Origin of the sequence: Paenibacillus polymyxa (assembly GCF_015710975.1) — a bacterium.
GTDB classification, from domain to species: Bacteria; Bacillota; Bacilli; order Paenibacillales; family Paenibacillaceae; genus Paenibacillus; species Paenibacillus polymyxa.
On sequence record NZ_CP049783.1, the window covers coordinates 4,247,915 to 4,709,287 of the forward strand.

At 40.3% G+C, this 461,373-nt stretch carries 557 protein-coding genes, 1 tRNA gene, 16 pseudogenes and 2 riboswitches (1 of these 576 running past the window's edge); of the genes and pseudogenes, 454 read left to right on the forward strand and 120 right to left on the reverse strand.

Annotated elements, in window-relative coordinates; all coding sequences use genetic code 11:
- Positions 1-65 precede the first annotated feature (65 nt).
- Positions 66-275, reverse strand: coding sequence for a hypothetical protein (locus G7035_RS18920; RefSeq protein WP_146032354.1), 210 nt, complete (start codon positions 273-275; stop codon positions 66-68).
- Between the two features lie 120 nt (positions 276-395).
- Between G7035_RS18920 and mtrB the strand changes: the two genes are divergently transcribed.
- From mtrB to G7035_RS19070, 31 genes and pseudogenes are all read left to right on the forward strand, one after another.
- Positions 396-626, forward strand: coding sequence for a trp RNA-binding attenuation protein MtrB (gene mtrB / locus G7035_RS18925; protein ID WP_013371682.1), 231 nt, complete (start codon positions 396-398; stop codon positions 624-626).
- Between the two features lie 98 nt (positions 627-724).
- Complete coding sequence (locus G7035_RS18930; RefSeq protein ID WP_017427544.1) at positions 725-1,276, forward strand: hypothetical protein; 552 nt, start codon at positions 725-727, stop codon at positions 1,274-1,276.
- A gap of 116 nt (positions 1,277-1,392) precedes the next feature.
- Positions 1,393-2,262, forward strand: a complete 870-nt coding sequence (locus G7035_RS18935; protein ID WP_019687867.1) for a heptaprenyl diphosphate synthase component 1 — start codon at positions 1,393-1,395, stop codon at positions 2,260-2,262.
- 9 nt (positions 2,263-2,271) lie between these two features.
- The gene (locus G7035_RS18940) at positions 2,272-3,000 is read left to right on the forward strand and encodes a demethylmenaquinone methyltransferase (protein WP_017427546.1); all 729 of its coding nucleotides are present in this window, start codon (positions 2,272-2,274) and stop codon (positions 2,998-3,000) included.
- Positions 2,993-3,864, forward strand: a pseudogene (locus tag G7035_RS18945) (UbiA-like polyprenyltransferase). The gene G7035_RS18940 and the pseudogene G7035_RS18945 overlap by 8 nt, the downstream one beginning before the upstream one ends.
- Entirely contained in the window at positions 3,864-4,523 is a 660-nt protein-coding gene (locus G7035_RS18950; RefSeq protein WP_016822210.1) for a UbiX family flavin prenyltransferase, read from the forward strand. The pseudogene G7035_RS18945 and the gene G7035_RS18950 overlap by 1 nt, the downstream one beginning before the upstream one ends.
- Complete coding sequence (locus G7035_RS18955) at positions 4,480-5,346, forward strand: menaquinone biosynthetic enzyme MqnA/MqnD family protein (protein WP_019687866.1); 867 nt, start codon at positions 4,480-4,482, stop codon at positions 5,344-5,346. The genes G7035_RS18950 and G7035_RS18955 overlap by 44 nt, the downstream gene beginning before the upstream one ends.
- Positions 5,343-6,317, forward strand: coding sequence for a polyprenyl synthetase family protein (locus tag G7035_RS18960; RefSeq protein WP_019687865.1), 975 nt, complete (start codon positions 5,343-5,345; stop codon positions 6,315-6,317). Before G7035_RS18955 ends, G7035_RS18960 begins: the two co-directional genes overlap by 4 nt.
- Before the next feature lie 110 nt (positions 6,318-6,427).
- Positions 6,428-6,871 carry a nucleoside-diphosphate kinase gene (ndk, locus tag G7035_RS18965; RefSeq protein WP_013371674.1) on the forward strand — a complete coding sequence of 148 codons (444 nt, stop codon included), beginning with the start codon at positions 6,428-6,430 and terminating at the stop codon, positions 6,869-6,871.
- A gap of 30 nt (positions 6,872-6,901) precedes the next feature.
- Positions 6,902-7,702 carry a CheR family methyltransferase gene (locus G7035_RS18970; protein WP_013371673.1) on the forward strand — a complete coding sequence of 267 codons (801 nt, stop codon included), beginning with the start codon at positions 6,902-6,904 and terminating at the stop codon, positions 7,700-7,702.
- Between the two features lie 231 nt (positions 7,703-7,933).
- Entirely contained in the window at positions 7,934-9,103 is a 1,170-nt protein-coding gene (gene aroC, locus G7035_RS18975; protein ID WP_019687864.1) for a chorismate synthase, read from the forward strand.
- A gap of 1 nt (position 9,104) precedes the next feature.
- Positions 9,105-10,199, forward strand: coding sequence for a 3-dehydroquinate synthase (gene aroB, locus G7035_RS18980; protein WP_019687863.1), 1,095 nt, complete (start codon positions 9,105-9,107; stop codon positions 10,197-10,199).
- A gap of 2 nt (positions 10,200-10,201) precedes the next feature.
- The gene (aroH, locus tag G7035_RS18985) at positions 10,202-10,576 is read left to right on the forward strand and encodes a chorismate mutase (RefSeq protein WP_016822205.1); all 375 of its coding nucleotides are present in this window, start codon (positions 10,202-10,204) and stop codon (positions 10,574-10,576) included.
- 383 nt (positions 10,577-10,959) lie between these two features.
- Positions 10,960-12,509 (forward strand): annotated as a pseudogene (trpE, locus tag G7035_RS18990) (anthranilate synthase component I).
- Positions 12,510-12,543: 34 nt separating this feature from the next.
- Positions 12,544-13,590 (forward strand): anthranilate phosphoribosyltransferase, encoded by a 1,047-nt coding sequence (gene trpD / locus G7035_RS18995; RefSeq protein WP_019687862.1) that lies wholly within the window; start codon positions 12,544-12,546, stop codon positions 13,588-13,590.
- A complete protein-coding gene (gene trpC / locus G7035_RS19000; RefSeq protein ID WP_019687861.1) occupies positions 13,580-14,374 on the forward strand; it encodes an indole-3-glycerol phosphate synthase TrpC in 795 nt (264 codons plus the stop codon). Before trpD ends, trpC begins: the two co-directional genes overlap by 11 nt.
- Positions 14,371-15,057 carry a phosphoribosylanthranilate isomerase gene (locus G7035_RS19005; protein ID WP_019687860.1) on the forward strand — a complete coding sequence of 229 codons (687 nt, stop codon included), beginning with the start codon at positions 14,371-14,373 and terminating at the stop codon, positions 15,055-15,057. The genes trpC and G7035_RS19005 overlap by 4 nt, the downstream gene beginning before the upstream one ends.
- Entirely contained in the window at positions 15,054-16,250 is a 1,197-nt protein-coding gene (trpB, locus tag G7035_RS19010; protein WP_019687859.1) for a tryptophan synthase subunit beta, read from the forward strand. Before G7035_RS19005 ends, trpB begins: the two co-directional genes overlap by 4 nt.
- Entirely contained in the window at positions 16,247-17,053 is an 807-nt protein-coding gene (gene trpA / locus G7035_RS19015; protein ID WP_016822199.1) for a tryptophan synthase subunit alpha, read from the forward strand. The genes trpB and trpA overlap by 4 nt, the downstream gene beginning before the upstream one ends.
- A gap of 57 nt (positions 17,054-17,110) precedes the next feature.
- On the forward strand, positions 17,111-18,214 hold the full coding sequence (hisC, locus tag G7035_RS19020; protein ID WP_019687858.1) for a histidinol-phosphate transaminase: 1,104 nt from the start codon (positions 17,111-17,113) through the stop codon (positions 18,212-18,214).
- Between the two features lie 26 nt (positions 18,215-18,240).
- A pseudogene (locus G7035_RS19025) lies at positions 18,241-19,328 on the forward strand (prephenate dehydrogenase).
- Between the two features lie 844 nt (positions 19,329-20,172).
- Entirely contained in the window at positions 20,173-20,769 is a 597-nt protein-coding gene (locus G7035_RS19030; RefSeq protein WP_013310707.1) for an RNA polymerase sigma factor, read from the forward strand.
- Entirely contained in the window at positions 20,766-21,251 is a 486-nt protein-coding gene (locus tag G7035_RS19035; RefSeq protein WP_230877321.1) for a hypothetical protein, read from the forward strand. The genes G7035_RS19030 and G7035_RS19035 overlap by 4 nt, the downstream gene beginning before the upstream one ends.
- Positions 21,248-21,391: a hypothetical protein gene (locus G7035_RS27460; protein WP_230877794.1), complete on the forward strand. Its 144-nt coding sequence runs from the start codon at positions 21,248-21,250 to the stop codon at positions 21,389-21,391. Before G7035_RS19035 ends, G7035_RS27460 begins: the two co-directional genes overlap by 4 nt.
- Positions 21,392-21,458: 67 nt before the next feature.
- Positions 21,459-22,043 (forward strand): histidine phosphatase family protein, encoded by a 585-nt coding sequence (locus G7035_RS19040; protein WP_019687856.1) that lies wholly within the window; start codon positions 21,459-21,461, stop codon positions 22,041-22,043.
- A gap of 183 nt (positions 22,044-22,226) precedes the next feature.
- Positions 22,227-23,336, forward strand: coding sequence for a hypothetical protein (locus G7035_RS19045; protein ID WP_019687855.1), 1,110 nt, complete (start codon positions 22,227-22,229; stop codon positions 23,334-23,336).
- 54 nt (positions 23,337-23,390) lie between these two features.
- Positions 23,391-23,897, forward strand: a complete 507-nt coding sequence (locus G7035_RS19050; RefSeq protein ID WP_016822194.1) for a gamma carbonic anhydrase family protein — start codon at positions 23,391-23,393, stop codon at positions 23,895-23,897.
- Positions 23,898-23,919: 22 nt separating this feature from the next.
- Positions 23,920-24,099, forward strand: a complete 180-nt coding sequence (locus G7035_RS19055) for an IDEAL domain-containing protein (protein ID WP_013371655.1) — start codon at positions 23,920-23,922, stop codon at positions 24,097-24,099.
- 173 nt (positions 24,100-24,272) lie between these two features.
- Entirely contained in the window at positions 24,273-24,923 is a 651-nt protein-coding gene (locus G7035_RS19060; RefSeq protein WP_019687854.1) for a DUF1405 domain-containing protein, read from the forward strand.
- A gap of 129 nt (positions 24,924-25,052) precedes the next feature.
- Entirely contained in the window at positions 25,053-25,559 is a 507-nt protein-coding gene (locus tag G7035_RS19065; protein WP_230877795.1) for a GNAT family N-acetyltransferase, read from the forward strand.
- Positions 25,560-25,695: 136 nt separating this feature from the next.
- The gene (locus G7035_RS19070; RefSeq protein ID WP_019687851.1) at positions 25,696-26,541 is read left to right on the forward strand and encodes a sporulation protein YpjB; all 846 of its coding nucleotides are present in this window, start codon (positions 25,696-25,698) and stop codon (positions 26,539-26,541) included.
- Between the two features lie 76 nt (positions 26,542-26,617).
- Here G7035_RS19070 and G7035_RS19075 read toward each other — a convergent pair whose 3' ends face one another.
- Positions 26,618-27,487, reverse strand: coding sequence for a YitT family protein (locus tag G7035_RS19075; RefSeq protein ID WP_016822189.1), 870 nt, complete (start codon positions 27,485-27,487; stop codon positions 26,618-26,620).
- A 215-nt stretch (positions 27,488-27,702) separates the two neighbouring features.
- Between G7035_RS19075 and G7035_RS19080 the strand changes: the two genes are divergently transcribed.
- From G7035_RS19080 to G7035_RS19210, 27 genes are all read left to right on the forward strand, one after another.
- A complete protein-coding gene (locus tag G7035_RS19080; protein ID WP_019687850.1) occupies positions 27,703-28,032 on the forward strand; it encodes a nucleotide pyrophosphohydrolase in 330 nt (109 codons plus the stop codon).
- A 50-nt stretch (positions 28,033-28,082) separates the two neighbouring features.
- Entirely contained in the window at positions 28,083-28,601 is a 519-nt protein-coding gene (locus tag G7035_RS19085; protein ID WP_016822188.1) for a tetratricopeptide repeat protein, read from the forward strand.
- A gap of 31 nt (positions 28,602-28,632) precedes the next feature.
- A complete protein-coding gene (gene dapB, locus G7035_RS19090; RefSeq protein ID WP_016822187.1) occupies positions 28,633-29,436 on the forward strand; it encodes a 4-hydroxy-tetrahydrodipicolinate reductase in 804 nt (267 codons plus the stop codon).
- A 56-nt stretch (positions 29,437-29,492) separates the two neighbouring features.
- Entirely contained in the window at positions 29,493-29,930 is a 438-nt protein-coding gene (gene mgsA, locus G7035_RS19095) for a methylglyoxal synthase (protein WP_019687849.1), read from the forward strand.
- Complete coding sequence (bshB1, locus tag G7035_RS19100) at positions 29,927-30,619, forward strand: bacillithiol biosynthesis deacetylase BshB1 (protein ID WP_016822186.1); 693 nt, start codon at positions 29,927-29,929, stop codon at positions 30,617-30,619. The genes mgsA and bshB1 overlap by 4 nt, the downstream gene beginning before the upstream one ends.
- Positions 30,620-30,704: 85 nt before the next feature.
- On the forward strand, positions 30,705-31,868 hold the full coding sequence (gene bshA / locus G7035_RS19105) for an N-acetyl-alpha-D-glucosaminyl L-malate synthase BshA (protein WP_016822185.1): 1,164 nt from the start codon (positions 30,705-30,707) through the stop codon (positions 31,866-31,868).
- A 54-nt stretch (positions 31,869-31,922) separates the two neighbouring features.
- Positions 31,923-33,245 carry a CCA tRNA nucleotidyltransferase gene (locus G7035_RS19110; protein WP_019687848.1) on the forward strand — a complete coding sequence of 441 codons (1,323 nt, stop codon included), beginning with the start codon at positions 31,923-31,925 and terminating at the stop codon, positions 33,243-33,245.
- Entirely contained in the window at positions 33,238-34,212 is a 975-nt protein-coding gene (locus G7035_RS19115; RefSeq protein ID WP_019687847.1) for a biotin--[acetyl-CoA-carboxylase] ligase, read from the forward strand. The genes G7035_RS19110 and G7035_RS19115 overlap by 8 nt, the downstream gene beginning before the upstream one ends.
- Before the next feature lie 345 nt (positions 34,213-34,557).
- Positions 34,558-35,466, forward strand: coding sequence for a 3-methyl-2-oxobutanoate hydroxymethyltransferase (gene panB, locus G7035_RS19120; RefSeq protein WP_016822182.1), 909 nt, complete (start codon positions 34,558-34,560; stop codon positions 35,464-35,466).
- The gene (panC, locus tag G7035_RS19125) at positions 35,463-36,401 is read left to right on the forward strand and encodes a pantoate--beta-alanine ligase (protein WP_019687846.1); all 939 of its coding nucleotides are present in this window, start codon (positions 35,463-35,465) and stop codon (positions 36,399-36,401) included. Before panB ends, panC begins: the two co-directional genes overlap by 4 nt.
- The gene (gene panD / locus G7035_RS19130) at positions 36,394-36,777 is read left to right on the forward strand and encodes an aspartate 1-decarboxylase (RefSeq protein ID WP_013371641.1); all 384 of its coding nucleotides are present in this window, start codon (positions 36,394-36,396) and stop codon (positions 36,775-36,777) included. Before panC ends, panD begins: the two co-directional genes overlap by 8 nt.
- Before the next feature lie 82 nt (positions 36,778-36,859).
- Positions 36,860-37,492 (forward strand): tetratricopeptide repeat protein, encoded by a 633-nt coding sequence (locus G7035_RS19135; protein WP_016822180.1) that lies wholly within the window; start codon positions 36,860-36,862, stop codon positions 37,490-37,492.
- A 158-nt stretch (positions 37,493-37,650) separates the two neighbouring features.
- Positions 37,651-40,533 (forward strand): ATP-dependent DNA helicase DinG, encoded by a 2,883-nt coding sequence (gene dinG, locus G7035_RS19140; protein WP_019687845.1) that lies wholly within the window; start codon positions 37,651-37,653, stop codon positions 40,531-40,533.
- A gap of 27 nt (positions 40,534-40,560) precedes the next feature.
- Positions 40,561-41,214 carry a redox-sensing transcriptional repressor Rex gene (locus G7035_RS19145; protein ID WP_016822178.1) on the forward strand — a complete coding sequence of 218 codons (654 nt, stop codon included), beginning with the start codon at positions 40,561-40,563 and terminating at the stop codon, positions 41,212-41,214.
- The gene (locus G7035_RS19150) at positions 41,201-42,502 is read left to right on the forward strand and encodes an amidohydrolase (RefSeq protein WP_019687844.1); all 1,302 of its coding nucleotides are present in this window, start codon (positions 41,201-41,203) and stop codon (positions 42,500-42,502) included. Before G7035_RS19145 ends, G7035_RS19150 begins: the two co-directional genes overlap by 14 nt.
- Positions 42,503-42,539: 37 nt before the next feature.
- A complete protein-coding gene (locus G7035_RS19155; RefSeq protein WP_019687843.1) occupies positions 42,540-43,064 on the forward strand; it encodes a cell wall elongation regulator TseB-like domain-containing protein in 525 nt (174 codons plus the stop codon).
- 473 nt (positions 43,065-43,537) lie between these two features.
- Entirely contained in the window at positions 43,538-44,071 is a 534-nt protein-coding gene (locus G7035_RS19160) for a hypothetical protein (protein WP_019687842.1), read from the forward strand.
- A complete protein-coding gene (locus G7035_RS19165) occupies positions 44,064-45,566 on the forward strand; it encodes an AAA family ATPase (protein ID WP_016822174.1) in 1,503 nt (500 codons plus the stop codon). Before G7035_RS19160 ends, G7035_RS19165 begins: the two co-directional genes overlap by 8 nt.
- Before the next feature lie 135 nt (positions 45,567-45,701).
- A complete protein-coding gene (locus G7035_RS19170; RefSeq protein WP_013371631.1) occupies positions 45,702-46,574 on the forward strand; it encodes a 3-hydroxyacyl-CoA dehydrogenase family protein in 873 nt (290 codons plus the stop codon).
- Entirely contained in the window at positions 46,571-47,767 is a 1,197-nt protein-coding gene (locus tag G7035_RS19175; protein WP_013371630.1) for an acetate/propionate family kinase, read from the forward strand. The genes G7035_RS19170 and G7035_RS19175 overlap by 4 nt, the downstream gene beginning before the upstream one ends.
- Before the next feature lie 132 nt (positions 47,768-47,899).
- A complete protein-coding gene (gene asnS, locus G7035_RS19180; RefSeq protein ID WP_016822173.1) occupies positions 47,900-49,195 on the forward strand; it encodes an asparagine--tRNA ligase in 1,296 nt (431 codons plus the stop codon).
- Positions 49,196-49,198: 3 nt separating this feature from the next.
- Positions 49,199-49,927, forward strand: a complete 729-nt coding sequence (locus G7035_RS19185; protein ID WP_016822172.1) for a DnaD domain-containing protein — start codon at positions 49,199-49,201, stop codon at positions 49,925-49,927.
- A 140-nt stretch (positions 49,928-50,067) separates the two neighbouring features.
- Positions 50,068-50,733: an RNA polymerase sigma factor gene (locus G7035_RS19190; RefSeq protein WP_016822171.1), complete on the forward strand. Its 666-nt coding sequence runs from the start codon at positions 50,068-50,070 to the stop codon at positions 50,731-50,733.
- Complete coding sequence (locus G7035_RS19195) at positions 50,730-51,200, forward strand: hypothetical protein (protein WP_019687841.1); 471 nt, start codon at positions 50,730-50,732, stop codon at positions 51,198-51,200. Before G7035_RS19190 ends, G7035_RS19195 begins: the two co-directional genes overlap by 4 nt.
- A gap of 88 nt (positions 51,201-51,288) precedes the next feature.
- Positions 51,289-52,548: a hypothetical protein gene (locus G7035_RS19200; protein WP_019687840.1), complete on the forward strand. Its 1,260-nt coding sequence runs from the start codon at positions 51,289-51,291 to the stop codon at positions 52,546-52,548.
- Between the two features lies 1 nt (position 52,549).
- Entirely contained in the window at positions 52,550-53,329 is a 780-nt protein-coding gene (locus G7035_RS19205; RefSeq protein WP_019687839.1) for a hypothetical protein, read from the forward strand.
- A gap of 161 nt (positions 53,330-53,490) precedes the next feature.
- Positions 53,491-54,102, forward strand: a complete 612-nt coding sequence (locus G7035_RS19210) for a flavin reductase family protein (protein WP_019687838.1) — start codon at positions 53,491-53,493, stop codon at positions 54,100-54,102.
- A 35-nt stretch (positions 54,103-54,137) separates the two neighbouring features.
- On the opposite strand, the gene G7035_RS19215 is transcribed toward G7035_RS19210, so the two are convergent.
- From G7035_RS19215 to G7035_RS19250, 8 genes are all read right to left on the reverse strand, one after another.
- Positions 54,138-54,449 carry a DUF4440 domain-containing protein gene (locus G7035_RS19215; RefSeq protein WP_080561183.1) on the reverse strand — a complete coding sequence of 104 codons (312 nt, stop codon included), beginning with the start codon at positions 54,447-54,449 and terminating at the stop codon, positions 54,138-54,140.
- A 222-nt stretch (positions 54,450-54,671) separates the two neighbouring features.
- Positions 54,672-55,328 (reverse strand): methylthioribulose 1-phosphate dehydratase, encoded by a 657-nt coding sequence (locus G7035_RS19220; RefSeq protein WP_019687837.1) that lies wholly within the window; start codon positions 55,326-55,328, stop codon positions 54,672-54,674.
- On the reverse strand, positions 55,328-56,005 hold the full coding sequence (locus tag G7035_RS19225) for a 2-hydroxy-3-keto-5-methylthiopentenyl-1-phosphate phosphatase (protein WP_019687836.1): 678 nt from the start codon (positions 56,003-56,005) through the stop codon (positions 55,328-55,330). Before G7035_RS19225 ends, G7035_RS19220 begins: the two co-directional genes overlap by 1 nt.
- Positions 56,002-57,213, reverse strand: a complete 1,212-nt coding sequence (locus G7035_RS19230; RefSeq protein WP_019687835.1) for a 2,3-diketo-5-methylthiopentyl-1-phosphate enolase — start codon at positions 57,211-57,213, stop codon at positions 56,002-56,004. Before G7035_RS19230 ends, G7035_RS19225 begins: the two co-directional genes overlap by 4 nt.
- Entirely contained in the window at positions 57,210-58,076 is an 867-nt protein-coding gene (gene proC, locus G7035_RS19235) for a pyrroline-5-carboxylate reductase (RefSeq protein ID WP_016822162.1), read from the reverse strand. The genes G7035_RS19230 and proC overlap by 4 nt, the downstream gene beginning before the upstream one ends.
- Before the next feature lie 38 nt (positions 58,077-58,114).
- On the reverse strand, positions 58,115-59,407 hold the full coding sequence (locus tag G7035_RS19240; protein ID WP_019687834.1) for a glutamate-5-semialdehyde dehydrogenase: 1,293 nt from the start codon (positions 59,405-59,407) through the stop codon (positions 58,115-58,117).
- A gap of 12 nt (positions 59,408-59,419) precedes the next feature.
- On the reverse strand, positions 59,420-60,625 hold the full coding sequence (proB, locus tag G7035_RS19245; RefSeq protein ID WP_016822160.1) for a glutamate 5-kinase: 1,206 nt from the start codon (positions 60,623-60,625) through the stop codon (positions 59,420-59,422).
- A 241-nt stretch (positions 60,626-60,866) separates the two neighbouring features.
- Positions 60,867-62,048, reverse strand: coding sequence for a pyridoxal phosphate-dependent aminotransferase (locus G7035_RS19250; protein ID WP_019687833.1), 1,182 nt, complete (start codon positions 62,046-62,048; stop codon positions 60,867-60,869).
- A gap of 178 nt (positions 62,049-62,226) precedes the next feature.
- Between G7035_RS19250 and G7035_RS19255 the strand changes: the two genes are divergently transcribed.
- The 5 genes from G7035_RS19255 to G7035_RS19275 all read left to right on the forward strand — a co-directional run bounded on the left by G7035_RS19255 (position 62,227) and on the right by G7035_RS19275 (position 66,095).
- Positions 62,227-63,045, forward strand: a complete 819-nt coding sequence (locus G7035_RS19255; protein WP_019687832.1) for a carbon-nitrogen family hydrolase — start codon at positions 62,227-62,229, stop codon at positions 63,043-63,045.
- Positions 63,046-63,066: 21 nt separating this feature from the next.
- Positions 63,067-64,347, forward strand: a complete 1,281-nt coding sequence (locus tag G7035_RS19260; RefSeq protein ID WP_019687831.1) for a helix-turn-helix domain-containing protein — start codon at positions 63,067-63,069, stop codon at positions 64,345-64,347.
- A gap of 235 nt (positions 64,348-64,582) precedes the next feature.
- Positions 64,583-65,002 (forward strand): hypothetical protein, encoded by a 420-nt coding sequence (locus G7035_RS19265; protein WP_016822155.1) that lies wholly within the window; start codon positions 64,583-64,585, stop codon positions 65,000-65,002.
- 74 nt (positions 65,003-65,076) lie between these two features.
- Entirely contained in the window at positions 65,077-65,877 is an 801-nt protein-coding gene (locus tag G7035_RS19270) for a DUF3592 domain-containing protein (protein ID WP_017427572.1), read from the forward strand.
- A 77-nt stretch (positions 65,878-65,954) separates the two neighbouring features.
- Complete coding sequence (locus G7035_RS19275; protein WP_016822153.1) at positions 65,955-66,095, forward strand: hypothetical protein; 141 nt, start codon at positions 65,955-65,957, stop codon at positions 66,093-66,095.
- Between the two features lie 336 nt (positions 66,096-66,431).
- Here the strand turns inward: G7035_RS19275 and G7035_RS19280 are convergent, their stop codons facing one another.
- Positions 66,432-67,349, reverse strand: coding sequence for a LysR family transcriptional regulator (locus tag G7035_RS19280; protein ID WP_019687830.1), 918 nt, complete (start codon positions 67,347-67,349; stop codon positions 66,432-66,434).
- 240 nt (positions 67,350-67,589) lie between these two features.
- On the opposite strand from G7035_RS19280, the gene G7035_RS19285 reads away from it, so the two are divergent.
- From G7035_RS19285 to hydG, 3 genes are all read left to right on the forward strand, one after another.
- Positions 67,590-69,206 carry an alkaline phosphatase gene (locus G7035_RS19285; protein WP_019687829.1) on the forward strand — a complete coding sequence of 539 codons (1,617 nt, stop codon included), beginning with the start codon at positions 67,590-67,592 and terminating at the stop codon, positions 69,204-69,206.
- A 287-nt stretch (positions 69,207-69,493) separates the two neighbouring features.
- Positions 69,494-70,513 (forward strand): [FeFe] hydrogenase H-cluster radical SAM maturase HydE, encoded by a 1,020-nt coding sequence (hydE, locus tag G7035_RS19290; protein ID WP_019687828.1) that lies wholly within the window; start codon positions 69,494-69,496, stop codon positions 70,511-70,513.
- A gap of 49 nt (positions 70,514-70,562) precedes the next feature.
- The gene (hydG, locus tag G7035_RS19295) at positions 70,563-71,975 is read left to right on the forward strand and encodes a [FeFe] hydrogenase H-cluster radical SAM maturase HydG (RefSeq protein ID WP_016822149.1); all 1,413 of its coding nucleotides are present in this window, start codon (positions 70,563-70,565) and stop codon (positions 71,973-71,975) included.
- A gap of 99 nt (positions 71,976-72,074) precedes the next feature.
- Here the strand turns inward: hydG and hydF are convergent, their stop codons facing one another.
- The 8 genes from hydF to G7035_RS19335 all read right to left on the reverse strand — a co-directional run bounded on the left by hydF (position 72,075) and on the right by G7035_RS19335 (position 80,380).
- Positions 72,075-73,328, reverse strand: a complete 1,254-nt coding sequence (hydF, locus tag G7035_RS19300) for a [FeFe] hydrogenase H-cluster maturation GTPase HydF (protein WP_019687827.1) — start codon at positions 73,326-73,328, stop codon at positions 72,075-72,077.
- Complete coding sequence (locus tag G7035_RS19305; protein ID WP_049789350.1) at positions 73,315-74,703, reverse strand: aspartate ammonia-lyase; 1,389 nt, start codon at positions 74,701-74,703, stop codon at positions 73,315-73,317. The genes hydF and G7035_RS19305 overlap by 14 nt, the downstream gene beginning before the upstream one ends.
- Before the next feature lie 28 nt (positions 74,704-74,731).
- Positions 74,732-75,322, reverse strand: coding sequence for a 4Fe-4S dicluster domain-containing protein (locus G7035_RS19310; RefSeq protein WP_016822146.1), 591 nt, complete (start codon positions 75,320-75,322; stop codon positions 74,732-74,734).
- A 69-nt stretch (positions 75,323-75,391) separates the two neighbouring features.
- A complete protein-coding gene (locus G7035_RS27705) occupies positions 75,392-75,571 on the reverse strand; it encodes an iron hydrogenase small subunit (RefSeq protein ID WP_269060447.1) in 180 nt (59 codons plus the stop codon).
- Positions 75,505-76,857, reverse strand: coding sequence for a [FeFe] hydrogenase, group A (locus G7035_RS19315; protein ID WP_269060453.1), 1,353 nt, complete (start codon positions 76,855-76,857; stop codon positions 75,505-75,507). The genes G7035_RS27705 and G7035_RS19315 overlap by 67 nt, the downstream gene beginning before the upstream one ends.
- A gap of 68 nt (positions 76,858-76,925) precedes the next feature.
- Complete coding sequence (locus tag G7035_RS27840; RefSeq protein WP_019687825.1) at positions 76,926-77,555, reverse strand: 4Fe-4S dicluster domain-containing protein; 630 nt, start codon at positions 77,553-77,555, stop codon at positions 76,926-76,928.
- Positions 77,552-79,714 carry a formate dehydrogenase subunit alpha gene (gene fdhF, locus G7035_RS19330; protein ID WP_019687824.1) on the reverse strand — a complete coding sequence of 721 codons (2,163 nt, stop codon included), beginning with the start codon at positions 79,712-79,714 and terminating at the stop codon, positions 77,552-77,554. The genes G7035_RS27840 and fdhF overlap by 4 nt, the downstream gene beginning before the upstream one ends.
- A gap of 129 nt (positions 79,715-79,843) precedes the next feature.
- A complete protein-coding gene (locus G7035_RS19335; protein WP_225164765.1) occupies positions 79,844-80,380 on the reverse strand; it encodes a hypothetical protein in 537 nt (178 codons plus the stop codon).
- 338 nt (positions 80,381-80,718) lie between these two features.
- Here G7035_RS19335 and G7035_RS19340 point away from each other — a divergent pair, with 338 nt between their 5' ends.
- The 24 genes from G7035_RS19340 (at position 80,719) to G7035_RS19455 (ending at position 114,313) form a co-directional block, all read left to right on the forward strand.
- The gene (locus tag G7035_RS19340; protein ID WP_019687823.1) at positions 80,719-83,568 is read left to right on the forward strand and encodes an alpha-amylase family glycosyl hydrolase; all 2,850 of its coding nucleotides are present in this window, start codon (positions 80,719-80,721) and stop codon (positions 83,566-83,568) included.
- 382 nt (positions 83,569-83,950) lie between these two features.
- Entirely contained in the window at positions 83,951-85,375 is a 1,425-nt protein-coding gene (gene leuC / locus G7035_RS19345) for a 3-isopropylmalate dehydratase large subunit (protein ID WP_016822141.1), read from the forward strand.
- Positions 85,376-85,396: 21 nt separating this feature from the next.
- Complete coding sequence (leuD, locus tag G7035_RS19350; protein ID WP_019687822.1) at positions 85,397-85,999, forward strand: 3-isopropylmalate dehydratase small subunit; 603 nt, start codon at positions 85,397-85,399, stop codon at positions 85,997-85,999.
- Positions 86,000-86,231: 232 nt separating this feature from the next.
- The gene (locus G7035_RS19355; protein WP_019687821.1) at positions 86,232-87,806 is read left to right on the forward strand and encodes an N-acetylmuramoyl-L-alanine amidase; all 1,575 of its coding nucleotides are present in this window, start codon (positions 86,232-86,234) and stop codon (positions 87,804-87,806) included.
- 294 nt (positions 87,807-88,100) lie between these two features.
- Complete coding sequence (locus tag G7035_RS19360; RefSeq protein WP_017427585.1) at positions 88,101-89,600, forward strand: N-acetylmuramoyl-L-alanine amidase family protein; 1,500 nt, start codon at positions 88,101-88,103, stop codon at positions 89,598-89,600.
- 49 nt (positions 89,601-89,649) lie between these two features.
- Positions 89,650-90,300, forward strand: coding sequence for a GerMN domain-containing protein (locus G7035_RS19365; RefSeq protein WP_016822137.1), 651 nt, complete (start codon positions 89,650-89,652; stop codon positions 90,298-90,300).
- Positions 90,301-90,513: 213 nt separating this feature from the next.
- The gene (gene nth / locus G7035_RS19370) at positions 90,514-91,188 is read left to right on the forward strand and encodes an endonuclease III (RefSeq protein ID WP_016822136.1); all 675 of its coding nucleotides are present in this window, start codon (positions 90,514-90,516) and stop codon (positions 91,186-91,188) included.
- Between the two features lie 67 nt (positions 91,189-91,255).
- Positions 91,256-91,528: a hypothetical protein gene (locus tag G7035_RS19375; protein ID WP_013310628.1), complete on the forward strand. Its 273-nt coding sequence runs from the start codon at positions 91,256-91,258 to the stop codon at positions 91,526-91,528.
- Between the two features lie 177 nt (positions 91,529-91,705).
- Positions 91,706-92,251 carry a glutathione peroxidase gene (locus G7035_RS19380; protein WP_019687820.1) on the forward strand — a complete coding sequence of 182 codons (546 nt, stop codon included), beginning with the start codon at positions 91,706-91,708 and terminating at the stop codon, positions 92,249-92,251.
- A 184-nt stretch (positions 92,252-92,435) separates the two neighbouring features.
- A complete protein-coding gene (locus tag G7035_RS19385) occupies positions 92,436-96,104 on the forward strand; it encodes a dynamin family protein (RefSeq protein ID WP_115293073.1) in 3,669 nt (1,222 codons plus the stop codon).
- 256 nt (positions 96,105-96,360) lie between these two features.
- Positions 96,361-98,136, forward strand: coding sequence for an ABC transporter ATP-binding protein (locus G7035_RS19390; protein ID WP_019687817.1), 1,776 nt, complete (start codon positions 96,361-96,363; stop codon positions 98,134-98,136).
- Positions 98,133-99,971, forward strand: a complete 1,839-nt coding sequence (locus G7035_RS19395) for an ABC transporter ATP-binding protein (RefSeq protein WP_019687816.1) — start codon at positions 98,133-98,135, stop codon at positions 99,969-99,971. The genes G7035_RS19390 and G7035_RS19395 overlap by 4 nt, the downstream gene beginning before the upstream one ends.
- Before the next feature lie 129 nt (positions 99,972-100,100).
- On the forward strand, positions 100,101-101,285 hold the full coding sequence (purT, locus tag G7035_RS19400; protein ID WP_019687815.1) for a formate-dependent phosphoribosylglycinamide formyltransferase: 1,185 nt from the start codon (positions 100,101-100,103) through the stop codon (positions 101,283-101,285).
- Positions 101,278-101,739, forward strand: coding sequence for a GNAT family N-acetyltransferase (locus G7035_RS19405; protein ID WP_016822130.1), 462 nt, complete (start codon positions 101,278-101,280; stop codon positions 101,737-101,739). Before purT ends, G7035_RS19405 begins: the two co-directional genes overlap by 8 nt.
- Positions 101,740-101,944: 205 nt before the next feature.
- Complete coding sequence (locus tag G7035_RS19410) at positions 101,945-102,682, forward strand: CAP domain-containing protein (protein WP_019687813.1); 738 nt, start codon at positions 101,945-101,947, stop codon at positions 102,680-102,682.
- A gap of 226 nt (positions 102,683-102,908) precedes the next feature.
- Positions 102,909-103,589: a TIGR00266 family protein gene (locus tag G7035_RS19415; RefSeq protein ID WP_016822128.1), complete on the forward strand. Its 681-nt coding sequence runs from the start codon at positions 102,909-102,911 to the stop codon at positions 103,587-103,589.
- Positions 103,590-103,766: 177 nt separating this feature from the next.
- Positions 103,767-104,714 carry a GDSL-type esterase/lipase family protein gene (locus G7035_RS19420; RefSeq protein WP_019687812.1) on the forward strand — a complete coding sequence of 316 codons (948 nt, stop codon included), beginning with the start codon at positions 103,767-103,769 and terminating at the stop codon, positions 104,712-104,714.
- Positions 104,714-105,790 carry an ABC transporter ATP-binding protein gene (locus G7035_RS19425; RefSeq protein ID WP_019687811.1) on the forward strand — a complete coding sequence of 359 codons (1,077 nt, stop codon included), beginning with the start codon at positions 104,714-104,716 and terminating at the stop codon, positions 105,788-105,790. The genes G7035_RS19420 and G7035_RS19425 overlap by 1 nt, the downstream gene beginning before the upstream one ends.
- The gene (locus G7035_RS19430) at positions 105,783-106,772 is read left to right on the forward strand and encodes an ABC transporter permease (RefSeq protein ID WP_016822125.1); all 990 of its coding nucleotides are present in this window, start codon (positions 105,783-105,785) and stop codon (positions 106,770-106,772) included. The genes G7035_RS19425 and G7035_RS19430 overlap by 8 nt, the downstream gene beginning before the upstream one ends.
- Positions 106,773-106,870: 98 nt before the next feature.
- Positions 106,871-108,850 carry a DNA topoisomerase IV subunit B gene (parE, locus tag G7035_RS19435; RefSeq protein ID WP_017427592.1) on the forward strand — a complete coding sequence of 660 codons (1,980 nt, stop codon included), beginning with the start codon at positions 106,871-106,873 and terminating at the stop codon, positions 108,848-108,850.
- 22 nt (positions 108,851-108,872) lie between these two features.
- A complete protein-coding gene (gene gyrA / locus G7035_RS19440; protein WP_017427593.1) occupies positions 108,873-111,335 on the forward strand; it encodes a DNA gyrase subunit A in 2,463 nt (820 codons plus the stop codon).
- A 275-nt stretch (positions 111,336-111,610) separates the two neighbouring features.
- Positions 111,611-112,081 (forward strand): MarR family winged helix-turn-helix transcriptional regulator, encoded by a 471-nt coding sequence (locus G7035_RS19445; protein WP_016822123.1) that lies wholly within the window; start codon positions 111,611-111,613, stop codon positions 112,079-112,081.
- A 260-nt stretch (positions 112,082-112,341) separates the two neighbouring features.
- On the forward strand, positions 112,342-112,827 hold the full coding sequence (locus tag G7035_RS19450; protein WP_019687810.1) for a MarR family winged helix-turn-helix transcriptional regulator: 486 nt from the start codon (positions 112,342-112,344) through the stop codon (positions 112,825-112,827).
- Entirely contained in the window at positions 112,811-114,313 is a 1,503-nt protein-coding gene (locus tag G7035_RS19455; RefSeq protein WP_019687809.1) for a DHA2 family efflux MFS transporter permease subunit, read from the forward strand. Before G7035_RS19450 ends, G7035_RS19455 begins: the two co-directional genes overlap by 17 nt.
- A gap of 94 nt (positions 114,314-114,407) precedes the next feature.
- On the opposite strand, the gene G7035_RS19460 is transcribed toward G7035_RS19455, so the two are convergent.
- Positions 114,408-115,154, reverse strand: coding sequence for an RluA family pseudouridine synthase (locus G7035_RS19460; RefSeq protein ID WP_019687808.1), 747 nt, complete (start codon positions 115,152-115,154; stop codon positions 114,408-114,410).
- Between the two features lie 8 nt (positions 115,155-115,162).
- Positions 115,163-116,025: pseudogene (locus G7035_RS19465) on the reverse strand (class I SAM-dependent methyltransferase).
- Positions 116,026-116,473: 448 nt separating this feature from the next.
- Between G7035_RS19465 and G7035_RS19470 the strand changes: the two are divergent.
- The 10 genes from G7035_RS19470 to G7035_RS19515 all read left to right on the forward strand — a co-directional run bounded on the left by G7035_RS19470 (position 116,474) and on the right by G7035_RS19515 (position 127,460).
- Entirely contained in the window at positions 116,474-116,932 is a 459-nt protein-coding gene (locus tag G7035_RS19470) for a flavodoxin (protein WP_016822119.1), read from the forward strand.
- A 20-nt stretch (positions 116,933-116,952) separates the two neighbouring features.
- The gene (locus G7035_RS19475) at positions 116,953-117,765 is read left to right on the forward strand and encodes a hypothetical protein (protein ID WP_019687807.1); all 813 of its coding nucleotides are present in this window, start codon (positions 116,953-116,955) and stop codon (positions 117,763-117,765) included.
- Between the two features lie 357 nt (positions 117,766-118,122).
- On the forward strand, positions 118,123-118,776 hold the full coding sequence (locus G7035_RS19480) for an HlyD family secretion protein (protein WP_013371571.1): 654 nt from the start codon (positions 118,123-118,125) through the stop codon (positions 118,774-118,776).
- A gap of 15 nt (positions 118,777-118,791) precedes the next feature.
- Entirely contained in the window at positions 118,792-120,309 is a 1,518-nt protein-coding gene (locus tag G7035_RS19485; RefSeq protein WP_016822117.1) for a DHA2 family efflux MFS transporter permease subunit, read from the forward strand.
- Positions 120,310-120,380: 71 nt separating this feature from the next.
- Entirely contained in the window at positions 120,381-121,847 is a 1,467-nt protein-coding gene (locus G7035_RS19490) for an efflux RND transporter periplasmic adaptor subunit (protein WP_016822116.1), read from the forward strand.
- Between the two features lie 223 nt (positions 121,848-122,070).
- Positions 122,071-122,913, forward strand: coding sequence for an STM4015 family protein (locus G7035_RS19495; protein ID WP_016822115.1), 843 nt, complete (start codon positions 122,071-122,073; stop codon positions 122,911-122,913).
- Between the two features lie 67 nt (positions 122,914-122,980).
- Positions 122,981-124,315: an STM4014 family protein gene (locus G7035_RS19500; protein WP_019687806.1), complete on the forward strand. Its 1,335-nt coding sequence runs from the start codon at positions 122,981-122,983 to the stop codon at positions 124,313-124,315.
- Complete coding sequence (locus G7035_RS19505; RefSeq protein WP_017427603.1) at positions 124,315-125,097, forward strand: STM4013/SEN3800 family hydrolase; 783 nt, start codon at positions 124,315-124,317, stop codon at positions 125,095-125,097. The genes G7035_RS19500 and G7035_RS19505 overlap by 1 nt, the downstream gene beginning before the upstream one ends.
- Before the next feature lie 69 nt (positions 125,098-125,166).
- Positions 125,167-126,594, forward strand: a complete 1,428-nt coding sequence (locus G7035_RS19510) for an STM4012 family radical SAM protein (RefSeq protein ID WP_019687805.1) — start codon at positions 125,167-125,169, stop codon at positions 126,592-126,594.
- The gene (locus G7035_RS19515; protein ID WP_019687804.1) at positions 126,591-127,460 is read left to right on the forward strand and encodes an STM4011 family radical SAM protein; all 870 of its coding nucleotides are present in this window, start codon (positions 126,591-126,593) and stop codon (positions 127,458-127,460) included. The genes G7035_RS19510 and G7035_RS19515 overlap by 4 nt, the downstream gene beginning before the upstream one ends.
- Before the next feature lie 95 nt (positions 127,461-127,555).
- On the opposite strand, the gene G7035_RS19520 is transcribed toward G7035_RS19515, so the two are convergent.
- The 4 genes from G7035_RS19520 to G7035_RS19535 form a co-directional block, all read right to left on the reverse strand.
- Complete coding sequence (locus G7035_RS19520; protein ID WP_017427605.1) at positions 127,556-127,834, reverse strand: YxcD family protein; 279 nt, start codon at positions 127,832-127,834, stop codon at positions 127,556-127,558.
- Between the two features lie 3 nt (positions 127,835-127,837).
- Positions 127,838-128,293, reverse strand: coding sequence for a hypothetical protein (locus G7035_RS19525; RefSeq protein ID WP_016822109.1), 456 nt, complete (start codon positions 128,291-128,293; stop codon positions 127,838-127,840).
- Positions 128,294-128,453: 160 nt separating this feature from the next.
- Positions 128,454-129,020, reverse strand: coding sequence for a PadR family transcriptional regulator (locus G7035_RS19530; protein ID WP_016822108.1), 567 nt, complete (start codon positions 129,018-129,020; stop codon positions 128,454-128,456).
- Positions 129,021-129,262: 242 nt separating this feature from the next.
- Entirely contained in the window at positions 129,263-129,826 is a 564-nt protein-coding gene (locus tag G7035_RS19535; RefSeq protein WP_016822107.1) for a beta-class carbonic anhydrase, read from the reverse strand.
- A gap of 173 nt (positions 129,827-129,999) precedes the next feature.
- On the opposite strand from G7035_RS19535, the pseudogene G7035_RS19540 reads away from it, so the two are divergent.
- From G7035_RS19540 to G7035_RS19560, 5 genes and pseudogenes are all read left to right on the forward strand, one after another.
- A pseudogene (locus G7035_RS19540) lies at positions 130,000-131,516 on the forward strand (carboxypeptidase M32).
- 143 nt (positions 131,517-131,659) lie between these two features.
- Positions 131,660-132,748, forward strand: coding sequence for an ABC transporter substrate-binding protein (locus tag G7035_RS19545; protein WP_019687802.1), 1,089 nt, complete (start codon positions 131,660-131,662; stop codon positions 132,746-132,748).
- Positions 132,745-133,557, forward strand: coding sequence for an ABC transporter ATP-binding protein (locus tag G7035_RS19550; RefSeq protein WP_016822104.1), 813 nt, complete (start codon positions 132,745-132,747; stop codon positions 133,555-133,557). Before G7035_RS19545 ends, G7035_RS19550 begins: the two co-directional genes overlap by 4 nt.
- A gap of 8 nt (positions 133,558-133,565) precedes the next feature.
- The gene (locus G7035_RS19555; RefSeq protein ID WP_019687801.1) at positions 133,566-134,399 is read left to right on the forward strand and encodes an ABC transporter permease; all 834 of its coding nucleotides are present in this window, start codon (positions 133,566-133,568) and stop codon (positions 134,397-134,399) included.
- A 117-nt stretch (positions 134,400-134,516) separates the two neighbouring features.
- Positions 134,517-135,473: an aromatic acid exporter family protein gene (locus G7035_RS19560; protein WP_013371555.1), complete on the forward strand. Its 957-nt coding sequence runs from the start codon at positions 134,517-134,519 to the stop codon at positions 135,471-135,473.
- Positions 135,474-135,493: 20 nt separating this feature from the next.
- Here the strand turns inward: G7035_RS19560 and G7035_RS19565 are convergent, their stop codons facing one another.
- Positions 135,494-136,810 (reverse strand): amino acid permease, encoded by a 1,317-nt coding sequence (locus G7035_RS19565; RefSeq protein ID WP_019687800.1) that lies wholly within the window; start codon positions 136,808-136,810, stop codon positions 135,494-135,496.
- 115 nt (positions 136,811-136,925) lie between these two features.
- Between G7035_RS19565 and G7035_RS19570 the strand changes: the two genes are divergently transcribed.
- The 14 genes and pseudogenes from G7035_RS19570 (at position 136,926) to G7035_RS19635 (ending at position 153,216) form a co-directional block, all read left to right on the forward strand.
- Entirely contained in the window at positions 136,926-137,822 is an 897-nt protein-coding gene (locus G7035_RS19570; protein ID WP_029515102.1) for a LysR family transcriptional regulator, read from the forward strand.
- Between the two features lie 126 nt (positions 137,823-137,948).
- Positions 137,949-138,506 (forward strand): outer spore coat protein CotE, encoded by a 558-nt coding sequence (locus G7035_RS19575; RefSeq protein ID WP_013371552.1) that lies wholly within the window; start codon positions 137,949-137,951, stop codon positions 138,504-138,506.
- Positions 138,507-138,629: 123 nt separating this feature from the next.
- Positions 138,630-139,865 carry a putative amidoligase domain-containing protein gene (locus G7035_RS19580; RefSeq protein WP_019687798.1) on the forward strand — a complete coding sequence of 412 codons (1,236 nt, stop codon included), beginning with the start codon at positions 138,630-138,632 and terminating at the stop codon, positions 139,863-139,865.
- A 109-nt stretch (positions 139,866-139,974) separates the two neighbouring features.
- Positions 139,975-142,794 carry a DNA mismatch repair protein MutS gene (gene mutS / locus G7035_RS19585; RefSeq protein WP_029515100.1) on the forward strand — a complete coding sequence of 940 codons (2,820 nt, stop codon included), beginning with the start codon at positions 139,975-139,977 and terminating at the stop codon, positions 142,792-142,794.
- A 70-nt stretch (positions 142,795-142,864) separates the two neighbouring features.
- Complete coding sequence (gene mutL, locus G7035_RS19590; protein ID WP_019687797.1) at positions 142,865-145,033, forward strand: DNA mismatch repair endonuclease MutL; 2,169 nt, start codon at positions 142,865-142,867, stop codon at positions 145,031-145,033.
- Positions 145,034-145,045: 12 nt separating this feature from the next.
- Positions 145,046-145,897 carry a class I SAM-dependent methyltransferase gene (locus G7035_RS19595; RefSeq protein ID WP_019687796.1) on the forward strand — a complete coding sequence of 284 codons (852 nt, stop codon included), beginning with the start codon at positions 145,046-145,048 and terminating at the stop codon, positions 145,895-145,897.
- Positions 145,881-146,861 (forward strand): tRNA (adenosine(37)-N6)-dimethylallyltransferase MiaA, encoded by a 981-nt coding sequence (miaA, locus tag G7035_RS19600; RefSeq protein ID WP_016822097.1) that lies wholly within the window; start codon positions 145,881-145,883, stop codon positions 146,859-146,861. Before G7035_RS19595 ends, miaA begins: the two co-directional genes overlap by 17 nt.
- A 20-nt stretch (positions 146,862-146,881) precedes the next feature.
- Positions 146,882-147,124, forward strand: coding sequence for an RNA chaperone Hfq (gene hfq / locus G7035_RS19605; protein WP_013371546.1), 243 nt, complete (start codon positions 146,882-146,884; stop codon positions 147,122-147,124).
- 190 nt (positions 147,125-147,314) lie between these two features.
- Complete coding sequence (locus G7035_RS19610; protein ID WP_019687795.1) at positions 147,315-149,975, forward strand: PBP1A family penicillin-binding protein; 2,661 nt, start codon at positions 147,315-147,317, stop codon at positions 149,973-149,975.
- Positions 149,976-150,140: 165 nt separating this feature from the next.
- Positions 150,141-150,698, forward strand: coding sequence for a ribonuclease FAU-1 family protein (locus G7035_RS19615; RefSeq protein ID WP_013371544.1), 558 nt, complete (start codon positions 150,141-150,143; stop codon positions 150,696-150,698).
- Positions 150,695-151,390 carry a YdcF family protein gene (locus G7035_RS19620; protein WP_019687794.1) on the forward strand — a complete coding sequence of 232 codons (696 nt, stop codon included), beginning with the start codon at positions 150,695-150,697 and terminating at the stop codon, positions 151,388-151,390. Before G7035_RS19615 ends, G7035_RS19620 begins: the two co-directional genes overlap by 4 nt.
- 114 nt (positions 151,391-151,504) lie before the next feature.
- Positions 151,505-152,089, forward strand: a pseudogene (locus G7035_RS19625) (AAA family ATPase); the annotation flags it as partial.
- 2 nt (positions 152,090-152,091) lie between these two features.
- A complete protein-coding gene (locus G7035_RS19630) occupies positions 152,092-152,469 on the forward strand; it encodes a hypothetical protein (RefSeq protein WP_019687792.1) in 378 nt (125 codons plus the stop codon).
- A gap of 333 nt (positions 152,470-152,802) precedes the next feature.
- Positions 152,803-153,216 carry a hypothetical protein gene (locus G7035_RS19635; RefSeq protein WP_019687790.1) on the forward strand — a complete coding sequence of 138 codons (414 nt, stop codon included), beginning with the start codon at positions 152,803-152,805 and terminating at the stop codon, positions 153,214-153,216.
- 20 nt (positions 153,217-153,236) lie between these two features.
- Here the strand turns inward: G7035_RS19635 and G7035_RS19640 are convergent, their stop codons facing one another.
- The gene (locus G7035_RS19640; RefSeq protein WP_019687789.1) at positions 153,237-153,608 is read right to left on the reverse strand and encodes a helix-turn-helix domain-containing protein; all 372 of its coding nucleotides are present in this window, start codon (positions 153,606-153,608) and stop codon (positions 153,237-153,239) included.
- Positions 153,609-154,035: 427 nt separating this feature from the next.
- Between G7035_RS19640 and G7035_RS19645 the strand changes: the two genes are divergently transcribed.
- On the forward strand, positions 154,036-154,518 hold the full coding sequence (locus G7035_RS19645; RefSeq protein WP_019687788.1) for a hypothetical protein: 483 nt from the start codon (positions 154,036-154,038) through the stop codon (positions 154,516-154,518).
- 463 nt (positions 154,519-154,981) lie between these two features.
- Positions 154,982-155,206, forward strand: coding sequence for a hypothetical protein (locus G7035_RS19650; RefSeq protein ID WP_019687787.1), 225 nt, complete (start codon positions 154,982-154,984; stop codon positions 155,204-155,206).
- Positions 155,207-155,304: 98 nt separating this feature from the next.
- Here the strand turns inward: G7035_RS19650 and G7035_RS19655 are convergent, their stop codons facing one another.
- Positions 155,305-156,045 carry a hypothetical protein gene (locus tag G7035_RS19655; RefSeq protein WP_019687786.1) on the reverse strand — a complete coding sequence of 247 codons (741 nt, stop codon included), beginning with the start codon at positions 156,043-156,045 and terminating at the stop codon, positions 155,305-155,307.
- A 269-nt stretch (positions 156,046-156,314) separates the two neighbouring features.
- On the opposite strand from G7035_RS19655, the gene G7035_RS19660 reads away from it, so the two are divergent.
- The 4 genes from G7035_RS19660 (at position 156,315) to G7035_RS27710 (ending at position 159,889) form a co-directional block, all read left to right on the forward strand.
- Positions 156,315-156,929 (forward strand): copper amine oxidase N-terminal domain-containing protein, encoded by a 615-nt coding sequence (locus tag G7035_RS19660; RefSeq protein WP_019687785.1) that lies wholly within the window; start codon positions 156,315-156,317, stop codon positions 156,927-156,929.
- Between the two features lie 177 nt (positions 156,930-157,106).
- Positions 157,107-157,838, forward strand: coding sequence for a hypothetical protein (locus tag G7035_RS27475; protein ID WP_019687784.1), 732 nt, complete (start codon positions 157,107-157,109; stop codon positions 157,836-157,838).
- 397 nt (positions 157,839-158,235) lie between these two features.
- Positions 158,236-159,651 carry a helix-turn-helix domain-containing protein gene (locus G7035_RS19670; protein WP_115293071.1) on the forward strand — a complete coding sequence of 472 codons (1,416 nt, stop codon included), beginning with the start codon at positions 158,236-158,238 and terminating at the stop codon, positions 159,649-159,651.
- A 115-nt stretch (positions 159,652-159,766) separates the two neighbouring features.
- The gene (locus tag G7035_RS27710; RefSeq protein ID WP_019687782.1) at positions 159,767-159,889 is read left to right on the forward strand and encodes a hypothetical protein; all 123 of its coding nucleotides are present in this window, start codon (positions 159,767-159,769) and stop codon (positions 159,887-159,889) included.
- A gap of 134 nt (positions 159,890-160,023) precedes the next feature.
- Here G7035_RS27710 and G7035_RS19675 read toward each other — a convergent pair whose 3' ends face one another.
- The 51 genes from G7035_RS19675 to G7035_RS19920 all read right to left on the reverse strand — a co-directional run bounded on the left by G7035_RS19675 (position 160,024) and on the right by G7035_RS19920 (position 213,768).
- On the reverse strand, positions 160,024-160,437 hold the full coding sequence (locus G7035_RS19675) for a hypothetical protein (RefSeq protein ID WP_019687781.1): 414 nt from the start codon (positions 160,435-160,437) through the stop codon (positions 160,024-160,026).
- 65 nt (positions 160,438-160,502) lie between these two features.
- Positions 160,503-161,156 carry a hypothetical protein gene (locus G7035_RS19680; RefSeq protein ID WP_154654545.1) on the reverse strand — a complete coding sequence of 218 codons (654 nt, stop codon included), beginning with the start codon at positions 161,154-161,156 and terminating at the stop codon, positions 160,503-160,505.
- Between the two features lie 220 nt (positions 161,157-161,376).
- The gene (locus tag G7035_RS19685; protein WP_019687779.1) at positions 161,377-162,246 is read right to left on the reverse strand and encodes a peptidoglycan recognition protein family protein; all 870 of its coding nucleotides are present in this window, start codon (positions 162,244-162,246) and stop codon (positions 161,377-161,379) included.
- Between the two features lie 6 nt (positions 162,247-162,252).
- Positions 162,253-162,792, reverse strand: coding sequence for a phage holin family protein (locus tag G7035_RS19690; protein WP_019687778.1), 540 nt, complete (start codon positions 162,790-162,792; stop codon positions 162,253-162,255).
- Positions 162,777-164,594: a DNRLRE domain-containing protein gene (locus tag G7035_RS19695; protein WP_019687777.1), complete on the reverse strand. Its 1,818-nt coding sequence runs from the start codon at positions 164,592-164,594 to the stop codon at positions 162,777-162,779. Before G7035_RS19695 ends, G7035_RS19690 begins: the two co-directional genes overlap by 16 nt.
- Positions 164,595-164,629: 35 nt before the next feature.
- Positions 164,630-166,681, reverse strand: coding sequence for a discoidin domain-containing protein (locus G7035_RS19700; protein WP_019687776.1), 2,052 nt, complete (start codon positions 166,679-166,681; stop codon positions 164,630-164,632).
- 17 nt (positions 166,682-166,698) lie between these two features.
- Positions 166,699-167,910, reverse strand: a complete 1,212-nt coding sequence (locus G7035_RS19705; RefSeq protein ID WP_019687775.1) for an SPRY domain-containing protein — start codon at positions 167,908-167,910, stop codon at positions 166,699-166,701.
- 13 nt (positions 167,911-167,923) lie between these two features.
- Positions 167,924-169,372, reverse strand: a complete 1,449-nt coding sequence (locus tag G7035_RS19710) for a hypothetical protein (RefSeq protein ID WP_019687774.1) — start codon at positions 169,370-169,372, stop codon at positions 167,924-167,926.
- A 29-nt stretch (positions 169,373-169,401) separates the two neighbouring features.
- Positions 169,402-169,659, reverse strand: a complete 258-nt coding sequence (locus G7035_RS19715; RefSeq protein ID WP_019687773.1) for a hypothetical protein — start codon at positions 169,657-169,659, stop codon at positions 169,402-169,404.
- Positions 169,660-169,673: 14 nt separating this feature from the next.
- A complete protein-coding gene (locus tag G7035_RS19720; protein WP_019687772.1) occupies positions 169,674-170,252 on the reverse strand; it encodes a hypothetical protein in 579 nt (192 codons plus the stop codon).
- On the reverse strand, positions 170,252-170,866 hold the full coding sequence (locus G7035_RS19725) for a hypothetical protein (protein ID WP_019687771.1): 615 nt from the start codon (positions 170,864-170,866) through the stop codon (positions 170,252-170,254). Before G7035_RS19725 ends, G7035_RS19720 begins: the two co-directional genes overlap by 1 nt.
- A 75-nt stretch (positions 170,867-170,941) precedes the next feature.
- Positions 170,942-171,502 (reverse strand): hypothetical protein, encoded by a 561-nt coding sequence (locus tag G7035_RS19730; protein WP_019687770.1) that lies wholly within the window; start codon positions 171,500-171,502, stop codon positions 170,942-170,944.
- Positions 171,503-171,513: 11 nt separating this feature from the next.
- The gene (locus tag G7035_RS19735; RefSeq protein WP_019687769.1) at positions 171,514-172,665 is read right to left on the reverse strand and encodes a hypothetical protein; all 1,152 of its coding nucleotides are present in this window, start codon (positions 172,663-172,665) and stop codon (positions 171,514-171,516) included.
- Positions 172,666-172,676: 11 nt separating this feature from the next.
- Complete coding sequence (locus tag G7035_RS19740) at positions 172,677-173,129, reverse strand: PAAR domain-containing protein (protein ID WP_019687768.1); 453 nt, start codon at positions 173,127-173,129, stop codon at positions 172,677-172,679.
- Positions 173,130-173,140: 11 nt separating this feature from the next.
- Positions 173,141-173,779, reverse strand: coding sequence for a phage tail family protein (locus G7035_RS19745; protein WP_019687767.1), 639 nt, complete (start codon positions 173,777-173,779; stop codon positions 173,141-173,143).
- A 2-nt stretch (positions 173,780-173,781) separates the two neighbouring features.
- Entirely contained in the window at positions 173,782-174,420 is a 639-nt protein-coding gene (locus tag G7035_RS19750) for a hypothetical protein (protein ID WP_019687766.1), read from the reverse strand.
- A gap of 19 nt (positions 174,421-174,439) precedes the next feature.
- The gene (locus G7035_RS19755; protein ID WP_206704084.1) at positions 174,440-175,045 is read right to left on the reverse strand and encodes a distal tail protein Dit; all 606 of its coding nucleotides are present in this window, start codon (positions 175,043-175,045) and stop codon (positions 174,440-174,442) included.
- A gap of 453 nt (positions 175,046-175,498) precedes the next feature.
- Positions 175,499-175,588 carry a putative holin-like toxin gene (locus tag G7035_RS27930; RefSeq protein ID WP_220457903.1) on the reverse strand — a complete coding sequence of 30 codons (90 nt, stop codon included), beginning with the start codon at positions 175,586-175,588 and terminating at the stop codon, positions 175,499-175,501.
- Positions 175,589-175,688: 100 nt separating this feature from the next.
- Positions 175,689-175,964, reverse strand: coding sequence for a hypothetical protein (locus G7035_RS19760; RefSeq protein ID WP_019687764.1), 276 nt, complete (start codon positions 175,962-175,964; stop codon positions 175,689-175,691).
- Between the two features lie 161 nt (positions 175,965-176,125).
- Positions 176,126-176,860 (reverse strand): stalk domain-containing protein, encoded by a 735-nt coding sequence (locus tag G7035_RS19765; protein WP_019687763.1) that lies wholly within the window; start codon positions 176,858-176,860, stop codon positions 176,126-176,128.
- Positions 176,861-177,232: 372 nt separating this feature from the next.
- Entirely contained in the window at positions 177,233-180,670 is a 3,438-nt protein-coding gene (locus tag G7035_RS19770) for a phage tail spike protein (protein WP_019687762.1), read from the reverse strand.
- Positions 180,671-180,718: 48 nt separating this feature from the next.
- Positions 180,719-188,083 (reverse strand): phage tail tape measure protein, encoded by a 7,365-nt coding sequence (locus tag G7035_RS19775; protein WP_019687761.1) that lies wholly within the window; start codon positions 188,081-188,083, stop codon positions 180,719-180,721.
- 67 nt (positions 188,084-188,150) lie between these two features.
- Positions 188,151-188,573 carry a DUF1617 family protein gene (locus tag G7035_RS19780; RefSeq protein ID WP_019687760.1) on the reverse strand — a complete coding sequence of 141 codons (423 nt, stop codon included), beginning with the start codon at positions 188,571-188,573 and terminating at the stop codon, positions 188,151-188,153.
- A 65-nt stretch (positions 188,574-188,638) separates the two neighbouring features.
- Entirely contained in the window at positions 188,639-189,640 is a 1,002-nt protein-coding gene (locus tag G7035_RS19785; RefSeq protein ID WP_019687759.1) for a tyrosine-type recombinase/integrase, read from the reverse strand.
- 136 nt (positions 189,641-189,776) lie between these two features.
- Positions 189,777-190,097, reverse strand: coding sequence for a hypothetical protein (locus G7035_RS19790; RefSeq protein WP_019687758.1), 321 nt, complete (start codon positions 190,095-190,097; stop codon positions 189,777-189,779).
- 39 nt (positions 190,098-190,136) lie between these two features.
- Positions 190,137-190,538, reverse strand: coding sequence for a hypothetical protein (locus tag G7035_RS19795; RefSeq protein ID WP_230877796.1), 402 nt, complete (start codon positions 190,536-190,538; stop codon positions 190,137-190,139).
- Complete coding sequence (locus G7035_RS19800; protein ID WP_019687756.1) at positions 190,522-191,049, reverse strand: hypothetical protein; 528 nt, start codon at positions 191,047-191,049, stop codon at positions 190,522-190,524. Before G7035_RS19800 ends, G7035_RS19795 begins: the two co-directional genes overlap by 17 nt.
- A gap of 15 nt (positions 191,050-191,064) precedes the next feature.
- Positions 191,065-192,036 (reverse strand): CgeB family protein, encoded by a 972-nt coding sequence (locus G7035_RS19805; RefSeq protein ID WP_019687755.1) that lies wholly within the window; start codon positions 192,034-192,036, stop codon positions 191,065-191,067.
- Entirely contained in the window at positions 192,029-193,033 is a 1,005-nt protein-coding gene (locus tag G7035_RS19810) for a glycosyltransferase family protein (RefSeq protein ID WP_019687754.1), read from the reverse strand. Before G7035_RS19810 ends, G7035_RS19805 begins: the two co-directional genes overlap by 8 nt.
- Positions 192,996-193,778 (reverse strand): glycosyltransferase family protein, encoded by a 783-nt coding sequence (locus G7035_RS19815; RefSeq protein ID WP_080561181.1) that lies wholly within the window; start codon positions 193,776-193,778, stop codon positions 192,996-192,998. Before G7035_RS19815 ends, G7035_RS19810 begins: the two co-directional genes overlap by 38 nt.
- Before the next feature lie 70 nt (positions 193,779-193,848).
- Positions 193,849-194,643, reverse strand: coding sequence for a hypothetical protein (locus G7035_RS19820; RefSeq protein WP_019687752.1), 795 nt, complete (start codon positions 194,641-194,643; stop codon positions 193,849-193,851).
- Positions 194,644-194,661: 18 nt separating this feature from the next.
- Complete coding sequence (locus tag G7035_RS19825; RefSeq protein ID WP_019687751.1) at positions 194,662-195,375, reverse strand: hypothetical protein; 714 nt, start codon at positions 195,373-195,375, stop codon at positions 194,662-194,664.
- Positions 195,376-195,383: 8 nt separating this feature from the next.
- Positions 195,384-195,860 (reverse strand): hypothetical protein, encoded by a 477-nt coding sequence (locus G7035_RS19830; RefSeq protein WP_019687750.1) that lies wholly within the window; start codon positions 195,858-195,860, stop codon positions 195,384-195,386.
- A gap of 1 nt (position 195,861) precedes the next feature.
- Positions 195,862-196,371, reverse strand: a complete 510-nt coding sequence (locus G7035_RS19835) for a hypothetical protein (protein ID WP_019687749.1) — start codon at positions 196,369-196,371, stop codon at positions 195,862-195,864.
- Positions 196,372-196,382: 11 nt separating this feature from the next.
- Positions 196,383-197,579 (reverse strand): Ig-like domain-containing protein, encoded by a 1,197-nt coding sequence (locus G7035_RS19840; RefSeq protein WP_019687748.1) that lies wholly within the window; start codon positions 197,577-197,579, stop codon positions 196,383-196,385.
- A 1-nt stretch (position 197,580) separates the two neighbouring features.
- Positions 197,581-198,006 (reverse strand): hypothetical protein, encoded by a 426-nt coding sequence (locus tag G7035_RS19845; protein ID WP_019687747.1) that lies wholly within the window; start codon positions 198,004-198,006, stop codon positions 197,581-197,583.
- 12 nt (positions 198,007-198,018) lie between these two features.
- Entirely contained in the window at positions 198,019-198,705 is a 687-nt protein-coding gene (locus tag G7035_RS19850) for a hypothetical protein (RefSeq protein ID WP_019687746.1), read from the reverse strand.
- A 62-nt stretch (positions 198,706-198,767) separates the two neighbouring features.
- Complete coding sequence (locus G7035_RS19855; protein WP_019687745.1) at positions 198,768-199,877, reverse strand: hypothetical protein; 1,110 nt, start codon at positions 199,875-199,877, stop codon at positions 198,768-198,770.
- 29 nt (positions 199,878-199,906) lie between these two features.
- On the reverse strand, positions 199,907-200,413 hold the full coding sequence (locus G7035_RS19860; RefSeq protein ID WP_019687744.1) for a hypothetical protein: 507 nt from the start codon (positions 200,411-200,413) through the stop codon (positions 199,907-199,909).
- A gap of 18 nt (positions 200,414-200,431) precedes the next feature.
- Positions 200,432-201,952, reverse strand: coding sequence for a coiled-coil domain-containing protein (locus G7035_RS19865; protein WP_147288171.1), 1,521 nt, complete (start codon positions 201,950-201,952; stop codon positions 200,432-200,434).
- Positions 201,953-201,966: 14 nt separating this feature from the next.
- Positions 201,967-203,514: a hypothetical protein gene (locus tag G7035_RS19870; protein WP_019687742.1), complete on the reverse strand. Its 1,548-nt coding sequence runs from the start codon at positions 203,512-203,514 to the stop codon at positions 201,967-201,969.
- A 24-nt stretch (positions 203,515-203,538) separates the two neighbouring features.
- Positions 203,539-205,281 carry a terminase large subunit domain-containing protein gene (locus G7035_RS19875; RefSeq protein WP_019687741.1) on the reverse strand — a complete coding sequence of 581 codons (1,743 nt, stop codon included), beginning with the start codon at positions 205,279-205,281 and terminating at the stop codon, positions 203,539-203,541.
- Positions 205,282-205,290: 9 nt separating this feature from the next.
- A complete protein-coding gene (locus tag G7035_RS19880) occupies positions 205,291-206,130 on the reverse strand; it encodes a hypothetical protein (RefSeq protein WP_182096027.1) in 840 nt (279 codons plus the stop codon).
- 128 nt (positions 206,131-206,258) lie between these two features.
- Positions 206,259-206,516 carry a hypothetical protein gene (locus G7035_RS19885; protein ID WP_019687739.1) on the reverse strand — a complete coding sequence of 86 codons (258 nt, stop codon included), beginning with the start codon at positions 206,514-206,516 and terminating at the stop codon, positions 206,259-206,261.
- Between the two features lie 27 nt (positions 206,517-206,543).
- Positions 206,544-207,731 (reverse strand): hypothetical protein, encoded by a 1,188-nt coding sequence (locus tag G7035_RS19890; protein ID WP_019687738.1) that lies wholly within the window; start codon positions 207,729-207,731, stop codon positions 206,544-206,546.
- 4 nt (positions 207,732-207,735) lie between these two features.
- Positions 207,736-207,906 (reverse strand): hypothetical protein, encoded by a 171-nt coding sequence (locus G7035_RS19895; RefSeq protein ID WP_019687737.1) that lies wholly within the window; start codon positions 207,904-207,906, stop codon positions 207,736-207,738.
- A gap of 324 nt (positions 207,907-208,230) precedes the next feature.
- Positions 208,231-208,506: an HU family DNA-binding protein gene (locus tag G7035_RS19900; protein ID WP_019687736.1), complete on the reverse strand. Its 276-nt coding sequence runs from the start codon at positions 208,504-208,506 to the stop codon at positions 208,231-208,233.
- Positions 208,507-208,645: 139 nt separating this feature from the next.
- Positions 208,646-209,458, reverse strand: coding sequence for a hypothetical protein (locus G7035_RS19905; RefSeq protein ID WP_019687735.1), 813 nt, complete (start codon positions 209,456-209,458; stop codon positions 208,646-208,648).
- Positions 209,451-212,225, reverse strand: a complete 2,775-nt coding sequence (locus tag G7035_RS19910; RefSeq protein ID WP_029515085.1) for a hypothetical protein — start codon at positions 212,223-212,225, stop codon at positions 209,451-209,453. The genes G7035_RS19905 and G7035_RS19910 overlap by 8 nt, the downstream gene beginning before the upstream one ends.
- Positions 212,218-213,504: a competence protein CoiA family protein gene (locus G7035_RS19915; RefSeq protein ID WP_019687733.1), complete on the reverse strand. Its 1,287-nt coding sequence runs from the start codon at positions 213,502-213,504 to the stop codon at positions 212,218-212,220. Before G7035_RS19915 ends, G7035_RS19910 begins: the two co-directional genes overlap by 8 nt.
- A 42-nt stretch (positions 213,505-213,546) precedes the next feature.
- Positions 213,547-213,768, reverse strand: coding sequence for a hypothetical protein (locus tag G7035_RS19920; RefSeq protein ID WP_019687732.1), 222 nt, complete (start codon positions 213,766-213,768; stop codon positions 213,547-213,549).
- Between the two features lie 168 nt (positions 213,769-213,936).
- On the opposite strand from G7035_RS19920, the gene G7035_RS19925 reads away from it, so the two are divergent.
- From G7035_RS19925 to G7035_RS19935, 3 genes are all read left to right on the forward strand, one after another.
- Positions 213,937-214,992: a tyrosine-type recombinase/integrase gene (locus tag G7035_RS19925; RefSeq protein ID WP_019687731.1), complete on the forward strand. Its 1,056-nt coding sequence runs from the start codon at positions 213,937-213,939 to the stop codon at positions 214,990-214,992.
- Positions 214,993-215,039: 47 nt separating this feature from the next.
- Complete coding sequence (locus tag G7035_RS19930; protein WP_019687730.1) at positions 215,040-215,717, forward strand: helix-turn-helix domain-containing protein; 678 nt, start codon at positions 215,040-215,042, stop codon at positions 215,715-215,717.
- A 1,268-nt stretch (positions 215,718-216,985) separates the two neighbouring features.
- Complete coding sequence (locus tag G7035_RS19935) at positions 216,986-217,186, forward strand: hypothetical protein (protein ID WP_019687729.1); 201 nt, start codon at positions 216,986-216,988, stop codon at positions 217,184-217,186.
- A gap of 358 nt (positions 217,187-217,544) precedes the next feature.
- On the opposite strand, the gene G7035_RS19940 is transcribed toward G7035_RS19935, so the two are convergent.
- Positions 217,545-217,763 carry a helix-turn-helix domain-containing protein gene (locus G7035_RS19940; protein WP_019687727.1) on the reverse strand — a complete coding sequence of 73 codons (219 nt, stop codon included), beginning with the start codon at positions 217,761-217,763 and terminating at the stop codon, positions 217,545-217,547.
- 131 nt (positions 217,764-217,894) lie between these two features.
- Here G7035_RS19940 and G7035_RS19945 point away from each other — a divergent pair, with 131 nt between their 5' ends.
- From G7035_RS19945 to G7035_RS20140, 40 genes are all read left to right on the forward strand, one after another.
- Positions 217,895-218,527, forward strand: a complete 633-nt coding sequence (locus tag G7035_RS19945) for a hypothetical protein (RefSeq protein ID WP_019687726.1) — start codon at positions 217,895-217,897, stop codon at positions 218,525-218,527.
- A gap of 25 nt (positions 218,528-218,552) precedes the next feature.
- Positions 218,553-218,702, forward strand: a complete 150-nt coding sequence (locus G7035_RS19950; RefSeq protein WP_019687725.1) for a hypothetical protein — start codon at positions 218,553-218,555, stop codon at positions 218,700-218,702.
- Positions 218,703-219,259: 557 nt separating this feature from the next.
- The gene (locus G7035_RS19955) at positions 219,260-219,418 is read left to right on the forward strand and encodes a hypothetical protein (protein ID WP_019687723.1); all 159 of its coding nucleotides are present in this window, start codon (positions 219,260-219,262) and stop codon (positions 219,416-219,418) included.
- On the forward strand, positions 219,415-220,641 hold the full coding sequence (locus G7035_RS19960; RefSeq protein ID WP_029515082.1) for a hypothetical protein: 1,227 nt from the start codon (positions 219,415-219,417) through the stop codon (positions 220,639-220,641). The genes G7035_RS19955 and G7035_RS19960 overlap by 4 nt, the downstream gene beginning before the upstream one ends.
- Positions 220,642-220,900: 259 nt before the next feature.
- Positions 220,901-221,398 carry a hypothetical protein gene (locus G7035_RS19965; protein WP_196478872.1) on the forward strand — a complete coding sequence of 166 codons (498 nt, stop codon included), beginning with the start codon at positions 220,901-220,903 and terminating at the stop codon, positions 221,396-221,398.
- Positions 221,380-221,922 (forward strand): hypothetical protein, encoded by a 543-nt coding sequence (locus G7035_RS19970; protein WP_196478873.1) that lies wholly within the window; start codon positions 221,380-221,382, stop codon positions 221,920-221,922. The genes G7035_RS19965 and G7035_RS19970 overlap by 19 nt, the downstream gene beginning before the upstream one ends.
- A gap of 306 nt (positions 221,923-222,228) precedes the next feature.
- Positions 222,229-225,264, forward strand: a complete 3,036-nt coding sequence (locus G7035_RS19975; protein ID WP_019687720.1) for a DNA methyltransferase family protein — start codon at positions 222,229-222,231, stop codon at positions 225,262-225,264.
- 35 nt (positions 225,265-225,299) lie between these two features.
- Positions 225,300-225,503 (forward strand): hypothetical protein, encoded by a 204-nt coding sequence (locus G7035_RS19980; RefSeq protein ID WP_019687719.1) that lies wholly within the window; start codon positions 225,300-225,302, stop codon positions 225,501-225,503.
- A gap of 166 nt (positions 225,504-225,669) precedes the next feature.
- A complete protein-coding gene (locus G7035_RS19985) occupies positions 225,670-225,927 on the forward strand; it encodes a hypothetical protein (RefSeq protein WP_019687718.1) in 258 nt (85 codons plus the stop codon).
- A 76-nt stretch (positions 225,928-226,003) separates the two neighbouring features.
- The gene (locus G7035_RS19990; RefSeq protein WP_019687717.1) at positions 226,004-226,213 is read left to right on the forward strand and encodes a hypothetical protein; all 210 of its coding nucleotides are present in this window, start codon (positions 226,004-226,006) and stop codon (positions 226,211-226,213) included.
- A 121-nt stretch (positions 226,214-226,334) separates the two neighbouring features.
- The gene (locus G7035_RS19995) at positions 226,335-226,739 is read left to right on the forward strand and encodes a hypothetical protein (RefSeq protein WP_019687716.1); all 405 of its coding nucleotides are present in this window, start codon (positions 226,335-226,337) and stop codon (positions 226,737-226,739) included.
- Positions 226,740-227,123: 384 nt separating this feature from the next.
- Positions 227,124-227,555 carry a hypothetical protein gene (locus G7035_RS20000; protein WP_019687715.1) on the forward strand — a complete coding sequence of 144 codons (432 nt, stop codon included), beginning with the start codon at positions 227,124-227,126 and terminating at the stop codon, positions 227,553-227,555.
- 87 nt (positions 227,556-227,642) lie between these two features.
- Positions 227,643-228,317: an HNH endonuclease gene (locus tag G7035_RS20005; RefSeq protein WP_019687714.1), complete on the forward strand. Its 675-nt coding sequence runs from the start codon at positions 227,643-227,645 to the stop codon at positions 228,315-228,317.
- A 185-nt stretch (positions 228,318-228,502) separates the two neighbouring features.
- Positions 228,503-228,679: a hypothetical protein gene (locus G7035_RS20010; RefSeq protein WP_019687713.1), complete on the forward strand. Its 177-nt coding sequence runs from the start codon at positions 228,503-228,505 to the stop codon at positions 228,677-228,679.
- Positions 228,680-228,702: 23 nt separating this feature from the next.
- Complete coding sequence (locus G7035_RS20015; protein ID WP_019687712.1) at positions 228,703-229,761, forward strand: ORF6N domain-containing protein; 1,059 nt, start codon at positions 228,703-228,705, stop codon at positions 229,759-229,761.
- Between the two features lie 244 nt (positions 229,762-230,005).
- Entirely contained in the window at positions 230,006-230,311 is a 306-nt protein-coding gene (locus G7035_RS20020; protein WP_019687711.1) for a hypothetical protein, read from the forward strand.
- A 24-nt stretch (positions 230,312-230,335) separates the two neighbouring features.
- Positions 230,336-230,521, forward strand: coding sequence for a hypothetical protein (locus G7035_RS20025; protein ID WP_019687710.1), 186 nt, complete (start codon positions 230,336-230,338; stop codon positions 230,519-230,521).
- Between the two features lie 27 nt (positions 230,522-230,548).
- On the forward strand, positions 230,549-230,752 hold the full coding sequence (locus G7035_RS20030) for a hypothetical protein (protein ID WP_019687709.1): 204 nt from the start codon (positions 230,549-230,551) through the stop codon (positions 230,750-230,752).
- A 38-nt stretch (positions 230,753-230,790) separates the two neighbouring features.
- Positions 230,791-231,048, forward strand: coding sequence for a helix-turn-helix domain-containing protein (locus G7035_RS20035; RefSeq protein ID WP_019687708.1), 258 nt, complete (start codon positions 230,791-230,793; stop codon positions 231,046-231,048).
- A 51-nt stretch (positions 231,049-231,099) separates the two neighbouring features.
- Positions 231,100-231,960, forward strand: a complete 861-nt coding sequence (locus G7035_RS20040; RefSeq protein ID WP_019687707.1) for a helicase associated domain-containing protein — start codon at positions 231,100-231,102, stop codon at positions 231,958-231,960.
- Positions 231,961-232,032: 72 nt separating this feature from the next.
- Entirely contained in the window at positions 232,033-232,197 is a 165-nt protein-coding gene (locus tag G7035_RS20045) for a hypothetical protein (protein WP_019687706.1), read from the forward strand.
- A gap of 88 nt (positions 232,198-232,285) precedes the next feature.
- Positions 232,286-232,462, forward strand: a complete 177-nt coding sequence (locus tag G7035_RS20050) for a hypothetical protein (RefSeq protein WP_019687705.1) — start codon at positions 232,286-232,288, stop codon at positions 232,460-232,462.
- 38 nt (positions 232,463-232,500) lie between these two features.
- Positions 232,501-232,740: a ClpX C4-type zinc finger protein gene (locus tag G7035_RS20055; protein ID WP_019687704.1), complete on the forward strand. Its 240-nt coding sequence runs from the start codon at positions 232,501-232,503 to the stop codon at positions 232,738-232,740.
- 83 nt (positions 232,741-232,823) lie between these two features.
- Positions 232,824-233,780: a BRO-N domain-containing protein gene (locus G7035_RS20060; protein WP_019687703.1), complete on the forward strand. Its 957-nt coding sequence runs from the start codon at positions 232,824-232,826 to the stop codon at positions 233,778-233,780.
- An 87-nt stretch (positions 233,781-233,867) separates the two neighbouring features.
- Positions 233,868-234,083, forward strand: a complete 216-nt coding sequence (locus G7035_RS20065) for a hypothetical protein (RefSeq protein WP_019687702.1) — start codon at positions 233,868-233,870, stop codon at positions 234,081-234,083.
- A gap of 46 nt (positions 234,084-234,129) precedes the next feature.
- Positions 234,130-235,017 carry a hypothetical protein gene (locus G7035_RS20070; RefSeq protein ID WP_019687701.1) on the forward strand — a complete coding sequence of 296 codons (888 nt, stop codon included), beginning with the start codon at positions 234,130-234,132 and terminating at the stop codon, positions 235,015-235,017.
- Between the two features lie 155 nt (positions 235,018-235,172).
- Positions 235,173-235,331, forward strand: coding sequence for a hypothetical protein (locus tag G7035_RS20075; protein WP_019687700.1), 159 nt, complete (start codon positions 235,173-235,175; stop codon positions 235,329-235,331).
- A 22-nt stretch (positions 235,332-235,353) separates the two neighbouring features.
- On the forward strand, positions 235,354-235,578 hold the full coding sequence (locus G7035_RS20080; protein WP_019687699.1) for a hypothetical protein: 225 nt from the start codon (positions 235,354-235,356) through the stop codon (positions 235,576-235,578).
- A 21-nt stretch (positions 235,579-235,599) separates the two neighbouring features.
- On the forward strand, positions 235,600-235,929 hold the full coding sequence (locus G7035_RS20085; protein WP_019687698.1) for a beta barrel domain-containing protein: 330 nt from the start codon (positions 235,600-235,602) through the stop codon (positions 235,927-235,929).
- Between the two features lie 40 nt (positions 235,930-235,969).
- Entirely contained in the window at positions 235,970-236,197 is a 228-nt protein-coding gene (locus G7035_RS20090; protein WP_019687697.1) for a hypothetical protein, read from the forward strand.
- Positions 236,198-236,225: 28 nt separating this feature from the next.
- Positions 236,226-236,405, forward strand: coding sequence for a hypothetical protein (locus G7035_RS20095; RefSeq protein ID WP_019687696.1), 180 nt, complete (start codon positions 236,226-236,228; stop codon positions 236,403-236,405).
- A 12-nt stretch (positions 236,406-236,417) separates the two neighbouring features.
- On the forward strand, positions 236,418-236,639 hold the full coding sequence (locus tag G7035_RS20100) for a hypothetical protein (RefSeq protein WP_019687695.1): 222 nt from the start codon (positions 236,418-236,420) through the stop codon (positions 236,637-236,639).
- A gap of 24 nt (positions 236,640-236,663) precedes the next feature.
- Positions 236,664-236,882, forward strand: a complete 219-nt coding sequence (locus G7035_RS20105) for a hypothetical protein (RefSeq protein ID WP_019687694.1) — start codon at positions 236,664-236,666, stop codon at positions 236,880-236,882.
- A 25-nt stretch (positions 236,883-236,907) separates the two neighbouring features.
- Positions 236,908-237,072, forward strand: a complete 165-nt coding sequence (locus tag G7035_RS20110) for a hypothetical protein (RefSeq protein ID WP_019687693.1) — start codon at positions 236,908-236,910, stop codon at positions 237,070-237,072.
- A gap of 35 nt (positions 237,073-237,107) precedes the next feature.
- Positions 237,108-237,278: a hypothetical protein gene (locus tag G7035_RS20115; protein ID WP_019687692.1), complete on the forward strand. Its 171-nt coding sequence runs from the start codon at positions 237,108-237,110 to the stop codon at positions 237,276-237,278.
- A 39-nt stretch (positions 237,279-237,317) separates the two neighbouring features.
- Positions 237,318-237,656: a hypothetical protein gene (locus tag G7035_RS20120; protein ID WP_019687691.1), complete on the forward strand. Its 339-nt coding sequence runs from the start codon at positions 237,318-237,320 to the stop codon at positions 237,654-237,656.
- Between the two features lie 37 nt (positions 237,657-237,693).
- Positions 237,694-237,885 carry a hypothetical protein gene (locus G7035_RS20125; RefSeq protein WP_019687690.1) on the forward strand — a complete coding sequence of 64 codons (192 nt, stop codon included), beginning with the start codon at positions 237,694-237,696 and terminating at the stop codon, positions 237,883-237,885.
- Positions 237,886-237,963: 78 nt separating this feature from the next.
- A complete protein-coding gene (locus tag G7035_RS20130; RefSeq protein WP_182096028.1) occupies positions 237,964-238,389 on the forward strand; it encodes a hypothetical protein in 426 nt (141 codons plus the stop codon).
- Between the two features lie 18 nt (positions 238,390-238,407).
- A complete protein-coding gene (locus G7035_RS20135; RefSeq protein WP_019687688.1) occupies positions 238,408-238,752 on the forward strand; it encodes a hypothetical protein in 345 nt (114 codons plus the stop codon).
- A 27-nt stretch (positions 238,753-238,779) separates the two neighbouring features.
- Positions 238,780-239,034, forward strand: a complete 255-nt coding sequence (locus G7035_RS20140; protein ID WP_019687687.1) for a hypothetical protein — start codon at positions 238,780-238,782, stop codon at positions 239,032-239,034.
- Between the two features lie 45 nt (positions 239,035-239,079).
- Here G7035_RS20140 and G7035_RS20145 read toward each other — a convergent pair whose 3' ends face one another.
- A complete protein-coding gene (locus G7035_RS20145; protein ID WP_019687686.1) occupies positions 239,080-239,334 on the reverse strand; it encodes a hypothetical protein in 255 nt (84 codons plus the stop codon).
- Positions 239,335-239,435: 101 nt separating this feature from the next.
- On the opposite strand from G7035_RS20145, the gene G7035_RS20150 reads away from it, so the two are divergent.
- The 12 genes from G7035_RS20150 to G7035_RS20205 all read left to right on the forward strand — a co-directional run bounded on the left by G7035_RS20150 (position 239,436) and on the right by G7035_RS20205 (position 244,431).
- The gene (locus tag G7035_RS20150; protein ID WP_019687685.1) at positions 239,436-239,831 is read left to right on the forward strand and encodes a hypothetical protein; all 396 of its coding nucleotides are present in this window, start codon (positions 239,436-239,438) and stop codon (positions 239,829-239,831) included.
- Between the two features lie 80 nt (positions 239,832-239,911).
- Positions 239,912-240,085, forward strand: a complete 174-nt coding sequence (locus G7035_RS20155) for a hypothetical protein (RefSeq protein ID WP_019687684.1) — start codon at positions 239,912-239,914, stop codon at positions 240,083-240,085.
- Between the two features lie 25 nt (positions 240,086-240,110).
- Entirely contained in the window at positions 240,111-240,287 is a 177-nt protein-coding gene (locus tag G7035_RS20160; protein WP_019687683.1) for a hypothetical protein, read from the forward strand.
- Between the two features lie 287 nt (positions 240,288-240,574).
- Positions 240,575-240,736, forward strand: coding sequence for a hypothetical protein (locus tag G7035_RS20165; protein WP_019687681.1), 162 nt, complete (start codon positions 240,575-240,577; stop codon positions 240,734-240,736).
- A 40-nt stretch (positions 240,737-240,776) separates the two neighbouring features.
- Positions 240,777-241,016 carry a hypothetical protein gene (locus tag G7035_RS20170; RefSeq protein ID WP_019687680.1) on the forward strand — a complete coding sequence of 80 codons (240 nt, stop codon included), beginning with the start codon at positions 240,777-240,779 and terminating at the stop codon, positions 241,014-241,016.
- Between the two features lie 23 nt (positions 241,017-241,039).
- Complete coding sequence (locus G7035_RS20175) at positions 241,040-241,399, forward strand: hypothetical protein (protein ID WP_019687679.1); 360 nt, start codon at positions 241,040-241,042, stop codon at positions 241,397-241,399.
- 46 nt (positions 241,400-241,445) lie between these two features.
- A complete protein-coding gene (locus G7035_RS20180) occupies positions 241,446-241,811 on the forward strand; it encodes a hypothetical protein (protein ID WP_019687678.1) in 366 nt (121 codons plus the stop codon).
- 33 nt (positions 241,812-241,844) lie between these two features.
- Positions 241,845-242,198 (forward strand): hypothetical protein, encoded by a 354-nt coding sequence (locus G7035_RS20185; RefSeq protein WP_019687677.1) that lies wholly within the window; start codon positions 241,845-241,847, stop codon positions 242,196-242,198.
- A gap of 31 nt (positions 242,199-242,229) precedes the next feature.
- The gene (locus G7035_RS20190) at positions 242,230-242,595 is read left to right on the forward strand and encodes a cyclic-phosphate processing receiver domain-containing protein (RefSeq protein ID WP_019687676.1); all 366 of its coding nucleotides are present in this window, start codon (positions 242,230-242,232) and stop codon (positions 242,593-242,595) included.
- A gap of 38 nt (positions 242,596-242,633) precedes the next feature.
- Positions 242,634-243,788 carry a hypothetical protein gene (locus G7035_RS20195; RefSeq protein ID WP_019687675.1) on the forward strand — a complete coding sequence of 385 codons (1,155 nt, stop codon included), beginning with the start codon at positions 242,634-242,636 and terminating at the stop codon, positions 243,786-243,788.
- A gap of 54 nt (positions 243,789-243,842) precedes the next feature.
- Entirely contained in the window at positions 243,843-244,118 is a 276-nt protein-coding gene (locus tag G7035_RS20200; RefSeq protein WP_019687674.1) for a recombinase family protein, read from the forward strand.
- A gap of 34 nt (positions 244,119-244,152) precedes the next feature.
- Positions 244,153-244,431 (forward strand): hypothetical protein, encoded by a 279-nt coding sequence (locus G7035_RS20205; protein ID WP_019687673.1) that lies wholly within the window; start codon positions 244,153-244,155, stop codon positions 244,429-244,431.
- 363 nt (positions 244,432-244,794) lie between these two features.
- On the opposite strand, the gene G7035_RS20210 is transcribed toward G7035_RS20205, so the two are convergent.
- Positions 244,795-245,316 (reverse strand): RsfA family transcriptional regulator, encoded by a 522-nt coding sequence (locus G7035_RS20210; RefSeq protein WP_019687671.1) that lies wholly within the window; start codon positions 245,314-245,316, stop codon positions 244,795-244,797.
- A gap of 289 nt (positions 245,317-245,605) precedes the next feature.
- Between G7035_RS20210 and G7035_RS20215 the strand changes: the two genes are divergently transcribed.
- Positions 245,606-245,986 (forward strand): type II toxin-antitoxin system PemK/MazF family toxin, encoded by a 381-nt coding sequence (locus G7035_RS20215; RefSeq protein WP_019687670.1) that lies wholly within the window; start codon positions 245,606-245,608, stop codon positions 245,984-245,986.
- A 39-nt stretch (positions 245,987-246,025) separates the two neighbouring features.
- Here G7035_RS20215 and G7035_RS20220 read toward each other — a convergent pair whose 3' ends face one another.
- Positions 246,026-246,235, reverse strand: a complete 210-nt coding sequence (locus tag G7035_RS20220; RefSeq protein WP_019687669.1) for a helix-turn-helix domain-containing protein — start codon at positions 246,233-246,235, stop codon at positions 246,026-246,028.
- Between the two features lie 210 nt (positions 246,236-246,445).
- Here G7035_RS20220 and G7035_RS20225 point away from each other — a divergent pair, with 210 nt between their 5' ends.
- The 25 genes from G7035_RS20225 (at position 246,446) to G7035_RS20340 (ending at position 259,938) form a co-directional block, all read left to right on the forward strand.
- Positions 246,446-246,658 (forward strand): hypothetical protein, encoded by a 213-nt coding sequence (locus G7035_RS20225; protein ID WP_019687668.1) that lies wholly within the window; start codon positions 246,446-246,448, stop codon positions 246,656-246,658.
- Between the two features lie 9 nt (positions 246,659-246,667).
- Entirely contained in the window at positions 246,668-247,051 is a 384-nt protein-coding gene (locus G7035_RS20230) for a hypothetical protein (RefSeq protein ID WP_019687667.1), read from the forward strand.
- Between the two features lie 111 nt (positions 247,052-247,162).
- Positions 247,163-247,636 carry a hypothetical protein gene (locus G7035_RS20235; protein ID WP_019687666.1) on the forward strand — a complete coding sequence of 158 codons (474 nt, stop codon included), beginning with the start codon at positions 247,163-247,165 and terminating at the stop codon, positions 247,634-247,636.
- 8 nt (positions 247,637-247,644) lie between these two features.
- On the forward strand, positions 247,645-248,415 hold the full coding sequence (locus tag G7035_RS20240) for a hypothetical protein (protein ID WP_019687665.1): 771 nt from the start codon (positions 247,645-247,647) through the stop codon (positions 248,413-248,415).
- A 58-nt stretch (positions 248,416-248,473) separates the two neighbouring features.
- Positions 248,474-249,808, forward strand: coding sequence for a DNA sulfur modification protein DndB (locus G7035_RS20245; RefSeq protein WP_019687664.1), 1,335 nt, complete (start codon positions 248,474-248,476; stop codon positions 249,806-249,808).
- A 4-nt stretch (positions 249,809-249,812) separates the two neighbouring features.
- Complete coding sequence (locus G7035_RS20250) at positions 249,813-250,790, forward strand: phage lytic cycle repressor MrpR family protein (RefSeq protein WP_019687663.1); 978 nt, start codon at positions 249,813-249,815, stop codon at positions 250,788-250,790.
- A gap of 112 nt (positions 250,791-250,902) precedes the next feature.
- Positions 250,903-251,544: a hypothetical protein gene (locus G7035_RS20255; protein WP_019687662.1), complete on the forward strand. Its 642-nt coding sequence runs from the start codon at positions 250,903-250,905 to the stop codon at positions 251,542-251,544.
- A complete protein-coding gene (locus tag G7035_RS20260) occupies positions 251,537-252,067 on the forward strand; it encodes an accessory gene regulator ArgB-like protein (protein ID WP_172494052.1) in 531 nt (176 codons plus the stop codon). The genes G7035_RS20255 and G7035_RS20260 overlap by 8 nt, the downstream gene beginning before the upstream one ends.
- Entirely contained in the window at positions 252,064-252,186 is a 123-nt protein-coding gene (locus tag G7035_RS27715; protein ID WP_019687660.1) for a hypothetical protein, read from the forward strand. Before G7035_RS20260 ends, G7035_RS27715 begins: the two co-directional genes overlap by 4 nt.
- Before the next feature lie 43 nt (positions 252,187-252,229).
- On the forward strand, positions 252,230-252,643 hold the full coding sequence (locus G7035_RS20265) for a LytTR family DNA-binding domain-containing protein (protein WP_019687659.1): 414 nt from the start codon (positions 252,230-252,232) through the stop codon (positions 252,641-252,643).
- A gap of 232 nt (positions 252,644-252,875) precedes the next feature.
- On the forward strand, positions 252,876-253,250 hold the full coding sequence (locus G7035_RS20270) for a hypothetical protein (protein ID WP_019687658.1): 375 nt from the start codon (positions 252,876-252,878) through the stop codon (positions 253,248-253,250).
- A gap of 203 nt (positions 253,251-253,453) precedes the next feature.
- Positions 253,454-253,530 (forward strand) — tRNA-Ile (locus tag G7035_RS20275).
- Between the two features lie 302 nt (positions 253,531-253,832).
- The gene (locus tag G7035_RS20280) at positions 253,833-254,987 is read left to right on the forward strand and encodes a hypothetical protein (RefSeq protein WP_019687657.1); all 1,155 of its coding nucleotides are present in this window, start codon (positions 253,833-253,835) and stop codon (positions 254,985-254,987) included.
- An 89-nt stretch (positions 254,988-255,076) separates the two neighbouring features.
- Positions 255,077-256,255, forward strand: coding sequence for an AAA family ATPase (locus G7035_RS20285; protein WP_019687656.1), 1,179 nt, complete (start codon positions 255,077-255,079; stop codon positions 256,253-256,255).
- A 101-nt stretch (positions 256,256-256,356) separates the two neighbouring features.
- The gene (locus G7035_RS20290; protein ID WP_019687655.1) at positions 256,357-256,755 is read left to right on the forward strand and encodes a hypothetical protein; all 399 of its coding nucleotides are present in this window, start codon (positions 256,357-256,359) and stop codon (positions 256,753-256,755) included.
- A gap of 70 nt (positions 256,756-256,825) precedes the next feature.
- A complete protein-coding gene (locus G7035_RS20295) occupies positions 256,826-257,323 on the forward strand; it encodes a 3D domain-containing protein (RefSeq protein ID WP_019687654.1) in 498 nt (165 codons plus the stop codon).
- 88 nt (positions 257,324-257,411) lie between these two features.
- Positions 257,412-257,585: a nucleotide modification associated domain-containing protein gene (locus tag G7035_RS27480; protein WP_230877470.1), complete on the forward strand. Its 174-nt coding sequence runs from the start codon at positions 257,412-257,414 to the stop codon at positions 257,583-257,585.
- The gene (locus G7035_RS20305; RefSeq protein WP_019687652.1) at positions 257,578-258,114 is read left to right on the forward strand and encodes a 5' nucleotidase, NT5C type; all 537 of its coding nucleotides are present in this window, start codon (positions 257,578-257,580) and stop codon (positions 258,112-258,114) included. The genes G7035_RS27480 and G7035_RS20305 overlap by 8 nt, the downstream gene beginning before the upstream one ends.
- The gene (locus G7035_RS20310) at positions 258,080-258,262 is read left to right on the forward strand and encodes a hypothetical protein (RefSeq protein ID WP_154654542.1); all 183 of its coding nucleotides are present in this window, start codon (positions 258,080-258,082) and stop codon (positions 258,260-258,262) included. The genes G7035_RS20305 and G7035_RS20310 overlap by 35 nt, the downstream gene beginning before the upstream one ends.
- A complete protein-coding gene (locus G7035_RS20315) occupies positions 258,262-258,447 on the forward strand; it encodes a hypothetical protein (protein WP_019687650.1) in 186 nt (61 codons plus the stop codon). Before G7035_RS20310 ends, G7035_RS20315 begins: the two co-directional genes overlap by 1 nt.
- Positions 258,437-258,640 (forward strand): hypothetical protein, encoded by a 204-nt coding sequence (locus G7035_RS20320; RefSeq protein ID WP_147288169.1) that lies wholly within the window; start codon positions 258,437-258,439, stop codon positions 258,638-258,640. The genes G7035_RS20315 and G7035_RS20320 overlap by 11 nt, the downstream gene beginning before the upstream one ends.
- A 32-nt stretch (positions 258,641-258,672) precedes the next feature.
- A complete protein-coding gene (locus G7035_RS20325; protein WP_019687648.1) occupies positions 258,673-258,918 on the forward strand; it encodes a hypothetical protein in 246 nt (81 codons plus the stop codon).
- 131 nt (positions 258,919-259,049) lie between these two features.
- Positions 259,050-259,256 carry a hypothetical protein gene (locus G7035_RS20330; RefSeq protein ID WP_196478874.1) on the forward strand — a complete coding sequence of 69 codons (207 nt, stop codon included), beginning with the start codon at positions 259,050-259,052 and terminating at the stop codon, positions 259,254-259,256.
- 80 nt (positions 259,257-259,336) lie between these two features.
- Positions 259,337-259,549, forward strand: coding sequence for a hypothetical protein (locus G7035_RS20335; RefSeq protein ID WP_019687646.1), 213 nt, complete (start codon positions 259,337-259,339; stop codon positions 259,547-259,549).
- Between the two features lie 32 nt (positions 259,550-259,581).
- On the forward strand, positions 259,582-259,938 hold the full coding sequence (locus tag G7035_RS20340; RefSeq protein WP_196478875.1) for a hypothetical protein: 357 nt from the start codon (positions 259,582-259,584) through the stop codon (positions 259,936-259,938).
- Positions 259,939-260,080: 142 nt separating this feature from the next.
- On the opposite strand, the gene G7035_RS20345 is transcribed toward G7035_RS20340, so the two are convergent.
- Positions 260,081-260,395: a hypothetical protein gene (locus tag G7035_RS20345; RefSeq protein ID WP_080561176.1), complete on the reverse strand. Its 315-nt coding sequence runs from the start codon at positions 260,393-260,395 to the stop codon at positions 260,081-260,083.
- Positions 260,396-260,855: 460 nt separating this feature from the next.
- On the opposite strand from G7035_RS20345, the gene G7035_RS20350 reads away from it, so the two are divergent.
- The 5 genes from G7035_RS20350 (at position 260,856) to G7035_RS20370 (ending at position 263,549) form a co-directional block, all read left to right on the forward strand.
- The gene (locus G7035_RS20350; protein WP_019687644.1) at positions 260,856-261,206 is read left to right on the forward strand and encodes a hypothetical protein; all 351 of its coding nucleotides are present in this window, start codon (positions 260,856-260,858) and stop codon (positions 261,204-261,206) included.
- A 224-nt stretch (positions 261,207-261,430) separates the two neighbouring features.
- Positions 261,431-261,943: a hypothetical protein gene (locus tag G7035_RS20355; RefSeq protein ID WP_019687642.1), complete on the forward strand. Its 513-nt coding sequence runs from the start codon at positions 261,431-261,433 to the stop codon at positions 261,941-261,943.
- Complete coding sequence (locus tag G7035_RS20360; protein WP_019687641.1) at positions 261,943-262,218, forward strand: hypothetical protein; 276 nt, start codon at positions 261,943-261,945, stop codon at positions 262,216-262,218. Before G7035_RS20355 ends, G7035_RS20360 begins: the two co-directional genes overlap by 1 nt.
- An 11-nt stretch (positions 262,219-262,229) precedes the next feature.
- The gene (locus tag G7035_RS20365) at positions 262,230-262,724 is read left to right on the forward strand and encodes a hypothetical protein (protein ID WP_019687640.1); all 495 of its coding nucleotides are present in this window, start codon (positions 262,230-262,232) and stop codon (positions 262,722-262,724) included.
- Between the two features lie 33 nt (positions 262,725-262,757).
- Entirely contained in the window at positions 262,758-263,549 is a 792-nt protein-coding gene (locus G7035_RS20370) for a hypothetical protein (protein WP_019687639.1), read from the forward strand.
- Positions 263,550-264,525: 976 nt separating this feature from the next.
- Here the strand turns inward: G7035_RS20370 and G7035_RS20375 are convergent.
- Both G7035_RS20375 and G7035_RS20380 read right to left on the reverse strand, forming a co-directional pair.
- Positions 264,526-264,996: a copper amine oxidase N-terminal domain-containing protein gene (locus G7035_RS20375; protein WP_019687636.1), complete on the reverse strand. Its 471-nt coding sequence runs from the start codon at positions 264,994-264,996 to the stop codon at positions 264,526-264,528.
- A 31-nt stretch (positions 264,997-265,027) separates the two neighbouring features.
- Positions 265,028-266,188 (reverse strand): hypothetical protein, encoded by a 1,161-nt coding sequence (locus G7035_RS20380; protein ID WP_019687635.1) that lies wholly within the window; start codon positions 266,186-266,188, stop codon positions 265,028-265,030.
- A gap of 175 nt (positions 266,189-266,363) precedes the next feature.
- Between G7035_RS20380 and G7035_RS20385 the strand changes: the two genes are divergently transcribed.
- From G7035_RS20385 to G7035_RS20585, 41 genes are all read left to right on the forward strand, one after another.
- A complete protein-coding gene (locus G7035_RS20385) occupies positions 266,364-266,876 on the forward strand; it encodes a siphovirus Gp157 family protein (protein ID WP_019687634.1) in 513 nt (170 codons plus the stop codon).
- A gap of 136 nt (positions 266,877-267,012) precedes the next feature.
- On the forward strand, positions 267,013-267,369 hold the full coding sequence (locus G7035_RS20390) for a hypothetical protein (protein WP_019687633.1): 357 nt from the start codon (positions 267,013-267,015) through the stop codon (positions 267,367-267,369).
- 39 nt (positions 267,370-267,408) lie between these two features.
- Positions 267,409-267,594 (forward strand): hypothetical protein, encoded by a 186-nt coding sequence (locus tag G7035_RS20395; RefSeq protein ID WP_019687632.1) that lies wholly within the window; start codon positions 267,409-267,411, stop codon positions 267,592-267,594.
- A 26-nt stretch (positions 267,595-267,620) separates the two neighbouring features.
- Positions 267,621-267,800 (forward strand): hypothetical protein, encoded by a 180-nt coding sequence (locus tag G7035_RS20400; protein ID WP_019687631.1) that lies wholly within the window; start codon positions 267,621-267,623, stop codon positions 267,798-267,800.
- Between the two features lie 28 nt (positions 267,801-267,828).
- Positions 267,829-268,053 (forward strand): hypothetical protein, encoded by a 225-nt coding sequence (locus G7035_RS20405; RefSeq protein ID WP_019687630.1) that lies wholly within the window; start codon positions 267,829-267,831, stop codon positions 268,051-268,053.
- A complete protein-coding gene (locus G7035_RS20410; protein WP_019687629.1) occupies positions 268,050-268,238 on the forward strand; it encodes a hypothetical protein in 189 nt (62 codons plus the stop codon). The genes G7035_RS20405 and G7035_RS20410 overlap by 4 nt, the downstream gene beginning before the upstream one ends.
- Positions 268,239-268,241: 3 nt before the next feature.
- Positions 268,242-268,427: a hypothetical protein gene (locus G7035_RS20415; RefSeq protein WP_019687628.1), complete on the forward strand. Its 186-nt coding sequence runs from the start codon at positions 268,242-268,244 to the stop codon at positions 268,425-268,427.
- On the forward strand, positions 268,420-268,665 hold the full coding sequence (locus G7035_RS20420; protein WP_019687627.1) for a hypothetical protein: 246 nt from the start codon (positions 268,420-268,422) through the stop codon (positions 268,663-268,665). The genes G7035_RS20415 and G7035_RS20420 overlap by 8 nt, the downstream gene beginning before the upstream one ends.
- 14 nt (positions 268,666-268,679) lie before the next feature.
- Complete coding sequence (locus tag G7035_RS20425; protein ID WP_019687626.1) at positions 268,680-269,048, forward strand: hypothetical protein; 369 nt, start codon at positions 268,680-268,682, stop codon at positions 269,046-269,048.
- A gap of 41 nt (positions 269,049-269,089) precedes the next feature.
- Complete coding sequence (locus tag G7035_RS20430) at positions 269,090-269,347, forward strand: hypothetical protein (protein ID WP_019687625.1); 258 nt, start codon at positions 269,090-269,092, stop codon at positions 269,345-269,347.
- A 296-nt stretch (positions 269,348-269,643) separates the two neighbouring features.
- Positions 269,644-270,054: a hypothetical protein gene (locus G7035_RS20435; RefSeq protein ID WP_019687623.1), complete on the forward strand. Its 411-nt coding sequence runs from the start codon at positions 269,644-269,646 to the stop codon at positions 270,052-270,054.
- A gap of 53 nt (positions 270,055-270,107) precedes the next feature.
- Positions 270,108-270,308: a hypothetical protein gene (locus tag G7035_RS20440; protein ID WP_019687622.1), complete on the forward strand. Its 201-nt coding sequence runs from the start codon at positions 270,108-270,110 to the stop codon at positions 270,306-270,308.
- A gap of 222 nt (positions 270,309-270,530) precedes the next feature.
- Positions 270,531-271,196, forward strand: coding sequence for an SLOG family protein (locus G7035_RS20445; RefSeq protein ID WP_019687621.1), 666 nt, complete (start codon positions 270,531-270,533; stop codon positions 271,194-271,196).
- A 10-nt stretch (positions 271,197-271,206) separates the two neighbouring features.
- Positions 271,207-271,389 (forward strand): hypothetical protein, encoded by a 183-nt coding sequence (locus G7035_RS20450; protein WP_019687620.1) that lies wholly within the window; start codon positions 271,207-271,209, stop codon positions 271,387-271,389.
- Between the two features lie 47 nt (positions 271,390-271,436).
- A complete protein-coding gene (locus tag G7035_RS20455) occupies positions 271,437-272,006 on the forward strand; it encodes an HD domain-containing protein (RefSeq protein ID WP_019687619.1) in 570 nt (189 codons plus the stop codon).
- Positions 271,996-272,283, forward strand: a complete 288-nt coding sequence (locus G7035_RS20460; protein WP_019687618.1) for a hypothetical protein — start codon at positions 271,996-271,998, stop codon at positions 272,281-272,283. Before G7035_RS20455 ends, G7035_RS20460 begins: the two co-directional genes overlap by 11 nt.
- Before the next feature lie 36 nt (positions 272,284-272,319).
- A complete protein-coding gene (locus G7035_RS20465; RefSeq protein WP_019687617.1) occupies positions 272,320-272,604 on the forward strand; it encodes a hypothetical protein in 285 nt (94 codons plus the stop codon).
- Between the two features lie 55 nt (positions 272,605-272,659).
- Positions 272,660-273,043, forward strand: coding sequence for a YhjD family protein (locus G7035_RS20470; RefSeq protein WP_019687616.1), 384 nt, complete (start codon positions 272,660-272,662; stop codon positions 273,041-273,043).
- A 113-nt stretch (positions 273,044-273,156) separates the two neighbouring features.
- Positions 273,157-273,369 carry a hypothetical protein gene (locus G7035_RS20475; RefSeq protein ID WP_019687615.1) on the forward strand — a complete coding sequence of 71 codons (213 nt, stop codon included), beginning with the start codon at positions 273,157-273,159 and terminating at the stop codon, positions 273,367-273,369.
- 37 nt (positions 273,370-273,406) lie between these two features.
- The gene (locus tag G7035_RS20480; protein ID WP_019687614.1) at positions 273,407-273,664 is read left to right on the forward strand and encodes a hypothetical protein; all 258 of its coding nucleotides are present in this window, start codon (positions 273,407-273,409) and stop codon (positions 273,662-273,664) included.
- 37 nt (positions 273,665-273,701) lie between these two features.
- Positions 273,702-274,472 (forward strand): hypothetical protein, encoded by a 771-nt coding sequence (locus G7035_RS20485; protein WP_019687613.1) that lies wholly within the window; start codon positions 273,702-273,704, stop codon positions 274,470-274,472.
- Positions 274,473-274,529: 57 nt separating this feature from the next.
- Positions 274,530-274,982 (forward strand): hypothetical protein, encoded by a 453-nt coding sequence (locus tag G7035_RS20490; RefSeq protein ID WP_019687612.1) that lies wholly within the window; start codon positions 274,530-274,532, stop codon positions 274,980-274,982.
- Between the two features lie 57 nt (positions 274,983-275,039).
- Positions 275,040-275,321, forward strand: coding sequence for a hypothetical protein (locus G7035_RS20495; protein WP_019687611.1), 282 nt, complete (start codon positions 275,040-275,042; stop codon positions 275,319-275,321).
- A 299-nt stretch (positions 275,322-275,620) separates the two neighbouring features.
- The gene (locus G7035_RS20500) at positions 275,621-276,097 is read left to right on the forward strand and encodes a hypothetical protein (protein WP_019687610.1); all 477 of its coding nucleotides are present in this window, start codon (positions 275,621-275,623) and stop codon (positions 276,095-276,097) included.
- Positions 276,098-276,110: 13 nt separating this feature from the next.
- Positions 276,111-276,275 (forward strand): hypothetical protein, encoded by a 165-nt coding sequence (locus G7035_RS20505; RefSeq protein WP_019687609.1) that lies wholly within the window; start codon positions 276,111-276,113, stop codon positions 276,273-276,275.
- Between the two features lie 332 nt (positions 276,276-276,607).
- Positions 276,608-277,141, forward strand: a complete 534-nt coding sequence (locus G7035_RS20510; RefSeq protein ID WP_019687607.1) for a 3'-5' exonuclease — start codon at positions 276,608-276,610, stop codon at positions 277,139-277,141.
- A gap of 326 nt (positions 277,142-277,467) precedes the next feature.
- The gene (locus G7035_RS20515; RefSeq protein ID WP_019687605.1) at positions 277,468-277,677 is read left to right on the forward strand and encodes a hypothetical protein; all 210 of its coding nucleotides are present in this window, start codon (positions 277,468-277,470) and stop codon (positions 277,675-277,677) included.
- A 42-nt stretch (positions 277,678-277,719) separates the two neighbouring features.
- On the forward strand, positions 277,720-277,869 hold the full coding sequence (locus G7035_RS20520; RefSeq protein WP_019687604.1) for a hypothetical protein: 150 nt from the start codon (positions 277,720-277,722) through the stop codon (positions 277,867-277,869).
- A gap of 67 nt (positions 277,870-277,936) precedes the next feature.
- Positions 277,937-278,152, forward strand: coding sequence for a hypothetical protein (locus tag G7035_RS20525; protein ID WP_019687603.1), 216 nt, complete (start codon positions 277,937-277,939; stop codon positions 278,150-278,152).
- Between the two features lie 35 nt (positions 278,153-278,187).
- Positions 278,188-278,811 carry a hypothetical protein gene (locus G7035_RS20530; protein ID WP_196478876.1) on the forward strand — a complete coding sequence of 208 codons (624 nt, stop codon included), beginning with the start codon at positions 278,188-278,190 and terminating at the stop codon, positions 278,809-278,811.
- Positions 278,812-278,901: 90 nt separating this feature from the next.
- Positions 278,902-279,084 carry a hypothetical protein gene (locus G7035_RS20535; protein ID WP_019687601.1) on the forward strand — a complete coding sequence of 61 codons (183 nt, stop codon included), beginning with the start codon at positions 278,902-278,904 and terminating at the stop codon, positions 279,082-279,084.
- A gap of 262 nt (positions 279,085-279,346) precedes the next feature.
- On the forward strand, positions 279,347-279,616 hold the full coding sequence (locus G7035_RS20540; protein WP_019687599.1) for a helix-turn-helix domain-containing protein: 270 nt from the start codon (positions 279,347-279,349) through the stop codon (positions 279,614-279,616).
- 73 nt (positions 279,617-279,689) lie between these two features.
- A complete protein-coding gene (locus G7035_RS20545) occupies positions 279,690-280,547 on the forward strand; it encodes a Gabija anti-defense Gad2 family protein (RefSeq protein WP_019687598.1) in 858 nt (285 codons plus the stop codon).
- A gap of 39 nt (positions 280,548-280,586) precedes the next feature.
- Positions 280,587-280,802: a DUF1653 domain-containing protein gene (locus G7035_RS20550; protein WP_019687597.1), complete on the forward strand. Its 216-nt coding sequence runs from the start codon at positions 280,587-280,589 to the stop codon at positions 280,800-280,802.
- Entirely contained in the window at positions 280,799-280,972 is a 174-nt protein-coding gene (locus tag G7035_RS20555; RefSeq protein WP_019687596.1) for a hypothetical protein, read from the forward strand. Before G7035_RS20550 ends, G7035_RS20555 begins: the two co-directional genes overlap by 4 nt.
- Before the next feature lie 82 nt (positions 280,973-281,054).
- Positions 281,055-281,882: an ATP-dependent DNA ligase gene (locus G7035_RS20560; protein ID WP_019687595.1), complete on the forward strand. Its 828-nt coding sequence runs from the start codon at positions 281,055-281,057 to the stop codon at positions 281,880-281,882.
- Positions 281,883-281,887: 5 nt separating this feature from the next.
- Positions 281,888-282,469, forward strand: coding sequence for a hypothetical protein (locus G7035_RS20565; RefSeq protein ID WP_147288167.1), 582 nt, complete (start codon positions 281,888-281,890; stop codon positions 282,467-282,469).
- A gap of 10 nt (positions 282,470-282,479) precedes the next feature.
- Positions 282,480-283,979, forward strand: coding sequence for a replication protein (locus tag G7035_RS20570; protein WP_115293101.1), 1,500 nt, complete (start codon positions 282,480-282,482; stop codon positions 283,977-283,979).
- 19 nt (positions 283,980-283,998) lie between these two features.
- Positions 283,999-285,072: a toprim domain-containing protein gene (locus tag G7035_RS20575; RefSeq protein ID WP_019687592.1), complete on the forward strand. Its 1,074-nt coding sequence runs from the start codon at positions 283,999-284,001 to the stop codon at positions 285,070-285,072.
- Positions 285,073-285,230: 158 nt separating this feature from the next.
- Positions 285,231-285,476, forward strand: a complete 246-nt coding sequence (locus tag G7035_RS20580) for a hypothetical protein (protein ID WP_019687591.1) — start codon at positions 285,231-285,233, stop codon at positions 285,474-285,476.
- A gap of 115 nt (positions 285,477-285,591) precedes the next feature.
- Complete coding sequence (locus tag G7035_RS20585) at positions 285,592-285,921, forward strand: hypothetical protein (RefSeq protein ID WP_019687590.1); 330 nt, start codon at positions 285,592-285,594, stop codon at positions 285,919-285,921.
- A gap of 14 nt (positions 285,922-285,935) precedes the next feature.
- On the opposite strand, the gene G7035_RS20590 is transcribed toward G7035_RS20585, so the two are convergent.
- Positions 285,936-286,244 carry a hypothetical protein gene (locus tag G7035_RS20590; RefSeq protein WP_019687589.1) on the reverse strand — a complete coding sequence of 103 codons (309 nt, stop codon included), beginning with the start codon at positions 286,242-286,244 and terminating at the stop codon, positions 285,936-285,938.
- A gap of 88 nt (positions 286,245-286,332) precedes the next feature.
- Here G7035_RS20590 and G7035_RS20595 point away from each other — a divergent pair, with 88 nt between their 5' ends.
- The 21 genes and pseudogenes from G7035_RS20595 to G7035_RS20690 all read left to right on the forward strand — a co-directional run bounded on the left by G7035_RS20595 (position 286,333) and on the right by G7035_RS20690 (position 296,360).
- Entirely contained in the window at positions 286,333-286,614 is a 282-nt protein-coding gene (locus G7035_RS20595; protein WP_019687588.1) for a hypothetical protein, read from the forward strand.
- A 48-nt stretch (positions 286,615-286,662) separates the two neighbouring features.
- A complete protein-coding gene (locus G7035_RS20600) occupies positions 286,663-286,899 on the forward strand; it encodes a hypothetical protein (RefSeq protein ID WP_019687587.1) in 237 nt (78 codons plus the stop codon).
- Between the two features lie 16 nt (positions 286,900-286,915).
- The gene (locus tag G7035_RS20605) at positions 286,916-287,470 is read left to right on the forward strand and encodes a hypothetical protein (protein ID WP_019687586.1); all 555 of its coding nucleotides are present in this window, start codon (positions 286,916-286,918) and stop codon (positions 287,468-287,470) included.
- Positions 287,471-287,681: 211 nt separating this feature from the next.
- Positions 287,682-288,011, forward strand: coding sequence for a hypothetical protein (locus G7035_RS20610; protein ID WP_019687584.1), 330 nt, complete (start codon positions 287,682-287,684; stop codon positions 288,009-288,011).
- Positions 288,012-288,050: 39 nt separating this feature from the next.
- Complete coding sequence (locus G7035_RS20615; RefSeq protein ID WP_019687583.1) at positions 288,051-288,452, forward strand: hypothetical protein; 402 nt, start codon at positions 288,051-288,053, stop codon at positions 288,450-288,452.
- A gap of 232 nt (positions 288,453-288,684) precedes the next feature.
- Positions 288,685-288,954, forward strand: a complete 270-nt coding sequence (locus G7035_RS20620) for a hypothetical protein (RefSeq protein ID WP_019687582.1) — start codon at positions 288,685-288,687, stop codon at positions 288,952-288,954.
- A gap of 375 nt (positions 288,955-289,329) precedes the next feature.
- Positions 289,330-290,241: a hypothetical protein gene (locus tag G7035_RS20625; RefSeq protein WP_019687579.1), complete on the forward strand. Its 912-nt coding sequence runs from the start codon at positions 289,330-289,332 to the stop codon at positions 290,239-290,241.
- Between the two features lie 25 nt (positions 290,242-290,266).
- Positions 290,267-290,431, forward strand: a complete 165-nt coding sequence (locus G7035_RS20630) for a hypothetical protein (protein ID WP_196478877.1) — start codon at positions 290,267-290,269, stop codon at positions 290,429-290,431.
- Positions 290,432-290,495: 64 nt separating this feature from the next.
- A pseudogene (locus G7035_RS27485) lies at positions 290,496-290,735 on the forward strand (DHH family phosphoesterase); the annotation flags it as partial.
- Positions 290,736-291,353: 618 nt separating this feature from the next.
- Positions 291,354-291,851 carry a hypothetical protein gene (locus G7035_RS27995; RefSeq protein ID WP_445648552.1) on the forward strand — a complete coding sequence of 166 codons (498 nt, stop codon included), beginning with the start codon at positions 291,354-291,356 and terminating at the stop codon, positions 291,849-291,851.
- A 30-nt stretch (positions 291,852-291,881) separates the two neighbouring features.
- A complete protein-coding gene (locus G7035_RS20640; protein WP_019687576.1) occupies positions 291,882-292,103 on the forward strand; it encodes a hypothetical protein in 222 nt (73 codons plus the stop codon).
- Positions 292,104-292,421: 318 nt separating this feature from the next.
- Positions 292,422-292,682, forward strand: coding sequence for a hypothetical protein (locus G7035_RS20645; RefSeq protein WP_019687574.1), 261 nt, complete (start codon positions 292,422-292,424; stop codon positions 292,680-292,682).
- A gap of 600 nt (positions 292,683-293,282) precedes the next feature.
- Complete coding sequence (locus G7035_RS20650) at positions 293,283-293,543, forward strand: hypothetical protein (protein WP_019687572.1); 261 nt, start codon at positions 293,283-293,285, stop codon at positions 293,541-293,543.
- A 33-nt stretch (positions 293,544-293,576) separates the two neighbouring features.
- Complete coding sequence (locus G7035_RS20655) at positions 293,577-294,029, forward strand: hypothetical protein (protein ID WP_019687571.1); 453 nt, start codon at positions 293,577-293,579, stop codon at positions 294,027-294,029.
- A gap of 12 nt (positions 294,030-294,041) precedes the next feature.
- Positions 294,042-294,218, forward strand: coding sequence for a hypothetical protein (locus tag G7035_RS20660; protein WP_019687570.1), 177 nt, complete (start codon positions 294,042-294,044; stop codon positions 294,216-294,218).
- A gap of 42 nt (positions 294,219-294,260) precedes the next feature.
- Positions 294,261-294,539, forward strand: coding sequence for a hypothetical protein (locus G7035_RS20665; RefSeq protein WP_019687569.1), 279 nt, complete (start codon positions 294,261-294,263; stop codon positions 294,537-294,539).
- 6 nt (positions 294,540-294,545) lie between these two features.
- Positions 294,546-294,842: a hypothetical protein gene (locus tag G7035_RS20670; RefSeq protein ID WP_196478878.1), complete on the forward strand. Its 297-nt coding sequence runs from the start codon at positions 294,546-294,548 to the stop codon at positions 294,840-294,842.
- Between the two features lie 32 nt (positions 294,843-294,874).
- Positions 294,875-295,267, forward strand: coding sequence for a hypothetical protein (locus G7035_RS20675; RefSeq protein ID WP_019687568.1), 393 nt, complete (start codon positions 294,875-294,877; stop codon positions 295,265-295,267).
- Positions 295,268-295,690 carry a hypothetical protein gene (locus G7035_RS20680; RefSeq protein WP_019687567.1) on the forward strand — a complete coding sequence of 141 codons (423 nt, stop codon included), beginning with the start codon at positions 295,268-295,270 and terminating at the stop codon, positions 295,688-295,690.
- A 12-nt stretch (positions 295,691-295,702) separates the two neighbouring features.
- Positions 295,703-296,029 carry a hypothetical protein gene (locus G7035_RS20685; protein ID WP_019687566.1) on the forward strand — a complete coding sequence of 109 codons (327 nt, stop codon included), beginning with the start codon at positions 295,703-295,705 and terminating at the stop codon, positions 296,027-296,029.
- A gap of 4 nt (positions 296,030-296,033) precedes the next feature.
- Entirely contained in the window at positions 296,034-296,360 is a 327-nt protein-coding gene (locus G7035_RS20690; protein ID WP_019687565.1) for a hypothetical protein, read from the forward strand.
- A gap of 73 nt (positions 296,361-296,433) precedes the next feature.
- Here G7035_RS20690 and G7035_RS20695 read toward each other — a convergent pair whose 3' ends face one another.
- Complete coding sequence (locus tag G7035_RS20695) at positions 296,434-297,051, reverse strand: hypothetical protein (RefSeq protein ID WP_019687564.1); 618 nt, start codon at positions 297,049-297,051, stop codon at positions 296,434-296,436.
- A gap of 127 nt (positions 297,052-297,178) precedes the next feature.
- On the opposite strand from G7035_RS20695, the gene G7035_RS20700 reads away from it, so the two are divergent.
- The 51 genes and pseudogenes from G7035_RS20700 (at position 297,179) to glnA (ending at position 331,240) form a co-directional block, all read left to right on the forward strand.
- A complete protein-coding gene (locus G7035_RS20700) occupies positions 297,179-297,499 on the forward strand; it encodes a hypothetical protein (RefSeq protein ID WP_019687563.1) in 321 nt (106 codons plus the stop codon).
- A 37-nt stretch (positions 297,500-297,536) separates the two neighbouring features.
- On the forward strand, positions 297,537-297,893 hold the full coding sequence (locus G7035_RS20705) for a hypothetical protein (protein ID WP_019687562.1): 357 nt from the start codon (positions 297,537-297,539) through the stop codon (positions 297,891-297,893).
- 37 nt (positions 297,894-297,930) lie between these two features.
- Positions 297,931-298,128 carry a hypothetical protein gene (locus tag G7035_RS20710; RefSeq protein WP_019687561.1) on the forward strand — a complete coding sequence of 66 codons (198 nt, stop codon included), beginning with the start codon at positions 297,931-297,933 and terminating at the stop codon, positions 298,126-298,128.
- Between the two features lie 203 nt (positions 298,129-298,331).
- Entirely contained in the window at positions 298,332-298,532 is a 201-nt protein-coding gene (locus tag G7035_RS20715; protein ID WP_019687560.1) for a hypothetical protein, read from the forward strand.
- Entirely contained in the window at positions 298,519-298,740 is a 222-nt protein-coding gene (locus G7035_RS20720; protein WP_019687559.1) for a hypothetical protein, read from the forward strand. The genes G7035_RS20715 and G7035_RS20720 overlap by 14 nt, the downstream gene beginning before the upstream one ends.
- Positions 298,741-298,756: 16 nt before the next feature.
- Positions 298,757-299,017, forward strand: coding sequence for a hypothetical protein (locus tag G7035_RS20725; RefSeq protein ID WP_019687558.1), 261 nt, complete (start codon positions 298,757-298,759; stop codon positions 299,015-299,017).
- Positions 299,001-299,462 carry a hypothetical protein gene (locus tag G7035_RS20730; protein WP_019687557.1) on the forward strand — a complete coding sequence of 154 codons (462 nt, stop codon included), beginning with the start codon at positions 299,001-299,003 and terminating at the stop codon, positions 299,460-299,462. Before G7035_RS20725 ends, G7035_RS20730 begins: the two co-directional genes overlap by 17 nt.
- A gap of 71 nt (positions 299,463-299,533) precedes the next feature.
- Positions 299,534-299,785, forward strand: coding sequence for a hypothetical protein (locus G7035_RS20735; RefSeq protein ID WP_230877797.1), 252 nt, complete (start codon positions 299,534-299,536; stop codon positions 299,783-299,785).
- Between the two features lie 3 nt (positions 299,786-299,788).
- Positions 299,789-300,769 (forward strand): annotated as a pseudogene (gene nrdD / locus G7035_RS20740) (anaerobic ribonucleoside-triphosphate reductase); the annotation flags it as partial.
- Between the two features lie 242 nt (positions 300,770-301,011).
- On the forward strand, positions 301,012-302,013 hold the full coding sequence (gene nrdD, locus G7035_RS20745) for an anaerobic ribonucleoside-triphosphate reductase (RefSeq protein WP_049789231.1): 1,002 nt from the start codon (positions 301,012-301,014) through the stop codon (positions 302,011-302,013).
- Between the two features lie 50 nt (positions 302,014-302,063).
- On the forward strand, positions 302,064-302,417 hold the full coding sequence (gene nrdI / locus G7035_RS20750; protein WP_019687555.1) for a class Ib ribonucleoside-diphosphate reductase assembly flavoprotein NrdI: 354 nt from the start codon (positions 302,064-302,066) through the stop codon (positions 302,415-302,417).
- A 37-nt stretch (positions 302,418-302,454) separates the two neighbouring features.
- The gene (gene nrdE, locus G7035_RS20755) at positions 302,455-304,509 is read left to right on the forward strand and encodes a class 1b ribonucleoside-diphosphate reductase subunit alpha (protein WP_049789346.1); all 2,055 of its coding nucleotides are present in this window, start codon (positions 302,455-302,457) and stop codon (positions 304,507-304,509) included.
- Positions 304,510-304,528: 19 nt separating this feature from the next.
- Positions 304,529-305,116, forward strand: a pseudogene (locus G7035_RS20760) (ribonucleotide-diphosphate reductase subunit beta); the annotation flags it as partial.
- A gap of 331 nt (positions 305,117-305,447) precedes the next feature.
- Positions 305,448-305,837 (forward strand): ribonucleotide-diphosphate reductase subunit beta, encoded by a 390-nt coding sequence (locus tag G7035_RS20765; RefSeq protein ID WP_049789229.1) that lies wholly within the window; start codon positions 305,448-305,450, stop codon positions 305,835-305,837.
- 30 nt (positions 305,838-305,867) lie between these two features.
- Complete coding sequence (locus G7035_RS20770) at positions 305,868-306,647, forward strand: pyrophosphohydrolase domain-containing protein (protein ID WP_019687553.1); 780 nt, start codon at positions 305,868-305,870, stop codon at positions 306,645-306,647.
- A 57-nt stretch (positions 306,648-306,704) separates the two neighbouring features.
- On the forward strand, positions 306,705-307,493 hold the full coding sequence (gene thyA / locus G7035_RS20775; RefSeq protein ID WP_019687552.1) for a thymidylate synthase: 789 nt from the start codon (positions 306,705-306,707) through the stop codon (positions 307,491-307,493).
- Positions 307,490-307,981 carry a dihydrofolate reductase gene (locus G7035_RS20780; RefSeq protein ID WP_019687551.1) on the forward strand — a complete coding sequence of 164 codons (492 nt, stop codon included), beginning with the start codon at positions 307,490-307,492 and terminating at the stop codon, positions 307,979-307,981. Before thyA ends, G7035_RS20780 begins: the two co-directional genes overlap by 4 nt.
- A gap of 357 nt (positions 307,982-308,338) precedes the next feature.
- Complete coding sequence (locus G7035_RS27935) at positions 308,339-308,623, forward strand: CPBP family intramembrane glutamic endopeptidase (RefSeq protein WP_374983852.1); 285 nt, start codon at positions 308,339-308,341, stop codon at positions 308,621-308,623.
- Between the two features lie 6 nt (positions 308,624-308,629).
- Positions 308,630-308,854 carry a hypothetical protein gene (locus G7035_RS20790; protein ID WP_019687550.1) on the forward strand — a complete coding sequence of 75 codons (225 nt, stop codon included), beginning with the start codon at positions 308,630-308,632 and terminating at the stop codon, positions 308,852-308,854.
- 7 nt (positions 308,855-308,861) lie between these two features.
- On the forward strand, positions 308,862-309,044 hold the full coding sequence (locus G7035_RS20795) for a hypothetical protein (RefSeq protein WP_019687549.1): 183 nt from the start codon (positions 308,862-308,864) through the stop codon (positions 309,042-309,044).
- 23 nt (positions 309,045-309,067) lie between these two features.
- On the forward strand, positions 309,068-309,355 hold the full coding sequence (locus G7035_RS20800; RefSeq protein WP_019687548.1) for a hypothetical protein: 288 nt from the start codon (positions 309,068-309,070) through the stop codon (positions 309,353-309,355).
- Positions 309,356-309,436: 81 nt separating this feature from the next.
- On the forward strand, positions 309,437-309,718 hold the full coding sequence (locus G7035_RS20805; RefSeq protein ID WP_019687547.1) for a hypothetical protein: 282 nt from the start codon (positions 309,437-309,439) through the stop codon (positions 309,716-309,718).
- 29 nt (positions 309,719-309,747) lie between these two features.
- Entirely contained in the window at positions 309,748-310,002 is a 255-nt protein-coding gene (locus G7035_RS20810; RefSeq protein ID WP_019687546.1) for a hypothetical protein, read from the forward strand.
- A gap of 29 nt (positions 310,003-310,031) precedes the next feature.
- Positions 310,032-310,280: a hypothetical protein gene (locus tag G7035_RS20815; RefSeq protein ID WP_019687545.1), complete on the forward strand. Its 249-nt coding sequence runs from the start codon at positions 310,032-310,034 to the stop codon at positions 310,278-310,280.
- Positions 310,277-310,468, forward strand: a complete 192-nt coding sequence (locus G7035_RS20820; RefSeq protein ID WP_019687544.1) for a hypothetical protein — start codon at positions 310,277-310,279, stop codon at positions 310,466-310,468. Before G7035_RS20815 ends, G7035_RS20820 begins: the two co-directional genes overlap by 4 nt.
- Positions 310,455-310,802 (forward strand): beta barrel domain-containing protein, encoded by a 348-nt coding sequence (locus G7035_RS20825; RefSeq protein WP_019687543.1) that lies wholly within the window; start codon positions 310,455-310,457, stop codon positions 310,800-310,802. The genes G7035_RS20820 and G7035_RS20825 overlap by 14 nt, the downstream gene beginning before the upstream one ends.
- A gap of 35 nt (positions 310,803-310,837) precedes the next feature.
- Positions 310,838-311,158, forward strand: a complete 321-nt coding sequence (locus G7035_RS20830) for a hypothetical protein (RefSeq protein ID WP_019687542.1) — start codon at positions 310,838-310,840, stop codon at positions 311,156-311,158.
- 32 nt (positions 311,159-311,190) lie between these two features.
- Positions 311,191-312,309, forward strand: a complete 1,119-nt coding sequence (locus G7035_RS20835; protein ID WP_019687541.1) for a hypothetical protein — start codon at positions 311,191-311,193, stop codon at positions 312,307-312,309.
- 32 nt (positions 312,310-312,341) lie between these two features.
- Complete coding sequence (locus G7035_RS27845) at positions 312,342-312,581, forward strand: hypothetical protein (protein ID WP_308736881.1); 240 nt, start codon at positions 312,342-312,344, stop codon at positions 312,579-312,581.
- Between the two features lie 58 nt (positions 312,582-312,639).
- A complete protein-coding gene (locus G7035_RS27850) occupies positions 312,640-313,089 on the forward strand; it encodes a hypothetical protein (protein WP_308736880.1) in 450 nt (149 codons plus the stop codon).
- Between the two features lie 280 nt (positions 313,090-313,369).
- On the forward strand, positions 313,370-314,047 hold the full coding sequence (locus tag G7035_RS20845; protein ID WP_230877798.1) for a metallophosphoesterase: 678 nt from the start codon (positions 313,370-313,372) through the stop codon (positions 314,045-314,047).
- The gene (locus G7035_RS20850; protein WP_019687539.1) at positions 314,040-314,696 is read left to right on the forward strand and encodes a sigma-70 family RNA polymerase sigma factor; all 657 of its coding nucleotides are present in this window, start codon (positions 314,040-314,042) and stop codon (positions 314,694-314,696) included. The genes G7035_RS20845 and G7035_RS20850 overlap by 8 nt, the downstream gene beginning before the upstream one ends.
- Entirely contained in the window at positions 314,697-314,885 is a 189-nt protein-coding gene (locus tag G7035_RS20855; protein ID WP_147288166.1) for a hypothetical protein, read from the forward strand. It abuts the gene before it with no gap.
- A 479-nt stretch (positions 314,886-315,364) separates the two neighbouring features.
- On the forward strand, positions 315,365-315,907 hold the full coding sequence (locus G7035_RS20860) for a hypothetical protein (RefSeq protein WP_019687536.1): 543 nt from the start codon (positions 315,365-315,367) through the stop codon (positions 315,905-315,907).
- A gap of 170 nt (positions 315,908-316,077) precedes the next feature.
- The gene (locus G7035_RS20865) at positions 316,078-316,443 is read left to right on the forward strand and encodes a hypothetical protein (RefSeq protein ID WP_019687535.1); all 366 of its coding nucleotides are present in this window, start codon (positions 316,078-316,080) and stop codon (positions 316,441-316,443) included.
- 28 nt (positions 316,444-316,471) lie between these two features.
- Positions 316,472-316,621, forward strand: coding sequence for a hypothetical protein (locus G7035_RS20870; RefSeq protein WP_019687534.1), 150 nt, complete (start codon positions 316,472-316,474; stop codon positions 316,619-316,621).
- 15 nt (positions 316,622-316,636) lie between these two features.
- Positions 316,637-317,119: an IDEAL domain-containing protein gene (locus G7035_RS20875; protein ID WP_019687533.1), complete on the forward strand. Its 483-nt coding sequence runs from the start codon at positions 316,637-316,639 to the stop codon at positions 317,117-317,119.
- Between the two features lie 289 nt (positions 317,120-317,408).
- Complete coding sequence (locus G7035_RS20880; protein WP_019687532.1) at positions 317,409-318,353, forward strand: ParM/StbA family protein; 945 nt, start codon at positions 317,409-317,411, stop codon at positions 318,351-318,353.
- A complete protein-coding gene (locus tag G7035_RS20885) occupies positions 318,344-318,628 on the forward strand; it encodes a hypothetical protein (RefSeq protein ID WP_019687531.1) in 285 nt (94 codons plus the stop codon). The genes G7035_RS20880 and G7035_RS20885 overlap by 10 nt, the downstream gene beginning before the upstream one ends.
- A gap of 180 nt (positions 318,629-318,808) precedes the next feature.
- A complete protein-coding gene (locus G7035_RS20890; RefSeq protein ID WP_019687530.1) occupies positions 318,809-319,783 on the forward strand; it encodes an AAA family ATPase in 975 nt (324 codons plus the stop codon).
- Between the two features lie 175 nt (positions 319,784-319,958).
- The gene (locus G7035_RS20895; RefSeq protein WP_172494051.1) at positions 319,959-323,156 is read left to right on the forward strand and encodes a PHP domain-containing protein; all 3,198 of its coding nucleotides are present in this window, start codon (positions 319,959-319,961) and stop codon (positions 323,154-323,156) included.
- Positions 323,157-323,266: 110 nt separating this feature from the next.
- A complete protein-coding gene (locus G7035_RS20900) occupies positions 323,267-323,494 on the forward strand; it encodes a hypothetical protein (protein WP_019687527.1) in 228 nt (75 codons plus the stop codon).
- A gap of 1 nt (position 323,495) precedes the next feature.
- Positions 323,496-323,672: a hypothetical protein gene (locus G7035_RS20905; protein ID WP_019687526.1), complete on the forward strand. Its 177-nt coding sequence runs from the start codon at positions 323,496-323,498 to the stop codon at positions 323,670-323,672.
- Complete coding sequence (locus G7035_RS20910) at positions 323,669-324,190, forward strand: crossover junction endodeoxyribonuclease RuvC (RefSeq protein ID WP_019687525.1); 522 nt, start codon at positions 323,669-323,671, stop codon at positions 324,188-324,190. The genes G7035_RS20905 and G7035_RS20910 overlap by 4 nt, the downstream gene beginning before the upstream one ends.
- Before the next feature lie 73 nt (positions 324,191-324,263).
- The gene (locus tag G7035_RS20915) at positions 324,264-324,416 is read left to right on the forward strand and encodes a hypothetical protein (RefSeq protein ID WP_019687524.1); all 153 of its coding nucleotides are present in this window, start codon (positions 324,264-324,266) and stop codon (positions 324,414-324,416) included.
- Between the two features lie 44 nt (positions 324,417-324,460).
- A pseudogene (locus G7035_RS27495) lies at positions 324,461-325,558 on the forward strand (recombinase family protein); the annotation flags it as partial.
- Positions 325,559-326,114: 556 nt separating this feature from the next.
- Positions 326,115-326,525: pseudogene (locus G7035_RS20925) on the forward strand (AAA family ATPase); the annotation flags it as partial.
- Between the two features lie 112 nt (positions 326,526-326,637).
- A complete protein-coding gene (hflX, locus tag G7035_RS20930; RefSeq protein WP_013371541.1) occupies positions 326,638-327,924 on the forward strand; it encodes a GTPase HflX in 1,287 nt (428 codons plus the stop codon).
- 111 nt (positions 327,925-328,035) lie between these two features.
- Positions 328,036-329,289 carry a methionine gamma-lyase family protein gene (locus G7035_RS20935; RefSeq protein WP_019687521.1) on the forward strand — a complete coding sequence of 418 codons (1,254 nt, stop codon included), beginning with the start codon at positions 328,036-328,038 and terminating at the stop codon, positions 329,287-329,289.
- A gap of 83 nt (positions 329,290-329,372) precedes the next feature.
- The gene (locus G7035_RS20940; RefSeq protein ID WP_007430683.1) at positions 329,373-329,786 is read left to right on the forward strand and encodes a MerR family transcriptional regulator; all 414 of its coding nucleotides are present in this window, start codon (positions 329,373-329,375) and stop codon (positions 329,784-329,786) included.
- Positions 329,787-329,911: 125 nt separating this feature from the next.
- Positions 329,912-331,240, forward strand: a complete 1,329-nt coding sequence (gene glnA / locus G7035_RS20945) for a type I glutamate--ammonia ligase (protein WP_016822091.1) — start codon at positions 329,912-329,914, stop codon at positions 331,238-331,240.
- A gap of 67 nt (positions 331,241-331,307) precedes the next feature.
- On the opposite strand, the gene G7035_RS20950 is transcribed toward glnA, so the two are convergent.
- The gene (locus tag G7035_RS20950; protein ID WP_016822090.1) at positions 331,308-332,495 is read right to left on the reverse strand and encodes a site-specific integrase; all 1,188 of its coding nucleotides are present in this window, start codon (positions 332,493-332,495) and stop codon (positions 331,308-331,310) included.
- A 109-nt stretch (positions 332,496-332,604) separates the two neighbouring features.
- Complete coding sequence (locus tag G7035_RS20955) at positions 332,605-332,994, reverse strand: helix-turn-helix domain-containing protein (RefSeq protein WP_019687520.1); 390 nt, start codon at positions 332,992-332,994, stop codon at positions 332,605-332,607.
- Positions 332,995-333,224: 230 nt separating this feature from the next.
- Between G7035_RS20955 and G7035_RS20960 the strand changes: the two genes are divergently transcribed.
- The 15 genes from G7035_RS20960 (at position 333,225) to G7035_RS21030 (ending at position 342,136) form a co-directional block, all read left to right on the forward strand.
- Positions 333,225-333,437, forward strand: a complete 213-nt coding sequence (locus G7035_RS20960) for a helix-turn-helix domain-containing protein (RefSeq protein WP_017427617.1) — start codon at positions 333,225-333,227, stop codon at positions 333,435-333,437.
- Between the two features lie 12 nt (positions 333,438-333,449).
- Entirely contained in the window at positions 333,450-333,716 is a 267-nt protein-coding gene (locus G7035_RS20965) for a hypothetical protein (RefSeq protein ID WP_014599961.1), read from the forward strand.
- A gap of 20 nt (positions 333,717-333,736) precedes the next feature.
- Complete coding sequence (locus G7035_RS20970) at positions 333,737-333,949, forward strand: hypothetical protein (RefSeq protein WP_019687519.1); 213 nt, start codon at positions 333,737-333,739, stop codon at positions 333,947-333,949.
- Positions 333,950-334,239: 290 nt separating this feature from the next.
- Positions 334,240-335,361 carry a ParB N-terminal domain-containing protein gene (locus tag G7035_RS20975; protein ID WP_019687517.1) on the forward strand — a complete coding sequence of 374 codons (1,122 nt, stop codon included), beginning with the start codon at positions 334,240-334,242 and terminating at the stop codon, positions 335,359-335,361.
- Positions 335,358-335,789 carry an ORF6C domain-containing protein gene (locus tag G7035_RS20980; RefSeq protein WP_014599959.1) on the forward strand — a complete coding sequence of 144 codons (432 nt, stop codon included), beginning with the start codon at positions 335,358-335,360 and terminating at the stop codon, positions 335,787-335,789. The genes G7035_RS20975 and G7035_RS20980 overlap by 4 nt, the downstream gene beginning before the upstream one ends.
- 105 nt (positions 335,790-335,894) lie before the next feature.
- A complete protein-coding gene (locus tag G7035_RS20985; RefSeq protein WP_017427620.1) occupies positions 335,895-336,263 on the forward strand; it encodes a hypothetical protein in 369 nt (122 codons plus the stop codon).
- Positions 336,254-336,655: a hypothetical protein gene (locus G7035_RS20990; protein ID WP_019687516.1), complete on the forward strand. Its 402-nt coding sequence runs from the start codon at positions 336,254-336,256 to the stop codon at positions 336,653-336,655. Before G7035_RS20985 ends, G7035_RS20990 begins: the two co-directional genes overlap by 10 nt.
- Positions 336,656-336,712: 57 nt before the next feature.
- Positions 336,713-337,411, forward strand: coding sequence for a hypothetical protein (locus tag G7035_RS20995; RefSeq protein WP_019687515.1), 699 nt, complete (start codon positions 336,713-336,715; stop codon positions 337,409-337,411).
- Positions 337,412-337,434: 23 nt separating this feature from the next.
- Positions 337,435-337,833 (forward strand): hypothetical protein, encoded by a 399-nt coding sequence (locus G7035_RS21000; RefSeq protein ID WP_019687514.1) that lies wholly within the window; start codon positions 337,435-337,437, stop codon positions 337,831-337,833.
- A 27-nt stretch (positions 337,834-337,860) separates the two neighbouring features.
- A complete protein-coding gene (locus G7035_RS21005) occupies positions 337,861-338,916 on the forward strand; it encodes a replication protein (RefSeq protein WP_019687513.1) in 1,056 nt (351 codons plus the stop codon).
- A gap of 4 nt (positions 338,917-338,920) precedes the next feature.
- Complete coding sequence (gene dnaI / locus G7035_RS21010) at positions 338,921-339,877, forward strand: primosomal protein DnaI (protein WP_019687512.1); 957 nt, start codon at positions 338,921-338,923, stop codon at positions 339,875-339,877.
- A 131-nt stretch (positions 339,878-340,008) separates the two neighbouring features.
- A complete protein-coding gene (gene dnaN, locus G7035_RS21015; RefSeq protein ID WP_019687511.1) occupies positions 340,009-341,127 on the forward strand; it encodes a DNA polymerase III subunit beta in 1,119 nt (372 codons plus the stop codon).
- A gap of 1 nt (position 341,128) precedes the next feature.
- Positions 341,129-341,647: a DUF1064 domain-containing protein gene (locus G7035_RS21020; protein WP_016822077.1), complete on the forward strand. Its 519-nt coding sequence runs from the start codon at positions 341,129-341,131 to the stop codon at positions 341,645-341,647.
- Positions 341,598-341,912, forward strand: a complete 315-nt coding sequence (locus G7035_RS21025; RefSeq protein WP_014599950.1) for a hypothetical protein — start codon at positions 341,598-341,600, stop codon at positions 341,910-341,912. The genes G7035_RS21020 and G7035_RS21025 overlap by 50 nt, the downstream gene beginning before the upstream one ends.
- Entirely contained in the window at positions 341,909-342,136 is a 228-nt protein-coding gene (locus G7035_RS21030) for a hypothetical protein (RefSeq protein ID WP_014599949.1), read from the forward strand. Before G7035_RS21025 ends, G7035_RS21030 begins: the two co-directional genes overlap by 4 nt.
- A 24-nt stretch (positions 342,137-342,160) precedes the next feature.
- Here the strand turns inward: G7035_RS21030 and G7035_RS21035 are convergent, their stop codons facing one another.
- Entirely contained in the window at positions 342,161-342,379 is a 219-nt protein-coding gene (locus tag G7035_RS21035) for a helix-turn-helix domain-containing protein (RefSeq protein ID WP_014599948.1), read from the reverse strand.
- Between the two features lie 150 nt (positions 342,380-342,529).
- On the opposite strand from G7035_RS21035, the gene G7035_RS21040 reads away from it, so the two are divergent.
- From G7035_RS21040 to G7035_RS21055, 4 genes are all read left to right on the forward strand, one after another.
- Complete coding sequence (locus G7035_RS21040; protein ID WP_019687510.1) at positions 342,530-342,691, forward strand: hypothetical protein; 162 nt, start codon at positions 342,530-342,532, stop codon at positions 342,689-342,691.
- Between the two features lie 124 nt (positions 342,692-342,815).
- Positions 342,816-343,004: a hypothetical protein gene (locus G7035_RS21045; protein WP_019687509.1), complete on the forward strand. Its 189-nt coding sequence runs from the start codon at positions 342,816-342,818 to the stop codon at positions 343,002-343,004.
- On the forward strand, positions 343,001-343,183 hold the full coding sequence (locus G7035_RS21050; protein ID WP_019687508.1) for a hypothetical protein: 183 nt from the start codon (positions 343,001-343,003) through the stop codon (positions 343,181-343,183). The genes G7035_RS21045 and G7035_RS21050 overlap by 4 nt, the downstream gene beginning before the upstream one ends.
- A gap of 72 nt (positions 343,184-343,255) precedes the next feature.
- Complete coding sequence (locus G7035_RS21055) at positions 343,256-343,924, forward strand: HNH endonuclease (protein ID WP_019687507.1); 669 nt, start codon at positions 343,256-343,258, stop codon at positions 343,922-343,924.
- A 16-nt stretch (positions 343,925-343,940) separates the two neighbouring features.
- On the opposite strand, the gene G7035_RS21060 is transcribed toward G7035_RS21055, so the two are convergent.
- Entirely contained in the window at positions 343,941-344,240 is a 300-nt protein-coding gene (locus tag G7035_RS21060) for a DUF6199 family natural product biosynthesis protein (protein ID WP_230877799.1), read from the reverse strand.
- 4 nt (positions 344,241-344,244) lie between these two features.
- Here G7035_RS21060 and G7035_RS21065 point away from each other — a divergent pair, with 4 nt between their 5' ends.
- From G7035_RS21065 to G7035_RS21120, 12 genes are all read left to right on the forward strand, one after another.
- A complete protein-coding gene (locus G7035_RS21065) occupies positions 344,245-344,580 on the forward strand; it encodes a hypothetical protein (RefSeq protein ID WP_019687506.1) in 336 nt (111 codons plus the stop codon).
- 81 nt (positions 344,581-344,661) lie between these two features.
- Entirely contained in the window at positions 344,662-344,916 is a 255-nt protein-coding gene (locus G7035_RS21070) for a hypothetical protein (protein ID WP_019686469.1), read from the forward strand.
- 47 nt (positions 344,917-344,963) lie between these two features.
- Complete coding sequence (locus G7035_RS21075) at positions 344,964-345,341, forward strand: hypothetical protein (protein ID WP_019686470.1); 378 nt, start codon at positions 344,964-344,966, stop codon at positions 345,339-345,341.
- 52 nt (positions 345,342-345,393) lie between these two features.
- Positions 345,394-345,621, forward strand: a complete 228-nt coding sequence (locus tag G7035_RS21080; protein ID WP_019686471.1) for a DUF7167 family protein — start codon at positions 345,394-345,396, stop codon at positions 345,619-345,621.
- Positions 345,618-345,797: a hypothetical protein gene (locus G7035_RS21085; protein WP_019686472.1), complete on the forward strand. Its 180-nt coding sequence runs from the start codon at positions 345,618-345,620 to the stop codon at positions 345,795-345,797. Before G7035_RS21080 ends, G7035_RS21085 begins: the two co-directional genes overlap by 4 nt.
- The gene (locus G7035_RS21090) at positions 345,794-346,201 is read left to right on the forward strand and encodes a hypothetical protein (protein ID WP_019686473.1); all 408 of its coding nucleotides are present in this window, start codon (positions 345,794-345,796) and stop codon (positions 346,199-346,201) included. The genes G7035_RS21085 and G7035_RS21090 overlap by 4 nt, the downstream gene beginning before the upstream one ends.
- A 42-nt stretch (positions 346,202-346,243) precedes the next feature.
- Positions 346,244-346,567, forward strand: coding sequence for a hypothetical protein (locus G7035_RS21095; RefSeq protein ID WP_013311009.1), 324 nt, complete (start codon positions 346,244-346,246; stop codon positions 346,565-346,567).
- Between the two features lie 47 nt (positions 346,568-346,614).
- Complete coding sequence (locus G7035_RS21100) at positions 346,615-346,818, forward strand: hypothetical protein (RefSeq protein WP_017427640.1); 204 nt, start codon at positions 346,615-346,617, stop codon at positions 346,816-346,818.
- A complete protein-coding gene (locus G7035_RS21105; RefSeq protein WP_017427641.1) occupies positions 346,815-347,267 on the forward strand; it encodes a hypothetical protein in 453 nt (150 codons plus the stop codon). Before G7035_RS21100 ends, G7035_RS21105 begins: the two co-directional genes overlap by 4 nt.
- 124 nt (positions 347,268-347,391) lie before the next feature.
- Positions 347,392-348,030, forward strand: coding sequence for a hypothetical protein (locus G7035_RS21110; RefSeq protein ID WP_019687505.1), 639 nt, complete (start codon positions 347,392-347,394; stop codon positions 348,028-348,030).
- A 332-nt stretch (positions 348,031-348,362) separates the two neighbouring features.
- Positions 348,363-348,956 (forward strand): chloramphenicol phosphotransferase CPT family protein, encoded by a 594-nt coding sequence (locus tag G7035_RS21115; RefSeq protein WP_019687504.1) that lies wholly within the window; start codon positions 348,363-348,365, stop codon positions 348,954-348,956.
- A 286-nt stretch (positions 348,957-349,242) separates the two neighbouring features.
- Positions 349,243-349,497 (forward strand): hypothetical protein, encoded by a 255-nt coding sequence (locus tag G7035_RS21120; protein ID WP_019687503.1) that lies wholly within the window; start codon positions 349,243-349,245, stop codon positions 349,495-349,497.
- 227 nt (positions 349,498-349,724) lie between these two features.
- Here G7035_RS21120 and G7035_RS21125 read toward each other — a convergent pair whose 3' ends face one another.
- Together G7035_RS21125 and G7035_RS21130 are read right to left on the reverse strand one after the other, a co-directional pair.
- A complete protein-coding gene (locus G7035_RS21125; protein WP_019687502.1) occupies positions 349,725-350,084 on the reverse strand; it encodes a hypothetical protein in 360 nt (119 codons plus the stop codon).
- 20 nt (positions 350,085-350,104) lie between these two features.
- The gene (locus G7035_RS21130; protein ID WP_019687501.1) at positions 350,105-350,392 is read right to left on the reverse strand and encodes a hypothetical protein; all 288 of its coding nucleotides are present in this window, start codon (positions 350,390-350,392) and stop codon (positions 350,105-350,107) included.
- 485 nt (positions 350,393-350,877) lie between these two features.
- Here G7035_RS21130 and G7035_RS21135 point away from each other — a divergent pair, with 485 nt between their 5' ends.
- The 23 genes from G7035_RS21135 (at position 350,878) to G7035_RS21245 (ending at position 374,031) form a co-directional block, all read left to right on the forward strand.
- Positions 350,878-351,432, forward strand: a complete 555-nt coding sequence (locus G7035_RS21135; protein ID WP_019687500.1) for a site-specific integrase — start codon at positions 350,878-350,880, stop codon at positions 351,430-351,432.
- 259 nt (positions 351,433-351,691) lie between these two features.
- Entirely contained in the window at positions 351,692-352,423 is a 732-nt protein-coding gene (gene terS / locus G7035_RS21140) for a phage terminase small subunit (RefSeq protein ID WP_019687499.1), read from the forward strand.
- Positions 352,401-353,813, forward strand: coding sequence for a terminase large subunit domain-containing protein (locus tag G7035_RS21145; RefSeq protein ID WP_019687498.1), 1,413 nt, complete (start codon positions 352,401-352,403; stop codon positions 353,811-353,813). Before terS ends, G7035_RS21145 begins: the two co-directional genes overlap by 23 nt.
- Before the next feature lie 105 nt (positions 353,814-353,918).
- A complete protein-coding gene (locus G7035_RS21150) occupies positions 353,919-354,416 on the forward strand; it encodes a PLAT/LH2 domain-containing protein (RefSeq protein ID WP_019687497.1) in 498 nt (165 codons plus the stop codon).
- A gap of 113 nt (positions 354,417-354,529) precedes the next feature.
- Positions 354,530-355,885 carry a phage portal protein gene (locus G7035_RS21155; RefSeq protein WP_019687496.1) on the forward strand — a complete coding sequence of 452 codons (1,356 nt, stop codon included), beginning with the start codon at positions 354,530-354,532 and terminating at the stop codon, positions 355,883-355,885.
- Positions 355,886-356,038: 153 nt separating this feature from the next.
- Positions 356,039-357,094: a hypothetical protein gene (locus G7035_RS21160; RefSeq protein ID WP_019687495.1), complete on the forward strand. Its 1,056-nt coding sequence runs from the start codon at positions 356,039-356,041 to the stop codon at positions 357,092-357,094.
- A gap of 3 nt (positions 357,095-357,097) precedes the next feature.
- Positions 357,098-358,099, forward strand: coding sequence for a hypothetical protein (locus G7035_RS21165; protein ID WP_019687494.1), 1,002 nt, complete (start codon positions 357,098-357,100; stop codon positions 358,097-358,099).
- A 58-nt stretch (positions 358,100-358,157) separates the two neighbouring features.
- A complete protein-coding gene (locus G7035_RS21170) occupies positions 358,158-358,565 on the forward strand; it encodes a hypothetical protein (RefSeq protein ID WP_230877326.1) in 408 nt (135 codons plus the stop codon).
- Positions 358,562-359,128, forward strand: a complete 567-nt coding sequence (locus tag G7035_RS21175) for a hypothetical protein (protein ID WP_019687493.1) — start codon at positions 358,562-358,564, stop codon at positions 359,126-359,128. The genes G7035_RS21170 and G7035_RS21175 overlap by 4 nt, the downstream gene beginning before the upstream one ends.
- A gap of 10 nt (positions 359,129-359,138) precedes the next feature.
- Positions 359,139-359,714, forward strand: coding sequence for a hypothetical protein (locus G7035_RS21180; protein ID WP_019687492.1), 576 nt, complete (start codon positions 359,139-359,141; stop codon positions 359,712-359,714).
- Positions 359,711-360,289: a hypothetical protein gene (locus G7035_RS21185; protein WP_019687491.1), complete on the forward strand. Its 579-nt coding sequence runs from the start codon at positions 359,711-359,713 to the stop codon at positions 360,287-360,289. Before G7035_RS21180 ends, G7035_RS21185 begins: the two co-directional genes overlap by 4 nt.
- A complete protein-coding gene (locus G7035_RS21190) occupies positions 360,286-360,720 on the forward strand; it encodes a hypothetical protein (RefSeq protein ID WP_019687490.1) in 435 nt (144 codons plus the stop codon). The genes G7035_RS21185 and G7035_RS21190 overlap by 4 nt, the downstream gene beginning before the upstream one ends.
- A gap of 10 nt (positions 360,721-360,730) precedes the next feature.
- A complete protein-coding gene (locus G7035_RS21195; protein ID WP_019687489.1) occupies positions 360,731-361,177 on the forward strand; it encodes a hypothetical protein in 447 nt (148 codons plus the stop codon).
- 46 nt (positions 361,178-361,223) lie between these two features.
- Positions 361,224-362,012, forward strand: coding sequence for a hypothetical protein (locus G7035_RS21200; RefSeq protein WP_019687488.1), 789 nt, complete (start codon positions 361,224-361,226; stop codon positions 362,010-362,012).
- A gap of 63 nt (positions 362,013-362,075) precedes the next feature.
- Positions 362,076-362,417: a hypothetical protein gene (locus G7035_RS21205; RefSeq protein WP_014599920.1), complete on the forward strand. Its 342-nt coding sequence runs from the start codon at positions 362,076-362,078 to the stop codon at positions 362,415-362,417.
- 142 nt (positions 362,418-362,559) lie between these two features.
- The gene (locus G7035_RS21210) at positions 362,560-362,703 is read left to right on the forward strand and encodes a hypothetical protein (protein ID WP_016822032.1); all 144 of its coding nucleotides are present in this window, start codon (positions 362,560-362,562) and stop codon (positions 362,701-362,703) included.
- 27 nt (positions 362,704-362,730) lie between these two features.
- Complete coding sequence (locus G7035_RS21215; RefSeq protein WP_019687487.1) at positions 362,731-368,208, forward strand: phage tail tape measure protein; 5,478 nt, start codon at positions 362,731-362,733, stop codon at positions 368,206-368,208.
- Positions 368,208-368,762, forward strand: a complete 555-nt coding sequence (locus G7035_RS21220) for a phage tail domain-containing protein (protein ID WP_019687486.1) — start codon at positions 368,208-368,210, stop codon at positions 368,760-368,762. The genes G7035_RS21215 and G7035_RS21220 overlap by 1 nt, the downstream gene beginning before the upstream one ends.
- A 12-nt stretch (positions 368,763-368,774) precedes the next feature.
- The gene (locus tag G7035_RS21225) at positions 368,775-369,185 is read left to right on the forward strand and encodes a phage tail fiber protein (protein ID WP_019687485.1); all 411 of its coding nucleotides are present in this window, start codon (positions 368,775-368,777) and stop codon (positions 369,183-369,185) included.
- Positions 369,186-369,194: 9 nt separating this feature from the next.
- The gene (locus tag G7035_RS21230; protein ID WP_019687484.1) at positions 369,195-370,562 is read left to right on the forward strand and encodes a right-handed parallel beta-helix repeat-containing protein; all 1,368 of its coding nucleotides are present in this window, start codon (positions 369,195-369,197) and stop codon (positions 370,560-370,562) included.
- A gap of 15 nt (positions 370,563-370,577) precedes the next feature.
- Positions 370,578-371,216 (forward strand): phage distal tail protein, encoded by a 639-nt coding sequence (locus tag G7035_RS21235; RefSeq protein ID WP_019687483.1) that lies wholly within the window; start codon positions 370,578-370,580, stop codon positions 371,214-371,216.
- Positions 371,217-371,228: 12 nt separating this feature from the next.
- On the forward strand, positions 371,229-373,367 hold the full coding sequence (locus G7035_RS21240; RefSeq protein WP_019687482.1) for a phage tail protein: 2,139 nt from the start codon (positions 371,229-371,231) through the stop codon (positions 373,365-373,367).
- Positions 373,368-373,431: 64 nt separating this feature from the next.
- Positions 373,432-374,031: a hypothetical protein gene (locus G7035_RS21245; protein WP_019687481.1), complete on the forward strand. Its 600-nt coding sequence runs from the start codon at positions 373,432-373,434 to the stop codon at positions 374,029-374,031.
- A gap of 80 nt (positions 374,032-374,111) precedes the next feature.
- Here G7035_RS21245 and G7035_RS21250 read toward each other — a convergent pair whose 3' ends face one another.
- Together G7035_RS21250 and G7035_RS21255 are read right to left on the reverse strand one after the other, a co-directional pair.
- Complete coding sequence (locus G7035_RS21250; RefSeq protein ID WP_019687480.1) at positions 374,112-374,501, reverse strand: hypothetical protein; 390 nt, start codon at positions 374,499-374,501, stop codon at positions 374,112-374,114.
- A gap of 79 nt (positions 374,502-374,580) precedes the next feature.
- A complete protein-coding gene (locus G7035_RS21255) occupies positions 374,581-375,186 on the reverse strand; it encodes a CPBP family intramembrane glutamic endopeptidase (protein ID WP_019687479.1) in 606 nt (201 codons plus the stop codon).
- A gap of 230 nt (positions 375,187-375,416) precedes the next feature.
- Between G7035_RS21255 and G7035_RS21260 the strand changes: the two genes are divergently transcribed.
- From G7035_RS21260 to G7035_RS21275, 4 genes are read left to right on the forward strand one after another with little or no spacing between them, the layout of a single operon-like run.
- The gene (locus tag G7035_RS21260) at positions 375,417-375,638 is read left to right on the forward strand and encodes a hypothetical protein (protein ID WP_019687478.1); all 222 of its coding nucleotides are present in this window, start codon (positions 375,417-375,419) and stop codon (positions 375,636-375,638) included.
- Complete coding sequence (locus G7035_RS21265; RefSeq protein WP_019687477.1) at positions 375,613-376,116, forward strand: phage holin family protein; 504 nt, start codon at positions 375,613-375,615, stop codon at positions 376,114-376,116. The genes G7035_RS21260 and G7035_RS21265 overlap by 26 nt, the downstream gene beginning before the upstream one ends.
- Positions 376,094-377,083, forward strand: a complete 990-nt coding sequence (locus tag G7035_RS21270) for a GH25 family lysozyme (RefSeq protein WP_019687476.1) — start codon at positions 376,094-376,096, stop codon at positions 377,081-377,083. The genes G7035_RS21265 and G7035_RS21270 overlap by 23 nt, the downstream gene beginning before the upstream one ends.
- A gap of 2 nt (positions 377,084-377,085) precedes the next feature.
- The gene (locus tag G7035_RS21275) at positions 377,086-377,676 is read left to right on the forward strand and encodes a phage holin, LLH family (protein ID WP_019687475.1); all 591 of its coding nucleotides are present in this window, start codon (positions 377,086-377,088) and stop codon (positions 377,674-377,676) included.
- Positions 377,677-377,720: 44 nt separating this feature from the next.
- On the opposite strand, the gene G7035_RS21280 is transcribed toward G7035_RS21275, so the two are convergent.
- Positions 377,721-378,146 carry a hypothetical protein gene (locus G7035_RS21280; protein ID WP_019687474.1) on the reverse strand — a complete coding sequence of 142 codons (426 nt, stop codon included), beginning with the start codon at positions 378,144-378,146 and terminating at the stop codon, positions 377,721-377,723.
- Between the two features lie 308 nt (positions 378,147-378,454).
- Between G7035_RS21280 and G7035_RS21285 the strand changes: the two genes are divergently transcribed.
- Positions 378,455-378,799, forward strand: a complete 345-nt coding sequence (locus G7035_RS21285; RefSeq protein ID WP_019687473.1) for a hypothetical protein — start codon at positions 378,455-378,457, stop codon at positions 378,797-378,799.
- 204 nt (positions 378,800-379,003) lie between these two features.
- Here the strand turns inward: G7035_RS21285 and G7035_RS21290 are convergent, their stop codons facing one another.
- A complete protein-coding gene (locus G7035_RS21290) occupies positions 379,004-379,261 on the reverse strand; it encodes a hypothetical protein (RefSeq protein WP_014599905.1) in 258 nt (85 codons plus the stop codon).
- Positions 379,262-379,291: 30 nt separating this feature from the next.
- Positions 379,292-379,798, reverse strand: a complete 507-nt coding sequence (locus G7035_RS21295) for a hypothetical protein (protein WP_019687471.1) — start codon at positions 379,796-379,798, stop codon at positions 379,292-379,294.
- 612 nt (positions 379,799-380,410) lie between these two features.
- On the opposite strand from G7035_RS21295, the gene G7035_RS21300 reads away from it, so the two are divergent.
- From G7035_RS21300 to G7035_RS21320, 5 genes are all read left to right on the forward strand, one after another.
- Positions 380,411-380,857 (forward strand): NucA/NucB deoxyribonuclease domain-containing protein, encoded by a 447-nt coding sequence (locus G7035_RS21300; protein ID WP_019687469.1) that lies wholly within the window; start codon positions 380,411-380,413, stop codon positions 380,855-380,857.
- Between the two features lie 174 nt (positions 380,858-381,031).
- A complete protein-coding gene (locus G7035_RS21305; RefSeq protein WP_019687468.1) occupies positions 381,032-381,742 on the forward strand; it encodes a C39 family peptidase in 711 nt (236 codons plus the stop codon).
- A 122-nt stretch (positions 381,743-381,864) separates the two neighbouring features.
- Positions 381,865-382,320, forward strand: a complete 456-nt coding sequence (locus tag G7035_RS21310) for a hypothetical protein (protein WP_019687467.1) — start codon at positions 381,865-381,867, stop codon at positions 382,318-382,320.
- A 389-nt stretch (positions 382,321-382,709) separates the two neighbouring features.
- Complete coding sequence (locus G7035_RS21315) at positions 382,710-383,156, forward strand: NucA/NucB deoxyribonuclease domain-containing protein (protein ID WP_019687466.1); 447 nt, start codon at positions 382,710-382,712, stop codon at positions 383,154-383,156.
- A 92-nt stretch (positions 383,157-383,248) separates the two neighbouring features.
- The gene (locus G7035_RS21320) at positions 383,249-383,491 is read left to right on the forward strand and encodes a hypothetical protein (protein WP_019687465.1); all 243 of its coding nucleotides are present in this window, start codon (positions 383,249-383,251) and stop codon (positions 383,489-383,491) included.
- Positions 383,492-383,516: 25 nt separating this feature from the next.
- Here G7035_RS21320 and G7035_RS27500 read toward each other — a convergent pair whose 3' ends face one another.
- A complete protein-coding gene (locus G7035_RS27500) occupies positions 383,517-384,284 on the reverse strand; it encodes a hypothetical protein (protein WP_019687464.1) in 768 nt (255 codons plus the stop codon).
- 158 nt (positions 384,285-384,442) lie between these two features.
- Between G7035_RS27500 and G7035_RS21330 the strand changes: the two genes are divergently transcribed.
- The 4 genes from G7035_RS21330 to G7035_RS27940 all read left to right on the forward strand — a co-directional run bounded on the left by G7035_RS21330 (position 384,443) and on the right by G7035_RS27940 (position 387,481).
- Entirely contained in the window at positions 384,443-385,489 is a 1,047-nt protein-coding gene (locus G7035_RS21330) for a fibronectin type III domain-containing protein (RefSeq protein ID WP_019687463.1), read from the forward strand.
- A gap of 253 nt (positions 385,490-385,742) precedes the next feature.
- Positions 385,743-386,888 (forward strand): hypothetical protein, encoded by a 1,146-nt coding sequence (locus G7035_RS21335; protein ID WP_182096049.1) that lies wholly within the window; start codon positions 385,743-385,745, stop codon positions 386,886-386,888.
- Positions 386,889-386,902: 14 nt separating this feature from the next.
- A complete protein-coding gene (locus G7035_RS21340; RefSeq protein ID WP_019687461.1) occupies positions 386,903-387,289 on the forward strand; it encodes a hypothetical protein in 387 nt (128 codons plus the stop codon).
- A 135-nt stretch (positions 387,290-387,424) separates the two neighbouring features.
- Entirely contained in the window at positions 387,425-387,481 is a 57-nt protein-coding gene (locus tag G7035_RS27940; RefSeq protein ID WP_241764007.1) for a hypothetical protein, read from the forward strand.
- A 219-nt stretch (positions 387,482-387,700) separates the two neighbouring features.
- On the opposite strand, the gene G7035_RS21345 is transcribed toward G7035_RS27940, so the two are convergent.
- On the reverse strand, positions 387,701-388,303 hold the full coding sequence (locus tag G7035_RS21345) for a hypothetical protein (protein ID WP_019687460.1): 603 nt from the start codon (positions 388,301-388,303) through the stop codon (positions 387,701-387,703).
- Positions 388,304-388,454: 151 nt separating this feature from the next.
- Here G7035_RS21345 and G7035_RS21350 point away from each other — a divergent pair, with 151 nt between their 5' ends.
- From G7035_RS21350 to G7035_RS21370, 5 genes are all read left to right on the forward strand, one after another.
- Complete coding sequence (locus tag G7035_RS21350; RefSeq protein ID WP_016821997.1) at positions 388,455-388,787, forward strand: YolD-like family protein; 333 nt, start codon at positions 388,455-388,457, stop codon at positions 388,785-388,787.
- Between the two features lie 124 nt (positions 388,788-388,911).
- Complete coding sequence (locus G7035_RS21355; RefSeq protein ID WP_029515055.1) at positions 388,912-389,544, forward strand: hypothetical protein; 633 nt, start codon at positions 388,912-388,914, stop codon at positions 389,542-389,544.
- Positions 389,522-390,076, forward strand: a complete 555-nt coding sequence (locus G7035_RS21360) for an accessory gene regulator ArgB-like protein (RefSeq protein ID WP_016821995.1) — start codon at positions 389,522-389,524, stop codon at positions 390,074-390,076. The genes G7035_RS21355 and G7035_RS21360 overlap by 23 nt, the downstream gene beginning before the upstream one ends.
- Complete coding sequence (locus G7035_RS21365; protein WP_016821994.1) at positions 390,054-390,200, forward strand: cyclic lactone autoinducer peptide; 147 nt, start codon at positions 390,054-390,056, stop codon at positions 390,198-390,200. The genes G7035_RS21360 and G7035_RS21365 overlap by 23 nt, the downstream gene beginning before the upstream one ends.
- A 14-nt stretch (positions 390,201-390,214) precedes the next feature.
- Entirely contained in the window at positions 390,215-390,610 is a 396-nt protein-coding gene (locus G7035_RS21370) for a LytTR family transcriptional regulator DNA-binding domain-containing protein (RefSeq protein WP_016821993.1), read from the forward strand.
- Positions 390,611-390,851: 241 nt separating this feature from the next.
- Here the strand turns inward: G7035_RS21370 and G7035_RS21375 are convergent, their stop codons facing one another.
- The 3 genes from G7035_RS21375 to G7035_RS21385 all read right to left on the reverse strand — a co-directional run bounded on the left by G7035_RS21375 (position 390,852) and on the right by G7035_RS21385 (position 392,553).
- Positions 390,852-391,064, reverse strand: a complete 213-nt coding sequence (locus tag G7035_RS21375; protein ID WP_016821992.1) for a helix-turn-helix domain-containing protein — start codon at positions 391,062-391,064, stop codon at positions 390,852-390,854.
- A 723-nt stretch (positions 391,065-391,787) separates the two neighbouring features.
- On the reverse strand, positions 391,788-392,009 hold the full coding sequence (locus tag G7035_RS21380) for a DUF6199 family natural product biosynthesis protein (protein ID WP_016821990.1): 222 nt from the start codon (positions 392,007-392,009) through the stop codon (positions 391,788-391,790).
- A gap of 118 nt (positions 392,010-392,127) precedes the next feature.
- A complete protein-coding gene (locus G7035_RS21385) occupies positions 392,128-392,553 on the reverse strand; it encodes a hypothetical protein (RefSeq protein ID WP_019687457.1) in 426 nt (141 codons plus the stop codon).
- Between the two features lie 295 nt (positions 392,554-392,848).
- Between G7035_RS21385 and G7035_RS21390 the strand changes: the two genes are divergently transcribed.
- Both G7035_RS21390 and G7035_RS21395 read left to right on the forward strand, forming a co-directional pair.
- Positions 392,849-393,100: a hypothetical protein gene (locus G7035_RS21390; protein ID WP_019687456.1), complete on the forward strand. Its 252-nt coding sequence runs from the start codon at positions 392,849-392,851 to the stop codon at positions 393,098-393,100.
- 58 nt (positions 393,101-393,158) lie between these two features.
- A complete protein-coding gene (locus G7035_RS21395; protein ID WP_019687455.1) occupies positions 393,159-393,305 on the forward strand; it encodes a hypothetical protein in 147 nt (48 codons plus the stop codon).
- Between the two features lie 147 nt (positions 393,306-393,452).
- Here G7035_RS21395 and G7035_RS21400 read toward each other — a convergent pair whose 3' ends face one another.
- The gene (locus G7035_RS21400; RefSeq protein ID WP_019687454.1) at positions 393,453-393,779 is read right to left on the reverse strand and encodes a hypothetical protein; all 327 of its coding nucleotides are present in this window, start codon (positions 393,777-393,779) and stop codon (positions 393,453-393,455) included.
- Between the two features lie 143 nt (positions 393,780-393,922).
- Here G7035_RS21400 and G7035_RS27855 point away from each other — a divergent pair.
- A pseudogene (locus G7035_RS27855) lies at positions 393,923-394,268 on the forward strand (hypothetical protein); the annotation flags it as partial.
- Positions 394,269-394,496: 228 nt separating this feature from the next.
- Here the strand turns inward: G7035_RS27855 and G7035_RS21410 are convergent.
- Positions 394,497-395,705 carry an IS110 family RNA-guided transposase gene (locus tag G7035_RS21410; protein ID WP_115293067.1) on the reverse strand — a complete coding sequence of 403 codons (1,209 nt, stop codon included), beginning with the start codon at positions 395,703-395,705 and terminating at the stop codon, positions 394,497-394,499.
- A gap of 361 nt (positions 395,706-396,066) precedes the next feature.
- On the opposite strand from G7035_RS21410, the gene G7035_RS21415 reads away from it, so the two are divergent.
- The 3 genes from G7035_RS21415 to G7035_RS21425 all read left to right on the forward strand — a co-directional run bounded on the left by G7035_RS21415 (position 396,067) and on the right by G7035_RS21425 (position 400,114).
- On the forward strand, positions 396,067-396,984 hold the full coding sequence (locus G7035_RS21415; RefSeq protein WP_019687453.1) for a prenyltransferase/squalene oxidase repeat-containing protein: 918 nt from the start codon (positions 396,067-396,069) through the stop codon (positions 396,982-396,984).
- 339 nt (positions 396,985-397,323) lie between these two features.
- Positions 397,324-398,286, forward strand: coding sequence for an ABC transporter substrate-binding protein (locus G7035_RS21420; RefSeq protein WP_019687452.1), 963 nt, complete (start codon positions 397,324-397,326; stop codon positions 398,284-398,286).
- Positions 398,287-398,446: 160 nt separating this feature from the next.
- Positions 398,447-400,114 (forward strand): AraC family transcriptional regulator, encoded by a 1,668-nt coding sequence (locus G7035_RS21425; RefSeq protein WP_019687451.1) that lies wholly within the window; start codon positions 398,447-398,449, stop codon positions 400,112-400,114.
- A gap of 347 nt (positions 400,115-400,461) precedes the next feature.
- Here the strand turns inward: G7035_RS21425 and G7035_RS21430 are convergent, their stop codons facing one another.
- Positions 400,462-401,034, reverse strand: coding sequence for a TetR/AcrR family transcriptional regulator (locus G7035_RS21430; RefSeq protein WP_230877328.1), 573 nt, complete (start codon positions 401,032-401,034; stop codon positions 400,462-400,464).
- A 144-nt stretch (positions 401,035-401,178) separates the two neighbouring features.
- On the opposite strand from G7035_RS21430, the gene G7035_RS21435 reads away from it, so the two are divergent.
- Positions 401,179-401,859, forward strand: a complete 681-nt coding sequence (locus G7035_RS21435) for an SDR family NAD(P)-dependent oxidoreductase (RefSeq protein WP_019687449.1) — start codon at positions 401,179-401,181, stop codon at positions 401,857-401,859.
- Between the two features lie 300 nt (positions 401,860-402,159).
- Here the strand turns inward: G7035_RS21435 and abc-f are convergent, their stop codons facing one another.
- Positions 402,160-403,647, reverse strand: a complete 1,488-nt coding sequence (gene abc-f / locus G7035_RS21440) for a ribosomal protection-like ABC-F family protein (RefSeq protein ID WP_019687448.1) — start codon at positions 403,645-403,647, stop codon at positions 402,160-402,162.
- Between the two features lie 331 nt (positions 403,648-403,978).
- Between abc-f and G7035_RS21445 the strand changes: the two genes are divergently transcribed.
- From G7035_RS21445 to G7035_RS21485, 8 genes and pseudogenes are all read left to right on the forward strand, one after another.
- The gene (locus tag G7035_RS21445) at positions 403,979-404,152 is read left to right on the forward strand and encodes a hypothetical protein (RefSeq protein ID WP_019687447.1); all 174 of its coding nucleotides are present in this window, start codon (positions 403,979-403,981) and stop codon (positions 404,150-404,152) included.
- A pseudogene (locus G7035_RS27945) lies at positions 404,145-404,563 on the forward strand (phage holin family protein); the annotation flags it as partial. The gene G7035_RS21445 and the pseudogene G7035_RS27945, both read left to right, overlap by 8 nt.
- 606 nt (positions 404,564-405,169) lie before the next feature.
- Positions 405,170-405,688: a hypothetical protein gene (locus G7035_RS21460; RefSeq protein ID WP_019687446.1), complete on the forward strand. Its 519-nt coding sequence runs from the start codon at positions 405,170-405,172 to the stop codon at positions 405,686-405,688.
- On the forward strand, positions 405,685-406,383 hold the full coding sequence (locus tag G7035_RS21465; RefSeq protein WP_019687445.1) for a hypothetical protein: 699 nt from the start codon (positions 405,685-405,687) through the stop codon (positions 406,381-406,383). The genes G7035_RS21460 and G7035_RS21465 overlap by 4 nt, the downstream gene beginning before the upstream one ends.
- Positions 406,384-406,495: 112 nt before the next feature.
- Positions 406,496-406,843: a hypothetical protein gene (locus G7035_RS21470; protein ID WP_019687444.1), complete on the forward strand. Its 348-nt coding sequence runs from the start codon at positions 406,496-406,498 to the stop codon at positions 406,841-406,843.
- Positions 406,804-407,343, forward strand: coding sequence for a hypothetical protein (locus G7035_RS21475; RefSeq protein ID WP_145958753.1), 540 nt, complete (start codon positions 406,804-406,806; stop codon positions 407,341-407,343). Before G7035_RS21470 ends, G7035_RS21475 begins: the two co-directional genes overlap by 40 nt.
- Positions 407,344-407,586: 243 nt before the next feature.
- Positions 407,587-407,895, forward strand: a complete 309-nt coding sequence (locus G7035_RS21480; RefSeq protein ID WP_019687442.1) for a DUF2500 family protein — start codon at positions 407,587-407,589, stop codon at positions 407,893-407,895.
- A 103-nt stretch (positions 407,896-407,998) separates the two neighbouring features.
- A pseudogene (locus G7035_RS21485) lies at positions 407,999-408,469 on the forward strand (NucA/NucB deoxyribonuclease domain-containing protein).
- Positions 408,470-408,587: 118 nt separating this feature from the next.
- Here G7035_RS21485 and G7035_RS21490 read toward each other — a convergent pair.
- Complete coding sequence (locus G7035_RS21490; protein ID WP_019687441.1) at positions 408,588-409,040, reverse strand: hypothetical protein; 453 nt, start codon at positions 409,038-409,040, stop codon at positions 408,588-408,590.
- Between the two features lie 242 nt (positions 409,041-409,282).
- Here G7035_RS21490 and G7035_RS21495 point away from each other — a divergent pair, with 242 nt between their 5' ends.
- The gene (locus G7035_RS21495; RefSeq protein ID WP_019687440.1) at positions 409,283-410,698 is read left to right on the forward strand and encodes a helix-turn-helix transcriptional regulator; all 1,416 of its coding nucleotides are present in this window, start codon (positions 409,283-409,285) and stop codon (positions 410,696-410,698) included.
- Positions 410,699-411,142: 444 nt separating this feature from the next.
- Complete coding sequence (locus tag G7035_RS21500) at positions 411,143-411,565, forward strand: hypothetical protein (RefSeq protein WP_044788171.1); 423 nt, start codon at positions 411,143-411,145, stop codon at positions 411,563-411,565.
- A gap of 119 nt (positions 411,566-411,684) precedes the next feature.
- Here G7035_RS21500 and G7035_RS27510 read toward each other — a convergent pair.
- A pseudogene (locus tag G7035_RS27510) lies at positions 411,685-411,990 on the reverse strand (SPRY domain-containing protein); the annotation flags it as partial.
- 256 nt (positions 411,991-412,246) lie between these two features.
- Here G7035_RS27510 and G7035_RS21510 point away from each other — a divergent pair.
- The 5 genes and pseudogenes from G7035_RS21510 to G7035_RS21530 all read left to right on the forward strand — a co-directional run bounded on the left by G7035_RS21510 (position 412,247) and on the right by G7035_RS21530 (position 418,869).
- A complete protein-coding gene (locus tag G7035_RS21510; protein WP_017427687.1) occupies positions 412,247-413,065 on the forward strand; it encodes a MerR family transcriptional regulator in 819 nt (272 codons plus the stop codon).
- Positions 413,066-413,086: 21 nt separating this feature from the next.
- Entirely contained in the window at positions 413,087-414,262 is a 1,176-nt protein-coding gene (locus tag G7035_RS21515; protein WP_017427688.1) for an MFS transporter, read from the forward strand.
- 790 nt (positions 414,263-415,052) lie between these two features.
- Entirely contained in the window at positions 415,053-415,856 is an 804-nt protein-coding gene (locus G7035_RS21520; protein ID WP_019687439.1) for a discoidin domain-containing protein, read from the forward strand.
- Between the two features lie 708 nt (positions 415,857-416,564).
- The gene (locus tag G7035_RS21525) at positions 416,565-417,110 is read left to right on the forward strand and encodes a GNAT family N-acetyltransferase (protein ID WP_019687437.1); all 546 of its coding nucleotides are present in this window, start codon (positions 416,565-416,567) and stop codon (positions 417,108-417,110) included.
- A 342-nt stretch (positions 417,111-417,452) separates the two neighbouring features.
- Positions 417,453-418,869 (forward strand): annotated as a pseudogene (locus tag G7035_RS21530) (transcriptional regulator).
- A 138-nt stretch (positions 418,870-419,007) separates the two neighbouring features.
- Here G7035_RS21530 and G7035_RS21535 read toward each other — a convergent pair.
- The 3 genes from G7035_RS21535 to G7035_RS21545 all read right to left on the reverse strand — a co-directional run bounded on the left by G7035_RS21535 (position 419,008) and on the right by G7035_RS21545 (position 421,072).
- Positions 419,008-419,328, reverse strand: a complete 321-nt coding sequence (locus tag G7035_RS21535) for a hypothetical protein (protein ID WP_016821966.1) — start codon at positions 419,326-419,328, stop codon at positions 419,008-419,010.
- Between the two features lie 1,094 nt (positions 419,329-420,422).
- Positions 420,423-420,737, reverse strand: coding sequence for a DMT family transporter (locus G7035_RS21540; protein WP_016821964.1), 315 nt, complete (start codon positions 420,735-420,737; stop codon positions 420,423-420,425).
- Positions 420,734-421,072, reverse strand: coding sequence for a DMT family transporter (locus tag G7035_RS21545; RefSeq protein ID WP_016821963.1), 339 nt, complete (start codon positions 421,070-421,072; stop codon positions 420,734-420,736). Before G7035_RS21545 ends, G7035_RS21540 begins: the two co-directional genes overlap by 4 nt.
- An 88-nt stretch (positions 421,073-421,160) precedes the next feature.
- Positions 421,161-421,261: riboswitch (guanidine-I (ykkC/yxkD leader) on the reverse strand.
- 222 nt (positions 421,262-421,483) lie between these two features.
- Between G7035_RS21545 and G7035_RS27515 the strand changes: the two genes are divergently transcribed.
- Complete coding sequence (locus G7035_RS27515) at positions 421,484-421,579, forward strand: hypothetical protein (protein ID WP_016821962.1); 96 nt, start codon at positions 421,484-421,486, stop codon at positions 421,577-421,579.
- Between the two features lie 612 nt (positions 421,580-422,191).
- Complete coding sequence (locus G7035_RS21550; RefSeq protein WP_016821960.1) at positions 422,192-422,299, forward strand: hypothetical protein; 108 nt, start codon at positions 422,192-422,194, stop codon at positions 422,297-422,299.
- A gap of 195 nt (positions 422,300-422,494) precedes the next feature.
- Here the strand turns inward: G7035_RS21550 and G7035_RS21555 are convergent, their stop codons facing one another.
- The gene (locus tag G7035_RS21555; RefSeq protein WP_230877329.1) at positions 422,495-423,964 is read right to left on the reverse strand and encodes an FAD-binding protein; all 1,470 of its coding nucleotides are present in this window, start codon (positions 423,962-423,964) and stop codon (positions 422,495-422,497) included.
- 419 nt (positions 423,965-424,383) lie between these two features.
- Between G7035_RS21555 and G7035_RS21560 the strand changes: the two genes are divergently transcribed.
- The 3 genes from G7035_RS21560 to G7035_RS21570 all read left to right on the forward strand — a co-directional run bounded on the left by G7035_RS21560 (position 424,384) and on the right by G7035_RS21570 (position 427,288).
- Positions 424,384-425,265, forward strand: a complete 882-nt coding sequence (locus G7035_RS21560; RefSeq protein WP_019687435.1) for a glycosyltransferase family 2 protein — start codon at positions 424,384-424,386, stop codon at positions 425,263-425,265.
- 192 nt (positions 425,266-425,457) lie between these two features.
- Positions 425,458-425,559 carry a YjcZ family sporulation protein gene (locus tag G7035_RS21565; RefSeq protein ID WP_019687434.1) on the forward strand — a complete coding sequence of 34 codons (102 nt, stop codon included), beginning with the start codon at positions 425,458-425,460 and terminating at the stop codon, positions 425,557-425,559.
- Between the two features lie 316 nt (positions 425,560-425,875).
- Positions 425,876-427,288 (forward strand): helix-turn-helix transcriptional regulator, encoded by a 1,413-nt coding sequence (locus G7035_RS21570; RefSeq protein WP_019687433.1) that lies wholly within the window; start codon positions 425,876-425,878, stop codon positions 427,286-427,288.
- A gap of 714 nt (positions 427,289-428,002) precedes the next feature.
- Here the strand turns inward: G7035_RS21570 and G7035_RS21575 are convergent.
- Complete coding sequence (locus G7035_RS21575) at positions 428,003-428,881, reverse strand: SDR family NAD(P)-dependent oxidoreductase (protein ID WP_019687432.1); 879 nt, start codon at positions 428,879-428,881, stop codon at positions 428,003-428,005.
- A gap of 154 nt (positions 428,882-429,035) precedes the next feature.
- On the opposite strand from G7035_RS21575, the gene G7035_RS21580 reads away from it, so the two are divergent.
- The 3 genes from G7035_RS21580 (at position 429,036) to G7035_RS21590 (ending at position 431,161) form a co-directional block, all read left to right on the forward strand.
- Entirely contained in the window at positions 429,036-429,509 is a 474-nt protein-coding gene (locus G7035_RS21580; protein ID WP_019687431.1) for a MarR family winged helix-turn-helix transcriptional regulator, read from the forward strand.
- Between the two features lie 214 nt (positions 429,510-429,723).
- Entirely contained in the window at positions 429,724-430,206 is a 483-nt protein-coding gene (locus G7035_RS21585) for a hypothetical protein (RefSeq protein ID WP_230877330.1), read from the forward strand.
- 454 nt (positions 430,207-430,660) lie between these two features.
- Positions 430,661-431,161, forward strand: coding sequence for a DUF2798 domain-containing protein (locus G7035_RS21590; RefSeq protein WP_019687429.1), 501 nt, complete (start codon positions 430,661-430,663; stop codon positions 431,159-431,161).
- A gap of 186 nt (positions 431,162-431,347) precedes the next feature.
- Here the strand turns inward: G7035_RS21590 and G7035_RS21595 are convergent, their stop codons facing one another.
- The 3 genes from G7035_RS21595 to lexA form a co-directional block, all read right to left on the reverse strand.
- Positions 431,348-431,488, reverse strand: a complete 141-nt coding sequence (locus tag G7035_RS21595) for a hypothetical protein (protein WP_162835279.1) — start codon at positions 431,486-431,488, stop codon at positions 431,348-431,350.
- Positions 431,489-431,529: 41 nt separating this feature from the next.
- Complete coding sequence (locus tag G7035_RS21600) at positions 431,530-431,694, reverse strand: hypothetical protein (RefSeq protein ID WP_016821950.1); 165 nt, start codon at positions 431,692-431,694, stop codon at positions 431,530-431,532.
- A gap of 418 nt (positions 431,695-432,112) precedes the next feature.
- The gene (gene lexA / locus G7035_RS21605) at positions 432,113-432,739 is read right to left on the reverse strand and encodes a transcriptional repressor LexA (protein WP_013310545.1); all 627 of its coding nucleotides are present in this window, start codon (positions 432,737-432,739) and stop codon (positions 432,113-432,115) included.
- A 189-nt stretch (positions 432,740-432,928) separates the two neighbouring features.
- Here lexA and G7035_RS21610 point away from each other — a divergent pair, with 189 nt between their 5' ends.
- From G7035_RS21610 to G7035_RS21625, 4 genes are all read left to right on the forward strand, one after another.
- On the forward strand, positions 432,929-433,297 hold the full coding sequence (locus tag G7035_RS21610) for a LysM peptidoglycan-binding domain-containing protein (protein WP_017427698.1): 369 nt from the start codon (positions 432,929-432,931) through the stop codon (positions 433,295-433,297).
- Positions 433,298-433,405: 108 nt separating this feature from the next.
- Positions 433,406-433,612, forward strand: coding sequence for a DUF896 domain-containing protein (locus tag G7035_RS21615; protein WP_016821948.1), 207 nt, complete (start codon positions 433,406-433,408; stop codon positions 433,610-433,612).
- A 117-nt stretch (positions 433,613-433,729) separates the two neighbouring features.
- Positions 433,730-434,239, forward strand: coding sequence for a hypothetical protein (locus G7035_RS21620; RefSeq protein WP_013371492.1), 510 nt, complete (start codon positions 433,730-433,732; stop codon positions 434,237-434,239).
- Positions 434,240-434,395: 156 nt separating this feature from the next.
- Positions 434,396-435,190, forward strand: coding sequence for an HAD family hydrolase (locus G7035_RS21625; RefSeq protein ID WP_182096066.1), 795 nt, complete (start codon positions 434,396-434,398; stop codon positions 435,188-435,190).
- Between the two features lie 97 nt (positions 435,191-435,287).
- On the opposite strand, the gene G7035_RS21630 is transcribed toward G7035_RS21625, so the two are convergent.
- Entirely contained in the window at positions 435,288-435,830 is a 543-nt protein-coding gene (locus tag G7035_RS21630; protein ID WP_019687427.1) for a 1,2-dihydroxy-3-keto-5-methylthiopentene dioxygenase, read from the reverse strand.
- Between the two features lie 281 nt (positions 435,831-436,111).
- On the opposite strand from G7035_RS21630, the gene metH reads away from it, so the two are divergent.
- The 20 genes from metH to G7035_RS21730 all read left to right on the forward strand — a co-directional run bounded on the left by metH (position 436,112) and on the right by G7035_RS21730 (position 457,854).
- Entirely contained in the window at positions 436,112-439,552 is a 3,441-nt protein-coding gene (gene metH, locus G7035_RS21635; protein WP_049789222.1) for a methionine synthase, read from the forward strand.
- 79 nt (positions 439,553-439,631) lie between these two features.
- Positions 439,632-440,564 carry a ribonuclease Z gene (gene rnz, locus G7035_RS21640; protein ID WP_019687425.1) on the forward strand — a complete coding sequence of 311 codons (933 nt, stop codon included), beginning with the start codon at positions 439,632-439,634 and terminating at the stop codon, positions 440,562-440,564.
- 570 nt (positions 440,565-441,134) lie between these two features.
- Positions 441,135-441,866: an HAD-IIA family hydrolase gene (locus tag G7035_RS21645; protein WP_049789221.1), complete on the forward strand. Its 732-nt coding sequence runs from the start codon at positions 441,135-441,137 to the stop codon at positions 441,864-441,866.
- A 72-nt stretch (positions 441,867-441,938) separates the two neighbouring features.
- Positions 441,939-442,757, forward strand: a complete 819-nt coding sequence (locus G7035_RS21650) for an Fpg/Nei family DNA glycosylase (RefSeq protein WP_026065468.1) — start codon at positions 441,939-441,941, stop codon at positions 442,755-442,757.
- The gene (locus tag G7035_RS21655) at positions 442,747-443,595 is read left to right on the forward strand and encodes a deoxyribonuclease IV (protein WP_029515048.1); all 849 of its coding nucleotides are present in this window, start codon (positions 442,747-442,749) and stop codon (positions 443,593-443,595) included. The genes G7035_RS21650 and G7035_RS21655 overlap by 11 nt, the downstream gene beginning before the upstream one ends.
- A 78-nt stretch (positions 443,596-443,673) precedes the next feature.
- Positions 443,674-444,012: a cyclic-phosphate processing receiver domain-containing protein gene (locus G7035_RS21660; RefSeq protein WP_016821941.1), complete on the forward strand. Its 339-nt coding sequence runs from the start codon at positions 443,674-443,676 to the stop codon at positions 444,010-444,012.
- Positions 444,009-444,323, forward strand: a complete 315-nt coding sequence (locus tag G7035_RS21665; protein WP_016821940.1) for a thioredoxin family protein — start codon at positions 444,009-444,011, stop codon at positions 444,321-444,323. The genes G7035_RS21660 and G7035_RS21665 overlap by 4 nt, the downstream gene beginning before the upstream one ends.
- Entirely contained in the window at positions 444,320-445,093 is a 774-nt protein-coding gene (locus G7035_RS21670) for an ABC transporter ATP-binding protein (RefSeq protein ID WP_017427705.1), read from the forward strand. Before G7035_RS21665 ends, G7035_RS21670 begins: the two co-directional genes overlap by 4 nt.
- A gap of 22 nt (positions 445,094-445,115) precedes the next feature.
- Positions 445,116-446,174, forward strand: coding sequence for a 23S rRNA (cytidine(2498)-2'-O)-methyltransferase RlmM (locus G7035_RS21675; protein ID WP_019687423.1), 1,059 nt, complete (start codon positions 445,116-445,118; stop codon positions 446,172-446,174).
- A gap of 178 nt (positions 446,175-446,352) precedes the next feature.
- A complete protein-coding gene (locus tag G7035_RS21680; protein ID WP_019687422.1) occupies positions 446,353-447,846 on the forward strand; it encodes a serine/threonine protein kinase in 1,494 nt (497 codons plus the stop codon).
- 40 nt (positions 447,847-447,886) lie between these two features.
- Positions 447,887-448,864 (forward strand): SAF domain-containing protein, encoded by a 978-nt coding sequence (locus tag G7035_RS21685; protein ID WP_019687421.1) that lies wholly within the window; start codon positions 447,887-447,889, stop codon positions 448,862-448,864.
- A gap of 22 nt (positions 448,865-448,886) precedes the next feature.
- Positions 448,887-449,600, forward strand: coding sequence for a hypothetical protein (locus tag G7035_RS21690; protein WP_016821935.1), 714 nt, complete (start codon positions 448,887-448,889; stop codon positions 449,598-449,600).
- On the forward strand, positions 449,597-450,454 hold the full coding sequence (locus tag G7035_RS21695) for a hypothetical protein (RefSeq protein ID WP_019687420.1): 858 nt from the start codon (positions 449,597-449,599) through the stop codon (positions 450,452-450,454). The genes G7035_RS21690 and G7035_RS21695 overlap by 4 nt, the downstream gene beginning before the upstream one ends.
- Positions 450,454-452,289 (forward strand): ATPase, T2SS/T4P/T4SS family, encoded by a 1,836-nt coding sequence (locus tag G7035_RS21700; RefSeq protein WP_019687419.1) that lies wholly within the window; start codon positions 450,454-450,456, stop codon positions 452,287-452,289. The genes G7035_RS21695 and G7035_RS21700 overlap by 1 nt, the downstream gene beginning before the upstream one ends.
- Complete coding sequence (locus G7035_RS21705) at positions 452,279-454,363, forward strand: hypothetical protein (RefSeq protein ID WP_019687418.1); 2,085 nt, start codon at positions 452,279-452,281, stop codon at positions 454,361-454,363. Before G7035_RS21700 ends, G7035_RS21705 begins: the two co-directional genes overlap by 11 nt.
- Before the next feature lie 49 nt (positions 454,364-454,412).
- Positions 454,413-454,892: a hypothetical protein gene (locus G7035_RS21710; protein ID WP_019687417.1), complete on the forward strand. Its 480-nt coding sequence runs from the start codon at positions 454,413-454,415 to the stop codon at positions 454,890-454,892.
- Positions 454,893-454,932: 40 nt separating this feature from the next.
- Positions 454,933-455,328: a hypothetical protein gene (locus G7035_RS21715; protein ID WP_016821929.1), complete on the forward strand. Its 396-nt coding sequence runs from the start codon at positions 454,933-454,935 to the stop codon at positions 455,326-455,328.
- A gap of 1 nt (position 455,329) precedes the next feature.
- On the forward strand, positions 455,330-455,884 hold the full coding sequence (locus G7035_RS21720; protein WP_019687416.1) for a hypothetical protein: 555 nt from the start codon (positions 455,330-455,332) through the stop codon (positions 455,882-455,884).
- Positions 455,871-456,860 (forward strand): hypothetical protein, encoded by a 990-nt coding sequence (locus G7035_RS21725; RefSeq protein ID WP_019687415.1) that lies wholly within the window; start codon positions 455,871-455,873, stop codon positions 456,858-456,860. Before G7035_RS21720 ends, G7035_RS21725 begins: the two co-directional genes overlap by 14 nt.
- Positions 456,861-457,314: 454 nt before the next feature.
- Entirely contained in the window at positions 457,315-457,854 is a 540-nt protein-coding gene (locus G7035_RS21730) for a cupin domain-containing protein (protein WP_019687414.1), read from the forward strand.
- A gap of 327 nt (positions 457,855-458,181) precedes the next feature.
- Here G7035_RS21730 and G7035_RS27520 read toward each other — a convergent pair whose 3' ends face one another.
- Positions 458,182-458,343: a hypothetical protein gene (locus G7035_RS27520; RefSeq protein ID WP_230877331.1), complete on the reverse strand. Its 162-nt coding sequence runs from the start codon at positions 458,341-458,343 to the stop codon at positions 458,182-458,184.
- 202 nt (positions 458,344-458,545) lie between these two features.
- Between G7035_RS27520 and G7035_RS21740 the strand changes: the two genes are divergently transcribed.
- The 3 genes from G7035_RS21740 to thiO all read left to right on the forward strand — a co-directional run.
- Entirely contained in the window at positions 458,546-460,099 is a 1,554-nt protein-coding gene (locus G7035_RS21740; RefSeq protein WP_013371468.1) for an ABC-F family ATP-binding cassette domain-containing protein, read from the forward strand.
- 85 nt (positions 460,100-460,184) lie between these two features.
- Positions 460,185-460,293, forward strand: a riboswitch (TPP riboswitch).
- Positions 460,294-460,609: 316 nt separating this feature from the next.
- Positions 460,610-461,203 (forward strand): thiamine phosphate synthase, encoded by a 594-nt coding sequence (locus G7035_RS21745; protein ID WP_016821920.1) that lies wholly within the window; start codon positions 460,610-460,612, stop codon positions 461,201-461,203.
- A gap of 57 nt (positions 461,204-461,260) precedes the next feature.
- Positions 461,261-461,373, forward strand: the start of a protein-coding gene (gene thiO, locus G7035_RS21750; RefSeq protein ID WP_019687412.1) for a glycine oxidase ThiO. It continues 1,036 nt past the right edge of the window; only the first 113 of its 1,149 coding nucleotides appear in the window; the start codon lies at positions 461,261-461,263; the stop codon falls past the right edge of the window.

The following is a 461,373-nucleotide window of genomic DNA, read 5'->3' on the forward strand; positions in this document are numbered from 1 at the left end:
TTACATATTCCCAATGCGCTGAAAGGACCGTGAATTTGATTCACGGCCTTTTCTTTTTGTCCTATTTACTTTGTGGTAGAGGTGCTATGGACTGAAGAAGAGGAAGGTGTCTTGCCGTTTCGCGAGGCATAAGCAATCAGCACCAGGGGTTCACCTGTCAGCTCGGCAAATTCATGTTCCAGCCGTTGAAGCTGCTCTATCTGAGCAGGACTGAGATTGGCGGGACGATAGTTTTCCATCCGATCCGTTCCTTTCGTTAATAGATGGGACTGCACAGATAGTATGGCACAGGAAGCACTAATTATTGCAGGCAGCGTGGGAAGCAGGTAGTTGACAAAACAAGCTTAAATCTCCATCATAAAAATATAGCTTCGGCTCTCAGGGAGGAAAAGGACATGGAAGATAATGTGACGGGCAGCAGTGAGTACGTCGTAATTAAAGCAAAAAGCAATGGATGCCAGGTTTTTGGTCTGACGAGAGGTCAGGATACACGCCTGCATCACTCAGAAAAATTGGACAAGGGCGAGGTGATGATCGTTCAATTTACGGATCATACTTCTGCCATCAAAATTCGCGGCAAGGCCGTGGTGATGACCAAGCACGGTGTTGTAGATACGGAGGAGTAAAATGCAGGCATAGCCTGCTTTTTTTTGTTGTACAATGAGAGTGAGGACCTTTACCGTAGCAAACCCACATTATGGGGTAGGGGTCAGGGGAGGCTCTGATGAAACCTTGGATTGTACTCGGTGGTTCCATTCTCATAACCACCGCAGCAGCAATATTGCTGCCGTCCTTACAGATGCTGGACTCGGGTACCGCAGCAGTTCGTGAAACACAGGCAACAATCTCGCCCCAGCAACGAGTGTTGCTGACGGATGACAATCTGGTAGATACACTGAACGAGCTTCCATTGACCACACCGATTGCAAGTGCAAGCTGGGAACATTCTGTCCTGACCCTGGATGTTAAGCTGTCCAAGGAAGAAACCACACCTCTGGAGATTTATCAAAACATGGCGGAGCTTGCCGCCTTTAGCTTTTACGGAACGACGAATGTACGGCAATTGCTATTGCGGGTGGTGACGCAGGACGAATGGTCAGGAGAACGCCATTTGCTGCTGGCATCCGATATACGCCGGAACGAGTGGACGAACGAGGCATTGGAACAACTTAGAAATCGGGAAGGCGCTGAACTGCCAGAAGATTTGAAATCTCGTTTCCGCATTACAGTAACGCCTATGTGGCAAAACAGGTTTAGCGGTGTATATACAAACTAGATGTTTCTACCGCTGGACCTACAGTACTTTAGTCGCGAATCATTTTAAATTGTGATATAATATAAGGCATTGCAATTATTTGAGTATACCAGAAAGTCATGGCTCGGAGGCTTAGGATGAAACCGTATCGCGTACCTCAATTAGCAAGGAAATATGTGGAATACGACATGATTCAACAACATACGGAAATGCCGGCTTTTCCTGACAGCCGTACCCGTTTGCTGTTTGAGTTTTTGAATCGGAATGCGCAAGGGCTGCATGCCAGTGAGGATGAACTGTACGCTTTGGTTACATCACTTGTGCAGATGGGACTGGATACGCATGATATGATTGATACTTTATCCGGTATACGAAGTCCGGAAGAGATGCGTTCCAGACAGCTGAAAGTGTTAGCCGGTGACTACTTCAGCAGCCGTTTTTATCAGCTACTTGCACTGGCAGGCCGAATCGAGGCCATTTCGAAGCTGAGTGATGCTGTATGTGAAGTGAACGCAGGGAAAATGAGCTTATACTGGGAGATGAAGCATTTTCGATTGAATACCGCTCAGTATTTATCTCAGATGGTTTGCTTCAAACAGGAGCTTTTTTTATCATTGACTTCACTTATTGCAGAACAGGATCAGGAAGTCTGGAAGCAGCTTCTTAATGAATTCGCTCTCTGTGACACGCTGGTGGAGGAATGGGAGAAACGGGCAGAACCAGACAAGTCCCGTTTCGGATATATCTTCTGGCATATTTACGGTAACGGAGACCAGCATGAGCAGGCACTGCTTTCAGAGGGTGGTACTGAAACAGCAGTTTGGCGTAAGCTTGTGCTGAAATACAAAGCCGAGGATGCGATACTGGACAAGCTTCGCACGGCTGCTACACACATCCGGCAGACCCTGTCAGATGAACAAAACACGGGGATTGAGGAATTTGAATGCATGCTTGAGCCTTTCCTGAAGCTGCTAAACAGTTCGCACCCGGTTGTGAGGGAAGGTTAGGTGAACGTCATGGGATCAAGCGACACCAAGCCGAAAGAGCAATTCGTTCATGGCGTGTTTGAAAGTATAGCCGGTAAATACGATTTGATGAACGATATACTGAGCTTTCGTAGACATAAGGCTTGGCGGAAATTTACAATGAAAAAAATGAACATGCATCACGGCGATACGGCAATCGACCTTTGTTGTGGGACATGTGACTGGACGCTTGCGATGGCGCGTGCAAGTGAAAGTGGTCACATCGTAGGATTGGATTTTAGCCAGAACATGCTAAATGTTGGCGAGCGCAAGATTACATCAGAATCCCGCGAAAAGCAAATCAAGCTTGTACGAGGCAACGCGATGGATCTACCTTTTGAAGACAATTCATTTGATTATGCGACGATTGGTTTCGGTCTTCGCAACGTACCTGATTTGCGCCGCGTGTTGCAGGAAATGCAACGTGTCGTCAAGCCTGGTGGGCAGGTCGTATGTTTGGAGTTGTCCAAACCTACTTGGCAGCCGTTCAAGGGAATTTACTACGCATATTTTCAACACATCTTGCCCATGCTCGGCAAATTGTTCGCCAAACGTTATGAGCAGTACAAATGGCTCCCTGATTCGTTGGCGCTTTTTCCAGGAAGGGATGAACTGGCTGACATCTTTCGTGAAGTCGGATTGAAGGATGTTCAGGCTCATTCTCTCACCGGAGGCATTGCGGCATTGCATATTGGAATCAAGGAGAGTCAGCATGTTTAAGAAAATTGCTATTTTTTTGGAAATGATTAAAATTGAACATACTTTATTTGCGCTCCCATTTGCATTTATGGGGCTGTATTGGGGTCAGTTGTCGTGACGGACAACCTTCCCTCATGGCCGCAGATCGGTTGGATCTTGCTGGCTATGGTTGGCGCACGTAGCGCAGCCTTCGGCTTCAATCGTATGATTGACCGTGTGATTGACGGGAAAAATCCGCGTACAGCAGGACGCGCTATTCCGGCAGGGCTGCTCAAATCGAGCGAAGTGGTGATTTTCATCATCGTTAGCTTGTTGTTGTTATTTTGGGCCTCATTCAAGTTAAGTCCGCTGGCGTTCAAGCTGTTCCCGCTGGCCTTTTTTATGCTTGTTTTTTACTCTTACACCAAGCGTTTTACTTGGCTGTGCCACTTTGTGCTCGGTTTGACCATTGGTTTGGCGCCGCTAGGCGCGTGGGTTGCAGTGACGGGACAAATGGATTTAACTGCTATCGTACTTTATCTCACGATTGCATTTTGGACCGCTGGATTTGATGTTATTTATGCTTGTCAGGATATTGATTTTGACCAGAGCGAAGGGGTTTATTCTATTCCTGCCCGTTTTGGTGTAGCAGGTGCTCTGAACATCGCCCGTGTGTTCCATGTCATTACGGCGATCGGATTTATTGTGCTGTTCTTTATCGCAGATTTAAGCTGGTGGTATCTGGCGGGCATGATTATTTCATACATTATTTTATTTTATGAGCACTATATCGTATCTCCAAAAGATTTGAGTCGTTTGCAGACAGCATTCTTTACTATGAACGGTGTACTTAGCATTGTCGTATTTGCTTTTACACTGATTGATTTGGTGGTGCGTCAATACTAATGAATAATCAGGTGAGCAACCATCAAGGCAAACGAATCGTTATTGGCATTACAGGTGCGAGCGGAAGCATTTATGGTGTACGACTAGTAGAGACACTGCTGGACTTGCAGTATACAGTTCACCTGATTGTTTCTAATGCTGGCTGGCGGGTATTGAAAGAGGAGCTGGGCTGGAATGTGACCGACCGGGAAGGAGCTTTGAATGAACAATTCGGAGGCCGTCCCGGTTCTCTTGTATACCATCCGTTCACAGATATTGGAGCTTCAATAGCGAGTGGCTCTTATTTAGTAGATGCCATGATTATCATGCCCTGCTCGATGGGGACGTTGTCAGCGGTAGCGCACGGTTCGTCTGATAATCTCATGGCACGTGCAGCAGATGTGATGATGAAGGAAGGTCGTCCGCTAATCCTTGTGCCTCGTGAGACACCGCTACATGCTATTCATTTGGAAAATATGCTTAAGCTTGCGAGACTCGGCGTCAAAATGATTCCGGCCATGCCAGCTTTTTATTTTCATCCAAAGACGCTGGATGATATTGTACTGTTCCTCGTAGGCAAAGTATTAGACAGCTTGCGTATAGAACATCAACTGTTTACGAGATGGGGGGATTCCGATGCCGATACCGGACACCAAGACAATCACAATCGGAAAAATTAAATATACAAACGCTTGGCCTATTTTTCATTACTTTAATCCTTCAAAGCTTCTCCATTCGGCGGAGATGGTCTCCAAAGTTCCGGCTGAATTGAATCGAGGCATGCTGAATGGGAGTTTGGATATGAGTGCGATGTCCTCCTTTGCGTATGCATCAGGTGCTGAGGAAATGCTGCTGTTGCCCGATTTATCCGTTAGTGCAGACGGTCCAGTCCAATCCATTTTATTATTTTCACGCAAGCCGCTAAATGAAATCATTAACGGAACCATTGCACTGACGAATACTTCAGCCACATCGGTGAACTTGTTGAAAATTTTGATGCAAAAGGCATGGGAAGGCCAGCCTACTTACTTTGACTGTGAACCAGATCTTGATTTGATGCTGGAACAGGCAGATGCAGGGTTGCTGATTGGAGATCACGCGATCAAGGCATCCTGGCGGAGTGAGGGCCTGTATGTAACCGACCTCGGAGAAGAGTGGAAACGCTGGACTGGCTATAGTATGACCTTTGCTGTATGGGCAGTTCGACGTGCTGTTGCTGCTCAGAATCCCGCTGCGGTGGCTGAAATTGCGAGTGCGTTCCGCGTAAGCAAGCAGCGTAGTCTGTCTGACCTGACACCTGTTATTTCTGAAGCTTGCAAGGAAATTGGAGGTTCAGAAGATTATTGGGAGCGCTACTTTACGAATCTGTGTTATGATTTTGGAGAGAAGCAACAACAAGGTTTAGAGCTTTATTTTAAGTATGCATATGAACTGGGGCTGCTTGACCGACGAGTGAAGCCGCTTCTCTGGAGTGACAATACGCTGACACGGGTGAAAGAATGAAACGATTGGATTTGTTCGGTTTATTAAAAAAGGATATGAACTTCATAGAAGAAGAGCTGTACCGCAGCATTGACAGTAGGGAGCCGTTGATTAATGATACGTCGCTTCATCTACTTAAAGCAGGGGGCAAGCGTTTGCGTCCCGTGTTTGTATTGCTGGGAGGCAAGTTTGGAGAATATGATCTGGACAAGCTCAAGCGCATAGCGGTACCTCTGGAACTGATTCATTCTGCCTCTCTCGTTCACGATGATGTGATTGACGATGCGGAAATGAGACGCGGCCAACCCACCGTGAAGTCCAAATGGGACAATCGGGTGGCTATGTACACCGGAGACTACATATATGCACGCGCACTATCTATTGCTGCTGGGCTGCCGAATCCTGATATTCACCGAGTGCTGTCTAAGGCGTTGGTGCAGATGTCGATTGGTGAAATGGAGCAAATACGTGATTTTTTTAATGTGGATCAGAGTGTACGCAATTACTTGCTTCGCATACGGCGCAAAACAGCATTGTTGATTGCGGTCAGCTGCCAGTTGGGAGCTATGGCTGCAGGAGCACGGGAAAGAGTCAACTCACTGTTGTACAGCTACGGCTATAACGTAGGTATGGCTTTTCAAATTCAGGATGATTTGCTTGATCTGTGTGGAACAGAAAAAAAGATCGGCAAGCCGCCAGGCAGTGATATGAGACAGGGCAATATTACACTTCCGGTCATTTATGCGCTTGAACAACCCGAACTGCGAGATGATCTGCTGGCTGAAATTCGGCGAATTCAGGATGGGGACGGGCAAGGAGACGCCCGTAAAGCGGTGGATATGATCAAAAAAAGTGAAGGAATCACTAAAGCTGAAATTCTCGCCGACCGATATATTAATAAAGCGCTGAATGCGCTGGACTTACTACCAGATGTCAAAACAAAAAAGACGCTGCGCGATATTGCTCATTTTGTAACACGCCGCTCCTACTAAAGTTGTATTTTAGGTTTGCTGTGACAAAATACTTTAACCGTTTCCAATCTTTCTGTTACAATACAGATTAGTACTGTATAAATACATTAGATTGGATTGGGAGTGAGCCGATGGATCGTACGTTTTTGATGGTTAAACCGGATGGTGTACAACGCGGACTGATTGGACGTATTGTCAGTCGTTTGGAAGACAAGGGCTTCAAAATGGCGGCTGGCAAGCTTGTGCAGGTATCTAGAGAACAAGCAGAGCGGCATTATGCGGAGCATGTGGGCAAGCCTTTTTTTGAAGAGCTTGTAGGCTTTATCACATCAGGACCTGTATTTGCCATGGTTTGGGAAGGGGATAACATTGTTACGCTTTCCCGCTTGCTGATTGGTAAAACACAAGTAACAGAGGCTCTTCCGGGCACCATTCGTGGAGACTTTGCTGCACATACACCGTTTAACCTCATTCATGGTTCAGATTCACCGGAGAGCGCAGAGCGCGAGATTGCAAATTTTTTCACACCGGAAGAATTGGTTCGGTATGAAAAAACTGTAGCGACCTGGGTGTAAGTTTAATTACGTATGAAGAAGGATGGTAGCATGACAGATCTGGAACTGGGTCAGACGGACCCCGATTACACAGCGTTTATCCGCAAAATCAAGGACAGCACAGGTATTGATCTTGCACAATACAAAGAAGCACAGATGAAAAGGCGGTTAACGACGCTTCGCAACAAAAACGGGTTTCCCAGTTTTGTTTCTTTTTATGATGCCATGATGAAGGAAAAACCTCTATTCTATGAATTCTTGGATCGTATGACGATCAATGTTTCCGAGTTTTGGCGAAATCCCAATCGGTGGGAAGTGCTACGGGATATCATTTTGCCACAGCTGCTTGTGGGAAAGCAGAAGCTTAAGCTGTGGAGTGCGGCCTGCTCGACTGGTGAAGAGCCCTATAGCTTGGCTATGGTTCTCGACGGTAAAGGAATTTTAGGGAATTGCTCTATTACAGCTTCCGACATTGATGATGGTGCATTGGCTAAAGCCAAGGAAGGTAAATATTTGGAGCGTTCGCTCAAGGATGTGCCTGAGCAGGTAGCTAGCAAATATTTTAAACCAGATGGTGCCATGTATCGGATTGATGACCGTCTAAAACAGGCTGTGAAATTTCAAAAGCAAAACTTGCTGCTGGATCGGTTTGAGGATGGGTATGATCTCATTATCTGTCGAAATGTGATGATTTATTTTACAGAAGAGGCCAAACATGCGTTGTATCAAAAGTTTGCTGCCAGCCTTCGTCCCGGCGGTGTTTTATTTGTCGGCAGTACCGAGCAAATCTTTTCTCCTAACCAATATGGGCTGGAATCGACTGAAACCTTTTTTTATCGCAAAAAAGCATAAGCCTGTACATATCATCCATCGTTTCGTAGGAACTTATTTCTATTCTTAAGTAATGGATGGCTGGCTTATCAACAGTGCACGTCCTTTAGCTCTTCTGGCTGAGGGACGTGTTTTTTGTTTATCTGCCTCAGACGTGGCTTTTCTTGTCAAAGAAAGGTGCGTATACTATAATGAAGCACAGTTAAAGATTTTAGCGATGCACAGTTTAACAGTTTAAAGGGGGAACGCGTCATGAGTTTACGTTATTTAACCGCGGGGGAAACGCATGGTCCCCAGCTAACTGCCATTGTAGAGGGTATGCCGAGTAATTTAAAATTGGATTTTGAGGAATTGAATTTTCAGTTGCACCGTCGTCAGAAAGGATATGGACGGGGGCGGCGTATGCAGATTGAAAAAGATACGGCGAAGATTGCTGGTGGCGTACGTCACGGATATACCACAGGTGCACCAATTGCACTAGTTGTGGAAAATAACGATTGGAAGCACTGGCAGAATATTATGAATATTGAGCCTATTGAAGGCAGTGATGAAGAAAAGCGTCGGGTTCATCGGCCGCGTCCGGGTCATGCGGATTTGAATGGCGGAATGAAATACAACCTGAAGGATCTTCGTAACGTGTTGGAACGCTCCAGTGCACGGGAAACAGCAATTCGTGTGGCATGTGGCGGGTTGGCTCGTCAATTGCTGGCTGAGTTCGGGATCAAGGTGGCAGGTCAGGTCATCCGCATTGGTGAAATCGAAGCTCCTTATCGCGATTTGCCGATTGATGAACTGATTGCCGTAACAGAAGCTTCTTCGGTAAGAGTAACCGATCCAGAAACGGAGAAGAAAATGGAAGCCTACATTGACCTGATCAAGCAAGAAGGTGACTCCGTCGGTGGTGTAGTGGAATGTATCGTGGAAGGTGTTCCGATTGGTCTGGGCAGTCATGTACAGTATGATCGGAAGTTGGATGCACGTATCGCACAAGGCGTCATGTCGATCAATGCATTTAAAGGTGTGGAAATCGGCATTGGGTTTGAAGCAGGAGAATTGCGCGGTTCACAGGTGCATGACGAGATTTTATATGATGAGGAACGTGGATATCACCGTCGTACGAATCGTTTGGGTGGTTTTGAGGGTGGCATGACCAACGGAATGCCAGTGGTGGTTCGTGGTGTTATGAAGCCAATTCCCACACTTTATAAGCCGCTGCAAAGCGTTGACATTGATACGAAAGAAGCGTTCACTGCACAGGTTGAGCGTTCGGATGCATGTGCGGTACCAGCGGCAAGCGTAGTCATGGAGCATGTGGTAGCTTGGGAGATAGCCAAAGCTTTACTAGAGAAATTCGGCGGGGATTCAATTGAAGAAATCCGTGCGAATATTGCATCCTATGAACAACAACTGGAGCAATACTAAGATGAGTACGCTGACGGTACAGCTTGGCGAACGTTCTTATCCTATTCTTATCGGACGTGGGTTGTTGCATCAAGCCGGAGAGTCGTTGAAGGAACGAGGAATTGCACAAAAAAGCCCATTATTGATTGTTTCAGACGAAAATGTAGCGGGATTCTACTTGGCAACAGTGGAAAGCAATCTTCAAGAGGCGGGATACAGAACGGTATCATTTGTCGTTAAGCCAGGTGAAACATCCAAGTCGCTTGCTGTATTTGAGCAGGTCATAACAGCAGCCATTGAGGGCGGTTTGGATCGCAATTCAGCTGTTATCGCTCTTGGTGGTGGTGTGGTGGGTGATTTGGCTGGATTTGTGGCGGCATCTTATATGAGAGGCATCAAGTTCGTACAGGTTCCAACTACTATCCTTGCCCATGACAGCAGCGTGGGTGGTAAGGTCGGCATCAATCATCCTTTGGCGAAAAATATGATAGGAGCCTTTCACCAACCGGAACTCGTACTGTATGACGTAGATACGTTGTCAACATTACCTTCTCGCGAGGTATCTGCGGGGCTTGCTGAAATGATCAAGCATGGCTTGATCTGGGATGCTGATTTTGCTCAGTGGTGCCGTGAACATTCGACGGATTTGCTCGGACTGGATGCGACGGCACTGGAGTACGGGCTGGAGAAGGGATGCTCCATTAAAGCCGAAGTTGTATCACGCGATGAACGAGAAAATGATTTGCGCGCTATTTTAAACTTAGGCCATACGATTGGGCATGCGATTGAAGCGATTGCGGGGTATGGTGAGTTTTTACACGGGGAAGCCATTTCTATTGGTATGGTTGGCTCGGCACTACTGGGTGTGAAGCTGGGGGCAGATCCTTCTTTGGTAAACGAAACGAAGGAAATGCTGTCATCGCTGCGCTTACCGACTTCTCTTCCGTCACATCTCGATACAGATCGATTGCTCGAAGCGATGATGCATGACAAAAAATTCAAAGAAGGCAGCATTACTTTCGTTGTCCCACGCAGTATTGGGCGTGTGGAGGTTGTGAAGGATATTTCCGTCTCTTACATCCGGGAAGTCATTGAACAGTTAAAAGAGGAGGCGTAACGATGTACAATCGTGGAATTCGTGGCGCGACGACCGTGACGAATAATGAAGCAAACGAAATTTTGGAAGCAACAAGCCAACTACTGGAGGAAATTGTATCCTACAATGAAATTCAGCCAGAGGATATTAGTAATGTATGGATAACGGTGACCCATGACCTGGATGCTGCCTTTCCAGCCATGGCCATCCGTCAGCTTGACGGCTGGGACATGGTTCCGCTCATGTGTGCATTAGAAATTCCTGTGGCTGGTAGCTTGCCCAAGTGCATCCGTTTGATGGTACAGGTGAATACCGATAAATCTCAGCGTGAAATGAAACATGTATATTTGAACGGAGCACAGATGCTAAGACCGGATCTGGCTTCCCAAGGGAAATAATCGTCCATTTTTTAAGTTGATGGTTGCCAAAGTAACATTCCATGAGATATAGTGTGTGTAGCAGAGTTGAGTAGAGTAGAGTTAGCCAGAGCAGAGTTGAGATGAGAAGAGTGTAGTCTAGCCAATTCCATATGAGATTACAGAGACCAGCGGTAGCGGGTAAGCTTTTGTCCATGAAGAGACCTTCTTCTATAGAGAAGCTTATTTGGGGTAACCTGCGCGGTTATGCAAAAGGGATAAGTGTATGCTTTTCTATTTGCTGTGATCATTTTACATATGGAGCATTCTTATAATTTCAATAACTGACAGCCTCTACCTTACGGGTAGAGGCTTTTTTATTCTCTCCATTGGGTTCTGCGCCAATTTGGAAAGGAAGTGATCTCATGTTAACGCCGCATGTGGAGCAAGTGATAGCGATGGCGAATGAATTTAACCTGATTCCTGTGTACAAAAAAGTGCTGGCTGATATGGAGACGCCGATTCGGATTTTCCGTCGGTATGCTGAGCGGGACCGTGCCTTTCTGCTGGAGAGTGTAGAGGGAGGCGAGCAGTGGGCGCGACATTCCTTCATCGGAACAGACCCATTTCTGATGGTCTCAGGTAAAAAAGGTCGATTGATTTTGGAACAACACGGTAAACGGCAAATATTAAGCGACAAGCCGATTGAAGCGCTCAAAGCATTACTTCGTAAATACCGTAGTCCGAAACTGAAAGACATGCCTCCATTTACAGGCGGGGCTATCGGATTTTTGGATATGACCTGCTTCAATACTACGAAAAGCTGCCAGAGCACTCGGTAGATGATTTGAATATGGATGATATTCGTTTTATGTTTTGCGATCAAGTCATTGTCTTTGATCATGTGAAACAGCAAATTTTGCTGGTTGGCAATGTTCATATAGGTGAAGGGTTCCGCGAGGAGGACATTCGTGCTGCTTATGCAGATGTGGAACGCAAGTTGGAGAACACGGCGCAGTATCTGCGCAAGCAGTCCCCACCGGAGCGATTAGGCTCTGCCTCCATTCCTGATGATGTGGAACTGGGTGAGATCCAATCCAATGTGACAAAGGAACAATTTATATCAAACGTGGAGCAGGCAAAGGAGTATATCCGCTCCGGTGATATTTTTCAGGTTGTACTGTCCCAGCGTTTTCACATCGATACAGAGGCCTCTCCACTACAGGTATACCGCGTGCTGCGCACGATGAACCCGTCGCCATATATGTATTATCTGAAAATGGATGACGAGATCATCGTAGGCACTTCGCCGGAGGCACTCGTCAAGGTGGAAAACGGCCGTGTAGAGACCCGACCGATTGCAGGAACGAGACCGCGTGGCGTAACGGAAACCGAAGATGCGGCGCTTGCTGAAGAATTGTTGAAGGATGAAAAAGAACGTGCAGAGCATCTGATGTTGGTAGATCTGGGAAGAAATGATCTGGGACGTGTATCCCAGTTTGGCACCGTAAAATGCGATACATTCATGGAGATTGAACGCTATTCCCACGTGATGCACATTGTATCGAATGTGTCGGGCGAACTGCGTGAGGACAAAGATTTCTTCGATGCTTTCCTGTCTTGCCTGCCGGCCGGCACCGTATCCGGAGCTCCAAAGCTACGGGCGATGGAGATTATTGCTGAGCTGGAGCGGGAAGCACGCGGAACCTATGCAGGAGCAATTGGATATTTGGGCTTCTCAGGCAATATGGATGCTTGCATTACGATTCGCACAATTGTGTTTAAAAAGAACCGGGCCTATGTCCAGGCAGGGGCTGGAATTGTGTGGGACTCCGTACCGGAAAGCGAGTATCAGGAGACGGTGAACAAAGCAAAGGCACTGCTGAAAGCAATCCGCACGGCGGAAGCGATGTTCCCAGCAACGACACAGCCTTACAACAGCGTCATCAACCAAGATTATTTGTACACTCCGTAACACACAAAAATCTGATTCTGAGGAGGAGACGACAATGGAACGACATGACATGATGCAAGTAGGGTTAAGCCGGATCATTGAGGGACAGCATCTTTCGCGTACGGAGGCCCGTAGCGTGATGGAACAGATTATGAGTGGGAGTGCTACACAGGCGCAAATCGGCGGGCTCCTGACGGCTCTTCGCCTCAAGGGAGAGACGGTAGATGAAATCACCGGTTTTGCCGAAGCAATGCGCAATTACGCTAGTCCAGTGCAAGCTGGAGAAGGGAACAGTCGTCTACTGGATACATGCGGCACCGGGGGTTCGGGTATTCACAAGTTTAATATTTCCACGATATCTGCTATTATCGCGGCTTCGGTTTCCGTACGGGTAGCAAAGCATGGCAACCGGTCTGCAAGTGGCCGTGCCGGAAGCGCTGATGTCCTGGAGGCACTCGGAGTCAACATTCATTTGACAAGTGATCAGGCGCGATCGTGTCTGGACCGCATTGGCATTTGCTTTTTATTCGCACAGCTGTATCATCCGTCTATGAAGCATGCCGCCGCGCCGCGCCGTGAGCTAGGTGTGCGGACAGTATTCAATATGCTCGGTCCATTGACGAATCCGGCTGGTGCGGATCGACAGCTGTTGGGCATTTATGATGCCGGCAAAACGGAAGTGATTGCCGAGGTATTGAACCAGCTCGGCTCCAAACGAGCCATGGTTGTCAGCAGTTTGGATGGACTAGATGAGATTAGTATTTCGGCTGCGACGCGAGTATCTGAGCTCAAGGACGGCAAGGTTCACACGTTCGAGCTTCATCCGTCCGATCTGGGTTTGCAGACACATTCTCTAGATCAGGTGTTAGGCGGCGATGCACAGGTTAACGCAGATATCATACGACGAATTTTGAACGGAGAGCATGGAGCCTATCGTGATGTTGTGTTAGCGAACGCAGGAGCATGTATTTATGTCTCAGGCGCAGCAGCTACCTTGACAGACGGAGTAGCGCGAGCAGCAGAAGCCATCGACTCTGGACTGGCACTTTCCAAGCTGGATCAATTAATACAAGCAACGGGGGAATATCAATATGTATCTTGATAAAATTGTGGTGACGAAGCGACAAGAAGTGGAGCAGCTTAAGCAGCATTTTGAGATTAATAAAGCCGAACGCTTAATTGCAGATTTACCTGTGACGAGAGGATTTGAAAATGCGATCGCCAGCGGACGCAACCGTCCGCTCGGGCTGATTGCTGAAGTAAAGAAGGCTTCTCCGTCCAAAGGGTTGATTCGACCCAATTTCCATCCGGTGGATATTGCGTGTGCATATGAGGGAGCAGGAGCCGATTGCATTTCTGTACTGACAGATGTTACGTATTTTCAGGGGAGTCCTGAATATTTACAGCAAATTCGCGATCAAGTGAAAATTCCGCTGCTGCGAAAAGATTTTATCATTGATGAACGGCAAATCTATGAAGCTCGTCTATTGGGAGCGGATGCGGTACTGTTGATTGCCGCGATATTGGAACCCCATGTTTTAGGGTCATTCTTGCAAATCGCCAAGGATCTTGGGCTGGATGCGTTGGTAGAGGTGCATGACAGTGAGGAACTTAAAGCAGTGCTGGATCTGGGTACAGCGACCTTAGTTGGTGTGAACAATCGCAATCTTCGGACATTTGAGACCCGTCTCCAGACGACAGAGGAGCTGATCTCACTGATCCCAAAAGGGGTTACATTCATCAGCGAAAGCGGCATTGCAGGACCGGAAGATGTTAAGTATCTGCATTCGGTAGGTGCGCACGGCATTCTGGTAGGGGAGCATCTGATGCGTAAGGAAGATGTAGGACAGGCTGTAGTCGAATTGATGGACGGGGTTAAAGCATGAACAAAACGGGCGTAAAAATTTGTGGACTTCAAAGCGTTGAAGTGCTAAAATCTATGGTAAACTTACCGGTCGATTATATAGGTTTTGTGTTTGCTGACAGCAAGCGCCGGATTGACGGCGCACATGCTGGAGAGTTGCTTCGCGTATTGGATGAATGGGCCTCGGGCAGCAGACCGCGCAGCGTGGGCGTATTTGTGAACCCTGACGATGCACTGTTAAACGATGTGATGGAGAAAGCACCATTGGATGTCATTCAGTTGCATGGACAGGAAAGTCCACAGCGCTGTCGGGAGCTTAAGGAACGTTTTGGCATACAGATATTCAAGGCTTGGTCTGTGGACAGCCAAGGGCAGACAGATCAGGGGAAGACCGAACACCGAGCAGACGAATTAGAGGCTTATGTCGGAACAATTGATGCTTTACTGCTGGATACATACGATCCCCTGTATGGCGGCGGTTCTGGAAAAACGTTTGCGTGGGATCGAATTCCCGCCTATCAGGCTTGGACTCATCAACACGGAATCCCTCTGTTTGTAGCTGGGGGGCTGACTGCCGATAACGCAGAAAAGCTGATTAGCGAGTATCATCCCGACGGGCTGGATGTTTCCAGCGGTGTAGAGACGAACGGAGTCAAGGACATTGCAAAAATCACAGCATTCGTAGAAAGGGTGAAGCAGGCATGACACAATTACCTGATAACAACGGACGTTTTGGAACATTTGGCGGACGTTTTGTACCGGAAACGTTGATGAACGCACTGATTGAATTGGAGGAATCCTACCGAAAATACGCGGATGATCCTGAATTTAAAGCAGAGTTGAACGGACTTCTAAAAGACTATTCGGGTCGGGAAACTCCGCTTTATCATGCGGAGCGTCTGAGCCAACATCTGGGCGGGGCAAAAATTTACTTGAAGCGCGAAGATTTAAACCATACTGGCGCCCACAAAATTAATAATGCATTGGCCCAGGGATTGCTGGCGAAGCGTATGGGAAAACAGAAGGTCATTGCCGAAACAGGTGCAGGACAGCATGGTGTCGCAACGGCTACCGTAGCTGCATTGCTCGGATTGGAATGCAAAGTGTTTATGGGCGAAGAGGATACGGTTCGCCAGCAGTTGAACGTATTTCGGATGCAGCTTTTGGGTGCGGAAGTGATTCCGGTGACATCGGGTACACGTACACTTAAGGATGCCGGGAATGAAGCTTTACGTTATTGGGTGAGCCATGTTCATGACACGTTCTATATTTTGGGTTCGGCTGTCGGTCCGCATCCGTATCCGATGATGGTACGGGATTTCCAGCGTGTGATAGGCGATGAAACACGCCGTCAGATCTTGGAGAAGGAAGGCAGACTTCCGGATGTTGTTGTGGCAGCGATCGGTGGCGGAAGCAATGCTATCGGTATGTTTTATCCTTTCATAGAGGATCAAGGTGTTGCTTTGATTGGCGTGGAGGCTGCTGGTAAAGGCGTCGAGACGGAATTCCATGCAGCTACCATGAGCAAGGGAACACAAGGGGTCTTCCAAGGCTCTATGAGTTATCTACTTCAGGATGAGTACGGACAAGTGCAGCCTGCGCATTCCATCTCGGCTGGACTGGATTATCCAGGTGTTGGACCGGAGCATTCATACCTAAAAGATATTGAGCGGGCCAAATATGTCCCGATTACTGATCAGGAAGCGCTGGATGCACTTCAGCTCCTTTGCCGTACCGAAGGAATACTGCCTGCATTAGAGTCGGCACATGCCGTTGCACAGGTCGCCAAGCTGGCACCTACGTTGACTTCAGATGATATTATCGTTATTTGTTTGTCTGGGCGCGGGGATAAAGATGTGGACTCCATTATCAAGTATTTAGGGGGAAATCCGTCATGAATTTAATTGATCAGGCGTTTGAACGCCTTAAACATGAAGGCAAAACGGCATTAATTCCTTTTCTGACGGTAGGCGACCCGGATGTGGATACCACGATAGAGATCATTCGGCAGTTAGAGTCAGCCGGAGCCGATATATTGGAACTAGGCGTACCTTATTCGGACCCGTTGGCTGACGGCCCTGTGATTCAGCGTGCGTCTGAACGTGCACTGAAACGGCAAATTTCAATCCGCACCTGTATGGAGACAGCGTCTCTGGCTAGGGCGGCAGGTTCAAGCCTGCCTTTTATTCTGTTCACGTATTATAATCCTGTATTGCAGATGGGGATGGATGCTTTCTTTGCAGGCTTGCAGGAGCACGGTATCAGTGGTCTGATTATTCCGGATCTTCCGCTTGAAGAAGCAGAGGAACTGGGAGGACGGGCAGCAGAGGTAGGTGTGCATCTGATTCCGCTGGTAGCCCCAACGTCTGAACAACGGATCGAACGAATTGCCCGTCAGGCCCGAGGATTTGTGTACTGTGTATCTTCGCTGGGTGTAACCGGAGAAAGAGCTTCTTTTTTTGAAGGTATAGAGGGCTTTATCGCGCAGGTCAAACGGCATACGGATGTTCCGGTGGCGATAGGCTTTGGTATTTCAAATCGTGAGCAGGTTGTCCGGTTTTCAGACATTTGCGATGGAGTTGTGGTTGGCAGTGCCATTGTGCGACAGGTGGAGGAAGCCATTCCATTGCTGGAGGATTCTGCACGCAGAGAAGAAGGGCTTTTGCAAATTCGCGATTTTGTGGCACAATTAAAGCAGTAATGGGTGTCAAATATAAAATATTTAATTTAGTTCTGATTGGATAGAGGAGGAAGGGGCATGCAACCTAAACCGCATATTGTACATTTGCCAGTATATCAGCCCGGTAAACCGATTGAGGATGTGAAACGTGAGCTGGGACTCGATGAAGTAATCAAGCTCGCCTCAAACGAGAATCCGTATGGCAGCTCTCCCAAAGTGTTGCAGGCCATTCAGCAGGAGTTTGCTAACATCAGTGTATATCCTGACGGAAGTGCAGTTGCTCTGACACAGGCACTAGCTAAACGGACGGGATTAAAAGAAGAACAATTTATCTATGGCTGTGGCTCTGACGAAATTATTGCGTTGATTACGCGTGCATTCCTTCTTCCAGGGGAAGAAAGTATCATGGCTGATCAGACATTTTCCGTCTATAAAAGTAACGTGGAAATTGAGGGAGCAGTTGCAGTTGAGGTGCCTTTGCGTGACGGTGTACATGATTTGGATGCCATGCTGTCTCATATCAATGACCGTACAAAAATTATTTGGATCTGTAATCCAAATAATCCGACGGGAACGATTGTACCCGAAGCTGAGCTGATTGCGTTTCTGAACCAAGTGCCAAAGCATATCATGGTGGTGCTGGATGAAGCCTACGCTGAGTTTGTAATAGATCGTTCGTATCCAGACGGCATTCGCTTGTTGTCAGCTTATGAAAATTTGGTTGTACTGCGTACCTTCTCCAAAATCTATGGTCTGGCTTCGCTACGTATCGGATATGGTATGGGAGCCGAGGCAACCATTCGCTTGATCAATCAGGTTCGTGAGCCGTTTAATACTTCACGGGTTGCACAGGCTGCGGCCATTGCTGCCTTGGAAGATCAGGAATTTGTTCAAGAATGTCGGGATCGTAATGCAGAGGGTAGAGCTTATTTGCAAAATGAGCTGAAGCGTCTGGGCCTGGAGTCTTTCCCCGCACATGGTAATTTTATTATGCTGGATGTACGTCGTCCATCCGGTGAGGTATTTCAGGAGTTGCTTCGTAAAGGTGTGATTATTCGCGCAGGTCATCACAAATATCCGACATATATTAGGGTGTCGGTTGGATCACAGCCGCAAAATGAGTTGTTTATTCGTGTGCTGGAACAGGTCCTGGGGGCGGAAGCGGCGAAAGTACGCCTATAATTTCCGCAGATGGGATTTGATAATAGATGAAGATTGCCATTTTCGGCGTGGGACTGATTGGCGGGTCCCTCGCACTTTGTTTTAGAGGGAAGCCGGATATTACTGTGGTCGGTCATGCTCATCTTCCTGAACTGATAGAACCGATGCTAAGCCGTGGTGTCGTGGACACCGCGACTCTTTCGGTTGAAGAGGCGGTCAAGGATGCCGATTTTATTTTTTTATGCGTACCGGTTGGTTTACTGGAGCATTATCTCGAATTGTTAAGCAAGTTACCGCTTAAAGCGGGGTGTATTATTACCGACGTAGGTAGCACGAAATCGGCGATTGCCAAAAAGGCATCAGAAATATCTTTGCACAATGCTTACTTTATCGGGGTCATCCGATGGCTGGCTCGGAGCGTTCCGGTGTCAAGGCCGCTTCTGCGTTGTTGTTTGAAAATGCATATTATGTGCTTTCCCCTGCAGAGGGTGTGCCTGAGGAAGCTTACAGCTCGCTGGAGCGTTTGTTGAAATATACCGGTGCTCATGTTGTGCGTGTCCAACCTGATATGCATGACGATATTGTCGGTGCGATTAGCCATCTTCCACATATTATTGCAGCAGCGCTGGTGAATCAGGTACGAAAGCACAATGATGAAAATCCGTTGTACCGTACATTGGCTGCTGGTGGGTTTCGTGATATTACACGGATAGCCTCTAGTGATCCGGTTGTGTGGCGGGACATTTTGCTGAGTAATCGTGATGTTTTACTGGGCCTGTTGGAAGAATGGAATGGGCAGATTGAGCGTTTTACTCACTTGCTGAGAACACAAGACGGAGAGGGAATTGCTGACGAATTTTTGACAGCAGGGCATTTCCGCAGTGAACTGCCAGAGCGTCGTAAAGGAGTTATTGTCTCTACGTTTGATCTGTATATTGATGTACCGGATACCCCAGGGATTATCGGAAGAATTGCAATGGAACTAGGAAATCACAGCATTAATCTGAGCAATATGCGAATCATTGAAAGTCGGGAGGATGTTCCTGGCATCATGAGGCTTTCCTTCCGTCAAGAGCAGGACTGGGAGCGTGCCAAAACCTTACTGGATTCGATGGGCTATAAAGTGGTGGTATAAAGGGTGAAGAAAGTATGTGTGTTTGTTAAGGAGATACTCCGCTCCGCGATTCATTTGATCTTACGATCGCTGTTGCAGGGGGATTCTTTGGACGATTTGAAATCTTTAAAGGAAAGAATCCCCCTGCAAAGGCGAGCGCTACGCTTCTCCAGATTCAAATGAATCGCTCCGCTACGGACCGCCTTAAAAGCATCATACTTTCTGGAGTGAAGTAGTAAGAAAAGATTTAAAGCGGGCTAAGGTTCTCTTCCCGCTTTTTTGTTATTTGAAGAGTCGATGGAATGGTCCTTTACAACTTATTAATAAAGAAAAAAAGACCACCCGGGTAAAGCCCCGGGTGGTAGCTACTTTTAGTAAAGTAGCTGAGTAGGATAGGAGTGGAGAGAAACCATACTGTACTTTTATTATATGTATACGTTTTCATTTTGTCAATATTTTTTTAAAGCGTTTTCTTTTTGTTTAATTATCCTTATTGGTGCTCTAAATGAAACACTTTAATTGGATTTGTCATTTATCTTGAATAAACTTAAAATCCATTGAAAAGCGGTTTAAATGAATTAGCTGCCAGCGTTAGGGAGCCTTTGATGGAAATCGTGGGGATTTTGGACTTTTTTACTGGCGGCCATTTTGTGGTACAATGGGTAAGTCCATTTTGGATATTGAATATTGTTGGGGATAGCACCGTTAATGTTGGCACTACATAGGGTAAGAAAATAACAAATGTTCCATGATGCTGTTTCATCCATTTGCGCAGAGGGCGCAACTTTTTTTGGCCTGTTCGGTATATATAGACAGAATCGGACGGGAAAACAGCACATGTATGGGCGAGGAGGGTCTCACTCGGATGATGACAGATTCCCAGATGATTCAGGAAATCAAACAAGGTAATGTTGAGGTTTATTCAGAATTAATGAGGCGGCACCAACGTAAAATTTTAGCTTTTGTTTATCATATGCTGAAAAGTTCGAACCTGGAAATGATTGCTGAGGACTTATGCTCGGAGACGTTTTATAAAGCGTATCGGAGCCTGCATTCTTTTCGCGAGGTAGATGCATCGTTCTCCACTTGGCTATATACAATTGCACGCAATACGGTGCTAAGTGAGCTTCGCAAGCACCGTAGTGGTCAGGTTCCATTGGAAGAGAGCGGTTATGTACCGGTAGCTCCATCGGATGTAATTCCGGAGCAGGCTGTTCTTCGCGGTGAGAAGGTAGAGATGGTTCGTGAAGCAATCAACAGATTGCCTGAGAAGCAGCGATCTGCGCTGATTTTGCGTGAATATGAGCAATTAGATTATCAGGAGATTGCGACTATTTTAGGACAGACGGTCAGTGCGGTGAAGTCATTGCTTTTCCGGGCAAGAACCAGTGTGAAGACGCAGTTGGAGCCTTATTTTTTTGAGCCTCTCTATGAGGAAAACGAAGGGATGAGCAGCCAATGAAATCCAGGGACGCTGAGGATTTGTTCGCTACAGGCAAAAATGTATCGAAACAAGACTCGGAGCGCAGACGGGCCAAAAGCTCGTCTGCCGGGTGGGAGCATGGTTCGGAAGAGAATGATTGGAATTTGTCAAAAGAAAGTCGATCGGCTATTCGTGATATTTCCTTTGAAATAACAGATGATAAGCTAGAGGCAATGAATCGTAGAGTCATGGATCGAATTTATGAAGAATCACCGTGGCTTGTTCCGGGCGAGCATCGACGTGCGCGTGTGAACCCAGCAGCCCGTAAGTATATGTCTGTATGGATCGCCGGCTTCTTGGCCGTATTTTTGTGCAGCTTTTTGTTTTTGAACTGGAATGGAAGCTCCTCTCAGGAAAATCCCCCCAAGCGGCTCCTGTCATGGACACGGGTATTTTACCGACAGGCCTGCTGGAAACTACAAGTACATCTCCACAGTATCAATACCACATTAAAGATGTGAATAGTGGCATTATGGATCCGCTGGTTGCAAGCATTGTTCCTACTTACCCGCAATACTGGATGTTGTTGTCTGTATTGGCACTTGCGCTTGCTTTATTTTCTCTGGGCTGGATCCATCGGACGAGAAGAGTTAGAAATTAGCTGGCAGATGGGCTCCATATAAAATTCATTATATGCCTGAATAACACAACAGCGGAGGACTGACACAATGCTTATTGGCTTGATCAGACATGGATTGACGGATTGGAATGCGGTAGGTAAAATCCAGGGGCACAGTGATATTCCGTTGAATGAGGAAGGGCGTCGGCAGGCACGCTTGCTGGCAGAACGATTGAAGGAAGAGCCTTATCAATGGGACGGGCTTATTACAAGTAGTCTCTCCAGAGCGAAAGAGACGGGGGATATTATTGCCTCTGACCTGCATTTGCCATTGCTGGAACCTGATGATCGACTAAGAGAACGTGCTTATGGTCAGGTCGAGGGGATGACACAGGCCGAACGTGAAGAGAAGTGGGGAGTTGACTGGCATCTGCTGGATTTAGGGCAGGAAAGCGATGCAGATCTTCAGCTTCGTGCGCTAGCTTTTATGGAGGCTCTTTGGACGGAAAATCGGGACAAGAATCTGTTGATCGTTTCCCACGGCGGTTTTTTGGCTAATTTGTATAAGGCTCTGTATCAGGAAAAATTTACAGAACGAATTGGCAATTTGTCACTAAGTGTACTCCAGCGTGAGGATGCGGACTGGGAACCGCTTTTATATAATTGCACGAAGCATTTGCAAGAGAAAAAGTGACTGCAACTCCAATGCTTTGTGAAAGACCACGGCTTCTACTCATCGTAGAGTCGTGGTCTTTTTGTTTTTTAATTATACCTTTGCAGAAAAAGAGGTTTAGAGTCTGAAGATTCCGTCAAAGCTGTGGGTACAACAGGTAAGAATCATTTCCGGATGACAGTCCAGTGACGAGGCGATGGAACAATGAATCTGGCGGATATGCTGACATTTGCGGATATTGTGCATTTGAACAGAATCGCAGTGTATTACGATTGTGACTGCAAACCTAATTCCAAGCATGAGTTGATCCAAGGGATTTTGACAAAGCTCGGCAGTAGTAGTTTTTTTGAGACGCAGGTCAAGGAGCTGAGGTTGTCAGAGGTAAGGTTTTTGAATGCGCTATTGTTCGATGACCGACCTTATTTCAGTATGGAGGAATTGATTGCGATTGCCAAACAGTCTGTCGAGCAGGACGGAGATGCTGGTGAGCGACCACGAGATATTGTGACCCGTCTACGTTCTAGCGGCTGGTTGTTCAATGGTTCAACGCACAATACGAGATATTTGTACCAAATTCCTTCGGATATGAAGGAGCGCTTTCGGCGTGTTATGGTACATGACTTTCAAAACGGAATGATCCGGGTAAGCGAACCGTCGTCGTATCGGGATGAAGGGCATCTACTGGCGGAGGATTTACGGCTTTTCCTTCAATATATGAGGCAGCATGAGGTTCTGCTTAATCCTGAGGGAGCTTGGTACCGTCGCAATCAGCAGCAGCTAATGGAGCATTTGCACATTGCGGAGCCGTTATTGGGTAAAGGAGGATGGCGTTTTGGCTATGGTTCCTCTTTTAAGTTTTATCCGGATCGAATGGCATTACTGTATGATTACGCCCGGCACTCCAAGTATATTGAGGAGAAGGGAGACCGGGTTGAGCTGACCGCAAAAGGGGAGGCGCAACAGGAACTCGCAATTGAGGATGAAATGATACAGCTATTCAGGTTTTGGTTAAGATTGTATAAAGGAGCCGTACCCAATCTGCTTTCACTAGTCTACTGGATTGGAGAATGTGCCAGGCCATGGACTTCCTCAGAGTCGCTTTTTGTGCATATCGGCCCACTGATCCGACCGTTTTACTATGATACCTCCCGTTCGGTCTTTGATCAGAGGATTATACGAATGATGCTTCACTTGGGTATGCTTCGACAAGGTGAGCATCCGACAGGACCCTCTGTACAAATGACGGCCTGGGGGCAGAAGTTGGCGGGAGAGTGCCGTCTTGGGCGAAACGACTCGGGTATACAGCTCCATTGACAAGCAGTACACATATTGATAGAATTTCACCCAAAATATGAGAGGGTGAAGTTGATGCTAATTCACTACAACGGAAACTTGCCACAACTCCATTCATCTGTCTATGTGGCAGAAGGAGCAAAAATCGTCGGAAAAGTAACGATCGGCCAAGATTCCTCCGTATGGTTTAATGCCGTACTGCGCGGGGATATGGCGCCTATCATTATCGGTGAACGCTGCAATATTCAGGACGGTGTCGTGGGACATGTGAACACGAATCAGCCCCTGTTGCTGGCGGATGATATTTCGGTAGGACATGCTGCCATTATCCACGGTTGTACGATAGGCAAAGGCACTTTAATTGGTATGGGGGCCATTGTACTCAACGGAGCGGAGCTTGGTGAATATGCTTTAATAGGAGCAGGGTCGGTCGTTACGGAAAATACCAAAATACCACCCTATACTCTTTCTATCGGTACACCTGCCAAAGTGGTGCGCGAATTGACAGATGCAGATTTGCAGCGGATGTCACGAACGACACTCAGCTATGTGGCGAAAGGAAAAGAATATAGGATCTCTTAAACTCATGTTGGAGGTGCATCCTATGGATAAAATGAAGGTTACTTATGAGGTAATGTTGGGCCTGTCTGCTGAGATGGTTTTGGACGAGGCATTACGTAAACACCGGAGTGAAAAACTCTACAAGGATATTGATGAGGCGTTAGCCTCCGGAGATGAAGTAGCTTTTCGTCATCTTACGGATGAGCTGAAAGCAATGAGTTAGACCGCTTTTGGTAAGCTTAAGGTGGTCATTTTGACCAAGCGCCAGTTCGAGATTATATCATCAAACCTGACTGTAACGGCGGTCAGGTTTTTTTGATACGCTTGGATATGATATAGTCATTGTAGGATAGTGCCTGTACAAGGCAACTGTCGTATGAACGGAGGATGAAGGACGTGTCGTTATCTTATTTGTGGAGCCGGTCGTTCTTGACGAGCCGGCCCTTTTTGTGGCTGCTGTTCTGGTGTAATTTAGTTGGAACGGTGTATGGGTACATATGGTATGGGGGACAGCTGGAATATACACTGAATTATCACCCGGCGTGGCAGATTGTATTTGTGCCTGATAGTCCGACGGCCAGCCTATTTTTTACAATTTCAATAGCATTTTTGCTCTATCCTCCGCATTTCAAAAGCTTGAAGGTCATTCGCCAGATCATGGAAGCATTGGCTGTCGTTACGAGTGTAAAGTACGGCATTTGGGCTTCGGCTATTATTTTGTGGGGAGTTGCGCAGGGGGGACCTATGGTATGGCAGGATTGGATGCTGATAGCATCTCACACAGCAATGGCGGTCGAAGCATTACTGTTTGTACGGTTTTTTAGCTGCAAATGGATTGCTTTATGCTTAGCCGCACTTTGGACATTGTTAAATGATACGATGGATTATACCTATGGCATATACCCTTATCTTCCCAGGACGCTAACGGATAATGTGACGCAAGTGCGTACTTTTACCTACATGCTGACCCTTGTTAGTATTGTAGCGGCATGGCTTGCCATGCTAGCACGCAATCGAAAGGTATCGTCTTATCGTGAACTAGCTTGAGTCTTTTGAATGGAGAAATAGAGATGCATATCGTTATAAATCAGAAGGAATATGTATTCCAAAAAGGCATCCGTGATGATCACAAAATAAAAGCAAGCTTTAATTATTTAGCAAAACAGAGTTTTGGTTTTGATTTTGAAACCTGGTTTCAATTGGGGGATTGCAAACTACAGGAATCAAGGTTTGAGTCGGTTTTTAGTAGAGCAAGCGCTGAAAGATTGGCATGGCAATTGTGACGGTATCTGTGACGGTATCTATCTGTTTGGAAATGATAGTGTGAAGGATTTTTATCCTAGATTCGGCTTCGCTTCGGCACCTGAGTATCAATGTAGTCGGAAGGCACCTACCAGCAACCTAAACATAAAGATTGATCAATTAAATATGGAAGAAATGCCGGATTTGCAGTTGTTGAAAATGAAGAGTGCTGACTTCAATCCGTATTCACTTTTTTCTGCGGAAAACAATGAGTGGTTGGTTTTATTTTATAGTACGTTATTTTTTAAAGACAAGTTTTTTTGGCACATACCTCAATACGATACGATTGTTGTTGCAGATTTCGAAGGAGATACGATGAACTGTTACGATATTTTTGGAGCGAGGCGACATTCCTTATACTACACTGTTTTATATGACTAAGCACCCAAACAGATGTAATGAAAATCCACTTATGTTTCCTGTTTTGTCCAGAGCATAGCCGGTTTCGAATGATTCACCTAAAGCCAGTTCTAGTCCCGTTAACCTTGCCATACAGTAAGGTGAGGAGGGATGTCCCATGATTAGGGGTCGGGGGGTTCGTATTACGTTACGTGTGGTTTCGAGTATTGTGTTATCCATGGTCCTGCTGCTGTCCGTCTACGTCCCTCCAGGTATGGCAGAAGCGCGCGATCAGCCAAAACCCGAAGGTAATAGCAAGGAAATTGAAGAACTGGATCATGTAGCTGCGACACTGTACCGTGACGTAATGGACGGGAATATTGAAAAAGCGCGTGCGGATGTAGCCGAGGTGAGCAGATGGTTCAGCACTGGACAGGTACAGGCCGCGCTATCTGTAGAGGCCATTCATGCTCTATCCGGCAGCATCCTGGAGGTGCAGCAAGCTACACAGTCGGTTCAAGCATCACCGGATGAATGGGTGAAGGCAGCGGCCAATTTACGGCTTGCGACAGATGCGCTTGCGCACCCGCGCCAGCCTTTATGGCAGCAGTATTATAAGATTTTAAGAGAAGATGTTAGCGGCTTGAATAACCAGTTTGCTAAAGGGAATATGAAGGGATTCAAAGCTGGAACCGCAGTTCTAGAGGATCACTATGAAACGATCCGTACAGCAGCATTGATCCAGGGCAGAACAACCGAGGTCGTGCGGACTGATTCCTGGATTTCCTACGTCAAAGGATTGGGGGATCAGCAAAATGCAGATGCCTCAGCGATTAGAGGAGCACTGGACCAGGGCAACCCGACGTTGAATGCCTTGTTTGGACGTGAAAAAGACGCTACCGCACTGGCACCATTTATCCCGCGTGAGAGTGAGCGCCGGGCTGAATTGGCTATCGGCATGATTGTGCTGTTGGCGCTGGCCTATGCAGGTTATCGTAAATATCGGGCTGGTTTCACTGGGTAATGATGAAAGTTTGAACATTCGCATCGCTGGCTGTGGAGCCGTTCATAGATGTCAGCCCATTGCCCGGATTACCGGGCTATTCCTCTTTGAACCCCTCGCCATGTACATCATGCACATCCTGAATGATGATAAACGCCCGTGGATCAACTGATTTAACAATTTGATGCAGTCGTCTTATTTCCTGACGGGACACGACACAATAGGCAACATGCTTGGCCTGTTTGGAAAATGCACCTACAGCCGGAATAATGGTAACTCCACGATCCATGTCCCTGGTAATAATATCTGCAATGTCCATCGTATGGTCGCTGATAATCATAAAGGCTCTGGCAGAGTAGGCCCCTTCTTGTATAAAATCAATAATCTTGGACGCGATGAACACAGCCACTAATGTATATAGAATTTTTTCTTTGGGTATGTAAAGTAATGAAGCGCCGATAATGACAATATCAATGACCAGTAGAATTCTTCCCATACTCCAGCCAAACTTCCGGTTTAAAATACGAGCGATAATATCCGAGCCTCCAGTAGTGCCGCCAAAGCGAAACACAATACCTAACCCGGCCCCAAGCGTAACCCCTGCATATAATGAAGAAAGTATAAAATCGTGTTCAGTCTGAAAGGTCCCCATCCATCCGAGATGAATCATTTTTTCAAACAACCACAAAAAGAATGTGAGCGACCCGATACCAACCCCCGTGTATATAATCTGCTTGCCCCCAAGCATTTTCCATCCAATCAAAAATAATGGAATATTCAGTAACAAAGTGGAGAGAGAAGGTGAAATCGAAAAAGCATAATTTAGCAGCAGGGTGATCCCTGTAATACCGCCTTCCATCAGTTTACTGGGTATAATAAAATAAAGCAGACCGAATGCATAGATGGCGGTGCCAAATACGATGGGCAAAATCAATTTAAGCTGTTCCATGGACTTGGATATTTTCATATGATCCCTCACAGTAGCAGTTTAAGGCTGTGCGACTACATACAATTTTTTGCTAAATCGCAGACCCTTATGTTTAGTATACCTTTTTGCGGCATCTTTAAAAGACAGATGACTGCAAGTTGGGTTCGCTAGTTCACAATTAAAAAAAATTTGTTTTAAAATGTGCTTTACGATAACATATGAATAAACCTGCACATGGGGGGATTGCGTGTTTCATGGAAAAATCGTTAGATGAAATTCAACGTGAGGTGGACCAGTACATCTCTCAATTTAAGGAAGGGTACTTTAGTCCTTTGGCCATGTTGGCCAGGATGTCCGAGGAAGTCGGTGAACTGGCGAGGGAAGTCAATCACTCCTTTGGTGAGAAGCCGAAAAAAAAGGATGAGGCGGACAATTCCATTGAGCTGGAGCTGGGGGATATTTTGTTCATCACTGTTTGCTTTGCGAACTCACTGGGTATCAATTTGACTGAGGCACATGATAAGGTTATGCATAAATTTAACACGCGTGACGCGAATCGCTGGACCAAAAAGGACACCGATTAGGCGTTTTGTACATATGCTGTACCAAACCGGTTACCCGGAGGTGCAGTGTCATGAAGGCGGAGGAATACGTTCAGAAAGCTTATCAGTGCATTTTGCAGAACGATTTTGAGCAGGCGGTGGAATGGTTTGAAAAAGCGATTTCAGCCCAGCCTGATCATGCGGAGCATTATTTCCGTTGCTCGGTTACCTATGCTCGCAGTGGACGATTGGAGCAGGCCCTGGCATATGCAGAGCATGCGGTCCGTCTCGCTCCACAGCAGGATGAATATGTTCTCCATCTGCATGCGCAGGAAGCCAGGCAGTATACAGAAAAAGCCAGAAAAATGCTGGAGGTCGACAGAGCTACGCCACAGATGCGCCAGGATGCGATTTTGCTGCTCGAACGGGCAATTTCCCTTGATCCGTTATGTGGTGACGCATTTTTACTGCTCGCTTTGATTTATGACGAATTGAATGAATATAAGCTGGCTGTGCAGGCTGCTCGTGAGGCTGCAGCGCTGTTTCCTCATAATGTGCAGCTTGCCAACCTCATGAAGAAATTATGCCAACAGATGAATGAACAAATCTAGCACAAATGGATGCATAAGGAGTTGTAGGGATATGTCAGAACCAATAAAAGTGGCTGTCGTTGGAGCAGCAGGACGTATGGGCCGTGAGGTGGTCAAATTGGTTCTTCAGGATGAGGAACTACAGCTTGTAGCCGCAGTGAACAGAACACACGCCGGCAGTGATGCCGGCCTTCTCGTTGGACTACCGGAAGCTGGTATCGCTATTATGGAGGATGTAGAGCAGGCTTTACTGGAGAGCCGAGCCGATGTCATGGTTGACTTTACGGGGCCGCGTTTTGCGTACGCACATACAGCGCTTGCTATTAAGCATGGAGTTCGTCCAGTTATCGGTACGACAGGGTTTACTCCTGAACAAATTGATGAACTGGACAAGCAGTGTCGTGAGCAACAAATTGGTGGTCTAATTGCGCCCAACTTTTCGATCGGCGTCATTTTGATGATGCGGTTTGCGGCTCAGGCAGCGAAGTATTTCCCACATCTGGAAATCATCGAATATCATGGTGACCAAAAATTGGACGCGCCCTCAGGTACAGCCATTAAGACTGCTGAACTGATCGCCGAGCAGCGTCAGGAGCTACGACAAGGCAACCCGGAAGAGGAAGAAACGCTAGAAGGATCGCGTGGCGGTTATTATCAAGGCTTCCGCATTCACAGTGTCCGTCTTCCCGGTGTGTTCGCACAGCAAGAAGTCATATTTGGAGGATTTGGACAATCTCTGAAAATTCGTCAGGATTCATATGAACGGGCTGGATACATGCCTGGTGTTAAAATCGGTATCCAGAAGGTAATGGAGCAGCCGGGGCTTGTATATGGTTTTGAACATTACATTGATTAAGAATATACGAATGAATTGATGAATGGAATTATAGAATGAGGCAGGAGGAATTTTGAATGTTAAAGATTGCATTTATAGCGCATGATCGCAAAAAGGATGAAATGGTTAATTTTATTACGGCATATGAGCATGTTTTTACAGATCACCAATTATATTCAACAGGTACAACAGGTCAGCGCATTATGGAGCAAACCAAGCTTCAAATTCACCGCTTCATGTCTGGGCCGCTTGGTGGAGATCAGCAAATCGGGGCTATGGTTGCGCAAAATGACATGGACTTGATTATATTTTTGCGTGATCCACTCATGGCACAGCCGCATGAGCCGGACATTAGCGCATTATTACGTCTGTGTGATGTACAGGGGATTCCTTTGGCAACCAACGTTGCAACTGCTGAAATACTGGTTAAAGCGCTAGATCGTGGCGATTTTGCTTGGCGTGAACTGGTACATAAATATAAACCGGGCATTGACCAGCAGGGTGATCTAAAATGACGCTGGACATCCTGATTTTTGGAGCCCATGCCGACGATGCAGAAATAGGAATGGGAGGCACGATTGCCAAGCATACAGCCGCTGGGTTAAAGGTGGGGGTGTGCGATTTGACACGGGCTGAAATGTCATCTAATGGTGATGTGGATACTCGTATGGCAGAAGCTGAACACGCTTCAAAAGTGCTCGGGCTGGCTGTGCGGACGAATTTGGGTCTGCCTGATCGTGGGTTATATGTAACTCCTGAACATGTAGCTGCAGTTACAGCAGAAATCAGACGCCATGCACCAAAAATTGTATTTGCTCCTTATTGGGAGGATCGGCATCCGGATCATGTCATGTGCAGCAAGCTAGTAGAGGAAGCTGTGTTTAACGCCAAGTTGAGACGCTTTATGCCAGAAAGTCCTGCGGTACAGGTAGAGCAATTATATTTTTATTTTATTAATGATATCGGCAGAACGGACTTGATCGTGGACATTACCGAGCATTATGAAGCCAAGGAACAGTCGTTGTTGAGTTATGTTTCGCAATTTCAGGCAGCGCCTGGGAAGGATACGGTATCCACACCACTGAATCAGGGGTATGTGGAACGTGTAAAAGCTCGGGACTCGTTGTTGGGTCAACGTAAACTGATTTCATATGCAGAAGGATTTGCGTCCAAAACGCCATATCTGGTTAAGCTATTCAAATAAGGACTATATACTTACGCATGTTGTAGAATGCTGAAATACATGGGCATACGAGTGATTATGGATGGACGGAAGGAGGCAGCTTAGCTTGAATGACAAACTGAAAATTGGGATTACCTGTTATCCGTCGCTGGGTGGCTCTGGCGTTGTGGCTACGGAGCTGGGCAAGTTGCTGGCAGAAAAAGGGCATGAGGTTCATTTTATTGCCAATAGCATTCCGTTCAGATTAGGCGGGGCGTTCCAGAAGAATATTTTTTATCACGAAGTTGAGGTTAACGATTATTACGTGTTTAGATATCCGCCATATGATTTGTCGCTAGCGACAAAAATGGCCCAGGTGGCTCAAATGAAGAATTTGGATGTACTTCATGTCCATTATGCTGTTCCGCATGCAGTATGCGCATATTTGGCGAAGGAAATGGTGGGCGATCATTTGAAAGTGGTTACCACCCTGCACGGTACAGATATTACAGTGTTGGCACAGGATGAATCATTAAAGGATCTGATTCGACTGGCTATTAACAAAAGTGACGCTGTGACAGCCGTCTCCAAAGATTTGATTCGGGAGACGATTGATGCGTTGGAAATAACACGACCTATTGATTTGACTTACAACTTTGTAGATAAACGAGTATATTATCCACGAGATGCTGCTGCGCTTAGGAGAGATTTTGCCCAACCGCACGAAAAAATTATGATGCATATTTCCAATTTCCGTCCTGTCAAAAGGGTGGGAGATGTGCTGGATATTTTCGACAGAGTGCAACAAAAGGTACCTGCGAAGCTACTGTTGGTGGGAGAAGGACCGGATCTTCCGAAAATTCGTTGTAAAATCGAAAGTTTAGGCTTGCAGGACAAAGTCTTCTTTTTAGGTAAGCAGGATCAAATCGCAGAAGTGATTTCTATGGCAGATGTGCTGTTGCTTCCGTCGGAGAAAGAAAGTTTTGGTCTAGTTGCGCTGGAAGCCATGGCTTGTGGAGTGCCAACAATCGGTTCTCAGGCAGGAGGAGTACCTGAACTCGTCGTACATGGAAGTACGGGGTATCTGGCTGAAATCGGTAATACAGAGGCGATGGCAGAATATGCAGTAGAACTGTTGTCCGATGAAGCAATGGCGGAACGTTTCCGTGAAGCGTGCCTGACACGCGCACGTACCGTATTCTGTGATAAGCTGATTACTCGTCAATATGAAGAGATTTATTACCGTGTGTTGGGACGCGAGGTGCCGGATCTTAAACCGATCAGCGTTTAAGGGGGCGGACTCGCGTCCGTTTTTTTATTGAATACTTGCAAAGGGGGAAACCCTGTGAATACAAATACTTGGCAACATGCTGACCCAGAGATGGCTCTTCACGGCAGAGAGGTCATACATACACTAACCACAGCAGGCCACGAAGCTTATTGGGTCGGTGGCTGTGTGCGGGATGAGCTATTAGGACGTGCTATTCATGATATGGATCTGACCACCTCGGCTGAGCCTGAAGAGGTCTTAGCGCTGTTCCCTCATGTGATTCCGACAGGAATCCAGCATGGGACGGTAACGGTCATGCAGGATGGTTATGCATTCGAGGTGACCACTTTTCGTACGGAAAGCGGTTATACCGATCACCGCCGTCCAACGGAAGTATCCTTTGTGAAGGACATCCGTGAGGATCTGATGCGGCGGGACTTCACGATGAACGCGATAGCGATGGCTGAACATGGGGAGCGAGTGGACCCGTTTGGTGGGGAAGTTGATTTGCGAGCCGCTCTCGTTCGTTGTGTGGGACGAGCCGAGGAACGCTTTGAGGAAGACGGGCTACGAATGCTGCGTTGCATCCGTTTTGCCTCTGTATTTCGGTTCCGAGTGGCCTACAATACCTGGAAAGGTATGATTCGTCGCAGAGAGGGACTTAGATACATAGCCATGGAACGGGTACGAGTCGAGTTAGAAAAGATGCTAGCGGGGCCTGACCCATTACGTGGACTGGAGATGCTGGGCCGTAGCGGATTGCTGGGCTGTACGAAGGTTCCGGTTCCCTGGGAACAATGTGACGCACAGGCGCTCCAGGAGATCGTGCAGCTGCCAGCAGAGCTGCGGTGGGGTTTGCTCCTTATGTCTTGTAGACTTAGCTCAGAGGCAGCGGACGAGCTATTAAGAGCTTGGACCTTCTCCAATGCTGTACGTCTGCGTTTGGTTCATTTATTGGAATGGGAAAAGGAGCTTATCGGTCATGCTGTTGCTATAGCTGGCAACTCAGTTTCGAGGGATCCAGACCGTATCAACGATGAGGAATTACGTCGTAGCTGGATTCGATTGTTAATTAAGCTGGGAAAGGACACAGCTTCAGACTGGCTGGAGCTTTACAAGACACTGCCTTCTTCGTTTCGCGGATTACCGCCATGGGTAGAAAAGCATGTGAAGAAAATTGCCGAACTGGCAAACTCGTGGACACAGCAGGCGGTCGTCGTTCGTATCAAGGATTTAAATATTACTGGAAATGAACTGGTTCAGGCAATGAATCGACCAGGTGGACCTTGGCTGGGACAGATGATGGAACGGCTTTTACAAGCGGTCGCTTGCGGAGATATCCCGAATGAAACAGAAACATTGCTTCAGGAAGTGAAACGGGTGATGAGTAGTGAATAATCATGAAAGATTGTTAGGCATACTGGAGGAAGGTTCATCCGATTACGTATCCGGGGAGGAGATTAGCCGACGACTGTCGGTTAGTCGTACAGCGGTATGGAAGCAGATCAACAAATTGCGTGAGCTGGGTTATAATATCGATGCTTCCTCACGGCGGGGCTATCGGCTGATATCTCAGCCAGACCGGCTGGAAGTCTCCAAATTGGCAGGTATGTTAACCACTCAATCGTTTGGTCAGCGTATCGTTATTCTGGACTCAACGGTATCCACTCAGCAGGATGCAATGCGTTTGGCAGAAGAGGGTGCGCCGGAGGGAACGTTAGTGCTTGCGGAGGAACAAACGGCAGGTCGGGGACGTCTGGGGCGGAAATGGTATTCTCCTCGCGGCAAAGGTATCTGGATGAGCATTGTATTGCGCCCCACCCAGCCCTTGGCCTTTACCCCTCAGCTAACGCTGTTAACAGGCGTGGCGGTGTGTAGGGCTATTCGCCGACTGACGGGTGTAGAGGCAGGCATCAAATGGCCCAACGATCTGCTGATTCATGGTCGCAAGGTATCCGGTATTCTGCTGGAATCTGCAACAGAGGATCAACGGGTTCGCTACTGCATTGCAGGGATTGGCATTGACGTTAATTTGAATGTAGAAGATTACCCGGAAGAGTTATCCCATGTAGGGACATCTTTGAAAATAGAGGCAGGGCTTGAAATTGACCGTACTGCGCTGATTGCTGCTGTTTTGGAAGAAATGGAGCAGCTAAGCAAGCTATATGCCGATCAGGGGTTCCAGCCTATAGCCATGCTGTGGGAGGCGTTATCCGTGACGATGAACCGCAGCGTACGGGCACATACGGGACAAGGGATGGCGGTAGAAGGTACAGCGGTTGGCTTGGACCCTTCAGGAGCACTTGTAATTGAAACGGACCACGGTGAGCGAATCCAGGTCATTTCAGGGGATATACATTTGTAGAAGCGACCCTAGCTGAGCATACGACCACAATCTTTCTGTTTCCTGTGTAAAACTTCACGTGAAAAAGCTGATATTTTTTGTTATACTGTGCAGGAGGCGGCATCGGACGGTCCGAGCTGCACTCCAAGGGCACATGCTCTACTTTAGTAAGTTTGTAAGACCATCATAACTTCATTTGAAGGTTACGTTGGATTCTGCTCTGAGCCGAACAGGACCGAGACAGAAGGGACGATCTCAAAATGAGTGTCTTTTTTGGCTGTTCGGACCTTTTGATGACGCATATGTACAGGCGTTCATAAAAGGTTATTTTTTGTGCCAAAAAAAGATGGAAGGGAGCCATTCGCAATGGCAGGAAAACAAGCACTGAATATTGTAAAAATGAAAAAAATGAAGCAAGAGGGCATTCCGCTCAGTATGCTGACCGCCTATGATTATCCATCGGCTAAAATTGCCGAGGAGGCGGGAATTGATATCATTCTCGTGGGTGACTCGCTGGGTAACGTAGTTCTTGGTTACGATTCAACCATCCCTGTGACCTTGGATGATATGGTGTACCATTCCCGGACAGTGGCAAGAGGCGCTGAGCATACATTTATCGTAGCGGACATGCCTTTTATGACATATCACGGCAGCATATCTGAAAGTCTTCAAGGCATCCGTCGTCTGATGCAGGAAGGACATGCGCATGCTGTTAAATTGGAGGGCGGAGCTGAAATTGCCGATGTCGTAAAAGCGACTGTTCAGGCAGGTGTACCTGTGCTAGGACATATCGGACTTACTCCGCAATCGGTTAATCAGATTGGCGGTTATCGCATTCAAGGTAAGGACGAAGCAGACGCACGCCGGTTAATGGCTGATGCCAAGGCGTTAGAGCAGGCTGGTGCCTTTGGTATTGTACTGGAATTGGTGACTGAGGAAGTGGCAACGGCGATCTCTAAAGAACTTTCCATTCCAACCATTGGAATCGGTGCAGGACGTGGATGTGACGGTCAGGTACTTGTTTATCACGATCTAATTCAATATGCATCGCCATATTTCAGTAAACGTTTTGTTAAAACCTATGCCGATGTAGGCGGCTTGATCCGCAGCAGCATTGAGCAGTATGTGAGCGATGTGAAAGGGCGGGCATTCCCGGCCGCAGAGCATGTGTTCAGCGCGGATGATCGCGTTGTGGAGTCCCTGGAGTCCTTGTACGGTCAGGCAAAAGGACAAGCGCAGGAACAAGCTAAGGAAAAGGTGGAATCACAGTCATGATCATCGTAAGAGAAGTGGCTCAACTGCGTAAGGTTATTGCCGAGCGTCGGCAGCTTGGGGCCAATGGAGCAAAAATGCTACACGATTCTGCCTCTGTACAACAACATAAAGTCGGCTTTGTACCAACAATGGGATACCTGCACGAAGGGCACGCGAGCTTGATGCAAAAGGCGCGTGAAATGGCAGATACGGTCGTGCTTAGTATTTTCGTTAATCCAATTCAATTTGGACCTACCGAGGATTTGGACAGCTATCCTCGCGATGAAGCTCGTGATCTGGAAGTAGCACGGCGCGAAGGCGTGGATATTGTCTTTTTGCCGACTGTAGCAGAAATGTATCCACAGCCAACTCAAACCAAAATTCGCGTATCCGCTTTGACAGACCGCTTGTGCGGCGCTTCCCGTCCTGGCCATTTTGATGGTGTGACTACAGTGGTAGCCAAGCTGTTTAACATGGTAGGTCCTGATTTGGCCTTCTTTGGCATGAAGGATGCGCAACAGGTTGCTGTGCTTCAACAAATGGTGACTGATCTTAATATGAATGTGACCCTCATACCTTGTCCTATCGTTAGAGAGGCCGATGGTTTGGCCCTTAGCTCCCGTAATGTCTATTTAAGTGCGGAACAGCGAGAGCAGGCGTTAGTGCTGTCCCAGTCACTGCGCAAGGTGCAAGAAGTGAGCGAAGATATTGTGCAGAACACCATTACGATTGAGCAGTTGCGTCAAATGGTGGAGTCGACCATCGCCTCATCTCCTTTGGCAGATATTGACTATATTGAAATATTAACATTTCCTGGCCTGGAGCCCCTTCGCCCTGAGCAGCGCCTATGTGATGTGCAAGAAGACGTCATTGTTGCGCTGGCTGTAAAATTTGGGAATACCCGACTGATTGATAATATAAGAATACAGAAAGTGGAGGTACTTTCCCATGTTTAGAACTATGATGAAATCAAAAATTCACCGCGCGACGGTTACCGAAGCTAACCTGAACTACGTGGGAAGTATTACCATAGATGAGGATTTAATGGAGACATCGGATCTACTGGAGAATGAAAAGGTTCAAATTGTAAACAATAATAATGGAGCTCGACTGGAAACCTATGTGATCCCCGGACCGCGTGGGAGCGGCGTGATTTGTCTCAACGGTGCGGCAGCCCGTCTGGTCCAGCCCGGTGATACAGTCATTATTATTTCCTATGCTTCCATGTCGAATGAAGAGGCCAAAACATACAAACCAACTGTGGTATTTGTGGATGAACATAATAAACCAGCCCAAACGATGAACAAGGAAGTACATGCAACGATCATGTAATGAATGGGAATGCGGATGAAACCCGTCTTTTAAGCGAAAAATGTGAGTGTATTAATCCATCTTTCGTAAGGGCGGGATGCACATGTTCCAGCATGTATTCGCAGAAATGAACAGCATGTTAGATGATATCGTGAAGCATTACCCATCAGCCCAGGGCCCCCGCAGACAGGAGCTGCTACAGCACTGGAGTCTGCTGCGGAGAATGAGTGACGGAATTATGGATGAGTGGCTGGCCTTTGAGGAAAAAATGGTTTACCTGCGTGCAGCAGGATTTTCTGCAGAGGCCGACATGTCTGACGCTGAGCTGCCTGAAAAGGAGCTACCGGCATTTAACCGGGGGCAGGGGTATTATCGCTTACTTATGTACCCGGAGGCAATCCAGCAATTTGAGCAGGTGCTACAGCATTTTCCGAACAGCTGGCAGAGTCACATGTATATGGGAATGGCTCATTTTCAACTGGATGATCCAGCAGAGGCTATAAGCCAGTTTCAAAAGGTGCTGCACCTGACTGAACAGCCAGGGCTAAAAGCGGTCATCTATAATGCGCTGGGTTGTTTGATGGCAAAGCAGGCTGACGTAAAAGAGGCGCAAAAATATTTTGCTCTCGCGCATCAGTTCGATCCAACGTTGCCCGAGCCACTGCACAATATGCAAGCCTGTTTGTCCGGTGTCGAAAAGCTTCGCTACGACAGCTCCATGTTGACCTGGATGTAGTTGTCAGACACCGAGTAAGACGATGCATGCCCACCTCTCTTAGGCGGCGTGTGCATCGTCTTTTTTGGCTGTCTTAATTTCCAAACAGGCAATCTTCTGCTATGCTATTATACAGAGTTATTATTATTGTATGTGTCATAAGAAAGGATTAAGCTCGAATGAAATTTGCGGTATTGGATTTTGAAACGACAGGCACCCAGTCCGCGGATGACATCATTCAAGTCGGACTTGCAATTATAGATCATGATAACAGCATTTCCCGTGTTTACGGCTCTTATGTAAACCCTGGCAGATCTATTCCACCTTTTATCACCGGATTGACCGGAATTACAGACGATGACGTCAGGGATGCACCTGCACTCGAAGAAATGATGATGGAGCTCGTGCCTATGCTGGACGATGTCGTACTCGTCGGTCATAACGTGGCGTTTGATTTTAATTTTTTGCAAAGCGCTTTGGACCGGTGTGGATATTTACCCTTTAGCGGTAGAATTTTGGATACGATGGATTTTCTGAAAATTATGTTTCCATCGTTATCTTCTTATCAGCTAGGTTTTGTTTCCTCAGAGTTTGGGCTGGCGCATGACCGCCCTCATCAAGCAGACAGCGACGCGTTGGCTACGGCTGAGGTGTTTTTAAAGTGTCTGGGCGAGCTTCAAGCACTGCCTCTGATAACGATACAGCGGCTTAGCGATTTGTTCGCAGAGGAAGACAGCGACCTGGGTTGGTTTCTTGACGGCATACGAGAAGAGAAAGAGCTAGATCCTATTCAGGATTTGGAGAAACATCAGTTTTTTCGTCAGCTTGCGCTTAAAGTGGAAGATTGGACTGAACTGGCTGCTCCACGCAGAGAAGATGATCCGAATCCACTGTCAGGCGTTTCCTTTGAGGAGTATATGGATGATGTACGGGACAATTTGCGTTCATCCTTGAGCCAATATGAGGAGCGCGAGGCGCAGATACAAATGATTGAGGGTGTAAATCAAGCCCTGAGTCAAGATAAGCATTTGTTGATTGAGGCGGGTACAGGAACAGGGAAGTCCCTGGGCTATTTGCTTCCGTCACTGTATCACAGTGTAAAATATGGGCAGAGGGTCACCGTAAGCACGCATACCATTAATCTGCAGGAGCAATTGCGAGAGCGTGATATTCCGATGCTGACCAAAGTGATTCCGTTCCCGTTCCGGGCTGCCATCTTTAAGGGACGGGGGCATTATTTGTGTCTGCGTAAGTTTGAACATAAAATAAACAGAAGAGACTTCGCGACACCAAAGGAAGACTTGATTACAGCGGCTCAAATGATTGTCTGGCTGACTCTGACAGAAACCGGTGATGATGAGGAACTAAACCTGAGCAATCGTGGAGGGGATTTTTGGGAAACGGTTGCTAGTGATTCCGAGTCCTGTCTTGGTCGTTCTTGTCCATGGTTCCGCAAATGCTACTATCATCGTGCACGTCATGAAGCAGGAACAGCGGATGTGGTTATAACGAATCACTCCAAGCTGTTCACCGACGTCAAAGCAAGTCATCAGCTGCTGCCTAGCTATGAACACTTGGTGATTGATGAGGCACATCATCTAGAGGAAGTAGCTGGTAAGCACCTGGGCATGCATATGAAATATTTCACACTCGTGCATACGCTGACTCGATTGTTCAAGGACAGCAAGAATGGGCAATTGCCTTCGTTACGTCAGCAGTTGGCAAAGTCGGGGCATGAGAAGTCGACGGAATGGGCCTCGGTCATTGATCAGTTGTACCCACTTGTGTTAGAGGTTAAGGAAACTTGGGACCTACTAAGCGATAAGCTGTTTGGCATGTTGCCGGAGCGAACTGATGCCACACCAGGTGAAACGGGGCAATTTTCTTCGCGTCTCAAACCGTCAGCCAAGCCTGCAAAGTGGGATCAGGCGGCGGCATTGGAAAATCAGCTTTATGTAACATTGAGCGAAATTTTGCGCAAGGGCGACAAGCTGATGCTGGATGTCAAGGAAGAACATGACGATTATGCGGCGGATAGTCTCATTACAGATATCACGGGTCTGCTTAAGGATTTGGCGGGGATTAGGGAAAATTTGCGCTTCTTTATACGACTCGATGATGAAACAACCGTATATTGGCTTGAAGCGAGTGGACAATTCCGTAGTAAATCATTGCAATTTTATGCGGTGCCCGTCGATGTGAGCCGCCAGTTGAAAGAAATGTTTTTTGACAAAAAAAGAAGTATTATTCTGACATCTGCTACTTTATCGGTAGATAAATCGTTTCAGTACATGACCGATCAACTCGGCTTGCAGGAGGCCGCAGATCAAGGACGATTAATGACGTCACAGCTCCCATCACCCTTTAATTACAGGGATCAGGTGTTGCTGGTCATTCCGCGAGATTTTCCGAGTGTGAAGGGCAGTGTAGGAGATGCACATTTTGTAGAGATGCTCGTTAGCTCTCTAGGAGCGACTGCCCAGGCGACGCGGGGGAGAATGCTCGTTCTGTTTACTTCCTATCGGATGCTCCGGCAAGTGTATGAGCCGCTCAAAGAGGCGTTAGCGTCCAGCGATATTACCGTGTTAGGACAAGGTGTGGACAGTGGGAGTCGCAGCAAGCTAACCCGCCGTTTTCAGGAAGCGAAAGCTTCTGTATTGCTGGGAACCAGTAGCTTCTGGGAAGGCGTCGATATTCCAGGGAAAGCTTTGACTTGTCTGGCTATCGTTCGCTTGCCGTTTCAACCGCCTAACCACCCGTTACTGGAGGCCAAAAGCGAGTTGCTCCAGCAGCAGAAGAAGAATCCATTTATGAAGCTGTCTGTACCACAAGCAGTTATTCGCTTCAAACAGGGTTTTGGGCGATTGGTACGTACAGCGAGCGACCACGGAGTCGTCATCGTTTACGATACGCGTGTGATCGAATCCTATTATGGAAAGCACTTTTTGTACTCGTTACCGGGACCAAAAATGGAGCATATGCCATCGGAGCAAATGGTGCCCCGCATCGCCGAATGGCTCCAATCCGCCCCGGAGACAGAGGCACAACGGACGGACACTTAAAGTCCGTTACAATTAGGGGGAGCAAGTATGAAATCAGATAAAATTTCAGAGGCTGTCGTACGGAGATTACCCGTATATTTACGTTATCTGAATGCACTGCACAAACGGGAGGTGGCTACGGTCTCTTCTCAAGAGCTGGGACAGAGGTTAGATTTGAATCCGGCCCAAATTCGTAAAGATCTTGCCTATTTTGGCGATTTTGGTCGGAAGGGCATCGGTTACGATGTTTCTTATCTAATTGAGAAAATACGCCATATCCTGAAAATCGACCAGCAAATTAATGTAGTATTGGTCGGAGCAGGTAATCTGGGTCAAGCCCTATCGAACTATAATGCTTATTTAAAAGACAATATGAAGATTGTGGCGGTTTTTGATGCGTTCCCGGATAAGGTTGGGACCAGAATCAATACTTTGGTCGTACAGCCGATGGATGAACTGGAAGCGACTGTGAAAGAAAAAAATATACGAATCGGGATTATTACTGTACCTGATTTTGAGGCACAGCACGTAGCTGATAGGCTGATTGAGAGTGGAATTGGAGCGATTTTGAACTTTGCACCTATCATTCTCAAGGCACCGGCTAACATTCGGATACATGCCACAGACTTTACAACTGATTTGCTTAGCCTCGCTTATTATCTGGAGGACGGAAAGGAAGAAGCACAATATGACAGTGAATAAATGGATGATTAAAAACGGCTCGTTTGCCGTGAATGGACCCGAGGCTGGGGTAATCCATGGTTTTATGATTGTGGAGGATAGCCGTATTACTTACATTGGCGAGACTTTGCCTGCGGGTGAGGAAGAGACAGAAGCAATCGACGGCAAGGGGTTATTGTTTTTACCTGGTCTGATCAATACTCATGGTCATGCGGCGATGTCTCTGCTGCGAGGGTATGGAGATGATTTGGCACTTCAAGTGTGGCTTCAGGAAAAAATGTGGCCTATGGAAGCCAAGTTTACATCTACGGATGTGTACTGGGGAACTTCTTTGTCAGTGCTGGAAATGCTAAAAGGTGGAACCACGACTTTCCTGGATATGTACGATCATATGGATGAGGTGGCTCGTGTAGCTGAAGAGTCGGGCATTCGTGCAAGCTTGATGCGTGGAGCCATTGGACTCTGTTCAGAAGAAGAACAGCGGATCAAGCTAGCTGAGGCCGTGACTTTTGCGCGTAACTGGCATGGAAAAGCAGACGGACGTATCACAACAATGATGTCTCCTCATGCCCCATACACATGCCCGCCTGCGTTTATTGAGAAATTTGTTCAAGCAGCACATGATCTCGATTTACCATTGCATACGCACATGTCCGAGACGATCGCCGAAGTTGAACAAAACGTACGCGACTACGGCTTGCGTCCAGTTGCACACTTAGATAAGCTTGGCTTTTTCTCCCGTCCTTCACTTGTTGCCCACGGCGTTCACTTGAACGACGAAGAAATAGCTTTGTTAGCGGAACGAGGTGTGGCGGTATCGCATAATCCAGGCAGCAACTTGAAGCTGGCAAGTGGTGTAGCTAGAGTGCCTGACTTGCTGCGTGCAGGAGTTACTGTTTCACTCGGAACAGATGGTCCTGCCAGCAATAATAACCTGGATATGTTCGAGGAAATGCGTCTGGCAGCACTCATTCACAAGGGAGTATCTGGCGACCCAACGGCAGTTCCTGCAAATGAAGCACTACGTCTGGCAACAGAGTATGGTGCAAAGTCGATTGGTTTAAAAGAGGTAGGAGCGCTGGCAGCAGGCAATAAGGCTGACTTTATCGCGCTAGATCTGAATCAGGCCCATTTCTTGCCGCGTACAGATCTTATTTCCCATGCCGTATACTCTGCAAGTGCCAAAGACGTGGCTCATGTGTGGGTAGACGGCCGTCAGGTTGTGAAAAATGGCGAATGCCTGACGATGGACGAGGAACGTATCAAACATGAGGCACAAGCCGCCTTTGAAGGGCTGCTGTCGCGCTAATTTAGGTGTCACATCCCCTTAGAGAGGAAGCACAGGTTTGAAAAATAAGAAGAAATGGATAGCGGTCGCCATTTTGGCCGTAATACTGATCCTGGTCAGCATTTTCTGGTATTATTCGTATGTTACTCAAGACCAGGTGGCTGAGAAAAATGCCGCTATCATGAAGGCCAAGCAATCAGGTGGTCTGGTTAGCACGACTCAGACATGGAAGTCTGTGTGGGATCAGATATATTGGGTAGTTCAAGGAAAAAACGCACAGAATGAAAATATAATGGTATGGGTTCCTTTTCAAAAAATGGAGGGGAAACCTAACATACCTGCGGCAGATCCAAGCGGTGTTCATACCGAGCTGATGAAAAACGGAGTCGACGAGCAAAAAATGACAGCGATAATTCAGCAGCAACTTCCAAATGCAAAAATTGTAAGGCTCCAACCGAGTGTGTTCAATGGCGAATATGTATGGCAACTGTTTTACGATGATGAAAGCCATCACAACTATACCTTTTACCGTTTCTCAGATGGAGCATCGACGGGGATAAAGTATACTTTGCCTAATTACTAGCGCGATGTTAAGAGTGTGGATCGGTGGCTTGGGAGTACCCAAGAAGCGTTAGGAGCGCTGCGTAGTCCATTTGATCTTACGATCGCTTCGCTTCTGCAGATTCAAGTGTTCCACTCCGCTGGCTGACAGCTATGGGGCCACTCCAAATAACTTTTATACTCAGTCTATATAGCTTGGAATGATTGAAAGTATTAGAAAAAGACGCAAATACGATTTAATTCGTATTTGCGTCTTTTTACTTAATGCTCCGCAAAGCTGGACTAAAAGCCAGAAGCATCTTTTTGCCTTATCACAACTCCTCCACACATTGCCTTCGATATTAGATTTACGTTATGATATACTATATTTTATAAGTGATAGACAAAAATGATAGATAAATGAGTTGCTGATCATTATAAGATCATGCAATTTGGTTGTTTGTTGACATTCGTCCCGTTTCTTCTGGGTTTTACATTTTGAGAGGAGGATGTTGTTTGAAATTGCGTGCAGTTCCTATTGTGGTGGCGGCCGTTTTGGCAGCCTTGTTAATGTTTGGAGGATGGTTCATTTACCGGCAGGTTACAATGCAAAGTCCTCTGGAAAAACTGGTATCTCAATATCCAGGCGTGACAAGCGCTCAAATAGATATTAAACAGGATCAGGTGGTATTGAAACTAGATCTCAAACCGCAGGCGGATGTGGCCGGATTAGTCGATGTGGTTAAGCAAAAAGGGCAATCCATCATTGGCAACCGCACCATTAAGCTGGATATCGCAGATCGTTCCAATTCTGCACTGAATCAATGGTGGTCTGAGGCTATGTTTCCTGTAGCCGAAGCGATGGAAAATAAAAAGTATACTCAAATTTCATCTACAGTTGAGCAGATGAAAAAGAAAAAGGCAGGTATCAAGGCTGATACCGATATGGATTCGAACAATGTCTATATCCGACTCAGCGAAGGCAATGCGACGAAGTTTATCGTTTTGCCACGTCAATCTCAGCAAATGGGGGTATGGCCTAATGCCTAGATGGATCAAGGAAATATTAATCGGTATTGTGCCGGTGGCCATTATATTTCTCGTTTTTATTGGGGTGAATATTATCCCTCTTCTTGTTGCGGGCGTGATGCTCAGTGGCTTGTTAATGCTCATGCATGCTCGTGGCGGCTTGGCCGTAGGTGCCGGGCAAGAGCGCAAACGTAAAAAAAATGGTCCGGACAAGCTGACTTTTGAGGAAATTGGTGGACAAGAAAGCGCTAAACAGGAATTGCGTGAAGCCTTGGATTTTTTGAATCGTCATGATGAAATTTCCAAGTTTGGCATTCGTCCATTGAAAGGCGTTTTGCTTACAGGCCCTCCGGGAACAGGGAAAACGCTGATGGCGAAAGCAGCTGCACACTATACCAATTCAGTGTTTGTTGCAGCTTCAGGCAGTGAATTTGTTGAAATGTATGTAGGTGTTGGTGCAGGTCGTGTCCGTGAGTTGTTTCGGGAGGCTCGCACTCGTGCAGCCAAGGAAAAGAAAGAAAATGCAATCATTTTTATTGATGAGATTGATGTTATTGGCGGTAAGCGTGAGGGTGGACAGCAACGAGAATATGATCAGACTTTGAATCAGTTGCTGACAGAAATGGATGGCATTTATTCGGCAGATACGCCGCGGATATTGCTCATTGCGGCAACAAACCGTAAAGAAATGTTGGACAGCGCCTTAACGCGTCCAGGACGTTTTGACCGTCATATTCAAGTAGACTTGCCTGATAAGAAGGGTCGTCTTCATATCCTTAAAATTCATGCCAAAAACAAACCGATCCAGGAAGATGCTAATTTGGACAAAATCGCAGAGGAGTCTTACGGTTTTTCCGGTGCACAGTTGGAGAGCGTCATGAATGAAGCGGCTATCTATGCAATGAGACAGGATCGGCAAATGATTGCGCAAAGTCATCTGTCCATGGCGATTGACAAGGTGATGATGGGCGAAAAAACAGACCGAGAATCGACATTCGAAGAGAAAAAACGTGTAGCGATTCACGAGCTGGGACATGCTATTATGGCTGAAATCGTCCGTCCCGGTAGTGTAAGTCAAGTAGCGCTCAGCCCGCGTGGGAAAGCGCTCGGTTACGTGCGTCACAACCCACAGCAAGAGCATTATTTATATACCAAGCAGTACCTGGAGGAGCAAATTATGATCTCGCTTGCAGGGGCTACAGCAGAAGAAATGTACTACGGCGGTCGAAGTACTGGTTCAAGTAATGATTTTGAGCAGGCACTGAACATCGTTCATACGATGATGACTTCCGGTTTGACTTCTCTTGGGATTATTAACATGGAAATGGTTACAAAAGAGGAACTCATGCGGGAAAATGGCGAGATTATGAATGACCTGCATAACCGCACTTTGGAGTTGTTGGAAAAGCATCGTCCTGTGTTCGACAATTCTCTTGACATCTTGATGAAGGAAGAAACGCTGTCCGGAGATCAATTTAGATGTCAATTTAGTGAAAATGCTTTATTACCAGCATAATTTTTTATGCTGGTTATTTTTTTTACTTTTAGTCCGTGCTAAGATATTATTATCTATTGGGACATAAACATGTATTTTTCGACAAAGAAGGATACAATATATGAGAGTGACCAGGAAAGGGTGGAGTTAAGAACCATGCAATTTAAAAAAATCGGCGTCATTGGCGGCGGCACCATGGGACAAGGTATTTCTGAAATGCTTGCGTCCAAAGGAATCGATGTGCTGCTAGTAGAGCAGACACCAGAAAAACTAGACTACGCTTATAATATGATTGAAACAAGTCTAGATAAGCAACTGGAAAAGTGGGCAATTACCCAAGCAGAGAAAAAACTGATTTTATCTCGTATTGAAAAAGTATCCCATCTGGCGGAGCTCGCTAGCTGTGATATGGTCATTGAAACCATTACAGAGAATCTGGATGAGAAGAAAGTTGTTTTCCAAGAGCTGGATCATGTATGTCCAAGCAACATCATCCTTGCAAGTAATACATCCACGCTGAGCCTGACCGAGCTTGCCAGCTCGACCAAGTATCCAGAGCGTGTTATTGGTATGCACTTTATTTATCCAGTATCCCGTATTGATCTTGTAGAAATTATTCGTGGTTTGAAAACTTCAGACGATACCTTTGAAAACACGAAAATGTTCGTGGAAGAAATCGTGGAGAAAAAAGGAGTCATGATTTATGAATCTCCTGGCTTTGTAACTAGCCGGATTATCTGTCTGCTGATTAACGAAGCAGCTCATGTACTTCAAGAGGGCGTAGCTTCTGCGGAAGATATCGACGATGCTATGCGTATCGGCTACAACTTCCAAAACGGTCCTTTGGAAATGGCTGACCGCTTTGGTCTGGATTCCGTTTTGGCGGCTCTGGAGCGGATGTTCCGTGAATTTGGCGAACTGAAATACCGTCCGTCCATCGTCCTGAAGAAAATGGTACGTGCAGGTAATCTGGGCGTGAAATCGGGCGAAGGCTTCTTTAAGTATGACAAGGATGGTGACCGGATATGAAAATCCTCGTAATCAACGCAGGGAGTTCTTCCCTGAAATACCAATTGTATGATATGACGGACGAGTCCGTTTTGGCAAAAGGATTGGTAGAGCGCATCGGTATGGACTCTTCGATTCTGACGCATAAACCAACCAATAAGGAAGAATACACTGAAGTTAGCGAAATTTTGGAGCATACTACTGCCATCCGTAAAGTACTGAATGCACTCACAGATGCAGAGCATGGTGTTATCTCCAGCATTAGCGAAATTCAGGCTGTGGGACATCGTGTGGTTCATGGAGGCGAAATTTTCAAACAGTCAGCGCTCGTAACTCCTGAAGCGAAGAGTGAAATCCGTCGCTTGTTCGACCTGGCTCCACTGCATAACCCAGCATCCATGATGGGGATTAAAGCGGCTGAATTGAATATGCCAGAAGTACCGCAAGTTGTGGTATTTGATACTTCGTTCCATCAAACCATGCCAGAAAAAGCTTATATGTACGCCATACCGAGAGTGTTGTACAATAAGTATAAGGTTCGTCGTTACGGTGCACACGGCACTTCCCATGACTTTGTAAGTAAGGAAGCTGCCAAATTTGTCGGCCGTCCTTTGGAAGACTTGAAGATCATCACTTGCCATATCGGTAATGGTGGTAGTGTAACAGCAGTTCAAGGCGGTTTGTCTGTAGATACTTCCATGGGTATGACTCCACTGGAAGGACTTATGATGGGTACTCGTAGTGGTGATTTGGACCCAGCAATCGTGCCTTATGTCATGAACAAAGAAGAATTGACTGTCAATGAAGTCAATTCCATGCTGAACAAGCATAGTGGACTTCTAGCTATTTCTGGTATCAGCAGTGATATGCGTGAAATCACTGAAGGTATGGAAAAAGGCGAAGCTAATTCTACATTGGCATTTGAAATGTATGAATACCGTCTGCGCAAGTATATTGGTTCGTATGCTGCCGCAATGAACGGAGTAGACGTAATTGTATTTACAGCAGGCGTAGGCGAGAACTCCATCGTTCTGCGTAAGAGAGTGTTGGAACAACTGACATTCCTCGGTATCGAGCTGGATGAATCATTGAACGCTATTCGTTCTGGCGAGATTCGCCGGATTACAACTGCAAATTCAAAGGTAGAAGTACTGATCATTCCAACAAACGAAGAACTGGTAATTGCCCGTGACACGTTCCGTCTGGTTCAGTAGTTCGGTCCGTAAGTGTAAACTTTATACATGTGGAACTATGGTTTAAGTACCACATGCACCAAACAGCGAGAGCAAACAGCCTAACCCAAGGGGGAGGGCTGTTTGATTTTCGGTTCAAGGAGAGAGACGGTCATGACAAATAAAAGTACGATTGCCCAAGTGGGTCGCCATGTAGGGGAAACGGTTACAATTGGCGCTTGGGTAAACAATAAGCGGTCTAGCGGTAAAATTCAGTTCCTGCAACTACGTGATGGTAGCGGGTATATTCAAGGGGTTATCGTAAAAAGCGAAGTGTCTGAGGATATTTGGAATGACGCCAAATCCCTGACACAAGAGAGCTCCCTTTATGTAACTGGAATCGTACGAGAGGAACCGCGCAGTCAATCGGGCTACGAATTGACGGTTACAGGTATTGAAATCATTCATTTGACCGAAAACTACCCGATTACCCCAAAAGAGCACGGTGTAGATTTCCTGATGGATCATCGCCATTTGTGGCTGCGTTCCGCCAAGCAACGTGCGGTTCTGATCATACGGGCGGAAATTATCCGTGCTGTACAGGAATTTTTCAACGGCAACGGTTTTACAAAGGTAGACCCGCCTATTTTGACTCCTTCTTCTGCGGAAGGTACAACTGAGTTGTTCCACATCAAATATTTTGACGAGGATGCTTATTTGACACAAAGCGGACAGCTGTACATGGAAGCTGCGGCAATGGCGCTGGGTAAAGTATATTCCTTTGGTCCAACCTTCCGTGCGGAAAAGTCCAAAACACGTCGTCACCTGATTGAGTTCTGGATGATCGAGCCTGAGATGGCTTTTGTGGATCACGAAGAATCCTTGCGCGTTCAGGAGCAGTTTGTAAGCCATATCGTGCAGTCTGTTCTGAAAAATTGTGCGAAGGAGCTTGAAGCTATCGGACGCGATGTTTCGAAGCTGGAGCAAATTCAAGGTGAGTTTCCACGGATTACGTACGATGAGGCGATTGCCTTCCTTCAAGGTGAAGGATTCGACATCCCGTGGGGAGAAGACTTCGGTGCTCCTCATGAAACAGCTATTGCCGAAAGATATAACAAGCCTGTGTTCATTACGCATTGGCCGACTCACATTAAAGCATTCTATATGAAACCTGACCCATCCCGCCCAGAGGTTGTTCTGTGTGCCGATATGATCGCTCCTGAAGGTTATGGCGAAATTATCGGGGGTTCCCAACGAATTGACGATCCAGCATTGATGGAAGAACGTTTTAACGAGCATAACCTGGCACGCGAAGCCTACCAATGGTATATGGATCTGCGCACCTATGGTACCGTTCCGCATTCTGGCTTTGGATTGGGACTGGAGCGTACAGTAGCATGGATTTGTGGACTCGATCATGTACGTGAAACGATTCCGTTCCCACGTATGCTGTATCGTTTGTATCCATAATCAATGACAGGATCATTTGATAAGACATCAGCGGCAGATTGGGCGGAGGGAGTAGCCTATGCTATGGAAACCGGAATGGTTCAAATTCCCTACGCTCTGCTCAAGCATTATCGGACGCTTCGGCTGACGGATGGTGAAATGCTGCTACTGATGCAGTTACTTGCATTTAAACAAGCGGAACGTAATGAATTTCCGACATGGGAGCAATTGCAAGCTCGAATTGGGTGCACTGCAAACGAAATCGCGCTTTATTTCAGTAAGCTCATGAAAGAAGGGTTTTTGCGAATAGATTCCGTGGAAGACCGCAGTTCATCCGTCCAATTTGAACGTTATAACTTGGCGGGTCTGTATCGCAAGCTGGCTGAATGTATGATCGCCGAGCGTTCGGAGCAGCACGATGAAGATGACATTTTGTTTGCCGGGAAGCCGGATTTACTGAATGGAGTATCGGAATCTCCACTTACAGAAGAACGAAATTTATTCACGATTTTTGAGAAAGAATTCGGCCGACCATTATCACCGATGGAATATGAGACGATCAGCAGTTGGGTGGATCAGGATCGGTATCCGGAGGAGCTTATTTTGCTGGCCCTGAAGGAAGCGGTGTTTGCTGGGAAGGTACATTTCCGGTATATAGATCGCATTCTGCTAGAGTGGAGCCGAAACCGGGTTCGTAATGCACAGGATGCGAAAGAATATGCCCAGCGATTCCGTGGTGGCGGTCGCAATTAAAGTAGCAAACTGAGCCTTTTAGGTAGTAAATTGATGCGCTATGGCTGTCACATTGAAATGGCGATACATGGACAACGCGGAGTATCGCCTGTGCAACATGTAATGTAGGGCAGAAATTTAAAGTGAGCAAGTAGACTTTAATGATAGAGGACACACCCTTCCGATTTGGAGGGTGTGTCCTTTTTAAATTTTTTTTAGAAATATGCAGGGGAAGAAAAATTCCTGGCGTCTATAGTATTGGGAAGGGGGAGAGCGTCATTGATATAGAGAGAATCATTGAACGAATCCGGTCCGGTGATCGGCAGGCGTTCCGTGAGATCGTAGAGCTGTACAGCAAGCATGTATTTCATGTGGCCTATTCGGTACTGCATGACAGCAAGGAAGCAGAGGATGCCGCGCAGGAGGCGTTCGTTCAGGTGTACAAGTCTCTCCCCCAGTACCGGAACGAAGGGTTTAAAACGTGGCTGAGCCGAATTGCGCTTCATAAAGCGCTGGATATCAAGCGCAAACAAGACAGGCGGCCCGCAGAGCTCATAGACGTGGCACAATCCCTTGTGCAGCTCCCTTCCCCGGATGAAGATGTACTGGCCCGTCTCATCCGTGAAGAGCAAACGGTAGAACTATCACAAAAAATCGCCCAGTTGCCCCAGCAGCATCGAGATATTATTCAAGCTTACTATATGCAGGGCAAAACCTACGATCAAATAGCAGAAGAGACGCAGGTAGCTTTAAAAACGGTAGAGTCCAGACTCTATCGGGCCCGACTATGGATTCGGAATCACTGGAAGGAGGAGGAATGGCAATGACTGACCAACAGGATAGACCGTGGATGGAAGGGCAAACGAATGACTGGCATGCATACATTACAGGAACTTGTTCGATAGAGGAATCTACCCGACTGGAAAAGCTCTTGTTGGAAGATGAACAAGCGCTGATGCTATATCTTGTCGCACTGGAGCAATTAGAGTCGACATTGGAAGAACACTCTGCCTGGATGGATACGGAGCGCTTCACAGATCAGGTAATGGCCGTTCTTCCCGATATAGAAGCTGAACCGAGTCAAATTATGTTTAAAAAACGTCGCTGGTTTGAGAAACCTGTGTTCCACTATGTTATTGCCGCAAGTCTGACGTTGATCTTGCTATCCAGTGGAGCCTTTGACAAAATGATGCCGCAAACAGGCAATAAGCCGGTTCCTTCAAAAGAACGCGTCTCTTACAGTGAAGAAGTCATGCAAGCTACGACAACCTGGCTCGATAAATTAAAGCCCTAAATAACTTAAGGGTAAGATGAACAAGTTTAAAATCAACCTTCAGTTGGGAATTTTACCAAGATTCCATAAATAGAAAGGAAGTGTAGCGATGCCTTATACGGAACGAAGCAAGCTATTGGCATTTCTATTGAACATCATTCCGGGTGTAGGACACTATTACTGGACCAGAAAAGCCAATGCGTTTGTCTATACGATTTTGTTTTTCGGATGTCTGGCAGGAGGAATATTTTTGTCAGTGATAGCAAGTGACGGAACGCCTTTTTTTGCTAGTATATTTGTTGCTGCCCTTTTATGGGGACTTAGCATGCTGCATATCGTGATTAGCTTGTTACGTTATGATCCTCGTGCTGTCGCTGCTCCATATCCTCCTCATGCAGGTTCTAATCCATATGGCTTCTACTCTCCAAATGGGTCTTATGGACAGACTGGGTTATCAGGAGAGATACCGGAGGGGGCAACAGACACAGGCACGAATACCACGGGGGGAGGTATGGAATCTGGTCCCGGGTATTATCAACAAGGATACTATGGTATGGCAGGATCACCTGCTTTTCAAAAAGGATCGGATAATGAACGATTTTTTACGATTTTGCTGTCATTCATTCCGGGATTGGGGCACCTTCATTTGGGGCTGATGCAGCGTGGCTTGTCTTTTCTGTTATCCTTCTTTGGCTTTGGCGCGATCCTCATCTTTATTACTAGCATAACGAACGAATCCGGATTTTTGGCGTTTGCAGGCGTGTTGCCGATTATTTGGCTGTATTGCATGTTTGATGCGGTGCAGCATGTACATCGTAAACAAGCTGGAGACATTCTTCAGGACCGGACTTTGTTTGAGGAACTGGAGCATGGAAGAGTTGAGGGACGTCGTAGTAAAATGCTGGCTACCATTTTATCGGTATTTCCTGGTGCCGGACATATGTATCTTGGGTTGCAAAAACGTGGACTACAGCTCATGCTACTGTTTTTAGGATTTATCTATATACTGGACGTGCTGCATCTTTCACTCTTTTTGTTTCTAATCCCGGTGGTCTGGTTTTACAGCTTTTTTGATGCATTGCAGCAGGTAAGCCGTTATGGGCAGGAACAGCTGATCGACAAGCCTGTGATCGGGATGTTTGCTCAATATCATCGCTGGGTAGGTTTGGGACTGCTTCTGCTGGGTGCATACTACATCCTGATTAACGTACTTGTCCCGACACTGGACCGTCTGTTCCCGGATGGACAAATTTACAATTTAGTTGATATGTATTTAAGAACCATTATTGTCTCCCTCCTATTAATTGGCGGCGGTGTTTGGATGATGATCGGTAATTCCAAATTGAAGCGAGCAAAGGAGAAACGATAGAATGGATACTGAATTTTCAAAGAGTGAGGCTTCCTTTAAGGGAGCCCATCACTCTCAGAGCGACGTGACTGGAATAGGTTTATTGGGTACTTCATTCCATAAGAATGGCACCTCCAAGAGCTCAAACGCTCCAACAGGTGTGTGGAAAGTTGGAAGGCTGTCCATGGGACTTTTTCTGGTACTGCTGGGCGGCGTAACGTTTGCCTCTAAGTTTTGGGGAGCGGGCATACTGGATCAAGCGTTGACGTGGTGGCCTGTCGTGTTTGTTTTGCTGGGACTGGAGATTTTAATGTATACCGCTTGGAAAGGGACACGTGAGCGCATTCGCTATGATCTGTTCAGTATGTTTATTACGGCGATATTGGTTTTTTGTTGTATCGGATTTGCCTTAGTCAGCTCATTGGGCATCACTCCGCAAGTCAGAGAAATGATGAGTTCGGTTCAGGAAACAAGGACTCTCCCAGACTGGCATGAAAAACTGCCTGCCGGAGTGACCAAGGTGATTGTACAGGGAGAAGATCCCTATGCGGTCAAAATTGACGCAACCACCTCACCGGAGGTGCATGTGTTCGGGAATTATATATATACAGGCAATGAGGATGATTTCAAAGGAACGGAGCTGTATCAGACAAAGCAAATTGGAGACACACTATATGTACTTCTCAGCCAGGTTCCCACACGTTTTATGCAGACACATCATCAGCTTGACGTTACCATTGCTGTCCCTGAGGGAATAGCGGTTACTGTGCGTGACAGTCAGGGGAATGTGATTGAAAAATAGAGAGGGCTTCTAGCTTCAGCTTTACATTTTGTATCATTCACGCGATACTTGTTAGGGAAGCCTGAGTTGCACCATGTGACTGGTTATAAGATGTAGTTGCTTACCAGGCGTAACTTGATGATATACATTCGAAGCGAATGTAGTCGGAAAAGAGGGGAAAAATGATTTCTTTAAATCCTGACACACTTACAGAGCGTGAAAATTATAAGCTGTTGACCGGGAGTATTATCCCAAGGCCGGTAGCGTTTGTAACGACTTTGAGCAGCGAAGGGGTGCTGAATGGTGCTCCGTTCAGTTATTTTTCCATCGTTGCTGCCGAGCCGCCACTGCTGTCTGTATCCGTACAGCGTGTCGATGGAGTTTCTAAAGATACAGCGCGTAATGCGATGGAGCATAATGCTTTTGTCGTACATATTACAGACGAAGACAATGTGGGGGCAGTGAATGTGACGGCTTCTCGTCTGTCGCCGGAGGAGAGTGAGGTTACACTGGCAGGTCTCACCCCAATAAAGAGTACAAAAATTGCAGTTCCCGGTGTGACTGAAGCGAAAATACGTATGGAATGTATTTTGGAGAAGGTGATACCGCTGGGAGGCAAGGAGGACACACCTGCCTGTGACCTATTAATTGGGCGCGTAGTGCAGTATCATTTATCAGAGGAAGCGTACCAAAATACATATGTGATTGCCAAGGAGTTGCGTCCGGTGAGTCGGTTGGCTGGAAACAACTATGCGAGGCTAGGAGAGCAATTCACGCTGGAACGTCCCCAATAGGGGACGTTGTTTTTTTACTATATTGAAATTTGTCATCACCCTTCATTTAATTTCCAAATTGAACTTCTTAATGATTTAATTCCGGTATCATTCGACTCAGTACAGTATGTTGCATGTATAATTTCTGAAGATAACAACCTTATGTTAAAGTCAGTAATTATAAATGGTATATTGTTCAATGGAGACCTACTCTTTAAAAAGGTTAATTGCATTGACTTATCGTACTTTCTACCCGACGAACCATACTCAATATAGTCATGAGCTAATAGTTTTTCAAAATCCTCTCTTCGAGCATGCATTAACTGCTTTTCTAAACTTAATATTATATCTTTTAATTCTTTACTCAACTTATCACCCCAGTTGCCTTTTAATTTGCAGTGATACCTTCATGGGATTAAAAAAGTCCATTTGAGAAAAACAGGTTAGTTTTTAGGTAGCCAGTAGGATAGGTTGCTTTTTTTAAATAAAAAAGAGAACGTTCCGTGCTTTCGCTAGGTACCGTTCTCAATATTCATTCAATGACCACTTTTACCATTCAATGATACGCATCTTTAATATTTATAATTTATTCATTTTGAAGTTTTCAGTAGCAAGGAGCGATAGGTCGTTTCAAACAGAAATTCAAACGCCTCCAGATGCTTTTTAGCTTCAAACACATCACGACCCCATGCATAAATGCCATGATTACGCAATAAAATGCCTGGAACCTGATCATTCAGCACGTCTGATACCAGCTTGGCAATCGAGGCGATGTCAGCATAATTTGGCAGTACGGGAATCTGAATGGCGGCATTTTCCTCCCAAATGTTAAAAGCCTTAATGAGCTCGATGCCTTGCACAGGTACAAAGCCCTGCTCACCGTAATATTCGGAAATCAGGTTGTTAAACACGGTATGCACATGAAAAACTGCTCCACAGCCTGTCAGGCGGTAAATTTCGCAATGGATGAGCGTCTCTGCACTTGGCTTGAGCTTTGTGGCTTCTGCTGCTTTCCCGTATTGGTCAACGAACAGAAAATCCTCAGGAGTACGTTTGGTCTTATCCTTGCCGCTAGCGGTGACTGCAAAATAAAATTGTTCTGGGTGAAAATTACCGATTCGGATCGACAGATTACCGCTTGTACCTGGGAACCAGTTGCGAGAGGCGAATAGCTCCTTGACATCAGCGAGTTCTTCTAGTGAACGGCGTTTTTCCTCAAACGAAATGTCTGCCAAGTTAAAACTCATTACAGTACCCCCTGCTCCTGTTTTTGCTTTAAATCCTCGATAATATCGTCAAATGTCTCAAAGGGTACATGCGGTACGCCAAGCTCTTGACACTTTAATGTCAGATGTGAGCGGGAGTACACAAGGTCGGCAATTTTGGCTCCTTCAAAATCCGTCAGGCTGTCTCCAATCAAAATCCGTTCGTATTGCTCGGGAGGGTATTGACGAATGACGGTCGTTTTGCACATGCCACAGTCATTCTTACACGGCTCCTCACACCGATGCGGCCACGTGATCTGGATGTGAGCCCCGGAAAAATCCGCTCCGTTGCAAAAAATGTGATCCTGCGGGATGCCGAACGGTTGTAGCAATGGATCAATAAAAAAATCAATGCCGCCGCTAGTAACGAAAAATTCAATCTGCTGCTCTCGTACAAAGTCCAAAAAGCGTGCAAAGCCCTGACGTATACCCGCTTGTCCAAGTACATATGAGATAACGTCTTCCTTAAGCTCCGAAGGCATCAAGGCGAACATCGCACCTACGCCTTCACGAATGGACATATGCCCGTTCACGATTTGATGCATGATGGGCTCATAGCCCATAGGCTTAAAATGCTTCATAATAGCGACAATATTATCACTGTTCGTAATGGTCCCGTCAAAATCACAAAAAATGACGGGCTTCTTGGCTGTGCTCATCGTTCGCCTCCCCACGTGTCGAGCGCAGATTGCAACTCGGGATGAGTGCGGGCGTATTGGGCCAGCGGGACATTCTGCTGCACCGCCTCAATCGCCTGCACAAAAGCGCGCCCACCAGCTTCCGTACCCAGTGGATGTCCGTGAATACCGCCCCCGGCGTTAACCACCACATCAGTACCAAAGTCGCGTACAATGAGGGGCACCAGACCGGGGTGTATCCCTGCGGAAGGGACAGGCATGCTGGTCTTCAGCGGTAGAGCAGGGGTGATCAGCTCGTCGCGAATCGCCATGTTTTCCTCATGCGGCATTGTCACTGAGCCGTAGGGGGAAGGGAAGAGAACGAGATCAGCACCAGCCAGCCGCATAAGCTGACCAAGCAGGACGGACGCCGATATACCATAATGAGGCGATGGGTATGCAGCACCTGCTAATGAAGGATGGGCTGCAATCGGTACCGAAACGGCGGGATCGCTGCTAAGCTCATGCAGCACATCATAACCATAGGCCAGCACGTTAAATAGTAATGCGTTCGCACCTGCGCCGATAGCCTTGAGGGCTTGCGCTTTGAGCTGCGAGGTTGGACCGGTTAAATTAGCGGCATACAGCAGCTTTTTACCAGTTTCACGTTCAGCCGCTTCGGCAGCTCGGATACAGGCTTCGACACGTTTTTCAATCGGCGTCAGCGCATTTTCAAACAAGATCTCGTCATCTTTGATCAGATCAACGCCGCCGAGAGCCTGACGGGTAAACTGTTCACGCAGTTCGTCCAAATTGAGCCCAATTACGGATTTGAAAATGCTCATGAGCAGAGGCCGATCATACACGCCAAGCTGCTCACGCAAGCCGCTGATACCGAATTTCGGACCTGAAAAAGCAGAGAGGAATGCTTCCGAGAAACCCAGCTTCGTCAGCTTAATTCGGCCGTCCATCGAAATTTTGCCGAAGACCGTAACTAACAATGCGGGAATATCACGGCTGAAATTGACATCCGGGTAAGCGATCGTTAAGTCGGCGTACCGCTCACCGGGACCTCCATCGTGAATATCCACAGATTGAACAGAGCCGAGATGCTTCTGCATCGCATCCCGCTTGGCCTGCGGGAGCTCAGTCCAGCTGCCCACCGTCATGCCGATGGCAATAGATTGGGCCTTTTGCTTAAAATCAGCTTTGTCATCGTATATTCGGTAGGTCGCCAGGCAATAGCTCACTCAATTCCCTCCTTAAGTACAGCTCCCATCTCGCGGGATCGTTCAGCGCAGCGCTGCACCGCCGCAATCACCGTTTCGTAGAAGTCACCTTTGTCCAGTGTTTCCAATGCAGCTACCGTGGAGCCATTAGGAGACATGATTTTATGACGAAGGGCAGAAGGCTCCTCTCCGGTTTGCTGGACCATGCGTGCTGCGCCAAGCGCAGTTTGCACTGTTAGTTCATGCGCTTGTTCAGGAGTCAAGCCACCGCGGATTCCCCCGGCAATCATGGCCTCCATTAAGTAGTAGACATAGGCAGGGCCGCTTCCGGAAATGCCGGTCAGTACATCCATTTTCTCTTCCTCTATAACCGTTACTGTACCTACGGATTCGAACATCGTAAGCACGTTTTTACGTTGAGTTTCGCTGATCTCCTTGGAAAAACTGATGCCTGTGGCTCCCAGTCCAATCGAACTGGATGTGTTGGGCATCGTCCGTGCGATTGGCTGTTTGCGACCAAGCAACGTTTGCATGGTACGAATAGACAACCCGGCGATGACCGAAATGATCAGCTGTTCATCTGACAGAAGGGGACCGAGCTGTCCAAGTGCCCCGGCAGCATCTTTAGGCTTCATGGCAAGCACGATCACTGGAGAATGACGCAGCAGTTCCGTTTTGGCTGCATCCTCAGTTTGGAACAATACTCCGTATTGCTGTTGGAGTTCTTCAAGACGAGCCTGATTACTGCGGTTGATGACGGTAATACCGCCACGTTTAACGACAGAACGATTCGTCATCCCACGAATAATAGCCTCAGCCATTGAACCTGCACCGAAAAACGTAATTTGCTCGTTAATTAACACCTTTGTTTGTGATTCACACATGGATTCATACCTCCAAAGATACGGATTGATTTATGATATTATTCCCTGATTTGTCCAGTACCGTACACGCGGTATTTGGTTGAAGTCAAGGCAGGCAACCCCATAGGGCCGCGGGCATGTAATTTTTGTGTGCTGATTCCGATCTCGGCACCAAATCCAAACTCGAAGCCATCCGTGAAGCGGGTGGATGCATTGTGGTACACGGCTGCCGCGTCCACTTCTTGCAGAAAACGCTCAGCATGAGCTTTATTCTCAGTAACAATACACTCTGAATGCATCGTGCCATACCGGGCAATATGCTCCAGTACTTCGTCCAAATTGTTTACGACTTTTACATTCAAAATGTAATCATTGTACTCAGTGCCATAATCCTCTTCCGTGGCAGAGACAGCCCAAGGAGCTAGTTCTCGTGTCCGTGCACATCCGCGCAGCTCAACCCCAGCATCACGAAAACGTTCAGCCAATCCTGTTAAATGTGCTTGAGCATAATCCGAGTGTACGAGCAGTGTTTCCATCGAGTTGCACACGGACGGTCTTTGTACCTTCGCATTGAGTGTAATCGCTTCGGCCATTTCTACATTCGCTGTAGCGTCCAAGAACGTATGGCATACGCCAGCCCCGGTTTCGATGACAGGCACGGTAGCATTCTGAACAACATTTTGAATGAGTGAACGCCCGCCGCGTGGAATAATTACATCCAGCAAGCCGTTCAAGGTGAGCATTTCGTTGACGGAGGCACGGTCTGAATCTTCAATGAGTTGAAGCGCCTCGCGTGGCACGGCTGTTACGTCTAGCGCCTGCTGGAGCACTTCAATAATCTTGCGGTTGGAGGAAAGAGCAGCCGAACCACCACGCAGCACAACCGGATTACCTGTTTTCAAGCACAGACCCGCAGCATCCACGGTCACATTTGGACGCGCTTCATATATGATGCCGATGACACCCAGCGGTACACGTATTTTCTCAATCCGCAGACCATTTGGACGTTCAATTTGCTCAAGCGTGTCGCCGACCGGATCAGGTAGTGCCGCAATTTGCCGCAATCCTTCAGCAATAGCCCCGATTCGCTCCTCGGTCAGCTTGAGGCGGTCGAGCAGTGATTCGGACGTTCCCAGTTCCCGTCCACGTTTCAGGTCATTATGATTCGCTGCAATCAGCTCTTCTGCATGGTTTACTAGAGCTTCAGCCATAGCAAGCAATGCTTCGTTTTTTTGTGTTGTAGTCAGTCGGTTCATAACCCCGGCACTTTTTTTCGCGAGACTTGCTTTGGTTCGTACTTCGCTGAACTGGTTATCCTCTGTTATCGCTGTGTTTGTCGTTAAATCACTCATATTATGGCCTCCCTACATACATAATGTAATCCATTCATCCCTGTGGATCACCTCAAGCCGATGGATGGGACCAATTTTGCCCACAACCTCACCGCTAGGTAAACCTTGTACCATTTTAAGCTGTTCATCATCATAATTGACGATGCCACGTCCTAATACCTTATTTTCCGGTCCCAGTACCTCAACGACATCTCCAGCATGAAAGCTGCCCTCGACACGTCGTACGCCAACCGGAAGCAGACTATGTCCTCCGTGTACTAACGCTTCTTCGGCCCCTTGGTCTACATGCACTGAGCCCAAAGGGGTGGACATAAATCCAAGCCATTGTTTTTTCATCGGCAGTGAGGAGAGGTGAGTATCAAAATAAGTGCCTGGTCCGTGTCCTTCGACGGCTGCGTCTAGATCACCATTTTCGCTTACCCGTCCCACATATACAGGCACACCGCCGCGTGTAGCCACTTTGGCAGCCTCGATTTTGGATCGCATGCCGCCAGTTCCTACTGCTGATCCAGAACCTCCGGCTAATGCATAAATCTCCTCTGTAATTTCCTCGATACGTTCAAAACGTACAGCGTTTGGATGTTTGCGCGGGTCAGCCGTATATACGCCATCGGTATCCGTAATGATAATCAAATGCTGGGCTTTGACCAGATTGGCAACTAGTGCAGACAGCATATCATTATCGCCGAATTTCAATTCGTCAATCGATACGGTGTCATTTTCGTTAAAAATCGGGATAACCTGCTGGCGCAGCAATTCTTCTACAGTCATTCCGGCATTGTTCATCCGTTTGCGGCTCAGAAAGTCACTACGGGTCAGCAGAACCTGCGCGATTACGAGGTCAAAATTTTTAAAAGCCTGCTCATAGGCTTGCATGAGAAGAGCTTGGCCGACGGCAGCTGCCGCTTGCTTTTCATGCAGCAGTTTGGGCCGAAAGGGATACCCAATCTCCCGAAATCCGGCAGCTACAGCACCTGATGTAACCAGCAGCACTTCATGGCCTTTTGCACGAAGCAAGCTGATTTCCCTAGCAAAATAAGCGATGGCTTCCCGATTCAGACCACCTTCCACTCCAGTCAGGGAGCTACTACCGATTTTAATGACGATACGTGTTGACAAGACGTCCACTTCCTTAATTTTACTCTTTTTAATGCAAAAAAACTTCCATCCTTTGTATGCAAAGGACGAAAGTTTGTGCTTCCGCGGTACCACCTTCATTGATGATTCATGATCATCCCACTTAAAACCTGTTAACGGCAGGGACCGCCTGATTGCGCAGGGCGCTCGGGGATAGGAGTTGGGAGAGAGTCCAGGTAAATTCTTGCAGCCTATCGGAATTTACTCTCTGAACAGGACCGAGTCTCTCTTAATAGTCCCTTCAACGCGCTAAATGATATTGGATACAGAATACCACGAAAAGACTAGGTTTGGCAAAGAAGTTGTAGCTGGAAAATACGGCTTAACCAAACAGGTTTAGCTGGCCAATTCGATCAGCCGCCTCGGCCAGTCGAGCTTCTGAGCTCAGAAGCCCTGCTCGCACATACCCTTCGCCGCCGCTACCGAAGCCGATCCCTGGAGCGACAGCTACCTTGGCTTCACGCAGGAGCAGATCGGCAAAAGAAGCCGAAGTATAGCCCTGCGGCACATGTAACCAGCTGAAGAAGGAGCCGCTTGGGCGCGTCGCCTTCCAGCCTATTTGACCAAGGGCATCATAAAAAGCGTTGCGGCGTGATTCATAGCGAGCAACCAGCTCGGTTACGCATTCCTGTGAGGACGTCAGAGCTGTCGCCGCTGCTGCCTGAATACCTCCAAACAGGCTTACATAAATATGGTCCTGTAGCAAATTAATCAGCGAGATGATCTTGGCATTACCGAGCGCGAAACCAACACGCCAGCCGGCCATGTTGTATGTTTTGGACAAGGTATAGAACTCAATCCCCACATCCTTAGCCCCCTCGGCCTGTAGGAAGCTTACAGGCCGCTTGCCATCGAATCCAATAGCGCCATAGGCAAAATCACTGGCAACCACAATACCGTTACGTAGCGCAAATTCAACCGTATCCTCGTAAAAGGAGAGTGGGGCAGTTGCCGCAGTGGGATTATTCGGATAATTAAGGAACATTAATTTGGCGCGGCGGCGATCTTCTTCGGCAATGGCTTCATAATCAGGCAGAAAACGGTTCTCTTCCTTTAAGGGGAGAAATGACATTTCCGCTTTAGCCAAGGCTACGCCAGACCAGTAATCCGGGTAGCCGGGATCAGGGACGAGACACACATCGCCGGGATTGAGCAAAACTTGCGGTAGCTGAACCAAGCCCGTTTTTCCGCCAAACAGGATGGCGACCTCGCTTTCCGGGTCAAGAGTTACACCGTAGTCCTCCTGATAGCGCTGGACGATGGCTTCTTTGAGAAAGCTGTAGCCGCGGAAAGGAGAATATTTATGATACAGCGGGTTATCCGCTGATTCCTGTAAAGCTTTTACAATATGAGATGGAGTAGGAGTGTCCGGGTTTCCCTGTCCGAGATTAATGACATCATGCCCTGCTGCAATTTCACGGTTTACATTTTGTACAAGTGTGGCAAAAAATTGAGTGGGTAACTGTTTCATGACGTCAGCCGAGGGAATAGAAAAATGAGTCATCAATGTACACGACCTTTTGGAATAGTTTAAGAAACAATCTATCACGATTTTACCGAGTTGTATAGGGGGAATTGAGCTTGTATGGTTGCGTAACCCAGACTAATCGGGCTATGATGGGAGAAAATACCGGACAATGGGACACGGGAAAAGTTCCGGCTCATAGAGAGGATGAAGAACTTTGACGTATCAGGAAGCTCAGCCATTCGGTGTGGCACTTATACAAGCTCATATAGAGATAGGAAATCCTCCCGAAAACCACAATCATATCCGTTCTTTAATGGAACAAGCGGTAAAGGCCGAACAAAAGCCAGATCTGATTGTTCTACCGGAAATGTGGAATACAGGTTATGCCTTGGATCGCATTCATGAGCTGGCGGACGAAGAAGGCACGAAGACTCGGGCATGGATAGCGGCATTTGCCGCCACTTATCAAGTGAATGTAGTAGCAGGGTCGATCGCAGAGAAAAAAAGCGACGGTCATGTATACAATACGATGCTCGTTTTTGACCGTACAGGCAAAGAGGTGGCGTCGTATTCTAAAATTCATCTGTTCCGACTTATGGATGAAGAGAAATATTTACAGCCTGGCGAGGAGAAAGTTGTATTCGCACTGGATGGCGGAATACAGGCTGGGGCGTCAATTTGTTACGATATCCGTTTTCCTGAGCTGGCTCGCAGTCTGGCCCTGTCTGGCGCAAATTTGCTGATCGTACCTGCAGAATGGCCTCATCCCCGGCTTCACCACTGGCGTACCCTGCTGACCGCACGGGCTATTGAAAATCAGATGTATGTCATTGCTTGTAACCGGGTAGGTCGTAGTGGAGATACCGATTTCTTCGGGCATTCGCTCATCATTGATCCATGGGGAGAAATGATTGCCGAGGGCGGAGAGCAGGAGGAGATTCTCACAGGCTCAATTGAGTCTGCCTTGGTTCAGGACGTGCGTGGGCGTATTCCAGTGTTTGAAGATCGGCGTCCCCTGCTGTATGACCGATAGTCAGTATAGAAAGGATAATCCATGCTTAAGGAACGCATTGAATTTTTGTGTAAAAAGAAAAACCTATCCCGTAAAGAGTTAGTAGACGGATTAGTTACACCTGCACATTTTGCGAATATATTGGCTGACCGTTACCCGCTGGCTGAGGATTTAGCTGAGCAAATTGCTGAACGTCTAGGTGTACAATCTTCCTACCTATTACGTGCATCGGCAGAGGATGAGGAGACGCTGGCTACAGCGGATACGATTTTCACAGAGCTGTCCAAGCTGGCTAATCCCGCTACGGAAAGCTATGTGGATCAGTTGGAGGATCGCAACGATTCGCTCGTGGTGGAAATGACGACTTATTTGATGAAGGCTGTTTATTTCCAGCAGCTAAATGACCCAACAGCCTATGAATATTTGCATCAAACCTATTTGAATTTTTATTTGGAGAGGTTTGGTCGCTCGGATGAGGTGGAGTTGCCCGCACCACTAAAAAAAGCAATTTTATTTTATAAAATTCAATATTTCCGCTCTAAAAATCATTATTATGATGTACTAAATAACGTTACGCAGCTCATCCGCCTGGTGGATGAGGGAACCGAAAACTGGCTGAATGCGCAAAACATTATGATGGAGGCCTGCATTCAGGTCAAGCAATTTGATCAGGCCAAACAGGTGTTTGAGCAAACAATGCGCAGGGTATATGATGATCGGCTCTTTCACCGTCTGACGGGCCTGTACGTGACTTATAGCGGATATTGTTTTGCTATGGGTTCTGTACAGGAAGCACTGTTAACGTTGTCTATGGCGGAGGCGAATTTGGTCTATTTGGAAAATGCGGCAGATATGCTTACGACGATCCTGAACAATCGGATTATTATGCTGACGTCGATTGGCGAGCTGGATAAGGCCTTGGAGGAAGTAGTGCGTTTTGAAGCATTGGTGAGTCGGGAGCGAGAGGAAATGCAACAAATGATGCTGCCCGTTACGCTGATATACCGTTGTGAGATTGCATTTACCCGAAAAAACTGGGGACTGCTCTCACAGCATCTGGATCAGCTACGTAAAACTAATCTGACAACGGATCAGCAAATGGGGCTTGATTTTTATGAAAGCCAGCTTGCGCTTGCCCAGGGAAAACAGGATGCTTTTTGGATGCATGCTCTGCAATGTTTGCCTTATTTTGAAACTCTCCAGCATCCAGCGCGGCTTGAGCAACTATATGAAACGCTGGCTGTAGTATCGGAGGACAGTCGTCGCTATAAAGAATCATCAGCGTATTATCGTAAACTGGTCTATCTTTTGCGTAAAAAATAGGCTGAATGCACTCGTTTTTCACAAAACATTCAGATGATCGTGCAAAAGAATGCTCTGAAGTGCGCAAAATTTTGTGCAAACCGCCCCAAAGCTCAAAACTAAACCGACAAAAAACAGTTTAAAGCTGCTGTTTTTTCGGTTTTTTTGTATGCGTCAAAACGTATTGTGGTGTTGGATACCGTCTTCTATACTGAATTCATAAGGTACAACAATACAAAATATGAGGTGCAACCACATGATGAACTTTTTCGGTAAGAAGAAAAAACAGCAGGATGCGATAGAACATGCAGATCAACTGATGAATAAGGGCTTATCCGGATTATTTATGAAAGGTCTGGTCCCCAAAGAGCATCGGGAACAGATCAACCAGAGCTTAAACTCGGCAAGACAAGCTCAAACGGCGGCTAACGGAGGCTTGGCGATGGCAGCAACTGCGGTTGTGATTTCGGTAACAGATACCGGGAAGCTCGTGAATTTTGATCCGATTGTGGTGCTTGTACTAGATGTGACGGAAGTTAGCGGCAATCGATACCAAAAAACGCTGGAAACGCTCGTATCTAAGCTGCAAATTCCGCGACCTGGAGATGTGGTGGGTCTGGGTAGCAATCCGGCAAATCCATCAGAGCTGATTTATATGGGGCTGGTGACAGCGTAAATGATTGGCGGGCGTTTCACCATTCTTGCGAGCACATTTTTTTAAATAAATGATTGAAAAAGGGGTTTTGGAGAATGAAAGGATTTTTGAGTTTGATCGGGGTACTTCTGGTGTTTGGCGTAGGGTTTTCGCCTTTTCTGGCTGAATATTTATGGGATGATCCATTTTTAATTATGGAAGCCCCGTGGTATCGGCCGTTAATTTATACAGGCTTTGCGCTTATATTTCTACCGGGTATTTTAGGTTTGTTTTTTGGTGGCGGTAAAGTCAAGAAGGGTGTTCCGGGGGTTGGAATCATTACAAGTGTTCAACAAACAGGGACTTATGTAAACAATCAGCCGCAGGTAAAGCTCGGGTTGACCGTAACCAAACAGGGTGAAGATAAATATGATACTGCTTTGACGACGATTATTCCTTTGACCTCCATGGCTCAATTTCAGCCAGGCTCGATTATTCCGTTGATCGTATCTGAGAAAGACAAAATGAAGGTGGGTCTTGACCTGAAAGGTCAGGTGTCGCAAATGGATTTGCAAGCGTTAATGAATGAGCAGATGGTCAAGCAGGGCGTATCGCCTGAGCTGATGGAAATTGCCAAAACCGGTGAACAGGCCTATGCAAAGATAATGGATGTCACACCCATGGGTGAAGCGGGGCCCAATAAAATCAAGCTTCAGTTTACACTGACAATAACGAAAAGCAACGGCGAGACATTTAATGTAACCACGCAGAAGGAAGTTTTTTCTTCCCAACTATCCAAACTGCAGCAGGGAAGTATTATAGAGGTGATATATTCGCCTCAAGATCCTTCGAAACTGGTTATTAAAACACAAGTGAGTGAATCCGACGTGCAGCAAGCATTTGGTTCATCCCGATAAAAAAATTGTTGAATCTGTTTCAGATACAGCCCATAGGTGTATTATAATAGTATCCCGACACCAGGAGGTTGATAACGATGGATAACCAAAGTAGATCCGAACTGGCGAATAGGGATGGCCTGTCACGGCCGAGAGGCTTAAATAGACAGGTTGTCGGAAACAACTTTGAAATGGGCTATGATCAGGATAAAAGTCCACCCCATGTAGGGAGACCCTGATCACAACAAGGCGAGGACAGGCACTTTGGGATCACACAGCACATTGGAACTGAGGTAGGACATTCTTGGATACCAAGACTAGAGACCTTAAGGAAAGAAGTGATGCGGGATGGATAAAGTGGAGTTTCCGAGCAAGTGTAGAGTAATCAGGCGAGGCTGACATGGATTTCAAATGAACATGAAATGTGGTTCGTTGAAGACAGAGGGAAGCAATCGCAACAGTGTAATCGAACCCGTGATCTAAATGCCGTATTGAAAGTATAGGGGCGAAGCCCCAGGACCGTCTTCCTCTCTGGCTTGGGCTGGGGAGGAAAACGGTCCTTTTCACGTTCGATGCTACTTTTGAGAAAGTTGCTTGACCGTTTCTCGGAAGGTATCAATAAAAGCTTCGGCAGCTTTAGACAAATAACGTCCGTTCCGGTAAGCAATCGCCAGGGTACGGCTGGGGGTAGGTTCGGCTAGTGGCAGCAATGCTGGAACAAACTCGCTGCTGGCGGCGCGGGCGATAAAACGGGGAACGAGCGTCACTCCCATACCTGTCGCTACGAGCGATTGGAGTGTCTCCATATTGGTGCTTTCAAACACCACATTAGGTTCAAAGCCTGCCTGATGACACAGATCCATCGTCAGCTTGCGAAAGCCTTGCCCTTTTTTCAGGACGACAAAAGGCTCGTCTTTAAGTTCTTCCATGTGCACTGGCTGCGGCTGATTACCGTTTTTACGCAGGGCTAGGGGATGACCTGGAGGAACAGCGAGATCAATCCACTCTTCACCGATGGGTACATAAGAAAGTGTAGGTTCTACTAGGGGAAGAGAGAGCAGGCTGAGATCGGTATCGCCACTTGCCGTTTTTTTCTCCAGATTCATGGATGAATCTTCGACTAACGCGATTTCAATGTCTGGATGAGCCCTCTTGAATACAGGCAGCACATGTGGCAGCAAATGGGAGCCCGTGATAGGCATACTGCCAACGACGACCTTCCCTTTTCGCAACTGAGAGATATCGTCCATTTCCTGTCGGAGCTGTTCCACCGCGTCGACTATTTTTTTTGCCTTTTCCACAAAGCTTGCTCCGGCATGTGTTAGTTCCACCGTGCTGGTGTTGCGTTGAAATAACAGTACCCCAAGCTCTTTTTCCAGTTTGGACAATTGCTGGCTCAACGAAGGCTGAGCGATATGCAGTTTTTCTGCTGCGCGTGAGAAGTTTTTTTCCGCTGCAATTTGCAGGGTGTACTGAAGCTGTCTGAATTCCATCGAATTTCATGCTCCTTATCTTATAAGCTTTTCCTATTACATCATAGACTGATTATACAATAATAAAATTAAATGCCCAATCCTAACGGGTCTCATGTGTCACAAGTTTTATATAAGATGAAGCGTTTTTTCACAAATAGAGTCTTTTAATATAGATAATTAATTCCCTTAACATTCTCCTGATAAAACATAATTAATCTTAGTTCTGGTTGTACAAAAAAAGGTCTGGGAGGAAAATGAATGCTAAAATGTTGGGGGATACATACGAAAAAATCGGTAGCTGCACTCCTAGCGACGATGATGCTAACCGTAAGCGGCGGGACAGCGATGGCAGTCGAGAAGGACACGACAATTAAAAATGTAATTATTCTGATTCCAGACGGCATGGCTAATGACGCTACTGCATTGGCTAGATGGTACAAAGGATCATCCTTAACGTTAGACAGCATGGCAAGCGGGATGGTGCGTACACATTCTGCGGATGCACCGATTGCCGATTCTGCTCCGGCGGGTACAGCTTTTGCCACAGGACATAAATCACATACTGGGTATGTAGGCGTTCTTCCAGATGAAGCAACGATGCCCGGACAGCAACCGATCGCAGCAGGTGACGCCAAAAAGCCTGTAGCTTCCATTCTGGAGGCTTCCAAGCTAGCAGGGAAATCAACCGGAATTATTGCTACTTCGGAGATTATGCATGCGACACCAGCTGATTTTACCGCACATTATCCTGACCGCAAAAATTATGATGCACTCAGCATGCAACAAGCCTACAACGGAGTTGACGTTGTGTTAGGTGGAGGCGGCAAGTTTTTGGAGCCAGCAGGGCGTAAGGACGGCCAAGATTTAATTGCTCAAATTAAAGACCAGGGCTATGATTTTGTCACAACACCTGAAGGGCTGAAAAATTCGACCTCCAGCAAGCTCTGGGGCAGCTTTTCTCCCGAAGCTCTTGCATATGACCTGGATCGCGATGCATCGAAGGAACCTAGCTTGGCAGAAATGACAACGAAAGCCATTGATGTGTTATCCAAAAATGATAAAGGCTTTTTCTTAATGGTAGAGGGCAGTAAAGTGGATTGGGCTGCACATGCTAATGATCCAACGGGAATTATTAGTGACGTGCTTTCATTTGACGATGCAGTGAAGGTTGCTCTTGATTACGCCAAGCAAAACCAAAATACTGTCGTCGTAGCAGTGACAGACCACGGAAACGGTGGGTTGACGATTGGTAGCAGTGATACAACTAGCAATTATGACAAAACGCCTTTAGCTTCTTTTATAGATCCATTGAAAAAAGCGAAGCTGACGGGTGAAGGCTTGGAATCCAAGCTGAATGCAGATCGCAGCAATATTAAAGAGGTGCTTTCCACGTATTTTGGCATCACCGATTTGTCAGACGAAGAAGTAAAAACAATTAAAGATGCCAAAGAAGGCAGCATGAACTATGCCGTCGGACCAATTATTAGCAAACGCGCCAATATTGGCTGGACTACAGGTGGACACACAGGGGGTGATGTCGTGTTGTACACGTACGCGCCGAACGGTGACCGTCCATCCGGTGTCATCGACAATACAGATGTAAATAAGTATATGACACGTGTACTTGGACTGGATTTGGATACAGTCAGCAAGCAACTGTTTGTTCCTGCAAAAGCCGCTTTTGAAGCTAAAGGAGCCAAGTTTACTGCGGACACGAAAGTCATTACGGTGACCAAAGGCAGTAACAAGCTGGAGCTTCCAGTATACAAAAATATTGCTACACTGAATGGTAAAAATTCTACGCTCAACGGTGTAGTCGTATTTAACGGCGTTGATTATTTTGTACCCCAGCAGGCGATTGATTTGATTCAGTGATAAATAGACCTATCGAGAGAAGCTGTTTCTTCTATAACGGAGGAACAGCTTTTTTTGTGTGTAGAGATGAATATGTAGTTTTTAAGGTGAGAATGAAATTGGTTCTCAGAAAATGGGATTTTTTGTGAAACTAGTCACGTTATATTCTCTCTGATGTTGCTAGAATAATACATGTACGATATAAGCCACTGATGATGTAAAGTCCGGATGGACGAGGGAAGAAGGGATGAGTCACGGACGAATTATTACTGCGTCTGGCTGATGGCAAGGAATGGACGCATACGGAAATGACGGAGCTGCTGACACGTCTGGATAGTGAGCCGACGCTACGAGCACAACTGCGCCAACTGGCAGCTCGCACCAAATTGGAGCGTTATGGCAAAGGTGTTTTTTTACGAGGATTAATTGAATTCTCAAGTATATGTCGTCAGGATTGCATGTACTGTGGGCTGCGTGCTTCGAATAAACAGGCAGACCGTTACCGTTTGCAGCCGGAAGAAATTCTGGCCTGCTGCGCGGAGGGGTATGAACTGGGTTATCGGACCTTTGTTTTGCAAAGTGGGGAAGATTACTGGTTTACGGCTGCCCGGCTGACGAAACTAATTCGGGAAATTAAAAGCCGTTTTGCAGATGTGGCGGTTACATTGTCCATCGGTGAACGGGATGACGAAACTTATGAGCAACTATACGAGGCGGGCGCGGACCGTTTTTTGCTCCGGCATGAGACAGCTTCACCCAGTTTGTACGCCAAGCTGCATCCGACGATGACGATCGAAAGCAGGCGTAGCCGGCTGCTGGCTTTGCAACGGATCGGCTTTCAGATCGGGGCTGGATGTATGGTGGGATTGCCGGGACAAACGAACAGTGAATTAGCAGATGATTTGGTCTATTTGCATAGCCTGTCGCCAGATATGATCGGAATTGGCCCCTTTTTACCACATAGCAATACGCCGCTTCGTGAGGCCAGCCAGGGGAGCATGGAAAAGGCACTTGATATCATTTCATTATCCCGGTTGGTCGTTCCAGATGCGCTTATTCCGGCATCCACGGCCATGGGGACGATTCATCCCCAGGGAAGGGAGAAGGCGCTTCAGGCGGGAGCGAATGTGGTGATGCCTAATTTGTCGCCACTGGCGGTGAGGCCTAAGTATGCGATTTATGAGAATAAAATATGTTTGGGCGATGAGTCTGCCCAATGTAGACATTGCTTGGAGCTGCGAATCCGTGGAGCGGGATTTGAAGTCGATATGGGGCGCGGCGATAGTTTGAGAGTGCAACGACAGCTTATGAGACAGGGGACCGTGTGAGAACGTGACGGAAACATTGCAGTAACCATAAATAAGGAGATGGGTATACGTGAGTGGAGTACGGGAGAAAGTGTCGGCAGATTTTATTAATGAAGCAGAGATAATGGCCGCAGTGGAGCAGGGGAAACAAGAGGCAACAAATCGACAACGCATTTTGGAAATTTTAGAAAAGGGTAGAGCCTGCCGCGGGCTGAATGCAAGTGAAGCGGCGGCTCTTTTGCATGTAGATGATCCTGAATTATTGGAAGAGATGTTCAAATCTTCGCGGGCCGTCAAAGAGCAGATTTATGGCAACCGGATTGTGTTGTTCGCTCCTTTATATGTAAGCAACCACTGCGTTAATAACTGCGAATATTGTGGGTATAAGCATACCAATGATAGCTTTGCGCGTAGCCGCCTGACCCCGGAGGAATTGGTGGAGGAGGTTAGAGTGCTTCAAGAACTGGGACACAAGCGACTTGTATTAGAAGCGGGGGAAGACCCAGTCCATTGTCCCATTGATTATATCGTCGATTGTCTGCGCCAGATCTATGAGGTCAAGGTAGATAACGGCAGCATTCGGCGGATTAATGTGAATATTGCATCTACAACCGAGGAGGACTATCGGAAGCTGGCAGAGGTGGGTATTGGTACGTATATTTTATTTCAGGAAACGTATCATCGGGAGAGCTATCGCAAATTTCATCTGCAGGGACCCAAACGGGATTATGATTGGCACACCACCGCAATGGACCGGGCTATGCGTGCGGGTATAGATGATGTGGGGATCGGTGTGTTGTATGGCTTGTATGATTTCCGGTATGAAACAGTAGCCATGCTGAAACATGCAGAGCACTTGGAAGAAACCTTTGGTTGTGGGCCTCACACGGTCTCGGTTCCACGATTGCGTCCGGCTGAAAATGTAGATCTGGAGCGATATCCGTACCTGGTCAACGACGATGATTTTATGAAAATTGTATCCGTTCTTCGACTGGCTGTCCCTTATGCTGGGATGATCCTGTCTACGCGCGAGGAGCCGGAATATAGAGACCGTGTCATTGGTTTAGGCGTGTCACAGATTAGTGCTGGATCAGCTACAGGCGTAGGCGCCTATGCAAAACAGGAGACGGAAGATAAGCCTCAATTTGAGGTGGGAGACCATCGCTCTCCATCGGAAATTATTAAAAGTTTGTGCCGTGGCGGATATATGCCAAGCTACTGTACAGCTTGCTACCGTGAGGGACGAACCGGAGATCGCTTCATGGAACTTGCCAAATCCGGACAAATTCACAATGTGTGCCAGCCGAATTCGCTGCTGACCTTCCAAGAATATCTGCTGGATTATGGGGATGAGGAAGCACGTGAATTGGGAGCTGCTGCTCTGCGTGAAAATCTGGAGCGTATACCACGTGAATCAACGCGCCGTTTGACGCTTGACAGACTTGAACGATTAGAAGCAGGCGAGCGCGATTTGTATTTTTAGCAATTGATAATAATAGCATTTGAAAATAAAAAGCAGTCGCGTTGGAATCAGCGCGGCTGCTTTTGTATGTCTAGAGAGAAGAATATTAATGACGAGATTTTAAGAATAACTTCCTGCTTTAGCGGCTTGCTCCCAGGCTAGCATAGCAGATGGAAAGCATTTAATAGCCCGGGGGAAGACTCCCTGGACATAAGCGATAAACACACCATAGTTCACAATCGGCACCCTGGCGGCTTTCGTTTCAGACATTCGGTGAAGCATTGTACGCCGATTGAGCATACAGGCACCGCAATGAATAACCAACGCATATTCACTCAAATCGTCAGGGAAACTGGAGCCAGATGCATGTTCGATAATGAGGCGTTTGCCTATCGTTTGACGCAGCCAACGAGGGATTTTTACTCGACCAATATCGTCAGATTGGCATTGGTGAGTGCAGGCTTCCGCAATGAGCACACGGTCTCCATCCTTGAGGCGTTCAATGGCTCTTGCTCCTCGCACCAGTTCGTCCAGATCGCCTTTATGACGGGCGAACAGAATGGAGAAAGAGGTAAGTGGTATATCCTTGGGCGTGTCGGCCGCAACTTTCATAAAGACCTGTGAATCGGTAATGACCAGGCTGGGCTTGCGTCCCAGTCGCTCCAGCGTCAAACGTAGCTCATGCTCTTTGGTCACGACAGCGATGGCATCGCTCTCTAGCGTATCACGGATCGTTTGCTGCTGCGGCAGAATCAATCGTCCCTTTGGTGCCGCTTTATCGATGGGAACCACCAGCACGACCAGATCGCCGGGTGACAACAGGTCACCTACGATACGGAAGCGATCTTCGTTTTGGGGGAGTGTATTTGTGATGGCCTTTTTCAGTTCTGCGTCACCCCGGAGCATAGATGCACTGAAAGGAATCAGTGCGAGATTCAATTCGGTCTCCAGCGTTGCAGCCATTGGATCTGATTCAGCAAGGGTATCTATTTTATTTAGTACACCAATGACAGGAATCTTTTTGGTGCGTAGCTTCTCGAGCAGCTCGTACTCGAATGGTCCGACTCCAACAGTGGCGTCGATGACCAGCAGAGCCAAGTCTGTACTATTAAGTATTTCTAGCGTTTTGTTGCGGCGCAGCTCCCCGATCTCACCCTCATCGTCCAGTCCGGCGGTATCCACCAGAACAATGGGACCCGCAGGAAGTAGCTCCATCGGCTTGAAAACGGGGTCCGTAGTCGTTCCTCCTATAGGTGATACCACAGCGGCGGGCTGGCCGGTCAAGGCGTTCAGAATGCTGGATTTGCCTGCATTTCGGCGACCAAGCAGAACGATATGTGGTCGGTTACTTCTTGGGGTATCATTCATTCCCATGGTGAGTTCCTTCTTCCTGCCCCGGAATTCCGGGCTTGGTTACGGTATAGGGATGGCACAATTGGTCAATCCGCGCACGGGTCAGCTGACCGCGATCCTCTGCAATATCCTCTGGTGTGCGACCCTGTGCAATGGCTGCTGATGCAATGGAAGCAGCTTCATCATAGCCAAGCTCAGCGACCAGCGCGGAGGCCATCACAGCTGAGCTGTGCAGATTAGCAGAGCAGCGTTCCTCCTGTACGATCAGACCGCGCACACACCGTTCCTCGAACAGTTGAACGGCATTGGTGAGAATATGCAGCGATTCGAGCAGCGATTCGGCAATCAACGGCAGGAACGCGTTCAGCTCCAGCTGTCCAGAGGCAGCAGCCATCGTGATAGCCGCATCTTCGGCCATCACACGCATCGCTGTCAATCCGGCCATTTCAGCCATTACCGGATTGACCTTACCAGGCATAATGGAGGAACCAGCTTGGACTGGGGGCAGCAGGTATTCACCGATACCACCGAAAGGACCAGAGGCTAGCAGACGAAAATCGCTAGATATTTTGAGCAGATTTACCGCGGCGGATTTAAGTAGACCTGACACCTCGACGAAGACATCCATATTTTGAATCGGGTCCATGGGGTGGTCGCTACGGCATAGCCCTAATCCAGTCTCATCCGCCAGCTTTTCGACCATCCGGTAGCTGTAAGCCCGAGGCGCATTCATACCAGTGCCAATCGCCGTGCCTCCAATAGGGATTTCTCGTAGCCGCTCTTCGGCTTTATAGAGGCGCCAACGGTCACGCCCTATAGCTTTTGCGTAGGCGCCAAAGCCTTGCCCGGCCATCATAGGCAGGGCATCCATTAGCTGTGTGCGGCCTAGCTTGAGCAGGTCGGCATATTCTATTTCTTTTTGCTGTAAAGCATTTTGTAACGAAGACATCGTGTCACACAAAGGGCGCAGCAGGCGTATCGCTGCAATTCGTAGCGCCGTCGGATATACATCATTCGTAGATTGGCAGCAGTTCACATCATCCAGCGGATGTACAAGCTCATATTGTCCTGGCTGCCCCCCTAGCTGTACAATGGCCAAATTAGCAATGACCTCATTTACGTTCATATGGGTACTGGTGCCTGCGCCGCCTTGCATGGCATCCACGGTAAACATATCTTGATGCCGTCCTGCGAGTAATTCATCGCAGGCATTTACAATGGCAGAGACCCGGTGGGCAGACAACCGGGTCTGCTCACCATTCACTTGAGCGGCGGTTTTTTTTACCAACACAAGAGCGTGAATCAGATTTCTGTTCACGGGCCTGCCGCTGACTGCAAAATTGTTCATCGCACGTGCGGTATGAATACCGTACAAGGCATCCATAGGAATTTTCATGTCTCCTAGTGCATCCCGTTCGGTCATGTTATAGACCCGTCGCCGGAATGCGTGTCATATGCAGCAGCTGACGTGCACTTGCAGCTCGTTTTTCCTCAACCCGGGCATGAACCAGATCTGGCTCGACCAGCTTGAGGGCTTGAGTTGGACATTTTCCAATACAGGCCGGTCCGCCGTCCACACCTTCGCACAAATCACATTTGCTGGCAATCATGCGTTCTTTAGGTTGCAAACGACCCGACACATTGGTGTACAGTCCGTCTTGCACGACCGGCTGCCCGTCTCTGTATTGAGGCACCATGGTAATCGCACCGTAAGGGCAGGCGATCATACAGGTTTTACAGCCAATGCAGCTTTCGCTATTAATAAGAATGCAGCCGTCTGCGTTCGTAATGGAGCCGTTCGGACAGGCATTAGCACATGGAGCATCCTCACAGTGACGACACTGAACAGGTGCAGTGACTCCGAATGATTTGATCACCTGAAGGCGAGGGTGAAAATGAAACTCGTCATCTGGCGAGATAAAGGGGTTCTCCGGCGAATGTGCGATAACACAGGCGATTTCACAGGTGCGACAGCCGATACACTGATCGGGATCAGCTAAAACAAAGCGATTCATACAACTCGACTCCTCTCTAACTAACAGCAAAATATAATTTCTAATGATCATACTTATGTGTTGAGCGCACTAATGAATGGAATAATCGTTATGCCCTTTGACGGGCATATCATTGCTACGGCTCTGCTTGCCGGGTCCACGCTTTTGGAAGGTCGTGTGCAGCAGATGGTGCGATACATGACCTAGCGGCTCACCCAGAAATTCATCGTACAGCTTGATGATAAAAGGGTTCTCATGCGATTTGCGCACCTGAGATGCAGCATCGTGTCCATAGATGGACGATTTACGTGCACGATAAGCATCGATTTTTGTTTCTCCAACATGAGCTTGGGTTGCCCTCCTCCGCTGATACAGCCGGCTGGACAGCCCATGACCTCAATAAAATGGTAATCACATTCACCCGCCTGCACACGATCCAGGAGTTGGTAGGCATGCTGGAGTCCAGCGACGACCGCCACCTTGAGCTGCAGCTCGCCTACCTGTACCTCTGCTACTCGAATGCCTTCCTCGCCACGGACAAAATCCAGCTGGAGCTTGGGCAGCTTCTCATTCGTCAGCAGCTCATAGCCTGTGCGGATGGCAGCTTCCATAACTCCTCCAGTTACCCCAAAAATAGTGCCTGCGCCTGAATATTGTCCTAGCGGTGCATCAAATTCTTCATCAGGCAGGTTCATAAAATCAATGCCGCGCTGCTTGATCCAGTATGCCAGCTCACGCGTGGTCAGCACCTCATCCACATCACGATAACCGTCGGATTCCATTTCGGGACGGTCGCATTCAAATTGTTTGCAGGTACATGGCATGATCGCGACGCTGTAAATATTCGCAGGTTCCACCTCATCCAGCTGTGCACCATAGGTCTTGATCAGTGCTCCCACCATTTGCATTGGCGATTTGCAACTGGATAGATGGTCTAGCAGATCGGGGTATTCAATCTCGGCAAAACGGACCCAAGCTGGACAGCAGGATGTGAACATCGGTAACGGTCCACCCTCGGTTACGCGGCGAATCAGCTCAGTGCCTTCTTCCATGATGGTTACGTCAGCTCCGAAATTCGTATCATATACTCGATCGAAGCCGAGACGACGAAGGGCAGCGGCCATTTTGCCGGGCGTCAGGGTACCAAACGGCATACCAAATTCCTCCGCGAGTGACACGCGAATGGCTGGGGCGCACTGCACGATTCGAAGCTGTCCTGGCTTCTTCATCATGTCAGCTACCTTAATCAGGTTATAGCTATAATAGGCAGCAAATAGCGGTTCGCCGATGTCGGCAGGCATATCGCGTTCACGTATACGTTCCTGTCGTCTGATGGCGGCTGCCTGCGGAGATGAATCTGCCCAATCTGAGGCGTACACGCTGCATATTTGCACACATTGACCGCAAATAACACAGCGGTCTGCGTTCACGGTTTGAGGTTCTCCAGGCAGTCCCTCTATGGCATCTACCGGACAAACACCCGCACAGCGTCTGCATCCAGTGCAGAGCGTTGGGTCAATATGAATGACGGGGTCTGTAGAATCAGACGTCCTCATACAAGGAGGCGAAGAGATCTTGTCTGTTGTTGACATGTTTTTCTACCTTTCTGCGGCTGATTTTGACCTTACAGGCGTGGGAAAAAGACTTCCCGCCGAGGCTCTGGAGGCGAGTCGGATATACCATTGGCCAGCCGTAGCACATGATTTGGACAGGCTTCTACACAAGCAGGCTGTCCGTTCTCTGTTTCCGCGCACAGATCGCATTTGCTTGCCGCAGTTCGGGGAAGCGCGGTTCGATTTGCACGGTGAGTCAGGCCGGACTGCGTGATAACGTGCCCGGCTCGATAGACCGGAGACACCTCGATTGCCCCGAAGGGGCAGGCCAAAACACAGGAGGTGCAGCCGATGCATCGTTCCTCATCAATCATGACTACGCCGTCTTCCTGACGAATGGCCTGCACCGGACAGGCATGTGCACAGGGGGCATTCTCACAATGCCGGCATTGCACCGGCACGTACGTATCCCCAGCTCGCACTACATACACCTTGGGCACCACAGGCACGCTGACTGTTCCGATCGAAGCGCCTATGCCGCTCGCCTGACCGTGAACGGCAAAGCAAGCCAGTTCGCAGGCTTTGCAGCCAATACATTGCCCGCCATCCGCAACGACGAAAGAGGAGGCAACAGCACTTGTTCTATTGGCTGAACCCATTCTGCTCGTCGAACGGTTCAGCGTGTTTCGTACGCCGCTCATCTTGTCACCTTGTCAGCTAGAATGGCTTCCTGGACGTTCATCTGTCTGCGAATCTTTTGGTACGATTCATGTACATCCCGTTCAGCCTGCGCTTGGTCGGCAATCCGTTCCAACCGGATGGCGCAGTATTTCAATTCTGGGGTTTTGGATACCGGATCGAGAAAATCGGCGGTTAACTCGTTACATGCTCCGACCCACCAGTGATAGGTCATGTAGGTCGCACCTTGTTGCACACGGTCGCTAATTTGTGCCCGCGCCATGATGCGTCCCCGACGGGAGGAGATGGCAACAATTTCGCCATCCAGAATATTCAGATCTGCTCCGTCTTCTGGGCTAATCTGAATAAATCCAGGCTCATCAGACAACTGGCGTAATGCACGGCAATTCCCAGTCATCGTACGCACCGAATAATGACCTACCTCACGGACTGTAGATAAGACAAGCGGGAATTTTGCATCCGGCTGCTCTTGCGGCGGACGCCATTCGCAGGCGAATAATCGTCCTTTACCACTAGGTGTGGAAAATTGATTGCCTTTGTACAAATACGGTGTACCTGGATGATCCTCTGTAGGGCAGGGCCATTGCACGCCGCCTTGTTCCTCCATTTTCTGGTAGCTGGCACCAGCGAATAAAGGACTGAGGCTTCGCATTTCATCCCAAATTTCCTCTGTGTTCGCATAGGACATAGGGTAGCCCATGGCGGTAGCAACCTCACTAATGATGGCCCAGTCAGGCTTTACATCACCTTGCGGCTCGACGGCCTTACGGATACGCTGAAAGCCCCGATCTGCCGAAGAATACACCCCGTCATGCTCGCCCCAAGAGGTAGAAGGGAGGATGACATCCGCATGCAGCGCCGTTTTGTTCATGAAAATATCCTGCACCACGACAAATTCCAATTGTTCTAGCGCTTCACGCAGCTCGGCAGCGTTCGGATCACTCTGTACAGGGTCTTCGCCGAAAATATAATAAGCCTTCAGCTTGTTCTCTTTCAGAATGAGATGCGGTACTTCTGTAAGTGAATATCCTTTTTTACGCGGTAGCTCAACACCCCATGCTTTTTCAAACTTTTTGCGAACTGCGGTGTCAATGACATCCTGGTAACCAGGATACACATTAGGTAATGCACCCATGTCGCAGGAGCCCTGAACATTGTTTTGTCCACGTACAGGTCCAATACCTACATTTGGCTTGCCCAGATTTCCGGTCAGTAGGGCAAGGGAAGCGAGCCCTTTTACCACATCAACAGCCTGTGAAAATTGACATACGCCCATTCCGTACAGAATTGTAGCGGTAGGAGCCTTGGCATATTCCCTCATAGCCGCCCGAATGTCAGCCGCCTTGACACCTGTGATGCCTTCTGCATATTCGGGCGTATATTTTTTAATGCTATCTACGTATTCGGCAAAGCCTTCTGTGTTTGCTTCCACATATCTTTTGTCGTACAGCCCTTCATGCACTAGCACATGACCAAAAGCGTTCACCAAAGCCATGTTCGAGCCGCCTTTTAGAGGTAGCCACATATCTGAAATGCGTCCAGTTTCAGTCATGCGTGGATCACATACAATAATTTTGGCACCTCGTTGCTTGGCTGCTACGATGCGTCTTGCGACGATTGGATGCGTTTCGGGCGCGTTGTATCCAAATACGAATATGAGATCAGAGTGTTCAATTTCAGGAATAGAGTTGGACATAGCCCCGTCCCCGAGCGAGTAAGTCAAACCTGCTACAGAAGGGCCGTGGCATACACGAGCGCAATGATCAATATTGTTGGTGCCAATGACTGCCCGCATGAATTTTTGCATAACATAATTGGCTTCATTTCCCGGACCGCGTGCGGAGCCCGTCCCCATGATAGAGTCAGGACCATACTTTTCCTTAATGGCTGACAGTCGTTCGGCAGTATACTGAATGGCTTCATTCCACTCCACTTCCTCCATGACTCCATTTTTGCGAATCATGGGCTTGCGCAAGCGTGCAGTCAGAATCTGTGGATCATTCAGAAAATCCCACCCATAATGTCCTTTCAAACACAATGTTCCTTCATTTGTACGACCATTAGCCGGCTCTGCGCCAATTACCTGTCCTTTGTCCACTAGCAAATGAAGCTGACAACCGCTTCCGCAGTAGGGACATACTGTTAATACCTTGTCTGCCATGAGTGCAGCACCTCTTTTTATATGAAATAGATGAAACTCGTAACATGAAAAAAAGCCAATACAAAAATGCCGCTTCACGCTGCATCCTGTACTGGCTTATCCGCGAGCGAGGAGATAATCTCCTTCCCGCTAATCCAACCGGGGTATGTGTTGTAGTTCAAGAGTAATGATAATATGTCCGTCTCCATGGACGGAGGGGCAGACCTCCCAAGTGTAAGTGAAGGGACTGCCAAGTGTTTTTTCGGCTTCCCTCATAAACTCCTTTTCCAGATAAGGACGAAGGACGTTCCAGTAATCACTGACCTTTTCCACAGCGCCTTCATGAACGAGAATTTCGGACAGATTAGACAAAGTACCCTGGATCTCTACTGTAACTCGGAGTGGTGAGTTGAGAGAAACCTTAACGTTGTCCGGTCCTTTTCCTCGGTAATGCTTGACAATACATACGGCCAGCTTCCTGATGCGCTCACGGTATTCCAATTCGGTATTCAACATCTGGACACTCCGCTTCGAATCAAAATAAAGGCGTACTTGCCGCACATGCCAGACAGCCTCTGTAGCTAATTTAGAAAAGGAAGTAGACGTCCCAACCAAAATGGTCTGCCCAGCACGGCGTATCACTCTTCTATGGTAGAACAGGTTGACCCGGAAAGATGTGAAATTCATTACACCTAACCAAAATTTTACATAGTTTAGATTGGAGATAGGTGTGCTGGGAATTTAGCGAGCGAGGAAATCTACACACTAGCAAATACATTGACCGAGGAAAAGTATGGATGATATAATCAAAAAAGGAAAAATCATTGGGTATTATTGAGCCGTATTTAAATGGGCTTTTCTAAGTGCTAATTTTGTAAGCGCGTACAATGATTATTTTCCTTACATAACACGGAGGAGGCGATCAATGGATTCATTTTATCCAAATAAGTGTCTTTCTTTTTTTTTTGTTTTTATGCAACCGGTTGCACGATCTACCCACTAAATTTTATCAGGAGGGTGTTAACTTGCTAAGAAAAAAAACAGGGAGTTTTATTTCTTGGTTGATTATATTGTCGCTTTGCTTGAACTTCTTCGGTTTACCTAGTGGTGCTTCGGCCAGTAATACCGATTATTCAGCAACCTATACGAATTCCACAGTGAATGCTCTTCCATTGCCAACCGCATCGGCTACTTCTACCGTTACTGCAACATATGCACCTATGGCAACACCTACAGCAACTCAAAACGGATTAACGGTTCACTTTAAGAAGCCTTCAAACTGGAATTCAACAATTCGAATCCATTACTGGAATTTGAATCCGTCAACCGTTCCGATTAGTGGGGCGTGGCCAGGAATTCTGATGAAGTCGGACGGAAACGACTGGTATAGCTATACCATTGCCGAGGCGACAGGCTCAAGTCTCATTTTTAATGACAGTAGTGGCAAACAGACGGCCGACTTGTCTCGCAGTGTGAAAGAGGGTTGGTATTACACGGATAACGTATGGTATGATACCAACCCGGAAACTCCAAAAATTCCGGCGGTTTCCATCTCTCCTGTGCCGAAAACATACGATTCGGCTCAAACGGTAACGCTTTCCAGCACCAACAGTAGCGATAAGATTTATTATACGGTAGACGGTTCGACACCTACGACCTCCTCGACCTTGTATACCACTCCAATTCAGGTTGCATCCTCTTTGACTATCAAGGCCATCGCCGTCAATTCAATCGGTCAAACCGGAAATGCATCCTCTTTCGATTATGTAATTGACCTGAATGCCGATCTGCAAGCTCCGACAATCACAGCGAATTTGCCTGCCGGGCATTCCGGTTCCTCTGTGACTGTATCCTTCAACCTGAAAGATAACAAGGCGGCAACGACCAAGGCATACTACACGGAGGATGGTACGGAACCGACCACAAGCTCAAAAGTCTACATCCTCGGTAACGCATTGGCCGGATTGACCGGACCATCCATCCTTATCTCCAAGACCACGACATTAAAATTTCTTGTTATAGACGGTGCTGGAAATCAAACCAAACAGAGCTTTGTTTATAATATTGGAGACAAAGGTGATTTTCGGGAAGACACTATTTACTTCGTGATTACTTCCCGGTTCTATGACGGTGATCCAAGCAACAATGTGCACGCATGGGATGATGCCAAGGCGCGTAATCCAGATTCAGACCCTGCTTGGAGAGGAGATTTTAAGGGGCTGATTCAGAAACTCGATTATATCAAAGCCCTCGGATTTAGTGCCATCTGGATTACACCTGTTGTGCAGAATGCCAGCGGTTATGATTATCATGGTTACCATGCTATAAATTTTGCCAAAGTAGACCCAAGGTATGAATCGGCGGGAGCTTCTTATCAGGATTTGATCAATGCGGCCCATGCCAAAGGGCTGAAGGTCATTCAGGACATCGTCGTCAATCATACCGGCAATTTTGGTGAAGAGAATCTGTACCCCATGTTTAGGAAAGATCCGGCTAAACCGGATACCGGTAACAACTTGGTGAAAACTACGGATAAGCTGCCGCCAAACTATGATTCCATGACACCCGATCAGCAGTATCAGGCAAGGCTCGCTCTAATGAAGAATACGGAAACGAACAATAACATTTACCATACAGAGAAAAGTCTTTCCTGGGAATCCTATACTGTTCAGACTGGTCAGATAGCGGGAGATTGCGTGGATTTGAATACAGAAAACCCTGCAGTTAACAAATATTTAATTGATACTTACAATCACTATATAGACATGGGTGTGGACGCTTTCCGTGTCGATACAGTGAAGCATGTGAGCCGGTATATTTTCAATAAATACTATATTCCTGCCTGGAAGACAAGAGGAGGCTCGGATTTCTATGTTTTTGGAGAAGTAGCCACCCGGTACAGAGATGTTTGGAACAGCGGAATTCCAGCGATCTCAACACCATTCTATACTTGGAAGGCTTCAAAATCGTATCCGGGCGATGGGAAAAATGACTATGCCTCTAATAAAATGTCGGTTGAACAAGAGTGGGCGGATAACTCTACTACAGCAGGACAGCCAACCTCGAACAATGCTTTCTTAATCGGCAATACCTATCATACACCTGACTATTCGAGGAAATCGGGCATGGATGTGATTGATTTCCCGATGCATTGGGCATTCAAGACCGCGCATGAAGCCTTTAATATGAGAAGTGGCGACCAATACTATAATGATGCTACGTGGAATGTAACCTATGTCGACTCGCATGACTATGCGCCTGATCAGGCTCCGGAAAATCAAAGATTTGCGGGCACACAAGACACTTGGGCCGAGAATCTCGATCTGATGTTCACCTTCCGCGGAATACCCGCCATCTTCTATGGCTCCGAAATCGAATTTCAAAAGGGGGCAGTCATTGATCCGGGTCCAAACGCACCGCTAAGCAAAACGGGACGGGCTTATTACGGGGATCACATAGAAGGCAGTGTTATGGTACAAGATTATGGCAAATACACAAACGCTACTGGCACGCTTGCGGAATCACTGAACCATCCTCTGGCGAAACATATCAGACAGCTAAATTTAATTAGAAGAGCTGTTCCTGCCTTGCAAAAAGGCCAGTATTCTACAGAGAATGTAACGGGCAATCTTGCGTTTAAAAGAAGATATACCGACAGCGCCAAAGGCATTGACAGTTTTGCGTTGGTCACGATTTCAGGTAATGCAACATTTTCCGGGATTCCGAACGGAACCTATGTGGATGCAGTGACCGGTGATTCCAAAACCGTTACGGATGGCAAAATCACCTTGACTTGCTCCGGTAAAGGAAATGCAAGGGTATATGTATTGAATGGCAGTGGTGGAATTGGAGAAACGGGAACCTATTTGAAGTAAACTGTCAGCGGAGGTTGACGTTGTACGATATGGAGAAACACTGAATCTCAAGGTTTAACAGAAAACTATAATGATATAAAAATAGAGTCATACCAAAGGTCGAAAGGAAAAATAACCCTCGGCCTTTGGTGTGTTAATCTTCCAAGATACATAGCTCTCGGGGCAAATGTTGGTTAGAAAACTAGGGGGATATATTTTTCTATCCTACCAACTTCACTCCCTGCCTCAATATTTTCTCTAGCACACTTATAGGTCAAGACTATCACTTCTATAGATATCATATCTTAGACCAATCAGACACGTCGTGGTATATTGTTGACATCCAAGAGAGAGCCGTACAGCTTCTCTCCACTAGGTTCGAAAAACACAGGGGTGAATATTGATGAGTAAAAAAACCATGTTCGAGAAAATTTGGGATAACCATGTCATCTATCAGGAAGCGGGCAAGCCGAGTATTTTGTACATTGATCTTCACCTCGTACATGAGGTAACTTCGCCGCAGGCGTTTGAAGGACTACGTCTTAGCGGGCGCAAGGTGCGTCGTCCAGAGCTCACGTTTGCCACAATGGATCATAATGTACCGACAAAAGATCGTTACAACATTACGGACCCGATTTCCAAGCAGCAGATTGATACATTAACTCAAAATTGCCGCGATTTCGGTGTCACACTATATGATCTGGATACGGTGGATCAAGGTGTCGTTCACGTTATGGGGCCTGAACTGGGTCTGACTCATCCGGGAAAAACGATTGTTTGTGGTGATAGCCATACCTCCACACACGGGGCGTTCGGAGCGCTCGCTTTTGGTATCGGAACCAGTGAGGTAGAGCACGTATTGGCAACGCAATGTCTCCAGCAAGCAAAAGCAAAAACGATGGAAGTTCGTTTCGTAGGGCGTCGCAAACCTGGTGTGACGGCAAAGGACATGATTTTGGGTGTCATCGCCAAATACGGTACAGATTTCGCTACAGGCTATGTTATTGAGTACACAGGTGAGTCCATCCGCGAGTTGAGCATGGAAGAGCGCATGACAGTGTGTAACATGTCCATTGAAGGCGGAGCCAGAGCAGGTATGATTGCACCGGACGAAACGACCTTCAACTACTTGCGTGGACGCGAGCATGTGCCGCAAGGAGCTGCTTTTGAGCAAGCAGTTGCTGAGTGGAAAGCACTTGTCACCGATGAAGGCGCCGAGTTTGATGTCGTACTGGAGTTTGACGTCGATGCTTTGATACCACAAGTAACCTGGGGCACCAGTCCGGGTATGGGAACAGATATTTCCTCAACCGTACCGACTCCGGCAGAATTGCCGACAGAAAACGAACGTAAAGCAGCTGAAAAAGCGCTTGAATATATGGATTTGAAGCCAGGTACACCGATCACGGATATTGCGATTGACTACGTGTTTATCGGCTCCTGTACCAACGGCCGGATTGAAGATTTGCGCGCTGCGGCCGAGGTAGCTAAAGGCTACAAGGTTTCTGACAAAGTCACGGCAATCGTCGTACCAGGTTCGGGTCGTGTGAAGATTCAGGCTGAAGAAGAAGGACTGGACGTCATTTTTCAAGAAGCAGGATTTGAATGGCGCGAAGCGGGTTGCAGCATGTGTCTTGCGATGAATCCAGATGTGCTTCAACCGGGACAGCGTTGTGCGTCAACTTCTAATCGCAACTTTGAAGGTCGTCAGGGACGCGGAGGACGTACTCACCTTGTATCTCCAGCAATGGCAGCCGCTGCGGCGATTCATGGACATTTTGTCGATGTACGGGATTGGAAATTCAAGCAGGAAGAAGTTGTCCGCTAGGATACGGAGGAGGAATTAACGATGGAAGCTTTCACAACTTTAAAAGGAATTGTAGCGCCTGTGGATCGGGTGAACGTGGATACGGATGCTATTATTCCTAAGCAATTTTTGAAACGAATCGAGCGCACAGGCTTTGGGCAGTTTTTGTTCTACGAGTGGCGGTTTGATGAAGCGGGCAATATTAATCCTGAATTTGAACCGAACAAGCCTCGTTATGCAGGGGCATCTGTTCTGATCTCTCGCGCCAACTTTGGTTGCGGCTCCTCCCGTGAGCATGCGCCGTGGGCAATCATGGACTATGGGTTTCGTTGTGTAATCGCACCGTCTTTTGCAGATATCTTCTATAATAACTGTTTTAAAAACGGTATTTTGCCGATCAAACTGTCTGAAGAGCAAGTAGAGGAATTGTTCCAGCGCACGGCGAAGCATGATAACTACCAACTAAACGTAGACCTGAATGAAAAAACGATCACTGACGATTACGGCCTGAGTATTGAATTTGATCTGGATGAACATCGCCGTCAATTCCTGCTGCAAGGCTTGGATGATATTGGCTTGACCCTCCAGCATGAGTCTGAAATTCTGGCTTATGAGCAAAAACGTGCTGCGAAACAAGGCGCATAAATGTTCATTTCCAGCCTAGCTCCAATATGAAGAAATATAGTTGATTTATTTGATAGACAGACAGCCCGTACTGGCAACTCTTTTGCCTGCGGGCTTTTATCATGTTTAGAAAATAATTTGGTAAATAAGGGGTTGACGGTTCAACTCATCATGGTATTGTAAATGTAAAATGGTTGAAGGACTATGTCTGTAAGTAGCACAAAAAATACATATATAAGTTAGGGGAATGAGGATGAAGAAATATGGTTGGGTGATACTAGCGGCTATTTTGATTTGGTTGTGGCCGTCCTCCCCTCATGTGAATGCGGCTGGAGCAGAATTGTTTTTGGATGGCAAAAGGGTGGAAGCGCCTGCAGATGCCAAGCCTGAAATGGTCAATGGTAAAGTCATGGTACCGCTCAGGGTGGTTGGGGAGCAGCTTGGATATCAGTTTAAGTGGGAACCTCAAGCCTATAAAATTTCAATACAAAAAAACAGTACCGATATGTCTATGTATGTAGGCCGTACATCGGCTGATGTGAATGGAAAAACAGTTAGTTTGGATGCACCACCTGTGCTGCGGGGCAGCTCGACCATGATTCCATTGCGTTTTGTCGGGGAGCAAATGGGGTTAAAAGTGGATTGGAATAATCAAAATAAATCCGTAAATCTCAGTCAGAAGATTGCAACTCAACCAGCGGATAAACAGTCTCAATCCCAACAACCGTCGCAAACGTCAACACAGAGTCCAAAAAGCACAAATAAAACGTCTACAGCCACAGCGACGACAATAAATCCAGTTGAAGCAGACAAGCATACGGAAGTCGTACCGTCAACATCCAAGGAGCAAAATGTAGAACAGACCACTGCAAATGCGGTGCTTGTACAAAACATTTCTTTTGAGAGTGAAACGCTAAAGATTTCTCTGAACAAAGATCTAACTCCTAAAGTATCCAAAATGACGGGACCTGACCGTATAGTTGTAGATTTACCGGAGGCTTCACTGTCGGCAGATCTTCTCCAGTCGTTCCCGGTTCGCAAGGATGGCACGCGGGCGTTGACAATTAGTGACAGTGAGGATGTACAGGAAATCAGATTTGCTCCTGCAGATGGAACAAAAGGAGGAGCACGTATTGTCATTGCTTTGAATCAGACACGTGATTACGATCTTTCGACTAATGGCGTAGGCGATATCACCCTTCAGTTGCGTGAACGTAGTGTGAATCCAGAGATAGTAGCACCAACGTATGTCGAAGGACGGCGAATCGTCGTAATTGATCCAGGACATGGTGGTAAGGACCCTGGAGCAGGCAGTGTGACTGGACGACATGAGAAGGAATTTACATTGGCGGTAGCATTAAAGGTCCAGCAGCTTGCCCAAAATGATCCTGACATTCAAATTGTATTGACTCGCAATGGAGATACGTATCCTACACTGGATGAGCGTCCACAGCTCGCTAATAATCAACAGGCCAGCGTGTTTGTTTCCATTCATGGTAACAGTATGCCGACCTCCAATAACGGAAAAGCTAATGGGTCTGAAACCTATTATGCACGTCAGGAAAGTTTAAGCCTGGCCACGATCATGCATAAGCATCTTGTAGCAGCAACTGAGTTTAAGGATAACGGCATTAAGGTGGCAAACCATGTGGTGACAAGAAAATCACAAATGCCTGCTGTACTGTTGGAATGTGGCTACCTTAGTAATCCGTCTAATGAAGCGGCCATGTTCACAGAAGAAACACAGCAGAAGATTGCCGAAGGTATTGTCGATGGCCTGAAGGAGTACCTTGGAACAGGCACAGGAATAACTGAAACACTCAACTAAAGAAGGCTTGTGATATAAGCTATTTTTACCTTTTGATGGAAATTCATAAGGGTGAAAAGTAGCTTTTTTTATTTTTCGGACTGTGACTTTTGACGGGAAGCGAATGGTCCATATTTTTAGTCAAAATTCGACAAAAATAGTTCTTTGGCACGTATATTTCTGTTATGATGGAATATATTCGCAACTTTTGGTGTGAGATAACGTCTATAAGGTTGTCTGATATTACATAAGCGCGTATATCAGGTCGCCGCACCGGAGCATGTGGCAAAAAAATTATGAATGGAAGGGTGACGAATGAAGAAATTTGGTTTTTTGTTGTTATTATTTGTCTTCATGTGGGCGGTTCCGGGTTATGGACATGCGGCTTCGAGTGGAACACAAATCTATCTCGACGATCAACAGTTAAGTGTCCCTAGTGGTGCTAAGGCACAAGTAATTGGCGGAAGTACGATGGTTCCGCTGCGCGTAATTTCTGAAAATTTGGGATATGACGTGACATGGAAGCAGCAGGCGCGAACCATAACGATTGAGAAGGACAGTACCTCGATCCGAATGATAATCGGAAGTAAGACGGCGACTGTCAATGGAAGCGACATTAGTCTGGATGCTTCGCCTCTGCTGCGTTCCAATTATGCCCTTGTACCGCTTCGTTTTATCGGCGAGCAAATGGGACTGGACGTAAAATGGGACAGCAGCTCCAAGTCCGTAAAATTATATACCCGCAGTAGTGGGTCTGGAAACGGGGAATTTACACCTCCCAAGTCCGGAAATAACAGTACAGGTACAGGAAGTGTAACTGCGCCAACCAATAATGCCAGTTCAGGTGTGACACAGGTGCAGGGAGTCAGTTTCAGCCAAAACCGCTTAACGATCACAACAGCGAGTGCCGTCAAGCCGAAAGCGTTTACGATGACAGGCCCCGATCGGGTAGTGGTGGATTTGCCAGCAACTGCGTTTGCAGACAATTTCGGAGATCAGCAGAAGCTGGATAGCAACTTAAATGGTTCGTTGGACATTGAGAATGAAGCGGATGTGTCCGGTATCCGATATGCTTTATTCCAAAAGGAACCATCAACGGTGCGCGTTGTTATTGATTTGAAACATGCCATGAATTATACCGCATATAATGATGGATCGAATCGTGTTATTGTCGATCTGGCTTCCAAGGATTCAGTGAATACAACGCCAGATGCAACGTTACCGGATGGGTCACAGCCTGATGACACACAGACATCCCCGGTTAACAGCAATGGTAAAAAGGTCGTTGTTATTGATGCTGGACATGGAGCAAAAGATTCCGGGGCAGTTGGTATTTCGAGAAAAAATTATGAAAAGACCTTCAACCTGGCGATGGCCCTGAAAGTAGAAAGCATATTAAAACAAAACCCCAAACTTGAGGTTGTGTTAACACGTAGCGATGATACATTTTTGGAGCTTAAACAGCGCGTAAAAGTGGCTGAAAATCTTAAAGCCAACGTGTTTGTGTCCATTCATGCTAACAGTAGCGGTAGCTCAGCTTCCAACGGCACAGAGACGTATTACCAGCGTAGTGCAAGCAAAGCGTTCGCCAACGTTATGCATAAGTACTTTGCTCCTGCGACGGGTCTGACAGACCGAGGCATTCGTTATGGGAATTTCCATGTAATTCGGGAAACGACGATGCCAGCTGTTTTGCTTGAAGTAGGATATCTGAGTAATGCAAAAGAGGAAGCAACACTGTTTGATGAAGATTTTCAAAACCGGGTAGCTCAAGGGATTGCAGATGGAATCACAGAGTATCTTGACGTAAAATAAATCTTCAACAAATTGCTTGTCAACGTCAAGTAAGGAGGGGGACAGACATATGAACAAAAAAATCGTAATTGCAGGTCTGCTGGCACTGTTTGCCATTGCAGGTGCAGGGTGTGCCTCTAAGCAAACATCGGCTCCTGCGACTCCATCTCAGGAAACACAAACTTCAGCTGCACAAAATAGTACACCCGAACAGACGACCCCTGATCCATCAGCTCAGTCTGCTGAAAATAATGGAGCGAGTCAAACACCTGCATCTCCGTCGACGGAGCCTACAAAGACCAAGACAGACACGGAAAAGTCAGGAGATCGTCAAACACAGCAGATCACGGTGTACTACACGGATACACAAGAGAACGGCTTAAAAGAACAGAAAAAGGAAATTACCTATCCAAGCGAGCTGGAAAAATTCCAAAAAGCGTTTGAAGCTCTACAAAAGAGCGGTGATTCTGCTCTGATTCCGTTGTGGTCCGAGAAAATTACCGTGCATAAGATCAAATTGGATAACGGTGCATTAACCTTTGATATTTCCCTGCCGGATGAGGCTCGATTGGGAGCTGGCGGCGAGGAATTGGCTATCGATGCTTTGAAGAAAACGATGTTCCAATTCAAGGAAGTCAAAACGCTGGATTTGCTCGTAGATGGTCAATCTCTGGAGTCCTTAATGGGACATGTAGATTTGGAGCATCCAATGAGCCGCTAATCGATCAGACTGTATGAAAATTTCTTGAGAATTTACACACTTTTCACGTGCAATCTGTGACAGATAATGATAATATAGGAGTGTATTTCTCGCCTATGCAGGCAGTCATGCACAAATAGTATTCGTTTCTTTCCGGATGATTATTTAGAGTGACCGTCTTGATGCGGGCTATCCCGTATCAAGACGTTTTTTTTGCTAGGAGGTAGGATTTCCGTGAATGCAGCAACCGCACGTCATATATTGGACACCATCGGTACGATGTTTCCGGATGCCCATTGTGAGCTGAACCATGACAATGCTTTTGAATTAACGATTGCCGTGTTATTGTCTGCTCAATGCTCCGATCAGATGGTCAATAAAGTAACGGCAGACCTGTTTCATAAATACAAGTCACCTGAGGATTATTTGGCTGTTCCTCTTGAGGAACTGGAGCAGGATATTCGTAGAATCGGCTTGTACCGAAACAAGGCCAAGCATATTCATAACCTCTGCCGGATTTTAATAGACCAGTACGGGGGAGAGATACCTTCGGAGCATGATCAACTGGTCAAGCTACCCGGTGTTGGCCGCAAGACGGCTAATGTCGTAGTATCTACTGCCTTTGATGTACCAGCTATTGCGGTAGATACGCATGTAGAGCGCGTTTCCAAACGGCTCGGATTTGCCGGGTGGGATGATTCAGTGCTTGAGGTGGAAAAAAAGCTGATGAAAAGGGTACCTAGGGATGAATGGTCTGTGACCCATCACCGGCTCATTTTTTTCGGGCGTTACCATTGCAAAGCTCAAAACCCTCAATGTCAGGTATGTCCATTGCTGGATGTGTGCAGGGAAGGCAAGAAACGTATGAAAACGTCTCTTATCAGAAAAGATAAGAAACGTAGAGCTTAAAGACCCGAAAGACCTATAAAGGTAATAGAGGGTTTAACCATTTATGTGTAGAAAAGGATGAAGAGTAATGAAGTGCATTTCGGTATATACAGATAATTTTGAGGCGTTCTCCGATATTTTTGAGCAAATTGTAACAACAGAGTTTGCTGAAAACGAAGAGCGCGAGCTAGAGGGAATCACAGTTAGTCATTCTGGTGATGTACCCGAGCATTACTTGGAGCGTATGTCACAAAAGCCAGAAGTGGTTGTAATGAAGGATAAATCCCGTGGGATTACGATTTTACAGCATGGTCAAGTATTTGAAATTTTGCTGCCAGTGCTTGAGACTGCAGCTAATTAAGTGCAATTTGCGGACGACATGCGTTGCATGTTCCGGTGTAGGCGGCTCGGCTGGTCTAACCAGCCTGTAGGCGCATATTAACACAAACCTTGAAGAACGTCATAAAACGCTGGATATGGACGATTTCACATGTTTAAATATGAAATCTTCAATTACATTTTCAGAGGAGTTTCTTAAATGAGCATTTATGATTATTCAGCCATTGCGATGAACGGCAAGGAGATTGTCCTTAGTGATTATAAAGATAAAGTAGTGTTGATTGTAAATACGGCCAGCCAGTGCGGATTTACATTTCAATATCAGGATTTGCAGCGTCTATATGATCAATTTAAGGATAGAGGCTTGGTGATTCTCGGTTTTCCATGCAATCAATTTGCCGATCAAGAGCCGGATTCCAATGAAAGTGTGCAAACATTTTGTACTCTGAATTATGGTGTCGCGTTCCCTATGTTTCAAAAGGTGAATGTACGTGATGAGCAGGCTCACCCGTTGTTTACATATCTTGCTTCGTCGTTGCCCTTTGAGGGCTTTGATGAAACGCATTCGGTTGCCAAAATACTTATTCCTTTAATTCATGAGCGTCATCCTGAGTACTTACCAGGAGATTCGATCAAATGGAATTTCACGAAATTCCTGATTGATCGGAACGGGAAAGTGATCAAACGATTTGAAGCAACGACTGACCCTCTGGATATGGAAGAATATATTGAAGCATTACTGTAATGATCTGTTTTGGATATTATTAATAAACTTATGGTTTCCATTTACAAGAACAGCGTTCCCGAAAGCCAGGTACAGGCAGGGAGCGCTTTTTTAGTTTTTTTAATGTGATGATTCTCACAGTGGCTTAGGAATGCTACAATATAGCTATTTGGTGCAGATAAGACAAGGAGTGAAACCGTAGCTTATGATGCAAACGATTACAGGAGACGCAGAAAAGTGGTTGAATACGATAGAACAGATACAGAATACCTTTCGTAAAGCGGGGGATGAAGCGGGAGCGAAGGCAGTAGGGGATTTGCTGGAAAAAGCGCATGCACAAGAGCTGACCATTGCCTTTTGCGGACACTTTTCAGCAGGTAAATCGAGCTTGATTAACAGCCTGTGCGGTAAAACCGTGCTGCCATCTGGACCGGTACCTACGAGTGCTAATGTAGTGTCCATCCGTCATGGACGTTCGAGAGCGCTTATTCATCCAGCCCGATCGGCAGAAAACCCGGAGCCGGAAATCGTGGAAGCTTCCCTATCTGAGCTTGCTGAGTATTGTAAAAATGGTGGGGCCTATGAATCCGTTGAAGTATGGGAGGATATCCCGATATTATCTGGCGGAGGAGTGCTGCTGGATACCCCCGGCGTAGATTCCACAGACCACGGACACGCGATGGCGACGCATTCAGCTTTACATTGGGCTGATATTGTTTTTTATGTGATGGACTACAATCATGTCCAATCTGAAAACAATTTGTCCTTTGCCAAAAGTTTGTCGGATTGGGGCAAGCCGTTATATTTGATCATCAATCAAATCGATAAGCACCGAGAGCGGGAGCTATCATTTTCACGTTATCGTAATGAGGTGGAAAGCAGCTTTCATGCTTGGCAGGTACATTACACGGACATCCTGTTTACTTCCTTGAAGGAGCAAAATCACCCCTGGAACCAGTGGGAACAGTTGACGTGCTTAATTCCGAAATTGCTGGAGCGCAAAACAGAGCTTTTGGCTTATAGTTTAGTGTCCTCTATGCACCATTTGGTAGATCAGCATGTGGAGACAGTGCAGGCTACTGAAGAAGAGGAACTGAACGTACTGCTCAAAGAAGCAGGTGGAGAAGAAGCCATTTTGCGCCTGGACATAGAGCAGAAAACCTTGCAGCAAGAAGATGAACACTGGAGGATGCTTCCAGAACAGGAGCATAAACGGCTGCGTCAAGAGCTGGATCATCTATTAGAACACGCTCACCTCACGCCTGCGGAGCTACGTGAAGCGGCTGGCGAATATTTAGAGAGCCGTAAGCCGGGCTTTAAAACAGGGTTATGGTTTGCCGGAGGCAAGACAGAGCGAGAAAAGGAGCGCCGTTTGGATCGGCTGGCAGAGATGCTGGCTGATCAGGTGGAGGGACAGCTGTTGCCACATGTGCGTGAGTTACTGAGGTCATGGGGAGAAGGTCAAGGTTTGTGGACCGCCGCGATGGAGCAGGAGCTGGATGACATCCGCCCTGTAATGGATCGGCAACTGGTAGAGCAGACAGTAAAGGAAAATGCTTTGTCTCCTGAGTACACGTTGAACTATTGCAAGGACCTACGCGCTGCTGTGACCGCTGATTGCCGCCGTAAGGCGTTGGCGCTGGTAGACCGCCTGCTGGCCCAGCTTGCGGTTCGGGTCAACTCCCACCGTGAGGCTCTCGCGGATGCGCGCACAGCGTTGCTGGCGCAGGCGGACGCGGCGAGCCGCTACAGCACTCGCGTGCAAGCCTCAGCTTCGCACGCCAACCTGCTGCGTAGCTTGCTGCCGCAGGCTTCCGCGCCTGGCGGGTTGCCCCGGGTGGGCACGCCTGCTCCTGCGGCTGAGACCGCCGCTGCTGCCCCGACAGATACGGCATCAACTGGTGCCGTGCGTCCAGACATTGCTGGCTCGCGCAACGGATCGGTGCAGTCACAAGCAAGCACGACGACAGCGCGGTCTGCCGCCGGGGGCCGCCGTACGCGACTGGATGCAGCAGCGACACGATTGAAGGCCGCCGCTGCATTAATAAGCCCGTACCCTGCCATGCAGGCGGCTGTTCGGGATTTGCATGCGCGTGCCGCCGCACTGGAGGACGGGCGCTTTACATTGGCGCTATTCGGAGCGTTCAGCGCCGGGAAGTCCAGCTTTGCCAACGCTTTGTTGGGCGAAGCGGTGTTGCCCGTATCGCCGCATCCGACGACAGCAGCGATTAACCGCATTATGGCGCCTACAAGTCATGAGCGCCATGCCACGGCTGACGTCCACATGAAATCAGTGGACGCATTACGGGAAGATCTTAAATACTCTTTTCGGTTATTAGGATTGGGAGAGCCAGCGTCCGTGGGCTGGCAAGAAGCCGTAAATGCATTATCACCGGAAGGCATTCATCCTGCGGGAAGGCCTCATTACAGCTTTTTGAAGGCTGCTGCGGCTGGATGGAAAGAAGCTGAAAGCTTGCTAGGGCAACAGCTTCAGGTGAATTTAGAACAGTATCGGGATTTTGTCGCATCCGAGCGTAAATCATGCTTCGTAGAGCATATAGACCTTTACTATGATTGTGCTTTGACTCGTCAAGGCATCGTGCTAGTAGATACGCCAGGTGCCGATTCTGTGAATGCGCGGCACACGGGCGTGACCTTCAATTATATGAAGCATGCAGACGCCCTTGTATTTGTGACATATTATAATCATGCGTTTACACAAGGGGACCGACAGTTCTTGAATCAATTGGGCCGAGTCAAAGAGACATTGGCGCTGGATCAGACATTTTTTATCGTCAACGCATCCGATTTGGCTTCTTCTGAGGAAGAACTACATTCTGTGACTCAGCATGTACAGGAACAACTTCAAGCCAATGGAATCCGCAAGCCGCGTATTTATCCGCTTTCCAGCATGCTGGCGTTGGAAGCAGCCGAACAGGGAGAAGCCTCGCTGCGTTCAGCCTCACGGTTTGATGCGTTTGAGAATGATTTTTCGGCATTTGCAGCCGAAGAGCTGGCAGGTTTGTCCATTGCAGCTGCTATGCAGGAGCTGGGACGGCTGCGGAACCGAATAGAACAACATGCTGCTGATGCTCGGTACAGCGCTGAAGAGCGAGAGATCCGAATAGAGCAATTAAATCGAATCCGTAGGGAGCTGGAGGAGGTGCTCCTTGGTTCGACTGGTAGCAATGGTGGATCTGTGTTGTCGGACGAAACCGATGAACTGCTGTATCATGTACGTCAAAGGTTAGCCTACCGAACGGGTGAATTTATGGCAGAAGCGTTTCATCCATCTGTTTTGCGTGAAGGAGTAGGTGATCTTCGTTCGGCTTTTGCATCTTGTGGTCGTGAACTGCTGCGATTGATCGAACTGGAGCTGTCTCAGGAATTGCTAGCAACCACACTCAGACTGGAAAAAACCGGGCAAGCTTTAGTGCGTAAGGCTATACAACAGTGCGTAGATCACATGAACCGTCAGCTGAATGGATTAGATTGTACAGTTCCTGAATTCAGAGAATGGGCTGTTCCCGAGCTGATGGGTATTTCCTTGCAGGAGTCCATTCAGTGGAAGGATTATTGGAATAGCTTTAAAAATCCAAAGCTATTTTTCGAAGGGACGGGTCGTGCGAATTTACAAACTAGACTGGAGCCCATATTACGCCAGCTAATCGGGGAAGCTGTGGATCAGCAGCGAGTACGATTGTCTTCTTTTTACGTTGCTATGATGCAAGAGGAACAAACGTGGCAGAAAGCACAGCTACGAGAGCAAATGCTGGAGACAATTCGTGGCATGGAGCACGCACTTAAGGGCGGTGAGAAGCCACAAGTTTGGGAAGAGCTTGCTGATCAGCTTGAGAATTTAGAGTCCATATAAATATGTTCACGGTTGCTTTAAGGTCAGGACACCGGGTTGCGGGACAATCCGGTGTTTTAAGCATACTTCAAAAAGAAAGGAAAACTGAGGAAATAGCCATATTCAATGATAAGAAAGCGATTTAATTTGTCTAATCACCTACCAATTGCGAACCTGCCTGAAAACGGCCCGTTATCCTCTTTGCCGCCTTGGAACACGGATGGTAAACTTCACTAAGCCATATAACAACGTCGTGCAACTAATGGAGGGACTTGACATGGAAGTGCTCAGGCAACTGCAAGTTTTTTTTCGAGAGAGGAGACATTATCTATTTCTTTCCATTCTATGCCTTGCGATAGCGACGGCCCTTGGACTGGTGTATCCGAACCTGCTCCAACGGCTCATTGATAACGCTATCATTCCCGGTGACTTCGAGAAAGTTCCGGTTCTGGCTCTGACTGTACTGGGAGTCGTGATCATCAAAGGGTTTATGCAATTTTTACATGGTTTTTTTGGTGGACGGCTAGGTAACTACTTGGCGTATCGACTTCGCAATGCCTGTTACGAAAAGCTGCAATTTTTGTCCTTCAGATATTATGACACTGCCAAAACGGGGGATCTTATGTCCCGTCTGACGGGGGATTTGGAGGCGATCCGCAACTTTATCGGGTTTGGTTTTGCCCAGCTCCTCAATGTGCTACTGATGGTCGTATTCGGCTCTATCATGATGCTGTATATTAATTGGCAGCTCACCCTCTTTACGATGATCAGCATGCCATTGCTACTCTTCGTCACATTCAAATTTGAATCACGGATTCATCCCACCTTTCAGGAAATGCGAATTGCTCTCAGCGCCCTGACAACAGCGGTACAAGAAAATATTACAGGTGTGCGAACCGTTAAATCTTTTGCTCGCGAATCCTATGAAGTTGAAAAATTCTCCGTACGTAATGAGCAGTACAAGAGCAACCAGATTCAGGCTGCTTCCTTATGGAGTCGATTTTTCCCCGCGATGGAACTGATTGCCTCGGTCAGTGTGGTTCTTCTCCTGGGCATGGGTGGATATCTGGTTATACAGAAGTCAATGACCTTGGGGCAACTCGTCGCCTTCTTTAGCTTAATTTGGTATATTATCGGTCCCATCTGGAGCATTGGCTTTCATATCAATAACTATACGCAGTCCAAAGCTTCCGGTGAAAGGGTTTTGGAGTTGCTAAACCAGTCTGTAGATGTAACTGATGAAGCTAATGCACTTACACTCAACGCCGATCAGGTGAAGGGACATGTGACGTTTGAACATGTTACCTTTGCTTACGGAAATAAGCTACCTGCTGTTGTTGACATCAATCTGGATGCGCCACCGGGATCGGTCATTGGGATTTTAGGAGGAACAGGGTCCGGGAAGTCGACCATAATTCAACTACTCATGCGAGCTTATAATGTGAATGCAGGCAGCATCAAACTGGATGGTACGGATATACGTCATTTGAAAATTCGTGATTTACGTGCTCAAATTTCTTCCGTGTTTCAGGAGACGTTTCTGTTCTCGTCCTCCATACGCAACAATATTGCATATGGATTAAGTCATGTCAGTATGGATGACATCATACGCGTTTCCAAGCTGGCTCAGGCGCATGAATTCATCACTGAATTACCGCTGGGCTACGATACTGTTGTTGGTGAACGTGGTTTGGGACTGTCTGGAGGGCAAAAACAACGGATCGCCATTGCGCGTGCACTACTCAAAAATCCAAAAATTCTGGTTCTGGATGATGCTACCAGTGCGGTCGACATGGAGACGGAGCATGAAATTCAGTCCGGTTTTCAAGAGGTTATGCGTGGACGCACAACGTTTATTATAGCTCACCGAATCTCCTCGCTTCGTCATGCCAATGAAATTGTGGTGCTTGAGGAAGGACGAATCGTCCAACGTGGAACACATGAACAGCTCATTGCTACTCCAGGTCCATACCAAGATGTGTATCATATTCAATACGCCGATTACATAGCGGAGGCTCCAGGCGGTGTATCCGAAGGACAGGTGAGACCATGAATATTCCAGTAGAAAAAGCCAAACCGTTAAAGAAGCCGACCAATGAGCGCTTTGTCTATCAAGATGATGAGGTTATTGATAAACCGTTTAACTGGGCGGAATTCAAACGTTTGCTAGCATACATGAAACCTTATGCCCGTCAGATTCTGCCGATTCTTCTGGTCATGATGATTCTAGGCACGATTACTAAGCTGACGGTTCCATATTTGATCAGTCTGGCCATTGACAAGGCCATTGCTCCTGCATCGCCTGCACTACCTAGCGTAAAGTTATTGTTGCTCATCACGGGTGCCGTGCTCTTGTTATATTTAATCCAATGGGCAGCCAGCACGTACCGTATTAAATTCACCAATATTATTGGTCAGCGGGTTATTTACGATTTGCGTGAAGATTTGTTCAAGCATATTCAGAAGCTTTCCTTCAACTTTTTTGATAAAAGACCAGCAGGTTCTGTATTAGTACGTGTAACGAATGACATTAACTCGCTACAGGATTTATTTACGAATGGTGCAGTGAACGTCCTGATTGACTGCGTACAGCTTTTCGGAATTATTGTCATTTTGCTGCTTATTAACTGGAAGCTCGGTTTGGCAGTGATTGTGACTGTTCCGATCATGTTTTTGATTTCGACCAAGCTGCGAGTACGCATCCGTCGCGCCTGGCAAGAAGTACGCATGAAGAACTCGCGTATCAATTCTCATTTGAATGAATCTATTCAGGGAATTCGTGTGACACAAGCGTATACGCAGGAGCAGGAAAACATGGCTTATTTCGACGATATGAACAGCTCCAGTAAAAAATCGTGGGATAAGGCTTCTGCCATGAATCAGGTCTTTGGCCCACTTATTGATATTACCGGAGGATTAGGTACGCTTGTGCTGTTTTGGTTTGGAGCGCATTTAATTCAGACAGATCAGCTGACGGTGGGGTTGCTGGTTGCATTTGCTAACTATGTAGGGAACTTTTGGGAGCCGATTAATCGGCTAGGTCAAATGTATAATCAGCTACTGGTTGCGATGGCTTCGTCAGAAAGAATTTTTGAATTCATGGATGAACAGCCGAATATTGCAAACAAACCAGGAGCAAAAGCCTTGCCGCCTATTCGGGGTGATATTCAATTTGATAAAGTTATTTTTGAATATGAAAAGGGACGTCAGGCGCTTAAAGGTATTAATCTCTCTGTCAAGGCAGGTCAATCTATAGCGCTTGTAGGTCATACTGGATCAGGTAAAAGTACAATTATTAATTTGCTCAGCCGTTTTTATGACATTACGTCAGGGCGACTTACTATTGACGGTTATGATGTGCGAGATGTCACAGTGGAGAGCTTACGCAGCCAGATTAGCATCGTGCTTCAGGATACATTTATTTTTTCGGGAACGATACGTGATAATATCCGATTTGGCCGTTTGGATGCAACGGATGAGGAGATTGAAGCGGCTGCGAAGGCGGTCAATGCTCATGAATTTATTGTTCATTTGCCAGCTGGCTATGAAACAGAGGTAGAGGAGCGTGGGGGGATGCTGTCCATGGGTCAGCGCCAGCTCTTATCCTTTGCCCGTGCCTTACTGGCTAATCCGCGAATTCTTATTCTGGATGAGGCCACAGCCAGCATTGATACGGAAACGGAGTTGAAAATTCAGGAGGCCCTTCAGGTTCTATTGGAAGGCAGAACTTCTTTTATGGTCGCTCACCGTTTGTCCACCATCCGGAATGCTGATCATATCGTTGTACTGGACCATGGGGAGATCCAAGAAAGTGGTAATCATGAACAATTGATGAAAAAACATGGAATATATCGGGGGCTGGTGGAAGCACAGTTCAGATTTTTGTAAAAAAAAGATCAAAAAATCGCGTTTTTTGTAAATTAAAATGCCGAGCACTATTGCATTCTTGGAGCTAAACCCTGAAAATAAAGATGAAAAGAGATCAGAGCAATATCGTCAGAGGGGGAAGAGTTCAAGATGTGGGGTGCTCCTTTTTCTGCCAAGGCTAAGAAGATGCTACTGCTGGGTAGCGGCGAATTGGGAAAAGAAGTCATTATTGAAGCTCAGCGGCTTGGCGTGGAATGTATTGCTGTAGATCGCTATGAGCTGGCTCCAGCAATGCAGGTGGCCCATCGCTCTCACTGTCTGGATATGCAGGATGCTGAGGCGTTGAAGGCACTAATTCGCAAGGAACAGCCCGACATAATTGTACCTGAAATCGAAGCTATTGCTACGGGTGCTTTGGAAGAATTAGAGCAAGAGGGATTTCACGTAGTACCAACGGCACGGGCCGCTCGTCTTACGATGGACCGTGAGGGTATCCGCAGGTTGGCTGCCGAGAAATTACAGCTTCCGACTGCTGCCTACCGTTTTGCAGATCATTTTGAGCAGTTACGGTCGGCGGTTCAAGAGCTGGGCACGCCATGCGTGGTCAAACCCTTAATGAGTTCGTCGGGTAAAGGGCAGTCTGTATGCCGGACACTCGAAGACGCAGAATCCTGCTGGAATACGGCGCTGGAAGGCGCACGTGCCAAAACGACACGTGTCATTGTTGAAGCTTTTGTCCCGTTTGAGAGCGAAATCACCTTATTGACCGTCAGATCGGAATCAGGCACGACTTTTTGCCCACCGATTGGCCACATTCAAAAAGATGGGGATTATGTCGAATCCTGGCAGCCTCATGGCATGACGGACAAGCAGCTTTCGGAGGCGCAGGACATTGCCCGTACGATTACGGATGAACTGGGTGGTTACGGATTATTTGGCGTAGAGCTGTTTTTAACGGCTGATAGCGTCATATTCAGTGAAGTATCCCCGCGTCCGCATGATACAGGTATGGTGACCATGATTACGCAGGATTTGTCTGAATTTGCGCTTCATGTACGGGCAATTCTCGGATTCCCGGTGCCATCCGTCACGCTGCTTACACCAGGAGCTTCAGCTACCTTAAAGGCAGAAGTGGCTACGCGCGATTTCGCAATAAGCGGTCTGCATGATGCACTATTGCTACCCCGGACACAGGTGCGAGTGTTCGGGAAGCCTGAAACCAAGCCGGGACGCCGGATGGCTGTAGCGCTTAGCGCTGCAGAAGATGTGGAAACAGCACGGAAGACAGCCAAAGAAGCTGCCAATATGCTGAAAGTGGAGGTAAATCATGTCTAACAGTGTGATGATTCCAGTACTGACAATTCGTTCCGTAGAGCTTGGCGATTGTGAAGCCGTAACTGGACTACTCAGAGAAGTCGGATACCCGATGACTTGTGGTGTTATGAAAGAAGTTATGGGAACAGCGCAGGAGGACAGTCAAGCGAATATGATGGTTGCAGAAATGGATGGTCGTGTAGTCGGAGTAATCGGCATGCATACGGCTCAAAGCCTGGCCTATCCTGATCCTGCTGTACAAATCACCATGCTGGTCGTGAGCGGGGAGTATCGCGGCGAAGGCATTGGCAAGCGGTTGGTTGCTTGTGGTGAGGAGTGGGGGCGTGCGCAAGGATGCTATCATTTATTCATTACTGGAGCGAATAACCGCATCAAACAAGTAGAGGCCCGTGCTTTCTACAACCGAATCGGCTTTGAGAAGCAAGGCTACCGTTTCAGCAAAAAGCTTAGATAATCAGCTTGCAACAAACAATCTAATACTTAAAGCCTCACTATTTTTAACTTCGTCCTGTTCGCCATTGTCGAGCAGGACTATTTTTTTTCCAACTTTTATACCATTGATGATGTTATAAAACATGATATACTGCTAGAGTAAAGATTACAAAGTTGTAACCTGAGACGTTCACACCAAGGCACTTATACAACAAGGAGATGACGAAATGAAGAATATGTTGAAAAAAACACTGGTGATGGGAAGCCTAAGCGCCATTTTATCCGCAGGATTCATCGTTCCGGCATCAGCTTCACCAGCTGACGATTTATCTGCCCAATTACAACAGTGGTTTCAAAATAACGGATACACAGTCAATATGTCCAACGGGACGACGACAATAACAAAGACGGTCATTAAGGATTATTCTGAAAAGGACAAGGCTAAAACAAAAACAGCAAATCCTTCTTCTGGCAAGCAAACGACGAATCAGGGTAACCAAAAGGCTTCAAAGTCTGTTACCAAGCAACAGACCCAAACACAAAACACCAACTCAGGTGCAGGTCAGTCTACAGATTCTAATGCACAACTCAGCAAGTCTCAATTTGCAGCTGAGGTTGTAAAGCTTGTAAACAACGAGCGCAGTCAAAAAGGTCTGAAGCCCCTCACATCTAATGCGAAGCTTACAGAAGTAGCCTTAGCGAAGGCGAAGGACATGAGCACGAACAATTACTTTTCCCATACATCTCCGACTTACGGTTCACCCTTTGATATGATGAAAAAATTCGGTGTAACTTATACGTATGCGGGTGAGAATATTGCAATGGGACAAAAAACACCACAAGAAGTGATGAAGGCCTGGATGAATAGCCAGGGACATCGTGAAAATATCTTGAAGGCAGAATATACACAAATCGGTGTGGCTTACTACAATGGATATTGGGTACAAGAGTTCACACGTAACTAAGTTGATAGAGAAAACGTTCTAAACGTCATTTCTGTTTATAAAAAGATAGTGACGTACGTAATGTAGAGACCCGCTGACAACGTTCAGCGGGTCTTTTTATGTCGCTCATGTCACTTCAGGCATAAACCATTGCTCTATACCAGAAAAGACATAAGGGACGTGCTTATAGTATGATGACAGTAAGCTGAATGGATAACAGACTACTTTTGGAAAGCTAGGTGAACAAATGAGCTACGAAATCGTGCATGAAGGTGCTTTTGCTATGCTTAAGGTGCAGTTGAACCCCGGAGAAACCATTAAAGCAGAAATGGGAGCGATGGTTTCCATGTCTTCCAGTGTAGATATAAAGGGGACGGTAGACGGTGGGCTGTTACGTGGCTTAGGCAGAATGCTGAGCGGAGAAAAATTCTTTTTTCAAGAGCTGAGAGCAGCCCGGGGACCCGCTGAAGTACTGCTAGCCCCCGCAAGCATAGGTGATGTACAAGCAGTGGAACTGGATGGCACGTACAGGCTGTTGGTCCAAAAGGACGGTTTTTTGGCCTGTACGGAAGGGATTGAGGTTAGTACCAAAATGCAAAACCTGATGAAAGGTTTATTCTCCGGTGAAGGTTTTTTTATTGTAGAAATCAGTGGCCGCGGCACAGTATTCCTATCCTCGTATGGAGCCATTCACCCCATTTATATCGCGCCAGGAGAGGAGCGTATTATTGATAATGCTCATCTAGTGGCATGGCCGGATTATATGGATTATAGAATTGAAAAAGCATCTAAAGGCTGGTTGTCCAGCGTAACGAGTGGGGAAGCCCTTGTATGTCGTTTTCGCGGTGAAGGCACAGTACTGATTCAAAGCCGAAATCCGGGTAGTTTTGGACAATGGATTAGAAGTTTCATCCCTGATAGCAAATAGTTTCTTTCCGTCTAATCCCGCTGATGAGAGGAAGGGCTATTCGCACAAAAAGTATAATAAAAGGATGGGAATTTGCCATCCTTTTTTAGTATGTTCATGGAAAATTATATGGGATTGTAATCATTGATTTTCGCTTGAACCAGAACGGTTTATTTGCAAAATGACAGGAGAAGCTTTATGTTTATTTCACCAAGCTATCAGGAGGGAACACGAGTGAATTCATCAAAATGGATTTGGCGGTCTGTCGGTTCCGTTTCCATTGCCGCCACACTGCTATTATTGTACGGATTTATTGCAGCAGTACGAAGTATCACGGCTCCAGAGCCATTGGTAAGTACTCAACCTGTACAATCCGGTTCATCGCAGACACAAACTGCACCATCGGCTACTGCTCAGACGGGAGAATTGCGCGTAGCTGCCATTGGCGATTCGCTAGCCAAAGGAACGGGGGATGACTCCGGAAGTGGTTTTGTGCGTCGGTCGGTGACTTTGTTAAATGATCAGGAAGGACATAAAGCTCAGCTCATAAATAATCTAGGGATTAATGGACTGACGACTCAAGGACTATTAACCAAGCTGGATGAGCCTGGTGTGTCTTATGTACTGAAGAAGGCTAATGTGATTATAGTTTCGATTGGCGGAAATGATTTATTTCAGGGCGCACAGGCGGCCCAAACCGGCAAAGAGCCACCTACACTCAGCGGTTTGCGCAAAGCTCTGCCTGATGCAGCCAAACGTCTGCAAAAGGTACTGACAAAGGTAGGGAAAATCAATCCGAATGCTAAAATTGTCTATGTAGGATTATATAATCCATTCAGTGATCTGCGGGAAATGAAAATTCCCGGTAATCTTGTGGTAACTGAATGGAATATGGCTGCCATGGCAATTACCAATCAAAACAGTAATATGACGCTGGTTCCAACTTTCGATTTATTCGAGCAAAATTTGCCCGTCTATTTATCATCCGATCATTTTCATCCCAACGGACAGGGCTATCAGGCAATTGCTGAACGTATCGCACAAGGATTTGCTGTTACCACGACGAAGGATACCGATCATGTAAATCCTAAACAGCAGTCTACAAGTAGCCAACCTGCAGAAGCGAAAAAGGGAGGGAACAAGTAATGAGCATCCAATCTGCTGACAAGACCGAGGCTGGCGTGACCCAAGATTCGACATCCACAGATGAAGTGTCCAGCCTTCACTCCTCCAATCAGGTTGGTAGCGCAGACAGAGACAGCAGCAATAATGAAATCGTGCTCTCTGTTCAGCATGTTAAGAAACGTATTAAACGCAAAATGATCATTCATGATGTAACATTCGACGTTCGCGCAGGTGAAATTTTCGGATTTCTCGGCCCCAATGGAGCTGGAAAAACGACGACTATTCGTATGCTGGTCGATTTAATTAAGCCTACTGAAGGGACAATAACCGTATGCGGTCATAATGTAAATCGTGACCCTGAGCAGGCTTTACGGCATGTTGGTTCTATTGTGGAAAATCCAGAGGTGTACAGCTACCTGACAGGATGGGAAAATTTAGAGCATTTTGCCCGGATGCAGCCTGGTGTAGATGAACAGCGCATTCGCGAGGTGGTTGAGTTGGTTCGGCTCGATCGTCGCATCCATGATAAGGTAAGTACATATTCACTGGGGATGCGTCAGCGTCTTGGTATAGCTCAAGCCTTGCTCGGCAGACCGAAGCTACTCATTTTGGATGAGCCGACGAACGGGCTAGACCCCAAGGGAATCAAAGAGATGAGAGCTTTTATCCGTTTGTTAGCGTCCGAAGGCATGGCTGTATTTGTTTCCAGCCATTTGCTTAGCGAGATCCAGCTGTTATGTGATCGTGTGGCAATTATAAGTCGGGGCAAGGTGCTAGCTGTTGGTGGGGTACGGGAACTGGTTGAGACTCACTCGCACATGGCTGTCTGGCAGCTGGAGCCCCGCGATCAGGGCCTTGCCCTATTGCAAAATTCTCCGTATGTGCAACTCATTACGAACGCCGATGAATTAATTGATGACAGCATTGTTGCAGGTAGCGGAGTCGATGCTATTTTTACAGAAATGGACGAAGAGCATATTGCGGAGTTGGTCGCACACTTGACAGCTTCCGGTATTTCCGTTAAAGGTGTAACCAAAATCAATCCTACACTGGAGCAACTATTCCTGAAAATGACGGAAGGTGAGATACTTGAATAATATTTTACCGCTCGTACAAAATGAAACCCTGAAAATTATCAAGAAGAAACGATTTTATGTCATTTTACTTGTTTTGCTTGTGCTTGTGCCGATTTTTACGTACGCTCAGATGAAAGTGGCAGAAAACAATCGCGAAAAATTCGGTAACGATTGGCGTCTGGAACTGCGTCAGGCCATTACTGATAACCAAAACTCGCTCGGCAGCGATAGGGTTCCCGAGGAATGGAAGACCTACCGCCGGGTCTTTGTGCAACAGATGCAATATTATCTGGAAAATGACGTGAATCCTAATGAGCCGAGTGGCGTCACTTTTACCAGAGAGTTTATGGATAATTCCATAAATCTGTTCGTTCCGTTGTTGATCATGGCTATTGCTTCGGACCTGGTTTCAGGAGAACGGACAACAGGCACGATAAAAATGTTGCTAACTCGGCCGGTCAGGCGGTGGAAAATACTGCTGAGCAAGCTGCTGACACTGTATATGTTCGTTTCGCTCATCATTTTGGCCGTATTTGTCATAAGTTATCTCATATCAGGCTTGTTTTTTGGTTTTCGTGGTTTTAATGTTCCGGTATTTACCGGCTTTCAAATTGTTGGATCGACGGTGGATTTGTCTGCTGTACATGCCATTCCACAATGGCATTATCTGATGCTGCAAGCCGGATTGATTTGGTTTGTCAGTCTTGTGGTTGCTTCATTAGCCTTTATGGTATCTGTTCTGGTACGTAGTACAGCAGCAAGTATTGTGGTCATGATGGCTGCGCTCATTTCGGGCACTATACTGACCAACATGGCTTCATCATGGCAAAGCGCCAAATATTTATTTATGGTTAACCTCGGATTAACCGATTATTTATCTGGAAGCCCTGCCCCGATTGAGGGAATGACCCTGCCATTTTCTTTAGTTGTACTGGGCATTTGGGGGGCTGCGGCGTTGATTGTTTCATTCGCCGTCTTTACGAAACGGGATATATTGAATTAAAATGGACAAGGTAAAAGAAAACATCTGTTTGCATTTTTGGTGAAAACCATCAAGAATAAGGCAAAACACGGTTATGATTAGACAAAGGGGGAGCATGAATGGTCGACAAAATCGACTTGTCTGCGGGAGCTTCCAGTACACAGAACGGAGCTTCAGAATATGGCGCGGACGACATTCAAGTGCTCGAAGGGCTTGTGGCAGTTCGCAAACGGCCGGGCATGTACATCGGGAGCACCAGTTCTTCGGGACTGCATCATTTGGTATGGGAAATTGTAGACAACGCGGTGGATGAACATCTTGCCAAGTTTTGCTCTCGCATTGATATCACAATGCATAAGGACGGTTCTGTAACAGTATCAGACAACGGGCGCGGTATTCCTACGGGAATGCACAAAATGGGAATCCCTACGCCTCAAGTTGTATTCACCATTTTGCACGCCGGAGGTAAGTTTGGCGGTTCGGGATATAAAAAGTCCGGGGGTCTGCATGGGGTAGGTGCGTCTGTAACGAACGCTCTTTCGGAATGGCTTGAAGTGGAAATCTACCGGGACGGCAAGATTCACCGTCAGCGGTTTGAATATTGGCAGGACAAGAAGGGCGTGGAGCATGTCGGTGAACCGACCACAGGCCTTGAAGTGCTGGGCAATACTAACAAGACGGGTTCGAAAATTACATTTAAACCGGATATTCGCGTTTTTCAGTCAGGAATTCATTTTAACTATGATACGCTGGCTGAGCGTCTTCAGGAAATTGCTTTTCTGAATTCCGGCCTTCGTATTCAGCTTAAAGACGAACGCAGCGGAAAGTCAGATGAATATTTTTATGAGGGTGGAGCAAGTCAGTTTGTTTCTTTTTTGAATGAGGGCAAGGATGTACTGCATGATGTCATTCATTTTAATGCCGAGAAAGAAGACATTGAAGTGGAGATTGCCATCCAATACAATGCCGGCTACACAGAGACGATTGCTTCGTTCGTTAACTCCATTCCGACACGTGGCGGGGGTACGCATGAAACAGGCTTCAAAACCGCTTACACTCGTATCATGAACGACTATGCACGCAAAACAGCGATGTTGAAGGAAAAGGATAAAAACCTGGAGGGCAACGATCTACGTGAAGGTATGATGGCTGTAATCAGTGTCAAGATGGCCGAGGTTGAATTTGTCGGTCAGACAAAAGATCAGCTGGGTAGTGCTTCGGCGCGGAGTACAGTGGATGCTATCGTGTCTGAACAAATGCAGCGCTTTTTGGAGGAAAATCCACAGATAGCGCAAACCTTGATCAGAAAGGCAGTTCAAGCATCCAAAGCGCGTGAAGCTGCACGTAAGGCTCGGGACGAAATGCGTTCTGGCAAGAAACGTAGTGAAAGTTCTAATTTGAATGGCAAACTGTCGCCTGCGCAGTCTAAGGATTTTACACGTAATGAGTTATTTATCGTGGAAGGCGATTCGGCTGGAGGATCGGCCAAACAGGGACGGGATTCCAAAATTCAGGCGATTTTGCCACTAAAGGGCAAGCCGATGAATCCGGAAAAATCAAAGTTGGCGGATATTATGAAAAATGATGAGTACCGTGCTATTACGGCAGCGATTGGCGCGGGGGTAGGAACAGAGTTCACGCTGGAAGACAGCAATTATTCCAAAATCATCATTATGACCGATGCAGATACGGATGGCGCGCACATTCAAGTACTGTTGTTGACGTTCTTTTATCGGTATATGAAAGAACTCATTGATGCAGGACGCATATTTATTGCTCAGCCGCCATTGTATAAAATAACCCGCAAGTCGGGTAAGCTCGAAACAGTTCGTTATGCCTGGACTGACGAGCAGCTTGATAATTACTTAAAAGAGTTTGGACGGAATTTCGAGCTTCAACGTTATAAAGGACTCGGGGAGATGAACCCTGATCAGTTATGGGAAACGACAATGAATCCCGAGTCACGCACCCTGTTGCGCGTTCAGATTGAGGATGCTGCCAAAGCTGAACGCCGTGTGTCCACATTGATGGGTGATAAGGTGGATCCGCGTAAGCGCTGGATCGTGGAAAACGTGGATTTCACGGAATACGTAGAGTAGTGCTATTAAATGAGGTGTAGACATGAGCTTATCGGAGCAATTTTTGCCAGCTTATCTGGAGGAAATGGTCGGTGACCGCTTTGGCCGATATTCCAAATATATAATTCAGGATCGGGCGATCCCTGATGTACGGGATGGATTAAAGCCCGTACAACGCCGGATTCTGTACGCGATGTACGATTCGGGTAATACCCCGGAAAAAGCGTATCGCAAATCCGCCAAAACCGTTGGGGACGTTATGGGTAATTACCATCCTCACGGTGATTCATCTATTTACGATGGGATGGTACGGATGGCGCAGCCTTGGAAAATGAGCCACGTACTGGTGGATGGCCACGGCAACTGGGGTTCTCAGGACGACGATCCTGCGGCAGCTATGCGTTACACGGAGGCACGTTTGTCTCCGATTGCAATGGAAATGCTACGTGATATCGAAAAACGTACGGTTTTGTTCAAGGATAACTTTGATAACTCGGCAAAGGAACCCGTCGTGCTGCCCTCCCGTTATCCTAATCTGTTGGTAAACGGATCTAGCGGGATTTCAGCGGGGTTTGCAACGGAAATTCCAACTCATAGCTTGCGTGAGGTGATTGACGCCACCATCGCAGTGATGGAAAAGCCGCAGATCGAACTGGAAGAGATTATGACCTTTATAAAAGGCCCAGATTTTCCGACTGGCGGACTCATTATGGGTGGCGAAGGCATCAAGGATGCATACAGAACAGGCAAAGGACGCATTTATATCCGTTCCAAAACGGAAATTCAGTCTTTGCGTGGAGGCAAGCAGCAACTGGTTATTACAGAGATTCCATACCAGGTTGTTAAATCCAGGCTCGTAACCGCTATGGAGAACATCCGTCTGGAGAAAAAGGTAGAAGGGATTGCCGAAGTTCGTGACGAGAGTGGACGAAATGGCCTGCGTATTGTTGTCGAGCTGAAGAAGGAAGCGGATGCGGAAGGTATTTTGGCATATCTGCTGAAAAAAACCGATCTCCAGGTGGCTTATAACTTCAATATGGTAGCCATCGTAAACAAAGCGCCGCACCAGCTTGGACTAAAATCCATTTTAGAAGCGTATATTGCTCACCAGCGTGAAGTTGTCACAAATCGCATTAAGTTTGAGCTGGAAAAGGCGGAGGACCGCGCACATGTACTGGAAGGTTTGGTCAAGGCGCTGAACATTCTGGATGAAGTCATCGCGGCTATTAAAGCTTCCAAAAATCGTCAGGATGCACAAAATAATTTGCAATGGATGTTTGGCTTTAGTGAACGGCAGGCGGATTCCATTTTGACTCTGCAATTGTACCGTCTTACGAATCTTGAAATTACCACCCTCGAAAAAGAACTTGCTGACATTCAGAAGAAAATTACTCAATACCGTTCTATTCTGGAAAGTGACCGCAAGCTGATCAGTCTGATCCGCAAAGAGTTGCTGGAAATTCGTGAAAAGTACGGCATTGACCGTCGTTCGGAAATACAGGGTGAAGTAGAAGAGATTAAGGTAAATCTGGAGGTCATGGTTGCGGCAGAGGATGTATTGCTAACTCTCTCGAAAGATGGCTATGTGAAACGTACGAGTATGCTGTCGTTCACTCGTTCTGGCGGGGATCGTTCAAATTCCGGAGTTAAAGAAGGGGACTACATTACTCAGTTCCTTGACGTGAATACACTCGATGTGCTGCTCGTCTTCACCCAGCGTGGACAATACTTTTTGCTGCCTGTGCATCAGATACCGGAGTATAAGTGGAAAGAGCCGGGCACTCCAATCGTCAATGTCATTTCGCTATCGAAGGAAGATCGAATCGTAAGTGTTATTCCGATCAAAAATATAGAGGAAATCGGCAAAAGCCTGGTGTTTGTAACAAAGAAAGGGCAAGTCAAACGAACGGAACTTACAGAATATGCCACAAAGCGTTCCAGTGCTGTAGCAGCCTGCAAGGTGGCTGGCGACGATGAGATATTATCAGTAACATTAAGCGACAATAGCAAAGATATTATGTTGATTACCCGTGCGGGGATGAGCATACGCTTCAAGGAGCAAGAGGTTAATGCCATGGGCCGCGTTTCAGCGGGGGTCAAAGGTATACAACTGGCGGAAGGCGATGAAATTGTCGCAGCACTATGGGTAGAAGAAGACGAAGGAGAGGTGCTGGTACTAACCGAATCCGGTTATGGTAAGCGTACGCTTCTGCTGGATTATCCTTCTCAGGGAAGAGGCGGTAAAGGAATCAGCACCTTCGAATTCAAGGAAGGCAAGCGGGTGCGTTCGAACGGAACTCGAATTGTGGCTGCCTTCTACTGTCGTGAAGCTGTTCAATTATTTGTCATCACATCAGAAGGACAGACGATGTCCTTCCTTTCGGAAAAAGCTCCTTTAACCGATCGCAAGGATACAGGCAAACTGCTGGCTCCGGTGGAGAAGAAGGACGAAATTGTAAATGTGCTGCCGCGTAGTGAGCCTCAGAGTTCGCAGACAGTAGAATAATTGTAAAGTCAAGCATTTTTTAGCTCGAAAAAGAGGGGTCCTCACGTGCCATTCCAGCACGAATGAGGACCTTTTTGCCGTCATGCTGTCGAACCTTGACCTGTCTCCAAATCCGAAGTGAGACTTCCTTCCCCTTTTCATTTGATGCTCCAAAAACGGCAGGAAACTGAGGGGAAATGGCGAAAATTTAATGTGATGAAATACAATCCGGACGGTGGCCCATATGGTAACTTTGATGCTTTTACTGACCCTGTTATTCAAAGGAGTGAGGCAAAATGCAAACGACCGAATTTGCAAAAATCTGGTCCAGAATGGCTAAGGATTACAAGGTTCATATGGAGCAGCAACTAGCTCCATCACTAACGGAGGCTCAACTCACGGTGCTGGAGGTTCTGAACGAATACGGACGCATGAAGCCGTCTCAACTAATCCCATATCTCGCCACCACACCGGCGGCAGTTACGATGCTATTGGACCGGATGGAGCGGAATCGACTGGTCACCCGGTTCAGAGACGTAAAGGACCGTAGAATTGTATGGATTGTTATTTCAGATCAAGGCAGAGAAGAAGTGGAGCGCGGATTGCAAATTCGCGACGATTTTCTGGGTTCTGCGCTTAACCGAATATCTCAGCACAATCAGAATTTGCTGGTTTATTTGTTGGGGAAAATTACAACGAAGACGAAAGCGGCTGTATCAGCCAGTGAAGATGAGGGAATAAAGGAACAAATAGAGCGAGCAGAATAGCTAATTAGTGGATACATGGAATGTAGCTGTACACAGCAGATTAGCTTTCTAAGGGAATAGAAATGCGCGGATAGATGCCGATCCTGGTATCATTTCCGCGCTTTTTTGTGTCCCAAGTATAGGTAGTGTTTGGGGGAATGTTGACATTTACATAAGAGATGATAAAATAATAGTTATAAATAAATAACAATTCGTATACAAATAGTTACTAGTTTATGTATATGGGTAATGAATATGTATGGGGAAGAAGGATGGTTCTAGTGAGCGACAGAGAGGAAGACAGACTAGAGGTGTATCGGATTATTCAATCGGTAAGGGAGGTTAACAAGACGATATTTTATGCTTTCTGGAACGAGGAGCAGCATTTGGATCTAACGGCCATTCAGCACATGGCTTTGGCCATTCTGAATAAACGCCCCAATATTGGGTTATCCGAGCTGGCAGAGATAGCTCATGTGGGAAGCAGCTCTATGAGCGGGGTGGTTGATCGTTTGAACAAGGCGGGATATATCGCTCGCGGACGGCATGAGCATGATCGCAGATCTTTAGTACTGACGCTTACGACAGAAGGAAAAGATATAATGCAAAAGGTAGACGCCATGTGGATGGAGCGCGTCTTGCCAATTCTGGATATCCCGAAGGAGCAGCTAGAGTTGCTCTTGGATGTTCATAAACAAATGATCATGAAATTAACACCGAAGGGAATGAATCAACTTGAGCAGTCCTCAAATGACACTACCAGGTAATGTCCGCAGAGCACCCATTGTGGCCGCTCTGTTGATTGGCGCAATTGTTGCAATTTTAAACCAGACATTGATAAGTGTAGCTTTACCGAAAATGATGAGTGATCTGAATGTAGATGCCAATATAGCTCAGTGGCTTAGCACAGGCTTTATGCTCGTGAACGGGGTATTGATCCCGGTGACCGCATTCCTGATTGCCCGTTTCTCTACTCGTAAATTGTTTATTAGTGCAATGACTATTTTTTCAATCGGCACGCTGTTATGTGCAATAGCGCCGAGTTTTAGTATATTGCTGATCGGTCGGCTTATTCAGGCTGCGGGTGCAGGGATTATGATGCCATTAATGATGGTCGTTATCTTGAACATCTACCCAATAGAGCGTCGTGGCCGTGCAATGGGAACGCTGGGACTTGCGATGGGGTTTGCTCCAGCCATTGGACCAACCTTATCTGGTTATATAGTCCAGCACTATGACTGGCGAGTATTGTTCTGGATCATCCTGCCGATTTCTGTGATTTCGATTGTGATCGGATTTATTTTTCTGAAAAATGTAACCGAGCAGTCCAAGCCTAAGCTGGACATTCTCAGTGTTATTTTGTCTACACTCGGTTTCGGCGGGCTGTTATACGGCTTTAGTGATGCTGGAACATCGGGTTGGGGGAGTATTCCAGTCCTGTCTACACTCATCGTCGGGACGATTGCGCTTATTTTATTTATTGTCCGACAACTGAAGGTAGATGAGCCTATGCTGGAGTTTCGTATCTTTAAATACGATGTGTACAGCTTGACGACAATCATTAATGTTATTGTGACGATGGCTCTGTACGCCGGTATGATATTGCTTCCAATTTATTTGCAAAATATTCGCGGATTTACACCACTCCAGTCTGGTATGCTAATGTTACCAGGAGCGATTCTGATGGGGGTCATGTCTCCTGTGACGGGGGCTATTTTTGACCGAATTGGAGCGCGCTGGCTGTCTGTAATTGGATTGTTGATTATGACTGTAACGACTTGGGAATTTACACGTTTAACCGAATCAACCACCTATATGACACTGTTAATCAATTATACGGTACGAATGTTCGGGATGTCATTGCTGATGATGCCGATCCAAACGGCCGGACTGAATCAGCTTCCGCAACGATTAAATGCCCATGGTACAGCGATGGGCAATACGCTGCGTATGATTTCGGGCTCGATTGGGACAGCAATTCTAGTGACGGTGATGTCTACTCAAACCAGCAATCGTTTGACCACGATGGTTGCATCCGAAGGACTAAGCGTTACGGACAAAGCGGGAATGCTGGCTGCTAGCAATCAAGCTACGATCTACGGTATTAACTCGGCATTTATCATTGCAACACTATTGAGCGTGACAGCTTTGGTATTGGCGTTTTTTATCAAAAATACGAATGCACAAAACGCTCGTGCCCGTCAACAGCTGGTGAACAGCGAGAAGGGGAAGACCATGGCTTCCTCATCATAAGCATGGATACATTTTCATTTGATTTCTGTGCAAAAAGAGAACCCGCATTGCATGTTTGTTTACATGCAGTGCGGGTTCTTAGTGGTAAGTCTACTCAATTATCCGAAGCAATCATTGTATCATAAAGCGACAAGGGCCACTCACTCCAAGGAAATTGGACAGGAGGCAGTGAGTGGAAGCTCATTGCTTCCTTGCTGACCGGATGCGGTGCTCCAGCGAGCAAGGACCAGAGGGCCAGTTGTTGACCGGGGCGGCTCAGATTACCGCCATATTTTTGGTCCCCATAGAGGGGACAGCCGTTTGCCTGCATCTGTACACGAATTTGGTGCGGGCGTCCGGTGAGCAGTTTAATTTTCACAAGACTGAGTCCAGCAGCTTGTCCGACAACCTGGTATTCCAAAATGGCTTCCTTGGCACCAGCCGTGCCGGGTCGAACCGTTTTGACCGTGTTGGTACGGCTGTCCTTAAGCAGGTAATGGGTTAGACGGCCTTGGAGGGCCTCAGGAACGCCATTCAGAACGGCTGTATACAGCTTGTGAAAATGACGGCTTCGAACCGATTCTGACAAACGAGAAGCCGCTTTGGACGTTTTAGCAAAAATCATGGCTCCACCTACAGGTCGATCCAGCCTGTGCACTAAACCCAAAAAGACGTTACCAGGCTTATTGTGTCTGATTTTCAGATCTTCCTTGAGTAAAGACAGCAGATCGGGATCGCCGCTGGCATCCTCCTGTGTCGGAACATTGACAGGCTTTACAACCGCCAGGACATGATTGTCCTCATATAGGACGGGAATATTCGGCTGTGCATGCTCTTGCCGAGTAAGTTCATTTTGATTCATAAGAGGAATTAAGCCTCCCAGCGTCCGAGAATACCACAAGGCAAATTCAATCCAGAGCGTGTGATCGGCAATCCGATTTCACCGGCGCTAATTTGTCCGCCATACTTTTGTTGCATCGTCATGCTCAGCATGTTACGCAATACAGTAGGTGAAATACCTGTCGTGTAGGAGTTGATCAGCATAAACAAGGGTTGGTCCGAAATGATGCTCATGCAGGATTCGAGAAACGGATACAAGCTTTCTTCCAGCTTCCAGGTTTCTCCGTTAGGTCCACGTCCATAAGAAGGAGGGTCCATAATAATGGCATCATAACGGTTGCCCCGACGTTGTTCCCGTTGCACGAACTTGAACACGTCGTCTGTAATGAAGCGTACCGGTCGGTCAGCCAGACCGGACAATTGAACGTTTTCCTTTGCCCACTGCACCATACCTTTGGCTGCATCCACGTGAACTACACTGGCTCCGGCATACGCTGCGGCAGTAGTGGCTCCTCCCGTGTATGCAAACAGGTTCAATACGGAAATAGGTCTACCTGCGCCTTTAATTTTATCCATCATCCAGCTCCAGTTGGCGGCTTGCTCTGGGAAAAGACCAGTATGCTTAAAGCTGGTCGGTTTAATGTGGAATTTAAGCGGTCCATAGCTAATCGTCCAACGCTCGGGGATAGGCTTTTTCATATCCCATTGGCCCCCCCGGAAGAGCTGCGGTGATAATGCCCATGAACATTACGCCATTCGGCTGTTTCCTGGGTCAAAGGCCATATGATTTGCGGATCGGGACGACGCAGGACAATATTACCCCAACGTTCCAGCTTTTCACCACCGCCTGTATCCATTACTTCATAGTCTTTCCACTCTTGTGCTACATACATGTACAATCCATCCTTCAGCAGTCAATTCGGGATTTAGGCAGCAAGCTACGCAAATCCCCACATGGAGTCTATTGTACAACAAACCTTAGCAACAATCGAATGATTCCATGAATAAGTAAGTAGTTAGAAGGAGCGAAAATATTTTTTCGAATACACTTGTAATTAGAGCGCTTCCATATTAAAATGAAATCAATCCCACTTGTACGTACAACTATCCCGATTTTCATTCTATTTATGAAAAGGAGATTTGGTTGTACGTACATAATATTTTTACAACAATCCATAGTTTTTAATAGTGAACAGTCGCATATAATGCGACTTTTTTGCGTATATGTTTACCAAAATACACTTCATGCTTAAAATTTTTATTTGACAATGAGAATCATTATCAAATATTATTTGAGTAATAGGGAATGAAAGCATCCCATATTTCAAATAAAGGTGAGGGATGAACTTGGGTAAAATCATGATTGCTTATGCTAGCATGACCGGTAATACAGAGGAAATCGCGGAATTGATCGCCGAGGGTGTTCGTCAGGCAGGGCATGAGGCAGAGTTGAAGGCTTCGTATGATTGCAGCGCGCAAGAATTGCTCGCATATGACGGATTCCTGTTGGGTGTATATACATGGGGAGATGGTGAGCTTCCTGATGAATTTTTAGATTTTTACGAGGAACTAGACGAGCTTGATCTGTCTGGTAAAAAGACTGCTGTATTTGGCAGTGGAGATACATCTTATACACAATTCTGTGGCGCAGTGGACTTGGTAGAGGAAAAAGTCAAAGAACGCGGCGCATCAGTCATTCAGGAGAGTTTGAAGATTGAATTCAATCCACTCGATGATGAGAAGGAGAATTGCCGAGCTTACGGAAGACAATTTGCGCAGGCTGGCATTGGAGTGTCCTGAGAAGAGAGTGAGGGATAGGTATGCACAATAGCGATAGCTTAAGCGGCTTTCCTCTTCTGCACGACTATCAGCTTGAAGAGATGTGGAGAACTCCGCAGTCAATCCATCAATCACAGAGAAAACGAGGGCGTGAGGGTTGGAATTGGCGGCAAAGGGTTCAATATGCGATAGGGCATGCGCTGAACGAATACTTTGGAATGGAAATAGAGGTACGGCGAGAAGTCCCTGTTCAGTATGTGCTGGAGAAGTGGTGGCCTAAGCAGTCGAACAGTTTTGAATCTTTGTTCCATTACTGGGATGTCAAAAATAAAGTGTCAGGCGAGTTGTCAAAAATATGTGCCTTAAATAATGACTTATTGGTGCCTGTGATGTTGTATGAACAATTTTGTACAGCTGTACCTGAGTTGGAGGTCGATATTTCGCTGATTATTCAGGCAGCCTGGCAACAATCAGAACAAGCGGATTCATTGCTGATTCAAAAGTATATGGTGGACTACAACCCTAACGTTATTAGTACATTTCATCATTTAACAAATGTATTTTGTTATTATGCATTTGGAGATCTTCCTCAGCTTATCGAAGTGTACTGTCTGCTAGAAGGGAAGAAGGTTCGTTTTCTTCCTGGTTCGGCTTCTTTACAACAATCTTTGGATTACGTACGACTACTAAAAGACTCCAGAGAGGATATGCATGGTACGGCAGAACGCTGTCGTTGCAGGGGATGTATGGGGCAGCAAGCTTCTCAGCAGAACAGAGCGAATAAGGACAAAAAGGATGAGCGGGAGGCGAAAAACTGTAGGGATCGGTCAGTTGGATCTACGCTTTTCTCTTAGGATTATTGTGTGAACCTTTAAATGTAAACTATCCCTTTTCATGAAAGAGCCTTGGAAACAAGGTTCTTTTTTGTGAAAAAAAATTCTGAAAAAACTGAAAATTTATATTGCCTGAATAGATAAATATATCTATAATATTTCAATGTACAATAGTTATATGAAAATATTTAAATATAATGAAGACGGTTTGTGGACTATGGATCAGCTTGTCTTACGTACATAAACAAGTCCTGTCTTGTGCATGGCTCGCTGCCATGTGTTTATTTATGCTCTACATTTGGTTTAATGGCCTAATATTTCAATTTTAAAATATTAGCGTTGAATAATAAAATTTTTTGGACAACAGGGGTGGAACAAGTGAGTAAGAAAACTGTATTGCCGATTCTCATCGTGCTGCTCATTCTGAGTGGTGGAGCTATTGGCTACTATTATTGGTATCAGGCAACACATTTTGTCAAAAGTGACGATGCGCGCATTCAAGCCGATCAGTATAAGGTAATGCCGCAAATCTCCGGTGAGATTAGCCACATTGATGTTGAAGAAGGCGATGTGCTGCAACGCAATGAACCGATTGCCGAGCAAGATGTATCAGGACTGGATGCAAGCATGATCAGCAAGTCTGTACTGCGTGCGCCGATTAACGGAACTGTTATTAAGATTTATTCGAAGGAGCATGAAATTGGAACACCGGGTAGTGCTGTAGCGACTATGGTTGATATGAACAACCTGTATGTATCCACGAATATTGAAGAAACCGATATTAACCGTATTAAACCAGGACAGCTTGTTGACATTACGCTTGATGCGGCAGGCGATCAGGTCATTCAGGGTAAGGTTCGTAAAGTGGGCGAAGCTTCCAATGCAGTGTTTTCGCTCGTTCCTGCTGTGAACACAAGTGGTAACTTTAATAAGGTGACTCAACGTGTACCTGTAGAAATTGCTGTGAACAAGCCGAAGGACATGAAGCTTATCCCTGGGACGAACGTGGAAGTAAAAATTCATACATCTTAAAAAGGAGGGGTCCATGTGGCTGCCAATGAAACTGCTGCTGCTCCTTCGACAGATTCTTCCAAAGAACGCTGGCTTGCCTTTTTTGCTATCGTTTTAGGCGCCTTTGTCGCCATTCTGAACAACAGTCTGATCAACGTCGCCATTCCACGATTGACGACGGATTTAGGGTCAACGACGACACGTATTCAGTGGGTTATTACAGGTTACACGCTTGCATCCGGCGTAATCGTCCCGATTACCGGATATATGGAGCAGCGTATCGGGTACAAAAAGTTTTTGATTCTTGCGCTCAGCGTGTTCTCGCTGGGAACAGGAATATGTATTTTTGCATGGAGTGATTCTTCCCTGATTGCAGCGCGTGTACTGGCTGGTCTGGGCGGCGGTGTCATTATGCCGCTGAGTATGACGATTATTTACAAAATCATGCCGCGTGAACAAATCGGGATGTCCCTTGGTATATGGGGGATCGCCGCAATGGCCGCACCAGCTGTAGGGCCTACGCTGAGTGGCTACTTAATTGAATGGTTTAACTGGCGTTTCTTGTTTATTGTCAGTCTGCCAGTTGCTTTATTTGCCATTTTAATGGTCATCCTTCTTATCAAGGAGCCGCCTAAGGTAACGCCGAAACCGTTTGATCTGCCAGGATTTTTACTAGCGGCAACCTGTGCAGGAACACTCTTGTACGCACTGACAAACGGCCAGCGTGATGGCTGGACTTCTTTTGGGATTGTATCTCTGCTGTTTATTTCTTTCTGGGCACTTGTCTTTCTCATCTATGTAGAAAGCGGCAAGGATAATGCTGTAATTGAAATTTCATTATTCAAAAATTCAAAATATACGATTAGTGTTATCGCCTCCAGTCTGGTCATGATGGGGATGTACGGAGGAACGTTCCTTACACCGTTGTTTTTGCAAAATATTCAGCGCGTGTCACCGATTGATACTGGTATTATCCTCATTCCACAGGCCATTGCCATGGCGGCCATGATGCCTATCGCCGGGAAGCTGTTTGATAAGTTCGGCATTGTGCCTTTGGGACTTGTAGGCCTGACACTAACCAGCTTTATGACCTATCATCTTCATCAGCTTACGCCAGATACTTCGCATGCCTGGTTGGAAACCGTAATGGCATTGCGGGGTCTGGGAATTGGTATTTGCATGATGCCATTGTCCACGGTCGGTATGAATGCCGTTCATCCGAGCAAGGTAGCCAATGCGTCTACAGCGTCCAATCTGGTACGTACCGTGGCTGCATCTATGGCGATTGCAGTACTGACCGCCATTATGCAAAGCCGTTCAGCTGCTCATGCCCAGCAAATTTCGGAGTCCATTACACAGGACTCAGCTCATACGCTACAGGCGACATTGGGTAGTTCATGGATGTCATCCATAAGTAGTTTAATCACACTGGATGCTACATCGAGAGGAATTGGGGATACGTTCCTCATTTCATCTATACCGCTGTTTTGCACGATTCCACTCATCTTTTTGTTTATTCAGAGGAAGAAAGCAAAGACACAGCCGGAAGCTTAATAAAGAGAAATACAAAAATATCGACTGGATGGCTTACATTATTTCCACGGACAGAAAGAAAGGGAATTATCATGAAAATATTGAGAGTAGAAAGTACATTAGCGGCTTTAGTCCTCGGCGGCGCAGTGCTGGCAGGCTGCTCCAGTAATAGCGGAGCGGCTCAGGACATGGTCGTTCCAGTTAAAATTAGTCAAGCACAGCAGGGGATTATCGGACAGGGAAATATTTATACAGGTACGGTAACACCTTCGGAAACCGTCAATATTGTGCCTAAAGTAGGCGGTAAAGTGGTTGAGCTGCCTGTTGATATTGGTTCTGAGGTTAAAAAGGGCCAGGTCCTGTTCAAGCTTGACGATAAGGATATGCGTAACAATGTTGCAAAAGCTCGCGCAGCAGCAGCAGCCGCAGCAGCTGGCGTAAGTACCGCTCAAGCATCCCATGAATCAACGATGGTTCAAGCAACTTCGGGCTTAGTGCAGTCCAAGAGCGGTGTGATTCAATCCCAAAGCGCAATCAATCAGGCTCAGGGGGCTATTAATCAAGCAACTACAGCCGTAGAACAAGCGACACATGGTGTTTCCTCGGCAGCCAATACGGTGAAACAAACACAGCAAGCTTTGGCAGATGCACAAAAGAATGTAACACGTACACAAAGTCTGTTTGATGCTGGTGCGAGCACCCAAGCACAATTAGAACAAGCAAAAACCGCAGTTGTGAATGCGGAAGCGGCTTATAATAATGCACAAAATGCGCAGGCTAATGCAAAAGACCAATTGATAGCTGCTCAAAAGGCTCTAACTACAGCCCGTAACAGCTATGATACAGCAAAAAATAGCTACAGTAATGCTAACAGCGGCTACAGCAATGCGCAGAATCAGCTTAAAGTATCTCAAAATACGGCTGGCATCGAGTCTAGCCAACAATCTCTTAAGCAGGCACAACTGAATGTAAACATTGCTCAGGATGCATTGGATGACACCGTTGTTACATCACCGATCAATGGTATTGTGGGTACGAAAAATGCAGAAGTGGGCGAAATGGTATCCGCTCAGTCTCCTGCGCTAGTCATTGCTAACCTGAGTACGGTCAATACATTGATTTATGTCCCTGCGGAACAGATCAACAATGTAAAAGCAGGTGACAAGGTACAGGTTCGTGTTGCAGCCTCCAACATTGTAACAACAGGTACAGTAAAAAATGTAAGCCCGTTGGATGCAAGCGGAAAAGGTTATCCTGTAAAAATCTCAGTAGCCAATCCAGACATGAAACTGAAATCCGGCATGTTGGCTGATATCAGCTTTGTCGCTGCCAATGCGCAAGAAGGCATTGTTGTTCCTACTGCGGCAGTTCAAAAGGATCAAGGTAAAGAATATGTATATGTAGTAAGCGGCGACCATGCGAAACGCAAGGAAGTGAAAACTGTTCAAACGACAGGCTCACAAACACTCATTACCAGTGGCTTGAGCAAGGAAGAGAATGTGATCGTGAATAATCTGGCATTGCTGTCCGATAACTCACCGATTACAATTACCCAATAACTTGGTTCTAAACTTGCGTTCTTTATAATAGTAGAAATTTATTATGGATACATTCCAAGGCAGCCCGCAATTGGGCTGTCTTGTTTTTATTTCATTTGCACATTTTACATAGGGTTAATGTCGATCTGGGACTTTTTTTGACGAACATTGGTAGAATAGGATAGACTAAATTGGAAATAGATAGTTTACGAGATCTCAGACAAGCGATCGGAGGAATTGTGAGATGGAAGTGAAATTGGTTGTAGATTATGAAGCTTATGAGAATGGCCAAACGATGGCTAAATCTATTGAGGAACTGGCAGCCAAGCCGGAGAGTGCCCAAGTTACGGATCTGATCATTGGAGATTGGGGCGGCGCCTATGAAAATTCACCAGATGATTTTATACCCGTGTTAGTGAAGCTAAAAGATCAATTTCCTAAGGTGCGCAAGCTGTTTATTGGTGATATGGAATATGATGAGTGTGAGGTATCATGGATTAACCAAACGAATCTGTCCCCGCTGTTAGAAGCGTTTCCAAAGCTTGAATCCTTACATATTAAAGGAAGCCAGGATCTGAGCTTGGAACCCCTTCGCCATAATCATCTTCAAGAATTGGTTATTATTTGTGGCGGTCTACCTGTGAGCGTCCTTCGACAAATCCGTAATGCCGAACTGCCTGAACTGCGCAAGCTGGAGCTGTATTTGGGTGTCGAGGATTATGGTTTTGACGGTAAACTGGAAGATATTTTACCGTTTTTGGACAGCAATCCTTTTCCCAAACTTACATACTTGGGACTCAAAGATAGTGAGATACAGGATGAAATTGCCATTGCTGCTGCTAATGCCCCTGTGATTGGACAACTGGAAGTACTGGATCTCTCACAAGGTACTTTGTCTGATCAAGGTGCAGAAGCGTTGCTGGCTAGTGAAAGTATAAAAGGACTGAAACATCTGGATTTGAGCTATCATTATATGTCTAGTGAAATGATGGGGCGCTGGAAGAACTCTGGTTTATCTGTGAACGTAGAAGATCAACAAGAAGCAGATGAAGAAGATGATTGGCGCTATCCATCACTGACAGAGTAATTTGCTCCAATGGATTTCTAAAACGGATTGACTTTAAAATTAAAAAGAATAAAAGTGAGGCGGCTCTATGATGAAGATGTGGGATAGTAATGTCAACGAGCCGTTTATCTTGTTCGGTAATTCGGGGAATCGTCGAACTACGGGGCTGCAGGAAGCACGAAGCAGATTAATGCTTCCGTCAGCTCTGGAGGTCTCCTATACAGATGTGTTGGGGGCCATTCGAGAGAAACACAGTCTGAACGAACTGATGGTCAGGATAGCTGCACAAGCTGCGCAAGATAGCGTGAATGGCAGTGTCCAATTGCAAGAGAGCATTGATCAATTACTGAAAGGTCGGGTGGACAGAGGCCCGCTGCTACGTCTGGATGCACCGGGCGAAAACTTTGAGGTAGAGCGGGAGTTGATTGCTCTGGGCGCCCCGGATGCCGAGGGAGACGATTCTCTGTTGCCATGGCCGGAATGGGCACATGGCACAGGTATACTAGCGGCAGAAGCGCGCCGTTTGCAGGAACAGCGTGGTCGCATTTGGCACCCGGCACAATGGTTCCGGGGCTATTGCCGTCTGCTGGCTTGGCTGCGGCATGAAGTAGATCGGCTCTGGCCTTCGTCGCGCTGGATGAACGATCCTGCGGAAGTAGCCGTCATGTTTGACAAACGGCGTTGTAGCGCCGTATTAGACCAGGCAGACATCAGGGTCCCGCCTGTGCTTACAGCTTCAGGCGGTGCTTTTCGTAATGCTGTTGATCTGCATGCAGCTATGAAAGAGAGTGGGTTTCACCGCGTATTTGTGAAAATATTTTGCGGGTCAGGCGCTTCTGGTGTCATGGCTTATCAAGTACATCCCAAAACGCATGCAGAACTGGCGGTAACTACGATTGGAACAGAGATCATACACGGACAGCGTGTGTATTATAATGCCGGACGATTGCGTCGTTATACAGACAAGCAGGATATTCATGCCATCCTTAACTGGCTATGTTCGGAAGGGGTACATGTGGAACGCTGGATTCCCAAAGCGACCTTGAACGGACGTGTTTATGATGTGCGTCAACTCGTGTGTGAATCAGAAGCTTGTCATGCGGTTTTACGTTTGAGCCACAGCCCCATCACAAATCTACATTTGCGTAATGAGCGGCTCTTGCTGGAGGAAGCCGAACTACCACAAAGTACGGTGGAATCGGTTCAGCATACTGCAAAAGCCGCCATGAGGGTCTTTCCGGCGTCCATGGTTGCTGGACTGGATGTGCTTGTTCCGGCTCACGGTGGTCGTCCCTACGTATTGGATGTTAATCCGTTCGGTGATTTACTGTACCGGGTTGAACATCAGGGTTGGAATCCATATGAATGGGAAATGTTGCACCTTGCTAATAGGAGCGTAGTTTTGGAAAGGAAAGACAGATAATGACTGATATGAATCAAATTGTTGGCTCTCATGATATTGTCATGATTACGCTGGATACCCTGCGTTATGATGTAGCCAAGCTGGAGGAAGAAAACTGTCCGAATTTATGCGGCTCCGGGTCGTGGGAAAAGCGCCATACACCAGGGAGCTTTACATATGCTGCACACCATGCTTTTTTTGGCGGATTTTTACCGACTCCGGCCAATACGGATAAGGCTTCACATGTCAGGCTGTTTCACACAAAAGATACGGGACTGCGTACGCATCCACATACCTGGCTGTTCGATGCTCCGGACATTGTGTCCGGGCTGGAGAACGAGGGCTATCGGACCATCTGTATCGGCGGCGTTATTTTTTTTACGAAGAAGAACAAGCTGGCCAAGGTGCTGCCCGGATATTTTCAAGAGAGCTACTGGCGTATGAACTTTGGCGTTACCAACCCTCGTTCAACAGAGCATCAGGTGAATCATGCCTTGAAGCTGTTGGAAAAGGCAGACCCTGCACAGCGTTTGTTTTTGTTTATGAATGTATCAGCCATCCATGGGCCTAATCATTATTTTGTAAAGGGCTCTTCAAAAGATTCAGTAGAGTCTCAACGAGCAGCTTTGCGGTATGTGGATGGTGAACTTGGACGCTTGTTTGATGCTTTGCGGAAGCGTGGCAAGACGTTTTGCATGGCTTTTTCCGATCATGGTACAGCTTATGGGGAAGACGGCTACGAAGGGCATCGCCTGGCGCATGAGGTAGTGTGGAATGTGCCTTACCGCGAATTTATACTGTAGGACAAAAAGAAACGTAGTTTGCACTGGTAAATGATCAAGAATCCAATCCAGCGCGAGGAAGGAGCAGAAATGAAAGCCATGAATCTGAATCACCTGCATCCAATGGGCCCAGCAACCCAGACTTCTCCGGGAATGGACACTAATTTAGTAACGTCTAGATTTCAGTGGCCGGATACTCCTGTAGAATGGGCACGTACGATCCGAGAAGCTCCCTATCGCTCCTATCTGTATTCTTACCCGCATAAAACGGCCTATCGTTCGTTCGATACACCGCTCCCATTGCAGGAATTGTGGGAGAAAGAAGAGTTGGAAAGCTATTTTTTGTATATGCATATACCGTTTTGCGCAGCTCGCTGTGGATTTTGTAACCTGTTCACTTTGCCGGACAAGCGTCAGGATGTGCATAAGGAGTATGTGGATGCGCTAGAAAGACAAGCTCGGCAATGGGCTCCAATTATGGGGGGGCGGCCTTTTTCGCGTTTTGCGATTGGCGGTGGTACACCGACCTTATTGGAGGCTCCTTTGGTGGAGCGTTTATTTGACATTGCGGAAAATATTATGGGATTGGACCCCAAGCGAGCTTCTATTTCAGTTGAAACCTCTCCAGACACTGTAACTGAGGATAGGCTGGAAGTGCTCAAGCGCCGCGGTACAGATCGTGTCAGCATGGGAATCCAGAGCTTTGTAGAATCAGAAAGTGCCGCCATATACCGACCTCAGAAGCCAAAGCTTGTTAGAGAAGCACTTGAGCGGCTGGTAGAATACAATTTTCCTTTGCTCAACGTGGATCTGATCTATGGTCTGCCTGGTCAAACGGTGGAAACCTGGCTGTATTCTCTGGAGGAAGCTCTGTCTTATTCGCCAGGAGAGATTTTTCTTTACCCGTTATATATTCGTGAAAATACGATTTTAAAGCCCGGCTATACCGGGCTGGATCACGATATTCGCCTTAGCTTGTATGAAGTAGCGCGTGAACGGCTCAAACAGGCAGGATATGTACAATATTCCATGCGCCGTTTTGCTAAAAATGAGGGTACATCCAGCAAAGAGCTTTTGCCCTACAGTTGCCAGGAGGAGGGCATGGCTGGATTGGGGTGCGGAGCACGCTCTTATACACGCGATGTACACTATGCCAGCCGGTATGGTGTCAGTACAGCAGCCACACGTAGTATTATCGCGGATTATGTGGCGGCGGAGCGTCATGATCTGGCTGACTACGGCTTTATTTTAAATGCGGATGAGCGTAAGCGGCGCTTTATCCTGAAGGCACTTCTTCATCGGGAAGGATTGGAACTATGCGCCTATGCAGAGCGCTTCGGTGTATCCCTGGAAGACGATTTTACAGGAATGTCACTGCTGCTAGAAACGGGTATGGCTGTGGTCGAGGAGGGCACGCTTCGACTTACGGAGGAAGGAATGGCCTATTCCGATGCGATTGGGGACTGGATGATTTCCACATCAGTACGTGAGCGTATGGAAGGATATGTAGGCGCATGAGAGCGACCTTATATTATCGTGGTTCGTTGACCTCATGCAACTATGCTTGCCCTTACTGCCCATTCAGTAAAAACGTCGATAGTCGGGAAACGTTGAACAAGGATCGGGCGCAGTTGGAACGTTTTGCTGATTGGGTACGAGAGCAGGGCGCTTTGGGGCACCAGCTCTCCATTTTTTTTAATCCATATGGAGAAGCCTTGATTCATTCCTGGTATCGTAAGACCATGATTGAGTTCTCCCATATGGCGCATGTGGAAAAAGTGGCCGTACAGACGAACCTTTCGGCTAAGCTGGATTGGACAAAAGAACTAAATCCAGAGACGGCTGCGCTGTGGGCTACATATCATCCTGGAGAAACCAAAGAGCAAGCTTTTATATCGCAGGCTATGAAGCTATTTGAACTTGGCATTTCCTATAGTGTCGGTACAGTTGGATTGAAACAGGCGTTCCCGGCTATTCGTTCTTTGCGGGCGCAACTTCCAAAAGAAGTGTATATGTGGGTCAACGCCTACAAGGACCGACCCCATTATTATACGGATGCCGAGGTTGCCGAATTAACTGCAATAGATCCCTATTTTCAATGGAATTTAAAGGATTATAGTAGCCAGGGGCGAGCATGTCGCGCGGGAGAAGATGTATTTTACGTTCAAGGTGACGGACGAGTAAAACACTGCTATCAGGATCGCCGTGTGATTGGACACCTGTACAGAGACGGTCTGGAGGAGCTGAGCGCCCAGCGTCCGTGCCGGATGAAAGAATGCGGTTGTTATATCGGTTATATCCATATGGAAGAGCAGCCATTTCGGGAAATGTACGGTAACGGCTTGCTCGAAAGGGTGCCGCATACAACCATGATGATCCATTAGACAAAAAAGAGAAAAAAAAGAACCGCCCTTGCCATCAGGCAAAGAGCGGTTCTTCTGTTTGGAAATAAGTTTGTACGATTGCCTATGCAATTTAATTAAGTTTGGACAATAGCAGTAATTTCTTCATCCAGATCCAATCTGACCTGCTCGCGATAGGCACGAATATTGTATTCGGAATGAAGATATCTCAGAATAGCTTCTATCATATTAGCTTCCACTAGATATTGACTGCGTCCCTGGACATGAACTTCGGCTGTATAGCCTGTATCTTCATCCCAGCTTAGCTCCACAACCACATCGGTTGGTTGTACGCCCTTGCGTTCAGCCATATGCAGGCAAATGGCATTGACAATCTCATCCATGCTTAAAATCATAACTTAGTAACGTCCTCCACGAGAATCATCTGGTCTACGGCGATTTTTGATAGCTCGGTAGATACCTACACCAACCATAATCAGAACATAAATAGCTAGAACGTTAACGACCAGACCAAGCAAGCTACCCAATGCACCCATGTTGCCGAACAATCCGCCAAAGAGCATACCTGCCAAGCCGCCCAGCATCATACCTTTGAGGAACCCGCCACCGCCACCAAGGAACCCACCGGTTCTGCTTGTGTTGCCCGTAGTAGCACTAGATTTAGTTCCACTATCAGACTTATTGATGCCGCTGCTGTCATTCGCTTTGCTTGGTGTAGATTGGTATGATTTTGGTCCGGATTTAAATCCGCCACCACGCCTTGCATCAGCTGTAGATGGTGCGATCATAGCAATGAGTAGGGTGAAAGCCATCATCAGCATCATCATATTTTTCAAAGTGAATGTCTTTTTCATGTAAATATAATCCCCCTTAGTAATTTGTGTTATAGGTCAAACAACCGCTTACCCGTAATACGATATAGCATGGAAAAGGGTTTCAAAGAATTTTAAATTTTAAAAAAATAAACGATAACGTACATAAATCCCATACACGGATTGATAAAAACGTTCAGCTTTAGGGTTTAAGTAAAAACGGATTCGTGTCTGCTCTGACATCACCGGCAAGCAGCATGCGCAGCACCATTTGGCACCATTCCAGGCCTGCTCTAGCATTTAAAAGCCCTTTTTGCACTAAAATATAGTCACCGAAATTCTTACTGCCAAAGTGTAAATTTTCTGCGGGAATGTCGTTCAGTATATCCTCTAGATGCTGGATTTTCTGAATAAAATAACGTTTACGTTCTTCCAGCATACGATTGGCGCTCGTTTTGTCCGTCAACCAGAGACAGAATAATCGAAGGCTTAATTCGTCCCGTGTAACCGGAGCAGCTAACGTTTCCTGAGACCATTGCTGAAGCATATGGATTCCCTTGTCGGTAATGGTATACATTTTTTTATCAGGCTTGTCGGATTGCTGAATCCATCGGGAGGCTAGCAGTTCCTTGCTCTCCATACGGGCCAGTAGCGGATAGATCTGACTGTGCTTGGCCTGCCAAAAAGGCTGTATACGCAGCATCAGATCATAGCCGGAGGATTCCTCTCTGGCGAGTAGCCCCAACAGACCATACGATAGTAAATTCATATATCTTATCTCCTTCATCCATCTTAGTGACGGTTGTAACAGCTCTGCGGCAGATCATCTGCGGCTTCATAAAAAGTGTACACTGAAACTGTATGGTTTGACAACTTTCACACTGGTCGTTCACAGGTTAGCCAAAATTAGCTGGGGGCATTCTGTATGTATATGTGCTTTTTTTCATAGAAACAGGGTAGTTTAAGCACGTATGTACGCGCCTGAACTACCCCGGTAACTAGATATAGTGTTTACTGGTTATTCCCATCAACAACAAGTGTTAACGCTCCTGTATCTGGATGTATTACCATGCCATGAACGGGCGTATTCGGAGGGAGAAGGGGATGGTTTTTAATAAGCTTCACTGTAGTCTGTACCCCTTCTTCAATGTTGTCAAAACCTTTTAACCATTTATTCAGCTTAATACCTGAATTCTCCAATGTACTCAGCACTTCCTGCGAAATTCCGCGATCAAGCATTTCATTAACCATGTGATCAGCGTTTAATGCAGCCATACCGCATTCATAATGACCTACAACGAGCACTTCGTCTGCTCCCAGCTCGTATAGAGCGACTAGCACACTGCGCATTACGCTTCCAAAAGGCTGTGAAATAATTGCACCCGCATTTTTGATGATTTTGACATCACCGTTACGCAGGTTCATGGCTTTGGGGAGCAACTCCGTTAGCCGCGTATCCATACAGGTTATGATAACCATTTTTTTATTAGGGAACTTGCCTGTTCTATAGGCCTCGTATTCTTTGTTTTCTACGAAAACACGATTGTACTCTAAAATTTCTTGGATGTGATCCACGATTGTTCCCTCCAGATTCTAATAAAGTTTAATATGTACCGCCCAACGTTTGATCCAGGTATTAGGAGCTGGTCGTACATGTTGTGTGTTGATTATACTTTTTAATATAATTATCATCAAGTATAGGTATCTAAAAATTTTAACCATTTTAAGTTAAAGAGGTGTCTCTAATTATGGAGCAACAAACGTTGGATCAATGGACGGCTTTAAAGGAAATTGCACACAAAGTCAGTGGTTACGGCGAAGCAGTCGGCTTGCTGCACTGGGATTTACGGACAGGCGCTCCACGCAAGGGCGTTGACATCCGGTCGGAGACGTTGGGCATGCTGTCCACGGAAATGTTCAAGCTAATGATCTCGGATGAGATGGGACAGTTGCTGCAATTTTTTGCCGCAGAAGATAGGCTGGAGCAACTGGAAGACAATGATCGCAGACTGGTAGAGGAATGTCGCAAAAATTATGACCTGAATCGTTCGGTTCCGGCAGACCGCTACCGGGAGTATAGCATTTTAGCGGCTCAGGCGGAAAGCAAGTGGGAGGAAGCAAAGGAACATAGCGACTTTGCCGGATTCGAACCGTACTTGTCTAAAATCGTAGACATGAAGCGCGAGTTTATCGGTTACTGGGGGGTTAAGGATACAGAGTACGACACACTTTTGGATCAATATGAGCCAGGGATGACGGTTGAAAAGCTGGATGCGGTTTTTGATCGTCTCAAAAAGCGCCTTGTACCCCTATTGTCTAAAATTCAGGCTTCACCCAATCAGCCGGATAAAAGCTTTTTAGACGGTGTATTTGATGTAAAGCAGCAGGAAAAGTTCAGTCTGTTCATTTTAGGTCAGATGGGTTATGACTTTGACGCAGGTCGTTTGGATGAGAGTGTGCATCCATTTGCGACAGGGTTAAATCCAGGTGATGTGCGTATAACAACACATTATTTGCAAGATGATGTAACCAGTGCTATTTTCAGCTCCCTGCATGAAGGAGGGCATGCACTGTACGAACAAAATATTGCTCCTGAGCTAGCAGGATCACTACTGTCCGGAGGAACCTCTATGGGGATACATGAATCCCAGTCCCGCTTGTGGGAAAATAAAATCGGACGCAGTCGTGCTTTCTGGGATCGGTATTACGATGATCTGCAAAAGCATTTTCCTGATCGTTTGGCGAAGGTCACGGCTGAGCAATTTTACCGGGCAGTCAACCGCGTGGAAAATTCATTGATTCGTATTGAAGCGGATGAGCTGACATATAATTTACATATTATTGTCCGCTATGAAATTGAGAAAATGCTGTTTAATGAAAAGCTGGATGTAAAGCGTCTCCCTGAGGTATGGAATGCAAAATATAAAGAATACCTGGGACTTCTTCCCCGAGCGATGGACTGGGCGTACTTCAAGACGTTCACTGGTCCGGTGGTGACTTTGGCTATTTTGCTTCTTACTCGCTTGGCAATATGTATGCAGCGCAAATTTTGGCGACTCTGCGCAAAGAGCTGCCGAACCTGGATGAGCTGATTGCTGCTGGTGAGCTGGAGCCGATTAAGCAATGGCTGACTGAACGGATTTACCGTTACGGCAAGAGTCGGACGCCGTCTGAGTTGATTGTAGCCATTACAGGTGAGGATCTGAATCCCGATTATCTCGCCGACTATCTGGAAGAGAAATATACATCCATATACAAGCTGTGATTTAGAAGTTGTTATATAATCACACACAAAAACCCCGCGTTCTTAGGCAAATGCGGGGTTTTTGTATGCGATTAACCATTATATCGACAGCCGCATAACAATATATGAAGTCAACGATGCAAAAAGGTGGGGAGGGAACAAGGATGAAAAACGGCACTCGTTTCAAAGCAGTGGTGGCTGCGGCACTACTCGGATTACTGTTGCTCAGTGGGTGTGCCCCCAAAGGGGAGCAAACGATTGAGATCAGACTTGGCGAGGTAGCCCGTACGGTCTTTTATGCGCCGCAGTATGTAGCCTTGAGCCAGGGGATGTTTGCTCAGGAGGGACTGGATGTTCAGCTGGCTACGATCCCTGGGGGAGACAAGGCGATGACGGCGTTGTTGTCCAATCAGGCGGATATCGCGCTGATCGGCGCAGAAACATCTATTTATGTGTATCAGCAAGGAGCAGAGGACCCTATCATTAATTTCGCCCAGCTGACACAGAAGGACGGAACCTTTTTGTTTGCTCGGCAAACGCAGGATAGCTTTGACTGGGAAAAGCTGAAACAACAAAATTTTCTGGGACAACGCAAGGGCGGAATGCCACAAATGTCACTTGAATTTACGCTTCGCAAACACGGCATTGATCCTCATAAGGATCTGAAGCTGATTCAAAATATTGATTTTGCCAATGTCGCCTCTGCTTTTGGCTCAGGTACAGGGGATTACGTACAGCTGTTTGAGCCACAGGCATCTATTTTTGAAAAGGAAGGTCGGGGGAGGGTAGTTGCCTCCATCGGCGTAGAGAGTGGCGAGTTGCCATATACGGTATATATGGCGAAGCAAAGCTATCTAAACACCAATAGCGAGGCCGCTCAGAAATTTACAAATGCCATATATCGGGCACAAGAGTGGATTGCTGCGCATTCACCTGAACAGATCGCCGAAGCGATTACACCCTATTTTAAAGATACAGAATTAGCCGTCTTGACGAGTAGTATCAAGCGCTACAAGGAACAGAGTACCTATGCTATGAACCCGATGATTGAGGAAAAGGAATGGAAGAATTTACAGGATGTCATGGCCTCGGCAGGTGAGCTGAAAAGCCCTGTTGCACTAGATAAGCTGGTCAACTCAAGCTTTGCAAAACAGGCGATCTCCTCCAACTCTATCGGGAATACTGAGACAGATGTGAAAAAGAGCGCAACTGAAGCTACGGATACAGCTGTCGATGCTGGAGGTTCACCATGATGGAAGAACAGAGTGGTCTCACTGCGGATGTGACGATCCCGATGGTGAGAATGGAGCAAGTGACCCATGTGTATGTAACAGATCGGGAAGCTTCACTTGCGGTTGAGAATATCGATTTTTCCGTAAATACAGGGGAGTTTGTCAGTTTAGTCGGTCCAAGCGGCTGTGGCAAAACGACGATCCTGTCTATGATCGCCGGGCTGCTGCGTCCAGCGGCAGGTCAAGTTATGCTGCAAGGTCAGCCGGTAAGTGGCCCGAGCCCTGAGGTCGGTTACATGTTGCAGCAGGATTATCTCTTCCCGTGGCGGACGATCATGGATAACGCATTGTTAGGTCTGGAACTAAGCAACAGAGTAGATGAAGCTGCGCGTGAGCGTACACGGTTATTGCTGGAAGGCATGGGTCTGGGAGGAAAGGAGCATTTGCATCCATCCCAGTTGTCTGGAGGAATGCGCCAGCGTGTGGCGCTGGTACGGACGCTGGCGACTAATCCGGGACTGCTGCTGCTGGATGAGCCGTTCTCCGCGCTGGATTATCAAACCAAGCTACAGCTGGAGGACCTTGTTGTGCAAACCTTGCGGGAGCGAGAGAAAACGGCGATTTTAGTCACGCACGATTTGGCCGAGGCGATTGCAGTCAGCGACCGGGTTATAGTGATGGGGCGAAATCCTGGTCATATTCGGCGTACCTTTGAAATTCCGGATTCCATCCGGGAAGCCCAGCCTTTTTATGCACGCGAGCAGCCGGGCTTTAATGAGCTTTTTCATGAGATATGGGGGGAACTGGAGGCTTCGGGAGCAAAGGAGTGAGTTAACGTATGAAGAACGAAGCTGAACAGCTTGAGCAACGATGGATTCAAGGACTGCATCAGACGTATTTGCGTAATAGGCGTTTGCAAAAGTGGTTAGTAACAGGTGTGCAGACAGCTATTTTGCTGCTTTTATTTGTATTGTGGGAAATTGCAGGTCGTTTGAAGTGGATTGATGTACTGTTGTTTAGCTACCCTAGCAAAATTTTCACTCAAATTGGCAAGGATGCGGTCAGCGGTGAATTATGGGGGCATGTAGGTGTCACTGTTGGAGAGACAATGGCTGGTTTTTTGCTAGGCACACTGCTCGGTACACTGCTGGCGGTACTTATTTGGTGGTCGCCGTTTTTGTCGAGGGTGCTTGACCCGTATATGGTCGTGTTTAACAGTATGCCCAAGGTAGCGCTGGGTCCGATTTTTATCGTCATGTTTGGGGCAGGTTTTACCGCAATTCTGATGACGACCCTCTCCATTACGGTTATCATTACGACACTAGTGGTGTACAACAGCTTTCAGGAAGTCGATTCGAATTTGATCAAAGTGGTTCGCACGTTTGGGGGATCACGCCGTGATACGTTTCAAAAGGTAATTTTGCCCGCATCCTTTCCCGCAATTGTCTCTACGCTAAAAGTGAATGTCGGCATGGCGTGGGTTGGAGTGATTGTGGGTGAATTTTTGGTAGCTAAAAACGGCTTAGGCTATTTGATTATTTATGGTTTTCAGGTATTCAATTTCACGCTGGTCATGTCCAGTTTGTTGATCATTGCTGTCGTAGCTACACTGATGTATCAGGCAGTCGTGTATGTGGAGCACCGCCTGCTTTCGGGTCGCCCTCATCGGTAATTATTAAATTTCTGAATATTTGTGTAAAACGTGAAAATAAAGTACCATGAAAATGAAATACTTAATATTTATGAAAATTAGAAAACAGATTTCATCTAGAGGGGACAGAATTTTTTCATGGGCTTTCGTACGATTAAAACGGCTATTGCCGCATTAATGGCCGTACTTATTGCGGAGGGAGTAGGCATTCACGGAGCCACCTCGGCAGGGCTTTTAGCAATTTTGGGGGTGGATGTCACACGCAAGAGAAGTCTCCGTACCATTTCGGCTAGATTTTTTGCATCCGTCGTGGGACTTCTTTTTGCTTGTGTTTTGTTTGTGGTATTCGGATTCCATGATTGGGTACTTGCATTATATATTTTAACGGCGTTTCCGGTCATTGTACGGGTAGGCTTTAAGGAAGGCATTGTCACGGGTTCAGTCGTCGTTTTCCGAGTATTCAGCGGCGGTGTGATTGATATGGAGGTTCTGCTGACCCAGCTGGCTCTGCTGGTGATTGGACTGGGTTCTGCGATGGTTGTCAATTTAGCTTATATGCCGCGTTCTGATAATACAATGCAACAAATCCGGCAGGAGGTGGATCGGACATTTTCTGTTATTTTCAGAAATATGGCCAACACGCTGCGTAGTCCGGCATACATATGGGATGGTAAGGAAGTTATTGAAGCGGACAGCGTAATCACCAAAGGGGTCACTGAGGCGGGGCGTTCATTGGAAAATCAAATGCTTCGTCCCCAAGAGGGCTGGAATGTGTATTTTTATATGCGCAAAGAACAGCTGGATTCGATTCAAAACATGATGCAGTTGATCGCACAAATGTATCAGCACATGCCGCAGGCCAAGCTTCTGGCCGAGCTGTTCGACCAGCTTAGCAACGACGTTTTGGCTGGACATTATACGGGGCAGACTGAGAAGCTGTTAGAGCAGGTTCGTGAAGAATTTAAAGCGATGGAGCTTCCTGCCACACGGGAGGAATTTGAGATCCGTTCGGCATTATTGCAGCTTACACATGAGCTTCATCAGTATTTGAAAATCGCTAAAAAGGACAAGGCCCCTACTCCAGTGAAAAATTAGAGTAAGGACCTGAGCGGCTACTATCCATGACGGACAGTAGCCTTTTCTTGTTCGGTAATGGCAGAACCTGGGTGAGTGAAAGTTCGTTTATGCCGAATTCGATCTGTGATCCATAAGACAGCGGTGATCAGGCAAGGGTAAAGCATGGCCCACCCGACAAAGGGGAAAACAACTGCCGTGGAGATGAAGGAAATCCAACTAATGGAAACTCCCCAACGACTCCCGCGTAGGAGCTTGATTCCTGCTGCACAACCCCCTAGATAGGTCAGAATGAAGGTAGCGTTCGGCAATTGGATCAGGTTGGTGAGTGAAACAGCACCGCTACTGTACAACACCATAATGATCACGAAGCAGACGCTAAGAAAAGCGATGCCCCCGATGGGGGTATGGAAGCGTTGGGATAACACGCCCATCCAGCGAAAGGCCTGTCCTTGTCGAGATAAAGCATAAGCGACTCGTGAAGCGGCACCCACGTAAGCAATAATAGTAGCGGTGCAAATAAAGATCCCCGTCAAGCCCGCAATGATCGCACCCCATGGCCCGATAGCCCGACTAATCACCCATATGAGCGAAGCATCCGAACCTCCTGCAAGGTAACTTTGTGTGCCTACCGTAGCAAGCGCAGTAAGGAAATAAAGCAAACCCACAATGACGGCTGCAATGGTCACACCTCTAACGGCAGACCGCTCGGGATTGGTAAATTCCTCTGACATATGGGACACAGCCTCCCAGCCGATAAAGCACCAGAACAGAATCGCAGCTGCTTGGCCGACAGAAAGCCAGCCATGTGGAACAAACGGCGTGAAGTGAACAGTTTTCATCTGAGGGAGTGCTGCGGCAATAGCGAATATCAGGACGGCAACGATGGCTATAACGACGGCAATCTGAATACGTCCGGCAACCTTCATACCAATCCAGTTGATGACCAGGCCCACCGCCAGCATGGCAGCGGCCAACAGTATGCGGCTTTCCTCTCCCCAGCCCATAGCTGCGGTCATATAGCCGGCTCCGGTAAGTGCGGCAACAGGGGCCCCAATTGGAACCGACATGAGAAAAAACCACCCGATATAAGCACCAGCACGTGGGGAAAAGGCCAACGTCACAAAATGCGATACCCCTCCCGCATTTGGGAATTTCGCGGATAGAAGTCCCATGGAAAGCGCCATTGGCAGAATGAGCAGGGTCATGAATCCCCATGCCAGCAACGATGCTGGACCCGCCATTTGGGCGGCAAGACCCGGCACAATCAATACCCCCGAACCCAATACAGCTCCGATATAGAGCGCAATGGCCTGTGGAAGACCAATAGTGGATTGAAGCTTATTTTCATTCGTCATGCAGAAAAGCCTTCTTTCTCTTGTTATTTTCTCCAGCTTATCAGATAATCAATCTATCGGAAAAACGGAATATTACGATTGCTTGCATCGGAAAAATCGATTGAAGGAGCGGATTATGGAATCGCGGCATTTGTTTACCTTTATAAATGTGGTGGAGGCAGGCAGTTTTACGCGAGCAGCGCGTATACTGGATTATGCACAGTCAAGTATTACTGCTCAAATTCAAACACTGGAGACGGAATTGGGTACGCCGCTGTTTGATCGCATTGGCAAGAAAATCATGCTGACCGATGCCGGGCGACGCCTGCTGCCCTATGCGCAGGAAATTTCCAAGATGCATGCTATGGCTAAGGATGCGCTTCGTTCAGAAACAGAATTAACAGGGACGCTAAAAATAGGAGCACCAGAGTCTCTGGCTGCTTTTCGTTTGCCGAGTTTGATCCGTGAGTACAGAGAGCGGTACCCAAAGGTCAAAATTGTACTTAAGCCCGGCGAATGCTGGGAATTACGTGATTTGATCCGTTCCGGTGAACTGGATTTGGCTTTTTTGCTTCAACCTGAGACGGAGGATAGAGAACTGAATATCACCACGCTTATTCATGAGCCGATGGCGCTGGTTGCGCCTCTGAAGCATTCACTGGTTGCCTGTACACAGGTAGAGCCTGCCGACTTGAAGGACGAAACCATTTTGCATACGGAGGCTGGATGTACGTACCGAATCCTTTTTGAGCAGTATTTGAACAAACACGGTATTTTTGCAGACCCTAGTCTGGAATTTTGGAGCATTGAAGCCATCAAGCAATGCGTCATGGCTGGACTGGGTATTGCGCTGCTTCCGCTAGTTACGGTACAAAATGAGTTGCGAGAAGGGAAAATGGCACGTCTAGCCTGGGATGACAGTGAACAGCAGGTGGCTACTCAGGTCGCTTATCATACGAAAAAGTGGAAATCGCCAGCTCTCAGCGAATTTTTACAGATCGTTGAGCAGCATGTAACACATTGGCGTGCATGAGTTCAAGCCATGGCGGCATATGCTTATACAAATAATATTTTTTCCTTTTCGCCTATTCACTCAACATTCGCCCACAACCTGCATACATATGTATGGAATGATTGATTGTATGGAGGAGGTTCAAGAATGGCATTAAGTCATAAAAATCGTAGAGAGATTATTACCAAAGCGATCTGTGGTAAAGGTCGCAGATTCTCTACCGTAACCCATACCGTAACTCCGCCGAATAATCCGACCAGTATTTTGGGGGCATGGATTATCAACCACCAGTATGAAGCTGTGGCGGCTGGAGACGGCATTGAGGTCATCGGGACGTATGATATCAATATTTGGTACTCATACGATAAAAACTCGCAGACCGATGTGGCTAAGGAAACGGTGTCGTACGTAGAAAATGTGCCGCTCTCGTATCTTGATCCGAAGCACCGGGCGTCTACAGTGGAAGTATCCGCCGAAGCTACACAGGAGCCAAGTTGCGTTGAGGCCAGTGTGTCTTCTGGAGGTGGCAGCGTAATGATCCGGGTCGAGCGGGAATTTGCGGTGGAGCTGGTGGCGGAAACGAAGATTGTTGTAGAAGTATTCCCGTATGGCAGCAGTGACGATTTTGACAAGGACTTTGATTTTGGAGCGGAAGAGGGGGACTATGAGGAGCTCGACCCCGACCTCATTGACGACGAGCTCTGACAGGAGTGACCAAAAAGAGGGCCACTTTACTCTTTGCGCCGGCTGATATTGCGCAGGGGGCAAAGGCCCTCCTTTTTTGTCGTTTTGGATCGTTGAAGTCCGTACGTAGAACGAAGGGGGAGTATGATGCGGCAACCGGGACAGGCGCTCAAACGCTTCAGAGAGATGACGGATGATGAAAAAATGCGCAGACTGGAGCGTTCAGGTATATCGGTTCGTTGGCTGAATGAGAGTGCAGCAGATTTTACGATCGGCTACGCGGTGCAAATCCATCAACTGCGGGGACTGGAAATCCGTAGACGTGCCCTCGAAGGTTCTACCAAAGTTAGCACATATGATTTGTCTGAACTAGATTCTCAATCCCCGCTCTATGTCCGGATGGAGCGGCTGGCTGTACGTGCGTTGTATACACTCGGTTTGGACAGTGGTGAGGTAGTGCTGACGCCGCTGGGAGAGCGTAATTGTCAGATTCGCCAAGTCTTGGCACAGCCCTGGCTGAACGATAGACGTTTGGCCACGCTATACGAAGTTGCTGCTCGTGAAGAGGATGCTCCGGGAGAAGAACTTTCAGCAGAACGGGGGAGCGCGCGACTATTAATCGGAATGGACCCCGAATTTGTGCTGGTTCGTATGCCAGAGGGGAGGGTTGTTCCGGCTTCTAGATATTTGGGCCGACTAGGCATAGCTGGCTGCGATGCCGTTACCCGCCGAGGGCGAACGCTGTATCCGGTTGCTGAGCTTCGTCCTGCCCCGAGCGAAGATCCGGCTCGTCTGCTGAGGCATCTGCGCCAAGCTTTTGCAACAGCAGCTCGGCGTATTGACGACCGCACGCTTATCTGGCAGGCGGGCGGAATGCCGCAGCCAGGTTTTCCCCTGGGCGGACACCTGCATTTCAGCGGTGTTCCGCTAAATGGTGCCCTACTTAGGGCACTAGATAACTATTTGGCGTTGCCTCTGGCGCTGCTAGAAGATAAGCGCTCGGCTCGGCGCAGACCGCATTATGGCAATTTGGGCGATTTTCGCCGTCAGTCTTACGGAGGCTTTGAATATCGTACACTGCCTAGTTTTCTAATCTCGCCACAGCTGGCGAAAGGTGTGATTGGGATGGCGTTTCTGATCGCTTCCCAATATTCACGTTTGCAGCGTAGGCCGCTGGGAGAAGAAGAGGCTCACAGAGCTTTTTATGAAGGAAACCAGGTTGTACTTAGAGAGTATATGGAGCCAGTTATTTTAGATATGGTTTCACTAGAGATCTATTCTCAATATGAAGCTTATATAGCGCCGCTGCTGGATAGCCTTCGCCGAGGAAAACAATGGGATGAAACACGGGATTTGCGCCCGTACTGGAAGCTTTCGTAAAATCAGGTGTCAACACCCGAGAGGGTTTCATGTTATCGACTGTCATTTTTGATATAATGAAAGATAATTATAAGATTAACGGAACAAAGTGTGGAGGTTAGGTAACGGTATGTCTAAATATACACCGATGATCGAGCAATATTTATCTATAAAAGAGCAGGCTAAAGATGCATTTTTGTTTTTCCGCCTAGGGGATTTTTACGAGATGTTTTTTGATGATGCGATTCTTGCATCCAAGGAGCTGGAAATTACACTGACTGGTCGTGAGGGTGGCGTCGCGGAGAAAATTCCAATGTGCGGCGTGCCTTATCATTCAGCAGAAAATTACATACAACGCCTTATTGAGAAGGGTTATAAGGTGGCTATCTGTGAGCAAATGGAGGAAGCCTCAGCTACGAAGGGAATGGTGCGGCGGGATATCGTCCGTGTTGTGACCCCGGGTACGGTCATGGAGGGCAAAGTGCTGGGTGATAAATCCAACAACTACATGGTATGTGTCACAGAGACGGACGGGATGCTGGCGCTGGCGGCATGCGACTTGTCGACAGGTGAACTCTATGTGACTTCCGTACCTGATTCGAAAGAATGGCTATTAGATGAAATTAACATTTATGAGCCGTCCGAAATGTTGGGAGATGGTCATTTGCTCGATTTCGTGACCTCCCGTATGTCCCCTGTTGGAAGGCGGGTTGTGTATACGGCGTGGGACAAATCCAAAGATGATCTGGTACGGGATCAATTTGGTGAAGCCACGTGGGCAAGGCTTACGGAGGAACGCAGACGGTGCGTATCGCGCCTGATTTCCTATTTAAATGAAACGCAAAAAAGATCGTTAGGTCAACTGACCCAAATCTCGGTCTATGAGCCTAATCATTTTATGATTCTGGATCCATTTACCCGCCGGAATCTGGAACTGGTGGAGACGGTGCGTGAACGCTCCAAGAAAGGCTCGCTGCTGTGGCTGTTGGATCGGACAGAGACATCCATGGGCGCACGTTTGTTGCGTCGTTGGATCGACAAGCCGCTGTTGAGTAGCAATTTAATTGAGGAACGGTTAGAAGCGGTAGACAAGCTATACCACCAGTTTATTTTCCGCGAGGATGTACGTGCTCAGCTTAAAGAGATTTACGACCTAGAGCGTTTGGTAGGACGGATCGCTTTTGGTAGTGCTAATGCACGAGATTTGATCGCCCTCAAGCTGTCTTTGGCCCAAATTCCGTCTTTACGTGAGCTGTGCGCTGAATCTCCGTCGGATACGCTGAGACGGATTGCACAAACATTGGACAGCTGTACAGACCTGTGTACGCTAATTGAGGAAGCAGTGGCCGATGAACCCCCGATTTCCGTAAGAGATGGAGGGCTTATAAAGGAAGGCTACCATCAGCATCTGGACGAACTGCGTGAGGCAAGTGTGAATGGTAAGCGTTGGATTGCTGAGTTGGAGGCCAAGGAACGTGTAGCAACCGGCATTCGGTCGCTCAAAATCGGATACAACAAAGTGTTTGGTTATTACATCGAGGTGACCAAATCCAATTTGGCTTCATTACCGGAAGGTCGATATGAACGCAAACAGACGTTGGCGAATGCAGAACGGTATATCACACCGGAATTGAAGGAAAAGGAATCGCTGATTCTGGAAGCTGAGGATAAAATGGTGGATCTGGAGTACACGCTTTTCTCCGAGCTTCGCGGTAAACTGAACGCTGAAATTCCCCGTTTGCAAAAGCTGGCAGAGCAAGTTGCTGAAATCGACGTGTATCAGTCGCTGGCAACGGTTAGCGCGGAACGTGGATTCGTGAAACCTGAGCTGACAACAGGATATGATTTTGTAGTGGAACAGGGACGGCACCCGGTTGTGGAGGCCGTAATGAAAGATGGTGGCTTTATCGCCAACAACACAGTGTTGGAAGAAGCCGATGCGCATATTCTACTCATCACCGGTCCGAATATGGCTGGGAAAAGTACGTATATGCGTCAGGTTGCCCTCATTGCGATTATGGCTCAAATTGGCTGCTTTGTCCCGGCTGCACGTGCTAAAGTGCCGATGCTGGATCGCATTTTCACACGGATCGGCGCTGCGGATGATCTCATCGGCGGGCAGAGTACGTTTATGGTCGAAATGGCGGATATTCAAGTCATGACGGACAAGGCAACTCCGCGAAGCTTGATTATTATTGATGAACTGGGACGAGGGACGTCCACCAGCGAAGGGATGGCAATTGCACAAGCGGTCATCGAATTTGTGCATGATACGATTGGTTGTAAGGCGCTGGTATCTACGCATTTCCATGAGCTGGCCCATTTGGAGCAAGGTCTGTCTTCGCTGCGAAATTACTCCATGGCTGTGCAGGAAAGCGGCGATAAGGTGAATTTCCTGCGCAAGCTCATACCAGGCGCGGCTAGCAGTAGCTATGGTATTTATTGTGCCCGGCTTGCAGGTTTGCCTAATAACATTATTGAGCGAGCGAATGGTCTGCTGTATGGTTTTGAACAGGCGGCAGCTCAAGTAACGGCGGGCACCGAGGCTGTAGGAGGAGCGAAGGAAGGGACTGATCTTCGTACAGTGTCAGAGACAGAAGAAATTTCTCCAATGTCCGCAAAATATGTAGGCCAGACATTGTCAGCGAACGGAGATACAGCACCACAAGTCCAGTCTGGATCACACCAAGCCACCCTGGTAAAAGAAGATGCTTTACAGATTGTGGAAGATTCAGGTGAGTTGGAGCGATCAGCTTCTGACGTGGTACAGCTGTCCATTTTCGGAGAGCAGGATCTTGCTCCCTCCAAGCCACACCCAGAGACGGTAGAAGCTAATCCGATCGTGCGCCAAATTTTGCGGAAGGTGAAAAATGCTGATGTCATGAACATGACACCCTTACAGGCAATGCAATTGTTAAATGAATTAAAAAATAAAGCCAATGGTCTGTAATTAAAAATATTAGGCATTATTATTTTGCTTATTTTTCATCACACTTTGAAGTCAGGAGGAGGTTAAAAGGATGTCTAAAATTCGAGTGCTAGATGAGCATATTGCGAACCAGATTGCTGCCGGTGAGGTCGTGGAACGTCCAGCCTCCGTCGTGAAGGAACTGGTGGAAAATGCGATTGATGCGGGCGGTACACGAGTGGACGTATGGGTAGAAGAGGGCGGCCTGCAAAGTATTCGGGTGACGGATAATGGCAGTGGGATAGAGCCCGAAGACGTGGAAACGGCATTTTATCGGCACGCGACAAGCAAAATCGGACATGGCCGCGACCTATTCCAAATCACAAGTCTCGGCTTCCGGGGAGAGGCATTGCCCAGTATAGCGGCTGTATCGAAAGTAGAGCTGCTTACAGCAGCAGGAGATGACGGCCGTGCCCGTAAACTGGTGATTGAGGGCGGTAAACTGGTACTTCACGAGGATGCTGCTGGTAGGCAGGGGACGGATTTTACCGTACGCGATCTGTTTTATAATACACCTGCACGGCTAAAATATATGAAAACAATCCAGACGGAGTTGGGGCACATTTCGGATGTATTGTACCGAATGGCGCTTTCGCACCCGGAAGTGGCCTTCACATTGCGGCATAATGGTAATACATTGTTACAAACGCTAGGTAATGGTGATTTGCTCCAAGTGATTGCTGCTATTTACGGAACTTCTGCAGCAAAATCAATGTTGATGGTGGAAGGAGAAAGCCTTGATTACCGAATAAGCGGCTATGTCAGTCGCCCAGAGTGGACCCGATCGAATCGCAATGCAATTTCGACAGTAGTGAATGGACGATTTGTGCGAAGCTATGGGCTCAATCAGGCACTGCTCAAGGCGTATCATACTTTGTTGCCGATCAATCGTTATCCGCTGGCTGTGATCCAACTAAACATGCATCCTTCTTTGGTGGATGTTAACGTCCATCCAGCCAAGCTGGAGGTGAGGTTCAGTAAAGAAGCTGAACTGTTTCAGTTGGTTGAAGATTCGGTAAAAGCTGTTTTAGGGCAGCAAGTGCTGATTCCGAAGGCAGTTAAACGCGAAATTGGCGGTAAGGATAGTGGCTCGTTTGTGCAGGAGCAGTTTCATTTCTCGAAAGGAAATGGTGCAGAAGTAGATGCTTCTTCGGATAATGGTCATAATCGAACGCTACCTCTTTCTATGGCTTCGCCGCAGGTCCAGGAATCGACACAATCCAATCACTTGACCAGTAATGAAGAGAAGAAGAAGATTAGCCAGGAGCGTGAGCAACATCCGAGTAGGGAGAGGAGCCATTCAGTCAATGGACAGGCAAACACTCTCGCTCGTCAAAGTATCAGTGATGACGAACTGGATGCAGATTTTGTGGAAGAAAACAACGGGAGTGATGATAGAGGGAGCGTGTCACTTCCTGATGGGATGACTACACGGATATCCACAGGAGATCATGCCGAAACAGATGTCTCTTCCTCGTACAGCGAAGGGATACAGGAAACGGCTGCTTCTGCCGCTTACCGTTCTTCTGTTTCCCCCCTTGCAGACAACACTACTAAATTCACGGATCAGAAGACGCACCAGGAACGTCTGAAGACAGAGCAATTGGCAGCGTTGTCGGGGGCAGCTCCTGAGGTGCCTACTTTTCCTGAGCTGAATTTAATCGGTCAGCACCATGGAACCTATCTGATTGCACAGAACGACCAGGGCTTGTATTTAATTGATCAGCATGCCGCCCATGAACGGGTCAATTACGAATTTTATTACGAAAAATTTGGCAATCCTGAATCAGTATCACAGGAGTTGTTACTGCCAATTACATTGGAATTTACGCCTTCCGAAACGGAAAAATTGAAAACAAGGTTGCATTGGTTTGAACAGGCGGGGGTGTATTTGGAACATTTTGGCGGGCAAACCTTCCGTGTCAGCTCATATCCGTACTGGCTCCCCAAAGGAGAAGAAGCGGATGTCATTGAGGAAATGGCTGGATGGGTGCTGGAGGAAAAAGCCATTGATCTAGCTAAACTGCGGGAGGCAGCCTCAATCATGTGCTCCTGCCGGGCTTCGATTAAAGCAAATCAGAAGCTGACTGACCGACAGGCCGTCGTGCTGTTAGAACGTTTGGCAGCCTGCAAACAACCCTATACCTGCCCCCATGGGCGCCCCATCGTTGTTTCCTTTTCCACATATGATTTGGAGAAGCTGTTTAAAAGAGTAATGTAAGGGAGTATAAATATGTTGCAGGATTGGGAAAAACGTGAAGAAGAAAAGCAGATGATGCTTCGTGAGAAACAAGCTGAATTACTGGTCACGACAGGAGATTCTCCCTCGGACGAGGTTGTGGAGCGTGCGAAGCTGCTTGCAGCCGAGCTTGGGGTGCTGTACGCCCCACGTCGTGGCATATCAGTAGCTAAGCTAATCGCTGCTCACAGAGTCCGTCAGGCTCTGGTGCTGGTGCAGGGCGGGGTGAGGCTGATTAGTCCGGAACAACCACCGATGGTTTTTCATCCAAGTATGGGATTCATTCGAGCCAAAAGGGTATTAAAGGGCGAGGCTGATCCGATGTTGACGGCTGCCCGACTTACCCCGGGTGATACCGTGCTGGATTGCACGGCCGGGCTAGGTACGGATTCACTTTTATTTTCCATTGGAACGGGAAGTTCTGGACAAGTCACAGCTGTGGAGAGTTCCTTCCCTGTCTATGCATTAATCAAGGATGGGATGAGACATTACCGTTCCGGTAATGCTGCAGTAGATAGAGCCTTTTCCGACATTGACGTTCGTTTTGGTCATCATCTGGACTATTTGCGTAGCTTGCCGAACCGCAGTGTAGATATTATTTATTTTGACCCGATGTTCCGTGATCCGTTGCTTGATTCCAGTGCAATCGGTCCATTGAGAGGATTGGCCAATCCAGATGCATTGAATGAAGAAAGTATTGCTCATGCGAAAAGGGTTGCAAGAAAAACAATTGTATTGAAAGAAAAAAGGGGTAGCGGAGAGTTTGCCCGCCTCGGCTTCCGTGTGGAGCAACGGGGCACAACGAAAACAGTGTACGGAGTGATTGATATTGACAGTGGCATCTAAGCCTAAACTACTTGTTCTTGTTGGCCCGACTGCGGTTGGCAAGACGAAACTAAGCATCGAAATGGCTCGACAATTTGACGCGGAAATTATTTCCGGGGATTCCATGCAGGTATACCGTCATATGGACATTGGAACTGCCAAAATTTCCGAACAGGAAATGAAAGGAATCAAGCACCATTTAATCGATATTCATGAGCCTGAATACCCATATTCAGTAGCCCAATTTCAGGAAGACTGTCGTCGTCTCATACCTGATATTCAATCTAGAGGAAAGCTACCTTTCATCGTAGGCGGGACAGGTTTGTATGTAGAATCGGTTTGCTATGAATACCAGTTTTCTGAGGTAGGGGCAGATGAAGCTTTTCGTCAGGAACAGCTTGACTATGCCGATCAGTATGGAGCCGACGCGCTTCATGCGCGACTACAGGCAGTTGATCCCGAAAGTGCACTTCGTCTGCACCCAAATGATCGTCGTCGAGTCGTGAGAGCGCTGGAAATTTACCATGTTAGCGGAACAACACTTAGCTCTCAACTTGCCAGTCAAAAAAAGGAATCTCCCTACCAACTCTGCATCGTAGGTTTGACAATGGATAGGCAAATGCTATATAAACGTATTGAAGACCGAATTGACGGGATGCTCGATCAAGGGCTTGTTGCTGAGGTAACCTCCTTAATGGAACGGGGAGTGCGAAGCGATGCCATCTCCATGCAAGGTCTAGGCTATAAAGAGATATCCTCCTACCTGCGGGGAGAGGTGTCTTTGGAGGAGGCGGTGACTTGGCTAAAACGGGATACGCGTCATTTTGCGAAGCGACAGCTCTCGTGGTTTCGCCATATGAAGGATATCCAGTGGGTAGATGTCACTGATTTCGAAAATTTTTCTGCTCATGCAGCCCGAATACACGAAATTATAGCAGGAAAGTTCCGGACAGACCTTGAATATACTTCAAAACAATCCAAATGATTATTGGGGGTACGGCTAAAATGAACAAGTCTATTAATATCCAAGATACGTTTCTGAACCAATTGCGCAAGGATTCTATACCTGTGACGGTATACCTCATCAATGGATTTCAGGTGCGAGGAACGATTAAAGCATTTGACAATTTTACAATCGTTATTGATTCGGATGGAAAGCAACAGCTGATCTACAAGCATGCCATCTCCACCTTTACACCGCAACGCAACGTATCGCTTGTACAACAAGATAACGCCAGCGATAACTGATTACGGCAGGACGGCCGCCCGGGTGATGAAACTTTTCAGGCGTCCGTCTCGTCTAACTGTATAGGAATGTGACCGGGAGCAACCTGATCAGGGTTGTTCTTTTCATTCCGTTTACTTTCATGCTGCCGACAGCTAGCTTTAAGCTTACGCTCGGCGACATTATGATTATTCGCGAAAGGGAGTCAGGGGAATGCCAAACGATTCATTGTCCAGATCCGGCAATCGCAATAGAAACACATCTAAAGAGAAGCCGAAGGGCAAGAAAAAGAAAATAACAGGTAAGCGAGTTGGGTGGACGCTGTTTATTACAGCAGCATTAGCCATATTTTGTGCACTTGGTGGTTATTTATTTGTCATGGTTAATGGCGAAAAAATCTACAAAGCCAACAAGGACAAAATTACTGTGAACGAGACATCAAAGGTTTATGACCGCAACGGTGTGCTTATGGGTGAGCTGTCTGTGCAAAAAAGTGATCCTGTGAAAAGTGAAGAAATTCCACCGTTGCTCAAAAAAGCTTTTATTGCAACCGAGGATAAGCGTTTTATGGAGCATCAAGGAGTTGATATTTGGTCTATCGGTCGGGCGGCAGTGAAGGATATCGTTGCTCGTTCTGCGGTGGAGGGCGGTAGTACGCTGACTCAGCAGTTGGCCAAAAACTTGTTTTTGACACGTGACAAAACCTTTTTCCGTAAAGCGACAGAGGTATCCATCGCAATGGCGCTGGAGCGGAATTTGACTAAAGATGAAATTATTACGCTATATCTGAATCGGATTTGGTTTGGACGCTCATATTCTGGAATAAAGGCAGCGTCGGAAGGCTATTTTGGAGTGTCAAACCTAAACGAATTAAAGTTGTGGCAAGTCGCTACACTGGCGGCTATTCCGAAAGGGCCATCCAAGTATAACCCGATCAGTAACCCTGAAAACTCAAAGGCCCGGCGTGCTGTGGTTCTCCAGCTGATGTTTGAGCAGGGAATGATTGGAAAGCAGGAAATGGAAGAAGCCAAAGCTATAAATTACGATTACAAACAACCGGAAAAAGTACAAAAGTATCAAAATTTTATGGAATATGTCATGGATGAGGCAGAGGATGCCTTGCCAGGAGTCAGCGGTAATGATCTGATTATTGGCGGTTATAAAATTCATACGACAATGGATGCTCAGGCTCAAAATGCGCTGGATCAAGCGATGGCGGATGATGATATGTTCGAAAAAAGTCCCGACGATCAGCCTGTCCAAGCCTCAATGGTTATTATCAATAACCAGACAGGTGGTATTGCCGCGATGGCACCCGGACGGGATTACAAAAAGGGAACCTTTAATCGTGCGACGCAGAGCCGCAGACAGCCAGGGTCGGCCTTTAAGCCGATTGTAGCCTATGCGCCAGCTCTTGAATCCGGTAAATTTACGATAGATACTCCTTTGAGTAACGAACGGCAAAGTTTTAACGGATACAGTCCGAAAAACTTGCATGGTTACTCTTCCACCATCAGCATGATGGATGCCATTACGAAGTCTGAAAATATACCACCTGTATGGTTGTTGAACCAAATCGGTGTGGAAAAAGGGGTTCAATTCGCCGAGAGCGTAGGCATACCGATGGACAAAAATGATCACTCGCTTGCTATCGCATTGGGAGGATTAAGCAAAGGAACAAATACCCTTGAAATGGCGCAGGCTTACAGCGCTTTTGCCAATAAAGGACAATTCCAAAAAGCTTACTCCATTAAGCAAATTAACAATAGTGATGATCAAGTGGTTTATACTCATAATGAGGAATCCAAATCTGTTATGAGTGAGAAAACGGCTTATGAAATGACAAAAATGATGCAAAATGTGGTCAATAGCGGTACAGGTCGCAAAGCACGTATCGACTGGCCTGTAGCTGGTAAAACGGGTACGACCCAAAGTGGAATCAGTGGTAACAGTGGTAACCGGGACATTTGGTTTGTCGGTTATACGCCGGAATATACCGGAGCGGTATGGATGGGGTATGACAAGCCAGATAGCAGGCATATGTTGAGAAACTACAGCGGCCAGTCAGCGGCCTTCTTCGGAAGGGTTATGGGTGAAGCACTCAAGGGACACCCAGTGACGCAATTTAGCGAGCCGAAGGGATATGAACCACCCGTTGAGGAGAAGCCAGAAGAGCCAGTTCAGGCCACCGCTCCAAGCGGACTGAGCGGGTCGTATAGTCAGGATACCCAAATTGTATCGTTGTCTTGGAATGCGGCTGAGGGAGATAATGTGCAATACCGTGTGTATCGTAAAGAATCTTCCGAAGGAAGTTTCCGGACGATTATGGAGGCGATGAGAGGCACGAGTGGTGAAGATACGTCTCCTGTAGCTGGAAAGACGTATCAATACTATGTCGTAGCTTATGGAGCGGATGGTAAAGAATCCGCAGCTTCCAACACGATTAGCGTAGAAATTCCAGCAGAAACTACTCCGATAGATCAGCAGCCAGGAAACGATCCTAATCAGGATGGAACCGTACCGGATAATGGCGAGAATATAGACGGTCAGAATGGCACGGACCAGGGGAATACACTTCCTGGAGGAACCGATAACGGTACTGGTTCTGAACAAGCTCCAACGTCTCCTGGAGGTAACAATGGAAATGGTACTGGAGGCACAGGAAACAGTAATGACAATTTTGGTAACGGAAACGATACAAATCAGGGGAATGGTCAGACGACTACACCGGATTCAGGTATAACTGATGAAAATACTATGACCAATCCAGAAAATACAGATGCATCTACCACAGGTGCTATAATGGATGGAAGTCAGGAAGGCAAATCCAACGGTCATTCCAACTCCAATCGGGGACGTCACAACCGGGATTAGCAAATATGTTTTAAATAAGATGATATTGGCTTTAAATCAAAGGTATTTTCGGACTGTTTTGACAGTCTGGAAATACCTTTTTTGCTGTAATACAGGGGTTATTTTTGAGTGTATAGTTTAAATATGGTAAGCTGGTTTTACCAATGTTGGAGAGGAACATCATTTATGAAGCGCAAATTCGGAGACCGGGCCAACTGGCGAAGAATCACCAATCGCAAGTTTGCTTGCCGGTATGTAGAAAGTGATGCGTTTACAGGATATGTGACCCTGTATACTATTTTGAGTCTCAAGGAGCCATTATGGAAAAGTTATGGTGGTCATACGTTTTGCATAGCCGATAAAGGTTATTCCTGGTTGCAATATTATCCAAAAGGTAAGCATTATGTGGTGACTGCTATGTTTGACAATCGAGAGCAAATCGTCGAATGGTACATTGATACCTGCCGAAATCAAGGAGTAACCGATCAAGGAGTTCCTTGGTTTGATGATTTGTATTTGGATGTGGTCGTGCTTAAAAACGGTGAAATCTTTCTGGTGGATGAGGATGAACTGGAGGAGGCGCTACAACGGGGGCATATTTCTACGCAAGAAGCAGAATTGGCTAACCGAACAGCGGCTGACCTGTTACATCAGATCGATGCTCACATGTTCCCCTATTTTAAAATGTCGCTGAAACACCGGGCAGAATGGTTTCATAACGGTGATTTCAAGAGAGAACGGTGAAATTTTTGCAGTGGATTAAAAGTACTGGGACCCAACGCCATGAGCCAAAAAACAGGCAAAGTCGCAATGGGAAAATATTTATGGTATCGAAGCGTCTCATACTTGGTTTGATGATTTTCATTTTGGTCGGATTGGTATGGGCAGGTATCCGAGTATGGAATATGAATACAGCTGCCTCTACCACTCCGCTTCAGCATGCACAAATTGGTATCGTACTAGGTGCCTCTATGTGGGGAGCTGAGCCCAGTCCTGGTTTAAAAGAAAGATTAGAAGAAGCCTTGCGGTTATATCGTAACGGGATGGTGCAGCGACTAATTGTAAGTGGAGGACTGGATCAACCTGATTTTCCGTATACGGAGGCCGAGGGGATGCAACGCTACTTGGTAGATAGAGGAGTCCCTGTACAGCATATTGTGTTAGAAAACCAGGCAACCAGTACTTACGAAAATTTGCTCTACAGCCAGCGTATCATGAAGGAATATGGCTGGAACTCCACCGTAATCATCACACATAGCTATCACGGTCCTCGCGCGTTGGAGATTGCTCAATTTTTGAATTTCGATCATCCCCAGCTGGCTCTGACCGAATCCAAAGTGCTGAATATGCCAATTCACCAATCAAGAGAAGTATTGGCTTACGCTAAATGGACGCTACAACGGTGGTGGATCAGTGCTCAAATTTGGATTGCCTGAATTGAGGGAAGGCTTTGTACGCGTTCTCGTTGCTTTTATGCTAATAAGGACATGCTGGACCGAATACATTAATAGGGTAAGCTGTGCCTGAAGAAATGTTGAGGTGATGGATGCATGAACGGACGGGGAATCGCCGCGGGCAAGCGGTCGGAGGAGAGACCTTCCAGACAAATCAATGTCGTGCTGCGTAGCCCGGAGCCGATCGCTTCGGTGACTGTGGACGAGACGGAAGCAGTGGCTTCGACCAAGTCGCAGGCGCTACCGCAGTATCTCAGTCTTTATCAGGAAATTCAGAAAGAACTCGATCATCTCGTCGGCTTGGATAACATCAAAGAACTGGTATTTGAGGTATATGCCTTTTTGCAAATTGCTCATATGCGCACTGATGCGGGTCTGTTGAGCAACGCACACGTATATCACATGATTTTTAAAGGAAATCCAGGTACGGGGAAAACGACAGTAGCCCGCATTATCGCTAAAATGTTGCAAAAAATGGGGGTACTGAGCAAGGGCCATCTGATTGAGGTGGAGAGAGCTGATCTGGTAGGTGAGTATATCGGCCACACCGCACAAAAAACGCGGGACCTGGTAAAGAAATCTCTTGGCGGCGTGTTGTTCATTGATGAGGCTTACAGTTTAGCACGCGGAGGGGAAAAGGATTTCGGAAAAGAAGCGATTGATACCCTGGTAAAGGCCATGGTTTGACAATCTATGCATATGATTCAATTGATTTAGTTAGGCCGAAGTGGGGAGGTGAAGACAGAAAGAACAAATGGGAGGAATATGAGGATCAATTCGAAGAACTATTAAAGTTATACCAAGTTGATCTATTAAGTTTTGAACAAATTGCTGAAAAGGCTGGAGTAAACTGGTGGACGATCAAAACGCTCTTTAAAGCAAAAGGTGTTAAGTTGATAAGCCATAAAGAGAGATCAAAAATCAAGCGAGCCAAAGACTATCCATTACTATATGACTTACACTACAATCAAGGACTAACACTAAATCAAATCTATGCTAAATATAAGTATAGTCCTCCATATATAAGACAAGTACTTAGAGAAGGTCATGTGTTAGCATAGACGTGGAGCAACATTGTATCTATAAGACCTGAGAAGGGCTAAATTAACGTAGAATTTTATTGTTTAGGGAATTCTTATTGGGAAGTGCAGTTGGAGGCTTAAAACAAAAGACAGGTGCTTTGGCTACATATGTAACCAATCAAGTCCCTAAGGAAATAAATAATGGCTTATACAATATAAAAAAGCAAGTAATGATATTTTTGATCAACAATACTAAGAACAAAAAGAGGATTCTATGTAACTATAGCAATTCTCTTTTTGTGATAATTGATATAGTTACATAGAACTATATTCATGGTATAATATACCCATTACATAATAGGAGGTCTTTTGATGGCAAGAAGAATAGGGGTGTTTAGTACAGGAGGGCTACCATTAATTCTAGTATCTGGAGTAGAAGAAATGAAAGGTGCTCATAGTGCCGTTCCCTATGAAACACACTACGGGTTAATGACATATCATGAAGAAGAGTTTATTATTATTACTGTAACTGTCAAATTTGACAACGAAAAAGAAGAAAGAGTATTTACTGTGAATTTTAATGCACATGCCAACAGACAAGCACTAATGAATTTTGCCCAAGGTTCACCAATTTGGTTCACAGCAGCAGAAGGCGGTTTTGTTAAAGATGATATGATAGGGGCAGAAATACATCTTGAACTCATGAAGCATGGTGGTGTTCATATTACTCCTCCCGATCCAATAGTATCTATGACAATAAGTAGTTTTTTAGAACAACATAAATAGACCCTTATAGGGTCTGTTTTTTAATTGTTATTTTTAAACTTATTTATAGTTTCCTCAAGTTTCTGTATAAATTCTTCTTTGGTAGTATCGTAGAAAAATTGTAATTCTTCTTCAGTTTGACTTCTCATTTTAACCCCTTCATACTCTCTTCCTTTTAAGATCCAGTCAGTAGATACCTCAAAATAATCTGAAAGAGCAATGATTAAGTCAATGTTAGGTTTATTTCTATCATTTTCAAGATTGCCAATAGTTCCTTTTGTTACTTTTTTGTATCCTGATAAGTTATTATTTTCGTCGAATACAGGAATTTTTAAATCCTCAATCATCGTTTCTACAGTAAGTCCTTTTCTAATTCTTAGAAATCTCGCTCTACTTCCAATTGTTTCTAACATGCTTTATCTCTCCAATGGCAAGACTTTTAAGTATGTACAATATCATTATAACGATATTCTGATATTTGTATACTTTTTTAGTACAAAGTTTTGTACTTAATCTTCTTGACAATATTAAATGTTGGGAGTATTCTTGCGTTAGGTACAAAACTTTGTACTTCGCTATAATGCTTAAATAAAATCATTGTACCAAGGAGAAAGTAACCAGCACTTTAGAAAAATTTGAATCCAAGCAAGCGAGGCGATAAAAGAGAAACTATTAACAGAAACATTTGAATTTAAAAATATATCTTCATCAAAACATCATCTAGTCCCAAATATTTGAAACCACGTAGGTGTATCGTCGTATATCCATATATAACCTTTGACGCATGGGTACCACATGCAAACAAATTATTCTTCGCAGATGCGAAAAGGAGAAAGAGCAATGACCATTATTTTAAGAAAAGAGACAAAAACTTTTCAAAAGCAAAACATCTCATATACATACAGCACAGGAAAAACACTTCATAATAATGAAATTACTTTTGAAGAAGTTTTAGAAAAATTCGGGATTGGGCCTAATCGCACTATTCTAATCAGTAAGATGAGATTTTTTCTTAAAACAGTTGACCAGTTATATGAATTTGTTGAGAGATTGCCTTTGGAAACAGCCGACCTACCTGAACAGTCTTTGCTTTCTAAAATCAGAAGAGAAAGGATAGACACTTGCAGTTATATTAATGTGAACAGTTTTCTTTATGATTTTTATCGCAACAAGAGACTAGCTTTAGAAAAATTGTTTCAAGAACCGATGAATCAATTCAAATTGAGCCAACTTGAGACAAAAGGTCCTTATGAAATTTATAGTGCTCGTCAGGAAAAAGGGAAATACTGTACAGCGGTAGAAGTATCACTATCTCTTATGTAAGTAAAAAAGCCTCTACGGGAACATTCTTGTAGAGGCTGAGTATTTTTTAAACTTTGTAAAATTATCATTTTATCGTGACAACCTAGTGTAAAAGACACACTACACTGGAATAGACACAATAATATTAACAATACTCCTATCAAATAAGGAGCAACAATAATGTATAGATGTGGACGACTCATAAAGGGGAAACTCTTCTTACAGACTTGGGATGGTCAATTAATCAGTCTGAAAGTGCTGGCTCAAGCCAACAGGTAGGCGTATGAAAAGGAAGCTGAAACAAGAGAGAATATATATATAGGAGTCAAGGAGGGTTAAACTTAGCTCTCCTTTGATATGTAAGCGGCTAGAAGTAGGCGTTTTTTTATTAGCCTTATTATAGCTTCATTGCTGTTAAAAAAAATATAATGTATGATTAAACATAAATAGATATTTTTACAATACTTTAGAAGGAGATGAATAAATGAATAGAAGAGCGGCTGGAGTCTCATTTTGTTTTATAGCAACTATACTATATGTGTCGAGATATTTTATTGTAACAAACGGTGTAGTAAACTATGCTGATTCACCATTGGATATAGCATTGAATAGGTTAAAAGGACATGACGTTCTACTTATACTCAGTATAATCGCTTTAATTATAGGAGTAACTTATATCATCATAGAGGAAATTAGAAAAGGAAAGTAAATTAGATTGTTTGAATTGAATTTTTATTGCGGAGTATTAACTATATGAGCATATACAGAATAAGGAGGCTACCCTTTCTCGGGATAACCTCCTTTGAATTAATTGATAGGGGCAGTTTTAACGGTTAAGATACCGTCAGTACGACCACTAACCTCTCTTGCGATGTATATTTCAGTGTATTTATTTGTTCTCACTGAACCATTCAATGAATAATATTCTTTCAAATAACCGAAAGATTTATCCATAATAGGCGTAAATTCAGCCCAACTCATATAATTAGGTCTTATAGTAGTGGTTGTTGTATCAGAGAAAGTAGTGGTTTTAGACCAGCCACCTCCTAAAGTTCCTGTAACAGCATTTTTGTGCTCATAGGAAAGACTAATATTTGCTTGCCATGTCTGACTTGTAGAAGAGGAAATTGCTCTTGTAGCATTATCTTGAGTTCGATTATATACATATGGGGAAACACGTTTTCTAAGAGAATCCATAGGTACAGCAGATTTGAATGTAGATTGTTCATATCGCCAATAGTATTCGTTAATTGCATTTGGTGTAATAGCGCCGTTATTTTGTGAATTTTTTTTGCTAGAATCTTTATCTAATTCTAATTGTGCGCTCTTATTTGCCTCTTCTTCCTGAGCTTTGTAAGCCTGTAATTCATCTTGGCTGAGTTCAACTAACCCATTGTCAGTTACACGGTAAGCCTGAACAATCTCACCTTCGACGGCTGGTTTTGCTGAAATGGAATCATCATTACTAGATGAGGCGTACACACCAGTAGGGAGTAACATTAATCCAACCAGAAGTAGACTTGAGAATCTAGCAGCTAATTTCTTCATTTTTTTCCTCCTTTTTTAAATATGAGTATAGTATATCTATCATTTTATGTTAAAGTCAACCTATAAAAGGAAAAATAGTCCATATATAATTACAGTAGGAGAGAAGCATTAGATTTATCATAATTAATTGAAGTAATGTGAGTGAGTCTAAATACTAAACATATATCTTATTGTTGGATTTATTTAAATATGAAACAAAATTCTTCCTTAATGTTGGTACATTGTGCTAATATACTAGGTATATAATACTAAAAAGGGGTTGTGTAAGAGTGAAAAAGAAAGTATTAGCTAGTTCATTTGCCTTAGTGTTGATTCTTTCCAGTGCTACAGCATATGCTCATCCGGGTAGAACTGATTCAAATGGTGGGCATTATTGTCGTACTAACTGTGCTAAGTGGGGACTTCAAGACGGGGAATATCACTATCATAATGGTGGAGGATCTTCTTCACGTAGTTCCTCATCTTCGAGTTCAAGTAAATCAACTCCTAAAAAGAGCGCTGCAAAGCCTAAAGCAGCGAAGCCAGCTTATAAAGAATCTGGATTAAGAGTTTATGTAAACGGAAATAAATTAAGTTTTAGTAGTGAGCCATTGATTTATCAGAATACCAATTTGGTTCCACTTCGTGAGATTGCTGAAGGTTTGGGTGCTACCCTGAACTATGATAATAATAGTGGCACAATTGGCGTAACTAAAGGAAATAGTAAAATGACACTTACCATTGGAAGCAAAATAGTGTTTTACAATGGATCATCTGAAACAGTGAGTGCAGCACCTAAAGTAATAAAAGGAGTTACCTATGTTCCTGCTCAGGTTTTTGCTAGGGGATTAGGTGCAGGGATTGAATTAGACAGCATTAATAACTCTCTGAAAATAACATATTAGAGCCATGTAAATGAGCTAGAGAAGTTTTTTAATCAACCTAATACACCAATTAAAGTATCACAGGTTTTAGAAAGTTACATAAATCTGTGATACTTTTCTGCTTGTACATTGATAATGTGTTGTTAGTAAAACCATGATTTTATCTTATATAAAATATTATAAAAAGGAGCTAAGTGTATGAGTAGTCCACAAATTGATACAAAGAAGTGGTATAACAAATGGTGGGTTTTATTAATTATCTTTTTTATTGTTGCTGGGCTTGCTGCCGCTGTGAAGAAAGACGAACCCACTGCAACTCAACAATCGCAATCTGTGTCAAAGCAAGATGCAAAGGAAGAATCCAAGGAAGTTGTAAAGCAGGAGCCAAAGGAAACATCAAAGGAAGAGACCGAAGAAGCACCTGTTAAAGCCGAAGCAATTCCACAAACTGAAAAGGTAAAGGAAACGGTATCTACAAAATCTGTTGATCAAGTAACGTTTAAACAGTATGCATCCAATATAACTGGACGTACTTTTATAAAAAATATTTTTATAAAAGATAATAAAGGCTCGATTGATTTTTATGGTACTTACTCTGATTATAAAAAAGGGAATCCATCTAGTCTTATCAAAAAGGAAGAATATGAAGATTATTTCAGCACAAAGGAAATTCAGAAAATACTAGTTGGTGAAAGTGCTAGATTACTACGTCAATTTCCTGATTTAAACGCCATCTCAATAGTTTTGCCTTTTGATGGCAGGACATATTCAATCAACTTAGATAGAAGTAGCCTGAATAATTTCTTAGGGTATAAAATCGAAAGTTTGAGCACCGAGGACAGATCCTGGAACGACCAATTCTCTGATCCATACATCTATGATAAATCCAATCGGCAAAAGTTCTTTGACACATTCGTCAAAATTAATTAATTGTAAGGGCGTGGGCAACCACGTCTTTTTTGTTTTCTATTTATAGTATAAGAAAGTTGAATGATAGATTAAAATGTAGTTTAGTCTATGAATCTAAATAAATATCACACATTGACCTATGGCTCTAACAATGAAATTAAGAGTCTGCTAATTTAAAACAGTTAGATTTGTATCCTAGTTAACTACATATGTGAATCAGGCGATGATACCGCTAATCAAAAATCATCGCAAACTACCCCAAAAGGTATCTCAAGCACATATATGAAAGGTATATGATTTTATGCCAAAAGATGGTACAATCAAGAACGTTAGAACATTTTACTACTTGTTTCACAACTACATAATAATTTTAACTGTGCATCGCATTATGAGTTCACGTTGAAAGGGTGGTTTATCGATGAAAATTACACCCACGATTAGAGCAGAATTGGAACATTTTCTACAACAAGAAAACTTAACATTATCGCAATTTGGACAAATTACAGGGATGAATAGGGGAATAATAAGTAGCATTGTAACAGGTAATAAATCCATGTCTATTAACCAGCTCGACCGAATTACTGAAGCTATGGGTTTACCAGAAGGCCACTTTTACGACTTGTTTATAGAAAACTACATCATAGACACTCCCCCGAATATGAGACGGATCGAGCCATTTTTATTTCGCTGTGCGGAGTTGGACAAGTTAGATGCAATCCGTCGAGTGGTGGGAGCCATCATGGACAATCTGCTGTATTCACCCAAGCTATTTGAAATTGCAGAAGAATTATTGTCGCAGGGGCGACATGAGGCTGCATTGATACTCTATGAGGGGGTAGCTGAAGCGGAGAGATATCAACATTCGGAACGTTTGGCAGTCTGTCAATATCGCATATTCACGATTCAAATCGGAGACGATCAAAGCCGTAATATCAGGGCAGCAGCAGTGTTTGAGGCTTTTGTTGAGCGCCTTGATGAAATAGATCAACTTGACGCATTGAAGGATTTAGCCAACGTGTATAGGTCTTTGCGTAAATGGGATAAGGTTGATGAAATAGCGAGAAAAATGAAGCAGAAAGCAAAAACTCAATATTTGTTAAAACATCAACATAAGAATCGAGAGTGTGACGAGTATAAGAAGTTGAGTCGCCCTTTGTTTGTATACATTTCCTATGCTGACCTGCTGTGTGCAGGTGTCTACGAAGCCCAAGGCGATTACAACCAAGCCCTACAATATACATACGCCTATGCTGATTTAGATTGGGTTAAAGAGACAGACGAAGATACCAAACACTGGATCAGCTTGTTTCAACATTGGGCGCAAGCTAACGTTATTGTGAACAAGCTTTTATCTGGGGATATGAAGGTCTTAAATGATTATGTAGAATATATTGCTGCATCGTCAGATACAACTGACCAAGATAGGGTTACCCAACTGCTGAACATTATGATGACGGCAAACCGATACCAGATAGACGTAAATGATATACTTCAGCGTTTTGAAACGGATGTTAATTCACTTTTGCAATTGCCTCAATTTAATGATGTATATACTCAACATGTGATTCCAGAACAATTTGCACGTTTGGGATACGAATTGGCTTATTATTATTTGCATCAAGGTACATACGACGATGGCTTTAAATACTTGATGTATTCACTGGTAAGTTATCATAGACTAAACAATGAGACTTATTTCATAAAATGTTTGGTGTTGTTTGAGCGTTATCGAGTTTATGCAGTATCCGAAACCAAGGCAGCATATTTAGAATTTATTGAAAGGGTGTGGATAGCTGATGTTAAGAAAAATGGCGCTATTGATCGTCGCAACTAGTTTTCTGTTTATCGTGACGTTACCTGTTCAGACTGATGGTCAACACCAGAATATCGTGCTTTATGATCAACATGGGGGAGCTTAATAAAACTTATTGAAAAGGTGTGGTTAAACAATGTTGAAGAAAACGGTAATGTTGATCATTGCGAGTAGTTTTTTGTTTACCTTAGCTGTCCCTATTTATGTGGATGGTCATATTGGAGGATTTCAAGTCTTTGCAACACATGGAGGAGCATAGCAATAAATCTAAATGTTCCAACTATATTTCTAACTTTTTGATTAGTGCTAAATTAATTACACTTAATCACGGTGTAGAGGTTTAGTGATAAAAAAAGGGAAACCCTCATTAATCTTGAGAGTTCCCCTTTGATTTTACTGTTTTACTGGTGTTGCTGCTACTGACGTATCCAATAATCGGATACCTTTATGGACTAGAATTTCGATTAACTTCAATTCTTTATCGGTTGGTGTAACTTCCAGCCTATTCAACAATCCATCAACTGTTTCAACGGCTACCTTTTCCTTTTGTTCAAAAGTTAAAGTATCATTGGAATAATTATGTACATATTCAATTACTTCACTTGCCACATCTAAAACAAAATTAGCTTTGCCTTTATGCTGTTCAGCAATTGGAAGAACCTCTAAAATCAAATTGCCTACATCGACACTCCCAAGAATACTATCCGTATCACTCAGATTAACACCTCTTTTTTTAAACCAAGCAATAACCAATACGCCTAATAGCACAAACAACACTGTTCCACCAATAATATAGATATCATTCACTTTAAATTTCTCCTTGTTATAAGAATAAAAAGAGAGGAACCTTTATCCCTCTCTGTTTAAAGCTATTATTTATAATCTGCGACATACTGTTCAGTATTATATGCTCGTGATCTTCCTGCTGAAACATTCTCTGTACGAAGCGTTCTTTTCTTACTCCAAGTCGTTCCTTCTTTTGGATTTTTAAGAGGAGCTATCTTCTTTGTTTTTAGTGTTTCTATCTTACCGGGATCATACCACATATTTTTTATTTTCATTAGTAGTTCTTCACTTTTATTGGCCCATTCATCTCCTAGTATTAAAAGAGCTAGTTGTTCAATGGTTGGATTGCCAATTCCTCTGACTTCGAAATACTTGTGCAACTTTTTAAGAAATTTATTATAATCTGTTGCTTCTGGCATAGGTGGGAATATTATTAATCCAACCATTGATCTAATCTCATGCTTTAGTGTATGTTCGTCAGCTTTATTTTGTAGCAACGCAATGCCAGAACTGACATCAACCGCCCCTTTAAGAACATTGAATCTAATAATACATCTCGAACCAACATGTAGTGTTCTTCCAGTTATCCTATTATGTAATACAAAGTTGTGTTTTAAATTGGGGGTATGACATAATTGACATCTATTACTGAAGTTATCCGAAGTTGCGTCTATAACATCAATAATATCGAACTCTTTTTTTGCTTCATCAAAATTGTTAACAGAACATTCTTCTAGCATGTTTCTTACAATTAGGGGACTGGGGGTCGAATTCTCCATCTTAGGATCATACTTAATTACAATACGGTTCCTATTTGTAAAATTCTTCAGTTTCAATCACTCTCCATACTATATTTAGATGACAAACATCTTGCTAACTCCATATATAGTATAGACCAGAATTTTCCGACTGTAAACGACAAATTAAGATATTTTATGTCGATTAATGTCGAAATGTAGATTATTTAAAGAATCCTTTGCGATACATCACAGTAATTAGCCGATAAAAGTCATAACTACCGCCAGAAGTTGTATCTACAGCGCCAGCATTCTTTGCAGCTACACATGCCTCCATTGCCCATTCTGGAATCTTATCCATAGACAACTTGGAGGTCAATTGTTTTACTTGTTCTTGCAATGCTTGAAAGTCTGCTTGTTCTTGGATTGTCATAGGTTGATCTCCCTTGCTAATATTTTTATTTTGACCCTTCAATCTATTCAGTTCTTCCTGTATCTGAGGTAGAAAGTTCTTTTTAGCTGCTGCTACTGTATTCCCATCTCCCCAGAAATCCGTACCCGGGCATGTCTTACTTGATTTGCCGGGAGTGAAATCCCTCAAACGTATACCTGTCCTAGTAAACCAACTATGGTAAATAATATGATCAGTATTAATAGGAAGGTTAAATCTCTCAGCTAAACAGGCGTAGAGGTGAATAATCGTCTTTTTCTGTTCGTCTGTGATTTTATCTCCACCAGAATCGAAGTTTCCAACATGTTCGATGCAGATACATTTATTATTAAACCCCCTGATTCCAGCAGGAATTCTATTTAAGGGTCTATCAAGACTAATTGCAATTTGTCCATTTTCTAAAGTAGTGATATTTTGTCCAGTAGCAGCCCAACCTTCGGACAGATGATAATTTCTCATTCCCTCTAAACATTTAAAAGTGTCTTGTTGAGCAATTCCATTTACCATTTTCCTTGTAGAATAATTGGGTGAAGCAGTGTGATGAACTTGTAAAAATTGAATAGGGCGAGTAACGACTTGTTTCTTTAGCCACTCACGGAACTCATTTCGTTCCATAAGCAAGAAATTGCCTTGTTGAATCATTTTGGATCAATCCTCCTTGTCGTCTTTTAATGCTTCATTTTCTTTTCCTTTTAGAATACGAATAGCTTGCTTAATCTGCGGTGGTAGATACCATCCCATTCTTCCGTAATTTTCAACTAAGCTAATTAATTCGTTACCTATATAGAAATATGTCACACTGGTCATTAAGCTTAATGCACCTGTTAAGCCGAGCATTATATCTACGCGGTAGAGTAGGGCAATAGTGAGAAACATAAAAACCTTTTTGAAGATTCCCCAGAATCCTTTACTAGAATTCCATCCTTTATCCTTATCATTTGGATTTCTCCTACCTTCAACATACGCTGCTGCTAAACCAGACAAATAATCCAAAAATACTAGAAACGTAAGTACAGTCAAAGCTTCGCTCCAGCCACCAAATAAAAATGTTAGAATAGAGCCACCTAACGTATAAAATAAAAACTTACCAACAGATTCAAGCACATAGTTTTCCTCAATTCTTGTAATATAAAAAGACTCCTCATTAGAAGAGTCTTCGTAAAATGTCTCTTTTATAAAATGTACCAATACACACCAGATGAACGTCCCTTGACTATAATAAAGCTGCTTAAGTCGCTTACGTCTCTTTTTCTGATTTGTGCTACAGCATTTAAATCATTGTCTCTCGTCAATCTAGGATATAAGAAGCCGCCTAAGTCTGGTCTACTAATCATTACTTCAGACTCAACGTTGTGAACATTTTTGATATCTACAATTGAATCCAAGTCACTTTTCTGACGAATATCAATTGTCGCATCTAAATATTCACGGTTCTTTACATATAGAGTACCGTCAATATCGTAGAAGTTCTTAACCTCAATCCATGATCCCAAGTCTGGACGTGAAACAATTACATTAGCATCACGATAATCAAAGAAAGGTACTTGAACAAATGAATCTAAGTCACTATCTCCAATAGCTCTGATAACAACACTACTACCCAAGTCTGGTTTATTTACAATCAAGCTACTTTCAATATCTGAAAATCTTACGCCTTGAATCAATACAGTAGATTCTAAATCGCTGTTAACATGCTTATATTTAGATACAGTTAAACTTGCATTCATTTCTGGTCGTGATACATAAATTAAGCTATCAATTGTAGATTCTCGCCTGTATGTTACTGTTAGCTCACTTTTAAGGCTCATCTTAGGATCAGTTGTTAATCTTGCTCCCAAATCAGGTCTGGATATCATCACCGATGAGTCGGGTGCAGATGTTCCAAAGTTAGCAACACTAATAGATGCAGATAGGTCATCGTCTTTACGATACACAACCTTCAAGGAGCTGTTTATGTCTGGTCTGGAGATTGCCAAGGTTGAATTCGTATCATGCTGCATAAAGTCTTTATACTTATGGACATACAAAGAAGCAGGGAGATAATTAAATCCAAAATTACTTTTAACCGTAAGACTACCTGTTACTTCTTTTCTACCAGCACCATAAACGAATAGAGTAGAATTTAGATCTCCTCGTCCAAAACTGTAGTTCTGTGACGTAATATATTTAAGCTGAAGAACAGGGGGCTTAAGCGATTCTCTTGTATTAAAATAAGTTGGGTGTGAACTTTCCGATTTAATAATCAATCCATAGTTGATTAGCGATTCATCCTGCCAACGCTTAACCAAGTCAAACACATCGAATTCAATGTACTTACTCGTTCTGTTGACTGTGTAGGAATCCAATAATAGCTCAGTTCCATAAGGCTTGTTGGCATATGTTATACCATACTCACGCCAAAGCGTATTCGGCTGATACACTTTAATATTTGTATCATCCGTAAAACTTCCGCTATAGTAGAGACGTAATTTAGCTTCTTCGAGTTTGTTTAGATCTGGTACAACAACTTTCAAATCACCAAAGTTTACAAATGACTCGAACTGTTCTGTGTCCGACTGTCCGATCATCATAGACTGTGTATCGCCATAGTTGACTGTTTGCAAGTCTAAACGACTACGTGTTGTAGCATCTTCGATAGGATGCAGATCTTTGGTGACTCTAGGAGCTTCCATTAATTCAAACTTACCTAGTAGTCGATTGTGAGGTCTGACTTCTAGTGTTCCAGCTAGATAGTTGACAGAGGTTGATTCTAATACTGAATTGATTTCAGCATTACCTCTATATTTGATATCTAATTGGCTACTAACGTCTGCTGATCTCTGAACACGTATGGTAATCGTTGTATCTACAGTTGTTTCTCTGCGATAAGCAACCAACATTTCAGAATTTACTTCATTTGTTTCTTGCCGATAGAGTACAAATTTACCCTCCATACGATTGGAGGGCGATTTTATTAAAATTTCACCGCCTAAATCATTGTATACATCCAATTGCTCACTTCCTAACATCACATTGTATTGTGATTTTAAACTGTTGCTTTGTTTGAATTGATCTTGAGTTCAAATATACCGTTGGGTACTGGTTTGGCTTCTATGTCCGCAACAATCCTAACGTAGAATTCCTGTGTTTCTAATGATTTGGTGAGTCCATATGTAATATAATCCGTTGCCAAAAATGGAGCCTGAGTACGAGACAATTCTATGGTTACACCTTCGGGCAATTTCTCTTTGTTTACTTCCAACAATAGATTATCAATTGGGTATCCTAATTGATTTTTGATTACAACTTTCTGATCTAATGTAGTCTGACCAGCAAAGATCATGCCAAAATCTAAGTACTTAAGGATTCCACCAAATGTGTCAGATAGATATTCACCAGACTCATCCATAAACATCAGCCCTGTATACGTTCCAGCAAAGGTCGTTTGCCAGTAGTCTGTATTGCCCCAATAATCTTTAAACTCCACACGTAGTTTATTGTCTTTATCAAAATGCATATCTCGTTCAGATATATTGAGATTGATATCAACAGGGGAAGGAGCTAAACGAGTAAATGAACCATCATTCGGGAAGTAGGGGAGATCGTTCAGTAATACACGGTATTGTACTTTACCCTTATCTTCGTCATTAATTTGTCCAAGAATCTTACCGCTGTTAAACGAAATTTGAATTGTAGCTTCAGTATTAAGTACATAAAAAGATAGGTTCTGAAATTTGGTGTTATCTACATTTGATTTAATAACTAGTTGAGTGGCATCAATTTTAGTGGCATTTAATGACTCTTGCTTTCTGTCTTCTATGTAATATCCAAATCTAACTTTGTCACCTTGATTCTTAAAATTGCTTTCATTCAGCTTAGATATCTCTTTGTAGGACATTGCTTGCTTTCTAATTGTGTTCAGATCATCAACAATTACTTCTATCCATTTTCCATAACGATACACTTTCCATGTCAAACCAGAATCAAATGACAGCAAAAACTTTGCATTGTTACTAGCAGTCTTGATTACAGTAATCGCCTGAAGAGATCCGGGCAGAGTGAAATCGTTAGATTGCTTCACGAACTGATTGACTGGTAAAGCACTAAGCGAAAGATTAGGTGGGTTATTTGATTCATCTGTCCACGTTACAACTTCAAAATTATTTTGGATATCATCTAATGGGGAATAATTAATATCATACTCTAAAGTGGCTGCTGTTTTAGTTAATTCATCGGTGTAGTAGAGAACATCAACGTTATCACCAAGTTCATCACATAGAATGAAAGATTCAGTTTCTAGTGAGATGGACGATTCGGTCTGTTGTGAGTCATCTGTGTATTCAACAACATTAATCTCTTTATCTTGCCATTCCTCAGCAAAAGTAAATGGAGTAGTCTCAACAATGAATTGAGTAGATGTTGTAGAAGGATCGTCAGAGTAATAGCATAGTTCAACATCTCCTTGTAGTTGTTGCCAAGCTGATTCAGGAATAATTGATAAATCAATCATGCCTTTGGATATATAATCACTTTCCGATGGAGATGTTCCAGAAATACCAGCTTCAATAAAGTTAGCACCATCATAGATTTTATATTTGCTGTCATTGTAAATTATGCATCGCTTATCAAATACAACACCAAACATTTCAATCTCATAAATAAACAAATAATAAGCATGCCCATTGTTTTGAGTTACATTTACTCGGTAACTTGTAAATCGTTTATCATTGGAGATTAAATACTCCCTCGTTGTGACTGATCCCCATCCAGCCGAAGCCCAATCAGTCTGATTGATTTGTGTATCTAGCACAGTCCAATTAGTACCATCATTTGATCCTTCGAACGTCCAAGTTTTTGGAGCCAATCTACCGTCTTCGCCCCCAGCTTTAATAGTATACTTTTTTATTATCTGCGAAGATGGAAATTCATAATATATTCTTGCACTAATTACACCTCTAGAAGTAGACCAGTAGGTATTGGCTTTTCCATCAAATGCACACCACCCATCTGTAGAAGTGTTCTCAACAGAAGTGGCACTCACTTTTCCGCTTGGAGCGGTATTTGAGGTCATAGCTGGAATCATATTCTTTAAGTACATAGGTTTCCTCCTTTCTGTTACGTGATGGACACATTTTTAATAGGATTTTTTTCGCTAATGGAATGCTTAAAAACCTTTCCTGAGCCAACTGAACTATTATTCGTTGTTTTTATAAGGATGTGACTATGCTTTTTTTCTAAGTCAATCTCATCTTCCTTGACGAAACCATAAGTCGAATAATCGTTTTCTTCAAGGGTCGGAGCAATGATTACTGGAGTGTAATCGTAGAATTGTACTGCATTAAATTGAATCCAATCGCGAACACTAGTCGCTTTTGTCGTCTCCAGCTTGTAGTAGTAATAGGGTGATGCTTTCGGAACGATGTAAGATTGTACTGTAGTCATATTGACAGGAATGTTACTCCTTGTGTCTAGTGTGACCCACGAAACCCCATCATTTGATGCCATCAATTTAAAATCTATTAATCCAACTAAAAACTCATATCTTTTTACTGTTACGGGTGTGTTAAACTTGTAACCTATATAAGCAGGAGCACCAGTAGAGGGAACGAAATTTGTGGTGTAAGCTGTGCTCTTATCTCCATCAAATGCAAACCAATTAGATGTATATGCACCCGAGCTAATGACAGATCCATTTTCACCAACGGCTGATGTAAGTTTTGGAACTAAGGGCTGCGAAGGAACTGCCCCATAAGCAATCTCATCTTTTAATACCAAAAACTTATCAACTGTTTCCCAAGCATATGGGAGAAATCCAGCAGGTGGCGTAAATTTAAAAGTTGATGCTCCAAAATTAGCGGTCATCACAGTCGCATCAGAAGCACTTTGCCCCGATGAAACGAATGGATAAACTGTTCCCATGCTCAATATGTTAGTATGAGAAAAACCTTGGGAAATACCATTCTTCCAAAATTCCAATGTACCACTATCTAAATCCAAAAGAACAGATATGGTGTCATTTATTGTATAATTGCTGGCATATGAACTTATTTCCGGGAATTTTCTTCCATCAACATAATAACTCCTCACATTTGCACTGTTGGCATCGCTCGCACTTAGGATGGCGGAAGAATTTACAATTCCCAAATTAGGATTACCAAATGTGCCCGAGAAACTTATCTCCCAATACCATTTTCCACTGGTTTTACCTACAGAGCACCTTGCCTTAGCTGAAGAACTTGGCGTAATTGCAGATAAATTTCCATTGGACAAAACTGTACTGAAACCTTTATTAATTGAATCCCAAGTTATCATTGAATTGATTGCCATGATAGCATCCTTTCTAGTTGAATATAATCTTACCTACCCTTTTTTCCCTTAAATCGACTTTATGTTTAAAGACTTTACCCAACCCCAAAACTGCACTCGGACTCTGAATATCCGTGAATCTATTTAAACGACTACTAAGGTTTAATGCACTGTCAAAATTTATTCCGTATTTTTGGAATGAGAATTCATTGTTATGCGTCATTTCAATTAGGGTAGGGATGTTTAATAATTCATACATCTTTAATTCTCCAACACTTGTGTAGTCGGTAGCCCCACCATTTGCTGTCCAATTCAATCTATACATACTAAAAGATTTGATATTATCAATTTCAAATACCTTATCAGTTGTGGGAGTACTCCAAATTTGTTTAGATTGTCTGTCTAATACTTCCCACTTCCCATCAAATCCATTTGTGCTATCATTGGAACCTTCAAATGTCCAATTTTTAGGCAGACGCTTATAGTAGTTATCCAGTGTTCCATTTCGAATGGCATACTTGCCAATAACCTTTGGTGATGTAAACTTATATCCCAACCAACCTACCCCACCAGAACTACTTGTAGAACAGTAGCCTTCATTTTCATCTGTTTGATTGAAAGCAAGATAAGCTTCATTGACCCCCATCGCACCTTTTGAAAAAGCCAATCCAGACGGTGCAGCGTTGTTTGTCATTTTAGGAACGACTGTTTCGTTTGAAACTTTTTTAGGAATAGTAGAGATAAACTTATTATTCGTTTTGAGTATTACCTTAATATATTTGAGACTTCCCCATGCATAATCGCCATTGTATACACCGTTTGTGGTTGTTTGAGTAGTCGTGTAATAATCAGCATCAAAAGTTGTGACTATGTTTCCATCATCAGACGTAAAATTATTGGCTATTGCACAATTAATAAAGTCCCTAACAGCTGTATCTTTACTTAAAAAAATGGGCAGAAAAGAACAATTAATATACTCCAGTTTTTTTACTGTTGCACCAGCAGAATTACCAGCAAAAATAGGGTACGTTGTAGGAGAGTGAGGCTTGTTATCCCATACGCAATTTCTAAACGAGAGATTAATGACTGAGCCATCAAAGAAATACTCATATGGTCTGCCATCATTACCCGGAGAAGGTCTCTGTATGATAAGTCCGATAAATGTATTAGTCTTATTCATTATGAACCCCCCAGCAGTGACATTTGTCAAACTGAGGATGACACGTTTAGTCTTATCTCTAAGTGTAATTGTCGCTATAGTGATCTCGTAATTAGCATTAAGCACTGATGTAAGTCTTGGCTCTGTATATGTTCCTTCTTTAACAATATAGATTAACGTTTTATCAGTAGTAACTGAAGCAACTGCTTTAGATATTGTTTTAATTGGGGAAGTAGCAGATCCAGTATTTGTATCCAAACCCGATGTGCCATCGACATACAGAACTTTTGCGAATGAATCAATAAATCCACCAAAACTAGCCATATTTATTCACCATCCTTTCAATAAAATCGTTATTTTATAATGATGCCTGTAATGTCGAAATATTTCTTCAGGTCTAAAGTCGACTTAAAAACTTTACCCGAACCCAAAATTCCATTGTCCGTCATAGGCTGATCAATTGTTTTAACAGTCCGATTTAATACACTTAAATCATCCATCCCTTTTGTTACAAAGTTATCTTTAGAAGGAGAGGATGTAGTTACTGTTTGCCACGCTCCATTTAAATAGGTCTTATATGTTCCGTTGTCATTAATTAAATGTTTTTGCATTACGTAAAATCCTCCTAACTTTGGACACTTGATAGAGAGTCAACTTTCCTCCAAATAGACTTATCAATTGTTGTTTTATATAGATTCCCATCTTCAGTCCAAGTTGGGTCTGTGAAATAATCTAGCGTGTAATTACGTTTCATTTCTAAGTAATCATCAGATGTATTTAGATAGTCATTGGTATAGCAATCATCATTAAACTCATCGACGGTGAAGTTTAGGTTTTCGGTAGGCGAACTGAATAGCTCAATTTTTATTCGTGCATATGTATTTGTAGGCGATTGGATAGAACCATCAGTACCAACTTCAACATAGGGAGACCATTCGATACCATCAGCAGATGATTGAGTAGAAATTTTAAATGTTGAAGTTGTTCCGTTAACAATTGTATTCTTTACAACCTTTTCAAAGGCTTTGATTTTGTCGGCAATGTAAATCATTTCAGATTGCCAAGAACCACTTGAAGCATAAACTATCTTGCCCGTATCACTTTTCTGTAGTTCTATTAGCTGAAGCTTACCGTCCTTATAGATTATGTTTTCGTATTTACCTTTGGATAAATCTATAGGTATGCCAATCTCACTTATAGTCATTATCTCAGCTCCCAATTCAAATTATTGCTCATATTTGCAAGTAGGGGAGCATGTAATTCTTCCGATATGAGTCCATTGTTACGGATAATTAATTTCCCAGCTAAATCCTTATCAGAAGTGACCTTGATTTGAAAATATATAGCATCTCGAAAAGGAATGGAGCAGATGCATTGAAAATTTATGTTTACGCCTTCTAATTGCATTTGCTTTTTGTAGCCGATGTTATATTGCTCCACTCGACTATTGAATCTTCCGTATTCTTCTCTCGTATGTAAATTAGCATCGCTTGAAGCGTGTTTGTATTGAATGATGTCGTTATACAGGAATGTTCGCCCTGTTAACGGATATTCATTTTCTTCTGTCTTGTAAGAAATCATAAAGCGATGTCCGTTAACATTAAAAATGCCATTAGCTACATCGAAGTAGATTTGTGATCCTTCGCCAATGTAACCAAAGGCAAGTAATTTATCTTTCTCGATAGAGGCAAATTCATTATGTTTGTTGTTGCGTGTATCAAATTCAAAAAGAGATGTAGAATCCCAGTAGTCTGCAACCCAGATAAAATTTTGATAGGGAATGGGTGAACGACTATATTGCATATTACCTAGAATCATTTGTAACCTCCCTAAAAATAGAAATAGACAGGGATAATCTCCCTGTCTCGATAACTGATATTAATTTACAGTATTTTACACATATCTGTATGAGACACGCAGCTTAAAATTCTGTTTGCCGCTTGAGGCATCCAATGGCACTGCACATTGTAACGTAACTGTTACATAGTTACCTGCTGCATCCACTGGTGTGCCGTTATTAGCTACACCTAGAATTTCTTTGGCTCCCGGCTTGAATGGTGTCTCATAAACTGTACCATCCCAATTTTTTGTTGTGCTTCCAGTTGTACCGATTGGCTTAGAAGCAATTTTACCAATCTTAGAGCTGTCTTGATCAAGGTCAGTCTCCTGTAGAGTATCTACTTGAGCATGAAACCAACTGTTTTTTACCACTTCCACAACATTGCCTACTGTATCACCTGTACCGCCTGTCATGTCACGAGTGGTTATTGTGCAGTCTTCCATTTTTGCTACGTCTGTTTTGCCTGTGCCTTTTGTGGCATCATATCTGTTGTTCCAAATATTAAAAGTAAAAGGTGAAGATTTAGTATCCGCATCAATAACACCGAAATCTTGTGTAATTATTTCAGTTGCATGCGTAGAATTTCGCCATTCAATTATTGGTTGAAGACCCATATGTATCACTCCTAAGTTCTAACTGTTATTGTTACTGTTAAATTCTGGATATTAATTCCATTCTTAATTGTGTTAACTCTAAAAATATCTCCTGCGTTAACGGTCTTTGTTTTGATTTCTAATGTCTTGTCATCGAAATGCTTTAGTGCTTCAAAGTGAATCTTTTTATTCAAGATGCTAGTCCATGTATTTAAATCTCTTGATTTTTCTATGTCCAATTCTGTTTCTGTATCTCCATATGTACCTAAGTAAGCCTTGATTTCTACGATCTCACCATTGAAAGGAAAGGCTGCTAATCCAAATGGTTCTACAAACACATAAGAGTCTTTGCATAACACAATAACTCGATCTTGTACTTCTAATGGAATATCATTTACTTTTTCAAGCAACGCTACCGTCATTAGCCCATCTTTATCCTTGCTAACTGGCTGGAGATTGTCCCCAAACAAATCAATTGGAATCCAGCGATTACCATCATAACGATATCGAATACCATCTTTTGTAGTTTGAACTGTCCAGCCAAGTTCGGGATGAGGATAGGTGGCAGTCAATTCTTGCATATCCCTCACGTAAGGCTTGAAAGCAAGCTTTGTTGTTTTATATGCCTCTAGTGCATTGTTAGCTGCACTATTAGCTAAATCTGCTGCTTGATTGGCATTATCTGCTGCTTTTTCTGCTGTACTTGTAGCAACTTGAGATTGTCTAATAATCTCTTCAAGCCTGCCAATTGCCAATTGAGTGTCGTTTAGCCGTTGATATGCTTCATCTACTATATCTTGCAGGGTTTTTACGATGTCGGGATGACGTTGTACCATTGCATAGATACGTGATGCAGGTTGCATGACTAAGCCTTTACCCATATAGCGACAAAGTTTAGTTGTACCTTCTAGGGAGGGATGGACTTGGATAGCTCCAGTTTGATATTGGACAAGAAACTCATTTTCGTTTAGATAGGGTCGATTTTCAAATACTTGTTGACTAATTTCAGTCATACCTGCAATTGATACACCGTGAGCAGAAGAAGGGAGTTCAAGCAAAGTTATTAAACCATTCAATACTACAAGTGAATCAGCACGAGATTTATACGGATCTTCGGGTGTCCCTTTGCGTGTAATCATTATTACGGGGTCATTTAACTCTAAATATGTATGTAGTTCTGGCAATATTTCACCTCCTAACTTGATATATTTATCTTTTCATTTCCAGTTTCGATAGTGGTATCTGTGTCCAGCATAGTTTTCACAGGTGAACCAATCATTGCAACAGCTTTACCATTATAGAAAACCTTAGCGCTACCTCCTGAAACTTCACCTTCACCAGAGCCGCTTTTACCGGGAGAAACTGATTTAATGCTACCTCTGGGAGCTGATGGAGTAGGGTTGGCAACCCAATGTTCAGATGTTTTATCACCAACAGTAGCTATGGGTACATTATTTATAAAAATTTTATTGTCAGAGGAAACTACGCCTTCGACATCTGCATCGGTTGAACCATGACCTGTATACCACCTTGTTTCTTTACCGCCATCACCATCGCTATGTCTTTCACTCCATTCATAGGAGAATTTTACATAATCATTTTTGGTAGATAATTTTATTGTTGAACCATTCAATGCTACTCCAGCCATATATCACACTCCTAAATGCGTTTATATTGATATCTCCATTTAATATCTGCGTCTCCATCGACTTTGAATACATTTTTCCCAACAGGCAGGTTTAAATAGTTGTCGTTGAAATCTTTGTATCTATACGTAACAGCAAGTGTGGTTTCAATATCTTGGCGTTCATTGTTTACATACACTGTTTCCCCATCGACAAGCCCAGTAAACTTGAATTGTTCGTTATGATGAGATGTATTAGTCATGGTAAAATCACCGCTACCAACTTTTGTGATCCATATTTCAGGTTGGCAGGGGAGGTCACCTTTGTTGTGAAACACAAGTACTGGTTGAAAATGTAAGGTTATATTTGGATCAAAGAAGGGGCGAATAGAATAATCTGTGGTTTGAATAATTACACGAATACTTAATTTCGTATTGTAGAGAGGAGTGTCTTCATTTATTTCTGGTATCTCTCCACCGTTAACACAGTTGCGCCATTCAGACCAATTGTATCCATCATCTGATTTGCGAGACTGAACAACTATTATTGAGCCTTCTGGCATGACTTGGTTCCAGCTAATTTTGCTTAAGGCACCGTCTGTAACAACAGGAATAGTGACGGTAGGATATGTATAAATGCCATTTTTATTTGTGAGTGAATTCCAAGTAGCCATAGTTATTCAATCTTCCCGTAGGGTCTAAAGTTAGATGCTACTCCAGCTTCTTTCCACTTCAGCCTCTTATAGCTTACCCAAGAAGCATTTTTATCGTATATTGTTTGACCATCTGCTAATCCCCACGTAGGTTCAACGTCACCTGATTCACCAGCTTGGAGACATACATAAAATCGACCATTGTCAATGACAGGAAGAACGATATCATCTTTTTTATATTGAGTGGTTGCTTGCCAAGTATTACTGCCACGAACATCGCCAAATTCTATTTCTACTGACACTGGAAAGACTGGCTCAGCTAAGCCTGAGTATCCTGTTTGAATACATTTATAAATATGTCCGTTATCTACAGTAGGGACAATTAAATCGCCATTGGTATATTGTTTGAGTTTTTGCCACGTTGGGGCGCTCGTACCAGTTCGAGTATTTACCCATCCGATATAGTCGCCAGATTTAGGCGTTTTCTTGTAGAATCGCTTTGCAATTGGATATGCCCCAGATAAGGGAAGGGAATCAACATAATCATCGCTATCATCATCTAATTTTTGAAAGTTGTCAGCTAATTCGTTTAAAGTATTCTCGATATCATCTGTAGCAAAGTTAGGTTTTTTAAGTCCTAATTTTGTTGTCGTTGTCGACATGGACATTCTCCTTTCCTATTTAGTTTGAAATTTCATACCACTTCTTCCCACGAAATTCAATCCACATTGTTTTATTAGGGTTTAAAGTAAGTTTGCCGTTCTCAATGTTAACCTTGTGTTTATCTCCACTTGTATCGTTTACCAACACATCAAAAGGTTGATAACGCCACTTGTATACTGGTGGATTATAAATAGAAGAGTAAGCGTAGGGAGCATCGCATCTAAAAGTAAGAGTGACATATCCTTGTCGCGCACAATTATGAACCAGATTTATATCGTCCACACAAAGAGCATAATATATTTTTTCTGGATCATCAGAGAAGAAGAGAGGTTGGTAATAAGATTGTTCAGTTAGCCACTTAGCAACTTCTCTAATTTTTACATCGTCCCAAGTATCCTCAAAAGCAAAGGATACGTTAAACTTAAGTGGTTCTTTTTTTGTGCTTTGAAAGTATGGTTTATCTCGACCTTTAATGGACACTTCATTAATGGATCGTGAAGCTGCGAATATTTCTTCTTGCATTCCAGACGACATATTCACGTTTACGATTCCATAGAAATCAGATTGGATGCCAGCATAAGAAAAGAAGAGGGAGTCACGAATTGTAATATTGATCACCTCCATAATTAAATTGGGCATAATAAAAAAGCCTTTGTTTATGAGGCTTTTAATAGGGGAGAAACACTATAAAATTGGGATTTTACGGACTATCCTCGTCTAAAAATGATGAGTTATTGAGGGATATTTCAATTTGAAATAAGCCTATCTAATTCTCACTGCAAAGTATTCGGAAACATGTTTCCCATATCCAATAAGCATCTTACCTAGAAAACTTTTTACGACTTCCTTTGTTTTTTTACTCAATCCAGTTTGAGTCTTTGGGATGGGCATAGATTTTATTTCCACTTTATCTCGTATTGTAAATACTCCAAAAGGGTGATAAAATATTGCCAAGAAGTATATACTAAAAAAGAGCAGAGATGTTGAGGCATCTCTACTCTACAACAACAGCCGCTTATAAGGGCGGTGGCTGTAAACTAGGCACAGAAATAGATCGCTACCTTAGTCGAGGGCGGTCTATTTCTTATTGTGGAAAGAAAGTATTAACACAACCAAAGTCGCAAATGAAATCATAAGCGTCAATGCTTGATATACCTCCACTGGCATCACCTCCTTTGCAGGAGACTAGCCGACCGCCCATCTAAGCCATTCTGTTGTAGGGATATTATACCATATTGATGTGGTAGAGAGAAAGAAACAATACAAACTATACTTGCTTGTTATTCAAATCAGCACTCTGTTTAGAATCAGGGTGATTCTCATCTAAGCCAACATACTTGTCTTTAATACTCTGAATTAATCTGATAATTTCTGAAATTCCCATTAGAGACAGTCCACCAAAAAACATACCACTATACATGCTTAGACTAACATCCCAAGTTACCCCATCTTTTAATGTGCTAAAGATAATCAATAGCACCGAAATGATAGTACAAACCAGTCCAATCCACTTAATTACAATACTTGTCTGATTGTTATTCATTTTTAATCCACCTCTCAAATTATACCATTAGTTTACCATGTCTTGGGTAATGGGTCTATAGTATTATGAGAGAGGTGAAGGTAATAGATATTGCTGTTAGGGGTATATAAGAAAAGAGCCTAATTAAAGGCTCTTTTTGTTTATCTGTATATTCATTTTTATTACATCATATAAGCTTTTAGCCCAATATAATCGGAACTACCTTTTTCCACTAAATCAATTGGTTTAAGTCCATCTTTGTTTTTAATGTTGGCGTTAGCTTTGTAAGTTATGCCTGTTAATTCACCAAAATAAAAGTTGTTTTTATCGATTACACTCTCGTGAAGCGGCGTGTTTCCAAGAGCATTTTGAATATTCACGTTCAAGGCATTTTTCTTGATCACTAAATATGTCGCATAATCATTCTTACGAATTACCCAGTGAAGGATTGAATCTCCATTTGCATCCTGACTATTAATCGTCAGCTCACCACTAGCAATGGCTGCTGCAATCTTCTCGCTATCCAGTTTATCTCCTTTTGTGTATTGATCCACGTTAAAGGTTTTACCTCCTTGCTTAACCGCTGTTGTTGCTGGCTCACTTTTTGTGGTGGTTGTAGCTGATGGGGTAGAGGAGGGAGCAGGTATAGCTCTATTGCTTTTCACTAGCTCAATTTTTGCGCCAGAGGCACTTGCTACATTATAGCCCATTGCACTTGCTGTATCTCTTAGAGGAAGATAAGCTTTACCATTCACATTGACAGGACTATCGTTTAACTTAGCTTCTTGTCCATTGACCACAATCTTTGTAGGTGTCAATGTTGCTTTTAAATATGTACTTGCTCCTGCTACGCCACTAACTGCCACTGCAACACCAAATATTGCACCAGCGAGGAACGTTGGAATTCGCTTCTTCATTGTATATCCTCCAATTATTCGATTAGCATATGATTTTACACATACTTACAATATATATCGGATAGGAGGGAGTGGAAGTTTATAGGAAATATTAAAACAAAAAGACCCTGTAAAGGGTCTCATTAATTAAACCTATTCAATTTATTCACAGGCTTCAATTCTCTATTGGCGCTGTTAACGTATATCTGTTTGATTAAAAAATAGTAAGAGGATTACCCCACCGACCAAAGTTTGGTAATCCTCTTACTCTACATTTTTTCTTTAGTCACCGGATTACTAATATATTTATTATAAATCACTCATTTTGCAGAGTCAACAATAAAATTAATCTCTTTTCTAACTCCTATATTTTTGTTATCAATAGTCTACAGCTTACATGAAGTCGTAGCGAGTTCCGTTGAAGGTTATTTTGCCATCAGCAGAGAGGACGATAGAGGCTTTACCGTTTGATATTTTGATGTCTCCTTGATCACCGATGATATCAATCTGCTTACCCATGAAAATAAGTTTAGCCGAATCTGAATTGACGTATATACCGTCATCTTTTAGTTTAACACTTCGTTCTTTGGCACTGTTGCTGGCATTGTAGATAAAATCCATGCTTCCGTTGGGCTTCTTAATCCAACCGATACCCGAACCACCACTACCCCCGTCACCAATACCCATTCTCCAAAATGGAGTGCTACTGTCGCCTGAACCTTCGAATCCACCTTCCATTTTGGCTTTTTCATCCATCTCGTATTCGAGCACAGGCCATTCGGTTTCGTCGGTAGTCATTTGTCCTGCTTGAGTTGAATTTTTCCAGTACAACGGTTTGCCATCATCCAAGGTTTTCTGTTTTCCAGCGCCTTTAACTTTACCAGTTATCCATTTGGCAGTATTGCCTTCAATGCGGATATAGTTTGACCAATCTGAGAGAGCTGCATTAGTCAAAGTCGACAGGCGTCCTGCTACCAATGCAGAAATATATCCCATATCAGATGTAACCATATTTGCAGCAATTAATTGGGCATCAACGCGTCCCGCACCCAAAATATTCCACCCATCCATGTTTAAATCGCGTGTAGCTGTGTCTAACAGGAAGCGACCATTTGGATCAGTTAGTTGTAGGTTTTTGAATCTGGCACGACCGTCCATGTAAATAGCAGCCGGAGCACTATCATCTGTTGCACCTACACGAATACCGTTACGATCAATAACGACCACTCTATTACCACTACCAACCTGGAATTTACTATCAACAACCAGCGAATCTGACAATTCAGCACCAGTCATCCAAACTTTACCGTAGTAATCCGCGTGAAATGGAGCTGAAGACCAATTTGAGGAGCCTAAGGCTAAACCGTCTTTATCTATTCTGAAAACTCTTTCACCTTCGCCAGATTGGAAATTACCCTTCATAAACAAGTCGCCATCGGGTGAGGTATACAATGTCTTTTCGAATGAGCCATTTTGGTTACGTTCTAACTTGAATCCATCTGCATTGTCGAACGTAAACTTATTTAAAACTTTATCATTTCCGCATGTGTTTGGTTCTTCAAATCGATTGAATCTCAATCCAAACTTATCTGGATTTTCTTCCAATAACCCAAGCTTAACGACTTCACGTTTACATCTGTCTTGAATAGTTAGTTTAGAACCTTCTATAGTGAATACACCAGTTGTATCACCAATTACTATGCGTTCTCCAAGAATAAGCTTCCCTAGCACCATTTCTGCAATGACCCCATCCGCGGAGATCGCAGTTTCCCATTTATTTCCATTTGATCGAGTTAATCCTAGTACCCCGTGTGTTAGCTTGAGGTATCTCATACTATCTTTGTCGTCAGTAATTGTTATTCCAGTGTGGTCTATGGTAACTGTCTCATTAATCGCCATCTCTAAACGTTCTTTTTCTCTATTCCATACATTCTCAAACAGCTTATTCATTTCAGATGAATCAAATACTGCTTTGTCATACTTGAACTTATTCAAATCCAACGTAACTCCATGAGTCCTTACATCTTGGAACAACTTATCAAATTCATTTCCCATTCTGCTTACGTCTTTAACATTGGATATCGTCAGACTAATATTCGACTGTTCATAATCATATTCAATCTTAATTATTCTTGCCGTAACATCTACACCAGTCGGTTCATATTTGATGTTAACGAAATCGCCAAGATTCATCTTCTTCCAATCATATTGTGCTTCAATTATCTCTAAGAAGTTAACAATATCAATTTCCATGCTTAGTTGTGGACGTAGCAATTCTTTGAATTTCTTCATTGTTTCATCGTACAAATCTTGCTCATCTATGTATTTACTGTCTGAGTAGTCCTGCGTAATAATATAAGAATCGCTTAACTCCATCATTTGCTCATGTGTAAAGTTCTTATCATATGCAAATGTACTTCTCAGGTTACTTATCTTGTTGGAAACGGTAGTCAGATTAGCTTTAACAGTATCAATTTCAGCTTGTTTCTGTTTAATCTGCATTTCCTTATTATCTAAACTGTATCGCTCAATAATTTTTGAATCTATACCTGAATCATATTCATCAATGCTAATGTTACATACCTGAATGTATACGCCTGTATTACCACCGCTAATAGAGACATTGGCATGATCCTGATATCGAACTTTACCCAGAAGTCTCCATTGATTAGAAGAAACAGCTTTACCTGATCCATCTAAACTAACTGTAACCCCAGCCGTGTCATCAACCTTAATCATAACAGCATAGCCAAAATCAGAAGACAGCTTGAAACTACGTGAACTGCTACCAGAATGTTGGTACTTCTCAAAGAACATTTTCGTATCAAATTGCTGAGATATTTTCGTATCTGCAACTACAACTTCATTTTTTACTAGCTTATCCATATCAACTTCAAGCAGAGCTAGTTGTTTTTCATAGCCTTGTTGTTCTTTGAGATAAGTATTAAACTCTGTTTTCTTTGATTCGATTAGTGCTTCAAAGTCGAGTAGGGCATGACACAACGAATCACTCATGTAATCACTGTGTCTAATGACATTCCGATTAGCATCCCTTTCAAATGGATACATGAAATATTGAAAGCTTTCTACATAGTTTTGCCCAGTAGGATTTACTTTTTCAAATGTCATATCATCTTGACCAAATCCCTTTAACCTCGTGACTATAGGTTCAGAGGTTGAATGTCTAGTCATCGATTTTAAATACTTATTCCAACTGAAGGTCAATCCTTTATTTGTTCCAGTGAGTTCAGGCTTTTGTAATGAAATGGTGTTTTTATCAGTATTGAAAATTGTTATAGCATTATATGTTTCGCCAACAGTCAAAATCGCATCCAATACATTTGTACTTGAGAAGTCAAACGCCCTATAAGTTAATTTGAAATCAGCATCAATGTAGTCGATCTTCCAAGTTGTTGGTGCAAGAATTTCATTCAATATTTGTTCGGCATGATACGATTCTACAGTTAATCCACGAATAGCAAAACCAACTAGAAGACCAGCCGTAGAAATACAATTCAATGTACGAATGTCAGATTCATCTGAACTAGAATCTTCAATGCTTTTAATATAATACCAGTCAACATTGTTTCCACTTACCACCTTAATCAGATATCTTTCTCGAATTAGGTCAATGTTTTTATTCGGAATTAAACGATGATTGACATCTATGTAAAAGGGGATTGATAACTCTAATTCATTAATATCGTGCCATGTAGTAGAAATTTTATCATTAAACGCCTCACTTATTTTGCTTATCTCTGTTCTATCTGGTCTACATAAGAAATATTGAGGTTGAATAGGTTTTAAATTGTAATCAATTTCTCCGAGCAATGTATCACCTCTTTAGAATAGTGGTGGGGGAGAGGTGATCCCCACCGATTATAGATTGAAGCCATAATTATTTCCTAGAACGCCTCTCTTTGATTGTGCTTTAGCGGCATCAATTAATTTGGTTAAGATAGTCGATCCTGACTCCTTATCATTTGCATGAATTTCAACCTTTTCAAAATGAAAACTGTTAACATTAGAAGCAGTAGACGTATTATTGTTTTTAACAATATTGGGGTTGAAAGTACTCTTAACTGAATCAACAATGCCACGTGTTACATCAATGATTTTCAACAAATTTCCCGTATCGCTCTTATTAAGAACCAATTCCTTTTCATGAGCTAACAGAAATTTACCTCCAGAGAAAGTAGGGGTCATACCTCCTGTATCAGCACTAAACACTTTCTGTTTAACCAGATAGTCGTAGCTTCCATCTGGAAACCCCCATTTTGAGCGCATTGCATCATTGTCCGCTTTAAGAGACTGAAATTGTGCTTGAAGACTTTTAATTTTATTAGTGTCTGGTTTCTTTTCACGTTGTAACTGAACGACTTGTTTAGAAATATTTTCAGCCTTTTGCTTGTTGGAAAGGTATTTTTGCCAATCTCCTTTTTCTTTTTCCTTATTGCTGCCATTACTTGAACCATTTCCGTTTCCATCGCCAGTTCCAATGCCCGTGTTATTGCCGATTCCACTATCTAAGTTCAAGAAATCGTCCAACTTACCCTGATCCATAGAAAGACTATCTAACATGTTCTGCATTTGCTTGCTTGTTTCTAATGATTGTTCTTGGAGGAAAGTGAAGAACTTCGAATACTCGCCTTTTAATTCGTCAATTACAGATTTCACCTTAGTCTTGTCATTGGACATGAGGTCTTGCTTCATTCTATAGAATCGTTGTTCGTCTTCAAGAATGTCATCATACTTCTGCTCAGTAAGTTCTTTTTCTCTATCGATGTTATCTGTAATTGCGTCATGAGTTCGATCTTCAGCATCTTTGGTTTTATCAAGGTACTTTTTGCGGTCTTCTAACTGGTCATTCAAGCCTTCTTTACGTAATTCACGCTCACGGTCAAGTTTAAACTTATCGATCTCTTCATTCTTTGCATCTAGTTGATCGGTTAAATCTTTCCTTTTAGCCTTAGCTTCATAGGAATTATTAAGAGCAAGCTCATTAATTTTATCCTGTATCTTTTGGCGCTCATCTAGTTTCTTTTTGAGTTCCTTGTCATAGTCATCAGATTCGCTTGTTCGATCTAACTCCTGAAGCTGGCGTTTAATAATCTCTTCAAATCGATCAGACTCTTCTTCGAGATTTTTTAATCGAGCTTCATGTCTCTTATCTTCAGCTTCTTTTTGTTTATCGATAGCCTTTAAAGCTAAATCCTTCTGTTTCTCAATCTGTTTTTTGTATGCTTCAATAATCTTATCAGCAGCCGCAGATTTGATAGAGTAGATAGCATTGTTATACTCAAGGTTCTTCAACGTTAGATCTTGAAGACGTTTAGACAATTCCTCTTTATTCTGTAAATTCAACTTTTCATTTTTCAATTGTCTCTCTACAGCTAAAATCTCTTTCTCTGTAGCTACACGTTGCTCATTTATCAACCCAATCTGAGTTATAAGCTCTTGTTGATATGCCTTTGAGTTTTCGTCCAACGATTCCATACGAGCCTTGGACAGCGATATCTTATCAGCAGCAGCATCGATCTTTTTCTCGTATTCATCGAGATTACTCACAATGACAGCATAGTATTTTTCTTGTTTCTGCTGCTCAAGCTCCCACCACTTTGTACTGTTGGATGCTTTTTGTTTATCGAATTCACCAGACGTAATTTTGTTTAGCTTAACTAGATTATCAAGATTAATATTCTGAGAAACCAATTCCTTTTGCTGCGCTGTCAGCGACTTAATTTGAGCAGATTCTTCTTTTCTCCAGTTTTTCGATACTTGATCATATTTTGCTTGTCTACCTTGCGACTTCGCTATTTCCGCATCTAAAGCATCTATCTTGTTCTGACCGATTGTTACATAGTTATCAATGTAATCAATTCGTGCTTTATAAATGTTGTCGTATGTAGTTGTTCTTTGTCCACGTGCATCAGCTTGAGCTTTATCCATATCAGAAGCAGAAGGGAGGGTGTATTTATTTTTAGATTTCCCACCTGAAACTGAAGAAGTGTCGCCATCATAGTATCTCAATACGTTGCCAACATAATTTACGTCACCATAAACCTTGCTTCCCGTCTTGCTCTTTTGCAGAGCAGAGAATTTTTTCATATTCTCAACGCTGTATCCACCATTTTTATTGAAATAATCCAATATTCCTGGCCCCATATTATACATAGCCAAAGCAATTTCAACGTTGCCCGTTTGATTGAGATATTTTGCAAACATTGAGGTACCAGTTTTAATACTGCTTTCAACGCTAGTGTTTTTACCAAGGCTGCTAACTTGCATGACGTTTTTAATACCATTGGCACCATTGGAAGACTCCTGTTGGATAATAGCTTTGATTAATGCAGGATCTACACCATTCGCTCCAGCATATTTATTAATCAAGTCAGCATTTTTGCCAGTTACTTTTGTTGATGTAGAAGTGGAGGGAGGTTGAATTTCTGGAATAGCATTAGCACCGGGAATACGTCTAGCACCACTGTATTTATCTGCCCAATACTTGTCGTTCAGGCTCCCTTGCTTTAAGCCAGAATTGCCCATCTGCATAAAGTTTCCGTCACCCATATACACACCAACATGTGAATTAGCTTTACCTTTGACAGTGTTAAAGAATACCAGATCGCCCTTTTGCAAATCCTTTTTATTGGTTACAGCTTGACCTTGTTTTACTTGCTCTTGCGTAGTTCGGGGAAGCTTAATATCAAGGAATTCCTTAAACATCTGTTGTACGAACAAAGAGCAGTCGGATACAGCAGTTGCCGTAAACTGGTCATAACTAACATTCGATTTGGCGGCTTGGCTATATTTGAACGTTTTGGACGAAGACAAGGACAAGGCTTCGGAAATCATTGAATCTAAACCAGTTCCACCTTTTGTAGTAGTGGTAACTTTCGTAGACACTAACTTAGATGGATCTTTAATACCTTCGGTTAGCAATGCAGCTTGCTTTTCAAGGAGTTTAATTTCCTCTTTAAGAGCTTTACCGTATTCCTCAGAACCTTTTTTTAATCGACTCTTCTTACTGTTTAAAGCATCTTGAGCTGCTTCAACAGCCTTTAACTTCTTCTGAGTTTCAGTTAAAATCTCATTCGTCTGAGACATAGAATCATTGTATTGGTCGTTCTTCTTTTTTGATTCTGTGCTAACACCATAATTCGGATCGTCAAACAATTTCCCTAAATCATTTAGCTGCTTATACAAATCAGAAACCGTTTCAACTTGACTCTTGGTGTCATCGATTAATTTATTATGTTCTTGAGCTAGTTTTGGGAGATAGTTATCCATAATGGGATTCAAACCCGGCAGAATACTTGGAGCTTTTACATTCATTCCATCAGACGTTGGAATCTTTTTGGAATTCAGCTCATCTATGGCCTTCTGCTTATTTGCTATCTGATCTAAGGCATTGACTTCGATATCATAAATCTTTAATCGATTTAATGTGGCTTGAAGGAGTTGAGTAGTCTTTGTCTTCTCTTGTTCTAAAGTGTATTTGGTTTCAGTTATCTTTGCTTTCTGTAAAGCTTGAATCGCTGATTCTTCAATTGTCCAACCGTCAGCAACTTTTTTGATGTGCCCAGCAAGAGAAGGGTACTTAATAATTAACTCAGCTACTTGATCTGCATTTAAGGCGTTACCTTTGCTGATATCTGCCATTACCTTGTTTAAATCTTTAATCTCCGAGGTAGTGTCCTTATATGCTGATTGGAGAGATTTTTGTAATGACTCAATTTGTCCAGAAGTTTTAGCGAATTGTTGGGCAGCAACATCAGCCATACTAAACGCCGGAAACATTGCCATTACAGATTCTTTATAGTCTCCAAACATTGGAACCCCTTTAGTTATGGTTTCCAATAGCTCAGAAATATCGTTGCGGACTTTCAATATCTCATTATTATTTTGAGTTGAAGGGTCAAGTTTAAACGCATCGCTTAGTTTTTGATATTTTTGAATTAAACTTTCAATATTACTGTTGTTGAGACTATCAACTACTTGGCGTATTTGTTTTTCTTGGTCAGTAAGACTAGAAGAGTTACCAGCTATAGATTTAACCATCTCTTGAACAAAAGCGCGTTGTGAATCAGAAACCGTTTTACCTTTGTCAGTCAGCTCGAATATGTATTGAGTCGTAGAATCTTGAAGAACTTTTACTCGTTCGCTTAATGCTTCATGTAATTTACCATTCGACTCAGACATTTTTCCTTGTAATTCAGCGTCAGTCCGATTATATTGCTCTAACAATCCTTTAGCAGAATACTGGAGTTGATCTAAATCTTTTCCAAAAATAGAATCAGAGGTAGCTAAATCACCATATCTTTTCAAAATATCAGATGTATTTATTTTTGTATCAGGTGATAGCTTTCCTGATTCCATATCTTTCTTTAATAACTCTATTTGTTTCTTGGTTTGATCTATTTTCTTTTGGTACTCTTCAACTTCATCTTTACTATCTTTTATTTTTGTTGTGCTTTCATTGTCTTGACCAGCCAATTTAGAGCGATTAAGTGAATTTTCCGCTTCAATCTGCTTTTGTAATGCTTCGGTACGTGCATTTATAGCCTCAACTGAATCAGTATAGGCTTTACCTTCGGCATTAATCTTGTTAGCAGCAACACCATACTGTTCAACCAGCATTACTTGAATTTCTAACAATCTCTTTTTCTGATCAGTGTTAATTGTTTGATTGCTTTCAGCTTCTTGGAGTGTATTCATTTCCTGAGACAAATCTTCTATAGACTTTTTTTGCTCTCTATAAGAGTTTACAGTGTCATAGTTAATTGTCCTAGCTTCTCTGGCGGCTTCGTTGGATTTTGAAATCCAAGAAAACAGTTCTGTCAAAGCCCAAGTAACTCCAGTAATAATGGCTAATGGTGCAATAGTTCTACCCAAGGCAGCAAAGGAGGTACCGAGTATTTTAAGTGAAGCAGAGGCGAGTCCATTAGTAGCTATAAGGGATCGCAATTCAAGTTTAAACAGGTTTAATTTCAAAGGAATAGTAGTCAAGAGTGTGTAAAGTGGAGTAAGCCCAGTTTTTGAAAAAAGCATAAAGGCTAGTGTAGCAGCTCCTACAACTGTAGGGAGAAACCCAATTGTGCTAGATACTTTACCTAATACGTTAATAAGAGTAGTTCCTATATCAACAACACCCTTTAGGAAACTGGCACTAATTGAGTGCTCCCAAAAGGCACTGACTGCATTGGTAAAGGTATGAATTCTTCCTTCTAATGATGCTAGATAGGTTTCATTTTCCTTAGAAGCCGAGCCGAATGAGTTAATACCTGCTTCTAAAGAAGCTTGAGCATCTTTCCAGTTACTAATCATGGAAGCAGCAATATTACCTTGCATTTTACCAGCTACTAATTCTAGAACATCTGCTTGTTGAATATCGCTAAGATTCTTCCAAATCTTTGATAAGTCATCGAATATTTCATATGTACTCTTAAAAGTTTTATCATCTTTTTTTAAGGTTAATCCAAGCGATTGAAACTTTTTCTCAAGCTTGGGAACGAGTCCATCAATTGCTTCTCCATCTTCTCCCACACCACGCAAACGCATTGACAGTGTTTTGAGTGCATTACCTACTTTAGCTGGATCTTGCACTGTACTATTTGCTGCTGTAATTAGTGCTACAGATTGTTCTATTGTATTACCAGCAGAGGAGAGGGAGGATGCCGATCTTTGTACCGCTTGACCAATCCCTTCGGTGGAGATGGCAAATTTATTACCAACCTCATTATAAACATCTACGACATGTTGAATGTTTTTGCCTTCGTTGTCTACTTCAATGCCAAAGCCTTTTATAGAAGAAATAAGCTGCTTAGATGCTTCTTGGGCATTAGATATATCACCTACATTTTGATAAACCAATGTTTGCTTTGCTAATTGCTGCGCCTGTTGGATTGTGTAACCTAATCTAGCCCATTCAGTAGTGGAGTTAATTACATCTAGAGTCAAGCCACCAATTTCATTTGCTGTTTTAGATGAGTTCAAAATGACTTGTTGATACATTTCATTTGTTTCATCTGTAACTTTCTTGAGATCAGTCATTGCTTTATCAAGTTCGTAGATATGCTGAATGCCCTCTTTAAAAGCGTTGATTGGAGCATAGATCGCGGCGGTAACTGCCGACCACATGATCATACTTTTAAGTATGCCCTGTATTGAACTACCGAAAGTTTCAGAACTTTTACTGGCTTCATTAAAACCTTGTACTGTTCTTTTTAAATCGTTATTTAAATTCCCTAGAGGTGACTTAAAATCACCAATATTACGTATACCTTTTAGTCTATTTTCTAATTCAGCTAAACTATTTTGAGCTTGAGTGTTACCACTAAATTTACTTCTGGCATCATTAATCTTTTGTTGTGTATTTGCCACAGATTGAGCATATTGCTGATCTCTTTTAGCATTTTGTTGTAAAGCTAAGGCATGTTGCTTTTCTTGTGCAATTTGTCTTTCACTATTCGACTTCAAAGCTTGATAGTGAGCACGATCCAATGACTCAGCAGCTTTTAATGATTGCTCTTGGTTACGTCTGTCGATCTCTCTATTTCTTTGTAATGCTTGATAGTGCAACTTATCCATAACTTCAATGCGTTGCTTGTTGGACTTTAATGCATCATAGTGTGCTCTATCCATAGTTTCAGCCGACTTAAGTACAGCTTGTTGCTGCTTTAATATTTCATTAATCTCGCTATAGTTTTTTACGTTTCCTTGTTGATCCAGTTTAACGGAAATCTGTTGCCCAGAGTCATTCTTATATGTATTTGTAGTACTATTTGTTTCACCAAGCTTATTTTTATTAGCTCTTGTTTTAGCTAGTGTATAACCTTCAAGCTCTTTTTCTAGTTGTTTTAGCGTACGAATCTGATCTTGTAGAGATTTAGATTCATCATTTACAGCCTTTTTATTTGCATCATGAACTGTCTTTGTCTTTTCAATTACTTCACCGTTCTTTAAAACTTGCTGAGTAACTTGTTTAACAGTACCATCTAAGTTTTTGTACACATCTTGTGTTTCTTTTACAACTCTATTTTGCTGTTCCATTGCTACATTAAGCTTCTTTGTAGCATCAACAAATCCTTGAATCGATTTTACAAAACTTTGGTCTACATTAATTTTTAAATCTAACTTCTGAAGAGAAGGGTGCTTGCTCAACGCTTTAATTGAAGCATTTACATCCCCAATTGATTTACCTACATTTAAGCCAGCACTTATTAATATACGCATATCTGCCATTACGTTTAAGTCACTTCCTTTTTTTACTTTAGAAAAATAGAAAAAAGAAGAGACTTAATATCTCTTCTTATTGTTCATCCTTATATTCAATTTGTTCTACAATTTCACAGAAGCGAACATACCAGTCTCCTTCGGTACCAGTAAACTCGGTTGGACCACGATTGATCACCGATTCCTTAACAGATAGGAGCATTGCTTTTCGTTCATCTGTTTCATCAATTACAATTTCTTCATTATAAAGCTTGTTTAACTCAGAGAGCCGTTCATTATCATTCTCGAAGGTATATTTTCCGTTTTCAACAATGGGATTTCCTTCTTTATCTTTAATCACATAATCAAGATTGATATCATTTGCATCATTTAAAAGTTCTGTGTAATGGTCGGTAAGTAAACCTTTAAATTTAACTCTATGTCTAGTGTCAGTTCGGTCTGTTTTTAGTTTATCTAGATAAGCTATAAAATTTTCAAGTTCAAATTTGTATAGTTTCATTTTGACTCCCTTTAAATTAAGATATGTAATTGTGATAAAAGGATAGTTTTACTGGGTCAAGCTAATTAAAAAATCTTATTTTTCTCATCTTCAAAATCACGCAGGTCATAAATAGAGGTAGTGGAAATATCATTGTGATGCGCCACAAACTTGGAGACTATCTTAATATCTTTCCCACTTTCAAGGAGATATGTGATACATGAATTTTTGAAAATATGAACATTAACCCTACGCTCTAAAATATCAGAGAGGGTATTAGAACAAAAGTCATCTGCCCAAGCAGGAGACATCGCTTTAATTTCATTTCCGTATTTAGTAGTAAAAATATATTCGCTATCATAGCCACGAGAATCAACCCATTTTCTCAGATGGGGAATAACGTCTAATGGAATCATATATTGAATTGGCTTTCCGTCGATTGATTTTCCTTTACCTCTTACATTGTGGGTCATAATATAATTTTTGTCATCCGACACTTCATAATCCAATATTTCAGTCTTAAACTGAATGATCTCTGATCGTCGAGCACCAACTCTAAAAGCGGTAGCCAACCAAGCCATTCCAAGCCAGTTTTCGTCTTCTTCTAAAACGCTCATCATCATGTCATATTCATCTTTAGTAACCTTAATTTTTTCATAAACGCGATTCTTGGCGATAGAAGGGAGGCCACGAGTGAAATTTCGGAAGCTCTTATAGTTTTCATCTTCTTCTGCGATGATGTTTTCTATATGATTACAAAAACTTGAAATGACAGACTTTCTAAAACTGATTGCTGACGAGGACATTTTTCTATTGTCGCGTATATAGCTTAGGTAACGAAGAAAGTCTCTCTTTGTAATTTTGTAAAATGGCTTGTTGTTCATAGAGTTAACCATGTACCAGCCAAACTGCCTAATTACACTCGTGTATTGTTTGCGAGATTGAGGGGAAAGATCCTGCACAGAAACAAACTCTTCAGCATTAAATCTATAATCTTCATTGACTTGCTGCCACATATCATCTGTGACTTCGGCTTGCTTTTTAGCTGGTTCGCGCAAAGTATTCTTTTTTACTTCTTTTTTGCTCATTCACATCAAATCCTTATGTATTATTAATGAGTATTTAGGTGAACTCATCACGTTGTTTTGGATTCATTAAGAAACACTCCCATGTATTTTCATAAATTACATCACAACCAAGAATTTATATTCATGGCCTAATTTCTTAGTCATTAAAATCCAATAGCAAACCTGTCGCAATAGAATTTAATATAATATAGCCATTGTTTTCAACACCAAATTTACTATAACTATCGTTACTGAGGTAAGGATAATATTCCATTAATCGATCAGACAAGTCGTCTTCATATTTTATCAGTACTGTAAAATCCCAATATTTTAATTTGAAAGTTCTGTTTAGGTATGAAATAATATCTTTTGATTCTATAAGTTTTAGCATATCAGTTTTGTTTATGTTTTCCCCATTATCAATTAATGTGTTTAAACCATAAATAAAAAATGCAATCATGTGTTTATTGATTTTCATATATTCTCCTTATATTGTTTAATATTTTTTAGTTTTACTTTATTTCTGTACGTCCAATCCTTTTTTACGTAATCCCTTATATAAAATAGCTTCGACTACGCCGCTATTCTCCAATTCTTCTCTAGTTGCTTCGGTGAATGGTCTTGCTACTCCAGCGTAAGGAAACGAATATTGGTATCCTTGACCCGTCTCAACAATTTCACTCACATTCCTACCATCATCCATACGTTTACTTTCGATAGATACAGTGTCCTTAGCTATCATTCTTACTTCGATGTTTTCGTCATCGGTTAATCCACCATGTTCGCCTTGTCGCTGATAAACAGTAGGGGAATATACGGAATACACTTCTTCCTGAATCTTATCTTTCATTATTTCTTTTGCGGTATTGCCTACATCAACCTTTAATGTCTCAGCAATTTGTTCATCCAGTTGTTTCATTAGATCCGTCAGATTGTTGAAATCCATTATCATCACCATCCTGATTTAAAGCATTGGCTAACATAATTTCTCCTACGGTTGCCTTAGCACTTTTCGCAGCCTGTTTAATCTTATTGACAATCTTTTGATATTCACCTGCAGGAAACTTACTCAAAAGCGCCTCTGTAATACCTTTATCTGCAAGCAATTCAGATAGCCCAATGATTTCTTTCAGTGTAGCCTTTTTTGGAACGGGAATATTGGTAAACTCTCTAAATGCTAAAACAGGAACTAGTTTCAATGTCCCTTTAATCAATTCATTGTCCAGTTGATCATTTTTTGATGTTTCACGTAACTCTTGAAGGTATCCAATATAAGACATAGCAACGTTCTCGATTAGAGAGTCGCGAAATTCAACGCTTACAGCAACTTCGTATTCTTCTCCATCATTAGTTTTGATGTACTCATTTTTCTTTTTATTTAGACTAGTCTTTAACTTATTGAGTTCAGTTGCTGTTAACTTCTTAGCCAATAATTACACTCTCCCTTAACGACAAAAATAAGCATCAACAACTTGTGATGCTCTAATGTCGTAATTGTGATATTTATATACAAATCTTTGTGCTTTTTTTGCTTTGATTTTTCGCTGTCTGTCCGTCATATTAAGAACTTCGTTTACCATTTGAATCATTTCTTCAGTCGTATTGGGGAGATAGATTAAGTCATGGAATAGATACTCTTGAGCTTTAGTCCAAGGGGATACAAATACACCTCCACCAATTGCAATAGCTTCAAACGGCCTCATTGAAGTTTGTGTGATAGAATGATCGTCTAAGTTTTGTCCAATGATAATTTTTGAAGAAGAGTAGAGTAGAGGGAGTTCTTCATATGCCTTATATCCCTTATATACATGAGGATGACTCACCAAATTTATTTCACGGTTTCCATCCATCCACCAATCATTACCGTAAATAGATATATCAAATCCTTGTTCAACCAAGGGCAAAATAAAGCCTTTCGTTTGTTTAGATCTTCGTTCGTAGTTATTAGCTACTAGTGAAATATCATAACTTGCCTTAGCGGATACTGTCTTGTGGAAGGAGGGGTTACACCCAAATAGCATTAACTCTGCTTTTTTCCCTTTGCTCCAGTAATTTTGTAAACATTCGGCGGTGGTAGTAAAGATGTGATCAGCATAGTCTGACCAGTAGTCGCCTATCCAGTGGTCATGAGGAGTATCTTCGATTGCCCAATAAGCATGGAAAATGCCTTTTTCTTTAGTGTGTTCAAATATATCTTCAGCAAAGTTCGCAAAGCATTCTGAGAATACAATGTCGGGTTTATAATTTTCAACTACCTCTTTGAATAACTCACTCTGGATTTCCTTAGACTTATCCCACAGTTGGTATCTACCATCCATAATATAAGTGTCACATCCAAGGTTTTTAAAGCCTGACGCAATACCATACTTGATTAACGCTGCATTATTTGTAAAAAGCACTTTCAATTTTTCAGTCAAGTATAACACCACTCTTTAAACAGTAATCATTAATGGCTTTAAGTATCTGTTCAGAACGTTTCTCCCATGTATTTTCTTTAGCGTGTTTAAGGCATATATCCTTATAGGTATCCATTTTTCCAAGTTCGATTGCTTTGTCGACTTGGGCTAAAAATTCATCGTCATTATCAGCAACTAGAACAGCTTCATCATAAATCTCTGTTTCCATCCATTTGGTAGCTACAGTGATTTTACCCGCAGCCATATGTTCGAACATTTTAATAGCACATGCTGCTTGTGTGATTTCCAATTTCGTATTGAAGGGAAGGAGACATACATCAGCATGAGCATAATAGTTGTAAAGGTCGTCGTGATCCTTGGTTCCCAATTTAATAACATTTGATGGACATTCCTTGCCAAACTCTTGTCCCACAAGTACAGTAGTATATTTCTCTGCAACTTTACGAATCAGACGAGTATCTACCCAAGAGCCAATAGCACCTGAAAAGAGGGCAATTGGGCCATTTAATGTTTTATATTCTTCAGGAATTTGTGAGGGTTTATTTATATACGATTCTGGACAAGCATTTCTGACTAGATATGTACTTTCACTGCTTTTGCTTCTAAGGTCATACAGAAACTGACTAGACGTTAACACAATGTCGGCTTTCTTAATGGCATCATCTTCATACTCATACCAATCGCTAAAACTATCAACTGAATCATAAATATTAATCTTTGCTTTTATATCTTCGACATATTGAGCCGATTTTGCCCAAGTGTAATAAAATATATCTACTTTAATGCTTCTATGCTTAATTAATTTAAGTACTTCTTCGAAACTGTGATAGACAAATAAATTAGGCTCTACTTCTTCGGGCGGCTTGTCTGATTGAGTGTTATTGCAGAAAACCACTGTCCAACCTCTTCGAGCAAATTGCTTAACAATCTGTTGAGGACGTTGCGTGAGGAAATCCCAGTTAAGGGTGGGTGGATAAAGTATTATTTTTTGTTTCATTTAAGAACTCCCTTAAATATTCTGGACTCATAATATGATTCGAAAACACACTTAAATCACAAAAAAGCTCAAACCCTTTGTCCTGAGCCATTTTACAAAAGTATGCATCCTCGCCTTGCGGATGAAATCCGTATTTTACTGACTTGTAGACTTTACGGCTTAACATAATAACTGCCCCTGTAAGATCAACTTTTATAAGAAATGAAGAGGAGAGAGAGGGGGCTTTTTTGACATAACTGTTTACGATGTGTTTGTACAATCCCTGTTCAGTTATCTTCATGATGTTGGGATAAAGGTAAGGCTTATCGATATTAGCTATATATCCGTTCCAAATCAATCCTGAAATAATATCTTTGTTTGATTTGAGTAGATTATTAATAATATCAGGTTGAACAAGGATATCACTGTCGACAAATAACAATCTATCTGTTCTGGCTTTGGTCATGACATAATTCTTTAAAATACTCAAATGAGTGTATACATAGTTATTCCTAGTGCTTAAATCTCGTTTGTCTTCTGGGACATTGCGGTTATATTTCTCAATTCGTATTTTTTTATATTCGTGATGAGTTTTCTTGAATTCAGTCAATATGTTAAGTGACTCATCTTGAGAATCATTTACAACAAACAGTAACTCAATTTTATTTTTGGGATATTCAATATTTCTGATGTGTTCAAGATATAAAGGAAGTATCCAAGCTCTATTTCTAATTGGAGATGCTATTGTAATAGTTTCTGTACAAATAAAGTTTCATCCTCCCTAAAATAAAGAGTGGCTAGACATGATTGTCTACCCACTCAAAATTAGTTTTTAATTATACAAGTTCATCTTCATCATAGATTGTCATGATATAGGTTTCTTTACGATTTACTGGTTTCAAAATCTCAATTGGAATGTCAAATACAGAAGGGTCTCCTTCGGCAGCCATAGTAAGGTTCCAGTTATCTTCCATCTTGGCATCGAAAATTTGAATTTGTGCCGCAAAATCTTGTTTAGTGACTGTATCCCGGATCAAGCAATCTAGAATCAATTCATATGTACCAGCGAACTTATCAGAGCTAACTGTTATTTGTTTTGCTGAAGCACCTGTTTGAGTCGTATAATAAGCAACCAATTCTGTGCCATTAGTAAACTCACCTGTTTTAAATGTTAATTCTTTACCTTCAATCTTGTATTGCTTATCTCCAAGAGTACCAGTCGCAAATGTAATTTCTTCAAGATGAACTTGATCCTCAGAGAGCGTGTAAACACTATTTAGTCCATTAACAGGAGTAGCAGGAGTGTATTTCAATGTTGCCTTATCGTCAATTACTTTAATAATATCGCGATATTTGATAGGAACTTGTCCACTCTTAATATCATTACCAGTCATCATTGCAATAACTTCGTTTGTAAAAATAGCGTCTTGCAACGATACCTTACCGCCACGATCTCCAGAAAAACCAACAATACGGTTATTACCACGGCCACCCATTGCATATACAGTGGTTGCAGTGTTCTCAATTCCCGATGTTTTAAGATTTTGGAGTTGAATCTTTGCTTTACCAGTTTTCTTATCATAAAACGTAGCAAGTGCAACCTCACGGATTGCCCAAGTATTAGGTGTCAATATGATCACACATCTTTCTTATTTTAATTTGTTTGCCCAATGTATGTCAGCCATCTTTATACTCTTACCATCAAGTGTTCCAGCATAAAGAGCTGTTATTGTGTGGTGATAGTTATCGATATTGTTACTGACATACAGACCGTTGTAGATTTGATAAATATTCATTTTATACAAATCAAAAAGGCTTAACCCGTTGTCTTTCCAAGCTAAACCTGCAACTATACTATGTAAGTCAATTTTTTCTTTTACTTTTGGTTGTTTGGCTCGATTCTTTAAAATCATCTCTATCATCTTCTTAGCACGTGAGTTAGCAGGTTTAAATTCAGGCTCATTCTGTATCTCTACATTATTACCAAGCCTTATAATCTTTTGGATTATATTAAAATTACTATGATTTATTTGCCCCTTACCAATCTCAATATAAACATTATTTTCCGATTCTTTTAGGGTTGGACTCTCACTAAAAAACAAGTATATTGCTGCAAATGCATTAGCCTTAAACTCTTCATTGTGATAGCAGTTTGCATAAAAGATATCAAAATTCGTAACATTATTGTCTAAGTCGCTTTTTATCATAGTTTTATCTATAAGGAGAGATGCCAGGAAAGAATTATACAGAGACATGTTTATATCAACGATTTTTTCAAGAGAGGGGATTGTTAGGTAGCCAGCTTGCTCGATGTAAATTGGTCTACCGCCAAGTAACTTGAAATGGATATCTAATTCATCCAAATGACCACCTACTTAAATTCATATAACTTGTATTGTAAGTAGTAACCCACATAATTTGTATTTACGAACATCTCATCCATACGGTAAAACTCTAATTTTCCAATTCCTAAGATTCGTTCATCGTTAAATAGTTCATCAATGGCAGCAATAATATCGTCGTATCTCAGATTTTCATAATCGGTTCTTATTAAATCTTTATGCACCAAAACTTGAAAGTGTAGCAGGGCAGACTTGAATTTCAAATTATCTGTCGGTCTGTATTCTTTAAAGGAAAAAGTAACATACGAGGAAGCGTCACTAGATAACTCAGGAACATGATTGTAGGGGTATATTTTATTGAACAATAGAGAAGATGGATCATCTATTGTCTCTCGATTTAAATAGTTGCTATTATCGTACTGTAAAGCCTTACATAATTCTTGTGAGCTAATTAGCTTTTCTAAGACTTTTGTTCTGAGAGATCCTAATTCTCTAAATCGAGACATGTTAGTTCACAATAAAATCTCTGGTCAGTACATATTCCAGAAAACCACTAGTGTTCATATCCCTTGTATCATCAAATGTAGCGACGACCTTATCTACCTGATCCAGAGTAAGTGGAGTAGTTCGGTGAATTTCCTCGCCAAGACTATTACGAACCTTAACCTTATAATAATTACCATTAGGTTGTAGATTACCAAGTTCATATGTAAGGGCAATGCATTTTAGAGCTTCAAGTGCAGATCCTTTGTCGGCGTGTGTTTCCTTGGAAAATGCTAATTTAAGTTTATTATCTGTAGCAATCGAATAAGCATATTTATATTGTGGATTAATAGCTACGTCTAGATCAGCATCAATGATTTCAATTGTAGGTGTAGCACTAATAATTACAGAGTTATCAATCCCAGATGAGTGCTGCATAGAGTAGGGGAGGGGAGAAAAAATAAGCCAATTATTTGTAGCTCCTTGAATAAATTGCTCAAGCTTAAGTTCTCCAAAACGGATGATGGCTTGCATGGATACACTCCTTATAGTAATGATTTTATTTCAATTTCTTTTGTTGCATAAGCTAATCTGGTAGAGTTTTCGACATGCAAAATAACTCTGCCTTTCTTGTTGTTGGCTTTAATTTTACAGGCTTGTCCATCTTGTTCGATTATACTGGCTAAAGTGGTGGGTGTTGAACCATCAGACTCGGTTAACCAAAAACAAGCTTTGTCTTGTCGAGCAACCCCATTATCCTTAAACGAACAAGTGAAGGATTTAGTCATGTTATATTTAATAAAGTCGTCGCCAGTGATGTGAGCTGAATAATTATTTGTAGTGGAGGACGTAACATTAACTTGAATAGTTTGAGAAATATTTCTGAATGAAATGGTTATTTTACTTGTTCCTTTTTTTAAAGGGGTTACTAAACCAGTTGGAGAGACCCTTAAAACTGTTTCATCAGCGACAGAGTATGTAATTTGATCATCAACTTCCATTACCTTTGAATTATTGGTTAGTTCAATGTTCAACTGAAGAGTCTGATTTTCTTCTATAGCAACAGTGTCCTTAACATTCAAAACCCTCAGTTGGTAGTCAGCAATGTTGCCATTGTAATCGGCAATCTCAAGTTCTAAATTGTCAGCAGGGATTAAATCTTGCTCTTCTAATGTCAAATTTATTAATCCATCAATTAGACGATTGATCCCCACGGTTTTCCAAGCACGACCATCAATAATAAAACGCCTATTTTTCTTTATTTTCTCAGTCTCATTATTCTTTTGGATTGTTATTTGTCGTCTTTCATTAGGCATCATCAGGATTCTTCCTTCTTGGATGCCAAAATTAGATGATGTATCAGATTTAAAGGAGAAGGGAGCTTCTTTAATTTCTCCTTGATCGTCTAACCATTTAAGAGTTGAGTAACAAATTAGAATCACGCCACGATGATATAATTCCATATCATCAACATGATTACATAGCCAAGTCCTATCTTTCCATACAACCAAATCACCCATTTTTAACGGATGATTCATTGCAACAATATTCTTTTGTTCACGAATATCTCCATCATCAGTAATCCAAACTTCTTGATTATCGTCTCCATTGATACTCACTTGATAATAACTAGGAGATTGCGAGAAAGTTGAATTCATAACTTGCTTTGTGTGGGCAATATTTCTGTCTCTAACAGTTGTTTTACAGTTAGACAGATATGACTTGTATGCCTTGTAACTCATACTAATTCACGCTCATATTTTTCAAATAGTATTGCATCATTAACGAATCAGCACGTTCAATAGCCTTATCACGTAGTACAGCTTTTTCTTTAAAGTTCTGAGATTCGCTATATCTTTTCCAGTCAGATGAAGAAATCGCCAATCTCATATCAAGAATATTATTTACCTCTTTTTCAAACCATTCGCCAAGCATTAGCTGTGAGAGTATTTCTTGTTCTAACTCCGTTAAATCGGCAGTAAAGCTTCTGTTTTCCTCGTCTCTGTCAGACAGATCATTTTTACAGTAGCTGAACTTAACCAAGCCTGATTTAAGAAATCCCATAAGATAGTCTTCATAATCTTCAATCGAATTTAGAAACATTTCATCGATTGTATAATCCTGAATTTTACCTTGAAATCTCTCAAATATTTTTGAATATGGGGTCATGATTAATCCCCTTTACACGCTATTCTTTACTTTAGCCAGTTCATACAGATCTTGTTTGATCAATTTACCAATAGAGTCTATTTTGTATCTATCTTGGAATCTACTATCATTAGCCGCAATGCCAACCACAATTCTTTCAATGATATTTTCTTTTAACGTTGGAGAAACAGAATTTAATGTATCAACAATTTCATCAATATCAAGAGAGATAATATTATCAATTGTTTCACGACTCACAAATTTTTGGTAAACATCATCCAGATACAAGGCTTTAACCGCTTTTTCACTTTGAATCAAGAACGCCCCTTCATGAGCAAACTTAGTATGGTTGTCTACAATTGCTCGCACATCTTCGAAAGTAATCGTTTTAGAGCTGCCAAAATCATTGAATCTAATGGTAGATGTAGTGCCTGTTAGATTTAACCCACCATTAGTTAAAGAAATAACTCTAATGTATTCACGGGGATCAATATCTAATTTATCCTCAACAGATTCGAACAGAGAGTTTACTTTTTTAGTTTCTGTTTTGATTTCCTCATGAGAAGTTTCAATTTTTTTATTTTTCTCCAGTAAGTCTTCAACTAAAGAAGTGAGTTTAGCAACTTGATCTTCTAATGCGATTTCTCTTACTGTTTTTTGAGTAGATTCATTGTTTGTATTTTCAGTATTAGCTATCTCCATTTTCTTTGGTGCTGCCATCTATATGCCTCCCTATTATTTAATAAAAAGGTCGATAAGAATGTACTTACCGACCAATGGAATTATGAGAATTTATACAATCCATAAGCTGCTGCTGTAATCAACTGCACATCATAATTCTGCGATACAGAATATCCCATTGTTTGATCTGCATTATCTTCAGGTTTAGATTGAGTAATAATTGTGTTACCCTCAAAACCAATTTTGACTAGCTTATCAGAGCCAGAAGAGAGTACAACAGCGAAGTCACCATCGATAGCAAATTCATCGCTATTTGGCTTCAAACGTTGACCAATTTCAAAAAGCTCAGTGCCTTGGAAGTTACCCAAATGTCCGGTCTTATTAAATTCTTGTCCAAGACCAAATTGAAGGTACTGATTCTCTGGCAAGATACGAGCAAGTGCAGTTTTAGTGCCGAATACCACACTCTTGTCCGTATTGTTTGCAGCAGAAACACGTTGAACCAGATTGTTAAAAGCTGTAGAAGTAAAGGCAGCATTTTCTTTATATTTAGCGCCCAGAGTAGTAAAAGAGTCATAAATCGAAGAGTAAATGCGAGTAGTGATATCAGTTTCAATTGCTTGAGCTACACGTGCAACCCATGCGCCCCAATTTGTTTTTCCTGCAAGCACACGATAAAGTTCTTCATAAATTTCTACAGTACGGCGTTGAGGAGTAAGTGTTACATCTTTTCCGAACAAACGTTGCCGTTGATTACCTCGTTGACCATTAGCTTTAGTACTAACGACAAACAAATCTGGACTATCTACGTGAAACACCAGTTGATCGCCCCAGTTTACATTTTTAACTTCTGCGAACTGGTAAAAACTATCCAAAACTGTTTCAGGGATTACGATATCCAAAGTTTGAGCTACCAGAGCAAATGTTGCCCACTGGATATTAGGGTTAGAAGCCATCATACCTTCAGTAAAATTGGTATCAGACGGAATGCCTGCTAGACGGTAAGCTTCTTTTTTCAAGCCTTTGGTGAACAGTTCTTGTTTTGCATCAAGGGTTACGCCATCATTCGCATATTGAGCATACTTATTAAAACGACCATCTTTGTTGCGGTTTTGATAACAATAGTGGTACCAAGCTTCTACACCAGCTTGTACAACATCTTTTTCATTTTGCGACATATTAAAAAACTTAAGGCTACCATAGTTTTTCATACTAAATTAGTTCCTCCGATTATTATGTATTAGGCTTCTTTAATTACTTGCAGTTTAGTTGCTGGAACACGAGAGCGCCCAACGGAAATAGTTGTTTTTTCAAGAACCAACAGCGCTACTTTAGTTGTTCCAAGGGTTGCGCTAGCAATGCCTTTATATTTACCATCCTGTGGAATAACGTATTGATCCACAACTGTTGCGCCATCGATGCCGTCATCCGTGATAGTGAATGTGTCACCATTTTTAAGGCGAAATGCACGAGCAGGGGTATTAGCTTTATTAGTGAATAGAGCAGGGTCACTTACGTCAATTCGGAAGCCATTGACCTCTGGAATCTCTGGGCTTGCAACCAACAGTACTTCTTGAGCCGCTACATCAGTTGGAGTTGCAGCGATACGAACTTCTGGGTTACCAGCCAACACCCCCTTTAGAACTACTAAGCTACCGTTATCAACCGCCTCAGGCAATTGAACAGACTGAATAAAGCTGTCTACTTTAGTACCAGCCATCAGATTAAGATTTACAATTGTACTCATTAAATATATTTCCTCCTATTAATTGTTTTGTTGGGAAAGTCTATCCCAAACTGTTTTAGGTGTTTCTTTATTTTGTTCGCCATCATCTGGAAGTCCCATTGAAATAAAGTTAAAGTTCTTCGATTTGGTAGTTTCGATAATACGATCACATACGTAAGATTTAACTTCTTTTTCAAATTCAGAAAAAGTAGCAAATGAAGAACGCTTTTCTGTAAACTTAGCTTTTTCATCTTCGGTAAGAAGAGTAGGGTAAGAATTAAATAGCTCATCGATTCTTTCTACATCTTCAGCTTCTTTAAATTTTATAATTTCTTCTTGAAGCTCGATGATTTTCTCGTCTTTATTTGTAATTTGAGACTCTACTTCAGTAAATTTCTCTTGAATTTCTGTCAATGTTTGATTCAAAGAAAGAATGGCTTCATCTTTACCCGCGATTTTTTCGGTAAACTCAGCAACCAGTGTTTCTTTTTCGTTTTTTTCCTTGTTTATGGCTTCTGTTGCTTCGCTGCTAATTGAATCGATAGTGGACTTAAAGGTGTTGATCGCGTCATCGGCTTCATCACCATCTACCCAATCTACAGGAGAATATTTAATTCTCGTAAGAGTGTCGAAATCAATTACAACATTATCTCCTTGCATACTGTAAGATGCTTTCTTGTGCCTATATCCATCTTGGACATCGCAAAGATAGATATAATTTTCATCAAAGTCACTAAGATAATAAGAGCATCTTTCTACCGACTCTCCATACCAATTAGTACCTATGTATTTTTGTTTACTAAGGGCATTGTCAATCTCTTCGTATAATTGGTTAGTAGTCAATTTGAAAAGAGCTGCAATTTCTTTTTTGTTTTTTTGCAATTGAACATTATCCTCCTTACTGTCCTTTGTTTGTTTATTAACATCATTAAAATGATGTAGAAATGAATTTAACTCTTTCATTTTTTTGGTAAAATCATCATCCAAAGAAAAATGCTCAATTTTTGCGTGAGCATTAATCATACCAGTGCCGTATTTATTGCCCAATAAAGTAACGCCAGTATACCTAAATGATTTAATATTCAATATTTTTGTCTCTTTGTTGTACTCAGATTCATCAATTACAATTTCGATTGACAGCTTAGTTTCTTCTTGGTTGTTGATGATTTTCATCTCATCTTGTGCATAGACATTCCATATGTATCCATCTACAACTGCATAATTTCTCCCATCAATTTCTTCATAATGATAGTTGTTATTAACGGCAGAAATTACTCCGATGGGCTTTTCTATATATGTAATTTTATCTTCGTCTTCATTATATTCCATTTCATGCTCACCAAAATCATCGCCTTCTATATGGGCCAAAATAGGAATATTAACGACAGATGATTCAGCATTTTTAAGAACATCGAAATCGATGTTACTTTTATTGTTGTTTACACCATCATGAGATATCCACATTCTAAGTCTTGAAAATCTAGAATCGTTAAGAGGTTCGATTTCATAATTCTCGACGAAAAGAGTAGCTTTTTTATCCTTATTTTTTATAATTATCACCTCCTCAAAAGAGTCTAACGATTATTCAAATCTAAGTCTCTTGTCTTTGCACCATCATCACTAAGATCGTTATCAGATACTTTTGGGCGACCGCTATCCTTATTACCGTTCTGCACATGGGAACTGGAAAGGGGAACAAGGTATTTTTCAACAAGGCTAATACTGTTCTCATAAGCCAACAGACTTTGCATATCTTCAGGGTTTATGCCCATAGCCAAAGAGACCAATGTTTTAGAAAATCCAAACTGTCCAGCTTTAAGGTACTTTTCGAACTTTTCGTCTCTGTTGAACACTGTTATATCAGGGAAGACTACTTTATGGCGATATTTTCCCGTTTTGCTTTTTAGATAACTGTTGATAAAACGCTCAAACTGGCGATACATATGAATTACATAACCTTCATCGACTTTGATTGATGCTTGAAGACCAGAAGCATTAACAGTCCCCGAACCAAATAATATAGGAGTTGAACCAGCAGCTTGATAAAAATTATCCTGACTAAAACCAACTATGTTATTTTGAGTTTGTGATTGATTAAAATCAACCGTTTTTAACTCAAACGGGGTTGTAGCAACTTTTACTCCATTCGGAACACCAGCTTGGAGGATTGCAGTATATTGACCTGCAACATTAGGATCAATAGCAAAGTTATTAGCTACCGAAGCTCCCTTAGTGTCACTCTTCATTGGAATTTGCCCAACAATTATCTTCCAAGTTTCAAGCTCAGTTTTTGTTTTCAGCAAACCTTTGTAATGTTCTATTTCAGCGCTATCTAAGAATAACCCCATTAGAGGAGGGGTTAGTCCGGCTCTGGTTTCATCAAATTTAAACACTGGAGCTTTTATAGGATCGAGAGGTTGCCAATAGACATAACGATCTTTACTGCTCCCAGCATTGGCAAAGTCACTGTAATATTCACTAAATTCAGGAGCGAAATCGTTTATATTCACACCTGATTGTAAAAAGTAATACATGTTAAAAGCATATTGATATCCGTATTCGGTTTTATTGATGATCTTACAGTATTTTGATGGCATCTCTTGCAAAGCAACTGAATCACCAAACTCACGAACATAATAGAATTTTGCATCTTCCAAGATTACACCTTTTAATATATTTGGAAAGGTTGACTTGGGCGATAGTTTTTCTACGATATCTACTGCTTTACGTCTGGATTTTTTAAAAGCTGTAGATTTCATATCTTCTTCATCGGCATTAGTTGCAACTATAAATGAGTCGAAGGTAGGTATAGTAGAATAGTAGTTAACCAATCGATTAAACTGCATTACTACATTAAAAAGATACTGACTTAAATCCTTTAAGGCATCTTCGTTTGCTTTTGGATTTTTAATCATTTCTTCAATCTTTTTTCGATCAAATGTAGTAGGGGACATATTTAACGACTTTAACAATTCATTTTGCCATAGTGGACTAAATAGCGAACCACTTTGATAGCTACTAGAGAGAGCTTTTGCAAATTGCAGTGCATAATCTTCACTATTTTCTATTTTGGGAGGAGTTGTATTTACATTAGGCGTATCCTTGTTGTTTTTTCTGGTCATTGTTCACATCCTTTCTATATAGATTTATTGCGATATGTATAGGTAATCTAAATAATTAAACTCGTCATTTTGGTTTGCTCTAAGTTTATTATCCATTTCCATTTCATAAATAAAGTGAAGTCCATATCCTAAGCTTGTAACTCTATCCCTTTTCGTGGTATTTACGATTCTTTCATAAATAATATTCTTAGCGTTACTTTCCATTTGTTTAATATTACTCAATTCCTGTAGTAATAGATCTGTTTCAATATATACAGCAAATTCTTCAGCAGTCATTGCATCGGTTTTAAACAAAATGTCCATTTGTTCTGACGGAACCAATAGTCTCAACGTACCATCTTCAAAGCAACTCTTCATATATGGGTACATAATATTATTGTATTGATTTGTAGCTGTAACAGCTCTTATGAGAGGATTTGAGTTCTTAAGTGTAAAAGCGTCTTGATCGTCATCTTTAATGAGTGGGGGAAACTCAAATCTTTGTCCATTTTTTTCATCTACATATTCCCAAGTTTCATAAAACAAATGAGGCAGGTTTTCACCGTTACCTCTAGAGTCAATCACCAGCTTAATAGTGTTTGGGAATCTAATATGTACTAAATACCTTAAAAAATCTCTTTGCTTTTGCAGTGTCAGACCCTTATTAGCTTTCATATATACAACTTCTTTGGTAAATGTTCCATTTACTTTTGGCTTTAGTTTAATTACTGTTGTAACAGCCTGATCCGCATCTAATGCTGTGCTTGTTGCTACGTCATGGACGATGATATACTCACTTTTTGATTTTTTCGGTTGTTCAAGTTCACATTTTTCTAAAGTTCTAACTTCTTGTGTTAATTCATAAGGATAATAACTTTCGCCACTTGAGCCAACAAAAACTCCCCTGTATTCATAATCAAATTTTTCTTTATTCATCGTTGGTTTTTCTAGTTCGCTAAGAATATCATCTTCATCGAATATTCCTGCATCTACACCAACCTGATAGGGGAGAGTACATACAAAATAGTTTGGATCTCCACTGACCATTTTTTTATAATGATGCATAAATCTTTTGTATAGACTGGACGTTTTTAAATATGCAGATGAAATAAAGATAACTTTACCTTTTTCATATTCACTGTGAGTGATAGCGATAGGTCGTTTAGTTTTAGTCATCGGGATCAAAATTGTTTCTATAATATCATCGGGGATAATTCTAGCTTCATCACAAAGCAAATAATGAAAACGCCATGAACGAGCAGAATCACCGCTTTGTCCATTACCCAAAACAATGGCTCGAATTTCACTGCCATTTTTAAAATTAACAACGCAGTCGTCAGAACCTGTTTTAATCGGGAAGTTTATTTCTCTTGCAATATCTTCGTGTTTTGCTAGTTCACCTTTGATTTTTTGAATAATTACATTTCTAGCTTGCTGTCCTTTGCCTGAAGCTATCCCTAGTTTAATACCCGGATACAGAATGGCAGCACATATAAAAAATACAGCACTTAACCAACTTTTACCGATACCGCGACAACAAATCAGCATAGAGTATTGATATCTAGCCATTGCTCTAAGTATTAACCTTTGAAACGGATATAGCTTTAGTCCTAATACGTTTACAGCAAACTCATCTATATGATGTCGATAATATGCTATGTATGTTTCCCAATTCTCATAATCAATAGATTCTCTCTTTATTGGATCATAACTTATTGAGTTCTCAAAGTTATCTGAATTTCCATCATTTTTATTTCTACTTTTCTTACTATAATTTTTGAATGCCATTTATTTCACCTAAACCGATTCTTTGATAGATGCAAATTGATCTATCATCTTATCAATACTATCTTTATCCATAGGAATGTGTTTTGGTACCCATTTTCTCTGCTCAACCTGATCAAACGTTACTCCAAAGCACCCTAGACCTACATCATTTTGTCCTCTTTGCGATTCAGAGAACTGGGCTGATTTTGATAAAGTATCAAATGTCTCTCTTGCAGATTTGTACTTAGAATCGGCTCCAGAAACGCCATTCAATACATCTTGAAAGCACTTATCCATATGTAAGCTTGCTTTGCATATCTTCTTAGCGTAGTCCTTGTGATTAGTTGTAACTATTTTAAAATCTCTATCTAATCCAGTATAGTATTCCTCAAGATAGTCAATGTCGGAAGCGGTGTATTCTCCCATCCACTTCTTATTGTAATGACGTGCTTCATCTATATATTCAGCTTCGTTTGCATCTGTATTACTCTGGATAAAATAATTGTCGCTGTCGGAAAATTTCATATCTTTGTACTTGGGAAAAGACGAGAGTTGTGGAATATACCTTGACCATTCCTCTCCACGAGAAATCCATAAATCTTCAATAAAAGGCTTATCCATCATTGCCAAAACACTAACAACTCTGTTCAGGTAATTAGCATCTTTTTCGCCTATGTATTCATTCATACATGACTTACATATTTCAAATTTTTCAGTAATGAACAATGGATTAGAATTCACATAAAAAGATGTTGCAACTTTTGTCTTACGGCATGTTAGACAAGTTATTTTTTTAGAAGATGGCGATTCTTTTTTTGTATCAGCCAATATTTCACCTTCTTTACATAGAAAAAACAATAAAATTCCCATTTGATAATAAAAAGCATGGGGTAGGAGGGAGCAGCCTGTTTAAAGACGGAAGGTCTCCCAATGAGAAACAAATAATAAAAAGCCTGATAGTACTCAGGCATTTGATTTATGTATTCCTCAGCTCTTAGTTATTTCAATTTGTTCACAATCTTCGTAATTTCTTCAGGTGTAATAATCTGTTTTGCTCGTTTGTCAGTTCGGTTGCCATAAATAAATGCTGCTCCATCTTCAGCGTAGTAAACAACCGCTTGTTTATTAATCACTGGGTATCCGTGTTCTTCTTCGATATCTACTTCAACAATTTTCTTGTTTAGTGCGTATTGTTCAGCTAGCTCTTTCTCATTAACTACATGCAAAATTTGATATTTATCTAAATATGCGTACATTATTTCCTCCAATAATATGTATAAATTTTATTTTACTTCTTGTAAATTGATATCTATTTTGTATTCAATTCGTCCGTCCACATCAAAAATATGCATCTTTTGCATTGCATCCGAATACATACGTTTACTGACGGCATAAGAATCTACGCCGCAAAGACTGCCATTAGAAACTACCGTTGTTCTACCGAAATCTTTAACAGTATCATGATGAATATGGCCTTGGAAGATGTATTGAGGTATTACGCCAAGGAATTGAGGTAATTGTCGGGCTGAGGTCGTTACATGGTCTAAATCGCCATGCACATATATGTGAGGCTTTTTAAATGATTCATCGATAAAATAACCATCTTCGCCTTTTAATAGTTCAATATTATCGAATTCTCTAAGGCGAGTTTCCATATACCAAGGAATGATATTTTCAAAGTTTTCTTTTAATATAGCTTCGTTTTTACTTTGAAAAGTCCGACTATGATTGCCAATTAGGTTTATGACTCTTACCTTTGGTACAAACTTAGCAATCTCTGCAACGGCTTCAGACAATCGCTCTGATATGTATTGAGTTTGAGAGATGACATCTTCACTCTGTTCAATTCTTGAAGTAAGATGGATAAATCCTGCGATTTGATCTCCAATTGAAGCTATTGTTAATTCGTCAACATTGTGTTTCTGACAATAATAAATCGTTTTGGATACAAGATGATTAAATCTTTTATCAAACACACGTGGATTGTATTTGTTTAAAGAGTTGTCCGATTCTTGTCCGTAGTGAAAGTCTGAAAAAAGGACGTTTGCGCGAATATAAGAGGGACTTTCCTTGGCAGGAGAGTAGGGGAGAGGCTTAACTTTTTCAAGTTGCTTAATGCTAGTTGAAATTTCATCTTTTAAGTGTTCAAACTTAGCAATCATTTTGATTTTATTATTGAATTCGCGTTTTTGATCTTGAAACTGATATTTTTGCTTTTGTAATTCAATAGTTTTATCTTCAATTTCGCGCCTGTACTCATCAGTTGACGACTTTTTCACGCCAATTGAGATGCCACGAGTAAGCAAGTGGAACTCTTTGCGATATTTAGACTCCGTGAAGTCCTCATTGAGATATTCATTCATAAGTGTCGCAATTTTACTCCAAGATAAACCCAACTCTTCTTTGCTGGAGCCAATCCGTATAAGGTATTCCTCGTATGTCTCGTTATCTAATGATTGAAGAGAAGTCATTCATTTACTCCTCTTCAATTTCTAGTCCAACTGGAATTTCATAGTCCTCAATCGGAGCAACTTTGATTTTTTCACCATCAATTGTAATGGTGATCTTAGAGGCATTAGGGTATAGTCCAAAGGCTGCTTCTCGAATTCCATTCAAGCCAACCAATTTCTCTTTATTCGATTCCATATATATATGCTCCCTATATTATGTGTTTTTTTGATCTAATCTATCTGCTTTTTTGTAGCTTACCCGATTAGGGTAAGATGGAGGGGAGATTAACCCCTCAAGTATTTACTGTTTAACTTCTTCAGTCGTTAGTCTGCCATGTTTCATCTTGCAGGTTCCCTTGTTCAGGGCTTAGTTAAGAATTGAGTCAATGCAGGGCGGCGTATCCTGATTTCTGGTAACTTGCTATAAGCAAGCGCGCCGGGAACCTTTCCCACTTCATTGGCTTATATCTAACTTGTGCGAACCACAAATGGTTCTAATATGTATGTAAACTTTATAAAATTACTGCTTTACTTGCTCTTTGAACGCTGGAGCTGGTTTGAATGCTGGAACTTTTGTAGCAGGGATATCGATTTCTTCTCCTGTTTGCGGGTTACGTCCTTTACGTGCGGAACGTTCACGAACCTCGAAGTTACCAAAGCCAGCCAATTTAACTTTATCTCCATTTTTTAGAGCAGTTACAATTGTTTCTAGAGCTGCGTCTACTACCGCTTCAACATCTTTCTTTGTGTAACCCGTAGTTTCTGTCGTCGCTTTTACCAAATCTGTTTTATTCATAATATATAATCTCCCTTAGTTTTGTTTTTTGTGATAGAAAGATATTTTCTGTCTATTCTATCACTATATAAAAAATTTAATTTATACAGAAAACCCTTATGTACCATGGATTTTTTGATGTTTTCTAAATGGTAAAGTATTAACTTTTATTTTTATAATAGTATCTCAAAGACTTATTTCTGTTTTGTGTTTCTCTGATTTTACTAAAGCAATCAACACAATATTTTTTTCTGTTTGATGTAATATGTATCAACGTACCACAGCATTTACAATTTATGACCTTACTATCCCCAATAAACTGGTCAAAGTAATAACCAATATTATCATATGTATTAATAATAATTGCTACCTGATCATCACGCTCTATCTTATCGATAAAACTCAGTTGTACTTTGCCGTTATCTTTTCGATATCCAGTTTCAATATTTAAATGATTTTTTTTATAAAGGTCATGAATTATCTCATTGATATTGGACTTGCCATTAATTTTCGCCGCCTTATATAATTCTCTAAATTGAGTTCTACTACCACCAAACTTATTGTGACTTGACTCTTTACCGAACATAGTGTTACTGATCTGTTTATTAATCTTATTCATCGTCAATAAGGTAAACAGTACTTTCTTTTCATTCAAAGTAAGCTCTGCACCGATAATGTAATCAATCTCTGATCTTGATACGCTAATTCTGTCAATATCGATTAACTTATTTTCTTTTTTCACTGCATAGTTCAATACTGAGTTTATAGCCCTAAAGTAGAGTACCTGATTGAAGCCTTCAATATATTTCTGACAAAACTCATAAATCAATTCTTTTCTCTGTTTAGGTTTAAATCCTTTCGCTTTAAAAAACTTCGCTAAGATCTTCAATTCATACACATGATATTTTGTAATAAATCCATTTTCTAATAGCTTTAAAGCATATTTTGTCTCATTGTATCTATAATTAATCAAGATTAACCTCCCGTAATTCATATTTTTTATTCAAATACTCAATATTCCCATGTGCAGAAGGGAAGGGGAAATACACTATGTTTTTTGATTTTCTTTTGACGTTATTAAATAAAATATTGCCGTATAGCTCCCATAGTAAATTTTTTTTCATTTTCGGTTTATCTGAATATGCAAGTTCTATCAGATAGTTAACCAACTCTTCATGATTAGTGCAAATATCGTCCATTATGTCTTTTAGATAATCTAATTGAATGCTTCTTTGATTATCTGTATAAGAGTCATATTTATTATTCATTCCAACTGAATGCATATTCAAATTACCGGAGTCGCTGACTTTTCTGTTATATCTCTTAATATTACGAGCAACCTTTTTAAATGTTAGTTCGTTCCAATGCACCTTATCTGATTTAAGATGGTTTTTCACTTCTAAATCATAAGTATGTATTTTTTCTTTGATAGAAAAATCAATAGACTCTATGTATTTGCAAACGTTGTTCATTACGCAATCAGATTCAATCACTGGTGATTGTTTATAGTACTCTTTGAGGAAATTACGCTCATCAGTGTTTTTTCTGGGTTTATTAATTAGATCCTTTAATGTTAAATCGAGTTTATGTTGGCACTCAAGATTTTTGCCTTCAACGTATTTTTTATATTTCTTTTTTGTGTCTCTATATAGGTAAATAAAGAAATATGGATGTTTATCAAGTAATGAGCGATTCAAGAGTTCTTTTTCTTCTTTTAGTTCTGGAGAATCTTCATTATCTATCTTTTGATAAGTAGTCCAATTTTTTGGGATTCCCTTTACATTTCGACCTATTTTAGCTTTATCAATCTGTGCAGACTGTAATTTTGTACACATTTTTAGTCTATTCATAGTCAATTCATATTCAGCAGAGCCTACATCGAACATAGGAAGAAGAGCGTAGGCAGAAGTACTCTTATTTGTAATGGAACCAATCTGAGAACCAAAAGAAAATTTGTCAGACTGATACAAATCAAAGTCGATGAAATTTATCTTGGTTGGTTTGGGTGGATCATATGTAATTGGCAATTCATCTTCATATACACTGTTCAAAATGGTTTCATTGCTTGTTGTTGCAATTTGATCGTAGTCCCAATCGCTACCTGCCCAGTTTACCGTTTCTTTGCCAAAGACATTCACGATAACTCCCGTATAGCAATGTTTGTACCAATCATTAAGATTATTGTTGTCGACTAACTTCAGCTTAAGATGTTCGCTGCGATATGTGAGCGGCGCTCTCATGGAATCAACAGTTTTTACTCTTTTTTCATTCCAATAATTCGAATAATATTCATTTTTCTTTAGTAATCCTGTTACTTCTAGTCCACAAACATGCTGCATCATCGCATACGGATCACTTACTAGGGTCTGAAAGTTGCCATCAACAATAATTTCACCAAGACAAGCGTTTTTAATCTTAGTTTTGATCATTTCATGAATTTTCTTTTTAATAAAATCATCATTAATCAAAGAATGGTTAAGGATTAAACTTTTAATCCAATACTTGTCGCTTCCTACCAGAAATTTATTTATTTTGCTTTCTGTTGGATTCATTCCCAACAAAAACAGAAGAGTATAGTATATATTATCAGAACTTATACCAGATACCCAGTTGACAAATTTTTCGCAAATATCTTCAATATCTTGTTTGGACAAGTTTAAAGTTTGTAGAAACTGATAATTCATTCTCAGAATATCTTTTGTTTCTTTTGGAGTATACAGGGAAACTCCCCATTTTAAATTGTTTTTTTCACAATTGTTCTGATAATACTCTAAGCTCGGAAATGAGTCCCACAGTTTAAACTGACTTTCTGAAAGTATGACATCGATATTTTTAACATCTATAAAAATATCGTTTCCGCTCACATCCTTATATAAAGATTTAACGATATAATTCCCATTATTCTCAGATTCACAGAATTTATGAATGTCAAAAGTACAGAGCATACCCTTAATATAGTTTTGTCGTATACACCATTGGGCAGGTACATAATCTAATCCTAAATCACCAGCCCATTTCGCAGCCATTTCATAACTAATTAATCCCTGACCATCAAAACGATTAAATAACTGTGCTAATTCTTTGACTTCAATAGTATCATCCTTATCTAAAGCTGTTTCAGTCGCATAGTTGTAAAACATATTTGTCTCGCTATGATAGTCTGGTACGACACAAAATCTTGGTGTAGATACTATCTTAGTGGCTGAACCAGCTAGACCAAAGTAGGCATTGAATTTAGAAGGGGCAAGTTTCACATCTGGGTTACGACCATTATTTAGCACTTCACATAATTTTATCTTCATTTTTTCTTCACAGAAAACAACAGTTGATGCTCTTGCTTGCCCAGCCGAGCTTGATAGGCGCACATATTTTTTACCGTTCAAAAGCAGTCCATTTTGGAATAAGTAGTCATAATGACTAGTATGTTCAATTTCAATGGTTATGTATTCAGGAATAAACATCATATCGTATATTTTAGACTGTATTTGTTTAATTTTTTTTAAATTGCTCTGGGAATTTGATTTTCGCAACGCATTTCGTTCATCGTATAGTTCTTCTAGTTTTTTTATATCGACTTTTTTGCTTTTGATGTCTCTAATGCTTCTTAAAAATTGATTATCGGCTAAAGCAATGATTTCCCCAAACGACTTTGCTTCTTCAAATGATAAGTTAATATCATAGTCGAACTCTTTGAGTCTAGATGACTTAAACTTCATTGTATAAAACTGTCGATTAGTCAACAATAGTTTTCCTCCTTTTCAATCTACATGTCTTACATCTTTTAGGGATATTTAATTCTTTTCTTAGGTAGCTTTGCATTTCAGAATAGGATAATAAATATCCCTTTTTACAGTTAATACAGACATGTTTAACCTTTCTATCTTTTAACGAAGCCCTAATATCTTCGCAAAATATTTTTAATTGGGCTTCTGCCATGTTCAAAATTTTATTTGTTATTTCAATCTTACGCAGTGTCTTATTTGTACGTCTAATAATTAAACAATATGTGTAATGCGAGAATTCTTTTCTGTATTTATAAGGATGCTTTCTTGAGCCATTATAATAACTACGATGTGAATAATGATTTTTACTTATTAATTTAACTTCGATGTTTTCTATCAAAGGTTCTAGAATAAGTTGAATTCTGTTCGTTAAATGATTGAGTGAATGAGAACCACCAAGTCTCTCTGTAAAGATGGCTGACTCATTTAGACTCATAAAATTTTTATAGTCTTGGTACAAATTCGCACACATTGATTTTTTCAAAACTTTCATAACAATATGTTTATCAGTATTTTCAATAGAGTCAATAGTATTCGCTATCTGTTCGATATCAATTTTATTATTTTTGTACTTGATTACATCATCCCAGAACCAATCAAGTTTACGCACTCTTTCTTTTAGGTGAGTATTATTATTCTGTGATAGCATCAATTCTTCTTTGTAACTACCTATTGTATGATAGTATGTATCATTTCTCTTAACATTAAAACACTTTCCACTATAGAACAATGCTTTAAATTTCATATCTCTTTGTAACAAGTTTTTTGTGTCAATTTCCACAACTATTGATGAAAGTGATGTCCATAGATCGAAATAATCTCTAATACTCTTTTTATTGGTGCAGTAAATCTCGAAAAATATGGTATTTCCACACTCTGTTTTAATTGTCACATCTGGTCTGTATTTTCTGCTGTCTACTTTGTGTGTTTCTTCTGTGAAAATCTCTTCGCAAACATATTTTGTTTCTTTGTCAGTGACTATATAAAAAGTGTCTCCGGGTTTAATGAATTCATGCTTAAACCACCAATGAACCATTGACTCTGAATTGCATTTACTAATGTCGAAATGAGCAAAGTGGGCAGATACTTTTTCTGAATGTGTTGCTTTCGGTTTTAATTCTGAGCCACATATTGGACAATAATATTTTTCATTAAGATTGCCATTGTTTATTTCATCTATACATATTGTATTTCCTGTCTGATTTCTAGCAAACCACAATTTGATATTGTCATACATCAATTACTTAGTCCTCCAACAAAATATATTTACTTTCTAAATCTATACATTGCTATGTATGGGTTGTTTATTACCTCTAGGATATTTTTTAGCAGCTTCATTTTTTAACCAAATTACTTCGACATCCATATATGTATAGTCTTCTTCTTCAATATCTCTATCTAGTGATACATCTCTCTCATCGTAGTAATCTAACTCATATCCGTCATAGTACAAATCCTCCCAAGTAATAATTGAATGATTTCCTTTATTCTGTTTTTTCATTATGTATGATATTTTCCTCTCAAGTTATATTTTCAGAGACAATTAATCTCTGTACAAACAATATAGCATGACATATTCGAACTCGTCAACAATATAAATATTTTCATTATATTTACTTGTATAAAGATATGATGTATAATAGATATAAAGATGAATGGAGGTCGTAACATGAACGCAGCATTAAATAATAATGTAGTTGGGTTGCATACTAACAGAGTATTTGAAAGTATTTCAGCATATCTAATGAAGGTTGAAAGAAGAAGTACACATACGCGTTATAACTATGAAGTTGCGATTCGCAGATTCTTTATGTGGTATAGAAATAAGAATTTAGAAGAGCTAAAAGAAGAAGATCTCGATATTTTAAACGAACAAATGATTAGGTATCAGGCTCATTTATTGGATGATTATGATTATGGTCATAACTATGTAAATGCACTGGCAGCTCCAATCGTTAAGCTGTATGAACATTTGTCTCGAAACAGATATAACGTAAAGGCAGAAGATGTCCGCTTAGACAAACTCCCAGACGATGGAGAGAGCTATGGCAAACTAACCGTAAAAGAAGCTGAGACAATGGCAAAATTGGCAATGAAACAAAAAAAGGGGCAGGAAAAAGCAACACTAATAAGGGTAGCGTATACAACGAGCTTCAGAAAATCAAGTTTGCTACATATTAAATGGTCAGACATAAGTATAGATCCAAATAGTCAAAACTATATTGTAAAGATTATTGGCAAAGGAAATAAAAAGCATTCTCGTCCACTATCTCCTGACTTATACAATGAGATGTTAAAAATAAAGGAGCAGGCGTACTATAAAAAATATAATGACAACTATGTATTCCATTTGTCAGATAATACAATCTTAGCGATGATGAAAAATTTAAGAGCTGAAATGAATATCTCTGAGGATAGAAACATAGTTTTCCACAGTTTTAGAAATGTAGCGGCAAACTACATAAAAGAGACTGGTGGAGACATTGAGGAGATTAGAAGTCAACTTGGACATTCAAACTATGCTTCACTAAAACACTATATGTCTGACGATAAAGACTATGCCAATATGGCAGGCATTCGGATGTTAGAAGATATTGATGAAAATATCTTAGAAAAACTAAATAAAGAAGAATTGCTGCAAATCATTAATAAGCAAAGTGAATCCATTAAAATTATACTGCAAAGAGAAGCTAAAAAATTAATTAATAAAAAGGAGGAAAGGTAGGCAGATAAGATTAAAATACTTATCTGTGTAAATGATGGAAGACAAATATGAATGAAAACAAAAAAGCGGTTAAACAAACCATTCTCATTAGAAATGATGTAGTAAGAGATCCTAACTTGAGCGTAAATGGATTTGCATTTGTATTTTACCTGAAGTATTTATATTGGAAGACAGGGAACAAGTTTGAGTTCGAAGTATTTACTACAGAAGTAAAAGATTATCTTTGTATCTCAGATAATAAAACGATAAAGACTATATTCAAAGAACTGTACAATCTGAGGTATTTACTGAAAGAAGTTGAAGAGTTAAAACAAAATAAGCCCATCTTACTTACCTTGAACAAGGATAAGTTTTTGACCTCTATCAGCAAAGAAGAGACGGAATACTTTACTCAATTACCCATAAATGTTTTATATGCCATGAGAGATCGAAAGTTAGACAGAAAAGAAGTAAGAATATTATATTATTTAAAAAGTTATATAAATCATACGAATAGTAAGAAGATGTATTGTTATCCGGGGATTGAAACAACCATGACTAGAGAATTGAATATGAGCAAGAACACAATTCCTAAGTATACAAAGCAACTAGAGGAAAAAGGGATACTTAGCATTGAAAAGAATGCAATACATACCAGTTACCAATATGATGATGAGGGTAAGCTATTATTCAATAAGTATAACAACCATTACTATTTGAATTACGATAGGCTAGAAACCTTATAAATACACCTAGTCCCAATTTATCCAAGAACCACTCCCAATTTATCCAACATCCACTCCCAAATAATCCAAGAACCACTCCCAAAATGTCCTGGAGAAATTGGGGGCTAGTAAGTTAGTAATAGATATATAGATATTAGATATGTATATACAGTATTTAGAGTATGTCTTCGCTAACGCGCATCCAACTCTCTGTCGTTGTTTTTTGTTGTGGTTAGCTTGACAATAATTTTATTAAATAAGTTGAATTATAGGACAGTCGATTGTGGCTGTCTTTTTTTGTGTTCTGTTAAAATTGAAAATTTAAAAATATTAGAACAATAGATTCAAACAGTTTAATAGGGTATGTATGTGTAAGTAAAAGTTGATAATGTATGTGCTATTAAATATATGATCATATGGATGGTTGGATCTTACTGTCGTTTGATGTTAAATTACCCCCGAGGAGATCTCAATCGCGATGAAAAAAAGTTGAATCGTAAATTGAGAGTAAATGGATGAAAAACATATATGTTATAAGGGGTTGTGGGGGATATTGGATTGGTTTTGGGGCTATTGAATCGTAAAAGTATAGACAGTAAAAGGATAATTTGATGCAGGAGAGATAAAAATGATCAAAAAGGGCGTAGTTACAAAGTTGTAATGAGAGATAAAATATAGGAGAGATAAGGAGTTTGACGATTCAAGTTACGATTGAGATGAGTTGAAAATATGATGTAATAGTTACAAAGATGTAATAAATGAAAATGATCAGTTAAAAAAATAAACTGAGCGTGAGAGTTGAAGTGCTAGGGGCATATTTGTAAAAAATAGGTGCTCTCTGGATGTAAACTACCCCCCACTACTCTATTCTAAATGAGGTAAAACCATAGTTGTAGCGCATTTAGAAGTATCCATCAATCAAGCATTGACTAACTATATCCATACTCTACCAGTTTATAAATATGGAAATTATTTTCAAAAAACACTTGGATTCTGATTTTAAATTTGAATTTTCAAACTCTATAACCAATAGGGGATAGCACCTACACAACACCTTAATCGAGTTGTAACGGAATTAGCGCAAGATAAGACTCATATATACAAACTATCAATCAACTTTAATCAATCTATTATATCTATATATTCATCTCACCTCATAGCCTATATCTATATCTATATCTATAACTCATCTCATCATTTTCCCTCAATATTTTTCCTCTATTTATCAAATTTATATACACAAAAATAATGAAATGTGTTATAATAATATATGTAAGGAGGTGATAACAATGATAGAAACAATAAGTAAAATACTTGCAACGGTTGGAGCTGCTTTAACCACAACAATATTGGCGATGAACTTCTTCCCTGATAAGGCTAGAAAAATTGCTGACACTGAAAAGGTTAAAGCTGAAACAGAAAAAATAAAGGAGGAGACAAGAAGACTTAAACTAGAAAATGACAAGCTAGAACGTGACAATCAGGCATAATACATATCCTGTCTAGGTTAAAGGGGTCGATTGACTCCTTTTAATCACTAGGCTACAATAACATTAAGTTTGTTATGATACGGCATCAAGTATGAAAGGAGACTTATGTATGACCAACTCTAAAGCAATGTTGACGCGTACATTATCGGTCATTGTATTTATAATTGGATGTGTCTTATTAGGTATTAACAATACATCATTACCCAGCTTTATTCCTTATGCGTTCATTTTCATAAGTGTAATTACCTTTGTAGCTTCAATGAGAAAGTAACTAATAGAAACTAATAGATTTATACGAGCCTAGATGATTTATGTCTAGGCTCTTTTTGTGCTATTTAGGATCATACAAGCGATCTACTTATTCGCCATCTTCATCTGATTCCTCAGCTGTAAATAACTCTTCTACGCTTATTCCTAATGCTTTAGCCACTGCAAACAAATTATTTATATTATGCTGCTCTGACTTATCGAACCGCGATATATAAGGCTGTGGAACTCCTGCATCTACTGCTAATTGAGATTGTTTTATGTCTTTCTCTTTGATTATTTCTCTTAGCTTACCTTTGTATTTGAGCATTATAATATCTCCTTTAACGTGGTTATTATAGTATACAATATTGAATAAATTATTGATATACTATTGACTAATGAATATACAATACTGTATAATGAAGATATCAAAAGGAACACAAAAGGAGACGATACATAATGATAAACATAACCGATAAATGTATTAACCGTGATGGATACCAAATGATTTATGTGAATACTGATTCTCAGCAGGGCGAATTGTCAAACAATGAATGGCAAAGAGACATCAACAAACATTTATCAACGTATCAATCAATTAAGGACAAAGAAGAAATTTCTTATAATGATTTATTAGACTTATCAATAGAAGGTATATCGTTTTGGATAAAAGTGATGAATACAGACTGCTACAACACTAGCAACGTACTAATTGAATTAACATTACAATATGTCAATAAAGAAGTCACTTATTACATTTCAAGAGAGACATATTACAAAATAATTAATCAAAGCGACGAAAAGACAAAGGTATTAGAAAACACTAAAGCAACAATCACAGCTTTCAATAGTATGGGATTTCCTTATGAAATGCAGACAACTATAAGGGAAACAAAAGAAGAAAATAATAAATTAATCGTTATCCATAAACCTAAACGTTCAAGAACATTATACAAGCATACCTATGAAAAAGATTCCGAATTGAGAATTTACGACGGTTGGATTGACACAGGAATAAATGATATGGGTGAATATGTTAGTTATCAAAGTACAACTACTTCTATTAAAAAAGAGCCTATATTAATTTTCTAAGTAACCAAAAAGGAGGAGTATACACATGAAGCACATAAGAGTAGTCAAACAAAACGGTTCAACAATCATACATACACTAGGTACTGATATGGATATTCTTGAACTATCTACAGCTTTCCAAATGGATAGGGTAGATTATCACGGCAAGTATGTCTACATTCACCTGAAAGGATGAATATTATGAACTCGTGGAAGATTAAAGACAAGGTAACTATTCTAACTAGCATATTGTTTTGGCTAATTGTGATAATAAAGATTAAATACTAACACATGAATATAATGAAATGTTCCACGTGAAACAAAAGGTAATAAATACCACTTGCACATTACAAAACATAACCAAACCGTCCAATAGGGATATATTTTATATTGCCTAAATAAATAAATATAATGAAATAATGTACATAGAGTATGAAGTATGATATAATTATATAAGTAAGGGAGGGAGGTGAAACTACTTGGACAACTGGCAGAAAACAGCAGTCATCATATCCATTCTAACTTTCTTACGACTTGTGTATAAGGACATTACCGAATACATAGCATCAAGAAAGAAGAAACGGAAAAAGAAAAAAGCACCCACGTCTCGCAACAGACGTAAGCGCTAAACCAAGTCGCTAAACTTGAAGACAATCCAAGGACGGAAACTAACACCGTCCTACTCTTATCCCTTACATTTTATTATAATGTGTTGCCTATAGTCAATAAACAAAAGAAGGAGGACAATAAAATATGAAATCTGAAGCAGCCACAAGGCTATCTATTGCTATTCTCATGTTTGTGCTTGCGTCATTCATGCCTAATTGGTGGTCAATAAGCATTGTTTCATTTGTGGGATTGTATTCACTTACTACAGGATTGATTAAGTTAAGAAAGGTTGATAAGCCATAACAAAGATTAAAGTTGTTGATTCAATTATGGGTTCAGGGAAAACGACATCAGCAATTCAAATGATGAATAAAATTGATGATGACAAATATATCTATATCACTCCATACTTAGATGAAATAGCAAGAATCAAAAATACTTGTACGCAGCGTAAATTTTATGAACCAAAGGTATTCACAATGGACGGAGAGATATTTTTTAAATTGGATTCCCTACACAAATTACTATCAGAAGGTAAAAATATAGCCACAACACATGCATTATTTAAAATGGCTACAGAGGAAACTAGAGAATTGATTTACAACGAGGGTTACACATTAATTCTTGACGAAGCATTGGAAGTAATTAAAGAGTTAAAGGTTTCTCCAGATGATACAAAGATGCTACTAAAAGAATGGATGAAGCAAGATGAAAATGGATTAATACAGTGGGATACCAAAAAAGAGTCATTACAGGGTGTATACAATGGGAAATTCCAAACAGTGAGAAGATATGCGTTAAACAATAATCTAATAATGCATAATGGAGTCATATTGTTGTGGAATTTCCCACCAGACATATTTAAGTTATTCAAAGAATCATACATACTAACATATTTATTTAGCGCTCAGTTACAAAAATACTATTTTGATATTCATGGTATTGAGTATGAATACTATAATGTGAAAGTTGAAAACGATCTGTATATGTTTTCTCAAGAGATCAACAATGATGATACAAAAATCAAAGAAGCAATCAAAAGGAATATGTTCATTTACGAAGGCACTTTAAATAAAATAGGCGATGAACACTATTCTTTGTCTAAATCATGGTATAGCAAAAAGACGCACCTACATAAACAATTGAAAAATAATACATTAAACTACTTCAACAATATCATGCAATCTAAGTCTAATGATAATATGTGGACAACTTTTAAAGATTATAAATCAAAGATAAGTGGAAAAGGATATACAAAGGGCTATGTCTCAGTAACAGAGAGAAGTACAAATAAATACTGTCATAAAAAGGTTTTGGCTTATGCAGTCAATAGATTTGCAAGTCCACTAATAGAAAGCTATTTCCATACTAAGAATATTAAAATCAATCAAGAACTATTTGCGTTATCTGAATTGGTACAGTGGATATGGAGAAGTGCGATTAGGAACAATGAAGAAATTAATTTATATATTCCTTCACAAAGAATGAGAAGTTTATTGAATCAATGGCTTGATGATGAGATATGAGTATTACCTCAAAAGTAATAAACGATAAAAATAATACATATAAACACTGGATTTTTTTAGCGTAAGTGTTAGAAGCAAAGGTATATAATTATATAATATAAGATAGATAATTAATAAGGGAAACTCAGTGGCAATAAAACTATTCCGCTACGCTACATAGTAGTATTGCTTGTCACCGTTTCCCCTCTTGCTTTCAGCAATTCACCCCTTTGCTCCTATTTTTGATTTTTAATAGCAAATAAGAGAGGAAAATATAATTTTGAAGTATTCTGAAAATGATGCATATATTAAAGCAAAACGTAAACTATTTCATCTGATTAAAAATAATAACTTAATTATTGTTGATCAAAATGATAAACAATATAACTTCACACTCACAAATAAAAAAGATGAATTTTTAAATCTTGAATATCCTACTAGTTATAAGTCAAAGAAAGCTATTGGGTTAAATAATTATTATCCATGTTTATTAAAATTGATTAAGGATTATGAAATAGATATGCCATCAAAATCTTGCAACAAAGAAGCATTTACAGGTTATAATGAAACTGTACCATGTTTAAAGTGTGTAAAATCAAACCTTACAAAATCAAATATCATTTTTGATTATCATAGTAAACATAAAAATTTTTTAGTTTTGTTCCTGATATATCTTATGGTTTTGAAGGAGAACATAAAGTATGGATTGAGATATTACACAAGCATAAATGTACACCACAGAAAAGAAGTTTGGCTAAAATGCTTGGTATCAAGATAATAGAAATAAGTTCATATGATATTTTAAAATTAGAGGGTACTGTTAAATACATAGATGGTCAATTAATCACTGAAATGAGCAAAGATGAATATCAAGAATTTTCAAGTCGTGAAGTAAATAGCAATTTAAAAGAAGAAAGAAAAAATAAAAATGTCAATAAAAAATTAACTGGGAAAATTAAAAAAATGAGCAGAAAAACATTTGTAGAATTATGTTTCAAAGAATTCAAAGAAGAGATAGATAAAATGAACAATAAACTGAATTCAGAAGGCTGCTATGTAAAAAGAAAAATAGATAATTACTTTTTGGAAAAAATCAAAGAAATAGACCAACTTAACAATTGCGAATCAGAGTTTGAACTGTATATTGATTATTTTTATAGAAGTTTGGGTTATAGCATTATCACACCTTCAACCTATAATATATCATTTTTGAAAGCTTCAAATATAGATTATAAAGAAGAGGATAAAATAATCATAAGCAGAGAATTAAAAGATAAATTGTACATAGCACATAAAAGATAAGCATATTTTTTCATCTAACCATCTATTCATCTGATAGGTGGTTTATTTGTCGTTTATTCAAATTATATAATTAAATATAATGAAATGTATTGTATATAAAATAAAAACATGCTATAATAAATATATAAAGAACATGAGATTACGAGGTGAAAACACAATGAGTCAATCTAAATTAGCAGTTTTAAAAAGTCAATGGCAGCGCCTGCAAGCATTAAAAAGTAAAACAGTATACGGTCACTTAGTATTGAGATAAAATGAAAAAGAAACATATAAATAAAAATAATGATAATAAAGGTGGTAATGATTATGTGGTACGGAGACAAAAGAGAAGCAAGAGTAAAAATTGCAATGGCTTTAGTTGAAAAGGGATGGAAAATTTACGGTTGGAAAAATGATGAATCTGATGCAATGGTTGATTACTTTAGTCCTGCCGATTGGGATGGCATTGCTGAAAAGAACGGTTATGTTCTTTGCATCGATCAAAATAATACACGTTACAGTGGTTATGAACAAAAAGAATACATAGGTGGTAATGCTGTATATAAAACTAATGCACGTATTCAAAAACTTGAGGCAATGATGAATGATGAAGCTTCAACTGATAATGAAAAGGCTTCTTGTGCAGTATTAATTGAGAAGGAAAAAGAAAAGTCAGGAATGATTGAGAAGTATAAAGTTATTGAAACGTATCCTACATTCTCTTTTGCTAATCCACGTGGTACAAGCTGGCACATTGAAAAAGATGGTCAGATTATTGCAAAAGGTAAAGGTGTATTTGCAGTCAATGACTATGATTGGGAGAACAAAGAGAAGACCGAAAAGCAGCAAAAAGCTGAGAAAGTAGAAGCATTGATCAATAGATTTGAAAAAGCAATTAAAGATGCAGGCGCATTGAAAGCTGTAGTAATTAAAGTAGAAAAGAAAGTCATTAAACCAGTTGAAAAAGAAGACAAAACTATCAATCTTAATGATGTATTGTCTTTCTCTTATCATGGGCATTATTGGGTAGTAACCGATATTTACACAAATTCCAAAGGACAATCTTGTATTACCTACGAACTTTTGGGCAGTGAAAAAAGAGGATATCAACGTTTAAAGAGTATGAGTGTTAAAAGTTATTACCAAACACTTGATAGATTAAACAAGGGGATTGAAGAAGGCACCGTTAAAGTATACACCTTGCAAGAGGTTACAGAATACCAAGAAAAAACAGTATTCAAGAAGGCAGCTCGTAAACAGAATGTATATAATGTTCCAGCTATCGAAACAACAGAACAAGCCAAGGAAAACAATGAAATTGTGAACGTGTCTGCTGAAGTAACTGTAACATATAACGAAGAAAAACAAGGAGTTGAGATCCGTTTCCCGTCTAAACCTGAAAACAATATTATTGAGCAACTTAAAGCTTATGGTTTTAGATGGTCTCCCCGTGGTTTTTGGTATGCTAAACAGTCAGATAAAGCAAATAAATTTGCAAGTTCACTGCAAGTGGACTATAACAAACCCAATAATACTGAATTCAACGGATCAGTCAATATTGCAGTGAACGAAGACATTAATATTGATGATCTTCACATGTATACAGTCTCAGATGAATTACAATCACGTTTGCATTCATCTAGTCTGTTTCAGGTAGATTATAAAACGGATTGTTTCAATACATTTAACGAACTCCAAAAAGACGCTTTAAGTGTGTTATCGCAGACAGACAATGAATATCTACAGTATCAAATTAAAAAGTACTTACAATCTTTTAAGCAGCGTTATTATACTCAATATATTAAAATACTTAATCATCGCGCCAACAACCCTTCATGGGCTGTTACTGGTCGAGGTGGACTAAATGTAAGACGGTATAACAAAATGCAGGACAGATATGGAAATTTATTGAGTCAGTTTTCAGATATGAAAAAAGAATTTGATAATCGTATGGATAAATTCAAAACGAGAATTTTCCAATTAGAAAAAGAAAGATTAGATAAAGAAGTCAATGGAGTTGTAGAAATACCAGAATTTAAGATAGATCGTAAGCAAATCACTGTAGCTGGTTATACAGAGACAACAAGAGTATACACCTATAAGAACTATATGATTACTAAGTCGTGGGGAATGTATCGTGTTTTTAAGGATGGAAAAGAGGTAGACACAAGCTTAAAAACGACTAGTCGATTGAATGAGGCCAAAAGATTTGTTGCATATTTAATTAGCAAGGATGAATCAACAAGCACAAATGAAAATAATGATAAAATACGAATTTTACAAGAAGAATCAGAAAGTGAAAATAGCAATCAGCAGCAATATATTAGCAAGATTAATAAGAAAATCGAGTCAACACAAAGGAAAGTGAATGCCTTGTCTGGTGATTATTTAACTAACACATGGAAACGCCAGCAAGAAGCAGCAAGCCGAGAACAGAAAAAAGATAATTTGAACTTAGAAATTAAGATATTGGAGTATCTAAAGGAAAAAGCATGTAGCAATACAATGGACGAATTCGACATAGCTTTATTAGTAGGAAGCTTTAGAGAAGATATGAGAATTAAATATAGATCAAGAGGTAGATATAATAATGAAGTAAAATATCCGACTATTAATTCTGATGCTGATGTTAACGGTTGGTGGAATCAAGAAGTTCCAAAAATGCAGAAGCGATTAAACAAAGCAGGAATACACAATACAGAACAATACAATGATGCAATAGATAAATATGCTGCACTTGTGAAAGCTATAGAAAAACCAGTCAATCCAGTCCAGCAGAAAATTAAGAAAATGGAAAGTGAAGTTAAGCTGTATAAAATTGATGGTTACTTTCCGACTCCTAAAACTATCGTAGAACGTATGATTGAGTTGGCTGATTTACAAGATGGTGAAACCATTTTGGAACCAAGCGCTGGCAACGGTAATATTTTAGATGGTGTAAATGAATATATACAAGACAACAACCTAAGTGCAGAGTTGCACGGCATAGAGTGGAATTATACATTACGTCAAATTCTTGAGTTAAAACAATACAAGTTAGTTGCTAATGATTTTATCGAATTTACGCCATTTACTAAGTACAATAAAATAATTATGAACCCACCTTTTGAGAAGGGGAAAGATGTTGATCATGTATTAAAGGCATACGAATGTCTTAAGGATGGGGGAAGGCTCATCGCTATTATGTCACCACATTGGACATTCGCTAATGATACCAAGAGTATTCAGTTTCGTAACTGGTTAAATGATAAGGGGTATTATGAGAAACTTCCAGAAGGTTCATTCAAGGAGTCGGGAACCGGGGTCAATACAGTGTTGGTAGTTATTGAAAAAGTTGAAGAAGAGAGAGTAAGAGTAAACTAATGATTTAGAATTTGGGGAGGAAAGTTGGTGATTACATGAGAAAGAATAAACCTCAGAGAAAGCCTGCTGGCGTATCACGGCTATATTGGAGCTATTTACAGGGGAACTTAGATCTTGCTGAATTAACTCTAAAACAATTTAATCAAATTGTGTTGGAACAATACATAAAATATAAGCAGCATGGAGGTCATAAATCATTTGAGGAGTATTACGCCTATGTTGAGTCTAAAGGGTTATAAAACTGATATTTTACAAGGAACTGTTCGACGTAGAGAAGGAGAATAATCACAATTCAACATACAAAAATAATTAAACTATTGAATATAATGAAATGATGTGTTATAATAAATTCATAAGGTAAGTTAATACATAGCAGTCGGCGGCCTTACGCGGGAGGTAGCGGGTATGAGCGAGGATATAAGAATTAAATTATCTCACATGGGTATTAATTTTAATAAAACACTCAAAAAATGTGAGGGCAAAGATTATGACTACCGCCTTTTCATAGTTATGTACAAGAACTTAGTTGATGCAGTAGAAGAGTTTTACAGATTGGAAGCTAAAAACTCAATAATTCACGTAGCTTTCAATGATATGTATGCTAAAAAGTTCGACGAATTAAAGAAACTAGAAAAATCGCTGAAAGATCGAGGCATGATCTAAAACGGGGTCTATCGTTTATCTGTAAGACAATAGGACTTTGTAAAATACTCATTTTATAAGTATTGGAGGAATGAAAATGAAAGTAAGAATAGGTTGCACTGTTAAAGACTATTTGAGGGGCAAAGGCGATATTGTGCTTGCTTCTTGGAGTATCGAATGGGCTGGTTTTACTGTAGGAAAAGCCTATCAAATAAAAGACATTAGTCAAACGAAAAATTTAATCATAGAAAATGATAATGGGGAAACGAAAGAATATGCCTCTGTACATTTCTCACCTTATATTTAATACGCTTTAAGCCTAGAGCGTTAACCGTCTATAACAGGTGGTTAGGTGCTAATGATCAGTGTTGATAAATGAGTGATTTCATAGCCTTAAAAAGTAAAGATATGAATGTGGAGGAATAAGCATGATAACGGATAAAGATCAAGCAAGAATATTACTAAAATCAGCAAAACAAGAGATATTGAGAATGTATGGATGGTCAACTAAAGACTATTCAGCACGTATATCAGAAACAAAAAAAGGTTTGAAATTAACTATTAATTTACTGGTTGCAAAGAAGGGTTTTAAGACAATTTATGATTATTTGGTTGACAAAGTAAACGTAATACATGTACATTCGGACACCGTTACTAGTAAAACGATTTTTGCACAAATTGATTCAGTAATAGAAGAGGAAGTAAAAAAAGGTAATGATAATGGCTTTATTTTTGGAATAGAGTGGAAAGTTTATCCTACAGAAGGAGATAGAAAAATAGCAACCGCAACAATGCGCTATATGAACAATTTATATGATTGTTCAATAAATTAATTGTGCATAAAATTCTTGTTTTACGTAGTTACAAATGTATTAATATTCAATAATAAATGTATAAAACTCGCATTTAATGATATTTTAATTCATAAATATGTATAATTATAAAATTGCTTTGATGGGAGAATATACTTAATGAAAATTGAGAAATTGTGAAGCAAATCAATAAGAAACTTGATGCTGAAGAACTGTACTATCTGAAGATCAACACTCATTCAATTTCTCTCATACATGTACCGTACAAACCAATGCGTAGCAATGCAATCTAAATACATGATTGAAATAATGTAGATATATCTACTATACTAAAATGTATACATAACTTAATGGGTGACATGCTCACAATAAAACTATTCTAAACTTACAAAAAGGAAGATTTTCTTGAAGCATATTTATCATGGTATGTTATTATTAATTGCAGTTATTTTTATAGTTTATGGAATTGTCGTGATTTTCTTTAAAATTGAAGTTTCACCATTTATATCGTCTGTAATAACTGTTTTTTCTTTTATTGTTTCGCTCATGATACTACTCTTTGCCTTGTTGAGAAAGGTAGCTACAAAGTTTTATAAAGGTGTTACAATATTATGTATTCTCATCATGATTGCAGTGATTTCACGTAGTTTTATGCTGCTATACACTGGTGAGTTTGAAAAAACTCTAGATATAAACCTACTATCAAACTATTCAACGATTGTGGCTTTTGGAGTATCGTTAGTTGCTTTTGTTCTGGACGGAAGCAATAACACATCAAGTAAAAGGTATGTATTGACTCGAGAAAATAAATTAAAATTGAAAAAAGGAAAGCTTTAAGTAATATACAAAACCAACAAGCTAAAAGAGGTTTGGTTTTGTTTTTTTATATAAAATTTTAATTTATAAAAAGGGAGAATAATTGGTTTGCGAGATAGAAAGCGAATAAGTTTTGAAGATAGTCATAGATTTTTTGAAAGCGAACAACAAAAATTATGTTCCAATTGTAATCAGTGGTACCCTTGCAATGAAATATATTTCTATAAAAACCTGAGCAATAAAAAAGATGGCCTAAATCCAAAATGCAAGCAATGCAATATTAGTAACTCAACTAAATGGAACAAAGAAAATTATGAAAAGACCCTTACATTCCAAAAGAAAAGAAATGATAAGCCTCAGAATAAAGAAAAAAGGCGACTGTCTGAGAAAAAAAGAAGAGAAAATGGACTTTTGCGGGAGTGGCAAAGAAAAAATAAGGATAAATTAAAACTCTATAGACAGAAAAGATTCAATAAGTCTCATGAAATCACCCAAGATGAGTGGAGTAGATGTTTAGAGTATTTTGAATGGAAATGTGCTTATTGCGATATGACTCAAGAAATACATTTCGCAGTTAATGGACAACAACTACATAGAGATCATGTTATTCACGAAGGCAGCAATTTTATTGACAACTGTGTTCCAGCTTGTAAAGAATGCAATAGTAGTAAACATGATAAGGAATTAACCGAATGGTATAATAAAGAATTTATTCATTTCGATGAAAATAGATTTGCTAAGGTTATTCAATGGGTGACTAAGGATTGGATGTTCACAGAATAGAGATTGATAAATTGTTACTTTTACTAATAAGAAGCGCTGAGTTAATATCTCAAGCGCTTTTTTATTGAGAGTAACATCATTATATATTAAACAACTAAATATAATGAATATATTGACAGAGTAGAAACAGAATGATATACTTATCTCAAGAGAACATTAAAATAAATTTTAACGGAGGTGAGTGCATGACACTAAGAGAAAGAACGCTTCAGTTAATTAGTGAAAGAGGAATTAAGAAATCATTTATTGCTAGTAAATTATCTATAAGTAATTCATTGTTCTCGCTATTTATTAATGATAAGCAGCCACTACAAAAACCTGAAATAATGAAACTGGAGAAATTGATTGAATCTTATAAATAAGTGAAAAGTAGAGGAGAATAAAAATGAGTATACTGAAATTATATGATGAAAGTTTCACTACTTCTGAGAATTGCAGCATTAGAAATAAATACATAGATCGAATAGAAGTGCTTGATAAAGTAAAAGTACTTTCTATGTTGCCAGATAATAAACACATTACAGCAAAAATGATAGCTGAGTACTATGAAGTAGATAAAAATGTCATAGAACAAATTATAAAAAAACAACGAAACGAATTTGTTAGTGATGGTATGTTAATGTTAAAAGGAGAAGAAGCGGTGGATTTTAATACTGAAAACAATTCAGTATTGGTTATTCCGAGGAAAATGATTAATGTGTTTACGAGAAGATCCGTACTGAGAATTGGAATGTTGTTACGTGATAGTGTTATTGCAAAGGAAGTAAGAAATTATTTGTTAAGTATAGAGGAAAACACAACCAATGAACAAAAAAAGATTGTAATTGGGGGCTGGACAGATGAAGATGTTCTTACTTTAAACAAAATATTTAATCAAGAGAGAAAAAGCGGAAATAGTAAGATGGAATCAATTAAGATAGCTGCAAAGGCACTTAAAAAGAATCCTCAAACAGTTTATCAAAAATATCGAAATGTTACCAAGAAGCATGGATCATTAGAGAATTATATATCGACAAATAATTTAGTTTATTTTAATAAGGAATCTCAAGAAAGTCACCAAACAGAACTGGGTAATCCAAAGGAAGAAAACAAAACTGAATTAAATCAAATTCACTTAGAAATAAATAGATTTCTAGAAAATATGAATACTGTAAAAGAGTTAGAATTGAAAGTTAGTCAATTAAAACTTGAAACAAGAGAGATTAAGCATAAATTAGAACTTAAGGAATTAGAACTGGAAGCTAAAGCAGTAGAGATTAATAAGAAAGATAGAACTATTAGCAAGCTTAAGAAAAGTAAGTTGGCTTTAGAATCAAACATTAAAGCAATTCGAAAAATAGTTCTTAGTGGTGTTAATAATACGGGAGAAATTGCAACCATAGAAGAAGAATCATTGGGGCGAACTTACACGAAAGACAAAAATGGATTAGTGGAATTAAAATAGTAGTATTAAAAACTGAGTCTAATTGCAGGCTCAGTTTTTTAATATAATTAAATATAATGAATATTGATAAATATAAAGAATGATGATATAATAGTTTTAACAAAGAAAGCAACACTGTATCGGGAGATAGAAACAATGTATTGTAACCAATTAAAACAACGATTTTATAAGAAATAAATATAAATAAATGGAACTATAAAGCATACGACAAAAAAATATATGGAAATTTTAGGAGGAGAAATTTATGAATAATGAGAGTATTGAAATCGGCTCAGGACAATGGTTTGTACAGCAAGCACCAAAGCAGGGACAAGATTATGAAGAATATAGATCGGAAGTTGTTGGGATTTGCAATGAGAGGTTTAAAAAATACGGCGTACAGATTGGTGATAATGTAAAGATTGAAGTAGTTGGAAGTAGATCATATAAAGGTGTTGTTGCTTATATCTTCGATGATCCTTCGAGTAAAGAAACCATTGTTTCAATAAAACAAAATAAAGGCTACAAAGATATAAAGAGTATAATGATGGGGAAAATTGAAAAACTATAGAGTTTCTAAAGGAGGATGCTTTACATGAAAATCGTTTCAGAATTCATAACAAGAGATTGTGAATATAACAGTAAAGAGGAGAGAAAAAATCATAGAAAGATAATGTTTCAAGATGGTTGGGAGCATAAATACGATTATGAAGTTATCAAATCAAATGTTGGATCGATCCCGGCAGCATCATATGAAAAAGATGTGAAATTTTTTGAGTAAAAACAGTATTTTATAAGGAGTTCACAGATGAAAAATAACAAATCAGTAAGCTTCGATATTATGGTCTCCGATAAGGTATCTGTTGGTGATTTGATCGATGTCGAGGGGAAGAAAATGTATATCACAAAAATTAAGTCAGTTGAAGCGGGGACAGGAGCAAGACTGCTGGTTCAAGGCCTATGTAAAGAAGATCAAATTAGCAAAATGCTGCGAAAGTACATCAGGAATTAATTATAGTAAAAGCAGGATTTTTTAAGGAGTTGAGTAATGTGACCATTGGGTTAGAGTTGATCTGTAAATATAGAGACGTTGAGTATAAAAAACTTGCGGAGCAATTAGGAATTTCTTCTCCAACTATAATGGGGTGGCTGAGCAAGAAAAGACCAATTCCTAAATCTAGACTTGAACAACTATCTGAAATTTTAAATGAAGATGAGGCTTTTATAGCAAAAGACATAAATACTGGAGATAAGATATTGTTTTTGGAATTAGAAGCAAACAGGTTGAGAAAAAGCATGGAAGACTAGATAGATGATGAAACAGTTATTTTACTCTTGACAAATTAAGGAGGAGACAAAATGAAACATTGTTACAACAATAGAATTGCTTCGTGGAACAAAAAGTTTATCTTTTTGTTAAAATATAAAGATACATATAAACATGCGAATGTACCTCAAAATTATGTAGTAGACGATATTAAACTTGGTATGTGGGTAAAAACACAAAGGCAATCTTATCGTAAAGGAAAATTGTCGCAAGATCAAATTGAGAAATTGAATACTGTTGGTTTTAATTACAATATAAGAATAAAAGATGATAAGAAAAAATGGGCTGATAAATACAGTTTACTATTAAAATATAAGCACCAGTATGGTGATTGTGATGTTCCAGTAAGTTATGTATATAAGGATATTAAACTTGGTATGTGGGTAAACCAACAGAGAAAGTCTTATGAAAAAAATTTGTTGTCAGAAGATAGAATAAAGAAACTGGAGGATTTAGGGTTTACATGGGATTTACATGAAAAAACATGGAACAAATATTTTAACTTGTTAAATAATTATAAAAATATTAAGGGAAATATCTGTGTTCCACAGCATTATGAGGTCGACAACATAAAATTAGGAAGATGGGTTACAACTCAAAGACAACTATTAAAAAATAATCTGCTTTCTCAAAAACGTATAGACAGACTTAATTCAATTGGTTTTCAATGGGAAACCCAAAATGAAACGTGGGACAGCTTCTATGAAATTCTACGTCAATATAAATACAACCATGGAAATTGCAACGTTCCAAGAGTATATATAGAAGGTAAAGTAAATCTAGGCAACTGGGTATCCAACCAACGTCAAGCTTATAAAATGAATAAATTGTCGCAAGAACGAATAGTCAAGCTGCAATCTATTGGATTTAAATTGGAACTTAGAAACGCATGAGTTATTAAAATATAAGGTATCTTCATGATAAAAACGGACTTTTATCATCAATACATAGAAAGAAGGACTAAATTGAAAGAAGTAAAAATTAAGGAAATACGTCCCACAGTTGCTCAGTTGGATTTTAAAAGCTATAACGAATTTATTGATTATGCTTCCAGTACAGAGAAAACAAAAAGCGTGGGAATGGATCGTATGCGCGAAATGATGCAGCAGCACAAATCAAAAAAATCATAAAGAGAAGTTATAAGAAAGATCAGGAGGATGCGTTGGTAAGCGTTAAATTAGTATTGATTTATTTTATTAGAATATAGGGAGAGTATGCATGAGAGTATTTGTTGTACTTGAGGATGCAGAAGAAGCGTATGTCTTCAGCGTCAATAGGGTTTTGGTGGATATTTTTCAAAGTGAAGAAGCAGCAAAGGCATTTTGTGATGATCACAATCGAGATAAACCTTATCTAGAATATTATTATGAAGAACGAGAAGTGCGTAAAAGTTGAATTTTACAATATAAAAATACATAAGGAGTGGTAGGTTTATGAATCCACAAGCTATGCAAGAAGCCATGACGTTGATGGAAAAGGCAAAGAAGTATGATGAATTAATCGCTTTTCCCGAAAGAGATTGTGAGTTGCGTTGCTCATTTTGCGGTAAGAGTCAATCTGAAGTGGATAAAATGGTGACAGCAAAGAACATCTGTATTTGCAACGAATGCATTGGACTATGTGCAGAAATTCTTGCTGAGGATGATCATGGTGGATTCAACACTAAGGAATAAAATAATAAGTAAATAATTACTCATAACAGCGAGGAAGACGGCAGGGTGAGACCGCCTGACAAATCAAAAAGGAAGATATATATTTGAGCAACTTAATTCAATTCGAAGGGTTTAACGTGGAGTTTTTAACGAAAGAAGATGTTATTTTTGATTTTGAAGGCGATGTTATTTTTCACGGAAATCAGAGTGCTGAACTCCTTGGATATAAAGATACGAGTGACGCTATCAAAAAACATGTAAGCATTGATGAGAAATATTTGGTCACTAAAGAAAAACTCAACGGCGATTCACCTGTGAGTTTAGGTCAACGGGGTAACTGGTTTATAGAAGAAGATGGGATTTTTGATTTAATTTATTGTAGCAAGTTACCGAAAGCTAGAGAGTTCAAAAAGACAGTAAAAAAAGTAATTAAGCAGATTCAAGCGACTGGTCGTTACGATGAAGCTGAAAATCGAATCGCACAGATTACAGATGAAACAGAGAGAGAATTGCACATGAAGTTGTATGCTATTGGACAAGTATTAAAAGTAGATCCTAGAGACCAATTAGTACAGATTCAATATAAAGATGCTGAAAAATCGCTAGAGCTATACAAGCAACAACAAGAAACAAAGGCGATCAAAGAAAAGGTTGAAGTGTTGACCGAAGCTGTAGAAAGGGTGCAAAATGAAAATGAGTTAATTAGAACACAGCAGCTTTTCGTATGTAATAGAACAAACTTCAGCGAACGAATTAGAATATTAGCTAATAAATATTTCGGTAGAGACTTGCAGCAAGCCTATGGAGAATTATTTAATAAAATGAAGCTTCTTGGTAGTTTTGATGTGTACGCAAGACGAAAAAATGAATGGGAAAAGATGGACGCAGAACGAACAAAAGAAGGTAAGAAACCCTATTCTAAATCTAGCCTAAACAAGAAATATAATTGTGCAGATGTTATTGATGATTATAATAAATGGGAATTGGCAAGTGAGGCTTATAAGACTATAGAAACAGAGTTTGTTCAAAATGGGTCACATAAAGATTTGGTAACACAATAATACATAAAAATCTTGAAAAATTTCATATAACATAGAGTTAATCATATAAATTTGTGCTATAATTGATTATGGAGGGAGGTGAGTATATTGTTAAATGTCAATTCTGCTGAAGTGAATAACAACAAGACTCAAGTATCAATTATGGAGTTGGATGGGCGTACTTACATAGTCTACTTGAAAACTGTTGGAATGTATCAATGCTATCTTGAAGATTTCGAAACAAAGAAAAGAGCTTCATCGGATAAACACGAGAATGCTTCGGATGCTATTGAGGATGCTTGGCGTCAAATTCTTAAAGGGTAGCCGAAAGGCTACTCTTTTTTAAAATAGTGCATGGGAGATTGAGCGAATGGAATATACTAAAAAAGTACATAAACAATATTATCAGTTTTTTAACTTATCTAAGAAGATAGCAAGATTAAGTAATTGGATATGGAGTATTATTGCGGTTGGATTGCTATTTTATCTTATAGGATTCTTTAAATTAGATCTACAATTGATGGGATATTCAGCAACTGTTGCAGTTGGGATGCTTGTTGTTAAACTTATAGAATGGATCTCAGGTTCTATTGGTTTATACTTAGGAACAAAACATCCAGAATTAAGATACATGCAAGGGGCAGATCTAAATGGATGGTATGATTCAACTTATGATTACAACCTAAAGCAAAATTGGTTGACTAAAGCGGTAGAAAACTTGTCGGTAGTAGGGGTTAATTTTTCGAGTAAAAAAATATTTAGTCCTTCTGCAAATAAAGGTAAGTACGAATATAAATTGTCACAACAATATCCTGACTCTAATATAGTTGCTACAGATATATGTGTTCCGAATGAACATATTCAAACATCAGATAACATAGTTTATTTAACTGAGCCTAATGATGCTTTAAAATCAGCCGAGTGTTTATCGAAAATGGGAGTTCAAAAAGTAGATTTAATTTGGGACATAAAAGGTGCTCTTTGGCATACTAAAGATATTTCCAAATTTAACTCACTACTTGAAACATATTTAGACATTCTTTCAGATAATGGAGCAGTGATCATAGATGCTTACGATTTTTCAAGTAAATATATATTAAACCTAAAGCCCAAAAACAAAGGCTACAAGGAAAACTCAACATACACTGTTATTAAAAAGAGACTGAAAAAAGTATCGTGGTTCGAAGAAGCTTTTGAAGTTGTATTGACAGGTGAGGGTGAAGCAAAAATGGCAGTATTATTTAAGAAGATGCATTGATTATCATACTCCTTATAAAAGATTAATTTGACCAAGATCGCTTAGGCGGTCTTTTTTTATAATTAAATATAATGAAATTATATAAAACCTATATACAAAAATAAATAAATGTAGTATAATTAATTTATGAAAAACAACAAATATGAGGTGATTACATGTATAAAGTAACTGTTTTTGAGAAGGTGTTAGGTAAATTAGAGGCGAATACATATTCGTTCGATGATAAAATAGTAATGGCTAAGTTTGCCGCTTTATGTGAAGCTGATGGCGTAATGGTTGTAGTCACTCTAAACACAAAACAAAAAACAGCATAACACTAAGAGAGGATGAAATAAGATGAAAAGCCTATCAGGAACGGCGATTTATATTGTAGGCATGCTGGCTATGGAGAAAAGAGATGTAGAAAATACACTTGAAAAATTAGTTGAATCAGTTAGGAGCCGAAGAGATTATGATAGTCTAGACTTTATTGCAATACATAATCAAATAAAACGAATAACTTCAAGATATGTGCAACTCATCAATGAGATTGAAACGTTGAATACTAAACTAGATCATTAATTATTGGGGGACATAAAACAAATGAACATAGGAGATAAGGTATATCTAAAAGCTGTCGGAAATATGGCTGTTAAATATAAGGATCAGCTACTTATTAAAGAATCGAAAATAACAAAGGTGGGAAGGAAATACTTTGAGGTAGATGGAGTAAAATTTAAAATGGAGAACAAAGAGCAAGAAACTGGTGGCTATACTGCCGATTGGAAACTATACTTTTCCAAACAAGAAATCTTAGACGAACAAGAATTTCAAAAGTTAGAGCGTGACATTAGATCGAAATTTAATGCTTTTGGTAAGTTAGATCTGACGCTAGACCAACTTAAACGAATCAATGAAATTATCAATGAGTAGATAAAACTATATTTTTATAAAGAAAGTTGGGGTAGCAAAGATGTCTAAAGAAATCCTAATCGAACAAAACATACTTTTGGAAGTTCTCAGTCATATGAGAAAAGAAGGATTAATTCAAAATACTTATCAGTTTGCTGGAGCAAAATGCATCGAAGTTGATGGACAAAGAAGAATCTACATCAACTTTGAAGAGTGGTCATATCCTTTTATAATGGGGAGAGAGCATTCCCGAACTTTGCCAGAACAGTTTTACGAGCATATAAAATGATCCTTTTACAATGGAAGGAGGAAGGCAATTGTTCAGATTAGAATGCTATCTTTTTGGCAACAAAGTAAAAGATAAAATGTTGAACGATAGCTTGCTAAAAGCAACTAGAGTCGCAAAAAAATTAGTTCAGACTGGTCAATTTACTGCTGTTGCTATTTATAATCATGAAAACCGTTGGCTTAAAGAATATGTGAGAGATACTAGGTAAGGAGCGATAAACTTGAAAAGAGAATTGTTTGCTATGTACGTGAAGTCAGGAAAAAGGTGCAAAACATTAGATGAGTTTAAAAAATATTTATTGGGTAGACAAACGAGTGGCTATGTATTTTTGTATCACAATAAAGAGGAGGAATATATAAAAGCTGTGGATGAGGCAAAGATGATTGTAGAAAATTCTGTTGAAGAGTATAAGGATTTATTGTTACCCAAATGGGTGAAATGATCTTCTGATAAGGAGTGATTTAAAATGTCCCAAAGGAAACAATGGTTTGAAAAGTTCATTGGCTGCTGTTTTGGTATTGATGGTGAGGAATACATATTTCAAGGAACATTTACTAATACCGAAACGAACAATGGGAAGCCATATCAATATGTATTCGAGGCCGAGGGTAAGCCACAGGTAATAATGACGTACAAAGAAGCTCGTACAACTATGGGAGCTATGATTGATAAGTACAGTAAGTAATTTGTTATGAGGAGTGAAATTAAAAATGTTTATTATGTTCGTATACGCTAACGGCAAGTGTTATAACGGCGGAATGGGAATCCGTGGTGATTTAACCGAACTTCATAAGAAAGCTACTGAAATTTCGAAGAAGATCTTCACGCAAAATCCTCATGCTGAAGTCAGTACAAAAATTTTGAAATATATCTGATCAAATGAATATTTTACGAGGAGACAAAGATAGGAGTGATACAAATAGCTGATATAGAGAAAATGATGAATCTGGCAAAAGAACAAGGGATAAAAGTTACAGAGAATAGCGATAAACCAGGATTCTTTATAACTAAAGATGGAGTTAAGAAAAGAATTGGCACTAAAGAGCTACTCAGCATTTGTTTTGATCTTGAAAGTCAGTAAAAAGATTATTTTATTTTCATTATACTGGAGGTGAATTCATTGAAAGCAAAAGTATTTATAGATGAAGGCGCAATGTTGAGTCCAGATCAAAAGATGATTCTTGATAATAAATACGATTCATATATAACTTTTGCTGTTCCATCGTTAGTAAATTTTGAGGATCTAGTTACACTAGATCAAAATTTAGACTTTACTGAAACAGTAGATTATGTCTTTGCTTGTTCTAATGTGAAGTTTTTGAATTTCTTTATGCTCAGGTTGACAAAAGAAGCGGGAAGGCAAATTGCCAATAGTCGATTTGTTAATGTGAAGTCTACGATAGGTGTGTTTGCTTTCGTGTATGATGATGCTAATGATCGATGGATATTAGTGAATTAGCATGATTGATTTTATAAGGAGATGAGAATTGTGAAAGATGAAACAAGTTGAGTATTCAGTAGATAGAACTTTTGATGACAGTCCAGCAATTTATAGAGCTAGTTCTGAAAAGAATGTTTTTGTTAATGTTAATTCTAAGCGAGAAGATGATAGAGGATTTCATATTCAGTCATTATTGGAAGGATTCAATGAGGAAGATTGTGTAATTATCTTTGCTCGGAAGTATTGATAAAAGGATTCTTTTATAAGAATAAAAGGGATGATGAGAAAAATGTCAATGTATTCACAAGTCAAGTTAAGTCTTAGAATGACAGAGAATAAGGTACTAAAAGTTAATAATGAAATTTCCAAACTGCCTAGATGTGGGCATGATGATTTTATTACATTAAACGGCGATATTATTAATGCGAAAATAACATTGAACTATGGTCTTAAAACATTGATTGAGTTTCTTAAGGAACTTGAGCAGCAAATGATGTGCGATGAACTCACTTTTGTTGGATACTTTTCCTCAGAAGAAAGAAACATTGAACGAACTAATCTATACCTTTATAAGAATCGCTTCTTTTTGATCAAAAGTGAAAGCATTGATGGTTATGGGTACAGTGATACACAATATAAGATAACGGACTTACATAATTCACCGATTGTTTATTACCAAAGTGATTTTGAAGAAGAGAAAGACAATATGTTTTTCGTTGGAAAATTTATAGAAGATTCTGATATACAATGAAATAATAGGAGAAATTAGATGAGCAAATTTGATTTATGGGAACACGGTATCGATTCATGGACGGGATATTTTATTATTGAAGCGTTAAGTGCAGTAGGTAAAAACAGTCCCTTATATCAAAAAGGATATGATCCTTCATCTATGGAAGCAAAATTAATTATCAATGGAGTAGACTTGCCATTAGCTAAAGTATTCGAACACATTGGTGGACAATTCGAGGATATGGTAAAGAAGAGGGCTGAAGGAATGATTGAGGATAAATTAGACAAAGATTTTATGGATTCACTTCGTTCAATTTCTAGATTAACAGATGAACTTGAAGATAAATTGAAAATAAAAATAAATAATATTCTTAGTGAATAGAAGTGTTTCTTATGAGGAGATGATCGAATGAATATTAATGAGAAACGAAGGAAGAATTACGAAGATGTTAAGAGTCGCTTAAGTGAGATGGAACATGAAGAGTTTATGGAGATCATTGATAAGGTATTTCGATTAATTGAAGCACAAGATAAGAACCCAAAGAATGACGATTTTGAATACTTCTTTGAACTACGTGAAAATATCGAACTCTACGAATTGTTGTTACTTGAGCTATCAAAACGAAAAAATCAAGCCATTGCTAACTATCAAGATTATTTATAAAAGAAGTATTTGATAACAAAAAAAGAAGCGACCAAAAGTCGCAACTTAATCAAAGTATTTATTAGCAAAAATAATTGCTATACCAATCGCTAAGAAAATAAAAGCAAATGGAATAGACACAGTGTAGTCATTTAATGCTTGAACTAAATCTTTATTAAGCGAATTGCTAATCTGAGAACCCATAAATTCTCGTGTATCTGGAGTAACCCTTAGCAGATGTTTGATGAAGTATGCATAAATAGCATAAACGAAGGATAGTGCGCTTAATCCATAACCCAAATTTTTGATTTTTACTACCATTCATATTTTCCTTTCTCAATTTAAGATTAATTTAATTATACTAATCTATTTGTATGATATGCAAATACTGGAATGTAATCAAGTAAGAAGGAGCGAAGATTATGAAGACTAGGGTTTTTACATGTTCTAACGGGACAGAGTTAATTGTTAAACATCGAAAATCAGCAGTGATATTTGAAATGAATCAAAACCAAATAAATAATAAATATAATGTTACATATAATTTTGAACTTAAGGATTTCGTAGAGTTGTATAACTACATTAAAATGATTGCGAATGAAGCTTGGGCTAATTTATCTCCCAAGGGAGCCGACAGTTTAGGATCAGACTATTACGAATATTATGACAAAGAACTCGACACTAATGGCTATCTTCATATCCGAGAAAACACAATTTTTATAGATAGACCAGCATTAAATGAACACAAACTTTATCAATTCAATAAGAAAAAAATGGAGTCATTTATTTATGACTTTGAAAAGCTTGTTAAGAGTTAGTGTTATCAGCAATAGGGAAATGTTACAGATAAAATAAGTCTTTTAATAACTATAATTCACATAACAACGGAGGAATAAATATGTTTACAGTAATTAATACAGAAACGAAGAAATACCTTAGAGCAGATTGGGAAGAACAGCGCGGTCAACTATATACGCATGACGTAGATCTAGCTGTCAAGTTTGAGAATTGGCATGATGCTGAAGATATTACAGAAGCAACGGAACAAGTAGTACCTCTGTCTAACGAATAAAAATATAATAAAAGGAGAATTTGAGATGGATACATATATGATAGTTGTAGATGGAAAAGTAAAAGAAGAAATCGAAACCGCTGGACGTTCCAAAGAAGCAATGAGTTTTGTATTGATTGATCGTTTCTATCACTGGAGTATTTTTTCTGCTAATGTGAACATCTATAGTTCTTTAACGGGGAGTGAGTATCATTATGTTTAAAGCTGGGGCATTAAAAGATAATAAGCTGTATGTTAGGAATGATCAGGGCAAGTGGATCGAATTACAAGAAGCAGCGAAACAATATGAACAACATAGAATATTGAAACATACATAATAAAGATAACGTTAATGTGGTCTTTTTAATAAACAAAAATAATGAATATATTGAATATGGTATAGAGATATGTTATGATTTATTTATCGATAGGCAAACATTGTAAAGAAACTAGTAACATAGTATTGTAGAGTTTGAAGAATATTGCGCTATTGCGCAGAGGTGATACAGAATGAGTCAGGATAAAAAGAAGATATTCGTATACGACGAAGCAACTAAAAAGGAAATGGAAGTAGATGTTTCACGCATTGTCGCCTTTCAAGCTAGGACTATTAAAAGGAAGTCATTGTTGGTGGCTTTCATGGATGATGGCAATCAATATATTATGTTGTAGTAAAAGGTTTATTTTATTCATAAAATGAAGGAGTAACAATATGAATGCACAGGATAAGGTTCTGGAGGGGTTTGCTAGAATGTCAATGGCATCTTATGACGCAAAAGAAGCCATTGAAAAACTCGAAAAGGCTCAAGATCACTACAAGGATATGAAGGTTGAAGAATGCGTTCAAAATATATTAAGCTTACTAAAAGAAAATAAAAAACTAACAGAAAGAGATATGATACTATTAATTGGAACTTTAGCAACTGACATTAAAGAGATTTACGTGAAATAACTAATTTATAAGGAGATGAAGACATGAGACTGGTTAAAGGAAAAGCAACAAAGAATATAGCAATGGCCGAGATCTTCAATAAAGAAAAAGGTGATATTTTCTTTGATTATAAAGGTGTTCCTGTCACAAAGGGAATGCTTTATTTAGAAGATAAATTTCTAATGATTGATAAGATGGACAAAATTGAAGATTTAGTAAAAGGAATAAACGAATACCTTGCAGATGAACTTCAAGAGAGACAGGACAGGTTTAAGCTCTTCATTGATGGAAATTTTACACACGATGAAGTACAAATACTAAAGAGGATAGAAGAGAATAAATTGGTTGAGTTAACAGTGAGCGTTCAGACAACTGAAGACGGAATCTCAATTCAATTTGTGTGAAATGACTGTTTTACCTTGAAAATATTTTAAGGAAAGAGGTACTCATATGTCTGAAGCACCTTACGGATATCATATTTTAAATGGAGAAATGGTTGCACATCCATTTGAATCGAAAGTTGTTAGATTAACCTATGGACTATCACAGATTGGACTCGAATCTAGTGATATTCAGTATCTGTTGGAAGAGTTTAAAGTTCCAAAACGTGGTGAAGATTATAACTACGATATCGACGGGAATTTACATGAAATATACGTTGCTGGAGCCAAGCTTCTTATTAATCTAATTCAAGAAAAAATCGATAATGAAATTGTTTATTTGCCCGGAGATAAAGAAAAAACACATCCGATTGTTTCTGCTATTAGTTTAGTAGATATTTTTGATAAATTTGGAGGTTCAGATGAAACTTTGTGAGACGGTTATTCAAAAGTGAATGGTGGTAAGAAAATGAATTGGTTCAAGAAGAAAAAACCTGTTTATGAGAAAACAAGAATAATGGTCTTAGATCCTGACTTGGGATTTGATGTTAGATGGATGGATAATCACATTAATAGCCTAGCTGAAATTATAGGAAACCATCCGATTGGAATGCCAATCAAAGGAACAAGTCTAAGTGTACACTCAGTACCTACTGCTTTAAGTGATGACAAAAGACCAAATATTGAGATTGAAGGCAAACAACTTACAGGAATAGTTGTAATCATGGCAAACGAAGAAGAAAAGGTTGAAGGTGTGAGAAAAATAATTTCAATTTCAGCAGACGAAGTTAAATTTATATTGGATACCTTTGAGTTAAAGTAAAAGATGTGTTTCACAGGGAAGGAGCATAGCTGTGACTGATAAGATTGACCTGTATGTTGACGATCTTAGAGACTGTCCAGATGGCTTTGTGGTGGCTCGTACATACTATGAAGCAATACATATCCTTGAAACCAAAAGTGTCGGCATTCTTACGTTAGACCATGATTTGGGAGAGGACGTAGATGGTAAAGAACTGCCTAACGGATATGACTTGGTGAAGTACTTCTGTGAACATGGATTGAGGGCTGATAAGATATATTTACATACAGACAACCCTGTGGGACGCAAGAACATGCATGAAACGTTGTTAGCTGCTCAGCGGAGAGGTTTTATCGATGAGGATATTGAGATATATCATTATCCTATAACGGTGAACAAGTATTCTGGTAGCTGGTAAAAGGCATGTTTCATAATGGAGAGGAGACCCAGAATAAAATGAAATTAAAGGTTCAGTTCACAAACGAGCTACCATTTATGATTCAACTTCCAAATGGAGATTATTCAGTAAGAACGAGACTAAACCCAACAGAAGAGAAAGATTTTATCCTAAAATTAAGTGATGATGTTTTCAGAGTACATATTAATCCTTTTGGTAGCAAAAAGTCTGCCATGTGTATCGAAGGTGAGAGAGCGGAATTGGAAAGTTACATAATCAATAATCGTATTCCAAATTATGCTTTCGAACCTTGTAAAAGTTATATTAGTTGTACAATTGAGGAGGAACTAGAATTAAAAGATGAACTGTATTTAAATGTCACGAACGACGACTTGATTGATAAAATTAAATCAAAAATGATAAGAGAAGGAATTAAATATACTGATACCATTGATTTAACTAGAATGGCGACAACAGAATTTGGCACCTACAATACAGATCAGGTTTTAGAAGAAAAAATAGATTACGTTGTTAATAGGAGATTGAATGAACTTAGCAGATTAGTTTATCCCTATCATAATGCTTTAAATCAATTCATAAAACAATATTCTTATCTGCGAAATGATTTTTTTGTCGAAACTACAACTATGCATACTCTTAAGGGGACGACATCGAGACAGTTTGTCGATGGTTATTATTATGATTCTATTAAGCATGCTGGAAAAGCACCTAGCATGATGCCATATCAAAAATGGTTACCAGAGATCGATAGTAATCATGTTGAAACATTAAAAGAAAGACTTATAAATGGTTTCGATATTCCACCTACTAAAGATTTGATTATAATGGCTCGCAATCTTGCTGAAAGAGGAGAGTACCGTTCAGCAATCATTAATAGTTCCGCAGCTCTTGAGGTTGCTGTAGAACAAAAAATCATTGAGAAAATGTATTTGAATGGAAACACGCAAGCGGAAATTGATACTTTCTTAGACAGCACAAAGACTAATTTTTATAGGAGATGCGACAGACAATTGAATGAGAAGGCAGGGCAATCACTGGTACGAAACAATCCTACTCTTTGGACAAACATTAATTCCCACAGGAATAGATACCGTCATAAGATTGCTCATTCTTCGCTCATGCCCAATGCGAGGGATACCGAGAAAGTAATTAACGATTTTGAGATAGCCGTAAACTGGGTAGAAGCTTTATAAAATGCAAGTTTGATTAGTCCAATATTAATGCGAATAGTAAAGGAGTATTAATTCATGAAGGCTATGGCAATCGTAAGATCGTCTATCGAATGGAGCATAGACGAACAGCAAAATAAAATAAATCAGTATGCAATATCAGAAGGTATCAATCTTGTTCACATTGTTGTAGTAGCGAGTGATGTAGATTTAGAATTAGCTACCAATAATCTATCAGAAGTTGACGCTGTTATTGTGACCGACGTAACCCGAATTAGTAGAAACAAAGAAACCTTAGACATGTTCAAAGAACAACTTAGACATAATGATACGCAATTGGTGATACTCTCTTGATCTTTATATCTTAAGCGGAAGGGAGAAAAATGGGTTGGTATCAAATAGACTAATAGATAACTTAAAATCTAAACAAAATAAATGGAGCTATAACCAACGCATATGGGTAAGAGGTGCGAGTATTGGATGGATAAAAGGTTATTGTGATGTTAAGGACAAATATGTAGTAGAAAGAATGGTAAATGGAAAATTAGTAGTAAGATTGTATATGTCTGAAAATATTTTAGAGTATGAGCCTTGGGACGAAGAGAAAAAGAAGCAACATAAGAAGCATGTAGAATGTATAAAAAGACAAAAGTTTATAGAAGATTAATTTAGATATTTATGGATGGCAGTTGAAATGTAGTTTTAATTAAAAAGATAGGTGAAATGCAGAATGTATTGTGAGAAGTGTGGTAAGAAACTAGAGGATGTGTTGGAACACGTTAAGCACATCCTCCATGAGTGCAATGGATAAAATACATACAAGTAAGGGGAAGCAGCAATAGTGGACGAGAAGGCAAGAGAAGCACTTAGGAAGGCTGTATATCTAATTGGTATTGGGGAAGGGTTGAAGGCAAGCGAATTGCTGATTGATCTCTGCTGAATCAACCTCTGAACGATGCAGCTAAATAACCGCACCACAAAGTTTGTTTTATAGTGAGTAAAATATAATTTTTATTAAAAAGCCTGCCAATTAAATGGCAGGTTCTTCTTTATGTCCAATGGTTTTTGGAAACCCTAATTGCTCAGCTCTGTGTATAATTTTAATTAATGTGTCTAAATCCTCGCTTGCGATAGGTCTTTCTTTTCTGCCATCACTAATTTCGATTTTCAACTCATTTATTTTATTTGTTTGCATTCGAATTGTTTCCTGCATATTTAGAAATTCCAATCGCAGGTTATTTAGTGCGTCGATTGCTTTATCTATTTCTGTCATATGTTTTATGTCTTCTTTCATAGCTGTGTTGGTATTTGTATTTCTTATTTTTGTATTTATCTTATTATTCATTCTTTCTTCTTTAGCTGCTTTTATTTCATTCCTATAGTTATGTCTCAAAGCACTGTTCCAGCGAAAACCACATGCTGCCGCTGTACGATTTAGTTCTCTCCCAGCCTCCTGAAATGCGGTTAATTGGGTTTTGTTGCTGCGTATATTGGCTATCACTGTTTTGGCTAGTAGATCATCTTCAGGCTGAGTCCAAGCGTCTTGTCGCATCTATATTCCTCCCAATAAATATTCCTTATTGCTATGTATATCCAGTTGTCAAGTTATTTATGCAGTAAAAGACTGAATATATACATGGTGTTTAAATTCCTTGACAGAACAAACGTTCCGTATTGTTTTTTATTATTTTTATTTGTATAATTACCAATATAGAGAGTAAATAAATGAGAAACATAGTTAGAGTTAAAAGTAGAATGTGTAGTTATATATAATAGGAATAATACGAAGATAGCGATAAGAACAACATAAACAAGTTTCAATTATAAGGAGCGTGTACATAATGGCGGTAGCAGTAGAAAGAGTAACGAGAGAAGTAAAAAAAATGGACGTATGGATTGCAAACCTAGGAGAAACTAATGGAGTAAAAACAAACATTCAAAAGGGACAGAGACCTGTGATTGTTATGAGTAACAATATTGGAAATAAATATTCTCCAGTAGTTATGGTAGTCCCTTTATCCGCACAGACTCAAAAAGGAAATCTTCCAACTCATGTACTTTTAGACAAAGATAAATGTGGATTCGATAGACATTCAGTTGCATTGTTTGAACAGATGAGAGTTTTAGACAAAAAAGATTTGGCTTGTAAGGTTGCAAGTATTCCTCATGAATATGAATCAAGTTTGAACAGTACATATAAAGTAGTGGCGGGGATCAACTAAGTAGGATGAGAGTGAAATAAAAGAAGGAATATCCTTCTTTTATTTTCTATTTAAAGTAAGCAACTCTGAAATATCAATTCCTAGTTCATCACACAAGAGAGAAATATTTTTTAAAGAAATTTGCTTAACATCATTATTACACATGTTATTGATTGTAGCCTGTCTGATACCTGTTCTTCTTGAAATTTCCCTTTCGCTTATTTCGAATTTTTTAAGTATAGCTTTAAGATTGATGTCAACCCAAGACATACACATTTCCTCCATTAATTACAAATAGGGGTTGACACGAAATTAGATAAACCCTATAATATAACTCAGGTGATACGAATTTCGTGTCACTACACAACAAGACAAATACACTCCTTATGATTTTGGGCGAAGGGTGTATTTGTCATTTTATTCTAGCAGATTGTTTAATGAAATAACAGTAAAAAATACAACTTTAGAGGACATGTTACTATGAAAAGATATAGTTTAATGAAATTAGCAGCCTATGATAAAGAGCATAACCTGAAGACATGGAAATTTGTAAATATTGAAGCAGAAGAAGCGAACGATTTAAATAACTTTATGGCAAATGGTTTCCGCATATGGGACACTAAGAAAGATGAAGTTGTTAAAACTAACCTAGATATAGCTAAATGGATAGAAGAACACAACAATGAGGAGTGATATAAAATAATGGGGAAAATAATAACAAGACTAATGATTGAAACCGCATACGAATATTCTAGAAAGGTTTTTCATAATGAGATGGATCTTGGTTCTGCGTTAAATTCCATTTCACTGTTATCAGGAATGCACAGAGGAACAGCTCTGTCTCATATCTCCGATTTTTGTTCTATGATGAAGGGTGAGGGATATAGGAGCAAGATTACCGCAGACGCAACAAAATACTATTTGTTGAATATTCATAATGATTATGACAAAGAGTATTTCAATAAAGCCTTAAAAGCAGTAAAATTACATATAAAGAATTATAAAAAAGAGAAGCAAAAGAATCTTATAAGACTTAGGATCGTTGTTGATGAGTTTGAGAAAGAAAAGTTAGTAACAAAGGTATAACTTGAGAGTAAATAATAATCTAATGATGAGCGTGCATATATGTGCTACGCTTATTTTTTTTACTCTTTGATAATAATTATCGCTTATAGTATATTTAGATGGGGGTGTATTATGGGAACTTATCTTTACTTTGTTATGACTTACACGCTAAATAGCGGTATTAAAGGAAGTGTAAACCTATCCACGAAACAAATACAGGACTGGATAGAATCTTATCGTGTTGGGAGTAAATATGTAACCACAGTTGGTAAAGAATACTTCGGATTGAATCCTGAGCTTGTTGCAGATTTTAAAGTACATAATGAATTTTCTGAGCAAAGGGAATATGTAGCAGCAATACAGCAACCAGTAGTAGTAAGTAAGGCTAAAGAGCAATTAGCAGATGCATACAGCCAGCACAAGGTATTGATTCAGGTAGAGTGTAAATGTGGAGCTTCCTATATAGAAGAGTCAGCGTACAAGAGGAATAAATGGGGCTGTAAGGAATGTGGAGATATTGTATTCTTGGATAGCAAGAAGGGTATGGTTGATACAGTGAAGGGTAAAGCTTGGTATATGACCAACAGGTACTTTGTTGAGAGGTGAATTGTAACATGAATATGGAGCTTGAAAATAAATATATAAATGAAGCAAAGTTGGCGGCAAAGCAAGCAGGAGGATACCTCACAGTAGAACTCTTTGATTTTTATAGAAACAAAGAAAAAACTACTACATGGGATACCTACAATAGAAAAGCTAAAACAAATTTTAAAGATTTCTTGAAAAAAGCTGGTATTCCAACAAAAGAAGAATACTTATTAGAAAAAAACAGAATAAAAGCAATCAGTAATTTCAAATTATTAAATGTATTAAATGGGTATGTAGATAAAGTGGATTATGAAGCTGGTAATTTTGAGCCTGCTTGGGAGTATATATCTGACCACTTTGGAATAGAGAAAATATGCAAAGCTGCTGAAGTAAATTTGAAAAACAAATATACAAGCATTGAATCAATGATTGTTGATTTAAAAAATTCCATTAAAAAAATAGGTTACATTCCAACAAAAGTAGAATATGATAGTTTGAAACTAAAACCATCTTCTAGTGCAATGAACAATAAGGGGTTGAGTTGGACAGAAGCAATGAAAAAAGCAGAATTTTCTCCAAAGAAAGTTGGGGAAAAAGTATGTGAATACGAAAGATGTTATTCGCAGTTTCTTTTTATTGAAGGAAAGAAATTCTGCATCACTTGTGAGAATAAAATAAAGAATGAAATTCTAAATAAAATCGAATTAATGAATACAAAAGACTTAAAAGATGTGACTAAAGTTCTGGTTTTGGAAGGTAATAATCACAATTTGTTAGATAAACTTAGGAAAAAATGATCGTGTATATTTATTATATTTATGTGTTATAATTCTTTAATAAAGGAGTGTATCACATTTGAAAACTGACCGTAGAGAAGTAGAAAAGATAATTACTGAGATAATTGATGAACATAAGACAAGTAGAAAGAAGATACTTAGTGTAAATGACAGATTAAACTCACTAGGAGTTCCCTATGGAACATTAAACGAGATTATTTTAAAAAAGAAAAGCATTGAAGAGGTTAGTCTACCCTTATTATGTGTCTTTACTGAGTGCATTAATAGTGTTTTTGGTGGTATAGATCCACTTGAACATTTTACAGCGACTGAAATTAGAGAAGCAAAAGAAAGTGTAGCATCAGAATTTGTTAGTGAAACAATAAGTCTACCTTTGACTTTTAATGCAATACAAATTGACGAAAAAGCATATTCTTCAAAAATATCAGCCAAGCTTCTAAATAAGATGTTTGAATCGCAGATGATAATATACGATCCAAGGTCTCAAAGAGGATTAAAATATAAAGGCAATCGCAACGATGGAATTATTGAAACGCCTATTGTAAATCAGTCTTCCGTGAGAACTATTGCTAATAAACTGGTTGCGAATGACTATTTAACTGATACCATAAGATTTAACGTTTATAACTTTGAATCAGAACCAGTAACTTGGATTCCGAAAGAAGACGAGTTTGGACAATTAATTATAAACAAAGATGCTACTATAAGTATATTGGATGGTTTTCACCGTTTGCAGGCTACTGTCAAAGCAATGAATGAGAAAAATGATTTAAATTTTAATTTTGAACTATCGATTAGAACTTATGATCAGCAAACTGCCTCTAAATTTTTTGGTCAGATAAATACAATCAACATTTTAAATAAAGACAGAAAGAAAGAACTTTCTGCTACTGGGCGATCTGCTTCTGTTGTAAAAGAATTACAAACCAACCAAGACAGCGAACTTAAAGGTATTCGAATTGCCTCTACAACTAAGCCAAATACTGCTGTTGGGCAATTGACAACTTTCAGTATCTTAAATTTAGCGATTGAAAGAACATTTAATCCTCAGACGTATCTTGATTATCAAAATGTATCTCACTATCTTGTGAAATATTTTGGTATTTTGATAAGTTTGTATGTGGATGCTTTTTTGGAAAATAGAGAAAAGTATGATAAGAGCTATATAAATCACCCTTTAATGTTTTTTGGATATACAGTGATCGCTTATAAAATGTATCAAAAAGATAATCAAAGCATTAATCCACAGGAGTTAAATAAAATAATTGATAGTCTTGATTTAAGTAACGATAAAACACTTATAGATTTATTTGAGGCTAAAAGAGCTTATTCGTCTACTCGCATTCAAGGGGACATACTAAAACATTTTGAAAATATAATCAAAGAGGTGTAACAAATTGAATAATATATATGGGGATAGCCTATATAATCCAGAGATCAAAAAAAGATTTTTAAGTGAATTTAGAGAAAACACTCGTAAAAACTACGAAGGAAAATTAAAACGTGCAAGCAGAGTGGAAATGAGATTGGAAAAAGACCTTTATGATTTTACATTGAGTGAATTTGAAGAGGTTATTTATCTTCTAGCTCCAACAAAGTTAAGTAGTGCAATGAATTATGGGTCAATTCTCAGGAAATACGTTGAGTGGGCAAGTGCGCAAGGGCTTAGAAAAGATAAAATGAATCCACTTGCAGCAATGAAAGGGAAAAGCGACTTTGAAAAATTTGTACCACAACAAACATTAATTAAAAAAGAGCATTTAGACGATGCTTTATCTGAATTGGATAGTTATAGAGATATAGCGATAATTCTATCAATATTTGAAGGTATTCTGGGTAGAAACAGTTCTGAAATAAGAACCTTAAAAGTGGAAAATATCGATAAGGCTAATAATAAAATAAAATTAACAAATGTAGACCGCTATGAAACAACAGAAAGAGAAATTATTGTTAGTGAATATTTAATTAAATCTCTTTTAGCAGCCGATAAAGAAGAAGTGTACAAATCCAATTTTGGTGAAGGTAGCAAAAGAAAAGATACTTCCAAATTAAAAGACAATGAATATATAATAAAGAGCACGAGAGGAGAAGAAGTTAAACAGTCATTAATAACATTTGTTGTTACAAAGTTTGGTGAAAAACTGAATAGGCCAAGTTTATCTCCAATCGATATAAGAAATTCAGGCATGTTAGAAATGGCAAGAATAGAATACCTTCGTGATAACAAAAAATCTTTAGATCGTTCAGATATTCATAAGATATGTAAACAATTTAATGTTGGTTTGCGTGATGGTGGTATAATCAACAGTACAATGTATACTCAAGATTTCCTCAATGAAGAAACCATAAAAAGAGTTTATCCTGAAGTAGAATAAGTATTTCTTATTCTACTTTTTTTATGGAAAATTGTGTTGACATCAACATAAACGCATGATATATTTACATTATAAATTCATTATATTTAATTATAAGAACGTGAGGGCAAACATGGAAACAGCTAAATACATAATATTCTCAATGTTGGATGGAATGGCGATTTTTATTTTTGGATTTGGTATGTATTCGGTAAAAATAAGAGATTATTGGATACAATTTATCGTTTCAAGCCTGTGTATTTCGGTGGGTTCCTACTTATATATGGAATATGGTTTTCCGAATAGGATTGCTCCCGTGACAAACCTTATATGCATGATTCTTTTTCTTGTAATTTTATTTAAGTTATCCCCTCTTTCATCACTGAGAATATCGGGAATTAGTTTCTTAGTGCAGATGATTTTACAAACTTTAACTGCTGTCATACTCGCATTAACACTAAAAATTGATTTTTTTACAACAACAAAAGATTATGGAACGTTGATTCAATTTTTAGGTGACTCAACAATGATCTTAATAAGCCTTGCATTAAGAAAACGATCTGTTTTCTTTACAACACTGCCGTATCAATATACTTTGAAATTCAAAATTAATGTCTCTAATGTTGTATTATTCATTATTTCTCTGATCGGAGTGTCTGTAATGACAAAGCCAACTTTCGATAATATGACTATTAGCGTAGTTTTTTGGATAATAATATTTGTCTTACTGATTTTTATAGAAAGAAGAAAGGAAATTAAAAATGAATATGATTAATCAGTTGGCTGATAAATGGAGTATTGCAGCTAAAAGGAAATATCCTGATGAATTACCGTCACAACAAATAGTAAGGTATACAATTAAATTTATTATATCGAATACCATTCCAATATTTATTGTTTTAATAGCATCAATGTTGCTGGGGATTACCAAAGAAGCAATACTTGCACTAATTGGTTTTTCATCAGTAAGAATGTTTTCAGGTGGGTTTCATTTTAAATCAGCAGAAATGTGTATAGTTTTTTCATCTCTTGTTATAATTTTAATTGCATTGTGTGGCAATTATTTCGATAATTATTCTTTCGCTATGTACCTAGCGAGTATAATATTAGTAATGTTGTATGCACCAAGTAAGATCGAACAGCAAACAAGAGTGAAACCAAAAAATTTTAAATGGTTTAAAATTATATCTTTAATATTAGTTACGCTAATATATACGATTAATATTCCAGTTTTGAATTTAGCAGCTTTAGTACAAAGTCTCCTCTTGATACGCTTGAGAGGAGGTGAAAAGGTATGAAATTGAACAAACTTATGCTGATTGTTGGTAGTTTTTGCTCTCTGCTGGCTGTAACAGTAGTAAGCACTGCTAGTTGGACGTTGATCCATGGAGAAGCAGTGCCAGAAGAATTGAAATAAGATATTTGGTGTCTCGTTCTTCTTTTGGGAGGCGAGACACCAAATGAATTATGAGGTGAAAAAATTGAAATCAACGGATACTATAAAAGTAGTTAAAAAGATAGGTGACAAAATAGACGAAGTAGCAATTATGCTGCCAGTATCTGAAATTCAAGGATTTAGAACTGAAAAGAAAAGTGGAAGAACTGGGCAAACAAGAATTGTATACATAACAGATATGGGCGAGTATATCGATGAAACAAGAACGGAACAGACGATGCGTTTATTTGAGAATATTGAAGGCTTCGTAAGAGTAGGTAGAGGGAGCATGGCTGACGTTACTAAAATTGATGAAATTGATGAAAAGGTATATGAGATATACTTTGATAAAAACAAAAAAAGCTTTGTAGAGATAGCTGCGGTACATTTAACCAATGTGAAAAAAATGCTACAAAAATTAAGAAACAATAAAAAATAAGAGTTATTTTTGGATTTATGTTGCTTATGCCTTTTGGCAGTAGTATAATCAAAATAAATACGAACATAAGTTCCTGAATAAAACGATTCGACAAAAAGTGACACACTATATGGACGTTTTTCCAGTATATTGATTAAGTCAATATATTTAGACATGGTGTGTAAAGTTGTTGCCTAATTATAGTAATCTCGTATAATAAAAGTATAGAATTCGACAGCAAGGAGATAATGCTATGCAGCAAGACGAACTAATTTATCGGCTTGATATACCTAAAAGCGCCACAATAATAATTAAAAAAATTGAGTTCCTTTTGAGAAGTGACTCTGACAGACAAAAAATGTATTTATTTTGCAATGGTAATCCTGGCTCTGAATATATTTATCTCTCAGAAAAAAGAAAACAGTTGATCAATGAAGAAGGATATAAGGACAAGAGTGAGTTTATTGTTGATTATAATGATAATAATATCATGGCACTTGAGAGATTATGTCAAGAAAAAGTTGATGGTTTTAAGTTAGCTAGATTAAAAGTAACAGATCCAGAAACATTATATAGCTTGTATGAAAAAAATAAATACTCAAATTTGCTACACTTAGCCTTGTCTTAGTTGCATAGCCATTGCCGAGCGTATGGTTCGGCTGATTACATACTTTATAGCTAGAAATAAAAATGTATAATGATTATACAATTAAAAATAATGAAATACATTGACTATAATGAGTAAGCGTGTTATATTTAATTAGCAAGGTAATCGACGTCATAAAAGAATACTTTTATCAAGATAGACTGTTACCAAAAGGCAATGAACAAGGGTCTTTAGCTCAGTTGGTTAGAGCGGTCGGCTCATAACCGATTGGTCGGGGGTTCAAATCCCTCAAGACCCACCAAGAAAATAACACACAAAAATGTGTGATTATATAGATAAGATATAACTGAAAGGAGATGTCAAAACATGAACAGGTCTTACGATAGCGGATTTACTTAGTTTCAATGTAGGAGCTAAAATAACTCTTAAAGAAGTACATACAATAATAACGCCAAGTGCGATTATATAGATGCAATACATCTCACTTAACAAGGTGGTGATATGAATCAAGAACAAGTTGAGAAGCCCTCCTTTTTATGATTGATTAGACTTAAATTAATCAAATAAAAATAATCAAACATAAAAAGGAGAAATAATATACATATGGCAGACTATAAGATTAAAGTGAACAAGAAGCACGGTGGCAAAGAATTTAAAAGCGCATTTCGATTTATCGGGAAAGTAAGTGAGATTAGCAAAAAGGATCAAGAAACAGACAGTTGGGTTAAACAGCCTATTTATCAACAAACAACTACGAAAACAAATAAACAACGTAGAGTACTGCAATTTGAAATTGAAACAGCATTGAGTAATCGCCTTCGAGTGGAATTGTCGGGTATGGAACAGCAATGGGCTTATCCTTATAGTAGTACACATAAAAAACCTCACAAAGTAGCTTGGGCTGACAGAAATAACAAAGAAGCTTTTCCAGACAATACATATCATCCGATTGAAGTAGATTGGGATAAAACAGAGCGGCTTGGTGAGTTGATTAAAGTAGACGAGTGGTATGAAGTAAGAGGACAATATCAATTTGATGTCTTTACTCCAGACAGTGGCGAGGAAAAGGTTTATCTGAAACGCATCATCAATTCTGTTCGCCCAATCAAAGATGGCCTGATTGTTAACGATGATGGCACAACTCAAACAGTTAAGCACTCTGGAGAAGAATTTGATTACATTACAGATTTTAATGATGAAAATTTCAGAGAAGTAAATTACTTTACAATGCAACTTGGTATTCGAAGCACTTATCAAGAAGAAGGTGGAGATACAAAAATAAACGGACTATTTCTTGATTATGGGAAAGAACGTTCTGAGCCAAAAGATGTTGAATTGATTTGTTATCAAACAGAGGCAGCAGAAGGAAAGATTTCAATGGCAGATGCATTTGCAAGTTTGAATACATATGATTTCATCGAAGCAACAGGACAAGATAATAACCGGGCAACATTTGCCTACGTAGATGTAGTGGAAGAACTAGCTTCGGACGATCCTTTTAGTAGTGTAGATAGTACTCAAAAAGTAACAAGAAAAGAACGTGTGACAAACGGAGACAAAAAGGGACTTGAAGTAACCAGTTATGTCCAGGGAAGCCTTATGCGTGAACTGCTTACTGAAGAAGAGGTCAAGAAGTCTGCTGTTTTGACAAATGAAAATCCATTTGGTGGCAGTGTTGCAAGTGATGATCCGTTTAACCAAACAGCCAATCCATCCGATGATCCATTTACAGCAAATAGCGATGATCCTTTCGCGTGAGAGTAGATTTTTACAATTTATTAGAAAACGGTCTGTGTGTAAAAGCGCAGACCAAACATAAATACATATAACAGGGAGAGATTCATTTAATGAGTTGGAGAAATAAAGTTGTAGGTAATACGCCTAAAGTTGAGCTGCATTCTATCACAAGTCTGGTTGCAGGTACGTATAAAACAGGAAAAACGCGACTTTGGAAAGAACTAACTGAAATGCACTACAAAAATCCAGTAGAAGAAACACTGCTTATCGCATGGGAGCCAGGATTCGAGACTTGGGAATTGGAGGAGAACGTTCTACCTATTTTTGAAGAAGGGTCGGACGAAGATGCTTGGAAGCAATGGGAGTTTTTTAAGAAAGACGTGGTTCCCGGTCTCGTTCAAGAAGCAAAAGAAAATAAAAAAGTTAAGTTGATCGGATTCGATACGGCAGATCGTTGTATTGATGCAGCAACGGCTTGGTTACTAAAAGATAGAGCAAAAAAATATGGTGTCGCTCGACTTGTTTCATTGCAAGAACTAACTGAAGCTTCTAAGGGGGCAGAGAATGGATACACTGCACTCTATGATGAAATGAAAAAGCCTATCGATGCTCTTAAAGCAGCTAAATATGGAATTATGGCAATGGCATGGACTAAGGAAAAAGAAACTACTCTGTATAATGGTATGAAATATAATTCTGTCGAACTTATGATGCATCAAACAGGAAGAAAGATCTTTGAATCTCAAGCAAGATTGATTTGCTGCCTATTTAATGAAGTTGTTGTTACAGATAAAGCAGGTAGTGAAGTTTCAGAAAATGTTAAGACTAAAGCAGGAAAAGAAAAAGGGCACAACTTTCATGAAACTCGTACGGTGATGGTTTTTAGACCAACTGAGTATATTTCTATCGCTGGTGGAAGCTATACAGATCTACCAGAAGAGCCAGTAGAGTATAGTGCAGAGAACTTCATGAAGGTGTTTGAGAAAGCAGTTAAGGGGCAACTTAAAAAAACAAAGAAGAACATTGAAGAACTGAAGGTAGAACAAGAACAAGAACGTAATGAACAAGCTAAGGAATTTGCAACACAAGAGGTAGAGAAACTAAATGCTGAAGATTTAATTAATCAAATTAATCAACAAAAAGAAAGATATACTAATGATCAACTAACAAAATACATTGTTCCTGAATTCAAAAAAATTCTTGGAACAGCAGCATACCCAACAGTTTCAGATGTGGATGGTCTTACCGAAGCACTTAAATTAATTACCGAGTTCCAGTTGCCAGCTTAATACATAGCTCCAGTAAAAGACAGATTTTATTATAAATAGAAGTCCATATGTACGAAGTCAACTGTTTTACAATGACATATGGACTTAAAAGGAGTTTTTAAATGATAAGAATGAGCAAAGATTTGGCTATTGGAATCTTAAAACAGAAGAATTTTGAAGCAAAAAGTGACCTGAGTATTCGACCAATTACAAAGATGAATTTTATCAATACTGATGGAGAAAAAGATTGCGTGTATGATTTCTCTTTAATTATTCAAAGAGGCATAATGAGCGATGAATTAAAGGAATCATTGAAATATGGGCAGACTTTAACCAGCAATCTACAGAAGGAGTTAGACTCCTATATTATTGAGTATACTTACAGCAACGAGTTGATTCTTAACAGTAAAGAGGTTTCAGACTTATTGAATATGGTAGATCTTTTGAAGAATAAGAAAGCTAAATCAATACTTGTTAAAGAGGGATATATTAAACCTTCAATTAAATTTTATGAATTTTAATTTATAGATTTTTATGTGTAACAGCCTCACATAAAAGTGGGGCTTCATACTAAAACAGGAGCGTGATACGTTGGGTGAGCTAATCCTCTCTCTACTATTGGCGCTATCAGTATGGAACAACACTGAAGCACAAAGTGTCAATCAAGTACGAGAAATGAAAAACACGACTAATACCAAGGAAGAAACACAGATTGCTAAGTTGGATAAGATCAAACAAGTAGATACATATAGATGGGATCGTTTTGAGTTAACAGCATACACCAATAATCAAGGCAGGAACGTACACAACAAAGATTATGGAAGGACAGCTTCAGGTAAAATGACCAAGGCTGGTGAAACAATAGCTGCTGACTGGAGGGTGCTGCCTAAAGGTACAGTAGTTTATATAGATGGTGTAGGCAGAAGAGTAGTGCAGGATAAAGGTGGAGCTATTAAAGGCCATAAGATTGATGTGTATGTCAGAACAGAAAGTGAAGCAAGACAATTTGGTAGAAAGAAACATGTAAAAGTACGAGTGATTAAGTGGGGAGAGAATAAAGATCGAAAACAATCAGGAACAGCGAATTGAGAAGATTTGTGGTGAGGTTGAGTCGCTTCTAAAAAGAAAGAACCATGATTACGGAAATTCTTTTAGTATCCAGTTTGAGAAATATGGAATTCTAAGTGCACTAATCCGCATGGACGATAAAATGAGAAGACTTGAAAACTTGGTTCAAGGAAGTAAGGCTAAGGTTGAAGAATCAATTGAAGATACATTACTTGATCAAATCGGTTATGGAATACTCGCTTTAGTTGAATTAAGAAAACAGAAAGAGGGATTGAATGGCTAAGAAAGTATTAGCTGTCGATCAGGACAATGTTATTGCCGACCTGCTCAGTGAGTGGGTACGGCGTTACAATCTTGACTACAGTGATGATTTACACCCAGATCAAATTAACGCTTGGAATTGGCATCATCTATGCAAAGAAGAATGTGGGATTAAAATTTATAAATATCTTGATGAACCTGACTTCTTTTATAACCTGCCCGTAATGGAGGGATGCCAAGAAGTACTGAAAGAATTGAACTACAATTATGATATCTACATTGTGACAGCTCCATTCAACTTGAACAATGTTGTGCCTAAATATAAATGGCTGGTAAAACACTTCCCTTTTTTAGATGAAAATAAATTTGTATTTACAAGGGACAAATCTATAATAGCAGCCAATTATTTAATTGACGATAAACCTAAAAATTTAGAGAATTTCAAAGGGAATAAGATTCTGTATAATGCACCACACAATCTTGACGAGAAGCGATTTTTTCGAGTAAACAACTGGAATGAAGTTAGAGAAATTTTGTTGGATTGGAAGTGATAAAGTGTTGCCATTTAACTTTGAACGATTATCCGAATTATATAATTACTTGGAAATTGAGGATATTGATTATGGAGAGCTTCAAGAGTTACGCGATAAGATTTACGACTTAAAACAAATTGTTGAAGATAAAATGGATGTATATTGATGAGCAGAACTAAGACGATTAAATACATAAATGAAACTTCCGTTGATGAGATGGTTAAGCAGGTAAAAGCTAAAGGATCAAATATTAATCAGGTTATTGAAGCAGCCAAGGAGTCAAGGACTCAGTATGGGTTAAAGGTGCAGGAATTTATCGAACGACTAGGTGAGGTAGAGAGTGATGTATAAGTGGATAGCATATGGCTTAACTATGCCTAAGGATATTCTTCTTATCGACAAAAATAATGACGATATATGGGCATCACATGATAAAGCTTTAGAATATCTAAATGATAATCGTATAGAATTTGATACTTTGAGTAATTATGACCCAATGATAGACGTGGATATTGACCTGATGTTGGTAATAGAAATTTTGTAAAACCTGTATTTGATCGGAAGAGGAGAGATAAGATGAAGTTTATTCAAAATGAACCTGAGCTAGTTGAATTAGAAACAGGGGACTTGTTGATTGACGAGGATTCTGGAGTATATATCATTGCAGAGGATATTGAAGAAGATGAGTATCCCATTGTATTGGTTAATATTGAGACCGGATATATAGATAGCGCTTATCCGTCAATTAGCTCTGTTTCAAAAAATAAAAATTTCTCCAGACATATCAAAGGAAGTAAATTGGTACTATCTGAAACTCTATGAAATAGATCTTAGTGCTATCAGTAAGGGGTATTTAGTTTTTTGAGGAAGGAATGCGAAATTTATTTTTCATTGAACTAGCCATTTAAATAAAAAGATCATATGTGAGACGGTGGAATAAGGATGTGTTTGCGATGGATATCATTGACGCTATTCAGAGAATAGTAAATGAAGTCGTTGAAAATGAGTATAGACACGATGAATGTCCACCAGAGTTTATAGTAAGTCTATTGTATGAAAAGTCTGTTGAACTTGATGAACGATCAGACAAGGATCATAAAATTATCTTAACAGTTAGACATTTGGGATCGTGCTTTAGTAAAGTGATTTTCCTCAAGTAACTCAGGTGTTTGGGTATGACTCCTTAAAAGAAGAGATGAAATACATGTATAACAGAACTATGTAAATGTGAGGTGTTTGTGTGGATGAGTTTTTGTTTTACTTAGCTGATGCCAAGCACAGTATGTATGATAAATTATACGGCTCAAATAGGTTTGTTTATTCAGAAAATGACTGCAATGAGCGAATTAAACTCATACATAAGTATGAAATGCTGTTGGATGTTATATCAATGTTGCCACCAATAGAGCAAACAAATATACAGGAAATCATTAAAGGGTTTTATGAAGAGTAGATTTTAATTTTGATGGAGAGGATGCGCTATTTATGGCTACGCCTATTGATGGATATGCAAAAGTAGTAACTGATGATATAGGAAATGTAATTCACGTTTTCGATTATTATTTCAATAATGATAATCGTTTTAAAAAGTTTACAGATCAAAAGATTATCCAGTTAATTCATAATACAGGAATTGCTAACTCAGAACTTCTGGTAACGTTACTACATTGGCAATATGATGACAATGAAGGGTTGGATATCTATGAACAGTTTGTGCTTAAAGCTAACTACAAAGAGAGTTTAATTGATGAAGTCGAAATTAAGAAAGGTTTGATCGGGGATTGGACTTTTGAAGTTGGTGATCCTTTGGAGCCAGAAAAATTTACTTTCAAGTGGACGTAAGACGATTGTATGAAAAAATTTATAAGGAAGACTACCCAGTAAAATAAAGATTTTAATGAAATGTAACTTCAACAAATATGCGAGGTTAAAACCTCCTCAAATATATAAAAATACTCAAGGAGGTCTTATACAGTTTTAAATATTAATAAGTAACCCATCCAGCATAAGTGACTGTCCAAGTGTAACCAGTTTGTCCATCAACTGAACTCAGCGTTAATGTTCCACGATATGGATCTACGTTATAACTAGTAGTTGTTGGAATATCTCCAAGGGTAGGGAACTGAGACTTTGGTAAAACAATTTGCCAAGTGATATATTTTGTCGCAGAAGGAGTTACAACACTTGCCGTTGATACATTGTTGGGGTTTGCTGTTTCAGTGCTTGCAGCAAAAGATGTTGATCCAAGAGTGAAACACGCAACAACAGTCAACAAGCCAACTAAAAGTTTCTTTTTCATCTCAATCATCCTCTCTTATTTGGGATACAGATCTATCATAGAGAAAAAATTACCATAAGTAAACAATAGTTTGAAATAAATGTAACGATAGTGAATATAATGTGAACAACATATTAAAATTAAATTATATCGTGTGTGAAATTGATATTTCATCAGGAAAGGAGAGATTTATCTGAGCGTTCAAAGCGCAAAACATTTTATTGAGCAGCAGTTAGACTACTACGAAAACTTTATTTCTGATTTAGAGAGAGAAAAGGAAGATTTGGGGCATAAGTTGGAGTTAGTTCAAAGTCGAATTGAAATTTACAAAGAAAAGTTCTCTGATTATAGAACAATATTAGATCAATTAAAAAGCGATGTGTAAATAAAATCGATCTTTGATCAAGAATAAAGACAAATATGTGAGAGTATATGCTTCAAAAGTCAGAGAGAGTTGAAGATTGGGAATTGGAGGATAACGGTGAAAGTTAAAGCAGATGTGTCTGTCAGTGCAGGGTACAATGGGGACTATAAAATTGACTCACTAAAAATTAAAGTGGCATTCAAATGCCATGGAAAGTTTAAGAAGATCAGACTAAAAAAATATATTATTATACATGATTGGAGTAACGAATTGCGAAGCTCATTTCTTGAAAAATGTGTTGAATTGATCGCTAACCAAGAACTAATTATAAACTATGCAAAAGAAATGATTAGAGAGTACTTTGAGGGAAAAGAAGAGGTATCGCTAGAAAGAGATTTAGAGATGAATCTAGGTGCTTCGTTGAAGTCAATTAATAAAAATAAAATACATATTGAAGTAAATATTTGATGAAATCAGCATTTCATAATGATAGGGTTTTGAAATGGAGGGCATTATGCCGACTAAAAAAAGTAATCATAAGCATGAATACGAATTGCTTGAAGTCAAAGAAGGAAATTGGTTCACTCATGAAAAAAGATGTAAGATCTGTGGTCATTTGAATAGTCGTTTGAAGATAGAACAAACAGAAACACGATGAAATGAAACTTTTACACTGAAAGGGGAATGTACAAATGAAGAGTATTATAAAGGCAAGAACTACTAAGAAAATTTATTATATGGAGAGAAGTCAGCCTTTAAGTTGGTGGGGTTATTCTATTGGGATCGGCGACTTTAAATATAATGATAAATCGGATAATGATGGTCGTTTAGGATTTAAAAAGACAAAAGATTTAGAACTCATTACACTTAAAGAAACAGACCAGTTCCATAGGTTATTAGACAAGGGTGAAAGTATAAGTATTGAGGGAAATCATTATGAAATAGCTGAGGTTGTCCATGGGGTTGATGGGATAATGGAGTATTGGGTAGATGTTGAATATGACGATGAGAAGAGTAGAGATAAGGCATTGAAAGAAATCGAATTAAGAGGGGCTTTTCTTGAAGGCAGAAAAGTAGAAAGTGAAAAAGTTAAACTGATAAATACAGATCATATAGTATCATCGGTACTGCACGAAGAGGCTACTGCCTCAAAAAAGGCACGAAAAATTTTAAATAAACTTAAGAAAGCGAGATCCAAAAAATAATGAGTCTAACAGCAATTGAGCGTGAAACAGTATGTGTCTGTAACGATGAAACAAATGAGTGGGAAGTGTATAGTTGCTCACCTAAAACAATCACAAAAATCAAAAAGGCTGGTTTAGAGCTGCTTCGAGTTGATGCAGATGGTGGTCACTACTTCAAGGGTGATTATGGACAGGTTTCATTTCGTACCAAGAGTAGTGGACGTAACTGGACACCCGAACAGAGAAAGGCTGCTGCCGATAGAATGGCTAAAGCTAGATCAAATAAAAATACATAGGAAGTGGTTTAATGAAGAAATTAAAAGAGATTTTGTTTGGTTTAGAGAATTGTGAATCTTTATCGATTGATGCCAAATACATAGGAAATTTTAGTGTTACTAATGTTAGAAAAAGCATTATTCGACATTATGGCGACATTAGATTTATGGATATATGCGATACTTTTTCAATTGTTGTTAATAAAAATGCAAATACAGACTATCAAGTGTTTGGTGTGGAAGATGAAGGTTTTAAACAAAACACCTTTGACCGTCTTACTAGTGGTGATATTGTTGTTATCGATATTGTGTACGATGATGACTCAAAGGATGAGATATATGTCCATTGGGAAGGTGAAAGTGATTATTCAAACGAAGCTCAAAAAACATACATAGGTAAACTTGGAGATTTATTCATAGTCATATCAAAGGAAGAAACAGTAGAGTCGATTTTTGAAGATTGGGGAATTGATAGTCAAGATGGATACATGGATTTAATGTGGAGATCTAACCAAAAAATACTGTGAAATAAGAATTTTATATAGAAAGGAAATGCTAAATTGAGAAAAGATAAAAATAATAAAAACATAAACGAAGAAAATTTAATTGAACTAAGAGATCTGCGAGACGATCATGTATTCCGAGATAATGTGCTTGAACGCTTTAGTTTCTTTGCTACTCTAGGTGACAAAAACGAAGTTACTATTGAGACTATTTCGAATTATTATGAAACAAGCATTGAAACTGTTAAACAAGTTATTAAAAGAAATAGAGAGGAGTTTAATGATTATTCAGAAGTTAGAGTACTAAAAGGTAAGTCATTAGCTAAATTTTGCGAGGTACATAATGTACCTGACAAAATTGTAGGAAGCAAAACAAGAAGCTTAATGTTATTAAATAGAAGAGGTATGCTTAGAATTGGTATGCTGCTTAGAGATAGCGAAATAGCAAAATCAATAAGACATTATTTATTGAACATTGAGCAAGTATCATTAAAAGAACAAAAGGAATGGGCAGTACAAAGAGAAATAGCACGGATTGAACGTGTTCAACTGACAGATGCTATCAAACACTATTTCATTGGTGGATTAAAAGATGGATTTGAGTATTCAACATTTACGAACTTAGTCTATCAGATTATTTTTGATTCTAACGCAAAGAAAATGAAAGAATACTACGATCTGGATAAGAATGATAATTTAAGAGATGCGCTTTCTACGGAAGACTTGAGAAAAGTAGTAAAAGTAGAAAAGACTATTGCTTCGTTGTTATTGCTGAAAAAGAGCTATAAAGAAATTAAAGAAGAATTGTTGATACATAAAGAACGATTTTTAGACGATTTATATTATTAATAAAATCGCAATTTTAGTTGAAGCAAATAGAAGCAATGCTAATTGCTTAGAAAGGAGTGGTTATATTCTTGGTTAACTTTTTTACTGGCACACTTCTTTTTATCATTGATTTTATTAATGTATTGGTAATTTACTGCGTGATAGGTCTTCTATGGACGATTGCAGAAAAAATATTTTATGGCACAATCACACCTAGAACTATCGACGATATTGTAGCTTTTATTCTAGCTTGTTCTATTTATTTGAATCTAATCAAATAGAAATTTGATTAAAAAGAGCAGCCTTACAGACCGCTCCCTAGAGAATAGTGTGTCTCAGTTCATAGTGACAATGAATAAGGTTATCGGGGAGGGCATATCCATGAGGAACTCTTGCAAAAAAGTAGATTAAGGTATCCACTTCGTTCTCAGTTAGTTCGTGAGACGTTGACTTAAATACGGTACTCATAAACTTCAAAAACCTCTGGTTTGGCTCTGAATTGGGGAATGCATACATGCGATAAGAAGATTCGTGCCAGTTTTTAATTATAAGGTCATCATGTCCAAATGACCTTAGATGAAGAGCTGTGATCAAAGTGTCCGCTAGAAATATGTTAGCATTTAATTTCAGTAACAATTTAATTACAGTTGATGGTATCTTGATTGCAGTATTTTTTCTACTATTTAATAAGTAACGAGTGCCGTCAGAAAAATTGATTTTTGATTTATCAAATTCTTTGAGTGGCTTAGGAGAGAGCACCATTAAGTTACCACCTTTAGTGAGAGTTAGTATTTATATTATAGACTTCTCATTAAATAAAGCACAAGTAATTGTATAAAAGAGGACTTTTATTGAGTCAAGATTATACAACAAAGTTTTAATTCTTTTAAAGTCTATCTTTCAAAAAGCTGGGAAAAAGGATCACTCTTCCTAAGTCGAACAAAAACAACATGAAAAAGACCACCTTATCATAAAGGTGGTCTAGATTAGAGAATTATTAATTGGAAGTTGTAATGTTCACATTCAATGTTCCATCTATTTTTTTAGCATTAACTTTAGCTCCCAATACTTCAGAAACAATTCGCAATGGAACTTGAATGCGAGTTGCCGGACTTTGCGGTGCAACAAGCAAGGTTTTCTTTTCACCATTGACATACGCAATTTTGCTACCGACCGCTAATTTAATTACAGTTCCGTCTTTCGATTGGATGGTGACTTGTTGCAAAGCTTTATTCCAATCTGTTACTTTGCCACCTAAATTTTCAGAAACAAAACGAAGAGGAACAAAAGCTGTATTTGTAGCATTATCAATATACGGAGGCGCATCTGAATTAGTTCCGAAATTAACAGGAACATTGTTTACCTCCACATTAATTGTGTAATTATAAGGATGTTTTGTTGCACTGGCTTGTACGCTTAATGCAAGTGAAAAAATAAGAAACACAGAAACCATAAAGAATCTTTTCATGATGTCTTTCTCCTTTTAATTCAAAGTACAATCAATTTACTGAAAAGACATATCTTTCTGACTGCCCTGACGTGGTATAATCTATTTTTCCTCCATGAGTCCATACATCGTTGCTTAATCCGGAGACACTACTTGGGTAAACTGAACTGGAACTATTGTTAGTTAGAAATTTCATATTGTTCCAAATAGCAGGTGTAGTGTATCCATAGTGGAATGGGCTGGTGGTTGAAGTGGCAGAGCCCATAGCTATTGCAGTTAGCCGCTTAACTGATCTACCTGTACTTCCTAACCCATTAAATCTAACAACATAAATATCCGAGTAATTTATTTGCTCTCTAATGGTGAGGGTTGAGTCTGTTGAGTAATAATATACTTTATAGCCGTTAATTTTGTCACCACCATAGAACTTTTTAGTTGTATCATAATAATATTTTCCACTACTAGGTTGTGGTATGCCATTGGTATTTCCTGAATCAACAGTATGATTTGATTTTGCATGGAACATTGGATACCACCCAGCTGGAGTAAACTGAGAAGCAATTCCTTCAAATCCAACTTCAGCTACTCCATCAACACCAGTGTATAAGTAGGCTGCCTCTGAATATTTCAAAGCATCAGTGATATTATAAGTTGGCAAAACAACAGAGTCTGCAACTACGCCATTATATATTTTATTAGTGTTACTAGCGGGAGTTTGAAGGCGATGGAATGCCCCTGTTTCTTTGCCTGCTGTGTTTCCTTGATTACCTAAGTAAGATTGTGTAGAGATTCTTTCATGTGGTTCAGTTCCGTATGTAGATTCTGTAGTTGTGATTTCTCTTGTTTCAAAGTTTGATCGGATATCGCCTTTATCGGAGGAAGTTGCGTTAATTAATTCTCCATCTGAATCGAAGTCTAGAAGAACAACTTCTGCATTTTCTAATTTTTTGATGTTTTCCTTTGTGGTTTGACTAATGCTAGAACTTTCTGTGATGTTGTCTAAAGTTTTATCGAATTCCTTATTGCTCAAAGTTGACATGCCTTTTGCAGTACTAGATGCACCTTTATCTAGTAAGATTTCTTGTTCAATCGCTTCTTTAATATACTGGTCATAGTTGTTGGGAGTAGCATTTTCTTGGGCATTTGCCATTAAAGAAGGGATTGATGCTGATAGGAGCAAAACAGATAAAGCAACTTTAGCTACTTTTAACATAGTATATCCTCCTTGATATTGGGGTTATATAGTAAGCTGGCCAGCATTACTTCCCAAAAAAACTTACTGAAAAAGTATAATATGAATAAAAATATATAGCAAGGAAAAGTTTTGTTACTATTTACTAGTATAAAACATAGATTTTACCATAATACATACAAAAGGATGATAAAGTATGAGTAAGTTATATGAGCTTGGGGAGCAGTATAGAGTATTTAACAATTTTGTAGATTCTGCGTGGGACAATGACGATTTAACGGAAGATGATTTGCAACTGTACATTGAGACACTAGAATCTATTGAAGATGAGATTAGTAATAAGGCAGAGAATATCGCTAAGTTCATGAAAAACATCGAGGGAGATATCAAAGCCTTAAAAGAAGAAGAAGATCGACTTGCAAAAAAACGCAAATACCTTCAGAACAAAATAGAAGGATTAAAGAGCTACACTCAAGCTGTGCTAGAAGTAAATAAAATTGACAAGATAGACGCAGGTCTATTTAAAGTTAGACTACAAAAGAATCCTCCATCCATTAATATTGTGAATGAAAGAGCTATTCCTAATACATACAGAATTCCGCAACCCGATAAGATTGATACCAAGGGGTTATTGGCTGCCGTAAAACAGGGTAAAGTTGTTGAAGGTGTTGAATTAGTGACAGATAAAAAGCATTTGCGTATTAGTTAGTGCAAAGCCTCCTTTAATGGAGGTTTTTTTTATTTAAATAAGCAAAAATAATGAAATATATTGATATCAAACAAGATGGATGCTATAATTGATTTATGGAAAGATACATATCAATTCAAAAAAAGAGGTGAGTAAAATGTATCACTGTATTGGAGTACCCAAGAGGCATTTATTCCATCTATCTCACTATGAGGGCTGTGGGGAGAAGTGGGTATTTGATTATGACAAATGTCCGATTTGTAGAGGATACTTAATTCCAGAGTCGCTAATTAGCAAGCAAGCTAATCATTCTGAAGTTATACAATTGAAAAAAGAAAGTATAGAGGAGGAAAGCAGTTTGCCAAAGCTTCTGTATGAAATTAAAACTTATGAATATGAAAATTATGAAGAGTATCTTCAACACGCCGTAGAAATGACAAACAATGGATGGAAATTTCAATCTCAAAGTAACAATCATAAGGAAGTTGTTTGGACAATCGATCATAGAAATTAGCTAAAAGAGTTCTTTTATTAAGAAAGGGGAGAATTGGGTATGGGACGCTTCGATAATAATAAACTACAAGTCAACGAAAAGAGAATGATTCTTCAACACTACAAAGCTATTAAGGAAACTTTACTTGAGTTACAAGAAGAAACAATGAACAACTTAGATTACTCAGCATTTGAGAGAACGATTGAATTTATTGATAATAAAGTAAACTTAATTAAGAATAGTTGATGGTCTGTTTCATAAGGAGTTGAACAATGAGAAAAATATCAGAAGCTCAATACAAGAAAATAATAAAAATGTTTAACGATCAAGTAAATAAAGAAACGAGCGCGATGACTATCGTGTTATCATCTTGGGGAAGAAATTCTGAATTAGTAAAATTGGAGAATGAAGCAAGCGCAAAGAAAGAGGAGTTCATTAAACTGTTTCAGTAAAAGGCACGTTTTATAAGGAGGAGAAAATATGATTATTGAGTTAAAAAGATTGCCAGATGTCACAAGGCACATGGTAGGAGAGCGAACAAATGACCCAAACATGGATATATGGTGGGTGAATGGATGCAACGAAGAAGGCGAAGATTACTATGAGTTATACATAGATAGTCATGATAATCACCATAGCTTTTATTATAAATATGGTTGGGGCGAAATTAAAAGTTTAGAGGAAGCGTTGGAGGAATTAGAATGAAGATTGTCTGCATAGATAATTTTGACAGGGAATCAGTGAGTGACAAATTAGTTTGTGAGAATGTAAGTGAGCACTATGGCAACGCTATTGTTGATTTCCTGAATGAAAAGTTTTCGGGAGACTATAGTTCCGATTTTTATAAATTGACAGATGATAAATATGAGCTTTATAAATGGGAGCCGTAAAATATGCCATACATAAAAAAAGATGATTTTAGGCAGTTATGTTGTTATTTTTTCCGACAAGGATGTAATGCTGGATATGGGATAGATGTCTCAGAAAATTTGTGGGAGCAGGAAGAAGAGGCGTTTAGATCGATATATGAAGATTATTTACTGAATATTTTTTCTAAGAAGGAGGAAATTGATGTATAAGAAGTATTGGAACGAAGATGGTAAACGATACATGATAAAAATTGATGAAGTAAGAGTTAATACGAGTAGAGAACATGGGATGACTTACTACAAACTTGTTCAAAAATTAAAAATCTACCAGAAGAAAAAATACTGCTTGGGTTGGAAGTGTATTTATTTAAATCAATGGGACGAAGAAAAGGGCGAGGATTTAATTAAAAGAATCCGTGAGAGCACTAATGATTGCTTCAGTAAATAAATAAGGAGAGCGATATGAACCTAATTGAAATACAAAAATTTATGAGAGTTGTTGAGCGTTATTCGCCTGATTGTTTTATCAATTCCAAGTTCGAGTTAATAATCGAACCCAAGAATAACATATTTCTTCTTCTTGAGGATGTTGAGACAGAATGGGATATCAAAAGAAAGGTCTTGGCATGGTTATCGCGACCAAGCTGCAAGGGAGTAAGTAAGTATTGGCAGAAACGATTTAGGGCAATTATCAATGAATATTTAGGAACTAATTTTACAGCAGACGATATGGATGAGATATATACATATTTGGGTAATGACTGCAATAGAAAGAAGACAATTATGTTTATTGATTCTGGGTACGATTTGTCTTTATTGAATAGCAATTGAAAAGTCAAATTTTATTAAAACATTAAAAGGGAGAAATTAAAATGAGCGAATGTAAGATTAGTGCTGACGAAATTATTGGAATGGGCAAAACGATTGAAAGTTTAATGGAAAAGATTAGAATCCTAGAGGAAGAAAACAAGATCATTCAGGCAGAGTGGACTATGTGTGATCGAGCTTGTAAGATGTGGAACAAAAGAAGCGAAAAGCTTAAAAAAGTATTATACAAGATTACGGTGCAGACAAAAGATGATGATATTTTTAAACTAGCAAATGATGCAGTTGAAAATTATTACGATTGATTTGGTGTAAAATGCGTGTTTCATTAAAATATCGAGCTTGAAAAACGGAGCATAAGTGAATATAAAGGAGAAAAACGGAGGTAGAAAAATGAAGATTAACACAGATAGTATTTGCTTGAAATGCAAGAACTTCGAACATGAATGTGGAGATCTGTCTCAACAGGAGGAATATAATTGCTTTGAGACGTGTAATAGCCCAGACGAGACTATCCAAGATAGATTTGAAGATGAGTACGAGATAAATGAGTGTAGAGGATTTGCTTAGAATAAATACATACGAATAGGAGAATTAAACTATGAACAAAGAACAAGAAGAATTGCTTATGGAAGAAAGAGAGGACTACAATTATCAATGTTTTGATGCAATGATGAGTTCTCTTTTCGATCTAGCAAATGAGTTGCATGATAAGCTGGAAGAGGGCGAAGAATTAACTGACGCGGAGGCAGCGTTCTTGCGGAGTTTTGATATTTATGTTGATTCATGTTGCGAACTGGATGATTTAGGGGAGGAAAAGCAGGGAATTGGAGAGAATGTGAAGCCCATCAAAAACGAAGTTTACGTTGTCAAAGGAAGAAGTGGAATTGTATTCTCTGCAACCATTAACTATGAAGAAGCTCTGAAGGCGAAAGACGCTTTGAATGAAATAGAAAGTGACAGAGGTATAATTGAACACTGGGAAAACAATAGATGCGTAGTGCGGGATTAATAAACAATTAAAATCAAATCAAATACATATTTGATTTAGAAGGGACGAGAAGGATGAAAGAAGAGTTAAGTAAGTTGATAGTTGTCTATGAAGAAAAGATTCTTACGGAACAGGCTTTTAGAAATCCTGTGATGGTTCCAGATGAGTGGGGAGGTCTACCCATTAAACCTCATTCCATTGATTCGATTAGGTCATTGGAAAGGGAGTATACATACAAAGAAATTGTGGCAGATCTAAAAGAAATGATAAAATGAACATTTTAATATAAAGGGTGACAAAAAATTCTAATTTCTTATCTTAATACTGCTTTGGGTATGTTGGCGGCGCTGGCAATATTATATCTACCTTGTCGCCTCATAAGTTTCACTAACGAGTCAAAATTCTCTCATAAAACATATTTCTATTTAATGATGGGGTCATTTATTTTAATTGTAACGTTACAGAGATTTTAGATTTTTAAGAAAGAGGTGATGCTAATGGTTGACTTTGCATGGTTAAACTCCCCTGAGGGAAGAGAAGAAATAAACAGAAGACGTGAAGAACGCAGAATACAGGAGAACCTAGAAAGTAAAACAGTATCATTCACAGGACACCGCCCGAATAAATTAGGAAATTGCTACAGCCTTATGGATAAACAATCAAAATACATAAAAAGCAAAATTGAAACAGTGTTAATTGACTTAATTAAGAATGAGGGAGTTGAACGTTTTATATCCGGTGGAGCAATTGGGTTTGACCAAATAGCCTTTTGGACAGTACAAGGACTAAAGAAAAATTACTACTCCAGCATCGTCAATATTGTCGCTGTACCATTTAAAAAGCAGCCAATAAAATGGTCAGATAAAGAGACCCAACTGTGGTACAAGAAGATGCTTGATACAGCAGATGAAGTTGTTTATGTAGACGAGCTGCCACTATATGGGGTAGAGGGAGTGCCTATTGGTGAGTATCATGTAGCGAAAATGCAAAAAAGAAATGAATACATGGTAGATAAATCACGAATCGCTGTCGCTGCTTGGGATGGATCGAAGGGGGGCACAGGTAATTGTTGTAGATATGTAAGGAAGAAAGGCAAAACATTATACACGTTAAAGCCGCAGCGTGATTTTGAGTTGGATGTGATTTATGGATTCAATGGATAGGAGTAGAAAAATGAAATATAAAATATGGGACATGTTTAAAGATCGTTTTTTAACTGAAGGTGAAAGCTATTGCTTTGGCATTGGATCGGATGGCAAGTTGTACGAATTTGATTTTGGGGCGTGTGGTGAAAGTGCTTGGTTGAACAGAAAGGCATGTCCTGAACACTATGAAATTCACATGGAAGATGACTGATAAAATTGGGCTTTTAGAAGGAATAGATTGCAAGGAGGTTGATGCTAATGAAGGTCATATATTCTAAGTGGCATAATAACTATGATGAATTGGTAGTTGGACAAGAATATGGCGCTCAATATTATAAAAAAGGATGGTTGTTAATAGGAACAGTTTTGTATAGAGAGGATTGCTTCAAGATAGTAAACAACTTAAACAAAGCAATCTCAATTGCTTCAACCATGCATAATGGTCAACTTGATAAGGGTGGTAATCCATATATTTTACATCCATTGCGTGTAATGATGAATTTGAAATCAAATGAAGAACAAATTGTGGCAGTACTGCATGATATCTTAGAAGATACAACTATGACTGAAGAGAAGCTGTCAGAAGATTTCACTGACCAAATTATTGATGCAGTTATTGCTTTGACAAGACAAGAGAATGAAACGTATTGGGAGTTCATTGCACGTTGTAAACAAAATGAGTTAGCCCGAACTGTCAAAATTGCAGATATTGAAGACAATATGGATTTGAGTAGGCTTGAAAAGCCAACAAAGAAGGATTATGACCGTGTGAAGAAATATAAGAAGGCTTTAATCGAATTAAAGGAGAGTATTTCAATTGAAATTTAAAATGTTTATTGCTATATCTTTAGTTTTAATTCTGATGGGATGCGAAAAAAGTTATAAGACATATTACGACCAAAAATATATTGAAACGATCAGGACGAGTAAGGGAGATATTATGGTGTTTACAGATGAAGATGGTCAAAAAAATGGATTTATTATTAGCTCAGACAAAACATTCAAGGTAGTGAAAAATAAATTATACGATGTAGATATTTCACTTGAAACAATCAGCCAACACGAAGGATTTGTTCAGCAGCTATCAGAAGTTAAAAGCAAGTAAAAGCATCGTTTTACCAAGATAGGAGAATACATAATAATGGCAAAACAGAAGACTAATGTTCAGTATCAGTTTCCACCCAAATCAGACACTGTTTTTAGAATTTACCTTAAAACAAATCATATGAACAGTCTAATTGTTGTTCGGTTTGAGTTGCCTAGTGGAGAGGAGTACACAAGGAATTACGGGAACATTCCTTCAAATACTCTCTTGGTTGAATACAAAGGTTATGAATTCGAATTATACATAGATGGCGAATATGTTGGACAAAGAGTTCTTGTTGAAGCAGATAGGAACATGTTTAGATACGATGCTATTGAATAGTTATTTAGTTAGTTGTACACTATAAGAACAAACGTTCTAGGAGTGTGTGTACAGCATGAGTAATTATAAAACATCTAATGAAGACACTCAGCTTGTAATTGATTTTATACAACTACCTTATGTGTTGGATGTATTGGAGCTTAACATAAGCAAGATCAAGAAGTCTGACTTAAAGATGAAGGAATTGTTTGTTTTATATCTAGAGGGCTTACAAAGCAGAGTATTGACAGATTTAAAAGTGGTTCGTCAAAAAATGAGACAGAGAGGCATAAAAGTTTATGAGGGGGTTAGGTCAGATAAAGATTTGGTGACCGAGTATCTATGTCGTGGATATACTCACACCATGCGATTTCTTTGGTCTAAAATTAGGAATGATGTAGAAGTAAGGATAGCTGCTTATATGGATGTTGACTTGAGTAAATTGGTCAGGTTGGAATAATTCAGCTTGACTTAAACAAACAAAAATAATAAAATAATATGTATAAGTTGTTGAGAAATACATAGGAAAATGTTGTATAATATTGCTATGTTAAGCATCGAGGAGGGATAGAGATGCAACAAGAAGATATTGATCTTATTTACAAGAATATTGGTGACTACAAAGGTTGGACATGTCCATTTATCGGTTTGGGCTCATTAGTTATGAGAAAAGGCAACGAGGAAATTAAAGCTAACAGAGGATTAGAAGTTAGCAATTGGGTAGTTGAATGTTGGTATGAACTAAAAAATGATATTGATAAAATTGAAAAAAGAGCTACTGCATAAGGTAATAAGTTAGTTCTATAAAGAGAGGTGACAGCATATGAAGACTAAAATCTCTAAAGAAATTAGGGATTCAATTAGGAAAGCAGCCAAATATCGTCACAAGGCTAGTCATTTTGAGATTATAATTGAAAAATGGTTGGATACAAATGGGGTTGGAGATAATGACAGTTTTAGAGATACATACATAGATTCGGTACAACTGAGCAACAATCCCGAAGAAGCCATTGAACGTTTCGAAGAACTGCTTATAGAAAAAGAGATATCTGAGAAAATAGATAGAGAATATAATAACTAAGGATTAAAAAGATAAAATTTTATTGGTGGTGATAATATTGGAGATGACGCAAAGAAAAGTAAGAAAAAAATTGCGTGGGAAAATCGGTAGAATCAGACATGCATTACAATTGGTCACTATTTTACTTTATACGCTAATACTATTGATTTTAGCATTATTGATATCTATTTGGATTGAAGGTATTATACCCGGTTTGCCCAGTATCATCTCTGTCATAATCCCGTACATAGGATACTTTGTTCTTGTTCCTTTACTCTATCCTTTGAAATCGAGATATTACATAAGACGGATCACAAAAGAAGAGTATGAAAAATTGAATGGAAGGAATTTAATACATTATACCGACCACTTATTTCCTTACGAAATTGAAGAGGCTGAAAGAACTGGGATAATTAGATTGATTGCAAATAGTAGCGCACGTTCAAATTACAATTTTAAATTCAGTGATGCAACTAAGAAATTTGTTTGGTTTCACCCTTCTCGAACTGATGAAAACAAGGAACCTAAATTTAACTCTTTCTGGTACTCTCATTATAGCGAATCAGATCCAAGAGACTATAAGATAATAATTAATCCAATGAACGTAGATATGAACAGAATATTTATTAGACCTATTGATGGTGCAATAGTAATTGAAGATGATTATACAGGTGAAGCGAATATAGAAAAAACATTCAATTGGTACAATAGTAAGATATATTTTTGGAGGTCGTTGTGTGTATCGCCAATCACATTCGGTCTTGTCATGTTTATTGGTATTAAGCAACTTATGGGAAGTATTATCGATAGGAAGCGCGCAATAAAATAACACTTTTACAGAAATTCGCTTCCCTTTAAAATGAATAAGCAAGGAGAAGACACTGTTATGAATGCAGGATGGGCAGCTCTTATAGGTGGTTTGGTAGCTTCACTAGTAAGCCTTTTAAACAATTGGTTTCAAACACGCAGAGAACGAGAAAAAGATAACAGACTGAGGAATTGGAATCTTGAAGACAAGGAAATGAGCAGGAAATATGAAGAATTTAAAGTGTTAAATCAAGTGCTTGAAGCTGATGGTCAGGAGAGGATGATTTCATACGAATATGATTCTGAATCTAGTAAAACATTTGCGAAATTTAATCTAGTAAAGTATAGAGAAAGCATTAGACATATATTATTTAATAATCTAGACCTCTTGCCACCAAAAGTAAGAAACAAAACACGAAAATTAGACATAACAATATTTGATAATACTGATAAGGTTAGATACGAGTGGAACAACGAGATGTCTAATTTATATACTGATCTTATAAAAGAAATTTTGAAAAATTATAAATAATAAAATTAATCTTCTAAATACACCCGATAGGATTAAACATTAATGGAGGAATCTTATTTGTTCAAAAAAATAATATGTATTTGCCTAGGTGTTTTAATTGTAGGTTTATTGGGCTACCAGTCTTATGTTAGCTACCAGCAGGATAAGGCACTGAAGGGACTAACAGAAGAATTTGAAAGCTTAAAAACAAGAGTTGAAGATGTCGAAGATAAAGGAAATATTTATGACACTGAAGATTTAGATATGAGGTTGAACGATCTAGAATCTCATATTAAAGACATGGATACAAATATAGATGATCTAGATAGCCGTGTCCAAAATATTGAATTGTGGAGATAGAAATAGAAAGTAAAACGAATCTTTTATTTAGCGAGGTGTATTTGCTTTGAAATACAGGTTGGAGAAGTTTTCAGAAAATAGATATATTGTGTACGTTAATGATAAACATGTCATGAATGTATGGAAAGAATCTAATTATTGGAGAACTTCTATAAGTGCAGATTCAAACTATAAGTCGAGAAAGCAAGCTGTTGAATCTAATCTTGATAAAATGTGAGTTTTATTTAAATAGTATCAGTGGGATAGAATGAATTTAACAAAAGATAAGCGACTTCATCAAAAAGTGAGAGGGAAGTGAAATGAATAAGAAAAAGTTCTTTCTCAGTCTGTTTATTGTTTTAATTATTTTAGTTGTTTTACAAGTGCCAAATTATATTAGATATCAATTTGATAAAAACTTTGGAGACCCTCATACTTTCTTTTATGGCGTTGGAATAGGTGTTTTATTAGATGAAACTAATAACTATTACGAAGAAGAAATTGATTTAGATGATCAAAATAAATTTTCAATTGATGTCTCTCAATACAAAAAAAGAAAGGCTGATTTATATATTTATGGTAGGTACATCAATAGTGCGGAACCACTTGTTGTAGTACTGAATGATAATGTCATATACAACGACAAACCTGAAAATGAATCAGTTGATTTTTACTCAAGGTATTACTTTAAAAAACACTTTGTTGTTAAGTTAAGCGAAGCAGTAAAAGAAGGAGAAAACAAACTGGTAATTTCAACTGGGAACGCGACGAAAAACTATGGGCTATATATCAATTAAAGGAGAGGATTCCATGAAAAAAGGCATAAAAATTAGCGGAGCAGTTTTTGCTACTGAAGGAAACGTTGATCACGATGAATTTATTGATAAGTTTATAGAGTTTGTTGAATCTAATGGCTGGGAATTTGGTGGAGGAAGTAGATTAATAGATGAAGATGGAAATGATATTAAAGAATAAAATATGACTTTCATATTTAGAAAATCACATTTGAAACCAATTAGTATCCTTGTTCGTTTGTATAATAAATTACATATTAGAAAAGAGGGGGATTTATGAATCGGAAATTCTTTTTCATGGCTTTGGTAAGAGGTATTTTCGGGTATTTTCCTTGTGGATTGGGAGTTGCAATATTAGCAATGGCTTTTAGCATAAACAGTCTAAGAGGTTATTTTATTGGAGGAACATCCTTCCTTATTGGGATATTGCTACTTTACTTCACAAGACGCTATAAATCATCAGACTGGTTACTATAGATAAAACAAATACTTTGCGTGAGAAAGGATTAAGAAATGAACTACATAATTTTTGATCTAGAAGCTACTTGTTGGGAAAATGACCGCAAAAGACAAAACGAAATTATTGAGATCGGAGCCGTAAAACTCAATGATAGGCTGAAGACTGTAAGTGAATTCCAAATTTTTGTCAAGCCTGTATTAAGCCCACAGCTTTCTGATTTTTGTAAGCGGCTTACCTCCATCTCTCAGGCGGATGTGGATGCTGCAATGTATTATCCGCAGGCAATCCGTCAATTTCGAGAGTGGATAGGCAATGAACCTCATGTCCTCTGCTCCTGGGGGTTCTATGATAAGAACCAGTTGCAGAAGGATTGTGCACTACATCAAATCGCATGTGAATCGACGGATAACCATATCAGTCTCAAGCATCAGCATGGGAGGATGATTGGTAGGGAGCGAGGCGTAGGCATGGAAAGAGCTTTGACTATGCTTAAACTGCCAATGGAGGGAACCCATCACAGAGGGATTGATGACGCTAAGAATATTGCTAAGATTTTTGTGAAGATTTATGATCAATTGAGATTCTGATAAATCGTACATTTTACGGGAAGAGTGATATAAAAAATGCCTTGGATTCAGGTTCTTATATTTCTAGTTGCTCTATTCTATCTACGTGGCACCATTAGATTGGGAAAAGAAACATTGTTTATAAAATTTGTTTTTGTAGTTCTACTGATAGTCGTATTTGCTTTGCCTTTTAATTTTATCTATAACGTGTCTCCTTGGAAAGAAGGTCCAGTGTTGGCATGGATATGTTCTTTATTTTATCTAGTATTGATTGTTTACCTTGCAAACATTAAACCAAAAGAAAAATAGAATCAAATTTTCCTTTTACATAGAAATGGGGAGATAATATGAGCACAAGTACGGATTATGTGTTGGGGTATAACAAAGGAAGAATGGTCGAGGCAGAAGAAACATTAAGGAATTTGTACATTATCTTAGACCAAATGACTGAAATCCCTCATTACTCAAATCATATTATGGTTAACATTCGTGACCTTGAGAAGGCCACTGGAAAAAATCGCAAATATTTTTCAGATGAAGAAAACGCATTTGACTGATCCAATTAAAATCTTTCTTTTACTAAGAATGGAGGCTTAGGTATGCAGAACGAGAACAAGCATATGGTTGAAGAGTGCTATGATGCTTTAGAATGGGTCATAATTCAATTTAAAAAAGTTCTATCTGGAGAAGTCGCAGGGAATGTACAAGAAAGCCTATCCTATGCTGAATCAATCCTTAGAAACAGATAAAAGTTTACTTTGATCCGAAATATACTTTGTGCTAATGCAATTTATATGACAACAAGGAGACTACAACATGAATGAGCAGAGATATGATATACAGTTAGTTTCTACGAATCAACATAGCGAATTTTACTTTTACACTACTCGCGAAGAACTGCAAGAATATTTGGAAGAGACTTTAAAAATTAGTGTAAATGAGTTTTTGCAAGCTTATAATCCTCAGCAATCCCGAAATTTTTTAGAGTGGATTAAATCAAGATATAGTAGAGGAACTAAAAACGAATCATAAAGTAAAAATCTACTTTAAGAGATCGGAGAAGTCTTATGGATTTTAACCAATGGTATCTACAAAATAGCTCATTAGTAGGTTTTATAAATATTTTGTTAACAGTTTTATTGACTGCGCTTAATGTTTGGTTTGCTAGAAATTCACAAAGATATAGTGCAGACACCGTTAGACAAAATGAAGAAATCAGGAAAGAAAATAATACTCCTAATATAATTGCTTACTTCAACTCAGTAAACCTACGAAATGTATATTTTCATCTATCTAATATCGGGAATATTCCTGCTAAAGATATAAAGATTAAACTTAAACCAAAGAATAGAAGCGTAGTATCTACCCATATAGATAAAGCACATATGATAAAAGAAGGGGTTGCATTTTTAGCACCAGGACAATCTTTGACTGCATTTGTTGAGGGCTTTATACAGTTAATGGATGATGATAAAAACTTCCCTAGCTTTTATATCGAGATAAATTATCGAGATATTGACAATAACTGTTACAGCAGATCCTATGAACTTGATTTAAACATGTACGCAGGTTATGTAAATTCTGTTCCTAGAGATATTAAAGATGTTTACGAGGAAATGAAAAAAATTGAAAAGCATATTGGTAAAATCTCTGATAATTATAAAAAAGAAATAAGAAAAAAGATAAGATGATAGAGAAACATAACAGTATACAAAGAACGAGAATAAGAAGAGGAAGAAGAAGATAAAAGGTTGATTCCACTACGAGAAGGAGGTGATATTTTGAGTCTCTATGAAAATCTGTCGGAACTTTACCATCAATTAGGTTGGAAATACGAGGAACTACATGTCGCGGTAGAAGATGATAATAAAAATGAAATATTGCGACTTAATGATGAAATTGATTCATTAATGCAACAAAGCGAAGAATTATATATTGAAAAAATACATACAAAATTACCGTAAAATGTAGATTGGATACGAGAAAGAAATGATGTAGTTTCATTAAAACAAGGAGGTGATATGTTGAACGAGTATTTCGTATATACTAAGCAACCTGAATTGTTGAAGGAGTATGGAGAAGTATATTATCCAAAAATCAAAGTTAGCTTTGTACACTTAAAGACTAAGCTACATAAGGAAGAGGTTTGGAGACTTAAAGGAGTTTACGAAGTCAGAGTAAGTGATAACTTTGGAACATTGCTAGTTTAAAGGAGGAAAGATAAATATGGAGCAATATAAAACATGGACAGATTTGAAAAGTAGATTAAACTATAAGTCCGAAAATGAGAAAAAAGAAATTGCAATGAAAGCAAAATTGACAAATGCACTCGTAAAAAAATGTAAAGACAATAACATAGATATTGACGAGCTGGCTGATCTTGCAAAAGTGGAAGTCACTAAAATTACTCAACTGGAAGAAAACAAATATGTACCAAGCTTTGATTTTTTGATGAAGTTAGTTGTGGCTTTGGAAATGGAAGTAGTAATTAAATAATATTAAATATACAAAAATAACGAAAATGAGATAAGGATCAATATTAATACTAATTATATAGAGGAGAGATTGAATGAACATTAGAAGCATAAAAAGAAAACTACAAGAAGCTCATCGAAGCTTTATTGCGTCAATTAAAAATGAAGAAATTGCTAAGTTGGTTAATGAGAAATCATTTATTACAGGAGGCGCTATTGTTTCACTATTACTCGAAGAAGACCCTAATGATTATGATTATTACTTTATGGATCAAGAGTCATGTATACAAGTAGCAGAATATTATGTGAACAAATTTAATCGAAGTACAAATGATACATATGGAGCTACAGTTAAAAAAATTAAGGACAGAGTTAGTGTATTTGTACCAAGTCGAGGAGTAGCAAAAGCCAAATACAAAGAAGGTTTTAATCCAGTTTTTCTTTCAACAAACGCCATTACACTATCTGATAATGTGCAGTTAATTACTAGATTTTATGGAGATCCCGAAGAAGTCCACGAAAACTACGATTTTGTTCATTGTACTTGTTATTATATTCCACACAAGAATGAATTAGTTTTACCTCAGAAAGCTTTAGAGTCCATTATAACAAAAGACTTAAAATATGTAGGATCTAAATATCCAGTAGCTTCTATTGTACGCTCTCGCAAGTACATTGAAAGAGGGTGGTCAATCAACGCAGGCCAATATCTGAAGATGATTCTACAATGTGGCGATCTCAATCTAAACGACCCGACAGTACTAGAGGAACAACTCACTGGTGTAGACTTGTCATTATTCAAAACGGTAATCGAAGCAATAAAAGATAAGAAAAAACAAGATAGTGATTTCACAGTATCATTAGAATGGGTATCAGAAGTGATAGATAAAGTATTCGACGAAGAAGAGCTGGATCAATACATACATAGTACAGACGAAGAGGTTTTTGAGTAAAAGTTCAATTTTACCAAAATACATAGTGGAGGAAAATAAATGGTGTACGAAGTAACTAAGGGAGCTAGATACAAGCATTATAAAGGAAATTACTACACAATTGTCAGTATGGCTACACACACTGAAACAATGGATGGTTTGGTGATCTACAAGGATAAAGATAATAACATTTGGGCTAGACCAGTAGATATGTTCTTTGGATATACAAACAATGGTGTCAAGCGCTTTGAGTTAATCGAGGAGGAGATGGAATGACAGCCGGATATACACTAAGTCTAGAAGAGGTTAGGAAGATCATTGTAAAGCACCTCAATGAAACGGGTGTCTATATTCCAATGGATGATTCATTCATTATGGTATTGGATGAACACGATCAATTAATCGACAACGCAAATGTTTTACAAGTGTATCATGAGATTGAATAAAATCTTCATTTTAAACGATATACATAACTTACCGCAGAAATAGCATATACTCATTTGATATACTGTTAAATGGGTGATGAATATGTTTGTATCTCCAATGCTTCTGCATAAGGCAGATAACAATGAGCCATTTAACAGTAATTTGCATTTAACAGAGTTAAAGCTTGATGGGATAAGACTTCTTGTAGATACGCGAGATGGAGTAAGGCTATATACACGACATAAGAACGAAGTAACTGGCAAGTTCCCTGAGCTTATTGATAATATTCCAATTGAAAATGGAACAACTCTAGATGGGGAACTAATTGTTACTGACTCAGAAGGAAAACCAAATTTTGAATCAGTTATGGAAAGGTTTAAATCAAGAAAAAGTAAACACAAAGTAACTTTTTGTGCATTCGATATCATTAATTATAATGGAAAAAGTGTTACCCACTTGCCGTTAATTGAGCGTAAAGAGATACTGGAGTCAGCATTTAAGGATAATGATTATTACAAAAAGACAAAATTCATCTTGGGACACGGAGTTGAGTACTTTAATCTTACTAAGCAACAAAAGCTTGAAGGAACCGTTCAGAAAGAAATAAATTCGAAATATGAGATTGACAAAAGATCAGATAAGTGGCTTAAAGTAATTGCCTATGATGTTGGTGAGTACTACATTGCTGGTTATAAAAAAGATGAATTTGGTTGGCTACTATCTGATGGCGAACGAATAGCAGGTGTCTTAACTTTAGCGGTAGGCTCAAATGAGAGAAAAGCAGGGTACAAGGTATTCCAGCAGCTTAAAGTAAAGGAAACAGAAAGTACAGTCTACATTAAAGAAGTTATTAAGTGCGTAGTTAAACATAGAGGGTTTACGAAAAACAATTTGTTGAGATTGCCTGAGTTTGAATGTTTTAAATTCTGAAGGGGGTGATTAAACTGGCAAGACCAGTTAAGTGTCCAATTTGCAGTCAATATGGACTTAGAGAAGATATGATTTTAGAACACAAAAGGTATTACCATAAAGAATACTGTTATGAGAGGTTTAAGAAAGAACAAGAGGCAACTAGAATTGAAAATGAGCAATGGGATGAGTTATATCAATACATAATAAAGTTTCACGATTTAGTTACACTATCAATAGCAAATATAACAAGATTAAAGCATCTTCGTGCTGGCTTTGAGTATAAAAAAGGCAAGAAAATTCCAAAGTGGAGAACAGGGCCTGACTATGCTCTAATGCTTGAAGCTTATAGGCTATCTGAGAAAAACAACTTATATGCAATGTCTACAAAGATCGGAGATTGGAACGACGTTAATCAGGTCAATTATACAATCTCTACTATGATGAGCCATTTAAATGATGCTTGGAGAATTAGACAGAATAAAAAGAAACAATTAGAAGCAGTAAAACGAGTTGAAAAACAAGAGTCTAAAAGAGATCAATCTCTTACAACTAAAAATATATATATTAATAAACGAGATGATTTAGACATTTCTGATTTTGTGTAATTCGTTAGGAGTGGTAACAATAGAATATATCAAAGAATTTGTAGATCCATCGAAAGTTCATGAGTCTATATTTATCGGTTATTTATGGAACACACCAAGTCTATACGGTAAATATAAAACCCATAAAATTAGTAAAGATACTTTTACAGAGGGTATATGGTGGTTCTACTTTTACATTGGAAAAGAGATGTATGAAAGTGGTATTCGATTATTTGATGATGTAACCACTTACTCATTTATTACATCTAAGCCTTCTGAAAATGGCAAGAAGTCATACTTTGATTATTATAATGATTATGGCGGCTTCTCAACAATTGATGAAGTCGTATCAGAGTGTGACGGAGACAAAGGAAATGATGAATATCATTTTAGCGAAGTACAAAAATATGAGTCACTTCGTAATCTTCAAAAGCAAGGGTTATTGGATATTAGTAACACAAATCTGGTTTCAAAATTGGCTAATATGTCACTTAAACAGATGCAAAGCTTCTTTCAATTTAAACACAAAGAATCCTTTTCTCATGTAAATAGTGGAGAAGTAATTGAATACAATCTTATAGATAATCTAGATGAGACCATTGATCAATTGGAGGCAGGAGAAGATGCAGGAATACCGCTATTCGAGTCTCCTAGGCTAAATAAGAAGATCAACGGGCAAAAGCTTGGAAACTTAATGTATCTCGTTCTTCCTTCAGGTGTGGGGAAATCAAGCATTTTAACTGAGAAAGGCGTTTTGGGGTTACTTGAGAGCGGAGAAAAAGGAATTATCTTTGCAAATGAAGAAGGGATAAAAAGATGGAGGACAAGACTTCTAGTGACCGTTGCCGCAAGAATTTTGAAAAAGCCAGTGGCACGAGATACGGTTAACAGGGGTGGATTTAGTGCAGAAATCAAACAAACCCTGAAAGAAGCTGCCGAATGGTTGCAGACACACCGTCCAGACTTTATTAAATTCGTGCAGCTCAAGAAGTATCGAATTGAAGACGTCATTAATAGAATAGAACTTTATAGACCATTAGGTTATAAGCATATTTATTTTGATACATTTAAACCTGATTTATCACAGAACGTAGAGCGATGGCTTGCTTTCTCCAACTCAGCTCAAGAACTGTATGACTGTATCAAAGAAGAGTCTAATAATTGCGCCACAATAGCAACAGTTCAACTTAAAATTGGTAAAGAGTTTAGATACATAGATTTAGATTGTATTGGTAAATCACCAGAGATTGTAGAAGTAGCAGCCGTTGTAATGGCTGGCAGATTGATTTTTGCAGACGAATATCCCGGTGGAAAAAACGAATTAGATCCATATAACTGGGAGAAGGATAGTGGTTTTGGTGGATGGCACAAGAAACCGTATAAATTAGACCCGGGGAAAAAATATCTCATTCTGTTCCTACCTAAAAACCGTGAAGGATCTGAGGATGAGCAAATAGTGTTTGAAGTGAATTATGATTTTAATATTTGGAAAGAGGTAGCATTAGTAGTCGTACCTAATAATGGACGTTAAACTCCTTTGGAGGAGCAGCATGAGCAATGATCTGAAGTTAATAAAGGAAAGAATCATAGAGGAATCAAGGGTTGGAGAACTTTTAGAAGCAATGGGTTGCGAATATGTAGAAAAAAAGAATAATCGCTACGAGGCGCAACTCCCCCACAAATTTGAATCGCCAAATAAAAGATCAGTTCAAGTTTATTTAAATGAAAGCCTATCAAGCAGAATTAGGACGCTTGGAGAGTCAGATATAGATATTTATGGATTAGTATCTTATATAGTTTTTGATCAAATATCAGAAGATGACAGACAAAGAGGATTGCCTAAAGCTAAAAGATGGATATGTGAACAATTAGGCTACAAAGAATTTTTAGACAGCAGCTATATGCCTCCACCTAGTTTAGTTCAACTCGATTGGCTCAAGGATGTTAGACGGAAACGTAAGAAAAAAAGAGAGTTAAGTAACCTTGAGAATGACACCTATGATGATGAAATATTAAATCAATTTGTCATGTACCCTCATCAAACTTATTTAGATGAGGGGGTGTCATGCGAAATACAGCGAGAATTTCAAATAGGCTTTGACTTAAGAAGCCAACGTATAATCTTCCCCATACACAATCGCTTTGGGGATATTGTATCTATAAAAGGAAGAACCATATTTGGTGACTACGAAGAGAAGAATATTTATAAGTTCTTATATCTTATCAATTTCAACAAGATGATTGAACTTTACAATTGGCATCGAGCCTTGTATTACATATTAGAAAGAAAAGAGATATTGATATTTGAAGGTGAAAAAACTTGCTGGTTAATTAGTCAATACGGTCATCGAAACTGTGTTGCTATTAGTGGTGACGATCTAAGTGAATGGCAGGTTGAGATGATAAAGGAATTAAGCCATGATGTAGAGATAGTTATAGCGTTAGATAAAGACAAGCCAGTAGAAGCAGTAAGAAAACAAGCAGCTAAGTTCGGGAAAACTAGAAATGTGTATGCTTTATATGACAATAGAAACTTGTTTAAGGACAAAGACAGTCCATGTGACAGAGGAGAAGATGTATTCAATACTCTATATGAGGAGTGTAAATTCAAAGTATCAGTCTGAGTAAAATATAGTTTTTATCTAAATGGAGGCGTAAGAACCTCCCTTTTTTATAAGCTGAAACACTGTCAGTTAAACAATTATAAATAATGAAATAAAACTGTTGACTTATATTAAACAAATAAATATAATGAAAATATGAAACAGAGAGGGATGGTCACATGTCTAGTCATCAACTTGCCAGCTTAGAGCCGACAGAGGATTTAAGCGTAGCAACTCATGTTTTTATCACTAAGAATTTATGTGGGGGATTAGATTTAACAGAGGGGGAATTATATGTTTTAGGTAGGTGGGAATCTAGTATTAGTAGTATAGGCGAAGCTGAGTTATTTATAGTAAACGATGCAGGTTTTGAATCGAGTTCTTTCATGATGTGCTCTAGAAAAGTATTCTATAAATTAAAATGATGATTGATACATAGTAGAGGTTGATCGGAATTTCATACACAGCTAACAACCTCTCAAACATGCTAATGTGACCATATAAAAGTTGGATTTTATATAAAGAAAAGGAGACAAACAAATGAAATTTTACAACCCTGGATATTCTAATATCCATCAAGTGAAAGTTACCCTAATGTTTGAAGATTATAAAGGAGCAATAATATATGAAGTTGGGGGAAACACAATGGGGAGTTCAATCCTTAAGACGGCTATCAGTTCTGTTGCAGATGGAGATTTTATTCCCGTCGAACATGAACTCAACAAGAAGCATATTAACAGCGTAGATGAAGCTGGATATATTCAGGAAGTAGTATTGTTTAATGGTAAAAAAAGAGTACTAATAGATATTGGAGACGTTGAAGATTCTATCGTTAGTGCTGAGATCATTTCGTATAAAATTGAGAAATAAATAAAATTTGAATTTTATTTACTCCAGTAATTAAACGGATCTCCTAAGCGATATACCATAAGTTCTTGTTTTATAAATTTGTTAAGTGGTTTGTCTGGGAAGGAAAGAAGTTTCTTAGCACAATGACACCAAGCTATTTGCTTACAGTTGGGGCAAGGACGAGTAGTAAAGTCGGCAGAATAAAAGATCCAAGTTCCTTCAATCTCTTTTGCTTTTGCTTTTATTATTGAATTGTCATCTAAATATATTAATAGGTCGCAAAAGCTTGTTCCGTTATTTGTATAATAGTCATCAATTTTAACCTTTGAAACACTGTTATTCATTGTAAACTTCCTAACTTTTTACACTAATTATAATAGAAATATAGAATTAGTGAAAGAGGAGTTTCATGAAGAAAGGGGGAACGTAAAAATGTTTGCTGAAATTGAAAAGAATAGAGTTAGTATCTATGAACCAAACATTAGATACAACGAAAAAAACGAACTAATTCTGGACGGAATCTGCTGGGTTAAAGACGACCAATTAGATTGCTACAATTGGGAAAATGAAGATATGTTATGGATCTTAGATACTATTCCCGCAAGTGATAATGATATTCCAGAAGATAGATATTATTGTCACAACGTTAACCAAAATGCAACTGGATGGGTACTTCATCATCAGGTGAATTTTAATCTAGAATTGGCAGAATAAACAACTCTCTGAGTTGATAAAAATATACTTTTACAAGGAGGTGGTGATTTGTTTAAAGCAGACAACTTTCAAATTGTATCAAAGCTAGAATGGGAAAATTTCTTGTTTTGGCTTGATGAAATTAATGAGCCGTATCAATGGATTCCCGTATCTATCGGGGATAGAGTGAATATTAAAAACTCGGTTAATACACTTATTGCTTATAAATGTTTTCAACATGATGGCGATTATTTTGCTATTAGAGCAGATGAATATAAGAATTGGTCTCAGGCATACAGCAAATAAAAGGAGAATAATACATATGGCTAAAATTGCAATTGTAAAACACAACGGAAGTCAAACACCATACGCATTTTACACTGACATTGATTTGAAAAAAGACGATTTAGTTGTTTGTGACACTCAAAATGGCTATGAAACAGGTAGAGTACTAAGAATTACGGATTCCAATCAAGGGGTTAAGCCTACAAGATGGATTGTGTCCAAGGTAGACACGAAGAGTCACGTAGAACGAGTAGAGAAAGAAAAACGGATTAGTTATCTAAAGCAACAAATTGATATGAGAAGAAACGAATTTACTGATGAATATATTAATGAATTGATTTCTTTGAAGGATAAAGCGATGTATTCACTGCTTAAAGAACTTAATGAGTTAACAAGTAAAAGTAATACCAAGTACGAAATCGAACTAAAAGATTCATTTTATTTTACTACCAAAGAAGTCAAATGTAAGGCTGACAAATGCGGTAACTTCTATATTGTTACAACTCCTATCTCGTATTGGCAGCTTCAATATTCTATTGAACAAGTTAAAGAGATGATTTCTACAGGAGAATGGAAAGTGATTGACCAATGAAAGATCTCAACGAATTCTGGTTGAGTAGTAAAGAGATACAAAAAAAAATTCGAAGAAATAAGATATTATATTTCTTGACTAGAAGAAAGAAGTACAAAGATGAAATTGAACGCTTGGTTGGAGTTAGTATGAGTAGTTATAAATTTAAAACTCGGTGTAGATTCAAATATTAAAAAGTAAAAACAAGATTTTATAAAAAGGAGAGATAGTGTTGGGGAATAGACGTAACGAAAGGAAATTGATGTTAGCTAGAGTAAGATGTAGAGAGTCCATGATCATATATGGAAGAAAACCAAACGAAGAAGCGGATCATTGTTTCGAAGCAGGAAAAGAATATCTCTTTTGTTATGATGCAAAGAGGGACGAAATTTTTACATATAACGATGTAAATGAAATGCATTTTCTCTCATTGAGTGACTATTACACAGACAAACATTTTGAATTAGTTTTAATTGCGGACGCAACAGAGTTTGGATTAGATGAAGTAACCTTAATGAGATTTAAAAGAATGTTTAAAGATCGTCATAATTATGCTGAGTAAAAGTTAGTAAATAAAAACTATTATAGGAGACAGTTAAAAATGAAGATTAAAACAAAGGATTATTCTTATTTAAAAGATACATATGTTGAAATCGCAAGAAGTGATAATGATTTTAATATTGGTTTGCAAGCATTGGTAAAAGAAGTGGTTGGAGATAATTTGTATGTAGAAGTAGAGAACGGTGAGATTTTCTGGACTGATGTAAATTCAGTTTATCATGAGCCAGATACACGAAAACATCCTATTATAACAGATGTAGGGTTTTATAAACGATTTTATTATCTTCAACAAGAGATTCAGGGTCTGTCAAGCAAGTTTCGAGATATCAATACTGAGATGTCGCCTTGGGAAATTGAAGGATGGATGATGATGGCTAAAACGACTAAACAATCATTTGAAGCACTTATTGATGAAGCAGCAGAGCGAATGGAAAAACAATAAAATGATGAGTAAAACTACTATTTTATAAGGTGGAATAAAATGAATTTTTATCGGTACAACCAAGGGGAGCAAGGAGAATTTATAAATGAAATTCAGTCTATATTGATTGCGCATGGATATGAAACAGAATGGACAACCACTGAAACCAATATTAATCACGGAGACTTTATTTTAGGACTCAGATTCATAAATGTTATTAAGGATTATCTACGTTCAGAGAGGAGAAACAGCAATGACAGATATACACTACAGGTTTGTAATTCAAGATGTGGCGACAGATAAGTATCTCTTACATGTAGATTCGGGTACTGATCATCCATATGAAGACGTTGAGACTACCAATAAAGCGACTATATGGAGTTCATTAGAACACGTTTCTTATGTGTTGTGGTGGTACGTGGATATGTATAGAGATTATCAGATTGTTAACTTGGATACGAATGAAGTATTTATAAAGGACAAGCAACGAGGAATCCCACATGTAATATCCGTATCAAAATAAGGAGGTGATTAGAATAGAAACTTTAGATGTAATGCTGAATGGGTATGGGATTGTCACAAAAAACAGCGAGGGTAATTGGCGTGAGTTTAACTGTATTATGTTGGAGTTACAGGCTGCATGGAAGAATTTCAGTGAGGTAGAGAAGAAAGAAATGTTGGAATACTTAGGAATAAACTAACCTGAACTGGAGTGATTGATATGGTGAATATCAAAATCGTAAATAAACAGACAGGAAGAGAGAATAGGTATCTCACTTATAGTTTTATGAAAGCAATTAACAATAACCTTAAAATTACACTACCTGAAAAATTCAAAATAAGTATTCAATAAAGAAGTACAAGGAGTGATTATATAGAACCTTCAAACAAAATCCATATGGCAGACAGAGGATGTACTCCAGAATTATTGAGGAAATTGTATGAACAAGGAAAGCCAAAAAATGAAATAAAAAAGATATTCAATATTAGAGACAGCAAGGTGCTGGATAGGTGGTTTAAAGAATCAAATATTCAAGCGAGGCAGAATGGTAGCATCTACAGTTTCAACAAGAATTATTTCGATAAAATAGACTCAGAAGATAAGGCTTATTGGTTGGGGTTTATTTGGTGCGACGGATATGTTTGCAGTAGAGTTAGAAATGGGATCTGTTATTACGAGTTTAAGTTGGACTTAGCGGAAGAGGATAGGGAGCATTTAGAAAAACTAAAAATTAGTTTAGAGGCAAATTACACAATAAAAAAGTATAAGCTTAAAAGTAATTTTGATAATGCGCAAGATGTAGTGAGGCTATATATTTCTAATAAGTACTTTGCAGGAAAACTACACAACGACTACGGTTTAGTTGCAAACCGACATAATACTAAAAAGATTGTTGATAAACTACCAAAACATCTCATTAGGCATTTTATTAGAGGAGTCTTAGATGCTGATGGATCAATTATGTGCGGATACGTTTGTGATCGATCTAAAAAGAGACTGAAAGCGAGAGTGCAGTTTACAACATACGAAGAGATATGTACTATTATAGCAAATTATTTTGTTGAAGTGGGAATTACAAATCATACACCAAAGCTCTCTATACGAAATGAGGGTAGAGATGGATATTGCAGAGGTTTATCTTATTGTGGGAATGAACAAGTGCCAAAAATACTAAATCATTTGTATGATAAATCCAATACATATTTAACAAGAAAAAATAAAAAATATTTACAAATGACTGGAAGGTTACGAGATAAGGAGAATGAAGGTATTGAGATGGAAACAGAGAGAACCCAAAATTCCGTTTGAAGCATACGACAATACATATGGTAAGTTGGCTAAAATCAATGGTATCGAAGATATTGATCAATTCTTGAACCCATTGACAAATGTAATATGCAATTCATACCTACTCAAAAATATAGATGCACTAGCAACACGAATCATACTTGCAATAAGAAGTCGTGAAACAATTACGATTTCTGGAGATCCTGATTAGTTAGGATTATGACGGCGTAACATCATTAGTACTACTATACAAGTATCTAAAAAATTTCACAGACGATGTACATTATGTATGCAATGAACGAAGCGAAGGTCACTCGATCAATAATTTAATTGATTCAATTCCTAAACGAACAAAGTTGTTTATTGCTGTAGATAGTTCAAGTAATGATACACAATCGATGAAGGCATTGGTTGATAAAGGTATTGACTGCTTAATTATTGATCATCATACCATTACTAACAATAATCCCTATGCGATTATAGTGAATCCTCAGCAAGAAGGATGTAAATATCCAAATAAAAATGCTTGTGGTGGATTACTTGTGTTCAAAGTTTGCGAGGTAATTGATGATTACATGAATACACATTATGCACATCAATTATCTGACTTGCCGGGGTTTTCATTGATGGCAGACATGATGTCAATGATAGAGTTAGAGAATAGATATTTTGCGAAACTATCCTTGAAGGGATTGCGTCATGCAGGATTAAAAGTATTATTTGCAGCTATGAACTTTGATTTAAACAACCTTTCAGCAACAGACTTCTTATACGGAGTAAGCCCTGCCGTTACAGCAGCCACGAGAGCAGACAATATTCAGTTGGCTATAGATTTTCTGATGTGCGACGAGGACAGTCCAGAGATTAAATTATTGGTTAAAGATTTGATTAGATTAAATGAAAGACGAAAAACAGTACAAGCTGAAGCATTAATTAGGTTAAAACCTTTAGTAAATGAAAACGACAAAGTTGTTATTGTTATTGATCATACTCTTGGAAAAGGTATGAATGGACTAGTAGCGCAAGAACTGTCCAGAACATATAGTAGGCCAGCAATTGTACTTGGTAATGGAGACAGTGAGGATACATATGCAGGAAGCTTTCGAGGCTTAGAAGATTTTTCAATGTTAGATATGCTTGGTGATTGCAATAGCGTTATTTATACAGGTGGACATGATGGAGCTGGTGGTCTTCAATTGTTGAAAAAAGACATTGAAGTATTACGTCAAGAGCTTAACGGAAAGCTTCAGAATTTTGTTGCAGATAATTCATTATATTATGACCTTGAATTTGACATCAATCAGGTAAACGAAAATCTAATCAACTATCTTTCTGAATTCTATCGGATCACAGGTAATAAATTCAAACAGGGTAGATTTCTTATTAAAGGGCTATTTGTGTCAGATAAGAAGTTGATTGGCCAGTCCAACAACACCGTTAAAATTGACTGCGACAAGCTTCAGCTTATGAAGTTTAAGACTGACGTAAATTACTATAAAAGTGTTCCAGTCTTTAGTGAGATTGAAGCAATTGGAACATTAAATATAAATGTATGGAAAGTTTATAGACCAAAATTCAAAGTAACTAAAACACTCCAATTATTTATAGAAGAATATAGAGAAACAAAATAAAAAGACATATAAGAACGGAGAAATATACATATGAAATTTTACGGAATCGCAGTAAACACGCAAAACAAAAACGTGGTAATCAACAATCTACCAACTGACTGTCTTGGAGCAGTAAAAAAGGCAAAACGAATCGCGACTAAAGAAGGATTAAAGTTTCAATTTGTTAAGCCTGCCGTGAATGGACAAAAAGAAGGGGCTACACTCACGAAATTTGCAGCGCAACGCAAGAATCGTAAGTCTGTAAAACGGTGATTTTATGCGTATTAAAGTGTCCGATCATGCGAGAACAAGATGTGAGCAAAGTAATGTTGGAGTGGGTCGCCTCATTAAAGAGGTGGCTGCCATTCCTAATATCGTAGGAAAGATAAGCTGGAAGACTAAATTTGGAGTAATAGTTGTCGAAAGAGTCAACGAAGGATTGTTGCTTATCAAAACGTTTATTGCTCGATTTAAATATAGAGGCAAACAATATCATAAAGGTTGTAGAACAATATAGAGGAGCCATATTAAATATTGAACAACGTATGTGAATGTAAATACAAGTTTGATGAAAAGTGAGTGTGCACCTAAATGAATAAAAATAGAAATCTTTTGATTACTATTGAAGAAGTGGTAGAGAAAAAGAATCCATCTAAACCATATATGGCAGGGGATCATGTTGCTCAAACGACATCAATTTACACGGAAATAGATCATAATAATGAAATTGTAAATATGGTTGTTGATAATACGGTTATTCATGAGGAAGATAAAAAGGAATTCGTTAGGGTCAGCAGTGAAGATAAGGAGCTTTTTAAGCGAATCTTGAATAGATATATCAAGATAAAATAATGCTTTTACACAAAAAGATAAAGCCAGAGAGGGTTTTTATATGACTGTAACTTATATATTGTTGGGATTGGTTATGCTTTTTTTGAATATTAGCGGTTATAAAAGATGGCTTGAACCCAAAGAAATATCACAACAAAAATTAAAAGAATCGATAAATGGATTAGATTCACTCATCCCAAATCCGAACTGGTTATTTTTAATTCTTACTTTCGTAGTTGGGACAATCCCTCTGACATTCTATTTTTTATCAGCAATATATTTTTCAACGAATGAATACTTATTAGCATATGGAATCTTACAATTCTTGCTTAAACTAATTAACGGTGTTTGCTTAATACTATATGCATTTAATCGTAAACCCATGAGCAGACTCTTGCTGAATAAAATTCTTTATCCAATTGATACAATTTACATTACATATTTTTTGTATAGCATTTTCTTTAAATAGCAATACAACAAACTGGGCTATGCAATCAACTAGGAGTGTTGGCTTATGCTGAGATGGAAAACACGACGATAGTGGGGATTGCACATGACTAGCAAGTGAAAAAATCTCGATTTGGGTGAGGTTAGTCAGTATACATAATGGAGGATGTTAATTTGAAGAAGATTTTTTCTATCGTATTCTTTTTATTGGGGATTGTGTCGGCAGTATATGTAGGATTCTATATTATGTTTGTCGGAGGAATAGTAGGACTAATTGATGCAGTAAGAGCCACAACAGTTGATTCATATATCATAACTATTAATATTGTTAAAATTATCTTTGCTGGCTTTGTTGGATATAGCATTTTTTATTTATCTGCGTTTATATCGACATTTATTCTTGGCAGAAAGTTAAGAAAAAGATCAAGCAAGTAAAAGATATATTTGATAAAGAAAGGAGTATGAGCGATGTCTATTAATATGGGAGATCGGTTTAAATTGATATCAACAGGACAGCGACTTGAGGTATCAGAAATAGTCACAATGTATAAGTTGTCTCCAGTAGGTGCAAAAGCACTTAGTACGCCCGCAATGACAGAGGAAGAGTTGATTGAAAATTACAAACCTATTATCGAAGAGGAGACAAACAAAATGGCTGAAAGAAATTATGGCTACAACCAAAACAAAGATTACACTGGATTTGTTTGTGAACTAACTTGGACGCTTGAAAAGACAATGGAAAAATTGAAGGAGCTGAGTATTACCCCTCCAGACGGTTGGGTTCCACATCCAGAAGGATTTGTGGTTAAAGAAGATCATCGGAATGATATGCTTATTCAGTTCTACAATATTGAAACAGATGAAGAACTCGAAGAAACATTTTGGATTAAGTTTGAAGATGCAATCTCATATTGGGCATAGGGGGAGAAAAGTGTGGAAATCATAGACCAACAAAAAAATCTTTTAAGATTGCTTAAGTTAGCCAAAGAGGATCTGGAGGAATGGATGGATTCTATCGCTGGTGACATGAGTTTTAATGCAGACGCGATTGAAGAAACTAATTCACTTGTTGCAGAAATCGAATCTGTTCTTAGTAATATTGGAGATTAACTACGTAAAAGTGAGATTTTATCTGAAAAGGAATAGGTGTATATGGGGTTAAAACCAGAACGTTTGAAAGAGATTACGGAAGCATACTACTCAGACGATGACTTATTTAAAGAAGAAATGATAGTTGAGTTAATCAACGGAGTTAATGCATTAAGAGAAGGTTTTGAATGGATCAAGTATGGTGAGGACGATTTCTATAACCAGATTTCTGAAACTGCATTTGGAGAAATAAGAAAGTTAGATCCACGTTTGAAACCTTGGGCTAGTCAAATTCAAGTTATTTACTCAACAGTAAACGAATCTTTGAATCCAAAATATTGAAGGGAATTGATAAAACTGACACTCAGTGAATTTAGGTTTGAATTACTTTGTGATGGGCATCTTGTCAACAGACATAGTGATGGTGGAAAGTACTATGGTTGGGGTAATCCGTTTGATGTATTACCTCCAGTTGGATCAATTGTTGAATATAAGACATTTAATCAAGGTAGCAATCCCCGCGAAGGAGACGGATTATTAAGTAAATATGTCGTTAAGAACTATTTGTTTACCACTGAAGAGGATTACAATCATACATATAGACACAAGGTTTGCAAAATTATCGTAGACAAAATAAATCAGTAAAAGGCGTATTTTAGAGGAAAGGAAGCGATAAAGTGAGTATAAAGGAAACCATGAAATACATAGATGATCATAAGGACGAGTACTTAGCCAAAAAACATGAGTTTGTGCATTGGTCGGACAAATATCCACATGAATTACATGCTAATGTTTTACTTCTGGATGGAAAAATTGAAAATTGGAAAGTGGGCAATATGAAAGCTGATTCTAAGCATTATCCGTTTAGCTCTTACTGGAAAGTGAACAGAATGAAGCTGGTTACAGAAGGAGACCATCAATTTTATGAATTAGGTGATTATGAAGTTAAATCATTCACTTGGACAGTCAATAACTATAAGGAACATAATGATGTATTTAATTATCATGCCTCAGAATGGTTTAAGCAGTGGGAACATGCAGATGATTACAGATTGGGGAAGGCCTATTAAGTGAATCATTTAGAGTTCAGATCTAAAGCTAAGATTGGGGAAGAAGTTTGGATTTGTGATTATCGTTATAACGATGTAGACAATAAGGCAATTCGCCATATCCCACCTAAAAAAGTTGTGGTGGTTAACAATGAAGACTTACCAAAAAATAAAAGAGTATACTATTCAGAATTTCATTTTCGAGAACTAAAAGAGAGTGGGAAACTGTCCAGCACAGTTATTGCTCCATATGATAATACTGGCTACAGGGCTTATACGGGTGTATCGCTAAATATTTTCTATGATAAAGAAGAGTGTATCAAGCACTATTTGAATCAGTGTGTTGAAAACTTGAAGCAATTTGATGATGCAAAGGTAAAGAAAAATACATATTATAGTCAGAAAATTGATGAGATCAATCAAGAAATTATGAAACTAATTTAAGGGAGACAAACAATGAGTAAATACACACTATCAAAACCTAGAAAGGAAGAGTGTGATTTCTTTAAGGTTACGATTGTTGCTGATTCTAATGATGGAGATTACATTACAACAACAAGAACATATACATCAAAACAGTTTAATGGAGCTATTGTAGATGAATTGATTGAATTAAAATTTAAATATGGTGAGTCGCATCAACTTTCGGACTGTCCACTGGGAGAGTATATCGATATTCCTTACAATGGATATGATGGTTTCTGTCACACGCTTGAATCCTTATCAGTTGTTTATATTGATGAGGATGGGTTTACTTGGGACGTTAATTTACAAGGAGGTTAGTAAAATGGACATTGTTGAAGGATTAAGAAACAAGATCAATGTACTTCAAGAGTATGTAGATGAAATCAATCAAGAAAATGAAGAGAACTACGATCCTGAAGATTGGTCTGGAGGCAATTTTGACGATTACTATGGACTGGAATTATCTCACGGTAAAAAGGTTGGCAGATTGGCAGCGTATAAAGAATTTCTGCAAATGTATGAACAGCACCAACAGCAAGAAACACAACAAAAGTGGGAAGATTGGAACAAGAAAAAGAAAGCTTTAGACAAGGAGATTGAGATTCTTATGGAACCAACACAACAGGTATTGAAAAGAAAGATAAATTAGGGGTTCTATGTATTAGTGTAGGCTATAAAAGCCGCATTTTATAAAAAAGAGACCCTTAAGGTCTCAGAATATTTTAGAGAGAGCCTTTTAGCTCGTCACGTAAAAGTTTCTCAATGTTATTGTATATGGTTGTTACTCTCTCTAAATAAGACTCAAAATTTTCCTGAGCTCTATCCATCGTAGCATTATTAGGATCTGCATTTCTTAATCTATAATAATGTCTTTTGGCTCCAATTGCATTATATGAAATATCATATAAACTATCAAATAACTCAGCCAGTTCTTCAGAGATATGAATACTAATAGATTTTTTAGACTCTTTAATACGTTCTGCTTCAATTCTACATTCTTCTGGGTTTTCACGATTGGAATTGTAAAGATTGAAAAATACTCTTACTTGTTCCCACATAGTGATAAATGCTTGATATTTATCCTTTGAAGACATATCGAACATTTTCATGCTCCTAGCCGCCTGAAATTCAAGATCTTTAATGTGAACATTCTTTTCCTTTTCCAATTCAGATTTATACTTTTCAGTATCCTTAAGTAATTCAGTTTTGAATGATTCTAACCTCTGGTCGAAGTGTTGCTTGAGATAAGCTTTACCAATAAACTTTATAGCTCCAAAACATGTGGCAGCAACTACTGGGACAGAAACTATTAAAGTTCCCCAGTCAATTGTTAGATTCATATAGCAGCACCCTTTCAATAGTAACTATATTGTATATCGGAATATATTGTAAATTTATTTACTGAAATGAAGGACAATTATTTAGAGAAGCATTAAAATCACATAAAGACAATAAGGAGTTTTATTAATGAAAAAATACAAATTAGTTGCACCGCAAGCAGAAGAATTAAATAATTTTGTTGTTACTATTGTTGCCGACTCGAATGACGCAGACTACATTACAGAGACCGCTAAGTACAATGCCGAGGAATTTAACACAGAAGTGATTAATGAACTCATTGAATTGAAAAATAATTACAGTGGATATCACCAACTTAGTGACTGTCCGTTGGGTGAATATATCACAATTCCCTTTAATGGATGTGATGGCTATTGTCACTCATTAGAATCGTTACAGATAAAGTATGTGGATGGTGCAGGTTTTACTTGGGATGTTGAACTGAATTGATCAAAGTCAAATTTTATCAAGAGAAAGGGTGAGTGTGATGAATTTTTATGTAGACTTCGTTTCTGATTTGAACAGATATAGTGACTTTATTGTAGAGAGTGAGGGATATACTCATTTACTAATAAATAGAGGCACGGGAGGGCATACCTATGCCACAACTTCAGATATTGAACACCTTAGACAAAAATATCCTAACTGCGAGTTTGAGGTTGATGCAGATGATCGAGTACTGAAAAAAGTGAAAATGCTAGTGGCTAAAGTTGATAAACTCGAAGATATTCCCGAAATTGCTAAAAGTCACAATTGCACTCTTACCATTGCAGGAACACAGTACTATAAATATAAAAATGAATTAATTTATAGTTTGTATATTGAAGATGAAACATCGGTTTAATTTTGAATGAAATGCACATTTGAAGGGGGGATATGAGATGGACTTTAACAAAAAGTTGATGTTTGAATATAAGAATTATAAAGGTGAAGTGAGTCTGAGACATGTGTATCCTCAAGGTATCCGCTATGGGTCTACAGAATGGCACCCAGAAGAACAGTGGTTACTTAAAGCTTGGGATTATGCTAAAGGAGATTATCGAGAGTTTGCAATGAAAGACATCTTAGAATTCATGTAAAATGTACCTTTTACAAATAGTAGACTAAAATAAATAAATAATTAAAATACAATTGACTTATTCTTTATAAATGAATATAATGAAATTACAATAAAGAAGGAGGTGAGCAAAACGGAACAGATAAGCGGTACAATTCACCACTTGTTATTTGTAGCTTCAATAGCTTATCCTGTTGGTACATATCCTCGAAGGTGGGATGAGTAATGGGTAAAGAAACCACTGAGCTATTAAGAAATGTTGCTAAGCTAAATGAATCGATAGAAAGACTGAATAAGAGTCTTGATAGTTTAACAAAAGCACGAATCAGTTTAGAAAAAGCTCAAAGAGATAAGATAGATTTTATAAATGAACGAATGGGGCATATCAATATCAAGAGATGGATTGAAAAAAATGGACGTAAGTGATGAATTGGCTCAAATACTCGTTAGTTGTTTTATGTGTGATATAGGCACTGAGCAAGAAAAAAAGCTGCATGAAGATAATTATGTAAAGAAGAAACTTAAACAGTATTTGGGCAAGAAGGATTTTGATAAGTATGATGGACTAAAGGAACAGATTTGGAAGGACGCTTGGAGAGAGTTTGATAAAGTAGTGTCAAACAAAAATACATAAAAGAGGACAACTTAATATGAATGATGAATTGAAGAGATTTATTGTTGAGGATATGTTGCCTCGTGAAGTCGAAGCTTTGACTATTGCTGCTGATACATTATATCTAAAGAGAGATAAAGATAGGGAGTATTTAGATGACTGGTGGCTCGTGGTTAGAGCATTGCTAGGAGAAAGAGTAGAGGAATTTAGAAATTGTCGGATTGTAAATGAATTATATAATTATTTAAATCATAGACAGGAAAATGAGGAGGTAAGGAAACGTGAATTATGGTATTAGAGATATCATTGAGCTGCATGTGTTTGATGAGGCTGGAAATTTTATTTCAACTATCAATACCCTGAAAAAAGGGAGCATAAGTGTAGCAAATAGAACGATCAGAGTTAAAGATGCTCTGTTGAATGGCGACATGCTCAAGTTTCTAAATAAATCGGAAGACACGAAGTCAGATTATGATAAGTTCTTTAGTAAAACTCAAAATTGTGAAACTATAGTTTTTAATCGTAGAGTTGTTAATTGCAAACTTATAGCTGAAGGCTTTTATAGAAAACAAGAAAATCAAAAAGATGTATTAGTACAATATGAAATGCCAAAGTGCAGTATTGTAAGTGCTTATAACTTCAACCATTCTTATATGGGCGATGCAGATGATTTTGATTATGTATTTGAAATAAAAGAGTTTAATGAAAAAGGCGATTTATTCAAGCTTCATATTGAGAAGTAATACATAGCATTTTAGATAAAACAGTTCTTTTACCCAAAGACAAAGGAGTCAGTATAAAATTGAAATTAACTATGAATAGCCTGATTCAGAACTTTGAAGATGCTAATGCCAATGAAGCATCATTTGTAGGAGTCAGAATTAAAATGGATGGTTTCGCAGACGAAGAGGTAATCATCAACGGGAAGAATAACTTTAAAACCAAGCTTGAATACTATAAAAATACTTACGATGAGAACTTAAATCATAAATTTGCAAAAGGCATTAGTATTTCTGGTTTTACTTATGGTTATAGCTATAGCGACATTCAAAGTGATTTACTTTAATTAATGGAGTTGATACATACGCAACACAATAAGAGCGATATATATAAGTTAGGCGAAGGAATTATTTCAGGGACAAATGAAGACATAACAAAAGAAAATGCAAATCTTAATGGTGAATCATACAGTGGAAAAATGAATAGATTTGGTTCTGAATTCAGTAAGCTTTATGCTCGAAATATTGTACTACCCGAAAGACTGGTAAAGGCAATAGATGAAGGATATGTTTACGTACATGATTTAGATCATTACGCAGTTGGGACACACAACTGCATATTTATTCCCTTTGATAAGTTATTAGCAAATGGATTTGAAGTTAGTGATAAAGGCTCTGTAAGATCACCAAACTCAATCATGACTGCAATGGCTCAAGCAGCTATTATTTTTCAATGTCAACAGAATAGCCAATACGGAGGTTGTGGAGCTTCAAAATTTGACTGGGATTTAGCTCCATATGTAACTAAGTCATTTAAAAAGCATTTTAGAAAAGGACAAAAGTACTTTAATGAGTTTTATACAGAAGTCGAAGATGATCAACTGTATCTAGATAATACAGAACTTAGCAAGGTATTTCCGAAATCATATACATATGCAATAGAAGAAACAAAGATTGAGACATATCAAGCGTCTGAGAGTTTGATTCATAATCTTAATACAATGGCATCTCGTGCTGGAGGTCAAGTGCCATTTACCAGCGTCACATTTGGTTTATGCACTTCAACTGAAGGAAGGTTAATCTCAGATTCACTATTAACAGCATCAATAAATGGGTTGGGACACTCAGAGACGGCGATCTTCCCTCAACTTATTTTTCAATGTAAAAAAGGAATAAATCAGAATGATGGAGAGCCTAATTATGATTTATTCATGAAAGCACTCGAATGTTCAAGCAAACGTCTCTTTCCGAATTTCTGCAATGTAGATGCAGACTTCAATCTTCAATATTACGATCCCAACAAGCCAGATACAGCAATTGCAACTATGGGTAAATAAATCTACTGCTCATATAAAACCTGTCTAAACGGGGAAACCTAAGTCAAAAAATGATATGGCAATCCCGTGCTAAATAATATTGGTGTTTGTCCTTAAGACCCATTATTTAAATGCCTAGAGACTATCGAAAGCACATCTTTAGATGGAAGTGAGTAGAGTAGGTTCCAAGAGGAATCCAAAAGATAGGGGCAGCAATGCCAAGAGATAGTCCGATACTCATAGAAATGTGAGGACATATGGATTCGATATGTCATATAAACTATTTGTGTAGAACACGTGTAATATCTAATCGTTTTGGAGAGCCTTCTCAGTCTGGTCGGGGCAATCTTTCTTTTAATTCTATAAACCTTGCGAAGCTCGGAATCGAATATGGAATAGTCAATGGTCGTGAAGAAAGAGATATTGATGGTTTTATGGACAAATTGGACGAAGTTCTTGATGTAGCTCTCGAAGGTTTAATTCATCGTTATAATATTCAGTGTGAACAGCCAGCTAAGGCAAGTGACTTTATGATGCAGAATGGCTCTTGGATTGGTGGAGAGAAACTAAGACCAAATGAGAAGATTGGTGATTTACTTCGTAATGGTTCAATTAGCATTGGATTTGTGGGGCTAGCTGAATGCCTTAAAGCGCTATTTGGAGTCCATCACGGTGAAAGTCCAAGTGCTTGGAAAGTGGGATACAGTATCATTTATTACATCAAAGATTATTGTGATAAAAAATCTGATGAATATGATATGAATATCACTTGCTTCGCTACTCCAGCAGAAAGCCTAGCAGGTAAGTTTGCAAAATTACTTCAAGATCAATATGGAAAAATTGAGGGTGTAACGGATAGAGACTATCTAACAAACTCTTTTCATGTGCCAGTCTATTATGAGATTAAAGCATACGAAAAAATTGAGCGCGAAGCTCCTTTTCACAAATTAACTAATGCAGGACACATTTCTTATGTTGAACTGGATGGAAATGCAAGGAACAACCTGCAAGCATTTAAGAGAATTGTTCAATATGCACTAAGTAAAAACATGGGTTATTTCAGCGTCAATCATCCTATAGACAAATGTTTATCTTGTAATTTTGATGGAGTGATAAATAAAGAATGTCCTATTTGTGGAGAGAGTGATGAAGAGAATATCTCACGGATTCGTAGGGTTACAGGATATTTAGTCGGTAATCTGAATCGTTTCAATTCTGCAAAGAGAGCAGAAGAAAAAGATAGACTAAAACATAAATGATTGTATGGGTGGGCGGTAGGGCATAAGGAGGTTTAAATGCGAGAAGAAAAATGTTGATTATATATGATTCACTGACTGGTAATGTGGAGCGATTTACAAAGAAACTTGAAATGAAATGCGTAAAGATCGTTGAAGGATTAATTGTTGATGAACCTTACGTATTAATCACTTACACGACTGGATTTGGGCAGGTTCCATTGTCAGTTGAGAAGTTCCTAAGAAAAAACAATGTCAATTTAAAAGGTGTCATTGGTAGTGGAAATATGAACTGGGGCAGTTATTATAATGGTGCCGCAAAGAAAATATCAGAACAATATGAAACACCTCTTATTCATACATTTGAATTATCGGGTAACTTAAATGACATTGAAAAGGTGAAACTGGAGGTAACAAATATTGTCTAATAGAATAGCCAAACACATCGAGTTAAACAATCAAATAATGATTCAAAATAATGGACAGTATCAATTTGAAAAGGATAAAGAGGCTGTAAAAACATATTTCATTGAACACATTAATCAAAATACAGTTTTCTTTCACAACTTAAAAGAAAAGTTGGACTACCTTATAGAGAATGACTACTATGAGGAAGAGTTCTTAAATAAATATACATATAAAGAAACTAAGAATATTTATGATATTGCATATGCAAAGAAATTCAGATTCCCTTCATTTATGAGCGCTTTTAAATTCTACAATGATTATGCTCTTAAAACAAACGACAAGAAAAAAATACTTGAGCGCTATGAAGATCGCGTAGCAATCGTGGCCCTTTATCTTGCAAATGGAAATTATAAAAAGGCAAAAAAGTTAGTTACAGCGTTAATTAATCAAGAATTGCAACCAAGCACACCTTCTTTTTTAAACGCTGGACGCAAAAGAAGAGGAGAACTTGTTTCTTGTTTTCTTATGGAAGTTGGAGATTCGTTGAATGATATTTCAAAAGCAATTGAGACATCAATGCAACTATCCAAACTTGGTGGAGGTGTATCGCTTTCTCTTACCAAGATTAGAGCAAAAGGAGAAGCAATTAAAGGTGTAGAAAATGCGACAAAAGGTGTCGTAGGCGTTATGAAGCTGCTGGACAACGCGTTTAGATATGCCGATCAGATGGGGCAAAGACAAGGTTCTGGTGCTGTATACCTCAATGTCTTCCATGCTGACATTAATGACTTTTTAGACACAAAAAAAATCTCAGCAGATGAAGATGTTCGAGTGAAAACTTTATCTGTTGGTGTTGTAATTCCAGATAAATTTATTGAACTCGCTAGGGATGATAGAGACACATATGTATTTTATCCTCATACGGTATTTAAAGAATATGGTGTTCATTTAGATGATATGGATATAAATGAAATGTACGATAAGTTAGTCGAAAATCCCAGAATAAGAAAAGATAAAATCAATCCTCGAAAATTACTAGAAAAAATGGCATCTCTACGATTTGAATCTGGTTATCCATATATGATGTTCGAGGATAACGTAAATGCAGTTCATGCACTCAAAAAAATAGGTAAAGTAAAATTCAGCAATCTTTGTGTTGAAATTCAACAATTAACAAAAGTATCTCAATACAATGACTATGACGAAGAAGATATCTTAGGTATGGACGTTTCATGTAATTTAAGCTCATTGAATATAGTGAATGTTATGGAAAATAAATCGATTCAGGAAACTGTTGAAATTGCGATGGATGCTTTAACAGAGGTGGCTGAACGAACTTCAATTAAAAATGCACCAGCTATTCGTTTGGCAAATGATTTAATGGCATCTGTAGGATTGGGGGCAATGAATCTTCATGGGTTCTTGGCTAAAAATAAAATTGCCTATGAAAGTGAACAAGCCAGAGATTTCGTAAACACATTTTTTATGATGGTTAATTACTATTCGCTAAAGAGATCTATGGAGATTGCGCAAGAGACTGGGAAAAAGTTTTACCGTTTTGAAGACAGTGAATATGCATCGGGAAAATACTTTGAAAAGTATACTACTCAGGATTATGCACCTAAAACTGACAAAGCAATAACTCTCTTTGATGGTATCTATATCCCTACAATCCAAGATTGGCAGTCGTTATGCGATGCTGTTATGAAATATGGCTTAAGAAACGCATATCGTTTAGCAATTGCTCCTACTGGAAGCATTTCTTATGTTCAGTCGTCAACTGCTTCGGTGATGCCCATTATGGAAAAAATCGAACAACGTACATATGGGAACTCTAAGACTTATTATCCAATGCCTTACCTTTCACCTGAAACGTGGTTTTTCTATAAAGAAGCATATGATATGGATATGTTCCGTGTTGTTGATATGATTGCAACGATCCAAGAGCATATCGACCAAGCTATTAGCTTTACTTTATTTATGAAAGACACTCACACTACAAGAGATTTAAACAGAATTGATTTATATGCCCACCATAAAGGCATCAAGACATTATATTATGCGCGTACTAAAGACACTTCCAGAGACGATTGTTTGTCTTGTTCGGTTTAATTGGAAAGGAAATGATGATATGAATAAGATATATGATGCGGCTGATTGGTCAATTCAAGAAGATTCGTTTACTCAAATGTTTTACAATCAAAACACAAGACAGTTTTGGCTTCCGGAAGAAATAAGTTTAAACGGAGATCTTCTTACTTGGAAGTCCATGAGTGTCGCTGAAAAAGATACATACAAAAAGGCTCTTGCTGGCTTAACATTATTAGATACGGAACAAGGAAATACAGGAATGCCCACGATTACAGCACTTGTTAAAGGACATCAGAGAAAAGCAGTTCTTAACTTTATGGCTATGATGGAGAATGCAGTACATGCGAAATCATATTCCAATATCTTTATGACACTTGCTTCCTCTGAAGATATAAAATTGTTATTTGAATGGGTAAAAGAAAATAAATACTTGCAGAAGAAAGCTTCAATTATTGTTGATGTTTACAACGGTGCTAAACAGGATGATGAAATCTCGTTATATAAGGCAATGGTTGCATCGGTTTATCTCGAAAGCTTCCTATTTTATAGTGGATTTTATTATCCATTACTGTGCTATGGTCAGGGACGATTAATGCAAAGTGGAGAGATCATTAACTTAATAATCCGTAGAATTGCGGCTTAGCATAGCAATATGTTATGAAAAACTCTTCTTTATCATGGGAACCCCTAACGTAAAGACGAGGGCAATCATGAGGGAAGCATTGTGTGAAAATATGGGAAGCTACTGATGGATATGTTTGGTGATATTCATCAGATGGTTTTTCTCACAATGAACCTGCAACGACCATCGAAACCTCATAGGAAGTAGAGTACACCGTAAGCGATTGACGGTGGAAATGGAGAGTCACCTAAACGGTGAGTGATATGGTCTGATCTATGTAGAAATACATAGCAGTCGCTATAGACGCATTGAGCATAGCGAACTCAATGGAACATAAATGGATGAAGCGATACATGGTGCATACATCGGTTTACTTGCTCAAGAAATTTACAATAAGCAATCTGACGTAACAAAGAAAGAATTATCTACTTTTGCATTAAATCTATTGATTAAACTATATGACAATGAGCTGAATTATACTGAAGATATTTATGATTCTGTTGGATTAACTCACGATGTTAAAAAGTTCCTTAGGTATAATGCAAATAAAGCACTCCAGAACATCGGTTTTGATCCTTATTTTGAATATGAAGAAGTAAATCAGATCGTAATTAATGGACTGGATACAAAAACCAAGTCTATGGACTTTTTTTCATTAAAAGGGAACTCATATCAAAAGGCCAATACAGAATCATTACGAGATGAAGATTTTTATTTTATAGAATAAATGAAACAATAAAAGGGAGCAACTATACATATGAAAAAAAATAACAAGCAAGTAAAACAACCATTTTATAATATCGGTGAAAAAGTTTACATCAAGCCGCTTAAGGTAAAAGGTGTTGTTAAGGGGCAACTAAATGGTCTTACTGTCGTTACATACTTCATTAAAGATAAAAGACGTACAAATAAGTTCGAAACGCAAATGCTCAGAAAATATAAGGATAAGCAGACTTCTACTAATGATGGATTTATTAAGATTGATTTAAACGGAAACCTTCATCTTAAGAATGTAAAGATTCAAAATGATAGCCATGCTAGTGATTTCTTCAAGGTACGTGAATTTCAAAAGGCATTTAATTGCCCTGCTCCAGATGTGCCAACTATCCTGTCAGATAAATTGGCAATCAATCGTGCCTCTTTTATTCTTGAGGAAGTGATTGAGTTGTTGTATGCTACTGCTGGTAACAAAGAGAGATTCGATAAGTTTTTTGCTGAATTAGTCCTGAACGCCGAGGAAACCTACGATAAACAACTTACTAAGCCTTTTCCTGAAGATCGTCTAATTGGACAAATTGATGCTCTTACTGACATCAAGTATTTTGCTGAAGGTGGATTTGTTGAGACTTCTGTTATTCCAGATAAAATTTTTGATTTAGTACATCAAGCAAACATGTCTAAAATTTTCCCTGATGGTAAGCCACACTACAATGAAGTAGGTAAGGTAATTAAGCCTGAAGGCTGGGAAGCTCCAGAACCTAAGATTGAAGAAGAAGTAAAACGACAAATTAAGCTTGGTGCAAAACGGTTTAACTAGTATAATCTTGGGCGGTGGTAATTCCACTGCCTTTATTTATGAAAAGGAGAGGATAAAATGTCATCCGTTGATAATCAATATTTAGCTCTTGTAAGAGATATTCTAGAGAATGGATACGAAGATACCAATAGAACAACAGATCGTAGCAAAAAAGTGTTTGGAAAAGTATTACGATTCAATCTTGCTGAAGAGTTCCCTCTTCTTACACTTAAATTCACTGGATATAAAACATTAACTAAAGAAATGCTATGGATTTATCAGCAGGGTTCGAACGATGTTCAATGGTTAAATGATAGAGGTATTAAGATTTGGGATGAATGGAAGTTGCCTGATGGTACTATCGGTGAAGCTTATGGCGCTCAAATCAAAAAGCATAATCAAATCAATAAGTTGATTGACGAACTTAAAAACAACCCTCAATCTAGAAGAATGGTTATTGATTTGTGGGCAGTTGCCGATTTGGATAAAATGTCGTTAACTCCTTGTATGTTCAATCATATTGCCGATGTGAATGACGGTAAGTTAAACTGGCATACAACTATTAGATCTTCTGATGTTGCTTTAGGCTTACCCTACAATATAGCTCAGACAGCCATTTTGGTGCATATGATTGCCCAAGTAGCAGGTTTACAAGTTGGAGAATTGATGATAGCAATAACTAATGCTCATCTGTATGAACAGCACTATGAGCCTATTAAGGAAATCTTTAACCGTACATCGTATCCTGCCCCTAAGTTGTGGCTTGATCCAACAGTAACAGACTTTCATGAATTTGATGTGGATAAACACGTAAAGGTGCTTGATTATCAATCGCACCCATCCATTAAAATGCGAGTATCGGTATGAGCATTATAATTATAGCTGCGCTTGATAAGAATGGGTTGATAGGTAACGGTAATAGACTCCCGTGGAAAATTAAAGCCGATATGGACTTTTTTAAAGCACAAACTACAGGAAATAACGTTGTAATGGGAAGAAAAACATATGAGAGTATTGGAAAACCACTTAATAACAGAACTAACATTATACTCACGAAAAACATGAAATATAAAGCAAATGGATGTGAAGTCTTTAACAATATAGATGATATCTTGAAATTCGCAAAAGAGTCTTCTAAGGAAACTTTTATAATAGGTGGCAAAGAAGTCTATGAGTTATTTATTCCTTATTCGGATAAAATGATACTAACTCATATCGAGGGAGAGTTTAGTGGGGACACTTTTTTTCCACTATATGATCATCGCAGATGGAGAGAGATTAATTGTATTGAGGTTGAAGCAGAAGAATCTAGTGGCTATCCAATAAGAATTGTTCACTATGAAGTAAATAAATAAAAATAATGAAATACCTATATACAAAAATAAATAAATATGATAATATGAGTACAGGTTAAACGAAGCCTGTACTTTTTTTTAATAGGAGGTGGTTGAAATGAAAAACATCCACAACAAAGGGAGTGACGATATACGTTTTCCCTCATTGTAAATATAGCTCCAACAATAATTCTGGGGTTAATACTGAAATACGGTAAGTATTGGTTCAGGGAAGATTACAAGCAAATCAATACTAAAATAAACAGAGAAGCAATATTTAATTCATTTTGTTTCGCCATTATGGGATACTCTGCTCTAACCAAACTTTCATCATTGTTTATTATTCAGCAGCCAACTGCACATCTTCAAACGCCAATTATGTATATATACGCTATAATTTTTAGCCCGATAGCAGAAGAATTAATTTGTAGAAAGTATCTATTCACGAAACTACATAAGAAATATAACTTTTGGATTGCTTCAATACTAAGTTCTGTTTTATTTGCTTTACCGCATTGGAATCTAGTAGGTTTCCTTGGTTACGTATTTATTGGTGTGATATGGAGCCACTATTACAATAAGACAAATAACATACTGGTTCCAATTTGCAGTCACTTATTGTTCAATTACTTTGTCATTTTATTTATGTCACTGAGAGGATGAAAAAACATGCAATTAAGTCATGAAGCACAAACACTGCTGGATATCTGTTGGGTTGATGGTGATCCTAGATCAACAACATTTATTATTGGAGAAAAGACAAATTTTAAAGGTATAGAATTTAAGCCTAACGAAAAACGTATAATGAATTATTGGAATATCAGTCCAGCTCTCCAAGACCATATAAGATTGAGAAGTTTGGCAAGTTCGTTAATCTCACGGGAAGGAAGGTGAATTAAATTTGATTCAAAACATTATACAAAAGATATTTTGGAGTAAAGCATTTGAGGAAATCAGAGAAGGACATAGGAAAATGTGCTATGAACTAGGCATTAAAGATGGTCAGGATGAATTTGATAATAATAATAAATTCTATAAGGAGTTTGCTGAAGCATATAACAATGAATCAATCATATTAAATTAAATAATACATAGGAGAACAGTTGAATGAAAGTAAGTAACAGAGTTATTGAGCAGTTTAAAGTGTGTTGTCCAATTAGTTATTTAAAGTGTGATTCAATCACTGATGTTGAATACAAAATTAAAAGGGCAGTTACATTGGGAAGGAAATTTGCTGAATATGAAGGCAGAAAATATATTCAGTACTATCATCTTCAGTTTACGGTACAAAACGGCAAAGTAATTGATTTAACTAAAGATTATAATAAATACATAGAAGTTAGCGAGAATGTAAAAAACGCATATGATCGATTAGAAGGAAAGTTGCTTGTGTAACTCTTCGTAAAAGCCGTCTTTTATCAAGATGATATATTCATATAACTTTGTATTAATAATACTAATAGGAGGATAAATATAATGAGTAAAGTGATTTTTGGAGCTAATAAAGAAATGGTTGGGATGTATGTAGATCAAGTGTTAGAAAAATATAATGACAGTTTAATGGTCTTGGCTCCACCTTCAGGGATGATTAGCACTTACGCGCCATCTAAGAAAGGAAAGAACAAGGGCTATTACCGAGTCAAACTTGAAGTTTGGATTCCTGAAGATGCAATTAAGGGTGAAGACGCATTAAATGATTTTGGCGCAGCCATTATAATGAGATTGCCCAAAAATAGAATTGCAGATCATTTGAAGTGAACTACGCAAACAATTAAGGAGATGATTCAATGAAAAGTAGTGTGGATTGTGAACTGATTAGTGTTTCACTTAGTAGTGAAAATTATTTTGGGAAAGCTGATGAACTTAATGGAAGTGCAAAAATTAAAGTTGATATCTCGATGGGGAAATTATTTGGAAAGACATTGGAGTGTTCAGAAACAGAATATATCAGTCTGTCAATGTTCTCTAAGGGAATTCAACAAAAAGCAATAGAATTGTTTGAACAAATTAAAATAGAAATTAAGAACGAGATAAAAATCTAATTTTATTAAGATGAGGGGGGTACAATGTTATGAACGAATTAGAATTATTACTGTTGAAAATGTGGAAAGATTGTGGCATTGAACAAATTTATAAATATAAAAATCGGATCAATGCATATCGGGAGTCTTTACCTAATAGAGAGTTATTCTATGACTTAACCTATCAACTATTTAAAGATGTTGAAGACATAGCGGATTATGAGCATTCAAGTCCTGAAGAATATAAGGTAGAGGTCGAAAACTTGATTAAAAGTAGAAAGGAGTTTGCAAAGCAATGAGTTACTTAGAAGTTACTATGCGTGGATTGTCCAATATGCTCTACAACATCTCGCAAAACCCAAGCAAAGAGAATTGTAATGTCATGTTGGACAGCATTAAACGAACGCTTGTTGACTATAATGAAGCGGGTGGAAATATCAGTATAATAGACTTTAGAGAAAAGGAGAATTCTAGTGAAAAAAATTGAGGTGGGGCAAACCTTATATGTGAATATAAGAGGCTTTTTATTCAAAGACGAAAATCTCAAAGAATTTACCGTTCAAAAAATAAATTCATCAAGCGTGTATGTAACCCAAGAAGGCGATAAGCATCCTATCAGATTAGATAAGAAAACATTAACTAATAACAGCGGAATATTGGGTTGTTATAAGGCATATGTTGACCCAAACGATTATTGGAATAATATCAATCAAACAAAAGAAAAACAAGGGCTTGTTAGCAGCATCAGCAACAAACTTGGAACATTGAATATTGAGCAATTAAAAGAAATTGAACTTTTGATTAATAAAAAAAGTCTGTAAAAGTCTAGTTTTATTCAGAAAGGGATGTAATTAGGATGGATAATTTATATAAGGAATATTTTAAAGACCAGAAGTATCGGAAATCCTTTATCAAATGGATGAAATATTACTATGAAACTGAAATGTATGATCGTAGTGTATGCAATGGCATTGATAAGTTTGGCAATGCAGCGCCAATTAGTGGAGATGAGTATAAATTGATTAATCAAAATGCTAAACGACTAATGAATATTTTGGTTCGAGAATTAAGAGATAATGATATTGACGAAGAAACTTGGAAGAGAGCAAGGAATATGGCTTCAAGATTGTCACACGAACAACTAAAGAAGACATTAAAAGAATTTAGAATCCTGTAAATTACCTGTTTTATTGAAAGGAAGAGTGAAACTTGAGTAAATACGAACTGAGTTTATCAAAAGACTATGTTCCTGACTGGACACTTGTAGATGCCATTCGTGAACTATTTCAAAATGCTCTCGATCAGCAAACGATATCAGATGACAATAAAATGTTTTTCGAATTTGATGCCGAAGCACAAGCACTACATATTGGAAACAAGTCTTCTGTCCTAAATGTGAAAACTCTCCTGCTTGGCTCTTCATCTAAACGTGACGATCCAAATACAATTGGTCAATTTGGAGAAGGGTATAAAATTGCTACACTAGTGTTGACCCGACTAAATAAACCAGTGACCTTTTATAACTATGGTGCGAAAGAAGTTTGGAAGCCGAGATTTGTTAATAGTCGTCGTTATGGCGAAGAAATACTAACTTTTTTCGTTGATAAGAAATATCCTTGGGAAAAAGTGCCTGATAACAATCTAACTATTATCATTGAGAATATCACTAATCAAGAGTATCAGGATATTGTAGAATCTGATCTTCATTTGCAGGAAGTTGGAAAAATAATTGAAAGCAGTTTTGGACGAATACTTGAGGAAGAAAAGTATAAAGGTAAAGTGTTTGTTAATGGGTTGTTTGTATGCAATTACAGTGAGTATACGCAAGGATATGATTTCAAACCTGAGTACATAAAGATTGATAGAGATAGAAAGTTGGCAGACTCATTTGAATTAAAATGGCTATCCTCTAGGATGTTGAGTGGTGTTAACTCCAATAAGACTGTTGATATGATCAAGAACAGTTCTCCAGATGTTCAATATATTACAAGTGCTTATGCAACCAATGCAAACAACAAACTTAGAGAGATTGTAGATAATGTTTATGATGATTTCAGAAATGAACATGGCGAAAATGCCATTCCTGTTTCAAATCAAGAGGAATACACAGAAGTATCGAAATCTGCAAAGTATAGACCAGTTTATGTTTCATCGTCTCATGCAATTGCAATTAAAACAAGTCACAAATATGTGAAGCCTGCTCTAGAACCAGAAAAGAAAGAATCGGTAAATAAAAGACTCGTTTCATGGTTAGACAGTCACAAACAAAGCTTATCCAAAAAAGCAATTAAGCAGCTCGAAGAGATTATAGAAGACGTTGTTGAATAATTGAAAATAATAGATAAAAGGAGTAATTAATAATGACACTAGAAAATAGTATTAAGGATGTAATTTCTAAAAAACTTGAGGATGGAACGGTTGAAAAACTTATTGAACAGCAACTAGAGAAAGGAGTGGTTAACGCTCTTGAAAACTTGTTCAGATCCTACGGAGATGTCACCAAAATTATTGAAGAGAAAGTGAAATCGGTTATGGTTCCATATCTTGAGTCTTATGATTATTCAAAATACATAATTAAACTAGACAGTTGTTCTGGTTGACGTTCTTCAAAATTCAACACTTGAGAATAAACAACTACTTCAGAATTTTAAAAGTATCATGACAACTGACAATGTAGATAAGCAAATGAATGTCTCAAGCCTGTATGAAAAGTGGATGGATTATGTTGCTGAGAATATTGATACAGGTAAGCTTGAAGTTAATTATGATGATGGTATCAGTTATGAATATGCTCAAGTGAGTTTAGAAGTGGAATACGATGAAAGTAGAAGTTGGAGTATTTATGAGTACGCAAACCTAGTCTTTGAATGTAAGAAAGATGAGGAAATGAATCAATCTATCAGATTGTATCGATGGAAGGAGAGCAGAGATAAAGGGTGGGATATTGAACACCATGGAATCATGGACTTGAAGTCACTAAGACACTTGAATAATTTCGAATTGTTATTGATGAGTTTGACCCAAAACCACATTAAACTGACCATCGATACAGAATCTGAATCAGATGATGTTGACGTAAAGGCAGAGCCAGAAGCAACTTTTAGCTAATACATATTGTTGTAAAACACTTGTTTTATAGAGAGGAGGGAATTCTTATTCTTAAATTGTTCTGTGATCACCAATGGGAAACAAACGACCGCAAACATGAAGAAATGATTACTTACGGAATTGTAAAAAAATCTGGAATGAAACGGCATATGATTTGCACCAAGTGTGGCAAATATAAATCTGTATGGGTATACATTGACTACATTAGGAAGGGGTAATACATATCAGAACATTAGCAGTTAGTGATCCGCATGGATGTAATGACGAATTTAATTCATTATTGAAAAAAGCAAAGTACAATCCTTCTCAGGATAAACTCATTCTACTTGGAGATTATGTTGATCGAGGACAGAAGAGTAGGCAGATGGTTGAGCAAGTAATGCAACTTCGTAATGAATGGGGTGTAATTGCTCTCAAGGGGAATCATGACGATATGTTTGTGGCTGCAATAAATAATGAAATTGAAGAATTAGATGCCCAATGGCTTAATAATGGTGGATTTCAAACTATAGAGAGTTATTGTGGGATTAGTTTTTTTGAAGAAGGATTTGAATGGGAACAATACATAAAAGCAAAAGAGTTTATTAGGAAGCATTATCAGCATCACATTGATTTTTTAGAGTCGCTGCCTTTATATCATGAAACAGATAAATACATATTCGTTCACGCTGGAGTTAATCCTTTTTATGAAGACTGGCGAAATCAACCTGAGAGTGACTTCATTTGGATTAGAGATATATTCTTTAACAATAAGACTGGATTAGAGAAGAAGATTGTATTTGGTCATACACCCTGCATCCATTTACATGATAGAGAAGATATTTGGTTTGATCCAAAAGGCGATAAGATTGGAATTGATGGAGCCTGTGCTTACGGACTACAGATGAACCTGCTTGAAATTACTGAAGAAGGAACATACATAGAACATTGTGTGCGTAGAGGCGAAATACATGATTAACAAGACTTTAAATTATAAAAGAGATCCTAACTTGAACAATGAAGAGTTGATTAAAGAGGCAAAGCTAACAAACAATAAAGAACTTAGAGATAAGATTATAAATAATAATATTCCATTTGTTAAAAGCCTAGCTGACCGTTGGTATAAACGAGGAGTCCGGGAAGAGTTTGATGATCTATTGGGTATGGGAATGGTAGCACTAATGAAGGCTTATAATACATATGACACGAACAAGAATATTAAATTTACTTCATATCTTGGAAAAGTGGTATGGAAAGAATTTATGGCACATTCCAGATATAAAAGCATGAAATGTCGAAGTAAGTTCTCCAGTATTAGTTTCAATGAAACCCTTCATAAATCGAAAGGCACAGATGAAGAAAAACTGCTTGCTGAGGTTATTTCAAATGACAGTCACCTAGATTATCTGACAGTCGAGGATGAAATGTTCAATACACATTTAGTTAAACAAATGGATGCATTGTTGGCGAAGAAGGAAAGAGTTGTTGCTGACAAGTACTTTTTTGAAGGGAAAAGCATATCGGAAATTGGAGTTGAACTTGGTGTGTCGCGTCAGGCAGCGCATCAAGCTTTTCAAAGAACAATAAAACGACTGAAACCAATCTATACTAATTGGGAAGTGGTTTAATTGAACAGAAAACAACTTTTAACCTTCACTATTAACTTATTAACTATAATGACTGCTTGCGGTCTAGTAGGTGCAATTTATGGTCTGATTTATCCTCAAACTACAACCCCTTGGTTTTGGTTTGGATTCTCTGGAGTTTGTTTATTAGGTGTTGTTTTAGATTATTTAGACTATCGAAAATTGAAGTAAAACTCATATTTTATAAAGGAGACAGTTAATTTAGTGGATAAAGGTTTATACAAATATACAAAAAAACTAATTAAACAAGCCTTTCCTAAGTACAAAAGAATTCAAGTAGGAGCTACAGTAACCGAAGTGTTAATAGACAGAGGTGCCAATTACACAAAAATTCCTTTAGTGAAATTCACAGTTGTATGCAATTCGTATGGTCTTTTTACGACAAATAGACATCAAATAAATGTAGCTGTTGATCAACTGACGAATAGGGTCTATTGGAATTTTGAGAGATTGTAATGGACGATTGGAGATGGGACTGTGATTACATTTTGGATTGGATTTTTGTTTATGATGGCACAAATGGTACACGTAGGAATTTATAAAAACCTAAAGAGAAACTTTACTTGGAATCAACTTGGCTGGTTTGTGCTGGGACTGATTGATGGAGTCTTTTTAATGTATATCCATAATCTTAGATAAGGAGTGCCTACATGAACAAGAAAAAACTTGAAGAGATATTTTATTCCAAAGAGATGGAACAGATTAGGCTTGATTATTATAACAATGCATATAATCAGGGAAAATTCGATGAAACAATGAAGAAAATGAATCCCAAAACATTGATCAATATGCATGATGGAGACTTTGAAGTCTGGAAAGGTAAGGTATGGTATTCAGATAAAGATCAGTACAACATTTCAGTTGAGGGTTACATGGGGTTTGAAACTATTCAGCAAGGCATTGAGTTATACGAAATGTTTAATGCAGAACTATTGAGATACATAGAACAAAACGGTGGTCTGAAAGGTAGGCACGAGTGGAAGAAGGTATATCATACTAGAGCAGTCGAGATATCAAACGAACATGATAGTTACTGGATTTTTCTTGATGGATACAAATCTGAAGAGATTAGTGACCTTTATTGGTATATGTGTGATGTAATTGAGCAACTGAAACGGTTAAACAAAAATTTAAATATAACTAAAATTATGAAAGAGGTAGCATATGAAAATAGTACTCGATTTACTAACTGACAGCTATAACTCATATTCATCAGAAACAATTGATTTTGAATCTTACAGTGATTCTTCGGAAGTGGAGATAAGGTTGGGAGACAGAGTGGTTGGTATTGATAAGCAAGAATTAATTAAGTCAATTGAAGCACTATGTAAGTAAAAGATGCATTTTATGAGGAGATGGGTATATGTCTTTTGACATGGAGAATTTTATGAATGAAACACAATTGAGAAACAATTTTATAGATGAGTTTAAAATGTGTGCCTACAAAGATAAGGACGGATTCCCTAATGTTTACATGGATAGAGTTTGGAGTACTATCGATAAATTGGATGAGAAATTGAAAGATAGAGTATTGTTTTGGTTTGTGACAGAGCATCTAACATTAATTAATAAATACAAGGTTACCAGTAAAATGAGAAAAGGAGATGCGACGATGAAGATTGAACGCGAAGAAGTTGTTTATACATATGAAACAGAAGAAGAAGGCTTTAATCACCAAAAACTGATGGAATCACAAGGGTGGTTATATATTAAAAATAACCTATGTTAAATAATTCGGCTTGAATCGGAGGTACAAAATGATTCAAAACTACATGGAAATCATGAATAACAAGAAAGATTCTAAACAAATTTCAGATGAAGAATATGCAAAATACATAAGCAAGCTATGGCAGTGGCAAATAAATAGTACAACAGAATATTATCAATCGGAGGATGATCATTTTTGATGATCAATAATACATATGAAATTTTTGAATCAAAATGATATTTTTCAAATTTTAAGGAAGTCTCTCAAGAAGCATTATGGCAATTTCACTAGTGAACCTAAGATTGAAATTGATGTTGATGTAATGGCTAGTAAATATGATTTTTATTCGAGAAAAATTAGTTTTAGTGGAAAGATTGTATCTTTTAAATATAGTGAGGAAATCTATAAGAGAAGACTTACTTTGAAAGAAATTGAGGGAATGATTGAATTAGAGTTAGGCGGAGAAGTAAATGTTGCAGCATACATAAATGAGATTGAAGAAGTGTTAACAAGAGATAGTTACAATAAACACACTGTTTTAGTGGCTACAGTGACAAACGAAGAACTTTTATTAGATAAAGATTGCATCATGACTTTAATCGACATAGCTATTGATATGAACGATAAAGAGTGGTTTATTGAGCTAACACATAAATATAATCAATTACAGTTGAATATGAGTTCAACTAAAGTTTGACGACATCAAGAATGCAAAATGAACAAGAATAATGTAGAACTACATTGATACATAAAATACCCAATGTTTATAAGGATTTATTGATAGTGATTTCTACGTAAAATCCTGATTTTATCATTTGCTGTGTTTTTGAAACGTATAAAAAATTAAATATAATGAAACTGTAGAATAAAAGAGATAGATGTGGTATAATCAAATTAGAAATTGAGGACACAAATGGACACAAGTGTGATGGATTGTGACAGACTGGTACATGTGTTCACACAAATTCTAAGGAGGTTATACCACTTTGCTTAATACGGTTAACTTAGATCTGGGATTTAGTTGGACTAAGGCAGAAAAGGGAGGGGTGATTTACAGACAGCCATCAATTATAGGCGAAGCAAAAGATATGTTTGATCAAAATATTGAAGCTAATCATTTTATATTTAATGATGAAATGTTTGTTGGAACTCTTGCACTTAACTACAGTGACATAAAATACTTTTCATTAAATAACAATAAGGCAGAAGCTGAAACAAGTGACATACTACTAAAGACTGTATTGGGCTATTTAGCACGAAGAGAAAGGGTTAATCTAGTTACTGGTCTTCCAATTAATTTTTATTTTAAGCAGAGAGAAGCTTTTGAGGAGAAATTGCTGGGACTGGCTGATCAAGGTGAGTACAAAATAAAAAAAGGTCGAGGAAAGAGTTTTTTAGTTCAACCAATAGTTGAGAAGTGTAAGCTAGTACCTCAAGGACTTGGAATAGTAATGGATTATTTATTAGGAGACAATGGTAAAATAGCAAAATTGAAAGCCGCTCAATTACGAATTCTGACTATAGATTTGGGGTTTTATACAATCAACCTCTTAGGGCTTGATGACTCAAAAATAATGAAAGAGTCTAAGAGTATAGTGCTAGGAGTAGAAAAAGCTTATAAATTACTACAAGCCTACATACACAAATTGACTGGGACTTCTCCAGAACTTTATGAACTAGATCCATATGTCATTTCAGGAAAATATAATGGATACGATATTTCGCCTCTTATTAAAAAGGCATTTAAATCACTTGCCATGCAAATTAAGAACGAAATTGAGAGTCTGAATATGAACTTTGATATTTATTTGGTTGCTGGTGGTGCAGCTCACTTTGTTTTTGATTACCTCGATCTTCCAAATAAAGTCTTAATGGATCAGTTTGCTCAAACAAGAGGATATCGGAAGATAGGCAAGAAATCATGGAAATAGCTGCCAAAGCAAGACTTAGACCGAAAAAAGATGATGATCTCATTCAGGCTTGGAATAGTTTGCCACCACACAAGGATAAAAGTGATATTGTAAGGGAGGCATTAAGATTATTTTTCTTTGGAGTTTATCCAACTCCCAATAACATAATTCAGACATCGGAAAAACATATAGTATTAGAAGAAGAAAAAGAGTTTACAGTAGAAAAAATTGAACAAATAATTAATGAGCAGGATTATGAGGATAGGTTTGATGAGTTATTAAATTCCTTTGAGTAGGCTTCGGCCTACAATACATACAATAAGGGAAGCTACAAGGATTAAAGTAAAATTAAAAGTTGAATATCTGAAGTTCTTAGTGAATAAGTGTTATGTTAATGGCGTTGAATATTTGAACAAACATACCTGCATGTTGTAGACCATATTAGGCATATACTGTCACAACGAGAGGTGATTACTGTGGATGAAAGCTCTAGAAGGATTACTGTTAATGAATCAAGGATCAATGTTGTTTTTAAAAGTCAGGAGGCTTATGAAGCAATATCTGAACAAAACGAAGAAATTCCATTAACCAGTAATCATTACGAATCCGCAGCAGACATATTTAAGGATTTAGACGATATGATTGGACTTGAAAAGGTAAAAGAACTTGTGTACGAAATTTATGCATTAATACAGGTACAAAAACTTAGAAGTGAAGAAGGTCTTAAAAGTAGTAATCAGGTATACCATATGATATTCAAAGGAAATCCCGGTACAGGGAAGACGACAGTGGCAAGAATAGCTTCTAAGTTGCTAAACAGAATGGGTATCCTTAGTAAAGGTCATCTAATTGAAGTAGAGCGAGCAGATTTAGTTGGAGAATACATTGGTCACACCGCACAAAAAACACGAGATCTTGTTAAGAAGGCTATGGGAGGTATTCTTTTTATTGATGAAGCCTACAGTTTGGCTAGAGGAGGAGATAAAGATTTTGGAAAGGAAGCTATAGATTGTCTTGTAAAAGTCATGGAGGATAGAAGCGATGATTTAATAATTATCCTTGCTGGATATCCAGATGAGATGGGGATGTTTCTTAGAACAAATACAGGTCTCCCATCTCGGTTTCCAATACAAATAGATTTTCAGGATTACACAACAGATGAGCTAATGTTAATTGCAGTAAAGATGGCATATGAAAAAGACTACAACATTACCTCTGATGCACTTATAAAGCTTAGAGAAATAATTCAGATTGAGAAAGACTCAAGAAGTAATTTTAGCAATGCACGTTATGTTCGTAATGTGATTGAAAAAGCGATTCGACACCAAGCTGTCAGAATAATGAGTAGACGTGTGAAGATTTCTAAGCAAAATTTAATGGATATTTTGCCACGAGATATATCAAATTCAAATGTTGAAATGAATAAAAGAGAATCTATCATATTGCCATAAATTAAATTGTATTTGTCCATAAAGAACAATCATACTTAATTAACTTAGCTAGAAATCCATCGATTGTTCTTTATGAGCCTCATAAATATTTAAGGGGGTGAGAGGTGCAAAATATTCATATCAGATTTTATTAAAATCAATATTTTATAGGATTAGGAGGTCGGTAATCATTTGTGTGTTTTGTAATTATCATAATCATCGAGACTATAGCAATATTTTTACACCAGATTGTTCGGTTAAAATTGATGACTATGTGAAAAGATCAAAAGAACTAGACCATAAGATACTCTCTAGTATGGAACATGGATTTCAAGGAAGGTATTTTGATACATATGATGTAGCAAAAAAAGAGGGCTTAAAATTCATTTTTGGCACAGAGGCTTACTGGGTAAAGGATAGATTTGAAAAAGATAATACTAATGGTCACATGTGTATTTTCGCTAAATCAGAAAAGGGCAGAAGAGATATTAATCGGATTCTTTCTGAAGCCAATGAAACAGGTTACTATTACAAGCCTCGTGTTGATTTGGATCTGATTTCAACTCTCGATCCTAATGAGGTATTTGTCACAAGCGCATGTATTGCTTTTTGGCAATATGAGGATATTGAAAAAATTGTGCTTGATTTGAACTCATATTTCGGTAAGAATTTTATGCTTGAGGTACAAGCGCACCATACAGATCCTCAACGAAAACTTCATAAAAGAATATTAGATATTTCGGCAAAGCATAATATTGAATTAATTGCAGGTTGTGATAGTCATTTTATTTATCCTGAACAAGCTAAGGATAGAAATGCTGTACTAGAAGCAAAAGGAATTCGATATGAAAATGAAGATGGTTGGTTTATGGATTATCCAGATGGTCAAACATTTAAGCAGCGCTTTTTGGATCAAGGAGTGTTAAACGAACCACAAATAGATCAAGCAATCAAGAACACTATGATCTTTATGGATTTTGATGACTATGATTCTGATTTAATTAAAGTCTTTAGTAATGACATTAAGTTACCTACCATATATCCAGATTTAACACAGGAACAGCGAGATCATAAGTATAAGCAGCTTTTAAATAGTAAGTGGAGAGAAACTAAAAGTACTATTCCAAAAGAGAAACATACAAAATACATAGATGAAATTCGAAAAGAAGGTTCGGTTGTTGTTAATACTAAAATGTCTGACTACTTCTTAATTGACCATGAAATAGTCAAAGAAGCTGTAAGTATGGGCGGTATTATCACATCCACAGGTCGTGGCTCAGGAGTTTCCTTTTATACAAATACTCTACTAGGATTTTCAAAAGTAGATAGAATTTCCGCTCCTGTACATCTGTATCCAGAAAGATTTATGAGTGAAAGCAGAATTTTGCAAACAAAATCCCTGCCCGATCTTGATCTTAATTTAGGGAATCCTGAAGTATTTATTGCTGCTCAGAAAAAAGTGCTAGGTGAGGGACATTCTTATCCTATGATTGCTTATGGAACCTTCAAACGCAAGTCTGGATTCAAGTTATATGCCAAATCACAAAGCCTTGATTTTGATATTGCAAATGAGGTGTCCAAGCAGTTAGAAAATTATGAGAACGACTTAAAATATGCTGAAGATGATGAACAAGATTTGATTGATGTATACGATTATGTTGACGAGAAGTATCATCATCTAATCAAGGAAAGTGAAAAGTATACAGGTATCATTTCAGATAAAAAGCCTCATCCATGTGGACACTTAATTTATCAAGGAAACATTAAAGAAGAAATTGGCCTTATCAGAATAAAGAGCGAATCAACTAAAAAAGAAGTAATTGCTGCCTTGATTGATGGTGATATCGCTGAACGCAAAAAATTTCTTAAGAATGATCTTCTCAAAGTAGATGTTGTAAAAACTACATATGATACTTATAAAAGAATCGGTTTACAAGTTCATTCGGAGACTGAATTGCTAGATGTAATAAAAGATAATGATAAAGTATGGGATATTTATGCCAGTGGATTAACCGTAGGAGTTAATCAAGTTGAGAAATATTCTACAACACAAAAAGTAATGAAATACAAGCCGAAAAATATTTCTGAGTTAACTGCTTTTATTGCTGCAATCCGTCCTTCTTTTAAATCAATGTATCATACATTCGAAAGTAGAAAACCTTTTGCATATGGAATAAGCAGCTTCGACAATTTAATACAAACTGAAGAAATGAAAAACTCGTTTGTATTGTACCAAGAACAAACTATGGCTACACTTGCCTATGCAGGATTTCCTTCAGACGAAACATACGGGATTATTAAAGCAATCAGTAAGAAGAAACCTGCTGTAGTAAAACCACTCAAAGAACGATTTTTGAAAGGATTTAGTGATAAAATCCTCGCTAAAGAAAACGTGACCGAACAAGAAGCATTCGATATGAGTGATAAGGTTTGGAAAATTATCGAGGATTCAAGTGGATACGGATTTAATGCAAGCCATGCATACAGTTATGCTCTTGATTCGGTCTATTGTGCATATCTCAAGAGCCATTATCCTCTCTTTTTCTATGAATCACTTCTTAGGCATTTTTCAGAAAAGAAAAATAAAGACAAATTAGGGTTACTCAAAGAAGAGATGCAAAGAGGTTTCAACATCAAAGATGGTGGCATTAAATTTGGAACGGATAACAGAAGTTTTGTGGCAGATGAAAAAACCAATTCGATTTATGCTGACTTGTCTGGTATCAAATATATGAACACAAAGATTGCAGAAGAACTTTTTGAACTAAGAGTGAATACATATGAGTACTTTATTGATTTATTGGTAGATATATCTCAGAAGACATCTGTTAACTCTAGACAGTTAAAAATTTTGATTATGCTTAATTATTTTGATGACTTCGGACATAGTGGATATCTTATGAAAATATTTGATGAATTCAATGAAGGTAAATATAAATACAAAAAAACATATGTAGCTAAAACAATTGAAACCCGACTGACTGAGTTACGAAGAATCGAGAAGGAGTTAAAAGTAAACAATGTGCCGGAGGTTTTGCCGAATGAAACAATAATGTTTCAAATTGAACATATGGGCTATGCTGATGCAAAATATCCAAATGTTAACGCGAGTTGGTGCGTTGTTACCGACTTAGATACTAAATATTCTCCTAAGCTTACTTTATACAACTTAAGACGTGGAGAAGAACGAATATTTAAAATGGACAAAAAAACATTTAATACTAGAGATGCATCGCTTAGGATCAACAAGGGCGATTTGATTGAAATAACTGGTTTTAAAAAGAAAGCAAGACAAATTCCTGATGGAAATGGTGGCTTTAAGCCAACTGACCAGATAGATATTTGGATTACTGGTTATTCAAAATACACAGACAAGGAGAAATTACATGGATAGTAAAATGAATAAGCAAAAAATTGAAGAAATATTAAATCGGAAGCTTAGCGAGAAAGAGTACAAAGAGATTGTATCAATCGTCCTAAACAAGCTTCTAGAAGAATAAATTAATGGCAAATAACCTCGACAGATTTGAAAGTCCATATCATGAGTTTAGATTTCCTGATGCACAAAATGAGGAGGTGAATAAGTTTTTAACTTGTGCAGGGTGTAATGAAGATATTTTAGTTGGAGAGGAAATATTGATCTTGTTCGACAGTCTGAGTGTCCACGATGACTATGACTGCTTAAAGAAAGCGAATGGAGCAAAAAGAATTCTTGCAGGAGAGGAATGGTAATTTGAATTTAGTAGGTCATAATATTGAGCTTGTTAAAGAATTGAAAATACATACACTAAAAAGACTTGAGATGTACAATAAATATGGATTTATAAAGGAAGATAAGTATGAGGAACTAGTAAAACTAGAAACAAATTATTTGGATGATCGACTGAAGATGATGGAGAGTTTACTATGAGTAAATACTTGTATGGATTTGACTTAAGTATGGAATGTACTGGATTAACTATTTTTGAACTCGATACAATGAAACCTATTTTAGTTACAAGTATCTCGACCTCACATTTCAAGAAATCTGCTACTCATGGACAAAAACTTAAATACATAGAAGATAGAATGTTAGAGATTATAAAACAATATCCTCCAACAGTAGTAACAATTGAACGTGGATTCAGTAGGTTTAATACAAGTACACAGGTCATATATAGAGTCCATGGAATCATTAACAAGCTTTTTTATCAAACTGAACAAATATATTATCCACCAAAAACCGTCAAGGAGGCTATTTGTCGAGGGGATGCCACTAAAAAGTATGTACAGGATACCATAAAGAAAGTTTATTCTAACATCATTTTTGAAAATGAAGACGAATCGGACTCTTTTGCGGTAGCACTCACGTATCTAATCAAGAATAAGCTAATCGAATGGAACAAATTAGAGATCAAGAAAAAAAGAACAATTAGAAAGTGTGAGTAAAAGTAGTATTTTACAGAGAGTAGATAACTATTTATAAGCCTACTTTCAACATAATTTGAAAGGAGGGAACATATTGAAAAGAAGTAACATAAATAGTTTTGAGGTTGCAATACATATTGCTGATAAAGAAGAAGCCAAACCGATTGAAGAAATAAATAATGAATTTACAATTTGGTTGGAAAATATCATGAAAAAGTATTCTCATTTAGTACCAAATGATATATAATAAATACATAAAAATAATGAAATAATTTAAATGGGAGGAACTTTATGCTCAGAACTTTGACAGGTTCAGAAAAATTCACCAAAACTGAGCTTGAAGCCTTGGTCGCTAAGATCAAGGCTCTTATTTACGCTCGTGTATCTACTGACGGACAAGTTGAAAATTATTCAATCGAGTCACAGGTTGAAAGATGTATGGACTTAGCTAAGCAAAAAGGTATTAACGAAGATGAAGTAGTGGTTCTAGTAGAAGATGGGGAATCAGGCGACAATCCTAATCGCCCTATGATTAACTATGTTTTATTCTTGTTGGAGTATGGGATTGGTGATCATGTTATTTTTCTACATCCCAACAGGATGAGTCGTTTTCTTCATTTACAAACACAACTGTCTAATCGCATATGGGGTCTTGGCAAAGATTTCTGGTTTGTTGAGTTTGATTTTGACAAATCGAGTCCAGAATCAATGTTGAACTTCAACATCCAAGGTTCTATTGCCGAATACAACAAAGCAAAGATACTAGCAGATACTAAGCGTGGCAGAATTACAAAGGTTAAAAATGGTCAAATACCGGGTTTAAACAGAATTTATGGGTATACCTATGATACTGAATTGGACACACTAGTTGAGAATCCCGTAGAAAAAGAAATTTATTTGAAGATGGTTGATATGCTTTTACATAAAGATTATAGCTGTTCTAGGATTGCCGAAGAATTATCTTTACGTAACGTGCCAGCTCCTAAAAAAGACAGATGGTATCAAGTTACGATAAGTAGAATATTTAAAAATGAAACCTATACAGGCAATTATTATTTTGGCAAAACCAAAGTAATCCATAATGCTGATGGAACAAAGAAACAAGTTCCACAACCAAGAGAAGAATGGAGAAGAATATCTGTACCTGTTTACATTGATATGGAGACATACTATAGAATTCAGAAGAGACTTGATGAACTAAATAAGAACAAACCCGGAAGACCCACAGAAGATTATTTATTACAGGGAATTTGTCGTTGTGGTAGATGTGGGGCAGCAGTATCGTCGGGTGTGACTACGAAAACTAAGAATAGGTTGCTGAAGTATTACGTTTGTCAACACAAAACAAAGAAGTCTTATGAAGTGGGGACTGGTGAATCCAATCCAATTTGCAAAGGACGTAATTGGAGAGTTGATTACGTAGATAAAATTGTTTGGGAGTACGTTAAAAATATTATATCTGAACCAACAGAATTTTTTGAACGTATAATTAAACAACAATCAGAAAACTCAAACTCTGATGAATTGCTTAAACAAAAAAAGAAATTGGAAAAGTCCCTACAGGAAAAAGAAGCGTCTCGCGAACGTTATACAGAGATGTATGCGGCTGGAATAATCAAATCAATGAAGGATTTAGAAGATAAAGTGTCAGCCGTAGATGAACAGATAAAAGATATAAAAGAGGAATTGCATACAATAGACCAAAGCTTATCGACTGTACTTAATAAGAAAAATCACATTGAATTAGTGCAAAAATCATTGAGATCATTTAAATATCTTATCGATAACGATCATATAGATACAGAGACCAAGAGAAAAGTGACGCGATTATTTATAAAAAAAGTTATACTCAATGAAGACAATAAAATAAATATTTATTTACACCTAGGATTTATTGATAACCACGAGAAAGAATCTGACAATCAACACATAAGTACCAACAATTGCCAAGGCCATGGAAGACCAAAAAAATCAATTTATTTTGATCCTCGCAGGGTATTCGGGAGAAATGGACTTTTTTTTACGGACCAATCCTGGTCTTCCTTCTCGTTTTCCAATCCAACTGGATTTTCCTGACTACACTGTGGATCAACTCATTCAAATTTCGGAGATGATGGCTAAGGAACGGGATTATATTCTCATGCCTCAGTCTATACTCAAAATGAAGGAGCATTTGCTAAATGAGCGGAATGACAGTCTCCATGCATTTAGTAATGCACGTTATGTTCGTAATGTGATCGAAAAAGCGATTCGGCACCAAGCCGTCAGGCTGCTTAATCAGTACAGGAGTGGGCAACCCGGCAAGCAGGAATTGATGACGTTGCGACCAGAGGATTTGAAAATGGACAAAAGATAGGCGATAATAGGAATCTGAATCATATCGAATTGTATGACATCGAACGAGGGCCGGCCTGACATCAGGTCGGTTTCTGTTCGAGAGTTGACATGAAAATAAAGGAGCAAACAATATGGCGAACTCCACTCATGATACACAAACCGAAATGCAGGATAAGGCGGTACTGGTCAGTCTAATTACGGATGAAGTCAAACGATCTGGCATCAATACGGAATATTCGTTGGAAGAACTGGTGAAGCTGGCTGAAACAGCGGGAGTTGAAGTGCTGAGCGTTCTCACACAGAATAGGGAATCCAAGGACTCAAAATGGTTTATTGGCAAAGGAAAAGTAGATGAATTGCGTGCAGTTGCTGAAGAATTGGGAGCGAATACAGCTATTTTTGATCAGGAGCTATCGGGAGCTCAAGTACGAAATCTTGAAGAGAGCCTGGATCTCAAAATAATTGACCGGACACAGTTAATTCTGGACATTTTTGCTCAGCGTGCAAAGACACGGGAAGGTATTATCCAGGTTGAACTGGCGCAGTTGTCATACTTACTCCCTCGACTGTCTGGACACGGTAAAAATCTTTCGCGGCTCGGTGGCGGAATCGGGACACGTGGTCCTGGTGAAAGCAAGCTAGAGACGGACCGTCGTCACATTCGTGACCGAATCAGTGATCTGAAACGCCAACTTGAGGAAGTGACGCGTCATCGGTATTTACACAGGGAGCGTAGACAAAAGGCCGGCATCGTCCAGGTGGCACTCGTTGGCTATACAAATGCCGGCAAATCAACACTGTTGAAGCAACTGACAGCTGCCGATGTATATATTGAGAACCAACTATTTGCGACGCTTGATCCTACCTCTAGAACAATGGAACTGCCGAGTGGCAAAGAAGTTATTCTCACAGATACAGTAGGATTTATTCAAAATCTGCCTCATGATTTGGTTGCCTCTTTCCGGGCCACTTTGGAGGAGGCCAATGAGGCTCATCTCATTTTACATGTCGTGGACGCCTCCTCAGACATGCGTGACGAACAAATGAAAGTTGTAGAGTCAATCCTGCAACAGCTTGGGGCTGCGGACAAGCCTCAGATCGTATTGTTTAACAAAAAAGATGCTTGCACCCCTGAGCAATTGGAAATGCTCCCTTCTGGGGAAGGCTATTTGAAAATCAGTGCTTTTGATGAAGCAGATTTGCTACGCATTCGCGAACTGGTTCAGGAGCATCTGAGCGGTGACACACTGAGATTTCGTATTCCTGCGGAACGTGGGGATTTAACATCGGTGCTTTATCGAATTGGAGATGTACTGCTGACAGAGTATGATGGCAATGATGTCATTTATGAGGTAGAAATTCAAAGAGGAGAATACGAAAAGTATGGTCATGCACTTAGTGAGTTCACAGAAAGTTAACATCTAATGATGTTTTTAGGTCCATAAGATGATAATGCTCATCGTTCGAATTGAATAACAATATAACATGATTAGCCTAAGGCTGCGGAAGAGAGAGGGTCAAGAAGGTAAATGGTAGTTTTTAGTCCGGAAATCCAGCAAATTCAGGAAACAGTAGAACATAAAATACAAGAACGTATACAGCACATAGATCATATTGTGGATGCAAATCAGTGGAAGGTCATTCAGGCCTTCCAGCGCAAGCAAGTGAGCGATTTTCATTTTGCAGGTTCAACGGGATATGCTTACAATGACCGGGGGCGTGAAGTGCTGGAAGAGGTCTATGCAGATGTGTTCGGTGCGGAGGCAGCGTTGGTGCGTCCGCATTTTGCCTCGGGAACGCATACCATCGCTACGGCTTTATTTGGTGTGCTGCGTCCAGGGGATGAGTTGTTATACATTACAGGGCGACCTTATGATACCTTACACAAAGTGATTGGTAAGCCTGGCGATGGAACAGGATCATTGCAGGACTTTGGTGTTACTTATGGAGAGACAGCGCTGACAGCAGAAGGTAAGGTGGACTGGAAAGCGGTGGAGTCCGCAATCCATGCGAACACCAAAGTGATCGGTATCCAGCGCTCACGCGGCTATGATTGGAGAGCTTCCTTTAGTGTGGCAGATATTGAAGAAATGACGGCACGAGTGAAGAAGATAAAGCCTGATGTTATTGTCTTTGTGGACAATTGCTACGGGGAATTTACTGAGAAGCTGGAACCTACCCAGGTCGGTGTCGATTTGATGGCAGGTTCGTTGATTAAAAATCCTGGTGGAGGTATTGCAGAAACGGGTGGATATATCTGCGGTAAACATCAATATGTAGAGCTGGCATCCTACCGATTAACAGCACCTGGTATTGGTGGAGAAGTAGGAGCCATGCTAGGCACTACACGGGGCATATACCAGGGGCTATTCCTTGCTCCTACATTGGTGGGGCAAGCAGTTAAAGGAAGCATATTCGCTGCTGCAGTCTTTGAAGAAATGGGGTTTGAGACCAAACCTGCTTGGCATGAAGAGCGTACGGATCTGATTCAGGCCATTTCTTTTAGCGGACCAGAACATCTAATTGCTTTTGTACAGGGCATTCAGCGCGCAGCCGCCGTGGATAGCCATGTGGTGCCAGAGCCGTGGGATATGCCGGGTTATGAGCATCCGGTTATTATGGCCGCAGGTACGTTTATACAAGGTGGAAGTTTGGAATTATCCGCAGATGCTCCGATTCGGGAGCCTTATATTGGTTACATGCAAGGCGGCTTAACCTACTCTCATGTCAAATATGGAGTACTTATGGCTCTGCAAACGATGAAAGAACGTAAATTATTGTGAGTTTTTCTAACATATCATTGACACTTTGCATCAGCTAAATGTACAATAAGGTGAATAATAGATCACTGGAAGGTTGATGACAAATGGGCGACGAAATTCGCAGAAATATGGCCTTATTTCCAATAGGTATTGTCATGAAGCTAACGGACTTGTCAGCACGTCAGATTCGTTATTATGAGCAGCATAATTTGATAGTTCCTGCCCGTACATCAGGTAACCAACGTCTTTTTTCATTTAATGACGTAGAGCGTCTGCTTGAAATTAAGGCGTTGATCGAGAAGGGTGTTAACATTGCAGGAATTAAACAAGTCATGAATCCGGTTACCAAGGAATCAGAGGAAGCTACAGTTATTACTGCAGATACGGAAGTCAAACGCCGTGAAATGTCCGATACTCAGCTTCATCGTTTGTTGAAACAACAACTTGTTGCAGGCAAAAGACCAGGACAGGTATCTTTGATCCAAGGCGAATTATCACGATTTTTCAACAAAAGATAATGCTGTGGCTTACCTTTTGGCATAAGGTTGTTTTACTTAAAAAACGGTCTCATCATTTAAGTCATTTATGTCATTTATGATACAGCCGATTTGCATATAGTCGTTACAGAAAGGGAGAGGTTAGTGTGAGTTATACCAGAGAAGATATCATTAGGATTGCGGAAGAAGAAAATGTTCGTTTTATTCGTTTGCAGTTCACAGATTTGCTGGGTACCATTAAGAACGTTGAAATCCCTGTTAGCCAGCTGGAAAAAGCGTTGGATAACAAAATGATGTTTGACGGTTCTTCGATAGAAGGCTACGTACGCATCGAAGAATCTGACATGTACTTATATCCGGATTTGGATACCTGGGTTGTTTTCCCTTGGGTAACTTCGGATCGTGTAGCTCGTTTGATCTGCGATATTTACAAGCCAGACGGCTCTCCATTTGCAGGTGACCCGCGGGGAATCTTGAAACGTGTACTTAAAGAAGCTGAAGAACTGGGCTACACTTCGATGAATGTCGGACCAGAACCTGAATTCTTCTTGTTCAAAACCGATGAAAAAGGCGATCCAACCACAGAACTGAATGACCAAGGTGGATATTTTGACCTGGCTCCAATGGATCTGGGTGAGAACTGCCGTCGTGAAATTGTTCTTAAGCTTGAAGAAATGGGCTTCGAAATTGAAGCATCCCACCATGAGGTTGCACCTGGTCAGCATGAGATTGACTTTAAATATGCAGATGCAGTAAAAGCTGCCGATCAGATTCAAACGTTCAAGCTCGTTGTTAAGACGATTGCTCGTCAGCATGGTTTGCATGCTACCTTTATGCCAAAACCTTTATTCGGCGTGAATGGCTCCGGTATGCACTGCAACCAATCGTTGTTTAAGGACAATGAAAACGTATTTTATGATGAGACGGATGAACTCGGATTAAGCCAGACAGCTCGCCACTATATGGCAGGCATTCTTAAACATGCACGTGCAATGGCAGCGATCACGAATCCAACAGTAAATTCCTACAAACGCCTCGTACCAGGTTATGAAGCGCCTTGTTATGTCGCTTGGTCTGCAAGCAATCGGAGTCCGATGATTCGGATCCCCGCATCTCGTGGCCTGAGCACTCGCGTCGAAGTTCGGAACCCTGACCCGGCAGCGAATCCTTATCTAGCCCTGGCCGTAATGCTGAGAGCAGGTTTGGATGGTATTAAACGTCAGATGGCTCTGCCAGCCCCAATTGATCGCAACATCTACGTGATGTCCGAGGAAGAGCGAATTGAAGAAGGCATTCCAAGTCTGCCTGCAGACCTGAAAGAAGCTTTGTCTGAGCTTATTCGGAGCGAGGTTATCTCTGATGCACTGGGTGATCATGCTCTGGCTTACTTCTATGAGCTCAAGGAAATTGAATGGGATATGTACAGAACCCAAGTACATCAATGGGAACGTGATCAATATCTGACGCTTTATTAATAGATAAAAACCTGTGAGTATGCGGTTTTTTTGGGAGTTGTAATGGGGGACGTTTCAGAGGAGTTTATTAATTCTTCTGGGGTGTCCCCCAAACGTCCCCCGACTTAAAATTGTTTGAGCCGAGAATTTTGCTTGTGTATTCCTCATATCTGTCTATGTTACGTTTCTCTAACTTTTTAGAAATGTGTGCGTATACATCAGATGTAATCTGCACACTACCATGACCAAGCTGCTCCTGGACAAACTTTATATCGGCTCCAGCTTCAAGCATGAGCACTGCGTAAGTGTGACGAAGAGAATGGATACGCAAAACTCCATCGAGACTAGCGCGCTTCAAGATACGCTTAAATGCGTTAAATAGTGTTGACTTCGGCATAGGACGTCCGTCATTTCTACATAGAACGAGATTTAAATCATGTCGGTACATTGTTTCTCCGAGATTAATTTTATTCTGGTTCTGCCAACTAGCATGATACTTTAGATCGTTGATTAGAGATGTACTTACACTGATTGTTCGTTTTGATTTGAAGGTTTTTGTTTCCCCGAATAGCTCGTCCTCGTTATCAGGTTGGAAATCCAAAGTTTCATTAATGTGAATTTTTTTCTCCTTAAAATTAATATCAGACCACTTTAAAGCAGCGGCTTCACCTTTACGCATGCCAGTCTCCAACAGCACCTTGAAAAATATCCAGTATATATAACCATATCCTCTTGCTGTATAAAGAAAACGAGGAATATCCTCAGAATCAATGAAATCAATAGTTTTTTGTTTCCTCTCTCCCTTAATAATTGATCCTATGCAAGGATTACGTTCTAACTTTCCTTGAATTACTGCGAGTTCTAAAGCACTGTAAACTGTTGAGTTAATTATTTCGACTGTTCTTCGGCTTAAGCCTTTTTCTAAACAAGCATCTAAAAATTTTTGGTACATATCTGGTTTTAAATCTTTTATCATTAATTGTTTAAAATAAGGCTTAATGTGTGTTTTTAGATTGTTCATATGTTGTTTAAGTGTGTTTTTTCTAACATCTCCTTTTTTATAGTTGATGATCCAACTTTCTATATAATCGACGAGAGGCATGTCAATCTGTTCGTAACCTTGTTTTATTCTCTTTAAAAATTCTGCTGCAGCTAACTCTGCTTCCGGTTTTGTACGGAATCCCCGTTCTGACTTCTCCTTTTGTTGCTGTGTAAACGGATCGGTGTACTTTAACCGATACCGCCAACCACTCTTTAATCTTTTAAAGTTTGCCATGATTATTCCTCCAATAGAACAAATGTTCCGTTTTTTGTGTATGTGAAACCGCCTCGCAGCGGTGAAAGCGCAAAGTGAATATTTAGGAAAGCTATTTCATTCAAAACAATTAATTTTTTTTGTTCTTTTTAGCATCCCAGAACATAGCTTCCATGACCCGTTTAATTTTTTCTTTGTCGTCTTCTGAGATTGGTATGCCATCGAACATTACCGGCGCATCTTCTTCAAGTATTGTTTTAAAATCCCGAATGTCCTTTGACGTGGCCCACTCTGGATATTGGCGATCATCTTTTTCGGCTTCTGTACGGCCAAGAAGGTAATCTACGGTTACATCAAAATACTCGGCTAATTTTGAAGCCACCTCAGTATTTAAAGTTCGGCTTCCTTTTTCGATATTGTATAGAAATTGAGGGGTAATTCCTAAAAATTCAGCTACTTGTACTCCTGATTTCTTTTGTGATTTTCTAATCTCTCTTATCCGGTTAGGATAACTAGACATGTCCTGTGACCGCTCCTTTTAAACTAATTGATGAATTAATGATATCAACAAATAGATTAAAATACAAACAGCAAATAGATTAAAAAGAAGCAAATAGGCGAAAAATTGAGCATATATATTAAACTATATGGATAATAATCTAAAATTCTTTTATTTGAATCTATTTGATTAATTTTACGTTTGATTTAATTAATCAAATAGATTAATATTATTTCAACGGAGGTGATGAAATGAAGGTTTCTGAACAAATGAGGCCACTTATAAATGAAAAAGGATTAAATCCTTCTGATTTAGCTCATTTAGTTGGGTGTTCCCCGCAGTACATGCACAATTTGCTAAATGGAAGTCGTCGGTGGAACGAAACCACGCTTAGAAAAGCCTGCGATGCTTTGGGATTAGAGATCAAGCTGGTTCCTAAGAAATTAAAAGAAAACAACAATTAAGGAGGGATAAACATGTTGTCAGTCAGCGTTGACGAAAAGGAAGCCTTTCAACTGGTCAAATCGAAGATAGCGGAGGTTTTAAAAGAAGCTGATGTGGAGTACGTATTTTGGGATGCGGCTGAATTAAAGCGTCGTACATGTATGAGTTGGAACTTTATACAAGAACAATTTTTCTATCATCCAGGATTTCCGAAACGGAAAGTAGGGAGCAAATGGTATTTTCCTGCGAGAGAAACGCGTGAGTTCTTGGAAAATTGGTTATTGGAACAATCTTATTAAAGAAAGGAGAACAAAACTAAATGACTACACCCAATATAGAACAACTGAATGGTGCTGCAACCAAGAATAATCTTAGCGCGATTATGACTACGCAAGAATATCCAGAAGGACGTGATCTTGCTTACGACATTCTTCGTTTACTTAACAAGCACAAAGTGTCGTATTCGCAAGCAGAGCGCATTCTTGAAAAATCTAAAGAACACGTCAAAGAATACGCTCGACTCAACGAATAATTTTATTTGAAGATAATGATTTTGTCCTCGGTGTTAATGGTGATCGGTCTTGCTGAATATCTAACACTTAAACCGGATTCAATGAATTCAATCTCTGTCACAGTATCTTCATTACATTTTATGAGCAGTGTCGTGTCGTCTTCAGAAACGAAGAGTTTGAAAAGAAGTTGGTCTAGTAATTTTCCAACCATGGAATTCAGTCATGCTAATGTGCCTCCCTTCCTGATAATTTGATAAGCTTCGACAACTTCCATTTTATCACAATAAGGAGAGTAGAAAGGAGATTTACTTTGTTAATTGACATAAATCAGATCAAAGTCAGTGATCGTATCCGCAAGGACTTTGGCGGAATTGAAGAACTGGCCCGAGATATAGAACAAAACGGACTCATCAATCCTATTGTAGTAACACCAGATTATCAGTTAATTGCTGGAGAGCGGCGACTAAGAGCGCATCAGTTTCTAGGTCGGAAAGAAGTAACGGTCAGAGTCATGGAAATAAAGGATTTTGAGCATCAACTTCAGCTTGAGATTTCCGAGAATGAACATCGTAAGGAGTTCACTTTTTCCGAGCGAGTAGAATGGGCGCGGCGACTTGAAGAGGTCGAACGCTTGAAGGCCAAAGAGCGCATGTCTGGAGGTACGGAAAATTTTCCTGACCAACCTACCGGACAAGTTCGGGATATTGTAGCGGATCAGGCAGGCTTTGGCTCTGGCAGACAGTACGACAAAGCGAAGTTTATTGCAGAAAATGCTACTCCTGAAATCATTCAACAGCTTGATGAAGGTTTGATCAGCACTCATAAGGCATTCGTAGAAACCAAAGCTCGGCTCGAAGCTGCTGTGCGTGAGGCAGAGGAAAGAGCAGAGCAGGCAGAGCGGGACAAGCTTGAGTTACAAAGACAGTACAAAGATGCCATTCCTGCTGATCAACTTGAAGATGCAGTATCTGCTGCTGTAGAGCGTCATGAGGAAGAAACGGGCATTTTCATTCGTCAAAAGGAAAAAGAGGCAGAAGCACAGCTCAAGCAACGCGATGAATATTGGAAAAACAAACTCAATGATGATTTGGAAAAAGAACGTTTAAAAGTTGAACAATTGAAGAGTGGCTACCAAAGAGCTAAAGAAGAACTTGAGAGTATCAAACTCCAGCAGCCAGACGACTTCAACGAACAGGAGGCCGCTGCTCAAATGAAGAAGCTTCGCTTTGAAGCTGACAGCAACACGATCCAAGTGAGTATCCATGTGAAACAGTTTCTGCAAAAGGTTGGAATTACTTCGTTCATGTTGGGGGCAATAGGCAGTGCAAGTAGCTCTGAAAAGAAACGGTTGTCTGAAAGTTTGGATATGTTGGAAGCCTTCATTGAACAACTTCGTCCAGCTGTTAACGGTAGAAAGGTGGTAGAAAAATGACACTAATTAATCCTAATCAGCAGCCAGATTTTTTGTCTGTAGTTGAAAAGCAAATGCAACTGACAGAAGCCCAAGGCATGGCAATTAGAGGCCTCGTAGACGGTATTAAGCAAATGCATTTGGATGTAACTGAAAAAGTGGAAGAAGTTCAGATGATGGTTCAAGAGGTTCGGGACAGTGTAACGCTGACGGACGCTGAATGCTATCAGTTGCAGGATGCAGTAAGAATCAGGTCCATTACTCTCACAAAAGATCGTTACAAGGAGACAGATGGAAAATTTAACGAAACGGTCGGAAAATATCGCCGCATGATTTGGAGTAAGTTGAAAGTTTTGTTCTCAGTCGCGAAGTACAGTCACATCCGGCGCATTGATTTTGATGATTCCATTTACTTCGTTAAAGACTTTCGTCCAGAAGACTATATCTAAGGGGTGAATGATTATGACTCTACCGGAATTGGCTCGTATCTGGTTCGAAAACGAATTACAGCATGCCATTATCGTTCGTAATATACAACGCAAGAGCAAGTCAAAATGAGTAGCAAAATGCAAACCATTTACTCTATTCCTATTGTGGATGATGAAGGCTTCAAATTTACATTGGATCAACCAGCAGACTCGCTTATAGCCGCTGTATTACTCATGCATTGTTGGTTGAATTGTCAACATTCGGTAGATATTGAGATGCTACAGCTGACAGAGCAGGATAAGAAAAAGCTTTCTCTTCAAAAGGAAAAAGAACTTACTGAACAAAAGCTTCAGGCCATTTATAAAACTCAATATGCTATTACAGATAGTCCATGGCCTAATCACGTTTGTATTCAGAAGATGAAACCTTTGAAGGAACAAGCAAGGCAATTGAAGGCTAAAATATCCGAACTTGAGGCGGAGATATGGAGCTGAGAGAGTTGGACGATCATAAACGATCTAAGGTGCTTAGAGCGCAATTACGTGAGTTATATGAGGACAGCATTGACGCTGTTAAATTCGGATTACCGACTGACGAAATTCATGCTCAAATAGATTTGCTTACTACTGAATTAAGTGAACTTGAGGAATTTAAAAATGAAGAATATGAAGGGCTAGAGGCTCCTAAGTCATCAGGATACAAGATATCCGGTAAAAAAATAGGATGCTGCAAGCATTGCGAAAAAGAAGTCTTTGAAGGACAAAAAATTCCTAATCCAAAAGAAGAAGGACTTTTCTGTAATTACTATTGCCGTAAGTTATACCGCAAAAGAAACGACAGAGAAGCCCAGAAAAACAATCGTGCTACCAACACGATCACTTTATAAACATTTCAACGGCAGTATATCACGTATTTTAAAAATTGAAAATAGGAGCGTAATAATATGAATTTAAATAATTTGGTAAATGATGCGATGCAAACTATTCAAAAAGACGGGTTTGTTGAGCAGGTCATTAAAAAGCAACTTGAGACTACTATCAAAAAAGTGGTAGAAGAGTATTTTGGCACTTACGGAGATTTTCGTAAAGAGCTAGAAAATCACGTAAAAGAGCAGTTGCAAATTGATATGAAAAAATTGGGTATCGGCGGATACAATCTTATGGTTTTGAATGAAGTTAAATCTCAGTTGAATGCTGCTCTCCATATTCAAGGTGTTCAAAAAATTAAAGAAAACATTGAACAAATGCTTGTTGGTATTAAACCTGAATACAAGTTGTCTGAATTGATTGAAGCAATGAAGAAAGATGAGAATGATGACCATGAACGAGATGGTGAAAAAATATCTTTCATTTTGGAAGGCGAGGAGGATGGGTATCGTCACATCTATTTTGATCCAGAAAGCGAAAGTAGAGATTCGTGGGGTTCTGAAAAATCAAAGTACAGATACAAATATCAACTCCACTTGGACAAAGAAGGACACGTCTATGACTCTAAAATTGATGGTCAAAACCTTTCCAATAACAAAGATATTATGACATCGTTCTACCATTTTGAAAAGTTGATGTTCCAAATTTTTGCGACTGGAGCCAAGGTTATCCTGGATGAAGACGAAGTTGATACTTATTACGGCGAAGAATATTAATTGAGGGTTAAGGAGTGGCTGCATTGTCTCTACAAAAACAATATACGCTCGGAGAGCTTTATAGTCTTGCGGATCAATGCAGTCATGATTACCCTGCTACCCTGGCTCGCAAGATTGAATTGTTGACCGAAGTCCAGATTCTCCTAGGGCGCAAGTCAGCTGAGGCCGTAAGGGACTATAAGAAGAAATATGCTGAGAGGAAACGCGTTTATGCTGAAGCGTATATTGCAGCAAAGAACCTAAGGGAGCAGCGTGCAGAATTGGCGGTAATTGAACTTCGCATCCAAGAAGCAGATGCAGAAGCTGATAAGGTCCGCTGGAGTAATGCTGTGGAAAGTAATGACCAGGTAATTAACTCTTTAAAATACAGCCTAAAAGTTCTGCTAGCGGAGTTTGGAAACAACGCCAGCGGGATTAGATAGTATTCAGAAAGTACCGGGGTGAGGTGAGTGGTAAGTCCCCAATTAAAAGACGGGTTCATAGGAATAGCCAACAGCATTTGGGATGAGATCATAAGCCGTAAGTTTACTGAAAGGCAGCAAAAGATATTAAAACTCATTTTGCGGCTTTCCTACGGATGCCAGAAGAAAAGTGCAACAATCCCTCTACTGACTAATTTTGAACTGTGTGGTGTACGTATACAGGACGCTAAGAAGGAAATTACCTATCTGATGCAGTGCAAAGTAATAGAGTGGGACGGCAAGCAAATTTATTCCTTAAATAAGAATTATGATGAATGGCGTGTAAGTCTCGTTAAAGAATGGAACGAGGAAAAATTCAAGGAACTTATTTCAATAAATCTTGCCGTATATAAAGTTACGAAAAGTGTAAGTAAACAGGCGGGTGATAAAGTGGAAAGTTACGAAAAGTGTAAGTCAGGAGTTACGAAAAGTGTAAGTGGCGACTTACGAAAAGTGGAAGTCAAAGAGGGTGAAAACCCTTGTGGGAGTAAGGACGAAGGCACTCCTAAAGACATGTTTAAAGACAATATTAAAGACAGTAGTTGTTGTTTAACGCCTGATAATGAAATCAATTCCAAAGATGAGGGGATACCGTCTTCCCGGCAAGGTGCCGTTCCTGCCACTTCTGAAACAGATACTGACTCTGACCAGAATGAAATATCATCTTCGGATATTGATTATCGGCAGGCTGTAGCTGATAAATATCTTCGTCGTCGTGGGAAGGGCCTAGAAATAACAATTGCTGATGATCAAGCGATAGACGAGCTAATCAAGGAAGGTGTACCACTTCAAACTGTTTTAGATGGCATTGATCAGGCTTTTGACAATTTCAAACCCAAGCATAAGCGCGATGAGATTAGAAGTGTAAGCTACTGTGCTACGGTCATTTATTCCTTGCATGCATCTCGTCAAACTACTGACCAAAGCACTGTCACAGTGGAGTGTGAACAGGAAAGTGATTCTGTGCTTCAATCGGACGAGCAATACAACACGGATAATTTACAAAAAATGCTGGCTGAGTTAAGAGCAAAGCAAGGAGGCTGATAATGTGGGAAGCTTCCAAAAAGAATTAAAGGCTTTAGTGCCTTCGAGATTTTACGAACGCCAAGCTGCGACCATCCAGCGCATAGAGAATCATCCTGAGATCCAACGACTAAAACAGAAATATCCTGATCGGACAGCAGATTTAACAAGTCCAAGGCACTACAGGGATGTATCACAGCATCTTTCATACTGCGATGCATGCGACGCTTGCCCCGGCTTAAAAGCATGTCAAAACGAACAGAAGGGGCACATGAGCGTTGAGGAACCGAGTCCAACCCAATTGGACGAGTTGGTATTCCGGTTTCGGAAATGCGATTTGCTGAAGCAGTATGAGAAGCAGCAGGGCATCGGACAGAGGATCAAGAGCCACTATATACCATCGCACATTCTGGATGCCACCTTTGACGACATTGAACCTGATCCGCAGCGGTTGGCTGCGATTACGGCGGCAGTGAAGTTCTGTAGCACGTTCGTTCCAGGGGAGACGACAGAAGGTTTGTACCTTTATGGTCCGATGGGGGTAGGTAAGAGCAAGATAGCAGGAGCGATTGCTCAAGAACTTGCCAAATGTGACATAGATGTTCTCATGGTCTATGTACCGGATTTTCTGCTGGAAGTCAAAGATGCTATTGGTTCCAAGACAGAGACCGTTGAGAACAAACTTGACTCTCTCAGAACGGCTTCTGTACTGATACTTGATGATATTGGAGCTGAGACCTTGACCGTTTGGACAAGGGATGAAGTAATAGGGCCTATACTCCAGCGTCGCATGGAGCGGCTGCCGATAATCTACACATCAAATTTGACCGTCAATGAATTGAGGCATCACTTGGCTAATGTAAAGGATGCTAAGGAGATGGACAGAAAGCAGCATGAGAAGAAGGCGGAGCGGATTATTGAACGGATTGAGCCTTTTGTAAAAATACTGCCAGTAGGCGGACGGAATAGACGTAGGAGGTAAGCATATGTGCAGAACATGTGGGGGCAGTAAGGTAGCATACAGTTTCATTGGCTCCATGATGGCATTGGGTCCATGTCCAGAATGCAACCCAAATGCTAAGAAGGAAGCGGTGAAGAAGGAGGTCAGAGCTTATGAATATAGTAGTGGACAGTTCCCTATTAGCTGAGGCTTTAGAAGATGCCAGTAAGGCAATTTCAACAAAAGTAATAATCCCTATATTGAGTTGCTTTTTGATTGAAGCAACGGAGGACAGGCTTACGGTTACTGGTACCGATGACCGAGCAACTATCCAATCATTTGTCGAGGAAAACATAGACATCAAAGAGACTGGTTCGGCGGCACTGCCTAAAGTTCTATTGGATATTCTTCAAAAGATCAATGGGAAAATAGAACTGCAAGTTAAAAATGGGAATCAAGTCACCATAAAGTCACGGAATAAGGAAATTGAGATTACTGGAATGCCTCCAGAAGAATATCCTGCTCCTCCAGAGATAAATGAAAATGAGTTTGTTGAGATTAAGGGAAAAGACTTAAAAAATTTGATCAAAAAAACAGTTTTCGCGGCTGATATAGACGGAAAATCACACCCTATCATTACAGGGGTAAACGTTATCCTTCAGACCGGGAAAATTCAAATGGTGGCAACGAACCGACACCGATTGGCCCGTGCTGAGAGAGAATTTGATATTGGAAATATCGGCACGGCTGTTATTGAAGCTAGAGGAATAATTGAGTTACAGAAGATCGTAAATGACAACGATGAAGTAGAATTCGGTTTTTCCAAGTCTTCTGGCGGAGAAGTAATATATGCGTTCGCACGAACAGAAAGATTTATATTTTATTCTCGTGTTCTAGAAGGGATTTACCCTGATACAACCCATGCTATGGCTATTAAAGCAGTTACCGAAATACAAGTGAATCGGAAAGAACTGATTGAATCATTGGATCTTATTTTTACATTGGCGAAAGAAGAAAAAAACAACGCTGTTACATTCTCAGTTACAGAAAAAGAAATTAATATTCGAGGTAAGGGAAAGGAAACGGGTAAGGCAACAGAAAGCATAACACCAATCAGTTTCAACGGAGAAAATTTCAACCTGACGTTGAATGCAAAATATGTGCTGGATGCATTGAAGGTCTTAGAAAACGATGTAATTACACTCGGGTACACTGGTTCTTTAAAGCCTCTCACTCTTCGGAGTGACGAGTCCAGTTTCTACGTTGTTCTTCCTTATAGGGTGGCTGGATAAGATGAGTAAATATAATGCCAAAAAGGTCATTGTCACGGAGGACGGAACGTTATTTGAGGAATGGATTGTAAAAAGGTATGAACTAGATGTGATAGGTACTCTCTTTGATAGCAAAGCAGAGGGAGAGTATTGCCAAGAACTCCTTCGTCAGCGCAAGTATGGAGAAATCAAAGACTTCAAGTGCCACCCTGTATTTATACTACAGGAGAAACCAAAAGTGACCTACATTGCTGATTTTCTGGTCACTAATCTGGACGATACTCAGCGAGTAATAGATATCAAGGGTGTAGAGACATCGACATTCCGTGTCAAATTGAAATTATTCCAAGCAAAATATCCGACTTTACCTATAGATATACTCACTAAAAAACGAGGAGAATTCATTCCGATCAAGCAGTTCAAGAAAGAAAAAGCGGATCGGAAACGAGCTATCAATAAACTTTTAAAACAAGCAGAAGGAGAGAGGAAAAATGTCAGGACTAGCCGGAATGCAAGTAAAATTCACCGTATTAAAAAATGAGGATATCAATAAATACCTTGATGAACGTGAGAAAAGTGATCTATCTCGGATTTTGTGGAAGGTTCAGGAGCTGCGGCTTCTGGATGGAAAGCCTCCACTTAATACGTATCTGGTAGTTAACACAGACGAACCATATGCCACTGATATTGTTCGTATCATGCAAACCAATAACCATTGGGGTCCGGTGAGTGATCCTAATCAGGCAGAGATGGAGTATTACGGTGGTACGCTTATTCTACCGAGAACGGAGGAGGAAATTAAATGAAGCGCTCTCAAAATGAAATTAAACGTCCGGAAGTAACACAGCGGATCATAGAATTGCTGGACAAGCAAAATGAGAAAGGTCTTAAGAAATACGGAACAACTATAGACCAGGTATCAGATATGGCCTATGACTGGAAGCTTATGGCGCTGGAGGAGGCAATTGATCTTATTCAGTACCAGCAGAAAGAAATCATGCGACTCGAAAGGCTGCTTACCCCAATCTGAGGATAAATAAAAGGAGCACAGAGGTCATACTTCCTCTTGCTCCTCAACAAATAAATCTTCAATGGAAATATTAAGTGCTTTTGAGATCGAGAATAAAATATTTGCTTCGTGACGCTCGTTTTTGTCGAATCGACTGATAGAAGCTTGCGGAACTCCACTAAGTTCAGATAGTTGATTTTGGGTCATATCCCTTTCTTTCAAAATGTTTGTCAAATTGGGACGCACCCTAACAACTTTAGCCATGATATCACCTCAATACAATGCATTATACGATGTTGTATATTTTTTATCAATATCTATTGACTGAATATGCAAACTCGTATATTATTGGTTTACAAACAAATATACGAGTTTGCATATTGTATATTGCATATCAAAATGGAGGCGCTGATTATGAGAAAAACATACAAGCAATGGGTATTCTGGCAAGACGGGTTTTGGGAATTCGAGTGGAACTTCATCCTACTTACAATTTGGATCAAAGAATTAAAAACTCGTCTGAGCGAGTATAAACAGGTCATTAAGCTCAGAGCGTTCACCGGGATCATTCGGTGAGGTTGGCACAAGCCAAGTGATCAGTTAAGGAAACTTTTCCTACGCTGAATGATTCGATTACGCAACACTGTATCCAAAAGAGCAACATTGTACTGGAACCAAAAACGTAATGGAGGCGTGGTGTATGACAGAACAAGAAATGGATGAGTTCACTACAGCATTGGTGGAACGTTACGTGGATATACAAAAGTTCGCTTCACTTAACAGTGAATTATTAAACATTTGGAATGAGGTAATTGATACCTTACCGCCTAAAATAAAGGGTGATTTTCAAGAGAAATATAGTCGCCGCATAAGGGAGAATAGTTTGTGAAAAAGCTCGACTTAAACAAGCTCGAAGATGAGCCTATTGAGGTACAGCAGGCTGTAGCCTTCTACGCATCACATACGATAAATAAAGTGCGCGTAACAACGTTAGAAAGATATAAGTATTATTCGATTTTAGAAGAAGCAGGGCTGCTTGAACCTCTAAAATCCGTAGTGGAGCCGTAATGGTTTAGGCTCAAAATATAAGCATAAGCAAAGGAGAAACGAATTTAAATTGTCGGAAAGGTGGCGAGGGGAATGTCCCATCAAACATTTTGGAAGTCGGAGAAAAAGCCAAAGCAAAAGAAGACTTACAACAGCCTTGGACAACGGAAAAAGGATAAAAAAACTGTTCCTGAATGGAAGAAAGACATTCTCTCTCATCACCAGTCACGGCCTAATACCAAGGAGCGCGGCAAATTCTCAAAGGATGTAATCGCGGAGTTGATTGCCGATTCAAATGGAATCTGCGAATGCTGTAAAACCGCCGAGGCTACGACCACCCATCATGTATATCCGCGCGGGAGAAAAGGGCGCGGTGTGAAGACAAACGGATTGAGGCTCTGTTGGCCGTGTCATGATCGGATACAAACAAATGAGGAGCTGCTGCAATTCTGGATTTCAGCTTTCCGAGACAAATACGGAGATCATTTTTGGTTCGATGAACAAGATTGGGAAGAGTACAACCGCAAACAGGCGGCGAGTAAGCGCGTAGAAGCCGAGAAAAAGGAACATCTGGAATCTATAAAACCAGTTATGGAACTACTTACTACAGCGGCAGGCCGATCTTTGAAGGTTAAGGAAGTACACTTGCTGGAAGCTATGGATGAAAAACAGATTTCTGTTTTCGAAAACATGATAAACGATATTTTAGGGGCTTCAGCTAAACAGCAAGTGCCTTTTGGATATGGGTATTTTGATGATTAATAAAGGGTATTGGATCTTACAGGAATATAACCAAAAGTCCACATACTAAAAAGAAGGAACCAAAGAGAATAGATACAGAGCCTCTAAATTTCATGTCATTAATGTATGCATCACTTGGTTCTGAGTCACCTTTGATCTTCCAGGCTTCGTTTGCACGCCATCCCCAAGTGGGATTTCGTTTACTTAAAATACCAAGCGCGAAAAAAATAATTGCAAAAAGTATAAGTACGAAACCAAGCATTTTATCAACTCCTTTAAATAAATTATACCAAAAAATAACGATGGAAAGTATAGCCCCCAAGGGCAGAGAGGACATAACAATGGATAAAGTGATTTTAACCAAAGCACAGGCTCAAGTGATAGAAAGATTACTCAAAAGAGGATGCGCTCGTGAGGAACTTGTACATGACCATATTTTATCGGGTGAATATAGCGAGGAAAATAAAGCGTTGAGTGACATGACGCCGGACAAACTTATTCGCGCTTTATACATCGGCTACGAAGTTGAACAAACGATGGAGGAACGGATGCTTGCACATTTCAAAGAACCAAAAGGTTATTTAGCTGAATATGACACGGAGAACGTAATATATCGAAAAGGTATGGCAAAGGCTCTTGAAATAGCAGGTATTAAGGTACCTGGCATTAACGATTAAGCCCCATAGGGGATAAGAAGGAGGGAACAGCCCTCCATAAGGGGGATACACCCCCTACTACCTATAAAGGAGAGATACAGAATGCCGAGACTAAAATTTGAAATGTGGAAATGTCAGACAAAACGAGGCTACATGTCACGTTTTACGGATGGGCGGGGTATAAGTACCGATTCATGGTGGGACAGCCCTCAATTAAGCATAGATCATGTTGGAACTGAATACCTAAAACAATCTCATCGTCACCCGAATACGAGGAATGACAGACATATTAACTTTATTAAAGATAGATACAAAGTGGAGATGGCAAGATTGAAGGCAAGTGAGGGAGAGGCATAACAGCCTCTTACCCTACCAAATACAAATATCAAAGGAGCGATTTAGAAATGGAAAAAGTTAAATTGTCTGAGCTGCCAAATGAAACAATGTTGAGCTATGAGGATTCTAATTGCACACTTACGCCCGATCAACTACGTGAACAAGCGAATGAGGATGGAGACCTGATGTTGCATACATGGTATGTCGCCAATGAGCATCGGTGGCATCCGGACGCAAAGACCATGCTCCGTCAGTACATCGAAACACAATATAACGAAATGTACGAAGATTGGGATGACAGGGCGTTTGATTGCTTGAAGCAAGAACATTATGACCAGATTCAGGCTGTGCTTAACGAAGCATTCAACGGTGATCACGCAACAAAATACTGGATGTTAGACGGACCAGAAGTAATTATCGACACGCTGGATCAACCGAACGCCTAAACAGGGGCCTTCTGGCCTCTTACCCTATACCCCTATAAGGAGATGAATATAAATGCTAGTTGAATGGAAATTGTCTATCGGCTATCCAGGCGCATGTAGAGAGGGAGCAGTCGAGATTGACGACGAGGATGTAGAAGGTAAGAGCAGGGAAGAAATCGACCAAATGATAAACGAAGCTATATGGGAAGATGCCTCGCAGTATATTGATTCATACCCTACCAATACGGATGAAATCGAAGAGGCTATTAAAAGGCTGACTGGAGGCGGTAAAGGTGAGTGATACACCTCAAACGTCGAATAGAGCGGTTTTACACGGATGAAGATGGCGAACTGGTATTTGCACTTTACGAAGACATAGATGGATACGTGCATTACAGATACTGCACGTTTGATACGGATAAGCACAGCATGTTGTCAGTGCTGTTTGAAAAAGAATTCAAGGAGGAACAGTCATGAGTGAACGGACAGTAGATTTAATCCGTACAGATTTGCAGCAGGCTAAAAACGAAGCGAAGAAAAATATCCTATTACCAGTTAGAGAGGTAGAAGACCTGCTTGCCCTGGTAGACTCACTCCAACAGCAGGTAAATGGCTTGAATGAGGAAAGCCTAGCTAACTTCCAAACGGCTGCGGAGAGAGGCAAGCAGCTTGCAGAGAGGGAGCGGACAATAGCCCGGATATCTGCTGACCTGGAATCATCAGTTTCAAGTCAATTAAACATGACAGACAAAGCATACAGATACCAAAAGGCACTGGAAGAAGCCAAGACAGCTATACAGAAGAACTTAGCATTTGCTAACAAGGATGAACAGTCTCTATTATCGGCGTTTAACCATATCAACAAGGCATTAGGGGAGTAACCACCAATACAATACGCTCTGAGCGTTGGAAGGATGATAGATATGAACGAGCAAGGAAAAGTATATAAGAGAGCATTGGAACGAGTTAAGAAGGGTGATATAGACAAGGATTATGTTCTGCTCTTGGCTCGAAGGGTAGATGAGCTTGAAAAGACCAATTCAAAACTTACTAGAGATATGCTCGAAATAGTTAACGGAATCGAAGGTCAGCAGGAAGAACCAATAGAGTTTAATTATGACGAATGTGCAGAATATATTTTCAACAAACTTATCGAAAAGGGTATAGCTGTGAGTATTGTTGATATTGGTTTGATTCTGAGGCTTGAGTACGAATACGGCGGTGAGATTGGATTGTACGTGGATTAAACCAATACAGGGTGTAGGACCTACACCCACTAAGGGAGGATATATAGATGGCAAAGACAGTGATTGTTCATAGATTTTATGAAGGTGAAAAATGTGTGTTGATGTCCGAATGGTTTGAACCAATGAACGTGGAGCAGTTGAAAGAACGAGCACAACGGGCTATTGAATGGGGATATGGTGATCCAGACATTGTTACAGACTCTACAGGTCGTCTTGTAAGGCTTAAAGAGGATGGGGAGGAACAACAGTGACAGAACGTAACTGGCAAGAGGATATGAAACTGTCAGAACAAGCCAAGGGCTGGACCTATGAAATCACTTTTAATGGTGAAGGAAATATTGTAGCAAAGGATGCTAATTATACATTTGCGCAGGTTATTGCTGGGAATGTAGGCATGAGCAACGCTGAGATTATATTAGATGGACTTGAAGCCCTTCCTTACTGGCTCCAAGAAGCTGAGAAATGGCGCATAGAGGCGTTCCGCAAATACCCAACACCAGATGCCTATGAAGCAGCATGTGCAGCCTTAGAAAAGCATAGAGCGCGCGCAGATCAGGCTGAATACCTTATACAACAAAAGGATGCAGAGATATACCACCTCAAAAAGTCAATTGAGGCACTACTGATGCATAGTAAGGTTCATGATGAACCAGACCTAACACATGTGCAACCTGAACACACGTCAGGAAACACCCCATGATAAGAGCCTATACCTCTATATTATGCGCTGTGCTGGTTTATGTGGGTGTTGTGCAAGTAGATAGATTCATGCTTATTGAACATATTATGCCTGATACACTCAGCTATTCAAGGAGTGAACATTAATGGTAAACGAACAACCTGTAATTATACGTAATAAAGAAGAGGATGCTACTGATACACGGAAGATAATTCAAGTAAACTTCTTTGACGATGTAGATGCAGTAGATATAAGAAAAACAAAGTGGCTGCTAAACAAATATACTGACTTAATTGATGTAATCAAAAACTATGAATACTCACTTCAACAGTTGGAAAACGGCATGGCTGCATATGATTTGCTTTCGGCAGAGGGATCGGTTGCTAAGCGAGTCTCGGGGCAAGAACTGACAGCAGATGTGACAGCAAATGCCGTGCTACTCAAAGACCAGCGACATGTGAATTATAAATTCTATCAATTCCTTACGAATAACATTAAGTTTGCAATAAATAATATGCGTGATAAGCACGAGGCGTTGATAGCAAAGCTGTTATTTTTGGATGGTGTGAAATACCTCAAAGCTCAACAATATCTGGAGAAGGGTTATCGCAAGGACATTCCACCTATCTCAGCAACTACATTTGCAGATAAACGGCGTAGGGTTATTGTCAACATAGCAAACAGCCTAAAAACAAACCGTACATTGGATTTTGTCACCATCGACTATGGTCGGGGACGAAACCAAGAAGGAGAAATTGGACTGAGGATGCCAGAAGTAAATTAGACCGTAAGGGCTTAAGCCTTTGCGGTCTTTATTGTTGATGTCTAAAGTCTAGACTGAAAAATAAAGTATTTTCTTAGTGCTTAGGTTAAGATAAGTCCCCTGTTTAAGCACTACATGCTACCCGCGTACGTTCTTTAATAGGTGATTGGAAATGGAATATAATGAGGAGGACTTAGCCCAAGCGAAGGCGCGGGAGCGTTCTTTTTATTGAACTAACTGACAGGATAGTTCAATCGTTTCTCGAATATTTTCTGAGTTGGATAATTTAATGAATGTGAATAAAACGTTATCTGAAAGATACGAAATAATTATTTTTTGAAGGGATGATTAAATTGAAGCAAGGGATATTAGTTTTTCTAAATGGAACTTCAAGTTCTGGAAAGACCTCCATATCGACTGAACTCATAAATCAGAAAGAGATCCTTTTTTATCATTTATCAATTGATGATTTTTTTAATAATTACTATGATTTTATTAATAATAAATTTCCAGATGATCCTCCAAAAGAAATAGATCATCAAGTTGTCTCACAAATACTTGATGATTCCATATTCTCAGTGTACAATTCGACAATTAAATTGTTATTAGAATTGGGTTTTAATGTAATAGCAGATACCATAATCGACAATGACAAGAGGTTTAATGAGTTTCTTGATCAATTTTTCGATCAGCCTACGTTATTTATAGGTGTAATATGCTCGAAAGAAGAACTCATAAGAAGAGAGCAAACAAGAGGAGATAGAAATACTGGACTAGCAGCTTCACAGTTCAGCAAAGTATATTGCATTGATGAATATGACCTCGAAGTAAATACTGAAGAGATGAATCCAATAGAATGTGCCGAAAAGATATTAAGTTTTATTAAGTCCAATAAGGAATACTCGGTATTTAAGAAATTAAGTAAAAGAAATGTTAGTGTTTCCTAGATGGCGTATCCATCAGATAACACCATATTCAAACATTGGGGCTATCGCCCCTCGGTCTGCCGGAGGGATTTCGGAATTAAGCTAACGAGGAACGTTAGCAATGGAACAGCGACAGTCTAGGACTTTTTTTTCGTCCTTGGTTGTCGCTGTTTCAATTTTTAGGCTCAGTCTAATACTTTATTTTCTGCCGAAAGTAGGAACTATGTAAATCCGTAGTAGGTACATAGTAGAAAGGATTTACACTTTATTCAGGAACAAATTAAATCCACTCTAGGAGGCAATAAACATGGCACATAGTTACGCTTACTTGGACAATGCGGGGATTTTACACCTTCATCCGTTGGAAAGTGAAGCAGCCAAGCATGGCAAGTATGTAGGCACAAATCTGGATTACGACGAAAGCGGCTTCCCGATTATCGGCGGTGAAGGTGTAGTCTACTATGTAGACAAAGACACAGCTTATGTAAACGGAAATGAACATGATGGTAAACAAATCGCAGTACCAAGTGGCCTTAAAGCACTAGCTGGTCAACTTCTGTAATTTTTCCAAAACTAAAACTAAAACGGAGACAGGACTCAGAGGGGAATATAAACCCGGAGCAAGAAGGATGTCCATTTTAAGCCCATTCCTAGCATGAGGATAAGCGTTTGCAGCATGTTATAAATTAATGTCTAAAAAAGTGTATAGACACAAATGACATAAAGCCAAGGAGTATTAGAAAGTAAAAAGCAGCAGATTAAACATCTGTTGCTTTTTACTTTCTTTGTTTAATCTTTAGTTTCAGCGAAAGCAAGATAACTAACCAATCCAGAAATATTTAATTTTCTTTCTAAAAGTTCTGGTGAATTCACCGAAATTACCGTATGAACTCTCACTGAACTGTCTCTTATTTCTCTAACTAGAAGACCAATGGTTAGATTACTACTAGATACATTAACTATTTTTCCGGAATCATTCTTATAATAAGGTAAATTTATGCTAAAAGAATTTAAAGCAGTCCAACAAGATTTAATCGGAACCTGAAAGTCAATAAAATCATCAGTAACAAAATTTTCTGGATTATCAGGGTCGAAATCAATTGTTGTTGTTCGTAATCTTGCGTCATATTGACGTATTAAAATCGTCATATCACTCTCTCCTCATTAAGTTATCTATCTCCAGTATCGTCACCAGGCACACCACCACCGCCACCGCCCCCACCACCCACAGTAGGTCCTTTCGGCTCAGGATCAGGTTTCGGCTCAGGATCAGGTTTAGGTGGAGGCTTAGGATCAGAATCGCTAGGTTGCCTTGGGGAGGTTTTTAATTTATTTCTAATTTCAGTCATTGATATTATTTCTATATCCTTTTGTTCATCAAGCAATTTCCCAACACGGGTATTAAACTTCTCATTAATGAGATCATTTTCTTTAAAATTATTGTAAATTCGCTCCATGATTTATCCTCCATTCCAATTAATAATATTGTGTTTTGTTTTGGACTAACTACACATGACTTTCTTAGTTATTTTTATCTGGAAATACGAAATAAATACATAATATAATTGCCAATTAAAAAATTATTAGTTATTACGAGTACTAAAAAAGGTGAAAGTTGTGTTTGATAAATATTCCACAGGTAACATTTACTCAGCCCAAAGAGAAGAAATACACTAATAAGCCGTAGTAATAATGAACCAAAACAATGATATATTGTATCTATAAAATAAAGTAAATTCGAGGTCGCTGAGAAGCGGCCTTTTTGCATTGGAGGAAAGTAATATGCCAATTAAATCTTCACGGAGACCCCCGCCTGTTCTGGCTAGGTCACCACGTCAACCCGCTTTATGTAATGGATGTGTTTGGGGCGATTGGACTGGTACTAAACAATTATGTATGTTTCCATCCTCTGTTCAAACAAACATGAAAGGAGCGAAATGCAGTGAACTTCGTTCAGCCGATCCGCGACTCTAAAAAGCTGGAGGCCATTAAGCAATATTTGAAAAAGAAAAATGAACGGGACTACATTTTGTTTTTGGTTGGAATCAACACAGGATTGAGGATTTCGGATATTTTACCCTTGAAGGTCAGCTCAGTCAAAGGAAGCCATATTGTAATTACTGAAAAGAAAACGAAGAAAAGAAAGAACATCCCCATTCGAAAAAACCTTCGCAAAGAGCTTGATGCATATATATCCGGGAAATTGGATAGCGATTATTTATTTCCGAGCAGGAACAAAAAGAGAAGATCCGAGGTTGTGCCGATCAGTAGCAGCATGGCTTACAAAATGTTAAATGGTGTAGCACGGAATTTTGGGTTAAGAGAAATCGGCACCCATTCCATGAGAAAGACTTTCGGATACTATTTTTACAACGAAACCAAGGACATAGCGTTACTAATGGATCTGTTCAATCACACTGAACAGAAGGTGACATTACGCTATGTAGGTATCCTTCAGGACACTTTAGACGATGTTTTGAAGGATTTTGAGTTGTAGTAATTCTCTACAATCGGATAACCGTGAATTCAAAACGGGGAAAGGACAACAAAACAAATAGCATCAAGCAATCTCAGTGTTTTACGAGTTACCGAGAATATATATTATAGTGAATTAGTTTTACATTAACTGGTTGGATAAGTGCCTAGTTTCTATGATTATCTGAGAGCGAGTGAATAAAAGTTAGTGGAACGGTAAAGGGTAAATCATCAGCCAGCGTTCAAACCAACTCGAATATTTTTTCGGCGGTGAAATTTATATGGGTAAAGAGAGAAGTGCAAACAGGAAGAAAGCGCTTAAAATATGGCTTGACAGTGGGCGTTCAATCAAGTTGAAAGATATCGCGCTTAAGTTGGGAGTCAGTGATTCCAGTATCAGAAAATGGAAGTCACTTGATAAATGGGATGAGGTTCCTGAAAAGCGTAAGCGCGGCGGTCAAACTGGAAATAGAAACGCTAAGGGGAATAAGGGTGGTGCTGGTGGACCTCTAGGAAATGACAAGGCAGTTACACATGGGCTATTTCGTAAATTCGAGCCGCAGGATGCTGAATATCTGGAAATACTAGAAATAGCGCAACAGATGGACCCTGTAGATATGATCTGGCACAACATAACTAAAGGGTTCCAAAAAATGATATGGGCACAGCGCATTTTCTTTATCAAAGACAAAGAAGATATAACGAAAGAGTTGAAAAAGGAAAAGCCGGGTGAGTTTGGAGACGAACTAGAGTGGGAAATCCAATTTGCTTGGGATAAATACGCGAGCTTTATCAAGGCTGAAGCTGTTGTTATGCGCGAGATCAGAGGGGCGATAAAGCAGTTCTTGGCGATTGTACCTGAAAATGATGAGCGCCGCCTAAAACTTGATCAAATGCAGGCGCAAGTTAAGAAGACTCGAATGGAAATTGAAGAATTGAAGAACGGCGAAAAGGATAGACCAACAGAAATTAACGTGAAGAGGTGGTCCCATGTCCCTGACGCTAGAAGTTGATCCTTTTGAGGGTTGGACACCGCACGCAAAGCAGATTGAGGTTATGGAGAGCGAGATCCGTAATAATGTTCTAAATTGTGGTCGTCGTGGTGGTAAAACAAATGTAGGTGCTCGTAAATTTTTTGATAACATCCTGGCGGATATGGAACGTGGCAAGGGTTTACCTTACAAGCCTCCTAAGAATATCAGAAAGATGAAGAAACCGAAGCCGCGATTAGAATACTGGTGCGTTTCACCTACTTACGCTATGTCTGAAATCCAACAGGAAGAACTATCGGATGTACTGCCGGAAGAAATGATTGAGAGCTGGGATCTATCCAAAAACCGTGTATGGTTAAAGGGATGGGTCCTTATTCAATTTAAGTCAGCTGACAATCCGAAATCCTTGGTCGGTAAAGGTCTGGATGGTGTGTGGCTAGATGAAGCAAGCAAAATGAAAGCAGAAACATGGTCAGGTTATCTATCCTATGCCTTGGCGGATAAAGGTGGTTGGAGTGTTTGGACAACCACCCCGGAGGGGATCAACTGGTTTGCCGAGGATATTGTACTTAGAGGGCAATATGTTGATGCTGGACTTGAAGAAGAACAATACATGAACGATCCAGAATGGCGGAATTTTTACTGGACTTCACTCGATAATCCGATTCCAGAGCTTCAGAGGAACATACAGCGCATGATAGAAACATATCCTGAACGTTATGTAGATCGGGAGATTAGAGCAAAATTCAACGTCTTTCACGGACAAGTGTATGACGAATTCAAGCGGGCAACTCATGTTGTGGACATGCGCTGCTTAGACCAGAGCATTCAATTGTACGAGGTTACTTATCCAGACGGCAGTGTAAGGGATATAACATTTAATCGCTTTATAGGAGGCATGGATCATGGGTGGAATGATCCTGCTGTTCTGTTGGCAATAGGATGTGTCGGAGAAGATTATTACATCGTGGAGGAATCCTATGTGCAGCATGTCAATGTTCTGGTGGTGAATGATAGCGGACAAATAGAAGACTGCCTTGTAAAACGTTACTTGGAAATGCATAGTAGATATCATTTTGATGAAATTTGGGCCGATCCATCTGAACCGGAATATATCAGCACGTATAGAAAGTATGACCTACCGATAAAGGAAGCGGATAATGCAATTGGACCGGGTATCCGCGAGGTATCTACCCTTTACAAAATTAAAGATGGGACTGGTCGTCCTAACTTGTACGTGAACAGAGATTGTAAAAACGAAATCAAGGAAACCGAGAATTACAAGTGGAAAGAAAATCGTGATGGACAGCATTCGGAAGAAGCAGAGGACAAGAATAATCACACTCAAGATTCTAAACGGTACGCTATATACAATGACCAGAAAAGTGAAGTTGGGCTTGCTTTTGGATAAAAGGGGTTTTTATTAGTGGATAAAGACTTATGAATGTCATTCGATGTATATCTTACTCAAAGAAACTAAATACTAAGAAAAATTTGCACAAAGCGAGGGATGTTAATGCCAGATTCATTTATCTACAAAGCGACCGTAAAGACTCATCCTGAATATGGGGCAGGTACCAATGAGGATGTGTTTTTAAGATTAAAAGGTGCAAGAGAAGGGAATGGAGATTGGTTCTTGAGCGTAAGAGGTGTTGATAATATGGAGGCGAAAAAAGATAATCCTTTCACGTTTCATTTAAGATCGGATTATTTTTTGGGGGATATAGAGAGCATTTTTATTTATGTTGAAGAAAATGAGTGTGATCACGACGGTCCTGCATGGAACTTGGATTATATAGAAATTTCATTTTCTGATGGAGGCCAAGAGAAAGTTTGGAGGTTTGATGTGTATAAATGGATTGGGGTGCAGTCAAGAGATCCTTCTGTTAAGATGATAAATTATATTGAGGTGGACAGACAAGGAAAAATTACTGAACACACACCAGATAGCTTCGAGTTAAATAAATTCAGCAAGAAAAGTGTGGAGAATGGGAGTGCTGTTCCAAATCCGTAGTAACACCGTAATAACACAATGATATTATTTAGACATAGAAATATGAACGAATACTGGAGGCAGGAAAAATTTCCTGACCTCCTTTTTTATTGCGTCAGAAGGGAGGTAAAGATTTGGGTGTACGACAGTGGATAATTAACTGGTTAGCTGCGGGAAGGCCGAAGAACGAACCTGAACGACAGACGGAAAGTTATCCGTTCCCGTTTGGCATCATGATGAGCAAGGGTAGCAATCAACCGGCTCCAAAGCGAACGCCGACCAACTTGCGGACATTATCTGAATCACCGATACCGCGTAGGGCGATTAACGTGATTAAGAACGGGATCACAAAGCTAAACTGGTCCGTAGCGGCAATTGATGAAAATGACACTGAGAAGTATCGCGAGATATGCAAGATTATTGAACGATCATTGTTAAAGCCCAATCCTGGTGACTCATTCCGTTCATGGATTGAGCAAATAGTCGAGGATATGCTTGTATGTAGTGCGGGTTCATCGGAAGTATTGAAAGCTGGTGACCCTCTCAGGCCGTTTAGGATGTACCCTGTAGATTCTTTCTCTGTTGATTTGTATCCTGATTGGGATGGGAAAGAGACTTCATATCGCTATGCACAGCGGGTTCGCGGGCAATATGTTCATTTAAAGTCTTCTGACCTGATGTATATACGGATGAATCCGAGAACTAACACACCATTCGGACTTTCGCCGCTCGAAACGGTTTGGGAATCAGTTGAAAGCTTTATATCAGCGCACCGATCTGCTGGAAAACAAGCTTCAAATACTGTTATCAGGAAACTCATCAACCTTGGAAGGGGTTCTGACGCCAAAGCAATAGCTGCTTTCCGTGCATATTGGGAAAATGAAGTGTTGGGTCGTGGTCTTAACCCTATCATAGGAGGCGAGAATCCAAGTGTACTGGATTTGGGGGCTACGGATGATAAGGCGTTGTTTCTTGAATGGCAACGGTTCTTAATTGAGATTGTCGCTATTGCTTTTGATATATCTCCTAAGAAACTGGGGCAGACAAAAGATGTGAACCGAAGCACCGCAGACAGTGAAGACGATGACACGAATGAATCTATCCAGTCTATTGCTGAAAACATTGTGGAGCATATCAACAATCACATTATTGACGGGATCTTCAAGATGGGTGGGGTAATTGAGTTTAAGTTCCATTATGCTACTTCATTGAAGGACCAGAAATTAAAAGCCGATATTGATGCGATTTACCTTGACCGAAGAACTGTGACACCAGATGAAGTACGTGACGGTCTGGCACGTAAAGCATTGCCTAATAAACATGGCGAAGTATTATTACAACCAGGTAATACCGCAGCTATTGATTTGAATAAAACCCAGGAAGAAATACAAGGGGAGAAAGACAAGCTGTTAAGCAATCTTCCTGAAGATGATCCGCCAAACAATAAAGTCAAAACAGAAAAGGATGAATCTGACACCGCTGAAGAGTAGGTGTTTTTATTTTGCCCTGAGAGGCGGTGAGGACGTGTTTACAAGGTTTGTTTGCAGTGTTGTGAGACTGACATATCCCAGGTCATTGCCAACACCGAGAAACCGAGCAGAGCGCAGACAACAGAAATATCACGGAGGGAGGTGAGAATCTAAATGCTTAAAACGTTGAAAATGAGCAACCAGCGGATGCGCGTTCAGGACTTTAAGTTATCCGAAGAAGGAGGCCATCCAAACAAGGTCCCTTTCAAATGTGCTCTTTTCGCAGTTGATCAACCAAGTGATGGCTCACCTCATGGTGCTGGCGGGAAACGTATTCGTATTTCATCAAATGTTTGCGACCAATATCTTCAAACCTTCGTGGGTATGGCCTTGAATATTGACTACGCCAACGGTATGGCGGACCATGACCCGCGCTTTAAAGTCGCTGTAATTGATAAGGCTTACCGTTCACTTGATGGGTATGCATGGATTGACGGATACATTTACGCAAAGGATTTTCCTGATGTGGTTGCGACTATTCGTTACTACAACGGTTTAGCGGCTGAGTATAACTGGAGCGAGTATCAGTTTGGCGCATCACTCGAAATGGAAGCTGCTGTACAGGATGCAACGGATATTGAAGATGTGTTGGATGTAATAGAGTTTTGCGGTACGGGAGCAGCCATCTTGTTCGCCGAGGCCGCTGCCTATAAAACAACGAGCTTTGCTGCTCGTAATACGAATACAAACAAGGAGGATGTTGATATGACACCAGAACAGATTAAAGCGATGGAAGATTCTATGAAGGCGCTACAAGATGGTATGTCCGCTATCACTGCGAGTGTACAAAGCGTGGTCACAGAGGTGGGAGCAATTAAAACAGATATCACCACCATGAAAGCTGCAAGTGAAGAAGCTGAACAGAAGACTGCTGAAGAACAAGCTGCTGCTGACCTAAAGGCAGCTCAAGATAAAGCGGACGCTTTAGAAAAGGAATTGAAAGAGTTAAAAGCAGCGGGTGCACCTCCAGCAGAGCCGGAACGCAAAACATTCAGCGCTTCCGCATTATTGTCCAAGTATGGCAGTACTGCCAATCTTGTAGCTGGGGCGGAAGCGAATGATTACAAAACCTTCTGCGCTTCCGTCGATGCTCTTAATCTTCCAACTTCCGAATCTTTCAAACTTAAAATGCAGGCAAAAGCACAATTTGCTGAGAAGGAGAGTGTGTAATATATGAATAACCGCGTAGGAACAGCTGAATTCGTCACAATGGCAGCAGCAACGCAATTTCAAGGACCAGGGGCAATCATTACAGACGATTTCCAAAAAGAAATTACAGATGTATTGCGCCGAACATCTATATTGGATGGACGACTAAATTACGTACCTGCTACAGGAGATATTTCAACTTACTATGAACAAAACACTGTTAAAGGCGGCGAATTCGTCGATCCACGTAATCCATCGGCTGCTTCCACTAGCAATGAGCGCACACCTCATGGGGTGAAGATTAAGGCCTTGACCAACCAAGTTAATTTTGGACATTACGATATCACTTTAGGACAACAACAAAACAACTTCCCTGAGCTTAAGGCGAAGGATTTGAATGATATGATTAATGGCATTGGTCTTGCCCACGGTAAAGCTCTTTGGAGAGGGACAGATACAGGATTGACAGTCCCTACAACTCTTCAATATGTGGGCCTTGCCAATCAAATTACAAACACTTTCACTGTTGGACCAACTGCATCTATTGTATCGGGTATTCGGGCGAAAGTTGCTGCAATGGTAGCAAGTGAGTTGTACGAGCTTATGCCAACCGCTATCTATATTCATCCTATTGCTCATCACTACTTAGAAGAAGAAGAGAGAACCGCAGCCAACAATCAAACGCAAGTCAGCAACATCAAGAAGACAACTGTCGCAGGTTTGGAAGTACTGGCTATTATGACTGCTGCTGGACTCTTGCCGATTATTCCAGAACCGTTTATTACATCGTCTGTAAATGCGACGACAGCATCGAATACTGACTATGGTATTGCGATTGTAACCGAACCGATGATTGAATATCACTACGTTGGAGAAAAGGGGATCTACTTGTTCCAATTGGGTACAACATCAAGCCTGCAAGAACAGTATGTGGGCATTAAATACGGTGCTCCAGTAGCTAAAGGACCAAGTTACGCTCATGCTTACGGGACAATTGAGCGTCCAACGATTACGGCGGTAGGTTAATAAATTTTAAGACTAAGGGGGCGGTTAATGTGACCGTCTCTCTTAATGTTGAGAGGAGATGATTCAGTTGGCAAAATCGAATCTGGATAAGCTGAAAGATGCGATTGCTGAAAGCGCAGCATTGTTAGCGCAGGCTGAGATTGGTGAAAATGGAGGGCAATATCCTCAACAATCGGCAGATGCATTCAAGGAGGCCGTTACAGCGGCAGAGACATTGGTTGGCGCTGAAGGAGCAGAACCAAGCCAGTTCGATGCTCAAACAACGGTGTTGAATGATGCGCGCAGTTCTTTTCTGGCTGCTAGGATTCCAGCAGTCCGAAAAGTTACGCTTCGCGGTACACCAAGCCAGCGCAAGGGTCCTCACACGATTCATTTAAAAAATGGGGTCGTTAACTTCGTGGATGGCGAAGCACAGTTACCGGATGAACTGGCAGACGAGCTTGCCGATGCTGGCTATGTAGAATGAGTCAGTATCTTGAGTTAACGGACTCTGACTTCGTTCCGGTAGGGATAAAATTAACTACTCCACTTATTCTCAGAGCATCAGCCGTAATTGATGGACGGTGCAAACGTGAGATCGGAGTTACAACGTATACCGAGCGTATACCGCTTACCGATCAGCAGAGAGGGCATTTGTCTTATTACCCAGTTGTAGAGGTGAAGGAGGTAAAGGGCAGGCCGAAGCAGGGATTGATGGGTAATTTCTTTGGTCCGCCGGGATTCGAAACAATCACTGACACCAGCACCATTGATATCGACAAGGATATTGGCACAGTCTGGTGTGGCTTCTCTCCTTTTGGTTCAGCTTATGCAGAATTGGAAGTGACGTATACCAGCGGTTGGGAGACGATACCTGATAAGGTAAAGGTGGCATGTGGACTAATTATCGGACAACTTGCTGCTAATCCAAATTCAAATGTGAAATCCAAAAAGGACTTCGATTACAGCATTGAATACTTTGGCAACAGCATGATTACTCCAGAGATAGCCGATCTTTTGTATGAGTTTGAACATAGGTCATTTAGGTAGGTGATGCAACTTGTTCTATGAGTTCTCACACCGCCATACGCCGTGTGTGGTGGATGGAAACGAAGATGTAGTGATTCTATCAAGGGAAACCAAAGCGACGACTGTATTGGGCAAAGAATACGTCTATAACGGTGTATTCTCGCCCGAATCACTCATTAATCGTGGTTCTTTGGTGCAGACAGAGGACACATTCTTGGTTCTTACCTTAAGAAAAACAGTAGATCAGGACAACTACTGTTCATTGGTTAAAACAAATGCTGTGGTAGAGGTGCAAAGATACCAGCAAGCTTATGACGTAAACGATAATCCGGTGGGCGATGCTGAATTTACATCGGTCGCTGCTGATGTTGTTTGCTTTGCACAGTATGTTACAGCGCAACTTCGGCAGCAGGAACCGGGATTACTATCGAGTACCGTATTTGTTTTGCAGATGCAAACAACTGTTGATGTAAAGAGGCCAGAGGAGACAACTACTGCTATTCCTGACCGAATCGTTATGGGCGGGAAGACATACCAGGTAGATGAAGTTGATAGGATGAAGTATCCTAATCTGCTGCACGTCCAGCTTTCAGAGGACCGCCGATGATTACAGGGTATGATTCAGTGAAAGCGGCGAAGGATCTGGAGAATAAGCTCGCTGTTGAAATTACTGGGCTAACGAAACTGGTCATGCTGACAGCCAAAAGCGGCATACAGTACTATCCAGCAGTTCGGGACCATTTGGAGATGCACATGTTCGTGCTTGCTAATCAAATGATTTCAGGCGACATTACAGCGGATTACTGGCAGGCGTGGCTTGAACAATTCGGTAAAGGCTCCAAGATGGCAGACAGCAGCCAAAATCCCGGTTTAATAACCTATATGAATAGTGAAGCATGGAACCGACTGAGGTCCAAAGGTGATCGTATTATTGTAGGTCGTTCCCGTGGAAAGTACAGAGCGATTGACGGTACCATGAAGGAATCAGGTGGGGGATATGCTGGAGTAGATTTGGAGGAGCTTGCGGAGCGCGGTGATATTGATCCTTCATTTAGGGCCACACCACCAACCTACTTCCTGCGTATTGCAATTCAGTCTAACCGGAAACGTATTTTGGATGGCATTAGCCGTGTAATAACTGAGTTTCCGTATCACAGATACTTCAAGGAGGTACGGGAGTGAGCCTACAACTTATTGATGCTGTTCAGAATGCTTTGAAAGAAGATTCGGAACTTATGAGCATGCTGAAGCTTACTCCTTCATCATCCTCTGCTGATGTCGTAAAGCGATTTACGAAAGGCATGGAGCCTGAGATAACGGTTTCTAAGGATACAGTTCCACATATCTGCCAATATGTCATGCCGGGACGATATGCCACTAATCCACTGGTGTTCGAAGGTAAGTTCTGTATCGACTTTTATGGTAAGACAGCATATGAAGCAAAGCTTCTATTTGAAAGAGCATTCAAAACCTTGCACGAAAAAAGGTTGTTTACACAGGGGTTTATGTCCTATCTTTGTGTGCTATCCTATGACTCGGATTTTGCTACTGGTATCCAAGGGGCTAAGGGGTACAAAGCAATTTTCGATGTTGATTACTTGAGAATGAATTGAGGTGAGCAGAATGGCAGATGCAGCTGTATGGAAAGCAACCGGGAGATCCGGTGATCATAACGGAATTAACCACGTTGAATATGAGTTGCTGGATTCAACACAAAAGCGAGTTTCTTTGGCTAAAACCAACATATCCAGTATTGAAAAAGATGGGGTTAAAATTGAACCGGATGATCAGGAAACTCTATGGTTTAGTGAAGCAAATGCAACCAAGAAGTACAAATTTAATGTTGTTACTCTTGCTGGTACAACTTATGAAGCCGAATTGAATTGGACTCAACCTAATCCTCCTAAACCAGAACCTACCGAGTGGGAAACGCTGATTGCTGAAAAAATCGCGCTTGCTAAAGGATTGGGTATCATGGGGATCTGGAATCCAAAACAGGGTTACAAGCTAACCAAAGAGTACAGTCGCATTGCAGAAATTGATAAGCGTCTATGGGAACTGGTCAAATAAGCTGACCAGTTTTTTGTGTGTTCACATATAAGGAGGATGAAACTATATGCAACCTTTAGTATTTGATGGTGTGGGGTCAGCGCAGGTTTATGAAGAAGGCGGAAGGCTCAAGTTTCTTGATGATAAAATCACAAAAGTAACTTTGCAATTGCAGTTTGATTGGGACAAAGTAATGGGCGGCGATAGTGGATATGCATTCCACTATACTGCTAAGGATTTAGGGGATAAGGCCTCTATGGAAGTTCCTCGTTACTCTGATATTTTGGCTGAGTTGTCTCAAGGGGCTGAATCAGAAAAAGGCACAGTTCAATTTGATGAGGTAGAGCAAGGATTTTTGACCGCTACTGAGGGCTATAAATTAAAGGCTCCAACGAAGTATAACGGAACCTTTATAGATAAGAGTGACCGTGTTTACTTAAAAGACGCTGACACAGGAGAACTTACTGAACTGACTCGTGTTGCGTCTACTCCAACAGCAGAACAGTACGTAGTTACAGCTGATGGAAAAATTACATCTGATGTTGCAAACGAAGGGAAGTTAATAACTGTTACGTTCAAATGGTCAAAAGAGAATGCTACAAGAAGTAGCTTAAGCGGTAAACGCCGTCCGAAGCCATTTAAACTGGTACACCGTTTTTCCTTAACCGATGATCGGAACGGTAAAGAAGTCCCTTGCCAGCTCACTATTTGGAAGGCTCTCGGGGGCGGAACTTTGGACGTGTCCCAAGAACGCAAAAAGCCAACCACTAACACATTGGCACTGGAGATTATGGAACCGGATATCACGCCGGAAAACCCTAACGGATATGCAGTGGAAATCATTTTCGGTATCTAATTAATCACTAACCCAACCCCCTACCAGAGCGATAGGGGGTTCATACATTGAGGAGGAAATTTAATGAGTACAGACAAACAGTTGGATAAAACTCTTAATATAGGTTCAGAAATTCGGTTGGCAGAGGGCATCAAAAAGCATGTGAAGATCGGGACTATTGCATTGATACGTCAGGTTCGTGAAGAAATGGATGGTGTAGTACACAAGTTTTCCTTTTCGATAGGCCGGAAAAAATGGGAGGCTACCGAAGACCGGGAAGCAGTTGACTGGCCTAAAGTGGAGGAAATGTACAAAAAGGTGTTTAATCTCGTGCTGGTTGAGGAAATAACGGAAAAAGAGTACGAACTGATTGACCAGGACGGTATTGCAGTACTGGATGATTTGTTAGACCGATTTCTATTCTGAGTCGTTTCCTCCAGATGAAGAGTCAGATGAGGAAGATGAACAGGAGGAGTCTAACCCTGTCGAGGATGAGCATGAAACGGACTGGTTAGAACTTTGGGCTTTATGTGTGAGCAATGGTATTTCTGATTCGGAGTGGTCTAATATGACTATTCCAAAAATTAGAGCGCTCATGAAGGCCAAGAACAGAAACCGGGAATTTGAAATCATTCTTCACGGTGGCAATGTGGAGAATAAAAAACCGAAGAAGGTCAAGTCACTATCTGATCTTGGTTTCTTCGCCAAGTAAATTAAGAGGCATCCGCAATCATGCAGGATGCCTCTTTTTCTGTATTCAGGGCAGGAAAAGTTTCCTGAACCTTATGAAGAGGTGAGTAAAGTGGCGGATTTAAGTAAAGATGTAGTAGGTGCGCGTATAAGCTTGGATACAACCAAGATACTACCCGCATTCAAGGTGATCGACAATGGAGCAAGGGCGAATGCTGAATCTTTTAAGGTTTTAAATTCAGAACTCGGACTAAGTGAGAAGAATTTTAAATCTCTCGCCAGTAGCGCAGACAAGTTTGCTCTTTCAGCCGAGGACAGACGAAAGAAGATCCTTGCTGAATCCGAAGCGCTCGTTAAGCAACGCACCGCGCAGGCCGAATTGAATACTGCTCGAAAGAATCAGTTAGATCAGGCCAATAAGATAACTGACGAAAAGCTAAGAGCGCAGCAGGCTATTGTTAAAAAGCGTGAGGATGCAATTGAGCAGCAGGAACGAGAGCATCTAAAACGGATGGAAGCCCTTCAAAATAAGGCGACATCAACCGGGCAGAGAGCTGCTAAAATTTCAGGGGCAGGAACGGATGATAAGACGCGGGAACGTGTCCTCATGCAAGAACAGGCTATCCGTATGAAGTTACAGCAAATGGCTGATAAGGAAGCACAGCAAGCAAGGAAAAACGCTCAAGATTATGAGAAGTTCTGGATTAATGCTTTACGGACCAGGGAGCAGAAGGAGGCACAAGTCCGAGAGAAGGTCCTTCAGGAAGAACAGAAAATCAGGCGTTCATTAAGTCAAACCGAAACGCAGATGAAGCAAACCTTTAACATTACGCCAAGTTGGATAGGCAAGCTTGGGGATATGGCTACCCATGCCGCTGTATTCCACACGGCATATGCCGCTATGCACAAGGTACAGGAAGCCTTAAGAGAGGGCATAGTCGGCATTGAATCTAATATGGCTGGCTATGTCCAGACGAATGAGCATTATTTCCTTGAGTACAACGAGGGTACTAAGGAAATGGTGATGAACACTGAGAGGTTGCACGACGAGACAACCAAATTTATCAGGACGGCTCATGATCTTGGTTCTGAAATCATGGACGTTACCGAATCAGCACGTTTATGGGGCCGGATGTATAAGGATGCAGGCGTTGTTCAGGAGATGGTACGCAAGTCAACAATGCTCAGTACCGTTGACCTTGTATCCTTGGAAGATGCGACCAAGTCTATGGAGTCTACCTTTGCTCAATACGGTGTACAAATCAAGGACAGTAATGACGCTATGGTGCTTGGTGGACGCGTTCTGGATTCTTGGTCCAAGGTTGCCCATGATACGATGGCCCCGGCTAGAGACTTGGGAGCTGCCTTTGAACGGACAGGTAAGATAGCGGCGGAAACTGGTGTTTCATTTGACTTTATGAATGGCTTGATTTCAGCCGGTATACGTAACACGGCGCTGAGTGGGGAAAACCTGGGTAACATGTGGAAAACAGTCTTGGGTACGATCCGTACAGATAAAGCGGTTGCAGAGATTGAAAGATTAGGAGTTCAAACAAAAGAGGTTGTAAATGGTACAGAGCAGTGGAAAAAGGCAGAAGACATCCTGTTAGAGTTATCGACCAAAGTAATCGACAAAAACTATGACCTTACGAAATCCTACGCTGATATATCGCGTGGCGTATATCAATACGCAAAATTAGCTGCTTCACTGAATGCTGGGGACATTTTGTTGGGTACTGCGGCCTCTATCGGTTCAACCGGATCGACAATGGAGTATCTTAAAGTCCAGATGGATACGATTCAGCGTAAGGCAGCTCAGACGAAGGCTTCGTTATTGGAAATATTCAATAATGCTGGAGATGATGGACTGCGGCGTACGATCAAGGATGTTCTGGACGCTATTGACCAATTGCTAATTGGGCTTACAAAAGTACCTCCTGGTGTGTTTGAAGGAACGGCGGCTATCGGCGGGCTACTTCTTGCCTATAAAGCTCTAAGCGGTCCAATCATGAATGTAATTGCTGCTGTAAAAGTATTGACGACTGCAAAGGCTGCGGAAACTGCCGCTATTGGCGCTAATACGGTAGCTAACAATGTTAATATTGTTTCCTCACAAGGAGCCACTCTTTCAACGGTCCAAAGAGTTGCGGCAACCGAAGGAGCTACAGTAGCACAAGGAGCTTTAACCGTAGCAACCGAGGGGGCTACAGTTGCTACGAAATCATTGTCTGTCGCTCAAGCAACGGCAACCGTCACAACAGCGGCCGCTACAGCAGGATTGAGCTTACTTGTTGGCGCAATAGCGCTCGTAGCGATGAATAGTGGTAAGGAAGAAAAAGCTGCGAGAGATCGGATTCAAAACTTAAAGGATCAAGACTCAGCATCACAACAAATGGTTAGTCAGTACCAACGACAGATAGAATTGTTACCGAAATTGGCTAATGCACATCGTTCTCTTGAACAGTCGTTAAAGCAAAGCAGTGGTTCAGTAGAAAAGGAAACAAAAGTAAAAAAACAACTCGAAGAGGTTTCTAAAGCGCTGGTCATCACTCTTGGAAAAGAAGGAGCCAAACAGCTTGAAGCTGCTGGTTATACCGATGAAGCTGTGCAGGTGCAAGTTGATGCCTTGAACAAACTCATCGAGAAGCAGAATGAAGCCCGGAAAAATGTATTGAAAGATCAGCAAGCGCAATTAATCGAACAACAAAAACAAAAAATAAATGAAATCACAGAAGCTACAAAAGAACTGGAACGAGTAAAAAAGATCATTGCTAATCCAATTGGGAATTTTTTAGGGACAGGAGAATTTAAGGAAGATGCTGCGAAGTTAGAAGAAAAAATAAAAACATTAGAACAAGAAAATAACAAGCTCACTTTATCTGTAACAGAAGTAGGAGTAGCTTTAGGCCAAGCAGCTATTGAAACTGACCAATTTGCTGGGAAAGCTGGAACAGCAACCGAAAGTGTTAAATCACAGGAGGAAGCTCTTGCCGATTTAAGAGAACAGATTCAGGGTAATGGTAAGGCAATTTCTGAGATGAACACTGTTTTAAATGATCTTGCAAATAAACAGTCCATGAACGCAGAAGCTGCGGCTGAACTAATTCTCAAATACCCTCAATTAGCTTCGGAGATTTACAAAACATCTGAGGGATGGGCTTTTGAAAAGAATGCACTCGAAGTTGTTCGTAAAGCTAAAATTCAAAAGGCTATAGATGATCTAAAGTCTGAAAAAGCTTCCAGTTTAAGTGCAAAACTTGAGTCTGATGATCGTATCGCAGTCTACATTAAAGAGGCAGGAGCGATTAAGAGTCTTGCTGAGTTAAAAGCTAGATTGAATGGAGTTATGGCTCAAAGTTCATTAGAAGTTTTTAATAAACAAAAAGAACTAAACAACATGACCGGAGTGAAATCTTTCCTAAATGCTCCTTTTCAGAACCAGTTAAACCAAGACAAGAAAAACATGGAGCAAAGCAAAAAAGATATAGGCGAAATATATAGCGGATACGAGAAAGATATGAAGCAGTATGACTCTCAGATTAATGCTTTAACCAAGCTATATAACGATCCTAAATTTGGTGTGAGTTCTTCTGGTTCAAAAAAATCGAAGGGGAGCGGGGGCAAAAAAGGCAAGAGTGATGCAGAACGTGCAGCTGAAAAAGCAGTCAAGGACGCATCTGCGGCACGAAAAGATAGTTATGATGACGATCTTGATAACTTTAAGTACATCGCTGAACGAAATGAATGGTCTATAAACCAGCAGATTGCTGGATACAAACGACTGGCTCAACGACATAAGCAGTACCTATCGGAAGATAAGGATGCAATGAAACAATGGAGCCGCGATGTTCAGAAACTGAATGATTCAAGATTTCAGGAAGACGTGGAGAATCTTGAGCGAAGAACTGAGCGTATGCGGCAGGCCAATAAACAAGAAATTGAGATGGTAAAAACCAGCCTGGATTTTTACAAGAAGGAACAATCTAAATCTTACTTGCTACCAGCAAATAGGCGTGAAATCCAAAAGCAAATTTATGATCTGTCCGTGAAGTATAACGAGCTTCGATACCAAAACTCGGAAAAATGGATTGATAAAGAAACTTCCAAAATGGAAATGGCGGGGCAAACCCAAATTGCTATCCTCAAAATGGAATATGACGCTTATATGCGTATGAGTAAGGCAAAGGATCGTACCGCCGAACAAAGTTTTGAGTTGCAACAGAAGATTTATGAGAAACGTAAAGCTCTGGAAGATGAGTTCCTGTCCGACTTCCAAAAGAGAATCAATTACCAGAAGAGTATGGAAGCCATATCCGTTTCTGATCAGCTTAATGCATGGACGAAAATGCAGGCTCTTTACAAAGAAGGATCAGAACAACGGATGGAAATTGATGTACAGGTCCATGATTTGAAGAAGCAACTTTTGGAGGATCAGAAGAAGGCTGCTACCGAAGCTGCCAAGAAGGAAAAGGAAGCACTTGAAAAGACTCGGGATGAGGAAGTAAAGCGGATTGAGGCGGAACGGGATGCTTTTATCGAGGCTCAGGACGCTAAAATTAAGGCCATAGACGACTTGCTTGCCAAAATGCAGACAGCTAATGAAGACGAGGATTATGAACGTGCAATGGCGGAGAAACAAGCGCGCCTTGCCCTGCTACAGTCTGCTGTCGGTCCGGAAGGTATTGCTGAACGAAAACAGACTGAAAAAGATATTGAAGATATGCAGCGGGAACATAACCGAACGCTGGCTAAGCGTGGATTGGAGGATCAGAAGAAGAAGCTCCAAGACGAGAAGACTGAGCGGGAAAAGGATTACAATGACCAGATTGAAGCTGCCAAACAGCATTATGATCAGCTTGCTGAGAAATACGATGAGTATTCAGACGGAGTTGAATCTAAAGCTGAAGATTTGAAAAATACTCAGATTTCAAAGGAATCTGAGAAAAACGCAGAAATCTTGCGTCAGTTGGATCAATTCATCTTAGACTATCAAATGAAAATGGCTGAAATCAATGCTACCTCATTGTCTGCATCCTTTGATACAGGTTCCTCAATATCAGAAAAGGACAGCGATTTGGCGAGATACAATTCTAATATTGACAAATGGTATTCAGCAGGCGCTGCCGAGAAGGCTAAACTGCACGAGGAAAATGCTGCTCTGCGGAATAAGTATGGCATTAAGAAGGATACAGGGAAACTTCAAAAATTCCATTCTGGTGGGATCGTTCAAGGCCAGAAGGGAGCAGAGGTACCCGTCATTGCCCGAGAAGGGGAAATGTATTTGAATGGTCAACAACAGAGCAACTTGTGGAAGATTATCAATTTTAAGATGCCGAAACTTAATTTCTCCATGCCAGACTTCTCTATGCCAATGGCTTCGGGCGGTTCAAATCCGCAGCAAATCAGCAACCAGTTCGTAATAAAATCAGGTGATACTTATATTGAAGACGAATCCGCAGCAAAGGTGTTTTGGAGCGAAAGGGACAACTTTGTACGGAGGTTGCAAACGAGGGGAGGCAAGTCTTAATGATAGACGCTACGGTGGATGGGAAATCCTTTAAATCCATTGGATTAGGGCTTAAAACTCACAATATACCTGTGTTACCACCAACAAAAGACCATAGCCTTGAGATAGCTGAGAGGGATGGAGAGTTGGATTTTGGCAGCACGTATGGAGCGCGGTTAATCAATCTCGAATGCATCCTAATGGCTGATGATACTACCCTTGATTACCATAGGAGAGTCGCCCAAGTGGCGGCTCTTTTTAATGCCAAAAAAGGGGATATTGTATTCACGTTTTCGGACTTACCAGGAAGGCGATATATCGGACGCTATGCCGGGACCTTAGATATCGAAAAGATACTTTGGGATGGTGAGTTAACCATAACAATCAAAATGGGCGAGCATCCGTTTCCCGAGAGTGAGGAGAACATTAAAGAGGTGACCATCACACAGTCACCGCAAACAGTTTCTGTTGCGTCAGTTGGAGACGAACGGGCAAGTCCTGTTATCGTTCTGACCAACATTGGTGAAAGCGACATACGAAATTTTCGAATTGCAAATGAATATCAAATTGAGTAGGGGGTCTTTATATTGGCAGACATATTACTAAGTAAGTCGAACTGGTGGAAAACAGCCTGTATTAATGCGGCTTTGCGTGGAATTAACTTTGCTTCTCCTCAAGCGCTATACATTGCCCTATATACCAGTAGCCCTACCGATGCGGATACAGGGCAGGAGGTAAGCGGTGGAGGATATACGCGCCGTGCTGTGGCGTTCTCAGAACCAGTTATAGCGGATCGTAGAGCTGTTACTTCCAGCGTGGGGGATGTCACTTTTCCGATTGCAACGGCTGAGTGGGGATTGGTAACACATATCGGCATCCGAACGGCTGCAACTGGAGGTAACTTGATATATCACGGGGCTGTAAAAACGCCGCGTACAGTACAAACAAATGACACGTTACGTTTTATGGCTGGTCAGATAAGCATAGACGAAGGGTAGGTTCTAAAGATGGAAAAAATGTATGCTCCAGTGGTGAATTCGCCGCGCACAGAGTTGGCAGAACTTATTACCGCCACCCTGACCGAAATTAAAGTAACCAACGCCGCTGTATTGCTTCAAGGCGAGGGTATAGCAGTTATAGGTAATGGTGATTTAGCGGAAACAATCACATATACAAGCATAGAAGATAACACGCTTAAAGGATGCGTACGTGGCTTTGAAGGCGTAGCGCGAGCTTGGGCATCCGGTGCTGTGGTAGCGCGTAACTTTACAGCGTCCGATCTTCGAGCGGCACAGCATAACATTGAAGCTCTTGATGACAAGTTGCGAGGTATGGAACTTACAGACGCTTATATGTATTATGTGGATGCCGTTAACGGATCAGATTCAAATAATGGTCTGACCAAGGACAAGGCTTTCAAAACTATCGCCAAAGCGGTCAGCATAATGAAGCCCATAAGCCTGTCCCGGTTCTCTATTGTGCTGTTACCAGGAACGTACGATGAAGATGTTGAGATGAAGCACAAGCTGCGTGCTCAGACGCTGGAACTAAAGGGAGAAACAGATGATGCCAGCTTATACAAGGTTAAATCTGTTACTTTGGACAATTTTACAAACCGCGCAGGCATCTACAACTTAACAATCACAACGACTGAAAAGGTTGGTATATCTCTGGTCTATTGTAATCGAGCTTTGATTGAGAACGTTGTTATTGAAGGGGTTTCAACAAGCCAGCATGGTATTAGTAGTTATGACGCTAACGCACGGATTGTAAACTGCAAAATTTCTAATCGCAATATTGGTATAGCTGCTGATGCCCGTTCTTGGTTCTATATCGAAAATTGTACAGGGGCCGGGAACGTTACAGGTATACAATCGCAGCTGGGTTCTATCATCGTCGTGGCTGGAACTGTTCCAAAAGGTGCAACGGATGAAAAATCGCCATTATCAGGTCAAATATTCGGAAATACGCCTTTCGTGTATCTGCGAAGCGGGGGATATACATTGCCGGCTAATTCCACTCCTACTGATGTACCAGTCACTACCGTAATGGAAGACAGCTATTCTATGCGTGATGGAAACGCGGTAGTGATCAATAAAAGCGGGTGGTACCACATTAATTCATTGGTCACGATAGAAAGCCTCCCAAATAATAAAATCGCTGATATAACAGTGTACAAAAATGGGAGCAACCTAACTACCCGCCAAGGAGCTGGGCTAGGGACGGGATTGGTCACATTTTTAACGATGGATGATCAGCAATATCTAGTAGCTGGGGATGTAATATCATTTAAAATCTTTCAAAGTGACGTGGCAGACCATAACGTATATAACACTCAAATAAGGCTTACATGCATCGGGCAAAGAAGAACGTAATTTAGGAGGAAGGTCATGTTTAACACAACAGGATTCAACAACCTTGCTCTTAATTCGGGCAGCTCAGCGGATGGAAATGTTATTGATTTGTCTGCGCATCTATCCGGTCAGGGACAAATGTATTCCCGGCGTAAAGAGGTGATTGGGGCCGATGCTGGTAATGCATTCAATCTTATGGCTTTTAATACTCCAGACTCCAGCGTATCAATCGAATACATTTTAGATTTTAACTTGGATATGACCGCAGGCGTGGAATTGTCAGGAGAAGGCCGGGCGCAATCTGATTTTGTCCGGTCTTATGATTTAGAAGCAGTGCCTATGTCCGGTGATGGGCGAATGTCGAACGCTGATTACATCCGAGAAATATTAATGGGGGCTGCACCTATGTCTGGAGAGGGGCGATTGCAGCCAGCTGAGGCCAGTCGATTCCATACCGACTACATTGAGTTTACAGATGTGTTCCGCCCGGGAGAAGTTATTGTGATTGACTCAGGTAAGTTCAAGATTACTCGCAATGGGCAGAACGTTTCTCACTTGTATAATGGTGATTTCTTTGACTTAAATCTCGGCAATAACAATCTTACCTGGACAGATCCAGAGACAGGCCGGACAGTTTTATTCCGTATTACACACCGAGATAAATTTTTATATTAAGAGAGGTGGACTATGCCTACTCCAACAATGCAAGTGTTTGATAAAAATATGCGGCGTGTTGGAACGCTAGTGGACTCTTATGACATTCAGCGGCGGCGCAGGATTAACAGTGACTATGAATTAACCTTCATGGTCCCGATGACCAGCGAAGACTATAGGGAAAAGATAGCAATCAAGAGCCACGTTCAGGATGAGCGTGGCCAATTTTATGTTATTCAGTCTCGTAGCCGATCACGAGAGGGAAAAAAGCTGACTGCAAATATCTACTGTAATCACATCATGTTCAAACTTAATGATTACAAGTTTCCATATGCTTCATACATTGCTGAAGCCTACGGTATTCATATCAATCAACTCACGGATCTGATTGCAGCGGCTACAGGCGGGAGATTCAAATTCGTTATCCACGACACATTCGATTTGCATGATGTCAAAGACTTCGGGCGTGGGACGTGCTTGGAAGCTCTCAACAAGATCGTTCAGATGTATGAATGTGAAGTCGAGCCAAATAATTTTGTGATCAATCTGAGAAAAAAGATTGGGGCTGATAATGGGCTACAATACAGGCTCAAAAAGAATATCGTTTCTAGCTCCTTCAAAGATAAAGGTGAATCTCTTGTAACCCGCATGTTTTCACAAATGAAGGATGGACGAACTTTTATTGGAATGGATGCATCTAAGCTGACGGACGAGGAGCGGAGTTTGCTTTCCGGTGTACCGGGAACGATTGTAAACGGAAAGCTGACGGTGAACTATTTGATATCTCCTTATGCTCAGTATTGGGCCAGTGAGTCAGTTCCTTTTTATGATGGGGAAATCATAGAGCAGGATATTGAAGAACCTGAAGAGTTGCTTAAGGCTACTCGAAAGGCTCTCAGGGAGCAAGAGAACGTAACACTAGAAGTTACCGTATCGACGGCTGACCTATTTAAAATTGACAATACAGAGCCAGAACCGCATTTAGGTGACACGGTAATGTGTATTGATCCGGCTATGGATATGAACAAACTCAAAGCCCGAATCACAGAACTTACAGAGTATCCGTATAGCCGAGACAAACATAGTGAACCTACGATATCCAATGTCAATTTACGAGACTATGCGGACATTATCAGTGACTTGGAGAGAAGTAAGAACATTGTTAACAACTCGTTTAGTAACGGAAAGATCCGAACAGAAGTTTTTGAAGCCTATGCCAAACAAGCTGTCATTGATATTAATAACAGTAAAACGGAATTGATTTACCCACCAGAAGGCGGAATATTGGCTCAAGAAAAGACAAATCCATTGGAACAAGTGCGTCTGACTTCAAAGGGGATAGGCATATCAACAGATGGTTGGAAAACGATCCGTGCTGCTATAACTGCTCGTGGAGTATTGGCAGAACAGATTATTGGGCAACTTGGTAGCTTTGTTTCTTTAGTTATTGGTAGTGGTAATAACGTAACTAAAATCAATACCGACGGAATTAGTGCCGGAAACGATGACTATACTATTGCACCGTTCAAGGTAGACATGCAGGGCAATGTAGTAGCAAGATCAATCAAGCTTACTGGCCAGATCGACAACTCAGAAATGAAATCGAGCGAGATCAAGGCCAGCACAATAAGAACCAGTAAACTTTACGGGAATGAAATAGAAGGAGGTATTATTACAGGGGCCTTATTCCGTACAGCCAAAGAGGGTAGGCGCATTGAGATAAACTCCAATGGCTTGACTGCCTATAACTCAAGAGGTGGAGAGTCTATTTCTTTAGGTCAGTATAATGATGGTGGAGGCTTATTGTTTATGGATAATGGCTCGCCAAGGGGAAGTGTCTACGGAGATAGAGAAGGATTTCATTTGGGAAACATGGGACCTATTATTATTAGATCAGTTGATGATGCTACTTATTTAAAAGGTCCTGTGGATTTTTCCGAAGCGTTTGTGAGCGGACTTGCTTTAGAGGTAGGGAGCATTAATGGTCTCGAAAATAAACTTAGAGATTTACGTAACGATATTGACAAAATACATGGAGATTTGTTTAATGGTTTGATCGTTAATGCAACATTCGACCCTGGTTCCAGGAATCTAAAATTGTTCAGCCAAGGCAAAACCGTGGCTACAGTTAATATTCCTGCTGGTGGAAGCTCTAGCAGCTCGACAACATAATGTTTACTGCACCTCCTACCGATGGTAATATTAGGACATATATACTATGTAGGGGGTACGGTTCATGAAAAAATGGTCTTATTTACTTAGTGGTGTATTGATCGGTGCGGTTGTTGCTACGGCTGGTAGCTCATTTGCAGATCAAGTTAAATCTTTAGTGGGAGAAAAAGTGGCAGGGGAATATGCGGTCAAGGTCAATGGTAATTCGCTTGTCGAAAATGCCATCGTGGTTGACGGAAAGGCACATGTACCTTTGAGAGCTGTTACCGACTCTTTAGGAGTGAATTTAAAAGTGGACGGGAAAACAATTCAAATTGAATCGTCGAATACTTCTTCAAAACAAACAAATGTTGAAGTGGAAAATACTGAAGTTAAAGCTTCTTCAGGTAAATACCAAGGATGGCCTGCTTCCAAACTGGAAGATAGAAAAGTCGAACTAGAAAAATTTATAAATGATACTGAAAAAGATAAAAAAAACCTACAACAGTCTCTTGAAAAATACAGCAAATTTAGAGAAGAATACGCAGGAAATAAAAAGGCGATGGACACTCTGGACTCCAAGACAAAAGGCACGGAAGAAGTATTACAAGAAGCTGAAACTAATATAGCTAAATATAAGACTGAACTAGAAGAAATAAATAAAGCTATAGCGGCATTGAAATAAAATCAGTATTACCAAGGTATTAAATAAAATACAACAGAGATATATAGAAAGACCTCTCCGTACTGGAGAGGTCTTTACTCTTATTTATACACATACTTAGATCCCAAGCCCCAATAATCATAATTATAATCCTCTGGATGTTGTATAAGGTGTTTTGAGCGTTCAATCCAGACATTAAGCTCCTCAGTTTTAGCGAAGGTGCTCACCTTTTCTAATAGTACGGCTAATTCTTTTATACCTTCCTCTTCTCCAGATTCAACAACATCACCAGTGAAAACGTAAAGACTACTTAGAAAAAAAGGAATGTGTTTGCATTTTTCGTCATCGACAAAGCTGCATATCATGGGTATGTTTTCAAAGCTATTCACAGCTAATTCCCAATCTTGATCCGGTATTTTCATATCGCTGTATGCCCATATTCTAATTTCCTTTTGGTTTGGGTTCCAAGCATGTTGAGCATCTCTCCACATTCTTATCCACCCTTTTCAATTGAGTTCTCATTCTCCGATAGTGCAATAATGATTGCCACCTTAAAAGGAATAGGTAAATTCACTGCCTTAAATAAATAAGAATATTGTAGACACTATGTGCAATCGTTGGAGCCCATATCGAAGAAGTCTTTTTATATATAAATCCAAGAATGTATCCTACGAGAAATATGGTTATATAGTTAAGAAGTGAATATCCTGAAATAATACCTATTGGAAAGTGTATCCCCATAAAAAGTATGGCTTGTATAAAGTTATATCCTTTTACCCGATGGTCTCTTAGTTTATTCATAACGAATCCTCGGAACACCACTTCTTCAGAAAATGCCGTTAACGGTGTAATGATCCATCTGATTCCTATGTCAAATCTAAAACCATTAAAGATAGTAACCTCGATTACTACCAATAATAATCCAATAATTCCGCCAGTAAATACTCCCTTGATAATATTTTGTTTTAATTTTATGTAGTCAATGATTTGTTGCAACCTTACTCGATCGATATATACGAAATAAATGACCACGAGCCCAATCCAAAAAATCAGTTTTATCAAGAAGGATATCAAATAAAATCCCAAATCAGTTATTCTTGGATGGAATGTTAGCTCCTTAATTGTCCAGCCTATGTAAAAAAACAATATAAAGAGAATAAGTTTACTTTTAGTCATTTTTTTGTTTCCTTTAATAAATTTCAGCTGATAGTTTAATATTACCATAAATTGTTCTGTAACTCTAATATCTGTAGTGATTTTTGATTGACGTTTATTGGGGATAAATAAAACAATACTTCTCTTTAAAATCCGCAGCGTTATAGTAACAAAACCAATTTAAGATATAAGTATGAAAGCCTCTGATAAATCAGGGGCTTATTTTGCGTCTTGAGGGGGTGACGAAACCCATGGCAAAGATAAAATCTACATTGGATATACAACTGGATCTAACCAGACCTGTTGAAGAATTGACTGAGGTTATTTCTGCTGTAATTGCTTCACAGCCACATAAACGTAAAGAAATACTTGAGGGAATGGATATAGCGGTAGGAAATGCATTAGCAGAGATACAGGCTCAAGAAGAAAAGGAACAGAAAGTAGACGATGATAGCTCAGGAAAAGTTTCCTGAACGGAGAGACGGGGGAAGCAAGGTGGATAAGTGGGAGGTTTTTAAGTTCAGTACTGCTTTAGGAAGCAGCGCTGTGACGTACTTTTACGGTGGGTGGTCGGGAGTATTGGGGGTGTTACTTGCTCTGGTCATTATTGATTATGTGACCGGATTATTTGCCGCTGCCGCAGAAGGTAAGAAGGGTACCGGACCAGGATTAAAAAGCAAGATTGGTCTTATCGGTATAGCTCGAAAGGTATTTATTTTTGCAATGGTAGCAGTATCCCATCTAATTGATGGAGTCTTAGGCGATTCGCACCTATTCCGAGATGCGGTCGCCTATTTTTATATGGCAAATGAGCTGCTTTCGATTCTGGAAAACGGGGGCAGGCTTGGAGCGCCAATACCACCAGTGATCCGACAAGCGGTTGAGGTTCTAAAAAGTAAAAGCGGAAGTCAGGAAGGGGATAGGGAAGATGCAAGCAAGGAAAAAAGGTAATGCCCAAGGAATAGACGTATCCCATTATCAAGGAAAGATTGATTGGAAGGCGGTCAAGGCAAGTGGCATTTCCTTTGCCTTTATTAAGGCCAGTCAGGGTAAGTTATACCGCGACAAAACATTCATCGGTAATGCACAGGCTGCACGAGCTGTCGGAGTCCTGGTCGGGGCCTATCACTATTTAGACGATTCTGCGAAAACGCCAGAGGATGCCCGAAAGGAAGCTGCAAACTTTGTGAGCGCCATTAATTCAGCCGGAGGCATCGCGGCCTTCGATCTGCCGCCGGTTATGGATTATGAGTCCAACAAGTCCGGATTAAGCAAAGCGGCGCTTACAGCCGTAGCTAGGACATTTCTGGCGGAAGTTGAGCGGCTTACTGGAGTACGACCAATCGTGTACACATATCCTTCGTTCATCGGTAATTTCAGCGGTTTATCAGATTACCCATTGTGGATTGCCCGGTACAGCGCCACACAGGTCCCGGCTGGCGCATCTGGTTGGTCACGCTGGGATTTCTGGCAGTATAGCGATGGCTCGGCTGGTGGCACATTGCTGTCCGGCACACGTAAAGTGGCTGGCATCGCTGGCCCGGTGGATCTGAATGAGTACAACGGCACGGTAGACGAGCTGCGGGCGCGGTTCGGTAAGGGAACTGCTGCACCGAAGAAGGAGTCCGTAAAAGATGCTGTATTCCAAGTGGGTGGTAAGACGCTGGGAAAGGCGCTGCTGTTTGGTTCGAAAACTCATGTGCCACTGTGGGCCTTGGCTATGGGTCTTGGGGTATCTTGCAATTGGGATAACTCCAATAAGGTGGCGTATTTGGACGGCCGTAAATTGCAGTCTGTGCAACTTGTTGAAGGTGCAGCTTACGTGCAACTCCGGCCAATTGCAGAATCTTACGGAGCTGAGGTTTCATGGGATGCCAAAAATAAAATCGCTGCTTTGAAATTGAAAGGGGATAAATAATCATGCAAACAATTATCGAAACCGTACAACCATATGTAAGTACCATCGCTACAGCAATTTTAGGAGTCCTGACAGCCATTGTTATCGCTGGGCTTAATACGATTAAGGTGAAGGCCAACACATGGATAGATGCCCGTACAACAGAGTCGCAGCGCGTCCTGTTGCATAAGCTGGCTGAGGAAGGTTTCTCCCTAGCTAAAACGGCGTACAAAGAGGCTGACGGATCTAAAAAACTCCAAGAAGCTTTATCCTATGTAACCGGGCAGTTGGAACAAAAGGGTATCACACTGACTCAGGTGGAAGTCCAAGCGGCGATTGAAAAGGCGTACCTTGACTACAAAGCCAAAGCCAAGCAAGAACCTGTTAGTACGGAGGAAGCTACTATAGCGGATACAGCAGCCAAGGTTAGCACTGAAGAAGCAGCTCAAGCCGCAGCTAAGGAAGCTGTATCTGGTCTGGCTGCAAAGCTTAATGATTTTTTGGCTCAAGCTACAGCAGAGGTAGCCAATACTGTTCCTGCTCAGGTGCAATCTGAACCTGGACCTATTTCAGCGCCGTTAGAAGCTGTTCAAATGCCTGTAACTACGGAGTAAGGTAAAGCAAATACCCTACCGCTTTTGCTGGTAGGGTAGCTTTTTTAATAATATATATCGTCTTCTGTTGTATCATACGATTTTTTGAAGCTAATTTTTTTCTTTTTTATATATATTATTATTGCTAAAAAGGACAAGGGAATTGGAATATAGGTTCCATAAATATTTATAAGTTCTTTAGAGAAAGGTGTAAAAGACAACACAATAAAAGAAACTACACAAAATAATAAATAGAATAATAATAGTCCTACTAATAAATTTATAAGTTGAAATATGTTAACTAAAAGACCCTCTTTGTTTAGGTACCAACCAAGAAAAGAAAAAAGAGAGCCGAACAGGGCAGCGAGTGACAATCTTATAATGTAACTTAGCCATACTACATCAGTATACGAACTGAAATAAATACCTAAAGCTCCTCCAACAACAGCACCAAAAATTCCAACTATTGTAGTAAGTGATAAACCGTTCATATTTGCAGTTCCTTTCTCAAATAATCAACCTTTTTAATATCCATAGATTACAATGTTTTTGATATAGTCTATCAGGCCTAGGAAATTTTTTCTATATATATTCACAATATAGACCATACGAATTATACTGATAACAACATATAAGGAAGCACCATTGTGCAATTTAAACCCATAGGGGCACTTTACTGACTCAAGTTGGTGGGGTGTCTTTTATTTATGAAGCCTTAAATTTATTTTCCAGAAAATTCTTGACAAATTCATCTGTGGTAAATTATAGTAAGCCTATATCTGAGAAAAGGGGACTTATTATGAAGAAAATGTTTATTTCATTATTTTTAGGAGTGCTTATAACAACTGGTTTATCTGTATCAAGCTTCTCTTCTTTTACATCAGTTGCTGATGCAAAACCGCTTAGGTATACAGTTACTCTTCATCCGAATGAGACTTATCAATTAGGATATGGTCCAGGTTATTGGTACTACATGGGGAGTGGAAAATCAAATGATTTTACAGTATCCCCAAGAGGGCTTATTAAAATATATCCAGACCCAGAAAATATTTCTGTTGGAGATGGAGCATATGCTGGTGAGATATCGACTGTTGATAGATTTGGTGGTGAAGTGGAAACAGTAACGATTAGAATTAAATACTAATATTGTATCTAATAACTCTTATTTTCGTTTATAAACAATTTCACACGTAAGAAAACAACGCTCTTCAATCCGAAAGCATCGGTGATACCCTGCTGGCATACGCTGGTGGGGTGTTTTTCTGTTTTATAGGGGGTGCTATTGCTAAAAACAAATAAAGTATTTTCTTAGTGCTTAGGCTAAGAAAATACTTTATTTAATGTCTGTTTAATCTTCAGGTTTCAAAAAAACTTTATAGGTTATATCATGAGCTACCGAGCTTTGAGTGCTTGGGCTAGCATCAAAATTATAGTCGTACGGGTTTGTATCAAAACTATACATAACATCTAGCACACGATAAAGTTTATTATTCCATAAAATCATTTCTCCTTTTCTTGGGACAAAAGGCAGGGCAACCAGGTCGAAATTTTCAGCGTAGTAGCCCTCTTTATCATTTAATACAATTGCTAATTCGATAACTTTCAATTCCTCACCTCTCAAGTGTAGAAATACTCTTTAATTAATAACTACTACTCTTGGAGGCGAAAAGCAAGATGCAGGTCCTTTATCTGTATAAAGTTGAGCAACTCCGCCGACTGTGTAAGTCCCTGGTTGACTGTATTCCCATGTTTGACTGAGAGTTACTCCCCCAGTATTCGGCCCTTTAAAACTGGTAGCTTCCGTCCAACCGGCTCCCGTTTTAAAAGAAGCATTGACTTCTCTTATAATTGAGTCCGTTGCAATACCCCACTCCACCGTTACTGTTCTTCCATTCTTAGTTACATTAAACGATTTGGTTACCCACACAGGCGCTATTATTGATTGGATACTTTCATTGGAATTTGAGGAATCAGGAGCTAATTGTGAAGAAGATGGTTCGACTGATAAGGGCTGAGCTTGAATAGAATTTTCGACTGATGAGGACTGATCTTGAGTAGGGGTGACGCTTTGGGCAGATACCGGGACAACTAATATCACTGAAATTAGAAAGGATAAAAATAGAGACGACAGTTTTTTACTCATTTTAATACGCACCTCTTCCAAATTATTTTTATACTAAATCCTTAAATATAAGGATGAAGTAAACCATTGATGGAACATATAGGTTATATTTTCCATATCATTGTAACCTCATCTTTCTATTAAATAGAGTTGTAGATTTTTGTCAACAACGCCTATGTGACGCCAGTGGGCGCTATAGCGCTGCGTGGATCTCGTTCGAATCGGAGAGAGCTGCCGCGTTCCGGATGCTTGGGCTTCAGCTTGGAGTCGCATCCACATTTTTAGCAGCATTCATTCAGCCCCGTGCTAAATAGCTCAATTCAATTGGAGCTTGAGCCTTGAAGGTGGCTATAGCCACCCTAATAAAGTATCCAAAGGATCAAGAGTAATTGAAATGCACCAGATCGAAAACAGAAAAGGGCAGGAGGAATAGAACTCTAACTGCTCTTTTTTTGCCTTGGACAACGAACACTTGTTTACATATAATATTTGCAGAGGCTTTCAGTATGAACATACATATTGCATTTACAAAATCACCCAAAACAATTATACTTATCTTATAATCCGAAAGCATCGGTAGCACTCTGCTGGCTCAAGCCGGTGGGGTGTTTTTACGTTTAGGGAGGTTTACATATGTTTAGGTGGATATTTACCGTACTAATTACAATCCTATTAGCTGGCTGCAGCGTACAACAGGAAGTTGTAAAGACCGCTAAGAGCGACCCTGTAGCCGTTCCGGTAACGCAGGTATCTGCCAATACGGTCAAGCTGGAATTCCCGTCAGAGAAGTACCCAGAAACGGCCCAGCACATCAAGGAAGCCATTCAGGCGGGAAAATCACCAGTATGCACCATAGACCGTGATGGAGCCGACCATAATCGTGAGTTGTCCCTAAAGGGTGTGCCCACCAAAAAGGGCAAAGACCGCGACGAGTGGCCTATGGCGATGTGCTCCGAAGGTGGAAAGGGTGCAGACATTAAGTACATAAGTCCAAAGGATAATCGTGGAGCTGGATCGTGGGTCGGTCACAAGTTGGATGAATATGCAGACGGAACAAAAGTTGAATTTATCGTGAAATAGCAAAAGCTCAGCTAACCTTGATTGGTTGGCAGAGCTTTTTTCATTGATCAGTTTGAATTTAGGTTAGATGTAAATAGATTATAGTGTTGTGTGAAATCAATCACAGTTGAATCGCGAAATGTTCTATATTATGGAAATGTATTGAATATAATACCAAAAAAATGGAGGATCAAAATGCTTAAAAAAATTATGATTCCCGCTTTGCTTGGTTCTGTTGTTGTAGGTTTACTTCCTGAAAACGCTGCCTTTGCTGATCAGGTAACCACTGTTACGGACTCTACTTATTCCACTCAATCTACTACTCCAGATATTACTCAAGTTATTACCCCAAGTATTATTGCACTGAAAAGAATTTCAGACGTGCCCGACTTCGATTGGGGAAGAGGATGTACCATATCATCGGCAGCTATGATTATCAAGTATTGGGAGAGTCATGGATATCCATTATTAATTGACCGTGGCGTATCAGATGATGAACTACAAGATATTTTGGCAGATAAATATTTCCATCCTGACAAAGATGGCGGCGTGCCCTTCGTACGAGCAGTAAATGCCTTTGCTAGATATTTAGATGATGTAGGGTATATATATTCATTTGGGGGCTATGGTTTTGCCACAAACTCTGCACAAGAAAAAGCTTGGAATCTGATAACAGAGGAAATTAATGCAGGTAGACCTCTTTGGCTAACAATGAAAAGATACCAAGATGATAGAAGATCAATAGAAGGCGGACATGCTCTAGTTATTGTTGGTTATAAGCAAAATGCCTCTGGCCAGGAAAGAAAACTCATACTTCATACAACCTGGAAAGAAGGGAATGTTAATTATGAATGGAGACCGTCAGATTTTGATGCAGTTTATAGACTAAAAATGGGAAGCAAATAATAATAAATAATCTACAAAATATCAATAATTGTAAATCAAGCGCGTCTCAAATCTTAATATGATATGTAATAAAATAGAATCGAATCGGCTGATTCTTTATAATGACGAAAGGTGGAATAAACATGAAAATAAGAAAGGTATTATCAGTCCTTTTTGCTGCGACATTGACATTGACATTGTCGCAAAGTGCTTTCGCAATATCTGGTCAGAATGACACTAGAGAAACAGCCTTAAATGTACAAAGTAGTAACTTTAATTTTGGATCATATCTGGACAAAAATGATGTAGATTGGTTTAAAGTAGTAAATACTTCGAGCAAAGAAATGGGGGCAATTGCCACTTTAAAAAGTCAACAATATATCAATTATGATATAGTTGCTTACTTTCCTGATAAAGGTGAAGAAGAGGTACTTGAAGCTCAAGACAATGGACAAGGGAAGAAAGATGTCTGTGGCACTAGTGGCCTGCTCCCTGGGGATGTGATCTATTTTAAAGTTGTAGGTCATGATGGCGCTTGGGGTGGTAACGGTAAAGGACTTGGTTATAGCTTGAATATTAAGAGGGATTTTGATCGTTGAGAATTGCTTTCTGTTTGAAAAGCACCTATATAGGTGCTTTTCTTCTGCTCATTATATAGCCTAGTAAAATCATTAATTAAGCATACCCATGTTATGATCTACGTAAAGATGGGATGAGCAGCGGCCAGAATTGCCAGCAGGAATTTACTATAGAGTACACATTCTTAGGCTGTTAAGAAAAATGTTCGGTAATATGGAAAAGCCGTTACAGATTACCTACAACAAAGAATATCTCATAAAACCTATTCTGAGGTGATCAGCATTGTACATACATATTACATTTACAAAATCACCCAAAACAATTATACTTATCTTATAAACCGAAAGCATCGGTAGCACTCTGCTGGCTCAAGCCGGTGGGGTGTTTTTACGTTTAGGGAGGTTTACATATGTTTAGATGGATATTTACCGTAATGATTACAATCCTATTAGCTGGCTGCAGCGTACAACAAGACGTTGTAAAGACCACTGAGAGCGACCCTGTAGCCGTTCCAGTAACGCAGGTGTCGGCAGACATGATTAAGCTGGAATTTCCGTCAGCCAAGTACCCAGAAACGGCCCAGCACATCAAGGAGGCTATTGCAGCCGGTAAGTCACCAGTATGCACCATAGACCGCGAAGGAGCCGACCATAACCGTGAACTATCTCTGAAAGGTGTACCCACTAAAAAAGGCAAAGACCGCGACGAGTGGCCTATGGCGATGTGTGCAGAAGGTGGAGAAGGTGCAGACATAAAGTACATAAGTCCAAAGGATAATCGTGGAGCTGGATCGTGGGTAGGTCACAAGTTAGACGACTACGCAGATGGGACAAAAGTTGAATTTATCGTGAATTAGAAACTCTCCGCTAACCTTAATCGGTCGGCGGGGATTTTTTTATTGAAGGAATTACTATACCGTTCAGCGAAAGAATTATCGAGGTGATCAGCATGAACCATACATATAAAGTGTTAAAGTCGGATATAGAACTATTTGCTGCTGCATTAAGTCAAGCAAGAGTGTACGTTGTTCAGTCGTTGAGAGAGGATATGGTATCGATTGTAGACTATGGCGGCACTATAGAAAAGTTTTCGCCTGATTCGGTTAAGATTGCTGGAGCTTATTACATACGGAATCAATTTGAATTTAGAGTAGATGTGAAAAAGGACTCCGCTGGTATGTATGAACTGTAACCAGTATGGAGTCCTTTGTTGTTTATTATTTAGTTGAATACTCGCTTACTTCAAATGTGAGTATTTTATTGAATATTACGTAGTAATTGCGACTGCTAAAAGGACCTATGTTATTCTTGTGTTTATTGATTGCATAGGAAGCCGTACCTGAACCTGCTTGTTTAGCCTCATACCAGGCAATAAAATCGTTCACTTCTTTCATACTCAGGTCGAACTCTTTTTCAAGACCAGTATCCATAGTGACAACTAAAATAGCTCGGCCGATATCCTTAGGTGTATCTTGACCAGGAGTATTTTTTATATCTGGGTTATAAGTTTTCAATATCCCATCAATATCAAATGCATCCATTCCAATAGCACCATTAGTTTTAATTATTAATGTGTGTTCTCCTTGTGGCAAGCCCGTTTTCTCAAACGAAATAGCTTGAAAAGCACTTCTTTTATTGTACTGAGTATAAGGATATTCGATTCCATCAAGTGACAGCGTATAATTCTGAGTTTTCCAAATGGATACGGTAGTAATGAGCCTTATTTTTGTTCCTGTGAAATTAAATTTAATGAACTTTTCATTGTTGTCATTAGTCAATGTTTCAGAGCCATTATAAAAGGTCCCGTTTGTAGATTTAAACCATCCATCGCCTTCATATTGAATATGGGAGTCAGTGTCATCATAGCGATTCCATCCTTCTTCTGGGAAGGTAAGAGAATCACCTACTGTTGCTGCATAAACTCCTTGATTAAAACCGAATAAAAGAATTAAAGATAATAAAAATAAAGTAGATAGTTTTTTCATATATATTCCCCTTTTGTGGTATTTGTTTTATCAGAATATAAAAATAAAAAAGGAATGTCTAAACATTAATGTCTATATATTCAAATTTATGTTTAGACAAGTTCTGAGAAATAGATTACTTTAGAATCTGTTCAACAGATTACTTAGGGGGAAATTTTGTGAATATGAAATTTATAAAAAAAATCAGTGTTTTATTTGGAGTTTTTTTATTTACAGCAGGTTTACTATTGAATTCGAATTTATATGCGGCGTCTGTGGGACAAGGGCTTACTGAACCAGAAGTAGGATGGGAACGTTACAATGAGACAGCAACAGCAATTAGATATAATGGTAACTGGTTAGCTTATTCGACGAGCAACTCATATTATGGTGGTACTCATAAAGTTACCAGTGGTATTGGGGATTCAGTAGAGTTTAAATTTTATGGAAACAAGATGAGAGTTATAGGAGTCCTTTACATTGGAGCATCTAAAAACATAGAAGTCTCCATAGACGGAGTCAAAGAACAAATGTCTATGTATAGAGAGGGAGTATCATATCAAACATTGAACTTTGAGAAAACAGGATTAACTAATTCTATTCACCATGTAATTATAACGAATAAGGATGCTAAAGAATTTTATGTCGATGCAATTGACATTAATGAAGATGGAAGGTTGGTAGGCCAAAGCGTTCCTATAAATTTAGAGGCAATGGGTGGAGATAGCCAGGTTAAATTAAATTGGGATTTGGTGAATGATGCGGAGAGCTATACGGTCAAATACGGAACAGAATCCGGCAAATACACTGAAACCACCACAGCTACTAAAGATGCTTACGGTAATTTCGTTATTCCGGGACTGACCAATGGAACAAAATACTACTTTGTAGTAAATGCTAAGGTGAATGGCGTTGATTCTGAATATTCCAATGAAGCATCTGCAACTCCACAAGGAGGAGGCAGTCAACCTGATCCAGAACCAACTACTGGAGATCGCGCAATATTAGTGGTCACTATGACAACAGGATTGGAGAAGGAATTTGACCTAAGCATGAAAGAGGTCAATGACTTTATCTCATGGTACGAAAGTAAGCAGGCTGGTTCTGGACCAGCATCATATGCTATCAATAAGCACGATAACAATAAAGGTCCATTCAGCAGCCGAAAGGATTATATGCTGTATGATCGTATCCTAACGTTTGAAGTAAGTGAATACTCTAAATAAGTAAAAAGCTCTGCTAACCTTAATTGGTCGGCGGAGCTTTTATCGTTTTTAACAGGCCTGTGTTAGGCTGGATTATATTTCGTTTTAGCTTCTTCATATAATTTGCCGCGGTTACGAAACTCAATTGTCGTCCTTTACCACGTTGAAAATATATTTACTATTTAATATTTTTCGTATATATTAATATTTGGAAATTAGTTTTCATAAATTTTTCCTACAAAACCAGATTAAATTAACAAAGGAGATTATTTTAATGAGTATTTCATTAAGAATAGAACGCAAATCCGGTGGTGAGCCAATTGAGTTTGTAAAAGGTGAAATCACTGGCTTTACTTATAAGAATAATAGTTCCATAAACCTTTCAGCTAAGTCTACAAACTTGGCTCATTCGCTACATATTCGAAGCAAAATTCCGCTTCATTCGCTTCCTTCAGTTATAGACAATGCGGATAATTCCAACATGCTGTATACATGGGCAAACACAGAATATAAACCTGATAGTGAGGATTACTATCGCAAATGTAATATCCAAATCGTTAGAAATGAAAACACAATTCGAGATATTACGTTTACACACGCTTACGTAGATGAGTATCAAGAACAGATTGATACCAGCAAAGAGATCCTTGAGTTTGAACTTGTTTTAAAACAAAAAGAAGATCAATTGGGAAAAATTCAATACAGTCCTCAGTTAGAACCTAAGGAAACAAGAGAAAAGGATCAGTCTGATGTCTCGCAAAAAGTACTGGAAGGCGCATATAGTAAGAATATGCTAATGTATGCAGGAAATAATACTTTTCCGTTTGAAAATCCGATGGTAGAACTAGAAAAGACTTGGGTGCGAGGCGTAGAGAAGGTAAAGAATTCGACAGATACTGTATTACATTATCCTGATCGTAAAGCATTTACATTAGTAGCTGTTCCTATAGCTCGAAAGAAGTACGGAGACATTACAGCCAATTTACTTAAACATTCACTTGATTACAAACCAGGACATTTACACTTTAACGAGTGGTCGTATGAGGCGCAGCAAATTAAAAAATCCAAAGAACATAATATGTATGTAATTGATAAAGCAGTACAAAAAGCTAATGACAAAAAAGTTAAAAGTTTTTCAAGTGATGGGTCTATTGCAATTGAAAGTGACAGAGATTTGTATAACGCTTTTCACAAAATGAAGTACAAAATAGATGGAACATATGTAAAAGGACAATGGGAAATTACTACAATATATTATGATAAATATAATTTTGAATATAATTTTAAACAAATGTTTACTGGGGACAACAAACTCGGTTGGGCTGCGGCCAATCTAACAAATTTAATGGAATCATGGGGAACACTCAATGAGTATACATCTTATGTTACAGTAACTGATACAAAAAAGGCTTGGAAGTGAGGTGTGAATTGCAGATGAAACGCAGATACATCTACATCTTGATCTCTCTACTAGTAATAACTACTACTATAATTTTTTTAGAAAATTCTGGAGACGACACGATTAAGAAGTACCCTTATGGAAAAGATACGTTAGAGTTTTTTGGAGATGGGACTTTTCAGATTTACAGGGGCGGAGGAGCGGGTGATCCTCCAATACTATACACTCATCAAATTGAAGCCCCAAATTCAGTGATTGATAACGTTCTGTCTTATAAAATAGAAGAAAATATCGTATACGTGGTTGGTGAAAATAGCTTCATTAAATTGGATTCAAGTACCAACACATACGTGAAAAAGAAACGGATTTCCGACTTTACTCCCAATGATAGAGAGATATTTAATAAATTAATGGAAAAATAAAAGCAAGTCTCCGAACCTACCTAGGACTTTTTTGTGGTATAATCTGGATTGTGCGACAAAACGGCTATAAAGGACGGTCGGCTAATCTCCCGGAAGGGAGGTGACGCCATGGAAGTTAAAGACACACTGATGTTGATGATTCAATTCGCAACGTTGGTGATTCTGATACTTTCTTTCCATAAACGGAAATAGACCGCCCTGGCGAGGATACGGTCTATTTCTGGATCAAACCTCAATTGCTGACCGCTCTTATAGCGGTAAGTCGTACAGGGGAGCGGTGGTAGCCGTTCCCTTTTTCTATTCTTATGTTATCATATTCATTTTATACAGGCAATGGAATTACCTTTGTTGACAAAAGTCATAATGGTTATAGAAATATTAAAACCCCGGATTGCCCCGGGGCTGTTTTTTTTATCTGATCGTATATTCGTAAACTTTATCCTGAATCTTTATCTCTGCTTTTAATGGCTTCTCACTTTTAGCCACCTCATTGGGTATCTCTGAAAGATAGTACAGTGTTCCCGTTTTAAGTGGGTCAACGCTGGTTATGTTGGTGTAAGTAAAGTCTTCACCGCCACGTTCCTCAATAGTGCTGAATGTATCATAATCATATTTGTTATCGAATTTTAGGTTTACTTCCGCTATTTTATCCGCCTTAATTCCTTCTGCCCCAAGATTTTTGGCTTTAATGATTAGAGCAAAGAAGGTGGAGTCTGTTTCTTTGGATTCGTATAGTGTGTGGAAGTCTCCCGGTTTAGAGGGTTCGATTTTTTTCGAAATCTTATTTCCCGTTACTGTTATATCAGCGAAATCTTGTATTGTAACTGTCTCGCCCTTTTTAATAGGTGTAACCGTATCTTCTTGCTTTTGTTCCACTGGTTCTGCTGGTGTAGTAGAAGTCGTTGCCGTAGTAGCAGCTTGTTTGGTGTCATTTGTTGTGGCAGATTGCTTAGGTGAGCAAGCTGCAAGCGTTATAAATGCGGCAGCCACCAATATACCTGTTACAAATTTCATATTATCCCCCTGATTTTGTATTTTCGTATAGTCTATCAGACCTAGGAATATTTTTCTAGTATAAAAGTTCTAGATTCAGAAGGCAAAAAGTCTTGTCTAGAACGTATGTTCGTAATATAATTTCTACATAATACATCAGGAGGCTACAAACATGTCTAAAAAATTAGAAGGTAACGGGTTGTGGGAAAGCAGCCGGATTATCATACCAGAACATAAAGAGGCTTATCTGAAGCTCATGAAGGACCGACAACGGAGAGGAAAGCCAGAGCTAGACGATCAAGAGGTACAATTGATCGAACAGGCGCTAATAGACTCTTACAACTCACGCAATGCCGTCACTGTGACCGTATTTAGCCCGTTTGATGATGAGGTAATGACTGGTGTAGTTACGTCAATTAACACAGCGCGTAGAGAAGTAAAACTGTTTCGCGGTGAGGATGATTTTAGCTGGATTAAGCTTGAGGATATTATATCAGCACGCTGAAAATAATTACCTCACATAATACATAAATACTTCCATTTAACATGGTAATTGGATTGCCTCTAACAAGTAACAAATATAGAATTAAAGCATATTTGTTACCAATTATGTGAAGGGGTTATGTGTTATGTGGGAGCCTATTAGGTTCTTGCTTTTCTCGACTGTAGAAACATTTGCAGCGTTCGTTTTAATGTTAACTATTTTTAGAGTCAGGGCTTTAGACTATGTATGGCCTGCATTATTTATTGGATTGATAATGAATTTGCAAAGTTTCATTTTAAGGGAAGAAACTTCTTTGGCTTTCTTTGCTCCAACCATAAACATCATATTGTTCACGTTATTGATAACCACTGTTGTTAGGATGCCGTTTATTTGGGCAGCCATCATATCCATTACAGGTACATTTTTGTATACGTTATTCCAAGCGGCGATTATATTAATCCTTTTTGGTACCTTGACAACAGAGATGCAGACCTCAGCAGAAGGATCGTTAGCGCAAGCGGTAACCAGTGCATGGGTGTTAGCTATTTCGTGGTTCCTGTATAAATTCAAAATAGGCTTTACAGCAGATTATGAAAATCTACGTTTTAAGTGGGAGTATATACTCGTTATTATCTTAATAGTAGGAGTATTGGCAGCTTGTGCATTTATGTTTTACGTCAATAATTTCTTTTTGAGTATTCTATTTATTGCCTTAGCATCTGCCATGTTTTTGTATTATTCATTAAAAACGGAGCGTGATTACTATAAAAAATCTTGACTCCATCGCTCTTAATATTGCGACTCACATCAAAACAGTTGTACCTGATCATCCTTCATCTATAGATGTTCTAAAACATGGGATAGCCGTTGCGATCAATACATTTTCAATTATTTTACTGACTATCGGTATATCATTTTTTACGGATAGGATGCAGGAAGCTTTGCTAGTGATGATATCTTTTTCAATGTTGCGCCAAATTGTAGGAGGGCTACATTTAAAGAGCAATATAATGTGTATTGTTGTATCTACAGTTCTACTTACTGCTTTATCTTTCGCGAGTTTTAATTACAATTGGATCGTTATTACGTCGATAATAAGTATTGTGCTTATCTTGGTTTACGCGCCATCAAGGGTAGAGGGGAAGACGCGTATATCAAAGCAGCATTATCCGTTGTTAAAGTTTATCGGTGTTGCAATTGTTATTCTAAATCTGTGGTTGGCTTTTCCGGTAGTAGCTGCCAGTTTTCTTGTTCAGAGTTTAACACTAATAGAAGGAGGTGTGAGAAATGAAGAAAACCAAACCGAGTAAAGTGAAGGCTAGTATGTATTACAATATTGCTGCAATGTTGACAACACTTGCAGTTGCATCAGTGAGCACGGCAAGTCTGTCATGGATTCACAGTCCCGAACCACCGAAAGAATTGTTAAAGTAAGCGGGGAATGTTAAATGCTAAGTTTAACCGTATCGGCAGATCCTGGAGGTATAGAAAGAGGAGAAAATGTTTTAGTAGACAAAGTCCTTTTCATCTCTAAGGGGAGAAAGCGAGACCAGATACTGGTTCATACATTTGATAGAACATACTATATGGTAGGAACCTTGAGACATTGGGAGAATTTTTTGAATAGTAACGGATATCGTTTTTTGAATGTGGATAGAAGTAACACTCTTAATGTAGAAAAAGTAAAGATTGTTAATGGTATCTTCAAAGATGCTTACTTTGAAGATGAAGTAACAAAAACATCAAAAAGGTGTCCAATTGCTTACCATCGATTTGACGAGGTTGTTGAAGAAATGGGTTTTATTAATTCCAAAATAATCTTCACTGGAGTTGCTACAAAATAGCGACTCTTTTTTTGTCGAAAATAAGTGTCTTATAATGTCGAATATTAAGAGACATTCAGCGCCCGAATTTTTGTTGCCAAGACCCTAATATTGGGATTAAATAGTAGTATAGTTATGTCAAAAATTGATATGTCCGATTATAGACATAATTGTTTTGGAAAATGAAAAAAGGGAGGAGGGCAGAGTTATCTGTAAAAAGTATGGTTTAACCATACTTTTATCCGAGGGAGAGCCAACAGGCTCACTCAAAGATCAGTTCGTATAAGTCTTCCATTTTACAATCGAGGGCATAGGCTACGTTAATCATAACATCAGCAGACATTTTATCCTGATTGTTGGCCCAATTGGAGATCAAATGTCTGCTATAGCCAGTGCGTCTAGCAAGATCGATTTGTTTTATACGACGTTCTTCGAGTAGTTCCTTTAATCGGCATCTCCCACGGGAGATTTTCAATCAGAGATCCTCCAGTAGGTATCTATTCGTTGCAAATTATATCACTGAGAGGCACTCCAGTAAATACGACAAAGGACGTGCATCAATGCAAATACACAGATTAAAGATTAAATGGGACATAAAAAAAGAGAATGCAGAAATTTATACCTTATCCATGCTTCAAGTATTTGGGATTGCCCTGCCGGTCGTTGTAATAGTAGAAGCTCCTTCGTGGATTCATGAATTCACTTTCGTAAAGTAGTATGTAAACAGGGTAGAATGGTTCACTCCCATCTGCCCTTCATTGGTTAAAATCGTCCCCCTAAGCGTCCCCCAAACGTCCCCCAATTCATGAAAAGTTATGATAGAATACGAACAACGTTTCTGATGAAATGTTCTATAAATCGTTATCCTAATAAAGGAAAAGATGAAGTGATAAATTCGTACATAAACAGAACCCAAGTACATCAATGGGAACGTGATCAATATCTGACGCTTTACTAAAATGTGGAATCCCTTGGCGCTCTAAGCGTTGAGGGATTTTTTGTTTTGTGGGTAATGCATCATTTTCTTGGACTACGTAGTAGTCTCCCACAATACGAAGTAGACTGGGAAGAATACAAACGCCAGCAGGGCGCAAAGAAGTGTTTAGAAACAAAAAAAGAAAAGTGTGAAATCTATGAAGCCAGTTATGGAACTGCTACTACATTCGCTGGTCGAGCTTTGAAGTTTAAGGAAGTGCGATTACAGTAAGATAACCAAAAGCCCACATGCTAAGAAAAAGAACCCAAAGAGAATAGATACAGAGCCCCTAAATTTCATGTCATCAATGTAAGCATCGCTTGGTTCTGAATCACCTTTGATCTTCCAGGCTTCGTTTGCACGCCATCCCCAAGTGGGATTTCGTTTACTTAAAATACCAAGCGAGAAAAAAATAATAGCAATAAGAATAAGCATGATTCCCATTTGATCACCCTCCTTTGGGTAAATTATACCAAAAATGAACGACAGATAGAAAGCATTGTCCCCAAGAGCAGATGAAACAAAAATAAGAGGGCTTTGCCCTCCATGTTACGGTAGTATTTTAATCTGAATAAGCAACAGCATTAAAGCTTTCCATTCCTATTCGGGTAGCAGCTGCTGTGCAAAATATATATAAGGTATATACCAATTCATTGGATGGTGGTAGAGGGATATTGTAATCGGATGCATTGATGGTGACGACTTGTACAGCGTTTGGGTTTACTTCGGAGACACTCACGGAGTAAAGGGCGTAAGCAACGAGCGAATCGACATCGCCTCTAACAATAGAAAAAGAAATAACGGAGTCAAATGGTGGAGTGGTAGGAAATGCAAGCTCGGCTATCCCTGATACTTGTACACGCATGGCGTCCGTTACATCTAAACCAAGCTCCGCGATGGCAACAGCAGTATTGGCTGGCAAGGGAATTGAGATCGTATTACCGTAACTTGCGTTTTGAGATGTTCGAGCATCTAACAATCTAGTCATGTTCTCATCTCCTTATTGATAGTTTATGCAGAACATATTTATTGTTGAGGGCAGTGAGAATAAACATATTTTAGCCTATAGGGAGTAAAGAAGGAGAAAACAGCCTTATACAATGTTCATCGAAACAATCGTTGTAATGCTGCCGGATACAAAGGTTTCTTCCTCTGTGAAAATGTTGATTTCGATTTTAAAAATACTCCACGGATGAAAAAAAGGCGGGTACGCATTCGGGCACCCTACTTACAGTAGTGCGGAAAGGAATTTTTAATTGTATACGCCCGTATAATGTTCTTTTATGCTGCAAAGAGTGGATGGAGCCAAGATGGCGGATGAGTGTGGAAAAACATGTAAATTAAGATGGAGAGCAACGACCATTCAATATGCTACAGGATTGGACGGAATTACAATGCTACTGAAAATCTGGAGCAAGCCTATTACGAGCATTTGGAAAATGAGATTGATTACGAAACTGTACCGTGCTGTTAAGATGGATGCGATGAGTGCGAGTAGCTGGATGACCATGTCTATAAAACATACCGTGAGTTAATCAACGATGGAGAGAATTTCCTAAACTTCTGGTTTTTGATCTCTAAGGAGGAACAACAATGATGAACAGAGTTTCCGTTTTTATGAAAGTTAATCATATTGAGATTCATCGTGTTGGTAGAGTTGCCGTGCTTGCTTATAGTGACGAGACTTATAAAGTGTACGTAAATCAACTCCAAAAGATAGCGGAGGGCACCCCATGGTAAGAGCCTATACCTCTATACTATGCGCTGTACCGTTATATGTGGGTGTAGTAAGTATAGATAGGTGAGGATTAAATATGGTAGATAACAACGATAAAAAAAGTAAGCACCTATGAAAAAAAAGTGCTTACTTTAGGGTTAATTTTATTATTAACGGAACATTTTGTAAATGTAGCCTTGATATAATGGGCATACTTTATTGTTGCCTTTTTGTTGCCATTTATATAAAGAAATATTCCCTCCAAAGCCTCCTGTCATGTAAAATTTTTGAGTTGGAACTGTTGATTTCATATCCTCTTTAACCGTTGCACCTCTGATGCCACTTACCCATTTTTTGTTCCCTTGAGGCGGAGTATATGGTGACTCAGAAGAAATATTTGCTGAAGTTGGGACTGGTTCTGCAAAACTTAAAGACGGTACAGACAATGCCCCAAGAAGAACGGTGCCAGCAGCCAAAGCGATAATAGATTTTTTCAAAAGTAAAGCCTCCTTAGTTTGTTTATCTTCGTATGCAAACTATGGTGTAAGGTAATTATAGTGCTTAGATTTACATTCATCTACCAAAAATAACGATTACAACAAATAATCACATTATATAAAGGAATGATAAATGATGATGACAGTATACTGACTTAATTGGTGTAATAAAAAATTATGAATACTCACTTCAACAGTTGGAAAACCGAATGACTGCATATGATTTGCTTTCGGCGGAAGGATCGGTTGTCAAACGAGTTTCTGGTCAAGAACTGACAGCAGATGTGACAGCCAACACCGCTCTAGTTAAAGACCAGCGCTAAAGACATACCGGGTATTTAAGCTACTACATTCGCGGATAAGCGGCGCAGAGCAATTGCGAACATAGCAAACAGTTTGAAGATCAATTGCACCTTAGATTTTGTCACGACCGACTATGGACGGGGACGAAACGAGGAAGGTGAAATTGGACTAAAAATGCAGAAGTAAATAAGATCGTAAAGGCTTAAGCCTTTGCGGTCATATTTGTATTGTCTAAAGTTCTAGACTGTAAAACAAAGTAATAGTCTGACGATGCTTCATTAAGCTATACCAGCTAATAGCTTGTCAAGATTACCAGTAAAGGGATTCTAAATCATGTGGTATAGTTAAAATGAGCATGCCAAATAACCCTCCAATTTCCGTTGTTTCTTGGAAGGTTATGCCAATGATAATCTTTTAAATTGGACGAAATTCCTTTTTGTTTTTCAAGATGGCATAAAGCCAATGGATGAGCTTATTTGCACATGCGATTAGAGCTACTTTATGTGGTTTTCCTTCTGCTCTCTTGCGATCATAGAACGCTTTGAGTCGCATATTTCGGGAGCGTATAAGCCCACACTGGACAGCCATTACCAGTGCGTAACGCAACTGCCTGGAACCACGTTTCGTGATTCGGTTTCGAGTTGCTGTAAATTTACCGGAAGCAAAGACACTCGGGTCAATGCCTGCAAAAGCCACTAGCTTTTTAGGATGATCAAATCGGTCGACTTCTCCAATTTCAGATAAAATTGTTGCCGCAATTTTATGCCCAATACCGGGAATCGACTGAATTAATTCATACTCTTCAATTTCTTCGGCCAGAGCATCTATGTTCTGTTCCAATTCAGTAAGATGCTCTTGATACTGAAGAATGAGGGTAATAAGGACTTTCAAATTGATTAAGTGGCTAGCATACATGGTTTGCTGAAACGGGTTTTGTTTTGCCGCATCTAGCAGTCGTTGAATCCGTTGGTTAATCCAGTCCTCTGAACGCCCTCGTTTCGAAGAAAGCAGTTCTTTCATCTTAGCTTTGAGTGTATTTTCATCTGTATGCAAAACTGAATATGAGGATGGGAATTCACTTAAAAACCGTAGTGAAACACCGGAATACATAGCTCCAAAGACGCCTTTGTAAGCCGGGAAAACCTGATCTAAAACAGCTTGGAATTGTAGCTTCGTCTGTACACACATCTTTGAAAGGGACTCATACTGTCTTGTAAGATAGCGCAGATTGAGAAGTTGCACACCTCTTTTCTTAAAAGGTTCAAACTCTTCCTTGTAGTACAACTCTCCCAATAGGTAAGCGTCCGCAGCATCCGTCTTTACTTTACGAAGTTGAGACTTTCTAAGCCGATTTGAGATGAGTGGATTAATGACAATGTAAATGTAGTGATGTTCTTCTAGGAACTGAACAACGGGACTTTGGTAATGGCCGGTTGCTTCTAGAATAAGCAGAGGACGTAGTCTGGATGCAGTCTCAACATCCTTCAAAACTTGATGTGAATTTGCTAGGCCATCACGAGTGTGCTCGAAGTGGAATGTCCCTCTGAAGGGCTTTCCGCGCGCTAAAAAGGCTTGTCCATGACTTTCTTCTTTTGAAATATCTAGACCGACAACTGGATTCATTTCATCTCTCCCCGTAAGTTTAGACTCCCCGGCATCCCTAAGGTTCTTCTTGTCGCTCCATAGCATCGCTTGTTATACGGGATCTTACGTCCCAACCAGCCTCAATCATGGTCATGACAAGTAGGGCGAACACTATAGCGCTCGGGATCAAGTCCCACGGGCAGGTACGTTCGACCAGGCTACCTTAATCCTCTATGCAAATGAAAAAAGGATCAACCAGAAAGAACTGGTTGATCTCATAATACGAACGGGCAGGATAGTTTAATAACATATCGAATTTTTTAAAAGTGGATGGTTATACGAAGTGAGGCGTTGCTTAACTGAAGCGTGAAGTAGAGATAATCAAAAAGGAGATACCCAGATGGAAACAAATCAAAATATTCGTTTAGCAATCGAAGAATCTATACAGTTCCTTGAATCTACTTCGCATTTGGGGATGACTCACGGCGAGTGCAGCCGTCGAAAATGGGATGGAGCTTGGTGGCATATGGCTGCTCTTTATGAAATGGGAGAGGTGAAACTAATTCCCGAGTCTGCTATTGTCGGAGCAAAATATTTACTCGAAACTCAGGTCTGGCCGACCTTCATCATATCCGCCGATGACCATCCAACAAGTAAAAGTGATAAGATGAAGTTGGATTGCTGCCATTGTGAACTTGCCGTATACTATATGATTCTAATGGCGTATGGCTGTGATTTGGATAAGGAACTGCCTTGGATTCGCGAATGGCTCTTAAAGCATCAGTTACCTGATGGCGGGCTGAACTGCGACCCTGAAGCTTATACTCATTCTAAAAAGAGCTCTATTGTTTCAACACTTCCTCCGCTTGAAGCTATCTTATGGCATACAGATCGTGAATTTACTGAACAGGAAGCCGTTTTCTTAGATGAGGGAGCACGTTATTTAATTGAGCATCGTCTTGTATGTTCTAAACAAAATAGAAGCGTCATCGATATGGAATGGCTGAAGCCTTGCTTTCCGAGGTTTTTTGAATATGATATATTACGCGGTATGTCCTTCTTGGCAGAATGGTCCCGACGTAGGAACAAAACGCTGCCGGTCGGGCTGCTTATTGAAGGATTGGAACGATTGAACATCTTCAAGGAAACAGGAGGCTTGCGAATCGGTAGACAAGTCTTTGATCCACAAGGCCCGTGGGGTGGACAACCCTTTCCCTTGTTAGGAGCAGTAGCTGGCATTGGTGACGTTTCGCCTTATCTAACCAGACAGTTGGATCGAGTTATCGAACGATTGGGAACGGAGTATACCTATGCATAAAGACTTCCTTTAGAAAGGATCTCATGTTGGAAGAGGAACGGACCATGATGAGGAAGGCTTAGAGGGGAAAGTTACCGTAAAACGGGAAGCAAAAGAAGAGGCTTTGTTGAGGTAGCTCAATAAACTAAACCATGAGGATTTGTTAAAATATATCTCATTCGTACCTGTTAAGTTATAAATGAAATAAAAGAACAGATGTTTTGTGTGGGACGATCATTGACATTTTTCCAAATAAACCGTTGCGTTTTTTTCATTGTTTCCCCTTTTCACACAACCTATAATAATGCCTTAAATGATAATCATTTTCAATTATTAGAGAGAAGGAAAGGGGCAACAAGTGTGAAGAAACAACGTGGAAAGCAAATTATACTCTGGGTAGGGAGTTTCCTCCTGTTGTTGATAATATCGGCATGCAGTACTTCTAATGCTAATAGCAGCGTGTCTGATGAACAGAAAGAGGAAAGTGAGAAAACTGTTCAATATACAACGATAACAGGTAAACAGGTTGAAATACCTGGAGATCCCAAACGAGTGGTTTATATTGGCCAAACAATTGGTGATTTCTTAGCGATGGGCATTCCGGTTGTTGGTAATAACCTTCCCCAAGATATTCCTAGTTACTATGAAGGTAGACTTGAAGGAATCGTTGATGTTGGAAACCCGGGTGACTTAGAGACGATTCTGAGTTTAAAACCCGATCTGATTATTAATGGTTATTACAAAGCAGAAGCAGATCATAATGAGGCATTGTCGAAAATTGCTACTACTATCCCCTTTAACCCAGCTCTTCCTTATACAGAACGTGTAAAGGAGATGGGAAATATCTTTGGCAAACAGGAAGAGGCAGCTCAATTGATTGCTAAGTATAAAGAACAGTCGAAAGAAATGTTTGATAAATTTCAATTAGCAGACGGGGAGACAGCAACAATTTTCTACCAGTTGGGTAAAACTCTTTATGTTATGGGCGATCGTAGCCTGGGTGCTATTATTTATGGGGAGAACGGTTTTGCCGTCCCACCAGCTGTAAAGAAGAATATTCTTGATAAAGAAGGCGTGTCTTTCGTTAATATTTCAGAAGAAGTGCTTTCAGAATTTGCTGGTGATCATTTGTTTGTAGTTGTACAAGATGATGGTGAAAGTAAAACAGAAGCTGACCGACTGCTCCAAAGACCGATATGGGCAACTTTGCCTGCAGTTCAAAAGGGAAATGTTCATGTTATTCCCAGTGAATGGAATACAGATAATTTGTTAGCCTTGGAGCAATTGTTTAAACAGATGCCACAATGGATGGAACAACAGTAAGTAATTATTTTGGCACATTCAGTTCTTTATATCGCTAGTTTTCTAAAATAGCACATACTCCAACTATTAAAAGCTGAACTATAGTTTATAGTTGAAAGCAGGTCATTATATGTTACAATAACGATAATGATTCTCATTTTCAATTGTTGGAGAGTTGCTTATGAATCTAACACCCCTGTATATTAGGCTGCAACACTATGATAGGTTTCAAGTTGACCAGATAATTCTAGCGAACAGCCACAATGAGGGAATGAATGACAATGAAACAAATTTATGCACATTATTGATAGCACTCAGTCACGGCATACGGCTGTATGTAGACAACATTGCAATCGATCTGCGACAAGGAAGCTGCATTCTGGTTTTGCCTGTACAGCGCTACACTATGGAATCAAGCAACAAAGAGGCACAGCTTGTACGCTTTATCTTTGAAACCTTTGAAGTAGAAGGAATGACTTTGAATCCGGTTGCTCATCCACCTTTGCTTTGTGGTTCCCCCTATAATCTGTTGATTTCTCAAGTCAATCGAGTATTAGGAAAAGAAGCACGGATAAGTAACCAATGCTGTTCCTCTCCATCCACATCAGAAATGGCTATGATGCAAGGTAGACTTCAGCTCATTCTGGGGTTGATGGTTCAGTTCGATGAGCAAGTTTCCCAGTCGCAGAACAATGAAAAGATAAACTTGGTTCAACAAACTGTGCATTATATGGAACAGCATTATGATGAGGACTTAACCGTTGAAAAACTTGCTTCCATGGCTGGAATGGTCAGATGGCAATATAGTCAGAAGTTTAAAATAATGACTGGCAAAAAACCAAATGAATATTTGGTCCAATTACGCATAAACCATGCCAAAGGACTTCTGCGTAATTCCACCGAGACATTGGGCAAAATATCTCGGCAAATTGGGTTTAAGGATGAATATTATTTCAGCCGGTGCTTTCATAAATTAACTGGACACACTCCGCGTGAATATTCGAATATTCATCTTCGTACCCGGCAAAGAACAGTTATCGATTCATTTGGCAGAAAGATTCATGTTCCCAAAGATACAACACGTATTGTGACAGATGGCAAATTTACGCTTGGAGAATTACTCGTTTTAGCCATGCCCCCTATAGGGGCGGCCATCTCGATCATGAAAGATAACGTGATTTATCACAATAAGTTGCGAAATATTCATAATCTTGGGTATTGGGCAGATCCAGATAAAATTGCACAACTACAGCCGGAGTTATTATTGCTTAGCTATGTGCATCCTGAACAAGATTTGCAGAAACTAGATACGATCGCTCCTACTGTTATACTTAACAGTAAGTTTAGACTGTTTGAACGGTTACGGTATATCGCTAAACTAGTTGAACGTAGTAACGCTGCGGAGAAATGGATTACCAGATATGAGGACAAAGTAAGATGGTTACGTAGGCAATTAGCAGATGCTTATGTTGCTGGAGAGACGGCTGCTGTTTATCTCAAGTTTGGTACAAAACTTTATATTATGGGCCAGAGCGGATTGGCTGCCACCTTGTATGAATCTCTTGCCTTTCGTCCTTCTGCCAATGTGATGCACCTAATCGAGCAAGGGCAAGCATGGATAGAAATTCAGCAGCATCAAATAAATCACTATGCTGGCGATCGCAATTTCGTCTTGGCTCCTCGCCAAGAATTGCAAACGGTTGCTCACTGTTCACATATCGCGGCTTTAGCCGATTTAAGTAACGGTAACACTCATTTTGTGGATACTACATGGAATCATGATGATCCCATTACGCGAGGACGGTTGCTAGAGGTGCTACCGTATATATTTAATAAGAAAATTAAGTGATTAGAGGAGGCTTAAACCCTAATCACTATTAATTCAACTTTCGTCACAGGCTACGCACACCATTCAAAGGCGTTTTCGCCTGATCGCGGACAGCGCTTAACCAGCATAACTCGATTAACGAGGAATGTACTCAATTTTAGCGCAGGGAGCTCGCATAAAACAACAGTGGATGAAGAGCACAGTTTGAAAACCACTTTTGACGAATTGATGAAAATTGCTACGAAAATTCGAGAGTAATCTGATATGGGCTGCATCAAAAAACACAAGCGTAGTGCTTGTGTTTTTTATTGCTTCTTATTGTTGGGAGGGAGGGTGAACAATATCAAGAAAATGAGCAAAAACTAGCTTTAAAGAGAGTTCTGCCCACCTAATACGAATAACGAAATTTTCTTAGCAATTTCTTCTTTGTCCAATTTTACTTTTCCGGAAGCCCATAAAAAACCAGCCTCATGAATTACATTCGCATAAATAGATACGAATAGACCTTTTTCCATATCTGTATATAAGTTTTCTATGCTCTTAAGCAAATACAATTTCAATTCACTCAATATTTTTTCTTTTAATTGGGGTGTTACTAAACTTATATTACTTTGGCGACATTGTAATCTCGGTTGTTGGTAAAAATCACAAACAGCTAAAACAAGTTGGCTTATACTTTCTTGATCCAATTTTATTGATCCTGTTGTCCGTTTTGCAATAGCATTTGAAGCGGAATTTCCCATAATGTAATTCAATAAATCGTACTTATCGTTAAAATGTGCGTAGAAAGTAGCTCGATTTACTTGCGCTCCCTCTGTTAAATCTGCCACTGTTATTTTTTCAAAATCCTTCTTAGTTGCTAAATTAAAAAAAGCGTTAACTAAAGATTCCTTAGTATAAGTTGTTCGTAAATTTCTTACTTTTGTCCCCAATTGATTCACTCCTAACCCAATAATTCTTTAATATTGTTGCTATAGCAACATTGGTAACTATATTGTTGGTTGTTCGTTTTGTGTATTGAATTTAAGATGTTAAAACAACACGTGTTGTTATATGTATACCACAAAAAAAGGAGTTTGTATAAAATGAAGACTATAGCAATTATCGGTGCAGGACCTGGATTGGGGTTGTCCCTTGCAAAAAAATTTGGGGAGAAAGGATTTAGGGTTGCTGTCATTTCGCGTAACCCTAAGAAATTGGCCATAATCGTGAACGAACTAAAGAAGCTAAATATTGAAGCGAAATCTTATGTAGCGGATGTCAGGGATTTGCCAGCACTAAAACAAGCATTAAATGCTGTTAAACAAGACTTTGGTCATATTGATGTTTTGGAATTCAGCCCCTATGCAGGACCTACGCATTTCAAGCATGTGTTAGAAACAACAGCAGAAGATGTGTTAGAACAGATAAAAGGTTACTTACTCCCTGCCGTTCTTTCTGTGAATGAAGTAATACCAGATATGATAAATAATGCTTCGGGTGCAATTCTATTGACCACCGGAATATCTGCAATGGTTTCCTACCCGTCTGTTGGAAATGTTGGTATGGTAATGAGTGGTGTTCGTAATTATGCTACAAATTTGCATTTTGAGTTGAAAGAAAAAGGCATATATGTCGGTCATCTTTCAATTGGCACTGTCATACAAGCAGGTACGGCTGGAGATCCAGATCTTATTGCTGAGGCTTGGTACAATTTATATGAGAAAAAGGATTGTTTTGAAGATACTTTCCCACAAGAGATTAACCCAACCAAATTGTCAAACTAATATAATAAAAGAGATAAGTGGATGTCTTAAAAATCTTATAGGATTGACAGGGAGAGTAGAGCAGAAGAAGCGAGCCCGCTGTAGAATAATATAAGCCTCTCAGTCTTAGTAAGATAACTATTAAACTGTCTTCAATAAAAACATCGGCAGCCGTGGACGAAAAAATAAAATCCTAGACTGCCGATGTTTGATTTAACTATTGCGTGCCTTTAGTTCAATCTTTTTTCTTTTTATAAAAGTTATGCTGCTAAGCTTTCTGCCATTAAAATTATGTCTTACTCCAAGTCACTTTGTAAAATTCTAATCCCCACCGAGTTCAATCGTTTTCGTGGCGACACGGTCATGAAATTCCCGATCATGCTCCACGAATACAATGGTCGGTGTGTATTCAAGCAGCAGCTCCTCAATTTGCATCCGGGAAATCACGTCGACAAAGTTGAGCGGTTCGTCCCAAATATGCAGATGAGCCTCCTCACATAGGCTTCTCGCGATCAGAACCTTCTTTTTCTGCCCGCCGCTGAACGCCGATATATCCTTCTCGAATTGGATGCGGGCGAAATCTAGCTTACGCAACACGGCCTTAAATAAGCTTTCGTCAATTCTGTGCTCTGCTGCATAATCGGAAAGCGTACCTCGCAAATGAGAAGTATTCTGGGATACATAGGAAACACGAAGCTGCGGATCCCGTTGAAACGTACCTGTATAGTGCAGCTCCTCAGCGTTGAGCAGGTGAAGCAAGCTAGACTTACCTGAACCATTTGGGCCTGAAATTGCAATCCGATCTCCTGGTTCAATCGTCAGACTAACGTTCTTGCAAACTGCTCTTTCCCCGTAGTAAATCGTGACGTGATCCAGCATCGCCAGTTCCGATTTGGGATACACGAGCTGAGAGATCGCAAGGCTTTCTGACTGTTCGATATTTCGGAGCAGTTTTGATTTTTCCTCTAAAGCAGTGTGTTGCCGCTGTTCAATGGATTTTGAGCGTTTCATCATTTTGGCTGCCTTATGCCCGACGTACCCCTTGTCAAGTTTGGAACCGGAATTTCGTGTGCCGTTTTTAGATTTTTCGGTCTCGAAAGACCAGCTACTAGTACGTTTAGCGGAAGCTGATAAACGCTGTATGTCTTTGTACAACTTTTCGTTTTGTGCCATTTCGAATGTATCTTGGCGAGTTTTGTTCGTCCACCAGCTGGAGAAGTTGCCTTTTTGGATTTCGATATTCGTTTTGTTGATCGCTAGAATATGATCCACACAGCGGTCGAGAAAAGCCCGGTCGTGTGAAACAAGAATGAAACCGCGCTTCGTATTCAGATAATCGGCAACAAGCTTGCGTGCGTGCAAGTCGAGATGATTGGTCGGCTCGTCGATGAGCAGAAATCGATTGTCTTGGATGAAGAGCACGGCTAGTAATACCTTCGTCTGTTCTCCTTGGGACAGCGATTCGAATGGTCGGTACAACACGTCTTCTGAAACCTTAAGCAGGTTCAGTTCACGCATCAGCTTCCAGTTCTCAAAGCTTGGTACGATCTCTTCGACGACATCTAAGGTCAAATACTCCGGATGTTCGACGGGAAATGGAAAATAATCAAAGGCAACTGGTGTGGAGATCGTACCGTTGTATTCGTACTTCCCCTGCAGCAGGTTTAAGAACGTCGTTTTACCTCGACCGTTTCGCCCCGTAAAGCCCAGCTTCCAGTCTGTATCAATTTGAAAATGAACATTTTCGAATATAGGGTCATAGCTGCCTGGATAGGCAAAAGTAAGATTGGTTACCTGAATGGCGGGCATGGCAATCATCCTTTCGTTTGGAAATAAAAAGAGCCGCAAGAAAGGTGCTTTCTTGCGGCTCTAATCCATACAAGGAAATAAGACCCCGGTCTAAGGGGCCGTATGACTGTCCGGAGAGGGAGCGCAAACGAAACGCAGAGCTTTCTTGCAGAGATGAAATAAAACGACCACAGCCAATCGCTGCGTCCGTTCTTTTCATGATCTCGAAGCAAGAAAGTTCTACATGTATCCGTTCAACTCCCATCATCAAATTACATCCAGTTTATCACAATAGTAATTTAACTACAACCTGTGTTAGTTCCGTTTAGGCTGAAGCCTTGCGTAGATCGACATGCTATTTAGATTGATTACTGTTATTCAACAATCTTCTGCTGTCATTGCTTTGCAACCAGCACGACAGAAAGAAATACCTATAGGTTTGGATATTACGGTAGGAAATGCATTAGCAGAGATAAATGCACAGGAATTGAAGGAAAAGAAACCAAACGAAGAGGGGGCAGGATAATTTTCCTGAGCAGAGATGGGGGAAGAAGGCTGGATAAGTGGGAGATTTTTAAATTTAGCGCCACTTTAGTTAGCGTTGTGACGTATTTTTACGGTGGGTGGTCGGGAGTATTGGGGGCGGTGTTTACTCTGGTTATTATTGATTATGTGATTGGATTATTTGCTGCTGGTGCAGAAGGTGGTGAGAAGGGAACCGAACCAAATTTAAAAAGTAAGATTGGTCTTCGTCGGCATCGCTCGAAAAGTATTTATTTTTGCAATGGTAGCAGTATCCCATCTGATTAATGGAGTCTTAGGCGTTTCGCACCTATTCCGGGATGCGGTCGCCTATTTTTATATGGCAAATGAGCTGCTGTTCATTTTAGAGAATGGCGGCAGACTCGGCGCACCTATCCCTCTCGTGGCCCGATAGGCCGTAGAAGTTTTGAAAAGTAAGGTATTGCATTTGCCTTCATTAAAGCAAGTCAGGGACAACGATACGTTGCTCAAACATCATTTAAAGAAGCTGGGGGAGAACGTAAGCTTCAGGAGGCTTTGCAGTATGCTTCACTTACTCTTTTCAGTCAAGGTATTGTAGTATCTCAACTAGAGTTAAGATCGCAATTGAGAAGGCATATCATGAGTATAAGGCAAAGACGAAGGCAGTACTTGCTACTGAAGCACAGCCAAACGAGGAGGTAGCACAGGCCGCAGCTAAGGAAGCTGTATCGGGTCTGGCTGCAAAGCTCAATGAATTCTTGGCACAGGCTACTGCAGAAGCCGTACTCACTGCTCCTGCTCAGGTGCAGGTTGAACCTGAGCCTATTCCGGCACCAGTAGAACCTACGCAGACGACTGTAACTACGGAATAAAGAATGAAGAAAATACCCTACCAGCAGTGCTGATGGGGTATTTTTTACCGTAAAAAGAACGTGTGTTCTGGTATGATTGATACATAATAAAGTCGAAAATACATACCATATTATTGTAAACATGTGTATAATATCGTATAACTAATATAAGGGAGGGGATGATAAAGATGAGTTCAATAGGTAAGATTTTCTCTGGACTAACTGGACAAACACCTCGCCCAATTAAAGAAAAAAATAAAGTGCATGAAAATGAAAATTTAGTAATCATTTTCTATGATTATAAAAAATCTAACTCGTATTTGAGTGTACTGAATGATGCTAATGCTAATGGATTAAGACAATTAATTTTTCCCCCCAACAGATTTTCAAAAGTTATAAAAAATCTTTCTGAACTAAATTTTAAAGTTAAAAATATTGAATTTGACCCTCCGCTAAACCAGGAGGATCAACTTTCAATTAATAAAACATTAGTTGAAGGCATTATAGAAGAAAACTTTATAAAGATACATGATGAAATTAGTTTTTATAATTCAGAGCAAGATTCAATACCGAAGAAACTTTCATTTATGAGCAAGAATGGTAACTATTATTCTTTGTTTAATAATGGCGTAATTTCAATTGAGGAAGAAGAGGATGTAGGCGAGCTTAATCCCTTTCTAACTACTCTAAAGGGTGGGGGATTTTGAGATATTTTTGGAATGCATTCAAATATTTATTTACTGTTTCTGCAACCCCCGTTTCTCTCCTCCTTCTGTTGATTTTTAATATAAGACCCTTCAAAAAAATACTAGAAATAACAGGATGGACACTCAATGCCACTAATGTTGAAACGACAACAGCTGCAATTGATTTAGCGATTTTAGTATTATTGTACAATATATTGGGTAAAGTGTTTTCAAAATTTAAAAAGCCTGTTTCAATAAAGTTTTCCATTGAAGATCCTAAAGACCCTGAAGGTGATCTTACTGTGAAATATGACTCCTCAACTGGTTTGAAGAAAATGAAGATAAAAGTATCAGTCGATTATAAGAATAATTTCTTGAAATTTTTATCAAGGTTAGGATCAGAACATTATATTGAAGTACACTGGAATAATTGGTTTACATTTGAGATAGATGAAGAAATCTCAAATAGTATAGGTGGAGCTACATCGGTAAATAAATGGTCTGCTCCTATTTCGCTTGGAAATTATGATTATCAGGCGAAATTCGATATACCTTTCTATTTCACTATAAACAATACATTAAGAAGAAATGGGTCTATAGTCCCTAAATTGAGATTTCATAGTAATTTTGTATTGAATTATGTTATGATTCTATTGACCTACATGTGGATAGACAAAAAAGAGCAAAAAATTGATGTCATTTTACTAAGGGAGTGAACGTTATGTTTGCAGTGCAAATACTACGTTTTGATGGGGTAAGGAGTTTAGAAGAAGCAGCACGTTTACTTGAGGAATCGTCTATATTAGACGAGGTAGTAAATGATGAGCTGTGGCCGGCACACGAACCATTGACAAAACGCTGAATCAGGTGTCAGGATTTGACCTTGGAATTAATGAATTAGTTTCTGGGACACGAGTTCCTGTTCGCTTTTTACTTGCTGAAGGACACAATGAGAGATATAAAAGAAAGGAGAGTTGGTTTGAAGGTGAGGAATTGGTTCCAAAAGAAGATCGCATAAATGTTGTCAAATACAGTTCCATTTTTTTTGAGTATCAACAAGCTGTGTATATAGCTCCATTGATGCCATTTAGTGCAAATTTGAATACATATTGTAGTGATTTGCTACCAACTGAGATATGGAGGCACATCAAAAAGAGCCTTCTGATTATAAGTTAAGTAAAGACTTTTTTTATTGGTTGCTTAATGTATTTACGAGAAATAACAAACTTGTTTCATTTAACCCTTCAATACGAATTCGTTCTTGGACAGGTTTTCATGGAACTACACAAGATACTGTTCATAAATTAATGGGCGAAGGAGAACATATATCGGCTATTCTTGGAACTTTGGCATTCTTGTTTATGGATGACCCATTTAAATCACTAAGCCTAAGTATTCAATACGAAAATGAAAGAATACCTGTGCATTTATGGGCAAATGGAAGTCTCTCGATCCATGATTACGAATATGAGGGAATGTTTGCTAATGCCTATCAAGATGAGAAAAGAAAAGTCCTTTTATCAATTCTGATGTATACCGAAGTCCTACCAGCTCTTTTCCAAGCTTATCAGCAAGCTATCACAAATAATAAATGGAACGAGCAAGCTAAGGAAGAATTCAGAAATTATATAGGTGATGAAATTATTACACGTGTTAAATCTGAACTTCAGATATAAATAAAATGTTTTGAGATTTGTAAACTCGAATAGGAATGGTTATTATCCTTTTTATAACTTGTATTTTGATCATGACTTGCTTCTAACAACATATTGTCCATCTTAGATGCGAAAATATCGGTGATACCCTGCTGGCATACGCTGGTGGGGTGTTTTTCTATTAATTTTCATTGGATATCAAAATAATCAGTTGAAAAGCCGATATTATAATTACCAACGAATGAATATTTAGGAGGATTATAGATGGGCTTTTGGATTCTTTCAGCTTTGGTCGTGGGACTTATTCTTTCAGCGATCATAGGTGCAGATATTACAGCCAGAAAAAATCGTAAACAACCGAAAATAGAACGGATAGGAGAAGTGGTTGATAAACGAGTTAATTGGACCGAAGGATCGTCCTCAAAAACATTCTACATAACCTGCGAGTTTGAAAAAAATGAGCGAAAAGAAATTATAGTTAGGGAAGATAAATACGGTCTTTTTGTTGTAGGAGATAAAATAAAAGTAACAAGTCAAGGTACTTGGGACTGGGTAGAACGCGTAGTAACGTAAGGTCATCAGGATATTTACAGAATCAACCAAGCGGTATATACTTTCTATATAAATCCGAAAGCATCGGTAGCACTCCGCTGGCTCAAGCCGGTGGGGTGTTTTTCTGCTTTATAGGGGGAGGAATACATATGTTAAATGGATTTTTACCGTGTTAATAACAATCCTATTAGCTGGATGCAGCGTACAACAAGACGTTGTAAAGACTACTAAGAGCGACCCTGTAGCCGTTCCAGTAACCCAGGTATCGGCTGACACGGTCAAACTGGAGTTTCCGTCAGAGCGCTATCCTGAGACAGCATAGCACATAAAAGAGGCCATAGCAGCCGGAAAATCATCGGTATGCACCATCGAACGAGCAGGAGCCGATCATAACCGCGAGCTGTCCCTTAAAGGCGTGCCGACTAAAAAGGGCAAGGATAGAGACGAGTGGCCTATGGCCTTATGCGCCGAAGGTGGAGAGGGTGCAGACATTAAGTACATAAGTCCAAAGGATAATCGTGGAGCAGAATCGTGGGTCGGTCACAAGCTGGACGACTATGCTAACGGAACAAAAGTTGAATTTATCGTTAAATAGTAAAAAGCCCGGCCGACCTATTAAGGTTAGCTGGGCTTAGTAGACACTAAGTATAGCAAAATTGAATTCAAAAAGTGTCTCGGATATAACTCCAAGATACTCACCTGCTTGAGGTTGGTTAGTTAATGTCTGATGGATACTGACCGGTAGTACCCCAAGCTTCGCCTTCAACTCTGTTACCGCCAGCTCGGAATTGAATTACGTATTCCCCTGATGGCATCCCGTTAGGGTATGAATTAAGACTAGTCCACGTTAATGTATCACCTTTGCCAACAGTTTTATTAAGGTATTCCCTCCCGTTACCCTGCAAGCTCCACGAAATTGTGTTGCTTCCTGTATTCTTCACTTTAATCTTTACATGTCCATAACCTTTTTTGACAGTAAACTCCATCGTCGGACTTGTCCCGCCAAGAACCTCATGTACTTCTTGACCAGTTGACTGGATAACTATACCTCCATGCCTCTTTGATAATTCAACCCCCATAACTGGTGTGGCGGAAGCAGCCAGCGGAGCTACTGCCGTAAGAGCCAATAGACCTGTAAGAATGATTGCTGTGTTTTTAAGCTTCATCAAAAACCGTCCTCCCGAATGGTATAATTTGTACTACTGACCAATCATAGCACATAAAAAGGAATAAAATGTACATTTTCATTAACAAAATGGTAAAAAAATTAATATTCGAAAATATATAATTCTTTTAAGTATTGCATGACAAATATTTCAAAACTTATTGACAACTGTTAAATTATGGACAACAATAGAATGCAATAATATATAAGTTTTGGAATTTCTGTATGAAGGGTGGATATGACATGAAGCATACACCTACGATTAGAGCAGAATTAGACAGATACCTACAACAAGAAGGTTTGAGCATGACGGAGTTTGGACATATAGCAGGCATGAATAGGGGAGCGGTAAGCGCCATTGTTTCAGGGAATAAGTCTATGTCTGTTAACCAGCTTGACTTAATCACTGAGGCTATGGGTTTACCAGAAGGTCACTTTTATGATCTATTTATAGAAAACTACATCATCGACCATCCACCCAATATGAGGCGAATCGAACCGTTTTTGTTTCGTTGTGCGGAGTTGGACAAGTTGGATGCGATCCGACGAGTGGTGGGAGCCATCATGGACAATCTACTTTATTCACCCAAGCTATTTGAAATTGCAGAGGAATTATTGGTACAGGGACGACATAAGGCTGCATTGCTGCTCTATGAAGGGGTAGCTGAAGCGGAGAGATATCAACATTCTGAACGTTTGGCAGTCTGCCAATATCGTATATTCACGATTCAGATTGGGGACGATCAAAGCCAAAATGTTAGGGTAGCAGCCGTTTTTGAGGCTTTTGTCGAACGCTTAGATGAAATAGAACAGCTTGACGCGCTGAAGGATTTAGCTAACGTGTACAGGTCTTTGCGTAAATGGGACAAGGTAGACGAAATGGCAAGGCAAATGAGAGCTAAAGCTGTAATCCAATACTCGTTTGTCCATAACGAGCAACACAAAGATGGAACGCTAGAAAAGAAAACAAGAGGACCGTTATTTGGATACATTGCTTATGCTGATCTATTGTGTGCCAGTGTTTGTGAAGCACGGGGCGATTATCAGCAAGCTTTACAATATACATATGCCTATGCTGATTTAGACTGGGTTAAAGAGGACGACGAGGATACTAAGCACTGGATGAACTTGTTCAGTCAGTGGGCAGAAGGTAATACTTACGTATATAAGCTTTTATCTGGAGATATAAATGTACTGCATGATTATGTTGAATATATTGTAGCGACATCAGAGACTAACGAAAATGAAAAGATATCAAAACTGCTTAATGTTATAATTGCCGCAAACCAATATAGCATAGATGTAGACGATATACTAAAACGATTTGAAACCCTTATCGGGACTTTTTCACAACAACTATCATCAGATGATATGTACACCAGACAAGTGATACCGGATTATATCGCGTGGTTTGGTTATGAGTTAGGTTTTTATTTTTTACATCGAGGGAAGTACATTGATGGCTTTAAATATTTGATGAATGCAATGGTAAAGTCACATATAATAAATAATGAAACTTACTTTATAAACTGCATGGGGTTGTTTGTTCGTTTTCAAGCCCATGCGGTTCCTGAAACTAAAGCTGAGTATTTCAATCTTATTGAAAGGGTGTGGGAAAACAATGTTCAAAAAAGTGGTACTTCTAATCATTGCGGCTAGCTTTTTGTTGATTGTTACTGTGCCGGATCAAGCCTTTAACCATCACCATAGTATTCAGCCTAACGTTACCATTGGAGGATTTTAAAGCTAAAGCTCTGCTAACCTTATGGTTGGTAGAGCTTTCTTTAGTGCAGGAATTACCACACATACGGCAGAATAACTATCTGAGGTGATCAGTATGAACCATACATATAAAATGTTAAAGCCGGGTATAGAACTATTTACAGCTGCATTAGGATAGTAAGAGTATATGTAGTACAGCCGTTGGGAGAGGGTTTGATAAATATTGTGGACTACGGTGGAGAAGTTTACACTGGAGTCGGTTAAGATTAATGGATTGTGTTTCTTTCGTAATAGTTTGAATTTAGAGTAGAAGTGAAAGGACCTACCAGATTGTAGATGGTGTCACTTTAAGGTAGAGCATATCAAAAATAGGAGGGGAAAATGATGAAAAAAAGAATATTTCAGTTCTTGATTTTATCTTTATCTATAGCAACTACGGTAGGTGCAGTTCCAGCTTCACCCAGTAAAACTAGTGGAAACAATATAATTTCTCAAAGATCGGGTGGAAGCGCAACTGTAAAAGAAGCCTTTAGTGTCCCTAAAGGATGGGGTCATGTTAAACTTTGTATGAAGAATCACTCTGATCATCCAGTAAGAGTAAGTTTAACTCACAGCGGTTCAAACAAACTATATATTGAAAGTTTAATAATCGTTCCTCACGACACAGTGACTTGGAAATCTACAGACCAAGGTTTTAGCGACGGATTGCGTTCTGGAGACTACATACTTCAGTGGAGAGGCAGCGATTATAAAGTTGACGGAGAAACATGGGGAGTAGCTGATTCACAGCCTGGAAACCTCTAAATTACTCTAGGAATACAACTTGTCCTTCTGGCCATTTGATGCGGAAAGTTAAATATGTGTTTGTTCAAGCCAGCAAGTGAATTAATCCCCTTAATTGGTGGGAGAGCTTTTTTCGTTAATCAATTTGAATTTAGAGCAAATGTGAGAAAGGATTCCGCTGGTATGTAACCAGTATGGAGTCCTTTGTTATTATTGTGCTTATCAATGGCAAAGAATGAAGGGCCTCTACCTGCATCTTTAGCGTCATACCAAGCGATGAAGGCGTTCAATTCTTTTTTACTCAAATCGAATTCTTTATCAAATCCATTATCCATTGTTACAGTCAAAATAGCGCGATCACCAGTTGGTTGCGATGATCTATCTGTATCCGATGATCCAGGTGTTGTAGACGGATCGGGCTTTGTTGATGGATCAGGTGTTGTGTTTAAATACTATGAAGGTATCGTATGATAAAAGAAATCGCAAGAGGATTAATTGTATTTTTAAAAGAGTGGAAGCAAGTGTATAAAAGGTTTTCAGGTGGTGCAGGTCCACGGTGGTTCCGACCTTTTACACCAACATAGGTTGAGACAAGGAAGGCAATCGATCTTAGATATGAAAAGGAGAAACATTCACACCCTTGACTTTCCCCTGCACGGGAAACTGTATACTCCCATTATGTTATAGATTGGAGATGATATTTTGTTTAAAATCAGTGAGTTTTCCAGGCTAAGCAAGGTCTCTTTAAAAACTCTTCGCTATTATGACCAGATTGGCATACTGAAGCCGAGAAAGGTGGATCGCGATACTGGCTACCGTTTCTATTCCGCAGATCAGCTTCTTGAGCTCAACCGAATCCTATTCTATAAGGAATTGGGTTTCACTTTGCCACAAATTACACAGTTGCTCCACGAAGATATTACATTGGAGAATATTCAAGGGATGTTTAAGCTGAAAAGAAGCGAAATCCAGCAAATCATCGATACGGAACAAGCCAAACTTGTCAGGATTGAGGAACGTATGCAGCTTATAGAAAAAGAGGGGCAAGTCGAAACAGGGCAAGAAATCAGAGTCAAAGCAGAAGGTGCCAGGCAGTTTCTTTTTCAGAAAGCATGCGGGAGAGAAGAGGACATTCCAGACCTGTTTCGTAAATTTAATCAGTTATTAACAAAGGAAATTCGCCAGTTGACTCAAGGTCCGCAGGTTGTTTTGTGGAAAGAAATAGACGGAAAAGAGGATGAGTTCGAGTTTGAAGTCGGTTACTTTTTAACCTGTGAGTTGCTATTATCTCCAGACCCATTTCGGCTACGGACTCTTCCTCCTGAGCCGATGATGGCCACAATGGCTTTTCGTTCAAATTCTAACTTTGCTTGTACAGCCTGTGTCCATTTAGCTACGTGGATTGAGAAAAATAACTATCAGATCAAGGAAAACGAATCTGGTAGGGAAATATATTTACCATTATCTCCAGAACAAGATGCACAATTCATGGAAATACAAATTCCAATTATAAATAAATAACTGGAGAAGGAGTGGAGTGAATTGAAAAATAAACTGATCATCTATGTCCTGGCACTGGCTGTTTTTCTGATCGGAACCATTGAATACATTATCACAGGAGTCATTGAAATGATTGCTATGGACTTAGGAGTATCTACTTCCGAAGCTGGGTTACTGGTGACTGTGTTTGCTCTCGCAGCAGCTATTATCGCTCCGATTTTGATTGCATTAACGATAAATGCAGATCGCAAGAAGCTACTGATGGCCACCCTTAGTGTGTTTATTGCCAGCAACGGACTTATGTTTGTAGATCTTGCTTACGAAACAGTACTATGGGTACGAATGATTCAAGGAGCTAGCGGAGGAATTACTACGGTGGTAGCCATGGCAGTAGCGACACGACTCGTTGAAAAAGAAAAAAGGGGGAATGCCATCGGTATCATTTTGATGGGGCTTAGCAGTTCGCTAGTGCTCGGGGTTCCCATTGGCACATTTTTTAGTGAGATGTTTGGATGGAGAGTTCTATTTATTTTAATCGGTTTGTTAAGTGTTCTTCCTTTACTTATCATCTATAAAAAGGTGCCGGCAATCAAAGAAAAAGAAAAGGTTACCCTCAGAATGCAGCTCTCCATTTTAAGGAATTCAACAATTCTGACTGCTTTGGTTATTACTTTACTTTATATCGGCGGCTATTCTACACTGTTCACCTATATTACGCCTTTCTTGCAAGCCACATCCTCTCTTTCCATAACCGAAATTAGCGGTGTTCTATTCCTGGCGGGAATTTGCAGCTTTGTTGGATCAAGAGTGGGCGGACAATTGGCAGATGCAAAAGGATCGAAATTTACAATTTGTTTCGGACTCCTGTTACAAGGGGCGACTCTTCTTTTATTCGCTCTAGCGGGTGTCAATATCTTGGTATTAATCTTGGTTTTAATGATTTTTATGTTAGCAACGTGGAGTATTTCCCCCGCCCAGCAACTATATCTAGTTACTCTAGCGCCTCGAAATCCGGACATTACCCTTAGCGTAAATACTTCGTTCATCCAATTTGGTTTTGCACTGGGATCTGGATTAGGCGGGATTGTCATTAGTCGTATATCTGTCCTGTTTTTGAATTGGCTGGGTTTTGCCGCTGTAAGCATTGCTTTACTTCTTGCCATCTTACTATTTAAAAAAATGAGCAGTAGGACTGGAACTCCTATTGTTACTAAATAAATATGAAATGGACTGACTAGGTGAAACTAAATTTATATTCCGCCTTCTTCAAGTGAGCCCATCATGTATTCCACATCTCTTAGAGTGAGCAATGATGCTTCTAATCTCCACTCTAAGGGGTGTATCTTTATTTACTGTGTGAAAGAATTGCACGAAGATTAGTAGTTATCCCGATGCAATTTGCGGTAATTTGAAAGAGATAGATCATAAAAAGATGCAAACTGTTTTGAAAAAAAATTAGAGGACTGGAAACCCACATCAAGTGGAATTTCAGTGATGGGGCGAAAAGTATATTGCAGAAGTTTTCCAGATTGTTGCTTAAATAGATGGGGAATTCTTGAAAGGGAAAGGCGGACTCCACGAGCCAAATCCTTGATTTGGTAATCCTCAGTGTACTGTTCTACAAGGATATCGAGTACTTCTTGAATACGGGCATCCAGTATTCTTTTTTTTACTATTTAGCCTAGATACTAATAAAATATTCTCTTCCAAAGTGCTTAGAGTAAGTTCGTTCCTTAGCGAAGCCAATGTATCTAAACAGTAGGAAAGTATCGCCAATGGCATGTGTGCAGAAGGTGACGCAGGTGCTGATGGAACTAAAGTAAGGTTTATCGTGAAATAAAAACAAGGACTCAACCAGTATAGCACTGGCATGAGTTTTTTTAATACCCAATAAAAAAAAAATATGCAAAAATATAGAACATATTTATAGATAAGCAAGTTTATGTTTAGACACATTTCCTCAATTAAATTATTCTTAGTTCTATTAAACATATTGGAGGATTATTTAATGAAGAAAGCATGTATAACAATTCTATTTTTAGTTCTTTTATCGCTTCCCTTGTCAAATGTCTTTGCAGCTGAAGTAGAGTATTCAGAAAATTTAATTCCCAAAATGACATCTAACACTTTGCCATCTGGAGTAGCTAGTGCGAGCAATGAATTTTCATACGCATATAGATCTTTTGACGGAGATTTTGCTACTATCTCTAGTGCTTGGGGATCTAATGAAACTACTGCATGGTTAAGATATGACTTTCTTAAACCTGAAGTTATTGAACAATACGTTATATATCCACAGACAACGGCAACCGACCGAGCTCCTAAAGATTGGACTTTTGAAGGCTCAAATGATGGGATTACTTGGAATGTGCTAGACACTCAATCAAATATCACTGAATGGGTAGATAGCACTCCAAAAAAATTCACTTTTTCTAACTCTAATTTATACAAGGACTATAGAATTAATATTACAGCGAACAATGGAAGTCAGTATATAACTCTTGGCGAATTAGAGATGATGTCTAAAGTATCAAGTTCCACTCCTAACCCAGGAACAGAGGAACCGACTCCAAACGGGGACCGTGCAATCCTTGTTGTCACCATGACAACTGGCTTGGAGAAAGAATTCGATTTGAGTATGCAAGAGGTCAATGACTTTATTGCATGGTACGAAGGCAAACAAGCTGGTTCTGGATCAGCATTCTATGCAATCAATAAACATGATAACAATAAAGGTCCATTCAGTAGCCGTAAGGACTACATGCTGTATGATCGTATCCTAACGTTTGAAGTAAGTGAATACTCTAAATAAATTAAAAGCTCTGTCGACCCATTAAGGTTAGCAGAGCTTTCTAATGTCATCACTTCATTGCACTGGTTCGGCGGTAATCTCTATATATCTCCGTTAGTCCCAAGACTTCTTCCATTGTCAGGTTATTACGAAGGTGATTCAGCGCTTCGGCGATATACAACGCTACCACTATTTGCTTTTGTTCATCAGTTCGTGGCCGTTCCTCTTGTAATTTGTCTTGTATGTTCCTGCGATGTATTTCTAGGAATCTTTCTAAATTCATAATCATCGCTCCTTTTTTGTTAAGCTGGATGGTTTTCGTTTTAGCCTCTTCAAATAGTAAACCAAGATCACCGAAATCAATTGTCTGAACTTTGTGACCAGGTAGTAATTCTGTTTCCTTGTAGAAAACTTCAAACTCAATTAGCAGGCAATCAGTGAATTTATCAAAAGTATATATGACCCGGAGAATATCTTCTATTATTATTCACAAAATAGTCCAATCGGATTATACTTGACGCGACGGATACAGAGCAAACCCGACAGCATCGATGACACCCTATGGCTCAAGCCGGTGGGTGTTTTTTGCGTTTGGGGAAGTATACATAATGTCTAGCAGGGGGGAATATGAACAGGCGAAAGGAATGAAGTAAACTGAAAATATTCGAGACAGACATGCTATAATTGAATCCAATCAAGTATTAAAGTCCAGCAATAAGGAGAGATATTTTGGAGCAAATTAGAGAAATTGAAATTGTTGAAATGACATTTGATAACAAGGATGATTACGAATGCAAAGATCAACCTTTTATGGTCATAGGGAGACTTATCCCCAAACTAGAAAATGGCATATGGAGTTATCATGAAGAACTTTATGAACAACCTTATGAGTCAAAATATCCGGAACACGAAGATCTTGATGAATATATTAATAGCAATGACAGTATTGCTTTCTTATACTATTCCGGAAGGAAATGCTTGGGACATATAAGACTGGGGATAGTAGAGGAAACTAAATTTGCTTCTATTGACAGGCTTATTGTATTAGAAAGTAGCAGAGGAAAAGGAATTGGAACTGCCTTGTTAAACAAGGCAAGGGAGTGGGCATTACAAAAAGGAATGCAGGGATTTACGCTTGAGACGCAGGATGTTAATTTACTCGCTTGCCGATTTTATTTGAAAAATGGGTTTGATATTGGAGCAGTGGACACTATGCTTTATTCAAACTCAAAATACAAAGATGAAAATGCGGTATTTTTCTATTCAAAATTCTAATGCATCATGATAATTTAATGTATTGTATTTACAGAATCCCGTTATGCAATCCGAAAGTATCGGTGAAACCCTACTAGCCAAAGCCAGTGGGGTATTTTTACGTTTAGTGAGATATTATTGTGGCTTTTGATTTAATTCCATCTGTTAATATGCTAATTATTCTTATCTATAGTTGGTGGAATGCTACTATTTGAGACATGCGATGAGTTTTTTATTTCATCTCATGCAAAAAATTGAATGTTTATATTAGTAGCATAATATATTGACATATGGTTAATTATGTTGAAAAATGAAGTATGTTTTTAAAAAATATGGAATATTCAAGTGAAGGGTGGCTATGGCATGAAGCATACACCTACGATTCGGGCGGAATTAGACAGATACCTGCAACAAGAAGGTTTGAGCATAGCGAAATTTGGGCATATCGCAGGCATGTTGCAGGCATAAATAGGGGAATAGTAAGTGCCATCGTGACAGGTAATAAGTCTATGTCTGTTAATCAGCTTGACCTAATGACTGAGGCTATGGGTTTAACTGCGGGCTGCTTTTACGACTTATTTATAGAAAACTACATCATCGACACGTCCCCGAATATGAGACGAATCGAGCCATTTTTGTATCGTTGTGCAGAGTTGGACAAGTTGGGTGCGATCCGTCGAGTAGTGGGAACCATCATGGACAATCTACTCTACTCGCCCAAACTTTTTGACATTGCGGAGGAATTATTGGCACAGGGACGACATGCGGCTGCACTGCTGCTCTATGAGAGTGTAGCTGAAGCGGAGAAATACCAACATTCTGAGCGTTTGGCAGTTTGCCAATATCGTATTTTCACGATTCAAATTGGTGAGGACCAAAACCGTAATCTAAGAGCAGCCATACTATTTGAACCTTATATTGAGCGTCTGGACGAAATAGAGCAGCTTGACGCATTGAAGGATTTGGCAAACGTGTACAGGTCTTTACGTAAATGGGACAAGGTTGAGGAAATGGCACGGCAAATGAGAGGGAAAGCGGAAGTTCAATATTCCATAAAACATCAGGCAAAACGAAATTCTCAAGAGCATGAAAAGGAGACAAAGGGCCCACTATTTGGATATATTGCTTACGCCGATTTGTTGTGTGCAAGTGTTTGTGAAGCCCAAGGCGATTATCAACAAGCTTTACAATATACATACGCCTATGCGGAATTAGACTGGGTCAAAGAGACTGACGAAGACACTCAATACTGGGTAAACTTGTTCAGTCAGTGGGCAGAAGGTAATACGTATGTAAATATGCTTCTGTCTGGAGATATTAGCGTGCTACCGGACATATAGCAGCCACATCAACCAATGACGAAAATGAGAAGCTCTCAAAGCTGTTGAACGTTATGATAGCGGCTAACCGATATGGAATAGATGTGAATGATGTCATTTCTCGTTTTGAAGCGGAGATTCATTCGTTTTCTGAGCAGCCCACATCTGATGATATGTATACTCAACAAGTAATGCCAGACTATTTCGCGTGGTTTGGTTACGAAATTGCTCATTATTATTTACAACAAGGAAACTACAATGATGGCTTCAAACACTTGATGTATGCAATGCTAAAGTCACATATAATAAATAATGAAACCTACTTTATAAATTGTATGGGCCTGTTTGTGCGTTTTCAAGTCCATGCGACTCCTGAAGTCAAAACGGAGTTTCACAATCTTATTGAAAAGGTGTGGTTAAGTAATGTTGAAAAGAATGGCATTGTTAATCGTTGCGAGTAGCTTTTTGTTTTTTATAACCGTACCCGCTCACAATCATGATCAGCTTATTCAGACCTTTGTACAAATAGGTGGATTCTAAAGTAAAAGAAAGCTCTGCTAACCTTAATGGGTCGGTAGAGCTTTAACTGTTCACGCCTCTTATAGTGTATCAAGGTAGTCTTTCTGGAATTTGATAAAATCTTGCACACTATCGTGATAGGTAAATCTACCACCATTTTTATTAATAATCCAGTTGATCTTCTCGTCATTTAACAAGACTCCATACATGCAATGATGAAGCAGTTCAATTTGCTTTTCATCCCTAATTCGGATCAAGTGTTTTTCTTGTTCGTCAATGAGGTACCATTTCGTTTCTGTTTCATCTACATCTGCATCCACATACAGTATTGATACCGATAAGGGGAACGGCCAGTCAAACCAATGTTCTCGCTTGTCTTCTCCATAACCTTCAAATGCCATGGTTATTTCCTCCTACTTGGATAATTTCCTGATTAGTTTAAATGGATCTAACGTGTTGCGATTGTACGCTTTATTGATAACTGTTTTTTTGGGAACTCGCAGCTACTCTCAGCCTTTGGCATCTGGGCACCAATGCGATTAATGACCTGCCGTTTGAGGTTGGAGCGAACTGCGATGCGTCTGTTTAGGCTGGGTTAATGGGGGGATCGAACTGGCAATCCTGGTTCAAGAGAGAATTTTCGGTAATTTCTTTTGGCAATGACGACGTAGGCTTTTAGGAATAAACACATTAAATTTACTGCTTTTCTTGTCTTATTCTACTGGCTCAGGAATATCGCCCCCATATTCTTTCCATGGCTTATCGTGCGCCATCGTAAACTTCTGCAAAAGTTTAGTGTAACTTTGGCAACCGTCTATTCCGCTATTGCCGCATAATAGTTGTGTCCGCTTTCGTCGTTCATTGTTCTGATCTGTATAGTATACGGAAACGCGGGTAACAGAAGAGGTTGAATGTTTTGTTACCTGATATCGAACGCTACAACCAACGAAGACGGATACGCTCTATATTGTAATCATGGAGGGCTGGGATGGTGACCAAAAGATCATTACATTTCCTCGTCTGAAAATAGGCATTATACGGAATTAAACCTCCAATGATCCAGAGTTTATTTTTTGTACTCAAAATATAACTTGCGCATAACACATCAGGAGGCTACATACATGTCATGTCAATAAGACTCGAAGGTAATGGATTATGGGACCCACTGGAAAATACTGTTGATAACGTTCGGTCTTATAAAATAGAAAAAATATTGTATATGTGGTTGGTGAAAATAGCTTCATTAAATTGGATTCAAGTACCAACACGTATGAGCAAAAGCAATGGATTTCCGAATTTACTTCCAAAGATAGAGAGATATTCAATAAATTAATGGAAAAGTAGAGGGGAGCATAAGCAAATATGGTAGAATTTTATTTCAACGGCAGCCATGGACAAGGAAATAAAGTCCCAGACTGCCGCAGCTTTTTTAAAGTTAACATTCATCGTTAGTTTGCTCAGGAAACGACCTTTAGAGCTACACCAATATATATTTTTAACTGGCTAGTTTCAGCCCTACAGCAGAGCTAAGGACCAACCCTATACACAAAATACGCATTAATCCGCGTGGCTCGTTATAAAAGATCATGCCGAGGATAGCACCTCCAGAAGCGCCAATTCCAGTCCATACAGCGTAAGCTGTTCCCATCGGGAGTGTTTGCATTGCCAACGACAAAAATATAAAACTTAGACCAAAACCAGTAATCAAAAGAGTCAGCGATTTCCAACTGCGAGTTTGATTGAACTTGTTTATAAGCAAAACCCCGATCATTTCAAAAATCCCTGCTAAGATCAAATACACCCAATTCATAGTCCACTTACCTCCTCTTTCTTCTTACTAAGCATTTTCAGACCAATCACTCCAATAAGCAGCAGCCCGATCAAAGCTACTTTCGAAACACTTATGTCTGCGCCAAACAATAGGATTTCAGCTACTACAGTTCCTGCCGTTCCTAGTCCGACAAATACAGCGTATACAGTTCCAACCGCTAATGAACGAGCCGCCTTGATCATCAAATAAAAGCTGATGTAAATAGCGACTACTGTACCACTCCATTCCCAAAAACTATCCGCATGCTTTAACCCACTAACCCAAGCAACCTCGAATATAGCCGCCACAATGACTGAAATCCACGTTTTGTTCATAACACACTCCTCCTTAAACTTTTTATTAAAAATTGGGCCATAAAAGAAAAAAGATAAAAGCCTGGGAAATAAACCGCACAATGCGTTTATCTCCCAGGCTTTTATCCCTCCGTGTCACAGCCATATGGCTGTGCGTTTTCTCTCGGACCAGACCAATCTTGTGATTGCGGAACCCTAGAAAACGTTTTTATTCAGTTATTGGCTAAAATCATACTAACACGCGATGTAACGTGAGTCAATTTACAATTCACCCACTAACTTGCCAGTTACTTTGACGCCGATGCCTAGTCTACAACTTCATTTTCACTGGATTCGCCTGGTTGGGTATATTTTCTGTTTAACTGAATGCCCGGTCACAGAGTCGTAGCTATACATATATTAAGGTGAAAACAATTAAAGGAGGGCTAAGCTATGAGTGGATGTGCAGGTGGTGTGTGGACTTCTACAGCGGCAATTTTGGTGCTCTATATCCTTTTGGTTATCATCCTTAAATCGTGCTGGGTTTAATATTGCGAAGAAAATTATATAGACCCCATCATTCAAGTTCAATGCCCTTATTTCTTTAGTAATCTGCCCGAAATCAGATTAGATAACAAGCTCTGCCGACCGATTAAGGTCAGTAGAGCTTGTTTTATTTGAACATCTTCTCGACTAGCTTTCACAACTCAGATGCGCTATGATCCACATAATATTCTAGTTACAATTACCGAAGTATAGTGCAATCTAATATTTTAAAATGAGGGGTTAAATGATGTTGGGTATGTGGAAATTTAGTCACAGAATGCTAAGACTTAAAATTAAAGTGGTCTACAAGATTTGAATTGGTACGATCGTTATGGGGATTGGAACTACAGTAGGCAGCGACCGAGCCGGATAAAGCACCTATTCTCAATGGTGCCTGCTCTAACGGAGAGGTTGCGTCCAATATTAATGAAACGCGAATAAGAGTGGATATATTCAAAATAGGGGAAAAAATGTTTCTGTAAACTAGCAATGCTTTCCTTCCCTAGCTCCTAGCTAATCCTGCTAGTGTGGTGTTTTTTATTTACCAGTATGCCCTACCACAGAATGTATTTTTACATATATTAAAGTGACGACAGATAAAGGAGGTTAAAAGGCATGGGTGCATATGAAGGTAATGGCGGCGGCGGTGTATGGACTTCTACAGCGGCAATTCTAGTGCTCTTTATTCTCTTAGTTATCATCACTAAATCACTTTGGGTTTAATTTGTGAAAAGAACTGCTGGGTAATTTCACTTCACTCATGGATTGTAAAAGGTTGATCCCAATAAGCGCATAAACTATTTGGCAATAGCCACAGCATTCGCTGTTCTTTTGGTGGGTGCTCGCTGAATTTCTGCCGTAATAGTTTTGCGCTTATTGGGTTTTGTCGGAAGGGAGAATGTCTCATTGAAGGGTTTATTAGCCTATACCGAATGCCTTTTCTTCAAGATCTTCTATAATTTCTAACGCAACAAAATATCCAAAAAATAATGTTAAAATATCCTCATATCGTTTTCCTGATCCTCTTGCTCTACTTAATATTATGTTTTGACTTTCTTGTATTTCTCTTTTATGGAGTGATCGAGAAACCACAGATGAATCGGGAGCGATCAGATCCATCATTAGAGTGGACAACTTTTTCTGAAACTCTTCAATTGGAAAGTCATTATTTTCTTTTGAGTACAGCTGCATAGTTTCAGGTGGATCTTTAAATGTAATCGGGTATTGAGTATTGAAGACACCTTCATTAGCTATTTTGTCAGCAATTAATTTACCGAAAACGATACCCGCTGCAAATGCTTGCCCAGGGATTCTTCCCATACCAAGAACACCATTAAATTGAGCTTCTCCAGTAGCAAAAACACGATTCAAGTTTATAACTTCAGCATTCGCATTGATTTCGATTCCTCCTGAAGAATAGTGCATTGTTGGTGTAATTTTGATTCTTTTATTTTTAACCACATTAGTGCTAAATCCATATTTTTTAAATCTTTCATTCAATATATTTTCATCAGCATGGCTCATATCCAAGTACATATCCTTTTTTTGCTTGATGCAATCGAGTTCAAAATGTAAAATCTCGTCAATCATTTCATGGTAATCATCTCGAGCAATGGCATCACATATATACTCATCTTTTAATAGTTGAATTCCTTCCTCATCTACTATTTTCCCTTGACTTAAAGAAACAACTCCGCCCAATAAAATTTGTCTTCCATTGTATATTGACCAAGGATGAGACATCACTGTAGACATTCCCTTTAATCTTGCACCCATTTTTTTAGCTAAGATAAGCGTTTCTCCAGTCGAACCCGGTGAATTATCATTGTAGTTAAATTGCCCCGCATATCCTCCCGTAGCTAATACCAAATAATTAGTATATATCCTGATAAATTGATCTAATTGGATGTCATAAAATAATGCGATAATTCCTTCATTATACTTTTCCAAATGAATCAAAATTTTATTACACAGCGGTTGTTCAATATGTTGTAACAAACAATTAATTAATTTCTTTCCTCCCTGTGATTTAATCAAACATTCAGGCATGATACCAAAGGATGTTTTCTCATAAGAGATTCCTAATTCCTCGAAAAAATTTATAACTATGTTGGAGTTTCTATATAGCGTTTCAATAACCGATCGATCTGCTCCACATTTATCAACCGTAAGATTAATAATATTATTAATATCATTCTCTGATGGAACACGTGTATTTGCGGCTGCAAGAAAGGAGTTGCTCTGTTTGGGCGCATTCTTTTTTGTTGTAATCGTGTACTTGATATTGTTTTTTGATAAATAATAAGCAACAGCAAGCCCCGATATACCCGTACCAACAATCAAAATTGGAGTGTAGTGTTCTACGGATGTTACATTTCGTTCCATCATTCTATCTCCCTTTTTAAGATGCAGATATTATCTTAGGCTGAATCTCACAGTCCGTTTTCCACTTAGATATATTTGTTTGTGTTTGTTACCGATGAAGAATAGAATCTAAGTGAAATATTTTTTCCTAATTGTACAAATTTATTACTTATATTGTCAACTTTATCTAAGAAGTAATTAAACCGACTTTGAAGGAGGGATATTCAAACCAATTAATCTTTGATGGCACTAGCTTCTAGGACTGGAAGCTTCTAAATTTCCAAAAAGGCATATTATATTACCGGGAAGCCGCTTCGAAATATATTTCAGAACATATCTTAGAACATGAGAATATAGAGGGAATCATTATCAAAAAAATAGGGAAGCTGCTTTGTGATTTTAATACTGATTCCATTTGAAAAATATGAAATGGAGGGAATATTGTGCCACGAGCTTCGGTCATACTGCCAGTTTACAATAATGCAGCTTTTGTCTTGGAGGCAATACACAGTATTTTAGCTCAAACTTATTCGGATTTTGAATTAATTGTTATTGATGATGGTTCGACAGATGGATCTACCTTTCTTATTTCACAAATATCAGACCCTAGAGTGATAAAAATCTTCCATAATACCAATCGAGGGTTGATCGCTTCTTTAAACGAAGGATTAAAAAAGGCCAATGGTGAATATATCGTTCGTATGGATAGCGACGATATTTCTACGCCAGATCGACTAGCTGTACAAATCGCATTTATGGATCAAAATCCATTGATTGATGTATGCGGTGCTGCTTTTACTTCATCTAGTGGGGGATCAATAAAGGTAAATCCGGCCAGTCATGACGAAATAAAAACATGGTTGTTATTTCATTGTTGTATCTGCCATCCTGCTATAATCATGCGCAATAGCATGATCCGTCGGCTTGGCATTCAATATGATAGTAATTATCCTCATGCCGAAGATTACGAGTTGTGGAACCGACTAGCTTTCCAAGTACAAATGGCGAACATCCCCATAAACGTATTGTATTATCGTCAACATAATGGACAAGTGTCCAATCAGCATAGAACTATACAAGATGCTACTGCTCGGAGAATTCGTCAAAGACAGTTTAGTAAGTTAGGCTTGGAATTATCAGATGAAGAGAACCAGATTATGCTGGATATTCTTGGGTTTAAAATTAATCCCTACGATTATGATAGTTACACCAGAGCTTTAGGTTTTGCCAACTGGGTGCTGGAACAAAACAGTAAGTATTTAGTTTATAACCAGGAACTATTAAACATGGCGTTTTCACGGTGCATATCCCATATTCCTTATTAACAGAGAGATAAGCAAGTGATCCGGTTGGAAATAAGATACTCTAATAGCACAAGATTTTGAAGTTTTTGCAAAAAGGTGATTAGGCTCTGCCGGTTTAGCTGGTTGAGCCTTTGTTTTGTTTGTCTGTATGCCCTGTCACAAAACGCAGCTATACATATATTAGAAGTACAACAATCGAAGGAGGTTAAAACCATGGGTGCATGTGAAGGCGGCAACAATATGTGGACTTCTACAGCGGCAATTTTGGTGCTTTTTATCCTCTTGGTTATAATTACTAAAGCATTTTGGATTTAATTTTATGAAAAAACTGTTAGGCAACACACTTCACTTTTTTTAGATGGTAAAAGTTGAACCCAATGGCGTATAGGTTATTTGGCAGTAGCCATAGTAATCTCTTCCTTTTGGTTAACTAAGTTTTTAAAGCGTACTTAGGGGATCCTGCCATAATAGGTTGTTGCGCTTTTGGGTTCTGCTGTCAATGATCAGCATGGATTATGCATTGAAATCTTACATTATTCGCATAATATATTGACATATGGTCAATTTTAGAGAAAAATAGACTACAACAATATAAAAATTTTGGAATTTTTATGTGAAGGGTGGATATGGCATGAAGCATACACCTACGATTCGGGCGGAACTAGATAGATACCTAAAACAAGAGGGTCTGAACCTGACGCAATTCGGGCATATTGCAGGCATTAATAGGGGAATAGTTAGTGGCATTGTAACAGGCAATAGTTCTATGTCTGTTAACCAAATTGATAGAATTACAGAGGCTATGGGTTTACCAGAAGGCTATTTTTACGACTTATATGTAGAAAACTATATCATCGACATTCCCCCCAATATGAGGCGAATCGAACCATTTTTGTATCGCTGTGCAGAGTTGGACAAGCTGGATGCGATCCGTCGAGTGGTGGGAGCTATCATGGACAATCTACTCTACTCACCCAAACTATTTGACATTGCAGAAGAATTATTAGCGCAGGAACGACATGATGCTGCACTATTGCTCTATGAGAGTGTAGCAGAAGTGGAGAAATATCAACATTCTGAACGTTTGGCCATCTGTCAATATCGGATTTTCACGATTCAGATTGATGACGATCAAAGCCGCAATCTTAGGGCAGCCATACTTTTTGAGCCTTATGTCGAGCGCCTAGACGAAATAGAACAACTTGATGCATTAGAGGACTTAGCTAATGTGTATAGGTCTTTGCGTAAATGGGATAAGGTTGATGAAATAGCGAGAAAAATGAGAGCTAAAGCGGAAATCCAATACACTTTAAAACATCAACAGAGCAGCCGAGAACGCACTGAGTCTACTAAGAAGCTAACTCGCCCCATGTTTGTGTACATTACCTATGCCGATTTATTGTGTGCAAGTGTCTGTGAAGCCCGAGGCGACTATCAACAAGCTTTACAATATACATACGCCTACACAGATTTGGATTGGGTCAAAGAGACTGACGAAGATACCCAATACTGGATTAGCTTGTTTCAGCATTGGGCAGAAGGTAATGCTTATGTTAATAAACTTATGTCCGGAAACACTAGTGTGCTGCTAGACTTTGTTGAATATATAGGAACAACCGCCAATGAAAGTGAGAAACTCTCAAAGTTGTTGAACATTATTATAGTAGCTAACCGATACAATTTGGATATAGATGGTGTACTTACAAAATTTAAAATAGACATTGATGCCTCTACTCAACTCCCGACATCTACTGATATGTACACCCAACAAGTGGTACCTGACTATATTGCATTGTTTTGTTATGAAATGGCCTATTATAATTTAAATAGGAAGAAGTACAGTGATGGTTTTAAACAATTATTAAGTGCAATGGTAAAAGCACATATACTAAACAATGAAACATATTTCATAAACTGCACAGGTCTCTTTGCACATTTCCAAGCATATGCGTCTCCAGAGACCAGAGAAGAGTATTTTAAACTATTAGAAAAGGTGTGGTTAGACAATGTTGAAAAAAATGGCACTGTTAATCGTTGCGAGTAGCTTTTTATTTTTTATAACTGGTCCCGTCCTGACGCAACATATTCAGATCCTTGTACAAATTGGAGGTGCTTAAGCACAAAACTCTGCTAGCCTTATGGTTAGCAGATTTTTTTAGTTAAAGGAATTGTTACACTACGCGCCGAATGAGTCACTGAAGTGATCAGTTTTGAAGCATACATATAAATATTTTGATGGCACAAAGTTACTTCGACACACTTAGAATAGTAGATTTATTATGTAATCATTCCAATATTCTGAGAGGGGATATTATTACTGGTGATGAAACTGCAGAAGCATACGGGAGAATAGACGACAAAAAATAGATTACTATAGAGAAATTAATATATTGTATGAAGCGACAAGAGTGACACAAGGCATACCGTAATCATAGTGAAGCTGGGGCCGTGACCCAAAAGATCGTGTTACGCCGCCTGGAGTGTAAATAGGTACTGTATGGAACACTGAGCCTCAGATTAATCTGAGGCTTATTTTTATGTGGACCAATTTACGAACTTATCAGTGTGACTGATAACGCGTGGGCTATCATCGTTATAAAGAACGAAATCACAAAGCTGAATGGGTTCGCTGCTGCTTTTTGGTGACTCATTCCGTTCATTGATTTAGCAAAAGATATGCTTGTATGTAGTGCGGGGTTTGCGTTATTGATGATTAATGCTTCATTCATTGCCATCTTATCCCTTCATCAATCATTTCTTATGGAAGGAATCCCTTCTGTTCCAGCAAATCCTCTGTGACCTTCCACAGTTTTTGCTGCATCTTGGAATCTCCTCCAGGTGAGACTGGTTGAATAGATTTCCCAGTTCCGACGTTAAAGTATCCACCTGTTTTTTTATGATATTCCGGATCTACAATTAATCGGGTGATGATATCTGCTCCTCTTCGCGGATCTCCAAGATGAAGGATTTTCAACAATCGTTCTAATAGAGGGGCAAACCAAAGTTCTCGTCCCAATCCGGTAACATTGAATCCTGGATTTAGTGCATTTACGCTGATTCCCGTATCCGACCATCGTCTTGCCAGTTCAGCAGTGAACATAATATTCAATAATTTGGTCTTTCCATAGATGGGCGATGAGCCACGAGCGGTAAAGGCAGTTGTATCCGTTAAATCCTCGGGGAGCTTCAAAACTCCATGACGGCGTGAAGCTTCGGAGGCAACATTGACAACTCTGGCCTTGCCTACGTTCTGCAGGCACGGTTTTAGTGTATATGTTAACAGCCACGGCGATAAATAATTTATGGCAACCATTTCAGGAAACCCCTCGGGAGTGACGCGTTGCTCAAAAGCATGGATACCCGCATTGTTTAACAGCACATCAATATTAGAGTATGCGGCGGCTATCTCATCCCCGATTCGTTTAACATCCTTCAGTACCGATAAATCTCCATAAAAAAAGTCAACCTTCGCTGATGGGCTAACCAGCTCAATCTGTTTTCTTGTAGCTTCAGCACGTTCCCTACTCCTGGCAGTCAAAACAAGGTCAAAGCAGCCGCGTTTTCCCAATTCAACTGCGACTAGTTGTCCAAGGCCACTGGTGGCACCTGTAATGACAACAGTAGTATTTTTAGACATCGTCATTTCTCCTTCATGTGTTACAATTTTATTGGAGTAGCCAATTCGGTGAGTTAGCACATTTGATTGACATATGTCCACTATAATAATTTGGTTGATATATGTCAATCAAATTTGACTTGTGGTTTTTTGAACGAGAGAAAGGTGATTGAAGATGAAATATAATGAAGTAAAAAATGAACCAAGGGAGAAATTGGAGATTGAGTTGGGCGAGCAGCTTAACGCACTTATCAGCGCTTCACACGCCCTGAATGTCAGAGCTGCTGCGAAATTTGACTCCTCCTTACAACCTGCCGCCTTCCATATTGTTCGTTGGCTGTATTCTTATGGCCCAACTAATGCCGCCACTTTAGCGGAATCAACTGCGATGGATCGAAGTTCAGTGAGTCGTCTTGTCAAACAGCTTGAGTCTTTGGGGTATTTGAACAGAGAGGCCTCCCGAAGTGATGGACGAGGAATTGTATTATCTCTTACTGAGTATGGACAGCAAAAATTAATTGATGCGCTTAAGGAGAAAGAGTCCGTTTTCTATGAACGAATTTCGGACTGGGAAGATGCTGAGCTTCATAATTTTAACCAAATGCTTAGGCAATTTAATGGACTCCATCGCCACGGAACACAACCTTAAGAAGTGACCCGCATATAAACACTTGCAAACAATATCGTCACTTTAAGATATCGGCTTTTATTTTTTCATAAGCAGTTTGGATATAGAGTAGAAGTGGATAATGAAATCTACCCGAATGTGTATTTTTTATGTCAGACAAAGCTCCCCTTACTTTGACAATCAATAAGCCGTATGTTTATGGATGAAGATAAATAGGAAGGAAAGGATGAAAATAATGAGTATGAAATTAGGAAGGAAAACTACTTTATGTTTCTCCACAATTGCTCTCTTATTTTCAGTTTTGTCCCCGCTATCAGCCTCGGCAGATGTAGCAAGCGTCACCCATGACACCTATACAAACTCTTTAAATCTGGAATTAGTTTCATCTCAATTAGTAATTTTTAAAGATGACACAGCATATACAGATGTATCTATTGTCGGGAAAAGAGTGAAATTTTCGATTAGTGGTTTAGAAAACCCGTTTAACACTAATTATTACAATCGATTAGTCTGGACCAGTACTGATGAAGAACCAAATATAAAAAATATTCTGACAGTAAAAGTTGCGCCAAAGACAGGGTCGCTTTACAGTTCCAGCAACTATGAAAACCTTTCACTGATAAAACAAAAAATCAACTCTGACTCACCTGTATATGGATGGATTCAACTAGAATCCAAAGAGTGGGTTAAAGCAGGATCAGCTATAATCAAATATTAGAAAATTCCTAATGTGTAGTATAAGTAAATACTATAAATAAGCGAAATCCCCGCCGACCAGCTAAGGTAGTGGGGATTTTTCAATATAAAATAAGACTTCATCAACTATTGACAGAGTTTTTAGAAAATTGTTGAAAGTAGTGTTCTTAAGAAGGGAAAAGTGTTTCGAAATCTGGAAAAACGCCATCACTAAGCCAACGGGTAGGGCCTTCAAAACTTCCATCGAGTGTAGCGGTAGCATAATCTCCATTGGAGCCATACAAAGTAATAGAGATATTTTTTATTATTCGTATTTAATGTTATAAATGTGTAATGATTATGTACATAGTTCATTAGTTGTGAAGAATATTCCTTACTTGTCTTTGTTTGTTACGATATGTTCATAAAAAGTTCACTTACATGAAAATTTGGTTGCAGCTAAAATAATCACATCCAAAAATGAAAGGTTGAATTAAATGCCAACAACTAAAAAGGAAAGCTTTTACTTTGGGATTATTATGTGTTTTGGAATGGTCGTTATTATGACCTTCTATAATCTTTTGATTAACGGATTGATTGGAAAAATTAGCTTGATTACCATTGCTGTTGAATTTCTAATTGGATTTATTATAGCGCTCATATTAGATTTATATATCGTGGGTCCTGTAGCAAAAAAAGTTGCTTTAAGTCTACCTTTTGATAAATCCAAAAAAATATTTTTAATTATCACGATTTCAACATGTATGGTGTTCGGAATGGCCTGTTCTATGTCTTTCTACGGTTTATTAACTTCAATTCTAAGTCAGGGTAATGGCGATCATTCATTATTTGAAGCATATTTAGAAATTTTTATAAAGAACTTTGTTGTGGCCTATCCATTACAATTATTGGTTATGGGTCCTGTTGTTCGAGCCTTGTTTATAAAATTTATAAAGAAAAGCGGGCAAGTGGGACCTTATAAAAAAGTATTAAATTAAATAATAGAGCAAATCCATTGCAGCAATGTTAAGCTAATGAATGGTTTTACAGCTAGAAATGCTTAAGTTATGAAAATCGGATACAAGTTTGAGGAAGCTATAACTGGCGGGATTGGTAGTTTGGTGTATTATTTAACACAAAAAAAGCAGGAAGAATTCTTCCTGCTTTTTGCTTGAAAATAATTATTAACGTCTGCGTTGTCCATCATTCACGCTAAACAGATTAACAGCCAGTGCGTTACCTCTTGCACGCGCATTGGCTCTTTGGTTGGAACGGATGTTTAATCTTCTTCTTCTCAATTCACGGTTGCTGTGTCTTCTGCTCATAATATCACCTCCCTTCAAAGAAATGAAGGTACGGTTAAATCTTAATGATGTTTATGCTTACGCTTGGAAATTTTGATATTTAATGCGTTAGTTGCGAGTGCATTTCCGCTTCCTGTTTTAGCAGCTGCGGCTTGAAAGACTTTAACGACCAGATATCTGTTTTTCCCGATGCGATGCTTATACGTTTTAACTCTATTTCTGATCATCTGCATAACTCCTTTGCTTTAGGTCTGCTATATACATATGTCAATTGTGCTAGTAATGTATCAGCATAAATCTACTAAAGACAAAAAGAAGCTAGTACCTATGTTCCTAAATGTTTAACAAAAAAAACTCATGCTAGCCTGCGTTCGCCTTCCCAACTTTACGTTATAGAGGGCCACCGTAGGTTCATATGTGTCAAATTTCCATTTGTTTAGCTAATAAAAGTAAACAGTTTAAGATCAGAGTGGAACTATCTCGGATATGGGGCGGATATAATAGTAGAGACAATATAGGTTGCTGAAAAGGAAAGAATAGTTGGAGACACATACATAGTAAAATATAACAAAAATATAAAACCGGCTCGCCTAGGCGGCCGGTTTTATATTCGTGGTAGTATAACGGGGAAGAAAGCACGATAAATCAGTGGAAGTCCCGGAAGAGTCCAACAACCTTGCCCAATATGCTGACGTGTGTCAGTCGAAGTGGCTCAAAGGCTGGATTTTCAGGTTGAAGCCGGATATGATCTTTTTCTTTGTAAAAGGTTTTAACTGTAGCCTCGTCTTCATCTGTCATAGCTACTACAATGTCTCCGTTATCAGCGGTCTGCTGCTGACGCACGATTACATAGTCTCCGTTAGCAATACCAGCTTCAATCATGCTTTCGCCTACAACAGATAACATGAATATTTTATCCTCACCAACAAAGTGTTGGGGAAGAGGAAAGTAATCTTCAATATTTTCTGTCGCCGTAATAGGAAGACCAGCGGTTACTTTGCCGACGACGGGAACACGACTAATGGAGTAATTAATCAAGTTGCTGTTATCCGATTCGTCTTGACCGAGTAATTCAATAGCCCGTGGTTTCGTAGGATCGCGGCGAATGAGTCCTTTTTTCTCCAAACGATCCAAATGACCGTGAACCGTAGAACTGGAGGCCAATCCGACTGCCTCGCCTATTTCGCGCACAGAAGGGGGGTATCCCTTTAGACGCACTTCATTGCGGATAAATTCAAGAATGGCCTGCTGGCGGCTCGAAATCTTAGACATACCGTATCAACCCCATTTAGTAACGTTTGGGAAAATTATAGCATAGAACCTCCGTTCGTACAAACATAAGTTCTAAATAATCCCTAAAAATATTCACGAACTTTTGTTCTCTTTTCTATTGAACAAAACAAACGTTCGTGTTATATTGTGAAAAACATAAGAACAAACGTTTGGAGGACGCGGCCAATTATGAAATATAGCACTTATCAAAGTATTTTTCCGATGAATTTAGAGAATTTACAGGAGACCCGAAAAGAGGGTAAGGTACGTTTGTTACAGGCTCTTACCAATACTCTTTTACTCAAGCTTCTTATTCTAGTAATTATCGTTTGGGTTGCAGGGGCAGGTGTACTTACGGTTTTTGCAGCACCTCCAGTTTCCAATGAAGAAGTGATTAAGCTGACTGTACAACCTGGAGATACGTTATGGAAGATTGCCGTGAATCATAAACCGGAACGAATGGATACACGGGTATATATTGAAGGAATTGTACGTATTAACGATTTGGAGGATCGGGGGGTGCAGGCAGGTCAGGTACTTAAGCTCCCACCCTTCTGATCTATAAGACTAAAGAGCTTGTCAAGGAGCGCAATGAGGGAGCCTTGACAAGCTCTTTTCTACATGTCAAAGTGTATTATATCTTTGCTTTTATGGAGGGGACACAATTTGGATATAGACAGTTTGGTACAGCGCATTAATGAATTAGCGCGCAAAGCAAAAGCCGAAGGATTGACGGAAGAGGAAACCACGGAGCGCGCCAACCTTCGGGAAATTTATTTAGGCAACATTCGCCGTAATTTTCGGCAGCAACTTGAAACCATTGAATTTGTGGACGATGATACGTCGAAGGGAAATGGCGGGCTGAAGCATTAATGTTGCTAAAGCCTGCATCATTTGCCTTTTGTTATTAGGTATCTTTCTTGGTATCTATATAGATCAGCTTTAAGGCAATTGTTTTAATGTAATATTTATTGGGAAGGGAATTGAGAGATGGCCCGATCATTTGAAAGAAAAGTACGTAAAAACACAGCGCATTTAAATAAAACGCGCAAGAAACAAGGCATTCAAACCATTAACGGCGCAGGTTCAGCAATGGACATTTTCCGTGGCCGTAATATTACTGTGCCAATCATGCTGGCTGGTCTTGCTGTATTGTACATGCTTATGAGTTACTTTTTGACTAAGACCGGCATGCGGGGAATGGATTGGCTGGTATTTGGCTTGTACTTGATGCTGGCTGTTATCTTCTTCATTCGCCGCCCTTATTTAAAAGTGGGAAAAGATACCCTTTATATGTTAAAAGGTGGCAGAGAACGGCCGATGACGGCAGGGGACATGAAAGCCATCAAAATTGAAAAGGGTTACGTTACCGTTGAAAGAAAAGGGAAGGGCGGTAATTTTATTTTCACAAAATCACTGGGACGCTATGATACAGATGCCATCGCAGAGCGCCTTGAAAAATTTGCACTATCCAATCAGATACAGGTAGATAAGAAATAACCGATTTAGCCTGTAGCTCTGTAAGTAAGGCCGTATGATGTTATTTTTCATTTAACATGGTGCGGCCACTTGCTTAATATGGGCACACATAATGATCTGATTCGTGACCAAACAGACAAGCTTACATATACAGTGGAAAGAGAGTGGATAATTCGTATGACGATTCAGGCGATAATGTTTGATCTTGATGATACCCTTCTGTGGGATGAACGTAGTGTAGAAGAGGCATTTGATGCAGCATGTCAAACAGGCTCCCGAGAAACAGGCGCTGATCCGAAAATGCTGGAAGAAGCCGTACGCAAGGAAGCGCGCGCTTTGTATGAATCCTATGAAACCTTTAGTTTTACTCAAATGATTGGCATTAATCCGTTTGAAGGACTGTGGGCGAATTTTACAGCAGGTGAGCAACCTGAATTCCGTCAATTGGAACAGTTGGCTCCTGTTTATCGTAAGGAATCATGGCGCAGAGGGCTTCAGCAACTGGGGATAGATAATGAGGAGTTGGCGGAAAAGTTAGCTGCCCAATTTGCTTCGGAAAGACGTGCACGTCCACATGTATATGAAGAAACGTTTGGAATTCTGGACCAATTGAAGGGACAATACAAGCTGCTATTGCTGACAAATGGTTCCCCTGATCTACAACAGGAGAAGCTGGATGGAGTTCCTCAATTGGCTCCTTTTTTTGATCATGTTGTCATTTCCGGTTCTTTTGGTCGGGGCAAGCCTGATCCTTCTATATTCCAGCATGCTTTGGGACTTCTAGGAATTGAACCTGGACAAGCTTTAATGGTAGGAGATAAGCTGACGACTGATATTCAAGGGGCTTTGTCAGCTGGTGTACATTCGGTGTGGTTGAATCGGAACGATAAAACCAATATTACAGAGATCAAGCCGAAGTTCCAAATCAAGCATTTGTCTGAGTTGCATGGAATTATTCAATCTTTAAAGTAAATAATCTACAGTCTTCTAAACAAGTATAAAGAAAACTCCCTTCGCTCGATATGCTACAGAGCAGAGGGAGTTTTCTTATTGACACAATACATCGTAATTATGCTGTAGTGAATGTTGGATCTTCGAACGGTTCAGCAATCCATCCATTTTCTTCGATGAACAAGCGGACTGCGACGATCTTTTGATTTTCCATTAAAGTGAAGAAGTGCGGTGTATTTTCAGGAACAGAAATAACGTCGCCTGGTGAAAGCTCTACATTAAAATAGCCGATCTCTTCAGAGCCTTTAATGATAAAAATCCCTTTACCAGCAACAATGGCGCGGATTTCATCCTCGGTATGGGTGTGAATTTGCTCGAACTTGGCCAGCAGCTCCTCCAAATTCGGCGTTGCTTCAGATAAAGTGATGACGTCCCAGATTTTATATCCGCGACGTGCGGCTAAATCTTTGATTTCAGGTTCAAATGTTTTAAGAACAGCGGCTTTTTGATCATCTGTCAAAGTAAAGTTTTCTTGCAGCTCCCCTGGCAGCTTGGAAGCATCCCAGTGTTCATACAATACCTGGTAGCTCTCCAAAAATTCACGTACTCGCTCTTCACCGCTAATTCGCTCATTCGTATTGCGTATAAAAATTTCTGCCATGCACAAATCCCTCTTTTCCACTTGGATTAATGTTGTATAAAGAATACCATGTCTTAACCAGTTGTACAATACAGGCTGAAGCATTTATATGGGAACGACTATAGCAATACGATACAGTTTAAAGACGTTCGTCTATAACGAAGCATACTACAAAAATAGATCAGCTAAGTCGTTTGTAAAGAAGAATAGCCTGCATAAAACGTATGTTTTTACTTCAATCTATCTAAATGATACGGTTTCTGCTAAACTAGGATTTAACGTTTTGCGGGGGTGAAGAAATTTTGGATAAAGTTAGCTTGCAGGATGCGTTACAACGAAGAATACTCCTTCTTGATGGGGCTATGGGCACTATGATTCAGCAGGAAGACCTTTCTGCCGCTGATTTTGGTGGGGAAGAGTTAGAAGGCTGCAACGAGATGTTGGTCTTAACAAGACCGGATGTCATTCAAGGGATTCATGAAGCATACTTGGAGGCCGGAGCAGACCTGATTGAAACGAATACATTTGGAGCGACATCCGTCGTTTTGGCGGATTACGATATACCAGAACGTGCCCGTGAAATTAATCTGGTGGCGGCCAAACTGGCGCGTAACGCGGTGGATAAGTACAGCACTGCGGACAAGCCTCGTTTTGTTGTAGGAGCTATGGGTCCAACTACAAAAACCTTGTCTGTCACAGGCGGTGTTACATTTGTAGAGCTGATTGAAAGCTATCAGGAGCAGGCTTTGGCGCTTATTGAAGGTGGGGTAGATGTTCTTCTGTTGGAGACCTCACAGGATACGCTTAACGTTAAGGCAGGTAGCATTGGAATTCGTCAGGCTTTTGAGCAGACAGGGATTGAGCTTCCATTAATGATTTCTGGCACGATTGAGCCGATGGGAACAACGTTGGCCGGACAAAACATCGAATCCTTCTGCATATCACTCGAACATTTAAATCCAATCTCGATTGGACTGAATTGTGCTACAGGTCCAGAGTTTATGCGTGATCATATTCGTTCTTTGTCTGAAATGTCCTCTGCAGCTATTAGCTGTTATCCAAATGCGGGCTTGCCCGATGAAAATGGTCAATACCATGAATCGCCGGATTCATTAGCTCGTAAAATGGCTGCTTTCGCTGAAAAAGGCTGGTTGAATATTGCGGGAGGCTGTTGCGGTACTACTCCAGAGCATATAAGAGTAATGAGTGAAAGTATGGCGCAGTTTGAGCCTCGTCAGCTCGTAGGTCATCATCCTCCTGCCGTATCAGGCATTGAGCCTGTGTATATTGAACAGGATAATCGTCCGTATATGGTTGGTGAGCGAACGAATGTTCTGGGTTCTCGGAAATTCAAGCGTTTGATCGTGGAAGGCAAATATGAAGAGGCGTCTGAAATTGCCCGCGCTCAGGTAAAAAGCGGAGCACATGTCATTGATATTTGTGTGCAAGATCCGGACCGTGATGAAATGATAGATATGGAAGCGTTCTTGAAACTGGTTGTAAACAAGGTGAAAGTACCATTGGTGATTGATACCACGGATATTAAAGTTATCGATAAAGCACTTCAATATTCGCAAGGTAAGGCAATTATTAACTCCATTAATTTGGAGGATGGTGAAGAGAAATTTGAGAAAATGGCTCCTATTATTCATAAATACGGGGCTGCTGTTGTTGTCGGAACGATTGATGAACGTGGACAGGCAATTGGGCGTGAGGATAAGCTCGAGGTAGCTAAGCGTTCTTATGATCTGTTGGTGAACCGTTACGGTCTGGCAGCGGAGGATATAATTTTTGATACGCTCGTATTCCCAGTAGGAACAGGGGATGAGCAATATATCGGTTCGGCTAAGGAAACGATTGAGGGCATACGTATCATTAAAGAAGCGCTTCCCGGGGTTCATACCATATTGGGCATCAGTAACGTATCCTTTGGCTTACCGGAAGCGGGTCGTGAAGTGCTCAATTCTGTCTATTTGTACGAATGCACCAAAGCGGGACTGGATTATGCAATTGTAAATACGGAGAAGCTTGAACGCTATGCATCGATCCCCGAGCATGAACGGAAATTGGCGGAAGACCTGATCTATAAAACAAATGACGATACGTTATCTGCATTTGTAGCAGCTTTCCGTAACAAGAAAGTGGAGAAAAAAGAGAAGATATCAAACCTTTCGCTCGAAGAACGGCTGGCTTCCTATGTAGTGGAGGGAAGTAAGGAGGGACTGATCCCGGATCTGGAGCAAGCGCTCGCTAAATATTCTTCTCTGGAGATTATTAACGGACCGCTAATGAAAGGGATGGAAGAAGTAGGACGTTTGTTTAACAACAACGAACTGATTGTTGCGGAGGTTCTGCAAAGCGCTGAAGTAATGAAAGCATCCGTGGCTTATTTAGAACCGTTCATGGAGAAGAATGAGTCCTCAGTAAAAGGTAAGATTTTGTTGGCTACGGTTAAAGGTGATGTGCATGATATAGGTAAGAATTTGGTGGAGATTATTCTATCCAACAATGGTTACCATATTGTAAATCTGGGTATAAAAGTACCACCAGAACGCATCATTGAAGCTTATCGTGAAGAAAAGGCTGACATGATCGGCCTGTCCGGTCTGCTTGTTAAATCGGCACAACAAATGGTGCTAACCGCGCAGGATTTGAAAAATGCGAACATTGATATTCCAATAATGGTTGGTGGAGCTGCCTTAACGCGTAAGTTTACTAAAAATCGTATTCGTCCTGAGTATGATGGGCTGGTAGCGTATGCGAAAGATGCTATGGATGGACTGGATATTGCCAATAAGCTTATGGACCCTGAGTCCCGTAAAAAAATGGCCGAGGACATGAAGGCTGAGCAGGAGGCGGAAGCGGCAACGGTCGTGGAGGCCAAGCCGCTCCCTAAGCTAACTCGGGCTGTACGCTCTAACATTGCTCAGGATTTGCCCGTCTATATCCCGCCGGATACGGATCGCCATGTACTGCGTAACTACCCACTGAATTATATTCTGCCTTATGTGAATATGCAGATGCTAATGGGGCATCATCTTGGCTTAAAAGGCAATGTTGAGCAACTGCTAGCTTCGGGGGACCCGAAAGCGATTCAGTTGAAGGAAACCGTAGACAGCATCATGTTTGAAGCTGTTACAGACGGAATTATTCAGTCGAGTGCTATGTATCGGTTCTTCCCAGCTCAGTCCCAAGGAAACCAAATTCTAATCTATGATCCATCGGATGTAAGCAAGGTACTGCACACATTTACGTTTCCACGTCAGCAGGTAGAGCCTTATCTATGTCTGGCTGATTTTTTGAAATCAGTGGAATCAGGGGTTATGGACTATGTAGGTTTTATGGTTGTTACCGCTGGTCATGGCATTCAAAAGCTATCTACCCAATGGAAAGACAACGGAGATTATCTGCGCTCACATGCACTTCAAGCAGTAGCGCTCGAAGTGGCAGAAGGGTTAGCAGAACGGCTTCACCATATTATCAGGGATAGCTGGGGTTTCCCGGACCCTGCCGATATGACGATGAAACAGCGGCACGGCGCCAGATATCAAGGTATACGGGTATCCTTTGGCTATCCGGCATGTCCGGATCTGGAGGATCAGGGACCGTTGTTCCAATTGTTAAAACCTGAGGACATTGGCGTTGAGCTAACGGAAGGGTTTATGATGGAACCGGAGGCTTCAGTATCAGCCATGGTGTTCAGCCACCCTCAGGCGCAGTATTTTAACGTCGAAAAGGTTTAACACCTTTATCAGATGGGATAGCAAAAACCCTCCGAGCTTCGGAGGTTTTTTGCTGGTCAGCAGGAAGAAGGTAAATGTCATGGAATTATATTTTCTCGGTACAAATGCAGGGGTACCTACAATTCAGCGAAATGTAACGTCCATTGCTCTTCGTTTACTGGAGGAACGAAGAAGCATGTGGTTGTTTGACTGCGGTGAAGGTACTCAACAGGAGGTATTGCGTTCGCCGCTCAAGCTGAGCAGACTTGAAAAAATATTTATCACTCATTTGCATGGGGATCATCTTTTTGGTCTGCCGGGCCTTTTGTCGAGCAGGGCATATCAGGGAGGTACGGCACCTCTGACGGTATATGGACCGCCTGGTCTTCAGCAATATATTGAGCTATCTTTAGGGATCAGCCAATCTCGTATCAATTACCCACTACATATTGTGGAGCATACGGGCGGGGTTCTGTTCGATGACGGTCAATTTCGGGTGGAATCAGCTTTGTTGGATCATCGGATCGACAGTTATGGCTACCGAATTGTAGAAATGGATAAGCCCGGTAAGCTTAACCAAGAACTGTTAGAGCGATACGGGATCAAGCCTGGCCCAGTGTACGGTAAATTAAAGCGTGGAGAAAGTGTGGAAGTAGAGGGTGGAGTTATTCTGCATCCTCAGGATGTATTGGGTTCACCTAAAAAAGGGCGGATCGTCACTATTTTAGGTGACACGAGACCTTGTCCGAATACAGTAGTGCTGGCACGAGATGCAACTGTCGTCGTTCATGAAGCCACATTTCTGCATGATCTGGCGGATACGGCGTACGATTATCATCATAGTACGGCGCTTCAGGCAGCGGAAGCTGCCAAAGCCGCAGGCGCGGGGCAGTTAATTATGACGCATTTTAGTTCTAGGTATAAAGATCAAGAGCAGCTTCAGCCTTTGCTGGAGGAAGCGCGAAGCCTATTCCCCAATTCATTGCTTGCGGAGCAGCATGTGTTGTTACCGGTACCTGATATCGGTCAATAAATGATTGGAGAGAAGATATGTGCATAGGTGCCGGGGCTTGCTCCGGTGCTTTTCTTTTTCCTAGAAATTATTTTCCGGGAAAGCGCAGGATGCGACAAGAGGTGAGACGGGCATTAGTATGGGATGAACGAAATTGTTATACCACATATGGAGGCATGTCATATTGGAGCTTCTATATATCGAATTTAAAGGATTTAGTTGCTTGAGTACGCCAAGGAAATACAGGGAATTTCCTTTGAAGACGTAGCATCTTCGATGAGATTCGACGAAGAAATGATCTTATGCTATGTGGAAGCGACGGCTTTTAGCGAGGGATGACGCTATTTTGGATGGTTTACCAGCAATACATGGACTTCATAAGCATTTTTGACTTAAGATAGATGAGAGGAATGGAAATGACCGATTATTTAATGCCCTAAGTAATTCAGGTGGTTAAATAAAAAGGAGAATACCATTCATGGGGTGAATTATTATTTTCAATGTTATGATGTATGAAATGAAGCGGGGGAGGGGATTGCGATAAAATCGTTACTAATTGATCTGGATGGAACACTTTATCATGGAAATCGGATGATCAAGGGTGCGGATCTGTTCATTTCGCGATTGCGTTCAGAGCATATACCTTATGCATATGTCACCAACAATGCTTCACGCACACCCGAATCGGTGGCCGAGCATTTGATTGGTATGGGAATTGAAGCAGCTAGTCATGAAGTATATACTTCAGCGTTAGCAGCTGCACAATATGTTGCACAGCAAAGCCCTGGAGCTCATGTATATTGTATTGGTGAAACGGGATTACGCGAGGCACTCACAGGGGCTGGCTTGCAGCTTGTTCAGAATCATCCTGATTATGTGGTACAGGGGATAGATCGTCAATTTACATATGAAACGCTGGCAGCTGCCATGCGTTGGATTCGTGAGGGAGCTACATTTATTTTGACAAATCCGGATCTACAATTGCCTTCGCATGACGGGCTTACACCAGGTGCAGGTACCATTGGAGCTGCCATTGAAGCTGCTTCACAGGTCAAACCGGTCGTCATCGGCAAGCCTTCAAGCGTGCTAATGAATTATGCACTAAATCGCTTGAGCATTAGAGCGGATGAAGCTCTGGTTGTGGGCGATAATATGCTTACAGATATTGCGGCAGGTGCAGCAGCAGGTTGTAAAACAGCTCTGATTCTGACGGGTGTGACGACTCGCGCTAATATGGATGAACATATTCGTGCCGTTGGAGTAAAACCTGACCTGATGTTTGAAAGTTTGGACGAACTGCAGGAATGGATGCAAAAGAGCTGAAATCATAAAAGGATATGACTTAGAAATATATGAGAATTCAAAGCTATGAGCTACGAAAGGAAAGATGTTGATATGCCGGAACTTCCTGAAATGGAAAACTACAGAATCTTATTATCAAAACAAATTTTGGACATTCCGATTACTGGAGTGGCGGTTAGCCGTGAAAAGTCCATTAATACTGAAGTGGAAACCTTTAAGAAGCAATTGCTGGGTGCGACCGTTGTATATTTAGAGCGTCGGGGCAAGCATTTGATTTTTCATTTAAATACGGGTAAACGGCTTGTGCTTCATCTCATGTTGGGAGGATTGTTGTATCTGGGAACGGAGGAGCAACGTCCAGACCGTACGGTTCAGATCGAATTGGATTTTAGCGGAGCGAAGCTTTATTTTATCGGACTGCGCTTAGGTTATCTGCACTTGCTGACGGCTAAAGAAACAGATGAAGCTTTGTCAGACCTGGGACCTGATCCGTTAGACCGTCGTATGACATTGGAAAATTTTACAGCACGTCTAAAAGGGCGACGGGGAATTTTGAAAACAACACTGGTAAACCAGCAGGTTTTTTCGGGGATTGGCAATTGCTATTCGGACGAAATTGCATATATCGCCGGATTTACACCGGGTTCCAAGGTGCAAAATATTGTGCAATCCCCAGAAAAAGTGGAGAAGCTATATCATGCTACTCAATCCGTACTTCGTGAAGCTACTGCGGAGGGCGGTTATATGGAAATGCCTCTAATGGAGGGAGACACGCTCACAGGTGGCTTTGATCATCAGTGTCGAGTATATGACCGTGAAGGAGAAGAATCTCCAAGCGGTGGGAAAATTGTAAGAGTCGAGCTGGCGGGGAAAAAAGCATTTTATTGCCCGGTGCAGCAGCATGATGCCTAAATTGCTTATCGGCTCTCACGTGAGTACGCGGGGTGGCTTTTCCAAAGCTGCTATACGTGCACGAGAGCAGGGAGGACGTTCATTTCAATATTTTCCGAAAAATCCTCGTAGTCTCAAGCTGAAGGAATGGAACTCCATAGATGCTGCTGCTTGTAAAGATTACTGCTCAGAGCACCAGCTTCAATCTATTGCTCATTCGCCCTATCCCGTTAATCCAGCTCATGGTCGCGAACGTGGTCAGGAACTTTATGAGTTGATGGTTGCTTCATTACGCAACGATTTGGATATTGCTGAAGCCTGTGGATCGAAGGGGATAGTTGTTCATTTTGGGCATATGCATTCGTCTGACCCGCTGGAGGGCTATCATAATATTATTAACTGTCTGAATGATGTGCTCGAAGGCTGGCAGGGAAATGCTAAAATATTAATTGAAAATCAAGCTGGGGATCACGGTCCCATGGGAACCACGCTCGAGGAAATGGTCCAAATTCGCCAATTGTGTCGAGATCCTGGCAGTATCGGATTTTGCCTGGATACTTGTCATGCGTATGCAGCAGGATTGTGGAACGGTGGAGTGGACGAGGCTTTGTTTGAAAAAGGGGACCGTCTCGGTTATTGGTCAGCGCTGTACGGAGTTCATTTGAATGATTCCAAACACCCGTATGGCTCTAAAAAAGACAGACATGCGCGCGTAGGGCAAGGTTACATTGGTATTGAAGGCATGCGCTGGATAACAGAACAAGAAGCTGTAAGAGGTATTCCCGTCGTTTTGGAGAGTGAGGCGGGACCTGATGGGACACATCAGGAGGACATTCGAATGATTCAAAGCTGGGAGTAAAAAATTATTTTAAATAAATAATAGTTATCTTAGAGGCTTATGTAAGCTTACTTTTTTGGGAAGAAGGGGGAGAAGTTGGTGTATTTGTTTATGGACGATTATCGACCTTGTCCTCCAGGTTTTAAGCTGGCAAGGGACGCGGATGAGTGTCTGCTTCTGCTTCATGAATACCCAATTTCGATACTATCGTTAGATTATGATTTGGGTCCGGGTCAACCGACGGGAAAGGATGTAGCTGCTGCTATTGCAAGTAAACAGTTATATCCGCGTGAAATTTACTTGCATTCCTCCAGTCCGCAGGGGCGGCGAGCCATGTATGAACTGCTTTATGCGAATAAGCCGGAGGGAGTCACTGTGCATAACGGGCCGATTCCTGAGGTGCGTATGCAAGAGATCATAAACGAGTCTAAGCGATGAAAGAGATCGGACAAAAAGAAGCACGCCGTGCCATATGGGAGGGATGCAAGCTGGCTTTGTTTGTATACACTCCCATGTGCGGAACATGCGCGGCAGCCCGTAGAATGTTAGAGGTAGCAGAGCATTTGCTCCCCGAAGGAGCAGTGGTGCAGAGCAACATTAACTATATTCCTGAACTGGTTCAGGAGTATCGGATTTCCAGTGTCCCCGCGCTTCTTATATATAATGGTGAAAACAAAAATCCTGAAATCATCTACAAAATGGAATCTGTAGAACACTTGCTGAGCAGGATAAGGAGCGTGATGGAATGATATCCATGAAGAACATTACATTACAGCGGGAAGAAAGACGTATCTTGGACGATGTAAGCCTAGAAATACGAGAAGGTGAACATTGGGCTATTCTGGGTCGAAATGGTTCCGGCAAAACAACATTGTTGGAAATGATGACAGGGTATATGTTTCCAAGTCGTGGTACGATTGAGGTGCTTGGGCAAACGTATGGTCAATGTGATGTGCGGGAAGTTCGCAAGCAGATCGGATACATTAGCCAGACATTACTGGAAAAGCTGGCGCTAAAAGATCCCGTTTGGGAAGTAGTAGCTACAGGTGCGTATGCTTTTTTGCGTTTTTATCAGGAGATTCCGACGGAGGCAAAAGAAAAAGCCGTATCTCTTTTGGAGGGTATGAATTTAGGCGATCTGATTCATCACCCGTTAGGTACCTTATCTCAAGGAGAACGTAAAAAGGTAATGCTGGCCCGCTCGCTGATGGCTGAACCTCGCCTACTGATAATGGACGAGCCTTGTGCCGGATTGGATTTATTTGAACGGGAAAAGATGTTGGTCGAGATTGATCGGCTTCGCAAGCGAGACTTATCAGTGGTCTATGTAACTCATCACATTGAGGAGATTGTCCCTCTCTTTACGCATGTTGCGTTGATTCGGGATGGCAAGGTCGCAGCTGCTGGATTGAAAAAAGAAGTTTTAACGAAAGAATTGATTATGCACACTTATGAAGTTCCAGTTGAGCTGGAATGGGATGGAGAACGTCCCTGGATCCGGGTGTGCGCTGGAGGGTAACGTTATTTTGGAGGAACTATACATGAATACAGATGAACAGAGTGAGTCCACTTTGTCGACATCGAGATTTGTTTGTACGGCCAACCATGGTTTTGCACCCTATGCTCAGGAGGAGCTTAGAAGATTATTTGGCTCTGTGAAAAGCACGATGCTTCTACCTGGTGAAATTTTTCTAGCAACATTACCTGCGCAAGAAAATGAGGCAGTGAAGACGATTACAGGTCAGCCACCGATGTTTCTACGTCACTTGTTTCCTGTTCATTTTCAGGAGGAAGGTACGGATCTGGTTCAAGTGCAAGAGCGTCTGGTTGCATTTATCCGTAACCGCAGGGAATTGATAGATCAACGTGTTTCTTTGCAAGTACGCAAAGGATCTAATAGCAGTTGGGCTGAAAGCGCAGGTGCGCTCAAGCTGGCTTTGAGTGAACAATTAAGTGATCTACCTATGGAATTGGTAGTACATGGCGCCGATGTTATTGTGTCCATTTTTGCAGATACAGATACGTGGTACGCAGGCGTATCACATCCTCAGGACAACCTATCAGATTGGAGCGGAGGTGCAGTTCGTTTTCAGAAGGAAGACGGACAGATCTCGCGTGCCAAATTCAAGCTACTGGAAGCAGAAGCAACGTTCGGCATTGATTTTAGCGCTTTCCATCAGGGACTGGATATTGGGGCAGCACCGGGTGGATGGACTTCCTTCTTGCTGGAGCGTGGACTGAAAGTTACAGCGGTTGATCCGGCCAAGATGGAGCCATCGCTGATGAAGTACGCCAATCTGACATTTTTGCGTAAAAATGCAAGTGAAGTCAAATTTAAAGAGAATTCGTTCGATCTGCTGGTTTGTGATATGAGTTGGAGTCCAAAACAGATGGCAAGGCTCGTTACTGATTTACTGTATAGTTTGCGGAGTGGTGGTACGGCTATCGTAACAGTCAAGCTAATGCATAAAAAGCCCTTGGCGCTTATTCATGATGTGATTGCTTCCTTTGAGGAGTCCGGCATGCAGATTCAGCGAGCCAAACAGCTTTTCCATAACCGAGATGAGATTACCCTGTATATGATCAAGTATGGAAAATAATTCTTTACAATAGATGCAGTGTGCTATATAATAAATCCAAATTGTTCCTTTAAAAAATATTTGTATTAAATCAAGGGAAAGCATCCCGCGAAAATTGTTTTCATGTCATTATGAAGACTTCATTTTGCGGTGGCTTTCCCTTTTTTGCGTTGTCTGCTTGTAGAAGGGAGGTAAGAGAATGATGAATCAACCATCACAATTAGAGTTCGGGTCAATTGTCGGTGAACGTTACCGAATTATTCGTACGTTAGGTTCGGGAGGCATGAGCCGCGTGTTCATGGCCGAAGATTTAAAGCTGCCGGGCAAGCATTGGGCAGTGAAGGAGTCGATTGCCGATCCAAAAATAATGAAGATTGTACGGACGGAAGCCGAAATGTTGATTTCGCTAAGCCATCCACGTTTACCGAGGATTGTTGATTTTTTTGAATATCCTCCATCTGGTGCGGTATATCTGGTTATGGACTACATCGAAGGAATTACACTGGAAGCATACATGAGGGGATACCAAGGCTGTATTCCACAGGAGCAAATCATTCCATTCGCTCTGCAGGTACTGGATGTACTTGATTATTTGCATACCCGCCAATTGCCAGTCATTTATCGGGACCTCAAGCCGGCGAATATTATGCTGACACCGGAAATGGAATTTAAACTGATCGATTTTGGGATAGCGAGGAGCTATAAGTCCGAGCTGGATCAGGATACGATAAAGCTGGGCACAGTGGGCTTTGCTGCCCCAGAGCAATATGGAACAGGACAGACGGATGCTCGCTCGGACCTGTACAGTCTAGGGGCGTTACTATTGTATCTATGTACAGGTGGTAAATATAGCGAGTGGACAGCAGGAGTTGAAGGGTATATTCGCGGGGAATTGCCTCGACATTTGATTCCGATAATTCGAAAGCTGCTGCGGCATCATCCTGAGGAACGATTTCAGTCTGCTGAGGAGGTCATTGGAGAACTGAGGCGCAGTGCTAATTTTCAGTCTGCTCAACCAGGGAAATCTGTTAGTAATGCTTCATCGGATTATGCTGGAACAAGGGTAGTGGCAGTGTTGGGTGTGTCTTCCGGCTCCGGTGCTACGCACACAGCAATTGCAGTGAGCCACTACTTGGCTCGAAAGACCCACTCCGTAGCCTTGGTTGAGCTGCATAGTACAGCTAAGGCATTTGCCCGACTGCAAGAAGTCGTGGAAGGCATACCTGTTGGACAAGCAAGTTCAAGTCGGCGTTTTGAAGTCGATGGAGTTCATTATTGGCGGCAAACATCTCGTGCAGATGTCATTTCCTTGCTGGGAGGATCCTACAGATTTATCGTACTGGACTTGGGGAATGGGCAGGACAATGAACGACTGGAAGAATTTTTGAGAGCCGATTATCCGCTAGTTGTTGGCTCAGGGGCCGAATGGAGAGTTCAGGATATAACGGGTCTAGCCCGATCTCTTCAGCGTCATCCGCAACACAAATGGAATTACTGCTTGCCATTGGCACCCTCGGGAGCTGTCCGCAGGTTACGAAAGGAGCTAGATCACGATAAAGTATTTGCGCTGCCGTTCCATTCAGATCCTTTCGAACGGGATGATGAAATGGATCAGGTATTGGACGAGCTTTTTCGTGGAGTCATTACAGACACTCGGAAAAGACGTTTCAGATTCCTTAAACAGCAGCACTAAATAGGCAGGTATATATCTAAAGAGGTAGGGGAGAAGCTGTGTGTCCAAGCTAAGAAAAAGCAGCAAACAAAAAATATACGCAGGTTGTGTTGGCGCGGGTATTGTAGGCATGATCTTTGTGGGCTACCTTATGGTGAATATCCATCAAATGAGTGAGATCAGGAAGCAGGCAAAGGTGGAGGCAGAGCAGAAATGGAAACTGTATGAACAAGAGCAACGGACTGCGAAAACAGGCTGGGCGGTTGTTCGTGACATTTCACCGGGCGAGCAGATTACATCTAATGATTTGAAGGGAATTAAGGTTCCTGGTTCTCAAGCCCCGTCTAATTTGTTGACAAATAAAAGTGAAGTTTCTCGCACTACAGCTAAGATAGAATTAAAAAAAGGAGCTGTGCTTACATCAGCTATGATTACTGCTGATGAACCCACACCTAAGGATCTACGCAACCGTGAGTTAAAAGTGGTGGTACTGCCCAGCAGTCTGAAGCCAGGGGACGAGGTAGATATTCGCATTCAATTTCCAACAGGTCAGGATTACATTCTATTATCCAAAAAGAAGATTTCTCGGCTAGAAGGCCCAACCGTATGGGTTACTATGAATGAGCAGGAAATACTATCCCTTTCGAGTGCTATTGTAGATGCCTATCTGCATAAAGCATCCATCTATGCTCTGACATATGTAGATCCCCAATTTCAGCCCAAGGCTATACCGACCTATCCGCCTAATGCACAGGTGTTAGCGTTAATGAATAGTGATCCGAATTTAGTCCGTGTTGCTGAACAAAAACTGTCAAAGCAGCTACGAAATTCTCTAGAAAATGCAATTAATTCATCAAACAATGTGATTTCGACACCTGTGGAAAAAGGTCTAAGTGAGGAGGTTGCAGCTCAGCATGCAGGCACAACTATTGAAGATGCAGTAAGTGGAATTGATGATACAGGGAGTGAGGAACAGGACCACGAAGAACAAACGAAGATTATAACGCAGGGTGGTAGCTCTGATCCGTATGCCAAATAAATGAGAGAAAAGGAACGGAAGTATGAAAACATGGATATTTGCCGGTCTTTGTGACAAAAGCGATACTTTATTATACATCAGCAGCGTATTGGCAGCTTCAGGCCAACAGGTACTGCTTGTGGACGCTACACTGCGGGGACAATATCGGTACAGCATAGGAATGCTCGATAAACCACTACCCATTACACAGTTTTGTGGATTCGATGTGGCGATTGGATTTACAGCATGGGAAGATCTGCATATCGGTATGCTGGCTGATCAAAAGGCAGAACAGACTTATGACATTGTTATTTTGGATGTAGAGCTACCTGATTTTTGTCCAATTTCTGTTTGGAAAATTTCGGAACTCCGGGTTTGGGTCAGTGATTATAGCCACATGCTAATGCACAGCGGACAGAATTGGCTTGAGCATTTGTTTGGCCAACCTGGATTTCCCAAAGATCTTGTATTTCACAAGCTATTTATACAGGCAGTGGATTGCGGTGTGGAGGAGGCGTATTTGTGGGAATACATGAATCGCTTTCCTGCCTTATGGCAACCAGAGCCGTATGTACTGCCATGGGATGAAGGACAGCTTGCTCTAAAGCTGGAAAATGAGCATAAAAAACAGCTTCTGTTAAAACCTCTATCCAGAATATATAAGAGAGAATTGTGCCGTTGTATTGGAGAATGGATGAGTTGGGAGATAAAAGAAAGTCGTCGTGCGCTAAAGCGTGCGGAAAGGAGGAGAGCATGAGCACCATTTTGTTTTGGAGCCCCACTAAGGGAGCGAGTGGAAGTAGCTCATTAGCGGCAGCAATAGCAATTACCATAGGTAATTTATATAGAGGAAGACTTTTGTTGACTCATTTGGGCCGTAGGCATACCGGTATTGAATCAGGATTTCCTATACAGGAGTATGGCATGGACAATCCAAGTCTACAGATTCAGGAAGGGGGCTGGGATGCTGTTTCACGTTTAGTTCTGAGAGGGACGCTGTCTAGAGAAAATATTCGTAACTATACGACACCTGTACTAGAACACACTCTGGATGTACTTGAGGGAACCTCTGCTTTTGGAGCTGCACCGCCGCTACTTTCCCCTGATCTTGTAAAAGTGGTAATTGATACAGCGAATCAATATTATGATTTAACGCTGATTGATGCAGGGAGTGGAGTAGGCTGGGGGGCTGTACAGCATGAAGCATGTGCACAAGCCAAACTGGCCGTTCTTTCGCTCACTCAGAATATGCGTGAGTTGGACGCTTATTTTGAATCTGTGTCTCCATTATCCACATATTCGTCATTACCCATATTAGTTGTCCTTGGAAAATATGATGTGCATTCACAAGCGAATGAAGCGAATATCCGCAGGAGATATGGCTACAAGGGTACTTTGCTTACAGTCCCTTACAGCACCGACTTTATGGATGCATGGAACCGCAGGGATGTGATTGGTCATGTGCAACGCGAGGTGCGAAGTGGAAAAGAGCAGCAACGTAAGCCTTTTATGTCTGTAGGATGGGCGCAGAGCATACGGCAGATTAGCAAAGCTATTCTGGAGGCGGCAGAGTCCGATCTTCGGCTCAAGGCTTTGGAGAGGGGCGCTTAATGCTGTCCGCTCATATGCTCAACGGATTAATTATTACCTGCATTGTGCTACTGTGCATCGTACTGATTATTTTTAAATATCAAGGAAATCTTCACTCGCAACATTCAGCTCTTCGGGTAGAACCAAAGAGCGAAGATGCCACATTCGAAACATTGATAGAGTATATCAAAAATGCGCTTCATGAACTAAGTCATAGCCAGATGGCGGATGCCGGATTACATGAAGAGGAATATAGGCGGCGTATCCATCAAAGGGCAGAACTACGAAGGGCGTTAAAGGACTGTGCCAATGGCAGCAGTGGAGATAAACGTTTTGTTAAAAATCTGATGAGTGAGCTTCTGATTAACGGTTACGGATTGAACGAGAAAATCGCCGATACTGTTATGCCATTCTCCAGACCTGAGTTGTTTAGCACACAAGATCAATTCGAAATTATTTTTTACCAATATCAGCAGAAATTTGGCGCGGATGCATTATCACGTTTGCTGGATACTTATGACTTAGCCGAAATGAGGTATTCACAGCAAGGTGAAGAGGATGGAAGCTATTTCGTAACGACAGAGGATATCCGCTATATCTATGACTGTGAATACCGTTTCCTTTCCTTTATGGAGAAAGTGGATATTATTGTGCAGCGGATTTATCAACATTACAAAGGTTTTTCTGTCATTGATGATATTCGTGACCAGAGAATCGATGGTGTAAGTGGGGGTGTAAGTGGTGTGCCGGAAGGGAGTATTTCTTCATCACCACAGTGGCCTTCAGATAGGTATGCATTTGAACAAACCTCTGCGCCCATAATGAATGGATATGAGAGTGTATGGATTTTCTACAAAGGTAAAACTATCCACCTTTCATTCCTCTCCTTTGGATCGGAACGTGAGCTTAAAAGGGTATGTCAAAATATTTACAAATACAATTACCCAGGACAGCTCTCTGAAGCGAATGGTTATAAGGTCAATGAAATGAAGGATGGATCACGGGTAGTAGTAGTGCGCCCTCCTTTCTCTGAATCATGGGCTTTCTTTGTTCGTAAATTTGATATTCAAAGCGCTTCGCTCGAACAGTTAATTAGGGGACAAAACGCTGATGTTCCAATCCAGCTACTATCATATCTAATGAAAGGCAGTCGGATTACTGCAATTACAGGTGCGCAGGGTTCAGGTAAGACAACATTGTTAATGGCGATGGTCAAGCATATTTACGCTTCGTATACGCTTCGCGTTCAGGAAATGGCCTTTGAACTGCATCTACGCAGCATTTACAGTCGCCGTAATATTCTTACTTTTCGAGAAACAGATCACATTTCAGGGCAACAAGGTCTTGACTTGCAGAAAAAAACAGATGGAACCGTTAATATTCTAGGCGAAGTAGCGAGTGATGAAGTAGCTGCTTGGATGATTCAAATGTCGCAGGTTGCTAGTTTGTTTACTATTTTTACTCACCATGCTAAAACATTTCGTGATCTTGTATTTTCACTTCGTAATTCACTGCTCAAAACAGGAGTATTTCAGCATGAAGGTATTGCTGAAGAACAGGTAGTGCATGTCATTAACTTTGATGTTCATCTCAAGCGTGATGCGCAAGGGCGGCGTTATATCGAACGGATCACAGAATGTGTACCGCGTAACCCAGAGCATACGAATGTAGGTCCCAATGCTTCATCGAGCTATAGCTACCGCCATGTTATGGAATATCGAAATGGAAGCTATATACCAATGGAGCCCTTAACAGCTAAAAGTGTAGAAGAAATGTGTGAGCAGATGAATGCAAACGATGCGGCAGATTTCCGCAGTTTTTTGACCCGCTATTGGGAGGAAGACTATGAGTCTTAAAGAAATTTTATTGTGGGTTTTGCTTATATCAGGTGGGGGATTTGCAGTTCTATATACAGCTTTGTATGGGTTGCATAAGCATAAGAGCTATGCAGTCTTCAGAGGTAGAATTTATTCTGTACAGGAAGCACGAAAGGGAAAAGCGGTACTTCAACGGGAACTTCAAACTTTAATGCATAAATTGTATACGCTGTGTATGAGGGTCCCTATCACAGCTGGATACATCACAAGTGTACGTAAGCGACTAGCTGGTCAGCATGCATACGATGAGTATAAGCTTCGTCTGCAGACCATGAAGATGATACTGTTCATTTGGGGGGCTTTTGCTTGCAGCGGCGTTGTGCTATTGATGATGAAACCAGGAATAGAGTTTGCTGTATTGGCCGTTTTATGCGGAGTGGTAATCAACAGCCTTATTATAGACGTGACCACTAGTCAAATGGAAAAAAGGCTACTTGGGCAAATGATCGAATTGTTCGCCAATGTACGTCATCACTATCATCAGCACGGTATGGTGGAAGAAGCCATATCCGAAGCAGCCGATTTAGCAGAGGCAGAGGCTGGAAGACATGCACGGCTCATCCATGAGGCGCTGACAGATGCTGATCCCCACGAGGCCCTCGAAAGATATTATGAATCAGCTCCAAATCGGTTTTTAAAAGCCTTTGCTGGTATCTCGTATATGGTCATGGAGTTTGGTGATCGGGTTGAGGATGGTAGTTCCATTTATTTAAAGGGGCTAAGCAGTCTTGCACGCGAAATCCAGTTGGACTTGCTGAGGAGAAATAAACTGGACTACCTGCTAAAAAGTTTAAACGTGATCGCTCTGGCCCCTGTTTTCTTTACTACCCCAATCGAGAGATGGGCGAGATCCAGCTTTCCATCCATGGATGAGTTTTATCAGGGGAAATTGGGTTATATCACAAAATTGACCGTTTACATTGTTATCATCCTATCCTACTTTCTGTTACAGAAACTGCAACAGTCCGACGAGACAGGATATCGTGCGGGTAAAGGGCGGAGGGTGTGGGAGCAGAGGTTATATCGTATGCCCATCATTCGTAATATGGTGGAATCTCTAATTCCTCGGCAGCATATGTCATCTTATTTCCAGATAACCCGACTCTTAAAGGAAAGTGGTGCGGAGGTAAAGCTCGAGTGGCTCTACATACGCAGAATTGCTCTTTTTATCTTAGGATTAGTGCTTAGTATTAGTACTATATTTGTTTTACATGGAGCTGAAAAAACGCTTATCCTTCACGCGCCAGTACAATCGGGGCGAATGTTTGGACGTTTAAGTCCGACAGAGGAAAAGGAAGCTTTGAAGCAGAGTGAGATTGACCGTAAAATCATGCAAATGTTGAACATGAAAGCGGACAGCACATACGAGCGAACGTACGCTTCTTTAGAACATTATGCTAATGGCACAGCTACTCCCGAGCAGCTATCAAGGAATACTCATCGAATTCTCCAAAAACTGAAAGATTGGAATGAAGAATATATAAAGTGGTGGGAAGTACTGATTAGTATGATTGCAGGGTATGTAGCCTACCAAATGCCCATACTTTTATTATATTTGCAACGGAAAATGCGTCATTTGGACATGAAGCATGAGGTCTATCAGTTTCAAACGGTTATTTCCATTTTACGGGTTATGGAACGAATGTCTGTCGAGGAAATATTGGAGTGGCTGAATAGATTTTCAGTAATCCTCAAAAGACCTCTGCAAAAATGTCTGCTTCATTATGAACATGGGCCAGAGGCGGCTCTCGATTTGTTGAAAGAAGAAGCACCTTTGCCGGAATTTCAACGTCTGGTGGACAAGCTCCATTTATCTTTGGGTAAAATTACCATTAGAGAGGCATTTGATGATTTGGAATCCCATATGTCCTACTATTTTGAACAAAGAAAACAGGAGTATGAAAAAATAATAGACAGCAAGGCGATCTGGGGGAGGATGATTGGTTTTGCCCCAATGTATGGTCTTATCTTTTTATATTTGGTAATTCCACTGATTGGAATGAGCTTTGTTCAAATGGATAGCTATTATGAGCAAATACAAAAAATTCAGTAAGTAAGTTCAATAATGCTTAACCAATATTACTAGTTGAGGAGAGAAAAAGATGAATAATGCATCAACGGCATTAAAGGTAGCCGCTGGGATTTTTTTGACTATCGCACTAATCACAATTGTAGTTATACTGTTTATCTCAGCTCAGGAAGCCACTAAAACGGCACAAAACAATTTCGCCGATATCCAGACCGAATTGTCTCAAGCCTCTTTTACGGTATACGACGGCACAACGATTAGCGGCTCCCAGGTAACCAATGCGCTGCGGAAGTTTCAAGGAAAGGACCAGTTCGGTATTCAAATTAAAACTGGCAAAAACATGTCAGGACAGTGGTACGGAAATGCTCTGAACGTTAGTCCAGACAGTGAGCAGTATGGCGCTGTGAATGGCGGCAACGATAAGACGGGAAAGATCGCGAATACACTGAATGAAAAGGAGAATGAATATGTAAATCCAAGTGGTAAATTCAAGGCTGAAATCGTTAAAGACAAATCTAACGTGGTACGTGGGTTGTTGTTTACCCAGTCTTAAGTAGTACAGCAAGAATAATAGTCATAAGGGAGATGTGAGCATGTCTGATCACGCTTCAAGTATGCTGCGGCTTGGTGTGTCAGTTATTCTATTTGTAACCGCATGTGCAGCAGCAGCAAACTTGTCCAGTCAACTGGATAGCGCACTGGAATTAAGGTCGCAGCAGGAGGAGCAATCTGAGGGACGAATCTCCCGTACTATAGGGGTGGAGACGCCGCAACGGATTAAAGGGACTCAAGTCATTCAGACCATTCGCTTGAACTTGCAGGAGGGGATTTCGGTTCAAGTTGACGGTTCAGAGTACGATGTATATTCTGAACCGTTTGAGCCTGATGTATCTACCTTGGATGCTTCCTCTATATATGCCATGTACTCACAGCGTAATGGGAATGGAGACATAACATCTGTACGTTTTGAGAAATTGGGGGAGGACTGAAGTGGTTCAAACAATATCTAAGCTGTTGGGAGCACTGCTAGCTGTATTACTTTTGTACATCGTACCCGCAGCTCAAGCTGCTGAACGGCAGGATGATATATCCGGGTTAAATACATATCATTCGACTGTACATTTTGTTGATATGGTAAGAACCAAAGGTTACATTACACCGACGATGTATAACGATTTTGTACGTGATCTGGAGCTGACAGGCAATACGTACGAAGTTGATTTGGAGCATATGCACAAAAAATATGTACCGAATTATGCAGATGCGGCGAAGCCAGACAGTTTTCTGGGTAATTATGAAGTTGTATACGATGGTTACTATAACCCGCAAATCTTACCTGTACTGTTTCCTGATCATTCGCAGCCCAAGTCGGAACAGATACGTCGGTATACCTTGATGGCCGGTGATTATTTTACAGTACGATTATATAATACGAATCGGACTCCTGCGGATTTATACAAATCATGGCTTCTGGGTGGAATAGATAACGATAAGCCGGCAGTTTCAGCTTCTTACGGGGGCATGGTTTTGAATGAAGATTACTGATTTTGCAGTTATATTTATCCTACTCTTTTTGCCCTTTGGTGTGGTTAGTGATTTACGAGTGCAGAATCAGCGTGAAGTACAGCAGCTAGAAATGAAATATACGTCTGCTCTCCGTACCGCAGTTCAGGATGCAGGTGTTGTGCTCTCACAGAATGAACGTCAGGAACGCGAGACCGGATATGGATCAGATAAGTTTTTTCGTGTAGATAAAGAAGAAGCGCTGGCCACGTTCTTGCACACTTTCTTCCTTAATATGGGCACTGATGGGGATACAGCAGCACAACGTGCGTTATTGAATTACATACCAGCTATTGTGATACTGGATTATGATGGTTATTATACGTTCGCTTCATCATCCTATAAAGATGCGTATGGACAAGCGGTTATAGGCCCCAAGTGGAGCGAAAAAAAGCCTTATGCCTATGTTGATTCCGCAGGCAATAGTGTGGGATTCACCCTGGATAATTATCTACATGCCTATGATGCGCAGAATCACAGATGGGTGGAGGGGTTTCAAAAAGAGCTTGAGGGTCAGACCCCCATTTCGTTACTGAACAATTCATTAACCTTTGAGCAAATACGCCGTTCCACCATTGTTCGCACCATTCAGGAAGATCTGGCTCGACTGATTAATGTCCATAACGAAAAAGCAGCACGGAATGGCATTTCCTATACGTTCACCCTACCACTCATTTCACAAGAGGAGTGGTATAACACAATAGATGATGTGGGTATGATCGCGTTTATCCAAGGTATTCCAGTTGGAGACAGGTATTACAATAACTATGGGTTTGGTGGTGGAAGAGTCGTCCGAAAGCAATCTATTATTGGTGGCATAGAACCGGGTACTGGAATGAAATATTTTTATAGAGATTCATATCCAACCCCTTTTCAAGCGACTGAGCGTTTTACGGATGAAAAATCTGCGGCAGCTGCTGGTTATTTTGAGTACCAATATCATAACAGCTTAAAATAATCACCCTCCGGGGTGGGTTTCGTATTATTAGGTCAACCAAAAGGTTGGCCTGTTTTAATAGGAGGTTAATATGACGTTAGCCGGGAAGAACTTTGTTTTGAAATGGGCAGAGAAATAGACGAATCTCCAAGCCAAGCCGATAGCCAATAGAAGCAGTGCCAGCCTAGTCTTTTGCCTTTTTGGTCACTGCTTTTTTAAAGAGTGAGTCAAATAAATGGAATTTAATACTCGACTTACCGGGCGAGTTCCAAAGAAGATGATACCAATTGGAAGTATATGGTATTAAATGTAACTTTAAGTAATAACGTCTTTTGAAGTGAAGGACGAAAACGCTTGTGAATATTTTTGTCTTGGCATCAATTAGGCTTTTGCCTATTGTTGAAGGTTTTTTAGTCCTTTATATAGGCAGCCGCATATGATAAGTAAACACTGAATCAAATAAAGGAGAATGAGTATGTACCATAAATCATGCCATCACTTTCCATGGCATATTCCTATGTATAACAGCTGTAATTACAATTATCGGAGTTATGATCCTCAATACTACAATTGGTATAATAACGACAGTAATCTCTATGAAAAGACAATATTAAGAGATTATGGACAAAGTCCATTTGTAGTGAATATTGACCAGGCTGCAAAACAAAACAAAAATTATCGTACCGCTATATGGACAGGAAAACATTTACAAGTGACTCTGATGAGCATTAATGTTGGCGATGATATCGGTTTAGAAGCTCATCCAACAACTGATCAATTCATACGTATTGAAGAAGGTCAGGGACTTGTTCAAATGGGGGATAGGAAAGACCAATTAGATTTTCAAGTGATGGCCTATGATGGCTATGCAATTATGATACCTGCTGGAAAATGGCACAATGTAATTAATACAGGAAATATGCCCCTTAAGATATACGTTATCTATGCACCGCCTGAGCATCCATTTGGAACAGTTCATGAATCAAAAGAAATTGCCATGTCTGCTGAAAGATAAATAAATCCAATTATATTTTATTTTATTTCTTCCCGGTCCGGAACCCAGGCCGGGATAATTACATTTTCTCCATTTTATTATTCCTTCGATACTCATGAGGACTGTCTACATAGAGTTCTGTTTTTTAATTGTTATTAGAACTTATCAATTATTAAGGTATTCATTATTTGGAATTGTAAGCTTATGTATACTAACTTCAACGCTGTTCCAACATTTTAGAACTAAGCTTGAAGCTTAAATTGCCAAAAGAAGCAAAGAAACTCTTTATGTACCTACCGAAGAGGAGATTAAGCGCTACTTCGATATGATTTAGCAAGCGAAAAACCTTCAAGACATATTGATTGTCAATACGTTGCTATTTACCGACTTTTGGGAAGCGAGTTGACCAATATCAAGTTGGCCGATGTCGATTTCTACTACTTTCAAATCCGGATTAATAAGGGCAATGAGGGCAAAAAAATAAGCCATGTCCTTAGCGTATATTTTCATTAAAATGTTGGTGGACCCCTTGACTAACATTAGCTGGTTTTCTTTTTTTAGGCCACTCCATCTGAAAACCTTAAAATTCGCTGTTTTCAATGTTCCGATAAGGGTGCCGAATGTGCTACAATAAAGCTTTGAAAGAAACGAAAGATTGATGAAATAAGAACACTCGGCAGTGCCGATGACAATAAGGAGCCAAAAACAGCTTATGAGTTTATTGACTGTAGAAAATGTATCCCACAACTTTGGGGACCGTGCGTTATTTAAAAATGTTTCCTTTCGATTACTTGCGGGGGAACGTGTAGGATTGGTAGGAGCAAATGGTGTTGGTAAATCGACACTCATGAACATTCTGACTGGAAAATTGCTTAAAGATGAAGGCAAAGTGGAATGGACTCCACGTGTACGTTATGGCTATCTGGATCAGCACACCAAGCTAACGCCAGGTAAAACAGTACGTGATGTATTAAAAGACGCGTTTCTTCCTTTGTTGGAACTAGAAAAGGAAATGATGCAAATTACAGACAAAATGGGAGAGGCTTCTCCCGAAGAGTTGGAAGTTTTGCTGGAACAGATGGGAGAAATTCAAGAGCAATTGGATATGGGGGATTTTTACCTCATTGATGTGAAGGTTGAAGAAATGGCGAATGGATTAGGTCTCTCTGCCATCGGACTGGATCGGGATGTAGCAGCACTTAGTGGTGGGCAACGGACAAAGGTGCTTCTTGCTAAGTTGCTGTTGGAAAAGCCAAATGTATTGCTGCTGGATGAGCCTACCAACTATTTGGATGTGGAGCATATTGAATGGCTTACGCGATATTTGAAGGATTATCCCTATGCTTTTATCCTCATCTCACATGATACTGAATTTATGAACCAAGTCGTTAATGTAATCTACCATCTTGAATTTGCTAAGATGACCCGCTATTCAGCTAACTATGAAAAGTTTCTTGAAATGGCGGATCTGAACAAAGCACAGCATATTGATGCATATGAGAAGCAGCAGGAATATATTAAGAAACAGGAAGATTTTATTCAGCGCAATAAAGCGCGCGCATCTACATCAGGCCGTGCAAAAAGCCGTGAAAAGCAGCTTGATCGGATCGAACGTATTGATAAGCCTGAAGAAGCTGCAAAGCCAACCTTTCAGTTCAAAGAAGCCCGTGCGAGCGGGAAAACGGTTTTTGAGGGTATTGATTTTGAAATTGGCTACACTCATGCCCTTTTGCCTAAAATGTCCATGACGATCGAACGTGGCGAAAAGATCGCAATTGTTGGCTGCAATGGTGTTGGTAAGTCTACGTTGCTCAAAACCATTCTCGGGAAAATACCTCCAATCAGCGGAAAAACCTATCAAGGGGATTTCTTGCAGCCTGCTTATTTTGAACAGGAAGTAAAGGCGGAGAAAATTACACCGATTGACGATGTATGGAATGAATTTCCGCATTTGAATCAGCATGAAGTACGAGCGCATTTGGCGCGCTGTGGTTTGAAGAATGAGCATATCACCCGGCCTTTGTCTGCGCTTAGTGGTGGAGAACAGGCTAAAGTTCGCCTTTGTAAACTGTTAATGCGTGAGAGCAACTGGGTACTGTTTGATGAGCCTACCAACCACTTGGATGTCAAAGCAAAGGATGAACTCAAACGCGCTTTGAAGGAATACAAAGGGACCGTATTGCTTGTATCCCACGAACCGGACTTTTACGAGGATTGGGTAACCAAAACGTGGAATGTAGAAGAGTGGTCTAGTAAAGTTAACTAAAATCCAGTTCTGACAGATTTCACACAAGGTGGGGTTTGCAGAATTAGGAAAATATGCTAAGCTATCTTTAGCTGATACAATAAAATAGTCACACTAGGGGAGCCGCCCATGCGGCTGAGACGAAAAAAATGGATTTCGGACCCTTTGTACCTGATCTGGGTTATGCCAGCGTAGGGAAGTGAGTACTGTACAAACAAGGTAGTAGCTCTTTACTTTTGTTTGCGCAGGGAACGATATACGTTTACGGATATAATAGTCCGTTCGATTTTGAACGTTTGTCAAGCCACTTCCTCTGGGAAGTGGCTTTTTGCGTTTCGTTCATCTTCATTTGTTCGAGCTTCCGTAGACGGATTTACATATGATCTCCTTTCATTATTGCTGGTACATGTGGCTGGCTCCGTATGATATTACCCAATAGGGAGCTGCAACAATATAGTTCAGCTTATACGATTATTTTATATTTTTTAGTCCAAGTGAGGTGAAAATGAGATCGAATTACACGTAATTACGATGGAAAGTGTCTCCTGTGTGGATGTACCCAAAGTGGCAGCCGCTATTTGTCCTTATATTCATTATGTACACGCACGTTCGAAACAGAAGGGTGCCTCTGCTTTGCTTTCTTTGACTCGTAGCATGATCGAGCAGGAAGTTCCTTTGCAGCAAATTGTAGTAAATGACCGTATGGACGTAGCTTTACTTACCTTGGCAAGAGCTGTCCAGCTACCTGCTAATGGGTTATCTGTGATGGATGCGAAAAGTCTGCTTCCAGTGGGTACACGCTGTGGAGTGTCTGTACATTCCTTGGAGGAGGTGCAGACCGCTGAGCAGGGGGGAGCAGACTATGTACTATTTGGTCATGTATATGAGACCTATTGTAAGGCCGGTCTTGTACCGCGGGGTGTAGCACAGCTTGAACGCATTTGCAGATTGTCGGCCATTCCGGTGATAGCGCTGGGAGGCATACAACCTCATCATGTTCCAGAGCTCTATCATGCCGGAGCAAGCGGAATTGCGGTGATGTCTGGTATATGGGAAGCAGAGTCACCCGTTGCAGCAGCGATGGAATATAGGCGAATGGTAGATCTTGTAGTTCACGACCTGTAGCAAGAAAACGAGACGAAGGGAAAGCAGAATGCTCACCGGAGAGGAGACACGGAACATATGTCAAAGACACATACAGAGAAAAAAGCAATAGGACACGCAGAATGCTTGGTCATAGGCGGAGGTGTGATCGGCAGTGCCATTGCTTATCATGTGGCTAAGGAGGGACGAAG

Bases quoted from the DNA above. Each gene is read 5' to 3' on its own strand.
- mtrB (WP_013371682.1), top strand. From the start codon at position 396: ATGGAAGATAATGTGACGGGCAGCAGTGAGTACGTCGTAATTAAAGCA.
- G7035_RS18930 (WP_017427544.1), top strand. From the start codon at position 725: ATGAAACCTTGGATTGTACTCGGTGGTTCCATTCTCATAACCACCGCA.
- G7035_RS18935 (WP_019687867.1), top strand. From the start codon at position 1,393: ATGAAACCGTATCGCGTACCTCAATTAGCAAGGAAATATGTGGAATAC.
- G7035_RS18940 (WP_017427546.1), top strand. From the start codon at position 2,272: ATGGGATCAAGCGACACCAAGCCGAAAGAGCAATTCGTTCATGGCGTG.
- G7035_RS18950 (WP_016822210.1), top strand. From the start codon at position 3,864: ATGAATAATCAGGTGAGCAACCATCAAGGCAAACGAATCGTTATTGGC.
- G7035_RS18955 (WP_019687866.1), top strand. From the start codon at position 4,480: ATGCCGATACCGGACACCAAGACAATCACAATCGGAAAAATTAAATAT.
- G7035_RS18960 (WP_019687865.1), top strand. From the start codon at position 5,343: ATGAAACGATTGGATTTGTTCGGTTTATTAAAAAAGGATATGAACTTC.
- ndk (WP_013371674.1), top strand. From the start codon at position 6,428: ATGGATCGTACGTTTTTGATGGTTAAACCGGATGGTGTACAACGCGGA.
- G7035_RS18970 (WP_013371673.1), top strand. From the start codon at position 6,902: ATGACAGATCTGGAACTGGGTCAGACGGACCCCGATTACACAGCGTTT.
- aroC (WP_019687864.1), top strand. From the start codon at position 7,934: ATGAGTTTACGTTATTTAACCGCGGGGGAAACGCATGGTCCCCAGCTA.
- aroB (WP_019687863.1), top strand. From the start codon at position 9,105: ATGAGTACGCTGACGGTACAGCTTGGCGAACGTTCTTATCCTATTCTT.
- aroH (WP_016822205.1), top strand. From the start codon at position 10,202: ATGTACAATCGTGGAATTCGTGGCGCGACGACCGTGACGAATAATGAA.
- trpD (WP_019687862.1), top strand. From the start codon at position 12,544: ATGGAACGACATGACATGATGCAAGTAGGGTTAAGCCGGATCATTGAG.
- trpC (WP_019687861.1), top strand. From the start codon at position 13,580: ATGTATCTTGATAAAATTGTGGTGACGAAGCGACAAGAAGTGGAGCAG.
- G7035_RS19005 (WP_019687860.1), top strand. From the start codon at position 14,371: ATGAACAAAACGGGCGTAAAAATTTGTGGACTTCAAAGCGTTGAAGTG.
- trpB (WP_019687859.1), top strand. From the start codon at position 15,054: ATGACACAATTACCTGATAACAACGGACGTTTTGGAACATTTGGCGGA.
- trpA (WP_016822199.1), top strand. From the start codon at position 16,247: ATGAATTTAATTGATCAGGCGTTTGAACGCCTTAAACATGAAGGCAAA.
- hisC (WP_019687858.1), top strand. From the start codon at position 17,111: ATGCAACCTAAACCGCATATTGTACATTTGCCAGTATATCAGCCCGGT.
- G7035_RS19030 (WP_013310707.1), top strand. From the start codon at position 20,173: ATGATGACAGATTCCCAGATGATTCAGGAAATCAAACAAGGTAATGTT.
- G7035_RS19035 (WP_230877321.1), top strand. From the start codon at position 20,766: ATGAAATCCAGGGACGCTGAGGATTTGTTCGCTACAGGCAAAAATGTA.
- G7035_RS19040 (WP_019687856.1), top strand. From the start codon at position 21,459: ATGCTTATTGGCTTGATCAGACATGGATTGACGGATTGGAATGCGGTA.
- G7035_RS19045 (WP_019687855.1), top strand. From the start codon at position 22,227: ATGAATCTGGCGGATATGCTGACATTTGCGGATATTGTGCATTTGAAC.
- G7035_RS19050 (WP_016822194.1), top strand. From the start codon at position 23,391: ATGCTAATTCACTACAACGGAAACTTGCCACAACTCCATTCATCTGTC.
- G7035_RS19055 (WP_013371655.1), top strand. From the start codon at position 23,920: ATGGATAAAATGAAGGTTACTTATGAGGTAATGTTGGGCCTGTCTGCT.
- G7035_RS19070 (WP_019687851.1), top strand. From the start codon at position 25,696: ATGATTAGGGGTCGGGGGGTTCGTATTACGTTACGTGTGGTTTCGAGT.
- G7035_RS19075 (WP_016822189.1), bottom strand. From the start codon at position 27,487: ATGAAAATATCCAAGTCCATGGAACAGCTTAAATTGATTTTGCCCATC.
- G7035_RS19080 (WP_019687850.1), top strand. From the start codon at position 27,703: ATGGAAAAATCGTTAGATGAAATTCAACGTGAGGTGGACCAGTACATC.
- G7035_RS19085 (WP_016822188.1), top strand. From the start codon at position 28,083: ATGAAGGCGGAGGAATACGTTCAGAAAGCTTATCAGTGCATTTTGCAG.
- dapB (WP_016822187.1), top strand. From the start codon at position 28,633: ATGTCAGAACCAATAAAAGTGGCTGTCGTTGGAGCAGCAGGACGTATG.
- mgsA (WP_019687849.1), top strand. From the start codon at position 29,493: ATGTTAAAGATTGCATTTATAGCGCATGATCGCAAAAAGGATGAAATG.
- bshB1 (WP_016822186.1), top strand. From the start codon at position 29,927: ATGACGCTGGACATCCTGATTTTTGGAGCCCATGCCGACGATGCAGAA.
- panB (WP_016822182.1), top strand. From the start codon at position 34,558: ATGGCAGGAAAACAAGCACTGAATATTGTAAAAATGAAAAAAATGAAG.
- panC (WP_019687846.1), top strand. From the start codon at position 35,463: ATGATCATCGTAAGAGAAGTGGCTCAACTGCGTAAGGTTATTGCCGAG.
- panD (WP_013371641.1), top strand. From the start codon at position 36,394: ATGTTTAGAACTATGATGAAATCAAAAATTCACCGCGCGACGGTTACC.
- G7035_RS19135 (WP_016822180.1), top strand. From the start codon at position 36,860: ATGTTCCAGCATGTATTCGCAGAAATGAACAGCATGTTAGATGATATC.
- dinG (WP_019687845.1), top strand. From the start codon at position 37,651: ATGAAATTTGCGGTATTGGATTTTGAAACGACAGGCACCCAGTCCGCG.
- G7035_RS19145 (WP_016822178.1), top strand. From the start codon at position 40,561: ATGAAATCAGATAAAATTTCAGAGGCTGTCGTACGGAGATTACCCGTA.
- G7035_RS19150 (WP_019687844.1), top strand. From the start codon at position 41,201: ATGACAGTGAATAAATGGATGATTAAAAACGGCTCGTTTGCCGTGAAT.
- G7035_RS19165 (WP_016822174.1), top strand. From the start codon at position 44,064: ATGCCTAGATGGATCAAGGAAATATTAATCGGTATTGTGCCGGTGGCC.
- G7035_RS19170 (WP_013371631.1), top strand. From the start codon at position 45,702: ATGCAATTTAAAAAAATCGGCGTCATTGGCGGCGGCACCATGGGACAA.
- G7035_RS19175 (WP_013371630.1), top strand. From the start codon at position 46,571: ATGAAAATCCTCGTAATCAACGCAGGGAGTTCTTCCCTGAAATACCAA.
- asnS (WP_016822173.1), top strand. From the start codon at position 47,900: ATGACAAATAAAAGTACGATTGCCCAAGTGGGTCGCCATGTAGGGGAA.
- G7035_RS19185 (WP_016822172.1), top strand. From the start codon at position 49,199: ATGACAGGATCATTTGATAAGACATCAGCGGCAGATTGGGCGGAGGGA.
- G7035_RS19190 (WP_016822171.1), top strand. From the start codon at position 50,068: ATGATAGAGGACACACCCTTCCGATTTGGAGGGTGTGTCCTTTTTAAA.
- G7035_RS19195 (WP_019687841.1), top strand. From the start codon at position 50,730: ATGACTGACCAACAGGATAGACCGTGGATGGAAGGGCAAACGAATGAC.
- G7035_RS19200 (WP_019687840.1), top strand. From the start codon at position 51,289: ATGCCTTATACGGAACGAAGCAAGCTATTGGCATTTCTATTGAACATC.
- G7035_RS19205 (WP_019687839.1), top strand. From the start codon at position 52,550: ATGGATACTGAATTTTCAAAGAGTGAGGCTTCCTTTAAGGGAGCCCAT.
- G7035_RS19210 (WP_019687838.1), top strand. From the start codon at position 53,491: ATGATTTCTTTAAATCCTGACACACTTACAGAGCGTGAAAATTATAAG.
- G7035_RS19220 (WP_019687837.1), bottom strand. From the start codon at position 55,328: ATGAGTTTTAACTTGGCAGACATTTCGTTTGAGGAAAAACGCCGTTCA.
- G7035_RS19225 (WP_019687836.1), bottom strand. From the start codon at position 56,005: ATGAGCACAGCCAAGAAGCCCGTCATTTTTTGTGATTTTGACGGGACC.
- proC (WP_016822162.1), bottom strand. From the start codon at position 58,076: ATGTGTGAATCACAAACAAAGGTGTTAATTAACGAGCAAATTACGTTT.
- G7035_RS19240 (WP_019687834.1), bottom strand. From the start codon at position 59,407: ATGAGTGATTTAACGACAAACACAGCGATAACAGAGGATAACCAGTTC.
- proB (WP_016822160.1), bottom strand. From the start codon at position 60,625: ATGAAGGTGGTACCGCGGAAGCACAAACTTTCGTCCTTTGCATACAAA.
- G7035_RS19250 (WP_019687833.1), bottom strand. From the start codon at position 62,048: ATGACTCATTTTTCTATTCCCTCGGCTGACGTCATGAAACAGTTACCC.
- G7035_RS19260 (WP_019687831.1), top strand. From the start codon at position 63,067: ATGCTTAAGGAACGCATTGAATTTTTGTGTAAAAAGAAAAACCTATCC.
- G7035_RS19265 (WP_016822155.1), top strand. From the start codon at position 64,583: ATGATGAACTTTTTCGGTAAGAAGAAAAAACAGCAGGATGCGATAGAA.
- G7035_RS19270 (WP_017427572.1), top strand. From the start codon at position 65,077: ATGAAAGGATTTTTGAGTTTGATCGGGGTACTTCTGGTGTTTGGCGTA.
- G7035_RS19275 (WP_016822153.1), top strand. From the start codon at position 65,955: ATGGATAACCAAAGTAGATCCGAACTGGCGAATAGGGATGGCCTGTCA.
- G7035_RS19280 (WP_019687830.1), bottom strand. From the start codon at position 67,349: ATGGAATTCAGACAGCTTCAGTACACCCTGCAAATTGCAGCGGAAAAA.
- G7035_RS19285 (WP_019687829.1), top strand. From the start codon at position 67,590: ATGCTAAAATGTTGGGGGATACATACGAAAAAATCGGTAGCTGCACTC.
- hydE (WP_019687828.1), top strand. From the start codon at position 69,494: ATGACGGAGCTGCTGACACGTCTGGATAGTGAGCCGACGCTACGAGCA.
- hydF (WP_019687827.1), bottom strand. From the start codon at position 73,328: ATGGGAATGAATGATACCCCAAGAAGTAACCGACCACATATCGTTCTG.
- G7035_RS19305 (WP_049789350.1), bottom strand. From the start codon at position 74,703: ATGAAAATTCCTATGGATGCCTTGTACGGTATTCATACCGCACGTGCG.
- G7035_RS19310 (WP_016822146.1), bottom strand. From the start codon at position 75,322: ATGAATCGCTTTGTTTTAGCTGATCCCGATCAGTGTATCGGCTGTCGC.
- G7035_RS19315 (WP_269060453.1), bottom strand. From the start codon at position 76,857: ATGAGGACGTCTGATTCTACAGACCCCGTCATTCATATTGACCCAACG.
- G7035_RS27840 (WP_019687825.1), bottom strand. From the start codon at position 77,555: ATGAGCGGCGTACGAAACACGCTGAACCGTTCGACGAGCAGAATGGGT.
- fdhF (WP_019687824.1), bottom strand. From the start codon at position 79,714: ATGGCAGACAAGGTATTAACAGTATGTCCCTACTGCGGAAGCGGTTGT.
- G7035_RS19335 (WP_225164765.1), bottom strand. From the start codon at position 80,380: ATGAATTTCACATCTTTCCGGGTCAACCTGTTCTACCATAGAAGAGTG.
- leuC (WP_016822141.1), top strand. From the start codon at position 83,951: ATGAGTAAAAAAACCATGTTCGAGAAAATTTGGGATAACCATGTCATC.
- leuD (WP_019687822.1), top strand. From the start codon at position 85,397: ATGGAAGCTTTCACAACTTTAAAAGGAATTGTAGCGCCTGTGGATCGG.
- G7035_RS19355 (WP_019687821.1), top strand. From the start codon at position 86,232: ATGAAGAAATATGGTTGGGTGATACTAGCGGCTATTTTGATTTGGTTG.
- G7035_RS19360 (WP_017427585.1), top strand. From the start codon at position 88,101: ATGAAGAAATTTGGTTTTTTGTTGTTATTATTTGTCTTCATGTGGGCG.
- G7035_RS19365 (WP_016822137.1), top strand. From the start codon at position 89,650: ATGAACAAAAAAATCGTAATTGCAGGTCTGCTGGCACTGTTTGCCATT.
- G7035_RS19375 (WP_013310628.1), top strand. From the start codon at position 91,256: ATGAAGTGCATTTCGGTATATACAGATAATTTTGAGGCGTTCTCCGAT.
- G7035_RS19380 (WP_019687820.1), top strand. From the start codon at position 91,706: ATGAGCATTTATGATTATTCAGCCATTGCGATGAACGGCAAGGAGATT.
- G7035_RS19385 (WP_115293073.1), top strand. From the start codon at position 92,436: ATGATGCAAACGATTACAGGAGACGCAGAAAAGTGGTTGAATACGATA.
- G7035_RS19390 (WP_019687817.1), top strand. From the start codon at position 96,361: ATGGAAGTGCTCAGGCAACTGCAAGTTTTTTTTCGAGAGAGGAGACAT.
- G7035_RS19395 (WP_019687816.1), top strand. From the start codon at position 98,133: ATGAATATTCCAGTAGAAAAAGCCAAACCGTTAAAGAAGCCGACCAAT.
- purT (WP_019687815.1), top strand. From the start codon at position 100,101: ATGTGGGGTGCTCCTTTTTCTGCCAAGGCTAAGAAGATGCTACTGCTG.
- G7035_RS19405 (WP_016822130.1), top strand. From the start codon at position 101,278: ATGTCTAACAGTGTGATGATTCCAGTACTGACAATTCGTTCCGTAGAG.
- G7035_RS19410 (WP_019687813.1), top strand. From the start codon at position 101,945: ATGAAGAATATGTTGAAAAAAACACTGGTGATGGGAAGCCTAAGCGCC.
- G7035_RS19415 (WP_016822128.1), top strand. From the start codon at position 102,909: ATGAGCTACGAAATCGTGCATGAAGGTGCTTTTGCTATGCTTAAGGTG.
- G7035_RS19420 (WP_019687812.1), top strand. From the start codon at position 103,767: ATGTTTATTTCACCAAGCTATCAGGAGGGAACACGAGTGAATTCATCA.
- G7035_RS19425 (WP_019687811.1), top strand. From the start codon at position 104,714: ATGAGCATCCAATCTGCTGACAAGACCGAGGCTGGCGTGACCCAAGAT.
- parE (WP_017427592.1), top strand. From the start codon at position 106,871: ATGGTCGACAAAATCGACTTGTCTGCGGGAGCTTCCAGTACACAGAAC.
- gyrA (WP_017427593.1), top strand. From the start codon at position 108,873: ATGAGCTTATCGGAGCAATTTTTGCCAGCTTATCTGGAGGAAATGGTC.
- G7035_RS19445 (WP_016822123.1), top strand. From the start codon at position 111,611: ATGCAAACGACCGAATTTGCAAAAATCTGGTCCAGAATGGCTAAGGAT.
- G7035_RS19455 (WP_019687809.1), top strand. From the start codon at position 112,811: ATGACACTACCAGGTAATGTCCGCAGAGCACCCATTGTGGCCGCTCTG.
- G7035_RS19460 (WP_019687808.1), bottom strand. From the start codon at position 115,154: ATGAATCAAAATGAACTTACTCGGCAAGAGCATGCACAGCCGAATATT.
- G7035_RS19470 (WP_016822119.1), top strand. From the start codon at position 116,474: ATGAACTTGGGTAAAATCATGATTGCTTATGCTAGCATGACCGGTAAT.
- G7035_RS19475 (WP_019687807.1), top strand. From the start codon at position 116,953: ATGCACAATAGCGATAGCTTAAGCGGCTTTCCTCTTCTGCACGACTAT.
- G7035_RS19490 (WP_016822116.1), top strand. From the start codon at position 120,381: ATGAAAATATTGAGAGTAGAAAGTACATTAGCGGCTTTAGTCCTCGGC.
- G7035_RS19495 (WP_016822115.1), top strand. From the start codon at position 122,071: ATGGAAGTGAAATTGGTTGTAGATTATGAAGCTTATGAGAATGGCCAA.
- G7035_RS19500 (WP_019687806.1), top strand. From the start codon at position 122,981: ATGATGAAGATGTGGGATAGTAATGTCAACGAGCCGTTTATCTTGTTC.
- G7035_RS19505 (WP_017427603.1), top strand. From the start codon at position 124,315: ATGACTGATATGAATCAAATTGTTGGCTCTCATGATATTGTCATGATT.
- G7035_RS19510 (WP_019687805.1), top strand. From the start codon at position 125,167: ATGAAAGCCATGAATCTGAATCACCTGCATCCAATGGGCCCAGCAACC.
- G7035_RS19515 (WP_019687804.1), top strand. From the start codon at position 126,591: ATGAGAGCGACCTTATATTATCGTGGTTCGTTGACCTCATGCAACTAT.
- G7035_RS19520 (WP_017427605.1), bottom strand. From the start codon at position 127,834: ATGATTTTAAGCATGGATGAGATTGTCAATGCCATTTGCCTGCATATG.
- G7035_RS19525 (WP_016822109.1), bottom strand. From the start codon at position 128,293: ATGAAAAAGACATTCACTTTGAAAAATATGATGATGCTGATGATGGCT.
- G7035_RS19530 (WP_016822108.1), bottom strand. From the start codon at position 129,020: ATGAATTTACTATCGTATGGTCTGTTGGGGCTACTCGCCAGAGAGGAA.
- G7035_RS19545 (WP_019687802.1), top strand. From the start codon at position 131,660: ATGAAAAACGGCACTCGTTTCAAAGCAGTGGTGGCTGCGGCACTACTC.
- G7035_RS19550 (WP_016822104.1), top strand. From the start codon at position 132,745: ATGATGGAAGAACAGAGTGGTCTCACTGCGGATGTGACGATCCCGATG.
- G7035_RS19555 (WP_019687801.1), top strand. From the start codon at position 133,566: ATGAAGAACGAAGCTGAACAGCTTGAGCAACGATGGATTCAAGGACTG.
- G7035_RS19560 (WP_013371555.1), top strand. From the start codon at position 134,517: ATGGGCTTTCGTACGATTAAAACGGCTATTGCCGCATTAATGGCCGTA.
- G7035_RS19565 (WP_019687800.1), bottom strand. From the start codon at position 136,810: ATGACGAATGAAAATAAGCTTCAATCCACTATTGGTCTTCCACAGGCC.
- G7035_RS19570 (WP_029515102.1), top strand. From the start codon at position 136,926: ATGGAATCGCGGCATTTGTTTACCTTTATAAATGTGGTGGAGGCAGGC.
- G7035_RS19575 (WP_013371552.1), top strand. From the start codon at position 137,949: ATGGCATTAAGTCATAAAAATCGTAGAGAGATTATTACCAAAGCGATC.
- G7035_RS19580 (WP_019687798.1), top strand. From the start codon at position 138,630: ATGATGCGGCAACCGGGACAGGCGCTCAAACGCTTCAGAGAGATGACG.
- mutS (WP_029515100.1), top strand. From the start codon at position 139,975: ATGTCTAAATATACACCGATGATCGAGCAATATTTATCTATAAAAGAG.
- mutL (WP_019687797.1), top strand. From the start codon at position 142,865: ATGTCTAAAATTCGAGTGCTAGATGAGCATATTGCGAACCAGATTGCT.
- G7035_RS19595 (WP_019687796.1), top strand. From the start codon at position 145,046: ATGTTGCAGGATTGGGAAAAACGTGAAGAAGAAAAGCAGATGATGCTT.
- hfq (WP_013371546.1), top strand. From the start codon at position 146,882: ATGAACAAGTCTATTAATATCCAAGATACGTTTCTGAACCAATTGCGC.
- G7035_RS19610 (WP_019687795.1), top strand. From the start codon at position 147,315: ATGCCAAACGATTCATTGTCCAGATCCGGCAATCGCAATAGAAACACA.
- G7035_RS19615 (WP_013371544.1), top strand. From the start codon at position 150,141: ATGAAGCGCAAATTCGGAGACCGGGCCAACTGGCGAAGAATCACCAAT.
- G7035_RS19635 (WP_019687790.1), top strand. From the start codon at position 152,803: ATGGCAAGAAGAATAGGGGTGTTTAGTACAGGAGGGCTACCATTAATT.
- G7035_RS19640 (WP_019687789.1), bottom strand. From the start codon at position 153,608: ATGTTAGAAACAATTGGAAGTAGAGCGAGATTTCTAAGAATTAGAAAA.
- G7035_RS19645 (WP_019687788.1), top strand. From the start codon at position 154,036: ATGACCATTATTTTAAGAAAAGAGACAAAAACTTTTCAAAAGCAAAAC.
- G7035_RS19650 (WP_019687787.1), top strand. From the start codon at position 154,982: ATGAATAGAAGAGCGGCTGGAGTCTCATTTTGTTTTATAGCAACTATA.
- G7035_RS19655 (WP_019687786.1), bottom strand. From the start codon at position 156,045: ATGAAGAAATTAGCTGCTAGATTCTCAAGTCTACTTCTGGTTGGATTA.
- G7035_RS27475 (WP_019687784.1), top strand. From the start codon at position 157,107: ATGAGTAGTCCACAAATTGATACAAAGAAGTGGTATAACAAATGGTGG.
- G7035_RS19670 (WP_115293071.1), top strand. From the start codon at position 158,236: ATGAAAATTACACCCACGATTAGAGCAGAATTGGAACATTTTCTACAA.
- G7035_RS27710 (WP_019687782.1), top strand. From the start codon at position 159,767: ATGTTGAAGAAAACGGTAATGTTGATCATTGCGAGTAGTTTTTTGTTT.
- G7035_RS19680 (WP_154654545.1), bottom strand. From the start codon at position 161,156: ATGCTAGAAGAATGTTCTGTTAACAATTTTGATGAAGCAAAAAAAGAG.
- G7035_RS19685 (WP_019687779.1), bottom strand. From the start codon at position 162,246: ATGATTCAACAAGGCAATTTCTTGCTTATGGAACGAAATGAGTTCCGT.
- G7035_RS19700 (WP_019687776.1), bottom strand. From the start codon at position 166,681: ATGTACTTAAAGAATATGATTCCAGCTATGACCTCAAATACCGCTCCA.
- G7035_RS19705 (WP_019687775.1), bottom strand. From the start codon at position 167,910: ATGGCAATCAATTCAATGATAACTTGGGATTCAATTAATAAAGGTTTC.
- G7035_RS19710 (WP_019687774.1), bottom strand. From the start codon at position 169,372: ATGGCTAGTTTTGGTGGATTTATTGATTCATTCGCAAAAGTTCTGTAT.
- G7035_RS19715 (WP_019687773.1), bottom strand. From the start codon at position 169,659: ATGCAAAAACATTTAATTAATGACAACGGAACATATAAGACCTATTTA.
- G7035_RS19720 (WP_019687772.1), bottom strand. From the start codon at position 170,252: ATGACTATAAGTGAGATTGGCATACCTATAGATTTATCCAAAGGTAAA.
- G7035_RS19725 (WP_019687771.1), bottom strand. From the start codon at position 170,866: ATGATTCTAGGTAATATGCAATATAGTCGTTCACCCATTCCCTATCAA.
- G7035_RS19730 (WP_019687770.1), bottom strand. From the start codon at position 171,502: ATGGGTCTTCAACCAATAATTGAATGGCGAAATTCTACGCATGCAACT.
- G7035_RS19740 (WP_019687768.1), bottom strand. From the start codon at position 173,129: ATGGCTGGAGTAGCATTGAATGGTTCAACAATAAAATTATCTACCAAA.
- G7035_RS19745 (WP_019687767.1), bottom strand. From the start codon at position 173,779: ATGGCTACTTGGAATTCACTCACAAATAAAAATGGCATTTATACATAT.
- G7035_RS19750 (WP_019687766.1), bottom strand. From the start codon at position 174,420: ATGTCGACAACGACAACAAAATTAGGACTTAAAAAACCTAACTTTGCT.
- G7035_RS19755 (WP_206704084.1), bottom strand. From the start codon at position 175,045: ATGGAGGTGATCAATATTACAATTCGTGACTCCCTCTTCTTTTCTTAT.
- G7035_RS27930 (WP_220457903.1), bottom strand. From the start codon at position 175,588: ATGCCAGTGGAGGTATATCAAGCATTGACGCTTATGATTTCATTTGCG.
- G7035_RS19760 (WP_019687764.1), bottom strand. From the start codon at position 175,964: ATGAATAACAATCAGACAAGTATTGTAATTAAGTGGATTGGACTGGTT.
- G7035_RS19765 (WP_019687763.1), bottom strand. From the start codon at position 176,860: ATGAAGAAGCGAATTCCAACGTTCCTCGCTGGTGCAATATTTGGTGTT.
- G7035_RS19775 (WP_019687761.1), bottom strand. From the start codon at position 188,083: ATGGCAGATATGCGTATATTAATAAGTGCTGGCTTAAATGTAGGTAAA.
- G7035_RS19780 (WP_019687760.1), bottom strand. From the start codon at position 188,573: ATGAAACTATACAAATTTGAACTTGAAAATTTTATAGCTTATCTAGAT.
- G7035_RS19785 (WP_019687759.1), bottom strand. From the start codon at position 189,640: ATGAGCAAAAAAGAAGTAAAAAAGAATACTTTGCGCGAACCAGCTAAA.
- G7035_RS19790 (WP_019687758.1), bottom strand. From the start codon at position 190,097: ATGAAAATCAATAAACACATGATTGCATTTTTTATTTATGGTTTAAAC.
- G7035_RS19795 (WP_230877796.1), bottom strand. From the start codon at position 190,538: ATGAAACAACTGGATGAACAAATTGCTGAGACATTAAAGGTTGATGTA.
- G7035_RS19810 (WP_019687754.1), bottom strand. From the start codon at position 193,033: ATGAAACAAAAAATAATACTTTATCCACCCACCCTTAACTGGGATTTC.
- G7035_RS19830 (WP_019687750.1), bottom strand. From the start codon at position 195,860: ATGTCTCGATTTAGAGAATTAGGATCTCTCAGAACAAAAGTCTTAGAA.
- G7035_RS19835 (WP_019687749.1), bottom strand. From the start codon at position 196,371: ATGCAAGCCATCATCCGTTTTGGAGAACTTAAGCTTGAGCAATTTATT.
- G7035_RS19840 (WP_019687748.1), bottom strand. From the start codon at position 197,579: ATGAGTTACAAGGCATACAAGTCATATCTGTCTAACTGTAAAACAACT.
- G7035_RS19845 (WP_019687747.1), bottom strand. From the start codon at position 198,006: ATGACCCCATATTCAAAAATATTTGAGAGATTTCAAGGTAAAATTCAG.
- G7035_RS19850 (WP_019687746.1), bottom strand. From the start codon at position 198,705: ATGGCAGCACCAAAGAAAATGGAGATAGCTAATACTGAAAATACAAAC.
- G7035_RS19855 (WP_019687745.1), bottom strand. From the start codon at position 199,877: ATGAAAAACTATGGTAGCCTTAAGTTTTTTAATATGTCGCAAAATGAA.
- G7035_RS19860 (WP_019687744.1), bottom strand. From the start codon at position 200,413: ATGAGTACAATTGTAAATCTTAATCTGATGGCTGGTACTAAAGTAGAC.
- G7035_RS19870 (WP_019687742.1), bottom strand. From the start codon at position 203,514: ATGACCAGAAAAAACAACAAGGATACGCCTAATGTAAATACAACTCCT.
- G7035_RS19875 (WP_019687741.1), bottom strand. From the start codon at position 205,281: ATGGCATTCAAAAATTATAGTAAGAAAAGTAGAAATAAAAATGATGGA.
- G7035_RS19880 (WP_182096027.1), bottom strand. From the start codon at position 206,130: ATGGGAATTTTATTGTTTTTTCTATGTAAAGAAGGTGAAATATTGGCT.
- G7035_RS19885 (WP_019687739.1), bottom strand. From the start codon at position 206,516: ATGTACGCATATTTAGATAAATATCAAATTTTGCATGTAGTTAATGAG.
- G7035_RS19890 (WP_019687738.1), bottom strand. From the start codon at position 207,731: ATGACTTCTCTTCAATCATTAGATAACGAGACATACGAGGAATACCTT.
- G7035_RS19895 (WP_019687737.1), bottom strand. From the start codon at position 207,906: ATGGAATCGAATAAAGAGAAATTGGTTGGCTTGAATGGAATTCGAGAA.
- G7035_RS19900 (WP_019687736.1), bottom strand. From the start codon at position 208,506: ATGAATAAAACAGATTTGGTAAAAGCGACGACAGAAACTACGGGTTAC.
- G7035_RS19915 (WP_019687733.1), bottom strand. From the start codon at position 213,504: ATGTATGACAATATCAAATTGTGGTTTGCTAGAAATCAGACAGGAAAT.
- G7035_RS19920 (WP_019687732.1), bottom strand. From the start codon at position 213,768: ATGAAAAAACAGAATAAAGGAAATCATTCAATTATTACTTGGGAGGAT.
- G7035_RS19925 (WP_019687731.1), top strand. From the start codon at position 213,937: ATGAACGCAGCATTAAATAATAATGTAGTTGGGTTGCATACTAACAGA.
- G7035_RS19930 (WP_019687730.1), top strand. From the start codon at position 215,040: ATGAATGAAAACAAAAAAGCGGTTAAACAAACCATTCTCATTAGAAAT.
- G7035_RS19935 (WP_019687729.1), top strand. From the start codon at position 216,986: ATGATAGAAACAATAAGTAAAATACTTGCAACGGTTGGAGCTGCTTTA.
- G7035_RS19940 (WP_019687727.1), bottom strand. From the start codon at position 217,763: ATGCTCAAATACAAAGGTAAGCTAAGAGAAATAATCAAAGAGAAAGAC.
- G7035_RS19945 (WP_019687726.1), top strand. From the start codon at position 217,895: ATGATAAACATAACCGATAAATGTATTAACCGTGATGGATACCAAATG.
- G7035_RS19950 (WP_019687725.1), top strand. From the start codon at position 218,553: ATGAAGCACATAAGAGTAGTCAAACAAAACGGTTCAACAATCATACAT.
- G7035_RS19955 (WP_019687723.1), top strand. From the start codon at position 219,260: ATGAAATCTGAAGCAGCCACAAGGCTATCTATTGCTATTCTCATGTTT.
- G7035_RS19970 (WP_196478873.1), top strand. From the start codon at position 221,380: ATGCTTGGTATCAAGATAATAGAAATAAGTTCATATGATATTTTAAAA.
- G7035_RS19975 (WP_019687720.1), top strand. From the start codon at position 222,229: ATGTGGTACGGAGACAAAAGAGAAGCAAGAGTAAAAATTGCAATGGCT.
- G7035_RS19980 (WP_019687719.1), top strand. From the start codon at position 225,300: ATGAGAAAGAATAAACCTCAGAGAAAGCCTGCTGGCGTATCACGGCTA.
- G7035_RS19985 (WP_019687718.1), top strand. From the start codon at position 225,670: ATGAGCGAGGATATAAGAATTAAATTATCTCACATGGGTATTAATTTT.
- G7035_RS19990 (WP_019687717.1), top strand. From the start codon at position 226,004: ATGAAAGTAAGAATAGGTTGCACTGTTAAAGACTATTTGAGGGGCAAA.
- G7035_RS19995 (WP_019687716.1), top strand. From the start codon at position 226,335: ATGATAACGGATAAAGATCAAGCAAGAATATTACTAAAATCAGCAAAA.
- G7035_RS20010 (WP_019687713.1), top strand. From the start codon at position 228,503: ATGACACTAAGAGAAAGAACGCTTCAGTTAATTAGTGAAAGAGGAATT.
- G7035_RS20015 (WP_019687712.1), top strand. From the start codon at position 228,703: ATGAGTATACTGAAATTATATGATGAAAGTTTCACTACTTCTGAGAAT.
- G7035_RS20020 (WP_019687711.1), top strand. From the start codon at position 230,006: ATGAATAATGAGAGTATTGAAATCGGCTCAGGACAATGGTTTGTACAG.
- G7035_RS20025 (WP_019687710.1), top strand. From the start codon at position 230,336: ATGAAAATCGTTTCAGAATTCATAACAAGAGATTGTGAATATAACAGT.
- G7035_RS20030 (WP_019687709.1), top strand. From the start codon at position 230,549: ATGAAAAATAACAAATCAGTAAGCTTCGATATTATGGTCTCCGATAAG.
- G7035_RS20040 (WP_019687707.1), top strand. From the start codon at position 231,100: ATGAAACATTGTTACAACAATAGAATTGCTTCGTGGAACAAAAAGTTT.
- G7035_RS20050 (WP_019687705.1), top strand. From the start codon at position 232,286: ATGAGAGTATTTGTTGTACTTGAGGATGCAGAAGAAGCGTATGTCTTC.
- G7035_RS20055 (WP_019687704.1), top strand. From the start codon at position 232,501: ATGAATCCACAAGCTATGCAAGAAGCCATGACGTTGATGGAAAAGGCA.
- G7035_RS20070 (WP_019687701.1), top strand. From the start codon at position 234,130: ATGGAATATACTAAAAAAGTACATAAACAATATTATCAGTTTTTTAAC.
- G7035_RS20075 (WP_019687700.1), top strand. From the start codon at position 235,173: ATGTATAAAGTAACTGTTTTTGAGAAGGTGTTAGGTAAATTAGAGGCG.
- G7035_RS20080 (WP_019687699.1), top strand. From the start codon at position 235,354: ATGAAAAGCCTATCAGGAACGGCGATTTATATTGTAGGCATGCTGGCT.
- G7035_RS20085 (WP_019687698.1), top strand. From the start codon at position 235,600: ATGAACATAGGAGATAAGGTATATCTAAAAGCTGTCGGAAATATGGCT.
- G7035_RS20090 (WP_019687697.1), top strand. From the start codon at position 235,970: ATGTCTAAAGAAATCCTAATCGAACAAAACATACTTTTGGAAGTTCTC.
- G7035_RS20105 (WP_019687694.1), top strand. From the start codon at position 236,664: ATGTCCCAAAGGAAACAATGGTTTGAAAAGTTCATTGGCTGCTGTTTT.
- G7035_RS20110 (WP_019687693.1), top strand. From the start codon at position 236,908: ATGTTTATTATGTTCGTATACGCTAACGGCAAGTGTTATAACGGCGGA.
- G7035_RS20125 (WP_019687690.1), top strand. From the start codon at position 237,694: ATGAAACAAGTTGAGTATTCAGTAGATAGAACTTTTGATGACAGTCCA.
- G7035_RS20130 (WP_182096028.1), top strand. From the start codon at position 237,964: ATGACAGAGAATAAGGTACTAAAAGTTAATAATGAAATTTCCAAACTG.
- G7035_RS20135 (WP_019687688.1), top strand. From the start codon at position 238,408: ATGAGCAAATTTGATTTATGGGAACACGGTATCGATTCATGGACGGGA.
- G7035_RS20140 (WP_019687687.1), top strand. From the start codon at position 238,780: ATGAATATTAATGAGAAACGAAGGAAGAATTACGAAGATGTTAAGAGT.
- G7035_RS20145 (WP_019687686.1), bottom strand. From the start codon at position 239,334: ATGGTAGTAAAAATCAAAAATTTGGGTTATGGATTAAGCGCACTATCC.
- G7035_RS20150 (WP_019687685.1), top strand. From the start codon at position 239,436: ATGAAGACTAGGGTTTTTACATGTTCTAACGGGACAGAGTTAATTGTT.
- G7035_RS20155 (WP_019687684.1), top strand. From the start codon at position 239,912: ATGTTTACAGTAATTAATACAGAAACGAAGAAATACCTTAGAGCAGAT.
- G7035_RS20160 (WP_019687683.1), top strand. From the start codon at position 240,111: ATGGATACATATATGATAGTTGTAGATGGAAAAGTAAAAGAAGAAATC.
- G7035_RS20165 (WP_019687681.1), top strand. From the start codon at position 240,575: ATGAGTCAGGATAAAAAGAAGATATTCGTATACGACGAAGCAACTAAA.
- G7035_RS20170 (WP_019687680.1), top strand. From the start codon at position 240,777: ATGAATGCACAGGATAAGGTTCTGGAGGGGTTTGCTAGAATGTCAATG.
- G7035_RS20175 (WP_019687679.1), top strand. From the start codon at position 241,040: ATGAGACTGGTTAAAGGAAAAGCAACAAAGAATATAGCAATGGCCGAG.
- G7035_RS20180 (WP_019687678.1), top strand. From the start codon at position 241,446: ATGTCTGAAGCACCTTACGGATATCATATTTTAAATGGAGAAATGGTT.
- G7035_RS20185 (WP_019687677.1), top strand. From the start codon at position 241,845: ATGAATTGGTTCAAGAAGAAAAAACCTGTTTATGAGAAAACAAGAATA.
- G7035_RS20195 (WP_019687675.1), top strand. From the start codon at position 242,634: ATGAAATTAAAGGTTCAGTTCACAAACGAGCTACCATTTATGATTCAA.
- G7035_RS20200 (WP_019687674.1), top strand. From the start codon at position 243,843: ATGAAGGCTATGGCAATCGTAAGATCGTCTATCGAATGGAGCATAGAC.
- G7035_RS20210 (WP_019687671.1), bottom strand. From the start codon at position 245,316: ATGCGACAAGACGCTTGGACTCAGCCTGAAGATGATCTACTAGCCAAA.
- G7035_RS20215 (WP_019687670.1), top strand. From the start codon at position 245,606: ATGGCGGTAGCAGTAGAAAGAGTAACGAGAGAAGTAAAAAAAATGGAC.
- G7035_RS20220 (WP_019687669.1), bottom strand. From the start codon at position 246,235: ATGTCTTGGGTTGACATCAATCTTAAAGCTATACTTAAAAAATTCGAA.
- G7035_RS20225 (WP_019687668.1), top strand. From the start codon at position 246,446: ATGAAAAGATATAGTTTAATGAAATTAGCAGCCTATGATAAAGAGCAT.
- G7035_RS20230 (WP_019687667.1), top strand. From the start codon at position 246,668: ATGGGGAAAATAATAACAAGACTAATGATTGAAACCGCATACGAATAT.
- G7035_RS20235 (WP_019687666.1), top strand. From the start codon at position 247,163: ATGGGAACTTATCTTTACTTTGTTATGACTTACACGCTAAATAGCGGT.
- G7035_RS20240 (WP_019687665.1), top strand. From the start codon at position 247,645: ATGAATATGGAGCTTGAAAATAAATATATAAATGAAGCAAAGTTGGCG.
- G7035_RS20255 (WP_019687662.1), top strand. From the start codon at position 250,903: ATGGAAACAGCTAAATACATAATATTCTCAATGTTGGATGGAATGGCG.
- G7035_RS20260 (WP_172494052.1), top strand. From the start codon at position 251,537: ATGATTAATCAGTTGGCTGATAAATGGAGTATTGCAGCTAAAAGGAAA.
- G7035_RS27715 (WP_019687660.1), top strand. From the start codon at position 252,064: ATGAAATTGAACAAACTTATGCTGATTGTTGGTAGTTTTTGCTCTCTG.
- G7035_RS20265 (WP_019687659.1), top strand. From the start codon at position 252,230: ATGAATTATGAGGTGAAAAAATTGAAATCAACGGATACTATAAAAGTA.
- G7035_RS20270 (WP_019687658.1), top strand. From the start codon at position 252,876: ATGCAGCAAGACGAACTAATTTATCGGCTTGATATACCTAAAAGCGCC.
- G7035_RS20280 (WP_019687657.1), top strand. From the start codon at position 253,833: ATGGCAGACTATAAGATTAAAGTGAACAAGAAGCACGGTGGCAAAGAA.
- G7035_RS20285 (WP_019687656.1), top strand. From the start codon at position 255,077: ATGAGTTGGAGAAATAAAGTTGTAGGTAATACGCCTAAAGTTGAGCTG.
- G7035_RS20290 (WP_019687655.1), top strand. From the start codon at position 256,357: ATGATAAGAATGAGCAAAGATTTGGCTATTGGAATCTTAAAACAGAAG.
- G7035_RS20305 (WP_019687652.1), top strand. From the start codon at position 257,578: ATGGCTAAGAAAGTATTAGCTGTCGATCAGGACAATGTTATTGCCGAC.
- G7035_RS20310 (WP_154654542.1), top strand. From the start codon at position 258,080: ATGAAGTTAGAGAAATTTTGTTGGATTGGAAGTGATAAAGTGTTGCCA.
- G7035_RS20315 (WP_019687650.1), top strand. From the start codon at position 258,262: ATGAGCAGAACTAAGACGATTAAATACATAAATGAAACTTCCGTTGAT.
- G7035_RS20325 (WP_019687648.1), top strand. From the start codon at position 258,673: ATGAAGTTTATTCAAAATGAACCTGAGCTAGTTGAATTAGAAACAGGG.
- G7035_RS20330 (WP_196478874.1), top strand. From the start codon at position 259,050: ATGGATATCATTGACGCTATTCAGAGAATAGTAAATGAAGTCGTTGAA.
- G7035_RS20340 (WP_196478875.1), top strand. From the start codon at position 259,582: ATGGCTACGCCTATTGATGGATATGCAAAAGTAGTAACTGATGATATA.
- G7035_RS20345 (WP_080561176.1), bottom strand. From the start codon at position 260,395: ATGAAAAAGAAACTTTTAGTTGGCTTGTTGACTGTTGTTGCGTGTTTC.
- G7035_RS20355 (WP_019687642.1), top strand. From the start codon at position 261,431: ATGAAGAGTATTATAAAGGCAAGAACTACTAAGAAAATTTATTATATG.
- G7035_RS20360 (WP_019687641.1), top strand. From the start codon at position 261,943: ATGAGTCTAACAGCAATTGAGCGTGAAACAGTATGTGTCTGTAACGAT.
- G7035_RS20365 (WP_019687640.1), top strand. From the start codon at position 262,230: ATGAAGAAATTAAAAGAGATTTTGTTTGGTTTAGAGAATTGTGAATCT.
- G7035_RS20375 (WP_019687636.1), bottom strand. From the start codon at position 264,996: ATGAAAAGATTCTTTATGGTTTCTGTGTTTCTTATTTTTTCACTTGCA.
- G7035_RS20380 (WP_019687635.1), bottom strand. From the start codon at position 266,188: ATGTTAAAAGTAGCTAAAGTTGCTTTATCTGTTTTGCTCCTATCAGCA.
- G7035_RS20385 (WP_019687634.1), top strand. From the start codon at position 266,364: ATGAGTAAGTTATATGAGCTTGGGGAGCAGTATAGAGTATTTAACAAT.
- G7035_RS20390 (WP_019687633.1), top strand. From the start codon at position 267,013: ATGTATCACTGTATTGGAGTACCCAAGAGGCATTTATTCCATCTATCT.
- G7035_RS20395 (WP_019687632.1), top strand. From the start codon at position 267,409: ATGGGACGCTTCGATAATAATAAACTACAAGTCAACGAAAAGAGAATG.
- G7035_RS20400 (WP_019687631.1), top strand. From the start codon at position 267,621: ATGAGAAAAATATCAGAAGCTCAATACAAGAAAATAATAAAAATGTTT.
- G7035_RS20405 (WP_019687630.1), top strand. From the start codon at position 267,829: ATGATTATTGAGTTAAAAAGATTGCCAGATGTCACAAGGCACATGGTA.
- G7035_RS20410 (WP_019687629.1), top strand. From the start codon at position 268,050: ATGAAGATTGTCTGCATAGATAATTTTGACAGGGAATCAGTGAGTGAC.
- G7035_RS20415 (WP_019687628.1), top strand. From the start codon at position 268,242: ATGCCATACATAAAAAAAGATGATTTTAGGCAGTTATGTTGTTATTTT.
- G7035_RS20420 (WP_019687627.1), top strand. From the start codon at position 268,420: ATGTATAAGAAGTATTGGAACGAAGATGGTAAACGATACATGATAAAA.
- G7035_RS20425 (WP_019687626.1), top strand. From the start codon at position 268,680: ATGAACCTAATTGAAATACAAAAATTTATGAGAGTTGTTGAGCGTTAT.
- G7035_RS20430 (WP_019687625.1), top strand. From the start codon at position 269,090: ATGAGCGAATGTAAGATTAGTGCTGACGAAATTATTGGAATGGGCAAA.
- G7035_RS20435 (WP_019687623.1), top strand. From the start codon at position 269,644: ATGAACAAAGAACAAGAAGAATTGCTTATGGAAGAAAGAGAGGACTAC.
- G7035_RS20440 (WP_019687622.1), top strand. From the start codon at position 270,108: ATGAAAGAAGAGTTAAGTAAGTTGATAGTTGTCTATGAAGAAAAGATT.
- G7035_RS20445 (WP_019687621.1), top strand. From the start codon at position 270,531: ATGGTTGACTTTGCATGGTTAAACTCCCCTGAGGGAAGAGAAGAAATA.
- G7035_RS20450 (WP_019687620.1), top strand. From the start codon at position 271,207: ATGAAATATAAAATATGGGACATGTTTAAAGATCGTTTTTTAACTGAA.
- G7035_RS20455 (WP_019687619.1), top strand. From the start codon at position 271,437: ATGAAGGTCATATATTCTAAGTGGCATAATAACTATGATGAATTGGTA.
- G7035_RS20465 (WP_019687617.1), top strand. From the start codon at position 272,320: ATGGCAAAACAGAAGACTAATGTTCAGTATCAGTTTCCACCCAAATCA.
- G7035_RS20470 (WP_019687616.1), top strand. From the start codon at position 272,660: ATGAGTAATTATAAAACATCTAATGAAGACACTCAGCTTGTAATTGAT.
- G7035_RS20475 (WP_019687615.1), top strand. From the start codon at position 273,157: ATGCAACAAGAAGATATTGATCTTATTTACAAGAATATTGGTGACTAC.
- G7035_RS20480 (WP_019687614.1), top strand. From the start codon at position 273,407: ATGAAGACTAAAATCTCTAAAGAAATTAGGGATTCAATTAGGAAAGCA.
- G7035_RS20490 (WP_019687612.1), top strand. From the start codon at position 274,530: ATGAATGCAGGATGGGCAGCTCTTATAGGTGGTTTGGTAGCTTCACTA.
- G7035_RS20500 (WP_019687610.1), top strand. From the start codon at position 275,621: ATGAATAAGAAAAAGTTCTTTCTCAGTCTGTTTATTGTTTTAATTATT.
- G7035_RS20505 (WP_019687609.1), top strand. From the start codon at position 276,111: ATGAAAAAAGGCATAAAAATTAGCGGAGCAGTTTTTGCTACTGAAGGA.
- G7035_RS20510 (WP_019687607.1), top strand. From the start codon at position 276,608: ATGAACTACATAATTTTTGATCTAGAAGCTACTTGTTGGGAAAATGAC.
- G7035_RS20515 (WP_019687605.1), top strand. From the start codon at position 277,468: ATGAGCACAAGTACGGATTATGTGTTGGGGTATAACAAAGGAAGAATG.
- G7035_RS20520 (WP_019687604.1), top strand. From the start codon at position 277,720: ATGCAGAACGAGAACAAGCATATGGTTGAAGAGTGCTATGATGCTTTA.
- G7035_RS20525 (WP_019687603.1), top strand. From the start codon at position 277,937: ATGAATGAGCAGAGATATGATATACAGTTAGTTTCTACGAATCAACAT.
- G7035_RS20530 (WP_196478876.1), top strand. From the start codon at position 278,188: ATGGATTTTAACCAATGGTATCTACAAAATAGCTCATTAGTAGGTTTT.
- G7035_RS20540 (WP_019687599.1), top strand. From the start codon at position 279,347: ATGGAGCAATATAAAACATGGACAGATTTGAAAAGTAGATTAAACTAT.
- G7035_RS20545 (WP_019687598.1), top strand. From the start codon at position 279,690: ATGAACATTAGAAGCATAAAAAGAAAACTACAAGAAGCTCATCGAAGC.
- G7035_RS20550 (WP_019687597.1), top strand. From the start codon at position 280,587: ATGGTGTACGAAGTAACTAAGGGAGCTAGATACAAGCATTATAAAGGA.
- G7035_RS20555 (WP_019687596.1), top strand. From the start codon at position 280,799: ATGACAGCCGGATATACACTAAGTCTAGAAGAGGTTAGGAAGATCATT.
- G7035_RS20560 (WP_019687595.1), top strand. From the start codon at position 281,055: ATGTTTGTATCTCCAATGCTTCTGCATAAGGCAGATAACAATGAGCCA.
- G7035_RS20575 (WP_019687592.1), top strand. From the start codon at position 283,999: ATGAGCAATGATCTGAAGTTAATAAAGGAAAGAATCATAGAGGAATCA.
- G7035_RS20580 (WP_019687591.1), top strand. From the start codon at position 285,231: ATGTCTAGTCATCAACTTGCCAGCTTAGAGCCGACAGAGGATTTAAGC.
- G7035_RS20585 (WP_019687590.1), top strand. From the start codon at position 285,592: ATGAAATTTTACAACCCTGGATATTCTAATATCCATCAAGTGAAAGTT.
- G7035_RS20590 (WP_019687589.1), bottom strand. From the start codon at position 286,244: ATGAATAACAGTGTTTCAAAGGTTAAAATTGATGACTATTATACAAAT.
- G7035_RS20595 (WP_019687588.1), top strand. From the start codon at position 286,333: ATGTTTGCTGAAATTGAAAAGAATAGAGTTAGTATCTATGAACCAAAC.
- G7035_RS20605 (WP_019687586.1), top strand. From the start codon at position 286,916: ATGGCTAAAATTGCAATTGTAAAACACAACGGAAGTCAAACACCATAC.
- G7035_RS20615 (WP_019687583.1), top strand. From the start codon at position 288,051: ATGAAGATTAAAACAAAGGATTATTCTTATTTAAAAGATACATATGTT.
- G7035_RS20620 (WP_019687582.1), top strand. From the start codon at position 288,685: ATGACAGATATACACTACAGGTTTGTAATTCAAGATGTGGCGACAGAT.
- G7035_RS20625 (WP_019687579.1), top strand. From the start codon at position 289,330: ATGGCAGACAGAGGATGTACTCCAGAATTATTGAGGAAATTGTATGAA.
- G7035_RS27995 (WP_445648552.1), top strand. From the start codon at position 291,354: ATGCTTGGTGATTGCAATAGCGTTATTTATACAGGTGGACATGATGGA.
- G7035_RS20640 (WP_019687576.1), top strand. From the start codon at position 291,882: ATGAAATTTTACGGAATCGCAGTAAACACGCAAAACAAAAACGTGGTA.
- G7035_RS20645 (WP_019687574.1), top strand. From the start codon at position 292,422: ATGAATAAAAATAGAAATCTTTTGATTACTATTGAAGAAGTGGTAGAG.
- G7035_RS20655 (WP_019687571.1), top strand. From the start codon at position 293,577: ATGTCTATTAATATGGGAGATCGGTTTAAATTGATATCAACAGGACAG.
- G7035_RS20665 (WP_019687569.1), top strand. From the start codon at position 294,261: ATGGGGTTAAAACCAGAACGTTTGAAAGAGATTACGGAAGCATACTAC.
- G7035_RS20685 (WP_019687566.1), top strand. From the start codon at position 295,703: ATGAGTAAATACACACTATCAAAACCTAGAAAGGAAGAGTGTGATTTC.
- G7035_RS20690 (WP_019687565.1), top strand. From the start codon at position 296,034: ATGGACATTGTTGAAGGATTAAGAAACAAGATCAATGTACTTCAAGAG.
- G7035_RS20695 (WP_019687564.1), bottom strand. From the start codon at position 297,051: ATGAATCTAACAATTGACTGGGGAACTTTAATAGTTTCTGTCCCAGTA.
- G7035_RS20700 (WP_019687563.1), top strand. From the start codon at position 297,179: ATGAAAAAATACAAATTAGTTGCACCGCAAGCAGAAGAATTAAATAAT.
- G7035_RS20705 (WP_019687562.1), top strand. From the start codon at position 297,537: ATGAATTTTTATGTAGACTTCGTTTCTGATTTGAACAGATATAGTGAC.
- G7035_RS20710 (WP_019687561.1), top strand. From the start codon at position 297,931: ATGGACTTTAACAAAAAGTTGATGTTTGAATATAAGAATTATAAAGGT.
- G7035_RS20715 (WP_019687560.1), top strand. From the start codon at position 298,332: ATGGGTAAAGAAACCACTGAGCTATTAAGAAATGTTGCTAAGCTAAAT.
- G7035_RS20720 (WP_019687559.1), top strand. From the start codon at position 298,519: ATGGACGTAAGTGATGAATTGGCTCAAATACTCGTTAGTTGTTTTATG.
- G7035_RS20725 (WP_019687558.1), top strand. From the start codon at position 298,757: ATGAATGATGAATTGAAGAGATTTATTGTTGAGGATATGTTGCCTCGT.
- G7035_RS20735 (WP_230877797.1), top strand. From the start codon at position 299,534: ATGAATAGCCTGATTCAGAACTTTGAAGATGCTAATGCCAATGAAGCA.
- nrdD (WP_049789231.1), top strand. From the start codon at position 301,012: ATGGATTCGATATGTCATATAAACTATTTGTGTAGAACACGTGTAATA.
- nrdI (WP_019687555.1), top strand. From the start codon at position 302,064: ATGTTGATTATATATGATTCACTGACTGGTAATGTGGAGCGATTTACA.
- nrdE (WP_049789346.1), top strand. From the start codon at position 302,455: ATGATTCAAAATAATGGACAGTATCAATTTGAAAAGGATAAAGAGGCT.
- G7035_RS20765 (WP_049789229.1), top strand. From the start codon at position 305,448: ATGGATGAAGCGATACATGGTGCATACATCGGTTTACTTGCTCAAGAA.
- G7035_RS20770 (WP_019687553.1), top strand. From the start codon at position 305,868: ATGAAAAAAAATAACAAGCAAGTAAAACAACCATTTTATAATATCGGT.
- thyA (WP_019687552.1), top strand. From the start codon at position 306,705: ATGTCATCCGTTGATAATCAATATTTAGCTCTTGTAAGAGATATTCTA.
- G7035_RS20780 (WP_019687551.1), top strand. From the start codon at position 307,490: ATGAGCATTATAATTATAGCTGCGCTTGATAAGAATGGGTTGATAGGT.
- G7035_RS27935 (WP_374983852.1), top strand. From the start codon at position 308,339: ATGTATATATACGCTATAATTTTTAGCCCGATAGCAGAAGAATTAATT.
- G7035_RS20790 (WP_019687550.1), top strand. From the start codon at position 308,630: ATGCAATTAAGTCATGAAGCACAAACACTGCTGGATATCTGTTGGGTT.
- G7035_RS20800 (WP_019687548.1), top strand. From the start codon at position 309,068: ATGAAAGTAAGTAACAGAGTTATTGAGCAGTTTAAAGTGTGTTGTCCA.
- G7035_RS20805 (WP_019687547.1), top strand. From the start codon at position 309,437: ATGAGTAAAGTGATTTTTGGAGCTAATAAAGAAATGGTTGGGATGTAT.
- G7035_RS20810 (WP_019687546.1), top strand. From the start codon at position 309,748: ATGAAAAGTAGTGTGGATTGTGAACTGATTAGTGTTTCACTTAGTAGT.
- G7035_RS20815 (WP_019687545.1), top strand. From the start codon at position 310,032: ATGAACGAATTAGAATTATTACTGTTGAAAATGTGGAAAGATTGTGGC.
- G7035_RS20820 (WP_019687544.1), top strand. From the start codon at position 310,277: ATGAGTTACTTAGAAGTTACTATGCGTGGATTGTCCAATATGCTCTAC.
- G7035_RS20830 (WP_019687542.1), top strand. From the start codon at position 310,838: ATGGATAATTTATATAAGGAATATTTTAAAGACCAGAAGTATCGGAAA.
- G7035_RS27845 (WP_308736881.1), top strand. From the start codon at position 312,342: ATGACACTAGAAAATAGTATTAAGGATGTAATTTCTAAAAAACTTGAG.
- G7035_RS27850 (WP_308736880.1), top strand. From the start codon at position 312,640: ATGACAACTGACAATGTAGATAAGCAAATGAATGTCTCAAGCCTGTAT.
- G7035_RS20850 (WP_019687539.1), top strand. From the start codon at position 314,040: ATGATTAACAAGACTTTAAATTATAAAAGAGATCCTAACTTGAACAAT.
- G7035_RS20860 (WP_019687536.1), top strand. From the start codon at position 315,365: ATGAACAAGAAAAAACTTGAAGAGATATTTTATTCCAAAGAGATGGAA.
- G7035_RS20865 (WP_019687535.1), top strand. From the start codon at position 316,078: ATGTCTTTTGACATGGAGAATTTTATGAATGAAACACAATTGAGAAAC.
- G7035_RS20870 (WP_019687534.1), top strand. From the start codon at position 316,472: ATGATTCAAAACTACATGGAAATCATGAATAACAAGAAAGATTCTAAA.
- G7035_RS20875 (WP_019687533.1), top strand. From the start codon at position 316,637: ATGAAATTTTTGAATCAAAATGATATTTTTCAAATTTTAAGGAAGTCT.
- G7035_RS20885 (WP_019687531.1), top strand. From the start codon at position 318,344: ATGGAAATAGCTGCCAAAGCAAGACTTAGACCGAAAAAAGATGATGAT.
- G7035_RS20900 (WP_019687527.1), top strand. From the start codon at position 323,267: ATGGCAAATAACCTCGACAGATTTGAAAGTCCATATCATGAGTTTAGA.
- G7035_RS20910 (WP_019687525.1), top strand. From the start codon at position 323,669: ATGAGTAAATACTTGTATGGATTTGACTTAAGTATGGAATGTACTGGA.
- hflX (WP_013371541.1), top strand. From the start codon at position 326,638: ATGGCGAACTCCACTCATGATACACAAACCGAAATGCAGGATAAGGCG.
- G7035_RS20935 (WP_019687521.1), top strand. From the start codon at position 328,036: ATGGTAGTTTTTAGTCCGGAAATCCAGCAAATTCAGGAAACAGTAGAA.
- G7035_RS20940 (WP_007430683.1), top strand. From the start codon at position 329,373: ATGGGCGACGAAATTCGCAGAAATATGGCCTTATTTCCAATAGGTATT.
- G7035_RS20950 (WP_016822090.1), bottom strand. From the start codon at position 332,495: ATGGCAAACTTTAAAAGATTAAAGAGTGGTTGGCGGTATCGGTTAAAG.
- G7035_RS20955 (WP_019687520.1), bottom strand. From the start codon at position 332,994: ATGTCTAGTTATCCTAACCGGATAAGAGAGATTAGAAAATCACAAAAG.
- G7035_RS20960 (WP_017427617.1), top strand. From the start codon at position 333,225: ATGAAGGTTTCTGAACAAATGAGGCCACTTATAAATGAAAAAGGATTA.
- G7035_RS20965 (WP_014599961.1), top strand. From the start codon at position 333,450: ATGTTGTCAGTCAGCGTTGACGAAAAGGAAGCCTTTCAACTGGTCAAA.
- G7035_RS20970 (WP_019687519.1), top strand. From the start codon at position 333,737: ATGACTACACCCAATATAGAACAACTGAATGGTGCTGCAACCAAGAAT.
- G7035_RS20980 (WP_014599959.1), top strand. From the start codon at position 335,358: ATGACACTAATTAATCCTAATCAGCAGCCAGATTTTTTGTCTGTAGTT.
- G7035_RS20985 (WP_017427620.1), top strand. From the start codon at position 335,895: ATGAGTAGCAAAATGCAAACCATTTACTCTATTCCTATTGTGGATGAT.
- G7035_RS20990 (WP_019687516.1), top strand. From the start codon at position 336,254: ATGGAGCTGAGAGAGTTGGACGATCATAAACGATCTAAGGTGCTTAGA.
- G7035_RS20995 (WP_019687515.1), top strand. From the start codon at position 336,713: ATGAATTTAAATAATTTGGTAAATGATGCGATGCAAACTATTCAAAAA.
- dnaN (WP_019687511.1), top strand. From the start codon at position 340,009: ATGAATATAGTAGTGGACAGTTCCCTATTAGCTGAGGCTTTAGAAGAT.
- G7035_RS21020 (WP_016822077.1), top strand. From the start codon at position 341,129: ATGAGTAAATATAATGCCAAAAAGGTCATTGTCACGGAGGACGGAACG.
- G7035_RS21025 (WP_014599950.1), top strand. From the start codon at position 341,598: ATGTCAGGACTAGCCGGAATGCAAGTAAAATTCACCGTATTAAAAAAT.
- G7035_RS21030 (WP_014599949.1), top strand. From the start codon at position 341,909: ATGAAGCGCTCTCAAAATGAAATTAAACGTCCGGAAGTAACACAGCGG.
- G7035_RS21035 (WP_014599948.1), bottom strand. From the start codon at position 342,379: ATGGCTAAAGTTGTTAGGGTGCGTCCCAATTTGACAAACATTTTGAAA.
- G7035_RS21040 (WP_019687510.1), top strand. From the start codon at position 342,530: ATGAGAAAAACATACAAGCAATGGGTATTCTGGCAAGACGGGTTTTGG.
- G7035_RS21045 (WP_019687509.1), top strand. From the start codon at position 342,816: ATGACAGAACAAGAAATGGATGAGTTCACTACAGCATTGGTGGAACGT.
- G7035_RS21055 (WP_019687507.1), top strand. From the start codon at position 343,256: ATGTCCCATCAAACATTTTGGAAGTCGGAGAAAAAGCCAAAGCAAAAG.
- G7035_RS21060 (WP_230877799.1), bottom strand. From the start codon at position 344,240: ATGTCCTCTCTGCCCTTGGGGGCTATACTTTCCATCGTTATTTTTTGG.
- G7035_RS21065 (WP_019687506.1), top strand. From the start codon at position 344,245: ATGGATAAAGTGATTTTAACCAAAGCACAGGCTCAAGTGATAGAAAGA.
- G7035_RS21070 (WP_019686469.1), top strand. From the start codon at position 344,662: ATGCCGAGACTAAAATTTGAAATGTGGAAATGTCAGACAAAACGAGGC.
- G7035_RS21075 (WP_019686470.1), top strand. From the start codon at position 344,964: ATGGAAAAAGTTAAATTGTCTGAGCTGCCAAATGAAACAATGTTGAGC.
- G7035_RS21080 (WP_019686471.1), top strand. From the start codon at position 345,394: ATGCTAGTTGAATGGAAATTGTCTATCGGCTATCCAGGCGCATGTAGA.
- G7035_RS21090 (WP_019686473.1), top strand. From the start codon at position 345,794: ATGAGTGAACGGACAGTAGATTTAATCCGTACAGATTTGCAGCAGGCT.
- G7035_RS21095 (WP_013311009.1), top strand. From the start codon at position 346,244: ATGAACGAGCAAGGAAAAGTATATAAGAGAGCATTGGAACGAGTTAAG.
- G7035_RS21100 (WP_017427640.1), top strand. From the start codon at position 346,615: ATGGCAAAGACAGTGATTGTTCATAGATTTTATGAAGGTGAAAAATGT.
- G7035_RS21110 (WP_019687505.1), top strand. From the start codon at position 347,392: ATGGTAAACGAACAACCTGTAATTATACGTAATAAAGAAGAGGATGCT.
- G7035_RS21120 (WP_019687503.1), top strand. From the start codon at position 349,243: ATGGCACATAGTTACGCTTACTTGGACAATGCGGGGATTTTACACCTT.
- G7035_RS21125 (WP_019687502.1), bottom strand. From the start codon at position 350,084: ATGACGATTTTAATACGTCAATATGACGCAAGATTACGAACAACAACA.
- G7035_RS21130 (WP_019687501.1), bottom strand. From the start codon at position 350,392: ATGGAGCGAATTTACAATAATTTTAAAGAAAATGATCTCATTAATGAG.
- terS (WP_019687499.1), top strand. From the start codon at position 351,692: ATGGGTAAAGAGAGAAGTGCAAACAGGAAGAAAGCGCTTAAAATATGG.
- G7035_RS21145 (WP_019687498.1), top strand. From the start codon at position 352,401: ATGTCCCTGACGCTAGAAGTTGATCCTTTTGAGGGTTGGACACCGCAC.
- G7035_RS21150 (WP_019687497.1), top strand. From the start codon at position 353,919: ATGCCAGATTCATTTATCTACAAAGCGACCGTAAAGACTCATCCTGAA.
- G7035_RS21160 (WP_019687495.1), top strand. From the start codon at position 356,039: ATGCTTAAAACGTTGAAAATGAGCAACCAGCGGATGCGCGTTCAGGAC.
- G7035_RS21165 (WP_019687494.1), top strand. From the start codon at position 357,098: ATGAATAACCGCGTAGGAACAGCTGAATTCGTCACAATGGCAGCAGCA.
- G7035_RS21170 (WP_230877326.1), top strand. From the start codon at position 358,158: ATGATTCAGTTGGCAAAATCGAATCTGGATAAGCTGAAAGATGCGATT.
- G7035_RS21175 (WP_019687493.1), top strand. From the start codon at position 358,562: ATGAGTCAGTATCTTGAGTTAACGGACTCTGACTTCGTTCCGGTAGGG.
- G7035_RS21185 (WP_019687491.1), top strand. From the start codon at position 359,711: ATGATTACAGGGTATGATTCAGTGAAAGCGGCGAAGGATCTGGAGAAT.
- G7035_RS21195 (WP_019687489.1), top strand. From the start codon at position 360,731: ATGGCAGATGCAGCTGTATGGAAAGCAACCGGGAGATCCGGTGATCAT.
- G7035_RS21200 (WP_019687488.1), top strand. From the start codon at position 361,224: ATGCAACCTTTAGTATTTGATGGTGTGGGGTCAGCGCAGGTTTATGAA.
- G7035_RS21205 (WP_014599920.1), top strand. From the start codon at position 362,076: ATGAGTACAGACAAACAGTTGGATAAAACTCTTAATATAGGTTCAGAA.
- G7035_RS21210 (WP_016822032.1), top strand. From the start codon at position 362,560: ATGACTATTCCAAAAATTAGAGCGCTCATGAAGGCCAAGAACAGAAAC.
- G7035_RS21215 (WP_019687487.1), top strand. From the start codon at position 362,731: ATGCCTCTTTTTCTGTATTCAGGGCAGGAAAAGTTTCCTGAACCTTAT.
- G7035_RS21220 (WP_019687486.1), top strand. From the start codon at position 368,208: ATGATAGACGCTACGGTGGATGGGAAATCCTTTAAATCCATTGGATTA.
- G7035_RS21230 (WP_019687484.1), top strand. From the start codon at position 369,195: ATGGAAAAAATGTATGCTCCAGTGGTGAATTCGCCGCGCACAGAGTTG.
- G7035_RS21235 (WP_019687483.1), top strand. From the start codon at position 370,578: ATGTTTAACACAACAGGATTCAACAACCTTGCTCTTAATTCGGGCAGC.
- G7035_RS21240 (WP_019687482.1), top strand. From the start codon at position 371,229: ATGCCTACTCCAACAATGCAAGTGTTTGATAAAAATATGCGGCGTGTT.
- G7035_RS21245 (WP_019687481.1), top strand. From the start codon at position 373,432: ATGAAAAAATGGTCTTATTTACTTAGTGGTGTATTGATCGGTGCGGTT.
- G7035_RS21250 (WP_019687480.1), bottom strand. From the start codon at position 374,501: ATGTGGAGAGATGCTCAACATGCTTGGAACCCAAACCAAAAGGAAATT.
- G7035_RS21255 (WP_019687479.1), bottom strand. From the start codon at position 375,186: ATGACTAAAAGTAAACTTATTCTCTTTATATTGTTTTTTTACATAGGC.
- G7035_RS21260 (WP_019687478.1), top strand. From the start codon at position 375,417: ATGGCAAAGATAAAATCTACATTGGATATACAACTGGATCTAACCAGA.
- G7035_RS21265 (WP_019687477.1), top strand. From the start codon at position 375,613: ATGATAGCTCAGGAAAAGTTTCCTGAACGGAGAGACGGGGGAAGCAAG.
- G7035_RS21270 (WP_019687476.1), top strand. From the start codon at position 376,094: ATGCAAGCAAGGAAAAAAGGTAATGCCCAAGGAATAGACGTATCCCAT.
- G7035_RS21275 (WP_019687475.1), top strand. From the start codon at position 377,086: ATGCAAACAATTATCGAAACCGTACAACCATATGTAAGTACCATCGCT.
- G7035_RS21280 (WP_019687474.1), bottom strand. From the start codon at position 378,146: ATGAACGGTTTATCACTTACTACAATAGTTGGAATTTTTGGTGCTGTT.
- G7035_RS21285 (WP_019687473.1), top strand. From the start codon at position 378,455: ATGAAGAAAATGTTTATTTCATTATTTTTAGGAGTGCTTATAACAACT.
- G7035_RS21295 (WP_019687471.1), bottom strand. From the start codon at position 379,798: ATGAGTAAAAAACTGTCGTCTCTATTTTTATCCTTTCTAATTTCAGTG.
- G7035_RS21300 (WP_019687469.1), top strand. From the start codon at position 380,411: ATGTTTAGGTGGATATTTACCGTACTAATTACAATCCTATTAGCTGGC.
- G7035_RS21305 (WP_019687468.1), top strand. From the start codon at position 381,032: ATGCTTAAAAAAATTATGATTCCCGCTTTGCTTGGTTCTGTTGTTGTA.
- G7035_RS21310 (WP_019687467.1), top strand. From the start codon at position 381,865: ATGAAAATAAGAAAGGTATTATCAGTCCTTTTTGCTGCGACATTGACA.
- G7035_RS21315 (WP_019687466.1), top strand. From the start codon at position 382,710: ATGTTTAGATGGATATTTACCGTAATGATTACAATCCTATTAGCTGGC.
- G7035_RS21320 (WP_019687465.1), top strand. From the start codon at position 383,249: ATGAACCATACATATAAAGTGTTAAAGTCGGATATAGAACTATTTGCT.
- G7035_RS27500 (WP_019687464.1), bottom strand. From the start codon at position 384,284: ATGAAAAAACTATCTACTTTATTTTTATTATCTTTAATTCTTTTATTC.
- G7035_RS21335 (WP_182096049.1), top strand. From the start codon at position 385,743: ATGAGTATTTCATTAAGAATAGAACGCAAATCCGGTGGTGAGCCAATT.
- G7035_RS21340 (WP_019687461.1), top strand. From the start codon at position 386,903: ATGAAACGCAGATACATCTACATCTTGATCTCTCTACTAGTAATAACT.
- G7035_RS21345 (WP_019687460.1), bottom strand. From the start codon at position 388,303: ATGAAATTTGTAACAGGTATATTGGTGGCTGCCGCATTTATAACGCTT.
- G7035_RS21350 (WP_016821997.1), top strand. From the start codon at position 388,455: ATGTCTAAAAAATTAGAAGGTAACGGGTTGTGGGAAAGCAGCCGGATT.
- G7035_RS21355 (WP_029515055.1), top strand. From the start codon at position 388,912: ATGTGGGAGCCTATTAGGTTCTTGCTTTTCTCGACTGTAGAAACATTT.
- G7035_RS21365 (WP_016821994.1), top strand. From the start codon at position 390,054: ATGAAGAAAACCAAACCGAGTAAAGTGAAGGCTAGTATGTATTACAAT.
- G7035_RS21370 (WP_016821993.1), top strand. From the start codon at position 390,215: ATGCTAAGTTTAACCGTATCGGCAGATCCTGGAGGTATAGAAAGAGGA.
- G7035_RS21380 (WP_016821990.1), bottom strand. From the start codon at position 392,009: ATGGGAATCATGCTTATTCTTATTGCTATTATTTTTTTCTCGCTTGGT.
- G7035_RS21385 (WP_019687457.1), bottom strand. From the start codon at position 392,553: ATGACTAGATTGTTAGATGCTCGAACATCTCAAAACGCAAGTTACGGT.
- G7035_RS21390 (WP_019687456.1), top strand. From the start codon at position 392,849: ATGCTGCAAAGAGTGGATGGAGCCAAGATGGCGGATGAGTGTGGAAAA.
- G7035_RS21395 (WP_019687455.1), top strand. From the start codon at position 393,159: ATGATGAACAGAGTTTCCGTTTTTATGAAAGTTAATCATATTGAGATT.
- G7035_RS21410 (WP_115293067.1), bottom strand. From the start codon at position 395,705: ATGAATCCAGTTGTCGGTCTAGATATTTCAAAAGAAGAAAGTCATGGA.
- G7035_RS21415 (WP_019687453.1), top strand. From the start codon at position 396,067: ATGGAAACAAATCAAAATATTCGTTTAGCAATCGAAGAATCTATACAG.
- G7035_RS21425 (WP_019687451.1), top strand. From the start codon at position 398,447: ATGAATCTAACACCCCTGTATATTAGGCTGCAACACTATGATAGGTTT.
- G7035_RS21435 (WP_019687449.1), top strand. From the start codon at position 401,179: ATGAAGACTATAGCAATTATCGGTGCAGGACCTGGATTGGGGTTGTCC.
- abc-f (WP_019687448.1), bottom strand. From the start codon at position 403,647: ATGCCCGCCATTCAGGTAACCAATCTTACTTTTGCCTATCCAGGCAGC.
- G7035_RS21445 (WP_019687447.1), top strand. From the start codon at position 403,979: ATGCTATTTAGATTGATTACTGTTATTCAACAATCTTCTGCTGTCATT.
- G7035_RS21460 (WP_019687446.1), top strand. From the start codon at position 405,170: ATGAGTTCAATAGGTAAGATTTTCTCTGGACTAACTGGACAAACACCT.
- G7035_RS21475 (WP_145958753.1), top strand. From the start codon at position 406,804: ATGGAGGCACATCAAAAAGAGCCTTCTGATTATAAGTTAAGTAAAGAC.
- G7035_RS21480 (WP_019687442.1), top strand. From the start codon at position 407,587: ATGGGCTTTTGGATTCTTTCAGCTTTGGTCGTGGGACTTATTCTTTCA.
- G7035_RS21490 (WP_019687441.1), bottom strand. From the start codon at position 409,040: ATGAAGCTTAAAAACACAGCAATCATTCTTACAGGTCTATTGGCTCTT.
- G7035_RS21495 (WP_019687440.1), top strand. From the start codon at position 409,283: ATGAAGCATACACCTACGATTAGAGCAGAATTAGACAGATACCTACAA.
- G7035_RS21500 (WP_044788171.1), top strand. From the start codon at position 411,143: ATGATGAAAAAAAGAATATTTCAGTTCTTGATTTTATCTTTATCTATA.
- G7035_RS21520 (WP_019687439.1), top strand. From the start codon at position 415,053: ATGAAGAAAGCATGTATAACAATTCTATTTTTAGTTCTTTTATCGCTT.
- G7035_RS21535 (WP_016821966.1), bottom strand. From the start codon at position 419,328: ATGGCATTTGAAGGTTATGGAGAAGACAAGCGAGAACATTGGTTTGAC.
- G7035_RS21540 (WP_016821964.1), bottom strand. From the start codon at position 420,737: ATGAATTGGGTGTATTTGATCTTAGCAGGGATTTTTGAAATGATCGGG.
- G7035_RS21545 (WP_016821963.1), bottom strand. From the start codon at position 421,072: ATGAACAAAACGTGGATTTCAGTCATTGTGGCGGCTATATTCGAGGTT.
- G7035_RS27515 (WP_016821962.1), top strand. From the start codon at position 421,484: ATGAGTGGATGTGCAGGTGGTGTGTGGACTTCTACAGCGGCAATTTTG.
- G7035_RS21550 (WP_016821960.1), top strand. From the start codon at position 422,192: ATGGGTGCATATGAAGGTAATGGCGGCGGCGGTGTATGGACTTCTACA.
- G7035_RS21555 (WP_230877329.1), bottom strand. From the start codon at position 423,964: ATGATGGAACGAAATGTAACATCCGTAGAACACTACACTCCAATTTTG.
- G7035_RS21565 (WP_019687434.1), top strand. From the start codon at position 425,458: ATGGGTGCATGTGAAGGCGGCAACAATATGTGGACTTCTACAGCGGCA.
- G7035_RS21570 (WP_019687433.1), top strand. From the start codon at position 425,876: ATGAAGCATACACCTACGATTCGGGCGGAACTAGATAGATACCTAAAA.
- G7035_RS21575 (WP_019687432.1), bottom strand. From the start codon at position 428,881: ATGTCTAAAAATACTACTGTTGTCATTACAGGTGCCACCAGTGGCCTT.
- G7035_RS21580 (WP_019687431.1), top strand. From the start codon at position 429,036: ATGAAATATAATGAAGTAAAAAATGAACCAAGGGAGAAATTGGAGATT.
- G7035_RS21585 (WP_230877330.1), top strand. From the start codon at position 429,724: ATGAGTATGAAATTAGGAAGGAAAACTACTTTATGTTTCTCCACAATT.
- G7035_RS21590 (WP_019687429.1), top strand. From the start codon at position 430,661: ATGCCAACAACTAAAAAGGAAAGCTTTTACTTTGGGATTATTATGTGT.
- G7035_RS21595 (WP_162835279.1), bottom strand. From the start codon at position 431,488: ATGAGCAGAAGACACAGCAACCGTGAATTGAGAAGAAGAAGATTAAAC.
- G7035_RS21600 (WP_016821950.1), bottom strand. From the start codon at position 431,694: ATGATCAGAAATAGAGTTAAAACGTATAAGCATCGCATCGGGAAAAAC.
- lexA (WP_013310545.1), bottom strand. From the start codon at position 432,739: ATGTCTAAGATTTCGAGCCGCCAGCAGGCCATTCTTGAATTTATCCGC.
- G7035_RS21610 (WP_017427698.1), top strand. From the start codon at position 432,929: ATGAAATATAGCACTTATCAAAGTATTTTTCCGATGAATTTAGAGAAT.
- G7035_RS21620 (WP_013371492.1), top strand. From the start codon at position 433,730: ATGGCCCGATCATTTGAAAGAAAAGTACGTAAAAACACAGCGCATTTA.
- G7035_RS21625 (WP_182096066.1), top strand. From the start codon at position 434,396: ATGACGATTCAGGCGATAATGTTTGATCTTGATGATACCCTTCTGTGG.
- G7035_RS21630 (WP_019687427.1), bottom strand. From the start codon at position 435,830: ATGGCAGAAATTTTTATACGCAATACGAATGAGCGAATTAGCGGTGAA.
- rnz (WP_019687425.1), top strand. From the start codon at position 439,632: ATGGAATTATATTTTCTCGGTACAAATGCAGGGGTACCTACAATTCAG.
- G7035_RS21645 (WP_049789221.1), top strand. From the start codon at position 441,135: ATGATCAAGGGTGCGGATCTGTTCATTTCGCGATTGCGTTCAGAGCAT.
- G7035_RS21650 (WP_026065468.1), top strand. From the start codon at position 441,939: ATGCCGGAACTTCCTGAAATGGAAAACTACAGAATCTTATTATCAAAA.
- G7035_RS21655 (WP_029515048.1), top strand. From the start codon at position 442,747: ATGATGCCTAAATTGCTTATCGGCTCTCACGTGAGTACGCGGGGTGGC.
- G7035_RS21665 (WP_016821940.1), top strand. From the start codon at position 444,009: ATGAAAGAGATCGGACAAAAAGAAGCACGCCGTGCCATATGGGAGGGA.
- G7035_RS21670 (WP_017427705.1), top strand. From the start codon at position 444,320: ATGATATCCATGAAGAACATTACATTACAGCGGGAAGAAAGACGTATC.
- G7035_RS21675 (WP_019687423.1), top strand. From the start codon at position 445,116: ATGAATACAGATGAACAGAGTGAGTCCACTTTGTCGACATCGAGATTT.
- G7035_RS21680 (WP_019687422.1), top strand. From the start codon at position 446,353: ATGATGAATCAACCATCACAATTAGAGTTCGGGTCAATTGTCGGTGAA.
- G7035_RS21690 (WP_016821935.1), top strand. From the start codon at position 448,887: ATGAAAACATGGATATTTGCCGGTCTTTGTGACAAAAGCGATACTTTA.
- G7035_RS21695 (WP_019687420.1), top strand. From the start codon at position 449,597: ATGAGCACCATTTTGTTTTGGAGCCCCACTAAGGGAGCGAGTGGAAGT.
- G7035_RS21700 (WP_019687419.1), top strand. From the start codon at position 450,454: ATGCTGTCCGCTCATATGCTCAACGGATTAATTATTACCTGCATTGTG.
- G7035_RS21705 (WP_019687418.1), top strand. From the start codon at position 452,279: ATGAGTCTTAAAGAAATTTTATTGTGGGTTTTGCTTATATCAGGTGGG.
- G7035_RS21710 (WP_019687417.1), top strand. From the start codon at position 454,413: ATGAATAATGCATCAACGGCATTAAAGGTAGCCGCTGGGATTTTTTTG.
- G7035_RS21715 (WP_016821929.1), top strand. From the start codon at position 454,933: ATGTCTGATCACGCTTCAAGTATGCTGCGGCTTGGTGTGTCAGTTATT.
- G7035_RS21725 (WP_019687415.1), top strand. From the start codon at position 455,871: ATGAAGATTACTGATTTTGCAGTTATATTTATCCTACTCTTTTTGCCC.
- G7035_RS21730 (WP_019687414.1), top strand. From the start codon at position 457,315: ATGTACCATAAATCATGCCATCACTTTCCATGGCATATTCCTATGTAT.
- G7035_RS27520 (WP_230877331.1), bottom strand. From the start codon at position 458,343: ATGAAAATATACGCTAAGGACATGGCTTATTTTTTTGCCCTCATTGCC.
- G7035_RS21740 (WP_013371468.1), top strand. From the start codon at position 458,546: ATGAGTTTATTGACTGTAGAAAATGTATCCCACAACTTTGGGGACCGT.
- G7035_RS21745 (WP_016821920.1), top strand. From the start codon at position 460,610: ATGGAAAGTGTCTCCTGTGTGGATGTACCCAAAGTGGCAGCCGCTATT.